This is a genomic window from Qipengyuania sp. HL-TH1 (assembly GCF_036365825.1).
Lineage (GTDB): Bacteria > Pseudomonadota > Alphaproteobacteria > Sphingomonadales > Sphingomonadaceae > Qipengyuania > Qipengyuania profunda.
Genome location: NZ_CP142675.1, coordinates 1,416,497 through 1,863,132, shown reverse-complemented (window position 1 = coordinate 1,863,132; position 446,636 = coordinate 1,416,497). Strand labels below are relative to the sequence as shown.

At 64.7% G+C, this 446,636-nt stretch carries 452 protein-coding genes, 4 tRNA genes, 1 other RNA gene, 8 pseudogenes and 1 riboswitch (2 of these 466 running past the window's edge); of the genes and pseudogenes, 246 read left to right on the top strand and 219 right to left on the bottom strand.

Annotation, left to right across the window (positions count from 1 at the left end):
* Positions 1-178, bottom strand: partial view of a TonB-dependent receptor domain-containing protein gene (locus VWN43_RS09835; RefSeq protein ID WP_320181879.1) — the 5' portion only. It extends 2,573 nt beyond the left edge of the window; only the first 178 of its 2,751 coding nucleotides appear in the window; the start codon lies at positions 176-178; the stop codon falls past the left edge of the window.
* A 126-nt stretch (positions 179-304) separates the two neighbouring features.
* Complete coding sequence (locus VWN43_RS09830) at positions 305-1,873, bottom strand: hypothetical protein (protein WP_320181880.1); 1,569 nt, start codon at positions 1,871-1,873, stop codon at positions 305-307.
* A 267-nt stretch (positions 1,874-2,140) separates the two neighbouring features.
* Between VWN43_RS09830 and VWN43_RS09825 the strand changes: the two genes are divergently transcribed.
* The 10 genes and pseudogenes from VWN43_RS09825 to VWN43_RS09780 all read left to right on the top strand — a co-directional run bounded on the left by VWN43_RS09825 (position 2,141) and on the right by VWN43_RS09780 (position 13,562).
* On the top strand, positions 2,141-2,524 hold the full coding sequence (locus VWN43_RS09825) for a hypothetical protein (RefSeq protein WP_253522677.1): 384 nt from the start codon (positions 2,141-2,143) through the stop codon (positions 2,522-2,524).
* Positions 2,525-2,673: 149 nt separating this feature from the next.
* Positions 2,674-3,303: a lytic transglycosylase domain-containing protein gene (locus VWN43_RS09820; protein WP_320181881.1), complete on the top strand. Its 630-nt coding sequence runs from the start codon at positions 2,674-2,676 to the stop codon at positions 3,301-3,303.
* 4 nt (positions 3,304-3,307) lie between these two features.
* Positions 3,308-3,607 (top strand): TrbC/VirB2 family protein, encoded by a 300-nt coding sequence (locus VWN43_RS09815; protein WP_320181882.1) that lies wholly within the window; start codon positions 3,308-3,310, stop codon positions 3,605-3,607.
* Between the two features lies 1 nt (position 3,608).
* On the top strand, positions 3,609-3,893 hold the full coding sequence (locus tag VWN43_RS09810; RefSeq protein ID WP_067694164.1) for a VirB3 family type IV secretion system protein: 285 nt from the start codon (positions 3,609-3,611) through the stop codon (positions 3,891-3,893).
* Positions 3,894-3,908: 15 nt separating this feature from the next.
* A pseudogene (locus VWN43_RS09805) lies at positions 3,909-6,340 on the top strand (VirB4 family type IV secretion/conjugal transfer ATPase).
* Entirely contained in the window at positions 6,337-7,512 is a 1,176-nt protein-coding gene (locus VWN43_RS09800) for a TrbL/VirB6 family protein (protein WP_320182092.1), read from the top strand. Before VWN43_RS09805 ends, VWN43_RS09800 begins: the two are co-directional and overlap by 4 nt.
* A 78-nt stretch (positions 7,513-7,590) precedes the next feature.
* Positions 7,591-8,274 (top strand): TrbG/VirB9 family P-type conjugative transfer protein, encoded by a 684-nt coding sequence (locus VWN43_RS09795; RefSeq protein WP_330767256.1) that lies wholly within the window; start codon positions 7,591-7,593, stop codon positions 8,272-8,274.
* A gap of 3 nt (positions 8,275-8,277) precedes the next feature.
* Entirely contained in the window at positions 8,278-9,396 is a 1,119-nt protein-coding gene (locus tag VWN43_RS09790) for a TrbI/VirB10 family protein (RefSeq protein ID WP_320181883.1), read from the top strand.
* A gap of 12 nt (positions 9,397-9,408) precedes the next feature.
* Entirely contained in the window at positions 9,409-10,434 is a 1,026-nt protein-coding gene (gene virB11 / locus VWN43_RS09785) for a P-type DNA transfer ATPase VirB11 (RefSeq protein ID WP_420493528.1), read from the top strand.
* A 203-nt stretch (positions 10,435-10,637) separates the two neighbouring features.
* Entirely contained in the window at positions 10,638-13,562 is a 2,925-nt protein-coding gene (locus tag VWN43_RS09780; protein ID WP_320181884.1) for a TonB-dependent receptor, read from the top strand.
* Between the two features lie 60 nt (positions 13,563-13,622).
* Here the strand turns inward: VWN43_RS09780 and VWN43_RS09775 are convergent, their stop codons facing one another.
* A complete protein-coding gene (locus VWN43_RS09775) occupies positions 13,623-14,348 on the bottom strand; it encodes a queuosine precursor transporter (protein ID WP_320181885.1) in 726 nt (241 codons plus the stop codon).
* A gap of 61 nt (positions 14,349-14,409) precedes the next feature.
* Between VWN43_RS09775 and VWN43_RS09770 the strand changes: the two genes are divergently transcribed.
* Positions 14,410-14,486: transfer RNA gene (locus VWN43_RS09770), tRNA-Arg, on the top strand.
* A gap of 767 nt (positions 14,487-15,253) precedes the next feature.
* Here VWN43_RS09770 and VWN43_RS09765 read toward each other — a convergent pair.
* The 12 genes from VWN43_RS09765 to leuC all read right to left on the bottom strand — a co-directional run bounded on the left by VWN43_RS09765 (position 15,254) and on the right by leuC (position 23,339).
* A complete protein-coding gene (locus tag VWN43_RS09765; protein WP_320181886.1) occupies positions 15,254-15,511 on the bottom strand; it encodes a DUF3253 domain-containing protein in 258 nt (85 codons plus the stop codon).
* Positions 15,508-15,780 (bottom strand): UvrB/UvrC motif-containing protein, encoded by a 273-nt coding sequence (locus VWN43_RS09760; protein ID WP_253522712.1) that lies wholly within the window; start codon positions 15,778-15,780, stop codon positions 15,508-15,510. Before VWN43_RS09760 ends, VWN43_RS09765 begins: the two co-directional genes overlap by 4 nt.
* Before the next feature lie 262 nt (positions 15,781-16,042).
* Positions 16,043-16,732: an outer membrane protein gene (locus VWN43_RS09755; RefSeq protein WP_320181887.1), complete on the bottom strand. Its 690-nt coding sequence runs from the start codon at positions 16,730-16,732 to the stop codon at positions 16,043-16,045.
* Between the two features lie 406 nt (positions 16,733-17,138).
* Positions 17,139-17,921 carry an NUDIX hydrolase gene (locus VWN43_RS09750; protein WP_320181888.1) on the bottom strand — a complete coding sequence of 261 codons (783 nt, stop codon included), beginning with the start codon at positions 17,919-17,921 and terminating at the stop codon, positions 17,139-17,141.
* Between the two features lie 325 nt (positions 17,922-18,246).
* Positions 18,247-18,579 carry a Grx4 family monothiol glutaredoxin gene (gene grxD / locus VWN43_RS09745; RefSeq protein ID WP_253522721.1) on the bottom strand — a complete coding sequence of 111 codons (333 nt, stop codon included), beginning with the start codon at positions 18,577-18,579 and terminating at the stop codon, positions 18,247-18,249.
* A 36-nt stretch (positions 18,580-18,615) separates the two neighbouring features.
* The gene (locus tag VWN43_RS09740; RefSeq protein ID WP_263605050.1) at positions 18,616-18,849 is read right to left on the bottom strand and encodes a BolA/IbaG family iron-sulfur metabolism protein; all 234 of its coding nucleotides are present in this window, start codon (positions 18,847-18,849) and stop codon (positions 18,616-18,618) included.
* A 4-nt stretch (positions 18,850-18,853) separates the two neighbouring features.
* Positions 18,854-19,180, bottom strand: coding sequence for a DUF1476 domain-containing protein (locus tag VWN43_RS09735; protein WP_253522727.1), 327 nt, complete (start codon positions 19,178-19,180; stop codon positions 18,854-18,856).
* A 66-nt stretch (positions 19,181-19,246) separates the two neighbouring features.
* Positions 19,247-20,245: an NADPH:quinone oxidoreductase family protein gene (locus VWN43_RS09730; RefSeq protein WP_320181889.1), complete on the bottom strand. Its 999-nt coding sequence runs from the start codon at positions 20,243-20,245 to the stop codon at positions 19,247-19,249.
* On the bottom strand, positions 20,242-20,847 hold the full coding sequence (gene leuD / locus VWN43_RS09725; protein ID WP_320181890.1) for a 3-isopropylmalate dehydratase small subunit: 606 nt from the start codon (positions 20,845-20,847) through the stop codon (positions 20,242-20,244). The genes VWN43_RS09730 and leuD overlap by 4 nt, the downstream gene beginning before the upstream one ends.
* Positions 20,847-21,689: an N-acyl homoserine lactonase family protein gene (locus tag VWN43_RS09720; RefSeq protein WP_320181891.1), complete on the bottom strand. Its 843-nt coding sequence runs from the start codon at positions 21,687-21,689 to the stop codon at positions 20,847-20,849. Before VWN43_RS09720 ends, leuD begins: the two co-directional genes overlap by 1 nt.
* A gap of 26 nt (positions 21,690-21,715) precedes the next feature.
* Positions 21,716-21,874 (bottom strand): isopropylmalate isomerase, encoded by a 159-nt coding sequence (locus VWN43_RS09715; RefSeq protein ID WP_253522740.1) that lies wholly within the window; start codon positions 21,872-21,874, stop codon positions 21,716-21,718.
* Between the two features lie 13 nt (positions 21,875-21,887).
* On the bottom strand, positions 21,888-23,339 hold the full coding sequence (gene leuC / locus VWN43_RS09710) for a 3-isopropylmalate dehydratase large subunit (protein WP_320181892.1): 1,452 nt from the start codon (positions 23,337-23,339) through the stop codon (positions 21,888-21,890).
* Positions 23,340-23,430: 91 nt separating this feature from the next.
* Here leuC and VWN43_RS09705 point away from each other — a divergent pair, with 91 nt between their 5' ends.
* From VWN43_RS09705 to VWN43_RS09695, 3 genes are all read left to right on the top strand, one after another.
* Positions 23,431-23,856 (top strand): acyl-CoA thioesterase, encoded by a 426-nt coding sequence (locus VWN43_RS09705; protein WP_253522747.1) that lies wholly within the window; start codon positions 23,431-23,433, stop codon positions 23,854-23,856.
* A 49-nt stretch (positions 23,857-23,905) separates the two neighbouring features.
* Complete coding sequence (locus tag VWN43_RS09700; protein ID WP_320181893.1) at positions 23,906-24,424, top strand: sterol desaturase family protein; 519 nt, start codon at positions 23,906-23,908, stop codon at positions 24,422-24,424.
* Between the two features lie 151 nt (positions 24,425-24,575).
* A complete protein-coding gene (locus tag VWN43_RS09695) occupies positions 24,576-24,839 on the top strand; it encodes a hypothetical protein (protein ID WP_320181894.1) in 264 nt (87 codons plus the stop codon).
* 12 nt (positions 24,840-24,851) lie between these two features.
* Here VWN43_RS09695 and VWN43_RS09690 read toward each other — a convergent pair whose 3' ends face one another.
* From VWN43_RS09690 to VWN43_RS09625, 14 genes are all read right to left on the bottom strand, one after another.
* A complete protein-coding gene (locus VWN43_RS09690) occupies positions 24,852-25,010 on the bottom strand; it encodes a YqaE/Pmp3 family membrane protein (protein WP_253522755.1) in 159 nt (52 codons plus the stop codon).
* A gap of 73 nt (positions 25,011-25,083) precedes the next feature.
* Positions 25,084-25,434, bottom strand: a complete 351-nt coding sequence (locus VWN43_RS09685) for a YbaN family protein (RefSeq protein WP_320181895.1) — start codon at positions 25,432-25,434, stop codon at positions 25,084-25,086.
* 1 nt (position 25,435) lies between these two features.
* Entirely contained in the window at positions 25,436-25,843 is a 408-nt protein-coding gene (locus tag VWN43_RS09680) for a SufE family protein (protein WP_320181896.1), read from the bottom strand.
* Positions 25,844-25,884: 41 nt separating this feature from the next.
* A complete protein-coding gene (locus VWN43_RS09675) occupies positions 25,885-26,061 on the bottom strand; it encodes a hypothetical protein (RefSeq protein WP_320181897.1) in 177 nt (58 codons plus the stop codon).
* A complete protein-coding gene (locus VWN43_RS09670; protein WP_320181898.1) occupies positions 26,058-26,300 on the bottom strand; it encodes a hypothetical protein in 243 nt (80 codons plus the stop codon). Before VWN43_RS09670 ends, VWN43_RS09675 begins: the two co-directional genes overlap by 4 nt.
* 31 nt (positions 26,301-26,331) lie before the next feature.
* Positions 26,332-26,607 (bottom strand): hypothetical protein, encoded by a 276-nt coding sequence (locus VWN43_RS09665; protein WP_253522770.1) that lies wholly within the window; start codon positions 26,605-26,607, stop codon positions 26,332-26,334.
* On the bottom strand, positions 26,604-26,918 hold the full coding sequence (locus VWN43_RS09660; protein WP_253522772.1) for a hypothetical protein: 315 nt from the start codon (positions 26,916-26,918) through the stop codon (positions 26,604-26,606). The genes VWN43_RS09665 and VWN43_RS09660 overlap by 4 nt, the downstream gene beginning before the upstream one ends.
* A complete protein-coding gene (locus VWN43_RS09655; RefSeq protein WP_253522775.1) occupies positions 26,918-27,226 on the bottom strand; it encodes a hypothetical protein in 309 nt (102 codons plus the stop codon). Before VWN43_RS09655 ends, VWN43_RS09660 begins: the two co-directional genes overlap by 1 nt.
* The gene (locus tag VWN43_RS09650) at positions 27,226-27,564 is read right to left on the bottom strand and encodes a hypothetical protein (RefSeq protein WP_320181899.1); all 339 of its coding nucleotides are present in this window, start codon (positions 27,562-27,564) and stop codon (positions 27,226-27,228) included. The genes VWN43_RS09655 and VWN43_RS09650 overlap by 1 nt, the downstream gene beginning before the upstream one ends.
* Positions 27,561-27,872 (bottom strand): hypothetical protein, encoded by a 312-nt coding sequence (locus VWN43_RS09645; protein WP_253522781.1) that lies wholly within the window; start codon positions 27,870-27,872, stop codon positions 27,561-27,563. Before VWN43_RS09645 ends, VWN43_RS09650 begins: the two co-directional genes overlap by 4 nt.
* 24 nt (positions 27,873-27,896) lie before the next feature.
* On the bottom strand, positions 27,897-28,274 hold the full coding sequence (pspC, locus tag VWN43_RS09640; RefSeq protein WP_253522784.1) for an envelope stress response membrane protein PspC: 378 nt from the start codon (positions 28,272-28,274) through the stop codon (positions 27,897-27,899).
* Positions 28,271-28,567, bottom strand: coding sequence for an envelope stress response membrane protein PspB (gene pspB / locus VWN43_RS09635; RefSeq protein WP_253522787.1), 297 nt, complete (start codon positions 28,565-28,567; stop codon positions 28,271-28,273). Before pspB ends, pspC begins: the two co-directional genes overlap by 4 nt.
* A 5-nt stretch (positions 28,568-28,572) precedes the next feature.
* On the bottom strand, positions 28,573-29,370 hold the full coding sequence (pspA, locus tag VWN43_RS09630; RefSeq protein ID WP_420493529.1) for a phage shock protein PspA: 798 nt from the start codon (positions 29,368-29,370) through the stop codon (positions 28,573-28,575).
* A 107-nt stretch (positions 29,371-29,477) separates the two neighbouring features.
* Positions 29,478-29,630, bottom strand: coding sequence for a hypothetical protein (locus tag VWN43_RS09625; RefSeq protein WP_253522793.1), 153 nt, complete (start codon positions 29,628-29,630; stop codon positions 29,478-29,480).
* Positions 29,631-29,795: 165 nt separating this feature from the next.
* On the opposite strand from VWN43_RS09625, the gene pspF reads away from it, so the two are divergent.
* The 13 genes from pspF to VWN43_RS09560 all read left to right on the top strand — a co-directional run bounded on the left by pspF (position 29,796) and on the right by VWN43_RS09560 (position 43,221).
* A complete protein-coding gene (gene pspF / locus VWN43_RS09620; protein WP_320181900.1) occupies positions 29,796-30,818 on the top strand; it encodes a phage shock protein operon transcriptional activator in 1,023 nt (340 codons plus the stop codon).
* 146 nt (positions 30,819-30,964) lie between these two features.
* A complete protein-coding gene (gene rimP, locus VWN43_RS09615; RefSeq protein WP_320181901.1) occupies positions 30,965-31,522 on the top strand; it encodes a ribosome maturation protein RimP in 558 nt (185 codons plus the stop codon).
* Entirely contained in the window at positions 31,522-33,186 is a 1,665-nt protein-coding gene (nusA, locus tag VWN43_RS09610; protein ID WP_253522807.1) for a transcription termination factor NusA, read from the top strand. The genes rimP and nusA overlap by 1 nt, the downstream gene beginning before the upstream one ends.
* Positions 33,167-33,919: a DUF448 domain-containing protein gene (locus VWN43_RS09605; RefSeq protein WP_320181902.1), complete on the top strand. Its 753-nt coding sequence runs from the start codon at positions 33,167-33,169 to the stop codon at positions 33,917-33,919. Before nusA ends, VWN43_RS09605 begins: the two co-directional genes overlap by 20 nt.
* Complete coding sequence (infB, locus tag VWN43_RS09600) at positions 33,916-36,453, top strand: translation initiation factor IF-2 (RefSeq protein ID WP_320181903.1); 2,538 nt, start codon at positions 33,916-33,918, stop codon at positions 36,451-36,453. Before VWN43_RS09605 ends, infB begins: the two co-directional genes overlap by 4 nt.
* Positions 36,454-36,594: 141 nt before the next feature.
* On the top strand, positions 36,595-37,011 hold the full coding sequence (locus VWN43_RS09595; RefSeq protein ID WP_320181904.1) for a PaaI family thioesterase: 417 nt from the start codon (positions 36,595-36,597) through the stop codon (positions 37,009-37,011).
* A gap of 46 nt (positions 37,012-37,057) precedes the next feature.
* Positions 37,058-37,456, top strand: coding sequence for a 30S ribosome-binding factor RbfA (rbfA, locus tag VWN43_RS09590; protein ID WP_320181905.1), 399 nt, complete (start codon positions 37,058-37,060; stop codon positions 37,454-37,456).
* Positions 37,457-38,035: a thymidine kinase gene (locus VWN43_RS09585; protein WP_320181906.1), complete on the top strand. Its 579-nt coding sequence runs from the start codon at positions 37,457-37,459 to the stop codon at positions 38,033-38,035. It abuts the gene before it with no gap.
* Between the two features lie 25 nt (positions 38,036-38,060).
* Positions 38,061-38,753, top strand: coding sequence for a site-2 protease family protein (locus tag VWN43_RS09580; RefSeq protein ID WP_320181907.1), 693 nt, complete (start codon positions 38,061-38,063; stop codon positions 38,751-38,753).
* A complete protein-coding gene (gene truB / locus VWN43_RS09575; protein WP_320181908.1) occupies positions 38,750-39,748 on the top strand; it encodes a tRNA pseudouridine(55) synthase TruB in 999 nt (332 codons plus the stop codon). Before VWN43_RS09580 ends, truB begins: the two co-directional genes overlap by 4 nt.
* Positions 39,749-39,753: 5 nt before the next feature.
* Complete coding sequence (gene rpsO / locus VWN43_RS09570; protein ID WP_253522832.1) at positions 39,754-40,023, top strand: 30S ribosomal protein S15; 270 nt, start codon at positions 39,754-39,756, stop codon at positions 40,021-40,023.
* Between the two features lie 173 nt (positions 40,024-40,196).
* Positions 40,197-42,473 carry a polyribonucleotide nucleotidyltransferase gene (gene pnp / locus VWN43_RS09565; protein WP_320181909.1) on the top strand — a complete coding sequence of 759 codons (2,277 nt, stop codon included), beginning with the start codon at positions 40,197-40,199 and terminating at the stop codon, positions 42,471-42,473.
* Between the two features lie 67 nt (positions 42,474-42,540).
* Positions 42,541-43,221, top strand: coding sequence for a spermidine synthase family protein (locus VWN43_RS09560; RefSeq protein ID WP_320181910.1), 681 nt, complete (start codon positions 42,541-42,543; stop codon positions 43,219-43,221).
* On the opposite strand, the gene VWN43_RS09555 is transcribed toward VWN43_RS09560, so the two are convergent.
* The 3 genes from VWN43_RS09555 to VWN43_RS09545 form a co-directional block, all read right to left on the bottom strand.
* Positions 43,218-43,772, bottom strand: a complete 555-nt coding sequence (locus VWN43_RS09555) for a DUF1993 domain-containing protein (protein ID WP_330767253.1) — start codon at positions 43,770-43,772, stop codon at positions 43,218-43,220. The two genes, VWN43_RS09560 and VWN43_RS09555, sit on opposite strands and share 4 nt — an antisense overlap.
* Positions 43,773-43,807: 35 nt before the next feature.
* Positions 43,808-44,992, bottom strand: coding sequence for a GGDEF domain-containing protein (locus VWN43_RS09550; protein ID WP_320181912.1), 1,185 nt, complete (start codon positions 44,990-44,992; stop codon positions 43,808-43,810).
* A 141-nt stretch (positions 44,993-45,133) separates the two neighbouring features.
* On the bottom strand, positions 45,134-45,823 hold the full coding sequence (locus tag VWN43_RS09545; protein ID WP_320181913.1) for a GcrA family cell cycle regulator: 690 nt from the start codon (positions 45,821-45,823) through the stop codon (positions 45,134-45,136).
* 72 nt (positions 45,824-45,895) lie between these two features.
* Between VWN43_RS09545 and VWN43_RS09540 the strand changes: the two genes are divergently transcribed.
* Entirely contained in the window at positions 45,896-46,786 is an 891-nt protein-coding gene (locus tag VWN43_RS09540) for an ABC transporter permease (RefSeq protein WP_320181914.1), read from the top strand.
* A 14-nt stretch (positions 46,787-46,800) separates the two neighbouring features.
* On the opposite strand, the gene hspQ is transcribed toward VWN43_RS09540, so the two are convergent.
* On the bottom strand, positions 46,801-47,181 hold the full coding sequence (gene hspQ, locus VWN43_RS09535; RefSeq protein WP_263605015.1) for a heat shock protein HspQ: 381 nt from the start codon (positions 47,179-47,181) through the stop codon (positions 46,801-46,803).
* 161 nt (positions 47,182-47,342) lie between these two features.
* Between hspQ and VWN43_RS09530 the strand changes: the two genes are divergently transcribed.
* Positions 47,343-47,432, top strand: a tRNA-Ser gene (locus tag VWN43_RS09530).
* Between the two features lie 54 nt (positions 47,433-47,486).
* Here VWN43_RS09530 and queF read toward each other — a convergent pair.
* Positions 47,487-47,945, bottom strand: a complete 459-nt coding sequence (gene queF, locus VWN43_RS09525; RefSeq protein WP_320181915.1) for a preQ(1) synthase — start codon at positions 47,943-47,945, stop codon at positions 47,487-47,489.
* 145 nt (positions 47,946-48,090) lie between these two features.
* On the opposite strand from queF, the gene VWN43_RS09520 reads away from it, so the two are divergent.
* The 9 genes from VWN43_RS09520 to VWN43_RS09480 all read left to right on the top strand — a co-directional run bounded on the left by VWN43_RS09520 (position 48,091) and on the right by VWN43_RS09480 (position 56,263).
* Positions 48,091-49,152: a hypothetical protein gene (locus VWN43_RS09520; protein WP_320181916.1), complete on the top strand. Its 1,062-nt coding sequence runs from the start codon at positions 48,091-48,093 to the stop codon at positions 49,150-49,152.
* Positions 49,153-49,189: 37 nt separating this feature from the next.
* Positions 49,190-50,023: a sulfurtransferase gene (locus VWN43_RS09515; protein WP_320181917.1), complete on the top strand. Its 834-nt coding sequence runs from the start codon at positions 49,190-49,192 to the stop codon at positions 50,021-50,023.
* Positions 50,024-50,025: 2 nt separating this feature from the next.
* Positions 50,026-51,237, top strand: a complete 1,212-nt coding sequence (gene metC / locus VWN43_RS09510; protein WP_320181918.1) for a cystathionine beta-lyase — start codon at positions 50,026-50,028, stop codon at positions 51,235-51,237.
* A gap of 2 nt (positions 51,238-51,239) precedes the next feature.
* The gene (locus VWN43_RS09505) at positions 51,240-52,307 is read left to right on the top strand and encodes a mechanosensitive ion channel family protein (RefSeq protein WP_320181919.1); all 1,068 of its coding nucleotides are present in this window, start codon (positions 51,240-51,242) and stop codon (positions 52,305-52,307) included.
* Between the two features lie 97 nt (positions 52,308-52,404).
* Positions 52,405-53,166 (top strand): uroporphyrinogen-III C-methyltransferase, encoded by a 762-nt coding sequence (cobA, locus tag VWN43_RS09500; RefSeq protein ID WP_320181920.1) that lies wholly within the window; start codon positions 52,405-52,407, stop codon positions 53,164-53,166.
* Positions 53,163-53,459, top strand: a complete 297-nt coding sequence (locus tag VWN43_RS09495) for a DUF2849 domain-containing protein (RefSeq protein WP_320181921.1) — start codon at positions 53,163-53,165, stop codon at positions 53,457-53,459. The genes cobA and VWN43_RS09495 overlap by 4 nt, the downstream gene beginning before the upstream one ends.
* A complete protein-coding gene (locus VWN43_RS09490) occupies positions 53,459-55,093 on the top strand; it encodes a nitrite/sulfite reductase (protein ID WP_320181922.1) in 1,635 nt (544 codons plus the stop codon). Before VWN43_RS09495 ends, VWN43_RS09490 begins: the two co-directional genes overlap by 1 nt.
* On the top strand, positions 55,086-55,511 hold the full coding sequence (locus VWN43_RS09485; protein ID WP_320181923.1) for a DUF934 domain-containing protein: 426 nt from the start codon (positions 55,086-55,088) through the stop codon (positions 55,509-55,511). Before VWN43_RS09490 ends, VWN43_RS09485 begins: the two co-directional genes overlap by 8 nt.
* A 5-nt stretch (positions 55,512-55,516) precedes the next feature.
* A complete protein-coding gene (locus tag VWN43_RS09480; protein WP_320181924.1) occupies positions 55,517-56,263 on the top strand; it encodes a phosphoadenylyl-sulfate reductase in 747 nt (248 codons plus the stop codon).
* Between the two features lie 16 nt (positions 56,264-56,279).
* Here VWN43_RS09480 and VWN43_RS09475 read toward each other — a convergent pair.
* The 5 genes from VWN43_RS09475 to VWN43_RS09455 all read right to left on the bottom strand — a co-directional run bounded on the left by VWN43_RS09475 (position 56,280) and on the right by VWN43_RS09455 (position 60,894).
* Positions 56,280-56,355, bottom strand: a tRNA-Thr gene (locus VWN43_RS09475).
* A gap of 48 nt (positions 56,356-56,403) precedes the next feature.
* Positions 56,404-57,315 (bottom strand): NAD-dependent epimerase/dehydratase family protein, encoded by a 912-nt coding sequence (locus VWN43_RS09470; protein ID WP_320181925.1) that lies wholly within the window; start codon positions 57,313-57,315, stop codon positions 56,404-56,406.
* Positions 57,312-58,430, bottom strand: coding sequence for a glutamate 5-kinase (proB, locus tag VWN43_RS09465; protein WP_320181926.1), 1,119 nt, complete (start codon positions 58,428-58,430; stop codon positions 57,312-57,314). Before proB ends, VWN43_RS09470 begins: the two co-directional genes overlap by 4 nt.
* A 75-nt stretch (positions 58,431-58,505) precedes the next feature.
* A complete protein-coding gene (obgE, locus tag VWN43_RS09460; RefSeq protein ID WP_320181927.1) occupies positions 58,506-59,567 on the bottom strand; it encodes a GTPase ObgE in 1,062 nt (353 codons plus the stop codon).
* 58 nt (positions 59,568-59,625) lie between these two features.
* Positions 59,626-60,894, bottom strand: a complete 1,269-nt coding sequence (locus VWN43_RS09455) for an acetyl-CoA C-acetyltransferase (protein WP_320181928.1) — start codon at positions 60,892-60,894, stop codon at positions 59,626-59,628.
* 117 nt (positions 60,895-61,011) lie between these two features.
* On the opposite strand from VWN43_RS09455, the gene VWN43_RS09450 reads away from it, so the two are divergent.
* Positions 61,012-61,773 (top strand): crotonase/enoyl-CoA hydratase family protein, encoded by a 762-nt coding sequence (locus VWN43_RS09450; protein ID WP_320181929.1) that lies wholly within the window; start codon positions 61,012-61,014, stop codon positions 61,771-61,773.
* 43 nt (positions 61,774-61,816) lie between these two features.
* Positions 61,817-62,980 (top strand): acyl-CoA dehydrogenase family protein, encoded by a 1,164-nt coding sequence (locus VWN43_RS09445; protein ID WP_320181930.1) that lies wholly within the window; start codon positions 61,817-61,819, stop codon positions 62,978-62,980.
* A 52-nt stretch (positions 62,981-63,032) separates the two neighbouring features.
* Here VWN43_RS09445 and VWN43_RS09440 read toward each other — a convergent pair whose 3' ends face one another.
* From VWN43_RS09440 to tsaD, 11 genes are all read right to left on the bottom strand, one after another.
* Positions 63,033-64,043: a fumarylacetoacetate hydrolase family protein gene (locus VWN43_RS09440; protein WP_320181931.1), complete on the bottom strand. Its 1,011-nt coding sequence runs from the start codon at positions 64,041-64,043 to the stop codon at positions 63,033-63,035.
* A gap of 5 nt (positions 64,044-64,048) precedes the next feature.
* Positions 64,049-64,690: a maleylacetoacetate isomerase gene (gene maiA / locus VWN43_RS09435; protein ID WP_320182095.1), complete on the bottom strand. Its 642-nt coding sequence runs from the start codon at positions 64,688-64,690 to the stop codon at positions 64,049-64,051.
* 212 nt (positions 64,691-64,902) lie between these two features.
* Entirely contained in the window at positions 64,903-66,087 is a 1,185-nt protein-coding gene (locus VWN43_RS09430) for an acyl-CoA dehydrogenase (protein ID WP_320181932.1), read from the bottom strand.
* Positions 66,088-66,161: 74 nt separating this feature from the next.
* Positions 66,162-66,548: a four-helix bundle copper-binding protein gene (locus tag VWN43_RS09425; protein ID WP_320181933.1), complete on the bottom strand. Its 387-nt coding sequence runs from the start codon at positions 66,546-66,548 to the stop codon at positions 66,162-66,164.
* Between the two features lie 78 nt (positions 66,549-66,626).
* Positions 66,627-66,989, bottom strand: coding sequence for a response regulator (locus tag VWN43_RS09420; protein WP_253523150.1), 363 nt, complete (start codon positions 66,987-66,989; stop codon positions 66,627-66,629).
* A gap of 63 nt (positions 66,990-67,052) precedes the next feature.
* Positions 67,053-67,529, bottom strand: a complete 477-nt coding sequence (locus VWN43_RS09415; RefSeq protein ID WP_320181934.1) for a hypothetical protein — start codon at positions 67,527-67,529, stop codon at positions 67,053-67,055.
* A 109-nt stretch (positions 67,530-67,638) separates the two neighbouring features.
* Positions 67,639-68,379 (bottom strand): OmpA family protein, encoded by a 741-nt coding sequence (locus VWN43_RS09410; protein WP_320181935.1) that lies wholly within the window; start codon positions 68,377-68,379, stop codon positions 67,639-67,641.
* Between the two features lie 51 nt (positions 68,380-68,430).
* Positions 68,431-70,134, bottom strand: a complete 1,704-nt coding sequence (locus tag VWN43_RS09405) for a vWA domain-containing protein (protein ID WP_320181936.1) — start codon at positions 70,132-70,134, stop codon at positions 68,431-68,433.
* A gap of 89 nt (positions 70,135-70,223) precedes the next feature.
* Positions 70,224-71,726 carry a lipopolysaccharide biosynthesis protein gene (locus VWN43_RS09400; RefSeq protein ID WP_320181937.1) on the bottom strand — a complete coding sequence of 501 codons (1,503 nt, stop codon included), beginning with the start codon at positions 71,724-71,726 and terminating at the stop codon, positions 70,224-70,226.
* Positions 71,723-72,736 carry an NAD(P)H-dependent glycerol-3-phosphate dehydrogenase gene (locus tag VWN43_RS09395; RefSeq protein ID WP_320181938.1) on the bottom strand — a complete coding sequence of 338 codons (1,014 nt, stop codon included), beginning with the start codon at positions 72,734-72,736 and terminating at the stop codon, positions 71,723-71,725. The genes VWN43_RS09400 and VWN43_RS09395 overlap by 4 nt, the downstream gene beginning before the upstream one ends.
* Complete coding sequence (tsaD, locus tag VWN43_RS09390; RefSeq protein WP_320181939.1) at positions 72,733-73,761, bottom strand: tRNA (adenosine(37)-N6)-threonylcarbamoyltransferase complex transferase subunit TsaD; 1,029 nt, start codon at positions 73,759-73,761, stop codon at positions 72,733-72,735. The genes VWN43_RS09395 and tsaD overlap by 4 nt, the downstream gene beginning before the upstream one ends.
* Before the next feature lie 45 nt (positions 73,762-73,806).
* Here tsaD and hemC point away from each other — a divergent pair, with 45 nt between their 5' ends.
* The 3 genes from hemC to VWN43_RS09375 are packed head-to-tail and all read left to right on the top strand — an operon-like array spanning position 73,807 to position 76,353.
* The gene (gene hemC, locus VWN43_RS09385) at positions 73,807-74,736 is read left to right on the top strand and encodes a hydroxymethylbilane synthase (RefSeq protein WP_320181940.1); all 930 of its coding nucleotides are present in this window, start codon (positions 73,807-73,809) and stop codon (positions 74,734-74,736) included.
* Positions 74,733-75,419: a uroporphyrinogen-III synthase gene (locus VWN43_RS09380; RefSeq protein WP_320181941.1), complete on the top strand. Its 687-nt coding sequence runs from the start codon at positions 74,733-74,735 to the stop codon at positions 75,417-75,419. Before hemC ends, VWN43_RS09380 begins: the two co-directional genes overlap by 4 nt.
* A gap of 52 nt (positions 75,420-75,471) precedes the next feature.
* Positions 75,472-76,353 (top strand): hypothetical protein, encoded by an 882-nt coding sequence (locus tag VWN43_RS09375; RefSeq protein ID WP_320181942.1) that lies wholly within the window; start codon positions 75,472-75,474, stop codon positions 76,351-76,353.
* Here VWN43_RS09375 and VWN43_RS09370 read toward each other — a convergent pair.
* The gene (locus tag VWN43_RS09370) at positions 76,350-77,564 is read right to left on the bottom strand and encodes an FAD-dependent monooxygenase (protein ID WP_320181943.1); all 1,215 of its coding nucleotides are present in this window, start codon (positions 77,562-77,564) and stop codon (positions 76,350-76,352) included. The two genes, VWN43_RS09375 and VWN43_RS09370, sit on opposite strands and share 4 nt — an antisense overlap.
* A 25-nt stretch (positions 77,565-77,589) precedes the next feature.
* On the opposite strand from VWN43_RS09370, the gene VWN43_RS09365 reads away from it, so the two are divergent.
* The gene (locus VWN43_RS09365; RefSeq protein WP_320181944.1) at positions 77,590-79,680 is read left to right on the top strand and encodes a protein-disulfide reductase DsbD family protein; all 2,091 of its coding nucleotides are present in this window, start codon (positions 77,590-77,592) and stop codon (positions 79,678-79,680) included.
* Here VWN43_RS09365 and VWN43_RS09360 read toward each other — a convergent pair.
* The 5 genes from VWN43_RS09360 to uvrB all read right to left on the bottom strand — a co-directional run bounded on the left by VWN43_RS09360 (position 79,628) and on the right by uvrB (position 84,793).
* Complete coding sequence (locus VWN43_RS09360; RefSeq protein ID WP_320181945.1) at positions 79,628-80,224, bottom strand: hypothetical protein; 597 nt, start codon at positions 80,222-80,224, stop codon at positions 79,628-79,630. The genes VWN43_RS09365 and VWN43_RS09360 overlap by 53 nt on opposite strands.
* Before the next feature lie 54 nt (positions 80,225-80,278).
* A complete protein-coding gene (locus tag VWN43_RS09355; RefSeq protein WP_320181946.1) occupies positions 80,279-81,781 on the bottom strand; it encodes a S10 family peptidase in 1,503 nt (500 codons plus the stop codon).
* A gap of 143 nt (positions 81,782-81,924) precedes the next feature.
* Positions 81,925-82,242 carry a HigA family addiction module antitoxin gene (locus tag VWN43_RS09350; protein WP_253523185.1) on the bottom strand — a complete coding sequence of 106 codons (318 nt, stop codon included), beginning with the start codon at positions 82,240-82,242 and terminating at the stop codon, positions 81,925-81,927.
* Positions 82,217-82,498, bottom strand: a complete 282-nt coding sequence (locus VWN43_RS09345) for a type II toxin-antitoxin system RelE/ParE family toxin (RefSeq protein WP_320181947.1) — start codon at positions 82,496-82,498, stop codon at positions 82,217-82,219. The genes VWN43_RS09350 and VWN43_RS09345 overlap by 26 nt, the downstream gene beginning before the upstream one ends.
* Positions 82,499-82,606: 108 nt before the next feature.
* Positions 82,607-84,793, bottom strand: coding sequence for an excinuclease ABC subunit UvrB (gene uvrB, locus VWN43_RS09340; protein ID WP_320181948.1), 2,187 nt, complete (start codon positions 84,791-84,793; stop codon positions 82,607-82,609).
* A 98-nt stretch (positions 84,794-84,891) separates the two neighbouring features.
* On the opposite strand from uvrB, the gene VWN43_RS09335 reads away from it, so the two are divergent.
* The 7 genes from VWN43_RS09335 to VWN43_RS09305 all read left to right on the top strand — a co-directional run bounded on the left by VWN43_RS09335 (position 84,892) and on the right by VWN43_RS09305 (position 91,027).
* Positions 84,892-85,434, top strand: a complete 543-nt coding sequence (locus VWN43_RS09335; RefSeq protein WP_253523200.1) for a DUF3617 domain-containing protein — start codon at positions 84,892-84,894, stop codon at positions 85,432-85,434.
* Positions 85,435-85,489: 55 nt separating this feature from the next.
* Positions 85,490-86,257: an esterase/lipase family protein gene (locus VWN43_RS09330; RefSeq protein ID WP_320181949.1), complete on the top strand. Its 768-nt coding sequence runs from the start codon at positions 85,490-85,492 to the stop codon at positions 86,255-86,257.
* Between the two features lie 57 nt (positions 86,258-86,314).
* Positions 86,315-87,742, top strand: a complete 1,428-nt coding sequence (locus VWN43_RS09325; RefSeq protein WP_253523205.1) for a circularly permuted type 2 ATP-grasp protein — start codon at positions 86,315-86,317, stop codon at positions 87,740-87,742.
* Positions 87,742-88,686, top strand: a complete 945-nt coding sequence (locus VWN43_RS09320; RefSeq protein WP_253523207.1) for an alpha-E domain-containing protein — start codon at positions 87,742-87,744, stop codon at positions 88,684-88,686. Before VWN43_RS09325 ends, VWN43_RS09320 begins: the two co-directional genes overlap by 1 nt.
* Positions 88,686-89,501 (top strand): transglutaminase family protein, encoded by an 816-nt coding sequence (locus VWN43_RS09315; protein ID WP_253523209.1) that lies wholly within the window; start codon positions 88,686-88,688, stop codon positions 89,499-89,501. Before VWN43_RS09320 ends, VWN43_RS09315 begins: the two co-directional genes overlap by 1 nt.
* A 22-nt stretch (positions 89,502-89,523) precedes the next feature.
* On the top strand, positions 89,524-90,273 hold the full coding sequence (locus VWN43_RS09310; RefSeq protein WP_320181950.1) for a proteasome-type protease: 750 nt from the start codon (positions 89,524-89,526) through the stop codon (positions 90,271-90,273).
* Between the two features lie 247 nt (positions 90,274-90,520).
* A complete protein-coding gene (locus VWN43_RS09305; RefSeq protein ID WP_320181951.1) occupies positions 90,521-91,027 on the top strand; it encodes a response regulator transcription factor in 507 nt (168 codons plus the stop codon).
* Between the two features lie 21 nt (positions 91,028-91,048).
* Here the strand turns inward: VWN43_RS09305 and VWN43_RS09300 are convergent, their stop codons facing one another.
* From VWN43_RS09300 to putP, 4 genes are all read right to left on the bottom strand, one after another.
* Positions 91,049-91,582, bottom strand: a complete 534-nt coding sequence (locus VWN43_RS09300; RefSeq protein ID WP_320181952.1) for an extensin family protein — start codon at positions 91,580-91,582, stop codon at positions 91,049-91,051.
* A gap of 216 nt (positions 91,583-91,798) precedes the next feature.
* Positions 91,799-92,170 carry a VOC family protein gene (locus tag VWN43_RS09295; protein WP_320181953.1) on the bottom strand — a complete coding sequence of 124 codons (372 nt, stop codon included), beginning with the start codon at positions 92,168-92,170 and terminating at the stop codon, positions 91,799-91,801.
* A 24-nt stretch (positions 92,171-92,194) separates the two neighbouring features.
* The gene (gene ggt / locus VWN43_RS09290; protein ID WP_320181954.1) at positions 92,195-93,991 is read right to left on the bottom strand and encodes a gamma-glutamyltransferase; all 1,797 of its coding nucleotides are present in this window, start codon (positions 93,989-93,991) and stop codon (positions 92,195-92,197) included.
* Between the two features lie 40 nt (positions 93,992-94,031).
* Entirely contained in the window at positions 94,032-95,513 is a 1,482-nt protein-coding gene (putP, locus tag VWN43_RS09285) for a sodium/proline symporter PutP (RefSeq protein ID WP_320181955.1), read from the bottom strand.
* Between the two features lie 202 nt (positions 95,514-95,715).
* On the opposite strand from putP, the gene VWN43_RS09280 reads away from it, so the two are divergent.
* Positions 95,716-96,561 carry an outer membrane protein gene (locus VWN43_RS09280; RefSeq protein ID WP_253523224.1) on the top strand — a complete coding sequence of 282 codons (846 nt, stop codon included), beginning with the start codon at positions 95,716-95,718 and terminating at the stop codon, positions 96,559-96,561.
* A 113-nt stretch (positions 96,562-96,674) separates the two neighbouring features.
* On the opposite strand, the gene VWN43_RS09275 is transcribed toward VWN43_RS09280, so the two are convergent.
* The 3 genes from VWN43_RS09275 to typA all read right to left on the bottom strand — a co-directional run bounded on the left by VWN43_RS09275 (position 96,675) and on the right by typA (position 101,417).
* Positions 96,675-98,183 carry an N-acetylmuramoyl-L-alanine amidase gene (locus tag VWN43_RS09275; protein WP_320181956.1) on the bottom strand — a complete coding sequence of 503 codons (1,509 nt, stop codon included), beginning with the start codon at positions 98,181-98,183 and terminating at the stop codon, positions 96,675-96,677.
* Positions 98,180-99,376 carry a hypothetical protein gene (locus tag VWN43_RS09270; RefSeq protein WP_320181957.1) on the bottom strand — a complete coding sequence of 399 codons (1,197 nt, stop codon included), beginning with the start codon at positions 99,374-99,376 and terminating at the stop codon, positions 98,180-98,182. The genes VWN43_RS09275 and VWN43_RS09270 overlap by 4 nt, the downstream gene beginning before the upstream one ends.
* A 223-nt stretch (positions 99,377-99,599) precedes the next feature.
* Positions 99,600-101,417, bottom strand: coding sequence for a translational GTPase TypA (gene typA, locus VWN43_RS09265; protein ID WP_253523229.1), 1,818 nt, complete (start codon positions 101,415-101,417; stop codon positions 99,600-99,602).
* Positions 101,418-101,675: 258 nt separating this feature from the next.
* Here typA and VWN43_RS09260 point away from each other — a divergent pair, with 258 nt between their 5' ends.
* A complete protein-coding gene (locus VWN43_RS09260; protein ID WP_320181958.1) occupies positions 101,676-104,369 on the top strand; it encodes a TonB-dependent receptor in 2,694 nt (897 codons plus the stop codon).
* 243 nt (positions 104,370-104,612) lie between these two features.
* On the opposite strand, the pseudogene VWN43_RS09255 reads toward VWN43_RS09260, so the two are convergent.
* Both VWN43_RS09255 and VWN43_RS09250 read right to left on the bottom strand, forming a co-directional pair.
* Positions 104,613-107,119 (bottom strand): annotated as a pseudogene (locus tag VWN43_RS09255) (ABC transporter permease).
* Complete coding sequence (locus VWN43_RS09250; protein WP_320181959.1) at positions 107,116-107,805, bottom strand: ABC transporter ATP-binding protein; 690 nt, start codon at positions 107,803-107,805, stop codon at positions 107,116-107,118. Before VWN43_RS09250 ends, VWN43_RS09255 begins: the two are co-directional and overlap by 4 nt.
* Before the next feature lie 47 nt (positions 107,806-107,852).
* On the opposite strand from VWN43_RS09250, the gene VWN43_RS09245 reads away from it, so the two are divergent.
* Positions 107,853-108,557 (top strand): arylesterase, encoded by a 705-nt coding sequence (locus tag VWN43_RS09245; protein WP_320181960.1) that lies wholly within the window; start codon positions 107,853-107,855, stop codon positions 108,555-108,557.
* Here VWN43_RS09245 and recF read toward each other — a convergent pair.
* Positions 108,554-109,633 (bottom strand): DNA replication/repair protein RecF, encoded by a 1,080-nt coding sequence (gene recF, locus VWN43_RS09240; protein WP_320181961.1) that lies wholly within the window; start codon positions 109,631-109,633, stop codon positions 108,554-108,556. The genes VWN43_RS09245 and recF overlap by 4 nt on opposite strands.
* 228 nt (positions 109,634-109,861) lie before the next feature.
* Here recF and VWN43_RS09235 point away from each other — a divergent pair, with 228 nt between their 5' ends.
* The 3 genes from VWN43_RS09235 to VWN43_RS09225 are packed head-to-tail and all read left to right on the top strand — an operon-like array spanning position 109,862 to position 110,357.
* Complete coding sequence (locus VWN43_RS09235; protein WP_253523248.1) at positions 109,862-109,981, top strand: recombination protein F; 120 nt, start codon at positions 109,862-109,864, stop codon at positions 109,979-109,981.
* Positions 109,982-110,022: 41 nt separating this feature from the next.
* Positions 110,023-110,139 carry an enoyl-CoA hydratase gene (locus tag VWN43_RS09230; protein WP_253523250.1) on the top strand — a complete coding sequence of 39 codons (117 nt, stop codon included), beginning with the start codon at positions 110,023-110,025 and terminating at the stop codon, positions 110,137-110,139.
* The gene (locus tag VWN43_RS09225) at positions 110,136-110,357 is read left to right on the top strand and encodes a PspC domain-containing protein (protein WP_253523252.1); all 222 of its coding nucleotides are present in this window, start codon (positions 110,136-110,138) and stop codon (positions 110,355-110,357) included. Before VWN43_RS09230 ends, VWN43_RS09225 begins: the two co-directional genes overlap by 4 nt.
* 104 nt (positions 110,358-110,461) lie before the next feature.
* Here the strand turns inward: VWN43_RS09225 and VWN43_RS09220 are convergent, their stop codons facing one another.
* The 5 genes from VWN43_RS09220 to VWN43_RS09200 are packed head-to-tail and all read right to left on the bottom strand — an operon-like array spanning position 110,462 to position 113,971.
* The gene (locus VWN43_RS09220) at positions 110,462-111,256 is read right to left on the bottom strand and encodes an SDR family oxidoreductase (RefSeq protein WP_320181962.1); all 795 of its coding nucleotides are present in this window, start codon (positions 111,254-111,256) and stop codon (positions 110,462-110,464) included.
* A gap of 3 nt (positions 111,257-111,259) precedes the next feature.
* Positions 111,260-111,805 (bottom strand): NUDIX hydrolase, encoded by a 546-nt coding sequence (locus VWN43_RS09215; RefSeq protein ID WP_320181963.1) that lies wholly within the window; start codon positions 111,803-111,805, stop codon positions 111,260-111,262.
* A 2-nt stretch (positions 111,806-111,807) separates the two neighbouring features.
* A complete protein-coding gene (locus VWN43_RS09210) occupies positions 111,808-112,482 on the bottom strand; it encodes a TPM domain-containing protein (RefSeq protein ID WP_320181964.1) in 675 nt (224 codons plus the stop codon).
* Positions 112,482-113,336 carry a TPM domain-containing protein gene (locus VWN43_RS09205; protein ID WP_320181965.1) on the bottom strand — a complete coding sequence of 285 codons (855 nt, stop codon included), beginning with the start codon at positions 113,334-113,336 and terminating at the stop codon, positions 112,482-112,484. Before VWN43_RS09205 ends, VWN43_RS09210 begins: the two co-directional genes overlap by 1 nt.
* Before the next feature lie 11 nt (positions 113,337-113,347).
* Positions 113,348-113,971, bottom strand: a complete 624-nt coding sequence (locus VWN43_RS09200) for a LemA family protein (RefSeq protein WP_320181966.1) — start codon at positions 113,969-113,971, stop codon at positions 113,348-113,350.
* A 138-nt stretch (positions 113,972-114,109) separates the two neighbouring features.
* Between VWN43_RS09200 and mscL the strand changes: the two genes are divergently transcribed.
* Together mscL and ssrA are read left to right on the top strand one after the other, a co-directional pair.
* Positions 114,110-114,541, top strand: coding sequence for a large conductance mechanosensitive channel protein MscL (mscL, locus tag VWN43_RS09195; RefSeq protein ID WP_253523267.1), 432 nt, complete (start codon positions 114,110-114,112; stop codon positions 114,539-114,541).
* 77 nt (positions 114,542-114,618) lie between these two features.
* Positions 114,619-114,961: a transfer-messenger RNA gene (gene ssrA, locus VWN43_RS09190) on the top strand.
* Between the two features lie 66 nt (positions 114,962-115,027).
* On the opposite strand, the gene VWN43_RS09185 is transcribed toward ssrA, so the two are convergent.
* The 4 genes from VWN43_RS09185 to VWN43_RS09170 form a co-directional block, all read right to left on the bottom strand.
* A complete protein-coding gene (locus tag VWN43_RS09185) occupies positions 115,028-115,279 on the bottom strand; it encodes a hypothetical protein (protein ID WP_320182096.1) in 252 nt (83 codons plus the stop codon).
* Positions 115,280-115,424: 145 nt separating this feature from the next.
* The gene (locus VWN43_RS09180; RefSeq protein WP_320181967.1) at positions 115,425-116,678 is read right to left on the bottom strand and encodes an N-succinylarginine dihydrolase; all 1,254 of its coding nucleotides are present in this window, start codon (positions 116,676-116,678) and stop codon (positions 115,425-115,427) included.
* Positions 116,675-117,691: an arginine N-succinyltransferase gene (locus VWN43_RS09175; RefSeq protein ID WP_320181968.1), complete on the bottom strand. Its 1,017-nt coding sequence runs from the start codon at positions 117,689-117,691 to the stop codon at positions 116,675-116,677. The genes VWN43_RS09180 and VWN43_RS09175 overlap by 4 nt, the downstream gene beginning before the upstream one ends.
* On the bottom strand, positions 117,688-118,896 hold the full coding sequence (locus VWN43_RS09170) for a hydrolase (protein WP_320181969.1): 1,209 nt from the start codon (positions 118,894-118,896) through the stop codon (positions 117,688-117,690). The genes VWN43_RS09175 and VWN43_RS09170 overlap by 4 nt, the downstream gene beginning before the upstream one ends.
* A 133-nt stretch (positions 118,897-119,029) precedes the next feature.
* Here VWN43_RS09170 and VWN43_RS09165 point away from each other — a divergent pair, with 133 nt between their 5' ends.
* Positions 119,030-121,135 (top strand): malate synthase G, encoded by a 2,106-nt coding sequence (locus VWN43_RS09165; protein WP_320181970.1) that lies wholly within the window; start codon positions 119,030-119,032, stop codon positions 121,133-121,135.
* 61 nt (positions 121,136-121,196) lie between these two features.
* Here the strand turns inward: VWN43_RS09165 and rsmA are convergent, their stop codons facing one another.
* The 4 genes from rsmA to VWN43_RS09145 all read right to left on the bottom strand — a co-directional run bounded on the left by rsmA (position 121,197) and on the right by VWN43_RS09145 (position 126,990).
* Positions 121,197-122,048, bottom strand: a complete 852-nt coding sequence (rsmA, locus tag VWN43_RS09160; protein ID WP_320181971.1) for a 16S rRNA (adenine(1518)-N(6)/adenine(1519)-N(6))-dimethyltransferase RsmA — start codon at positions 122,046-122,048, stop codon at positions 121,197-121,199.
* A gap of 61 nt (positions 122,049-122,109) precedes the next feature.
* Positions 122,110-123,108 carry a 4-hydroxythreonine-4-phosphate dehydrogenase PdxA gene (pdxA, locus tag VWN43_RS09155; RefSeq protein WP_320181972.1) on the bottom strand — a complete coding sequence of 333 codons (999 nt, stop codon included), beginning with the start codon at positions 123,106-123,108 and terminating at the stop codon, positions 122,110-122,112.
* Between the two features lie 8 nt (positions 123,109-123,116).
* Positions 123,117-124,463: a peptidylprolyl isomerase gene (locus tag VWN43_RS09150; protein ID WP_320181973.1), complete on the bottom strand. Its 1,347-nt coding sequence runs from the start codon at positions 124,461-124,463 to the stop codon at positions 123,117-123,119.
* 130 nt (positions 124,464-124,593) lie between these two features.
* The gene (locus tag VWN43_RS09145) at positions 124,594-126,990 is read right to left on the bottom strand and encodes an LPS-assembly protein LptD (RefSeq protein WP_320181974.1); all 2,397 of its coding nucleotides are present in this window, start codon (positions 126,988-126,990) and stop codon (positions 124,594-124,596) included.
* Between the two features lie 100 nt (positions 126,991-127,090).
* Between VWN43_RS09145 and VWN43_RS09140 the strand changes: the two genes are divergently transcribed.
* From VWN43_RS09140 to VWN43_RS09115, 6 genes are all read left to right on the top strand, one after another.
* Positions 127,091-128,551, top strand: coding sequence for a leucyl aminopeptidase (locus VWN43_RS09140; RefSeq protein WP_320181975.1), 1,461 nt, complete (start codon positions 127,091-127,093; stop codon positions 128,549-128,551).
* Positions 128,552-128,586: 35 nt separating this feature from the next.
* Complete coding sequence (locus tag VWN43_RS09135; protein ID WP_253523430.1) at positions 128,587-128,751, top strand: DUF2256 domain-containing protein; 165 nt, start codon at positions 128,587-128,589, stop codon at positions 128,749-128,751.
* Complete coding sequence (locus tag VWN43_RS09130) at positions 128,748-129,197, top strand: DNA polymerase III subunit chi (protein WP_320181976.1); 450 nt, start codon at positions 128,748-128,750, stop codon at positions 129,195-129,197. The genes VWN43_RS09135 and VWN43_RS09130 overlap by 4 nt, the downstream gene beginning before the upstream one ends.
* A 34-nt stretch (positions 129,198-129,231) precedes the next feature.
* Entirely contained in the window at positions 129,232-129,762 is a 531-nt protein-coding gene (locus VWN43_RS09125; RefSeq protein WP_320181977.1) for a hypothetical protein, read from the top strand.
* An 83-nt stretch (positions 129,763-129,845) separates the two neighbouring features.
* Positions 129,846-130,268, top strand: a complete 423-nt coding sequence (gene ndk / locus VWN43_RS09120; protein ID WP_253523298.1) for a nucleoside-diphosphate kinase — start codon at positions 129,846-129,848, stop codon at positions 130,266-130,268.
* 82 nt (positions 130,269-130,350) lie between these two features.
* Positions 130,351-130,776 carry a nuclear transport factor 2 family protein gene (locus VWN43_RS09115; RefSeq protein WP_253523300.1) on the top strand — a complete coding sequence of 142 codons (426 nt, stop codon included), beginning with the start codon at positions 130,351-130,353 and terminating at the stop codon, positions 130,774-130,776.
* 6 nt (positions 130,777-130,782) lie between these two features.
* Here VWN43_RS09115 and VWN43_RS09110 read toward each other — a convergent pair whose 3' ends face one another.
* The 3 genes from VWN43_RS09110 to purM are packed head-to-tail and all read right to left on the bottom strand — an operon-like array spanning position 130,783 to position 134,052.
* Positions 130,783-131,979 carry a sulfotransferase family protein gene (locus VWN43_RS09110; RefSeq protein ID WP_320181978.1) on the bottom strand — a complete coding sequence of 399 codons (1,197 nt, stop codon included), beginning with the start codon at positions 131,977-131,979 and terminating at the stop codon, positions 130,783-130,785.
* 5 nt (positions 131,980-131,984) lie between these two features.
* Positions 131,985-132,950, bottom strand: coding sequence for a phosphoribosylglycinamide formyltransferase (gene purN, locus VWN43_RS09105; RefSeq protein WP_320181979.1), 966 nt, complete (start codon positions 132,948-132,950; stop codon positions 131,985-131,987).
* Positions 132,943-134,052 carry a phosphoribosylformylglycinamidine cyclo-ligase gene (purM, locus tag VWN43_RS09100; protein ID WP_330767252.1) on the bottom strand — a complete coding sequence of 370 codons (1,110 nt, stop codon included), beginning with the start codon at positions 134,050-134,052 and terminating at the stop codon, positions 132,943-132,945. The genes purN and purM overlap by 8 nt, the downstream gene beginning before the upstream one ends.
* 69 nt (positions 134,053-134,121) lie before the next feature.
* Between purM and VWN43_RS09095 the strand changes: the two genes are divergently transcribed.
* The 4 genes from VWN43_RS09095 to VWN43_RS09080 are packed head-to-tail and all read left to right on the top strand — an operon-like array spanning position 134,122 to position 137,088.
* Entirely contained in the window at positions 134,122-135,396 is a 1,275-nt protein-coding gene (locus tag VWN43_RS09095; protein WP_320181980.1) for a heavy-metal-associated domain-containing protein, read from the top strand.
* Between the two features lie 10 nt (positions 135,397-135,406).
* The gene (locus VWN43_RS09090; protein WP_320181981.1) at positions 135,407-136,021 is read left to right on the top strand and encodes an HdaA/DnaA family protein; all 615 of its coding nucleotides are present in this window, start codon (positions 135,407-135,409) and stop codon (positions 136,019-136,021) included.
* 27 nt (positions 136,022-136,048) lie between these two features.
* Complete coding sequence (epsC, locus tag VWN43_RS09085; protein ID WP_320181982.1) at positions 136,049-136,738, top strand: serine O-acetyltransferase EpsC; 690 nt, start codon at positions 136,049-136,051, stop codon at positions 136,736-136,738.
* Positions 136,738-137,088, top strand: a complete 351-nt coding sequence (locus VWN43_RS09080) for a DUF2794 domain-containing protein (protein WP_320181983.1) — start codon at positions 136,738-136,740, stop codon at positions 137,086-137,088. The genes epsC and VWN43_RS09080 overlap by 1 nt, the downstream gene beginning before the upstream one ends.
* A 70-nt stretch (positions 137,089-137,158) precedes the next feature.
* Here VWN43_RS09080 and VWN43_RS09075 read toward each other — a convergent pair whose 3' ends face one another.
* Together VWN43_RS09075 and VWN43_RS09070 are read right to left on the bottom strand one after the other, a co-directional pair.
* Entirely contained in the window at positions 137,159-138,088 is a 930-nt protein-coding gene (locus tag VWN43_RS09075) for an SDR family NAD(P)-dependent oxidoreductase (RefSeq protein ID WP_320181984.1), read from the bottom strand.
* A 116-nt stretch (positions 138,089-138,204) separates the two neighbouring features.
* A complete protein-coding gene (locus VWN43_RS09070; protein ID WP_320181985.1) occupies positions 138,205-138,876 on the bottom strand; it encodes an HAD-IA family hydrolase in 672 nt (223 codons plus the stop codon).
* Between the two features lie 61 nt (positions 138,877-138,937).
* Here VWN43_RS09070 and glmU point away from each other — a divergent pair, with 61 nt between their 5' ends.
* The 3 genes from glmU to VWN43_RS09055 are packed head-to-tail and all read left to right on the top strand — an operon-like array spanning position 138,938 to position 141,157.
* A complete protein-coding gene (gene glmU / locus VWN43_RS09065; protein WP_320181986.1) occupies positions 138,938-140,296 on the top strand; it encodes a bifunctional UDP-N-acetylglucosamine diphosphorylase/glucosamine-1-phosphate N-acetyltransferase GlmU in 1,359 nt (452 codons plus the stop codon).
* The gene (locus VWN43_RS09060; RefSeq protein WP_330767251.1) at positions 140,293-140,898 is read left to right on the top strand and encodes a hypothetical protein; all 606 of its coding nucleotides are present in this window, start codon (positions 140,293-140,295) and stop codon (positions 140,896-140,898) included. The genes glmU and VWN43_RS09060 overlap by 4 nt, the downstream gene beginning before the upstream one ends.
* Before the next feature lie 7 nt (positions 140,899-140,905).
* The gene (locus VWN43_RS09055; RefSeq protein WP_330768585.1) at positions 140,906-141,157 is read left to right on the top strand and encodes an HNH endonuclease; all 252 of its coding nucleotides are present in this window, start codon (positions 140,906-140,908) and stop codon (positions 141,155-141,157) included.
* Here VWN43_RS09055 and VWN43_RS09050 read toward each other — a convergent pair whose 3' ends face one another.
* From VWN43_RS09050 to VWN43_RS09010, 9 genes and pseudogenes are all read right to left on the bottom strand, one after another.
* Positions 141,158-143,275 carry a prolyl oligopeptidase family serine peptidase gene (locus VWN43_RS09050; protein ID WP_320181987.1) on the bottom strand — a complete coding sequence of 706 codons (2,118 nt, stop codon included), beginning with the start codon at positions 143,273-143,275 and terminating at the stop codon, positions 141,158-141,160.
* A gap of 97 nt (positions 143,276-143,372) precedes the next feature.
* Positions 143,373-144,857 carry an ArnT family glycosyltransferase gene (locus VWN43_RS09045; protein ID WP_320181988.1) on the bottom strand — a complete coding sequence of 495 codons (1,485 nt, stop codon included), beginning with the start codon at positions 144,855-144,857 and terminating at the stop codon, positions 143,373-143,375.
* Positions 144,858-145,018: 161 nt separating this feature from the next.
* Complete coding sequence (locus VWN43_RS09040; RefSeq protein ID WP_253523330.1) at positions 145,019-145,276, bottom strand: ATP synthase F1 subunit epsilon; 258 nt, start codon at positions 145,274-145,276, stop codon at positions 145,019-145,021.
* Position 145,277: 1 nt separating this feature from the next.
* Entirely contained in the window at positions 145,278-145,760 is a 483-nt protein-coding gene (locus VWN43_RS09035) for a hypothetical protein (RefSeq protein ID WP_320181989.1), read from the bottom strand.
* Between the two features lie 62 nt (positions 145,761-145,822).
* A complete protein-coding gene (gene atpD / locus VWN43_RS09030) occupies positions 145,823-147,280 on the bottom strand; it encodes a F0F1 ATP synthase subunit beta (protein WP_253523334.1) in 1,458 nt (485 codons plus the stop codon).
* A 32-nt stretch (positions 147,281-147,312) separates the two neighbouring features.
* Positions 147,313-147,648: a hypothetical protein gene (locus tag VWN43_RS09025; protein WP_320181990.1), complete on the bottom strand. Its 336-nt coding sequence runs from the start codon at positions 147,646-147,648 to the stop codon at positions 147,313-147,315.
* A gap of 9 nt (positions 147,649-147,657) precedes the next feature.
* Entirely contained in the window at positions 147,658-148,533 is an 876-nt protein-coding gene (locus tag VWN43_RS09020; protein WP_320181991.1) for a F0F1 ATP synthase subunit gamma, read from the bottom strand.
* 29 nt (positions 148,534-148,562) lie between these two features.
* A pseudogene (gene atpA / locus VWN43_RS09015) lies at positions 148,563-150,093 on the bottom strand (F0F1 ATP synthase subunit alpha).
* Between the two features lie 12 nt (positions 150,094-150,105).
* A complete protein-coding gene (locus VWN43_RS09010) occupies positions 150,106-150,660 on the bottom strand; it encodes a F0F1 ATP synthase subunit delta (RefSeq protein ID WP_253523344.1) in 555 nt (184 codons plus the stop codon).
* A gap of 206 nt (positions 150,661-150,866) precedes the next feature.
* On the opposite strand from VWN43_RS09010, the gene VWN43_RS09005 reads away from it, so the two are divergent.
* On the top strand, positions 150,867-151,697 hold the full coding sequence (locus tag VWN43_RS09005; protein WP_320181992.1) for a TauD/TfdA dioxygenase family protein: 831 nt from the start codon (positions 150,867-150,869) through the stop codon (positions 151,695-151,697).
* Positions 151,698-151,736: 39 nt separating this feature from the next.
* On the opposite strand, the gene VWN43_RS09000 is transcribed toward VWN43_RS09005, so the two are convergent.
* Complete coding sequence (locus VWN43_RS09000) at positions 151,737-153,236, bottom strand: S1 family peptidase (protein ID WP_330767250.1); 1,500 nt, start codon at positions 153,234-153,236, stop codon at positions 151,737-151,739.
* Positions 153,237-153,339: 103 nt separating this feature from the next.
* On the opposite strand from VWN43_RS09000, the gene VWN43_RS08995 reads away from it, so the two are divergent.
* The 4 genes from VWN43_RS08995 to VWN43_RS08980 all read left to right on the top strand — a co-directional run bounded on the left by VWN43_RS08995 (position 153,340) and on the right by VWN43_RS08980 (position 156,412).
* Positions 153,340-153,813, top strand: coding sequence for a DUF1203 domain-containing protein (locus VWN43_RS08995; RefSeq protein WP_320181994.1), 474 nt, complete (start codon positions 153,340-153,342; stop codon positions 153,811-153,813).
* Entirely contained in the window at positions 153,806-154,834 is a 1,029-nt protein-coding gene (locus tag VWN43_RS08990) for a bifunctional transcriptional activator/DNA repair enzyme AdaA (RefSeq protein WP_320181995.1), read from the top strand. Before VWN43_RS08995 ends, VWN43_RS08990 begins: the two co-directional genes overlap by 8 nt.
* The gene (locus VWN43_RS08985; protein ID WP_320181996.1) at positions 154,831-155,577 is read left to right on the top strand and encodes an isocitrate lyase/PEP mutase family protein; all 747 of its coding nucleotides are present in this window, start codon (positions 154,831-154,833) and stop codon (positions 155,575-155,577) included. Before VWN43_RS08990 ends, VWN43_RS08985 begins: the two co-directional genes overlap by 4 nt.
* A gap of 76 nt (positions 155,578-155,653) precedes the next feature.
* Positions 155,654-156,412 carry a siderophore-interacting protein gene (locus VWN43_RS08980; protein WP_320181997.1) on the top strand — a complete coding sequence of 253 codons (759 nt, stop codon included), beginning with the start codon at positions 155,654-155,656 and terminating at the stop codon, positions 156,410-156,412.
* Between the two features lie 55 nt (positions 156,413-156,467).
* Here the strand turns inward: VWN43_RS08980 and VWN43_RS08975 are convergent, their stop codons facing one another.
* The 3 genes and pseudogenes from VWN43_RS08975 to VWN43_RS08965 all read right to left on the bottom strand — a co-directional run bounded on the left by VWN43_RS08975 (position 156,468) and on the right by VWN43_RS08965 (position 159,806).
* Positions 156,468-157,376, bottom strand: coding sequence for an OmpA family protein (locus VWN43_RS08975; protein WP_330767249.1), 909 nt, complete (start codon positions 157,374-157,376; stop codon positions 156,468-156,470).
* Positions 157,377-157,613: 237 nt separating this feature from the next.
* Positions 157,614-159,175 (bottom strand): annotated as a pseudogene (locus tag VWN43_RS08970) (cryptochrome/photolyase family protein).
* Positions 159,176-159,209: 34 nt separating this feature from the next.
* Positions 159,210-159,806: an FMN-dependent NADH-azoreductase gene (locus tag VWN43_RS08965; protein ID WP_320181998.1), complete on the bottom strand. Its 597-nt coding sequence runs from the start codon at positions 159,804-159,806 to the stop codon at positions 159,210-159,212.
* Positions 159,807-159,847: 41 nt separating this feature from the next.
* Between VWN43_RS08965 and VWN43_RS08960 the strand changes: the two genes are divergently transcribed.
* A complete protein-coding gene (locus VWN43_RS08960; protein ID WP_320181999.1) occupies positions 159,848-160,273 on the top strand; it encodes a winged helix-turn-helix transcriptional regulator in 426 nt (141 codons plus the stop codon).
* Here the strand turns inward: VWN43_RS08960 and VWN43_RS08955 are convergent.
* The 3 genes from VWN43_RS08955 to VWN43_RS08945 all read right to left on the bottom strand — a co-directional run bounded on the left by VWN43_RS08955 (position 160,270) and on the right by VWN43_RS08945 (position 164,715).
* Positions 160,270-160,785 (bottom strand): CinA family protein, encoded by a 516-nt coding sequence (locus VWN43_RS08955; protein ID WP_330767248.1) that lies wholly within the window; start codon positions 160,783-160,785, stop codon positions 160,270-160,272. The two genes, VWN43_RS08960 and VWN43_RS08955, sit on opposite strands and share 4 nt — an antisense overlap.
* A gap of 83 nt (positions 160,786-160,868) precedes the next feature.
* Positions 160,869-162,476 carry a hypothetical protein gene (locus tag VWN43_RS08950; protein WP_320182001.1) on the bottom strand — a complete coding sequence of 536 codons (1,608 nt, stop codon included), beginning with the start codon at positions 162,474-162,476 and terminating at the stop codon, positions 160,869-160,871.
* Between the two features lie 73 nt (positions 162,477-162,549).
* Positions 162,550-164,715, bottom strand: coding sequence for a primosomal protein N' (locus VWN43_RS08945; RefSeq protein WP_320182002.1), 2,166 nt, complete (start codon positions 164,713-164,715; stop codon positions 162,550-162,552).
* A 65-nt stretch (positions 164,716-164,780) separates the two neighbouring features.
* Here VWN43_RS08945 and VWN43_RS08940 point away from each other — a divergent pair, with 65 nt between their 5' ends.
* From VWN43_RS08940 to VWN43_RS08925, 4 genes are all read left to right on the top strand, one after another.
* Complete coding sequence (locus VWN43_RS08940) at positions 164,781-165,476, top strand: DUF4197 domain-containing protein (RefSeq protein ID WP_320182003.1); 696 nt, start codon at positions 164,781-164,783, stop codon at positions 165,474-165,476.
* A gap of 62 nt (positions 165,477-165,538) precedes the next feature.
* Complete coding sequence (gene fsa / locus VWN43_RS08935; RefSeq protein ID WP_063506684.1) at positions 165,539-166,201, top strand: fructose-6-phosphate aldolase; 663 nt, start codon at positions 165,539-165,541, stop codon at positions 166,199-166,201.
* Complete coding sequence (cobT, locus tag VWN43_RS08930) at positions 166,202-168,028, top strand: cobaltochelatase subunit CobT (RefSeq protein ID WP_320182004.1); 1,827 nt, start codon at positions 166,202-166,204, stop codon at positions 168,026-168,028.
* A 98-nt stretch (positions 168,029-168,126) separates the two neighbouring features.
* Positions 168,127-168,801: a nitroreductase gene (locus VWN43_RS08925; protein WP_320182005.1), complete on the top strand. Its 675-nt coding sequence runs from the start codon at positions 168,127-168,129 to the stop codon at positions 168,799-168,801.
* On the opposite strand, the gene VWN43_RS08920 is transcribed toward VWN43_RS08925, so the two are convergent.
* Positions 168,798-169,331, bottom strand: coding sequence for a DUF2306 domain-containing protein (locus VWN43_RS08920; RefSeq protein WP_320182006.1), 534 nt, complete (start codon positions 169,329-169,331; stop codon positions 168,798-168,800). The genes VWN43_RS08925 and VWN43_RS08920 overlap by 4 nt on opposite strands.
* Positions 169,332-169,426: 95 nt before the next feature.
* Here VWN43_RS08920 and cysS point away from each other — a divergent pair, with 95 nt between their 5' ends.
* The 6 genes from cysS to VWN43_RS08890 all read left to right on the top strand — a co-directional run bounded on the left by cysS (position 169,427) and on the right by VWN43_RS08890 (position 176,048).
* Positions 169,427-170,926 (top strand): cysteine--tRNA ligase, encoded by a 1,500-nt coding sequence (cysS, locus tag VWN43_RS08915; protein ID WP_320182098.1) that lies wholly within the window; start codon positions 169,427-169,429, stop codon positions 170,924-170,926.
* Between the two features lie 2 nt (positions 170,927-170,928).
* Positions 170,929-171,240 carry a DUF559 domain-containing protein gene (locus VWN43_RS08910; protein WP_253523395.1) on the top strand — a complete coding sequence of 104 codons (312 nt, stop codon included), beginning with the start codon at positions 170,929-170,931 and terminating at the stop codon, positions 171,238-171,240.
* Positions 171,241-171,277: 37 nt separating this feature from the next.
* The gene (locus VWN43_RS08905; protein WP_320182007.1) at positions 171,278-172,216 is read left to right on the top strand and encodes a D-2-hydroxyacid dehydrogenase; all 939 of its coding nucleotides are present in this window, start codon (positions 171,278-171,280) and stop codon (positions 172,214-172,216) included.
* Between the two features lie 103 nt (positions 172,217-172,319).
* A complete protein-coding gene (locus tag VWN43_RS08900; RefSeq protein ID WP_320182008.1) occupies positions 172,320-173,975 on the top strand; it encodes an acetolactate synthase large subunit in 1,656 nt (551 codons plus the stop codon).
* 24 nt (positions 173,976-173,999) lie between these two features.
* The gene (locus VWN43_RS08895) at positions 174,000-175,433 is read left to right on the top strand and encodes an aldehyde dehydrogenase family protein (protein ID WP_320182009.1); all 1,434 of its coding nucleotides are present in this window, start codon (positions 174,000-174,002) and stop codon (positions 175,431-175,433) included.
* A 102-nt stretch (positions 175,434-175,535) separates the two neighbouring features.
* The gene (locus tag VWN43_RS08890) at positions 175,536-176,048 is read left to right on the top strand and encodes an STM3941 family protein (RefSeq protein WP_320182010.1); all 513 of its coding nucleotides are present in this window, start codon (positions 175,536-175,538) and stop codon (positions 176,046-176,048) included.
* Between the two features lie 82 nt (positions 176,049-176,130).
* Here VWN43_RS08890 and VWN43_RS08885 read toward each other — a convergent pair whose 3' ends face one another.
* Together VWN43_RS08885 and VWN43_RS08880 are read right to left on the bottom strand one after the other, a co-directional pair.
* Complete coding sequence (locus tag VWN43_RS08885; protein ID WP_320182011.1) at positions 176,131-176,484, bottom strand: hypothetical protein; 354 nt, start codon at positions 176,482-176,484, stop codon at positions 176,131-176,133.
* Complete coding sequence (locus VWN43_RS08880) at positions 176,474-176,689, bottom strand: hypothetical protein (protein ID WP_166775615.1); 216 nt, start codon at positions 176,687-176,689, stop codon at positions 176,474-176,476. The genes VWN43_RS08885 and VWN43_RS08880 overlap by 11 nt, the downstream gene beginning before the upstream one ends.
* A gap of 171 nt (positions 176,690-176,860) precedes the next feature.
* Here VWN43_RS08880 and VWN43_RS08875 point away from each other — a divergent pair, with 171 nt between their 5' ends.
* Positions 176,861-177,502 (top strand): S24 family peptidase, encoded by a 642-nt coding sequence (locus VWN43_RS08875; RefSeq protein ID WP_320182012.1) that lies wholly within the window; start codon positions 176,861-176,863, stop codon positions 177,500-177,502.
* Between the two features lie 12 nt (positions 177,503-177,514).
* Here the strand turns inward: VWN43_RS08875 and VWN43_RS08870 are convergent, their stop codons facing one another.
* A complete protein-coding gene (locus VWN43_RS08870) occupies positions 177,515-177,892 on the bottom strand; it encodes a hypothetical protein (RefSeq protein ID WP_320182013.1) in 378 nt (125 codons plus the stop codon).
* A gap of 120 nt (positions 177,893-178,012) precedes the next feature.
* Between VWN43_RS08870 and VWN43_RS08865 the strand changes: the two genes are divergently transcribed.
* On the top strand, positions 178,013-178,654 hold the full coding sequence (locus VWN43_RS08865) for an MBL fold metallo-hydrolase (RefSeq protein WP_320182099.1): 642 nt from the start codon (positions 178,013-178,015) through the stop codon (positions 178,652-178,654).
* A 93-nt stretch (positions 178,655-178,747) separates the two neighbouring features.
* On the opposite strand, the gene VWN43_RS08860 is transcribed toward VWN43_RS08865, so the two are convergent.
* Entirely contained in the window at positions 178,748-179,146 is a 399-nt protein-coding gene (locus VWN43_RS08860) for an MAPEG family protein (protein ID WP_320182014.1), read from the bottom strand.
* Between the two features lie 235 nt (positions 179,147-179,381).
* On the opposite strand from VWN43_RS08860, the pseudogene rpmF reads away from it, so the two are divergent.
* The 5 genes and pseudogenes from rpmF (at position 179,382) to VWN43_RS08835 (ending at position 182,395) form a co-directional block, all read left to right on the top strand.
* Positions 179,382-179,562 (top strand): annotated as a pseudogene (gene rpmF / locus VWN43_RS08855) (50S ribosomal protein L32).
* A gap of 27 nt (positions 179,563-179,589) precedes the next feature.
* A complete protein-coding gene (gene plsX, locus VWN43_RS08850; protein WP_253523418.1) occupies positions 179,590-180,627 on the top strand; it encodes a phosphate acyltransferase PlsX in 1,038 nt (345 codons plus the stop codon).
* Positions 180,624-181,589: a beta-ketoacyl-ACP synthase III gene (locus VWN43_RS08845; protein ID WP_320182015.1), complete on the top strand. Its 966-nt coding sequence runs from the start codon at positions 180,624-180,626 to the stop codon at positions 181,587-181,589. Before plsX ends, VWN43_RS08845 begins: the two co-directional genes overlap by 4 nt.
* Before the next feature lie 126 nt (positions 181,590-181,715).
* On the top strand, positions 181,716-182,015 hold the full coding sequence (locus VWN43_RS08840; RefSeq protein WP_197458094.1) for an integration host factor subunit alpha: 300 nt from the start codon (positions 181,716-181,718) through the stop codon (positions 182,013-182,015).
* Positions 182,016-182,023: 8 nt separating this feature from the next.
* Positions 182,024-182,395, top strand: coding sequence for a MerR family transcriptional regulator (locus VWN43_RS08835; protein WP_320182016.1), 372 nt, complete (start codon positions 182,024-182,026; stop codon positions 182,393-182,395).
* Between the two features lie 18 nt (positions 182,396-182,413).
* Here the strand turns inward: VWN43_RS08835 and VWN43_RS08830 are convergent, their stop codons facing one another.
* The 5 genes from VWN43_RS08830 to VWN43_RS08810 all read right to left on the bottom strand — a co-directional run bounded on the left by VWN43_RS08830 (position 182,414) and on the right by VWN43_RS08810 (position 189,332).
* A complete protein-coding gene (locus VWN43_RS08830) occupies positions 182,414-183,640 on the bottom strand; it encodes a GGDEF domain-containing protein (RefSeq protein ID WP_320182017.1) in 1,227 nt (408 codons plus the stop codon).
* 115 nt (positions 183,641-183,755) lie between these two features.
* Positions 183,756-187,178: an AAA family ATPase gene (locus VWN43_RS08825; protein ID WP_320182018.1), complete on the bottom strand. Its 3,423-nt coding sequence runs from the start codon at positions 187,176-187,178 to the stop codon at positions 183,756-183,758.
* Positions 187,179-187,205: 27 nt separating this feature from the next.
* Positions 187,206-187,946, bottom strand: coding sequence for a thioredoxin domain-containing protein (locus VWN43_RS08820; protein ID WP_320182019.1), 741 nt, complete (start codon positions 187,944-187,946; stop codon positions 187,206-187,208).
* 109 nt (positions 187,947-188,055) lie between these two features.
* Positions 188,056-188,763, bottom strand: a complete 708-nt coding sequence (locus VWN43_RS08815) for a thioredoxin domain-containing protein (protein ID WP_320182020.1) — start codon at positions 188,761-188,763, stop codon at positions 188,056-188,058.
* Complete coding sequence (locus tag VWN43_RS08810; RefSeq protein WP_420493531.1) at positions 188,760-189,332, bottom strand: DUF721 domain-containing protein; 573 nt, start codon at positions 189,330-189,332, stop codon at positions 188,760-188,762. Before VWN43_RS08810 ends, VWN43_RS08815 begins: the two co-directional genes overlap by 4 nt.
* A 14-nt stretch (positions 189,333-189,346) precedes the next feature.
* Here VWN43_RS08810 and VWN43_RS08805 point away from each other — a divergent pair, with 14 nt between their 5' ends.
* The gene (locus VWN43_RS08805; protein WP_320182021.1) at positions 189,347-190,381 is read left to right on the top strand and encodes an A/G-specific adenine glycosylase; all 1,035 of its coding nucleotides are present in this window, start codon (positions 189,347-189,349) and stop codon (positions 190,379-190,381) included.
* On the opposite strand, the gene VWN43_RS08800 is transcribed toward VWN43_RS08805, so the two are convergent.
* Positions 190,378-190,599, bottom strand: a complete 222-nt coding sequence (locus VWN43_RS08800) for a hypothetical protein (protein WP_320182022.1) — start codon at positions 190,597-190,599, stop codon at positions 190,378-190,380. The two genes, VWN43_RS08805 and VWN43_RS08800, sit on opposite strands and share 4 nt — an antisense overlap.
* A gap of 111 nt (positions 190,600-190,710) precedes the next feature.
* Between VWN43_RS08800 and VWN43_RS08795 the strand changes: the two genes are divergently transcribed.
* The 3 genes from VWN43_RS08795 to VWN43_RS08785 all read left to right on the top strand — a co-directional run bounded on the left by VWN43_RS08795 (position 190,711) and on the right by VWN43_RS08785 (position 193,562).
* Positions 190,711-192,021 carry a serine hydrolase domain-containing protein gene (locus tag VWN43_RS08795; protein ID WP_320182023.1) on the top strand — a complete coding sequence of 437 codons (1,311 nt, stop codon included), beginning with the start codon at positions 190,711-190,713 and terminating at the stop codon, positions 192,019-192,021.
* 78 nt (positions 192,022-192,099) lie between these two features.
* Complete coding sequence (gene nudC / locus VWN43_RS08790; protein WP_320182100.1) at positions 192,100-192,882, top strand: NAD(+) diphosphatase; 783 nt, start codon at positions 192,100-192,102, stop codon at positions 192,880-192,882.
* Positions 192,879-193,562 (top strand): DsbA family oxidoreductase, encoded by a 684-nt coding sequence (locus VWN43_RS08785; protein WP_320182024.1) that lies wholly within the window; start codon positions 192,879-192,881, stop codon positions 193,560-193,562. The genes nudC and VWN43_RS08785 overlap by 4 nt, the downstream gene beginning before the upstream one ends.
* A 57-nt stretch (positions 193,563-193,619) precedes the next feature.
* Here VWN43_RS08785 and VWN43_RS08780 read toward each other — a convergent pair whose 3' ends face one another.
* The 4 genes from VWN43_RS08780 to mgtE form a co-directional block, all read right to left on the bottom strand.
* Complete coding sequence (locus VWN43_RS08780; protein ID WP_330767237.1) at positions 193,620-193,862, bottom strand: hypothetical protein; 243 nt, start codon at positions 193,860-193,862, stop codon at positions 193,620-193,622.
* Positions 193,863-193,924: 62 nt separating this feature from the next.
* Positions 193,925-195,715 carry a methyl-accepting chemotaxis protein gene (locus VWN43_RS08775; RefSeq protein ID WP_320182026.1) on the bottom strand — a complete coding sequence of 597 codons (1,791 nt, stop codon included), beginning with the start codon at positions 195,713-195,715 and terminating at the stop codon, positions 193,925-193,927.
* 171 nt (positions 195,716-195,886) lie between these two features.
* Positions 195,887-196,276 (bottom strand): DUF1489 family protein, encoded by a 390-nt coding sequence (locus tag VWN43_RS08770; RefSeq protein WP_253514930.1) that lies wholly within the window; start codon positions 196,274-196,276, stop codon positions 195,887-195,889.
* 308 nt (positions 196,277-196,584) lie between these two features.
* Complete coding sequence (gene mgtE, locus VWN43_RS08765; RefSeq protein ID WP_320182027.1) at positions 196,585-198,030, bottom strand: magnesium transporter; 1,446 nt, start codon at positions 198,028-198,030, stop codon at positions 196,585-196,587.
* A gap of 100 nt (positions 198,031-198,130) precedes the next feature.
* Between mgtE and VWN43_RS08760 the strand changes: the two genes are divergently transcribed.
* The 7 genes from VWN43_RS08760 (at position 198,131) to VWN43_RS08730 (ending at position 203,993) form a co-directional block, all read left to right on the top strand.
* Positions 198,131-198,592, top strand: a complete 462-nt coding sequence (locus VWN43_RS08760) for a peptidylprolyl isomerase (RefSeq protein WP_320182028.1) — start codon at positions 198,131-198,133, stop codon at positions 198,590-198,592.
* The gene (locus tag VWN43_RS08755; protein ID WP_320182029.1) at positions 198,592-199,023 is read left to right on the top strand and encodes a hypothetical protein; all 432 of its coding nucleotides are present in this window, start codon (positions 198,592-198,594) and stop codon (positions 199,021-199,023) included. Before VWN43_RS08760 ends, VWN43_RS08755 begins: the two co-directional genes overlap by 1 nt.
* A 14-nt stretch (positions 199,024-199,037) precedes the next feature.
* Positions 199,038-200,381, top strand: a complete 1,344-nt coding sequence (miaB, locus tag VWN43_RS08750) for a tRNA (N6-isopentenyl adenosine(37)-C2)-methylthiotransferase MiaB (RefSeq protein ID WP_320182030.1) — start codon at positions 199,038-199,040, stop codon at positions 200,379-200,381.
* 95 nt (positions 200,382-200,476) lie between these two features.
* A complete protein-coding gene (locus VWN43_RS08745) occupies positions 200,477-201,520 on the top strand; it encodes a PhoH family protein (protein ID WP_320182031.1) in 1,044 nt (347 codons plus the stop codon).
* Positions 201,521-201,613: 93 nt separating this feature from the next.
* Positions 201,614-202,102, top strand: coding sequence for an rRNA maturation RNase YbeY (gene ybeY / locus VWN43_RS08740; protein ID WP_320182032.1), 489 nt, complete (start codon positions 201,614-201,616; stop codon positions 202,100-202,102).
* Positions 202,103-202,174: 72 nt separating this feature from the next.
* Positions 202,175-203,041 (top strand): hemolysin family protein, encoded by an 867-nt coding sequence (locus tag VWN43_RS08735; protein ID WP_320182033.1) that lies wholly within the window; start codon positions 202,175-202,177, stop codon positions 203,039-203,041.
* Positions 203,042-203,108: 67 nt separating this feature from the next.
* The gene (locus VWN43_RS08730) at positions 203,109-203,993 is read left to right on the top strand and encodes a LysR substrate-binding domain-containing protein (RefSeq protein WP_253514949.1); all 885 of its coding nucleotides are present in this window, start codon (positions 203,109-203,111) and stop codon (positions 203,991-203,993) included.
* A gap of 3 nt (positions 203,994-203,996) precedes the next feature.
* On the opposite strand, the gene VWN43_RS08725 is transcribed toward VWN43_RS08730, so the two are convergent.
* The 7 genes from VWN43_RS08725 to VWN43_RS08695 form a co-directional block, all read right to left on the bottom strand.
* Complete coding sequence (locus VWN43_RS08725) at positions 203,997-204,920, bottom strand: lysophospholipid acyltransferase family protein (protein WP_320182034.1); 924 nt, start codon at positions 204,918-204,920, stop codon at positions 203,997-203,999.
* On the bottom strand, positions 204,892-205,314 hold the full coding sequence (locus VWN43_RS08720; protein ID WP_253515174.1) for a Fur family transcriptional regulator: 423 nt from the start codon (positions 205,312-205,314) through the stop codon (positions 204,892-204,894). The genes VWN43_RS08725 and VWN43_RS08720 overlap by 29 nt, the downstream gene beginning before the upstream one ends.
* A 75-nt stretch (positions 205,315-205,389) precedes the next feature.
* Positions 205,390-205,827: a Ros/MucR family transcriptional regulator gene (locus VWN43_RS08715; RefSeq protein WP_253515175.1), complete on the bottom strand. Its 438-nt coding sequence runs from the start codon at positions 205,825-205,827 to the stop codon at positions 205,390-205,392.
* 115 nt (positions 205,828-205,942) lie between these two features.
* On the bottom strand, positions 205,943-206,395 hold the full coding sequence (locus VWN43_RS08710; RefSeq protein WP_320182035.1) for a GNAT family N-acetyltransferase: 453 nt from the start codon (positions 206,393-206,395) through the stop codon (positions 205,943-205,945).
* Positions 206,392-207,003 (bottom strand): tRNA (adenosine(37)-N6)-threonylcarbamoyltransferase complex dimerization subunit type 1 TsaB, encoded by a 612-nt coding sequence (tsaB, locus tag VWN43_RS08705; protein WP_320182036.1) that lies wholly within the window; start codon positions 207,001-207,003, stop codon positions 206,392-206,394. The genes VWN43_RS08710 and tsaB overlap by 4 nt, the downstream gene beginning before the upstream one ends.
* Positions 207,004-207,039: 36 nt before the next feature.
* A complete protein-coding gene (locus VWN43_RS08700; RefSeq protein WP_320182037.1) occupies positions 207,040-207,633 on the bottom strand; it encodes a malonic semialdehyde reductase in 594 nt (197 codons plus the stop codon).
* Positions 207,634-207,660: 27 nt separating this feature from the next.
* Entirely contained in the window at positions 207,661-208,242 is a 582-nt protein-coding gene (locus VWN43_RS08695; RefSeq protein ID WP_320182038.1) for a NifU family protein, read from the bottom strand.
* Positions 208,243-208,343: 101 nt separating this feature from the next.
* Between VWN43_RS08695 and VWN43_RS08690 the strand changes: the two genes are divergently transcribed.
* From VWN43_RS08690 to trxB, 10 genes are all read left to right on the top strand, one after another.
* Complete coding sequence (locus tag VWN43_RS08690; protein ID WP_320182039.1) at positions 208,344-211,283, top strand: M16 family metallopeptidase; 2,940 nt, start codon at positions 208,344-208,346, stop codon at positions 211,281-211,283.
* 123 nt (positions 211,284-211,406) lie between these two features.
* Positions 211,407-212,780 (top strand): class II 3-deoxy-7-phosphoheptulonate synthase, encoded by a 1,374-nt coding sequence (locus VWN43_RS08685; RefSeq protein WP_320182040.1) that lies wholly within the window; start codon positions 211,407-211,409, stop codon positions 212,778-212,780.
* Positions 212,781-212,959: 179 nt separating this feature from the next.
* Positions 212,960-214,213, top strand: a complete 1,254-nt coding sequence (egtB, locus tag VWN43_RS08680) for an ergothioneine biosynthesis protein EgtB (RefSeq protein ID WP_420493532.1) — start codon at positions 212,960-212,962, stop codon at positions 214,211-214,213.
* Positions 214,213-215,217 carry an L-histidine N(alpha)-methyltransferase gene (gene egtD, locus VWN43_RS08675; RefSeq protein WP_320182041.1) on the top strand — a complete coding sequence of 335 codons (1,005 nt, stop codon included), beginning with the start codon at positions 214,213-214,215 and terminating at the stop codon, positions 215,215-215,217. Before egtB ends, egtD begins: the two co-directional genes overlap by 1 nt.
* A 13-nt stretch (positions 215,218-215,230) precedes the next feature.
* A complete protein-coding gene (locus VWN43_RS08670) occupies positions 215,231-215,926 on the top strand; it encodes a retropepsin-like aspartic protease family protein (RefSeq protein WP_253514961.1) in 696 nt (231 codons plus the stop codon).
* A 45-nt stretch (positions 215,927-215,971) separates the two neighbouring features.
* On the top strand, positions 215,972-216,715 hold the full coding sequence (gene otsB, locus VWN43_RS08665; protein WP_320182042.1) for a trehalose-phosphatase: 744 nt from the start codon (positions 215,972-215,974) through the stop codon (positions 216,713-216,715).
* A complete protein-coding gene (locus VWN43_RS08660; protein WP_320182043.1) occupies positions 216,712-218,499 on the top strand; it encodes a glycoside hydrolase family 15 protein in 1,788 nt (595 codons plus the stop codon). Before otsB ends, VWN43_RS08660 begins: the two co-directional genes overlap by 4 nt.
* Positions 218,481-219,887, top strand: a complete 1,407-nt coding sequence (locus VWN43_RS08655; protein WP_320182044.1) for an alpha,alpha-trehalose-phosphate synthase (UDP-forming) — start codon at positions 218,481-218,483, stop codon at positions 219,885-219,887. Before VWN43_RS08660 ends, VWN43_RS08655 begins: the two co-directional genes overlap by 19 nt.
* 57 nt (positions 219,888-219,944) lie before the next feature.
* Positions 219,945-220,724: a tyrosine-protein phosphatase gene (locus tag VWN43_RS08650; protein ID WP_320182045.1), complete on the top strand. Its 780-nt coding sequence runs from the start codon at positions 219,945-219,947 to the stop codon at positions 220,722-220,724.
* Between the two features lie 62 nt (positions 220,725-220,786).
* On the top strand, positions 220,787-221,770 hold the full coding sequence (trxB, locus tag VWN43_RS08645; RefSeq protein WP_320182046.1) for a thioredoxin-disulfide reductase: 984 nt from the start codon (positions 220,787-220,789) through the stop codon (positions 221,768-221,770).
* Positions 221,771-221,895: 125 nt separating this feature from the next.
* On the opposite strand, the gene VWN43_RS08640 is transcribed toward trxB, so the two are convergent.
* The 5 genes and pseudogenes from VWN43_RS08640 to VWN43_RS08620 form a co-directional block, all read right to left on the bottom strand.
* Positions 221,896-222,330 carry an MAPEG family protein gene (locus tag VWN43_RS08640; protein WP_320182047.1) on the bottom strand — a complete coding sequence of 145 codons (435 nt, stop codon included), beginning with the start codon at positions 222,328-222,330 and terminating at the stop codon, positions 221,896-221,898.
* A gap of 13 nt (positions 222,331-222,343) precedes the next feature.
* Positions 222,344-222,793 (bottom strand): MAPEG family protein, encoded by a 450-nt coding sequence (locus tag VWN43_RS08635; RefSeq protein ID WP_320182048.1) that lies wholly within the window; start codon positions 222,791-222,793, stop codon positions 222,344-222,346.
* Between the two features lie 69 nt (positions 222,794-222,862).
* A complete protein-coding gene (locus tag VWN43_RS08630) occupies positions 222,863-223,513 on the bottom strand; it encodes a class I SAM-dependent methyltransferase (RefSeq protein ID WP_320182049.1) in 651 nt (216 codons plus the stop codon).
* A pseudogene (locus VWN43_RS08625) lies at positions 223,510-224,728 on the bottom strand (BtaA family protein). Before VWN43_RS08625 ends, VWN43_RS08630 begins: the two are co-directional and overlap by 4 nt.
* 77 nt (positions 224,729-224,805) lie before the next feature.
* Positions 224,806-225,759, bottom strand: coding sequence for a threonine ammonia-lyase (locus tag VWN43_RS08620; RefSeq protein ID WP_320182051.1), 954 nt, complete (start codon positions 225,757-225,759; stop codon positions 224,806-224,808).
* A gap of 67 nt (positions 225,760-225,826) precedes the next feature.
* On the opposite strand from VWN43_RS08620, the gene VWN43_RS08615 reads away from it, so the two are divergent.
* The 7 genes from VWN43_RS08615 (at position 225,827) to VWN43_RS08585 (ending at position 233,384) form a co-directional block, all read left to right on the top strand.
* Positions 225,827-227,038 (top strand): saccharopine dehydrogenase family protein, encoded by a 1,212-nt coding sequence (locus VWN43_RS08615; RefSeq protein WP_320182052.1) that lies wholly within the window; start codon positions 225,827-225,829, stop codon positions 227,036-227,038.
* 194 nt (positions 227,039-227,232) lie between these two features.
* Positions 227,233-227,928, top strand: a complete 696-nt coding sequence (locus VWN43_RS08610) for a hypothetical protein (RefSeq protein ID WP_320182053.1) — start codon at positions 227,233-227,235, stop codon at positions 227,926-227,928.
* A gap of 8 nt (positions 227,929-227,936) precedes the next feature.
* A complete protein-coding gene (locus VWN43_RS08605) occupies positions 227,937-228,569 on the top strand; it encodes a hypothetical protein (protein WP_320182054.1) in 633 nt (210 codons plus the stop codon).
* Between the two features lie 150 nt (positions 228,570-228,719).
* Positions 228,720-230,066: an oxygenase MpaB family protein gene (locus VWN43_RS08600; RefSeq protein WP_320182055.1), complete on the top strand. Its 1,347-nt coding sequence runs from the start codon at positions 228,720-228,722 to the stop codon at positions 230,064-230,066.
* Positions 230,067-230,118: 52 nt separating this feature from the next.
* Positions 230,119-230,808, top strand: a complete 690-nt coding sequence (locus VWN43_RS08595; protein ID WP_320182056.1) for a CerR family C-terminal domain-containing protein — start codon at positions 230,119-230,121, stop codon at positions 230,806-230,808.
* A 5-nt stretch (positions 230,809-230,813) separates the two neighbouring features.
* A complete protein-coding gene (locus VWN43_RS08590) occupies positions 230,814-231,992 on the top strand; it encodes a carboxynorspermidine decarboxylase (protein WP_320182057.1) in 1,179 nt (392 codons plus the stop codon).
* A gap of 189 nt (positions 231,993-232,181) precedes the next feature.
* A complete protein-coding gene (locus VWN43_RS08585; protein ID WP_320182058.1) occupies positions 232,182-233,384 on the top strand; it encodes a type III PLP-dependent enzyme in 1,203 nt (400 codons plus the stop codon).
* A 4-nt stretch (positions 233,385-233,388) separates the two neighbouring features.
* Here VWN43_RS08585 and VWN43_RS08580 read toward each other — a convergent pair whose 3' ends face one another.
* The 7 genes from VWN43_RS08580 to murI form a co-directional block, all read right to left on the bottom strand.
* Positions 233,389-234,162: a hypothetical protein gene (locus VWN43_RS08580; RefSeq protein ID WP_320182059.1), complete on the bottom strand. Its 774-nt coding sequence runs from the start codon at positions 234,160-234,162 to the stop codon at positions 233,389-233,391.
* Positions 234,159-234,851 (bottom strand): nitroreductase, encoded by a 693-nt coding sequence (locus tag VWN43_RS08575; RefSeq protein ID WP_253514995.1) that lies wholly within the window; start codon positions 234,849-234,851, stop codon positions 234,159-234,161. The genes VWN43_RS08580 and VWN43_RS08575 overlap by 4 nt, the downstream gene beginning before the upstream one ends.
* A gap of 64 nt (positions 234,852-234,915) precedes the next feature.
* Entirely contained in the window at positions 234,916-236,121 is a 1,206-nt protein-coding gene (locus tag VWN43_RS08570) for a cell wall hydrolase (RefSeq protein WP_320182060.1), read from the bottom strand.
* 52 nt (positions 236,122-236,173) lie between these two features.
* On the bottom strand, positions 236,174-237,031 hold the full coding sequence (locus tag VWN43_RS08565; RefSeq protein ID WP_320182061.1) for a TauD/TfdA dioxygenase family protein: 858 nt from the start codon (positions 237,029-237,031) through the stop codon (positions 236,174-236,176).
* 55 nt (positions 237,032-237,086) lie between these two features.
* A complete protein-coding gene (locus VWN43_RS08560) occupies positions 237,087-237,365 on the bottom strand; it encodes a YdeI/OmpD-associated family protein (protein ID WP_320182062.1) in 279 nt (92 codons plus the stop codon).
* Between the two features lie 6 nt (positions 237,366-237,371).
* On the bottom strand, positions 237,372-238,592 hold the full coding sequence (hemA, locus tag VWN43_RS08555) for a 5-aminolevulinate synthase (RefSeq protein WP_253515002.1): 1,221 nt from the start codon (positions 238,590-238,592) through the stop codon (positions 237,372-237,374).
* A 108-nt stretch (positions 238,593-238,700) separates the two neighbouring features.
* Positions 238,701-239,495 (bottom strand): glutamate racemase, encoded by a 795-nt coding sequence (murI, locus tag VWN43_RS08550; protein ID WP_320182063.1) that lies wholly within the window; start codon positions 239,493-239,495, stop codon positions 238,701-238,703.
* A 165-nt stretch (positions 239,496-239,660) separates the two neighbouring features.
* Here murI and plsY point away from each other — a divergent pair, with 165 nt between their 5' ends.
* The 5 genes from plsY to VWN43_RS08525 all read left to right on the top strand — a co-directional run bounded on the left by plsY (position 239,661) and on the right by VWN43_RS08525 (position 245,164).
* Positions 239,661-240,266 carry a glycerol-3-phosphate 1-O-acyltransferase PlsY gene (plsY, locus tag VWN43_RS08545; RefSeq protein ID WP_320182064.1) on the top strand — a complete coding sequence of 202 codons (606 nt, stop codon included), beginning with the start codon at positions 239,661-239,663 and terminating at the stop codon, positions 240,264-240,266.
* Positions 240,263-241,369 (top strand): DNA-processing protein DprA, encoded by a 1,107-nt coding sequence (gene dprA, locus VWN43_RS08540; protein ID WP_320182065.1) that lies wholly within the window; start codon positions 240,263-240,265, stop codon positions 241,367-241,369. Before plsY ends, dprA begins: the two co-directional genes overlap by 4 nt.
* A 284-nt stretch (positions 241,370-241,653) precedes the next feature.
* Positions 241,654-242,319, top strand: coding sequence for a hypothetical protein (locus VWN43_RS08535; RefSeq protein WP_320182066.1), 666 nt, complete (start codon positions 241,654-241,656; stop codon positions 242,317-242,319).
* A gap of 71 nt (positions 242,320-242,390) precedes the next feature.
* Complete coding sequence (topA, locus tag VWN43_RS08530; protein WP_320182067.1) at positions 242,391-244,982, top strand: type I DNA topoisomerase; 2,592 nt, start codon at positions 242,391-242,393, stop codon at positions 244,980-244,982.
* A complete protein-coding gene (locus VWN43_RS08525; RefSeq protein WP_050599265.1) occupies positions 244,982-245,164 on the top strand; it encodes a hypothetical protein in 183 nt (60 codons plus the stop codon). Before topA ends, VWN43_RS08525 begins: the two co-directional genes overlap by 1 nt.
* Positions 245,165-245,176: 12 nt before the next feature.
* On the opposite strand, the gene VWN43_RS08520 is transcribed toward VWN43_RS08525, so the two are convergent.
* From VWN43_RS08520 to lepB, 4 genes are read right to left on the bottom strand one after another with little or no spacing between them, the layout of a single operon-like run.
* Positions 245,177-246,430, bottom strand: a complete 1,254-nt coding sequence (locus VWN43_RS08520; RefSeq protein ID WP_320182068.1) for an MgtC/SapB family protein — start codon at positions 246,428-246,430, stop codon at positions 245,177-245,179.
* 17 nt (positions 246,431-246,447) lie between these two features.
* Complete coding sequence (gene era, locus VWN43_RS08515) at positions 246,448-247,350, bottom strand: GTPase Era (protein WP_320182069.1); 903 nt, start codon at positions 247,348-247,350, stop codon at positions 246,448-246,450.
* The gene (gene rnc / locus VWN43_RS08510; RefSeq protein WP_320182070.1) at positions 247,347-248,018 is read right to left on the bottom strand and encodes a ribonuclease III; all 672 of its coding nucleotides are present in this window, start codon (positions 248,016-248,018) and stop codon (positions 247,347-247,349) included. Before rnc ends, era begins: the two co-directional genes overlap by 4 nt.
* Positions 248,015-248,911 carry a signal peptidase I gene (gene lepB / locus VWN43_RS08505; protein WP_253515014.1) on the bottom strand — a complete coding sequence of 299 codons (897 nt, stop codon included), beginning with the start codon at positions 248,909-248,911 and terminating at the stop codon, positions 248,015-248,017. Before lepB ends, rnc begins: the two co-directional genes overlap by 4 nt.
* Positions 248,912-248,978: 67 nt before the next feature.
* On the opposite strand from lepB, the gene pgi reads away from it, so the two are divergent.
* The 5 genes from pgi to VWN43_RS08480 all read left to right on the top strand — a co-directional run bounded on the left by pgi (position 248,979) and on the right by VWN43_RS08480 (position 254,420).
* A complete protein-coding gene (pgi, locus tag VWN43_RS08500; protein WP_320182071.1) occupies positions 248,979-250,529 on the top strand; it encodes a glucose-6-phosphate isomerase in 1,551 nt (516 codons plus the stop codon).
* A gap of 5 nt (positions 250,530-250,534) precedes the next feature.
* Positions 250,535-251,242 carry a restriction endonuclease gene (locus VWN43_RS08495; RefSeq protein ID WP_320182072.1) on the top strand — a complete coding sequence of 236 codons (708 nt, stop codon included), beginning with the start codon at positions 250,535-250,537 and terminating at the stop codon, positions 251,240-251,242.
* Between the two features lie 108 nt (positions 251,243-251,350).
* Positions 251,351-252,436: a PAS domain-containing protein gene (locus tag VWN43_RS08490; protein WP_320182073.1), complete on the top strand. Its 1,086-nt coding sequence runs from the start codon at positions 251,351-251,353 to the stop codon at positions 252,434-252,436.
* Entirely contained in the window at positions 252,433-252,786 is a 354-nt protein-coding gene (locus VWN43_RS08485) for a response regulator (protein WP_320182074.1), read from the top strand. The genes VWN43_RS08490 and VWN43_RS08485 overlap by 4 nt, the downstream gene beginning before the upstream one ends.
* Positions 252,787-253,034: 248 nt before the next feature.
* Positions 253,035-254,420: a DEAD/DEAH box helicase gene (locus VWN43_RS08480; RefSeq protein WP_320182075.1), complete on the top strand. Its 1,386-nt coding sequence runs from the start codon at positions 253,035-253,037 to the stop codon at positions 254,418-254,420.
* On the opposite strand, the gene VWN43_RS08475 is transcribed toward VWN43_RS08480, so the two are convergent.
* The gene (locus tag VWN43_RS08475; RefSeq protein ID WP_320182076.1) at positions 254,417-255,517 is read right to left on the bottom strand and encodes a mechanosensitive ion channel family protein; all 1,101 of its coding nucleotides are present in this window, start codon (positions 255,515-255,517) and stop codon (positions 254,417-254,419) included. The genes VWN43_RS08480 and VWN43_RS08475 overlap by 4 nt on opposite strands.
* Before the next feature lie 154 nt (positions 255,518-255,671).
* Between VWN43_RS08475 and gorA the strand changes: the two genes are divergently transcribed.
* From gorA to VWN43_RS08440, 7 genes are all read left to right on the top strand, one after another.
* The gene (gene gorA / locus VWN43_RS08470; protein WP_320182077.1) at positions 255,672-257,036 is read left to right on the top strand and encodes a glutathione-disulfide reductase; all 1,365 of its coding nucleotides are present in this window, start codon (positions 255,672-255,674) and stop codon (positions 257,034-257,036) included.
* 90 nt (positions 257,037-257,126) lie between these two features.
* The gene (locus tag VWN43_RS08465; protein ID WP_320182078.1) at positions 257,127-257,915 is read left to right on the top strand and encodes an AraC family transcriptional regulator; all 789 of its coding nucleotides are present in this window, start codon (positions 257,127-257,129) and stop codon (positions 257,913-257,915) included.
* 120 nt (positions 257,916-258,035) lie between these two features.
* Positions 258,036-258,605, top strand: a complete 570-nt coding sequence (locus VWN43_RS08460) for a hypothetical protein (RefSeq protein WP_320182079.1) — start codon at positions 258,036-258,038, stop codon at positions 258,603-258,605.
* A 103-nt stretch (positions 258,606-258,708) separates the two neighbouring features.
* The gene (locus VWN43_RS08455) at positions 258,709-259,110 is read left to right on the top strand and encodes a cupin domain-containing protein (RefSeq protein WP_320182080.1); all 402 of its coding nucleotides are present in this window, start codon (positions 258,709-258,711) and stop codon (positions 259,108-259,110) included.
* A 58-nt stretch (positions 259,111-259,168) separates the two neighbouring features.
* Entirely contained in the window at positions 259,169-259,732 is a 564-nt protein-coding gene (locus VWN43_RS08450; protein ID WP_320182081.1) for a hypothetical protein, read from the top strand.
* 21 nt (positions 259,733-259,753) lie between these two features.
* On the top strand, positions 259,754-259,990 hold the full coding sequence (locus VWN43_RS08445; protein WP_320182082.1) for a hypothetical protein: 237 nt from the start codon (positions 259,754-259,756) through the stop codon (positions 259,988-259,990).
* A 29-nt stretch (positions 259,991-260,019) separates the two neighbouring features.
* The gene (locus VWN43_RS08440) at positions 260,020-261,072 is read left to right on the top strand and encodes a TIGR00341 family protein (protein ID WP_320182083.1); all 1,053 of its coding nucleotides are present in this window, start codon (positions 260,020-260,022) and stop codon (positions 261,070-261,072) included.
* Between the two features lie 32 nt (positions 261,073-261,104).
* Here the strand turns inward: VWN43_RS08440 and VWN43_RS08435 are convergent, their stop codons facing one another.
* Complete coding sequence (locus VWN43_RS08435) at positions 261,105-262,220, bottom strand: NAD(P)/FAD-dependent oxidoreductase (RefSeq protein WP_320182084.1); 1,116 nt, start codon at positions 262,218-262,220, stop codon at positions 261,105-261,107.
* A 71-nt stretch (positions 262,221-262,291) separates the two neighbouring features.
* Here VWN43_RS08435 and VWN43_RS08430 point away from each other — a divergent pair, with 71 nt between their 5' ends.
* The 7 genes from VWN43_RS08430 to VWN43_RS08400 all read left to right on the top strand — a co-directional run bounded on the left by VWN43_RS08430 (position 262,292) and on the right by VWN43_RS08400 (position 268,006).
* A complete protein-coding gene (locus VWN43_RS08430) occupies positions 262,292-263,311 on the top strand; it encodes an NAD-dependent epimerase/dehydratase family protein (RefSeq protein ID WP_320179895.1) in 1,020 nt (339 codons plus the stop codon).
* Positions 263,312-263,386: 75 nt separating this feature from the next.
* Positions 263,387-263,935, top strand: coding sequence for a TspO/MBR family protein (locus VWN43_RS08425; protein ID WP_320179896.1), 549 nt, complete (start codon positions 263,387-263,389; stop codon positions 263,933-263,935).
* A gap of 293 nt (positions 263,936-264,228) precedes the next feature.
* Complete coding sequence (locus VWN43_RS08420) at positions 264,229-264,474, top strand: accessory factor UbiK family protein (protein ID WP_253515038.1); 246 nt, start codon at positions 264,229-264,231, stop codon at positions 264,472-264,474.
* Positions 264,475-264,641: 167 nt separating this feature from the next.
* Entirely contained in the window at positions 264,642-264,929 is a 288-nt protein-coding gene (locus tag VWN43_RS08415; RefSeq protein ID WP_320179897.1) for a GIY-YIG nuclease family protein, read from the top strand.
* Between the two features lie 115 nt (positions 264,930-265,044).
* On the top strand, positions 265,045-265,641 hold the full coding sequence (gene recO / locus VWN43_RS08410) for a DNA repair protein RecO (protein ID WP_320179898.1): 597 nt from the start codon (positions 265,045-265,047) through the stop codon (positions 265,639-265,641).
* A 122-nt stretch (positions 265,642-265,763) separates the two neighbouring features.
* On the top strand, positions 265,764-266,831 hold the full coding sequence (leuB, locus tag VWN43_RS08405; protein WP_320179899.1) for a 3-isopropylmalate dehydrogenase: 1,068 nt from the start codon (positions 265,764-265,766) through the stop codon (positions 266,829-266,831).
* Positions 266,832-266,863: 32 nt separating this feature from the next.
* Positions 266,864-268,006 carry a glycosyltransferase family 2 protein gene (locus VWN43_RS08400; protein WP_320179900.1) on the top strand — a complete coding sequence of 381 codons (1,143 nt, stop codon included), beginning with the start codon at positions 266,864-266,866 and terminating at the stop codon, positions 268,004-268,006.
* 226 nt (positions 268,007-268,232) lie between these two features.
* Here the strand turns inward: VWN43_RS08400 and VWN43_RS08395 are convergent, their stop codons facing one another.
* Positions 268,233-269,504 carry a phospholipid carrier-dependent glycosyltransferase gene (locus tag VWN43_RS08395; protein ID WP_320179901.1) on the bottom strand — a complete coding sequence of 424 codons (1,272 nt, stop codon included), beginning with the start codon at positions 269,502-269,504 and terminating at the stop codon, positions 268,233-268,235.
* Positions 269,505-269,586: 82 nt separating this feature from the next.
* On the opposite strand from VWN43_RS08395, the gene VWN43_RS08390 reads away from it, so the two are divergent.
* Positions 269,587-270,792 (top strand): trans-sulfuration enzyme family protein, encoded by a 1,206-nt coding sequence (locus VWN43_RS08390; protein ID WP_320179902.1) that lies wholly within the window; start codon positions 269,587-269,589, stop codon positions 270,790-270,792.
* On the opposite strand, the gene VWN43_RS08385 is transcribed toward VWN43_RS08390, so the two are convergent.
* Complete coding sequence (locus VWN43_RS08385) at positions 270,789-271,202, bottom strand: DUF6628 family protein (RefSeq protein WP_253515054.1); 414 nt, start codon at positions 271,200-271,202, stop codon at positions 270,789-270,791. The two genes, VWN43_RS08390 and VWN43_RS08385, sit on opposite strands and share 4 nt — an antisense overlap.
* 143 nt (positions 271,203-271,345) lie before the next feature.
* Complete coding sequence (locus tag VWN43_RS08380; protein WP_320179904.1) at positions 271,346-271,660, bottom strand: excalibur calcium-binding domain-containing protein; 315 nt, start codon at positions 271,658-271,660, stop codon at positions 271,346-271,348.
* A 53-nt stretch (positions 271,661-271,713) separates the two neighbouring features.
* On the opposite strand from VWN43_RS08380, the gene VWN43_RS08375 reads away from it, so the two are divergent.
* The 3 genes from VWN43_RS08375 to apaG all read left to right on the top strand — a co-directional run bounded on the left by VWN43_RS08375 (position 271,714) and on the right by apaG (position 275,093).
* Positions 271,714-272,325: a 2-hydroxychromene-2-carboxylate isomerase gene (locus tag VWN43_RS08375; RefSeq protein ID WP_320179905.1), complete on the top strand. Its 612-nt coding sequence runs from the start codon at positions 271,714-271,716 to the stop codon at positions 272,323-272,325.
* Positions 272,326-272,682: 357 nt separating this feature from the next.
* Positions 272,683-274,602 (top strand): alpha/beta hydrolase family protein, encoded by a 1,920-nt coding sequence (locus tag VWN43_RS08370; RefSeq protein ID WP_253515057.1) that lies wholly within the window; start codon positions 272,683-272,685, stop codon positions 274,600-274,602.
* Positions 274,603-274,694: 92 nt separating this feature from the next.
* Positions 274,695-275,093, top strand: a complete 399-nt coding sequence (gene apaG, locus VWN43_RS08365; RefSeq protein ID WP_253515177.1) for a Co2+/Mg2+ efflux protein ApaG — start codon at positions 274,695-274,697, stop codon at positions 275,091-275,093.
* A 10-nt stretch (positions 275,094-275,103) separates the two neighbouring features.
* Here the strand turns inward: apaG and VWN43_RS08360 are convergent, their stop codons facing one another.
* From VWN43_RS08360 to VWN43_RS08350, 3 genes are all read right to left on the bottom strand, one after another.
* On the bottom strand, positions 275,104-275,712 hold the full coding sequence (locus VWN43_RS08360) for a DUF305 domain-containing protein (protein ID WP_320179906.1): 609 nt from the start codon (positions 275,710-275,712) through the stop codon (positions 275,104-275,106).
* Positions 275,713-275,773: 61 nt separating this feature from the next.
* Positions 275,774-277,306: a Ppx/GppA family phosphatase gene (locus VWN43_RS08355; protein ID WP_320179907.1), complete on the bottom strand. Its 1,533-nt coding sequence runs from the start codon at positions 277,304-277,306 to the stop codon at positions 275,774-275,776.
* Positions 277,303-279,468 (bottom strand): RNA degradosome polyphosphate kinase, encoded by a 2,166-nt coding sequence (locus tag VWN43_RS08350; RefSeq protein ID WP_320179908.1) that lies wholly within the window; start codon positions 279,466-279,468, stop codon positions 277,303-277,305. The genes VWN43_RS08355 and VWN43_RS08350 overlap by 4 nt, the downstream gene beginning before the upstream one ends.
* A 132-nt stretch (positions 279,469-279,600) precedes the next feature.
* Between VWN43_RS08350 and VWN43_RS08345 the strand changes: the two genes are divergently transcribed.
* From VWN43_RS08345 to VWN43_RS08325, 5 genes are all read left to right on the top strand, one after another.
* Positions 279,601-280,398, top strand: coding sequence for a LysR family transcriptional regulator (locus tag VWN43_RS08345; protein ID WP_253515060.1), 798 nt, complete (start codon positions 279,601-279,603; stop codon positions 280,396-280,398).
* 230 nt (positions 280,399-280,628) lie between these two features.
* A complete protein-coding gene (locus tag VWN43_RS08340) occupies positions 280,629-282,239 on the top strand; it encodes a TadE/TadG family type IV pilus assembly protein (protein ID WP_330768576.1) in 1,611 nt (536 codons plus the stop codon).
* On the top strand, positions 282,236-282,859 hold the full coding sequence (locus VWN43_RS08335; RefSeq protein ID WP_320179910.1) for a TadE/TadG family type IV pilus assembly protein: 624 nt from the start codon (positions 282,236-282,238) through the stop codon (positions 282,857-282,859). Before VWN43_RS08340 ends, VWN43_RS08335 begins: the two co-directional genes overlap by 4 nt.
* Positions 282,852-283,478, top strand: a complete 627-nt coding sequence (locus VWN43_RS08330; protein WP_320179911.1) for a TadE/TadG family type IV pilus assembly protein — start codon at positions 282,852-282,854, stop codon at positions 283,476-283,478. Before VWN43_RS08335 ends, VWN43_RS08330 begins: the two co-directional genes overlap by 8 nt.
* Positions 283,479-283,518: 40 nt before the next feature.
* Positions 283,519-284,043 (top strand): GNAT family N-acetyltransferase, encoded by a 525-nt coding sequence (locus VWN43_RS08325; protein ID WP_320179912.1) that lies wholly within the window; start codon positions 283,519-283,521, stop codon positions 284,041-284,043.
* On the opposite strand, the gene VWN43_RS08320 is transcribed toward VWN43_RS08325, so the two are convergent.
* The 7 genes from VWN43_RS08320 to VWN43_RS08290 all read right to left on the bottom strand — a co-directional run bounded on the left by VWN43_RS08320 (position 284,044) and on the right by VWN43_RS08290 (position 290,430).
* The gene (locus tag VWN43_RS08320; protein ID WP_320179913.1) at positions 284,044-284,700 is read right to left on the bottom strand and encodes a GNAT family N-acetyltransferase; all 657 of its coding nucleotides are present in this window, start codon (positions 284,698-284,700) and stop codon (positions 284,044-284,046) included.
* A gap of 115 nt (positions 284,701-284,815) precedes the next feature.
* Positions 284,816-286,909, bottom strand: a complete 2,094-nt coding sequence (locus VWN43_RS08315) for a catalase (RefSeq protein ID WP_320179914.1) — start codon at positions 286,907-286,909, stop codon at positions 284,816-284,818.
* Positions 286,910-287,162: 253 nt separating this feature from the next.
* Positions 287,163-287,474, bottom strand: a complete 312-nt coding sequence (locus VWN43_RS08310; RefSeq protein ID WP_320179915.1) for a hypothetical protein — start codon at positions 287,472-287,474, stop codon at positions 287,163-287,165.
* A 53-nt stretch (positions 287,475-287,527) separates the two neighbouring features.
* Positions 287,528-287,689, bottom strand: coding sequence for a hypothetical protein (locus VWN43_RS08305; RefSeq protein ID WP_320179916.1), 162 nt, complete (start codon positions 287,687-287,689; stop codon positions 287,528-287,530).
* An 84-nt stretch (positions 287,690-287,773) separates the two neighbouring features.
* Positions 287,774-288,490, bottom strand: coding sequence for a hypothetical protein (locus VWN43_RS08300; protein WP_320179917.1), 717 nt, complete (start codon positions 288,488-288,490; stop codon positions 287,774-287,776).
* Between the two features lie 342 nt (positions 288,491-288,832).
* Entirely contained in the window at positions 288,833-289,705 is an 873-nt protein-coding gene (locus VWN43_RS08295; protein WP_320179918.1) for an HAD family hydrolase, read from the bottom strand.
* A 5-nt stretch (positions 289,706-289,710) separates the two neighbouring features.
* A complete protein-coding gene (locus tag VWN43_RS08290; protein ID WP_320179919.1) occupies positions 289,711-290,430 on the bottom strand; it encodes a hypothetical protein in 720 nt (239 codons plus the stop codon).
* Between the two features lie 160 nt (positions 290,431-290,590).
* Between VWN43_RS08290 and VWN43_RS08285 the strand changes: the two genes are divergently transcribed.
* The 25 genes from VWN43_RS08285 to rpmD all read left to right on the top strand — a co-directional run bounded on the left by VWN43_RS08285 (position 290,591) and on the right by rpmD (position 305,980).
* Positions 290,591-291,214, top strand: coding sequence for an SOS response-associated peptidase (locus tag VWN43_RS08285; RefSeq protein WP_320179920.1), 624 nt, complete (start codon positions 290,591-290,593; stop codon positions 291,212-291,214).
* Positions 291,215-291,619: 405 nt separating this feature from the next.
* A complete protein-coding gene (rpsL, locus tag VWN43_RS08280; protein ID WP_006831873.1) occupies positions 291,620-291,991 on the top strand; it encodes a 30S ribosomal protein S12 in 372 nt (123 codons plus the stop codon).
* A gap of 176 nt (positions 291,992-292,167) precedes the next feature.
* Complete coding sequence (gene rpsG / locus VWN43_RS08275) at positions 292,168-292,638, top strand: 30S ribosomal protein S7 (protein ID WP_253515075.1); 471 nt, start codon at positions 292,168-292,170, stop codon at positions 292,636-292,638.
* Positions 292,639-292,755: 117 nt separating this feature from the next.
* The gene (gene fusA, locus VWN43_RS08270) at positions 292,756-294,849 is read left to right on the top strand and encodes an elongation factor G (RefSeq protein WP_253515077.1); all 2,094 of its coding nucleotides are present in this window, start codon (positions 292,756-292,758) and stop codon (positions 294,847-294,849) included.
* A 94-nt stretch (positions 294,850-294,943) separates the two neighbouring features.
* Positions 294,944-296,134: an elongation factor Tu gene (gene tuf, locus VWN43_RS08265; protein WP_253515080.1), complete on the top strand. Its 1,191-nt coding sequence runs from the start codon at positions 294,944-294,946 to the stop codon at positions 296,132-296,134.
* Between the two features lie 324 nt (positions 296,135-296,458).
* Positions 296,459-296,770: a 30S ribosomal protein S10 gene (rpsJ, locus tag VWN43_RS08260; RefSeq protein ID WP_006831877.1), complete on the top strand. Its 312-nt coding sequence runs from the start codon at positions 296,459-296,461 to the stop codon at positions 296,768-296,770.
* A gap of 275 nt (positions 296,771-297,045) precedes the next feature.
* On the top strand, positions 297,046-297,912 hold the full coding sequence (gene rplC / locus VWN43_RS08255; protein WP_253515082.1) for a 50S ribosomal protein L3: 867 nt from the start codon (positions 297,046-297,048) through the stop codon (positions 297,910-297,912).
* 3 nt (positions 297,913-297,915) lie between these two features.
* Complete coding sequence (rplD, locus tag VWN43_RS08250) at positions 297,916-298,539, top strand: 50S ribosomal protein L4 (protein ID WP_320179921.1); 624 nt, start codon at positions 297,916-297,918, stop codon at positions 298,537-298,539.
* Positions 298,532-298,840, top strand: a complete 309-nt coding sequence (locus tag VWN43_RS08245) for a 50S ribosomal protein L23 (RefSeq protein WP_253515088.1) — start codon at positions 298,532-298,534, stop codon at positions 298,838-298,840. The genes rplD and VWN43_RS08245 overlap by 8 nt, the downstream gene beginning before the upstream one ends.
* Positions 298,841-298,854: 14 nt before the next feature.
* Positions 298,855-299,691, top strand: coding sequence for a 50S ribosomal protein L2 (rplB, locus tag VWN43_RS08240; protein ID WP_253515089.1), 837 nt, complete (start codon positions 298,855-298,857; stop codon positions 299,689-299,691).
* Positions 299,692-299,697: 6 nt separating this feature from the next.
* Positions 299,698-299,973 carry a 30S ribosomal protein S19 gene (rpsS, locus tag VWN43_RS08235; protein WP_253515090.1) on the top strand — a complete coding sequence of 92 codons (276 nt, stop codon included), beginning with the start codon at positions 299,698-299,700 and terminating at the stop codon, positions 299,971-299,973.
* On the top strand, positions 299,973-300,350 hold the full coding sequence (gene rplV, locus VWN43_RS08230; protein ID WP_253515091.1) for a 50S ribosomal protein L22: 378 nt from the start codon (positions 299,973-299,975) through the stop codon (positions 300,348-300,350). Before rpsS ends, rplV begins: the two co-directional genes overlap by 1 nt.
* 1 nt (position 300,351) lies before the next feature.
* Positions 300,352-301,047: a 30S ribosomal protein S3 gene (gene rpsC, locus VWN43_RS08225; RefSeq protein ID WP_253515092.1), complete on the top strand. Its 696-nt coding sequence runs from the start codon at positions 300,352-300,354 to the stop codon at positions 301,045-301,047.
* 21 nt (positions 301,048-301,068) lie between these two features.
* The gene (rplP, locus tag VWN43_RS08220) at positions 301,069-301,503 is read left to right on the top strand and encodes a 50S ribosomal protein L16 (RefSeq protein ID WP_253515093.1); all 435 of its coding nucleotides are present in this window, start codon (positions 301,069-301,071) and stop codon (positions 301,501-301,503) included.
* Positions 301,503-301,712 (top strand): 50S ribosomal protein L29, encoded by a 210-nt coding sequence (gene rpmC, locus VWN43_RS08215; RefSeq protein ID WP_320179922.1) that lies wholly within the window; start codon positions 301,503-301,505, stop codon positions 301,710-301,712. Before rplP ends, rpmC begins: the two co-directional genes overlap by 1 nt.
* A 10-nt stretch (positions 301,713-301,722) precedes the next feature.
* Complete coding sequence (gene rpsQ, locus VWN43_RS08210; RefSeq protein WP_253515094.1) at positions 301,723-302,013, top strand: 30S ribosomal protein S17; 291 nt, start codon at positions 301,723-301,725, stop codon at positions 302,011-302,013.
* A gap of 65 nt (positions 302,014-302,078) precedes the next feature.
* Positions 302,079-302,447 carry a 50S ribosomal protein L14 gene (rplN, locus tag VWN43_RS08205; protein ID WP_067464754.1) on the top strand — a complete coding sequence of 123 codons (369 nt, stop codon included), beginning with the start codon at positions 302,079-302,081 and terminating at the stop codon, positions 302,445-302,447.
* Entirely contained in the window at positions 302,447-302,767 is a 321-nt protein-coding gene (gene rplX / locus VWN43_RS08200) for a 50S ribosomal protein L24 (RefSeq protein WP_253515095.1), read from the top strand. The genes rplN and rplX overlap by 1 nt, the downstream gene beginning before the upstream one ends.
* Positions 302,760-303,338: a 50S ribosomal protein L5 gene (gene rplE, locus VWN43_RS08195; protein ID WP_253515096.1), complete on the top strand. Its 579-nt coding sequence runs from the start codon at positions 302,760-302,762 to the stop codon at positions 303,336-303,338. The genes rplX and rplE overlap by 8 nt, the downstream gene beginning before the upstream one ends.
* 26 nt (positions 303,339-303,364) lie before the next feature.
* A complete protein-coding gene (rpsN, locus tag VWN43_RS08190; RefSeq protein ID WP_050599045.1) occupies positions 303,365-303,670 on the top strand; it encodes a 30S ribosomal protein S14 in 306 nt (101 codons plus the stop codon).
* A gap of 11 nt (positions 303,671-303,681) precedes the next feature.
* Positions 303,682-304,077 (top strand): 30S ribosomal protein S8, encoded by a 396-nt coding sequence (gene rpsH / locus VWN43_RS08185; protein WP_067464745.1) that lies wholly within the window; start codon positions 303,682-303,684, stop codon positions 304,075-304,077.
* Positions 304,077-304,610, top strand: a complete 534-nt coding sequence (gene rplF / locus VWN43_RS08180; protein WP_253515098.1) for a 50S ribosomal protein L6 — start codon at positions 304,077-304,079, stop codon at positions 304,608-304,610. The genes rpsH and rplF overlap by 1 nt, the downstream gene beginning before the upstream one ends.
* A 1-nt stretch (position 304,611) precedes the next feature.
* Positions 304,612-304,956, top strand: a complete 345-nt coding sequence (rplR, locus tag VWN43_RS08175) for a 50S ribosomal protein L18 (protein ID WP_253515100.1) — start codon at positions 304,612-304,614, stop codon at positions 304,954-304,956.
* Positions 304,956-305,789, top strand: a complete 834-nt coding sequence (rpsE, locus tag VWN43_RS08170; protein WP_253515102.1) for a 30S ribosomal protein S5 — start codon at positions 304,956-304,958, stop codon at positions 305,787-305,789. The genes rplR and rpsE overlap by 1 nt, the downstream gene beginning before the upstream one ends.
* 5 nt (positions 305,790-305,794) lie before the next feature.
* Positions 305,795-305,980: a 50S ribosomal protein L30 gene (gene rpmD, locus VWN43_RS08165; protein WP_253515105.1), complete on the top strand. Its 186-nt coding sequence runs from the start codon at positions 305,795-305,797 to the stop codon at positions 305,978-305,980.
* Between the two features lie 59 nt (positions 305,981-306,039).
* Here rpmD and VWN43_RS08160 read toward each other — a convergent pair whose 3' ends face one another.
* Positions 306,040-307,479, bottom strand: coding sequence for a hypothetical protein (locus VWN43_RS08160; protein WP_320179923.1), 1,440 nt, complete (start codon positions 307,477-307,479; stop codon positions 306,040-306,042).
* Between the two features lie 202 nt (positions 307,480-307,681).
* Here VWN43_RS08160 and rplO point away from each other — a divergent pair, with 202 nt between their 5' ends.
* The 12 genes from rplO (at position 307,682) to VWN43_RS08100 (ending at position 318,440) form a co-directional block, all read left to right on the top strand.
* The gene (gene rplO, locus VWN43_RS08155; protein WP_253515109.1) at positions 307,682-308,206 is read left to right on the top strand and encodes a 50S ribosomal protein L15; all 525 of its coding nucleotides are present in this window, start codon (positions 307,682-307,684) and stop codon (positions 308,204-308,206) included.
* Positions 308,207-308,310: 104 nt separating this feature from the next.
* Positions 308,311-309,675, top strand: a complete 1,365-nt coding sequence (secY, locus tag VWN43_RS08150; protein WP_253515110.1) for a preprotein translocase subunit SecY — start codon at positions 308,311-308,313, stop codon at positions 309,673-309,675.
* Positions 309,676-309,706: 31 nt separating this feature from the next.
* Positions 309,707-310,354, top strand: a complete 648-nt coding sequence (locus tag VWN43_RS08145) for an adenylate kinase (protein WP_320179924.1) — start codon at positions 309,707-309,709, stop codon at positions 310,352-310,354.
* Positions 310,355-310,421: 67 nt separating this feature from the next.
* Positions 310,422-311,066, top strand: coding sequence for an SRPBCC family protein (locus VWN43_RS08140; protein ID WP_320179925.1), 645 nt, complete (start codon positions 310,422-310,424; stop codon positions 311,064-311,066).
* A gap of 84 nt (positions 311,067-311,150) precedes the next feature.
* Positions 311,151-312,512, top strand: coding sequence for an NADP-specific glutamate dehydrogenase (gene gdhA / locus VWN43_RS08135; RefSeq protein ID WP_324292769.1), 1,362 nt, complete (start codon positions 311,151-311,153; stop codon positions 312,510-312,512).
* A 278-nt stretch (positions 312,513-312,790) separates the two neighbouring features.
* Positions 312,791-313,159, top strand: coding sequence for a 30S ribosomal protein S13 (rpsM, locus tag VWN43_RS08130; protein ID WP_253515113.1), 369 nt, complete (start codon positions 312,791-312,793; stop codon positions 313,157-313,159).
* A 55-nt stretch (positions 313,160-313,214) separates the two neighbouring features.
* Positions 313,215-313,604 carry a 30S ribosomal protein S11 gene (gene rpsK, locus VWN43_RS08125; protein WP_253515114.1) on the top strand — a complete coding sequence of 130 codons (390 nt, stop codon included), beginning with the start codon at positions 313,215-313,217 and terminating at the stop codon, positions 313,602-313,604.
* Between the two features lie 108 nt (positions 313,605-313,712).
* Positions 313,713-314,768 carry a DNA-directed RNA polymerase subunit alpha gene (locus VWN43_RS08120; protein WP_253515116.1) on the top strand — a complete coding sequence of 352 codons (1,056 nt, stop codon included), beginning with the start codon at positions 313,713-313,715 and terminating at the stop codon, positions 314,766-314,768.
* 218 nt (positions 314,769-314,986) lie between these two features.
* Complete coding sequence (gene rplQ / locus VWN43_RS08115) at positions 314,987-315,409, top strand: 50S ribosomal protein L17 (RefSeq protein WP_253515118.1); 423 nt, start codon at positions 314,987-314,989, stop codon at positions 315,407-315,409.
* A 91-nt stretch (positions 315,410-315,500) separates the two neighbouring features.
* Positions 315,501-316,883, top strand: a complete 1,383-nt coding sequence (locus VWN43_RS08110; protein WP_320179926.1) for a serine hydrolase domain-containing protein — start codon at positions 315,501-315,503, stop codon at positions 316,881-316,883.
* Between the two features lie 133 nt (positions 316,884-317,016).
* The gene (locus VWN43_RS08105; protein ID WP_253515122.1) at positions 317,017-317,583 is read left to right on the top strand and encodes a hypothetical protein; all 567 of its coding nucleotides are present in this window, start codon (positions 317,017-317,019) and stop codon (positions 317,581-317,583) included.
* A 116-nt stretch (positions 317,584-317,699) separates the two neighbouring features.
* Positions 317,700-318,440 carry a hypothetical protein gene (locus tag VWN43_RS08100; protein ID WP_320179927.1) on the top strand — a complete coding sequence of 247 codons (741 nt, stop codon included), beginning with the start codon at positions 317,700-317,702 and terminating at the stop codon, positions 318,438-318,440.
* Here VWN43_RS08100 and VWN43_RS08095 read toward each other — a convergent pair.
* The 3 genes from VWN43_RS08095 to VWN43_RS08085 are packed head-to-tail and all read right to left on the bottom strand — an operon-like array spanning position 318,437 to position 321,104.
* Complete coding sequence (locus VWN43_RS08095; protein WP_320179928.1) at positions 318,437-319,057, bottom strand: trimeric intracellular cation channel family protein; 621 nt, start codon at positions 319,055-319,057, stop codon at positions 318,437-318,439. The genes VWN43_RS08100 and VWN43_RS08095 overlap by 4 nt on opposite strands.
* On the bottom strand, positions 319,054-319,755 hold the full coding sequence (locus VWN43_RS08090) for a PepSY domain-containing protein (protein WP_320179929.1): 702 nt from the start codon (positions 319,753-319,755) through the stop codon (positions 319,054-319,056). Before VWN43_RS08090 ends, VWN43_RS08095 begins: the two co-directional genes overlap by 4 nt.
* 14 nt (positions 319,756-319,769) lie before the next feature.
* Positions 319,770-321,104 carry an amidase family protein gene (locus VWN43_RS08085; RefSeq protein ID WP_320179930.1) on the bottom strand — a complete coding sequence of 445 codons (1,335 nt, stop codon included), beginning with the start codon at positions 321,102-321,104 and terminating at the stop codon, positions 319,770-319,772.
* A 127-nt stretch (positions 321,105-321,231) separates the two neighbouring features.
* On the opposite strand from VWN43_RS08085, the gene VWN43_RS08080 reads away from it, so the two are divergent.
* Positions 321,232-322,917: a dipeptidyl-peptidase 3 family protein gene (locus VWN43_RS08080; RefSeq protein ID WP_320179931.1), complete on the top strand. Its 1,686-nt coding sequence runs from the start codon at positions 321,232-321,234 to the stop codon at positions 322,915-322,917.
* Here VWN43_RS08080 and VWN43_RS08075 read toward each other — a convergent pair.
* The 9 genes from VWN43_RS08075 to VWN43_RS08035 all read right to left on the bottom strand — a co-directional run bounded on the left by VWN43_RS08075 (position 322,899) and on the right by VWN43_RS08035 (position 333,669).
* Complete coding sequence (locus tag VWN43_RS08075) at positions 322,899-323,708, bottom strand: hypothetical protein (RefSeq protein WP_320179932.1); 810 nt, start codon at positions 323,706-323,708, stop codon at positions 322,899-322,901. The two genes, VWN43_RS08080 and VWN43_RS08075, sit on opposite strands and share 19 nt — an antisense overlap.
* A gap of 50 nt (positions 323,709-323,758) precedes the next feature.
* Positions 323,759-325,171, bottom strand: coding sequence for a dihydrolipoyl dehydrogenase (gene lpdA / locus VWN43_RS08070; RefSeq protein WP_320179933.1), 1,413 nt, complete (start codon positions 325,169-325,171; stop codon positions 323,759-323,761).
* Between the two features lie 10 nt (positions 325,172-325,181).
* Positions 325,182-326,420 (bottom strand): 2-oxoglutarate dehydrogenase complex dihydrolipoyllysine-residue succinyltransferase, encoded by a 1,239-nt coding sequence (odhB, locus tag VWN43_RS08065; RefSeq protein WP_320179934.1) that lies wholly within the window; start codon positions 326,418-326,420, stop codon positions 325,182-325,184.
* A gap of 17 nt (positions 326,421-326,437) precedes the next feature.
* On the bottom strand, positions 326,438-329,269 hold the full coding sequence (locus VWN43_RS08060; protein WP_320182103.1) for a 2-oxoglutarate dehydrogenase E1 component: 2,832 nt from the start codon (positions 329,267-329,269) through the stop codon (positions 326,438-326,440).
* A 97-nt stretch (positions 329,270-329,366) separates the two neighbouring features.
* Entirely contained in the window at positions 329,367-330,257 is an 891-nt protein-coding gene (sucD, locus tag VWN43_RS08055; protein ID WP_320179935.1) for a succinate--CoA ligase subunit alpha, read from the bottom strand.
* Positions 330,254-330,742: a hypothetical protein gene (locus tag VWN43_RS08050; protein ID WP_320179936.1), complete on the bottom strand. Its 489-nt coding sequence runs from the start codon at positions 330,740-330,742 to the stop codon at positions 330,254-330,256. The genes sucD and VWN43_RS08050 overlap by 4 nt, the downstream gene beginning before the upstream one ends.
* Before the next feature lie 8 nt (positions 330,743-330,750).
* Entirely contained in the window at positions 330,751-331,713 is a 963-nt protein-coding gene (mdh, locus tag VWN43_RS08045) for a malate dehydrogenase (RefSeq protein WP_320179937.1), read from the bottom strand.
* A gap of 407 nt (positions 331,714-332,120) precedes the next feature.
* Positions 332,121-332,462 carry a hypothetical protein gene (locus VWN43_RS08040; RefSeq protein ID WP_320179938.1) on the bottom strand — a complete coding sequence of 114 codons (342 nt, stop codon included), beginning with the start codon at positions 332,460-332,462 and terminating at the stop codon, positions 332,121-332,123.
* A 118-nt stretch (positions 332,463-332,580) separates the two neighbouring features.
* Positions 332,581-333,669 carry a cell wall hydrolase gene (locus tag VWN43_RS08035; RefSeq protein WP_320179939.1) on the bottom strand — a complete coding sequence of 363 codons (1,089 nt, stop codon included), beginning with the start codon at positions 333,667-333,669 and terminating at the stop codon, positions 332,581-332,583.
* A 161-nt stretch (positions 333,670-333,830) separates the two neighbouring features.
* Positions 333,831-334,021: riboswitch (cobalamin riboswitch) on the top strand.
* A 90-nt stretch (positions 334,022-334,111) separates the two neighbouring features.
* On the opposite strand from VWN43_RS08035, the gene VWN43_RS08030 reads away from it, so the two are divergent.
* The 5 genes and pseudogenes from VWN43_RS08030 (at position 334,112) to VWN43_RS08010 (ending at position 338,516) form a co-directional block, all read left to right on the top strand.
* Positions 334,112-336,028, top strand: coding sequence for a TonB-dependent receptor plug domain-containing protein (locus VWN43_RS08030; protein ID WP_320179940.1), 1,917 nt, complete (start codon positions 334,112-334,114; stop codon positions 336,026-336,028).
* A gap of 8 nt (positions 336,029-336,036) precedes the next feature.
* Positions 336,037-336,408: pseudogene (locus VWN43_RS08025) on the top strand (ABC transporter substrate-binding protein); the annotation flags it as partial.
* Positions 336,392-336,841: a substrate-binding domain-containing protein gene (locus VWN43_RS08020; protein ID WP_320182173.1), complete on the top strand. Its 450-nt coding sequence runs from the start codon at positions 336,392-336,394 to the stop codon at positions 336,839-336,841. The pseudogene VWN43_RS08025 and the gene VWN43_RS08020, both read left to right, overlap by 17 nt.
* Positions 336,838-337,791 carry a FecCD family ABC transporter permease gene (locus VWN43_RS08015; RefSeq protein ID WP_320182104.1) on the top strand — a complete coding sequence of 318 codons (954 nt, stop codon included), beginning with the start codon at positions 336,838-336,840 and terminating at the stop codon, positions 337,789-337,791. Before VWN43_RS08020 ends, VWN43_RS08015 begins: the two co-directional genes overlap by 4 nt.
* Complete coding sequence (locus VWN43_RS08010) at positions 337,788-338,516, top strand: ABC transporter ATP-binding protein (protein ID WP_320179941.1); 729 nt, start codon at positions 337,788-337,790, stop codon at positions 338,514-338,516. Before VWN43_RS08015 ends, VWN43_RS08010 begins: the two co-directional genes overlap by 4 nt.
* Here the strand turns inward: VWN43_RS08010 and VWN43_RS08005 are convergent, their stop codons facing one another.
* From VWN43_RS08005 to VWN43_RS07965, 9 genes are all read right to left on the bottom strand, one after another.
* Positions 338,517-340,760, bottom strand: coding sequence for a M3 family metallopeptidase (locus VWN43_RS08005; RefSeq protein WP_320179942.1), 2,244 nt, complete (start codon positions 340,758-340,760; stop codon positions 338,517-338,519). It abuts the gene before it with no gap.
* 132 nt (positions 340,761-340,892) lie between these two features.
* The gene (locus tag VWN43_RS08000) at positions 340,893-341,519 is read right to left on the bottom strand and encodes a hypothetical protein (RefSeq protein ID WP_320179943.1); all 627 of its coding nucleotides are present in this window, start codon (positions 341,517-341,519) and stop codon (positions 340,893-340,895) included.
* Positions 341,516-342,061, bottom strand: a complete 546-nt coding sequence (thpR, locus tag VWN43_RS07995) for an RNA 2',3'-cyclic phosphodiesterase (RefSeq protein ID WP_320179944.1) — start codon at positions 342,059-342,061, stop codon at positions 341,516-341,518. The genes VWN43_RS08000 and thpR overlap by 4 nt, the downstream gene beginning before the upstream one ends.
* Positions 342,062-342,166: 105 nt before the next feature.
* Complete coding sequence (locus VWN43_RS07990; RefSeq protein WP_320179945.1) at positions 342,167-343,078, bottom strand: lysozyme; 912 nt, start codon at positions 343,076-343,078, stop codon at positions 342,167-342,169.
* Between the two features lie 172 nt (positions 343,079-343,250).
* Positions 343,251-344,429 carry a GGDEF domain-containing protein gene (locus VWN43_RS07985; protein ID WP_320179946.1) on the bottom strand — a complete coding sequence of 393 codons (1,179 nt, stop codon included), beginning with the start codon at positions 344,427-344,429 and terminating at the stop codon, positions 343,251-343,253.
* A gap of 160 nt (positions 344,430-344,589) precedes the next feature.
* A complete protein-coding gene (locus VWN43_RS07980) occupies positions 344,590-346,647 on the bottom strand; it encodes a M13 family metallopeptidase (protein ID WP_320179947.1) in 2,058 nt (685 codons plus the stop codon).
* Positions 346,648-346,873: 226 nt separating this feature from the next.
* Complete coding sequence (locus VWN43_RS07975) at positions 346,874-348,358, bottom strand: outer membrane protein assembly factor BamB family protein (protein ID WP_320179948.1); 1,485 nt, start codon at positions 348,356-348,358, stop codon at positions 346,874-346,876.
* A gap of 513 nt (positions 348,359-348,871) precedes the next feature.
* A complete protein-coding gene (locus tag VWN43_RS07970; RefSeq protein WP_320179949.1) occupies positions 348,872-349,162 on the bottom strand; it encodes a hypothetical protein in 291 nt (96 codons plus the stop codon).
* A 1-nt stretch (position 349,163) separates the two neighbouring features.
* A complete protein-coding gene (locus VWN43_RS07965) occupies positions 349,164-350,045 on the bottom strand; it encodes a hypothetical protein (protein WP_330768575.1) in 882 nt (293 codons plus the stop codon).
* 568 nt (positions 350,046-350,613) lie between these two features.
* Between VWN43_RS07965 and uvrA the strand changes: the two genes are divergently transcribed.
* Positions 350,614-353,544 (top strand): excinuclease ABC subunit UvrA, encoded by a 2,931-nt coding sequence (uvrA, locus tag VWN43_RS07960; RefSeq protein ID WP_320179951.1) that lies wholly within the window; start codon positions 350,614-350,616, stop codon positions 353,542-353,544.
* On the opposite strand, the gene VWN43_RS07955 is transcribed toward uvrA, so the two are convergent.
* Both VWN43_RS07955 and VWN43_RS07950 read right to left on the bottom strand, forming a co-directional pair.
* Positions 353,504-353,920 (bottom strand): hypothetical protein, encoded by a 417-nt coding sequence (locus tag VWN43_RS07955; RefSeq protein WP_320179952.1) that lies wholly within the window; start codon positions 353,918-353,920, stop codon positions 353,504-353,506. The genes uvrA and VWN43_RS07955 overlap by 41 nt on opposite strands.
* Before the next feature lie 20 nt (positions 353,921-353,940).
* Positions 353,941-354,297, bottom strand: coding sequence for a hypothetical protein (locus VWN43_RS07950; protein WP_320179953.1), 357 nt, complete (start codon positions 354,295-354,297; stop codon positions 353,941-353,943).
* A gap of 221 nt (positions 354,298-354,518) precedes the next feature.
* Between VWN43_RS07950 and VWN43_RS07945 the strand changes: the two are divergent.
* The 4 genes and pseudogenes from VWN43_RS07945 to VWN43_RS07930 form a co-directional block, all read left to right on the top strand.
* Positions 354,519-354,746: pseudogene (locus tag VWN43_RS07945) on the top strand (hypothetical protein); the annotation flags it as partial.
* Between the two features lie 385 nt (positions 354,747-355,131).
* Entirely contained in the window at positions 355,132-355,488 is a 357-nt protein-coding gene (locus VWN43_RS07940; RefSeq protein ID WP_320179955.1) for a DUF7662 domain-containing protein, read from the top strand.
* Between the two features lie 139 nt (positions 355,489-355,627).
* Positions 355,628-357,295: a DUF262 domain-containing protein gene (locus VWN43_RS07935; RefSeq protein WP_320179956.1), complete on the top strand. Its 1,668-nt coding sequence runs from the start codon at positions 355,628-355,630 to the stop codon at positions 357,293-357,295.
* Positions 357,296-357,552: 257 nt separating this feature from the next.
* On the top strand, positions 357,553-358,494 hold the full coding sequence (locus VWN43_RS07930) for a hypothetical protein (RefSeq protein ID WP_320179957.1): 942 nt from the start codon (positions 357,553-357,555) through the stop codon (positions 358,492-358,494).
* On the opposite strand, the gene VWN43_RS07925 is transcribed toward VWN43_RS07930, so the two are convergent.
* Positions 358,484-359,188 carry a LuxR family transcriptional regulator gene (locus tag VWN43_RS07925; RefSeq protein WP_320179958.1) on the bottom strand — a complete coding sequence of 235 codons (705 nt, stop codon included), beginning with the start codon at positions 359,186-359,188 and terminating at the stop codon, positions 358,484-358,486. The two genes, VWN43_RS07930 and VWN43_RS07925, sit on opposite strands and share 11 nt — an antisense overlap.
* A gap of 372 nt (positions 359,189-359,560) precedes the next feature.
* On the opposite strand from VWN43_RS07925, the gene VWN43_RS07920 reads away from it, so the two are divergent.
* Positions 359,561-360,136, top strand: a complete 576-nt coding sequence (locus VWN43_RS07920) for a response regulator transcription factor (RefSeq protein ID WP_320179959.1) — start codon at positions 359,561-359,563, stop codon at positions 360,134-360,136.
* 2 nt (positions 360,137-360,138) lie between these two features.
* On the opposite strand, the gene VWN43_RS07915 is transcribed toward VWN43_RS07920, so the two are convergent.
* The 4 genes from VWN43_RS07915 to VWN43_RS07900 form a co-directional block, all read right to left on the bottom strand.
* Entirely contained in the window at positions 360,139-360,654 is a 516-nt protein-coding gene (locus VWN43_RS07915) for a septal ring lytic transglycosylase RlpA family protein (protein ID WP_320179960.1), read from the bottom strand.
* Between the two features lie 911 nt (positions 360,655-361,565).
* On the bottom strand, positions 361,566-362,795 hold the full coding sequence (locus VWN43_RS07910) for an argininosuccinate synthase (RefSeq protein WP_320179961.1): 1,230 nt from the start codon (positions 362,793-362,795) through the stop codon (positions 361,566-361,568).
* A 124-nt stretch (positions 362,796-362,919) separates the two neighbouring features.
* Positions 362,920-363,183 (bottom strand): DksA/TraR family C4-type zinc finger protein, encoded by a 264-nt coding sequence (locus tag VWN43_RS07905; protein WP_253515198.1) that lies wholly within the window; start codon positions 363,181-363,183, stop codon positions 362,920-362,922.
* A gap of 70 nt (positions 363,184-363,253) precedes the next feature.
* Entirely contained in the window at positions 363,254-364,549 is a 1,296-nt protein-coding gene (locus VWN43_RS07900; protein ID WP_320179962.1) for a cyclopropane-fatty-acyl-phospholipid synthase family protein, read from the bottom strand.
* Between the two features lie 80 nt (positions 364,550-364,629).
* Between VWN43_RS07900 and VWN43_RS07895 the strand changes: the two genes are divergently transcribed.
* Positions 364,630-365,067, top strand: a complete 438-nt coding sequence (locus VWN43_RS07895) for a DUF1801 domain-containing protein (protein ID WP_320179963.1) — start codon at positions 364,630-364,632, stop codon at positions 365,065-365,067.
* Here VWN43_RS07895 and VWN43_RS07890 read toward each other — a convergent pair whose 3' ends face one another.
* From VWN43_RS07890 to VWN43_RS07880, 3 genes are read right to left on the bottom strand one after another with little or no spacing between them, the layout of a single operon-like run.
* Entirely contained in the window at positions 365,068-365,808 is a 741-nt protein-coding gene (locus VWN43_RS07890; RefSeq protein WP_320179964.1) for a molybdopterin-dependent oxidoreductase, read from the bottom strand.
* Positions 365,805-366,470, bottom strand: coding sequence for a cytochrome b/b6 domain-containing protein (locus VWN43_RS07885; protein ID WP_320179965.1), 666 nt, complete (start codon positions 366,468-366,470; stop codon positions 365,805-365,807). The genes VWN43_RS07890 and VWN43_RS07885 overlap by 4 nt, the downstream gene beginning before the upstream one ends.
* A complete protein-coding gene (locus VWN43_RS07880; RefSeq protein ID WP_320179966.1) occupies positions 366,467-367,231 on the bottom strand; it encodes an SDR family oxidoreductase in 765 nt (254 codons plus the stop codon). The genes VWN43_RS07885 and VWN43_RS07880 overlap by 4 nt, the downstream gene beginning before the upstream one ends.
* Before the next feature lie 71 nt (positions 367,232-367,302).
* On the opposite strand from VWN43_RS07880, the gene VWN43_RS07875 reads away from it, so the two are divergent.
* On the top strand, positions 367,303-368,145 hold the full coding sequence (locus tag VWN43_RS07875) for a PhzF family phenazine biosynthesis protein (protein WP_320179967.1): 843 nt from the start codon (positions 367,303-367,305) through the stop codon (positions 368,143-368,145).
* 25 nt (positions 368,146-368,170) lie between these two features.
* On the opposite strand, the gene VWN43_RS07870 is transcribed toward VWN43_RS07875, so the two are convergent.
* Genes VWN43_RS07870 through rlmN form a run of 3 tightly spaced genes read right to left on the bottom strand, consistent with a single transcriptional unit; the run spans position 368,171 to position 370,664 of the window.
* Positions 368,171-368,815: an MOSC domain-containing protein gene (locus tag VWN43_RS07870; protein WP_320179968.1), complete on the bottom strand. Its 645-nt coding sequence runs from the start codon at positions 368,813-368,815 to the stop codon at positions 368,171-368,173.
* Positions 368,815-369,414: a class I SAM-dependent methyltransferase gene (locus tag VWN43_RS07865; RefSeq protein ID WP_320179969.1), complete on the bottom strand. Its 600-nt coding sequence runs from the start codon at positions 369,412-369,414 to the stop codon at positions 368,815-368,817. Before VWN43_RS07865 ends, VWN43_RS07870 begins: the two co-directional genes overlap by 1 nt.
* Positions 369,411-370,664 (bottom strand): dual-specificity RNA methyltransferase RlmN, encoded by a 1,254-nt coding sequence (gene rlmN, locus VWN43_RS07860; RefSeq protein ID WP_320179970.1) that lies wholly within the window; start codon positions 370,662-370,664, stop codon positions 369,411-369,413. Before rlmN ends, VWN43_RS07865 begins: the two co-directional genes overlap by 4 nt.
* 289 nt (positions 370,665-370,953) lie before the next feature.
* Here rlmN and VWN43_RS07855 point away from each other — a divergent pair, with 289 nt between their 5' ends.
* Entirely contained in the window at positions 370,954-371,619 is a 666-nt protein-coding gene (locus VWN43_RS07855; RefSeq protein WP_320179971.1) for an outer membrane protein, read from the top strand.
* Positions 371,620-371,680: 61 nt separating this feature from the next.
* Here the strand turns inward: VWN43_RS07855 and VWN43_RS07850 are convergent, their stop codons facing one another.
* From VWN43_RS07850 to VWN43_RS07840, 3 genes are read right to left on the bottom strand one after another with little or no spacing between them, the layout of a single operon-like run.
* Positions 371,681-372,163 carry an invasion associated locus B family protein gene (locus VWN43_RS07850; RefSeq protein WP_320179972.1) on the bottom strand — a complete coding sequence of 161 codons (483 nt, stop codon included), beginning with the start codon at positions 372,161-372,163 and terminating at the stop codon, positions 371,681-371,683.
* A complete protein-coding gene (locus tag VWN43_RS07845; protein ID WP_320179973.1) occupies positions 372,156-372,635 on the bottom strand; it encodes a GreA/GreB family elongation factor in 480 nt (159 codons plus the stop codon). Before VWN43_RS07845 ends, VWN43_RS07850 begins: the two co-directional genes overlap by 8 nt.
* A gap of 23 nt (positions 372,636-372,658) precedes the next feature.
* Entirely contained in the window at positions 372,659-374,560 is a 1,902-nt protein-coding gene (locus tag VWN43_RS07840) for a lytic transglycosylase domain-containing protein (RefSeq protein WP_330768573.1), read from the bottom strand.
* A 138-nt stretch (positions 374,561-374,698) separates the two neighbouring features.
* Here VWN43_RS07840 and dapA point away from each other — a divergent pair, with 138 nt between their 5' ends.
* A complete protein-coding gene (gene dapA, locus VWN43_RS07835; protein ID WP_253515222.1) occupies positions 374,699-375,580 on the top strand; it encodes a 4-hydroxy-tetrahydrodipicolinate synthase in 882 nt (293 codons plus the stop codon).
* 1 nt (position 375,581) lies between these two features.
* Here dapA and VWN43_RS07830 read toward each other — a convergent pair whose 3' ends face one another.
* Positions 375,582-376,649: a succinylglutamate desuccinylase/aspartoacylase family protein gene (locus tag VWN43_RS07830; protein WP_330768571.1), complete on the bottom strand. Its 1,068-nt coding sequence runs from the start codon at positions 376,647-376,649 to the stop codon at positions 375,582-375,584.
* A 94-nt stretch (positions 376,650-376,743) separates the two neighbouring features.
* Here VWN43_RS07830 and smpB point away from each other — a divergent pair, with 94 nt between their 5' ends.
* From smpB to alaS, 9 genes are all read left to right on the top strand, one after another.
* On the top strand, positions 376,744-377,226 hold the full coding sequence (gene smpB / locus VWN43_RS07825) for an SsrA-binding protein SmpB (RefSeq protein WP_320179976.1): 483 nt from the start codon (positions 376,744-376,746) through the stop codon (positions 377,224-377,226).
* Between the two features lie 129 nt (positions 377,227-377,355).
* Positions 377,356-377,964 (top strand): DUF2062 domain-containing protein, encoded by a 609-nt coding sequence (locus VWN43_RS07820; protein WP_320179977.1) that lies wholly within the window; start codon positions 377,356-377,358, stop codon positions 377,962-377,964.
* On the top strand, positions 377,964-380,435 hold the full coding sequence (locus VWN43_RS07815) for a response regulator (RefSeq protein ID WP_320182105.1): 2,472 nt from the start codon (positions 377,964-377,966) through the stop codon (positions 380,433-380,435). The genes VWN43_RS07820 and VWN43_RS07815 overlap by 1 nt, the downstream gene beginning before the upstream one ends.
* Before the next feature lie 148 nt (positions 380,436-380,583).
* Entirely contained in the window at positions 380,584-381,648 is a 1,065-nt protein-coding gene (gene recA, locus VWN43_RS07810) for a recombinase RecA (RefSeq protein WP_253515229.1), read from the top strand.
* Positions 381,649-381,844: 196 nt separating this feature from the next.
* Entirely contained in the window at positions 381,845-382,471 is a 627-nt protein-coding gene (locus tag VWN43_RS07805) for a glutathione S-transferase family protein (protein WP_320179978.1), read from the top strand.
* A gap of 96 nt (positions 382,472-382,567) precedes the next feature.
* Positions 382,568-383,734, top strand: a complete 1,167-nt coding sequence (locus VWN43_RS07800; protein ID WP_320179979.1) for a nucleotide sugar dehydrogenase — start codon at positions 382,568-382,570, stop codon at positions 383,732-383,734.
* Positions 383,734-384,756 (top strand): NAD-dependent epimerase/dehydratase family protein, encoded by a 1,023-nt coding sequence (locus VWN43_RS07795; RefSeq protein ID WP_320179980.1) that lies wholly within the window; start codon positions 383,734-383,736, stop codon positions 384,754-384,756. The genes VWN43_RS07800 and VWN43_RS07795 overlap by 1 nt, the downstream gene beginning before the upstream one ends.
* Positions 384,757-384,760: 4 nt before the next feature.
* On the top strand, positions 384,761-385,591 hold the full coding sequence (locus VWN43_RS07790; protein ID WP_320179981.1) for a class I SAM-dependent methyltransferase: 831 nt from the start codon (positions 384,761-384,763) through the stop codon (positions 385,589-385,591).
* Positions 385,592-385,663: 72 nt separating this feature from the next.
* On the top strand, positions 385,664-388,321 hold the full coding sequence (gene alaS, locus VWN43_RS07785; RefSeq protein WP_320179982.1) for an alanine--tRNA ligase: 2,658 nt from the start codon (positions 385,664-385,666) through the stop codon (positions 388,319-388,321).
* 5 nt (positions 388,322-388,326) lie between these two features.
* Here alaS and VWN43_RS07780 read toward each other — a convergent pair whose 3' ends face one another.
* The 5 genes from VWN43_RS07780 to VWN43_RS07760 form a co-directional block, all read right to left on the bottom strand.
* Positions 388,327-388,515 (bottom strand): hypothetical protein, encoded by a 189-nt coding sequence (locus tag VWN43_RS07780; RefSeq protein WP_320179983.1) that lies wholly within the window; start codon positions 388,513-388,515, stop codon positions 388,327-388,329.
* Positions 388,516-388,558: 43 nt separating this feature from the next.
* Positions 388,559-389,080 (bottom strand): hypothetical protein, encoded by a 522-nt coding sequence (locus tag VWN43_RS07775; protein ID WP_320179984.1) that lies wholly within the window; start codon positions 389,078-389,080, stop codon positions 388,559-388,561.
* A complete protein-coding gene (locus VWN43_RS07770) occupies positions 389,081-390,841 on the bottom strand; it encodes a cation:proton antiporter domain-containing protein (protein WP_330768563.1) in 1,761 nt (586 codons plus the stop codon).
* Between the two features lie 49 nt (positions 390,842-390,890).
* Positions 390,891-392,546: a bifunctional GNAT family N-acetyltransferase/carbon-nitrogen hydrolase family protein gene (locus VWN43_RS07765; protein WP_253515237.1), complete on the bottom strand. Its 1,656-nt coding sequence runs from the start codon at positions 392,544-392,546 to the stop codon at positions 390,891-390,893.
* A gap of 109 nt (positions 392,547-392,655) precedes the next feature.
* The gene (locus VWN43_RS07760) at positions 392,656-393,876 is read right to left on the bottom strand and encodes an NADP-dependent isocitrate dehydrogenase (RefSeq protein ID WP_320179985.1); all 1,221 of its coding nucleotides are present in this window, start codon (positions 393,874-393,876) and stop codon (positions 392,656-392,658) included.
* A gap of 234 nt (positions 393,877-394,110) precedes the next feature.
* Here VWN43_RS07760 and VWN43_RS07755 point away from each other — a divergent pair, with 234 nt between their 5' ends.
* The 7 genes from VWN43_RS07755 to VWN43_RS07725 all read left to right on the top strand — a co-directional run bounded on the left by VWN43_RS07755 (position 394,111) and on the right by VWN43_RS07725 (position 401,530).
* Positions 394,111-395,523 (top strand): exopolysaccharide biosynthesis polyprenyl glycosylphosphotransferase, encoded by a 1,413-nt coding sequence (locus VWN43_RS07755; protein WP_330768559.1) that lies wholly within the window; start codon positions 394,111-394,113, stop codon positions 395,521-395,523.
* Positions 395,524-395,689: 166 nt separating this feature from the next.
* A complete protein-coding gene (locus VWN43_RS07750; protein WP_253515243.1) occupies positions 395,690-395,929 on the top strand; it encodes a hypothetical protein in 240 nt (79 codons plus the stop codon).
* A 555-nt stretch (positions 395,930-396,484) separates the two neighbouring features.
* Positions 396,485-397,312: a glycosyltransferase family 2 protein gene (locus VWN43_RS07745; protein ID WP_320179987.1), complete on the top strand. Its 828-nt coding sequence runs from the start codon at positions 396,485-396,487 to the stop codon at positions 397,310-397,312.
* Between the two features lie 7 nt (positions 397,313-397,319).
* On the top strand, positions 397,320-398,234 hold the full coding sequence (locus VWN43_RS07740) for a sulfotransferase (RefSeq protein WP_320179988.1): 915 nt from the start codon (positions 397,320-397,322) through the stop codon (positions 398,232-398,234).
* On the top strand, positions 398,234-399,577 hold the full coding sequence (locus VWN43_RS07735; RefSeq protein WP_320179989.1) for a lipopolysaccharide biosynthesis protein: 1,344 nt from the start codon (positions 398,234-398,236) through the stop codon (positions 399,575-399,577). Before VWN43_RS07740 ends, VWN43_RS07735 begins: the two co-directional genes overlap by 1 nt.
* A complete protein-coding gene (locus VWN43_RS07730) occupies positions 399,574-400,560 on the top strand; it encodes a sulfotransferase family protein (RefSeq protein WP_320179990.1) in 987 nt (328 codons plus the stop codon). Before VWN43_RS07735 ends, VWN43_RS07730 begins: the two co-directional genes overlap by 4 nt.
* Complete coding sequence (locus VWN43_RS07725; protein WP_320179991.1) at positions 400,553-401,530, top strand: sulfotransferase; 978 nt, start codon at positions 400,553-400,555, stop codon at positions 401,528-401,530. Before VWN43_RS07730 ends, VWN43_RS07725 begins: the two co-directional genes overlap by 8 nt.
* Positions 401,531-401,608: 78 nt before the next feature.
* Here the strand turns inward: VWN43_RS07725 and VWN43_RS07720 are convergent, their stop codons facing one another.
* Positions 401,609-403,327 (bottom strand): hypothetical protein, encoded by a 1,719-nt coding sequence (locus tag VWN43_RS07720; RefSeq protein ID WP_320179992.1) that lies wholly within the window; start codon positions 403,325-403,327, stop codon positions 401,609-401,611.
* Positions 403,328-403,443: 116 nt separating this feature from the next.
* On the opposite strand from VWN43_RS07720, the gene VWN43_RS07715 reads away from it, so the two are divergent.
* The 6 genes from VWN43_RS07715 (at position 403,444) to VWN43_RS07690 (ending at position 411,717) form a co-directional block, all read left to right on the top strand.
* On the top strand, positions 403,444-404,370 hold the full coding sequence (locus VWN43_RS07715) for a sulfotransferase domain-containing protein (protein ID WP_320179993.1): 927 nt from the start codon (positions 403,444-403,446) through the stop codon (positions 404,368-404,370).
* Positions 404,371-404,757: 387 nt separating this feature from the next.
* Positions 404,758-406,239, top strand: coding sequence for an O-antigen ligase family protein (locus VWN43_RS07710; protein ID WP_320179994.1), 1,482 nt, complete (start codon positions 404,758-404,760; stop codon positions 406,237-406,239).
* A 55-nt stretch (positions 406,240-406,294) separates the two neighbouring features.
* Positions 406,295-407,008, top strand: a complete 714-nt coding sequence (locus tag VWN43_RS07705; RefSeq protein WP_320179995.1) for a polysaccharide biosynthesis/export family protein — start codon at positions 406,295-406,297, stop codon at positions 407,006-407,008.
* 52 nt (positions 407,009-407,060) lie between these two features.
* Complete coding sequence (locus tag VWN43_RS07700; RefSeq protein WP_320179996.1) at positions 407,061-409,220, top strand: GumC family protein; 2,160 nt, start codon at positions 407,061-407,063, stop codon at positions 409,218-409,220.
* 26 nt (positions 409,221-409,246) lie between these two features.
* A complete protein-coding gene (locus tag VWN43_RS07695; protein ID WP_320179997.1) occupies positions 409,247-410,437 on the top strand; it encodes a hypothetical protein in 1,191 nt (396 codons plus the stop codon).
* A gap of 137 nt (positions 410,438-410,574) precedes the next feature.
* Entirely contained in the window at positions 410,575-411,717 is a 1,143-nt protein-coding gene (locus VWN43_RS07690) for a glycosyltransferase family 4 protein (protein ID WP_320179998.1), read from the top strand.
* Between the two features lie 136 nt (positions 411,718-411,853).
* Here the strand turns inward: VWN43_RS07690 and VWN43_RS07685 are convergent.
* Both VWN43_RS07685 and cpdR read right to left on the bottom strand, forming a co-directional pair.
* Positions 411,854-411,928, bottom strand: a tRNA-Val gene (locus tag VWN43_RS07685).
* 80 nt (positions 411,929-412,008) lie between these two features.
* Positions 412,009-412,401 (bottom strand): cell cycle two-component system response regulator CpdR, encoded by a 393-nt coding sequence (cpdR, locus tag VWN43_RS07680; RefSeq protein WP_253515264.1) that lies wholly within the window; start codon positions 412,399-412,401, stop codon positions 412,009-412,011.
* 198 nt (positions 412,402-412,599) lie between these two features.
* Here cpdR and VWN43_RS07675 point away from each other — a divergent pair, with 198 nt between their 5' ends.
* Positions 412,600-413,550, top strand: coding sequence for an N-formylglutamate amidohydrolase (locus VWN43_RS07675; RefSeq protein WP_320179999.1), 951 nt, complete (start codon positions 412,600-412,602; stop codon positions 413,548-413,550).
* Positions 413,551-413,759: 209 nt separating this feature from the next.
* On the opposite strand, the gene VWN43_RS07670 is transcribed toward VWN43_RS07675, so the two are convergent.
* The 5 genes from VWN43_RS07670 to VWN43_RS07650 form a co-directional block, all read right to left on the bottom strand.
* Positions 413,760-414,545 carry a class I mannose-6-phosphate isomerase gene (locus VWN43_RS07670; RefSeq protein WP_330768549.1) on the bottom strand — a complete coding sequence of 262 codons (786 nt, stop codon included), beginning with the start codon at positions 414,543-414,545 and terminating at the stop codon, positions 413,760-413,762.
* A gap of 23 nt (positions 414,546-414,568) precedes the next feature.
* Positions 414,569-415,618 carry a mannose-1-phosphate guanylyltransferase gene (locus VWN43_RS07665; protein ID WP_320180001.1) on the bottom strand — a complete coding sequence of 350 codons (1,050 nt, stop codon included), beginning with the start codon at positions 415,616-415,618 and terminating at the stop codon, positions 414,569-414,571.
* An 87-nt stretch (positions 415,619-415,705) separates the two neighbouring features.
* Positions 415,706-416,701 carry a M48 family metalloprotease gene (locus tag VWN43_RS07660; RefSeq protein WP_320180002.1) on the bottom strand — a complete coding sequence of 332 codons (996 nt, stop codon included), beginning with the start codon at positions 416,699-416,701 and terminating at the stop codon, positions 415,706-415,708.
* A gap of 55 nt (positions 416,702-416,756) precedes the next feature.
* A complete protein-coding gene (locus VWN43_RS07655) occupies positions 416,757-417,545 on the bottom strand; it encodes a SapC family protein (protein ID WP_320180003.1) in 789 nt (262 codons plus the stop codon).
* Between the two features lie 66 nt (positions 417,546-417,611).
* Positions 417,612-419,060, bottom strand: coding sequence for an FAD-binding oxidoreductase (locus VWN43_RS07650; RefSeq protein WP_320180004.1), 1,449 nt, complete (start codon positions 419,058-419,060; stop codon positions 417,612-417,614).
* A 156-nt stretch (positions 419,061-419,216) separates the two neighbouring features.
* On the opposite strand from VWN43_RS07650, the gene VWN43_RS07645 reads away from it, so the two are divergent.
* Both VWN43_RS07645 and VWN43_RS07640 read left to right on the top strand, forming a co-directional pair.
* On the top strand, positions 419,217-419,786 hold the full coding sequence (locus VWN43_RS07645) for a hypothetical protein (RefSeq protein WP_320180005.1): 570 nt from the start codon (positions 419,217-419,219) through the stop codon (positions 419,784-419,786).
* Positions 419,787-419,907: 121 nt separating this feature from the next.
* Positions 419,908-421,329: a DEAD/DEAH box helicase gene (locus VWN43_RS07640; protein WP_320180006.1), complete on the top strand. Its 1,422-nt coding sequence runs from the start codon at positions 419,908-419,910 to the stop codon at positions 421,327-421,329.
* Between the two features lie 50 nt (positions 421,330-421,379).
* On the opposite strand, the gene VWN43_RS07635 is transcribed toward VWN43_RS07640, so the two are convergent.
* Positions 421,380-423,692, bottom strand: coding sequence for an ATP-dependent helicase (locus VWN43_RS07635; RefSeq protein WP_253515276.1), 2,313 nt, complete (start codon positions 423,690-423,692; stop codon positions 421,380-421,382).
* Between the two features lie 126 nt (positions 423,693-423,818).
* Here VWN43_RS07635 and VWN43_RS07630 point away from each other — a divergent pair, with 126 nt between their 5' ends.
* Positions 423,819-424,397 (top strand): hypothetical protein, encoded by a 579-nt coding sequence (locus VWN43_RS07630; protein WP_320180007.1) that lies wholly within the window; start codon positions 423,819-423,821, stop codon positions 424,395-424,397.
* Between the two features lie 263 nt (positions 424,398-424,660).
* Positions 424,661-425,092 (top strand): hypothetical protein, encoded by a 432-nt coding sequence (locus VWN43_RS07625; RefSeq protein WP_320180008.1) that lies wholly within the window; start codon positions 424,661-424,663, stop codon positions 425,090-425,092.
* 12 nt (positions 425,093-425,104) lie between these two features.
* Here the strand turns inward: VWN43_RS07625 and rsmD are convergent, their stop codons facing one another.
* The 3 genes from rsmD to VWN43_RS07610 are packed head-to-tail and all read right to left on the bottom strand — an operon-like array spanning position 425,105 to position 427,632.
* Positions 425,105-425,650, bottom strand: coding sequence for a 16S rRNA (guanine(966)-N(2))-methyltransferase RsmD (gene rsmD / locus VWN43_RS07620; protein WP_320180009.1), 546 nt, complete (start codon positions 425,648-425,650; stop codon positions 425,105-425,107).
* Positions 425,647-426,414, bottom strand: coding sequence for a pseudouridine synthase (locus VWN43_RS07615; RefSeq protein ID WP_253515283.1), 768 nt, complete (start codon positions 426,412-426,414; stop codon positions 425,647-425,649). The genes rsmD and VWN43_RS07615 overlap by 4 nt, the downstream gene beginning before the upstream one ends.
* Before the next feature lie 54 nt (positions 426,415-426,468).
* Positions 426,469-427,632, bottom strand: a complete 1,164-nt coding sequence (locus VWN43_RS07610; RefSeq protein WP_320180010.1) for an aromatic ring-hydroxylating oxygenase subunit alpha — start codon at positions 427,630-427,632, stop codon at positions 426,469-426,471.
* Between the two features lie 71 nt (positions 427,633-427,703).
* Here VWN43_RS07610 and VWN43_RS07605 point away from each other — a divergent pair, with 71 nt between their 5' ends.
* Positions 427,704-429,431, top strand: a complete 1,728-nt coding sequence (locus tag VWN43_RS07605) for an AmpG family muropeptide MFS transporter (RefSeq protein WP_320180011.1) — start codon at positions 427,704-427,706, stop codon at positions 429,429-429,431.
* Positions 429,432-429,438: 7 nt separating this feature from the next.
* On the opposite strand, the gene VWN43_RS07600 is transcribed toward VWN43_RS07605, so the two are convergent.
* From VWN43_RS07600 to purB, 9 genes are all read right to left on the bottom strand, one after another.
* A complete protein-coding gene (locus tag VWN43_RS07600) occupies positions 429,439-430,731 on the bottom strand; it encodes a bifunctional folylpolyglutamate synthase/dihydrofolate synthase (RefSeq protein ID WP_320180012.1) in 1,293 nt (430 codons plus the stop codon).
* An 8-nt stretch (positions 430,732-430,739) separates the two neighbouring features.
* The gene (accD, locus tag VWN43_RS07595; protein ID WP_320180013.1) at positions 430,740-431,588 is read right to left on the bottom strand and encodes an acetyl-CoA carboxylase, carboxyltransferase subunit beta; all 849 of its coding nucleotides are present in this window, start codon (positions 431,586-431,588) and stop codon (positions 430,740-430,742) included.
* Positions 431,589-431,735: 147 nt separating this feature from the next.
* On the bottom strand, positions 431,736-432,515 hold the full coding sequence (trpA, locus tag VWN43_RS07590) for a tryptophan synthase subunit alpha (protein WP_330768540.1): 780 nt from the start codon (positions 432,513-432,515) through the stop codon (positions 431,736-431,738).
* Positions 432,512-432,712 (bottom strand): hypothetical protein, encoded by a 201-nt coding sequence (locus tag VWN43_RS07585; RefSeq protein ID WP_320180014.1) that lies wholly within the window; start codon positions 432,710-432,712, stop codon positions 432,512-432,514. The genes trpA and VWN43_RS07585 overlap by 4 nt, the downstream gene beginning before the upstream one ends.
* The gene (gene trpB, locus VWN43_RS07580) at positions 432,709-433,926 is read right to left on the bottom strand and encodes a tryptophan synthase subunit beta (RefSeq protein ID WP_320180015.1); all 1,218 of its coding nucleotides are present in this window, start codon (positions 433,924-433,926) and stop codon (positions 432,709-432,711) included. The genes VWN43_RS07585 and trpB overlap by 4 nt, the downstream gene beginning before the upstream one ends.
* Before the next feature lie 96 nt (positions 433,927-434,022).
* Positions 434,023-434,655: a phosphoribosylanthranilate isomerase gene (locus tag VWN43_RS07575; protein WP_320180016.1), complete on the bottom strand. Its 633-nt coding sequence runs from the start codon at positions 434,653-434,655 to the stop codon at positions 434,023-434,025.
* An 8-nt stretch (positions 434,656-434,663) separates the two neighbouring features.
* Positions 434,664-435,338 carry an orotidine-5'-phosphate decarboxylase gene (gene pyrF, locus VWN43_RS07570; RefSeq protein WP_253515292.1) on the bottom strand — a complete coding sequence of 225 codons (675 nt, stop codon included), beginning with the start codon at positions 435,336-435,338 and terminating at the stop codon, positions 434,664-434,666.
* Positions 435,335-435,700, bottom strand: coding sequence for a LapA family protein (locus VWN43_RS07565; protein WP_253515293.1), 366 nt, complete (start codon positions 435,698-435,700; stop codon positions 435,335-435,337). Before VWN43_RS07565 ends, pyrF begins: the two co-directional genes overlap by 4 nt.
* Before the next feature lie 58 nt (positions 435,701-435,758).
* Complete coding sequence (purB, locus tag VWN43_RS07560; RefSeq protein WP_320180017.1) at positions 435,759-437,069, bottom strand: adenylosuccinate lyase; 1,311 nt, start codon at positions 437,067-437,069, stop codon at positions 435,759-435,761.
* A gap of 203 nt (positions 437,070-437,272) precedes the next feature.
* Between purB and VWN43_RS07555 the strand changes: the two genes are divergently transcribed.
* The gene (locus VWN43_RS07555) at positions 437,273-440,047 is read left to right on the top strand and encodes a DUF3857 domain-containing protein (RefSeq protein ID WP_320180018.1); all 2,775 of its coding nucleotides are present in this window, start codon (positions 437,273-437,275) and stop codon (positions 440,045-440,047) included.
* Here VWN43_RS07555 and radC read toward each other — a convergent pair whose 3' ends face one another.
* Positions 440,048-440,758, bottom strand: a complete 711-nt coding sequence (gene radC, locus VWN43_RS07550) for a RadC family protein (protein ID WP_320182106.1) — start codon at positions 440,756-440,758, stop codon at positions 440,048-440,050.
* A gap of 60 nt (positions 440,759-440,818) precedes the next feature.
* On the opposite strand from radC, the gene VWN43_RS07545 reads away from it, so the two are divergent.
* From VWN43_RS07545 to VWN43_RS07515, 7 genes are all read left to right on the top strand, one after another.
* Positions 440,819-444,043 carry an intermembrane phospholipid transport protein YdbH family protein gene (locus VWN43_RS07545; protein WP_330768534.1) on the top strand — a complete coding sequence of 1,075 codons (3,225 nt, stop codon included), beginning with the start codon at positions 440,819-440,821 and terminating at the stop codon, positions 444,041-444,043.
* 44 nt (positions 444,044-444,087) lie between these two features.
* Positions 444,088-444,243, top strand: coding sequence for a YnbE family lipoprotein (locus tag VWN43_RS07540; protein ID WP_082835714.1), 156 nt, complete (start codon positions 444,088-444,090; stop codon positions 444,241-444,243).
* A 20-nt stretch (positions 444,244-444,263) separates the two neighbouring features.
* Positions 444,264-444,644, top strand: coding sequence for a YdbL family probable chaperone protein (locus VWN43_RS07535; RefSeq protein WP_253515298.1), 381 nt, complete (start codon positions 444,264-444,266; stop codon positions 444,642-444,644).
* A 142-nt stretch (positions 444,645-444,786) separates the two neighbouring features.
* Positions 444,787-445,107 carry an AtpZ/AtpI family protein gene (locus tag VWN43_RS07530; protein WP_253515299.1) on the top strand — a complete coding sequence of 107 codons (321 nt, stop codon included), beginning with the start codon at positions 444,787-444,789 and terminating at the stop codon, positions 445,105-445,107.
* 54 nt (positions 445,108-445,161) lie between these two features.
* On the top strand, positions 445,162-445,950 hold the full coding sequence (locus tag VWN43_RS07525; protein WP_320180020.1) for a F0F1 ATP synthase subunit A: 789 nt from the start codon (positions 445,162-445,164) through the stop codon (positions 445,948-445,950).
* A 36-nt stretch (positions 445,951-445,986) separates the two neighbouring features.
* Positions 445,987-446,214, top strand: coding sequence for a F0F1 ATP synthase subunit C (locus tag VWN43_RS07520; RefSeq protein ID WP_160726388.1), 228 nt, complete (start codon positions 445,987-445,989; stop codon positions 446,212-446,214).
* Between the two features lie 83 nt (positions 446,215-446,297).
* Positions 446,298-446,636, top strand: partial view of a F0F1 ATP synthase subunit B family protein gene (locus tag VWN43_RS07515; protein WP_253515300.1) — the 5' portion only. 156 nt of this gene lie beyond the right edge of the window; 339 of the gene's 495 nt are visible here — the first part of the coding sequence; it begins with the start codon at positions 446,298-446,300; the stop codon falls past the right edge of the window.

Sequence of the window (446,636 nt, the reverse complement as noted above, 5' to 3'; positions counted from 1 at the left end):
CCGGCGTGTCGTCGATGCCCTCGGCCTGCTGCGCCATGACGGCGTCGGTCGCGGGATCTTGTTCGGCGGGAACGCCTTCGGCGCCCGTGCTCGCATCCTGGGCGAAAGCAGCGCCGGCAGGAAAGGTGAGCGCGGTGGTGAGCAGGAGCAGCGCGGTGAGCTGCTTGCCGGTCGACATGGTTCGAGACCCCCTCATGTTCAGGCCTTTAAACTTGGCTGGAGCCAGGCGATGGCTCCGGTGCGAAAAGCGAAGAAGGCCGCGGGACGCGCAACGAGCGCGCGCCCCGCGGCCTGTCGTGGCCGATTAGTAGACCGGCAGGCTCGCGCAGTCGGACACAGCGGCGTCGAACGTCACGGTGGCCGAGTTGCAGGTCCAGCCGTTCACCCAGGTGTCGTTGCCGACATAGACGGCGCCGATGTTGGTCGGGAGCTGGAAGAACGACGAGAGCCCGGTCGGGTCGAACACGGTCACGGCGTCTTCGTTCGAACCGTTGACGAAGCCCATGGTCAGCGTGTTGGTGAAGGCCGCATCATTGTCCGAACCGGCGTTGTAGCGGGTTTCGATATTGGCTCCTGTGACCCCGCCCGAGCTGTCGCGGAAGTCCACGGCGCAGTCGAGCACGAACGAGTTGAACACCACCGGACCGGCTTCGTCGATCGCGGCATTGGCTGCGCGGTTCAGCGTTTCGGTGTTGTCGACGCGCAGGCAGGCCGTCGCGCCTTCGTTGTCGACCAGGATCGAGTTGACGATCGTATAGTCGGCAAAGCCGCGGATGCGGACCGCCTGGTCACCCACGCCGCTGTTGGCGATGAAGGTGGCGTTCGAAATCCGCGTGTTCTGGCGCGGGGTGTCTTCCTCGAGACCGTTCGACGAATCGGCTTCGATGATCGTGTCGCCAACGCCGGGGCGCTGCATCACGATCACGTTCTGCATGTCGACCTTGACGCCGGTATCGGTGTCGAGGCCGTCGTCTTCGGCGCCCACGACGATCAGGTTGCGCAGATTGAACTGGCCGCCGAAGAATTCGACGCCGTCATCCGAGCTGTTGTAGCTCATGATGTTGCTCAGCTGCGTGCCCGTGCCGGTGCCGCCGGTGGTCAGCGCCTGAAGCTCGCTGTCGCCCGAGAGGACGAAGCCCGAATAGCGGATCTGCACGAAGCTCATGCTGCCCGAGCTGTCGTTGACGGTCGCGCCGCCGAACAGGGCGGGCTGTGCCGCGCCTTCGACCTGGCGTTCGCAGGCGGTGGTGCCGGGGGTTGCACCCGGAGCGATGCAGTCGGTGACCGGAGCGCGGCCCGACAGGACGACGCCGCCCCACTGGCCCGACGAATTGGCGGTGTTGAGCCCCTGGACGTTGTCACGGCTGGTGAAGATGATCGGACGGGCGGCGGTGCCGTTGGCGTCGATCGTGTTGCCGCGGTTGACGTTGAGCCAGCCCGAACCGGCCGAGTACAGGATGACGCCCGGCTCGATCGTCAGTTCGACATCGGTATCCGCACCGGTATCGGCGGCGCCGCCATCGGTGCCGACATCGACGCGGCCGTCGATGCGGTAGAGCAGGCCTTCGATGTAGGGCAGGGTCGAGGAAGCGGTGAAGCGCGCGGGCAGGGTGCAGACGCGGTATTCGCCGGTCGGGCCCGAGATCGTGTTGTCATCCGTCAGGCCGGCGGGATCCGAAATGGTCGGGCAGCCCGCTGCCGGGGTGACCAGTGCCGACGTCGGGGTCGGCGTCGGGGTCGGCGTGGGTGCCGGGGTGGGATTGTTGATGATCACGTCACCGCCGGTACCCGGCGAGACGATTTCGTCGGCGCCGCAGCTGGCGAGAGCCAGAGCGGAGCAGCCGAGGACGAGCGAACGATGGAAATTGGTCACGGGTAACGGTCCCCTCAAAAACCGGATGAATCAGAATGCGAAGTCGTTGATCGCGACTCGTCCGCTAGGGGGGCTTCGTGACAGTTTTATTCGGTTCGTGACCGTTATGTTGCAAATCCATCGCTTAGTGCGACGAACCGAAGGGCTTTGCGAAAAAAAGCCCGATCGGCCCTCAGATTGCACAATTATGACAACGTTACAGTTTTATTGCAGCAATCGTAACAAGGCGGCATAAACGCTCCCACAAGATGAATAGGGAGAGCTGTCATGGCGATCATCACAAGCGTTGCATTGGCCCTGTTGGCGCAGGGACCGGTCGAAGCGGTTCCGGGCCCCCAGGCCGGCTATGATGTCGGCTACGAGGAACTGGTCGCGAACGACAATCGCGCCGCCCGCCAGGCCATTGAAAACTGCGAAGAACTGGCCGCGGCCGATCCGGCCCGCCTGATCAATCACGGAATCGCGCTCGCGCGCATGGGCGACTATGATGCGGCGCGGACCGAATTCGAAGCCGCTGCCGGCGCGCGCGACAGCGTCGAGCTGGAAACCGCTGCGGGTGACTGGGTGGATTCGCGCCGGCTCGCCCGCAAGGCGCTGGCCATGCTCGATAAGGGCGAATTCGCCCGCTATTACGCCTTGTCGCTCCGGTAGATCTACGCGAGATCGCGGCACTATTGGGCTCGTCTCCTTACCGGGAGGCGGGCCTTTTCCTTTTGGGGCGTAATACTTTCCCGCGATATTCGGCTTTTTGTCACCCGCCTGTCATGTAGTATGCCCAATGGGGCCGCACGGAGGGTGCAATGATTCTGGCACGCTTGGCGCTGGTGATGGGATTGTCCTGCGCCGCGCTTACCGCTTTCGCAGCGAAAGCGGATGTTATGGAGATCGATACGGACGGCGCGCGCTGGATCACCGGCGGGGGCGCCGCGCTGGTCGCTGCCCCGGCCGAACCGGGGTTTGCCGCGCCGCTGGCCGAAGTGCCGGCCGATATCTTCGTGCCCGACATCGCCATTGCCGATCCGGGCGAGCATGCGCGCCTCGTTCCCGCCGATTACCAGGCCAAGGTGGCCGAACTCGCCGCGCGGTTCGATCTCAGCCCGACGCTGATCGAGGCGCTGGTGTGGCAGGAAAGCCGCTGGCGCGCGAATGCGGTCTCGCCAGTGGGCGCACGCGGCCTGGCGCAGCTGATGCCCGGTACGGCACGCGACCTCGGCGTCGACCCCGACGATCCCTTCGCCAATCTCGAAGGCGGCGCGCGCTACCTGCGCGAGCAGCTCGACCGCTTCGATGGCGATCTCGAAAAGGCGCTCGCCGCCTACAATGCCGGGCCCGGCCGCGTGATCCGCGCGGGCGGTGTCCCGCGCATCCGCGAAACGCAACATTATGTGGCGGCCATCATGGGCCGCCTTTCGGACCACTCACGGGAGTAATCAATTGAGTCGCAAGTTTACCCTGCCGGCAGTTCTGGCCGCCCTGATGACCCCCAGCGCCGCTTTCGCGCAGGCTGCCGATCCGGCCGGTTCGGGCCCGATCGTCGCCGCGCTCGGCTGGCTGCAGGGCACGCTGCTGGGCAATGTCGCGACCGCGGTCGCGGTGATGGCGGTGGCCGCGGTCGGCTTCATGATGCTGACCGGCCGCCTCAACTGGCGCTTCGGCGCGACCGTGATCATCGGCGTGTTCATCCTGTTCGGCGCGGCTTCGATCGTGGCCGGTATCCAGGGCGTGGCCGGCTGAGATGACCGCGCTGGTCCGCCATCCCGTCCACCGCGCGCTGACGCGCCCGCAGATGTTCGCGGGGGTGACATATAACTACTTCATCATCAACGGGATGGTGACCACCGAGGCGTTCCTGATCACCGGGAGCTGGCTGGCGCTGCTGGTCTTCGCGGTGATGCACGGGATCGGCTATTTCGCCTGCCTGCGCGAGCCGCGCATCTTCGACCTGTGGATCACCCGGGTGTCGAAGTGCCCGCGGGTCAAGAATTACAAGCGCTGGGGCTGCAACTCCTATGCAGCCTGAGCGGAAAGGTATCGCATGACGACGAAGTGGAAAGGGGCTGCCGCCTGGAGCGCGAAAGAAGCGCGCGCGGGCGATCGCCTGCCCTATTTGCGCATGCTCAACGAGAGCACGCTGCTGCTGCGTGACGGATCGGTGATGACCGCGATCCAGGTCCCCGGACTACTGTTCGAGACCGAGGACAGCGAAGCGCTGAATGCGCATGCCGCCACTCGCGAGATCGTGCTGCGTTCCACGCTCGATGCGCGCTTCGTGCTGTACCATCACGTCATCCGGCGGCGCGTCTCGGTCGATCTTGAAGCCGAATTTCCCGATCCGATCAGCCGCCATATCGACGACCGCTGGCGCGAACGGCTCGGCTCGGGCCAATTGTTCGTCAACGACCAGTTTATCACGCTGATCCGGCGTCCGGCGCGCGGCAAGGCGGGACTGGTCGAGCGTGTCGCAAAGACATTCCGGCGCCAGGGCGGCGAACGGCTCGAACCCGATCCCAAGGATCTGCGCAGCCTGCGTGCCGCCTCGCAAGGACTGGTCGCGGCGCTGACCGCCTATGGCGCGACCCCGCTGGGCGATTATGTCGGTCCGCAGGGCAACACCAATTCGGAAATGCTCGAACTGCTGAGCGCGCTCTACAATGGCGAGATGCGCCCGGTGCGCAAACCCGCCGACGATGTCGATATCGGCCACATGCTGCCCTATCGCCGTATCAGCTTCGGGCTCGACGCGATCGAGATGCGCGGCTCGGGCTCGCCCGATTTCGGCGCCGTGCTCGGTCTCAAGGACTATCCCGAGGCGACCTCGCCCGGCCTGCTCGACAGCCTGCTGCGGCTGCCCTTCGAAATGGTGGTGAGCGAAAGCTATGCCCCGACCGAGCGGCAGACCGCGCGCGAGCGGATGGATCTGGCGATCCGCCGTCTCAAGAGCGCGGACGAGGAAGCCGCCGCCGAACGCGCCGACATGCTTTCCGCACGCGATGCGCTGGGCAATGGGGCGGTCGGCTTTGGCGATCACCACCTGACCGTGATGGTCAAGGAACGCCAGCTTGGCCAGCTCGACGATGCCATGGCCGCCTGCGCCGCTGCGCTCGCCGACACCGGCGCGATCGCGGTGCGCGAGGATACCAATCTCGAACCCGCCTTCTGGGGGCAGTTCCCGGGCAATGAGGGCTACCTCGTCCGCCGCGCGCTGATTTCGAGCGCGAACATGGCGAGCTTCGGGAGCTTGCACGGCTTCGCGCTGGGGCAGGCGCAGGGAAATCACTGGGGTGAAGCGGTGACGCTGCTCGAAACCACCAGCGCGACGCCGTTCTTCTTCAATTTCCACCACGGCGACCTCGGCAATTTCTCGGTCATCGGCCCCTCGGGCTCGGGCAAGACCGTGGTGATGAACTTTCTCGCCGCGCAGGCGCAGAAATTCAGCCCGCGCACGATCCTGTTCGACAAGGATCGCGGCGCGGAACTGTTCGTGCGCGGTATCGGCGGGCGCTACGACAGCATCCGCTCGGGCGAACCGACCGGGTTCAACCCGCTGTCGCTGCCCGATACGCCCGGCAACAAGGCCTTCCTGCGCGACTGGCTGGGCGCGCTCCTCAAGGCCGAAGGCCCCGAGGAGGAACAGGCCATCGCGGGAGCGGTCGATGCGGCCTATGCCAATGATGCTTCGCTGCGCCGCCTGCGGCACTTCAAGGAATTGCTGTCAGGCACGCGGCGTCCGCAACCGGGCGACCTGGCCGATCGCCTCGGTGCATGGATCGGCGAGGGCGAGCATGCCTGGCTGTTCGACAATGCCGAGGACCGGCTCGATCTGACCGCGCGTGTGCTCGGCTTCGACATGACCGCGCTGCTCGAGAACCCGCGGCTGCGCACGCCGACGATGATGTATCTCTTCCACCGGATCGAGGAACGGCTCGACGGCAAGCCGACGATGATCCTGATCGACGAGGGGTGGAAAGCGCTCGACGACGAGGTCTTCGCCGCGCGCATCCGCGACTGGCTCAAGACGTTGCGCAAGCGCAACGCGCTGGTCGGTTTCGCCACGCAAAGCGCGCGCGATGCGCTCGAAAGCCGCATTTCGACCGCATTGGTCGAGCAGACCGCGACCATGGTGTTCATGCCCAACAGCCGCGCGCGGCCCGAGGATTATTGCGACGGCTTCGGCCTGACCGAGCACGAGCTCGCGTTGATCCGCACGCTGCCCGCGCACAGCCGCTGCTTCCTCGTGCGCCAGCCCGATGCGAGCGTCGTCGTGCGGCTTGACCTGTCGGGCGCACCCGAAGTGCTGACGCTGCTCTCGGGCCGCGAAAGCTCGGTCCGCCGGCTCGACCTGCTGCGCGAGGCGCTGGGTGATGCGCCGAGCGAGTGGTTCCCCGCGCTCACCGGGACCAAATGGCCGGGCGGGGCGAATGACGAAGGGGGGCCGGGGTCGAAGCCCTCGGCCTCGCCGCCGAATGAGCGCGACCTGCGACCGCGTCGCCGCCGATGTCGGCAATGGCGTCGCCGCCGCGCTGCGCGGGGTGGACTGTATCGCGGGCGAGGCCAGCACGGCCGCGTTCGGCCGGCTGTTCGCACCCGGCGGTTCGCTGGGCACGGTGCTGACGCTCGTCCTGACGCTGTTCATCGCGCTGTTCGCCTTCGCGCTGCTGACCGGGCGGACCAATATCGGCGTGCGCAGCCTCGTCCCGCGGATGATGACGCTGGGCCTCGTGCTGACCTTCGCCACCAGCTGGATCGCTTACCAGAGCGTGGTCTGGAACCTCGCCGTCGCTACCCCCGATTACCTTGCGGGCGTGCTTACGGGGGCGCAGGGATCGGCGACCGATACTTTCGCGCAGAAGATCGACGTGGTCTTCCTCGCCATCCAGGAAGCCAGCGCCGGGGCGGAGGACATTTCCACCTTCTCGCCCGAAGGCATGATGTGGTTCGGCGCGCTCCTGTTCATGCTCGGCACCGTCGGCCTGCTGGTCACCACCAAGATCGCGCTCGGCGTGCTGATCGCGCTTGGTCCGCTGTTCGTCGTGCTGGCGCTTTTCAACGGCACGCGCGGCCTGTTCACCGGCTGGGTCAAGGGATTGACCCTATGCGCGCTGGCGCCGCTGTTCGCGGTGCTCGGCGGCAGCGTGATGCTCGAACTCGCGGTGCCGATCCTCGGCGCGCTGACCGCTGCCCCGGGCCAGATCGACCCGCAGGCGGCCATGGCGTTCTTCATGATCGGCGCGGTGCATGTCGCGCTGATGGTGCTCGTGCTCAAGGTGGCGGGCGCCATGGTGGCCGGATGGTCGGTGTTCGGTCTGGTGCCCGACCGGGAGGAGAAGTCCTCCTCCGCACCGGCCCCCCAGCAAGTGGTCGCTGCTCCCGCGCTCGCGCAGGCACAGGCTGCCAACCAGGCCAGTTCGCAGGCGCGCCGGATCGACGTTTCGGCAGTCCCGACCGCCTATGCCGCCAACGATGGCGGCGGCGCGGGCGGCAGCGGCGGATCGCGCACCGTCAAGGTCTATGCCACCTCGTCCGCTTCCACCCAGCAATCATCCGACAGCAAGGCCCGCGTCCGCGGTTCCGGCATCGGCAGCCGGTTCAAGTCCGCGGCGCCCAAGGCGCTCGACCGTTCCATGGAGAAACACGCATGACCCGCGCGCTCATTCCCGCGCTCGCTCTCACCCTGCTGGCCGTACCGGCTAGCGCGCAGGATTCTGCGCCTCGTCGAGGTGCTGTATGACGAAACCAAGGTGGTCCGGATCGACGGCCGCGTCGCAGTGCAGGCGAGCATCATGTTCGGCGATGACGAGGTGATCGAGAACGTCGCCATCGGCGACAGCGCGACCTGGCAGGTCACACCCAACAAGCGCGCCAACATCCTGTTCGTCAAACCGCTCGAGCCGCGCGCCGCGACCAATCTGACGGTCGTCACCAGCAAACGCACCTATCTGTTCGACCTCGTCGCCAGCCCGGGTGCCAAGCCGCTCTACCTGATGCGCTTCGCCTATCCCGACGAACCTGCGGAAGAGCCGGTACAGATGGCGCCCAATGCGGTGGAGCGGCAGGCCGCGCGCGATCCCTATGCGGTGGTCGATCCGGCGGATCTCAACTTCGCGTGGAATGCCTCGGGCGATCCCGAACTGCTGCCCGAGAATACCTATGACGATGGCACCGCGACCTTCCTCACCTGGCCCAGCGGCAAGGATGTGCCCGCGATCCTCGTGACCAATAGCCAGGGCATCGAAGGCCCGGTCAATTTCACCGTGCGCGGGGATACGATCGTCGTCGACGGCGTGCCGCGGACGATCGTCCTGCGGTCGGGCGAGGACAGCGCCCAATTGATCAACACCGGGCCCGAACGGCCCGCTGCCAGTGCGAGCGGCAGTCCCGCTCTCGCTTCGAAGGGGAGGTAACCGATGCGTCTTGCCATGCGACTGCCCGAGAAGAAGCCGGGCGACAACGGGATCGCCAACGATTTCGACCCGCGCGACGGTGCGGATGCGGAAGTCATCGACCTCGCCCAGCGCAATGCCTTCCCCGCCGTGGCGCGTCCCGCGGGCAAGTCCGACGCGCTCGGCCTCGTCGCGGGGATCGCGATTGTCGCCGGTCTTGGCCTGGTCACCTTGTGGAGCATGAACTCCGCCCGCGTCGCCCCTCCCGAAGGCATCGGCGGCCAGCAGGCACCGGTCGAAACCGCCCCGGTGGTGCCCCCCGCAGCGGTAACGCCGCCCCCGGCCCAACTCGCGGCGCAGGCGCCGCGGCCCGATCCCGCCCCGCAGCCGGTTCTCGCAGCGCAGCCGCAGCCCGGGCTTGCCGCCAATCCCTATGCCAATCCGACCGTCGTCTACGATGCGGGTAGCGCGCCCGCGACACTGGCGCTGGGCGAAGCGAGCGCCACCGGCGAACCCGCAGGTGCGACCGGCAATGCCGCGAGCGATTTCGCCAGCCGCATCGGCGGTGTCGGCGGCTCGCCCGCGCAGGCCAAGGCAATGGTCAATCCCGCGACCACGGTCACCCAGGGCACGCTGATCCCCGCGATCCTCGAAACCGCGATCGACACCAATGTGCCGGGCTATGTCCGCGCGGTGGTGAGCCAGGACGTGCGCAGCTTCGATGGCACCAAGGTGCTGGTCCCGCGGTCCTCGCGGCTGATCGGCCAGTACCAGTCGGGCCTGCAGAACGGCCAGAAACGCGCCTATGTCATCTGGACGCGGCTGATCCGGCCCGATGGGGCCTCGGTCAATCTCGCATCGCCCGCGATCGGCTTCGATGGCACCACCGGGCTTGCGGGCAAGGTCTCGGGCGACGGTTTCTTCAAGCGTTTCGGTTCAGCCATGTTGCTGTCGGTGGTCGGCGGTGTCGGCTCGCTCGCCACGGGCGGTGCGGCCGGCGTGCTGATCGGCGGGGCCAGTTCTTCGGCTGCCGCCACTGCGGCACAGCAGGATGGCCAGCGCGGCCCGACGGTACGGGTGCGGCAAGGTGAACCGATCCGCATCTTCACCGCGCGCGATCTGGACTTCACCTCGGTCAGCTGAGCCCATCCTGTCGTGAGCGCCGATATCCACCCCTTCAACCCGGACGACAATCCGGAAGCCCACACGCCGGGCGTGGACCTGCATGGCGAACGCAGCGTCTATCTCGACGCCTATCTCGCGCCGTTCCGCGAATGGCTCGAGCGCGACACGGTGACCGAAATCCTCGTCAACCAGCCGGGCGAGGTGTGGGTCGAGGATGCAGCGGCTGGCGGGATGCAGAAGATCATCCGCCCCGACATCGACGACCGGCTGATCCAGCGGCTGGCCGAGCAGGTCGCGCGGGTCAGCCACCAGGGGATCAACCGCGAGCATCCGCTGCTTGGCGCGACGCTGCCCGGCGGCGCGCGCGTGCAGTTCTGCGGCCCGCCGGCGGCGCGCAAGCACTGGGCCATGGCAATCCGCCGCCACCGCCGTCTCGACCTGCCGCTCGACGCCTATGACACCGGCCCGCTGGCCCCGGCGGAGCAGGGCGCCATGCCCGATGCGCAGGCTCAGCCGGTCGCCTTCCTGCGCGAGGCAATCCGCCAGCGCCGCACGATCCTCGTGTCGGGCGGCACCAGCACCGGCAAGACCACGTTCCTCAACGCCATGCTCGGCGAAATCCCGCGTCATGAACGCGTCGTGCTGGTCGAGGACACGCCCGAGCTCAGGCTGCCCGGCGAAAACGGGGTCGGGCTGGTCGCGGTGAAGGGCGAACTGGGCGAAGCCAAGGTGACCGCCAACGAATTGCTGCAGGCCGCGCTGCGCCTGCGGCCCGACCGGATCGTGCTGGGCGAATTGCGCGGTGCGGAAAGCGTCAGCTTCCTGCGCGCGATCAACACCGGTCACCCGGGCAGTTTCTCGACCATCCATGCCAATTCGCTGCGCGGGGCGCTCGAACAGCTTTCGCTGATGGTGATGCAGACGGGAATCGGTCTCACCCGGACCGACACCATCGCCTATGCCGCCAGCGTGATCGACGTGCTCGTCCAGCTTGGACGCGACGGATCGGGCAAGCGCGGTATCGTGCAGATCGCCGAAAGCCACACGCTGGTCTGAGTGCGGTAAATCCGCGCCCGCTGGAAAAACGTGACCATGCCGTAGCGTCAGCTGCGCATCGGAATGCGCTTTCCGCATAACACTTGCCAAAATTCGCCCCTGTTTTGCGCAATAATAATGCGCCGGCGCTTGCGTGCATACGAATGTGTGATAGCAATAGCCCCGTAGGCCGCAAAGACGGCCACATCGAGAGGAGAGGGTTAATGAGGGTACGGGCTTCCCTGCTCGCGGGTATTTGCGCGAGCGCTATTTCGTTTCCGGCGTTCGCGCAGGATGCAACCGGCGATGATCTCGAAGATCCGCGGTTCAGCACCAATGTCATCATCGTTACCGCGCAGCGCCAGAACCAGTCGCTGCAGGAAGTGCCGATCGCGGTCAGCGCCTTCGATGCTGCTGCGCTCGAGGCACAGCAGATCGAGAACGCCAGCGATCTCCAGCTGACGCTGCCCAATGTCTCCTTCACCAAGAGCAATTTCACCAGCTCCAGCTTTACCATCCGCGGAATCGGCGATCTGTGCGTCGGCGTGACCTGCGACAGCGCCACCGCGATTCATACCAATGGCTCGCCACTGTTCGGAACGCGCCTGTTCGAAACCGAGTATTTCGATCTTGAACGGGTCGAGGTGCTGCGCGGCCCACAAGGTACGCTGTTCGGGCGCAACGCGACGTCTGGTGTGGTCAACGTCGTGACTGCCAAGCCTGAACTCGGGACCTTCGCGGCGGCGGCCGAATTCGAATACGGCAATTACAACAGCATCAAGACGAAGGGCATGATCAACGTGCCCTTAGGCGATACGCTAGCCTTTCGCGCGGCAGGCTTTTATCTCAATCGCGACGGATATACGACCAACCTCTACGACGGCAACGATATCGACGGGCGCGATATGTACGCGGTGCGTGGTTCGCTGCGCTTCGAGCCGACCGCGAGTACCACGCTCGATCTGATGGCGTTCTATTTCCGGGAGAATGACGACCGGCTGCGTATTCAGAAGCAGACCTGTCAGCGCGATCCCACCGGTGTGCTGGGGTGCCTCAACAACCGGCGAGATTTCGACAGTACCAACGCGAACTCGACGCTTGCGAGTGTCCTTACATCGCAGGAGCTGTTTCGTATCCAGGGAATCCCCGATGTGCTGGCGCTCGGCAGTGTCTACGGCCCGGACGGCTACGCGAACTTCGACGAGCCGAACGATGTTCGCACGGTGAACACGGCGTTCACGCCCGAATATTTTGCCGACGAATTGCAGTTGCAGGCCCATCTCGACCAAGGATTTGGCGCGATGAACCTGTCGCTGACCGGGATATATCAGGAAACGACAGTGGATTCGCGGCAGGACTACAACCTCGGCGTCCTCGACCGCAGCGGATATGCCGGCGCTCTCAATACGCTGGCCTTCTTCGCGGCGAACGGACTGCCGACGGGCGTAGCCTCGCCAGCCTTCATCCCTGGGTCGAATGCCTATTTCGCCCCGATCGCCGATGCACTCATTCCTGATGGACCCGCCGGCGTATTGTGTACCTCCGATAATGACGACGGCAATCTCGGTGCGTTCGAAGGTAACTCGCTATGCGCAGATGTGCCCCTCGCCTTCGACCGGTCGGTCCAGTACCAGACCGCATGGTCAGGCGAGGCAATCTTGAGCAGCGATTTCGACGGACCGTTCAACTTCCTTGTCGGTGGTATCTATGCCGAAACCGAAGTCAGCGAGAACAGCTACTACGTCAACGGTTTCGGTCTCGACTATGCAACCGCAATCCTCGGCACGTTCTCGGCCTTCGGGGCAGGGGCACCGCCGTCCTATCTCGCCACGTCGATGTATCGGAATAACACGACCGACTTTAAATTGGAGAGCTTCGGCATCTTCGGTGAAGTCTATGTCGACATCAGTGACCGTCTGCGGTTCACCGGTGGCATACGCTATAACGACGACAGCAAGACGGTGTCCGCGCGCACCACTCTGGCGGACTTCCTCAACCCTTTCGGGAATGGCGATCCGTTTACATCGCCCTTTGTCGGTAGCTTTGATGCCGATGCTGGGATAGCGGGCAATCAACTGCTGCAGGAACGCGATGTCAGCTTCGATGCGATCACCGGTCGCGCCGTCCTCGACTACGAGATTTCACCCGACAACAAAGTCTACTTCTCCTATTCGCGCGGCTACAAGTCGGGTGGCATCAATCCGCCACTGTCGCCGATCTTCGCGGTTTCTGACAGCTTCGATTCGGAACAGATCGATGCCTTCGAAATCGGCTCGAAGAACACATTCCTGAATGGCTCGGCACAGGTTAATCTCACGGGCTTCTACTACAAGTACAAGGACCTGCAGCTCAGCCGCATCGTCGCGCGAACCTCGGTTAACGACACGATCGATGCCAATATCTGGGGTCTCGAGCTCGAGACGATCCTGCGACCGAGTTACAACTGGCTGATCAACATGAACGTCAGCTACCTCAACGCGAAGGTGGCAGGCGACCAATTCTTCAGCAATCCGCGCGATCCGGGCGGCGGCGATCCCGATGCGGTGATCATCAAGGACCTGTCAAACGGCTCGCTTTGCGCGGTGACGGGAGCGGGTGCCAATGCCTTCGTCGGTGCGGTCAATGCGGGTCTGGGCCTGCAGGCTCCTACCGCCTTCCCGGCCGACGGGGGAATTGCCTCGACCGGTGCCTTCAGCATTTGCAGTGTGCTCGACGCCCAGACCGCCAATCCGGCGTTTGCACCGCTCGGCCCGATCAGCGTGCTCAGTCCCGGGGTGGAGGTCAATTTGCGGGGCAACCGTTTGCCGCAAGCGCCCGAGTACAAGGCATCGATCGGCGTCCAGTACACCGCCGATTTCGACAATGACATGTCGCTCGTGCCGCGGTTCGACCTCGCCTATACGGGGGAGCAGTTCGGCAATGTGTTCAACGGCAATGTCAACCGGATCGAACCCTTCGTCCAGGCGAACGCCTCGATCCAGCTCAACGGCGCCGATAACCGGTGGTTCGTCCGCGGCTTTGTCCAGAATATCTTCGACAGCAATTCGGTGACGGGCCTTTACGTGACCGATGCCAGCTCGGGCAACTTCACCAATATCTTCACTCTCGACCCGCGCCGCTACGGCATCGCGGTGGGCGCGAAGTTCTAGCACCGACAAGCTCCATGGGGGAGGGAGGGGCGGCCTGCGGGTCGCCCCTTTTCACATGGCTCAGCGCCCGGCAGAGGCGAAGGGCGAGAAATCGGTCTCGGTATCGAACACCTCGACCTGCTCGGCACGCTTGAGCGCCCCGACCGCGGCATAGGTCACCGGCGTCAGCAGCGCCTCCCACAGCGTCTTGATCGCCCACTGCGACAACACGACCTGCCACAAGAGCTCGACCGGCCACCCGGCCAGGCCCCAGAAGGCCAGCGGGTAGAAGATCAGGCTGTCGAGCCCCTGGCCGACCACGGTCGACCCGATCGTGCGCATCCACAGATGCCGCCCCTGGCTCCACACCTTCATCTTGGCGAGGACATAGCTGTTGGCGAATTCGCCCACCCAGAAGGCGACCATCGACGCCAGCACGATGCGCCACGAATTGCCGAATACGAACTCATAGGCTTCCTGTCCGGGCCAGCCCGCCGCGGGCGGCAATTGCACCACCACCCAGGCCATGAAGGCCATGAACAACAGCGCGGCAAAGCCGGTCCAGATCACCCGCCGCGCGCGGGCGTAGCCATAGACCTCGGTCAGGATGTCGCCGATGATGTAGCTGACGGGGAAGAACAGGACGCCCGCGCCAAACGACCATTCGCCGATCAGCGGCAGCGTGACATAGCTCGGCTTGGACGCGCCGATCAGGTTCGACAGCAGCAGGATGGTGACGAAGGCCGCCATCACCAAATCGTAATAGCGGAACTGCGGTGCGGGCGGGCTCGGCGGGGCGTTTTCCATCACAAACACGGATAGTGCCGATTGGCCAGCCGCGAAAGGCGCGTTATGGCACCCCCCGAGCGCGCCCGTAGTTCAACTGGATAGAGCACGAGCCTTCTAAGCTTGGAGTTGCAGGTTCGAGTCCTGCCGGGCGCGCCAGTTTACCATGTACGTGCGAACCGGTGGCCTACCGGGGCCGGGCGTGCTTACTGCCCGCACCAGGCTTGCGACGGGTCCGCGGACAGTTACCTGCTCTTTCTGTTGAACGAGGGTTGGAAAGGTTGCTTGATGAGCCCTAAGCGTAGCGACATCTATGAATTCCAACTGGCAAATGGTTATTTTGGCTATTGCCAAGTGATATTTCCCGGAACTGTATTTTACATCGCTGTATTCGATGAAATATTTCAAGTCCCTATTGCGTCTATTGAAGGTCTTTCGGGGGTGGGGCCGCTGTTGTGTGGCTGGACCTTGGATGGTCGAATACACCACGGGATGTGGAAGTTACGAGGTAGCAAAGACATTACGAGTGAAATTCCGAAGCCATGTTACATAATACCGCGAGATGGCGTTGAAATGGTCACATCTTTTGAGGGTGCGGACCTCCGTCGCGCTACGCGTGAGGATTCCTTTAAGCTCCCACGAAAGACGACAGTCGCACCCATTCGATTCGAGCAGGCTTTGGCTGCGAAATTTGGTCTCGAGCCTTGGTCCTCTCATTATGAAGGCCTGCTGATATCGTCGGCAAGGGCATACGAAGAATATTGTAACTCTAAGTCGTCCGTCCTCTGATTGAAGGTCAGAATGGGACGGCGATGGAATTTTCCCAATGCTCTGAGTGCCTATCTTTATCCTGCCGGGCGCGCCAGTTTACCCTTGCGACAGCGATGCGCCCTAATCCCGGTCGCTCAGGGTCACCTTCGGCTATCCTATTGGCTGTCGTTCGCGCGGCCGATCCGATAGGGTCCGGATCGCGCCGGGAGCAGGTTACCCTTCCAGCTCAGTCTGATGATTTTCTGGTCGAACAATTGATCGACCGCTTCATGGACAAGCGGCATGGCCAAATGCCAGTCTGCCGCATCGTCGCAAGCGATCTTACGCGCCACTTCGCTAGGACATATCGTTGTTTCCGGCGCGCGTTCGGCAAGCAGGGTCAGTACTGCAGCGTTGGCGACGCCGACCGTCACTTGCGCTTCCGGCCGGAGGTCATGAGATCGGGCTTCGGCGGCGGCTTCCAGTCTGGCGGAGGAATCGGCCGCTGCCGGCTTGATCCGAGCCCCATGGCGCCAGGCTTCTGGCGGACCAGTCCCGACGTGTCGGCTTCGGCGGCCTCTGCAGCATCTGATCCGCCGCGTATAAGATTGATGCGGTCACGAATTCGCCGCGCCTCCTCGAAATCGAGAGCGTGCGCCGCCGCTTCCATATCGCGTTGAAGGTCCTCGATGGTCTTGGTCATTGCCATTCAACGCACGAATGGGACTTCTGGTACCACTGCGCCCCGGTTCCGATAATTGAGATGCCGCACATGATCGCCTTGCCCGGACATCGATGCCATTCACGCGGGACCCAGGGGATTACCCGAACCGGAATGGCGAATTCAGGAGCGGTCATTGCCCTGTGCAATGCGCCATTTCACCGCCGGAGGGTTCGTTCGCTCGAATCCTCGATTACGAACCCCCTGCAAACGAAGAGGGAGGGGCGAGCCCCCCCTCCCGCAATCAGAAGCGCATGCCCAGACCGACAACGATCTGGTGGCGATTGATGTCGCCATATTCGAAGATTTCCCCGATGTCGGCGGTTTCGCCGTCAATCTCGACTTCGCCGTCACCGTACATCGAAAGGCGGTATTCGATTTTCGCGAATGCCTTATCCGAGAAAGCGTACTCCGAGCCCAAGCCCAGACGCAGGCCATCGAAGGTAGCGTTCTGGCTCACCAAGAAGCTCTCGGTATCGACAGTGCCGCCGAGCGACAGCTTGGTGCGGGCATTGGTGTAACCGGCTTTGACATAGACGAGCGACCGTTCGCTGAGCTGACCGCCAAGACGAACGCCGGCATACAGGTCGCGCCCGGTATCGAAGCTGGCCGTAATATCCACGCTGCTACCGTCCACAGTGCCGACAAAGCTCTCGCTTTCTCCGGCCGTAGAATCGGCATATTCGACTTCGACACCCAGCAGCGTGCCTCCGAACGAGAAATCGTAACCGGCCGCTACGCCGTACGCGAAGCCGCCCAGATCGTCGCTGAGTTCTTCGCCGTAGACGTCTTCATCGATCGTGATCTGGACTACGTCATAGCCCGCCAGTGCTTCGACATGGAATCCTTCGAAGCCGCTCGGCCCGTCTTGTGCGACAGCAGGCGAGGCAATGAGCGCAGTTGCCGAAACAAGAAGTGTGGTGATTTTCTTCATGTGATGGTTTTTCCTTACAACCCAGTCGTTAGACAAGCCGCGGATAGGTTGATGCTTCTTAAGGGAAATATAATTTTCGCGCGCGGCGTTGGATTTGCGTGAAATGTTGCCGGATCGCAGCATTTTCTGCTGGGTAACAAGTAATGATCCGAAAATCGGTGCCGGCTGGATTATAATTACGGCGCCGTCATGCCTAAACGGAATAAAACGGTTCGCGTGCGCCGGATTGTTGCCGGGGAACGGGTCTGGCGCGGACGGTCCGGTGCTGGCGATCTGGTATTACCGTGTTCCGCGGGGGAAATGCAGCCGGAGGCGAGACTGACATCCTGTCCCCGGGCCACACCCTATCCCTGCCTCGAGTGACCAAGACAGAAAGAGCGGAAGGATCGCGCGTCAGCCGCTGACGCTATCCCCGCGCAACCTTGTCCATCGGTTCGGCGGTGACGGGATAGCCGAATTCCTCGCCGATGTTCAGCCAGGACGTGCCGTCCTTTTCGCCGATGAACGGGGTGATCGTGCGCACCGGGATAGCCTGGGCCTGCGCCGAGGCTTCGGCGAAGCTGCCGAACAGTGCGAGCCGTTCGAGATTGCGGCGGGTGGGGAAGATCACCTTGATTTCACCGCGCTCGGCGGCATCGAGCGCGCCCTGCGCACTGGTCCAGAACAGATGCGTGTTTTCCGACAGATCGGCCTCGATCTCGACCGCGCCGGTACCGAGGTCGGCAAGGTAGAAACGGGTGTCGAATACGCGCGGGATGCGTTCGTTCTTGGGGAACCACCGCGCGAAGGGGACCAGCTGGTCGAGATCGAGCGCCCAGCCGAAATGATCGAGGACCGGCGCAAGCTCGCCGGTTTCCTGCAAGAAGTTGCGGGCCGCACGCGCTTTTGCCGCATCGATTTCGCCGGTCAGGCCGATCACCAGCCCGGTTTCCTCGAGCGTTTCGCGTACCACCGCGACCTGGTGCGCGGCCTCGTCGGGGTCGAGCGGGCCGCCCATGCTGGCGCCGAGATCGAAATCGGCCGGGTCGACCCGGCCGCCCGGGAACACCGCCATGCCGCCGGCAAAGACCATCTCGCGCGAACGGATGGTCATCAGGATCTCCGGAGGGCCACCCTGCGGCGCATTGCGGAAGATGACGACGGTTGCGGCGGGGATACCATTGGCCCCGGTATCGGTGTGCTCGCTCATGTGCATGTTGTGACGGGGGCCGCGCTGCTTGCCAAGCGCAAAGGTAAACGGGGGCTGTCGGGGAACTTTACACTAAGCGACGCGACTAAAAACGCGTTTACCATCTGGAGGCGCGGAAACTCGTGATCATGCCTGTTTGGCACGGGGCATGCATATATTCATCTGTCCCGTTCAAGTCTTCACGGGGGTGCCAACCCAAGGTCTCCACACCCGGTACCCTCAGAACGAACGAAAGGCCCGCCCGGTAGTCCCACCGGGCGGGCCTTACCCGTTCTGGAGCCGGTAATTACGCGGCGCGGTCCCTAGAGGACGCGCCAAGCGTGCCTCAGCCTTCGGCCTTGGCCACGGCTTTCGCATCCATCATCTGCTGCAATTCACCGGCCTCGAACATCTCCATCATGATGTCGCTGCCGCCGACGAATTCGCCCTTGACGTATAGCTGGGGGATGGTCGGCCAATCGGAATAGGCCTTGATGCCCTGGCGCACTTCCATGTCCTGCAACACATCGACGCTGTCATAGGCGACGCCGCAATGGTCGAGGATCGCCACCGCACGGCTCGAAAAGCCGCATTGCGGGAACAGCGGGGTGCCCTTCATGAACAGGACGACGTCTTTGCCGCCGACGATGTCGGCGATGCGCTGGTTGGTATCGGACATGGGTCCGTCCTTTGTATGAATTCGAGTTGCGGAGAATCAGGTGGGGGCTTGCGTGGTCAGTTGCAAGGCGTGCAGTTCGCCGCCCATGCGCCCGCCCAGCGCGTCGTACACCAGCTTGTGCTGCTTGACCCGCGTCAGCCCGGTAAACTGCGGCGCAGTCACCTTGGCGGCCCAATGATCGTTATCGCCGGCGAGGTCGCGCATCTCGACCTGTGCGCCGGGCAGCGCTTCCTCGATCAGCGCGACGATGTCTGCAGCGGCCATCGGCATGGGTTCAGGCCCCGTCGGACATGAACTGGCGGCGGGCCTCGACGGCGCACTCTTCCAGCTTGGTCCGGATGTCGGCTTCGCTGACATCGCATTCGGCGGCGGTGAGGTCGCCCAGCAGCTTGCGAATCACGTCTTCATCGCCGGCTTCTTCGAAATCGGCCTGGACGACCGCCTTCTTGTAGGCGTCGGTTTCTTCGTCGGTCAGACCCATCAGACCTGCCGCCCATTCGCCGACCAGGCGGTTGCGGCGGGCGGCGATCTTGAAGGCGTTTTCCTCGTCGAAGGCGAACTTGGCTTCCTCGCCGCGTTCGCGATCCTTGAAATCGGTCATGATGGTCCTCTCGGGATGGAATGTCGGGGGCCGGAATAGGCGCGGCCCCCCACCTCGCAAGGGCGGTTATTCCATCGTTACGACGAGCTTGCCGATCGCGCCGCGATTTTCGAGCTTGGCGATGGCCTCATGCGCGCGTTCGATCGGATAGGTCTCGCTGACCAGCGGATTGATCTTGCCCGCTTTCCACAGGTCGAACAGCTCTTCGATATTGCGCTGGTTGCGCTCGGGCTCGCGCGCGGTGAAGGCGCCCCAGAACACGCCGCGGATATCGCAGCTCTTCAGCAGGGTGAGGTTGAGCGGCATCTTGGCGATCCCGGCGGGGAAACCGATCACGAGGAAACGGCCTTCCCAGGCGATCGCACGCAGCGCGGGTTCGGAATAGTCGCCGCCGACGATGTCATAGACGATATCCGCGCCATTGGGGCCGACTGCCGATTTGAAGTCGCTCGCCAGTTGCTTGGAAGTGTCCTTGTCGAACGGCGCGCGCGGATAGATCACCACTTCGTCCGCGCCGTGCTGCTTGGCGACTGCGCCCTTTTCCTCGGTCGAGACCGCGGCGACCACGCGGCAGCCATAGGCCTTCGCCAGTTCGACCGCCGACAGGCCGACACCGCCCGCAGCGCCCAGTACGAGGACGGTTTCGCCCTCCTTGATGTCGCCGCGGTCCTTCAGGCCGTGGATCGTGGTGCCATAGGTCATCAACAGCGCGCTGGCTTTCACCAGGTCGATCCCCTCGGGCACCTTGAACAGCCGTTCCGCCGCCACCGCGACCTTTTCCTGCAGCCCGCCATTGCCGACGCCGCACATCACGCGGTCACCGACGGCAAAGCCCTCGACGCCTTCGCCCAGTGCCTCGATCGTGCCCGAGATCTCGCCACCGGGCGCGAACGGGCGGGGCGGCTTGAACTGGTACATGTCGCGGATGATCAGCGTGTCGGGGAAATTGATCGCGCAGGCGGCAACCTTGACCAGCACCTCGCCCTTGCCGGCGGTGGGTTCGGCGATATCCTCGACGACGAGGGTTTCGGGTCCGCCGACTTCCTTCGAAAGGACTGCTTTCACGCTGCATCTCTCCTATGCGGTTTATCGAGCCAAGGCATGGCGCCCTCGCGCATTTGTTCGTGTCTGGTGATTTCGTCGGCGCTGCCGAGCGTCAGCCCGATCTCGTCGAGCCCTTCGAGCAGGCAGCGCTTGCGGAACGGGTCGATCTCGAAAGTGAACCGGTCCTGGAATTCGGTGGTGACGACCTGGTTTTCCAGATCGATGGTGATCGGATGGTCCTGCGCGACCTCGAGCAGCCGGTCGACCTGGTCCTGCGGCAATTCGACCGCGAGGATGCCGTTCTTGAAGGCATTGCCCGCGAAAATGTCCGAGAAACTGGGGGCGATCACCGCATCGAGTCCCATGTCGAGCATCGCCCATGCGGCATGTTCGCGGCTCGATCCGCAGCCGAAGTTATCGCCCGCGATCAGGATCGGCGCCTGTGCGAAATCCTCGACATCGAAGGGGTTGCCGGGGGCCGCGCGGATGGTCTCGAACGCGCCCTGGCCAAGCCCCTCGCGGCTGACCGTCTTGAGCCAGTGCGCAGGGATGATGACGTCGGTATCGATATTCTTAAGGCCGAGCGGAATGGCCCGACCTTCGATGGTGGAAACGGCTCTCATCAGTTTGCGCTGTCCGGAAAGGCGGGCAGGCGTTCGACATGCCGCGGTTCGTGCTGCACCACGACGGTGGCTTCGAGACTGTCGGCCATCTGGTTGAAACGATGGAACGATGCCAGCGTATCGGCGCGGTCGGTGTTGAAGGTGGGGACACCCTCGTTCTCGATCTGCTCCTCGAAATGATAAAGATCGCCGGTCAGCATGTAAGTGCCCATTCGCGGAAGCTCCACCACCAGTGCCTTGTGACCCGGCGTATGCCCATGCGTCGCGATCATCCGGACCGTTCCGTCGCCGAACACGTCGTGATCGGCTGCGATCCGCGTGACCTTGCCGTTTGCATCAGCACCGAACCACGGGGCGAGCTGGGCGATCGTTTCCTCGCGCCCATTGGCAATCACCGCGTCCGCGTCGCCTGCACCGATCAGCAGTTCGGCATGGGGAAAGTCGACTGCCTGGCCGATATGGTCGTTGTGGTAGTGGCTGATCCCGACCATCGCGATATCGGCGGGGGCGAGACCGAGGTCGCCGAGCTGTTCGACGATCGTACGCTCGACGCTCGAGGTGAATACGCCGCGCGTTTCGCTGGTGCCCTTGAGCGCGCCGGAAAGGCCCGTATCCCACAAAAGGTAGCGGGTGCCATTGCGGATCAGGTAGCAACTGTCAGTCAGTCGGCGGCGCTGGCCGTCGTAGAGATGCGTGTCGGAGAACGGCCCGGTGTCGCTCAATTCGAGCGTCCCGCAATCGAGCCGCCACATTTCGATATCCGCTGCTTCCTGCGCGGATACCGCGACCGGCATGGCGAGCACCGCGGCAAGCGCGGCCAGCATTCCTGATTTCGGCGACATGTCTCTCTCCCCTGTGACGCGCGACCTCAATCGGTTTCGGGATTCTCTCCCGAAGGAATCGGACCGGGCTGTTGCGGCCCGCGCTTCCTCTCCTTGCGCTTGTTCGCATACAGCAGCGCGGCGGCGACGGCGGCGGAGCCGATAGCCCCGGCGATGGCGGCTTTTCCGGAAAGCTTCTTGGTCATCGTTTCTCAATGGTCAGCCGTCGGCTGCTTGGCAAGGGGTGAGCTTGCGGACATCGGCGAGCCGCCCGGTAACGGCGGCGGCGGCAGCCATCGCCGGGCTGACCAGATGCGTGCGCGACCCCGGGCCCTGCCGGCCGACGAAATTACGGTTGCTGGTCGAGGCGCAGCGTTCGCCCGGCGGGACCTTGTCGGGGTTCATCGCCAGACAGGCGGAACATCCCGGTTCGCGCCATTCGAAACCCGCGTCGGTGAAGATCTTGTCGAGCCCTTCGGCCTCGGCCTGGCGCTTGACCAGCCCCGATCCCGGGACGGCGATGGCCCAGCGCACGTTGGGTGCCTTTGTGCGGCCTTCGAGCACCTTTGCTGCAGCGCGCAGATCCTCGATCCGGCTGTTGGTACAGCTGCCGATAAAAATGTTCTCGACTGCGATATCTTCGATCGGCGTGCCCGGTTCGAGACCCATGTATTCCAGGCTCTTGCGCGCCGCCTCGCGTTTCGACGGGTCGGCGAAACTGTCGGGCGAGGGGACGGTGCCGCCCACCGGCACGACGTCTTCGGGGCTGGTGCCCCAGCTGACCGTGGGTTCGATCGCGGCAGCGTCGATCACCACGCTCTTGTCGAACTCGGCCCCGTCATCGGTTGTCAGCGTGCGCCACCAGGCGACCGCGCGGTCCCAGGCTTCGCCTTCCGGCGCGTAGGGGCGGCCGCGCAGGTAATCGAACACGGTGTCGTCGGGCGCGATCAGACCCGCGCGCGCGCCGCCTTCGATGCTCATGTTGCACACCGTCAGGCGGCCCTCGACGCTCATTTCCTCGAACACCGCACCGCGATATTCGATCACATGACCGGTTCCGCCCGCGGTGCCGATGACGCCGATGATATGGAGGATCAGATCCTTGGGCGTGACGCCCGGTCCGAGCCGCCCCTCGACGCGAATTTCCATCGCTTTGGACCGGCGCAACTGGAGCGTCTGTGTCGCGAGCACATGCTCGACCTCGCTGGTGCCGATCCCGAAGGCGAGCGCGCCGACGCCGCCATGCGCCGCGGTATGGCTGTCGCCGCATACGATGGTGGCGCCCGGCAGCGAGAACCCCTGTTCGGGGCCGACCACATGGACGATGCCCTGCGCAGGCGCGATGGCATCGATATAGTCGATCCCGAAGGACGGGGCATTGCGTTCCAGCGCCGCCAGCTGTGCGGCGCTTTGCGCATCCTCGATCGGGATGCGCGATCCGTCGGCGGCCACACGCGGCGATGTGGGCAGGTTGTGATCGGGGACCGCCAGCGTCAGGTCGGGGCGGCGCACCGTCCGGCCCGCCAGTCGCAGCGCCTCGAATGCCTGCGGGCTGGTGACCTCATGCACGAGGTGCCGGTCGATATAGATCAGGCAGGTGCCATCCTCACGCCGTTCGACAACGTGCTGGTCCCAGATCTTCTCGTAGAGTGTGCGCGGTTTGCTGGCCATCGCGGCGGAATGTGCGGCAGGAATGGCGATGGCGCAAAATGGCAAAACAAGAGTCTTCCAAACTTAACCTTTTGCTGCTCTATTAACATCAATGTCAGCAAAGCCATTCACCTTTCCGATCAAGGTCCTGCCCGACGATATCGATTTCATGGGGCACGTGAACAACGCGCGCTACCTGAACTGGGTGCAGGATACCGTCCTCGCGCATTGGCAGAAACTTGCCCCGGCCGAGGAGGTGGCGAGCAAGGCGTGGGTCGCGCTCAAGCACGAGATTACCTATCGCCGCCCGGCCTTCCTCCACGACGATGTCATCGCCGAAACGGTGCTCGAAAAGATCGCCGGCGCGCGCAGCTTCTACAACACGGTGATTCGCCGCGGCGAAGACGTGCTGGCCGAAGTGCAGAGCATGTGGTGCTGCATCGACGCCAAGAGCCTGCGGCCGGCGCGGATCAGCCGCGAAGTTGCCGAGACTTTCTTCGGCCTGCCGCGCAAGCAGGAACCGCACACGGGCGAGTAAGCCGCGGCGCGGGCTTTGCCTGCCGCGGTGGAGCGCCTATATCGGTGCCATGAGTTTCCTCGTCCCCGCGCTGATCGTGTTCGCGACCGTCGTCGCGATGGAATGGGTTGCCTGGGCGAGCCACAAATACATCATGCATGGCTTCGGCTGGGGGTGGCACCGCGACCACCACGAACCGCATGACAACCTGCTCGAAAAGAACGACCTCTACGCCATCGTCGGCGCGGCCATGAGCATTTCGATGTTCGCCGTGGGCAGCGAGTGGGTGATGGGCGAGGGCGCGTGGTGGCCGGGCACCTGGATCGGGCTGGGCATCCTGTTCTACGGCATCATCTACACGCTGGTGCACGATGGACTGGTTCACCAGCGCTATTTCCGCTGGGTGCCCAAGCGGGGCTACGCCAAGCGGCTGGTTCAGGCGCACAAGCTGCATCATGCCACCATCGGTAAGGAGGGCGGGGTCAGCTTCGGCTTCGTCTTCGCGCGCGATCCCGCCAAGCTGAAAGCGGAACTCAGGCGCCAGCGCGAAGCAGGGATCGCCGTCGTTCGAGAAAGCGCCGGGGCCTGATTCGATAGTCGACGCGTGCGACCTCACCGGCGACTGGGACGGCAGTTACACCTATCCCGGTGGCGAGGCCGTTACACCTTTCCGCCTACGCATTGCCGAGAGCGGTGGCAGCTTCAGCGGGGAGCTGATCGAGCCGGACCTGTTTCGTCCCATGCAGACCATCGGCGCCATGGTATCGGGCCATCGCAGCGGACGCTCGGTCGATTTCACCAAGATTTATATCGACCCTCCACAAGGGTACGATAACCCCGTTGATTACGTCGGACAGATGTCGCGGGACGGTATGACCGTCACCGGCATGTGGAGCCTCGCGGAAATGAACGGGACATTCGAAATGCAGCGCGAGGAACGCGCCACGGAAACGCAAGAGGCCGAGACCGCTGAAACGGTCCCGGCCTCGGGAATGCCATTCTAGCTGGCGAACGGTCTACTTGGCGTAATTTACATACAATCCGTGGATCAGGCCGGGGATATAGCCCAGCAGCGTCAGCACCAGATTGAGCAGCGCGGTCTTGCCGAGCCCGTGCTTGGCGGCAACGCCGAGCGGGGGCAGCAGGATGGTCGCGATAAGAATGAGAATTGCCATGGGGAATGTCCTTTTGTCTTCCCTCCCGTCGTTCGGGTCATCAACGGGCCGGCACGCACGCGGTTCCGCCGGCCTATTCGTTGCGCGTGGCGATCCAGCTCCCGCAGATCACCAGCACGGCGACTGAAATCCAGTACCAGGGATGGCCGAGCGTATACCAGGTGAACACCGCGCCGGTCGCCATCGCGCCGATCGCCATGGTCTTCGAGCGGCGGCTGATCGCGCGGCGTTCGCGCCAGTCCTTCACATGCGGGCCCCAATGCGGATGATCGAGGATCTTCTGTTCGAGTTCGGGGCTCGACCGGGCGAAGAAATAGACCGCCAGCAGGAGGAAGGGCACGGTCGGCATGATCGGCAGCGCCGCGCCCACGGCGCCAAGCCCGACAGCGAGGAAGCCGAGGCCCTTGTAGATCGGCCGCTTCAATTCAACCGGCCGCGATCCGCGCGGCATGTTCTTTCACCAGCGCAATCATGTTGGGCACGCCCTGCGTACGGTTGCTCGACAGCTGGTTCTTGAGATCGAACGGGCCAAGCGCCGCGGCGACATCCATCTTGGCGACTTCATCCGCGGGCTTGTCCTGCACCGCAGCAATCACCAGCGCGACGATGCCCTTGGTGATCGCCGCATTGCTGTCGGCGAGGAAATGGAGCTGGTCCGCCTCGCCCGTGGGATAGACCCAGACCTGCGCCGAACAGCCGCGTACCAGCGTGGCATCGGTCTTGAGCGCGGCGGGCATGGCTTCGAGCTCGCGGCCCAGTTCGATCAGCAGGCGATAGCGTTCGTCGCCTTCGAGGAAGGTATATTCTTCGGCAATGTCGGAAAGTGTGCGCATGGCGCGCCCTTAGCGGGCCGGTCGGCAGGCGTCCATCGGCCTCAGCCGGTCAGCCCTCCGGGCCGGGTGAATGCGAAATAGGCGACATAGAACCAGCCGAAAAACCCGTGGATCACTGCCCAGACGATCGACTTGTGCAGGCTCCAGCTGATCGCCACCGCGATGGCCGTGCCGAGGCCGATTCCGGCGCGCGCGGCGTCGGTCCGTACGACGGTCACAGATCCACCCCGCTGGCGATGGCCTCGAGCTTCTTGATCCGCTCCTTGAGGTCGGCCAGCTCGATCCGCGCCGCGCCGATCGACGATCCCGTGTCGCGCTCTTCGGTGCCGGTGTAGTGCCGTTCAAGCTCCTGGCGCTTGAGGGCCAGCCACCCGTACCAACCCCGCAGCAGGGCTGCCGCGACGATGGTCAGGCCGACCAGCGAAGCGCCGGCGATTATCATTGTCGGTTCGAACATTACCTCATGTCCTCCTTGAACCTTGCCGTCCTCAATCCGCCCGCTGGTCGCGCAGGGCTTCGATTTCGGCGGCAATCCTCTTGGTTTCGCTTGCGTCGAGCGAATTGCCGTCGGTGGCGATCCTCTCGAGCACCTTGATCCTCTCGCGCAGTTCCTCGACCTCGCGCTTTTCCGCAGCGGAAATCCGCTCTTCGGGCTCGGCCTGCCGCGCCTTTTCGGCGCGGCCGATCGCCTTGTAGCGGTCCCGCAAAACCCCGGCGATCGCACTGATGGCGACGATTACGACAACGGCGGTCCAGAAACTCATTGCGCCGTCTCGCGGGGAGCGACGCGGTCTTCCAGTTCATGGAGGTCGCGCAGTTCCTCGATCTGTGTCGCCAGCGTATGGTTGCCGTCGGTGGCGATCCGCTCGAGCACGCGGACGCGCTCTTCCATCTTGCTGTAATCGCCGTTCGAGAACCGCAGCTGTTCGGCCTTGGCCTCCTCCGCCCGCGCTTCCAGCTCCAGCTTGCGTTCCTCGTGCTCCTGCACGCGCTGGTTGATGAAGTAGGCGAAGGGCAGCACCAGCATCACAACGGCCAGGATGAACCCGAAGATCAGGGCGAGATCGCCGTCCATCAGTTGGCCTCCGTGCCGTCGCGCAGGCGGTCGATCTCATGCGTCAGGTGATAGCCGCTGTCGGTCACGATACGTTCGACATTGCCAAGCCGGTCTTTGACCGAACCGAGTTCGGCGCGCAGTTCGGCGTTTTCCTGTGTCAGCAGCTTGACCCGTTCGACCGCCTGGTCGTTCTTGGGATAGACCGCTTTGCCCCAGCTGTTTTCAAGCGGGTAGCCGTTCTTGACGCGGATCCAGGTATTGGCGATCCAGGCCAGCGAAATGGCGATCGTGCCGCCGATCACGGTGGTTTCGGTGATGAATTCCATTATGCCTTCTCCCCACGCTTGATGTTCAGCGGCACGCCGGCATCGCTTGCAGGCTTGTCGCGCAGCGCCTCGATTTCGTCATGCAGCGAATAGCCGCGGTCGGTGACGATCTTTTCGAGCACCACCATGCGATCCTGCATGGTGTCGAGCTTGTCGTGCAGCTGGCGGTTCTCGGCCTTCAGCGCCTTGGCTTCTGCAGTGTCGCTGCGTTCGGTCTTGCCGCCCCATTCATCTTCGAGCGAATAGCCGTGCTTGGCGCGGATCCAGTTGTTCAGCAGCCAGCCGCCGGTGCTCAGCGCGATGATCGCGAGCACGAATTCAGGTCCTCCCCAGTTCATAGCGCCTGTTCTCCCTGTTTGATGCCCAGCGGCACGCCGCTGCCATGTTCCTCAACGTTGCGCTGGTCGCGCAGTGCTTCGATCTGTGTGGCCACGTCGTAGCCCTTGTCGGTGACGATACGTTCGAGCACGCGGACGCGGTCTTCGAGATCATGCACCTGGCTGGCGTATTGGGCCGCCTTTTCCGCAGTTGCCTGCGCGGTGGTCTGGACGTTCATTTCGGCCAGCTTCTGCTGATGCTTGGTCCAGATCGCGACGATCGGGATCATCAGCGCGATGATCGGGATGAATACTCCGATGTTTTCCATGTGATTTCTCCCCCTCTCGCTCGCTCAGCGCAGCTGTTCGATTTCGGCGGTCAGGCGCGGATTGTTGCTGACATAGAAGGTCTCCACATCGGCCAGGCGGCGATCGACATCCTTCATTCGCGCGCGGATTTCGCGGGCGGTGCGCTTCGGGTTCTGCCGCACGCGCTGCCAATAGGTCTGCTCTTCGCGATCGACATAGAGGTGCGCGGGCTTCTTGTTCAGCAGCAGGCCGGCGATGAAGTAGAACGGGATGGTCGAGCCGCCGGACATGAAGGTCAGGCCGAGAAAACCGAGCCGGACCCAGAACACGTTGACGCCGGTGTAATCCGCGATGCCCGAGCAGACACCCATCAGTTTCGCGTTCTGCTTGTCACGGTAAAGCGTGGTGCGGGGGCTGTTCACAGCTTGGCTCCTTTTTTCTCGGCAATCAGCTGCTCGAGTTCGCGCAGCTGCTGGTTGTCCTGCTCGCTGTCGTGGACGATGCGGCCGGGACGGAATTCGGGGTTGTCGCTGGCGACCAGGCGTTCGACCGTGTCCATCCGGTCATCGAGCCGCTTGGCGAGGTTGTAGAGTTCCTCGAGCAGGGCTTCGTCGTCGCCGGTGATCGTCGCGGAGGTCTTCCACTTGGTGATGTAGTGGAGGATGATCCACGGAAGCCCGATGAAGATCGCGGGAATGATGATAATCTCTTCCATGGGTCTCAGTCCTCCTTGCCGGCGCTGCCCTTGCCGAGCGCCTTCTTCATCTGTTCGAGTTCGTCGTCGATAGCATCGGCGCCTTCGAGCGCGGCGATCTCGTCCGACAGGCTGGGCTTGTCGGAATTGTCGGCAATGCTCAGCGCGTCGGCGCGGCCTTCGGCATAATCGACCCGGCGTTCGAGCTGGTCGAACCGCGTCAGCGCATCGTCGACGCGTTCGTTGGTCATCAGGCTGCGCAGCTTGACTCGGTTTTCCGCGCTTTCGAGCCGGGCGGCGATCGCCGTCTGGCGGCTGCGGGCTTCGCGCAGGCGGTTCTGCAGCTTCTGGATGTCCTGCTCATAGGCGCGCAAGGCATCGTCGAGCACGGCGATTTCCTGCTTGAGCTGCTCGCTCATGTCGGCCGCCTTCTTCTTCTCGACGAGCGCGGCGCGGGCGAGGTCCTCGCGGTCCTTCGAGATGGCGAGTTGCGCCTTCTCGTTCCAGTCGGCCTGCAGCTTGTCGAGCTTGACTGTGTGGCGGTGCATTTCCTTCTGGTCGGCAATGGTGCGCGCGGCGCTCGCGCGGACCTCGACCAGCGTTTCCTCCATCTCGAGGATGATCATGCGGATCATCTTCTGGGGGTCGTCCGCCTTGTCCAGCATATCGTTGAAATTGGCGGCGATGATATCGCGAGTTCGGCTAAAAATGCCCATCAATGGTGCTCCACTGGAGAAAAAGTCCGATGCCTTGGGCCGTCCGCTGTCGCGGGTGGGAGTCGGCGACCGGCGGAGCCGTTCTACCTCTTCCTCGATACGCGACAAGCGCGGCTGGCGATCGGGGCGGGCCGGAGAGTCGCCGGCATTGCTGCCGCGGGGACTGTCGGGGGACCGACTCTCCGGCCCTAGGGGATCATGATCGGGAGGCAGGGTCATGCGATCTCGACCTGTTCGTAAGCGGCCAGCACCGGCGTGGGCGCCGTCACCGCGATCTGCGAGCTCAGCAGGACGAAAGTGGCCATCGCTGCCATGCTGGCGAGGGCGGCCTGTCCAAGCTGGCTGCGGAAGAAACTGCGGTTGTACATTTGGGTAACTCCCCTGGGCCGGTTGGCCGATTGCTGTTGTCCCGTATTCAGCAAGCGCTGTGCCAAACCGGAAAAACGGGAGAAATGCGTCGTTTTTGAGCGTTGTGCCAAATGATGTGTTGGTTTCTGTTGCCAAGCTTTGGGGATTTTCCCTATATCTTGGTCATGGAGCGGGAAAATCAGTTTATCGGCCAGTCGGGGGCCTTCCTCGACGCGGTCGAACGGGCCAGTCGCGCGGCGCCGATGCGGCGCCCGGTACTGGTCATCGGCGAGCGCGGAACCGGCAAGGAACTGATCGCCGAGCGCCTTCATCGCCTTTCCACCCGCTGGGACGAACCGCTGGTCGTCATGAACTGTGCCGCGCTGCCCGAAACACTGATCGAGGCCGAATTGTTCGGCCATGAAGCAGGCGCTTTCACCGGCGCTACCAGAGTGCGCGCGGGCAGGTTCGAGGAAGCCGACAAGGGCACGCTATTTCTCGACGAACTGGGTACTTTGTCGATGGGCGCGCAGGAACGGCTGCTGCGCGCGGTCGAATATGGCGAGGTTACGCGGATCGGCTCCAGTCGCCCGACACGCGTCGATGTGCGCATCGTCGCCGCGACCAATGAAGATCTGCCTGCCAAGGCGGAGCGCGGGGAATTTCGCGCCGATCTGCTCGACCGGCTGACCTTCGAGGTCATCACGCTGCCGCCGCTGCGCGTACGCGAGGGCGATATCGAAGTGCTGGCAGACTATTTCGGCCGCCGGATGGCCGCCGAACTCGGCTGGGAAGGCTGGCCGGGCTTTGCGCCGCATGTCGCCGAGCAACTCGAGAAATACGACTGGCCGGGCAATGTCCGCGAATTGCGCAATGTCGTCGAGCGCGCGATCTATCGCTGGGACGATTGGGACGCGCCGATCGGCCATGCGGTGTTCGACCCCTTCGACAGTCCGTGGAAGCCGGTGGCCCCGCCGCCGCGCGCGGACCAGGCGGCTGCGCCCCCGGCTGCGTCCGCCTCCTCGGCGCCCGATTTCGACAGCATCGACGACCTGCGCGCGGCAGTCGATGCCCACGAACGCACCATCGTCGAGCATGCGCTGGGCAAGCACCGCTGGAACCAGCGCCAGACCGCCAAGGCGCTGGGTCTGACCTATGACCAGCTGCGGCATTGCATCAAGAAGCACGCGCTCGCCGACGATAGCTGAACCGGCGCGTCTTCGCGCTTGCTTTTCAACCGACTCCCGCTTATCTGGCTGCTCATCCCGACATTGTCGCGACACTGGAGGGGCTGGCGCCGCAAGGGGCCGGCACGAAACCCCATTGTCGCATGGGGCGCATAAGTGGAGAACGAATGGCCGATTTGGAACGCTTGACCGAAGTGATCGAACCCGAGGCACAGGCCCTTGGTTTCGAGCTCGTGCGCGTCAAGATGGTGTCCTCGGAAGCCGGTGACGGCGGCGAGGCGCTGCAGATCATGGCCGAAGATCCCGCCACCGGACAGTTGGTGATCGAACAATGCGCCGCGTTGTCGCGCCGGGTATCCGAGCGCATGGACGCGCTCGAGGAACAGGGCGAAGTGCTGGTGACCGGCGCCTATCACCTCGAAGTGTCCAGCCCCGGCATCGACCGCCCGCTGACCCGCGCGAAGGATTTCGCCAATTGGGCCGGGCATGAAGTGAAGATTTCCATGGCCAAGGGCTATGACGGCCAGCGCAATCTGCGCGGCGAATTGAAAGGTATCGAAGGCGACACGGTTGCCGTCGAAGACCGCAAGGCGGGCGAGGTGTTCCTTCCCCGCGACCAGATACACTCGGCCAAACTCGTCCTTACCGACGAATTGATTGCCGCCACCCAGCCGCTCGACACGAGCGGTGCCGATGACATCGAAGAAGAAAAGGCAGACGACTGATGGCCAGTGCCATTTCCGCCAACAAGGCTGAACTCCTCGCGATTGCAACCTCGGTCGCCTCCGAAAAGATGATCGACAAGGCGATCGTCATCGAGGCGATGGAAGAAGCGATCCAGAAATCTGCCCGCAACCGTTATGGTGCGGAAAACGACATCCGCGCCAAGCTCGATCCGCTGACCGGCGATCTGCGCCTGTGGCGCGTCGTCGAGGTCGTCGAGGAGGTCGAGGACTACTTCAAGCAGATCGACCTCAAGGCCGCCGAAAAGCTGCAGGACGACGCCAAGGTCGGCGACTTCATCGTCGACCCGCTGCCTCCGGTCGACCTTGGCCGCATCGACGCGCAGAGCGCCAAGCAGGTGATCTTCCAGAAGGTCCGCGATGCCGAGCGCGAACGCCAGTTCGAAGAATTCAAGGACCGCGCGGGCGAAGTGATCACCGGCGTGATCAAATCGGTCGAGTTCGGCCATGTGATCGTCAACCTCGGCCGCGCCGAGGGCGTGATCCGCCGTGACCAGCAGATTCCGCGCGAAGCCGCGCGTGTCGGCGAACGCGTCCGCGCGCTGATCACCAAGGTGGAACGCAACAACCGCGGCCCGCAGATCTTCCTCAGCCGCGCGCATCCCGACTTCATGAAAAAGCTGTTCGCGCAGGAAGTGCCCGAAATCTACGATGGCATCATCGAGATCAAGGCCGCCGCCCGCGACCCGGGTAGCCGTGCCAAGATCGGCGTGATCAGCCACGACAGCAGCATCGACCCGGTCGGCGCCTGCGTCGGCATGAAGGGCAGCCGCGTCCAGGCAGTCGTACAGGAACTGCAGGGCGAGAAGATCGACATCATTCCCTGGAGTGATGACGGCGCGACCTTCATCGTCAACGCGCTTCAGCCTGCCACCGTCGCCCGCGTCGTGCTCGACGAGGAAGAAGGCCGCATCGAAGTCGTCGTTCCCGACGACCAGCTGTCGCTCGCCATTGGTCGCCGCGGCCAGAACGTGCGTCTCGCCAGCCAGCTGACGGGCAACCAGATCGACATCATGACCGAGGAAGAAGCCTCGGAGAAGCGCCAGAAGGAATTCGCCGAGCGCTCGAAGATGTTCGAGGAAGAACTCGACGTCGACGAAACGCTGTCGCAGCTGCTCGTCGCCGAAGGCTTCGCCGAACTCGAGGAAGTCGCCTATGTCGAGCTCGAAGAGCTGGCCGCGATCGAAGGCTTCGACGATGACCTTGCCGAGGAACTCCAGAACCGCGCCAAGGAAGCGATCGACCGTCAGGAAGCCGCGCACCGCGAAGCACGCCGCGAACTGGGCGTCGAGGACGACTTGGCCGAACTGCCGCACATCAGCGAAGCCATGCTGGTCACGCTGGGCAAGGCGGGCATCAAGACGCTCGACGATCTGGCCGACCTCGCGACCGACGAGCTCATCGCGCGCAAGCGCGAAGCACCGCGTCGCCGCAACAATGCCCCTGCCGATGGCCCGCCGATGCGGCGCCCTTCGGTGCGCGAGCAGGACAAGGGCGGCGTACTGGGCGACTATGGCCTGAGCGAAGAGCAGGGCAACGAGATCATCATGGCGGCCCGCGCGCATTGGTTCGAAGACGAGGAAGCTCCGGCACCCGCCGAGACGTCCGACACGCAGGAGGCCGCCGATGCGGACTCCACCCAATGAGAGCCTGAGTTCCGACATCGCTGACACGCCGCAGGCCCGGAAAGCTTCCGAGCCCGAAAGGCGCTGCATCCTGTCGGGTGAGACGGCCCCGCGCGAAACGCTCGTGCGGCTGGTTGCCTCGCCCGCAGGGCTGGTCCTGCCCGATGCGCACGAAAAGGCCCCCGGGCGCGGTGCCTGGATCGGAGTGTCGCGTGACGAGTTTGCCGCTGCGCTTGCCGCAGGCAAGCTCAAGGGCGCTTTGGCGCGCGCGTTCAAGACCGGCGATCTCGAAGTGTCCGGGAATTTGCCCGAAATGGTCGAAAATGCGCTGACCCGCGTATTGCTCGACCGACTGGGGCTCGAAATGCGCGTGGGAAGTCTTATCTTGGGCACCCAGCGCATCGCCGAACAGGCACGCGGCGGGGCGGTAGCCCTATTGCTGCATGCCCGCGATGCCAGCGAGGACGGGCGCAAGAAGCTCGATCAGGCATGGCGCGTCGGGCGCGATGCGGAAGGCTCGGGCGAGCGCGGTCTCGAACTGCCTCTGGACCGGAACGCTTTGTCTGTGGCATTGGGCCGCGACAATGTCGTCCATCTGGCGCTGGCCGATGAAGCTGCGGCTGCAAGGGTGATGAAACCCCTGACGCGCCTCATGCACTATTTGGGGCATGATCTGCCCGCCGCAGATGGGCGCGCCACGCCGCGCGCCGATGACGAATTGAACGAGATAAAGAAGAGAAACGAGCAAGAATGAGCGACGACGAAAAGAAACCAGCCCGCAAGCCGCTGACCCTGAAGGGTGCGCAGCCGGGCGAGGTCAAGCAGACCTTCAGCCACGGCCGCACCAACAAGGTCGCGGTCGAGGTGAAGCGCCGCCGTAAGCTCGTGAAGCCCGGCGAAACCCCGCCGCCCGCAGAGCCGGCGCCCGCGCCGCCGCCGCCCGCACCCGAGCCGACCCCGGCTCCGGCTCCGGTTGCCGAAAAGGCTGCGCCGAAGAAGAAGGCCGCGCCCGCTGACGAGACTCCGCAGGAACGCGTCGCGCGGCTCCAGCGCGAGGCCGAGGAAGATCGCCTGCGGCAGGCCGAGGATGCGCGCAAGCGCGAGGAACAGCAGGCCCGCCAGGCTGCCGAAGACCAGAAGAAGCGCGCCGAAGACAAGCGCAAGGCCGAGGAAGAGGCGGCCCAGCAGGCTGCCACTGCAGACAAAACCGCTGCCGAAGCACCTGCGGAAGTGGCCGAAGAAGCGCCCGCCGAGGAAGCACCTGCCGCCAAGGATGGGGGCAGCACCCCTTCGCCTGCGCCGCGCCGGTTCACCCCGGTTGCGCGCCCCGAGCCCAAGAAGCCCGAGCGCAAGAAGAAGGAAGAAAAGCCTGCACGCGGTGCCGAGCCGGTCGACAAGCGTCGTTCGGGCAAGCTGACCGTCAACAAGGCGCTCAACGAGGACGAAGGTCGCCGCGCCCGTTCGCTCGCCGCGCTTAAGCGTGCGCGCGAGAAGGAACGCCGGATGCAGGGCGGCCCGTCGAAGCCGCGCGAAAAGCAGGTCCGCGATGTCATCGTCCCCGAGGCGATCACGGTTGGCGAACTGGCCAAGCGCATGGGCGAAAAGGGTGCCGACCTCGTCAAGGAACTCTTCAATCTCGACATGATGGTCACCGTCAACCAGACGATCGACCAGGACACTGCGGAATTGCTGGTCGACCAGTTCGGCCACAATATCGAGAAGGTTTCCGAAGCCGATGTCGACATTGCCAAGGAAGCCGATGTCGATCCGCCCGAAACGCTCAAGCCGCGTCCGGCAGTGGTCACCATCATGGGCCATGTCGACCACGGCAAGACCAGCCTGCTCGATGCCCTGCGCGGCGCGAATGTCGTCAAGGGCGAAGCCGGCGGCATCACGCAGCATATCGGCAGCTACCAGGTGCAGACGAAGGGCGGCGATGCCATCACCTTCCTCGACACGCCGGGTCACGCCGCCTTTACCGAGATGCGCCAGCGCGGTGCCAATGTCACCGATATCGTGGTGCTGGTGGTGGCCGCCGATGACGGCATCATGCCGCAGACGATCGAGGCCATCAATCACACCAAGGCCGCGGGCGTTCCGATGATCGTCGCGATCAACAAGATGGACAAGCCCGAAGCCAATCCGGACAACATCCGTACGCGCCTGCTCGAACACGAAGTCATCGTCGAGAAGATGTCGGGCGAGGTGCAGGACGTGGAAATCTCCGCCAAGGAGAAGACCGGTCTCGACAAGCTGCTCGACGCGATCAGCCTGCAGGCGGAACTGCTCGAACTAAAGGCCAATCCCGATCGCATGGCCGAAGCCACGGTCATCGAAGCGCAGCTCGACAAGGGCCGCGGGCCGGTGGCTACCGTGCTCGTCACGCGCGGTACGCTGGAGCGCGGCAACACCTTCGTGGTCGGGACGCAGAGCGGCCGTGTCCGCGCGATCGTCAACGACCAGGGCAAGCAGATCAAGAAGGCCGGCCCCTCGATGCCGGTCGAGGTCCTCGGCCTGGGCGGCGTGCCGTCTGCCGGTGACGTGCTGAGCGTGGTCGAAAACGAACAGCGCGCCCGCGAAGTGGCCGAATACCGCCAGGAAAAGGCGACCGAGAAGCGCACCGCGCTGGCCCCGACCAGCTTCGATACGATGTTCAACAACCTCGCTTCGGATGTGGTCGAATTCCCCGTGCTGGTGAAAGCCGACGTCCAGGGGTCGGTGGAAGCCATCACCACCGCGCTGCACAATCTGTCGAACGATCTCATCAAGGTCCGCGTGCTGCACGCGGGCGTGGGTGCGATCACCGAAAGCGATGTCCAGCTGGCGGCCGCCTCGAAGGCGCCGATCATCGGCTTCAACGTGCGCCCGAACGCCAAGGCGCGCGAACTGGTCAAGCGCGATGGCGTCGAGATGAAGTATTACGACGTCATCTACCATCTGACCGACGAAATCGCGAAGGAAATGGCGGGCGAGCTGGGTCCGGAACGGATCGAACATGTCGTTGGCCGTGCCGCGGTCAAGGACGTGTTTCGGTCGGGCAAGAAGGACAAGGCGGCTGGTCTGCTGGTCGAGGAAGGCGTCATCCGCAAGGGGCTGCACGCACGCCTCACGCGCGACGATGTCATCGTTTCGGCGACCACGATCGCTTCGCTGCGGCGCTTCAAGGACGATGTGGACGAAGTCCGCACCGGTCTCGAATGCGGCGTGGTGCTGGCCGACACGAACGACATCAAGGCGGGCGACCAGCTTGAAGTCTTCGAGGTCGAGGAGCGCGAACGCACACTGTGACGGACCAATCGGAGGAAGGCGAACTCGAGGATTTCAAGGCATTCGACAAATTGAGCGGATGCGGCTTTGATGTTCTCGTGGGATGCCTGCCTCTGATTGCAGTCATTCTCGCGCCTATCCTGCTTTTGACGAGCCGATGATATGAGTGATCGCACCACCCACGCGCTCGGCGCGGCGCATGCCGATCTGATGGGCGTGCAGTTCGACAGCTTCGACCGGGAGCGCGAGGAAATCACTCTGCGCTTCCACGCCCCCGATACCTTCATCACCCCGCGCGGCAGCGTGCAGGGCGGGCTCGTCGCGGGCTTCCTCGACGAAGTGATGGGCTGGGCGCATGTCTGGGCCACCGACCACGCCGAAGCGCCGCTCAATCTCGACATTTCGATGAGCCTGCTCAAGCCGGTCATGGCGGGGCCGTTGATCGGCAAGGGCCGCGTGATCCGCCGCGGGCGCAAGGTCATCTTCCTCGAAGGCGAATTGTTCGACGAGGCGGGCAAGCTGCTCGCCCGCGCAACCAGCACCGCCATCCCCACACCGCGTCCGGGCGGGGCTGCCTGATGGCCTATCCTGCCGCGTTCCAGCGACTTACCGAAAGACTTGCCTGATGGCCCGCAACGACACCACTCCCGAACAGCAATCGGTCCGCGTCCTCAAGGTGGGCGAACGCGTCCGCCATATCCTGTCCGAACTGCTCGCGCGCGGCGAGGCGCATGACGACGTGCTTTCCGCCAGCAACATCGCCGTCACCGAAGTGCGGATGACGCCCGACCTGCGCAATGCGAAAGCCTATGTGAAGCCGCTGCTGGGCGAGGACGAGGGGCAGGTGCTCAAGGCGCTGCGGACCAATACCGCCTTCTTCCAGAAGGAAGTGGCCCAGCGGCTTGGCCTGAAATTTGCGCCCAAGCTCAACTTCCAGCCCGACGAGAGCTTCGACGAGGCCGACCGCATCGAACAATTGCTGAGCGATCCCAAGGTGGTGCGCGACCTCGACGACGAGGACTGAGTGGCCAAGCTCTATTTCTATTATGCGAGCATGAATGCGGGGAAGAGCTCGACCCTGCTGCAGACCGCGTTCAATTATGGCGAGCGCGGCATGCGCGTATCGCTATGGACCGCCGCGCTCGACAATCGCCCGGGGTTCGGCGCCATTTCCAGCCGCATCGGGCTGGCCAGCGATGCGCATCGCTACGAGGCCGACACCGATATCGAAACGCGCGTCATGGCCGACCATGCCGCCGGCCCGATCGCCTGCGTGCTGGTGGACGAAGCGCAGTTCCTGACCCGCGACCAGGTCTGGCAATTGGCGCGGCTGGCCGACGATGCAGGCATCCCGGTGCTCTGCTATGGCCTGCGCACCGATTTCCAGGGTGAATTGTTCACCGGCTCCGCCTCGCTGCTCGGAATTGCCGATGCGCTGGTCGAACTGAAAGCGGTCTGCGATTGCGGCCGCAAGGCAACGATGAACCTGCGCGTCGATGCGCAGGGCAGGGCGGTGCGTGAAGGCGCGCAGACCGAGATCGGCGGGAACGACCGCTATGTCGCCATGTGCCGGCGGCATTTTTGCGAAGCGCTGGCGGGTTGACCCGGCGCACCCTATCTAGCCGGCCATGACCGAAACCCTTCTCCTCGCGGTGATCCTGATCCCGTGCCTGATCGTCGCCATCGTGTTCCACGAGGTGGCGCATGGCTGGGCCGCGCTCGCGCTGGGCGATCCCACCGCCAAGGAACAGCGTCGCCTGTCGCTCAACCCGATCCGCCACATCGACCCCATCGGCACTCTGCTGGTCCCCGGCGCGCTGGCGCTGTTCGGCGGACCGATCTTCGGCTGGGCGAAACCCGTCCCGGTACGCGGCGACCGCCTGCGCGATCCGCGTTTCGGCATGGTCGCTGTGGCTGCCGCAGGGCCGGGGACCAATTTGCTGCTCGCATTGGTCGGGGCCGTGCTGTTCGGCGCTGTTTCCGGCGCGATCATCGCTGCGGGAGCGATGCCGCCCGACTGGCTGCTGTCTGCAGGCGGCATGTTCATCCTGATCAACGTCTTTTTGGCGCTGTTCAACCTGCTGCCGATCCCGCCCTTCGATGGGTCGCATATCGTCGGCGGATTGCTGCCGCGCAAATGGGCGGTGAACTGGCAGAAACTGCAATCGCTTGGCATGCTGTTCTTCATCGTGCTGATCGCGGCGACCTGGGCCTTTCCCGACAGCGGGCTGATCGAGAACACCGTGCTGCCTCCGGTATTGTGGATGCAGGAACGCTATTTTGAACTGGCCGAGTGGGTCGCGCGCGGGATCGCGGGATGAGCGATCTCAAGCCCGCACCGCATGGCTGGCTGATCCTCGACAAGCCGCGCGGGCTGGGTTCGACACAGGCGGTCGGCATGGTCAAGCGCGTGCTGCGCCAGGGCGGCTATGCCAAGACCAAGGTCGGGCATGGCGGTACACTCGACCCGCTGGCCGAGGGCGTGCTCCCGATCGCACTGGGCGAAGCGACCAAGCTGGCGGGGCGCATGCTCGACGCCGATAAGATCTACGCCTTCACCATCCAGTTCGGCGAGGAAACCGCCACGCTCGACACCGAGGGCGAGGTGACCGAGCGTAGCGATCGCCGGCCGCCGATGGCAGCGATTGCGGGCGTGCTCGACCATTTCACCGGCCCCATTGAACAGGTGCCGCCCGCCTATTCGGCGCTCAAAATCGATGGCAAGCGCGCCTACGACCGTGCCCGCGCGGGCGAAACGGTCGAAATGAAGACGCGCGCTGTGACGGTTCACGACCTTTATCTCGCGGGTGGGCGTGAGGATGCGGAGGTGCGGTCCGCTTTCGCTACCACTGCCGGGCGGCCCGACCCTTACGATCCGCAGGCGCCGCTCGAACTGGCGGACAGCGTCACGCTGGTCGCGCGCGTCTCCAAGGGGACATACATCCGGTCGCTGGCACGGGCCATCGCACGCGCGCTTGGCACGCTGGGTCACGTCACCTACCTACGGCGCATCAAGGCCGGGCCGTTCCTCGAAGAGCAGGCGATTTCGCTGGACAAGCTGGAGGAAATCGCTAAGGGCGCGGCCATTGAAAACCTTCTCTTGCCGCTTGAGGCAGGACTGGACGACATCCCGGTCCTCACCCTCGATCCCGACAGCGCGCAGGCGGTCCGCCAGGGCCGGGTATTGTCGGAACTGCCCCATACCGACGGGCTCCACCTCGCCACCGCGCACAATGTGCCGGTAGCCTTGATGGAACTCAGCGGCGGTACGGCCAAGGTCGTGCGGGGTTTCAACCTGCCGGATGTCGCGGAGTAGAATGAATGTCGGTTACTGCCGAAAAGAAACAAGAGATCATCAAGGACAATGCCGTCGCCGAAGGCGATACCGGTTCGCCGGAAGTCCAGGTCGCGATCCTCACCGAGCGCATCCGCAACCTGACCGAGCATTTCAAGTCCAATCACAAGGACAACCACTCGCGCCGTGGTCTGCTGATGATGGTCAACAAGCGCCGTAACCTGCTCGCCTATCTCAAGAAGACAGACGTCGAGCGGTACAATGCGCTGATCCAGAAGCTGGGTCTTCGCAAGTAAGAGTTTCTCAAAGGGGTGGCTCAGGCCGCCCCTTTGTTTATCCGGCCTGCGCGCAATACGGCGCGAGGGCGGAAAATGGAGGCGCGAAAAGCCTCGCACCGGACCGGGACGGAATACCCGGCACAGTAGGCCCCGCACCGCAATAAGGCCGTGCGGGTTCATAAGGAAAATACATGTTCGACACGAAAACCGTATCGCTGGAGTGGGGCGGAAAGACCCTCACCCTCGAAACCGGCCGCATCGCCCGTCAGGCTGACGGCGCCGTTCTGGCCACCTATGGCGAAACCGTGGTGCTGTGCGCCGTGACCGCCGCCAAGAGTGTACGCGAAGGGCAGGACTTCTTCCCGCTGACCGTCCACTACCAGGAAAAATTCTCCGCTGCGGGCCGGATCCCCGGCGGCTTCTTCAAGCGCGAAGGTCGCGCGACAGAGAAGGAAACGCTCACCTCGCGCCTCATCGACCGCCCCGTGCGGCCGCTGTTCCCCGAAGGTTTCTACAACGAAATCAACGTGATCTGCCAGGTCCTGTCGTATGACGGCGAGACCGAGCCCGATATCGTCGCAATGATCGCCGCTTCGGCTGCGCTGACCATTAGCGGCGTGCCCTTCATGGGCCCGATCGGTGCTGCACGCGTCGGTTACCGCAATGGCGAATACGAACTCAACCCGAGCCTCGGTGCAGCGCTTGACGAAGACGGTCGCCTCGACCTCGTCGTTGCCGCCACGCAGGACGCGGTGATGATGGTCGAATCCGAAGCCAAGGAGCTGACCGAAGAGGAAATGCTCGGCGCGGTGCTGTTCGCGCATGAGGAAAGCCGCAAGGTCATCGGCGCGATCGTCGACCTGGCCGAACAGGCTGCCAAGGATCCGTGGGAAATCGACGCTTCGGACGATACCTCGGCGATCAAGGAACAGCTGCGTGGCATCGTTGGCGATGACATCGCCGCTGCTTACAAGCTGACCGACAAGTCGGCGCGTTCGAATGCGCTCAACGAAGCGCGTGCGAAGGCCAAGGAAGCATTCGCCAGCGAAGAAGCGCAGACGCAGATGGTCGCCAACAAGGCGGTCAAGAAGCTCGAAGCCGAAATCGTCCGCGGGGCCATCCTCAAGGACGGTCAGCGCATCGACGGCCGCAAGCTCGACCAGGTCCGGCCGATCGAGGCGATGGTCGGCCTGTTGCCCCGCACGCATGGTTCGGCGCTGTTCACGCGCGGTGAAACGCAGGCGATCTGCACCACCACGCTGGGCACCAAGGATGCCGAGCAGATGATCGACGGTCTCGAAGGCCTGTCGTACAATCACTTCATGCTGCACTATAACTTCCCGCCCTATTCGGTCGGCGAAGTGGGTCGCTTCGGCTTCACCAGCCGCCGCGAAACCGGCCACGGCAAGCTCGCATGGCGCGCGCTGCACCCGGTGCTGCCCGCGCATGAAGACTTCCCCTATACCATCCGCCTCCTGTCGGACATCACCGAGTCCAACGGCTCGTCCTCGATGGCGACCGTTTGCGGTGGCTGTCTGTCGATGATGGATGCGGGCGTTCCGATCGAACGCCCGGTATCGGGCATCGCGATGGGCCTGATCCTCGAAGGCGACGACTTCGCGGTCCTGTCGGACATCCTCGGTGACGAAGATCACCTGGGCGACATGGACTTCAAGGTCGCTGGTTCGGAAAGCGGGATCACCTCGCTGCAGATGGACATCAAGGTCGCCGGCATCACGCAGGAAATCATGAAGACCGCGCTCGAGCAGGCCAAGGCCGGCCGCGCGCACATCCTCGGTGAAATGAACAAGGCGCTGACCGGCGCCCGCACCGAGGTTTCCAAGCACGCCCCGCGTATCGAGACCATGCAGATCGACAAGTCGAAGATCCGCGACGTCATCGGTACCGGCGGCAAGGTGATCCGCGAGATCGTTGCCGAAACCGGCGCCAAGGTCGACATCGACGACGAGGGCGTGATCAAGATCAGCTCCTCCAACGCCGACGAGATCGAAGCCGCACGCAAGTGGATCGAAGGCATCGTCGAAGAGGCGGAAGTCGGCAAGGTCTACAACGGCAAGGTCGTCAACATCGTCGACTTCGGCGCTTTCGTGAACTTCATGGGTGGCAAGGACGGTCTCGTCCACGTCAGCGAAATGAAGAACGAGCGCGTCGAGAAGCCGACCGACGTCGTGTCGGAAGGCCAGGAAGTGAAGGTCAAGGTCCTCGAGATCGACCAGCGCGGCAAGGTTCGTCTGTCGATGCGCGTCGTTGACCAGGAAACCGGCGAAGAGCTGGAAGACACCCGTCCCGCACGCGAACCGCGCGGTGACCGTGGCCCGCGTAGTGGCGGTGGTGGCCGTGGCGGCGATCGCCGCGGTGGCCGGGGCGGCCCGCGCCGCGACCGCGATGGCGGCGGCGACAAGGACGGGGGCGGTGAAGCCCACGTGCCCGACTTCCTGAAGGACTGATCCTTCGCTAACGATTAGGGAAGGGGTCGCGGGTTCGCCTGCGGCCCCTTTGCTTTGGAGATTTGCCATGCTTCCGCGCGAAACCATCGCCACTGCCGACATTCCCGACGGCGAAACGCTGACGCTGGTCAGCCACGGGCGCGATTTCATCATCATGCTCGGCCGCGACGAGCTGATGGGAACGCGCATGCAGTTTTCCGAGGAGCAACTGGCCGAGCTTACGCTGGCCGAGCTCGCGGCGCCCAAGCCGCGCGTGTTGATCGGCGGCTATGGCATGGGCTTTACCTATCGCGCGGCACTCGACCGGCTACCCGCAGGCGGCTCGGTCACCGTGGCCGAGATCGTGCCCGAAATTCTCGACTGGGCGGCGGGGCCGCTGGCGCATCTGACCGGCGACAGCCTGTCCGACGATCGCGGCAAGGTCGTGATCTGCGACGTGGCCGCGCTGATCGACGATGCCAATGACGGTACCACCGGCAAATACGACGCGATCCTGCTCGATGTCGACAATGGCCCCGACGGGATCGTCCGCGATGCCAATTACCGTATCTACAGCCGCACCGGTCTCGCCAAGGCGCGCGATGCGCTGAACCGCGGGGGTATCCTCGCGATCTGGTCGGCCGCGCCCGACTACAAGTTCACCCAGCGCCTCAAGGAAGGCGGGTTCGATGTCGAAGTGCGCGAAGTGCGCGCGCGCCCCAACAACAAGGGCCCGCGCCACACGATCTGGTTCGCCCGCAAGCCCTAGCGGGCGATCCGCACGCGGCCCATGAAATCCATCTTGCCCACGGGCACGCCCTTCATCCGCAGGATGTTATAGGCGGTCGCGCAGTGGAAATAGAAGTTCGGCTGGCTGAAGCTGAGCAGGAATTCCTCGGCGGTGAAATCCATCCCGCGGTCCTTGAATTCGAACCGCATCGGCTGGCCGATGAAACCTTCCATCTCCTCCTCGGTCAGTGCTTCCAGCGCTTCGACCGCCCCGGCGAGCTTGGCGCGCAGGTCCGAGAAGCTGGCGGGCGGCGGGTTGAGATCGGGCGAATAGAGCCCGGCGCGAACGCCCTCAATCGAACCCTGCGTATGCTCCGCCACGCATTTCACCTGATACGACCACGGCAGCATGTCGTCGAAGATCCGCGCGCCGATGAATTCATCGTGTCCGCAATCATGTTCGGCGCACCATTTCTCGGCCATATCGACAAGGTGGTTTGCGGTCCCCAGCATCTGCAGGGCGCTGGGCACATAGGCGGCGTGAAGCGATAGCGGCATGTGAATTTCTCTCCCGAATGTTGCCGTGACCATAGGCGAGAACTTCGCCTGCGCCAGCCGCAATTTGGTCAGACTTCGCGCACCAGCCGGGGCTGGGAATGCTTGCCGTCCTGCCACAGCAGCAAGGTGTCGCGGCCTGCGTCCTTGGCGGCATACAGCGCATCGTCGCCGCGCTTTACCGCCGAATCGAGCGTGTCCTGCTCGCCGACCTGCGTAAGGCCTGCGCTGGCGGTGACGGGGAAGGGCACCTCGGGGACCAGTTCGAGCACCGAGATCGTGATGCGGCGGCGCACGGTTTCGGCGAGCCGCTGCCAGTCGTCGCCATAGAGCAGCACGACGAATTCCTCGCCGCCCTGCCGCGCGGGGAAGACATTGTCGTGCTTGAGCCCTTCGGCCACTGCGATCAGCACTTCATCGCCGACGTCATGGCCGAACATGTCGTTGATGCGCTTGAAATGGTCGCAGTCGATCACGGCCAGGCCGCGCGGGCGCGCATGGCCGCTATCGCGGAAGCGCAGTGCCAGACCGCGGCGATTGGCAATATCGGTCAGCGGGTCGGTGGCGACCGCGATCCGCGCCTCGCGTACATCGGCCACCGCCGCATCGCGCTGGCGCTTGATGACCATGAAGCCGTCGATCACCCCGACACCGGTAAAGAGGAAATCGGCCAGGATCGCGAACAGTGCAGCGACCTGCCAGTAGGGCATCGGCTGGCCGGTGCTCAGTTCGTAGGTCAGCACCACCAGCCCGACCGCGATCAGCGGCGAGTAACTGACCGCCTGGAACCGCGCCGCCCGGCTGCCCGCGCGCACCGCCACGATCAGCGCGACCAGCAGCCCGAGGATCATCGCGAGGATAATCAGGTCGTGCAGCCAGTCGAGCCGCGGCCACCACGGCGCCAGCGCAGTCGCGACGCCGCCAAGGACGCCGATCGGCAGCATCGTCCGCAGCCAGAAGCGGATCCGGGCGTAGGGGCCGCGCTCTTCGATATAGGCGGCGAGGAACGGGCCGGTGCAGCCGACCGCGATCGACAGCGCGATCTCGCCAATGTCGATCCGCGCCTCGCCCGTGGGGAAGAATGCGGGCAGTTCGACCGGGAACAGCGCCAGGCCCATGAGGCAGAAGGCGAATGTGCGCACCGCGTTCCACAACAGGAAGGTGCGCCGCATGACCGGATAGAACGCCAGTGCGAGCATGCCGAAAGTCCCGGCTACGCCCAGAAATGCGCCGAAAGTGACGCCATCCCAATCCATCTCGCTTTCCCGGCCCCCCTGGCTGGCGCATACCAAACGGCCTCGACCCCACCGCCGGTGAGCGGTGAGGCGAGCGGTATGCCTAATTCTTACACCCTCCCATTTTCGGGTAGGGCGACGGAGCGACCCGGAATTCGGTGTCTAGCGAACGCGCGGTCCGCCGAAGGGCAGCGGCGGAGGGGGACGGCGCGCACCGCGGGGCAGCTGGGCCTGATAGGCCCGGCCGCAATGTTCGACACAATAGGGGAAGCCGGGGTTTACGGCTTCACCGCAGAAATGGAAATCGGGTTCGCCCGGATGGCCCATCGGCCAGCGGCAGACCTTGTCCGACAGGTCGAGCAGGCTGGTCTTGTCGGCAATCTCGGCGCTCGGCTTGGCGGGCACCAGCCGGCGCGGCGGCGCGGGCGGGATCGGCGGCTGCTGATCGCCCGGGCCCTGGCGCAGGAAGCCGCCGGGGCCGACCGATACGATCTTGGGCAGGTTGGAAGAGCGGTTGGGCAGCGGCTGCGACTGGGGCGCGCCATCCTGCCGGGGACCGGGTACCGCAGGAGCAGCGGGCTTGGCGGGCGCAGCAGCGGCAGGCGCTGCCTTGGGCGCAGGCTTGGCGGCTTTCTTGGCCGCCGGCTTGGGCGCGGGTGCGGGCTTGGCCGGAGCCTTTTTCTTGTCGTTGGCCTTCACCGGCGAAGGACGCGACTTGAGACCCAGGCGATGCGCCTTGCCGATCACGGCATTGCGGCTGACCCCGCCCAGTTCGTCGGCGATCTGGCTGGCGGTCGAGCCGCCCTCCCACATCTTTTTCAGCGTTGCGATCCGTTCGTCGGTCCAGCTCATGTGCAGTCCTGTATCTCGTGTCTCGACGTCGCAGCTTGCATGCCGTGACGCTTGGGCCTAGTCGCCGCCCCCATGGTCGATCAAGCCCCGCCCGTATGCGATCACCCGGACGCCTCCTTCGTGGAGGGTAATGCCGGAAGGGAGGGCCGGTTTCCGCCGCGGGGGCACCCGGTGATTCGCGGGATCAACGGGATCGGCCTGTGGAGCCTCTATATGAAGGAGGTCCGCCGGTTTCTCAAGGTCCAGACGCAGACAATCTGGGCCCCGGCGATCACCACGCTGCTTTTTCTCGTCATCTTCTCGGTCGCGCTGGGCCGCGGCGGACGCGAAGTGCTGGGCGTGAACTTCCCGACCTTCGTCGCGCCGGGGCTGATCGCCATGGCAATGATGCAGAACGCCTTTGCCAATTCGTCCTTCTCGCTGCTCTCGGGCAAGATCCAGGGCACGATCATCGACCTGCTGATGCCGCCGCTGTCCGAAGGCGAGCTGATGGGCGGGATCATCGGCGCCGCCATCACCCGCGCGGTGGCAGTGGGGTTCGTGGTGGCTGGCGCGATGATGCTCTATCCCGGCGTCAGTCTGGCGATGGCGCATCCCTGGGCAGTGCTGTGGTTCGGGCTGATGGGGGCAGTCATGCTCTCGCTGCTCGGCCTGCTCGCCTCGATCTGGGCGGAGAAATTCGACCACAATGCCGCGGTGACCAATTTCGTGATTGCCCCGCTGGCGATGCTGTCGGGCACCTTCTACGTCATCGACCGGCTGGCGCCCGCTTTCCAGGCAGTCAGCCGCGCCAATCCGTTCTTCTATGTGATTTCGGGCTATCGCTACGGCTTCCTCGGCCAGAGCGATATCGGCGATGCAGCAGCGGTGGCCATGGCTGCGCTGGGCCTGCTCGCGCTCAACGCCCTGCTCGCGCTGGGCACTTACAAGCTGCTGAAATCAGGCTGGAAGATCAAGAACTGACCGCTTTGCGCGGGTCAGTGCGTCATGCTCCGCCGCATGCGATAGCGGCCGTTTTCGAAATGCTCGAAATACTGGTGCACATCGGGATGCGAGACCGGGCCCGAGATCGAGTCCGTCACCAGATTCTGCTGGCTGACATAAGCGACATAATCGCTGTCGTCGCTTTCGGCGAGCAGATGGTAGAACGGCTGGTTGCGGTCAGGCCGGATGTCTTCGGGGATCGCCTCGTACCATTCGTCGCTATTGGCGAAGACGGGGTCGATGTCGAAGATCACGCCGCGGAAGTCGAACATGCGGTGCTTCACCACGTCGCCGATGGCGAAGCGGCTTTTCATGCGGCGCGGGGCATCGATGGTGCGACCGGCCTGGGCGGAGAAATACTGTGCTCGATCCATGAGAACCGACGATATGGGGTGCACCGGCCCGCTTACAATGGGCGCGTGCGACCGATCCCCCGAAATCTCGTGAAAAGGGGCTTGGCAATGTGGGGGCGCTCGGCTAATCGGCGCGCCTTGCTTCGACCGGGGCCGTGGGCCCGAAGCGCACCCGACAGAGCGGAGAGGTGGCAGAGAGGTCGAATGCGCTGCACTCGAAATGCAGTGTACTGGCAACAGTACCGTGGGTTCGAATCCCACCCTCTCCGCCACGGGACCTTCCCCATCAGCCGATCATACCGCGCGCCGCCCCACGGCGTGCCGCGTCAGCCGCGCCCGCGGTAGGAGGCGACGCCCTGATCGGGCAGCCACAGATCCTGCGGCGGGGCGCCGCTTTGCCAGAAGACGTCGATCGGGATGCCGCCGCGCGGGTACCAATAGCCGCCGATGCGCAGCCAGCGCGGCTGCATTTCGTCGAACAGGCGCTGGCCGATGCCGACCGTCACGTCCTCGTGAAATCCGCAATGGTTGCGGAATGAACCGAGGAACAGCTTGAGGCTCTTCGATTCCACGATCGTTTCGCCGGGCGCATAGTCGATCACCAGATGCGCGAAATCGGGCTGGCCGGTCACCGGACATAGCGAGGTAAACTCGGGCGCGGCGAAGCGGACCATATACAGCTGGCCGGTGCGCGGATTGGGCACGTAATCGAGTTCGGCGGCCTCGGGGGAATCGGGCAGGCCGGTATTGGTGCCGAGGAACTTGGGGGCAGGTGTGTCGCTCATGCCGCGCTCCTGCCGCGAAGCGCGGCGCAGCGCAAGCCGGGGCTTGGAAGCGCGCGCTTCAGTACCTATTCAGCGCGCCCCCGCACTGTGGCGCCTCCCTTCCGTGAAACGACCCTCGATGCCCCTTCCTATCCGCCTTTCCCTGATGGCCCTTGCCGCCGCGCTCCCGGCGCTGGCGCATGCGCAATCGGTCAATGATTTCACGCTCGAACCGGCCCCGACTCCGACCGCCACCCCGCAGGCACAGGGTCCGGCGGATACGCAGAGCGGAGTCGAAATCCGGCCGCGTGCGGTCAATACGCCCACGCGTGCGCCGTCACCGGCGGCCACCCCCAGTCCGACGCCCGCAGCCACAACCCCGGCGCCGCGACCTTCGGCGACGACCCCCGCGCCGCGTCCCAGCCTGACGGTGACGCCGCGCGCGGCTGAGACGGCGGGTCCGGATACGCAGGTCCCGGCCGCTCAACCCACGACGGCGGCGAGCAACGCACCGGCCCCCGGCGCTCCAACCACGCCGACGCCATCGGCCACGCCGCTTCCCGTGCCGCCAACGCCAGCGCCGGTCGAGGAACCCGCGCAAGACTGGCCGTGGTTGCCGATTGGCGGCGCAATCGTGCTGCTGGCGCTGCTCGCGGTAGCGGGTCTCGCCTGGCGTCGCCGGAGCGCTGCAGCGGTGCCGCAGATCGAGAGGCCCACGGTCGGCACTGCCGGTCCGTCTGGCCCAGTGCCGATGTCCGCTGCGCTGACAGTGCAGGTGGAGAACGAGAAGCTGATCCGCAGCGCTGCCTTCGCAACACTCAAATACCGCATGACGCTGGTCAACCGGACCGATGCCCCGCTGACCGATGTTGCGGTGGGTCTCGACCTTGTCTCCGCACATGCCGGGGCGCCAATGGAGGAGCAGGTCGCCACCCTTGCGACCGCGCTCGACCAGCGCCATCTGGTTGCGCGGATATCCCCGCGGCAAAGCGTGACGCTGGAAGGGCAGGTCCAGCTCGCGCTCGCGGGGGCGCATGTCATCCGGCAGGGGCGCTATCCGCTGCTCGTGCCGCTGGTGCGGGTGCGGATCGACGGGCCGGGCGAGGGCGCTGTGCTCAAGACCTTCGTGGTCGGGCAGGGAACGCCCGGGGGTGGCCGTGTGCAACCCTTCCGCCTCGACGAAGGGCCGCGCAGCTATGCGCCGATCGCGCAGCGCGAACTCGCTTAACTCGACTTGCGCCGATCCGCCCGCTACTCGGGCTGTGATGGACAGTCTTGTTTCGACCCGGTGGCTGGCCGACCAACTCGGCGCGGACGATCTGGTGGTGCTCGATGCGACGATGCATCTGCCTGACAATCCGCGCGATGCCGCGGCGGAATATGCCGCGGCGCATGTGCCGGGGGCACGCTGGCTTGATCTGGCGAGCTTCGTCGATGCGCGATCGCCGGTGCCCAAGGCGGTCCCGACGGCAGAACAGTTTGCCAACCGGCTGGGCCACCTCGGCATCACGCCCGAGAGCCGCGTGGTCCTCTATGACGACAGCCAGATAAAGAGCGCTGCGCGCGCGTGGTTCGTCTTCCGGCTCTATGGTTTCGCTGGAGTGGCGATCCTCGATGGCGGGCTCGCCAAATGGAAGGCAGAGGGACGCGCGCTCGAAGCTGGCCAAACGCCGGTGACGCCAAGCGAATTTCCCATTCCGACACGCAGACCCGGCACACGCTCGAAAGCCGATATCCTGGCCAATTGCGACCAGCGCGCCGAGCAGGTGGTCGATGCCCGCGATGCCGCGCGCTTTGTGGGCGAGGAGGGCAGCGGATCGGCAGGCCATATCCCCGGCGCGGCCAATGTCCCGTTCCCGCTGCTGTTTGCCGCGAACGGCACCTATCGCGCGCCCGACGAGATCGCAGCGATCTTCGCCGAGGCGGGGGTTGCTCTCGAACGCCCGGTCGTCACCTCCTGCAACAGCGGGATGACTGCGGCGGTGCTTGCGTTCGGCCTCCATCTGGCGGGTAAGGAGGATGTTGCGCTTTACGATGGGAGCTGGCTCGAATGGGGCAGCGATCCGGACACGCCAAAGCAACAGGGAGCGGCACGTTAGCGATGGCTGGAGACAACGACAGCAAGTACCGGCCGGCCACGCAGCTGGTCACCGGAGGCCGGTCGGGCGATTTCGCGCGCGATGTGGTCAATCCGCCGGTATGGCGGGCCAGTACCCATCTCTATGACAATTGTGCCGAGCTGCGCGCGCGCAAGGCAGCTAACCGTGACGGGCAATTCTTCTACGGACGCCGCGGTGCGCCCACGCAATGGGCGCTGTCGGAGGCCCTTACCGCGCTCGAGCCGGGGGCCGCCGGGACCGTGCTCTATCCCAGCGGGCTGGCGGCGCTGGTCGGGGCGCTGCTGACCGTACTGCGCAGCGGCGACGTGCTGCTGGTAGCGGACAATGCCTATGATCCGACCCGCAACACTGCGACCGGATTGCTGGCGGGGTTCGGGATCGAGCACCGTTTCTTCGACCCGCTCGACCTCGACGCCTATGAGGCGGCCTTCTGCGACCGGACCCGCGCGGTCATGCTCGAAGTGCCCGGCAGCCTGACGATGGAAGTGTGCGATATTCCCGCGCTAGCGCGCATCGCGCGCGCCAAGGGCGCGGTGAGCCTGGTCGACAACACCTGGGCGACCTCGCTCGGCTTTCCCGCGCTCAAGCATGGCTGCGATATCGCGATCACCGCGCTGACCAAGCATGTCGGCGGCCATTCCGATGTGATGATGGGATCCGCCAGCGCGGGCGACCACTGGTACCGCCGCCTGCGGCTGGGCGCACAGCAGCTGGGCCATGTGGTCTCGCCTGACGATGCCGCGCTCGTGCTGCGCGGATTGCGCACCATGGGCGTCCGGCTGGAGAAACAGAGCGCCACCGCGCTGGCGGTTGCCGAATGGCTCGCGGGCCGCGACGAGGTCGCGCATGTCCTCGCGCCGATGCTGCCCGGCACTCCCGGCCATGCGCTGTGGCAACGCGATTTTGCGGGTGGCTGCGGCTTGTTCAGCTTCGTGCTCAAGGGCGGCGACGATGCCGCGCGCTGCCGGCTGGTCGATGCGCTTGCGCTATTCGGCATCGGCTATAGCTGGGGCGGGTTCGAAAGCCTCGCGCTGCCGTTCGACGTCGAACCGGTCCGCGATACGATGCCATGGCCCAAAGCGGGATGGGGGGTTGAGGATCGCCATGCCATCCGGCTATCGATCGGGCTTGAAGACCAGGACGACCTAATCGCCGACCTCGCCAACGGCTTCGCGGCGCTAACCGAAGGATAGATGTGCAGGGCGAGACCCCACCAAGTGCCGCCGATGCAGTTCCGGCAGCGCCGATCGAACAGGCGTGGAGCCAGGTCGAACCCGTAAGCGAGGAAAGCTCGGTCGCGGCCGCCGAGGGCGCGAAGGAAGCGCTCAGCTCTCAGAGCGAAACGGTCGGTTCGGTCATCGACACGGTGGATGCGGTGGCGCTGTCCTTCGGCGACTTCCGCATTTCGGTGGTCGATGTGCTGATCGTCGGCGCGGTGATCGCCGCGGTTCTGCTGTTCGCCTGGTTCGCCAGCCGGATGGGGCGCCGCGTGGTGCGGCGGATGACCAAGCTGGACGATGCGCAGCAATTGCTGGTCGAGAAACTCGTCACCATCGTCATCTGGGCGACCGCCTTCTTTCTCGGTATCGACCTGCTCGGTATCGACTTGACCGCTTTTGCAGTGTTCTCGGGCGCTTTCGGTCTGGCGATCGGTTTCGGCCTGCAGAAGACCTTCGGCAATCTCATCGCGGGGATCATCCTGCTGATGGACCGCTCGATCAAGCCGGGCGATGTGATCGCGGTGGCCGATACGGTGGGCAAGGAAAGCTTCGGCCAGATCCGCAAGATCGGTATCCGCGCGGTATCGGTGACCACGCGCGACCAGCGCGAATATCTGATTCCCAACGAAAACCTGATGATCAACCAGGTCGAAAACTGGTCCTATTCGTCGAAGAACGTGCGCATGCAGGTGTTCGTCGGGGTCAGCTACGAAGCCGATATGAACCTCGCCGAAGAATTGATGCTCGAGGCGGCGCGCAGCTGCGAGCGGGTGCTCAGCGCCCCGCCGCCGACCGTCTGGATGAGCGAATATGGCGACAATTCGGTCAATTTCGTCATCCATTGCTGGATCAAGGATCCCGAGGACGGGGTCGGCAATGTGCGCAGCGCGGTGCTCAAGAAATTGTGGTGGCTGTTCAAGGACAACGGGATCGAAATTCCCTTCCCCCAGCGCGACCTGCACATCCGCTCCAGCGACCAGTTCGAACGGCTGATCGGGGTGATGGAACAGGGCGCGGGCACCCGCGGCGGCGCGAAAGATTAGGTTGCCGCGCGCACAGCGCGGGTTTCAAAATATCGCCTTCCCCGCCGGACACGCATTCTGATTGGCGCAGGCCGGCCAGGCCGCGCATCTTGCGAGCATGGCAGATACCGGAACCATCTATCTCGTCGGCGCAGGACCGGGCGACCCCGACCTCCTGACGATCCGCGCCGCTCGGCTGATCAAGCGTGCCCACACCATCGTCCACGACGGTCTCGTCGACCCGGCGATCCTCGCGACCGCCCGCGCCGACGCGGTGCTCATCTCGGTCGCCAAGCGCCGTTCGCACCACACGCTCCCGCAGGAAGAGATCAGCGACCTGCTGGTGCGCCTCGCGCGTTCCGGTGAGGATGTAGTGCGCCTGAAGGGCGGCGATCCCTTCATCTTCGGACGCGGCGGTGAAGAAGCCGAGGTGGCGCGTGCGGCGGGTGTCCCCGTCGAAGTCGTCCCCGGGATCAGCGCGGCCAATGGCGCGGCAGCGGCGGCGCAGATCGCGCTGACCCATCGCGATGCCGCCAGCATCGTCAGCTTCGTTGCCGGGCAGTGCAAGGGGCTGAAAGACCAGGACTGGGCCGGGCTGGCGGGCAAGGGGCGGACGCTGGTGATCTACATGGGCGTGAAGACCGCGCCGCAAATCGCCGAGAAGCTCATGGCCGACGGGCTGGCCCCCGACATGCCCGTCGCCGTGATCGAAAACGGCACGCGCCCCGATATGCGCGTGCTGCGCGGAGTGCTTGCAGGCCTGCCCGATCTGGTCGCGCGCGAGGCCGTGGTCAGCCCCGCGCTGATCGTGATCGGCGAAGTCACCGCGCGCGCGGATGCCGTGCTGCTCGCCGAAGCTGCACAGGAGGCTGCGCGATGAGACTGCTGACCGGAAACGATTTGCTGAGCGGCGCGGTCACCTGGTGGACCGGCAGTGACTGGTCGATCCATGTCGAGGATGCCGCCGATGTCGACGGTAATGAGGACGAGATCGCTCGCCGCGAGGAAGCCGCGCGGCGTGTCAATTCGCCCTATCCGGTCGACGCGGAGCTGCATGACGGCAGCCCCCGGCCATCGCATATCAAGGAGCGCGTCCGCGCGCTCGGCCCCACCGTTCGCCCCGACCTGACCCTCAAGCCCGCCGATCCCGAAATCGGCAATTGGGTGATCTGATGTACAAATACGATCATTACGACCAGGCGATGGTCGATGCCCGCGTCGAGGAATTCCGCGACCAGGCACGCCGCCGTCTCGAAGGCAAGCTGACCGAAGACCAGTTCAAGCCGCTCCGGCTGATGAACGGGCTCTATCTCCAGCTCCACGCCTATATGCTGCGCGTCGCCATCCCCTATGGCACGCTCAACGGCCAGCAGATGCACGCGCTGGCGGATATCGCGGACAAATACGACCGCGGTTACGGTCATTTCACCACGCGGCAGAACATCCAGTACAACTGGATCAAGCTGGAGGACGCGGCGGATATCCTCGCCGATCTCGCCAAGGTCGAGATGCATGCCATCCAGACCAGCGGCAATTGCATCCGCAACATCAGCTCGGATCACTTCGCCGGTGCTGCAGCTGACGAGATCGTCGATCCGCGTCCCTATGCCGAATTGCTGCGCCAGTGGTCGAGCTTCCACCCGGAATTCAGCTATTTGCCGCGCAAGTTCAAGATCGCGGTGATCGCCAGCGAGCATGATCGCGCCGCGATGCGGTTGCACGATATCGGCATCAACATCGTCCGCAACGATGCGGGCGAATTGGGGGCGGCCTTCTATGTCGGTGGCGGCATGGGCCGCACACCGATGATCGCGCCCTGCATCAACCCCTTCGTCCCGCTCGACCAGCTAGTGACCTATTCCGAGGCGTGCCTGCGCGTCTACAACCGCCATGGCCGGCGCGACAACAAGTACAAGGCGCGGATCAAGATCCTCGTCCATGAACTCGGGGCGGAGGAATATACCCGCCAGGTCGATGCCGAATTCGCGCATCTGCTCGAGCAGGGTGTCGAACCGCCGCTTGCCGAACTCGAACGGATCAAGGAGTATTTCGCCGATCCGCTGTTCGAAGCGGGCGCGGCTATCGAACTCGATCGTTCGGACCCCGATTTCGCGGTGTGGGTCGACCGGAACACGGTCGCGCACAAGGAAACGGGCTATGTCTCGGCGGTGATCAGCCTCAAGCCGGTGGGCGGCATTCCGGGTGATGCGACCGCCGAACAGATGCGCCTGATGGCCGATCTCGCGCGGGATTACAGTTTCGACGAACTGCGCGTGATGCATACGCAGAACATCGTCCTGCCGCATGTCCGCAAGGCCGATCTTCACGCGCTGTGGACCGCGCTCGACGAAGCGGGGCTGGGCAGCCCGAACCTCGACACGGTCGAGGATATCATCGCCTGCCCCGGGCTCGACTATTGCAGCCTCGCCAACGCCCGTTCGATCCCGATCGCGCAGCGCATTTCCGAACGTTTCGCGGCCAATGGTAAGACGGGTACGCTGGGCGAACTCAAACTCAAGATCTCGGGCTGCATCAATGCCTGCGGGCATCACCATGCGGGCCACATCGGCATCCTCGGCGTAGACCGGAAGGGGGTGGAAAACTACCAGCTTCTGCTCGGCGGCAGCGAGGCGGAAGATGTCAGTCTCGCCAAGATCACCGGCCCCGGCTTCGACGAGAACGGCATCGTCGACGCGGTCGAAACCGTGACCCATGTTTACGAAAGCGCACGCCAGGATGGCGAGCGTTTCCTCGATACCTACCGCCGCATCGGCATGAACCCCTTCAAGGAGGCGCTCTATGGCTGAGATGCTGCGCTATCGCGATGACGAACCCGTCGACCACCCGGCGGTGACCGTCGATTCCTTCGTCGATCAGTCGAATGCGGCCGCGGTCCGGATCGAACCGGGCGACGATGCCCGCGAGCTCCTGCCGCATCTGGGCCGGCTGGCGCTGGTCGAGGTCAACTTCCCCGCCTTCGGTGACGGGCGCGGCTATTCCTCGGCGCGTATCCTGCGCGAGGCGGGTTACGAAGGCGAATTGCGCGCCGTGGGCGATGTGCTGGTCGACCAGCTCGCCTATATGCGCCGCTGCGGTTTCGATGCGTTCGAGCCCGACCAGCAGCTCGACAAGGACGATGTGATCGCGGCCTTCGAACGCTGGCCCGAAGTGTACCAGAACGCGGCGGACACCCGCACGCCGATCTGGAGCAAGCGGCACCCGTGAACGACATGCGCGCCATCGATCGTATCGACACCCGTCCCCGGTTTTCCGAGCACGATGCCATCCGCCTCAACCGCATGTTCCGCGGGACCGAGACCGAGGAATGGCTGCGCGCAGTCATCGAGGGCAGTCTGGTGGGCGATATGGCCGTGGTGTCGAGCTTCGGCGCCGAAAGCGCAGTGCTGTTGCATCTCATCGCGCAGGCCGATGCGACCGTGCCGGTGCTGTTTCTCGAAACCGGCAAGCATTTCCCCGAAACGCTCGCCTATCGTGACGAACTGACCGATCGGCTCGGCTTGAACAGGGTCGATCTCTATCCCGAGATCGCCGATCTGGAGGCGCGCGACGAGAGCGGGCTGCGCTGGTCCTACGATCCCGACGGGTGCTGTGAATTGCGCAAGGTCAAACCGCTCGAAAAGGTGCTCGTCAATTTCGATGCCAGCTTCACCGGGCGCAAGGCGTTCCAGTCCGCGACACGTGCCAATCTGCCGCGCTTCGAGATCGACACCTCCGACGCGCAGGGGCGGCTCAAGATCAATCCGCTGATCGACTGGTCGGCCGAGGATATCGCCGCCTATTTCGAACGGCACGATCTGCCCCGCCACCCGCTGATCGAACGCGGTTTCCCCAGCATCGGCTGCTCACCCTGCACCCGCCAGGTCGGCGAAGGCGAAGATGCGCGCGCGGGTCGCTGGTCGGGCTGGGACAAGGTCGAATGCGGCATTCACAAGCCGGGCGAGGAACCGTTCCTCTAAGCCTGCCTGCGATGAATGGTGCCGACTGCAGGAATCGAACCCGCGGCCTGATGATTACAAATCAACTGCTCTACCAACTGAGCTAAGCCGGCACTCCGGAAGCGCGCCTTTCGAACAAACCGGCGCGAATGTCCAGACCCTCACAGCCAGCCTTCCATGCGATACCACCGCGCGGTCGAGACGAGCCCTTCAGCGCCCGGTACGCGCGGTGACCAAACCGCTTCGGGTACCTTCATTGCAGAGCGCGCGACCCAGTTGGGGTGCGTCATATACCCCACGCGGTCGGCGGTCAGTCGCGCCTTGTCGCCGCGCATCAGGCGATCGAGGCGGGCTGCGGCTTCGAGCACCGCACGCGGCAGGTGCGGGGCGAATACCGGGCGGCCCACCGCCTTGCCGATCGCCTTGGCCAGTTCCTTGTGCGACCAGCCGCCTTCGCGCCCGTCATCGGGTTCGAACGTGCGGCGCCGCACCAGCGCGGGCGAGGCATCGACGAGCGCGAACAGCAGCCGCGCAAGATCGTCGACATGGATAATCGAGCTCGCCCCGCCGGGCGGTAGCGGCACGAAACCGAATTGCGCGCTGCGGAACATCTCGAAATAGTCGACATCGTGCGGGCCATAGACTCCCGGTGGGCGGACGATGGTCCAGTCGAGCCCGCTGGCGCTCACAAATTCCTCGGCCTCGGCCTTCGATCGGCCGTAACGCGACAGATCGGGCTCCCTTGCGGAGAGCGAGGATACGAAGATGAAGCGTTTGACGCGAGCATCCTGGCAGGCACGCAGCAGGTTCTGCGTGCCAACCACATTGGCTTCGTGAAAGGCGTCCGGATCGGGCGTGTTGGTCAGCCCCGCGACGTGGATCACCGCCTCCGCACCTGCGACCAGCTGTGCCAGCGCGGGCTTCTCGTCCAGTGTGCCCTCGACCCATGCGACGCCCTCGCGCTGCGCCATGTGCCGCCGGGTTAGTGCGCGCACCGGCTCTTCGCAGCGCAGCGCCTCGGCCAGCACCGCCTGCCCGACAAAGCCGGTGGCCCCGGTCAGCGCAATGGTCATGTCCGCACCATGTGATCGCGGTGGACCACTGCCGCGCGCGGTGCGTAGCCAAGCTGTGCCAATTGCTGCTCCTCCCTCAGGCCGAGGATCGCGCGGCATTCCGCCGCGGTATATTCGCACAGGCCCTGGCCGAGCCGTTCGCCCTGCGGACCGTGCAGCGCGACAAGGTCACCGCGGCCGAACTCGCCCTCGACCGCCGTCAGCCCCGCGGCCAACACGCTCGCGCCCCTGTCCAGCGCGGCGACGCAACCTGCGTCGACCGAAAGCACCCCGGCGGGGGCCAGACGGCCGCCCAGCCACGCCTTGCGCGCGCTGGCATCGGACTGGGGCAGGAACAGCGTCCCGACCCCGGCATCAAGCGCGCGGCCGATCGGGGCCGCGTGCGTGCCATTGACGATGGCGAGCGCGATGCCCGCCCGCTCGGCGATGCGGGCTGCCTGAAGCTTGGCGAGCATCCCGCCCGAACCCAGGCCCGAGGCCGACTCGCCGCCGGCCATTGCAATGATCTCGGGTGTGACCCCTGTGACTTGCTCGACCAGCGTGGCACCGGCCTCGCGCGGGTCGCGGTCGTACAGACCGTCGACATCGGAGAGCAGCAGGACAGCATCGGCCCCGGCGGCCTGCGCAACGCGCGCGGCAAGCCGGTCGTTATCGCCGAAGCGGATTTCCTCGGTGGCGACACTGTCGTTCTCATTGACCACCGGCACCGCGCCTGCCTCCAGCAGCCGGGCGAGGGTGGCCGAGGCATTGAGATAGCGTCGGCGATCCTCGAGATCGCCCAGCGTTACCAGCATCTGCGCCGCGGTGATGGTGTGGGCGCCAAGCGCATCCGCCCACAGGCGTGCGAGTTCGACCTGTCCCACCGAAGCGGCGGCCTGCGCATCGGCGAGGCTCCCGCGGCCGCCCCGGGCAAGCCCGAGCTTGGCGGCGCCAAGTGCGATTGCGCCCGAGGATACGACGATGATCTCGGTGCTGCGGCGCAATTCCGCGATCTCGGCCGCGAGCGTCGCCAGCCATTCCGCGCGCGGCGCGCCGTCCTGCACCAGCAAGGCCGAGCCGACCTTGATGACCAGGCGGCGCGTGTTGCGCAGGTCGGAGAGGGCGGCGACATCCATCGAAGCACGATTAGCCAAAGCGGGCCGTACGCGGAAGCCGCCTTCGCTTGGCTGGACCGAAGCGCGTCTTTGCGCTCAGATCGGCGACCAGTCGCCCGAGCCGTCCTCGGGTACGTCCTCGATTTCCACCGCATTGGTTTCGGTCGCGGTCCGGTCGGGAAGGAAGCCGAGCACGGCATCGAGCAATTCGCCAATGCCCGCGCCGGTCGCGCCCGAGATCGTGAAGACCTTCTTTGCGCCAGCAGCCAGCAGTTCCTCGGCAAAGCCTTCGCCCAGTTCCTCGTCGGCAAGGTCGAGCTTGTTCAGCGCGACCAGCTGCGGCTTGTCGGCCAGCTCGTCGCCATAGGCTTCGAGTTCGGCATTGACGGTGCGATAAGCTTCGGCCGGGTCATCGCCCGAAATGTCGATCAGGTGGATCAGCGCGCGGCATCGCTCGATATGGCCGAGGAAGCGGTCACCTATCCCTGCGCCTTCGGCAGCGCCCTCGATCAGACCGGGAATATCGGCGAGCACGAATTCGCGGCCCTTGTGCGTGACCACGCCCAGCTTGGGAATCAGCGTGGTGAAGGCGTAATGGCCGACCTTGGCCCGCGCATTCGACACCTGGTTGATGAAGGTGCTCTTCCCCGCATTGGGCAGGCCCAGCAGGCCGACATCGGCCAGCAGTTTGAGCCGCAGCCAGACCCACATTTCCTCGCCCGGTTCGCCCGGCTGATGCTGGCGCGGGGCGCGGTTGGTGCTGGATTTGTAGCTGGCATTGCCGCGGCCACCCAGACCGCCTTCGAGGAAGACGACCCGCTGGCCGACTTCGGTGAAATCGGCGAGCACTTCTTCCTTGTCCTCGCTCAGGATCTGCGTGCCGACGGGAACCTCGATCAGGAGATCGGGCGCGCCCGCGCCGGTCTGGTCCTTGCCCTGACCGTGATTGCCGCGCTTGGCCTTGAAGTGCTGGGCATAGCGGAAATCGATCAGCGTATTGAGGCCCTGGACGGCTTCGAAGATGATGTCGCCGCCCTTGCCGCCATTGCCGCCGTCGGGGCCGCCATATTCGATATATTTTTCGCGCCGGAAGCTAACGGCGCCGGGGCCGCCGGCGCCAGCTTTGAGATAGATCTTGGCTTGGTCGAGGAAATGCATGGCGCGCCCTCTAGCCGCTTTCGCGGCCATAGGCGAGGGCGCGCATGCTTATGGCATATCAGTCGACGAAATCGTCCACCCGCTCGACGATGATCGCGGGGGCCATTCCGCCCGCGGCGCACATGGTGACGAGGCCGTATCGCTTGTTCTGGCGTTCGAGTTCGTCAACGATAGTGCCGATCAGGATCGACCCGGTCGCGCCGATCGGGTGGCCCAGCGCAATCGAACCGCCGTTGACGTTGACCTTGTCCCAGTCGAGATCGAGATCGCGGACGAATTTGGCCGCGACCACCGCGAAAGCCTCGTTGATTTCGTAAAGGTCGATATCGTCCTTGGTCAGGCCCGCCTTCTCGAGCACCTTCTTGGCCGCGGGGACCGGCGCGTTGAGCATCAGCGTGGGGTCGTCACCCATATTGGCAGTGGCGACGATGCGCGCGCGCGGCTTGAGCCCGTGCTTCTGCGCATAGTCCTTGCTGGCGACCAGCACGGCAGCGGCGCCATCGACCACGCCCGAGCTGTTGCCCGCATGGTGGAAGTGCTTGATGTCGACATCGGGATATTTCGCATTCACCAGCCCGGCGAAAGTCGTGCCGTTCTTGTCGAGCGGGACATTGGCGATCTTGGTGAAGGCAGGCTCGAGCTGGGCAAGACCTTCGCGGGTCGTCTGCGGACGGGGAAATTCTTCCTTGTCGAGCACGACATTGCCGTCGTCATCGGTCACCGGGACGAGCGATTTGTCGAACCGGCCCTCGGCGATCGCGGTGGCGGCGCGCTGCTGGCTGCGGTAGCCGACTTCGTCGAGTTCCTCGCGCGTGAAGCCTTCGATCGTGGCAATCGCATCGCCGCAGACGCCCTGGTGGCTTTGCGGATGCGAGCGCATCAGGCGTTCGTTGTGGCTGCCCATCATCGGCGGCTTAATGCCCGCGGCCATCTTGTCCTTCGACATCTGCGCGGTGAGGCTCATCATCTCGGTCCCGCCGGCAACCACGCAGTCTTCCATGCCGCTCATGACCTGCGCTGCGGCCAGTGCTACGCTGGTGATGCCGCCGCCGCAGAACCGGTCGAGTGTGGTCCCGCTCGAGGTCACGTCATAGCCTGCATCGAGCGCTGCCATGCGGCCCAGGTCGCCCGCCTGCATGCCGTCCTGCGTGCTGACCGACCAGATCACGTCGTCGACGGTCGCCGTATCGAGGTCATTGCGGTCCTTGATCGCCTTGAGACAGGTCGCGGCAAGATGTTGCGGGTGCATGTGGGCGAGAGCGCCCTTGCCCTGCTTGCCGATCCCGCGCGGGGTGCGGACAGCGTCGATGATATAGGCTTCGGCCATGACTTGGGACTCCTCTCGAATTGTCTTTTTGTGCGGCGAATGCCGGTTGACGTTTGCGTAAACGTCGCGCAGCAAGGGCGCAAGACAAGTTTCGATTTGAAATGGGAGAGAGCGGCTATGTCCGAGGAAGTTCTGACGAGCGAAGAAGACGGCATCCTCGTCGTCACCATCAACCGGCCCGATGCCAAGAATGCGATGACCAAGGCCGCGGCCGAGGGGATCGCTGCAGCGATGGACCGGCTCGACAGCGACGACAATCTGCGCGTCGGCATCCTGACCGGCGCGGGCGGGACCTTCTGTTCGGGCATGGATCTCAAGGGTTTCCTGCGCGGCGAATCGCCCAGTGTCGAAGGGCGCGGCTTCGGCGGCGTGGTGCAGCAGCCACCCGAAAAGCCGCTGATTGCCGCAGTCCAAGGCTATGCGTTGGCGGGCGGGCTCGAGCTGATGATCGCCTGCGACCTGGTGGTTGCCAGCGCGGGGGCCAAGTTCGGCATTCCCGAAGTGAAACGCGGTCTTGTCGCCGCAGCCGGCGGCGTGATGATGCTGCCTGACCAGATCCCCGAGCGGATCGCGATGGAGCTGGCGCTGACCGGCGATTTCATCGACGCACCGCGCGCCTATGAGCTGGGCCTCATCAACCGCGTCACCGATGGCGATGCGCTGGCCGGTGCCAAGGAACTCGCCGCGCGGATCGTCGCCAACGGCCCGCTCGCAGTGCGCGTGTCGAAGCAGGTGATCAAGCAATCGCGCGGCTGGCCGATGGACGAGCGCTACAAGCGCCAGACGCAGCTGATCGCTCCGGTCTTCGTGTCCGAAGACGCCCGCGAAGGCGCCGCCGCCTTTGCCGAGAAACGCGCGCCGAACTGGAAGGGCAAGTAAGACCCTTCGGCGCGACGAGACCCAATTCGAGAGGATACCCAGAATGCCAGCAATCAACGTACCGCAGCCCGAGTTCATGGAAGACGAGGAGATCTCGATCTTCGCCGATGCCGTGGGCAAGTTCTACCAGCAGCATGCGCCGGAAAAGCGCGTCCTCAAATGGCGCGAGGACGGCCAGGTCGAACGCGAATTCTGGAACGAGGCGGGCGAGGCCGGCCTGCTGGGCGTCTCCGTGCCCGAGGAATACGGCGGCCATGGCGGCGATTTCCGGCATGACATGGTGGTGATCGACCAGCAGGCGAAGAACGGCGTCGAAGGCTTCGCCGCCAGCCTGCACAATACGGTGATCCTGCCCTATCTGGTGCGTCACGGCACCGAAGAGCAGAAGAAGAAGTATTTGCCCAAGCTCGTCACCGGCGAACTGGTCAGCGCGATCGCGATGACCGAACCGGGCGTCGGCTCCGACCTGCAGAGCATCACCACCACTGCGCTCAAGGACGGCAATGGCTACCGCATCAACGGGGCCAAGACCTATATCTCGAACGGCCAGACGGCGGACTTCATCATCGTCGTCGCCAAGACCGATCCGAACGAGCGCGCCAAGGGCATCTCGCTGATGCTGCTCGAGACCGAGGGGGCCGAAGGCTTCCAGCGCGGCAAGAAGCTCGACAAGGTCGGCATGGACGCGGCGGATACCTCCGAACTGTTCTTCGACGATGTCTTCGTGCCCGCGGAGAACGTGCTCGGCGGCGTTGAGGGCAAAGGCTTCTACCAGCTGATGGGCGAGCTGCCGCAGGAACGGCTGATCATCGCCATGGGCGCGATGACCGGGATCGAGAAGGCGCTCGAGGTCACGCTGGAGTTCGTCAAGGACCGCAAGGCGTTCGGCCAGACGATCTGGGACTTCCAGAACACCCAGTTCGTGCTCGCCGATCTCAACGCGCGCGGCACTGCGGCACGGGTGTTCGTCAACGACTGCATCGCCAAGCATCTCAAGGGCGAGCTCGACGTGCCGACCGCCTGCATGGCCAAGTACATGGTCACCGAGCTGCAGGGCGAAGTGGTCGACAAGTGCCTGCAGTTCCACGGCGGCGCGGGCTTCATCAACGATTACCCGATTGCGCGCATGTTCCGCGACAGCCGCATCACGCGGATATTCGGCGGTTCGAACGAAGTGATGAAGATGGTCATCGCCCGCTCGATGTAAGCGGACGGCACGGTCAAACGGCAAGGGCGGCCCGCGGGCCGCCCTTTTCGTATCAAGCCTCGACCACCTTCTGTTCGATCGCGCCGAAGATCGAATGGCCGGCGGCGTCCTTCATCTCGACGCGGACGGTGTCGCCGGGGACCATGAAGCGCGTGTTCGCTTCGCCTTTGGCGATAGTCTCGATCATGCGGATCTCGGCAATGCAGCTGTAGCCGAGGCCGCCTTCGGCCACCGGCTTGCCCGGATCGCCGTCGGGTCCCTGGTTGGAGACGGTGCCCGAGCCGATGATCGTGCCTGCACCCAGCTCGCGCGTCTTCGCGGCATGCGCAACCAGTTCGGCGAGGCTGAAGGTGGCATCGACGCCGGCATTGGCGCGGCCGAAGGGCCGGCCGTTGTAATCGACCATCAGCGGCAGATGGATGACGCTGCCCTGCCATGCATCGCCCAGTTCGTCGGGCGTCACCGCTACGGGGCTGAACGCGCTGGCGGGCTTGGACTGGAAGAAGCCGAAGCCCTTGGCCAGTTCGCCCGGGATCAGCCCGCGCAAGCTGACGTCATTGACCAGCATGATCAGCTTGATGTGATCGGCCGCATCGTCCTTCGACACGCCCATCGGCACATCGTCGGTAATCACCGCGATCTCGCCTTCCATGTCGCAGCCCCACTTGGTGTCGCCCAGCGGGATGTCGTCGCGCGGCGCGAGGAAGTTGTCGCTCCCGCCCTGGTACATCAGCGGATCGTGGTAGAAGCTTTCGGGCACTTCGGCGCCGCGCGCTTTGCGCACCAGTTCGACGTGGTTGATGTAGGCCGAGCCGTCGGCCCACTGATAGGCGCGCGGCAGCGGCGAATGCGCCTCGCGTTCGTGGAACCGTTCGCAGGGCACCGCCTCGTGCTCGACATCGGTGTAGAGCGCTTCCAGCTTGGGTGCGATGGCGTCCCAATGGTCGAGCGCATGCTGCAGCGTCGGGGCGATGTTGTCCGCCGCGCAGTAGCGGGTGAGGTCCTTGGAAACGACGACGAGCTTGCCGTCGCGGGTTCCGTCCTTGATCGTTGCGAGCTTCATGGCGGTTATGTCCTCTCGGGATTGTCGGGTTGGTTGTCCGGATGCGCGCGCTGGAAGGGGGGCAGCGCCAGGCATGCCTGCTCGATCCGGGTGATGTGGGGCTTGTCGGCAAAGTCGAAGCCGAAGCGCTGCGCGTTGTACACTTGCGGCAGCAGGCAGACCTCGAACAGGCCGGGCCGCTCGAACAGGAAGTCGCCGGTGCCGAGCTGCGCCAGTCGCGCCTCGAGCGGGTCGAGCGTGCGGGCCAGCCAGTGGCGGTACCACACGCCGATCTCGTCCTGCGACTTGCCGTATTCATTGGCGAGGTACTTGAGCACGGGCAGGTTGAGCGGAGCGTGCAGTTCGGTGGCGATGGCATAGGCCAGTTCGCGCGCGACATAGCGGTCTTCGATATCGCCGCCGAGCAGCGGGCGTTCGGGATAGGCTTCGTCGAGCCATTCGAGCTGCGCCATCGACTGGACATAGTCCTTGCCGCCGGCTTCGAGCAGCGGGACCGAACCGAAGGGGTTGCGGCTGGTGAAGGCGGCGCCCTTCTGTTCGCTTTCGAGCAGGTTCACCGGGACGTATTCATAGTCCAGCCCCTTCAGCTCGACCGCGATGCGCAGGCGGTAGCTGGTCGAGCTGCGATAGTAGCCATGGAGGCGGATCATCTGCGTCATCTCCCGTGTAGGAGTAATCTAGGAATGACCGGCGCGGTTCCAACGACATGGACCGCTTGTTACACGGTCCAGGCGCAAAAAACCTGCCCGCCGGACATGGGGCGCGATGCGGGTGCGAACGGGGCGGGCATGGGCGCGGTGCATAACCGCTATGTGGCACAGGGCCGCGTTGTAGGACAGGATCGCTCGCGCGAGGCTGGTCAAAACGCCGCGATCCCCGTTATCGCGCGGCCGAGGATCAGCGCATGGACATCATGCGTGCCCTCGTAGGTGTTGACCGTCTCGAGGTTCACCATGTGCCGGATCACCTGGTATTCTTCCGAAATGCCGTTGCCGCCATGCATGTCGCGCGATTTACGCGCGATATCGAGCGCCTTGCCGACATTGTTGCGCTTGACGATGCTGATCATCTCGGGCGCGAACTTGCCTTCGTCCATCAGCCGTCCGACGCGCAGGCTCGATTGCAGGCCGAGCGAGATTTCGGTGATCATGTCGGCGAGCTTGAGCTGGTAGAGCTGTTTGCTGGCGAGCGGCACGCCGAACTGGTGCCGGTCGAGCCCGTATTGGCGCGCGGCGTGGAGGCAGAACTCGGCCGCACCCATCGCGCCCCAGCTAATGCCGTAGCGCGCGCGGTTGAGACAGCCGAACGGACCCTTGAGGCCCTGCACTTCGGGCAGCAGCGCGTCCTCGCCCACTTCGACCTCGTCCATCACGATCATGCCGGTGGTCGAGGCGCGCAGGCTCAGCTTGCCTTCGATCTTGGGGGCGGACAGCCCCTTCATGCCCTTTTCGAGCACGAAGCCGCGAATGCCGCCGCCATGCGCCTCGCTCTTCGCCCACACCACGAAGACATCGGCAAAGGGGGCGTTGGAAATCCAGGTCTTGGAGCCGGAAATGACATAGCCGCCATCGACCTTCTTGGCGGTGGTTGTCATCCCGCCGGGATCGCTGCCGGCATCGGGCTCGGTCAGGCCGAAACAGCCGATCAGCTTCCCGCTGGCAAGGCCGGGCAGGTACTTCTTGCGCTGCTCTTCCGAACCATAGGCGAGGATCGGATACATCACGAGGCTCGACTGGACCGAGGCCATCGAACGATAGCCGCTGTCGACGCGTTCGATCTCGCGCGCGATCAGGCCATAGGCGACATAGCTGGCACCCGCGCCGCCATATTCCTCGGGCACGGTGGCGCCCAGCAGGCCCGCTTCGCCCATCATCGGGAACAGGTCGGGATCGTCGACTTCCTTGCTGAAGTTCTCGATCACCCGCGGCTGCAATTCGCCCTGCGCAAATGCGTGGGCGGCGTCGCGGATCATCCGCTCTTCCTCGGTCAACTGGTCGTCGAGGTTGAAGGGATCGTCCCAGGCGAAAGGCACCATAGCGGCCATGTGGTCTCCTCTGTTCCACCCCAGCCACTGGCAGGGTTGCCCGCGCGGGGCAAGGCCCGCGCGGGCAGCGAAGGTCACTTCACCAGCGGCAGCGCCTTGCGGCAATCTTCCGCGCATTCGCGGCACATCTTGGCGCACAGCGCACAATGCGGGTTGTCATGGCTCTCGCATTCGGCGGCGCAGGTTTCGCACGCGGTGATGCAGGCTTCGAGCTGGGCGCGCAGCACGTCGATGTTCTGCGCGGTGCGGCGAACGGCGAGCCGCGCGGTCGCGGCGCAGACGTCGGCGCAGTCGAGGCAGTTGCGGATGCACTGCGCCATGTCCATGTCTTCGGCCACGCAGGCGTCGGCGCAGCTGGTGCAGAACAACGAACACAACATCGCATGGCGTGCAGCAGTGACCAGTTCTTCGGTCTCGTCCTGCACCTGCGGGTGGGCAGCGATCATTTTGGGGAGGGACATCGGGACTTCCTTTCCTTGGGGTTCGTCCAAGGAATGGCTCACGCCGTCCCGATGTTCCGGAAGTCTGCCCGAAAGCGGTCAGCCGTTGGCAGTGGCGCGCTGGATCGAGTGGATGACATCCGCCGGCGGGCAGGGCTTCAGCAAGGCCTGCGCGTTCGGGTACCGGGTGGTCACGTCGAGGGGGCGCATGTGACCCGAATGGAAGATGATCTTGACGTCTTCCGCCATCATCCGTTCGGCCAGCGGATAAACCACGCCATCACCGAGCTGGACGTCGAGGATCGCGATATCGGGCTTGGTCTTCTGATAGGCGAGCATGGCGGAGGACAAATCGTCGAACGGTCCTTCGACAATATAGCCTGCTTCGGCGACGGTATCGCACAGGTCGTATCCGACGATCAGTTCATCTTCGGCAACGAGTACTCGTAATTGACGGCCCATCAGGCTCTCCTCGTGTGTCGACCCAAGTATATTAATACCACACACAAAGATTAGTTCCGGATCCTATGACAATTTGCCGTACCGTTCGGCGAAGCCGTTTTCGTCACCTTGCGCCAGCAACTTGGCCTGGCCGACCCAGTCGTCACGGCGGATGCGCCCCTGGAACCGGCCGAGCTGGGCATCGATGCGGTCGATATCGGCATCGCTCCATGCGGCGATCTGCGCGAAGGAGGTGACACCGGCGCCGTGCAGCGTGGCGCTGAGCTTGGGGCCAAGGCCCTTGATACGGGTCAGATCATCGCCAGACGCCGCCGGGGTCGCGGGAACACCCGCGGCGGGCTGCATCGGGGTGGCCGCAGGGGCGCTGTCGATCAGCGCCTTGTTCCGCTCTGCCGGTGCGGCGCCTTCGTCGAGTACATCGCGGCTGGTACCGGTAATGCGGGTCTTGCGCGAGGCGTTGAAGACATACCATGCGACCGCGAGGCCGAGCACCAGCGCGGCGACGATCAGGGGCCAATAGGTCTGCAGCAATTCGCTCATGGACTATTCCTTTTCTTGGTCGTGGCGGCCCCACAGGGCCCAGCCGATACCGATCCCCGCAACATAAGCGGCAATCATCAGCGCAGCGAGTTCGAACCACAGCGGCATGTTACTTGGCCTCCGGCGTATCGACGGGAGTAGGCCGCAGCGGTTCGGTGCGGATGACCGAAAATTCGATCCGGCGATTGGCGGGATCGCTGGGCGCGAGACCTGCGACCGGCTGGCTCGAGCCGACCCCGCTGGCGCGCAAGCCGTCGCGCGGGATGCCGCGGCTCACCAGCGCTTCGCGCACGGCGCGCGCCCGGTCCCTGCTGAGCGCCAGATTGCCCGGTTCGGTGCCCGATTTATCGGTATGGCCGGTGATCGCGATGATCGAACCGAGGCAGGGGCGCAGCGCTTCGGAAACTTCGTCGAGCAGGATGCGGCTGGCGGGCAGCAACGCGCTGCTGGCTTCCTCGAAGCGGATCGAGCGTGTCTGGAGCAAGCCTTCGACATCTTCCTGGCAATGGAGCGGCTGGTAGGTCGGCTCGCCGCTTTCGGCGCGCGCGGTCCCGTCGCTCCAGATCACCCCGCCCACGCCGGGCACCTCGTCGACGGCATGGGCGACCCGTGTCCGCGTGGCGGTGTCGAGCGCTTCGCCCCCGCGCAGCACTGGATGACGCGAGGGTGCGCCGCTGGCGCTGGCGAAGCGGGCGGTTACGCCGGTCCCGCCCGCCGCCTCGATCGCTTCGGCGGCCTGCGTTTCCATCCGGGGGATGAAGTCGCGGGCCACGGGTTCGGCGAGCAGAAAGGCGGATACGCCCGTCAGCACGGCACCGGCCAGGATGGCGAGGGAAGGGCGGATCGGCATGGCATGGCTCTTAGCCGCCTCCCGACCCGCCTGCCAAGCGTCAGCGGACGCTTATTCCAACCCCTCGGCAGTCTTCACCAGCTCGATGAATTCCTGTCGCCAGAAGCTGGTCTGCGTGCCCGCCAGTGCGGCGATCTGCCGGTGGGACATATCCGCCAGCAGCGTATCGCCGCGCAGCTTCTGGCCAAAGGCCGCAACCGCGGCGGCGAAGGCGAAATCGCCTGCGGGTGCGCGGCTGGTGTCCAGCGCGGAAGCGGGCAGCGTGTAAGTCAGCAATTGCGAGGTATCACCACCGGGCCGCTTGTAGCGCAGCTTCACATAGGCGGCTTCGCTGGCCAGTTCGCGGGCGCGGGTATCGACCGTGTCTTCGTAGCGCCGCGCGGGTACCCATCCGTCGCCACCGGCGGGGATCACTTCGTACAGCGCGGTGACCTGGTGGCCCGCACCGATATCGCCCGCATCGACCGCGTCATTGTCGAAATCCTCTTCGCGCAGCACGCGGTTTTCATAGCCGACGAGGCGGTACTGGCTGACCACCGCCGGGTTGAATTCGACCTGGATATTCACGTCCTTGGCGATGGTGAACAGCGTCGCGCCCATTTCATCGCCGAGCACCTTGCGCGCCTCCAGCGCGCTGTCGATGTAGGAATAATTGCCGTTCCCGTTGTTGGCGACCTGTTCCATCATCGCATCGTTGAGATTGCCGCGGCCGAAACCCAGCACCGACAGCGTGACGCCGCTTTCGCGTTTCTTCTCGATCAGCTCGACCAGCGCTTCGCGGTTCGAGGTGCCGACGTTGAAATCGCCATCGGTCGCCAGGATCACGCGGTTGACGCCGTCCTCGATGCGGTTGGCCTCGGCCACGCGGTAGACGAGCTCGATCCCCGCTCCGCCCGCGGTCGACCCGCCGGCATTGAGCTGGTCGAGCGCGTCCTTGATCTTGCGTTCGTCATTGGTCGGTTCGAGGACGAGGCCCGCGGCACCCGCGTAAACGACGATCGAGACGCGGTCCTCCTCGGTCAGCTGCCCGGCGAGCTGGCGCATCGCGGTCTTGACCAGGGGCAGCTTGTCAGCACTGCCCATCGATCCCGACACATCAAGCAGGAAGACGAGATTGGCGGCGGGGCGTTCCTGCGCGGGCAGCTCGTATCCGGCGAGTCCGATGCGCAGCAGGCGCGCATCGGCATTCCACGGGCTCACCGCGACATCGGTATTGACCGTGAACGGCTGCTCGAGGCTGTCCGGCCGATCGTAGTCATAGCGGAAGTAGTTGATGAATTCCTCGGTCCGCACCGCGCCCTTGGGCGGCAGCTGGCCTTCGGAAATGAACCGGCGCGCATTGGTGTAGGCGCCGGTGTCGACATCGACCGAGAAGGTCGAGACCGGTTCGCTGGCGACCAGCTTGACCGCCGACACCTCCTCGCCGTCATACTGCTCGCGGCTGGGCGGTGCGGGCACGAAGACCGGCGGGAAATAGCGATAACCCGGTTCGATGAGCGATGTTTCGGTGGATGGGCTAGCCGCGTCGGCACGAACTCGGGACCCGGTGACGATAACGGCTGAAGGGCTGGCCATCTGCGCTGGCGGAGGCGGCGGCGGGGGAGGAGGGGGTGGTGGCGGCGGCGGCGTGCGGCCCGCTTCGGTCCGATCGGCCTTGGCGCTGGTGGTGATGATGGTGTCGCCATCGGGCTGCGTGGCGCAGCCGGCGATCAGCGCGGCTGCTGCACAAGTGACGGTAAATCTTGCGAAACGCATGGACAGTCCTCCCCTTCCTTGCGAGTGCTCCACGCTACCCGCCCTGGGGGTGAATACCTACTGAACGTGTATGGTTTGCGACGAACGGGTCAGGTTCGTGTAGGCTCGTCCTTGTCCAGATTGCGGCGGAACAGCACGCGGTCCTCGGGGCCGAAACCGCGGGTCCAGATGATATAGCCGTAAATGCCCAGGATCGCCGGAATGCCGACGATCAGCTCGGCCCATTCGGGCAATTGCGTCGCCGCCCAGCCGACCAGCACTGCGGGCGCCACCGCCCACACCAGCGGCCAGCGGAAGGTGTTGATCGACTGCCCCAATATACGCGACAGCAGTACCGCTTTGACCAGGCTGGCGGTGCCCAGCGCCAGCATCAGCGCGATCGCGGCGGCGGCGGCCTTGTAGGGTTCGCCATAGCCGCCCGCGACCATCGCCTCGATCAGGACCACGGTCAGCACCGCCTGCAGCGCGATGGTGCCGATCGAGATCCACAAATTGCGCACGCGCGCGACATAGACCAGCACCGCTTCGGATACGACTGCGGTCGCGGCAACGACCTCGGCAGCGAGCAGGAAGGCCAGCGCCCCCGTGCCGCCGACGAATTCGGGTCCGACGAGGCCCATCACCGCTTCGCCCGGCACGCCCAGCGCTAGCGCGATGCCTGCCTGCATCGCCACGATCCAGAAGCCCACCTGGCAGATCTGGCTGGCGATCGCCTGGTAGTTCTTGGTCTTGAGGTTCTTGGTGATGACCGGGCCGAGGATCGGCTCGAAACTGGTCTTGAGCTTCTGCGGCAGGCTCGCGACCTGCTGCGCGATGTAATAGACGCCGACAGCCGCGGGGGCCGCGAACAGGCCGAGGATGAAGATATCGACGCGCCTCGTGCCCCATTCGATCGCATCGGCGGTCGCCAGCGGCAGCGCGCGCATCGTCAGCCTGCCCATATAGGCTGGACGCGGGCGCCAGCCGCGCGGGCGGCCATAGCTGCGGAAGAAGGACCACAGCCCGGTCGCCAGACCGGCATAGATCGACGCCAGATAGGCCAGCGCCAGCCCCGAATCGCTAACTGCAGGCAGGAAATAGAACAGCCCGGCCATGATCGAGATCGTCCACGGTTCGACCACCGCGCGGGCGCGAACGGTGGTGGCGATATCGTATTTGTACGCCTGCGCGGCGAGCACGATTTCGGTCAGCGCGTAGGCGGGGATTGCCAGCACGATGAAACGGTCGAGCTCGGTATAGTCGCCGCTGGGAAATAGCGGGGCGGGGACGAACCAGAAGAACGCCGCCGCCAGCGCGGAGAACCCCAGCGCCAGCAGCATGCCGTCATAGACAAGGTTGGCCGGATGGCTCTGGTCGCCATCTGCCAGCCGCTGCGCCAGTCCGCGCTTTTCGCCCATCGCGCACAGCAGCGCGACCAGTTCGACCACCACCAGCGCCGAAGCAAAGCGGCCCAGCGCGTCGGGGCCGTACAGGCGCCCGGCGATAAACAGGAACGGCAACCGCGCGACCAGCCGCAGGATGAAGCCAATGAAGTTCTGCCTTCCGCCCTTGGCCAGCGCGGAAAGGTCTTCATCCGGTTTTGAATCGGTCACCCGGGGCGGCCCTGTTCGGCGCGCAAGGGGCGGGCGAGCAGGTCGGAAACGACGGCGCGCGGCTCGTCGCCCTTGAGCAGGCCATAGACGGCGGTGACGATCGGCATGGCGATACCGTGGCGCGCGGCCAGTTCGACCAGCACGGGCGCGGTATGCGCGCCTTCGGCCACGGTCTTGCGGTCGGCCATCAAATCTTCGGCCTTCTGCCCTTCGCCCAGCGCCTTGCCGAGCGAGAAATTGCGGCTTGAGGTGGACGAGCAGGTCAGCACCAGGTCGCCCAACCCGCACAGCCCCGCCAGCGTGGCCGCCTGCGCGCCCAGCGTCTCGCCGAAGCGCAGCATTTCGGCATAGCCGCGCGCGATCAGCGCCGCGCGCGCATTCTGCCCCAGGCCCAGCCCGTCGACCACGCCGCAGGCAATCGCCAGCACGTTCTTGACCGATCCGCCGATTTCGGCGCCGATCACATCGTCGGAATAATAGGGCCGGAAGGTCTGGCGCGCGATCACGGGTGCCAGCCGGTCCCATTGCGCCTCGCCATCGGCGCAGGCGAGCGTAACGGCGGTGGGCAGCCCCGCGGCGACTTCATGCGCAAAGGTCGGGCCCGAAAGGACCGCCACCGCGCTGCCGGGGGCGGCGGCTTTGGCGACATGGTTCATCAGCCGCCCGCTGCCCGCCTCGATCCCCTTGGAACACAGCACGAGATCGCGCGGATGCGCGGGCATGGCCTCGAGCACGCTGCCCATATGCTGCGCGGGCGTGACCACCAGCAGCGTGTCGAGCGCGGCCATCTCGGCCAGATCGCCGGTCGCGCGGATGGTCTTTGCCAGCGTCACGGAAGGGAGGAAAACCGAATTGGTGTGCGCGGAATTGATTTCCGCGACCAGTTCGCTCTCGCGCGCCCAGATGAGCACGTCGCGGCCGTCGCTCGCGAGCATTTGCGCCAGCGCGGTACCCCAGGCACCCGCACCGAGAACGCCCACCCGCTCGCCCTGAGCCTGTCGAAGGGTCATCCTTTTACTCCTGCTCCGCGCACCGGCGCGGCTTGCGGGTCGAGCGGCCAGCGCGGACGCGCCGAAATGTCGAGCGGGTCGTCCTGGCCCAGCCGCTCGATCCCCGCCCAGGCGATCATCGCGGCATTGTCGGTGCACAGCTTGGGCGGCGGCGCGGCAAAGCGCATGCCATGCGCGGCGGCAAGCTGTTCGAGCGCGGCGCGCACGGTGGCATTGGCCGCGACCCCGCCGGCCACGACCAGCGTGTCGACATCGTCCATGCCCGCCAACGCGATGCGCAACCGGTCGGTCACGCAATCTACCGCCGCCTGCTGGAAGCTGGCCGCGATATCGGCGGTCTCGTATTTGCCGCTCTCGTAGGCGCGCAGGACCGCGCTCTTGAGGCCAGCGAAGGAGAAATGCGGTTCGCCGCTGCCGACCATCGGCCGGGGCAGGGGCACGGCCTTGGCATCGCCGTCCTTCGCGGTGCGCTCCACCGCAGGGCCACCGGGAAAGCCGAGGCCGAGGATCTTGGCGGTCTTGTCGAAGGCTTCGCCCAGCGCATCGTCGATCGTGGTGGCCAGCCGGCGATATTGCCCCACGCCATCGACGCGCAGGATCTGGCAATGCCCACCCGACACCAGCAGGAGCGCATAGGAAAAAGCGATGCTCGCGTCCGCGAGGCGGGGGCTCAGTGCATGGCCTTCGAGATGGTTGATCGCGATCAGCGGCGTGTCGCTCGCCATTGCCAGCGCCTTGGCACTGACCAGGCCGACCATCACCCCGCCGATGAGCCCGGGGCCGGCAGTCGCGGCGATCGCGTCGCAGTCGTCCAGCGCGATCCCCGCATCCTCCAGCACGCCTGCGATCATCGGGGCGAGCCGTTCGGCATGCGCGCGCGCTGCAATCTCGGGCACCACACCGCCGAAGGGGGCGTGCTCGGCATCCTGCGAGGCGATCCGCTGCGCCACGATCCGGCGCTGGCTATCGACCAGCGCGACCGCGGTTTCGTCGCAGGAGCTTTCTATGCCGAGAACCAGTGCCATCTCGCTTTCCCTTAGCGGCATGGCTCGCTAGGGCAAGCCGACCCTATGCCAGCCCAACCCCTCATTCGACTCGGAACCCGCCGTTCTCCGCTTGCCATGGCGCAGGCGCACGAGGCGCGCGCGCGGCTGTGCGCCGCGCATGGATGGGACGAATCGGCGGTCGAACTGGTGCCCGTGGTGGCCAGCGGCGACCGCATCCAGGATCGTCCGCTGGCCGAAATCGGCGGCAAGGCGCTGTGGACGCGCGAGCTCGACCAATGGCTGGTCGAAGGGCGAATCGACGGCGCGGTCCACTCGATGAAGGATGTCGAGACGCTGCGGCCTGAAGCGATCGCCATCGCCGCCATCCTGCCGCGCGCGGACAAGGCCGACCGGTTGCTGGGGGCGGGATCGATTGCGGCCATTCCGGCAGGCGCGCGGATCGGCACCAGCGCACCGCGCCGCGCCGCGCAATTGCTGCATCTGCGACCCGATCTGACGGTGGTCGGCATTCGCGGCAATGTCGCCACGCGGATGGCCAAGCTCGAGGCGGGCGAAGCCGATGCGACCTTCCTTGCCGCCGCCGGTCTCGACCGGCTGGGCGAGGATGCAGTGGGCGTGCGGCTCGATCCCGAAGCATGGATGCCCGCGCCCGCGCAGGCGGCCATCGGGATCGAATGCCGCAGCGACGATGCGCGCGCACGCGACCTGCTGCGCGCGATCGATGACGCGGAAAGCCATGCCGAAATTGCCGCCGAACGGCGCCTGCTCGAAGGGCTGGGCGGATCGTGCAGCAGCCCGATTGCTGCGCTATCGCGCACCAGCGAAGGCCGCATTGCGCTGAGCGCAGCGATTTTCAGTCCCGATGGCACCGTGCGCATCGGCGACGAGAGCGAATTCGCTGCCGGGGACGACGAAGCGCCGCTGGCGCTGGCACGCGCGCTGCTCGGCCGCGCGCCGTCCGAAGTCACCGCACATTTCGGCCAGCCGCTGTGAAGCCGCTGTTCCTGCTCCGCCCCGAACCGGGCTGGTCGGTCAGCGCGGAAACCGCGCAGGCGATGGGGCTCGACGTGCACGGTCGGCCGCTGTTCACGATCGAGCCGGTCGCCTGGGAAGCGCCTGCGGCGAAGGATTACGACGGACTGCTGGTCGGTAGCGCCAATGTCTTCCGCCATGGCGGCAAGCAGCTCGGCAGACTGACCAAGTTGCCCGTTCATGCGGTGGGCGATACGACCGCCGACGCTGCGCGCAGGGCGGGTTTCCTTGTCGGCCGGACGGGGCGCGGGGGGCTGCAGAACCTGCTCGACGAACTCGGCAACCGCAAGCTCCACCTGTTGCGGCTCGCGGGGGAAGACCGCGTGACCTTACGCGTGCCCGACCAGCTCGAAGTCGATACGCGGATCCTGTACCGCGCGGTACCCGAAGCCTTGTCCGAAGACGATCTCGCGATCCTCCGCGACGGCGGGGTAGTCGTGCTGCATTCGGGGGCGGCGGCGGAACGGCTCAAGGTCGAGTTCGACCGGCACGGTCTCGCCCGCGACCTGGTCGATCTCGCCGTGATCGGTCCCCGCGTCGCCGAAATGGCGGGCGCGGGCTGGCGTTCCGTCCACACTGCCGAGGCGCCCGGAGACAGCGAGCTACTGGCCTTGGCGCAAGCTTTGTGTCAGACCGATAGCTGATGGTATGGATGGCCCCAGCACGAGGGCCCACGGGGTCGCGGAACGGAATCGGATGAACAATTTTACCAGCACCCGGCGCAAGGTGCCGTCGGTAAGGCCGGTCATGGTCGCCGTACTCGCCAGTTTCCTGCTGGGCGGGGCGATTGCGGGTTACGCCGTCTACACGCTGACCGATCGCGATGAACCGACGACCCAGCCGGCCACGGTCGAAACGCAATCACTTGCCAGCCCAACTTCCGAACCGACCCCCACGCCCAGCGCTAGCCAGGCGGCGCAGGAAGCGGTCGACCGCGTGGCCGAACAGCAGGGCGGGCTCGACACGCGGCTGGCCGCTGCCGAACAGCGCCTCGCGCGGCTCGACCTGCAGGCGCAGGCCGCCGCGGGCAATACCGCGCGCGCCGAAGGGCTGCTGATCGCCTTCGCCACGCGCCGCGCGCTCGAAAAGGGCGCCGAGCTTGGCTATCTCGCGGACCAATTGCGGCTGCGCTTCGGCGATGCCATGCCCAATGCGGTCGATACGATCATCCGCACCAGCCGCAATCCGATCACGCTCGACCAGCTGATCGCGCGGCTCGAAGGACTCTCGCCCAAGCTGGCCGAACCGAGCAGCCAGAACGGTTTTGCGCGGTTCGGCGAGGAACTGTCGCAGCTGTTCGTGGTGCGCCGCGAAAGCGCGCCGTCGCCGCAGCCGCAGCGCCGCCTCGATCGCGCGCGGCTGTTCCTCGAAAGCGGGCGGACCGATTCCGCGATTGCCGAAGTGCGCAATCTGCCGGGCGCGGAAAACGCCGAAGGCTGGCTGCGCGATGCCGAACGCTATGCCACGCTCCAGCGCTCGCTCGACCTGATCGAAACCGCTGCCGTGCTCGAACCGCGGCGCCTGCGTGACGGGGCGGGCAACCGGATCGACCAGCCCAGCCCGGCAGAAGAAAACTAGGCCTTGAGCAATTCGGGCAGCTCGCCCGAGATGCCGCGCGCTTCATCCATGAACAGGCGCTTGAGCCAGCCCGAGCGCTGGATCCCCGCCATGCCCAGCCGCCGCACCGCGCTCGCGGTCTTGCCGCGAATGCCGAAGACCCGCGTCAGGCTGTCGGTCGCACTCATCACCATCAGCGCATCGAGCGCGCGCCATTCCTCGTATTTCTTGAGCACCTGCGCATCGCCGAGATCGAGCCCGAGCCGCAGCGCTTCATCGAGTACGTCGACCAGCGCCCCGACATCGCGCAGCCCGAGGTTGAGGCCCTGGCCCGCGATCGGGTGCATGCCATGCGCGCTGTCACCGACCAGCGCGAGCCGGTGGTCGACGATCCGGGCGGTGTGCTGGAAGCTGAGCGGCCAGGACGACCGCGCGCTGTTGAGCGTGAGATCGCCGAGCAGGTCGCCCATCCGCTTCACCACTTCGGCAAGGAATGCGCGGTCGGACAGCTTGAGCACGCCCGCGGCGTCCTTCTCGTCGACCGTCCACACCAGCGCGCTGCGATGCTGGCCATCGGGGCCGTCGAGCATCGGCAAAAGCGCGAAGGGCCCGTCGGGATAGAAGATTTCCCACGCCACATTCTCATGCGGCTTGGTGTGGTCGAGCCCGGCGATCATCGCGCGGTGGCTGTAATCCCACTGCGCCATCTTGAAGCCCGCCTCCTCGCGCGACGGCGACCCGCGTCCTTCGGCGCCGATCATCAGCGCGGCTTCGAGCGTGCGCCCGTCACCCAGCGTGGCTGACACGCCGAATTCGCCGCGTTCGCGCGCGGTCACTTCGGCCGGGGCATGCCAGGCGATCAGCGGTTCCTGTGTCGCGGCTTCGTGCAGCGCGAGGCGCAGCTGGCGATTGGCGAACATGCGCCCCAGCGTGCCCTCATGCGGTTCGGGCCGGAAATCGAGCCGTCCCGGCTTCATCTGGTCGAGCACGCCGATCGCGGCAATATCGCAGCCATGCGGTTCGAGCACGCTTTCAAGCCCGATATGGCGGAACAATCGCCAGCTCGCGGTCGAGATCGCCGAGGCGCGCCCGTCGAAGCCGTCTGCGGTCAGGCTGGCGGGATCGGCGCGGTCGACGAGGTGGCTCGACAGCCCCTTCTTCGCCGCCGCCAGCGCCAGGGTCATGCCCACCAGGCCGCCGCCCAGGATCAGCAGGTCTCGCTTGTCTGTCATGGGGCCTAGCCCTAGAGCCAGCGACGTGATCGAAGCAAGGATATTGGAACGGCTGGCGGCGCTGCTGGCGCTGGTGGCACTGGCATTCGCCGCGCCGGTGGCGGCGCAGAATGCGACCAGCGACCGGATCGCGGTCGAACTGGTCGCCGAAGGCGCGCCGCAACCCGGCGAGACCTGGATGCTGGCGCTGCATTTCACTCCCTCTTCGGCGGAATGGCACGGCTATTGGTCGAACCCCGGGGATGCGGGGCTGGGCATGCAGCTCGACTGGGACCTGCCGGAAGGGTGGCAGGCGGGAGAGCCGCTCTACCCGCTGCCGCAGCGGCTGGTGATCGGCGGTTTGATGAACCACGTCTATGAAGGCGATTACGCGGTGCTGGTCCCGATCACCGTGCCCAAAGGCGCGGCAGGCGCGCAGTCCGCGCCGATCGGCGTGACCGCCAGCTATCTCGCCTGCACCGATACGATTTGCGTGCCGCAGCGCGCGGCGCTGTCGCTCGATCCGGCGCGCGCGGGGGGCGATCCGCGTTTCGACCGCTGGCGCGCCGAAGTGGTCCCCCCGCTCGACAGCGGCGCACAGTTCGAATTCACCCCGACCCACCTGCGCATCGGCGTGCCGGTTCCGGCCGCGACCGCGCTGCGCGAACCGCATTTCTACCTCGGCACCGCCCAGCTGGGCGAGGGGGACCGGCCGCGTTACGCAGGCCAGCAGCGCTTCATGCGCGAGGGCGACCTGGTGGTCGTCGAAATGCCGATCGAGCCATTCGCCGTGCCGCCGGGTGTCGAACTCGCCGCTGAACCGCGTCCGCAGGCCATCGCGGGGATTCTCGATTTCGGCGCAGGGCGCGGGGTGCGGTTTACCGCCGTTCCGGGCGACGTGCCGCTCGAAGGCGCCGAACCGCTTGGCGGGAGCGGCGAACCGGTGCTGTGGCGGCTGCTGCTCGCAGCGCTGGCGGGCGGGGTGCTGCTCAACATCATGCCCTGCGTATTCCCGATCCTCAGTCTCAAGGCGCTCGCGCTGGCCAAGGCCGGGGGCGACGAACGCGCGGCGCGGCGCGATGCGCTGGCCTATACGGCGGGCGTGGTGGTGGCCTGCGCGGCGCTTGGCGCGGCGATCCTGCTACTGCGCGCGGCGGGCGAGCAGGTGGGCTGGGCGTTCCAGTTGCAGGAGCCTGCAGTCGTCGTCAGCCTGTTCCTGCTCGCGCTGGCGATCACGGCCAATTTCCTCGGCCTGTTCGAAATCCCTGGGATGGCGGTTTCGGGCGGCTCGCCCTCGCAGACCGGGTCCTTCTCGACCGGTCTGCTCGCGGCATTCGTGGCGACGCCGTGCACGGGTCCGTTCATGGCGGTCGCGCTGGGCGCGGCGCTGGTGATCCAGCCGGTCCACGGCCTGCTTGTGTTCACCGCCTTGGGGCTGGGGCTGGCGCTGCCCTTCCTGCTGGTCGGGTTCGTCCCGGCGATCCGTCGCCTGCTACCCAAGCCCGGCGCATGGATGGAGCGGTTCCGCAAATGGATGGCGCTGCCGATGGGGCTGACCGCGCTGGCGCTGGCATGGCTGGTCTGGCGGATCGGCGGGGGCGAATATCTCGTGCTGGTGCTCGTCCTCGGCGCGGTGGCGCTGGGCGGGCTCACGCTGGTGGGGCTGTTCCAGCGCAAGGCCCGGTCGGGCGCGCTGATCCTGGGCGCAAGCCTGGTGGCGGTGCTCGGGCTGGGCACTGCTCTGCTCCCGCGTCCGCTGGCGTACGCTTCGCCGGGCGCAAGCCTGCTCGACCCGGTCGTCTATAGCGAGGCTGCCCTGGCCGACGCGCGCGGTTCGGGAAACCCGGTGTTCGTCTGGTTCACTGCCGACTGGTGCGTAACCTGCAAGGTCAATGAAAGCGTGGCGATCGAACGCAGCGCGACCCGCGACGCGTTCGAGGCCGCCGGCGTCGTCGCGCTGCGCGGCGACTGGACGCAGCCCGATGCCGAAATCTCGCGCATGCTGACGCAGCAGGGCGCAGCGGGGGTGCCGCTCTATCTGTGGTACGAACCCGGCGGCGAAGCCGAGCAATTGCCGCAGGTGCTTACGCCGGATCTGCTGGTGGAGAAGGCGCGGGCGTCGGCGCGCCCTCGCTAAGCGGCTCCTCATCGCCGAGCGGCTCGCCCAGCGCGCGGCACCGCTCGACCAGTTCGCCGGGCAGCGCGCTGGGGTTAAGGATCACGCTGCCGGCCCCGGGCACGGTCGCTTCGACCTCGCGGTTGCCGGTAAGCACGTCGAGCCGCTGGTCGGCGGCTGCGATCGCGCCTTCCCAGCGCCATACATCGCCCACCTGCACTGCATCGATCTTGAGCCGCGCGACATGGCCATTGCCGATCAGCGCCAGCACCGCCTGCGCGTCCGCATCGGCGCGGGCGAAGCGGGTATAGCCGAGCATGGGTTCGCTGCCATCGCTGAGGCATTCGACTGCGAACAGCGGGCGTTCGCCCGGCTTGCCATAAAGCAATCGCGCGCCTTCGGCCGCGGGGGCCCAGATCGCGCCTTCGGTATCGGGGGAATCGATCGGTTCTGCCGGCCCCTCGACCGGCGTATCGATCCGCGTACGTTCGACGTAATCGTCCGAGGCAGGGGGCTTGCAGGCCGCAAGAATGGCCAGCAACACGAGAGGGGAGGCGCGACGCATGCGCGCGCTATGACACAGGCGTGACAGCATTCAAGCGGCCATCCCGCGCTATCCTCAGCGCGCGCGGATGAAGGCGCGAATGTCGCGTGACAGCTTGGCGCGGTCCTCGTCGCGGATATACATCATGTGGCCCGCATCGTAATATTGGAACTCCACGCGGTCCTGCGGGATGCCCATTCGCTTGAGCGAATATTCGGCGCCGAAAAAGGGCGTGGCGAAATCGTAATAGCCCTGCGCATTGAACACGCGCAGCTGCGAGTTTTGCCGCATCGCCTGCCCGATATAGGGCGCGACATTGAGATAGGCGCCGCGGCCCTGGCCGGTCGACCATTCCCAGTTGCGCCCCGGTTCGCGCCCGATCGACTGGTATTCGCGGGTCGTCTCGAAGCCCAGCGTGTCGCGCGCCCAGCTGTTGATCGCCGCGGTATAGCCCGCATCGATGCCGTAGAAGCTGGGGTCGTTGTCGGGTGTCTCGCCGGCATTGTCGAAATCGCGCCCGGTGTAGCGGGCATCGAGCCGCCCGATCGTCAGCCCGCGGTCGCGCAGCAATTCCTTGTAGAAACGCTGCGAGGTGACGCGCAGGTCGGCCTGGTCGAGATAGCGTTCGGACAGGCCGGTCAGCCGCGCAAGCTCGGCGCGCACCGCGGCGCGTTCCGCATCGGGCAGGTCCTGCCCCTTGAGCAGCGCGCTGGCGAAGGGGCCGATCGCGAACTGGCGCGCCTCCTCGACGATCGCCTCGACCGAGGGGGCCTGTACCTTGCCGTGGTAATAGGCCGCCGCTGCCATGTTGGGCAGCGTGACGACATAGGCCATTTCGTTGCCCGGCGTGGGTTCGCGCCCGGCGAAGTCGAGAATGGTCGAGATCAGGATCAGCCCGTTGAGGCCGACGTCGTTATAGGTGCCGCCTTCGAGCTCGCGCGCGACCATCGCGGTGCGCGTCGTGCCGTAGCTTTCGCCGCCGAGATATTTCGGGCTGTTCCAGCGGCCATTGTCGTTGAGCCACAGGCGGATGACCTTGGCCACCGCCTCGGCATCCTGTTCGAGCCCGTAATATTTCTTCGGGTTGGTGTCCCTGGTCAGATAGCTGAAGCCGGTGCCCGGCGGGTCGATGAACACGAGATCGGCGACGTCGAGCAGGCTGTCGGGATTGTCGAGCAGTGGGTAGGGCGGTGCGCCGTCATCGCGCGCATCGGAAGGGATCGCCACCCGCTTGGGCCCGAACGCGCCCATCTGCAGCCACACCGATCCCGATCCGGGCCCGCCGTTGAACAGGAAGAACACGGGGCGCGAGGCATCGCGCGGGTCCTTCACATAGCTGGTGGTGACGATCACCGCTTCGGGTTTGCCGTCATCGGATTCAAGCACGGTCTCGGTCATGGTCGCCCGGTAGGACACGCGCTGCCCGCCAAAGGTGCCGGTCATGGTCCGCGTGCGCACCTGCGGTTCGATATCGCCCGCCTTCTCGCTCGCGGCTGGCTTGCCGGCCTGCGCGATCGCGGCGTGCGGCACCATCAAGAAGGTGCCCAAGACCAGCGCGGCGAGTGTACGAACGATCATCGAGTAAATCCCTTGTTTCGTCCGCTGCAGCGGACCTCGAATGCCGCACATGGTCACGGCTCGCCTTCGCGCATCATCCGTAAGCGGGAGGGTCAAGCGTAACCGGACGAGCGGCGTTCACGCTCGACGAACGGCGCGCTGGTTCAGGCGGCACGGGGTGCTATGCGATCCAACTCGCCATTCAGCGCGCGTTTCGCAACACGAAGATCGGCGCTGGTCTGGAGACGCATGAAAAACCCTTCGGACATCCCGAAATAGCGTGAAAGGCGCAGGTCGAGTTCACCGTCAATTCTTTCGCTTCCATCGATCAGTGCCTGCAGACGCGCAGATTCGACCTCGATGGCTTGGGCCACAGCGGGTATTTCGAGCTCCAGTGGCTCCATGAATTCGCTGACCAGCAATTCGCCCGCATGGGGGATGTGCAGCCAGTCGCTCTCAATGGTAGTCGACGATTTCGACATCGTAAGCATTTCCGTTTTTCCAGCGGAAACATATACGCCATTTCATGTTAATTGAAACCGAATGCTGCCCGGCTCGGTCACCAGCTAATTCGTGCAAACGGTTGCTTGGCGGAAGTTTGAGATCTTCCAACGTTTCGGCCGCATCGATCATTGAAAGTTTCGAGAGCGCACGTGACTGGATGTCCGCGGGCAGCTTCCGGCTGCGCCGTCCAACCCATATTTGTTGGGTTTCCTCGCTGCGAAACGTTTCGATCATGGCCGCCTCAGATTGGATGCAGCTATCCAATGAGAGCAGAAAAGCCCGAGTCGCAACCGGCATGCGGAGGTTGTCCCCACAGGAAAAAATAAATTCTAATTATATCAATTACTTGCCAAACTTCCGTTGCGTCTTGCCATAGCGGGTCTTGCGCGTTCCCGGGCGGCCCGCATCGCTGCGGCCGACACGCGGCGCCTTCTTCTCGCTATCGCCGAGACCGAGTTCGTCGTTCTCCAGCTGGCGGATTTCGTCGCGCAGGCGGCCGGCTTCCTCGAATTCGAGATCGGCCGCCGCGGTGCGCATGCGTTTCTCGAGGTCCTCGATATAGGCGCGCAGATTGTGACCGACGAGATTGTTGCGCTCGTCATCGCCCGTATCGACCGTGACCCCGTCCTGCGACGCGGTATGCGCGACGATATCGGCGATCTGGCGGCGGATCGTCTGCGGCGTGATGCCGTGTTCCTCGTTATAGGCCTTCTGCTTTTCGCGGCGGCGGTCGGTTTCCGCCATCGCTCGTTCCATGCTGCCGGTGATGCGGTCGGCATAGAGGATCACGTGCCCGTCGACATTGCGCGCCGCGCGGCCGATGGTCTGGATCAGGCTGGTCTCGCTGCGCAGGAAGCCTTCCTTGTCGGCATCGAGGATGCACACCAGCCCGCATTCGGGAATGTCGAGCCCCTCGCGCAGCAGGTTGATCCCCACCAGCACGTCATAGACGCCCAGCCGCAGGTCGCGGATCAGCTCGATGCGTTCGAGCGTCTCGACATCAGAGTGCATATAGCGGACCTTGACGCCCGCCTCGTGCATGAATTCGGTCAGATCCTCCGCCATCCGCTTGGTCAGCGTGGTGACCAGCGTGCGATAGCCCTTGGCGGCGGTCTTCTTGCATTCCTCGATGCAGTCCTGGACCTGGTCCTCGACCGGGCGGATGCCGACCGGCGGGTCGATCAGCCCGGTGGGGCGGATGACCTGTTCGGCGAAGACGCCGCCGGTCTGTTCCATCTCCCACGTGCCCGGCGTGGCCGAAACCGCGAAGGTCTGCGGGCGCATCGCGTCCCATTCGTTGAACCGCAGCGGGCGGTTGTCGATACAGGAGGGCAGGCGAAAACCATGTTCGGCGAGCGTGATCTTGCGGCGGTGGTCGCCCTTCGACATCGCCCCGATCTGCGGCACCGTCTGGTGGCTTTCATCGACGAACAGCAGCGCGTTTTCGGGCAGGTACTCGAACAATGTCGGCGGCGGTTCGCCCGGCAGGCGACCGGTGAGGAAGCGGCTGTAGTTCTCGATCCCCGCGCAGCTGCCGGTGGCGGCGATCATCTCGAGATCGAAATTGGTCCGCTGCTCGAGCCGCTGCGCTTCGAGCAAGCGGCCTTCCTCGTGCAGTTCCTTGAGCCGCTCGGCGAGCTCGAACTTGATCGCCTCCGCGGCCTGCTTCATCGTCGGCCCGGGCGTCACATAGTGCGAATTGGCATAGACGCGCACCTTGTCGAGGCTGGCGCCCTTCTTGCCGGTAAGCGGATCGAATTCGCTGATTTCCTCGATATCGTCGCCGAAGAAGCTGATCCGCCACGCCATGTCTTCATAGTGGCTGGGGAAGATCTCCAGGCTGTCGCCGCGGACGCGGAAATTGCCGCGCGCGAAGGCGGCGTCATTGCGCTTGTACTGCAGTGCGACGAGCTTGCGGATCAGCTCGCGCTGGTCGACCGCTTCGCCTTTCTTGATGTCGAAGATCATCGCCGAATAGGTTTCGACCGAACCGATACCGTAGAGGCACGAAACCGAGGCGACGATGATCACGTCGTCGCGTTCGAGCAGCGCGCGGGTGGCCGAATGGCGCATCCGGTCGATCGCCTCGTTTACGCTGCTTTCCTTCTCGATATAGGTGTCGCTGCGCGGGACGTAGGCTTCGGGCTGGTAATAGTCGTAATAGCTGACGAAATATTCGACTGCGTTCTCGGGGAAGAAGCTCTTGAACTCGCCATAGAGCTGCGCGGCGAGGATCTTGTTCGGCGCGAGGATCAGCGCCGGCCGTTGCAATTCCTCGATTACCTTGGCCATGGTGAAGGTCTTGCCCGACCCGGTCACGCCCAGCAGCACCTGCGTCTGGTCGCCGTCCTTGGCCGCGCTGCTCAATTCGGCGATCGCGGTCGGCTGGTCGCCCGATGGAGTATATTCGCTGACCAGCTTGAACGCCTTGCCGCCCATCGATTTTTCGGGGCGCGCAGGCTTGTGGGGGACGAACTCGCCGGTGGTGTCCGGCTCGTCCAATCCTCTTCGAATGATCAGTTCGCTCATGCGCGCACATATGGGGAACGGCACTGGCGCGTGCAACGGTGCTTGCCCCGCGGCGCGCGGCTGCTAGCCTTGCAGCCATCTATTCGGAGAGAGTTTCCATGCGCCATACCGCCCTGATCATCGCCGCCAGCCTCACCCTTGCCGCCTGCGGGGACACGTCCGCCGATGCCGACGGCGATGGCGAGATCTCGATGGCCGAAGCTGCGGCGAAATCCGCCGACATGGTCAGGCCGCAGCCCGGCCAGTACCGCGCCACGGTCGAATTCGTCGATATCGACATCCCCGACGCCCCGCAGCAGGTGCAGGACATGATGCGCGGCATGTTCGATCAGGGACCGCAGGTTCACGAATACTGCCTGACGCAGGAAGAAGCCGACAAGGGTTTCGAGGAAATGGCGAGGCAGGCGCAGGACAATGACGAATGCACATTCGAGAAATTCGATGCCGCCGGCGGCCAGATCGATGCGATCATGAACTGCAATGCCGAAGGGCAGGGCATGGCCCGGATGACCATGAAGGGCACCGGTAGCGAGACGTCCTCCGACATGACCATGACCGTCGATGCCGAAGGTCCCGACGGCCGGACCATGACGATGACGATGACCAGCGCGCAGGAACGGATCGGCGACTGCGACGGTTAAACGACCGGGCATCAATTCGGGAGCCAATCGGCCCATCGCGCATTATTACAGAGCGATGGCAACGTTACCCTTCAAAGACACGCGTCTTATCGATCGCGAGGAACTGGCCCGCCGCTGGGCGCTCGCGGCCGAGCCTTGCCCCGACGATATCAGCGGCCCGCGCTGGCAATTGCTGCTGCGCGAGCTTCTCTGGCCGCTCGAACCGCTGCGGCGGCTGGTGGGACGCCCGCTGGAAATCGCGCCCGCGGCGAATCCCAAGACCGTGATGCTGCTGCCCGGTTTCGGCGCGCATCCGATCCGCATGCGCTGGATGGCGCGCAAGCTCGAACGCGCCGGTCACACAGCCAAGAAATGGGGCCTCGGCTACAATCTGGGCGCCACCGAGAAAAGCTTCGCCAAGGTCGAGCGGCGGCTCGTCGATATCTATCGCCGTTCGGGCGAGCCGATCCACCTGGTCGGGTGGAGCCTGGGCGGAGTGATGGCGCGCGAACTGGCCAAGGCGCATCCCGACAAGGTTGCCAAGGTCGTCACCATGGGCTCGCCCTTCTCGGGCAGCCCGCGCGCGAACAATGGCTGGCGCGCCTATCAGGCGATTGCCGGCCACCGGGTCGACGAACCCGAAATCGACGCCGTGGTGCATGAAAAGCCCCCGGTCGAAACGGTCGCCATGTGGAGCCCGCGCGACGGCGTCGTCCGTCCCCGCGCCGCCTGCGGCAAGCCCGGCGAGCGGGACCGCGCACGCGCACTGCGTTGTTCGCACATGGGTTTCGTGCTGACCCACGAGGCGGTCGAAGCGGTGCTTTCGGAACTGGACCGCGGGTAAACGCGTAGTCTGTTGTAGGAGCAAGGCGCGCGAGGTGCCGGGCGCCCCTGGGGGATTATGACCGGCGATACCGCTTACTTCGACGAAATGTACCAGCCCGATGGCGGGGTACGTCCGGCCTACTCAGGATATTGCGACTGGTTCGACGGGCAGGACAATGGCCTCATGCGGCGCAAGCACGCCGAAGCCGAAACCAATTTCCGCAAGACCGGCATCACTTTCAACGTCTATGGCGATGGCGAAGCCGAGGAACGGCTGATCCCGTTCGACATGGTGCCGCGGGTGATTACCGCCGCCGAATGGCGCAAGCTGTCGCGCGGGATCGAGCAGCGCGTGTCCGCGCTCAACGCCTTTATGCATGATCTCTATCACCGGCAGGAGATCATCCGCGCGGGCCGCATCCCCGAACGCCTGTTCCGCAACAACAAGGCCTGGCTGCCGAACATGGTCGGCTTCACGCCGCCCGGCGGGATTTACACGCATATCGTCGGGATCGACCTGGTGCGCACCGGGGCGGACGAGTTCTACGTGCTCGAAGACAATGCGCGCACCCCCTCGGGGGTGAGCTACATGCTCGAAAACCGTGAAACCATGATGGCGATGTTCCCCGAACTGTTCATGCGCGTCCCGGTCGAACAGGTTTCCGATTACCCGCGCCGGCTGGCCAAGAGCCTCGCCGCCTGCGCGCCCGAAGGTACGCGGGGCAAGCCAACGGTCGCGGTGCTGACCCCGGGAATCTACAACTCCGCCTATTTCGAACACGCCTTCCTTGCCGACCAGATGGGTGCCGAGCTGGTCGAGGGCAGCGACCTGCGCGTGATCGACGGCCGTGTGGCGATGCGCACCACGCGCGGCTATCACCCGGTCGATGTGATCTATCGCCGCGTCGACGACGAATTCCTCGATCCGCTGACCTTCAACGAGGACAGCGTGCTGGGCGTGCCGGGATTGATGGACGTCTATCGCGCGGGCCGCCTGACGATCGCCAATGCCCCGGGCACGGGCGTGGCCGACGACAAGGCGATCTATTCCTTCATGCCCGAAATCGTCGAATTCTACACCGGCGAGAAACCGCTGCTGCCCAATGTCGAGACGCATCGCTGCGCCGACGAGGAATCGTGCAAATACGTGCTCGACAATCTCGCCGAGCTGGTGGTCAAGGAAGTCCACGGATCGGGCGGATACGGCATGCTGATCGGCCCGGCCGCCTCGAAAAAGGAACTCGAGGCCTTCCGCAAGAAGCTCGTCGCGCGGCCGGAGAACTATATCGCCCAGCCGACGCTGGCGCTGTCCACCTGCCCGATCTTCACCAAGAAGGGGCTCGCCCCGCGCCATGTCGACCTGCGCCCGTTCGTGCTGGTTTCCCCTGACAAGATCGACATCACCCCCGGCGGGCTGACGCGCGTCGCGCTGAAGAAGGATTCGCTGGTGGTCAATTCGAGCCAGGGGGGCGGCACCAAGGATACCTGGGTGCTCAAGGACTGATGCTCGGCCGGACCGCCAATGGCCTGTTCTGGATGTTCCGCTATCTCGAGCGGGCGGAGAACACCGCGCGCCTGCTCGATGCCGGGCTGCGCATGGCGCTGACCCGTGATCTGGTCACGGCGGAAGAAGAATGGCGCTCGGTCATTGCCACCGCCGGGCAACGCGCGGGCTACGAAGCCAAGCATGCAAGCTATACCGGCGTACAGGCGTGGAATTACATGCTGCGCGATAAGGACAATGCCTCCTCGATCCTCGCCATGTTCGGCCAGGTCCGCCAGAATGCGCGGCTCGCGCGGAACGCCATCAGCGGCGAATTGTGGGAGGCGATCAACGAGAACTGGCTGGAGACGCAGGAACAGCTGTCCCGTCCGGTAGGCGAGAACCGCGTACTCGACACGGTGGCCACGATCCGGCGCGCCGGGACGCTGGCGCATGGCGCGATGGAAGGCTCGATGCTGCGCGACGAAGGCTATCACTTCGCGCAAGCGGGCACCTTCATCGAACGCGGCGACAGCATCGCGCGCATCCTCGACATCAAATACTATCTGCTGCTGCCCTCGCTCTCCTATGTCGGGTCGAGCCTCGATACGGGGCAATGGGACCAGGTGCTGCGCTCGGTTTCGGGCGATCGCGCCTATCGCTGGCTCAATGCGGGCCAGATCGATGCGCGCGGTATCTGCGAATTCCTCATCCTCGACGATTGCTTCCCGCGCAGCCTGGCCTTCTGCCATTCCGAATTGCGCGCCAATCTTGCCGCGCTGGCGCGGCTGCATGGCCGGGAGGGCGCCAGCAACACGCTGATGCGCGACGCCGATACGCGGATTGCCGATCTGACTATCGAGGACGTGTTCGAACAGGGACTGCACGAGTTCCTCGTCGATTTCATGGCCTCCAACGCCGCGATCGGGGTTGCGATCGCCAAAGACTATCGGTTCCTTGCCTGATGCGCCTCTCGATCCGCCATACCACCCGTTACCGCTTCGATACGCCGGTGATCCACGGCCTCCAGCGCCTGCGGCTGACACCCAAGGAAACGCAGGGGCAGGAAATCCTCGAATGGCACATGGATTACGAGCACGCGCATCCCGAACTCACCTATGAGGACCAGCATCACAACACGGTGACGCTGGTCGCGGTCGAAACCGGCGCGCGCGATGTCACGGTGACCTGCCGCGGGACGGTCGATACGCATGATCATGCGGGCGTCATCGGGCGCCACGCCGGGCACCTGCCGCTTTGGAGCTTCCTCGGGCAGACCGGGCAGACGCAGCCCGGCCCGGGCATGCGCAAGCTGGCCGCGGAAATGGGCCGGGAGGACGAAAGCCGGCTCGACATGCTCCACCGCCTGTCCGCAGGCATACTCGAGCGGGTCGAATACAAGACCGGGACCACGCATTCCCGCACCATCGCCGAAGAAGCCTTCGCCGCCGCCAATGGCGTGTGCCAGGACCATGCGCATATCTTCATCGGCATTGCCCGGTCGCTGGGCATCCCGGCGCGCTATGTCAGCGGCTACCTGATGATGAACGACCGGATCGACCAGGAAGCGGGCCACGCCTGGGCGGAAGCCTATGTCGCGGAACTGGGCTGGGTCGGCTTCGATATTTCCAACGGGATCAGCCCCGATGCGCGTTATGTGCGCGTCGCCACGGGGCGCGATTACCGCGATGCCGCGCCGGTCACCGGGATCAGTTTCGGGACCACCTCGACCGTACTCGAGGTCGATGTCGCGGTCGAACAGCAGCAAGTGCAGCAATAGAACTGCCGAGAGGACGAATACGATGACCTATTGTGTGGGAATGGTGCTCGACACCGGACTCGTCTTGATGAGCGATACGCGCACCAATTCGGGCGTCGACAACATTTCCGTGTTTCGCAAGATGTTCACCTGGAATGTGCCGGGCGAGCGGATCATCACGGTGATGACCGCGGGCAATCTCGCCAGCACGCAGGCAGTGATCAGCCAGCTCGAAGAACGGATGAAAGAACCCGACGAGCGCGACAACATCATCCTGCAATCGCCGACCATGTTCCAGGTCGTGACCGAAATCGGCAAGCTGCTGCGCACGATCATCGCCGACCGGCAGGAGGCCAACGGGGTGAAGGGGCGGGGCCGGTTCACCGCCTCGATCATCGTCGCGGGGCAGATCGCGGGCATGGAGCCGCGCCTGTTCATGGTCTATCCCGAAGGCAATTTCATCGAGGCCAGCCACGACACGCCCTTCTTCCAGATCGGCGAGACCAAATACGGGCGCCCGATCATCATCCGCGGCTACGACCGCACGATGAGCCTCGAAGATGCGGTCAAATTGCTGATGGTCAGCTTCGATTCGACGCTCAAGGCGAATCTCTCGGTCGGGCTGCCGCTCGACCTGCAGGTCATCGAACGCGATGTATTCGAACCGAAGCACGAACACCGGGTCAATCATGACGATCCATATTTCCAGGCAATCTCGTCGAGTTGGGGCGATGCGCTGAAAAGCGCGTTCCACTCGCTGCCCGACTACAGTTTTTACCGAAGCGGAGACTAGGTTTTTGTCGCGAATATACAAATTGCTATTGCGAACTGTTCGTAGATAGGGCGGCAGTGTTATAAGACCGTTTATATTAACTAATATTTTGTGGCGGGGGCTTTGTCATAGACGTAAGGTAGGCCAAATGAACGAGCGCCAAATTCTCCATATTGTAGGAGGCTCAAGTCGTGGCCGGGCAGAACAAGCCCATCTGGGTTTTGGACTTGGCCATCACTGTGAAACCTATTCCAACGCCGCCGAATTCTTGCAGCGACCACCCGAGCAGGGTGTGATCCTGGCGCGCGACGATCCCGCCGACGGCGGGGTCGCTTCGGTCCTGAACGAGCTGGCACAAAAGGGCGTGTGGCTACCGGTTATCGCCACCGCGCGTGAACCCCGGCCAGCCTGCATCGTCGATGCGGTGAAAGCGGGGGCGCTGGATTATGTCGCGCTGCCGCTGAAACCCGAACGGCTGGCCGAAGCGCTTGGCCGGATCGGCAAGGATGTCGATGCGCATGTCCAGGCGCGCCGCAAGATGGTCGAAGCGCGCAACAAGATCGCCATGCTTTCCCCGCGCGAACGCGAAGTGCTCGACTGGCTGGCCGAGGGCTGCAGCAATAAGATGATCGGGCGCGAATTGGGGATCAGCCCGCGCACGGTGGAAATCCACCGCGCCAATTTGATGTCGAAACTGGGTACCGATCATTCCGCGCAAGCGGTTCGCCTGCGACTGGAAGCAAAGCTCGACGAGGATACGCCCTTTGCGATGTAATAGGCGCGCGGCGGCTCAACCCTAGCGGCAGTAGTTCCCGCTGCCATATTCCAGGTGAAAATGGTCCTCATGGGCCCGGTTGTAGTCGGGGCCCAGTACCGTGCCGAACCGCTTGCAGGCGCTGCGGTGAATGACGCGCAGGAATTCACGCTCGTCCCGTGAAGCGTTCCACCCCGACTGAACCGAAATCCGGCGACCGTCGGCAAGGACGAAGGCGGCGACATCGATCGCCTCGGCGCGCGCATGCGCGCTGCGGCGGGCGCTGCCCGCAACATTGCGGCAGGCAAAGCTGCCCATGGTCTCGATCCGCTGGAGCGGGCTGCCGAGGATCTGCTGCGCGGCGCGATCGACCCCGTAGCGCGCCCAGCCGGCAAAGCTGTTGGCCAGCGGGCAGGCCACTGCACCAAGGTTGGTCACGGTGAATTCGGTGTGATCCCCGCCGACGCGTTCGAGCCGGACGCTGTTGGTGGTCGAACAACCGGCGCCGTAGAATTTGTCGGGCAGCGGGGCAAAGCGCGAGCCGGTCTGCCCCAGTTCGGCATTGCACTGGCGCATTTCGGGTCGCGCGGTGCTGACAGGGACGGACCCTGCCTGCCGCGCGACCCTTTCTGCGGGCTTGGAGCCAGGTACCACGCCGCATCCTGCCAGGCTGAGGAGAAGCAGCAGAGAGAAGGCGGGATGTGGTCGCATACCCGCGCTTATCTCCCGAACATCCTTAATTCTTCGCTAACGATGTGTAGGGGAGCGCAATTTTCCAGGAGAAGGCGCGGCCTATTCGGGTGCGGCGAGCTGTTCCCACAGTTCGATCTTGACCCCGTCGGGATCGAGGATCCAGGCGAACTTGGCATACCCTTCATCGACATGGCCGAGCACCTCGACCCCCTTGGCCTTCAGCTGCTCGACCATCGCGTCGCAATCGTCGACCCGCAGATTGACCATGAAGCCGCCGGTGCCGGGCTTGATGTAGCCATCGTCCTTGAAATGGCTGATGAGCGAATAGGGTTTGTCGCCGGTCTCTTCGGACCACTCCAGCTGCGGCCCGTATTCGCCGCCGATACCCAGCACGTCGCGGTACCAGGCGCGCGTGGCGTCAGGGTCCTTTACCACGTAAAAGACCCCGCCCAGTCCGGTTACCTTTGCCATGTCGTTCTCCTTTTCAGGCGACCCTCAATATCCCGATGCCTGCCCATCCTTGCGCATTTCGGTGGCGCCCGTCAGCACGCCCGTCTCGGGGTCGCGCGCGATGGCCTGGTAGCCGCCGAACATGATGCCGTTGTCGACCACTTCGACCTTGTGCCCCATGGTGCGCAGCGCGGCGATGGTTTCTGCCGGAATGCCGGGTTCGACGAACAATGTCCCCAGCGGATCGGCAGCGGGGCCTTCGAACGCCTCGGTCGGCTGCGGCCCGCCGTCGTGGTTGAAGCGCGCGGCATCGCCTGCTTCCTGCAGGTTCATGCCGTAATCGACGATATTGACCAGCACCTGCACATGGCCCTGCGGCTGCATGCCGCCGCCCATCAGGCCCAGCGTCATATAAGGCTGGCCATCCTTCTTCACGAAGGCGGGAATGATCGTGTGGAAGGGCCGCTTGCCGGGTTCGTAGGCATTGGGATGCGCCGGATCGAGGCTGAACAGCTCGCCGCGGTCCTGGAACATGAAGCCGGTGCCCGGGGCAACCAGCCCGCCGCCCATACCGCGATAATTCGACTGGATGAGGCTGACCATCATGCCGTCGCCATCGACGACGGTGAGGTAGGTGGTATCGCCTTCACCCTCGAGCTTGGGCGCGACTTCGATTTCGCCGGGCTGGAATTCGGGCGTCGCCTTGGCCGGATCGATCAGCTTGAAGCGTTCGGCGCCATAGTCTTCGGCGAGCAATTGGGCGGGAAGGGCGGCGAAGTCGGGATCGGCATAGAAGCGCGCGACATCGGCATAGGCGAGCCGCTTGGCTTCGACCATGTAGTGCAACGCTTCGGGGCTTCCGCGCTCCCATTGCGACAGGTCGATGTTCTTGAGGATATTGACCATCTGCAGCGCGGCAAAGCCTTGGCTGTTGGGCGGCAGTTCGCACAGCTCGTACCCATCCTTGTAGCCGGCACAGGCGGGCTCGACCCATTCGCTGCGGTGGGCGGCAAAATCCTCGCGCGTGAAGGCGCTGCCCTGCGCCTGCAGGTAATCGACGATCACATCGGTCAGATCGCCGTCGTAATAGGCATCGCGCCCGTCGCGGGCGATCGCCTCGAGCGTGTCGGCAAGGTCCGGATTGCGGAAGATTTCGCCGGCCTCGGGCGCTTCGCCATCGGCGAACCACACCTTGCGCGCATTGCTGAAATCGAACTGGTCCTCGCGCGCCGAATAGGCCTTGAGCGAGCGGGCGAGATACATGCCGATGACCGGCGCGATCGGGTGGCCTTCGCGGGCATAGCCGATGGTCGGCGCCAGGTTTTCGGCCATGGTCCGCTTGCCGAAGCGTTCGTGCATCGCGAACCAGGCATCGACCGTCCCCGGCACGGTGATCGGCAATGCGCCATAGGGCGGCAGGGCGTCTGCCCCATCGAGCTTGTCGAGCAGCTGGTCGAGCGTCTGGCCCTGCGGGCTGCGGCCCGACCCGTTTATGCCGTGCAGCTTGCCGGTCGCGGGGTCGTAGATGATCGCGAACAGATCGCCGCCGATGCCATTGCCGGTGGGTTCCATCAGCCCCAGCGCGGCATTGGCCGCGATGGCCGCATCGACCGCGCTGCCGCCGTCCTTGAGCACGTCGAGCGCGATCTGCGTGGCGAGCGGGTGTGCGGTGGCCGCCATGCCGTGCTGCGCGATCACCGGGCTGCGTGCCCAATTCGCGCCTACGGGCCGCCCGCCGGCGCCGATCTGCTGTTCGATCGCGGGCTGTTCGGCCGTCTCCTGCGCGGTGGCAGGCATGGCGGTCAGGGCGAGGGCGGCTACGCCCGCCAGTAGTGTTCGCATATTCGTCTCCTCAATCGGGAGACGGTGTGACGACTGCGCGTCAGGCTGGCAAGGGGCGCTCTGCGGTTCCGGCGGTCGCCTTGCTGACCAGCCAGATGGCGAGCCAGGCAGCGATGAAGCCGGGGACGATTTCGTAGAGGCCCTGGTCCATGCCCGGGAGCGCCGCATTCCAGCCCAGCGCAATCCATGCGACGACCACTGCGGCGCCGGTGACCAGGCCTGCGACTGCGCCGGCGCCGGTCATCCTGTTCCAGGTCAGCGCGAGGATAATCAGCGGACCAAAGGCCGCGCCGAAGCCTGCCCAGGCGTTGGACACCAGTCCCAGCACCTCGCTATCGGGATTGCTCGCGATCACGATCGCGGCAATCGCCACCAGCGCGACGCAGATCCGTCCGACATTCACGCTCTCGCGCTCCGAGGCATGGCGGCGGAAGAACAGCTTGTAGAAATCTTCAGTGAGCGAGCTCGAGGCAACCAGCAGCTGCGAGCTGATCGTCGACATGATCGCGGCGAGCAGCGCCGCCAGCAGGAAGCCGGTGATTAGCGGGTGGAACAATAGATTGGCGAGCACGATGAAGATCGTCTCGGGATCGTCCACGACGATGCCGTTGCGTTCGGTAAAGGCGCGGCCGGCAATGCCGATGCCGATCGAACCGAGCAGCGCGACGCCCATCCAGGTCATGCCGATGTTGCGCGCCGGACGGACCTTCTCGACCGTGTCGATCGCCATGAAGCGCACGATGATATGCGGCTGGCCGAAATAGCCGAGCCCCCAGGTCACCGCGCTGATGAAGCCAAGCAGGGTGAGGCCTTGGGTGAGGCTGAGGAAACCTTCGACGGGGACGTCGGTCAGCGACCCGCCCGCGCTGCCGCCTTCGCCGAACATCACCACCAGCGGCATCACCGCCAGTGCGACGACCATGATCAGCCCCTGCACGAAATCGGTCAGGCTGACCGCGAGGAAGCCGCCGACCATGGTATAGGCGAGCACCACCAGCGCGGTGATCCAGATGCCGACCATGTAATCGCTCATGCCGATACCCCCGAACAGGCCGGCAAAACTGGTTTCGAACAGCTTGCCGCCGCCCACGAGGCCGGCAGCGGTATAGACCGCGAAAAACACCACCACGATCAGCGCGGAGATGACGCGCAGCGCGACCGCCTTGTCGGGAAAGCGATTGGCGAGGAATTCGGGGATCGTCAGCGCATTGCCATAGCTTTCGGTCTGCGCGCGCAGCCGCGGCGCGACCACGAACCAGTTGGCCAGCGCGCCGATGAACAGCCCGATCCCGATCCACGCCTCGACCAGCCCGCTGGCATAGAGCGCGCCGGGCAGGCCGAGCAGCAGCCAGCCGCTCATGTCAGAGGCGCCGGCGCTCAGTGCGGCGACCGCAGGTGGCAGGTTGCGTCCGGCGAGCAGATAACCCTCGCTCGTATCGGTCGAGCGCTTCCACGCCCATAGGCCGATCGCGATCATCAGAACAAAATATAGGGCGAGCGAAATATAGGTGCCGGTCTGCATGGGCGAGGCATCTAACAGATGGAAATCGCGCTGGCCACCGGGGCCCCGAACCGCCGCTCACGCGGCATTTGGCGGACCTCGCGAGATTGTCGCTGTGGCAAAAATGCGACACGTGCGTTTCATCGCACCGGGGTGCCGGAACGCCTTGGCTCCGCAAACGTCTTACCCGGCAACAGGGTCCACGTAACTAACAGGATTTTCAATGAAAAAATCGACATTTCTGGCCACCGCGATTTTCGCGGGCGCCTTCGCTCAGCCTGCTTTCGCACAGGATGCAGAACCCCGTTTCTTCGACGGCTTCTACGTCGGCGGTAGCTTCGGTCTCGACGCAATCGACGATGAAAATGGTGAAGGCATCACCTTCGACACCGATGGCGACGGGGAATATGGCGACGGGGTCATCACGACGACCGGCGCCAATGCTTTCAGCCCCGGTTATTGCAACGGCGCCGCCAATGGCGCGGAAGCCAGCGACGGCTGCAGCGATGACAAGTCGCGCTACGGCTACGGCATCCGCATCGGCTTCGACCAGCGCATCGGCAATGGTCCGGTAGTTGCCGGCCTGTTGGTCGAGGGCGCGCTGTCGGAATCGGAAGATTACTCGACCGGTTTCAGCACCACCCCGGCGAGCTACACCTTCGTACGCGGACTGGACAAATCGGTCGCTGTGCGTGGTCGCCTCGGCGTTTCGCCCGGCAGCGGCCGTGGCCTGCTCTACGTCACGGGCGGCGTCGCCTATGCCGATATCGATCACGATTTCGTCACCACCAACACGGCCAATTCCTTCACCATGACGAATGATGACGATTGGCAGCTGGGTGGCCAGATCGGCGCCGGCGGCGAGCTCTACCTCACCGACAACATCTCGTTCGGCCTCGAATATCTCTATTCGCGCTATGACGACGACGATGCCTATGTGCTGGTGGGTGCCGGTACCGCGCCTGCAACCAATCCGTTCCTGCTCGATTCGGGTGAAACCGCTCTTCGCCCCTCGGATCCGAACCTGAACATCCATTCGATCCGCACGACGCTGAACTTCCGCTTCTGATCGGCGGATACCTTCAAACGGAAAGGGCGGTCACATCGTGGCCGCCCTTTTTGTATCGGGACTGAGGTTTGCTTTGCGTGGCGCGTCCGGTATTGCCGGTTCAATGCTGCCGATCAGACCCCGCGCCGGTCCAGTTCGCGCATCAGCCGGTCGAACCGTTCCTGCACCACATCGAGCCCGTGCAGCCCGCCATTGATTGCGCGGCGATCGTCCTCGAGCCCGGGGGTCGCGGCGAACTTGTCGAGATCGCGCGACTTCCAGTACCAGCCTGCCCCCATGCAACCGCCTTCACGCGTGCGCAGGTAGTCGGGGATTTTCTCGATCGCCATGCCGATGGATTTGCCGAACTCGGTGCAATTGTGGCGCCCGGTGATCTGCTTGGGCCCGTAGCCGCGGAACCGCCAGCCATCGCCGGGTTCGGTATTGCCGAGATTGCGGCGCCCCCATTCGCCGCCATAGAGCAAATTGGCCAGTTCCTCCTGCCGCGCGAGCGACAGCCCGCGTTCGCCGCGCTTGCGCCCGAGCCGCCGTGCGTCGGCTTCGCTTATCCGGTGGCGGCCGAAGGTCCTCAGCAAGCCGTCGACGCTGTAATTGAGGCTTTCGGTCATGCGGGTCAGGCCGCGGCTCTCGACCGCGATATTGGCGAGGAAGCTGCAGATCTCGCGCCGCGTGTCGATGCCGTAGCGCAGGCACACGGTCTTGATCGGCTCGACCCATTGGGCGAGCTCTTGCGGCGTGTTCTCGGAGAAGGCGAGCTTGAGCAGACCGGCATCGATCTGATCGATGATCGCCGTGTCGCTCGCCTTGTTGCCGTCCTTGGCAGGCGGCGTCTGCGGGGGCTTGGCGGGCGCGTCGCGCTGAAGATCCAGCACCTCCCAGCTGCGCGAACCCACGATGCCGTCGGGCACCAACCCATTGGTGCGCTGCCACGCGCGGATTGCCGCTTCGGTCCGGGGGCCGAAAATACCATCGGCCTGCAGGCCGAGCAGCGCCTGAACCGTCTTGACCGCGTCCGAGCGCATTCCCCGGCGCAGGGTCGGCCGGTCGTGGTCGTCACTTGCCGCGATCGGCGGCGGGGGCGATTTGCCCGCGAGGATTTCGGCGACCTGCGAGCGGAACTGCGACATGTCGAACAGCGGATCGGGCTTGCGCCCGGGCGCCCATTCCTTGTGTCCCAGGCACATGTTCGCCTTGGCGCCGATATGATCGAGAATCGCCGCGACGCCGCGGCGATAGGCATCCATCTGAATTTCGGGCCAGTCGTCATGTGGGCGTCCGCCGTTTTCGCCCTCGATACCGATCAGATGCGTATTGCCGGTATTGCGCAGCCCTTCCCAGGCGCCGGGTCCGGCATGGTTGGCCCGGCCAGCGGCGACGACATAATAGGTCCCGTCGCGCCCGAGGCCGAGGTGGCACAGCGGGCCCCTGAGGTCGGGCCGCCCGTGTATCAGCATGTCGAGCGTGGGCATGTTACCGCCCGCGCGGGTCGCGGTATGGTGGCACAGCACCCCGCGCACGGGACCCATGTCACCGCGCCCGCGGGTACGCCAATCGTGTGTTTCGGCGACTTTGAGACCCGCGCGCTCGAGCACCTCGGGCAGCCATGTCAGAGAATAGCTCATCCCTTCGTCCCCTCGGGTCCATCGTCCGGCTGGGCGACGCCGCCCGATGCAGCGGGCAGGTGCTCGTCGCGGGTGAGGTCATCCTCGTCGATGTCGAGATCCTCGACGCAGCCGTCCTCAGTCTCGTCGTCGGGGGGGACATCGCCTTCGACAACTTCACCGGCCGGTGCCGATCCGACCGCAGCCCCGGCGGGCGCGGCACCCGCCGCGTCGAGATCGGGTTCGGGTTTGCGGAGCACGGGCTTTTCGCCCTCCTGCACCGCCGCCCGTGCCAGCAGGTCGGGGACCAGCCGTTCGGCAAAGCCGCCGACAAAGCCGACGATGCCGATATATAGCTCGTTCAGCTCACCTGCAGCCTCGCCAATCCGCAGATTGACGAAGTCCGATACGACCAGCGCGACCAGCACGGTCCCTGCGATGATGCCGATCGCGACGCGCAGGCCGGCATCCATCCAGTTGTTGACCTTGTTGAGGTCCGGCAGGACGGTGCGTCCGCGGATGGCGAGGGCGATCGAGAAGAAGCTTCCCAAAGCGCCCGCCATTGCGCCGCGCCACAGATCGGTGGCGTCGTCAAAACACCGCGGGTCGAGCTCAGTGTCGCACAGCAGGGAGCGTGCCGCTGCCGCAGCATCATCGACATCCGGCACGGTCAGGACCGCAAACAGGATGCTGAACAGGATGAACGCAAAAGCGATGGTGATGGCGACCAGAAGATATTCGAAGCGCGACCATCCGACGCGTTCCTCGATGACGTCGTCCTTTATCTCCTGCAGCACGGCACCGGCGCCGGTCAGATCGCCTTCCAGCGCGACGATGAGCGCATCGCCGATCCGGCGATCGTAGCGCGCTGCCCGTTGGCGGATGCGCGCGCCGTTCCTGCGCGGGATGATGCCCAGCGTGTGGTATCGATCGGGCTTCTCGCGCCAGTCGTCGATCAGCGCATTGGTTTCGCCGCGCAGGGGTGCGAGCTGCGCCAGCACCTTGCGTTGTTCATCCGAGACATCGGGCGCGTCGGCGAAGTGGACCATCGCGCGTTCCCTGGTCTGGTAGACCGCATATTCGGGTGGCTTGCGCGAATAGAAGTGCAGAACGGGATGGCCTGCCGAATCGAGATCGCCGGCCTTGAGATCGGCGACGTTCACCGTGCGGGCCGCATTGATAACGGGCAGATAGCCATGGCTTCGATCCCCCAATCGATGACGAAGGCAAGCGCAGCAGGCTTTCGGGCCTTGCTTGCCGTAGGTGAGCGATCCGGTGGTTCTTATGTCTGGCTTGTGTTGCCCCAAGGCTACGCCGCGTGCACCGGCATTGATTGTATATTTTGGCGCAGGGGCCGTTCGGGCGCAGGGCGCAGGACGAAAAAGGGGCCGGAAATCATCCGGCCCCTTTCGTATCTCATCAGTTGTCGGCGGGTGATTACCCGGCCGAACGCTTCGCGCGCTTGCGCTCGTGCGGATCGAGGATCGCCTTGCGCAGGCGGATGTTCTCGGGCGTCACTTCGACCATCTCGTCGTCGTCGATATAGGCGATGGCCTGTTCCAGCGTCATAACGCGCGGCGGGGTAAGGCGGATCGAATCGTCCTTACCGGTCGAACGGAAGTTGGTCAGCTGCTTCGACTTCATCGGGTTGACCTCGAGGTCGTCCGGCTTGGCGTTTTCGCCGATGATGATGCCTTCGTAGATCTTCGCGCCGCCGCCGATGAACAGCTCGCCGCGTTCTTCCAGCATGTTGAGCGCGTAGGGTACGGCTTCGCCGGACACCATCGAGATCAGCACGCCGTTCTGGCGGCCTTCGATCTTGCCGCGGTAGGTGTCGTACTTCTCGTAGATGCGGTTCATGATGCCGGTGCCGCGCGTGTCGGACAGGAATTCGCCGTGATAGCCGATCAGGCCGCGCGACGGGGCGGAGAAGGTGATGCGGGTCTTGCCCTGGCCGCTGGGGCGCATTTCGGTCAGCTCGGCCTTGCGGCGCTGCATCTTCTCGACAACCGTGCCCGAATGCTCGTCATCGACGTCGATGACGACCGTTTCGAACGGCTCCATGCGCTGGCCGTTTTCTTCACGGAACAGCACGCGCGGACGGCTGATGCCGAGTTCGAAGCCTTCGCGGCGCATCGTTTCGATGAGCACGCCCAGCTGCAGTTCGCCGCGCCCGGCAACCTCGAAGCTGTCCTTGTCGGCGCTTTCGGTGATGCGGATGGCGACATTGGTTTCCGCTTCGCGATACAGGCGGTCGCGGATCATGCGGCTGGTGACCTTGCTGCCTTCGCGGCCGGCCAGCGGGCTGTCGTTGACGGCGAAACGCATGGCGAGCGTCGGCGGATCGATCGGCTGCGCCTCGATCGGCGTCTTGATCTGCGGATCGGCGATGGTGTTCGAAACGGTCGCCTTCTCAAGACCGGCGATGGCGATGATATCGCCCGCCTCGGCGCTTTCGACCGGCACGCGGTCGAGGCCGTCGAAGCTCAGCAGCTTGGTTGCGCGGCCGACTTCGATGACAGTGCCCTGCGCGTCGAGCGCGTGGATCGGGTCGTTGATGTTGACCGTGCCCGACTGGACGCGGCCAGTGAGCACGCGGCCCATGAAATTGTCGCGGTCGAGCAGCGTCGCGAGGAAGCTGAACGGGGCTTCGGTATCGAGGCCCGGCGCGGGGACGTGGTCGACGATCAGCTTGAACAGCGCATCCAGATTGCCTTCGCGCGCATGCTCGTCTTCGCTGGCGTAACCGTCGCGGCCCGAAGCCCACAGGCTGGGGAAGTCGAGCTGGTCGTCATTCGCATCGAGGCTTGCGAAGAGGTCGAACACTTCGTCGAGCACCGCCTGCGGGCGGGCATCGCTGCGGTCGATCTTGTTGACGACGACGATCGGGCGCAGGCCCAGGCCGAGAGCCTTGCCGGTGACGAACTTGGTCTGCGGCATCGGGCCTTCGGCGCTGTCGACCAGCAGGATCACCCCATCGACCATCGAGAGGATGCGCTCGACCTCGGCGCCGAAGTCGGCGTGGCCCGGCGTATCGACGATATTGATACGCGTGCCGTTCCATTCGACGCTGGTGCACTTGGCGAGAATCGTGATCCCGCGTTCCTTTTCCAGGTCGTTCGAATCCATCGCACGTTCTTCGACGCGCTGGTTTTCGCGGAAGGTGCCGGATTGACGGAAAAGTTGGTCGACGAGAGTTGTCTTGCCGTGGTCGACGTGGGCGATGATCGCCACGTTGCGCAGGTCGCGGGACATGGAATGTGCTTTCTGTTAGCGTGCCGTAGCGTTAACGCATGAGCGGCACGATGCGTTTCGGGCGCGCCCCTAGCTTAGATGCTGCACTGCGACAAGCCGTTGCGGTGTAACGCGAAAGGCACAGTCGCGGACCCCGCTGCGTCACGCGTCGGCTAAACGCTTGAGAGGGCATGCAAGTCTGGTAATCCGCCGCTCGCCTGCGTTATTTGGGGACTGCGCAGCAGACCAAAAAGACGTCTTGAGAGAAGAGGACATTTCATGAAATTCAATACTTTCGGCCGCCACGCGTCCGTTCGTACCGCCTTGCTGGCCGGCGCTGCCGCGCTGGTTCTGCCCGCCGCCGCCCAGGCGCAGGACGCCGACGCTGACATCCAGGCCGACGATACCGATATCGCCGCTCCCGCCAGCGGCAATGTGATCATCGTCACCGCGACCAAGCGCGAGCAGACGCTGCAGGAAACCCCCGTCGCGGTCAGCGTGACCACCTCCGAAGCGATCGAGCAGGCCCAGATTCGCGACGTCGCCGATCTCGCCACGCTGGTCCCCTCGCTGCGCGTCAGCCAGAACCAGAGCTCGTTCGCGACTAGCTATTCGGTTCGCGGCTTCGGCACCGATGGCAACAACATCGGTCTCGAGCCCTCGGTCGCGATGTTCGTCGACGGCGTCTATCGCAGCCGCGCGGTGTCGCAGATTTCCGATCTTCCCGACATCCAGCGCGTCGAAGTGCTGCGCGGCCCGCAGTCGACGCTGTTCGGCAAAAACGCCAGCGCCGGCGTGATCTCGATCGTCACCAAGGAACCGCAGTTCGATTTCGGCGGCATGGTCGAAGCCAGCTACGGCAATTACGACGCGATGGTCGTCAAAGGTTTCGTCACCGGCCCGATCAGCGATTCGGTCGCCTTCAGCGCGGGCGGCGGCATCAACAAGCGGGACGGCTACCTGACCAATGGCGTCAATGGCGACGACATCAACGACCGCGACCGCTGGTTCACCCGCGGCCAGCTGCTGTTCGACAATGGCGGCCCGCTGCGCGTCCGCGTAATCGGCGATTACGACAAGATCGAAGAGCGCTGCTGCGGCGTACTCAACGTGGCGACCTCGGCCGAAATCGGTGCGATCCAGCTGCTCGGCGGCCAGGTCAACGATTTCCGCAACAATCCCGATGGCGATGTCGTGTTCACCGACGTCGATCCGATCAACAACGTCGAGAACTACGGCATCTCGGGCCAGATCGATTACGACTTCGGCGCGCTGGGGCTGACCTCGATCACCGCCTATCGCAAGACCAAGCTCGGCGCCGACCAGGACGTCGACTTCACCAGCCTTCCGGCGGTGAGCGGGGCGAATATCGGCGATGCCGATATCGAAACCTTCACCCAGGAACTGCGGATTGCCTCGGATTTCGACGGCCCGTTCAACTTCCTGATCGGCGGCTATTACTTCGACGAACGCGTCGATACGTCGGACCAGATCGTTTTTGGTCCCGGCTTCCGTCCCTTCGCCGACCTGCTGCTGCAGGGTGCGACCGGGGGCACGCAGAATGTCAATACGCTCGAAGCCACGCTCTCGGCGCTGAACGGCACCGATTACACCGGCCAGTTCTTTGCCGAAGGCCAGGGCTTCTTCAACAACATCGTTCAGGACAATGAAGCGTTCTCGATCTTCGGCAATGTCGATTTCGAGATCACCGATCGTCTCGTCCTCACGCTGGGTGCGAACTACACCAAGGACAAGAAGCAGATCGTCACCAATTCGACGAGCACCGATGTGTTCTCGAACATCGACCTGGTGGCCTCGGGTAACACCGCGATCTTCGCGCAGGGTCTCGCCACGCAGGTCGGCACGCTGCTCGGCCTCGGCCGTCCGGCCAGCCAGGCTGAAATCGGCGCCTTCGCCGGTGCCAACCCGGCCGCCTTCGGCCAGGTTTCGGCGGGCGTGCAGGCCTTCGCCGATGCCAACGATGCCAACCCCGCGGTGAACCCGCTGCTGGCACTGACCCCGTTCCAGTTCCTGCCGCCGATGCAGAACTGCCCGAACGCGGTTGAGGACTGCTCGACCAATGACGACGACTGGAGCTGGAACGTCCGCCTGGCTTACGAAGTCACGCCCACGCTCAACGTCTATGCCAGCTGGGCGACCGGCTACAAGGCACCGAGCTTCAACCTGTCGCGCGACAGCCGTCCGCTGCCGGCCGACTTCGCCGCGCTGCAGGCGCAGGACCTCGCGGTCACCAACCTGCGTCCGGGTACCCGTTTCGCCAATGCCGAGAATTCGGAAGTCTACGAAGTCGGCATCAAGGGTAACTGGAGCCGTGCTGCGGCGAACCTGACCTTCTTCCAGCAGTCGATCGAGGATTTCCAGGCGAACACCTTCACGGGTACGTCCTTCATCCTGTCGAATGCCGGCAAGCAGGAAACCTTCGGGGTCGAATTCGACGGCCAGTTCTACGCCAGCGATGCGCTGACGCTGAGCGTCGCGATGACCTATCTCGATGCGCAGTACGATAACTTCGTCGCTTCGCCCGTGGGTGATCTTTCGGGTGAACCGGTTGCCGGCGTGCCCGAACTGTCCGCCGTCTTCGGCGCGCAGTACAACAAGGAAATCAACTCGCGCGGTGATCGTGTCATCCTGCGCGGCGATTTCTCCTACTCGTCGCCGGTGCAGATGGTTGACGGCCTGACCAACTACATCGTGGTTGATCCGGCCACCGGTGAACGCGACTTCGGTCCGGCCCGCGCCGCGGCCGCTGCCTTCAAGCGCGAGGTCAACAGCCTCAACGCATCGTTCACCTATGCCTTCGACATGGGGCTGGAACTGACCGTGTGGGGCCGCAACCTGCTCGACGACCGGTACCTGACCACGGTCTTCCCCGCAGTGGCGCAGGGGCAGGCGATCTCGGGTTACCCGAACCAGCCGCGCACCTACGGCGTGGCCGCAAGGTTCCGCTTCTGATCGAAGCCGGCATCTAGAAAAGGGAAGGGGGCCTGCGGGCCCCCTTTTCTTTGCCTGAAGCGTGTAGCTCGGCGAGGGTCATGCCATGCCCGTCGCCATTCGCGCCGCGGGGGCTAACCCCCGAGCATTGCCGCCGGGCCGCAATTCGCGACGTTCTATCGCACGATGGGTGCGACGCGTGCCGTCGGTATCGATCTCGGGACGTAGCTTGCCGCCTCGACGCTACAAGGTCGGCGCCGCCGCCTAGAGCGCGCGCAATGCCTGGGCAGGCTTGGCGCGCAGCAGCGGCAGCGAGGCGCCCAGCGCGAAGGCCAGCACCACGCCAATGCCGAGACCCAGCACGGCGAGCACCACGCTCCAGTCGGGCAACCAGTCAAATTCGAACAATTGCGTGACCACCAGCCATGCGGCCAGGCTACCGATGCCCAGCGCGACCAGCGCGAGTGCGGTGGCAAGCGCGCTGTACTCGATAAGCTGCATCAGCAGAATTTGCCGCCGGTCCGCTCCCAGCACGCGCAGGACCACCGTATCGTAGGTCCGCGCCGCGCGTGCGGCGGCAATCGCGCCCAGCAGCACCGCGAGGCCCGCCAGGACCGCGACGCTGGCCGCGGCGAGCGTGGCCAGCCCGACCTGTTCGAGGATCGTGCGCGCCTGTTCCAGCACCCCGCCGACTTCGATGACCGACGCCGAAGGCAGCGCTGCAACCAGCGCCTGGAGCAGGGGCCCCGTGGGCGTGCCGGGGCTCAGTTCGACCGTCGCGGCCAGATTGTGCGGCGCATCGCTGATCGCATTGGGGCTGAGCACGAAGACATAGTTGAAGCCCAGGCTTTCCCAGTCGATCCGGCGCAGGCTGGCGATCCGCGCGGTGCGTTCGACCCCGAGGATGCCGAAGGTCAGCATGTCGCCCACCTCCAGCCCGGCGGCCTCGGCGAAATCGGCATCGATCGAAACCAGCGGCTCGCCGCCGTAGAACGGTCCCCACCACTCACCCTCGGTCAGTTCGTTGCCTTCGGGCAAGTGATCGGCATAGGTCAGCCCGCGCTCGCCGCGTAGTGCCCAGGCGCCGTCGGGAATATCCTCCAGCGCGGATGTACGGGTCATCGCCCCCTCGCGGCCGAAGGCGAGCACTGCGCCGCGCAGCGCGGGGACGGTGCGCCAGTTGGCATCGGGATCGGCCTCGCGCACCAGAGTCTCGAACTCGGTCACCTGGTCGCGCGGGATATCGAGCACGAAATAGTCGGGCGCGCGGTCGGGTACGCGCTTGGCGATATTGCCGTCGATCGCGCTCTGCACGGCAGCCAGCAGTACGAAGGCGGCAAGTCCGAAGCCGAGCGCGGTAACCAGCGCGCCGGTCGATGAGCCGGGCCGGTGGAGGTTTGCCAGCGCATTGCGCGCGACGGGGCTATGCGGACGCGGGAGCGATGCGGCGACCTTGCGGATACCCCAGCCCAGCAGTGCGAGCAGGCCAAGCACCGCCGCCGCCCCGGCAAGGAATCCGCCCGACAGCAGCGGGTTCTCGGCAGTCAGCAGCGCCAGCGCGACGATCGCGGCCAGTCCGCCGCCGACCAGCAGCAGCGCCTGCGGATCGCGGGCGAGCGGCGCGACGCGCGCGCGCATCAGCGCCATGGCGGGGAAATGGCGCGCGCGCAGCAGCGGGGGGCGGCGAAGACCAGCGCCACCAGCATGCCATAGGCAAGCGCGAGCAGCAGCGCACCGGGATCGATCACGACCCCGCTCGATACGGGCAATAGCCCTTCGAGTGCACGCGCGAGCAGCGGCACGGCAGCCACGCCCACGGCGATCCCCGCAAGGCTCCCGACCAGCGCGGCAGCGACGATCTGCAGCGCATAGATACGCGCGATATCGCCGCTCGACGCGCCAAGGATCTTAAGCGTGGCGATGCCCTGGCGCCGGGCGTCGAGATAGGAGGTCACGCCGCCGCCGATGCCGATCCCGGCAATGACTAGTGCGGCGAGGCCGACCAGCGTGAGAAATTCGCTCATTCGGTCGACGAAGCGGTCGGTCCCCGGTGCGGCGCGGTCGGCGGTGTCGATATCGAACCCGGCTTCGGGAAAGCGGTCTTCCAGCGCTTCTTCGACGTCCGCGGCATCGCGCGCCTGCGCGAAACGGACGCGGGTTTTGGACTGGTACATCGAACCGGGCGCGATCAGCCCGGCGCGCGCCGGCAATTCCTCGGCCACGATGATGGTCGGTCCCAGCTGGAACCCTTCGCCCAGCCGGTCGGGTTCGTCGGCGATGATCCCGCCCACGCCAAGCGTCTCGGTCCCGATAGCGATACTGTCGCCGGGCGCCACGCCCAGCCGGTCGGCCGCGCCCTGCGACAGCCACGCCTCGTCAGGTGCGGGGGCGCCGACCGCGCGGCCATCGGCCAGCGTCAGCGTGCCATAGAGCGGGTAGGCAGCATCGACCGCCTTCAGTTCGATCGGGGCCGCCTGGTCGTCATAGCGCGCCATTGCCTGCATCCGCGTGCCCGCGGATACCTCGCCATACTCCTCCAGCGCGGCGCGTTCGGTCTCGTCGAGCGAACGCTGCCACAATTCCACCTGGAGGTCCCCGCCGAGATATTCGCGGCCATTGGCCTCGATCTCGCCCTCGATCGCGGCGGTCAGCGACCCGATCGCGGCCAGCGCGCCAGTGCCGAGGAACAGGCAGACCAGCAGCAGCCGCAGCCCCCGGAAACGCGCATTGAGATCGCGCCGCGCGATACGCCAGGCGGTGCCCCAGCTCATGCCGCAGTGTCGGTGGCGATACGGCCATCGGCGAGTTGCAGCACGCGCTCGCAATGTTCGGCGAGTTCGGGGTCGTGCGTGATCACCAGCAGCGTGGCGCCGGTTTCGGCGCGCCGTGCGAACAGCAGTTCGACGATTTCGTGCCCCGTGGCGACGTCGAGATTGCCGGTCGGTTCGTCGGCGAAGATCAGATCGGGGCGCGCGGCGGTGGCGCGGGCGATTGCCACGCGCTGCTGCTCGCCGCCCGAAAGCTGCTGCGGGTAATGGTCGAGCCGGTGACCGAGGCCGACCGCTTCGAGTTCGGCCCGCGCGCGCGCCTGCGCATCGCTTTCGCCCGCCAGTTCCATCGGGGTGGCGACGTTTTCGAGCGCGGTCATAGTCGGCAGCAGATGGAAGGCCTGCAGCACGATCCCGATCCGTCCGCGCCGTGCATGGGCCAGCGCGTCCTCGTCCATCGCGGCGAAATCCTCCCCCGCCACCTGCAGCGTCCCGCCACTGGCGCGTTCGAGACCCGAGAGCACGGCCATCAGCGAGCTTTTGCCCGAACCCGAGGGGCCGAGCAGCGCCACGGTCGATCCGCGCGCGATATCGAGGTCGATCCCGCGCAGGATCTCGACCGGCGCTTCGCTGGTACCGAGGGTGAGGGTGAGGTTGCGGGCGGAAATCGCGGCTTGAGAGTTGGTCACCTTGCTGCGATGGCATGCGGCCCAGTGTTGCACAAGGAATCTCGCCGATGCGTCTCGGGCCTTTGTCGATCATGCTCCTCGCCTTCGGGCTGGCCGCCTGCGGCAGTGCGGACGAGGTGGCCGAAGCACCGGGGCCCGCGCGGGACGCAGTGTCGGCGCCTGCCACGGATGCCGTGGTGGAGGGCCCCGAACGCCGCATCCTCGCGTTCGGCGACAGCCTGTTCGCAGGCTACGGGCTGGAAGAGCAGCAGGGTTATCCCGAACAGCTCGAGGCGGGCCTGCGCGAGCGCGGCATCAATGCGCGCGTGGTCGATGCAGGCGTGTCGGGCGATACCAGCGCGGCGGGGCGCCAGCGGCTCGCCTTTACGCTCGATGCGCAGGCAACCACGCCCGACCTCGTCATCCTCGAACTGGGCGGCAACGACATGCTGCGGGGGATCCAGCCCGAGCAGACCCGCGCCAATTTCGCTGCCATGCTCGACGAACTGCGCACGCGCGGTATCCCGGTGCTGCTGATGGGCATGCGCTCGCCGCCCAATTACGGCAGCGAATACCAGCAGCAGTTCGACAGCATTTATGGCGATCTTGCGCAGCAATATGATGCCGCGCTGGTGCCGTTCTGGCTCGACAGCATCTATGAAGACCGCAGCATGTTCCTGCCCGATCGCATCCATCCGACTGCGGCGGGGATAGCGGCGCTGGTCGATGATACGGTGGACGACGTCGAAGCCGCGCTGCCGCCCGCTTCCTAGGCGCGCTCGACCGCGCCCGCGCCGACGCGCCAGACGGCGGCTTCATCCGCGATCGTGCTGAAGGGCGCCGCCTCAGTGCCCGTCATCCACACTTGCGCGCCGCTGCCGCGCAATTGCTCGAACAGCGCCGCGCGGCGGACCGGGTCGAGATGCGCGGCGACCTCGTCGAGCAGCAGCAGCCCGGCGCGTCCCTGCGCGGCCAGGCCCGCATGGGCGAGGGTGATCGCGACCAGCATAGCCTTCTGTTCGCCGGTCGAGCTTTGCGCGGCGGGCACGCGCTTGGCGGCATGGACCACCTCCAGTTCGTCGCGATGCGGCCCCGCCAGCGTGCGCTGCGCGGCGCGGTCGCGCGCGCGGTTGTCGAACAGCGCCTGCGACAGCCCGTCGGCATGGTCGGGCGCACCGGGTGCATAGGTGAGGGCGGGGCGCGCGAAGGGTTCGGCGGGCATTTGGGCAAGCCGCACCGCCAGCGTTTCGACCAGCCGCGCGCGCCCGCGCATCAGCGCCGCGCCATGTGGGACCATCTGCGCCTCGATCGCATCGAGCCATGCGCCTTCGGGTTCGCGCCGGTCAGCGAGCAAGCGGTTGCGTTCGCGCAAGGCGGCTTCATAGCGGGCGGCATGGCCGGCATGCGCGGGGTCGAGCGCCAGCGCCAGGCGGTCCATATATCGCCGCCGATCGCCGGCCGGACCGGTGAACAGGCCGTCCATCGCAGGCGTCAGCCAGGTGACCGCCAGCCATTCGCCCAGACCCGTCGCGCTGCTTTCCGCGCCATTGATCCGCACCCGGCGGCGGCCCGGATTGGCGCTGTCGGCATAGGTGCCGAGGCGGAGCGGGGCATCATCCTGCCGCAGGTCGGCGCCTATGCGGAAGCCGGCGCCGCTATCGCTACGCATCATGTCGCTCAATGCGGCGCGGCGCAGGCCGCGTCCGGGTGCGAGCAGCGACAGCGCCTCGAGGATATTGGTCTTGCCCGCTCCGTTCTCGCCCACCAGCAGGTTGAACTGCGCGGTTTCGCCCAGCTCGGTCGCGGCGTGGTTGCGGAAGTCGATGAGTGAGATGCGGTCGAGCGCCATGGGTCGGCTGGCGATAGCGCGGGCGCGCGGACCCTGCTACTCGAAAGGCGCATATCCAACAGTTGGGGAAATTTCCCAACCTTTCGGATTGATGAACGGATCGGGATCGGGCTGTTCAGCAAGAAATGGCGGAAATCTGCGGTTTTTCGAGTTTGGCACACCCGTTGCAATCATTGGGATATCCCGGATGGTCCGGGGCCAAACAAACCAAGGATCAGGAGAACCACAATGAACACCTTCGAAAACGCCAGCAACCGCGCTCTCGCCGCCATCTTCGCTCTCAGCATCTCGGCCGTCTTCATGGCCGCTGCGATCGTCCCCGCCAGCCCCGCCGGCTTCATCGCCTGATCGCCCCGATCACGCACTCTCGCATCGAAAGGAAAGGAATTATGTTCAACTCGGAAAACGGCAACAAGCTCTTCGCAGCTGCCTTCTCGCTCGTCCTCTCGGCAGTGGCCTTCGCCACGGCTATCCTCCCGGCCTCGCCCAATGGAGTGATCGTATGAGCCAGCTGAAGCACCGCGATGAGGACCGCGCCGTCCGCCCCAGCAAGAGCTTCGCGCTCGACCGCAATGGCGGCAAGCTGATGGGCGTCTGCTCCGGCATCGCCCGCTACTTCGGCATCGACGTCACCTGGGTTCGTATCGGGTTCGTCGCAGGAACGCTGCTCGGCTTCGGCAGCTTCATCCTGATCTACCTCGCGATCGGACTGATCGCCGACTGACCACGGCCTCGCGCCAACCGACCCGGTTTTCGTGCCGGTCGTGGCTCAAAACAGAGAAAACCGGGAGGGGCCATCTGGCCCCTCTCTTGATTCCGGCCCCCGGGTCACATCGCCGAAATGCCGCCGTCGAGCTTCAGCTCAGCGCCGGTCATGAAGCGGCTTTCATCGCTCGCCAGATAGACCACCGCATTGGCGATATCGTTGGGTTCGCCCACGAACTTGAGCGGGATCTGCCGCGCCAGTTTCTCGAGCAGGACACCCTTTTCGATATTGTGGTTCTTCGCGGTCCCGTCGAGGATCGGCGTATCGACGAAGGTCGGATGGATCGAATTGCAGCGGATCTGCATGTTCTTCTTGGCGCAATGCAGCGCGATCGACTTGCTCAGCATCCACACCGAAGCCTTGCTGGCGTTGTAAGCGGGCATCGTGTCGCTCGCGATCAGCCCCGCAATGCTCGAAATGTTCACGATCGATCCCGGCGCGTGTTCGCGCATCAGCGGCAGCGCCTTCTGGCAACCGTGAAAGATCGAATCGACATTGATCGCAAAACAGCGCTTCCAGTCGTCGAAGTCGCAGGTCTCGATATTGCCCGCCACACCGATCCCGGCGTTGTTGACCAGCACGTTGAGCCCGCCCATCTGCTCGCGCGCGGCCGCGACGGCGGCTTCCCAGGCCTGCGGATCGGTAACGTCGTGCTGGATGGCAAAGGCGGTGCCGGAACCCAGCTGCTCGTTGATCATCGAAGCGGTTTCCGCTGCGCCGTCGCCATTGATGTCGGTGCACAGCACGCGCGCGCCTTCTTCGGCCAGCCGGGTGGCATGCGCGCGCCCCAGACCCTGCGCCGCACCCGTTATCAGCGCCAGCTTACCCGCGCACCGCGGCTCGCGTTCCTTTGCCATCTCTCACTCTCCTGCCAGTAATCCCTGTCCCAGCAGCAAGAGCATGCGCACGTCGATCCCGCAACCATCGGCGCGCTTGGCGGCGATAAAGCTCTGGATGTCGGCCAGCGCGACGCGGTGTACGGTGATGTTCTCTCCCGCCACGCCGCCGCCTTCGCCGACTTTGGTCAGCTGGCGCGCGCGGACCAGGGTGAAGCTTTCGCTGACCATCCCGGGCGAGGACCAGAAACAGCCCTGGTCTTCGAGAATGGCGGCGCGGTAGCCGGTTTCCTCCTCGAGCTCGCGGCCGGTGGCGACCAGCGGGTCCTCGTCGGCGAGATCGTCCTCGTCGCCGATCAGCCCCGCGGGCAGTTCGATGCAGGGACAGCCCAGCGGTACGCGATATTGTTCGACCAGCAGGACATGGTCGTGCTCGTCGACCGCCAGGATTACCGCCGCGCGGATATTGCGCGGGCGGCCGACATATTCCCACCGCCCGCGTTTCTTCGCGGTGATGTACTTGCCCTGCCAGACGATCTGCTCGTCCGCATCATGGTCGGGGACCGACATGGTCAGACCTCGATCAGGCGGTCGGGCAATTCGTTTTCGTCATCCTCGCTGCGCGGGAAATGTTCGGACAGCACCTGGCCGACATCGCGTACGCCAGCGGCCAGCCCTTCGGCGATATGGCCCTGTTTGATCTCGGCCAGCATGTCCGCCATCGCCTCGCCCCAGACCTCCGCCGGGACGATTGCGGCGATCGGCTGGTCGGCGACGATTTCGGCGCGATGTTCGCGCATCGACAGGTAAAGCAGCACGCCGGTGCGGCCATGTGTGCGCCGTTCGGCGCCGACCTTGAAGTGCTTGATCGCGCGGGCATGCGTGCGCGCGGTCTTCACCGGGCCCGGGGTCAGCATGAAGCGCAGCGGGTCCCAGCTCACCAGCAGCCAGCCGATCACGAAGGCGACCAGCCCCAGCGCAATCGTCATGCTCGCCAGTTCGCCGGTGGTCCATTCATGTGTCCAGCCGCCGACCAGCGCGTCCCACAGATCCATGAAGGGCTGGGGGATCATCGCGAAAAGGCTCATTGCCGAAAAGGCGAGCGCCGCCGCCCAGACCAGCACGACGTCGTTGTACTCGTCGCTCCGGTCGGCCAGCACGGTGACGATTTCGCCGCTGGTGGTGAGTTCAGCCTGCGCCACCGCATCGGATACGATCTTGTGATCGGCTTGCGAAAGATAGCCCATTACCACCCCCCGGAGGCGCCGCCGCCTCCGAAACTGCCACCGCCGCCGGAAAAGCCGCCGCCGCCGAAACCACCGCCGCCGCCGAAGCCGCCACCGCCGCCCCAGCCGCCGCCGCCACCCCAGTCGTCGCCGCCGACGCCGCGGGCAATCGCCTTGCCGGCTTCCCACAGGATGATGTCGCCCACGACCCCGCCCACGCCGCCGCGGCGATAGCGCCGGCTGCGTCCGCCGCGGAACATCGGCAGGATGAAAAAGAAGAATATGAACCCGAGCCAGATCAGCGCGCCCACGGGAAAGCCGCCTTCGCTGTCGCGCTCTGCCGTGTGTTCCTGCGCCACGCGCGCGGCTTCTTCGGGCGGCAGTTCGAGCTGGGTGATGATCTGGTCGGCGCCCCAGGCGATGCCGCCCGAATAGTCGCCTTCGCGGAAGAAGGGCTTCATGCCCTCGACATATTCGAAAGCCAACCCATCGGGGATCACCCCTTCGAGGCCATAGCCCACCTCGACGCGCATCTTGCGCTCGTTGGGCGCGACGACGAGGATGATGCCGTCATTGCGCTCGGCATCCCCCAGCGCCCATTCGCGCCCCAGCCGATAGCTGTAGTCGGCAATGTCGTAACCTTCGAGATCGGGCACGGTGAGGATCACGAACTGCCGCTGGTTTGCTTCCTCGAAAGCATCGAGCTTGGCAGTCAGCGCCGCTTCGGTGGCATCGTCGATGATGTTCGCGGCATCGACCACCGGCGCGGTGCCGCGTTCTGGAAAGGTCTGCGCGGCGGCGGGCAGGGCCAGGCCTCCGAGGAGGCCAAGCCCCGCCGCCAGCGGCAGGATCAAGCGGGCGAGGAGTGTGCGCATTCCAGCGCCGCTCAGTTCGCGGCGTCGCTATCCGAGCGCATGTTCAGCTCGGGCGCGGTTTCGGCGCCTTCGGTGACTGCCTGGTAGGGCACCATCGGTTCCGCACCGTGGATGATGTTCGCGCCGATCGTATCGGGGAAGGTGCGGATGGTGGTGTTATACTGGCGGACCGCCTCGTTATAGTCGCGGATCGCGACGCGGATGCGGTTTTCCTGGCCTTCGATCTGGGTCATGAAGCGGCCGAAGTTTTCCTGGCTGCGCAGTTCGGGATAGGCTTCGACATTGGCCATCAGGCGCGACAGCGCGCCGCCGAAGGTGTTCTGCGCTTCCTGGTACTGCGCCATCTTCTCGGCATCGCCGAGATCGTCGCCATCGATCTGGATTTCGGGACGCGTTGCCGAAGCACGCGCCTGCACCACCGCCTCGAGCGTGTCGCGTTCCTGCTCGGCCGAGCTCATCACGATCTGCTCGAGATTGGGCACGAGGTTCGCGCGTTCCTGGAACGCGGCCTCGACATCGGCCCATTTCGCCTTCGCGGTCTCCTCGGCCGCGGGCACCGAGTTGATCCCACAGGCCGACAGGACCAGCGCGGCGGCAGCGACAATGGAGGTTCGAAAAGCAGCCAAGCGGTTCATGAAAAATCCCTCGTGTGGTAAACGTGTCTTGTCTAGATAGCACACCTTTCCGACCTTTCAAGATTAACGCGATCTTGTCGTCCCGCGGTGTCAGTGGCAGAAAGCCCCACGATTACGATGGTAAACAGGGACTGCCGCATGTTAAAAGATTTCAAGGATTTTATCGCCAAGGGCAACGTGATCGATCTCGCCGTGGCGGTCATCATCGCCGGCGCTTTCGGTACGATTGTCGCATCGCTAACCGACGAGGTTATCATGCCGGTCGTCGGCGCGCTGTTCGGCGGGGCCGATTTCTCCAGCTATTTCATCCTCCTCACCACGCCGGAAGGCTATGAAGGGTCGCTCACCGACTATGCCGCGCTCAAGGAAGCAGGCGCTGCGATGATCGGTTACGGCGCCTTCATCACCGCGATCATCAACTTCGTGATCCTGGCGTTCATCATCTTCCTGCTGGTGCGCTACGCCAAGAAGGTGATGGCCGAGTTCGAGGAGAAGGAAGAAGCGGCGGCACCCTCCGGTCCGACCGAGATCGAGCTGCTGACCGAAATCCGCGACGCGCTGAAGAAGTAAAATTGCCGCGCCTGCCCGCCAGCGGTGCGGGGGGAGGGCTACGGCCCGTCCCGCATCCGGCGGGTATGTGGCTGCATACACTTCACATTAAGCCGGCAGGGTCTATATGGGTCCTGCCCGTTTCGGCGGGATATGGCGATAAATGGCGCTGTGTAATAGGTACAACGGACCCGGGGGCAGTACCCGGCGGCTCCACCACAAACCGCTGAAATGGCGGATTATGACGGGGCCGAACTAGGATCGACGTGTGCTGAAACGCAGTGGTTTTGCTCGGGCTGAGTACCCCGTAAAAATGTTCACAACACACAAGTGCCAACGATAACGAAGCACTCGCTCTCGCAGCGTAATTTGATGGCCTAGCGGCCTGAATTTACAAAGCTAAAGCGCGGTTGGACCCACCGGGCAACAGAAGCGGATTCCGGGGCTCCGGGGGTAGCTAGCAACAGAAACCCCCACCTTCTTCCAGATTTGCTTGGCAGGCGGACCTCAGTCCGCGGTCGGATCGCGCTCCGCGGCCGCCTTGGCCTCGCGTTCGTAGCGCAGCGCGTCGAGGATCTTCGCCCCGCCGAGGAACACCGCGCCCGCGGTTGCCGTGAACAGCAGATAGCCGCCCCATCCGGGATATTCGACCGTGTAATGGGCGCCGCGTGTCATCGCGCCGAGGGCAAGCGCGAAGATGATCAGAAACGCCTCAAGACGCGTCTTGATCACAAACAGCCGCTTCATCTTCCCGAACACGCTCGCTTTGGCCTCCACCCTTAACCCTTTACACCTGCAAGCCACGTGCCACCGGCGCGTTACTGCGATGTACAGTGGTTAATATTGCATGGAGTGTAAAAGCGCCCGACGCAGGGGTCCAGTGTCTTAACGCAGGCGGCGTCGTTCAGGCGAGTTCGTCCAGCGAAAGCACGGAAAGCAGCGCCTCGCGCGCCTCGATCACGACCTTGGCGAGTTCATCCGAGCCGACCTGCTCGGGGTCGATCCGCGCGGGCCAGTGGGCTGCGATGACCGATTCGATTCGCTGCGCCTTCATATCGTCGAGCAGGAACCGCGCATCGACCGTGGCCGGATCGGCCACCACGCGCAGCCGCAGACAGGCGGGGCCGCCACCATTCGCCATCGACTGGCGCACATCGACCGGGATGACGTGGCGGATCGGGCCGTTCGAGGCGAGCATGCTTTCGCACCATGCCCAGACGCTCGCGCTGTCCTGGCATTCGCTCGGCACCACCAGCGCCATCTCCCCGCTCGGCAGCGTCAGCAGCTGGGCGTTGAACAGATAGGTCCGGATCGCCTCTTCGAGGCTGACCGCGCTTGCGGGAACTTCGACGACATGGATGCGGGGAAAGGCGGCGAAAATCGCTTCGTAGGCGTCCTTGCGATCGGCGAAGGCGAGTTCATGCGTGAACAGCACGTTCTGGTTCGCCACCGCGACGACATCGTTGTGAAACGCGCCTGCTGCAATGGCCGCGGGGTTCTGCTCGACGAATACGCAGCGCGCGGGATCGAGGCCGTGGAGGCGCGCGACCGCACGGCTGGCCTGTTCATGCTGGCGCGCGGGGAAGCGTCCGCCGGGGCGGCCATAGACGAACACCTCGACTCCGGGGGCGTCGTGGCTGTCGCACAGCCGCATGTGATTGGCCGCGCCCTCGTCGCCGAAGCTGGGCGGGATCGCATCATGCACTGCGAAATGCCGCGTATCGCCAAAGGCGATCTTCAATTGCGCCTGCGTGTCGCGCCATTCCTGGGCGCGGTGGACCATGGTGACGAGATTGGCGGGGGTCAGATGGCAGCGCCCGTCGGCCGTATCGGGCGCGGGGCTGACGGTCGCCGCATTGGCAGTCCACATCGCGCTGGCCGACCACGCCGCTGCCACCAGCGCGCGATCGGTATCGGGGCCGATGGCAAGGTCGCGCAGCAGAACGGGGTTCGGGCGCGGCAGCGGCAGCAGGAAACCCTGCGCCAGTCCGCGCTCCATATTGCGGCGCATCTTGGCCACGCCCTGCAGGGCCGCCGCGCGCGGGAAAGAGGCATCGCCGCGATGGCTCGCGCTGGCGATATTGCCGGGGCTGAGCCCTGCGTAATTGTGGGTCGGGCCGACGATCCCGTCGAAATTGATCTCGACCAGCCCGCTCATCGCGCCACGCTCCACACTTCGTCGCCGGCGCCAACCCCAAGCGCTTCGGCGCAGATCGTATCGATCGATATCGATCCGTCCTCGGCGATTTCGCGCATGCCATAGGCGCTGCGGAAAGTGTCGAGCGTGCCGGTGGCGATCAGCGCGCGCTCCCCGATATCGAGATCGGTTGCGGCGACCTTGCCCGGCTGCGCCTGGCGGATGCTGCGAACCTGGTCGGTCCGCGCCAGCATGGTCGGGCCGCCATCGAAGATGTCGACATAGCCCTCGGCGGCGAAGCCCTCGTTTTCCAGCATCCGCATCGCGGCGCGGCCGCTCGGGTGGGGCACGCCGATGACCTTCTTCGCTTCCTCGTCGAGCATGGCGACATAGACCGGGTGCTTGGGCATCAGATCGGCGATGAACTGGTTGCCGTTGATCGCATTGAAATAGTCGGCTTCCTGGAAGGTCATCCCGAAGAAGCGGCCCGCGACGCCGTCCCAGAAGGGCGAACCCCCGCGGTCGTCGATCACACCGCGCAATTCGGCGATGATGCGATCGGCAAAGCGGCTGCGGTGCATCGCGACGAAGAGATAGCGGCTGCGGGCGAGCAGCAGGCCGAGCCCGCCCGCGCGTTCGCCCGGGTGGAGGAACAGCCCGCCGACTTCGGAGGAGCCTTCGAGATCGGTGACGAGGCTGAGCAACTCGGCGCGCACGGTGCGGTCGAGTTCGCGGCTGTGCTGGGTCAGCGTGTTGAGCCGGTAGCTATAGAACGGCCATTGCTGCCCGACCTGGCTGAACAGCTGGCAGGTGCCGCGCACCTGGCCGGTCTCGGTGTTTTCCAGCACCAGGGTGAACTGGTCGTCGCCCAGATCGTCATTGGTCCGGGCAAAGGCTTGCTCGGCCCGTTCGAGCTTGCGCGTCAGCGCCTCGCGGTCGGCGGGCAGATTGGTGAAGCCGCCACCGGTCAGCTTGGCCATCTCGTAGAGATGTTCGAGGTCGATGATATGCGCGGCGCGCAGGCGGAAGGTCACAGATGGTCTCCGGTGGAAAGCTTGGCGAGCACGAGCGCGGACAGCGCGGCGCGCTCGCGAAGGCTTGGCACGATCATGAATTCGTCGGGTGAGTGGATCGCCCCGCCGCGGACGCCGAGCGTATCGACCACCGGTACGCCGGTGGCGGCGATATTGTTGCCATCGCACACGCCGCCGGTGCTTTTCCAGCCGATCTGCTGGCCCAGCTCGGCACCGCAGGCCTTGACCAGGTCGAACAGGCGCTGTGCCTTGGCATCGACCGGCTTGGGTGGCCGCGTGACACCGCCATGGCGATGGATGCCAACCTCGTGCTGCGCGGCGACCTGCGTGATCAGCGCCTCCAGCTCAGCCTCGAAACGGCTCATCGCGTCGGTCGACTTGGGGCGGATATTGAACCGCAGCACGGCAAGGTCGGGGACGACATTGTTGGCGCTGCCGCCCTCGATCTTGGCCGGATTGACGGTGAGGTCCTCGGCTTCGAGCGCCTTGATCCGCAACACCAGGTCGCTTGCCGCGACGATCGCATTGCGCCCGTCCTGCGGATTGCGCCCGGCATGCGCGGACTTGCCCGTGAAGGTAACCGAATAATTGCCCGTCCCGCCGCGCGCATGCGCCAGCGTGCCGTCGGGCAGCGCGCTGGGTTCATAAGTGAGCGCGGCATATTTCCCGCGCGCCAATTCCTCGATCAGCGCGCGGCTGGCGAGGCTGCCGGTTTCCTCGTCCGAATTGATCATCACATCGTAACCCACGCGCTGCGACCCTTCGATCCCCTCGAAGGTCGTGAGCGAATGGAGGATGACGTTGAGCCCACCCTTCATGTCGGCGGTGCCGGGGCCGTTGATCGTCTCGTCGTCGAGCCAGACGGTATTCTGGAACGGGTGATCGGCGGGGAACACCGTGTCCATATGTCCGGTCAGCACGAAGCGGCGTTCCGCCTCGGGACGCACGCGGAGCACCATGTGGCGGCCATGCGGCTTTTCGAACTCATGCCCCTCGGCGGAGATTGCCGTGACCGTCGCGGGTTCGACCAGTTCGATCTCGCCGGGGAGCGTGCTGAAAGCACCGGCGAGCACATCTGCCATCTGCGCCAGCCCGGCGATATTGGCGGTCCCCGTGTTGATGGCCGCCCAGTCCTGCACCTGGCCCAGCATCGTATCGGCGTCGATCGCGTCGAGGAGGGCTTGAGCGGGCATATCCGGTTTCATGCGTAACGTCCTTAATCCTGCGGTTGACCGAGTCCACCCCGTGCCTTGCATTGATCAACCGCTGGCGGCATAGACCGTGGTGCTCCTCCCCGGGTTCGACATCGCCAGTTTTTCATACCCCCCGAGGAGTTCCATGACCGAATATGTAACGCGCGCCGGAATCGAAACCGATCCGCAGCTTGCCGCTTTCATCGATACCGAAGTGCTGGGCCCGCTGGGCCGCGACAGCGATGCCTTCTGGCAGGGTTTCACGGATTTGCTGGGAAGGTTCGCCCCGCGCAATGCCGCGCTGCTCGCCAAACGCGAGGATTTGCAGGCCAAGATCGACGCGTGGCATGGCGAGCGCGCGGGCCAGCCGCATGATGCCGCCGCCTATCGCAGCTTCCTCGAGGATATCGGCTATCTCGTCCCCGAACCCGGTGATTTCACCATCGGGACCGGGAATGTCGATCCCGAGATCGCTACCATGGCGGGGCCGCAGCTGGTGGTGCCGATCCTCAATGCACGCTTCCTGCTGAATGCCGCCAATGCGCGCTGGGGCAGCCTCTACGACGCCTTCTACGGCACCGATGCCCTCGACGCGCCGCCGGCCCAGCCGGGCGGTTATGACGAACTGCGCGGCGCCGCCGTGGTCGCCGAGGCCAAGCGCTTTATGGACGAGGCGGTCCCCCTGGCCGATGGTCGCAAATGGGCCGATCTTGCCGATGTGAAGGATAAGGGCATTCCGCTGGCCGATCCGGCGCAATGCCTCGGCTGGAACGAGACATCATGCTTCTTCCGCCACAACGGCCTGCATATCGAAGTGGTCTTCGATGCCGCGCATCCGGTCGGCAGCACCGACCCCGCCAGCATCGCCGACATCGTGCTCGAATCCGCATTGACCACGATTGCCGATTGCGAGGATTCGGTCGCGGCGGTCGATGCCGAGGACAAGCTCACCGCCTATCGCAACTGGCTCGGCGTGATCCGCGGCGATCTGGAGGAAAGCTTCGAGAAGGGCGGCAAGACGCTGACCCGCAAGCTAGCAGGCGACAAGCTTTTCACCGATCCCGATGGAGCCGAACACAGCCTGCCCGGACGCAGCCTGATGTTCGTGCGCAATGTCGGCCATCTGATGACCAATCCGGCGATGCGCTGGGACGGGCAGGAAATCCCCGAGGGTATCCTCGACGCGGTAATCACTTCGGCGATCGGCGCGCAGGACGTCGCCGGACTGGGCAAATACGGCAATTCGCGCTGCGGCAGCATCTATATCGTGAAGCCCAAGATGCACGGGCCCGAGGAATGCGCCTTCACCAACGACCTGTTCGACGCGGTAGAAGACCTGCTCGGCCTGCCGCGCCACACGATCAAGGTCGGGGTGATGGACGAGGAACGCCGCACATCGGCCAATCTTGCCGCCTGCATCCACGCGGTGAAGGACCGCATCGTCTTCATCAACACCGGCTTCCTCGACCGTACGGGTGACGAGATTCACACCTCGATGCGTGCCGGTCCGATGATGCGCAAGGGCGAGATGAAGAACTCGGCCTGGCTCAAGGCCTATGAAGCGCGCAATGTCGGCATCGGCCTCGCGCATGGCCTGTCGGGGCGCGCGCAGATCGGCAAGGGCATGTGGGCGGCGCCCGACCTGATGGGGCAGATGATGATCGACAAGATCGGCCATCTTCGCGCCGGGGCGAACACCGCCTGGGTGCCGAGCCCGACCGCAGCGACGCTGCACGCGATCCATTATCACCGCGAGGACGTGTTCGAGATCCAGAAGGGCCTGCCCGATGCGGCGAAGCTCGACGAACTGCTTGCCATCCCGCTGGCCGACGGCACCAACTGGTCGGAGGACGAGATCCGCGAGGAGCTCGACAACAATTGCCAGGGCCTGCTCGGCTATGTCGTGCGCTGGATCGATGCCGGTGTCGGTTGCTCCAAGGTCCCCGACATCAACGACGTCGGGCTGATGGAAGACCGCGCCACGCTGCGCATTTCCAGCCAGCATATCGCCAACTGGCTGCTGCACGGCGTCATCAGCGAAGAGCAGGTGATGGACAGCCTGCGCCGCATGGCCGCCAAGGTGGACGAGCAGAATGCGGGCGATCCGTTCTACCAGCCGCTGCTCGAGAACGAGGACGGCGCCGCTTTCAGCGCGGCCAAGGACCTGATCCTCAAAGGCGTCGAACAGCCCAGCGGTTACACCGAACCGCTGCTGCACGCCTGGCGGCGCGAGAAAAAAGCGCAGGGCTGACCACAGCCAATCGCGATCGAAGGAGAAGCCCCGCCGACCAGCGGGGCTTTTTCGTGGGGCCTTAGCGTTCTGCAGTGAGTGCGCGCGCGAGGGTCACGAATTCGCCGACCGTTACCGTCTCCGCGCGGCGCTGCGAATCGATGCCCAGCTGCTCCAGCGCGGCGACTGCTCCGGGTACGCCCTTGAGACTCTGGCGCAGCATCTTGCGGCGTTGGCCGAAGGCGGCTTCGGTCAGGCGTTCGAGCATTCGCGCGGACACGCTTTCGGGCATGGTGCCGGGTTCGGAATGGACGATCGCGCTCATCACCTTGGGCGGCGGGGTGAAGGCGCTGCGGTGGACCTTCATCGCCAGCTTCGCGTGGCTGCGCCACTGCGCGAGGACCGCAAGCCGGCCATAGGCCGAGCCGCCCGGCTGTGCGACGATGCGCTGGGCGACTTCCTGCTGGAACATCAGCGTCAGGCTGGTCCACAATGGCGGCCATGCATTCTCGCTGCCCTTCGCCCCGGCAAGCCAGCGCACGAACAGCGCGGTGCCGACATTATAGGGCAGGTTCGACAATACGGCGAAGGGTTCGCCGCCCATCAGCTCGGCATGGTCGAGCTTGAGCGCATCGCCCTCGATCACGCGCAACTGGCCCGGGAAGGCGTCTTCCAGCTCGGCCAGCGCGGGCAGGCAGCGGCGGTCCATCTCGATCGCGGTCACGCGGGCGCCGGCGCGCAGCAGGGCGCGCGTCAGCCCGCCGGGACCGGGACCCACCTCGAGCACCTGCTTGCCGGCAAGGTCGCCGGGCACCGCGGCGATCCGGTCGAGCAATTGCTCGTCGAACAGGAAGTTCTGCCCCAGCGCTTTCGACGCGCTGAGACCATGGCGGGCGATGACTTCGCGCAAAGGAGGGAGGTCGGGTGAGGGCACGGGCGTCCTATACAGTCATTGCGCGCGAAACGAAGCGATCCGGTTCAGGCTTCAGATGCGGCTATACCCGGGCGCGCCGCGCGACCATGTCACCGGCCATTTTCAGCGCGGCGATCATCGCGCCCGGATCGGCAATGCGCTGTCCGGCAATATCGAAGGCGGTGCCGTGATCGGGGCTGGTGCGCACCAGCGGCAGGCCGAGCGTGACATTGACCCCTTCGTCGAAATCGAGCGCTTTCAGCGGAACCAGCGCCTGGTCGTGATACATGGCCAGCGCGGCGTCATAGGTCTGGCGCGCGCGCGGGGTAAACAGCGCATCGGCGGGGTGGGGACCGCTGACCGGCAGGCCCTCCGCGCGCAGCGCCGCGATCGCGGGTTCGATGATCCGCGCTTCCTCGTCGCCGAACCGGCCACCTTCGCCCGCATGCGGATTGAGCCCGCACACCGCCAGCCGCGGCTCGGCAATCCCGAAATCGCGGCGCAGCGCGGCGTGGACGATGCGCGCACGGCGCTCGATCAGGTCCTGCGTCAGCAGCGAGGCGACCTCGACCAGCGCGCAATGCACGGTCAGCGGCACCGCGCGCAGGCTCGGCCCGGCGAGCATCATTACCGCGTCGTCGGGGTCCCGCTCGCAGGCGGCGGCGAGGAATTCGGTCTGGCCGGGAAAGTCGAACCCGACCTTGGCCAGTTCGCCCTTGGCGATGGGAGCGGTGACTACCGCGCCCGCGCGCCCGTCCCGCGCCAGAGCGGTCGCTTCGACCAGCGAATGCAGCGCCAGCCGCGCCCCGTCGGCATCGGGGGCGCCGGGGCGGTACTCGCCATCTTCACTGCCCAGGACCGGCAATGCCCGGGAAAAGACCGCCGCAGCGTCCGCCGGTTCGGCGATCCGTTCGACCCTCAGTTCAGGCCCGCGCGCCTGTGCCGCGGCTTCGAGCACGCGCGCGCCGCCGACCACGAAAAAGGGCGCGAGCCCCGTCTCGGAACGTCGCGCCCAGCTTTCGGCAATAATTTCGGGCCCGATCCCCGCCGGATCGCCAAGGGATACGGCGAGGGGAGCCACGGCCTGCGTCAGTTATACTCGATGAAGGCGTCGTTGCGCAGATCGCGCAGGTAACGCTGCGCGCGCTTCTCGACGCGTTCGTCCTCAAGCTCGCCCATGATCTGGTCGAAGTTCGGACCCGCGGCCACCTGCGGATCGTCGCGGCCGCACAGCATCAGCACGCGCACGCCCTCTTCGAACGAGCCGAAGGGCGGGGTCGACTGGCCGACCTGCAACTGAAGGACGATGTTCTGCAACGCCTCGGGCAGCGAGCGCACGCGGATCTGGTCGTTGGTGACCACATTCGCGCCCAATTGCGCGGCTGCATTCTCGGCATCGCCGCAGCCGCGGATATTCTGCACGCCTTCCGTAAAGGCGGCCACGCGTTGCTGCGCGGCGGCCTGCGAGGTGCCCGGATCGAAGGAGATCTGGATCTGCTTGAGGCTGAGAACGGCATCGCGCGGATCGGCCATCAGCACCTGCCGCTTGTCGATCAGGTAAAGGATCGAAAAGCCGCCGGGAATGCGGATCGGGCCGACCAGCTGGCCGGGGCTCATTTCCGCGGCAACCGCTTCGAGCTGCGCGTTCTGGAGCTGCGCAAGCTGGATCCAGCCGAGATCGCCTCCGACTGCTGCGGTCGAGGCTTCGGAAAACTGGCGCGCATAGGCGACGAAGCTGCCACCCTGGCGCAGCTGTTCGACGATCTTGTTAGCATTGTCCTCGACCGCGGCTTCGGTCTCGGGCGTCGCCGAAAGATAGATCTCGCCGAGCCGGTATTCCTCGGTCCCGCGCGAGGCTTCGAGCCGGTCGATCAGCTCGTTCACTTCCTCGCTCGAAACGTTGACGAAGGGCGCGATATTGCGGCGCAGCAGCGCGTTCCACGCCAGTTCGCCGGTAATCTGCCGCTTGAGCGCCTGGGGTGCGGAACCGATCGAGGTGAGATACTCGTCCATCTTGCCCGGCTCCTGGCCGAAATTCTGCGCGGCGACACGGGCATAGGTCTGGTCGACCTCGGCCTGCGAAATATCGAGTTCCTGCGCAATCGCCGCCTGGATCTGCAGCGTTTCGTCGATCAAATTGCGCAGCACCTGCATCCGCACGCGGAGCATCTCATCCTCGCTGACCGGCCGCTGGTTGGCGGCGAGCAACAGCGCCACGCGCTGGTCGATATCGGTTTCGGTGATCACGAAGCCATTGACCACCGCGGTGGCCACGCGGTGGTTGGGATCGCTGTCCTGCAGCATGCTGAGGTCGCTGGGCAGGCCGAGCAGATCGCCCTGCGCCATGGTCTGCTGGGCCTGGCCCGCAAGGGGCGCAGCGGCGAGACCGGTCGCGGCGGCGATCGAAAGCAGTCGGGAAATAATCTTTGCAGTCACGTGTCGAACCTGTTTTGCGGCATCGTCTCGATACCTGAATATGCCGCCTGCCATGACGGGCTGCGGCTTAACCCAAGCTGATAGTCGCGCGCCGGATAGCGCGTTTGGTCCAAGCTGCCAATTGCACAGCCTAGCGGAAGCCCAGATTTCTCAGGCTGAAATAGAATTGGAAGGTATCCCCGCGTTCGGCATCGCCCGAAGTGATGTAGTCGCGCCGCCACGTCACCCCCAGTTCGAGGCAATCGTCCTGATAGGCGATGCCGAGGCGCGTACGGATCGGATCGAAGCCGTCGGAGGATAGCGTCGGGTCCTCCTCGCGGTTGGTCAGGTTGAATACGCCCGACCCGAATACCGACCAGTAATTGGCGAAAGCCACGCGCACCGCGCCGCGCAATTCCTCGCGGTCCTGCAAATCCTCGACCTGCGTGATGTCGCGGTCGAGCCGCACGTAACCGATTTCGGCATAGGTGCGGCGCGACCCGACGGTGGCGTCGATCTCGTTCCGGCGGATCGCCAGATTGTCCTTGTCCAGCCGGAAACGGTGGGTGAACTTCAGGAAATCCTTGTAGCGAACCTCGGTCCGGCCGACGAAATCGGAAAACCGCTCGGACAGGCCGGTCCCCACCGGGAGGATGTCGCGGTCGCTGTCGAGACGGTAGGATTGTCCGACATTGGTCTTCATTTCCCAGTCGGGGATGCGCAGCGCCCAGTCGAACCCGTAGGTGACGCGCGCACCGTCCTCGACCCGGTCGTAGCCGGGGAAACGGTTGAGCGCGAAGAGGTTGGAATCCTCCAGATCGATCGCGCGGGCATCCTCGTTGGGAATGGCGAGGTTTTTGATCGGCGGGGTGGCGACGAATTGCACGCGCGGGGTGAACACTTGCGTGCCGCCGAACGCCTCGCCGACGAAGGGCCATTGCACGTCGAGCGCGCCCAGCGCGACGCCGCGATATTCCCAGCCGGGATTGCCGCGATAGCTGGCGGTGCTGGTGAGGTAGTTCTCGTCCGAATGATAGACATCGCCGCGCAGCATGCCGGTCAGCGTGACGACCTGGCCAAGTCCGGTGACGCGCCGCAAATCCCACTGCGCGCGGGCAAAGGCGCGCTGGGTGTCCTGCCCCACGTCGCGGGTGATCGCGAGCGTGTTGGCCTGCAGTTCGAGCTGCCCGCCGAGAATCTGTTCGTCGGGGCGCCAGCGCGCATCGAGCACGGGCAGCGCCAGCGGCACTTCGCCCTGCGGCTGGTCCAGCCGCAGCGTCTGCGTCGCCCAGCCGGCAAGCGAAAAATAGGTGTTCTTGCCGACCCGCTCGAGCTCGACCGTCGAGCGCAGCCGATCGTCGCGGCTGAGGTCGTAGCGGCGCAGGAAGGTGCGGTCGGTCGTGCGGCGGATCGACCCGGTGACGCTCCAGTCGGGCGCAATCTGGAACTTGCCATTGGCGAAGATGTAACCGCGGAATTCTTCGGCGCTGTTCGACACGCCGGTCAGCGTGGAGATACGCTGCGAATGGGTGGCATAGCCGGTGATCTGATAGGCGCCGCTGTCGGTCAGGTGGCGCCACTGCCCCGCCACCATCGGCGCGGCATCGGTATAGACATGTGTGGTCAGCGTGAGATCGCGATTGTCGGCGAAGCGCAGGTAATAACTGCCCGACACCTCGACACCGTTGCTCTCGGAAAACCGCAGGTCGGGGACGAGAAAGCCCGATACCGCGCCGCCATCGGTGCGGATGGTCAGCCCCGGCAGCGGCAGGATGCGCGCGCCGAACAATTCGAGGAAGGCGCCCGAAAATTCGATCCGGCGATTGTCGGGATTATAGACCACGCGCTCCGCGGTGATCCGCCAGCTCGGATCGCGCGGGCAGCCGGCGGGGGTGATGACCGAACACCCGCTGTAGGCGGCTTCCTCGAGCGAGACCGTGCCATCGCTTTCGCGCATCCCGCGATTGGCGGCGAGGCGGCCGCCCTGCCGCAGCGCGAGCAGCAGGTTTTCCATCGCCCCGGCTTCGAATTCGTCGGTCAGCTCGATCCATTCGGAGAACAGCTGGTTGCCGTTTTCGTCGACGAAGCGCACCCGGCCGCTGGCGGTGATCACCCCGGTCTGCTGGTTCCAGGTAACCGAATCGGCGCGAAGCGAGCGGTCGCCGCTGCGCAGCACGACATTGCCGCTGGCGGTCACCTGCTGGCTGTCGGCGCCATATTCGATAATATCGGATTCGAACGCGATTTCGCGATTGCCCGCGGCATTGATGCCATCGTCGCCGGTCGGTGCGGGCGGGGCGTCGAGACCCGCATTGGGGTCCGGCACGGTCAGCAGCGCATCGACATCTTCGGCTGTGTCGACGCCCGGCTGCTCGGGCAGCGGCGTACCGGGTTCGCCTTGCGGATCGACCACCGTGCCCACGTCGTCGGCAGCATCCTGCGCGGCAAGCGGCGCGGCCACCAGCAGCGCCAGCGCGGTTGCGGTCAAGGTCACGGGTCGGAGGGCCTCCCGGCAGGAATGCGGGGTTGGCTCGGCAGGCGGGAGCATGGCTTGCCTATCGCACCGGCCACGCCTAATCGCAATCGCCATCCTCGCAGGACGGGCGCGAACCGCGCTGTCCCGACCAGAAAAAGATTCCGGAGATCGCATGCAAATTCAGTTCAGCCAGTCCCGTCCGCAGGATGTGCGCCTTGTTGCGCAAGTCACCGACAAGGGCAAGGTTCCCGCTGGCCTCGAAAAATCGCTGGTCGAAGGCATGGAAACCGCGCGCTTCAAGGGCACGGTCGGGCAGGTATTCGAAGGCTTCGTCGAACGCGGCGGGCAGGTGCTGCGGCTGGCGCTGGCGGGTGCCGGCGACCGGAACGACGAGGCACGCCTCGCCAATCTCGAAAAGGCCGGCGCGGCGCTCGCGGCGAAATACCAGGCGAGCGGCGCCGTGGAACTGGCGCTCGACCTGTCGGATAGCGGTCTGTCGGGCGAGGAAGCCGCCTGCGTCCTGCTCGGCCTGCGGCTGCGCAACTGGCGCTACGATATCTACCGCACCAAGATGAAGGACGAGCAGAAGATCACGCTCGCCAAGGTCATCGTGATTGGCGCGCCCGAGGGCGCCGAGGCAGCCTGGGAAGACATGGCGCATGTCGCGACCGGCGTCGAATTCACCCGCGAGCTCATCACCGAACCGGCCAACATCCTCTATCCCGAAAGCTTCGTGGCGCGGTGCCAGGACCGGTTTGCCGGGACCGGCGTGGAACTGGTCGTGCTCGACGAAGCCGAAATGGAACGGCTCGGCATGGGTTCGCTGCTCGGCGTCGGGCTGGGTTCCGAACGCGAATCGCGCATCCTTGCGATCCGCTGGAACGGCGGCGCGCCCGATGCAGCCCCGACCGCCTTCGTCGGCAAGGGCGTGACCTTCGATACCGGCGGTATCTCGATCAAGCCGGGCCCGGGCATGGAAGACATGAAATGGGACATGGGCGGGGCCGGTGCGGTCGCCGGGGCGATGCTCGCGCTCGCCAGCCGCAAGGCCAAGGTCAATGTCGTAGGCGTGATGGGTCTCGTCGAGAACATGCCCGACGGCAAGGCGCAGCGCCCGGGCGACGTGGTCACCAGCATGAGCGGTCAGACCATCGAAGTGCTCAACACCGATGCCGAAGGACGGCTGGTGCTGGCCGATGCGCTGCACTGGACGCAGGAAGAGTTCCAGCCCGCGCGGATTATCGACTTCGCCACGCTGACCGGCGCGATCATCGTTGCGCTGGGCAACGAATTCGCCGGCGTTTTCTCGAATGACGACCAGCTTGCACAGGACCTCCATGCCGCGGGTGAAGCCACCGGCGACCGCAACTGGCGGATGCCGATCGCCCCGGCCTACGACAAGCTGATCAATTCACCGATCGCCGACATGAAGAACATCGGCGGCAAGGGCGCCGGCTCGATCACTGCCGCGCAGTTCCTCCAGCGCTTTATCTCCAATGGCACGCCGTGGGCGCATGTCGATGTCGCGGGCATGGTCTGGTCGGACAAGCCCGGCCGCACCTGGGGCAAGGGCGCGACCGGATACGGCGTGCGCCTGATCGATCGCTTCGTGCGCGACACGCTGGAGGGCTGAAGGCAGTCGTGGCCAAGGGCAAGGGCAGTGGCAAGATGCGGCGCATGGGCGACCTGCCCAGCAAGACCTGCCTGACCTGCGGCTTTCCGTTCACCTGGCGCAAGAAATGGGCGCGTGACTGGGACGGGGTGAAATACTGCTCGGACAAATGCCGCCGCAACAAGCCGGCGGCAGGCAGCGAAGCGGCAGGCCAGGAATGACCGCCACCCGCGTCGATTTCTACCAGCTCAGCCGCGATCCGGTCGACGTCACCACCGCCAAGCTGGCGCGCAAGGTGCTGCAGGCGGGCGAGCGGCTGGTGGTGGTCAGCGGGGACGAGGGCCAACGCGGCCAGCTCGCCAAGCTGTTGTGGGAACAAGGCGGGGCGGCCTTCCTCGCCAATGGCATGGCCGGCGGACCGCATGAGGCACGCCAGCCGATCCTGCTGTCGGCGGATTGCGCCGCGCCCAATGGCGCGCGCATGGTGCTTATCGCCGATGGCCAGTGGCGCGAGGGCGCGCTGGGGTTCGACCGCGTGCTGCTGTTGTTCGATGGCACGCAGCGCGATGCCGCTGCCGAACTGTGGCGGCGCTTCGCGCAGGACGAGCAAATCGACAATCGCATCAACAAGCAGGACGAAAGCGGCGCCTGGCGCGAAGGGCGCTGACGGAACCCTTCGGCGCTTCGTGGGTCGATTGGGTATGACCCGCAGCCCGCATGCCGCCCGCCTCGCCGCTTTCAGCGCTGCCGCGCTCGCGCTGAGCGGTTGTGGCGGCGATGCGGAGGACACCGAGGGCGTGTCGGCGGGTGACGGCGCCGAGCCGCGCGGCTCCTACGATATCGATGCCCGGACCGGTGAAACCAGCGCGCGGCATACCGATGGCGATGGCACCACCACGACGATGCGTTCGGGCGAGAAGGTGCCGGTCGCCTTGCCCGCCGGTTTCGCGGTCTATCCCGGCGCCAGCGTCACCAACAACACAAGGGTCGAACAGGCCGACGGGCTGCTGGTGCTGCTCAATCTGGAAAGCGACGCCACGCCGCAGGAGATGGTGTCCTATTACCGCAACCAGGCCGAGGCTGCGGGGATCGACGTGGCCACTTCGCTGGAAAGCGGCCCGGTGACGATGATCGGCGGCGAAGGCGCGGACGGCACCAGTTTTTCCTTCACCGCCACGCGCCAGGGCGCGGTCACCGAAGCCCAGCTGTCGATCGGGCGCGGCCTCGAATGAATCTTGCCCGTGCGGGCGCGCAGCGCTAGGGGCGCGCGCGAGACCTCCTCTCCCCGTATAAAAATCCACGCAAGGAAATCACCATGGCGGTTACCCGCACCTTTTCGATCATCAAGCCCGATGCCACCCGCCGCAACCTGACCGGTGCGGTCACCAAGATGCTGGAAGAAGCCGGCCTGCGCGTCGTCGCCTCGAAGCGCATCCAGATGACCCGCGAGCAGGCCGAAGGCTTCTACGCGGTCCACAAGGAACGCCCCTTCTTCGGTGAGCTGGTCGACTTCATGATTTCGGGCCCGGTCGTCGTGCAGGTGCTCGAAGGCGAAGACGCCGTAAAGCGCAACCGCGACGTGATGGGCGCGACCAACCCGGCCGATGCCGACGAAGGCACGATCCGCAAGACCTATGCGGAATCGATCGAAGCCAATTCGGTCCACGGCTCGGACAGCGACGAAAATGCCAAGATCGAAATCGACTTCTTCTTCGACGAAGCCGAACTGGTTGGTTGAATTCCTGCCTAAGCGGTTAATTCCGCTGGCATAACTTTTGATGCTTGAAGCGGGGGCAATCCATTATAGGATTGTCCCCGTTATGCTGCGCTTCCTGTTCAAGAAACATCTGACCCGCAAGGCTCGCGTGGCGGCCGTGCACGACGTGGTCGACGGGCTGAATTCGCTCGATTACGAGGCGGTATTCCGGGTCATGACCCCCGATGCGGTGCTGGTCGATGGCAATGGACTGAAGCTCGAAGGGGTCGACGCGATCATCGATGGCGACCGCGCCTTTCGCGAACAGGCCGACCGTCCGCAGATACTGATCGATACGCTCGACCATTCGGGCGATGAAGTGCTGGTCCGCGGCCATATCAACAGCTCGATGCCCGAAATCGACGGGCCGGTAATGTGGCGCGTTTATTTCGATGGGTTGCGGATTGCGCGGGTCGAGATCACGCGTCCGCCCGATCGCATGACCGGACCGTTGTTCGCTGCCCAGCGCGAGGCGCGCCGGGCCAGCTGATCCGGTTCAGCTCGCCGCGAATTGCGCGAGCTGGGTCTTGTGCGCAGTATGGCTGCCGTGCTCCGCGCGGCTCTGTTCGCGGTGCATCGCCGCGAGCGCGGCATCGGTTAGTGGCAGGTCGAGCGCGGCATAGGTCTGGGCGATCTCGCCCGGCCAATCGGCATTGAGCCGCTCGAAATCGACCCATGCGACCAGGCCCCGGAATTCGGCCAGCGCCGTCTCCAGCCGCTGTTCGCGCAGGCGCAGCTTGCGCTGCCATTCGCGCTCGATCCCCGCCAGATTGCCATGGTCGGACTGCACCGCCATCTGGCTGGCGACGAGCGACACCGAGCTGTCGAGCACCGCCGCGCTGTCGCGCCGGGTCACGACCAGCCGCGCATCGGGGAACTGCGCCAGCAGCGCGGGCAGGTCCTCCGAGAATTGTGGGCATTTGAGCACCCGCGGCCGGTCCGCATCGCCCATCGTCGCTGCGTCCGTGCGCAGGATCCGCGCGAACTCGGCATAGACGGGCGCAGGATCGCGCGCCTCGCTCCAGCCGACGAACCCGGGGATATGCCACTGCGCTTCGAAGGTCGCGGGTGACAGCGCGCCCGCCAGCCAGCCGATTTCCTCGTCGATCCGCGTCGCCCCGAAGGGGTGCAGCGCGTCGAGCCACGGATTGATACGCCGCGCGATCGCCAGCGCCGCGCCCGCCTTCAGCGGACGCCAGTCGGGCGAGATCGGCACCGGATTGTGGCTGTTGCAGAAGCGCGTGCCCGCATGCTGCGGATCGGCCGCCAGCAGGCGGTGCATCCGGGTGGTGCCCGCGCGCATCTGGCCGGCCACGATGATCGGCGGCGCGATGGCGGTCTGCGCCAATTGCGGCGTCTCGCGCCAGACCTGGCCCAGCGCATGGCGCTTGCGAATGGCCGAGGTCAGCTGGCCATAGGCCATCGCGTGGCCCATCGCATTGAGCGCGGCGTCCTCGCGCAGGCTCGCACACAGCTGGTCCAGCCGCGCGCGGAAATCCTCGACCTCTGCATTGCTGCGCAGCGAAGTTTCGTCTTGCGGATCGAACCCGCGGCTGGCGACCTCCCACAGGAATTCGGGCTCCAGCGGGGGTTTGGGGGTCAGGCCCTTGTCCCACAGCGCCTGCACCGCGCGCCCGGCCCAATCGGCCGCTTTCGCGCGGGCCAGCGGATGCGGGCGGTTGGGGATGCCCACCGCGGCTAGAACTCGTCGGCCGCGTCGGTCAGGCGGGCGGCGCTCTTCGGCGCGACCGCGCGCCAGCTGCGTTGCAGCCAGTCGGCGACAGTGTCCCAATCCACGCCGGGGCGGTTGAGGATCACGCCAATCCAGCCGCTCGCGCCATAATAGGCGGGCTTGTGATAGGCGTGTGGCTGCGCCTCGACCAGGTTCTCCAGCTCGTCCAGCCCCGAGCATTTGACCAGCAACGAGATATGCGGCGTGCCGTGATGCTGGTCGGAGAAATAGGCGAAGAACTTGCCCGATTTCTCCGTTCCCACGCGGAAACCGGGCGAACCGTGGCTCTCGCGCTCATGCGTTTGCGGCAGCGCCAGCGCGCGTTCGCGCACGCGCTCGAGCAGCCATTGCGGATCATTCCCGCGCGAGACGTATTCGCTGAGCACTTGGGGATAGAGCTGGTGTTCGGCCACGCGCACGCGGTTGGCGAGCTTTTCAGGCGTATCGCCCGGCCAGATCGCCACCGCCACCTGCCCCAGGATTTCGCCGGCATCGAGCTCGTCGGTCACCAGATGGACGCTCGCCCCGGCCTCGCTGTCGCCTGACGCGATCGCCTTGGCATGCGTGTCGAGCCCGGGATATTTGGGCAGCAGCGAGGGATGGATGTTGAGCATGCGGCCCTCCCACCGCGCCACGAAACCCGGCGTCAGGATCCGCATATATCCCGCCAGTACGATAAAGTCCGCCCCGGCATCGCGAGCGGCCTGTTCCATTGCCGCGTCATGGTCTTCGCGTGCCATGCCCCTGTGCGAAAGCGCAAAGGTCGCCACGCCCTCGGCTGCGGCCAGTTGCAGCCCTTCGGCCTGCGGATCGTTGGCCGCGACCAGTACGATCTCATAGGCAGCATGGGGCAGGCGGCTGGCATAGAGCAGCGCGGCCATATTGGTGCCCTTGCCGGACACGAAGACCGCGACCTTGGCCGCGTCAGGCATTATGCGTCGCCGACCATTCCTCGCGCGCGGCCCAGGTCCCGGCCGACCCGCGTACGGTGCAGCCCTTGTCGCCCGCCTCGATCCGGCCCACTGCGAGCACGGTTTCGCCCGCATCTTCCAACCGGCTGCGGACCAGTTCGGCATTGGCCGGCTCGACCGCCAGCACCATGCCGACGCCGCAATTGAAAGTGCGCGCCATTTCGGCAGGCTCGATATTGCCCTGTGCCTGTAGGAACGCCATCAATCCGGGCTGTTCCCAGCCATCGGCATCCACCTCGGCATGCGCGCCCTCGGGCAGCACGCGCGGGATATTTTCGAGCAGGCCGCCGCCGGTGATATGCGCCAATGCGTCCACCAACCCGTCGCGGACCAGCGGCAGCAGGCTCTTTACATAGATCCGCGTCGGCTCGATCAGCGCGTCGATCAGCAGGCGCTCGCGGTCGAACAGCGCCGGACGGTCGAGCTTCCAGCCCTTGTCGGCCGCCAGTCGGCGCACGAGCGAATAGCCGTTCGAATGGACGCCCGAACTGGCGAGGCCGAGCAGCACATGCCCCGGCGCGACCCGCTCGCCGGTCAATTGCTCGCCGCGTTCGACCGCGCCGACGCAGAAGCCCGCGAGATCGTAATCGCCCGCCGCATACATGCCCGGCATTTCGGCGGTTTCGCCGCCGATCAGCGCGCAGCCGGCCTGTTTGCAGCCCTCGGCAATGCCCGCGATCACGCGCTCGGCAACGCCGTTCTCCAGCTTGCCGGTGGCGAAATAATCGAGGAAGAACAGTGGTTCGGCGCCCTGGACGATCAGGTCGTTCACACACATGGCGACCAGATCGACGCCGACCGTGTCGTGGCGGTCGCTGTCGATGGCCAGCTTGAGCTTGGTGCCCACGCCATCGTTGCCCGCGACCAGCAGCGGGTCCTTGTAGCCTGCCGCCTTGGGGTCGAAAAATCCGCCGAAGCCGCCGATTTCGCCATCGGCCCCCGGGCGCAGCGTCGCCTTCACCAGCGGGCCGATCGCCTTGACGAGCGCATTGCCCGCTTCGATCGAAACACCCGCCTGTTCGTAGGTGTAGGAAGGCCTGTTGCTGCGCGGTTCGTCACTCATCCCACCCGCCTTACGCATTCGCGCTTGGATTTCCATAATCCTTTCGGCAAAAGGCGCCCTGTTTTCCCCATGAGCCAAACCATCCCCCTCCAACCCGCCCTGCGCCGCTCTGCCATCCTGGTGCTGGTCGTGGCCGCGCTATGCGTGCTGGGTGTGGCGGTGTGGGCGCAGGTCGGCGGCGAACGCGGGATCGCCCCGGTCGCCTCGAGCAGCGACATCCAGGTCTCGGGTATCGAAGTCGATGTCCGCGCCGACAGCGGTTCGGCCGCTCGCGCGCAGGCTTGGGAAGAGGCGCAGCGCAAAGCGTGGGAGCGACTCGACGGGCCGCAATTGAGCGATTCGCAGATCGCGGGCCTCGTGTCCGCCATCGTCATCGAACGCGAACAGCTGGGGCCGAAACGCTATATCGCCACGCTTGGCGTGGTGTTCGATCGCCAGCGCGCCTCGCGCTATCTCGGTTCCGAAGGCGAAGCGCGGCGCTCGGCGCCCATGCTGCTGCTGCCGGTGACGGTCTCTGCGGGAACGCAGATGGTCTATGAACGGCGCAACCCGTGGCAGCGCGCCTGGGCCGAATATCAGGCGGGTCAAAGTCGGATCGACTATGTTCGCCCGGCGGGCGCGGGCGGCGATTCGCTGCTGCTGACCTATGGCCAGACCGGTCGCCGCAGCCGTACCTGGTGGCGCAATGCGCTCGACCAGTTCGGCGCGGCCGATGTCCTCGTGCCAATCGCGAACCTGCGCTACACCTATCCCGGCGGTCCGGTCGAAGGCACCTTCACCGCGCGGTTCGGCCCCGACAATCAATATCTCGACGGGTTCGACATGACTGCCGCTTCGCCGGCCGAACTGCCCGCCATGCTCGAACGCGCAGTAGTGCGTTTCGACCGCATTTTCGAACTGGCGCTGGCCGATGGCAAGCTGCGGCCCGATCCCACGCTCGATATCGGCACGCCCGAACTCGACCCCGCGCTCCAGCGCCTGCTCGAACTGGGCCGGGCGATGCGCGCGCGCGACCAGGCCGCCGCTGCCGCCGCCTCGCAGCCGACCACCGAAAGCGGCGACGCGATCACCGCCGCCCCGATCCAGACGCCGCCGCCCGAAGGTTCGGTCGCGCTCTACACCGTGCAGGTGGCCACTCCCGATGCCGGCGCCTTCGATGGCGCGGTGTCCGCCGTACGCGGCACGCCGGGGGTCCGTAGCACGGGCATTCGCAGCACGGCGATCGGCGGAACCTCGGTGATGACGGTGAGCTATGCCGGGTCGATAACGCAATTGGCCGAAGCGCTGCGCGCGCGCGGCTTTACCGTTCGCCAGGGCAGCAACGCGCTCGCCATCAGCCGCTGAGCCGCGCGCGGTGACGTCGCAGATCGCTCTCCCGTTGATTCCCGCCGGTGCGGGCGAGCCGTCCTCGATCGTGATCGGGTCGGGCAACCGTGCGGTTGCCGAAGCGCTTGGCGCGCCCGCCAACTGGCCGTTTCGCACCGCGATCCTCCATGGGCCACCGCGGTCGGGCAAATCGCTCTTCGCGCGCTGGTTCGCGGCGCGTCATTCCGCGGGCGTGATCGACGGCGTCCAGACGCTCGCCGAGACCGAGATATTCCACCGCTGGAACCGCGCGCAGGAAGACAGCTTGCCGCTATTGCTGGTGGTCGATGGCGAGAACTGGGAGATCGCGCTGCCCGACCTGCGCAGCCGGATGGGCGCAGCGCTACAGCTCGAAATCGGCCCGCCCGATGACGATATGGCGCGAGACCTGATGCTCTCGCATGCCGCGCAAAGGGGCCTCGCGCTGGGCGAGGGCGCACCCGCCTATCTGGTCCCGCGAATGGAGCGCAGCTACGCGGCGATAGAGAAAATCGTCGCCGAAATCGACCGGCTGAGCCTTGAACGGCAGGTTCCGGCAACCCTATCTGTATGGCGTGACGCGTTGGAGGCGGTGCAGGGTCCGGACCAGGGCCGCTTGCTTTAATCGCCACCCGGTGGGAGAATAGTGTCCATGTTCGAACGGCTTGTCGCCTATCTCGACAGCGTGAAGGCACGCGATCCTGCCCCTCGCAGTCGGTGGGAAGTGCTCACCTATCCCGGCGTCTGGGCGGTATTCTACCACCGCATCGCGCATTGGCTGTTCGAAGCCGAGCTGTTCTTCCTCGCCCGGCTGGTCAATCACTGGAGCCGGATGGTCACCGCGATCGACATCCATCCGGGCGCGACCATCGGTAAGCATCTGTTTATCGATCACGGTTTCTCGGTGATCGGCGAAACCGCAGAAATCGGCGACAATGTCACCATCTACCAATGCGTCACGCTGGGCGGGACCAATCCGACGAACGGCAAGGGCGGCAAGCGTCACCCGACGATTTCGGACGAGGTGATCATCGGGTCGGGCGCGCAGGTGATCGGCCCGATCACGGTGGGTCGCCGCGCGCGCATCGGCGCCAATGCGGTGGTCACCGACGAAGTGCCCGAAGGCGCCACGATGATCGGCCTCAAGGCGCGCAGCACGCTGGTGCCGGCCGAGGAATGGGTGAAGGAATTCATCCCCTATGGCACGCCCTGCGACGATCCGTGCGAGCCGAGCCGCGATTGCATCGAGAAGCTCGAGACCGAGATGAAGTCGCTGCGCGCCGAAATCGACGCGCTGCGCGCCGAAGCTGAACCTGCCCGCCGCAGCGGTACCGAGGATTGATGAACTTCCTTGGCGACACGGTGGTCGCGTTTCCCGGGCGGAAGCCTCAGCAGATCGGCTTTACCCGCGAAGAACTGACCCGCATCCTCGACCTTTACGGGCGCATGGTCGCAGCCGGGCAATGGCGCGATTACGCGATGGATTTCACGCGCGACGTCGCGGTTTTCGCCGCTTTCCGCCGCGCCGCCGAACGCCCGCAGGTGCGGATCGAGAAACGCCCCGCGCTGCGCAACAAGCAGGGCATGTGGACGCTGGTCGGCGAACACGGCCAGGTGCTCAAGCGCGGCCACGAACTCCCCGGTGTGATCGCGCCGATGGAACGGCGTTTGCTCAAGGCGATCGACAGCTAGAACCTAGCCGATACGAAAAAAGGGCCCGCGCCGCAGCGCGAGCCCCCTTTTGCGTAACCAGTGCTGCGGATCAGCCGCGCGCGCTGCCCGGACCGGTGCCGGTAACCTTCTGCATTGCGGTCAGGATCGCGCCCGACTGCTCGCTGCCCGACTGCGGGGCCTTGAGGTTCGAGAACTCGCTGATCTTGTCCCAATTGGCGGCGAAGCCTTCGACCGTGCGGTCTTCGTCCTTCAGCCAGACCGCATCGTTCATCACGGTCCAGGCGCTATGGAAGCCGCCCGCACCCGCGCCGACGATAGCGTTGGTCGGCGCATCTTCGCTGACGAGGAACAGCGCGGCCGGGACCACATTGACCGGGTCGAACAGCTTGAAGGCTTCTTCGGGGAACAGGTCTTCGGTCATCCGCGTGCCCGCCACCGGGCTGATCGTATTGACCTTGATGTTGTACTTCGCGCCTTCGAGCTGGAGCGTCTTGGTCAGGCCGGCAAGGCCGAGCTTGGCCGCGCCGTAATTGGCCTGGCCGAAATTGCCGAACAGGCCGGTCGACGAAGCGGTCATCAGCACGCGGCCATAGGCCTGCTCGCGCATGGTTTCCCACACGGCCTTGCTGACGTTGGCCGAGCCGTTGAGGTGGACGTCGACGACGAATTCGAAATCGTCCATCGTCATCTTGGCGAAGGTCTTGTCGCGCAGCACGCCGGCATTGTTGATGACGACATGCACGCCGCCCCATTTCTGCTTGGCGTCGGCGACCATCTTTTCCATCTGTTCGAATTCGGTGACCGAGCCACCGTTCGACATGGCTTCGCCGCCGGCCTTTTCGATTTCCTCGACCACCTGCAGCGCCATATCCGAATGGCCGGTGCCGTCGCGCGATCCACCGAGATCGTTGACCACGACCTTGGCCCCGCGGCGGCCGAGTTCGAGCGCGTATTCACGGCCCAGACCGCCGCCTGCGCCGGTTACGATGGCTACCTTGTCCTTGAAATCGATGCTCATCGAGCTGCTCCTGCTTTGTCGTTTACGTAAAGGTTAATTGGGCGCGTGGGTGGCATGTTCGCTTCGCACTTGCAACACCGGGTATGGTGGACCGCCGTTCCGTAGCGGCGGGACGCTCAGCCCAGCCTGGCCAGCGCCGGAACCAGTTCAGCCAGCGACTCGATCTCCGCATCTGCGCCCAGCTCGCCGCGCGGTTTGTCGCAATACCCATAGCGCGCGCCGATCACGGGTACGCGGGCCGCGCGCGCCGCCGCGACGTCATACGAGCTATCGCCCACAAAGGCGAGGCTGCCGCCGCCGCCGCGCCGCTGCGCTTCGAAGATCGGGTCCGGCGCGGGCTTGGCCTTGCCTTTGCCCATGGTATCGCCGCCGATGATCGCGGCGAAATGATCGGCGAGGTCGAGCGTGGTCAGGATCTGCCGCGCGAAGCTTTCGAACTTGTTGGTTACCACCACCATCGCGATGTCGCGTTCGCGTAGCGCGTCGAGCGTTTCACGGGCATGCGGATAGGGCTGCGTGTGGACCGCGTTATTGTCTGCATAATAGGCCAGCATGGCCTTGTAGAGCCTGCGGAATTCATCCTCGGGCAGGCCGCCCTGTTCGTCCACCGCGCGCTGCAGCATGATCTTCGCGCCGCCGCCGATCAGGTCGCTGGCGTGGTCCGCCGGGACGGGCGCGAAGCCGCCGAGGTCCAGCGCGTGGTTGACCGCCGCGCCAAGGTCGCGGTGGGTTTCGAGCAAGGTTCCGTCGAGATCGAAACCGATGATGGCGAAGGGCAAGTCGGTCATGGCAGCGGCGGTGGCGGAAGGTTCTTCAAACTGCAAGCGATTGGTGGCAAGGCTCGGCGCCATGAACACTTCCCGCGAATTCGCCGCCGTCATCCTTGCTGCAGGCAAGGGAACCCGCATGAAAAGCGACCTGCATAAGGTCCTGCATCCAATCGCCGGGCGGCCGATGCTGCTCCACCTGCTCGACAGCTTTGCCCAGCTCGATCTCAAGCGCACGGTCGTGGTGGTCGGCGACAAGCGCGAGCAACTCGACGCCGCGCTGGAAGGGCGCGACGTTGCCACTGCATTGCAGGAGCCGCAGCTCGGTACTGCCCACGCCGCGCTGCAGGCGCGTGAAGCGCTCGAAGGCTTTTCCGGCCATATCCTCGTGTGCTTCGGCGATTGCCCGATGGTTCGCGGGGAGACGGTACAGCGGCTGATCGCGGCGCTCGACGATGGCGCGAAGGTTGCGGTTCTGGGCTTCCGTCCGGCCGATCCGCTCGCCTATGGCCGCATCATCGCCAATGCCGATGGCACGGTTTCCAGAATGGTCGAATTCAAGGATGCGAGTGCGGACGAACGCGCCTGCGACCTGTGCAACTCGGGTCTGATCGTGGCGCATTCGGACGATATGTGGCCGCTGCTCGACGCGGTCGGCAACGATAATTCGCAAGGCGAGTACTACCTCCCCGATGTCGCCACCGGCGCGATTGCGCGCGGCGATACGGTCAAGGTGGTGGAGACCGATGCGGGCGAGGTCGCCGGGATCAATAGCCGCGCCGAACTCGCCCGCGCCGAGGCGCAATGGCAGGAGTTGAAACGCGAGGAAGCGATGACCGACGGCGTCACGCTGACCGCCCCCGAAACGGTGTTCTTCAGCTGGGACACCGCGCTGGCGCCCGATGTAACGGTCGAGCCGCATGTCGTGTTCGGCCCCGGTGTCACCGTCGCCCGCGGCGCGCGGATCCGCGCTTTCAGCCATCTCGAGGGCGCGCGTGTGGGGGAAGGGTGCTCGGTCGGTCCCTATGCCCGCCTGCGTCCCGGTGCGGTGATGGAAAAGGACAGCTTCGTCGGCAATTTCGTCGAGATGAAGCAGGCTACGCTGGGCGAGGGGGCCAAGGCCAGCCACCTGACCTATCTCGGCGACGCCGAGGTCGGCGCGGGGGCCAATATCGGTGCGGGTACGATCACCTGCAATTACGATGGCTATTTCAAGCACAGGACGGTGATCGGCGACCGCGCCTTTATCGGCTCGAACAGCGCGCTGATCGCGCCGGTGCGGATCGGGGCGGATGCGATCGTGGCCGCGGGCAGCGCGGTCAGCCGCGATGTCGGCGACGGCGATCTGCGCATGGTGCGCGGCGAGCAGGTGGTCAAACCCGGCTGGGCCGACCGCTTTCACGACGCGATGAAAAAGAAGAAGGCGGCGGCGAAGAAGTGAGAGCGCTGCCAGCCTTCACCCTGTTGCTCGCGTCCTGTGGGGGCGGGGCCGCGGAAAACGAGGCTGGACCGGCGCGGGAGCGCGGCAAGCCGGTGGTGGCCCCGGCGGCCGCGCTATCGCCTGTCGCGGCACCTGCTCCCACCAGTCCGCTTGGCAACACGGTCGGATGCGCGCCCGACGAAGACCGGATATTTTCCTGCAAGGTCGCCAGCGGCAAGCGGATCGCGATTTGCGGCACGGGCGAGCGGGACGCCGAATACCGCTTCGGCGGAAGCACCCCCGAACTCGTCCTGCGCGGCGGCCGCTGGGCGAGCGTGCCCTATTCGGGCGGGGGCGAGGCGCAGATTGTCTTTGCCAATGGCACCACGCGCTACATCGTCTTCAGCCGCATGGTCCGGACCAATTTCGCCGCCGGAGAACCGAACAACCCCGCGATCAGCGACGGCGTGATAGTGCTCGACGGCGAGAAGGTGATCGGCCTCCAGCTCTGCGACGATGCGGATACCGTCTCGATCGACTACGATCTGGCCGAAGCCCATTTCCCGCGCGCGGACGAACTGTTCAGCTGGGAGACCGACCGCGCCGACCGCCGAACCCGATAATTGCTGGCTGTGTGGGCGCGCGCTGGGGCGCAAGGTCCAGCAGCATCACCCCGTGCCCAAGGCCAAGAAGGGGCGCGAGACCGTGCCGCTCCACCCGATCTGCCACCGCGCGATCCACGCCAATTTCACCAATGCGCAGCTGGCACGGATCGGCGCGGACCGCGACGCGCTGCTTACCGACGAGGCGCTGGCGCGGTTCGTGGAATGGGTGGCCGACAAGCCGCCCGATTTCCACGCCCCGACGCGCAAGCCGCGCTGATCAGTCGGCGAGCCGCTGCAGCAGATAGACCATCTGCAGCGCCTGGATCTTGGCGCGCTGTTCGTTATCGACCCCGCCCGAATGGCCGCCGGTCATGTCCTCGAAGTAGTAATACTCCTGCCCCAGTTCCTTGACCCGCGCCGCGCCCTTGCGCGCATGCGCGGGATGCGTGCGGTCGTCCGCAGTCGAGGCCCAGAAGAACGGTGCCGGGTAGTCCTTGTTCTCGAGCAGCTTCTGATAGGGCGAATAGGGCTCGATCCAGGCGCGCTGTTCGGCAATCCGCGGATCGCCATATTCACCCGTCCACGACGCGCCGCGCCCGATCACGTGATAACGCAGCATGTCGAACAGCGGGATCTGGACGATCGCCGCATTGAACAGGTCGGGACGCTGGGTGAAGGCGGTGCCCACCAGCAATCCGCCCTGCGAGCCGCCCTGGATGCCGAGATGGTCGGGGCTGGTGATCCCGCGCGCGATCGCATCCTCGGCGATGGCGAGGAAATCGTCCCAGGTACGCTGCTTGTTCTCGCGGATTGCGTCCTGGTGCCAGCCGGGGCCAAATTCGCCGCCCCCGCGCATATTGCCGAGGATGTAGGCGCCGCCGCGCTCGAGCCAGATCTTGCCGATCGAACCGAGGTAGGAGGGCAGGCGCGGGACCTGGAAGCCGCCATAGCCGGTCAGCAGCGTGGGATTGGTCCCGTCCATCACCATGCCCTTTGGCTTGACGAGGAAATAGGGGATATTGGTCCCGTCGGCGCTGGTCGCTTCGTATTGTTCGACTTCCATGCCTTCGGCGTGGAAATAGCTGGGCGAGGTCTTGATCACCTCGGGCACGGCGCTGCCGTCCGAATAATAGAGCGTCGAGGGGGTGAGGAAGTCGGTCACCGAATACATGATCTCGTCCGAACTCTCCGACGCGGTCTGCACTCCCACGGTCGAATTGTCGGGCAGTGCGATCTCGCTCGAAACCCATGCGCCATCGACATGATCGAACTTGAGCACGCGGCCGCGAACATTGTCGAGCAGGCTGACATAGAGGCTTTCGGCAGTATTCGCCGCGCCCTGCTTGGTCTGCTTGTCCTCGGGGGCCCAGACGAGCGTCTTGGTCGCACCGTTCGGGTCGGCCTTCAACGCTTCGAGATCGACCGACACCAGCGCGTCGGCGGGGAAGGTCTGGCCCTGCGTTTCCCAATCGACATCGGTCGAGAACAGCAGCTGGCCGTCGATCAGCCCGTAGGGCGCGGCCTTGAGCGGCATGTCGAGCCGCAGCCATTCGCCTTCATGCTGCCAGAAATACTCGGTTTCGTGGAAGCTGGTCGCGCGGAAGGCGTAATAGCCATGCGCGGTGCCGGTGTGATCGCGCAGCAATGTGGCGCTCGACCAGACATCGGCTTCCTCGCCGCGCCAGATTTCCTGCGCGTCCTCGATCGCGGTGCCGCGTTTCCAGATGCGCGATGTGCGCGGATACTGGCTTTCGGTCAGCGTGCCTTCGCCGAAATCGCGGCTGACCAGCAGCGTATCCGCATCGATCCATTCGATCCCGCCCTGGCTCTTCTGGTCGAGGAGGAAGCCGTCCTCGACGAAGCTCTTGGTGGCCATGTCGAACTCGCGCAGCACGGTGGCGTCTTCGCCGCCGTCGCTCAGCGCGATCATGCACATCCGCTCCTGCGGCGGCAGGCAGGTGCTGCCCTTGTAGACCCACTCGCGCCCCTCCGCCTCGGCCAGCGCATCGACGTCGAGCACGGTTTCCCACTGCGGGTCGTCGGTGCGATAGCTGTCCAGCGTGGTGCGGCGGACCAGCCCGCGCGGGTTCTGCTTGTCCTGCCAGAAATTATACAGCCCGTCGGGGCGGATCGTCACATAGGGAATGCGATCCTCGCTGTCGTAGATCGCCAGCGCTTCGGCCTTGACCGCGTCGAACCGCGGGTCGCCCGCGATGAGCTCCATCGTCCGTTCGTTCTCGCTGCGCACCCAGTCGAGCGCTTCGTCGCTGCGCGCCTCCTCGAGCCAGATATAGCTGTCGTCCTCGGGACCGGGGATGCCGTCCTGCGCGGCGGCGGGCGTGTGGGGTGCAAGCGTCATGGCAGCGGCAATGGCCAGCGCGGATACGAGTTTCAAGGCCTGTCTCCTGAGTCTTGGACGCCTTATGCGCAAAGGCGGGGCGCAGGAGCAAGGGCGCGGGTCGTTTTGGCGAAATCCCTCCGGCGGCGACCCGTCAGTCGGCTTGGGCAGGCCCGTCGCGCAGCACCCAGACCGAGATCGTCCGGGCATGGATTCGCGCTTGCGACCGGCGTTCGTAATCGCGCGTCACGGTCCGCATCACCAGCGCCTTCACCTCCTCGTTCTGCGTGGTGAAGGGTATGTCCGCGGTGACGATCACCGCCGGCGGCTGCGCCAGGATCCGGCGGACCTCGTCAATCTGCCGGATGCCCAGCGCATCGCGTTCCAGCGCGTTGTTGAGATGGTCGGGATAGATGAACCGCGTCGGCAGGCAGCTGCCCGTTTCGCGGTAGAGCGCGGTGGGACCATCGAAGATCCACAGGCAGCGCCTGCGGTCGTCGACCAGCGGGCTGATCGTGGCCACCAGCTGCGCCATGCCGGCGCGCGAACGCTGCGTCGCATCCACCCTTGTGCCGTAATACAGCAGCGAGAAGCAGATCGCGATCGCGACCAGCATCGGCGCCAGCCGCAGCGGCCCGCTCCGGTCGAGAAACGGCAGCGCCAGCAGGATCGTCGCGGGGACCAGCGCAGCATAATAATAGGCATAGACGGTCGAGGGCAGGAACACCGTGGCCAGGCTGGCGAGCAGCCAAGCGGCATAGAAGGCGTAGGCGCGCTTGTCGGTGGGGATACCCATCCGCAGCGCCGCATAGGCCCCCAGACCCGCGAGAGCGACAAGCGGGAGCTGGTACAGCCAGTGCGCCGAGAAGCGCCCGGCGGGGGAGGGCAACCGGTCGAAGAAGCTGACGAAATTCGCAAACCAGAAGGCGTCCCATTCGCCGATCGCAAGATAGGACAGGCCGACCAGCGCCGTAGGCAGCAGCCCGAGAGCGGCAAAGGCGGCGGCCAGTCCGGCGAGCCGGACAAGCGACCGATCTCGTCCGTACTGGCCCCACAGCGCCCACAGGCCGAAGAACGCGCATTGCGGCACCACGGTATATTTGATCTGCAGAGCCAGTCCGCCGATCAGCATGGCGGCAAGCGCGCGGCGGATCGCATGCGGATGGCCGGGATCGCGCACCAGGATCGCCATCGCCAGCATGGCGGGGACATGGAAAATCTCGGTCTGGCCCGAATGCGGGCCGTAGAGCGCCATCAGGATGAGATAAAGAACACCGGCTCCCATCGCGACGGTCCGGTCGACCAGCGTCAGCGCCAGATGCCGCGCAAGCACGGCGCCGAGCACTGCGAAGCCGGTCGCGAACAGCTGATAGGCCAGCGGCGAGGGCCCCCCGATGGCATGCGCCAGCGCATAGAGCAGGAACAGACCGAACGGCTTGCGGTCCCACAGATCGACGAACGGCAGCTTGCCATCGAGCATGGCATTGCCGATCAGCGAATAGAGCTGTTCGTCGATATCGGCATTGGCATCGCCCAGGAACGGCAGGCGGATCACCAGCGCACAGACCGTCAGGAGCAAGACCACGCTGAACGCGTCGGCGCGCGAGCGGAAACCGGCTTGCGGATCACTGGACTTCACGATTTGCGCCTTCATGGCGTGCTGGCCCCCACCTGTCGCCATGCTCTGTGGCGCAGCGTGGTAAACTTTAGCCTAACCCACGCGGGGTAGGCGATAGGGCGCGCAAACGAAAAGGGCGACCCCGCAGGGCCGCCCTTCGTGTTCGGTATGGGGCGAAAGCCTCAGCCCTCGACGTGTTCGGCGAGGACCGTCAGGCCGTTTTCGCCGACCTCGGCGAAACCGCCGCGGACTTCGACCAGTTCGGGCGCGGCGCCTTCGGTCTTGTAGATCTGCACCGATCCGTCGCGGATCGTCGACATGAAGGGCGCGTGGCCTTCGAGCACGCCGAATTCGCCTTCCGCACCGGGTACGACGACCATGTGGACGTCTTCGGAGCGGACCAGCTTGGCGGGAGTTACGAGTTCGAAGTGCAGTGGCATGTCATTCCTCAAGCAGGTATTGCTGGATTATCAAAGGTGCTCCCGCATCGATGGCGCTTGCGTCGAAGAACTGGACCCCCAGATAAACTTCATCGATGGCCGGAGTGCGAAGCGTGGTCAATTCAAGGCGCTCATCCGGCGATGGTGCAGTCGGGTCCGGAAAAAGCGTATTATCAATTAGCCTGTAATCCGCGAGCATTCCATCGAAGGCGCGCCTTGCGCCTGGTCCATCCACGCTCACCTGACAAAAATTGGCATCCCGAGAATTGCCGATCCGGATTTCACCGTCGTCAGCTTGCCGAAACACGTAATCAACAGTGCCAGCCCGGGCGTGTTCGTGTGTTCCTTCCGAGGAATACCCGCGCGACACAATCTGGCTTTCTTCGGCCAACGGTGTCTCAATATCCATCAGCCTCGGACAGAGTTCAATCACCGCTTCTCGACCCAGTTCTTCCAGATCAGCAGCATGCGACGGCGTGGCCATAATACCTAAGGCCACGCCTCCAGCCGCACATAGAAAATGGCTAGGTCTCCGTAGCAAACTGCTTACGAGTCCTCGGCCAGCTTCTTGGCCTTCTCGACCGCCTGATCGATACCGCCGACCATGTAGAAGGCAGCTTCGGGCAGGTGATCGTATTCGCCGTCGACGACTGCCTTGAACGAGGCGACCGTGTCTTCGAGCTGCACGAACTGGCCGGGGATGTTGGTGAACACCTCGGCGACGTGGAACGGCTGCGACAGGAACTTCTGGATCTTGCGCGCGCGGGCCACGGTCAGCTTATCTTCTTCCGACAGCTCGTCCATGCCCAGGATGGCGATGATGTCCTGCAGGCTCTTGTACTTCTGCAGCGTTTCCTGGACCCGGCGGGCGGTGTTGTAATGCTCTTCGCCGACGACGCGCGGTTCGAGCACGCGGCTGGTCGAATCGAGCGGATCGACGGCCGGGTAGATACCCAGTTCCGAAATCGCACGGTTGAGCGTGGTGGTCGCGTCGAGGTGGGCGAAGGAGGTCGCCGGTGCCGGGTCGGTAAGGTCGTCGGCGGGAACGTAGATCGCCTGGACCGAGGTGATCGAACCCTTGTTGGTCGAGGTGATGCGTTCCTGCAGGTTGCCCATGTCGGTCGACAGCGTCGGCTGGTAGCCCACGGCCGAGGGAATACGCCCGAGCAGCGCCGACACTTCCGAACCCGCCTGCGTGAAGCGGAAGATGTTGTCGACGAAGAACAGCACGTCCTGGCCTTCGACGTCGCGGAAATATTCCGCCATGGTCAGGCCCGACAGTGCGACGCGGGCACGTGCGCCCGGCGGTTCGTTCATCTGGCCGAACACCAGCGCAACCTTCGAACCTTCCGAGATGGCATTGCCGTCGGCGTCCTTGGCGATAACGCCTGCGTCGAGGAATTCGTGATAGAGATCGTTACCCTCGCGGGTACGTTCACCGACACCGGCGAAGACGGACACGCCGCCATGGCCCTTGGCGATGTTGTTGATCAGTTCCTGGATCAGCACGGTCTTGCCGACGCCGGCACCGCCGAACAGGCCGATCTTGCCGCCACGCGCATAGGGCGCGAGCAGGTCGATGACCTTGATGCCGGTGACGAGGATGGCCGCTTCGGTCGACTGGTCGACGAACAGCGGGGCTTCGGCGTGGATCGGCATCGTCTGGTCGGCGCCGACCGGGCCGCGTTCGTCGATCGGCTCGCCGATGACGTTCATGATGCGGCCAAGCGTCTTCGGGCCGACGGGGACCGAGATCTGCGAGCCGGTGTTGACGACTTCCTGGCCACGGACGAGACCTTCGGTCGCGTCCATCGCGATGGTACGCACGGTGTTTTCACCGAGGTGCTGCGCGACTTCGAGGACCAGCGTGTTGGCGCCGTTCTTCGTTTCGAGCGCGGTCAGGATGGCGGGCAGTTCACCTTCGAACTGCACGTCGACGACAGCGCCGATGACCTGGCTGATGGTGCCGTTGGGCGATTGGTTGAGTACGGGTGCGGTGGCCATGATCTATGTCCTGACTTGGGGTTTAATGCGCCTTAGCCGACGCAGACATTTTCCGGATCGGCAAAGGCCCATTCGCCTTCGCCAGCAGTAAGGGTCGCCTTGTTGCGAAGATATTCGTCGTCACCGAGGCCGAATTCGCACACGACATCGGGCGAACCCATGCCGGCGCGCTTGCACATGGCGGTGTTGACCGCCTCGTCTTCGGGGCAGGCTTCGGCGTATTTCGCAGTGAGCAGCGCCTGGTCGGGCGCGGGCAGCGTCTCGATCGGCTCGGGCGTCACGACCTGTTCGGGCGCGGTCTGCGCGGCGGGTTCTTCGCCGCAGGCAGTCAGCAGCGCGAGGGGGAGGAGGAGGGCAAGCTTGTTCACATCGGGTCCTTAGAGAGCTTCCGCACCGGCGATGATTTCGATCAGCTCGGTGGTGATGGCGGCCTGGCGGCTGCGGTTGTACTGGATGGTCAGCTTGCTGATCAGATCGCCGGCATTGCGCGTGGCATTGTCCATTGCGGTCATCGACGCGCCCTGTTCGGACGCCTCGCGTTCGAGCAGCGAAGCGAACAGCTGCGTCTTGACGTAACGCGGCAGCAGTTCCTCGAGGATTTCCTCCTCGCCCGGTTCGTATTCGACCACCGCATCGCCCGCGGCTCCCGTATCGCCTTCGGGCGAGGGGACGGGGATCAGCTGTTCGACGGTCGGGTCCTGCGCCAGCGCCGATTTGAAGATCGGGTAGACGAGGTGGGCGACATCGAATTCACCCTGCTCGAACCGCGCGATCAGATCGTCGGCGATCGCTTCGGCTTCCTCGAAGCCCGGCTGGCGCACTTCGGAGGTGTCGAACCACTTTTCGATCCGCTCGGCATAGTCGCGCTTGATCGGGGCGCGGCCCTTCTTGCCGACGAGGTAGAAGCGCACTTCCTTGCCCTCGGCGATCAACGCGCGCGCCTTGACCTTGGCGGCCTTGACGATGTTGGCGTTGAGTCCGCCGCACAGGCCCTTGTCGGTGTTGACGACCACCAGCAGGTGGCGCTTGTCCGATCCGGTGCCGCGCAGCAGGCGCGGGGCGCTGTCGCCGCTGACCTTGCCGGCCAGCGATGCCATCACGCCCGACAGCCGTTCGGCATAGGGACGCGCAGCTTCGGCCGCGGCCTGCGCCCGGCGCAGCTTGGCCGCTGCGACCATCTGCTTGGCCTTGGTGATCTTCTGGGTCGACTTGACCGAGTTGATACGGCCCTTGAGTTCCTTGAGGCTAGCCATTTCGGCTCCCTATCTTCGTGTCTCTGGGCTCAGGCGAACTGCTTGGCGAAGGTCTTGAGCGCGTCGACGACCTTGTTCTTGGTGTCGTCTTCGAACTTGCCCGTGGTGCGGATTTCTTCGAGCACGTCGGCATGTTCGGCGCGCATGAAGCTCAGCATCTGGGCTTCGTAATCGGTGACGCGGTCGACCGGAACGCTGTCGATATAGCCATTGGTACCGGCGAAGATCGACACCGTCTGCTCTTCGAACGGCATTGGGCTGAACTGCGGCTGCTTGAGCAGCTCGGTCAGGCGCGCACCGCGGTTGAGCAGCTTCTGCGTGGCGGCATCGAGGTCCGAGCCGAACTGCGCGAAGGCCGCCATTTCACGGTACTGCGCGAGGTCGAGCTTCATCGAGCCCGAGACCTTCTTCATCGCCTTGGTCTGTGCGGCACCGCCGACGCGGCTGACCGACAGGCCGACGTTGATCGCCGGACGGATGCCCTGGTAGAACAGGTCGGTTTCGAGGAAGATCTGGCCGTCGGTGATCGAGATCACATTGGTCGGGATGTAGGCCGACACGTCGCCTGCCTGCGTTTCGATGATCGGCAGCGCGGTCAGCGAACCGCCGCCTTCGGCCTTGCTCATCTTCGCCGCGCGCTCGAGCAGGCGGCTGTGGAGATAGAACACGTCGCCCGGATAGGCTTCGCGGCCCGGCGGGCGGCGGAGCAGCAGCGACATCTGGCGGTAGGCCACGGCCTGCTTGGAAAGGTCGTCATACACGATCACGGCGTGCATGCCGTTGTCGCGGAAGAATTCGCCCATTGCGCAGCCGGTGTAGGGCGCGAGATACTGCAGCGGAGCGGGCTCCGAAGCGGTCGCGGCGACGACGATCGAATATTCCATCGCGCCGTTTTCTTCGAGCTGCTTGACGATCTGCGCGACGGTCGAGCGCTTCTGACCGACGGCGACGTAGATGCAGTAAAGCTTCTTGCCTTCGTCGTCGCCCGCATTGGCTTCCTTCTGGTTGATGAAGGTGTCGATCGCGACGGCGGACTTGCCGGTCTGACGGTCGCCGATGATCAGTTCGCGCTGGCCGCGGCCGACGGGGACGAGTGCGTCGACGGCCTTGAGGCCCGACTGCACCGGTTCGCTGACCGATCTCGCGCGGGATGATGCCCGGCGCCTTCACTTCGACGCGGCGGCGTTCGGTCGATTCGATCGGGCCCTTGCCGTCGATCGGATTGCCCAGCGCATCGACCACGCGGCCGAGCAGGCCCTTGCCGACGGGGACGTCGACGATGGTGTTGGTCCGCTTGACGCTGTCGCCTTCGCCGATTTCCTGGTCCGAGCCGAAGATCACCGCACCGACATTGTCGGCTTCGAGGTTCAGCGCCATGCCCTGAACGCCGTTGGCGAATTCGATCATCTCGCCGGCCTGCACGTTGTCGAGGCCGTGGATGCGGGCGATGCCGTCACCCACCGACAGCACAGTGCCGACTTCGCTGACTTCGGCTTCGGTCCCGAAATTGGCGATCTGGTCCTTGATGACCTTGGAGATTTCTGCGGCGCGGATATCCATGATGTGTGTCCTTTAAGCCTTCATGGCTTGCGAAAGCGAATTGAGACGGGTGCGGATCGAGGCGTCGATGCGCTTCGAGCCGATGGTGACGACGAGGCCGCCGAGCAGATCGGGCTCGACCTTCGTGGAAAGCTTGACGGTGCGGCCCTCGCGGGCGGTCAGCTTGGCCTTGAGATCGGCCAGCTGCGCATCGGTCAGCGCATGCGCGCTGGTCACTTGGGCAGTGACTTCACCGCGCTGCGCGGCGGCGATCGCGCGGAACGCGGCAATCACTTTCGGCAATTGGTTCAGCCGGCGGTTCTGCGCCAGCACGCCGAGAAAGTTCTGCGACAGCTCGGTCAGGCCGAGGATCGCCGAAACGCCCCACAGCGCCTTTTTCGCATCGCTGCGCGAGACCTTGGGGTTGGTGGTGACAGCGGCGAGCTCGGCCGATTCGGCGAGCGCGGCCTCGATCTTGTCGAGGTCCGATTCGACCGCGGTCACGGTTCCGTTTTCGCTAGCGAGGTCGAACAGGGCCGAAGCGTAACGCCCTGCCAGGCTAGCCTGAATACCGGCGGAAATATCCACGCGCTTGAGGTCCTCTCGGGTCCGGAAGAAAAGTCTGTGCGATCCAAGCCGGTCGCGGGCGAACGAGAGTCACCCCGGCAAGGTCGGCGCGCGCCTAGCAAAGCCCCCTCGCAATGGCAAGCCGACTCCGGGCCGGGGTGCTGGACTCTGGCGGCAAGCGGCGTAAGTTAAGTGGCATAACGCAACCAGTCACGCGGGAGAGAGCGATGAGGATGGTGCCACTGGCCCCCAAATGCGGGGTCGAAGTCGAGGATGTGAATCTGGCCGAGGCGGAGGGCGATACGCTCACCGCAATCAAGCAGGCGATATACACGCACGGCGTCGCGCTGTTTCGCGGGCAGGCCGATTTCACGCCGGAGGCGCATATCGCCTTCGCCCAGCGCTGGGGCGGGATCGACATCAACAATTACTTCCCGCTGACCGACGAGCATCCCGAGATTGCCGTGGTCCGCAAACGCGCCGACCAGGTCACCAATATCGGCGGCGGGTGGCACACCGACCATTCCTACGACCAGGTGCCCGCGATGGGCTCGATCCTCGTCGCGCGGACGCTGCCGCCCAGCGGCGGCGACACGCTATGGGCGCATATGGGCGAGGCCTATGACGCGCTGCCCGAGGACCTCAAGGCCGAGATCGAGGGGCTCGAGGCGTTCCATACCGCCGATCATATCTATGACGAGGGCGGTCTCTACGCGAAGACCGACATGGGCAGCGATCTGCGCGGTCAGGCGCTCAAGACCGGCGCGACGCACCCGATCGTGATCCGCCACCCGCAGACCGGGCGCAAGCTGCTCTATGTGAACAGCGCTTTCACCATGCATATCGTCGGTAAGTCACGCGAGGAAAGCCTGCCGCTGCTCCAGCGGTTGTGCGATGCGGCGACCGCGGCCGAGAATACCTGCCGCGTGGCGTGGGAACCGGGATCGGTCGCGATCTGGGACAACCGCACCACCTGGCACCTCGCGATGAACGACTACCAGGGCCACGCGCGCGAAATGCACCGCATCACGCTGACCGGCGAACCGCTGGCGGCCTAATTGCGCGCGTTACATTCATAGACCAGCCGCTCGTTCGCTTCACGCGGGAGCTGGGCCAGCACTTCGCTCTGCAGCTCGCCGAGCTGAGCGGCGGCATTGTCGCTGCCGCATTCGGGCGCGGAATATTTGCCGCGTGCCTCCCGCGCCTCGCTCATCGCATTGCGCGGGAGGAGATAGCGTTCGGTGCGGAAGATGCGGCGGTCGGGGTCGAAGCTGTTGACCGACACCGCGTCTTCCGAATTGGGCACGAAGACCCGGCTCCAGCTCGCCACCGGCAAAGCCGTATTGCGTGCGCGTGTTGACGCAGCCGTCGGCGGTCCAGTCGAACTCGATATCCTCCACCTTGGCGCTGGTCACGCGGCTGCGTTCGGGCACGAGCGTGCACAGCAGCGCCGCGGCGCCCGATGCGGGCGTGTCGCCGCCTGCTGGATCGCCCGCGCCATCGGCCATCGCGGCAGCAACGCGGCGGTCGATCTCGTCGAGGCCGGGGCGGGTGAGATAGGCGGCCAGCGCCGCCAGCACGACCACCAGCGTCGCCCCGCCGACCAGCCGCAGCCGCTTGTCGTCGCGCGGCTCGGCGCGCCATAGCGTCAGCGCCCATTGGCCGAGGCCGAAGGCGACCAGCAGCAGCACGAAGGCGAGGAACACGCGGTCCTCGCGCTCGACGATCACCCCCTGTTCGGCTTCGAGCAGCGCGCGCTCGCGCCTGGTCCGCTGCACTTCGGAGCGCTGTGCCATATCGGCGCGCGCGGCCATCTGTTCGCGCTGCAGGCGCTCGCGCTCGGCCTCGTCGAGATCGGCCATCGACCGGCATGTGCTGCCGTTGACCCGCGGTTCGACGCCATTGGCGCGCAGGAAGGGCAGCAGCTCGCGATTGGAAACCGCGAAGAAGAATTCGGCATCGCCGCCGTCATTGTCCGCGCCGAAGCTGTTGACCCCGACCACGCGGCCGCACGGGTCGAGCAGCGGCCCGCCCGAATTGCCGCGTGCGATCGGGGCGGTGTGGAGGATGGTGTCGAACTGGCGGCTGGGCCGCGCACCCGAGACATAGCCGCGGCTCTTGACCGGCGGCTGGCTGCGGAAAATATCGCTCAGGTCGAGCCCCTGCGCGCGGTCGACATTCATCGGATAGCCGACGCTGGTCACTTCGCCGCTGTCGGGCGGGATGCCGCCGGCCAGCGCCAGCGGGGGCAGCCGCAAGGCGCCGGTGATGCGGATCAGCGCCAGGTCGTTGCGCGGGCTGACCGCGATCGGCTGGCCATAAACCGCCTCGCCGCCGCCGCTGGGGATGATGCCGATGCGCAGCGCATCGTCGCGCAGGGCATCGCGCAGCACATGCGCATTGGTCACCACCTGGTCGCTCGCGACGGCAAAGCCGGTGCCGTGGCTGATCGGGACAAGCTCCTCGCCATCCTCGCCGATGATGACCACGCGCACCACGCCGCGCGCGGCGGCATCGATATCGGCGGGTTCGGCCTGCGCCAGCACCGGTACGAGCAGCACCAGCAGCGCGGCGAGAAAGGTTGGAATGCGTCCCATCGGGCCGTCTTGTGACGATCATTCGCTTTGACCGCAAGCCGCGGGATGCCCGCCCACCGCGGAACGGGCAGAAGGCTCTTGAGAGTTCAGCAAGGAGCCATTGATGACCTATCGGATCCAGGGCCTCGAGCCCGGCCAGTTCGCCCGGTTTTTCGCCAGCGACGAAGCGGAGCTCACCCACAGAGTGATCGCGGGGGAGGAGGGGCGCTATCCGTGCCGGGTCAGCCTGCGCGACGCGGACCCGGGCGATGAACTGGTGCTCACCCATTTTACCAACCACGCGGTCGATACTCCCTATCGCAACGCCTACGCGATCTATGTGCGCAAGGACGCGGGGGAAGCGGCGGACTATATCGACGAAATGCCGCCGATCCTGCGCGACCGGCCGATTGCGCTGCGCGGATACGATGCCGGCGGCTGCCTCCACACTGCCTCGCTCGCGCTGCAGGACGATGTCGACCGGGTCGTCCGCGCACTGCTGACCGATGACAGGGTCGCCTATGTCGATGCGCATAATGCGATGCATGGCTGTTTCGCGGCGCGGATCGAGCGCTATGATGGGGCCGACCATGACTGATGCCATCTCCGACGATACCGCCTGGGCGGCGGTCAAGCGGCGTGATCGCAGTTTCGACGGGCGCTTCGTCACCGGCGTGCTGACGACGGGCATCTATTGCCGTCCGTCCTGCGCCGCGCGGCATCCCGATCGCGGCAATGTGCGCTTCTTTGTCGATGGCGCGCAGGCGCGCAGTGCGGGCTTGCGCGCCTGCAAGAGGTGCCTGCCCGACGATGTCGGGCGCGACGAGGCGGCGGTGCTGGCGGCGATCGACGAGATCCGCCAGGCCGAAGATGCGCCCTCGCTCGCCGCGCTGGCGCAGCTGACCGGCTATTCGCCCGCGCATTTCCAGCGGGTGTTCAAACGCGCGATCGGCCTTTCGCCCGCCGCCTATGCCCGCGCCTTGCGCGAGGAACGCGCGCGCGATGCGCTGTCGGGCGGCGACAGCGTGACCGGCGCGATCTACGAGGCGGGCTACGGCTCGGCCTCGCGCTTTTACGAGAATACGAAAGGACGGCTGGGCATGACGGCAAGCGCATGGGCGAATGGCGGCGCGGGGGCGACAATCCGCTGGGCGGTGGTCGACACCACGATGGGACCGATGCTGGTGGCGGCGACCGACAAGGGTGTGTGCCGCCTGTCCTTCGGCGAAGACGAGAGCGAATTGCGCCGCCGCTTCCCCAAGGCCGATCTGGTCGAAGGCGGCGCGGCGTTCGGCAAACTGCTCGCCGATGTCGTGGCCAGCGTCGAGGCACCGGGCGATTTCGCGCATATCCCGCTCGACGTGAAGGGCACCGCTTTCCAGGAAGCGTGCTGGGAAGCCTTGCGCGCGATCCCGCCGGGCGAAACGCGCACCTATGCCGAAATCGCGGCGGCGGCGGGCAATCCCAAAGCGGTGCGCGCAGCGGGCAGCGCCAATGCGCGCAACAATGTCGCGGTGCTGATCCCCTGCCACCGCGTGGTGCGCAAGGGCGGCGATCTGGGCGGCTATGCCTATGGCCAGGATATCAAGCGCGAATTGCTCGAACGGGAGACGAAATGATGGACAGGATCGACGCATTCAGCGCGCTGCATGTACCGGGCGATCCGCTGGTGCTGTACAATATCTGGGACGCCGGCAGCGCCCGCGCCGTGGCTGCGGCGGGGGCGAAGGCCATCGCGACGGGCAGCTGGGGCGTGGCCGAGGCCAACGGGTTCAGCGATGGGGAGACGCTCCCGCTCGAAATCGCGCTCGAAAACCTCACCCGCATCCTCTCGGTCACCGACCTGCCGGTGAGCATCGACATGGAGGCCGGCTATGGCGATACGCCCGCCGCAGTCGGAACATCGGTGGGCAAGGCGCACGAAGCGGGCGCGAGCGGGATCAATATGGAGGACCGCATGCCCGGCGAAACCGGGCTGCTCCCCGTGGCGCAGGCGGCAGAGCGGGTTGCTGCCGCAGCCGCCACCGGCATTCACGTCAATGCGCGCACCGACGTCTATCTCCGGCGCGATTCCAAGGACTACACGCCTGCGCTGGTCGAAGACGTGCTGACGCGCGCCGCCGCCTTTGCCGAAGCGGGCGCGCGCAGCCTGTTCGTTCCCTTCCTCGGCGATCATGCGACGATCCGCGCGATCTGCGAGGCCTCGCCGCTGCCGGTCAACGTGTTGTGGGCGCCGGGCCGCGGTACGACTGCCGAACTGGCTGCGCTGGGCGTCGCGCGGATCAGCTATGGCCATGGTCCCTGGGCTGCGGCGATGGACTGGCTCAAGGCGCAGGCGGAGGCTGTCTATCGACAAGGATAGGGCGGGTACGCCGCCGGGCCGAATTCGATTTCGCTGCACGTCTTGTATTGCGAGTGATTCGCATTAACTGGAGGTCATGAGCACCAGACCTCCCCCGCGGACGCTTACCGTCCTCTCGCGCCAATCCCTTTCGCCCTCGATGATCCGGGTATCGCTCGGTGGTCCGGGCCTGGCGGGGTTTCCGCCCGATTTCGCAGGCGGCTACGTCAAGCTCATGCTGGCCCCGGCCAACGCGGGCGGCAAGCCCGTGGTCCGCACCTATACCATCCGCCACCAGGCCGAGGATGCGATCGCGATCGATTTCGCGCTGCACGGCGGCGAGGCTGCGGGCCCGGCGACCCGCTGGGCGCTGGCGGCCACGCCCGGCGACACGATCGAGGTGGGCGGTCCGGGCCTGCCCAAGCCGCTGCCGCAGGGGCGCGATTTCTATCTCGTCGCAGGCGACATGACCGCGCTGCCGGCGATTGGGGTCAATCTCGAAGCATTGCCGGCCGATGCGCGCGGGTTCGCTGCGATCGAGATCCAGGACGAACGCGACCGGCAGGACATCGCTGCGCCCGAGGGGGTCGAGATCGCCTGGCTGGTCAATCCCGAGCCCGGGCAGCGGCCCGCGCTGCTGGTCGATGCGCTGCGCAATGCCGCGCGGACCGAAGGCTCGCTCGCCGCATGGGCAGCGTGCGAATTTTCCGCCATGAAGCGGCTGCGCGAATATCTGCGCAGCGAACTCAGCCTCGCGCCCGCCGATCTCTACCTTTCCAGCTATTGGAAACACGGCATGATCGAGGACGAACACAAGCTCGCCAAACAGCAGGACGCCGCCGCGCAGCCCGCCTGAATCAAAACGGGGCGGACCCAAGGCCCGCCCCGCATGATCCGAATTCGCAGCCCGATCAGAGGCCCGAGTTTATCCCGTCGACGCTCTTGCTGACGAGGATGTTGACCGCCACGCGGCGGTTCTGCGCCTTGCCCTGTTCGGTGGTGTTGTCCGCCGCCGGGTCGGCCTCGGCCATGCCGGTCGGGGTCAGCATCCGGTAAGGTGCCCAGTCGCATTCCTGCTGGAGGAAGTTGACCACGCGCGAGGCGCGCTTCTCGCTCAGCTCCTGGTTGTATTCATAGTCGCCGGTCGAATCGGTGTAGCCGACCACCAGCAACAGCGCATTGTCGGTGTTCTTGGCCTGCGCCGCGGCCTGGCACAGCTCGTAGCGCGCCTGCTGCGACAGATTGTACTTGGCCGTGTCGAAATAGACGTTGGTCGTGCCCTTGATATTGTACTGGTCGATATTGGCAACGCGTCCGCGCAGCGCCTCGGTCGCGGCTTCATTGGCGGTGAAACGCTGGTCAGTCCCGGTGTGGATCATCCGCGCGGTTTCGAGATGCTTGCTCTTGAGCGCGATCTTGGTGGCGATCAGCCCGCGATCGGCCCATTCGACCGTCTCGACGTCGACCGGCAGGCCATTGAGCAGGTCGGCGGCCGAAAGCTGGTCCTTGTCGAGACCGAGGAAACCGCCGCTGCTGCGGATTTCGGTCGCCGGGCTGATAGCTACGACTGTGCGCATGCCATCGGCGCTGGTGACCTGGATCTTGTTATCCTGGCGCGCCGAGATCACGCCTTCGAATTCGGGGCCTTCGGGCATGCCGGTCAGGTCGCTGGGCGTGGTGCCCACGACAGTCATCGGTTCGCCTTCGCTTCGCGCACCGCCCTGCGGATCGAGTTCCTGCGCCTGTGCACCGGCGGCGAGGGGGAGGGCGAGCGCGGCGAGCGCTGCGACTGTCTTCGAACTCTTGGATAAGGCAATCATATTCATACTCCTTCAATTCAACCGACACGGGCCGTCGAGCGGATGTGGAATGCCGCTTTCTCCCCAATTGCGCCTGTGCGGTCAATCAGCCCCCTTCATTCGGTAACGGCTTGGTCGAGCGGCGCGGGGCCGCAGGCGGGGGCTGGTGTTGCCCGCAGCCTGTCTCGCAAATGAACCGCCGGGGGCAAGGCGGGCGCCATACGGATGGGTAGGGCGCGAACTACGATGAACCGACGCTTACGGCGTCCGGGCCCAGCCGGCCCGCGCCGGTTCGAGCGTGCCGAGGAAGGCCTCGGCGCTGTCGAGATAGTCGCGCTGCTTGGCTTCGCCCATGCGGTCCCAAGTGGCGTAGATGCGCCCGATCCGGTGGTTCTGCTCCAGCCGCTCGCGGTGGCGGTCCATGAAATGCCAGTACAGCGGGTTGAACGGGCACGCACCTTCGCCGGTCTTCTTGCTGGGCGAATAGGTGCAGCCCGCGCAGTAATTGCTCATCTTGTTGATGTAATTGCCGCTCGCCGCATAGGGCTTGGACGCCAGCTTCCCGCCATCGGCATAGAGGATCATCGCCGCCACATTGGGCAGCTCGACCCATTCATAGGCATCGGCATAGACCACGAGGTACCAGTCCTGCACCTCGCGCGGGTTCACTCCAGCGAGCAATGCGAAATTGCCGAGTACCATCAGCCGCTGGATATGGTGCGCATGCGCATTGTCGCGGGTCGAGCGGATGCAGTCGGCGAGGCAGGCCATGTCGGTTTCGCCGGTCCAGTAAAACTCGGGCAGGCCGCGCTGCGCGTCGAGCGCATTGGCTTCCTGCAGATGCGGCATCTGGTGCCAGTAGAAGCCGCGCACATATTCGCGCCAGCCGATGATCTGGCGGATGAAGCCCTCGACGCTGTTGAGCGGCGCGCGGCCCTCGCGATAGGCCCGTTCGGCACGGCGGCACAGCTCGAGCGGGTCGAGCAGCCCTAGGTTGATGCTGGTCGAAAGCATCGAATGGAACAGGTCGTCCTCGCCTGCGACCATCGCGTCCTGATAGGGGCCGAAGCACTCGATGCGCTCGGCGAAGAAGGCATCGGCGGCTTCTTCGGCCTCGTCGCGCGTCACCGGCCAGCCGAATGTGTCGAGCGATCCGAAATGGTCGCCGAACCGGTCTTCGACCAGCTCGATAACTTCTGCGTCACGGCATCGGGCTCGAACCTGGGGCGTTCGGGAGCGGCAAGCCCGTCCTTGGGCGGCTTGCGGTTCTCGCTGTCGTAATTCCACTCGCCGCCTGTCGGCTTGCCATTCTCGGCCATGAGCAGCCCGGTCTTGCGCCGCATCTCGCGGTAGAAGAACTCCATCCGCAATTCCTTGCGGTCTTCCGCCCACGCGTCGAATTCGGACTGCGAACAGAGGAAGCGGTCGTCGCGCAGGATCTCGATTTCGCAGGCGAACTTGTCCGCCCATTGCTCCATGTCCTGCCGCACGCGCCACTCGCCTGCCTCGACCACGCTGACAAGCCGCGGGTCGTGCCGCTCGATCGCGCGCGCGAGTTCGCCGGTGAAGCTGCCCGCATTGTCCGGATGGCCGAGCTTCGTGTAATCGACCCTCCATCCCGCACCGCGCAATTCCTCGGCGAAATGCCGCATGGCAGCAAAGATCAACGCGATCTTCTGCTTGTGGTGGCGGACATAGGTCGCCTCGTCCCACACCTCCATCATCAGGATGACACTATCGTCCTTGGAGCGCCCGCGCAGGCTGGCAAGGTCGCGGGTCAGCTGGTCGCCGAGGATGGGGACGAGAACGGGGCCGGGCATGGTTGTTCCAATGCCCGGCCACTGCGTTGGTGCCTTACAGCTTGGCGATTTCCTGCTTCGCCGCATTCATGCCCTGTTCGATGGCCTCGGGACCGAAGCCCGCCTTCTCGACGCGGACGAAATGCAGATCGTCCACCCCGATAAAGCCGAAGAAGGTGGTCAGCAGGCTTTCCTGGTTCTCGGCAAGCTGGTCGGTCGAATATTCGCCGCCGCGCGCCGAGGCGACCACGACCTTGCGGCCGCCCGCCAGGCCTTCGGGTCCGTTTGCGCCATATTTGAAGGTCACGCCGGGCACGCCGAGCCGGTCGAGCCATGCCTTGAGCTGGCTGGGGATGGTGAAATTGTACATCGGCGCGCCGACGATCACCACGTCGCTGGCGAGGAATTCGTCGAGCACCGCGCGCTGTTCGGGATAGGCCGCGGCGACCGCTTCCTCATGCGTTTCGGGCGGCGTGCGGATCGCGCTGGTGGTGATCGGGTCGATATGCGGCAACGGGTCGGCCACAAGATCGCGGGTGACGACCCTGGCCTCGGGATGCTTGGCAGTGAAATGGGCGAGCAGTTCGTCGGTCAACTTGCGGCTGATCGACTGGTCGCCGGTGGTCGAGCTATCGATACGAAGGATTTGCATAGGGGGGACTCCATAGTTACTGTTGATAACCTGGAGGCCATATGGAAACTGTACCCCACCCCGCGCAAGAAGGCACTTCGCTGTCCGATAGGGACACCGGTGTAACTCTTGAAGTTCACAATGCGCCGCAATGCACCGCGGTGAACGACATCCTCGCGCGTGTCGGCGACAAATGGTCGGTCCGCGTCGTGATGGGGCTGGCCGACGGATCGCGGCGATTCAACGAATTGCGGCGTGATATTCCCGGCATTTCGCAGCGCATGCTGACGCGCACGCTGCGCGGGCTGGAGCGCGACGGGCTGGTCAGCCGCACGGTCACCCCCAGCGTGCCGCCGCGGGTCGACTATGCACTCACCGCGCTGGGGCGCTCGCTGTGCGTTCCGGTCGCGCAGCTGGGCAATTGGGCGGTGGCCAATATCGGCAAGGTCGAGGCCGCGCGTGCGGTCTATGACGGCGGACAGGACTAGGCCGTGAGGTCGAGCTTTTCGCGCAGCATGTCGAGCGCGGCGCGCAGCGCGGCGATCCGTACTCCGTCGCGGCCGATCGGTCCGAAATGCTCTTCGCGATGCGTGAGCGATCCGTCGGCGCCAGCGAGCGCTAAATGGACGAGGCCTTCCTCGTCATCCTCGCCCGCGGGCCCGGCGAAACCCGTGATCGAGATCGCCAGCTGCGCCTGCGACCGGTCGAGCGCGCCCGCGGCCATCGCCTCGGCGACCGCGCGGCTTACCGCCCCGCAATTCGCCACCAGATCGTCGGCCAGGCCGAGCAGGTCGCATTTCGCCTGGTCCGAATAGGCCACGAAGCCGCGATCGAAGACACGGCTGTAGCCCGGGACATCGGTGAACAGCGCGGCAAGCAACCCGCCGGTGCAGCTTTCCGCGGTGGCCAGCTGCCAGCCCGCCTCCTTCGCCGCGCCCAGAATGCGCTCCGCGAGATCGCAGACATCGTCGGGAAGGGCAGCTTCGAGTTCTTCGGCCATACTGTCTCGGTGAACGTCCCGGAGAAACCCGGGGTTCCCGTTGCACGGACCGCATGGCCCGCGATGCCCGCGCTTCCGGCGACCTAGTCCTTGTCGTCTGCCCCGGAATCGTCGTCGTCGTCTGCCTCGTCGTCGTCGTCGATATCGCTGAGGTCGGGGAATTTGGCCCCGCTCTCGCGCATGGCCTCGATCCGTTCGATCGCGCGGCGGCCCGGTTTGGGGAAATGCGGGTCGTTGGCAAGCATCTGCAACAAGGCGATGCCATCGTCATACCGTCCCAGTCGCGCCAGATCATAGGCGAGGCCGATACGGAAGGCGGTGGTTTGCGGCGCGCGGTTGAAGGCCGCGAGATAGGCATCGTGCATCATCGATCCTTCGCGCCCTTCGCGTGCGTAGCTGAGGGCGAAGCGGTAGAGCGCCTCGGCATTGGTGGGATCGGTCCGGTTGGCGATCTGGAAATGGCGCCGTGCATGCGCCCAGGCTTCGCTGTCGGTGCTTTCGTCTTCGTACAGACGATGGCTTAGAATGCGGCCCTTGACGATATTGGCGCGCAAATGGCCCGGATCGACTGCCAGCGCCCGGTCGGCGGCCGCCTCGGCGGCAACGAAATAGGGGCCGCCCATTTCCTTGTCCTCGACCGCGTCGTCGTCCTTGTGTTCTTCCTTGTATTCCGCGCGCCCTATCTGCTCGAGCCCCAGCTCGGCCATGGCCATTTCGGCATAGGCATCGGCGCTGAGCGTCCCCTCGCGGGCGAAAGCCGCAAGATCGTCGCGCGTGTCTTCGAGCTTGTTTCTACCCAGGCGGCGCAGGCGGAGTTCGAGCATCCGGCTCTCGGCGAGGGACAAGGTGCTCAGGCTGACATCCTGCGACCAGGAGAACGGCTCCGCCGAGACGCCATATTCGATATCCCCGCGCACGTGGCGTTCGAGCTGGCGTTCGAGCTGGCGCAGATCGCCGAACACGGTGCGCGCGGCGGGCAGGGGCTTCTCACCTGTGGCGAGCCGGTCGATGTAGGCGGAAATGCGCGCGCCGCGATCGGGCGCGGTGTACAGCATATGCGTCAGCCCCCACGACCAGCCGTAGAAGCCGGCGATGACCCTGCCCTCTTCATCGGGCCATGAGAGCAGGCGTTCGATCTGGGCATCGTCGTAATAGCTCAGTTCGGCGCCGCGGTGGGTGGCGGGCTTGCCATAGGTCCAGCTGCCGTCCTCGCCGAATTCGACCGTGGCGAGGAATTCGGCGAACCCTTCGATCAGCCATGCGGGTGCAGGCACGGCAAATTCGTTGAACATGAAATGGTGGGCATATTCGTGGAACAGCACGCGCTGACCGGTCAGGCTGCGCCACCCGCCGCCGCCGCGATGCGCGATGGCGTAGGTTCCTTCGATTTCGGACGAGTAATAGCCTGCGACATAACGCGAGCCGACCAGCTTCTGGACGCCGCGCTTGCCGTCGAGCAGGTAGATCGTGATCGGATCCTTGCCCGGCCGATCGGGCTTGTCGTACCAGAACCGCAGCAGGCCATCGAACCGTTCGAGATCGTTGGCGAAATCGGTCAGCTCATCTTCGTCGCCAGCCGAATAGATCGTGAAATGCTGTGTGTCGGCGCGCTTCCAGATGTCGTCCGCGGCCTGCGCGGGCGAGGCGAGCAAGGCAAGACAGGCCGTCAGCGCGGCAAGAATCCTGAGCATGGAAAGTAGACCCCCGTAACAGGCCCTGCGATGGCCCGGACACGGCCGAGCCTAGGCACGCCGCGCGCGACAATCAAACGAAACTATAGGGGTCGATATCGACTGCCACGCGCACGCCGGGCGGGTGGTCGATCGCGGCCAGCCAGCGGCGGATGACCTGCTGCAATTGCACACTGCGCCGTGCGTTGATCAGGAAGCGGTAGCGATAGCGGCCGCGCAGCAATGCCATCGGGGCGGGCGCGGGGCCGAGGATCATGCATTCGGCGACATCGGGGCGGAAGGCGCCGATGCGGTTGGCCGCCTCGCGCGCCTCCGCATCGTCCTCGCTGGAAATGATGATCGAGGCCCAGCGGCCGAAGGGCGGGGCCCCCGCCTCGCGGCGCATCTCGGTTTCGGCGGAATAGAAGGCATCGCGGTCGCCCGCCGCCAGCGCGGCAATCACCGGCGCGTCGGGGTGGCGGGTCTGCAGCAGCACTTCGCCCGGTTTCGAACCGCGCCCCGCGCGCCCGGCGACCTGCGCGACCTGCTGGTAGGTCCGCTCGCCCGCGCGCAGATCGCCGCCCTCGAGGCCCAAATCGGCATCGACCACGCCGACCAGTGTCAGCTCGGGGAAATGGAACCCCTTGGTTACCAATTGCGTGCCGACGATCACGTCCACCTCGCGTGCCTCGACCGCAGCGATGAACTCCGCCGCGCGGCCGGGCGAATTGAGCGTGTCGGAAGTGGCGACAAAGACACGTGCCTGCGGCAGGCGTTCGGCCACTTCGTCGGCGATCCGTTCGACCCCGGGGCCGCAGGCGACGAGGCAGTCGGGTTCGCCGCATTCGGTGCAGGTCTTGGGGGCGGGCGCCTCGTGCCCGCAATGGTGGCAGGCGAGCCGGTTGGTGAAGCGGTGTTCGACCAGCCATGCGCTGCAATTGGGGCATTGGTAGCGAAAGCCGCAATTGCGGCACAGCGTCAGCGGGGCATAGCCGCGCCGGTTGAGGAACAGCAGCGATTGTTCGCCGCGCTCCAGACGTTCCTCCATCCCATCGACCAGCCGCTGCGCCAGCCACATGCCCTGCGGCGGCTTCTCCTCGGTCAGGTCGATCGTCTCGATCGTGGGCATCTGCGCCCCTCCATAGCGGCTCGGCAGGTCGATCTTCGCGTAGATTCCGCTTTCGGCCATCTGCAGGCTTTCGAGCGCGGGGGTGGCGCTGGCGAGCACCACGGGCACCTGCTCGAAATGCCCGCGCATCACCGCAACGTCGCGCGCATTGTAGCGCACGCCCTCTTCCTGCTTGAAGCTGGTCTCATGCGCTTCGTCGACCACGATCAGGCCGAGCCGTGCGAAGGGCAGGAACAGCGCCGATCGCGCGCCGACCACCACCTGCGCGCTGCCTTCGGATACGGCGCGGTAGGCGCGTCGGCGCTCGGTCGATTTGAGCGAGGAATGCCACAGCACCGGCGGCGCGCCGAACCGCTCCTCGAAGCGGTGGAGGAAGTTTTCGGTCAGCGCGATTTCGGGCAGCAGGACCAGCACCTGCCGCCCCATCCGCAGCGCCTCGGCGACGGGTTCGAAATAGGTTTCGGTCTTGCCCGATCCTGTCACCCCGTCGAGCAGGAAGGGGGCAAATTCCGCCTTGCGCACCGCGCTGGAGAAGATGTCCGCCGCCTCGCGCTGCTGCGCGCTTAGCGCGATCTCGACGAAATCGGGCCGCGCGGGCGGATAGGGCCGGTCGCAATCGACCTCCACCGGTTCGAGTGCGCCGTGGTTGACCAGTCCGCGCAGCACGCCTTCGGAAACCCCGGCGATCCCTGCCAGTTCGCGGATTGTCGCCTGCTCGCCTTCCAGCGCCCCCATCGCCGCCTCGCGCTGCGGCGTCATGCGTTCGGGCATGCCGCCGGTCAGCCGGTATTCGGTCATCGTCGCGGGACCCTTGAGCGCGCCGCCCGATGCCAGCGCCATCCGCGCCACGCTGGCAAGCGAGGCGACATAATAGTCCGCGGTCCATTCGATCAGCCGCCTGAGCGCGGCGGACAGCGGCGGCACGGGCAGCACCCCGCGCAAATTGCGCAGCTTCTCTACCGGAACTTCGGTTCCCGGGAGCCGTTCAGCTTCCCAGACGATCCCGATTACCGTGCGCGGACCCAGCGGGCATTCGACCACGGAACCCGCAGCGACATCCATGCCCTCGGGCACCTTGTAGTCGAGCGGGCCGAGAGCGGCATTGAGGACGAGGCAGCGCACGCGGTTCATGGCCCGGCCATATGGGCGGGGGCAGGCGCGTGAAACAAGGGCAGGATGCAATGAGGACCAGCGATATGACCGATATTCTCGCCAAACCCACCGGACGGCGCGGCTTCCTTGGCGGGGCCATGGCCGGGGGCGGCCTGCTGCTGCTGCCCGCCTGTTCGACGATACCCGGTTTCGGGATGGTCGATGCGGTCCAGCGGATTCTGTTCCTGTCGAGCGAACGTGCCTTTGCGCGGATGCTCGAAGGCGGCGGTTTCTGGGATGAACAGGTCGCGCAGGTCGGCTTCGGCGAGCTGCTGGGCGCGCGCGGCGATGTGGTGTCCCGCATCCTCACCTCCGCCCTGTTCAAGAGCCGGCTCGAAAACGCGTTCGGCGATATCGCCTATGAAGGCGCGCAGCGCGCGGCGCCGCTGGTGACCGATGCGGTGCGCACCATCGGCATCCAGAACGCGATCGACCTCGTGCGCGGCGGCCCCACTGCCGCGACCAGCTTCCTGCGCGATTCGATGGGCCGCAGCCTTGTCGAGGCGATGGTGCCCGAACTGGGCGACGCGCTGCGCGTGGCGCAGGACCCGCTGGTGGCGGAGCTGGTGCAGGGCCTCGCCGGGGTCGATCTGGCGGGCGCGGTCACGCGCTTCGCGGGCACTATAGACACCACCATCTGGCGCGAGATCGGGACCGAGGAAGCGGCGATCCGCCGCAACCCGCAGGCCACGCGCGACCCGCTGATCATCGGCGTGTTCGGCGCGGGCGCGCAGTACTAGCCGCAGGCCATATCGGGCGCTAAGGCTCTGCGGGAATCGCAATTCCCCCGGAGCCTTCGCGCATGAAATTCTTCGTCGACACCGCCGATATCGCCGACATCAGGGAAATGGCCGACACCGGCCTGCTCGACGGCGTCACCACCAATCCGTCGCTGATCGCCAAATCGGGCCGCGACTTCATGGAAGTGACGAAGGAAATCTGTGACATCGTGGATGGCCCGGTCAGCGCCGAAGTCGTCGCGCTTGATCACGACACGATGATGAAAGAGGCCGAAACGCTGCGCAAGATCGCGGACAATGTCTGCATCAAGGTGCCGCTGACGATCGACGGGCTCAAGACCTGCAAGAAGCTGACCGGCGATGGCACGATGGTCAATGTGACGCTGTGCTTCTCCGCCAACCAGGCGCTGCTTGCCGCCAAGGCGGGCGCGACCTTCGTTTCGCCCTTCGTCGGGCGGCATGACGACAACGGCTTCGACGGCATGGCGCTGATCCGCGATATCCGCCTGATCTACGACAACTATCCCAATTTTTCGACCGAGATCCTCGTCGCCTCGATCCGCAATCCGGTGCATGTGCTCGAAAGCGCGCGCATCGGTGCCGATGTCGCGACCATGCCCGCGGCAGTGATCAAGGGCCTATTCAAGCATGTCCTTACCGAAAAGGGCATCGAGGGCTTCCTCAAGGACTGGGACAAGACGGGCCAGTCGATCCCCACCGCATAAGTGAGCGAACAGACTCCTCTCGACCGTTTCAAGCAGGCGCTGACCGGCGCCAGCCGCGCGCTTGCGCATGAAGCGGAAGTCGAGGTGGCGTGGAGCGCGGATGCACCGACCCAGTCGGGCAAGAACTTCCGCGTGCCACTGCCCGGGCGCAATCTCCCGCGCGAGCAGGCTATCGAAGCGCGCGGTTTTGCCGACAGTTTCGCGCTGCGGCTGCGGCATCACAGCGAAGCGCTGCATGGCAAGGGCGCGCCGCCCGAACCGATCGCGCGCGCCTGTTACGACGCGATCGAACAGGTCCGCTACGAAGCGATCGGCTCGACGCGCTATGCCGGCATTCGCGGCAATCTCGACGCGGCGGTCGAAATGCGCACCGCGTCCGATCCGATCGTGCGCGCCGAGGCGGCAGGCGATGTCCCGCTGCCGACCGCGCTGTCGCTGATGCTGCGCGAGGCGCTGACCGGCGAAGCGGTGCCCGAACGCGCCCGCGCGGCGGTCGATCTGGTGCGCGAGGATATCCTCGCCAAGATCGGCACCGACATGGACGGGCTGGCCGATGTGCTCGACGACCAGCGCGCGTTCCAGAACCTGACGCTCGACATCCTGCGCGATCTCGACCTGACGCTGCCCGAGACCCCCGAACCGACCGATGCCGAGGATGGCGAGGACGAGGAAGGCGAGAACCCCGAGGACCAGGACGAGACCGACGAGGAAGACGAGGGCGGGGCCGAACCCGACGCCGCCGACGCCCGTTCGGAAGTGACCGACGGCGAGGCCGAGGGCGACGCCGACCAGGATGTCGAGGGCGAACAGGAAATGTCCGATGGCGATCCGTCGGACGATGGCGAGGAAGGCATGCAGCCCGTCCGCCCCAATCGCCCGTGGACCGACTTTCCCGAAGGCTTCGACTACAAGGCCTATACCCACAAATTCGATGAGGAAGTCGAAGCCGCCGAGCTGTGCGACAATGAAGAGCTCGACCGGCTGCGCGCCTATCTCGACAGCCAGCTGGCGGGCCTGCAGGGCGTGGTCACCCGGCTGGCCAACCGGCTGCAGCGCCGCCTCATGGCGCAGCAGAGCCGCAGCTGGGATTTCGACCAGGAAGAAGGCATGCTCGATGCCGCGCGGCTGACCCGGGTGGTGGTCAGCCCCGGCCATGCGCTCAGCTACAAGATCGAACGCGATACCGAGTTCAAGGACACGGTCGTCACGCTGCTGATCGACAATTCGGGCAGCATGCGCGGGCGGCCGATCTCGATCGCCGCGATCAGCGCCGATATCCTCGCGCGCACGCTCGAACGCTGCGGCGTGAAGACCGAGATCCTCGGCTTCACCACCCGCGCGTGGAAGGGCGGGCAGAGCCGCGAGATGTGGCTCTCCGACGGGCGCCCCGCGAACCCCGGCCGGCTCAACGATCTGCGCCACATCCTCTACAAGAAGGCCGACGAGCCCTGGCGCCGCGCGCGCCGCAACCTCGGCCTGATGATGCGCGAAGGCCTGCTCAAGGAAAACATCGACGGTGAGGCGCTGATGTGGGCGCACGACCGCCTGCTGCGCCGCGCTGAGGACCGCCGCATCCTGATGGTCATTTCCGACGGCGCGCCGGTCGACGACAGCTCGCTGTCGGTCAACCCCGCGGGCTTCCTTGAGGGCCATCTGCGCAAGGTGATCGACTGGATCGAGAACCAGTCGCCCGTGCAGCTCGCCGCGATCGGCATCGGCCACGACGTCACGCGCTATTACAAGCGTTCGGTGACGATCATGGATGTCGAACAGCTCGGCGGAACGATCATCGAGCAATTGGCCGATTTGTTCGAGATCGAGAAATAGGCCGCGCCTGTGTGTGCGGGCGCGACGGGCCGAGGGGCGGGGCCAGAAGCCGCAAATCGGGGCGCCTGCTTGCAGGCGAGGAGGAGAGACAAGCTACAATGAACGTTACCGAAGCCGTCCAGACGCGCCGCTCCGTGCGCGCTTTCACCGATCAGCCGGTCGACCGCGAAACGCTCACCCGCATCCTCGAGAAGGCGCAGCGCAGCCCCTCGGGCGGCAACACGCAGCCCTGGCACGGGATCATCCTGACGGGCGAGCCGATGCAGGCGCTGTTCAACCGCGTCGCGCAGGATTTGCCCAAGGGGCGCGCGGCGTTTGCGCCCGAATACAATGTCTATCCGCCCGAGCTCGACGGCGCCTATGAACAGCGCCGCCGCGGTGTGGGCGAGGACATGTATGGCGCGCTCGCAATCTCCCGCGAGGAGAAGGGCAAGCGGCTGATGTGGTTCGCCAACAATTTCCGCGCTTTCGGGGCGCCGGTGCTGATGCTGGTCCACACGCCCAAATACATGGGCCCGCCGCAATGGAGCGATATCGGCATGTGGCTGCAGACCGTGGGCCTGCTCGCGCGCGAGGAAGGGCTCGACACCTGCTTCCAGGAAGCCTGGGCGGTCTATGCGCCGCAGATCCGCGAAATGGTCGATATCCCCGAGGATCACACCTTCTTCTGCGGCGTCGCGATCGGTTACCGCGACGAGGAAGCCGCGGTGAACAATTTCGCCGTGAAGCGCGCCGGGATCGAGGAAAGCGTGCGCTGGGAAGGGTGGGGCTAGGCCGGCTGCGGGTACCAGCGCCGCGGATCGCCTTTTGCCAGCCGCGACTGGATCAGCCACACCGCCGCGCCGTATATCGCGGCATTCACCGCTGCGAAAATGCCCCAGAACTGGCCTGCGGAGGTGAGTTCGACAAGCTGCCAGCGCGGGTTGGTGGCAAGCTGGCTGAACCCCGCCATCAGCAGCCCGGCATAGCTATAGGCCAGATGCACCTGATGCGCGCGCAGCGCCTCGACATCGCGCGTCTTGCGCCAGCGCCACAGCTTCGCGACGCCGAACAGGAGCGCGCCGAAGCCGAACAGCACGAAGACATGGAAGAAGCCGAAGCGCGTACCGAAAAACGGCATCACCGTGGCGCGGACGGGGACGACCGAAACCACGGTGACGAACATGGCGGCGATATAGCCGCTGCCCATCGTCCGGTGCCGCAGCGTGCCCTTCGGTAGCAGGAAAATCATCGCGCCAAGCACGATGGCGATGCTTGCTGCACCCAGATGCACCAATACCAAAGGGGAAAGGTCGCCGAGCATGCCGCGTCTCCTAATGTATTGCATCAGTAACACACATGGCGAACCGTCGCAATGTGCCGCTTGACCCGCACTATGCGCGCCGCCACACGCCGGACATGACCGATACGCCGCTCAAGCTGTTCAACTCGCTCACCCGCGAGCTGGAGGAATTCACTCCCGTCCACCCCGGCGAAGCGCGCGTCTATTCCTGCGGGCCGACTGTCTACAACTACCCCCATATCGGCAATATGCGCGCCTATGTCTTCGCCGATGTGCTGGGACGCACGCTGAGCTGGAAGGGATACAAGCTCACACACATCATCAACATCACCGATGTCGGCCATCTGACCGACGATGGCGATGCGGGTGAGGACAAGATGGAGAAGATGGCTGCCGCCAACGCGCAGTCGATCTGGGACATCGCCAGGCACTATACCGAGGCCTTCTGGGCCGATGTGAAAGCGCTCAACATCCGCGAGCCGGCCAAGTGGTCGGTGGCGACCGATTATATCGACGAGATGATCGACTTCGCGAAGGGCATTGCCGACCAGCATTGCTACGAACTCGACAGCGGGCTCTATTTCGATGTCTCGACCGTGGCGGATTACGGCCGCCTCGCGCGTGCGGTGACCGAGGAAGGCGAGGGCCGGATCGAAACCGTTGTGGGCAAGCGCAATGCCGCCGATTTCGCGATCTGGCGCAAGACCCCGGCGGGCGAGACGCGGCAGATGGAATGGGACAGCCCGTGGGGCAAGGGCGCGCCCGGCTGGCATCTCGAATGCTCGGTCATGGGCGAAAAGCTGCTCGGCTTTCCCTTCGACATCCACACCGGCGGGATCGACCACCGCGAGATCCACCACCCCAATGAGATCGCGCAGAACCAGGCCTTCTGCGGCTGCGGCGGATTGTCGGAAGCGACCAATTCGGGCGCGAAGATCTGGATGCACAACAACTTCCTCGTCGAGCGCAGCGGCAAGATGAGCAAGTCCTCGGGCGAATTCCTGCGGCTGCAATTGCTGGTCGACAAGGGCTACCACCCGCTCGCCTACCGCATGATGTGCCTGCAGGCGCATTACCGCAGCGAGCTGGAGTTTTCGTGGGACGGGCTGGGCGCTGCACTGACCCGCCTGAAGCGGATCGTGATGGCGGTCGAGAACCTCAAGGCCCGTCATGCTGAACTTGGTTCAGCATCCATTTCGCTCCCCGCACAATGGACCCTGAAACAAGTTCAGGGTGACGGAATGGGGATGTTTCGAGACCTGTTCGTCACTTTTGATGAGGCGATGTCCGACGATCTGAATACGCCGATCGCACTGACGTTGCTCGAGCAGGTGCTGGCGAAGAAGAAGGTCAGCCCGGAAAAGAAGCTTGAAGTGGTTTCAGCGATGGACAGTATCTTCGGCCTCGATCTGCTCAACCTGACCCGCACCGACCTGCGTATCCGCCCTAGGGACGCGGCCATCACCGAGGACGAGATCGAGGCCGAACTCCTGCGCCGCAAGCAGGCGCGCGCGGCCAAGGATTTCGCCACCTCCGATGCCATCCGCGACAGCCTTGCAGCCGCAGGCGTAGAGGTTATGGATGGCGATCCGCTCGGATGGGAATGGAAGCTCTAAGCATGGCCAAGGCCGACCCGCAGACGCTGCTGTGGCAGCACCTCAAGGACGCGCCCCGGGAGCTGGAATTCCTCCGCGATCACGAGGCCGAGGGCTTCACCCTGCCGTTCTACTGCGCCGCCGCGCATCTCGCGATCGAGGTCGATGACGATCCCTTCCGCGCCAATCAGAACGGCGCGCGCGAACGCTGGCAGGAACGCCACCGGGTCGACATCATGCAGGTCCCGCCGACCCATGTCCTGCGCAATGCCGGCGAAGTGGCCGCGGCGATCCTCGACATCGCCACCCGCCGCAAGGAACGGTTTGCGAAATAGCGCCCGAGCGGCAATGGAGGCGTCGAGGGAGAATTCGATGACCAAAGCCGTCCTGTCCGCCATGATCCGTCCGCTGGTCGAACCGCGCCTGCCCGAATGGGTCGAGCCGCTGTGGTTCATGAGCAAGGAACAGGCGCTGGAATTCGCGCGGCAAGCGGAGATCGGCTGGTTCGACCTCAACGAAAAGGAGCCGATGATCGAGATCGCGCGCGCCGCGACCGGGCTTAAATGGATGAACTCGATCTATGCCGGGCTCGATTTCATGCCGCTCGACCTGCTCGCCGAGCGCGGCGTGGTGGTCACCAATGGCGTCGGCATCAATGCGATCACCATTGCCGAATATGTCGTCATGCTGATGCTCGCGCATGCCAAGGGCTACCGCGAGGTAGTGCGCGCGCAGGACCGCCACGAATGGCTGCTCGACAGTCCGGGCAAGCGCGAACTGGCGGGCGAGCGTGTGCTGCTGCTGGGAATGGGGGCGATCGGATCGCTCATCAAAACCCGGCTCGAGGCGTTCGACATGAAGGTCGTGCCGGTGCGCCGTTCGGGCGCGGACGGTGCGCTTAAGCCCGGCGAATGGCGCGAGAAGCTGGGCGAATTCGGCTGGGTCGTGCTGGCGGTCCCCTCGACTGAAGAAACCCGCCACATGATCGGCGCGATGGAACTGGCGGCGATGCGCCCCAATGGCGTGCTGGTGAATATCGCGCGCGGCGACGTCGTCGATCAGGCGGCGCTGGTCGAGGCGCTGCAGCAGGAGAAGATCGAGGCCGCGCTGCTCGACGTCACCGACCCCGAACCGCTGCCCGAGGATCATCCGCTGTGGGACCTCGAGAATGCGCAGGTCACCATGCACCTGTCGGGCCGCGCGCAGACCAAGATGTTCCAGCGCAGCGCGGACCGTTTCATCGAGAACCTCGAACGCTGGCAGCGCGGCGAGCCGGTCCAGCCGCAGATGGATCTGGGCCTCGGCTACTGACACGTCCGCAGGCCTCTGTTAGGCCTGCAAAAAGCCGGGAAGACTCGGGTCGCGTATTTCTGTTCACGCCTGCCTGTGCGGGCCGCGAAGGGGGGAATCGCGCATGACCGAACCACGCAAGGCGTCCGACCTGTTTATCGAGTGCCTCGAAGCCGAGGGCTGCGAGTATATCTTTGGCGTCCCGGGCGAGGAAAACCTCGACTTCCTCGACAGTCTCAGCCGCTCCAAGCAGATCAAGCTGGTACTCACGCGCCATGAACAGGGCGCCGGCTTCATGGCCGCGACCTATGGCCGCCACACGGGCAAGACCGGCGTCTGCATCGCCACGCTCGGCCCCGGCGCGACCAATTTCGTCACCGCCGCCGCCTATGCGCAATTGGGCGGCATGCCGATGATGATGATTACCGGCCAGAAACCGATCAAGAAATCGAAGCAGGGCCAGTTCCAGATCCTCGACGTGGTCGCGATGATGGAACCGATCACCAAATACACCCGCCAGCTGCACGCCGGGGACAACATCCCCAGCCGCGTGCGCGAAGCCTATCGCCTCGCCGAGGAGGAAAAGCCCGGCGCGGTCCATCTCGAACTGCCCGAGGATATCGCCGAGGAACCGACCGATGCCGCGCCGATCCCGCGCAGCGTCGCGCGGCGGCCCAGCGCGGAGCCGAAGGCCGTCGACCAGGCGGTTGCCGCGCTCGAACAGGCCAGCAAGCCGATCCTCGTCATCGGCGCGGGCGCCAACCGCAAGATGACCGGCAAGATGCTCGCCGAATTCATCGAGAAGACGGGCATTCCCTTCGTTACCACGCAAATGGGCAAGGGCGTGCTCGACGAGCGCCATCCGCTGTTCCTCGGCTGCGCGGCGCTGTCGGCGGGCGATTTCTGCCACCGCGCGATCGAAGAAGCCGACGTCATCGTCAATGTCGGCCACGACGTGATCGAGAAGCCGCCCTTCTTCATGCGCCACAACGGGCACACGGTGATCCATGTCAGCAACCGCAGCGCCGCGGTCGACCCGGTCTATTTCCCGCAGATCGAAGTAATCGGCGATATCGCCAATGCGATCTGGCAGATGAAGGAAGACATCACCCGGCAGGACCATTGGCAGAGCGCCGAACTCAAGCGCTATCACCGCGCCGAGCTCGAGCATACCGAGAGCCTCGCCGCCGACACGCGCTTCCCGATTTTCCCGCCGCATCTCGTCCAGGAGGTGCGCGAGAGCATGCCCGATGACGGGATCATCTGTCTCGATAACGGCGTCTACAAGATCTGGTTCGCGCGCGGCTATTGCGCCTCGCAGCCCAACACCGTGCTGCTCGACAATGCGCTAGCCACGATGGGCGCCGGGCTGCCCAGCGCGATGATGAGCGCGATGCTCTATCCCGACCGCAAAGTCATGGCGATCTGCGGCGATGGCGGGTTCATGATGAACAGCCAGGAGATGGAAACCGCAGTGCGGCTGGGGCTGAATCTGATCGTGCTCATCCTGCGCGACGATGCCTATGGCATGATCCGCTGGAAACAGGCGAACATGGGGTTCGAGGATTTCGGCCTGACCTATGGCAATCCCGATTTCGTCAAATATGCCGAAAGCTACGGCGCGCAGGGCCACCGCGTCGAAAGCAGCGACCATTTGCGCGAACTGCTCGCGCATTGCCGCGATACGCCGGGCGTCCACCTGATCGACTGCCCGGTCGATTATTCGGAGAACGACCGGATATTGAACCACGATATCAAGGAACTGAGCGCGAAGCTCTGAGATTGACCGGGTGAAGGAGACGACATGCCCACGCTCAAGGACACCTACCCGCTCTATCTCAACAACAAGGCGCAGCAGCCCAACACAGATCTCGCGGTAACCGACAAGTTCACCGGCGAAGTGGCCTTCCGCACCGCACTCGCCAGCCCCGAGATCATCGACGAAGCGATTGCCGGGGCGGTGCGCGCGGCCGAACCGATGGCGCAGCTCGCCAGCTACGAACGCCAGGCAGTGCTGCAGCACTGCGTCGAGCGGTTCACCGAACGCTTCGACGAGCTCGCCTATGCTTTGTGCGTCGAAGCGGGCAAGCCGATCAAGGATTCAGAGGGCGAGGTCACCCGGCTGATCGACACCTTCCGCATCGCGGCGGAAGAATCGGTGCGCATGTATGGCGAGGTCATGCCGCTGGATATCTCCGCGCGCGCCAGGGGCTACCAGTCGATCTGGAAACGCTACCCGATCGGGCCGTGCAGCTTCATCTCGCCGTTCAACTTCCCGCTCAATCTCGCCGCGCACAAGATCGCGCCCGCGATCGCGGTGGGCTGTCCCTTCGTGATGAAGCCCGCGAGCAAGACCCCGCTCGGCGCGATCATCATGGGCGAAGTGCTCGCCGAAACCGACCTGCCCGAAGGCGCGTTCTCGATCCTGCCCGCCAGCCGCGACGGGGCCGACCTGTTCACCGTGGACGAACGGCTCAAGCTGCTCAGCTTCACCGGCTCGCCCGCCGTCGGCTGGGATCTCAAGGCGCGCTGCGGTAAGAAGAAGGTCGTGCTCGAACTCGGCGGCAATGCCGCGGTGGTGGTCGACCACGATGCCGATCTCGACGATGCGCTCGAACGGATCATTTTCGGCGCCTTCTACCAGAGCGGGCAAAGTTGCATCGGCGTCCAGCGCATCATCGTGCACGAAGATGTCTACGACCGCTTCAGGGACATGCTGGTCGCCAAGACGAAGACGCTAGTCGCGGGCGATCCCAAGGACCGCGACACCTTCATCGGACCGATGATCTCGGAGGGCGAGGCCAGCCGCCTCAAGGGCTGGATCGACGAGGCGGTCGCGGGCGGCGCAACGCTGCTGACCGGCGGCGGGTGCAAGGGCAATATGCTCGAGGCAACGCTGCTCGAAGGCGTGGACAAGGACGCCAAGGCGCTCAACGAGGAAGCCTTCGGCCCGCTCGCGATCCTGCAGAAGTTTGCGGACTTCGACGAGGCACTGGCCGAAGTGAACCGCTCCACCTTCGGGCTGCAGGCGGGCATCTTCACGCGCGATCTGTTCAAGATGTTCGACGCCTGGGACCGGCTCGAGGTCGGCGGCGTGGTGATCAACGACGTCCCCAGCTACCGCGTCGACAACATGCCCTATGGCGGCGTGAAGGACAGCGGTTTGGGCCGCGAAGGCATCAAGTTCGCGATGGAGGACATGACCGAGATCCGGAACCTGGTGATCCGGCGCGGGTGATTTGGGCGGCGGAAGGGCCGGTTCGTACTTTGTCCGCCGGAAAGCAGACGGTCTGTAAACGACCCATTGCGGACATTAGCAGATACGATCATCAGCGCTTTGATGCAGGAATTTGTCGCGTATAACTCTCGTTGGCGTCTGGCTGCGATTTTTCTAATCGCGGCTGGCTTTGTTGCACTCGGAATTTGGTTTGTTGGTGGGTTCGGCGAGGCTCCAAGCTCAACTAGACGTCCTGCCGCCTACGGCATTGCCATTGGTTGGCTCTGCATACTTTTCTTCGGTCTGTGCGGCCTCGCGATCGTCAAAAAATTCTTCGATGACCATCCGCAGTTGCAGATCGGTCCCTCAGGAATACGGTGGTGTCCATGGTCCGACGACATCATTCCGTGGTCGGAGATAACGGATGTGACTTCCTGGAGTTACAAGGGGCAGAATACCATCGTCTTGCACCTAAACGAGCCCAGCTGCTTCCCGGGGAGAGGCCTAACCGCAAAGCTAAGGGGGGCAAATCGAATGCTGACAGGTGGCGACATTGCCATTTCTTTGACGGGCACCGATCGTTGCTATGATGAAGCTATGGCAGCGATAGCCTCGTATAGGAGTCCCAAGACCTGATTTACTGGTGTCCGTTTTCCACCCATCCCAGCCGCTCCCGTGATACGCGTCGTGCGACAAAAGCTGACATTCGAGAGTTCAGTCAGCTCTCCTCCAGCAGCAGCAACTCGCACTGCACCACCAGCCGCGGTTCGGGGAGCAGGCGGTGTTCGACTTCCACCACGCCTGCATCGGCCACCAGCTGTCCGGGGATGGCGAATTCGTGATCGGGGAGGGCGGCGACGAATTCTTCGCCGGCCTCGACCGCCTCATCGCCGGCGAACAGGATCGCGAGGCTGTGGCGTGTGCCGGCGAAGGTGATGCTCGCCCAAGCTTTTTCGGTATGCGTCAACACCTGCCCGCGATGCGCGTGGAGGTCGGCCAGTGCGGCGCGCAGGCGATCGGCGGCGCTGCGGCGTGCGCGCGGGGGGCGCGGCTGGGCGGTTTCATCCGACATGCGCGGTCTCCTGCGTGGGGGCTGCTTCGCGCGCGGCCTCGAACCCGGCCATGAAACCGCGGATGCGCTGTTCGGTGCGGTCGCGCGGTTCGCGGCCCATGCGCAAATCGAGCACAAAGCGCGGATCATGCGCGGCGAGACGGCCGAACTTGGTGGCCGCCATTTCGTGCTGGCGGAGGAATTTCTCGACGGATCGGATCAGCATCGCGGGCTCCCCAATAGGCTGGTCAGACAGGCGAATCGCTCGCCGTGTTCCTGATTCGTTCCAGTCGAAATCCTACTTGTCTAGGAAAAATCCTATGCTATAGGAATTTTCTCGCATGCTCTGTCCTGCGTGATGCGGGTTGGATGATGGCGGGCTTGAGGACACGGTCTTATGAGTGACGCGATGACGCCGGACCGCGCGAAGCTGGTCGAACTGGCCGAGGCCGGGCGCACCAGCCTTGCCTCGCTTTCCGCCATGCTCGGCCGCAATCCCAGCTATCTGCAGCAATTCGTCCGCAAGGGCTCGCCGCGCAAGCTGGAAGAGGCGGACCGGCGGCGGCTGGCCGAGTTCTTCGGCGTGTCCGAGGTCGCGCTGGGGGCCGATCCCGACCATGTGCGCGCTTCTGCCCCGGACGAGTTCATCACCGTGCCGCGCCTCCCGCTCGATGCCTCGGCGGGGCCGGGCGCGTTTTCGGCAGAGGAAATTTCCTTCGACAGCTTCCGCTTCAGCCGCCGCTGGCTGCGCGAAATGGGGCTGGAGGGCGCCGACCTCAGCGCGATCCGCGTCGAGGGCGACAGCATGGAACCAACCCTGCGCAGCGGCGACGAGATCTTCGTCGACCGCAACAAGCGCTCAGGCGAGGGCATCCATGTCGTGCGCATCGGCGATGCGCTGCACGTCAAGCAGGTCCAGGCCAGCGCGCCGGGCCGCATCGCGCTGATCAGCGCCAACGACAGCTACGCCCCGATCGACCTCGCGCGCGACGAGGTCGAGGTGATCGGCCGGGTTGTATGGAAAGGGGGGCGGGTGTGACCCGCCACGCCGCTACGAGGGCCGCTTGATATAATCGTCCGAGCGCAGCGTGAGCATATAGTCGGCGATCACCTCGATATCCTCGTCCACCAGGTCGACATCCATCTGCATCGGGTAATTGTGTGCATCCGACAGGAAGGTGACCAGCGTGTCGCGCGTCAGGCCGGGGCTGTTGGCGATATCGGCAAAGCCGGGAGCCTGCGGGTTCACCGATACCGCATTGTCCTTCACCGCGTGGCACTCGCCGCAGATCGCGGTGACATAGTCGGGCACCGCATCCGCATCCGCCGCGGCAGGGCTCGGCGCCGCCGCCGGGGCGGCAACGGGGCCGGCGGATTGGCAGCCTGCCAGCAACAGGGACGCCAGGGCCATGACTTCGACTATGCGCACGATAACTCTCCTTTGCCTGCCCGATAGCACAAAGCCGGAGATGCGCCTTGTTTTCGATCACAAACCGGACCACTTTCCCCAGCAATGGAAAACAACACGCAAACGCCCGCTACCCCGCCGATGAAGGCGGGCATCGTCCCCGTAACCCCGCTGCAGCAGAACTGCTCGCTGATCTGGTGCACCGCGACCAACAAGGGCGCGCTGATCGATCCGGGCGGCGATCTCGACAAGCTCAAGGCGGCGGTCGCCAAAAGCGGGGTGGAGCTGGAGAAAATTCTCATCACCCACGGCCATCTCGACCATTGCGGCGAGGCGGGCGTGCTGGCGAAGGAACTCGGCCTCCCGATCGAGGGCCCGCACGAGGCCGACCGTTTCTGGATCAGCCGACTCGGCGAAGACGGCGCGAAATACGGCATGCAGGCCGAAGTGTTCGAACCCGACCGCTGGCTGGTTGACGGCGATACCGTCACCGTCGGCGACCTCACGCTTGAGGTCATCCACTGCCCCGGCCACACGCCCGGCCACGTGGTGTTCTTCCATAGGCCGAGCAAATTCGCCGTCGTCGGCGACGTCTTGTTCCAGGGCAGCATCGGCCGCACCGATTTCCCGATGGGCAACCACCAGGATTTGATCGATGCAATTACGCAGAAGCTGTGGCCGCTGGGCAATGACGTGACCTTCATCCCCGGCCATGGTCCGACGAGCACCTTCGGCCAGGAACGCCAGACCAACGCCTTCGTGAGCGACTACGCGTTGTCGTGATTTTTCTAGGATGCGCTATCGACCTCCGTCGATAGCTTGCGCCGGGGCCGCAAGGGAAGCGCGGACGCGCTTCCCGCACGCAACAAGAACCTCCTACATCATGCCCAGCGTGATCAGCACTGCCACCACGGCAAGGCCCAGCTGTACCAGCATGGTGATAATCACCCCGAGCGGGCGACCGCGTGCCAGCGCGCCGCCATCCATGCCGAGCCCGTGCGCCAAACGCCCGAGCATATAGGCCGCGACCACCCAGGCGAGCCATTCGCCGCCCTTGGCCGCCAGTTCGATTGCCGCGACGAGAACCAGCACGAAGGCGGTGTTCTCGACGAAATTGAGCTGTGCGCGCATGCGCGCGGTCAGCGGGCCCCCGGCATCGTCGCCGATCGAAACCTTCTGTTGCGCGCGCATCTGCCCGACGCGGATGCTGAGCCAGATATTGATAATGGCGGCGGCGGCTGCCGCGGTAAGCGTAACCGGCAGGATAATGCCCATGCTCGTCTCTCCCCTTGCGATCCGTACGATACGGAATACGGCTGCGGTGCTAGGGCGATGCCGCGTGCCGCGCAACGCCAACAGACGGGTTGCATCGCTCGCGAAATTCGCTATAGCGCCCGCCTTCACCGTCACGGTCGGGATATTCGGGTTCACGCGCTCTTGTGCGGTGCCGGAGCTTCCCCTAGGGCGGCCACCGAAATTGACTGTAATTGTTTGAGGAACAGGTGCCGCCATGGCCGTCCCCAAGAGGAAAGTATCGCCCCACCGCCGCGGCAATCGCCGTGCACATGATCTCGCTCAAGGTCGAGGCCCATCATGAGTGCTCGAACTGCGGCGAACTCAAGCGTCCGCACAATCTGTGCTCGCACTGCGGATATTATAACGGCCGCGAAATCATCGCCGTCGGTCTTTAAGACCGTCAGCCAAGCCGGAGAAGCGCCATGAGCCTGCCGCGTATCGCCGTCGATGCGATGGGCGGAGACGAAGGCGTGCGCGTGATGGTCGAAGGCGCCGCGCTGGCGCGTCGGCGTCACGACAAGTTCCAGTTCCTGCTGGTAGGCGATGAAGCGCGCATCAAGGCTGCACTCGACACGCATCCCGGCATGGCCGGGGCGTCCGAGATCCTGCATTGCACCGACGTGGTCGGCGGCGACGAGCTGCCGAGCCGCGCGTTGCGCCGTGCCAAGACCACCAGCATGGGCCTTGCGGTCAATGCAGTGAAGCAGGGTGATGCCGGCGCTGCGGTTTCCGCGGGCAATACCGGCGCGCTGATGGCGATGAGCAAGCTTGCGCTGCGCACCATGCCCGGGCTCGACCGTCCGGCGCTGGCCGCACTGCTCCCGACGCTGACAGACGATGACGTGGTCATGCTCGATCTGGGCGCGAATCGCGAATGCAATGCCCGCAACCTCGTCCAGTTCGCGATCATGGGCGCGGCCTATGCGCGGATCGTCACCGGGCGCGAACGCCCGCGCACCCGCCTGCTCAACATCGGGACCGAGGAAACCAAGGGCACCGAAGACATCCAGGCTGCCGCCGAAGCGCTGCGCGCCGCCACCGGGCTGGCGATGGAATTCGAAGGCTATGTCGAAGCCGACAAGATCAACCGCGGCGAATGCGACGTGGTCGTGTGCGACGGATTTTCGGGCAATATCGCGCTGAAGGCGATCGAGGGCGCGGCGCGCTTCGTCACCGACCTGCTGCGCCAGGCCTTCACTTCCAGCGTCCGTTCGAAGGTCGGTTTCCTGGTCTCGCGACCGGCGACCGAACTGATCCGGCACCATCTCGACCCCAACAATCACAATGGCGCGGTCTTCCTTGGCCTCAACGGCGTGGTGGTCAAAAGCCACGGCAGCGCCAATGCCAAGGGCGTGGCCAATGCGGTCGAAGTCGCCGCACGCCTGCTGGAGGACGATATCACCAATCGCATCAAGCAGGATCTCGGCGCGATCGAACCATCGAGCGTGGCGGGTAAATGATTCGTTCGGTCATCACCGGCACGGGTTCGGCGCTGCCGCGAACCTGCGTCACGAATGCCGATCTGGCCGACAAGGTCGATACCAGCGACGAGTGGATCGTTGAACGCACCGGCATCCGCCAGCGGTATATCGCCGAGCCTGACGAGACCACCAGCACGCTGGCGATCGACGCTGCGCGCAGGGCGCTCGAGGCCGCAGGAGTGGAGGCAAGCGAGATCGGCCTGATCATCCTGGCCACCGCGACGCCCGATCACACCTTTCCCGCCACCGCTACGCAGGTGCAGGCCGCACTCGAGTGCGGCGGCGGCGTCGCCTTCGATGTGCAGGCGGTCTGCTCGGGCTTTCTCTATGCGCTCGCCACTGCCGATTCGCTGCTGCGGACCGGCATGGCGACCAAGGCGCTGGTGATCGGCGCCGAAACCTTCAGCCGCATCCTCGACTGGGAGGACCGCACCACCTGCGTCCTGTTCGGCGATGGCGCAGGCGCGGTCGTGCTCGAGGCGCAGGATGTCGCCGATGACGGTCCCGGTATCCTTGCCAGCCGGCTCCATGCCGATGGTGCGCATAAGGACATGCTTTATGTCGATGGCGGACCGTCGACTACGGGCACCGTCGGCAAGCTGCGGATGAAGGGGCGCGAGGTGTTTCGCCATGCGGTGGTCAATCTCGCCAATGTGCTGACCGAGGTGCTCGACGAAACCGGCGTGAGCGCCGCCGATATCGACTGGGTCGTGCCGCACCAGGCCAATGCCCGCATTCTCGATGCCACGGCGCGCAAGCTCGACCTGCCGGCCGAAAAGGTCGTCGTCACCGTCGACCGCCACGCCAATACCTCCGCCGCTTCGGTCCCGCTCGCGCTCGATACCGCGATGCGCGACGGGCGCATCAAGCCGGGCGATCTGGTGATGTTCGAGGCAATGGGGGGCGGCTTTACCTGGGGCGCTTCGCTCGCACGGATGTAGCACGGCGCGAAAACGCGTGGCGGGCGATTTGCCAGACTGGTAGCAAACTCCTATATTGCTTGGCGAATCTTCGAATGGGGTCGCATCTCGCTCAGGGTCGCATCTGAGGGGAAGGATAGTATGGATATGATGCGCTCCGTGGGCACGCTCACCCGGGCCGATCTGGCCGAGACGATCAACCGCAAGATGGGGCTCTCGCGCGCCGAATCGCTCGACATGGTCGAAGCGATCCTCGGCAAGATGTGCGATGCGCTGGCGGATGGCGAGAATGTGAAGATTTCGGGCTTCGGCAGCTTCGTGCTGCGCGACAAGAAGGAACGCATCGGCCGCAATCCCAAGACCGGGGTCGAAGTGCCGATCACGCCGCGCCGCGTGATGACCTTCCGCGCCAGCCAGCTGCTTAAAGAGCGCATCGCGAACGGCTGAGGACAGACATGGCGACATTCGACGACGGCAAGGAAGCGGGCGCGCTGCGCACCATCGGCGAAGTCGCCAAGGCGACCGGAATCAAGGCGCATGTGCTGCGCTATTGGGAACAGCAATTCCCCATGCTCAAGCCGCTCACCCGCAGCGGCGGACGGCGTTATTACCGCCCCGAGGATGTCGAACTGGTCGAGCGGATCGACCGGCTGGTCAACCAGGAAGGCTATACGCTCAAGGGCGCCAAGGCCGCACTGCGCGGTGCGCCCGACCCGCAGGCCGCAGCGCAGCCGCAGGTGACCACCGCTTCGCCGCCCGCTGTGGATGGCGACCTGCTGGCCCGGCTGAAGGCCATGCGCGCCCAGCTGGTGGCAGCGCTCGACTGACGGTTCGGCGCGGGCGCGTCAGGCGCTCTGGATCGTCGTCATTCTCGCAGACATCAGTGCATATTCGGTCCGGTTGCGGCCCTGCGCCTTGGCGCGGTAGAGCGCGGTATCGGCATTGTGCAGCGCTTCATCGAGCGTCTGCTGGCGGTCCATCACCGAAACGCCGAGCGAGGCGGTGGTCACCAGCCCTTCGATTTCCATCTGCTCGGCAATGCCCGCTATCCGGCGGTGCAGCATATCGGTCAGGGCACGGTTTTCGAAGGTCGGTCCGCAGGGCACCATGACCGCGAATTCCTCGCCGCCCAGCCGCGCGGCGAAATGATCCGCGCCGACTTCCTCTTGCAGGACCGTGCGGATCACGCGCCCGATGCGCTTGAGCACCACGTCGCCCACGGCATGGCCATAGCGGTCGTTGATGGTCTTGAAATGGTCGATATCGATCATGATCACCAACCGCTTGGGCCAAGATGCCTGCTTGGTGTGGGCGAAGAATGCGCGGCGGTTGAACAGGCCGGTCAGGCTGTCGTGATCGGCCATGTGCAGCGCGCGTTCGAGCGAAGTACGCAAATCGTCGCTTAGCCGCCGGTTCTCGACCAGCAATTGCGCCGCGCGCCTGTGGCTGAAGGTCGAGGCATGCGAATAGGCGATGAAGATCAGGAAGAGGATCGCCATGCCGAGCATCAAGGTCAGTCCGCCGGGCGTGCCGGTGATCACCAGGCCCGCGCCGAACGCACCGAGAAACCCGATTGCGAATGAGAAAGCCAACCGCGGGGCGGGCGAGAGCATGGTTGCGATGATGCTCATGCCCACCAGCGTGCCCCCGCCGACCAGCAGGCGCGCGGGATGCAGCGTGGGATAGGCGAGGATCGGGAGCAGGGTGGCCCCCCAGGCCGCACCGCCCACCACCAGCGCCGCGGCGAGCAGGAGGTATTCGCGCGCGATCGGGCGGTCTTCTTCCAGCGCGGCGCGCAAGCGCGCGAAGGTGGTGCGCGTGCCGACCATGGCGACCAGCCGGAAGATCAGCGGAAAAACGAAATAAATCGCGGTCGGCAGGAAAATCGCGGCGACGGCAGTGACGATCCAGCAGGACATATTGGCCAGGACCGAACGCTGCTCGGTATCCACCAGTGCCTTGAGGACGGCGCGCTGGACCTCGTCGCGACCGGGCACCGGGGCTGCTTCAGGAAGCTCCTGGTCGGTCCGCATCTCCACGAGTGCGCGGTCGTCCTTCCTAAATCTTTTCATGGTTGATGAATGTTTAGCGGCGCCGCTTTGGAAGGGGGTTAGCGCGCGCTAAGGGTTTGTCCCTAGGCTAGGGCCCGAGGGCAGGTTCTTGCCGGCCCCGAGGGACCGCACCCGGTCACTCCGCCGCGAGCAATTCCTCGGCCCCGCCAAGATCGACGCTGACCAGGCGGCTGACGCCCTTTTCGATCATCGTGACGCCGAACAGGCGGTGCATGCGGCTCATCGTCACCGCGTTATGCGTGACGATCAGGTAGCGGGTCTGCGTTTCGCGCGTCATCGCGTCGAGTAGGTCGCAGAACCGGTCGATATTGGCATCGTCCAATGGCGCGTCGACCTCGTCGAGCACGCAGATCGGCGCTGGGTTAGTCAGGAACAGCGCGAAGATCAGCGCCGTGGCGGTGAGCGCCTGTTCGCCGCCCGACAGCAGCGTGAGCGATTGCAGCTTCTTGCCCGGCGGCTGCGCGAAAATCTCCAGCCCGGCTTCCAGCGGATCGTCGCTGTCGATCAGCGCCAGATGCGCCTCGCCGCCCTCGAACAGGCGCATGAACAGCCGCTGGAAATGGTCGTTGACCTGTTCGAAGGCAGCCCGCAGCCGCTCGCGGCCCTCGCGGTTGAGATTTCCGATCGACCCGCGCAGCCGGCTGACCGCTTCGCGCAATTCCTCCTGTTCCTCGACATTCGCGCCATGCTCGCTCTCGATCCGCGCGAGTTCCTCCGATGCAACGAGGTTGACCGGACCGATCCGCTCGCGGCTGGCGGAAAGCCGGTCCATTTCATCGCTCTCGGTCTCGGCCGACTTGATCGCGTCTTCGTCGAATTCGAAGCGCTGCGGCAGCAGCGGGGGCGGGCACTGGAACCGCTCGCCCGAAATCCGTGCCATCTCGATCCGGCGGCCGTCCTGGCTTTCCGCGCGGGCAGAAAGGCCGGCGCGGTTCTCGCGCGCTGCGGCCAGCGCCTCGTTGGTCGCGGTGAAGCCGCGGTCGGCCTCCTGCGCCAGCGCATTGGCTTCGGCGACCGCCTGCTCGGCTGCGGCCAGCTCGCGGGTCAGGCGCTCGCGTACCTGGTCGCCCTGTTCGATTTCGCGCATCAGCCCCTCGGGCTTGGCCGCGATGACCGCGCGCTCCTGCGTGATTTCCTCGGCGCGGGTTTCCATCTCGGACAGCCGCCGCGCGGCATCGCCGCTGCGCGCCTGCCAATTGGCCATGTCGCTGCGCTGCGCCGAGGCGCGCTCGCGCGCCACCGCCAGTGCCTGGTCGTGCGCCGCCAGCGCGGCAGCGCGCGCCTGCATTGTAGTGCGCGCGGCTTCGTTCTGCGCGCGGGCGGCCTCGAGCGTGGCGCGCCCCGCCGCAGGGTCGGGCAGCGCATCGCGCTTGGCCTCGGCAGCGGCAAGATCGGCCTGCGCCGCGGCGACCAGCTCGCCATGCTCGGCCTCGCTCCGGTCCAATTCTTCGAGCCGCGAGGCCAGCCGCTCGCGCGCGGATTCGGCCTGGTCGAGCGCGCGCAGCGCCTGCCGCTCGGCCTCCGCCGTCCCGGCCAGTTCGCGCTCGGCGGCGACCAGATCGCGCTGCAAGCGCGCCAGTTCCTCGCTTGCCGTATCCATCGCCGTCTGCGCCGTGGTCGCCGCGTCGCGCAGCACGGGCAGGTGCGCGTCGAGCTCGGCAAAGCGGTTCTCCGCTTCCAGCCGCGCGGCTTCAGCCGATCCTTCGCCATGTACGACAAGCCCGTCCCAGCGCCGCAAGCGCCCATCCATCGTGACCAGCGAGTGCCCCGGGGCGAGCGTGCGCCCGTCATCGGCCTCTGCCACATGCATCAGCGCCAACGGCGCGCGCAATTCCTCGGGGCAGGTCTCGACATGCGCGGAGAGGCTGTCGGCGACGGGCGAGGGGGCCGCAGCCCCGGTCCAGTAGCGCCCTTCGGCATCGCCTTCGGGCAGGCCGAGCAGAGCCTTGCCGTCGCGCCCCAGCGCTGCTGCGACCGCGCGTTCATAGCCCTTCGCCGCGCGCACACCGTCGATCGCCTGTTGCCGTCCGCTGCGCTTGGCCGCGGCGCGTTCGCGCGCTTCGCGGTCGCGGGTAAGCGCTTCCCATTCGCGCTGGACGCCCGAAAGTTCGGCGCGCGCTTCGGAGAGGGCGGATGCGGCGCTGTCGCGGCTGGCCTGCAGCTCGGCCTTGCGCGCCTGCATCTCCTCGAGCGTGCGGCGCCGGTCGGCCAGCGTCCGGGCCGTTTCCTCGGCCGCGGCCTTGGCGGCACCGACATCGGCGTCGGGATCCTCGCCCGCCAGCGCCGCGCGGCGTTCGGCCATCCGGCGCCCCTCCGCCGCGGCGCGGTCGAGCCGGGTCCTGATTTGCGCGATTTCCGCTTCGGCGACGCGCCATTCGGCCTCGACCCCGGCGTTGTCGGCGGTGGCGCGCGCCAGCGCGAGTTCGGCGGCGCGGCTGTCGCGCTCGGCCTGCTCATGCGCGCGCTCGAGCGCGGGGCGTCGTTCTTCATCGCCAGCCAGCACCTGTTCGCTTGCCGCCAGCTCGCGTTCGAGCCGGGACAGCGCTTCGGCGGCATCCTTGGTCAGCCGGTCGGCTTCGCCGCGGTCGGCCTCGAGCCGCGCCTGCTGCCGGTCGAGATCGGCGAGCCGCTGCTCCGCCGCTTCGAGTTGGCTGCTCAGCGCCGCCATCCGGTGGCCATGCGCGCTGGCATCGTCGCGGCGGTCGGCCTGTTCGTCGCGCGCTTCGGCCAGCGCCTCGGCGGCACTGCGCTGCGCTTTCTGCGCCGCATCGGCTTCCTGCTGCGCTTCGGCCACGCGCGCATCGGCCTGCGTGGCGGCGGCCTTGGCTTCCTCCGCCGCGGCAGCGGCTTCGCGCCAGCGCGCGAACACCAGCCGCGCCTCGGCGCTCTTTATCTCGTCGGACAGTTTCTTGTAGCGTTCGGCCTGCTTGGCCTGCCGCCGCAGCGAGGCGATCTGGCTGTCCAGCCCCGCCATGATGTCTTCGAGCCGTTCGAGATTGGTCTCGGTCTGCCGCAGCTTGCTTTCGGCATCACGGCGGCGGACGTGGAGACCCGCGATCCCCGCCGCTTCCTCGAGCATCTGGCGGCGTTCGGTCGGCTTGGCGGCAATGACCTGTGCGATCTTGCCCTGGCTGACCAGTGCCGGGCTGTGCGCGCCGGTCGCCGCATCGGCGAAGATCAGCGCCACGTCCTTGGCGCGCACGTCGCTGCCGTTGAGCCGATAGGCGCTGCCCGCGCCGCGCTCGATCCGGCGGACGACTTCCATCTCGTCGCCGTCATCGTTGGCGCCCTGCAATACGACTTCGGCGAAATCGCGTTGCGGGCGGCTTTGCGTGCCCGCGAAGATGACGTCTTCCATCCCGCCCGAGCGCATCGATTTGGGCGAGTTCTCGCCCATCACCCAGCGGATCGCCTCGAGCAGGTTGGACTTGCCGCAGCCATTGGGGCCGACGACTCCCGTCAGCCCCGGCTCGATATGCAAGGTGGCAGGTTCGACGAAGCTCTTGAAGCCGCTCAACCGGAGCTTCGAGATGCGCATCGTCGTCCTGTCCCCCCGGCGCCGGACTTACCTGGCGCCGGCGCGCTGGAGGATGGGTTCCAGCGCCGCCCAGGTGTTGGCATCGACATCGCGGCCGTTCAGCTTGAAGGTCGGCGTGCCCGAGATGTTGTATTCCTGACTGTAGCGCTGCGTGTGATCGGCCTGTTCCTCGAGCTTGGCGACATCGGCCAGGCACTGGCGGCCCTGGTCTTCGCTGATCCCGCGCGCCGCGAAGAAATCGAGATAGCCGAGCTGTTCGGCAGCGACCACGAAGCGTTCCTCCATCGGGCGCTGCATGGCGGCTTCGAAAGCGGCCTGGTTGGTCTGGACCGGTTCCATGATGCTTTCGAAATTGCCCCAGACCTGGTCCGACAGCGGGATGACCGCGGAGGCGGGGCCGCATTGCGTCAACCGGCCCAGCATCAGGTCGATCGGCCCGTGGATCGCGAACTGGCGCAGTTCGAAGCTGACCACGCCGCTGTCGACATATTCCATCAGCGGTTCCGCGCCTTCCATCGAGAAGCGCGCGCAGGTGCCGCAGGTGAGCGAGCCGTATTCGATCAGCTTGAGCGGCGCGTCGGGATTGCCGACCAGCGTGCCGCCGTCTTCGGTCATGACCGCGGTGGTGCGCCATTCGCTGCCTTCGGGCGCGGGGATGGCGGCGATCGCTTCGCTTTCGATGTCGCCGGTTTCCTCGGCTGAGGACCCACAGGCGGCGAGCGCCAGGGCGAGCGGGGCGGCAAGGGCGAAACGCAGGGTCTTGGTCATGAATATCCTCGTGTCTGGACTGAAGAGGCTAGGCTCGGGGGTGCAGCCGTGAAAAGGCGGAGGCAGGCGTATCCACAGGGCTTTCCCCCGAAAACCGGTTCGAACGCGGTCAGATGGCGTCCTTGAGCTGCTTTTCGAGCGTGGGCCAGTCATGCGTACCCTCGAGCAGCTTGCCGTCGAGCACGAAGCTGGGCGTGCCGGTGATGCCATAGCGTTCGGCATCCGCAGCCGAACGGTCGGCCATCGCATTGGCCTTGGCCTCGTCCGACAGGCAGCGGTTCATCTCGGCGCGCGAATAGCCGCGCGTTTCCATGATGTCGTAGAAATCGAGATCGCTGGCGATCGCCTGCAAGCGGGCCGAAAGCGAACCGAACTGCCAGCGCGATTTCTGGGCCTGCGTCGCGGTGCGCGCCTTTTCGATCCATTCGTCGTAGCGATAGGTGATCGCTTCGTGATTGCGGCCGAATTTCTTCGGGTCGCCGCAATGCGTAAGCAGTGCCGCGGTCAGATCGACCGGGTCGCGGATCAGATGGCGGATTTCATAGCTGATCTTGCCCGTGGGGACATAGGCCAGCTTGAGCGCGCCATCGCCCCGCCGCGCGAATTGCGCGCAATGCGAGCAGGTGTAGCTCATGAATTCGATGAGCTTGGTCTCGGCGGCGGGATTGCCGAAGCGGTGCCCGCCGTCGGTCCGGTCGAGCATGGCCGCCCAATTGCCGCCCGGCAGGACCAGCCGTTCCTGCGCGCTGGCGGTGATCGCCAGCGTCCCGGCCCCAGCCAGCGCCAGCGCGGCCAATGTCAGCTTTTTCTTCGTCACGTGTCCTCGTTCCCATTCTCTTGCGATCCCATGCTGCGCGCCAGCGATTCGAGCACGGTGCGCAATTCGGGGTCGCCGATGTCGCGCAGGCTGTCGCCCAATTCCATCGGAATGGGCTTGAGCGATGGCGGCGCCTTGGGTTTTTCCCTGTCGGGCGGCGGCTTAACCTCGCCTTGCCGCAGCTTGATCCGCGCGACCGCGCGATAGCCGAAGAAGCGGTTCACCCGCTCGATGATCTCGGGCAGCACCTGCTGCACCAGCGGCGCATGCGCGGGTTTGACCACGAGATGCATGATTCCCTCCGCTTTCTCGCCGGGGGGAAAGCGGATCATCTCGGGCGTGCAGACGCGCGCATGGGTCGGGCCGACGATTTCGGGCCAGCGGCTGACGACCGAGCTCTGGACGAAGCCGAACCGGCGAAAGGCGCTGCGCCCGATCTGCGGCATCAAGTCGCTGATCGGCTTGGCCAGGCCCCCGCGCGGGCGGGAATACTGGCGGCCGCGCGCGCCCTTGTTCGAGCCCGGCGTGCCGGATCTGGTGGTGTCGCTTCCCATGGTGCGAAAGCTCATGCCATAAGCGCGCCGTGGCCGCTACTGTCTCCGAACATCTGCTCGACTGGTACGATGCGCATGCACGCGACCTGCCATGGCGCGTGCGGCCCGGTGCTGCGCCTCCTGCCGACGGGAGCTGGCCGTACCGGGTGTGGCTGTCCGAAGTGATGCTGCAGCAGACCACGGTGGCGGCGGTGAAACCTTATTTCGAAGCCTTCACCACGCGCTGGCCGACGGTCGAGGCGCTCGCCGCCGCGCCCGAGGAGGACGTCATGGCGGCGTGGGCGGGGCTGGGCTATTACTCGCGTGCGCGCAATCTGGTGCAATGCGCCCGCGCGGTGGCGCGGCGCGGCGGGTTTCCGCAGACCGAAGCGGAATTGCGCGAATTGCCCGGGCTGGGCGCCTATACCGCTGCGGCGGTTGCCGCGATCGCGTTCGGGCAGCGCGCGGTGGTGGTCGATGCCAATGTCGAACGCGTGGTCGCGCGGCTGTTCGCGATCGAGGCGCCGCTGCCGGGGGCGCGCAAGCCGATCCGCGTAGCCGCCGATGCGATCACGCCCGATCACCGCGCGGGCGATTTTGCGCAGGCGATGATGGATCTCGGCGCGACGATCTGCACCTCGCGCGATCCCAAGTGCCTGCTGTGCCCGCTCAGCCAGGCCTGCCGGGGCCGCGCGGCGGGCGATCCGGCGCGGCTGCCGGTCAAGGCGCCGAAGAAGCCCAAGCCGCTGCGGCAGGGGCAGGCCTACTGGATCGAGCGCGAGGGCGCGGTGTGGCTGGTGAAGCGCGCGGGCACGGGCATGCTCGGCGGAATGCGCGCGTTGCCCGATGACGGCTGGAGCGCGCGCGGCGACGGATCGGGGGAGCCGCCGTTACAGGGCGTGTGGGAAAGCGCGGGGCTGGTGCGTCACACCTTCACGCATTTCGCGCTCGAACTGTCGGTGCACATCCAGCGCGATGCACCGGCGGCCGGGGGTAGCGGCGAATGGTGGCCGCTCGACCGCCTCGACGAAGCGGGGCTGCCGACATTGTTTGCCAAGGCCGCGCGGCTGGCGCTGGCAGATTAGATAAACCCGCCGCCCAGTGACAGGCGGATCGTCGCGATCAGCAGCACGACGATGCAGAAATTGCGCCCGCCATTGCTCGACGACATCTGCCCTATCAGGATGCCCACCACGATCAGCGGGAGCGCGAACCAATTGGCCCAGCCGAGCATCGGAATGGTCGCCGGAATGACGATTACGAGCGAGACGATCCCGAACAGGATGGAGAGGATGTTGAGCATGTGTTCTACATAGATAGGACACCGCGCTTTGACAACCGTTTCGATTCGCAATTGACGCTCCCGCATGCGTCCCGCACAAACGCGCGCACATACAGATACGGAGAGATACGCATGGCCTTTCGCGAGTTCGACACCCCCCAGGTCTCCCGCCGTGCGCTGCTGCGCGGGGGCGCGTGGCTTACGGCCGGCGCAGCGCTGGCGGGCAATCCGATGGGCCGCATGGCGCTGGCGCAGGGCGGCGCGGCGAACTGGCAGGCGGTCACCGCGATGGTCGACAAATACGTGTCGGAACGCAAGGTGGCGAACATGGTCGCCACGCTCGGCTGGGGCGCGCGCGATCCGCAATATATCGCCCGCGGCACGCTGGCGCTGGGCGGCCCGGTCAAGGCCGATGCCGACAGCCTCTATCGCATCTATTCGATGACCAAGCCGATCACCGGTATGGCCGCGATGATGCTGATCGACGAGGGCCGGCTCGGCCTCGACCAGCCGATCGCCGAACTGCTGCCCGCCTATGCCAATATGCAGGTGCAGAAGACCTATGACGGGTCGGTCACCGATGTGGTCCCGGCGGAACGGCCGATCACCGTACGCCAATTGCTCACGCATACGGCGGGGCTTGGCTATGGCATCGTCCAGAAGGGGCCGATCACCACGGCCTATACCGATCAGGGGCTGATCCCCGGACAGGTGAGCCGCATCCCGATCCCCGGCATCGGCCGCGCAACCCCGGTCGAGGGGCTCGATGTCTTCGCCGACCGGCTCGCCACGCTGCCGCTGGTGCTGCAGCCGGGCAGCAAGTGGAGCTATTCGGTCAGTCTCGACCTGCTCGGCCGCGTGATCGAAGTCGCCTCGGGCATGGCGTTCGACGAATTCCTGCATAAGCGGATCTTCGAACCCGCCGGCATGACCAGCACCTGGTTCACCGTCCCCGCAAGCGAAGTGGGGCGCTTCACGACCAATTACGGCATCATGAATGGCACGCCGATCCCGATGGATCCGGCCAAGGCGTCGATCTATCTTGACAAACCGCCGTTCCCCTTCGGCGGCGCGGGGCTGGTGTCGAGCCCGCGCGATTACGACCGCTTCCTCAAGATGCTGCTCGGCTACGGCGTGATCGAGGGCAAGCGCGTGATGGGCGAGCTGGCGGTGCGCGTGGGTACGTCCAACCTGCTGCCCGAAACCGCCACCACCGAAGGCACCTGGGTCGAAGGCCAGGGCTTCGGCGCGGGCGGACGCGTGACCGACGGCGCTTACGGCTGGGGCGGCGCGGCAGGCACGATCGCTTTCGTCAATTACAAGGCCGGGCTGCGCGCCAACCTGATGACCCAGTACATGCCGTCGGACAGCTATCCCATTCACGAAGGTTTCCCCGAAGCGGTGACCGCCGATCTGGCCACGATGCAGGGGGCGAAGGCGTAAACCGTGCTGTCGTTTACCGGGTCGCGGCTCGACCGCGCCGATCACGTCCGCGCCGATCCCAAACGGCTCGCGGGCTATATGAACTGGAAGGCGCGGGTGCTCACGCTCGACGGGCTTATGCCGTCGCTCGACGATGCCAACCGGCTGGTCTGGGGCACGCTCGCCGATGTACCCGAGGATGCCGAATTGTGCTTCCTCGGACTGGATGAGGGCAAAGCCTGTTTCGCCGCGGTCCCGCCGCGCGGCGATGCGACCCCGCGCATGGCGAACCCGCAGCTGTGGTCGCTGATGTCCACGCTGCAACCCGACGATCTGGCGATATATGGCGGCGCGCGCAGCCTTGCCGACTGGCACGCACGGCACCGTTTCTGCGCGCAGTGCGGCGGCGACACCAAGCTCGCCAAGGGCGGCTGGCAGCGCAATTGCACTGCCTGCGAAGCCAGCCATTTTCCGCGCACCGATCCGGTCACGATCATGCTGGTGGAACATGAAGGCCGGCTGATGCTGGGCCGCGGGCTCGGCTGGCCCGAAGGGCGCTTCTCCGCGCTCGCGGGCTTCGTCGAGCCGGGCGAAAGCATCGAGGAAGGCGTCGCGCGCGAAGTGCTCGAGGAAGCGGGCGTGCGCGTGCGCGACGTGACCTATGTCGCCAGCCAGCCATGGCCCTTTCCCAGCCAGCTGATGATCGGCTGCCACAGCCATGCCGACAGCGACGAGCTGACGATCGACGAGACCGAAATGGCCGAAGTCGAGTTTTTCACGTGCGAGCAGGTCGGTGCGGCGCTGGAGGGCAACGGTCCCTTCGTCGCCCCGCCGCCGCATGCTATAGCGCATCACCTGCTGCAGTGGTGGATGGAAAGATGAGCGAACCCAGAACCTTGCGGATCGATATCTGGTCCGATGTCATGTGCCCGTGGTGCCTGGTCGGCTGGGGCAGCCTGCAAAAGGGCCTCGCGCAGCTCGAGGGCGAGATCGAGGCGGATATCCGCTGGCATGCCTTCGAGCTCAATCCAGACATGCCGCCCGAGGGCGAGGAAAGCACAGCGCACATAGCGCGCAAATATGGCTCGACCCTCGAGCAGTCCAAGGCGGTGCAGGGGCGCATGCGCGAAGCGGCGCAAAACGCGGGCGTATCGCTCGATTACCAGGGCAGCGATCCCGAACCGCCGCGGTGGATGTGGAACACCTTCGATGCGCACAAGCTGCTGACCTGGGCGGGCGAGGCGCACGGCCCGGAAAAACAGACCGAGCTCAAACTCGCTCTGTTCGAAGCGCATTTCAACCGGCGGCGCCAGATCGGCGACCACGCGGTGCTGCTCGACGTGGCGGACAGCGTCGGCCTCGATCGCGCGGCAGCCGAAGCCGCGCTGGCAAGCGAGGAATGGGCGCACAAGGTCCGCGCCGAGGAACGCGCGGCATGGGATTTCAACATCACCGGCGTGCCTGCGATGATCGTGGAAAACAAGTTCATGATCCCCGGCGCGCAGCCACCCGAAGCCTATGCCGACGCGCTCCGCCGGGTGGCACAAAAGACCGCCGCCTGAACGCAAACGCCCCGCCGGTGAGGGCGGGGCGCTCGGTCATCGGGCGCGTCTGAAAGCTCAGCCGCGCGAATCCTGGATGGCAGACAGCGTCTTGTCGCCCTTCTGCGCGTCCTGCGCGGGATTGTCCGAACCCGTTTCGGGCTCGCGGTTTGCGGGATCGGTCGCGCGGTTGAGTTCACCCCGCTTGCCGACCTGGCGATTGACTTCGCCGCCGGCCGAGCCCTGCTGCGAGGGGGTCGCATTCTCGGTCATCTCGGCGATCAGTTCGTTGTCGGGATGGCGTGATTGGCGTTCGGGCATATGCGTTTCTCCTTTGCCCAACCAACGGGGCGGCCTGCCCGGATGTTCCGAGAAGGCGCGGGTCAGGCGGCCCGTACCGAGTGGACGAACCCGCGCGAACTCGCATCGAGCGCGCGGGCGGTCCCGTCGAGCTGGTCGGCCGAGGTCAGCACCTGCGCGGCCGCCGCGCCCGTACCGCGCGCCATGTCGCCGATCTGCGCCAGATTGGTCCCCACCGCGTCGACGCCATTGGCGGCGAGGTCGAGATTATGGGCCAGTTCGCGGCTCGACAGCGATTGCTCGTCCACCGCCTGCGCGATCGCGGTGGCGGTCATTTCGACCTCGCGGATGCGTTCGCCGATCCGTGCCAGCGCCTCCACGCTTTCGCGCGTCACCACCTGCATGCCGACGATCCGGCGCCCGACATCGCCGGTCGCTTCGCGCGTCTGGCGTGCCAGCTCCTTGACCTCGCTCGCCACCACTGCGAAGCCGCGTCCGGCCTCACCGCCGCGCGCTGCCTCGATCGAGGCGTTGAGCGCGAGCAGATTGGTGCGGTCGGCAATCGCGCCGATCATGTCGACCACTTCGCCGATCTCCTCCGCCACATTGGCAAGGTCGGCCATCTTGCGGTCGGCCACTTCGGTGGTCTGGCGTGCATCCTGCACCACGCCCGCCGAATTGCCCGCCTGCCGCCCGATCTCGGCGATCGACATGGCGAACTGGTCGCTGGCGGAGGCGGCCGCGGTCACCCCGACCTGCGTTTCGGCCATGTCGCGCGAAACCTGTTCGACGAAACCGATGGTGCGCGTCGCGGCGCCTGCCATGTCGGTCGAGGTTGCCTGCAGCTCGCGCGCGGCCTGCGCCACGCTGCCCACCGCTTCGCCCACGCCGCCCTGAAAATTGTCGACCAGCCGCCGCAGCACTGCATTCTGCTCGGTGCGCGCCTTGCGCTGCAGTTCGGCCAGCGCATCGGCGCTTTCGCGGAACACCACCAGCGCACGCGCCATTTCGCCGATCTCGTCCTCGCGGCCCGTGGCGGGGATGGCGATAGACCGGTCGCCGCGCGCCAGCCGCGTCATCGCGCCGGTGATCTCGGACAAGGAGCCGGAGACCTGCCGCGACAGGCCGCGTGCGCCGGCGATCACCAGCACGATGCAGCCCGCGATCATCGTCAGCGCCAGCACGATCGCCCATGTGCCCAGCGTGTCCAGCGCCTGCTGCGCGGCGTCGGCCTGCAGCCGCAGCGTGGTCTCGATCTCTTCGGCCTGCTGGGCAAGCTGGCTGCCCGAAATATCGATCGCACCGGCCAGCGCGTCACCCGTGGGCGAGGGGCCATGCGCATTGATCGAGGCCTGCAGCGCGCGCAGTTCGGGCGCGAACCCCTCGACCTGCGTCACCAGCCATTCCATCTGCTCACGCGACTGGCTGCCGCCGCCGTCGAGCGCGATCGTGGCGTCGATCTCGCTGCGTGCCTGGTCGAGCGTGGCAAAGGCCGAGGCGATCATCCGGGCCTCGCCCTCCGCCGCATAGCGCGAGGCGAAATAGCGGCTTTCGGCGATCGAGGTTGCCAGTTGCGAGGCGGCCAGCGCGCGCGAGGCGCTGACCGAAGCATCGCCCGCACGCGTCGACAGCACCGCCAGCGTGCCGCCCAGCAGCAGGCCCAGTAGCGTGAGGATGAGTGTAAAGGAAATGGCGAAGATCCGCACCTTGCCCGCGATGCTCGCGCGCATGTGCGCTAACCGGCCAGCCAGTCGGCGACGCGGCGCGGGGCGCTCGTCGGCGGGCGGGGGCAAGGCGGTGGCGGGCTCGACGGGCGGCTGCTCGCTATCGGCTGCGCGAGCGAAAGCGTGGGCGAAATTCGGCTGGGCGGTCATCGGGAAAGCCATGTGATTGGTGATGGCGCCCGATTACGCGCCAGCCCTTACCAAGGCGTAAACCATGACCCGAAAAAGCCCATAAAACCAATGACTTAATTCAGAAACGTCGCGGTCGCGTCGATGTCATAAGTCTTTGAATTCAGGCATTTGCGTGATGAAGCGCGATTTTCAGATCAAGCCCAGCCGTTCGAGCTTGCCCGCCAGCTTGCCGGGCAGCGCATCGCCGATGTCCTCGCCCGGTGCCAGGTCGCGCGGAACCTCGCCCTTGAGATAGCGCCAGCCCTGGTGCGCGCGCTTGGGGCGCGGGTGGACGCGGACCAGTACCGGTTCGAGGTCGATCGACCAGCGCCCGTCGGGGGTTTCGCTGAACCCCAGTATCTCGCTGCGCGCGACGATGCTGTGCTGGTGGATCCAGAACAGCGAACCGCCGATGCACTGTTCCCACTTCGTCGGGCGATAGCGCGTGGTCAGATTGGGGCTGCGCCGCGCGGCGTACCAGTTCTCGATATCGGCATAACTCTGCGCACCGAAGGCGATCTTGGTCAGGTTGAGCGGCATGGGGGTGAGATAGGGCATACCAGCGAAACCTCAACTCCCCCGTCGCCCCGGACCTGATCCGGGGCCGGTGCTTCTTTTCATCGGATGCGGGCGAGGCCAGGCAGCCCCGACCCCGGATCAAGTCCGGGGTGACGTGATGGGGACGGCAAAGTCACCACTTTCCTACATCGATCGATCCCCGGCAGGATGCACCAATGCGCGCATCTCTTCCCCTCCAGCTCCCGTATTTCCGCGGTTTCGCAGCGCAGCAACCACCCGCAGCTTTTTTCGCCCTGGACCGTGTAACACCCGGTCCATGTGTAGGCTTGCTACCCCGTGACCCCGCAGGCCACGGCGAGGCCGAGGAAGGCGAAGAAGCCCATCGAATCGGTGATCATCGTCACGAACACGCTGCTCGCCACGGCCGGGTCCTGGTCGAGCCGTTCGAAGGCGACCGGGACCAGCACGCCCGCCAGCCCCGCGGTGACCACGTTGATCACCATCGCCAGCGCGATCACGCCGCCGAGCAGGGGAGTGAAGATCACGCCCGTCGCCAGCCCCACCAGCACCGCGATGGTCATCCCGTTGAGCACCGCCACGCGCATTTCGCGGATCAGGATGCGGCGCGTGTTGCTGCGCGTCAGCTGGTTGGTGGCGATCGCGCGGACGGTCACCGCCATCGTCTGCGTGCCCGCATTGCCGCCGATGCTGGCGACGATCGGCATCAGCACCGCCAGCGCCACCAATTGCTCGATCGCCGCGCCGAACAGCGCGATGATCAGCGATGCGACCAGCGCGGTGCCCAGATTGGCGACCAGCCAGCGGACACGCGCGGAATAGGCCTCGCGGATCGGCTCGTTGATGTCGCCTTCGCCCGCGCCGCTCATCAGCAGCGCGTCCTCGCCCGCTTCCTCGGAAATGATGTGGACCACGTCGTCCACCGTCATCTGGCCGACCAGCCGCTCGTTCTCGTCGACCACCGCGGCGCTGATGAGGTTGTACTTCTGGAACATCAGCCCGACCTCTTCCTGGTCGAGCATCACCGGGATGAGCGTCTGGTCGCGCTTCATCACATCGGCCAGCGCAATGCTGCGCGGCGCGCGCAATACCCAGCTCAGCGCGCAGGTGCCGACCGGGTGGTGCTTCTCGTCGACCACGAAGACCTCGAAGAATTCGTCGGGCAGGTCGCGGCCTTCGCGCAGGAAATCGATCAGATCGCCAACGGTCAGATGCTCGGGCACCGCGACGAAATCGCGGCTCATCAGCCGCCCGGCGGTTTCCTCGGGATAAGCGAGCGCGGACTGGATCGCGATCCGGTCTTCCAGCTCGATCTCGGCCAGGATGGCGCGCTGGTCGGCCTCGTCGAGATCCTCGATCAGCTGGACCGCATCGTCGGTCTCGAGCTGGTCGACGATCTGCGCCACCGCCTCGGGCGGCAGCGCTTCCATCATGTCCTCGCGGACGTAATCGTTGAGCTCGGCGACCACGTCCGAAGTCATCAGATCGGTGATCGTCGCGGCGAGCTGGTAGCGCTCCTCGCGCTCGAACAGTTCGAGCAGGTCGGCGATGTCGGCGGGGTGGAGCGGCTCGACCAGCTCGTAGACCGCCTTGCCGTCGCCTTCATTCAGCGCATCGGCGACCGAGCGGACGAACTCCGCCTTGAGCGTGTTCTCCTCGTCCATCCGTTCGTCGTCGATACGGTCGTCGGGGCGCGCCTCCTCGACGGGCGGATCGGCCAGCATCACATCGTCTTCGGGCGGCGTCGCATCGGCCATGGCCTGCGGTCTAGGCAGACGCGGTGGGATTGCAAGCAGAGGGTGACACGCCGTGCACAATCCCTATGTAGGCGGCCAACCAATCACAGGAGATACCCCGATGGCGGAAAAGCTGACCTTCACTCTCGACACCGGCGACGGCGACAACAAGGACGTGGTGATCAAGCTGCGTCCCGACCTCGCGCCCGGCCATGTCGAACGCATCACCACGCTCGCGGGCGAAGGCTTCTACGACGGGGTGGTCTTCCACCGCGTGATCCCCGGCTTCATGGCGCAGGGCGGCGATCCGACCGGCACCGGCATGAGCGGCAGCGACAAGCCCGACCTCAAGGCCGAATTCAACAGCGAACCGCACACCCGCGGCACCTGCTCGATGGCCCGCACGCAGGTGCCCGACAGCGCCAATTCGCAGTTCTTCATCTGCTTCGACGATGCCGAATTCCTCGACGGCCAGTACACCGTCTGGGGCCAGGTCGAGAGCGGCATGGAACACGTCGACGCGCTCCCCAAGGGCGAACCGCCCGCGAACCCGGGTAAGATCGTGAAGGCGACTGTTGGCTAATGCCTGAAAAGCGCCGCCTTTGTCCTGCCGACAAGAAAGCACTGTCCTATGCCAAGGACAGGCGCAATTCGTTCGGTGAGAATGACAAGGCGGCGCGTAAGGCGATTCCTGCCCGCAAGGCCTGCGAAAATCGCAAGAACCGGCGCAAGGCAGTGCAAGCACTCGACACTTACGAGACGTTGGATGAAGCCTCCGCCGATCTGGTCGAAAGCTCTCTTACCAAAGACGTTGAGCGCGTAGGAGGGTGGAAAAAGAGTCCTGATCAACCGTTGGCAGACCACATTGCTCAACAAAACGATTCACGCGACTTTCGCGATGGGCGCAAGCAATGGGTCGACACCAAGCTGATCGACGCCAAGGAACAGGGTCACACCTCGTTCACCTATAGCTGGCGTGGGGCCAACGTTGATTCGAAGTTCGATTCAGACTGAGATACGCGCCACTCATGAAACCGACCACCACCCCTCCCAAGACCTACCGGGTCAAGAGCTTCGGCTGCCAGATGAACGTCTATGACGGCGAGCGCATGGCCGAGATGCTCGACGCGCAGGGCATTGCGCCCGCAGCCGAAGGCGAGGATGCCGATCTGGTGGTGCTCAACACCTGCCACATCCGCGAAAAGGCGGCGGAGAAGATCTATTCGGACATCGGGCGCCTGACCAAGGGCAAGACGCAGACCAAGCCGCCGATGATTGCGGTCGCGGGCTGCGTCGCGCAGGCCGAGGGCGAGGAGATCATGAAACGCTCGCCCGCGGTGAGCATGGTCGTCGGCCCGCAGGCCTACCACCGCCTGCCCGAAATGCTTGGCCGCGCGGTGCAGGGCGAACGCGCGACCGATACCGATATGCCCGCGATCGCCAAGTTCGCCGCGCTGCCCGAACGCCGGCGGATCGGCCCGACCGCCTTCCTCACCGTGCAGGAAGGCTGCGACAAGTTCTGCACCTATTGCGTGGTGCCCTATACCCGCGGCGCCGAAATCTCGCGTCCTTACAGCGATCTGGTGACCGAAGCGCGCAAGCTGGTCGAAGCGGGCGCGAAGGAAATCACGCTGCTCGGTCAGAACGTCTCGGCGTGGAGCGGCGAGAACGACAGGGGCCACGCAGTCGGCCTCGCGGGGCTGATCCGCGACATCGCCGCGATCGATGGCCTCGCGCGTATCCGCTACACCACCAGCCACCCGGCCGACATGGACGACGAGCTGATCGCCGCGCATGGCGACACGCCCAAGCTGATGCCGTTCCTCCACCTGCCCGTGCAGGCGGGCAGCGACCGTGTGCTCAAGGCGATGAACCGCAGCCACAGCGTAGAGAGCTATCTCAAGCTGCTCGACCGCTTCCGCGCGGCGAGGCCCGATCTCGCGCTGTCGGGCGACTTCATCGTCGGCTTCCCCGGCGAGACCGATGCCGAGTTCGAGGAAACGCTGCAGCTGGTCGGCGAGGTTGCCTATGCGCAGGCCTTCAGCTTCAAATACTCGCCGCGCCCCGGCACCCCCGCCGCGACGATGGACGGGCAGGTAGCCAAAGAGATCATGGACGAGCGTCTGCAGCGGCTCCAGGCCGCGCTCAACCGCGACCAGCTGGCTTTCAACCAGAACACCGTCGGCCGCACCTGCGAGGTGCTGGTCGAACGCAAGGGCAAGCTGCCCGGCCAGTGGCTCGGCAAGACGCCGTGGCTGCAAAGCGCGTGGTTCGAAGGCGACGTGCAGATCGGCGACCTCGTGCAGGTCGAACTGGTCGAGGCGGGGCCCAACTCGCTTGCCGGGATGCTGCGCGAGACTGTCGCCGCCTGATTACGGCGGGATGACTATCCACCGTCGCGCAGCGTGGACCAACTTGCGCGCGGTGCGTTGAAGCCTAAACTCCGAGTCGCATTCGAAAGGAGCCTATGGCCCGCAAACCTGTCCAGAAGGACGCACAGACCTTCTCCCCGCCGCCCTCTCCGCAGCGCGAAGTGCGCCGCGCACAGGTCGATCTCGGCTTCGACAACCAGAGCCTGCTGGGCGCGCTGTTCGGCCAGTTCGACGCCAATCTGGTGCAGGTGGAAAACCGCCTCGGCGTGTTCATTTCCGCCCGCGGCAACCAGCTGCATATCGAAGGCCCCGAAGACAGCGTCGCCCGCGCGCGCGATGTGCTCAAGGCGATGTACGACAAGCTGGCCGTGGGGCAGGATCTCGACGCGGGGGCAATCGAGGCGCTGATCACCATGTCGGACGAACCGACGCTCGACGGCATCGTCGGCACCGAACCGGGCAACGACAAGGCTGGCCCGCCGATCATGATCCGCACGCGGCGCAAGACCATCGTCCCGCGCAGCGCGATGCAGACGACCTACATGCGCAGCCTGGTGCGCGACGACATCATCTTCGCGCTGGGTCCGGCAGGGACGGGCAAGACCTATCTCGCGGTGGCGCAGGCGGTCGCGCAGCTGATCACCGGCAGCGTGCAGCGGCTGATCCTCTCGCGTCCGGCGGTGGAGGCGGGCGAAAAGCTCGGCTTCCTGCCCGGCGACCTGAAAGAGAAGGTCGATCCCTATCTGCGCCCGCTGTACGACGCGCTCTACGACTGCATGCCCCCCGAACAGGTCGAGCGGCGGCTGGCCTCGGGCGAGATCGAGATCGCGCCGATCGCCTTCATGCGCGGCCGCACGCTGGCCGATGCCTTCGTCATCCTCGACGAAGCGCAGAACACCACGCGCGAACAGATGAAGATGTTCCTCACCCGCTTCGGCCAGAACAGCCGGATGGTGATCTGCGGCGATCCGCGGCAGGTCGACATCCCCGGCGGCGACGGGATGAGCGGGCTGGCCGATGCGGTCGGCAAGCTGGAGGGCGTCGATGGTTTCGGCACCATCCGCTTCACCGCCGCCGACGTGGTGCGCCACCCGATCGTCGGGCGCATCGTCGAGGCCTACGAGGGGCCGAGCACCTAAGTCAGTCATTGCGAGGAGCCGCAGGCGACGCGGCAATCCATAGAACTGCGCGCTGGATTGCTTCGCTGCGCTCGCAATGACAGAGGGTCGGAAATGGATTTCGACATCGACATTGACGGCTGGCCCGCGGACGTGGCTTGGGACGCGCTGACCGTGCGCGCGCATGCGGCGCTGTGCGGTGTCGAGCCTGCGCTGGACAATCCGCGGCTGACCGCTTCGGTGCTGTTCACCTCCGATGCGGACGTCCACGCCTTGAACAAGGAGTGGCGCGGCAAGGACAAGCCGACCAATGTGCTGTCGTTCCCCATGCTCGAGCGCGGCGATTTGCTCGACCTCGCCCCCGAGGGGCTGCCCGAAATGCTCGGCGATCTGGCGCTGGCCGCGGGCACTTGCGCGCGCGAGGCGGCGGACAAGGGAGTGCCGCTCGAGGCGCATGCGGCGCACCTGCTCATCCACGGTTTGTTACACCTTGCGGGCCATGATCATGTCGATTCGGACACGCAGGCCGAAGCGATGGAAGCGCTCGAGATCGCAGCGCTTGCAAAATTGGGTATCGCCGACCCATATGGGGACCGCAACTGACTGGAGTGCATAATTAGGGCCATGCCCGATTCGTCATCACCCGCGGGAGACGCGGAGAGTAGCAGCGGGCTCATGCTCGCCATCCGGAAATTCTTCGACCCCGACTACGGCGAACGCTCGCTGCGTGCGCAGCTGGAAGACGCGATCGACGAGCACGAGGACGAAAACGGCGACGACACGCCCGAGCATAGCGGCACGGGCGATTTGTCGCTGGTCGAGCGCCAGATGCTGCGCAACCTGCTGCATTTTTCGGAGCACGATGCCGATGATGTCGCGGTGCCGCGCGGGCAGATCATCGCGATCGAGGCCACCGCCAGCTGGGACCAGTTGGTCGAGACCTTCGCCGAACACGGCCATTCGCGCATGCCTGTCTACCGCGACCAGCTCGACGATGTAATCGGCATGATCCACATCAAGGACGTCTTCACCATCCTCGCCCGGCGCGAGGCCCCGCCGAGCGACTGGACCGTGCTGATGCGTCAGCCGCTCTATGTCCCGCAGACGCGCAACGCGCTCGACGTGCTCGCCGACATGCGCGCGCAGCGGATGCATCTGGCGGTGGTGGTCGACGAGTTTTCGGGCACCGACGGGCTCATCACGATCGAGGATCTGGTCGAGGAGATCGTCGGCGAGATCGAGGACGAGCACGACGAGGCGCCCGAGGAATGGATCGTCGATATCGGCGAGGGCATGTGGGACTGCGACGCCCGCGCCGAACTCGACGATGTCGCCGAGAAGGTCTCGCCCGCGCTGGCCGAGGTCGAGGAATCGGTCGATACGCTGGGCGGGCTGGCCTTTGTGCTGGCCGAACAGGTGCCCGAGGTCGGGCGTGTGCTCGAACACCGCAGCGGCTGGCGGATCGAGGTCACCGATGGCGACGAAACCCATGTGAAGCGCCTGCGCCTGCACGCACCCGAGGATTCTGCAACAGTCACGTGACGACAGTTGCAGATTATCGCACATTCGCCCTCGACAGCGACGAATTGCGACCATAGCGTGCAACCACATGGCTACCCGGCGACTGCCCCCCTTGCGCGCCCTCGAGGCGTTTGTTCGTACCGTCCGGCTCGGCTCCGCGCGCGGTGCGGCGGACGAGCTGGGGCTCAGCCCTTCGGCGCTGTCGCGGCGGATCGGCAATCTGGAAGAATTCGTCGGCAAGAAGCTGTTCACCCGCGCCCGTCAGTCGATGCAACTGACCGATGACGGACACGCCTTTTTCGAAGCGGTGAACCCGCAGCTCGAAGCGCTCGCGCGGGCGGTCGAAAGCCAGTCGGAAAACCTCTCGCTGCTGCGCCTGCGGCTTGGCGTGCTGCCGCTGTTCGGCACGCAGCGGCTGTTTCCCAAGCTTGGCGAACTGCGCGAACGCCATCCGCTGCTGCATATCGATATCGATACCGGCGCGCATCTGGAGGACCGCGTGGGCGATGTGCTCGATGCTGCGATCATCCTCTCGCGCGGGCCGTCGCGCGGGCTGCATGCCGTCCGGCTCGATTACAACAAGGTCCACGCGATCTGCAATCGCGACCTCGCCGACAAGCTCGGGTCCACGCCCGACCGGGACTTACTCGCCCGGCAGACTTTCCTGATCCACAACGAACTGCCCGAAAGCTTCACCGCCTGGCGCGCGGAAATCGGCTTCGCCGATCTCGAACCGGCGGCGATCGACCATTTCGATTCGGGCCAGATCATGCTCGAGGCGGCGGCGCAGGGGCTGGGCATCGCGATCATGCATGACGACCACATGCGCCGCGCGGCCGACAGCCGGCTGGCGACGCTGTTCGAAGTCGCGGTCGAAAGCCCCTATAGCTACTGGTTCGTGTGCAAGCCCACCGCGCTGGAAGAACGCCCGGTGCGGCTGTTCCACGACTGGCTGGTCAAGGCCGGGCTCTAGCCTCTAGCTTTCGCCGGACTTTGCATCGGGCGCGAAATAGCGGATCGCTTCGACCGTATGGCGGAAATCGCGCAGCGGTTCGTCGAGCGTCGCGCCCAGTTCTTCCTCGATCTCCTCGCGCGCTTTCGCGGCGATCGCCTTGCGCCCGTGATATTCCTCGGGGCTGAACGGTTCGAGATAGGTGATCCGCAGGCGGAACGAGCCCTTGCGCGCCATCACGCGCATCGCGTTGTTGAGGCCGTCTTCCTCGCCGATCCAGCCGATGAATTCTGACACCTCGCCATAGTCGAGCACCACCGGCTGGACGAGCACGCCCGGCGGCGGCGGTTCGAGCACCGACAGCATCGAGCTCTTGAAGGGCAGCAGCGATTTGCCATCGGTGGTCGTGCCTTCGGGGAAGACGGTGACCGACCAATTATCCGCCAGCGCCTCTTTCAGCGCATTGATCTGCTGGGCCACGTCCATGCGGTTCTCGCGCTTGACGAAGACGGTGCGGTTGAGGCGGCACAGCCAGCCGATGACGGGCACTTGGGACAGTTCGTATTTGGCGACGAAGGCGGTCCCCGTCGCGCCTGCCAGTGCAAGGATATCGACCCATGAGACATGGTTGGCGATAAAGAACACGTCGCGCCGCAGCGGCGTGCCGCGGACCTGCACCCGCGCCCCGACGACCCAGGCGGTGTAGCGCAGGAACAGCATCGGGAAGGGCGAGCCATAGGCGAACACCCGGTAGATGTAATGCAATGGCACGCTGACCAGCAGCCCAAGCAGGATCCCCAGCGTGCGCAGGGCGAAGCGCAGCCATTCGCGCACAGTCAGCGGGGTTTTCTCGCCGCGCATCGCGGCCAGCCGGCGGGCGGACAGGCGGGCCAGCCGCCGCTCGGCCTGCGCGAGGCCCTTAGCCTTCGCGGTCGAGGCGGACGCCATAAAGTTCCAGCCGGTGGTCGACGAGGCGGTAGCCCAGCTTGGCGGCGATCTGCTTCTGCAGCGCCTCGATCTCCGGATCGACGAATTCGACGACCTTGCCGGTCTCGACGTCGATCAGGTGGTCGTGATGCGCTTCGGGCACCGCTTCGTAACGCGCGCGCCCGTCACCGAAATCGTGGCGGTCGAGAATCCCGGCCTCTTCGAACAGCCGTACCGTGCGATAAACGGTCGCGATCGAGATGCCCGAATCGATCTTGTTGGCGCGTTCGTGCAGCAGTTCGACATCGGGATGGTCGTCGCTTTCCGACAACACGCGCGCGATGACCCGGCGCTGCTCAGTAATGCGCAGACCTTTGTCGGCGCACAATTGTTCAAGATCGATTTTCTGGTGCAATTTTGCTTCCCGCATAAAAAACGCCCCGTACCCTTATCGGGCCGGGGCGTCTTGCTCAAGGCGAACCGAAGGGCTTTACGCTTCCTTCTTCTTACGGCCGCGCTTCTGGCCGGGTTTACGGCCCAGTCCGATCTTGACCGCCAGCTCGCGCCGCTTCTCGGCATAGGCGGGGGCGACCATCGGGTAATCGGCAGGCAGGTTCCAGCGCGCGCGATATTCCTCGGGGGTCATGTCGTAGGCGGTCTTGAGATGCCGCTTGAGCATCTTCATCTTCTTCCCGTCTTCGAGACAGACGATGTAATCTTTCTTCACCGACGAACGAATGGGCACCGCAGGTTCGGGCTTTTCTTCTTCGGGCTCGGTTCCGCCAAGCCCCGAAAGTGCGTTGTAGATGTTCGAGATCAGCGTCGGCACTTCGTCGACCGCGACGCTGTTATTGCTCACATGGGCCGCCACAATATCCGAGGTTAGCGTAATCAGGGTCTCGCCCATGTCGGTCTTGAAATCTTCCATCATTTACCTTCAAAAATTTGGGATGTTACCCGCGTCGCGACCCGCGCTCGCCGCATTGTATAAATTCGACAAGAAAATGCAACGACTGTTGGGAAAGGTTATTCTTGTCGCGCTTTTACAACTTCCGCGCGAAGGTGATGGCGTCCAGCCGAGTGCCATCCGCAGTCCGGTAATAATCGACCCGGCGACCGATCGGTTCGAACCCGCATTCGCGATAAAGTGTCTCGGCGGGATTATTTGCGCGCATTTCCAAGAATATACTCTCGGCTCCGCCGTCGAGCGCCAGGCGGGCGAAAGTCTCGATCAGTTTCCGGCCAAGTCCTCGCCCGCGCAATTCGGGGCGGACGCCGATCAGCAGCATCTCCTCTTCGCCCGGCGCACGCTTGGCGAGAATGAAGCCCGCGGCGATATTCGTGCCGGCTATTGGTTCGCCCTCGGCATCGAGCAGAATCGCGTAGGTGTGCGGCATGGCCAGCGAATTTTCGACCTGCTGGCGCGTCCATGCTTCGCGCCAGTGCGGGTCGAAGGCGGCCTCCATAACCGCCATCAGCTGGTCGAGCTCGCTCATCCCCCCGGCAGTTTCGCATCCGGGGCGCGCCCGTAAAGCGGGGCGAGATCGGCGCGCAGCAGGCTGTCGGGCAGGGCGGGCACGTGGCGTGCATCGGGCAGGCGGACCGGATCGGGGGTGCGACCGGCAAGGTCGCCGAGTTCTTCGGCCTTCGATCCTGCAAGCAGGTCGCCAAGCGAGCGCGCCCCGGCATTGGCGGGCGGGAAGGAAGCGACTGCGCCCAGCGGCAAGCCGTCGCCGCCGAAATCCTGCACGAACCATTCGCCATGCCCGCCGGTCATGCACACGGTTACCGTCTGCCCGCTATCCCCCCGCGCCATCGCGGCGACCAGAGCCAGTGTCGGATAGCCGCGAACTTCGGCGTGCCAGGCGATTCCCAGCGCCCGCGCCACCGCCAGTCCGATCCGCACACCGGTAAAGCTGCCCGGCCCGAGCGAAACGCGGATCTCGTCCGCGCGGCCCTTGGCCGGCAATTCGGCAATCATCGGGACCAGCCGCTCGGCGTGACCGCGGCCGAGCACTTCGTGGCGGGAATCGACCAGCGCGCCGTTGTCGAACAGCGCAGCCGAACAGGCCTCGGTGGCAGTTTCTATCGCGAGGATGCGCATAACCGCGCACTGCCCCAGCAAAAGCGCGGCTGCAAGTCAGTCGATACGGTTGAACTTGTCGAAGTCGGGACGCGGGCTGCGCGCGAAGATGCTTTCGCGATCCCCATAGCCGATGGCGCAGATGAAATTGCTGCGATGGCGCGGCTGGTCGGCGAAGAACGCCTTGTCGACCGCGTCATTGTCGAAGCCCGACATCGGGCCGCAGTCGAGCCCCAGCGCGCGCGCGGCGATGATCAGGTAAGCGCCCTGCAGCGAGGAATTGCGGAACGCGCCTTCCTTGCGGCCTTCCTCGTCACCGTCGAACCAGCTCTTGGCGTCGGTGTGCGGGAACAGCCACGGCAGTTCCTCGTGGAAGTCGATGTCGTAGCCGATGATCGCGACCACCGGGGCCGAGGTGATCTTGTCCTTATTGCCGTCCATCGCCAGCGCGGCGAGCTTGTCCTTGGCGGCGGCGGACTTGGCCCAGACGATCCGCGCAGGCTGCATATTGGCCGAGGTCGGGGCCATCTTGAGCAATTCGTAGATCGCGTGGATCTGCTCGTCGCTGACCGGCTTGTCGAGCCAGCCGTTATAGCTGCGCGCTTCACGGAAGATCAGGTCGAGCGCTTCGGACGAAAGGGTATCGGCCACGGGAAGAATTCCTTCGGGTGTCGGGGATCAGGCGGCGCGGACTTCGACGACCTCGGGCACGTAATGCTTGAGCAATCCCTCGATGCCATGCTTGAGCGTGGCAGTGGAGGAGGGGCAGCCCGAACAGGCGCCCTGCATCTGCAAATGGACCACGCCGTCGCGGTAGCCGCGATACTGGATATCGCCGCCGTCGCCCGCCACGGCCGGGCGGACGCGGGTTTCGAGCAATTCGTTGATCTGCGCGATGATGTCGCCATCTTCCTCGCGCTCTTCGACCAGCATGCCTTCGTCTTCGGGCGGGACCGCAATGCCCCCGGCGCTGCCGGGTGTGAACAGCGGCGCCTGCGCAACGAAATGGTCGAGCAGGATCGCCAGCACCTGCGGCTTGAGATCGCTCCAGCTGGCCCCGGGCGCGACCGTAACGGTGACGAAATCGCCGCCGAAGAACACGTTCACGACTTCGCCCGTGTCGAAAATCGCCTGCGCCAGCGGACTGGCCTCGGCAGCTTCGGGGGAGGCGAATTCGCGCGTGCCCTGCGCCATGACCTGCTGGCCGGGGAGGAATTTGAGGCTCGCCGGATTGGGCGTCGTTTCGGTCTCTATGAACATGGGGCACGATGTAGGAAGCATGGGAACCGGGGGCAAGGAAGGAACGCTTGTCGGGCAAACATTCACCTAGCCTTCACAGGTCGCCCTCCTATATGCCCTTCATGACCCATTTTCCGCGCGCCATCCAGCGTCTCGCGCTCGTCCTTCCCGCTGCGCTGCTTGCTTCGCAGCCCCTGCTTGCGCAGGAACCGGCAGCGCCCACGCCGCAATATCTCACGCCCGCCGACGGGACTCCATGGATCTACGAGGGCAGCGATGTCCCGCGCGACGAGGAATGGACCTTCGGCGAGCTGCCCAACGGTGTGCGCTATGCAGTGCGCAACAACGGCGTCCCGCCCGACCAGGTCTCGGTCCGCGTGCGGATCGACGCCGGATCGCTCCACGAGGAAGAGAGCGAGCGCGGCTATGCGCATCTGCTCGAACATTTGCTGTTCCGCGAAAGCAAATATCTCGGCCCGGCAGAGGCTATCCCGACCTGGCAGCGCCTGGGCGCGACCTTCGGCAGCGATACCAATGCCGAAACCAGCCCGACGCATACGGTGTTCAAGCTCGACCTGCCCAATATCTCCACCACCAAGCTCGCCGAAAGCATGAAGCTATTGTCCGGCATGGTGCGCAGCCCGGTGCTGAGCGATGCCAATGTCCGCGCCGAAGTGCCCATCGTGATGGCCGAAAAGCGCGAACGCGGCGGTCCGGGCGAACGTGCGGGCAATGCCAGCCGCGAAGTGCTGTTCGCCGGGCAGAGGCTCGCCACGCGCACCCCGATCGGGACTGAGGAAACGCTGGCCGCCGCCACCGGGGCGAGTGTCAGCGCCTTCTACAAACGCTGGTACCGGCCCGAAAACGTGGTCGTCGTGGCCACGGGCGACATGGACCCCAAGCAGCTCGCCGCCGAGATCGAGGCATGGTTCGGCGATTGGCAGGGCGAGGGGCCGCATGTGCCCGCGCCTGCATTTGGCGATCCGGTTGCCCCCGCGGGCGCCGATGCGGACAATCCGGTGGGCGAGATCGGCGTCATCGTCGAACCCGACCTGCCGCGTTCGTTCACCTATGCGGTGATGCGCCCGTGGCGCCCGGTGCAGGACACGGTGGCCTATAATGAAGGCCTGCTGCGCGATGCGCTGGCGCAGGCGCTGATCAACCGCCGGCTCGAATCGCGCGCGCGGGCGGGCGGCAGCTATCTCTACGCGCAGGTGTCGCAGGACGATGTCAGCCGCTCGGCCGACATGACTTTCGTCAATTTCGCCCCGCTGACCGGCGACTGGAAGGCCGCGCTCGATGATATTCGCGGGGTCATCGCCGATGCGCTGGCGACTCCGCCGTCGCAGGAGGAAATCGACCGCGAGCTGGCCGAATTCGAGATTGTCTTTACCAGCCAGGTCGAACAGCGGCGTGTGCTGCCCGGACCGCGGCTGGCCGACGATGTCGTCAATGCGGTCGATATCCGCGAAGCGATCGCCGCGCCCGAAACCGTGCTGACGGTGTTCAATTCGATGAAGGCGACACTGACGCCCGAGCGCGTGCTCGACCATACCCGCGCGCTGTTTGCGGGCGATGTGATCCGTGCCGCCTATGTCACCCCAACTACGGGCGAGGCGAGCGAGGCGGCGATCCGCGCCGCGCTCAATGAAGACATTGCCGCCGATGGCGAAGCGCGCATTGCCGCGCAGGCGATTTCCTTCGACGAATTGCCGCCGGTAGGCGAGCCGGGCGAGATTGCCACGCAAGCACCGATCGGTGTGCTCGATATCGAGCAGGTCGAATTTGCCAATGGCGTGAAGGCGATCCTGTGGGCGAACGATGCCGAACCCGGCCGCGTCGCGGTCAAGGTGCGCTTCGGCGCGGGCTATCGCGCGATCGACCCCGACGATGCGGTCTACGCCAATCTCGGCTATGCCGCGCTGATCGGATCGGGGATCGGCGAACTGGGCCAGGAAGAGCTCGACGTGCTCGCCACCGGGCGCAAGTTCGGCTTCGATTTCCAGGTCGGCGATGGCGCCTTCACCTTCTACGCGCAGACGCGCGAACAGGATCTGGAAGAACAGCTCTATCTCTTCGCGGCCAAGCTGGCGATGCCCGGCTGGGACCCGAACCCGGTGATCCGCGCCAAGGCGGCGGGCAAGCTGGCCTATGAAAGCTATGGCTCCAATCCCGGCGGCATCTTGCAGCGCGATCTGGAATATCTGGTGCGCGACAGCGACCCGCGCTTCCGCACTCCGACGCCCGAAATGTACGATGCGGCAACCCCCGCAGGCTTCCGCGAATTCTGGGAGCCTTTGCTCGCGCAGGGTCCGGTCGAAGTGCTGGTGTTCGGTGAATTCGACAAAGCCGAAACGGTCGAAGCCCTGCGCCGGACCTTTGGCGCGCTGGCCCCGCGCGAGGCGCCTTCCGCCGCAGTGCTCGAACGCGCGGTCGACTTCCCCGAAGCGGGCGCGACCGTGGTCCGCCACCACCGCGGCGATGCCAACCAGGCTGCGGCGGTCATCGCCTGGCCCAGCGGTGCCGGAGTCGAGAACCTGCGCGAATCGCGCCGTCTCGAAGTGCTCACGTCGCTGTTCAACAACCGACTGATGGAGGCCATGCGCGAACATGCCGGGGCGAGCTATTCGCCCGTCGTGCGGTCCGACTGGCCGAGCGATGTGAACAGCGGCGGACGGATTGCCGCGCTCGCCCAGCTGCGTCCCGAGGACGTGCCGGTGTTCTTCGCCGAAGCCGAACGTATCGCCAAGGAACTGGCGAGCGCGCCGGTGGGCGAGGACGAGTACAACCGCGTGGTCGAACCGCTGCGGCAATATGTCAGCCGCGCCTCGACCGGCAATTTGTTCTGGCTCTACCAGCTCGAAGGCGCAACCGTGGACGCGCGCCGCATCCCGATGCTGCGTTTCCTGCTGTCCGATTATACGCAGACGACACCCGCCGACTTACAGGTGCTGGCGCAGAAATACTTCGGATCGCGCGAAGGCTGGCGGCTGGCGGTCATCCCGCAGGGGCAGGAAGTGGTCACCGCATCGGGCGGCGAGGACGCCGTCGCGGGACGCTGAGGCCGGTCACTGCAATCGGCTTTTTACGCTGGCCAAGCAAATGCTGCTTGCGACATGATGCCGCCTCGTCTGCTACAGGCGGGCAATCTGGCGCCATTCCCGGCGCCGCAAATGGAAGAGACAATGGCGACCAACTGGGCACCCGATAGCTGGCAGGGATACGAGGCAAGGCACTTGCCCGACTATCTCGATCCGGCCGCGCTCGAGGCCGCGACGACCACGCTCGAAACGCATCCGCCGCTGGTGTTTGCCGGCGAAGCGCGCGCGCTCAAGGCCGATCTCGCCGAAGTCGCCGAGGGCCGCGCCTTCTTGCTGCAGGGCGGCGATTGCGCCGAAAGCTTTGCCGAGTTTCATCCCAACAACATCCGCGACACCTTCCGCGTGCTGCTGCAGATGGCGGTGGTGATGACCTTCGCCAGCAAGAAGCCGGTGGTGAAGGTCGGGCGTATGGCGGGGCAGTTTGCCAAGCCGCGCAGCTCGAACACCGAAACGCAGGGCGATGTCACGCTGCCAAGCTATTTCGGCGACAATATCAACGGCATCGAATTCGATGCCGCGACGCGCACCAACGATCCGCAGCGCATGGTCCGCGCCTATTCGCAGGCGGCTGCCACGCTCAATTTGCTGCGCGCCTTTGCCACGGGCGGCTATGCCAATCTGCGGCAGGTCCACCAGTGGACGCTCGAATTCATGGGCCGCAGCCCGTGGGCGGACAAGTTTTCCGACGTTGCCGACCGGATCGGCGAAGCGCTCGATTTCATGGAGGCGTGCGGGGTCGATCCGCAGGTGGTGCCGCAATTGCAGCGCACCAGCTTCTTCACCAGCCATGAAGCGCTGCTGCTGCCCTACGAACAGGCGCTCACGCGCCGCGACAGCCTGACCGGCGAATGGTACGATTGCTCGGCGCATATGGTGTGGATCGGCGACCGCACGCGCTTCGAAAACAGCGCGCATATCGAATTCGCGCGCGGCATCGGCAATCCGCTGGGGATGAAATGCGGCCCCAGCCTCGAAACCGACGCGCTGCTCAGGCTGCTCGACACGCTCAACCCCGCGCGCGAGCCGGGACGGATCACGCTGATCAGCCGCTTTGGCCATGACAAGGTGGAAGACGGCCTGCCGCGGCTGGTGCGCGCGGTGAAGGCCGAAGGGCATCCGGTGGTGTGGAGCTGCGACCCGATGCACGGCAATGTCGTCAAATCGGACAGCGGCTACAAGACGCGGCCCTTCGACCGCATCCTTACGGAAGTGAAGGGCTTCTTCGCGGTCCACCGCGCCGAAGGCACGCATCCCGGCGGAATCCATGTCGAGATGACCGGGCAGGACGTGACCGAATGCGTCGGCGGCGCGGTCGCAATCACCGACGAGGCGCTGAAGGATCGCTATCACACGCATTGCGACCCGCGTCTCAATGCCGCGCAATCGCTCGAACTGGCTTTCCTCATCGCCGAAATGCTCAATGAGGAACACGGTATCCGCCAGGCCGACGCCGCCTGAGCTTGCAGCCCGGAGGCGTGCGCGGGAACCGCGGCGCCGGCCCCGCATTCTCCGGTAATGCGCGTCAGTCGATTGTTTGGGCATGCTTTTTGGCCCCCGGCCTTTAAACCGAAACTGAATTGCGCCATGGTGAACCGTGGTTGCCACCTTCCGGCGACTGCAGCCCAAGGGGACCGGCATTGAACCAGGTCCAGCCGCAAGCGCAGCCCGCGCTGGGAGAGGAAATCGAGAGTCGCTACGCCGTGACCCGCGCGCTGAGCGAGGCGCTGGCCGCGCCGCTGTCCGAAGCCGATGCGACGATCCAGTCGATGGAAGATGCCAGCCCCGCCAAATGGCATTTGGCGCATACCACGTGGTTCTGGGAAACCTTCCTGCTGCGCGACCATCTCGGCGGATATTCGCTGTTCGACGAGCGCTGGCCCTTCGTATTCAATTCCTATTACGAGGCCGAAGGCGAGCGCATCCACCGCTTTTCGCGCGGGATGCTGTCGCGTCCGACGCTGGCGGACATCCGCCACTGGCGCGCGCATGTCGATGCCGCGATGGAGCCGCTGTTCGCGCGCGAGGAGCTCGCGCCGCTGATCGAACTCGGGCTCGCCCACGAACAGCAGCACCAGGAATTGCTGCTCACCGATATCAAGCACGCGCTGTTCCAGAACCCGCTCGGCGTGGCCTTGTGGGATACGCCCATGCCAGCCGCACAGCCGCAGGCTGATAACTGGCACGAACACCCCGGCGGCATCGCGCGGATCGGCCACCAGGCGGATGGCTTTGCCTTCGACAATGAAGGCCCCGCGCACCGTGTCCTGCTCGAACCCTTCGCACTGTCGTCGCGGCTGGTCAGCAATCGCGACTGGGCCGAATTTATCGCCGATGGCGGCTATGACACCGCCAGCCTGTGGCTCTCCGATGGCTGGGCCTGGGTGCGCGAACACGGCGTGCGCGCGCCGCTCTACTGGAACGAGGGCGAGCAGTTCACCCATGCCGGCTGGCAGGATCGCGATCCCGACGCCCCGGTCACGCATATCTCCTATTTCGAAGCCGATGCCTTCGCCAGCTGGGCGGGCCAGCGCCTGCCCACCGAATTCGAATGGGAAGCGATCGCGCGCGGGCAGGAAGGCCAGGCGCCGGCGCATGACCCGCACGAAGGCAACCAGCTCGACGAGGCAGCCCCGCCGCTTTCGCGCGGCAGCAGCGGCCTGTTCGGCGATTGCTGGCAGTTTACCCGCTCGGCCTATCTGCCCTATCCGCGTTTCCAGCCCGCCGAAGGCGCGGTGGGCGAATACAATGGCAAGTTCATGAGCGGCCAGTTCGTGCTCCGGGGGGCCAGCTGCGCCACCGCGCGCGGTCATTCGCGCGCCAGCTACCGCAACTTCTTCTACCCGCACCAGCGGTGGCAATTCACCGGCCTGAGGCTGGCAAAGGACATCTGATGACTACCGAAAAGGGGATCGCGCTCGTCGAACGCGACAAGGACGGCGTCGACAAGGCGTTCCGCCAGGACGTGCTCGCGGGGCTGCGCCAACAGCCCAAGGCCATCCCTGCGCGGTGGTTCTACGACGAGGAAGGCTCGCGCCTGTTCGAGAAGATCACGCAGGTCGAGGAATATTACCCGACCCGCGCCGAGACCGAAATCCTCACCGCGCGCGGGGCCGAGTTTGCGAAGCTGATCGGGCCGGGCAGGGCGGTGGTCGAATTCGGCTCGGGCAGCTCGGTCAAGACGCCGCTGCTGCTCGAGGCGATCGCGCCCGCGGCCTATGTCCCGCTCGATATCTCGGGCGATTTCCTGCGCGAAAGCGCCGCCGGGTTAGCCCAAAAATTTCCCGGCCTGCCGGTCCATCCGGTCGAGGCCGATTTCATGCGCCGCGTGACGCTGCCCGAGGCGGTCGAACCGCTTGCCCGGCTGGGGTTCTTTCCCGGCTCGACCATCGGCAACATGGTCCCGCGTACCGCGGTCGACCTGCTGCGCTCGATGCGCGCGACGCTGGGGGCGGACGAGGGCGTGGGCGACAGCGCGATGCTGCTGATCGGCATGGACCTGGTGAAAGACCGCAAGGTGCTCGAAGCCGCCTATGACGATGCCGATGGCGTGACCGGTGCGTTCAACAAGAACCTCGTCACCCGCATCAATCGCGAGCTCGATGGCACTATCCCCGCCGATGCGCTGACGCATGACGCGGTGTGGAACGACCGGCTGGCGCGGATCGAAATGCATCTGACAGCCACGCGCGATATCGACTTTACGGTGTCGGGCGAAAGTTTCGCGATGAAGCAGGGCGACAGCATCCACACCGAGAACAGCCATAAATTCACCCGCCGCAGCGCCAACATGCTGCTGCTTGCGGGCGGCTGGACCCCGGTCAAACGCTGGACCGATAGCGCCAAGCGCTTCTCGCTGATCCTCGCGCGCGCCACCGAACAGCGCGAAGCGCCCTAGGCCGCGCGTATTCATGGACGCGACACCGGCGCGTTCCTATATCCCCGGTATGGATTTCGAACCCGTCTTCAGCGCCGCCGCGGATATGCTGCGTGCGATCCCGCGCTCCGAGCTGCTGATTGCCGCCGTCGCGGCCATGGTGCTCGGCTGGATCGGCGCGATGATCGCCAAGCGCTCGGCGCTCGGCGGGCTGCTGCGCGTGGGCAGCTCGCTCGCGCTCGGGTTGATCCTGCTGACGGTGGTGCTGCAATTGTCGCGTTTCGACCCGCGCTTCGATGTCGCGGTGCCGCAGATCGGCCTGCCCGAACAGCTGGTCGAAGGCGGCGAAACGCAGATCCCGCTGTCCGCCGACGGGCATTTCTGGGTCCGCGCCGAAGTCAACGGCGTGCCGGGCAATTTCATGATCGATACCGGCGCCACGCTCACCGCGATTTCCGCGCCGCTCGCCGAGCGCGCCGGGCTCGAGCCGCGCCGCGGCGGCATCCCGATCATGCTGGGCACCGCCAATGGCACGGTGCAGGCGCATGTCGCGACGATCGACAGCCTGACCTTCGGCAATGTTAGCGCCAGCGGGACCGATGCGGCGATCGCGGAAAGCTTCGGCGATTTCAACGTCATCGGGATGAATGTGCTGGCGCGGCTCGGATCGTGGCGGGTGGAGGACAACACGCTGATCCTCGTGCCGCGCGCCGAGGACACGATTTCGTGAAATCCCCCGTTGGACCGCGCGCGCCGAAACGCTAGGCAGGCCGCGATGGATGGCCCGAACACGCTTCCGCCCCCGCCGCCGCTGGCACAGCTGCTTGCCAGCGGACCCGCGGCGCTGTTTCTCGATTTCGATGGCACGCTGGTCGAAATCGCGCCGCGCCCCGGTGACATTCACGTCCCCGATGGATTGCTCGGCCGGCTGCACGCGCTGCGCGACCGGCTCGACGGGCGGCTCGCGCTGGTCAGCGGCCGCGCGCTCGACGATCTGACCGGGCATCTGGGACAGCCGGCGATATGCCGCGCGGGTTCGCATGGCGCGTCGCGCTTTCTGGCCGACGGCACGCGGCTCGGTGACGAACCCCAGCGCCTGTCGGACGCCGCGATTGCCGAATTGCGTGCCTTCGCCGACGCGCATGGCCTGTTCTACGAAACCAAGACGCATGGCGGCGCGCTGCATTTCCGCGCCGCGCCCGAAAAGCGCGAAGCGACGCTGGCCTTCGCGCGCGAATTCGCTGCCGCGCGCGAATTATGCGTGACCAGCGGCAAGGGTGTGGCCGAACTGGTGCGCCCCGGCGCAACCAAGGCGGCCGCAGTATCGGCCTTCATGGAAGTCGCGCCCTTCGCGGGCGCTTCGCCGGTGTTCATCGGCGACGATGTGACCGACGAGGACGGCTTCGCCGGTGCGGTCGAACATGGCGGTTTCGGCATTGCGGTCGGCGAACGTGCGAGCGAAGGGGCAAGATACGGACTCGACAGCGTTGCTGCGGTGCACCATTGGTTGGAGATATGATGCAATCGGACCTCGAGCTTTCCCCGATCGGCAACTGCCAGGTCAGTACGCTGGTCGATAGCGAGGGGGCTTTCGTTTGGGGCTGCGTCCCGCGCGTCGACGGCGACCCGGTGTTCTGTTCGCTGCTCAACGACAATGCGCGCGATCGCGGCATCTGGCGGTTCGAGCTCGAAGGGCAGGCGCGCAGCAGCCAGCGCTACGAACGCAACACCGCGATCCTGGTCACCCGCCTCGAGGCCGAGGACGGCAGCGCGGTCGAGATCCACGATTTCGCACCGCGCTTCGAACGTTCGGGCCGGATGTACCGCCCGGTCGCCTATGCGCGCATCGTGCGCCCGGTGGCGGGCGCCCCGCGGCTGCGCGTCGTGCTGGTGCCGATGAACGGCTATGGCGCCTCGCTGGCCGAGACGACCAATGGCACCAACCACATCCGCTATCTGATCGGTCCGCAGGCGCTGCGCCTGTCGACCGATGCCCCGATCGGCTACGTCCTCGAAGGGCGCAGTTACCGGGTCGAGAGCGACCAGCATTTCTTCCTCGGCCCCGACGAGCCCTTCGATGGCAATATCCGCAGCGAAGTGCGGCGGATGGAAGCGATGACCGCGCGCTACTGGCAGCACTGGGTGCGCGGGCTGCATATCCCGCTCGAATGGCAGGAAGAGGTCATCCGCGCCGCGATCGCGCTCAAGCTGTGCCAGCACGAGGAAACCGGCGCCATCGTCGCCGCGTTGACCACCTCGATCCCCGAAGCCGCCAACAGCCAGCGCAACTGGGACTATCGCTACTGCTGGATCCGCGACAGCTATTACACCGTCCAGGCGCTCAACCGGCTCGGCGCGCTCGACGTGCTCGAGAAATATCTCGCCTATCTACGCAACATCGTCGACCAGGCGCGCGGCGGGCAGATCCAGCCGCTCTATTCGGTGATGGGCGCGGATCAGCTGCACGAATTCGAGGCCGAGCATCTCGCGGGCTATCGCGGCATGGGCCCGGTGCGCGTGGGCAATGCGGCCTACAAGCAGGTGCAGCACGATTGCTATGGCCAGATCGTCATGCCGACTGCGCAGGCCTTCTTCGACACGCGCCTGCTGCGCATGGCGGACGAGCGCGATTTCGAACATCTCGAAGAAGTCGGCGAGGCCGCCTGGGCGAAGCACGACCAGCCCGATGCGGGGCTGTGGGAGTTTCGCACGCGGCAGGAAGTGCACACCTATTCGGCGGTGATGTGCTGGGCCGCCTGCGACCGGCTGGCCAATGTCGCCGCCCGGCTGGGCAAGGGCGACCGCGTGGTCCACTGGAAACAGCGCGCCGACGCGATCCGCACCAAGATCGACGCGAATGCGTGGAGCGATGAGGGCGGGCATTACGGCGCCAGCTTCGAAAGCGACTATCTCGACGCCAGCCTGTTGCAACTGGTCGAACTGCGCTATCTCAAGCCCGACGACGAGCGCTTCCTCAAGACCTTTGCCGCGGTCGAACGCGACCTGCGGCGCGGCGACCACATGCTGCGCTATGCCGCCGAGGACGATTTCGGCGCACCCGAAACCGCGTTCAACGTCTGTACCTTCTGGCTGATCGAGGCGCTGGCGCTGGTCGAGCGGCGCGAAGAGGCGCGCGAAATGTTCGAGGCCATGCTCAGCCACACCACCGCATCGGGCATGCTGAGCGAGGATCTCGACTACGAAACCGATGAATTGTGGGGGAACTTCCCGCAAACCTATTCGCTGGTTGGTATCATCAACTGTGCGGGTCTGCTGAGTAAACCGTGGAGCGAAGTACGCTGACCGATCAACCCCGTCTCGTCGTCATATCCAACCGCGTCGCGGTGCCCAAGGCGCGCGGCGCAGCGGGCGCGCAGGGGGGCTTGGCCGGGGCGCTCCTCGCCGCGCTCAGCGACCGCAAGGGATTATGGTTCGGCTGGTCGGGGCAGGAAAGCGAAAGCGGACGCACCGGGCATATCGACACGCAGACCAATGACGGCGTGACCACCGCGACGATCGACTTGTCGCAGCGCGATATCGACGAATATTACAACGGCTATGCCAATTCGACGCTGTGGCCGCTGTTCCATTACCGGCTCGACCTCGCGGAATACGAACGCGAGACGGGCAAGGGCTACGAACGCGTCAACGAACGCTTTGCCGACCAGGTCACGCCGCTGATCGAACCCGACGATGCCGTCTGGGTCCACGATTACCACCTCATCCCGCTTGGCGAGCGGCTGCGCTCGCGCGGGCTCAAGAACCGCATCGGCTTCTTCCTGCACATTCCCTGGCCGCCGACGCGGCTGTTCGTCTCGCTGCCCTATCACGAGCGGCTGGTGCGCACGCTGCTCTATTACGACGTGGTCGGCTTCCAGACGCAGGAATGGCTCGAAAGCTTCCTGCATTATTGCGAGAACGAGCTTGGCGCCGAAGTCGACGGCGAAAAGGGCACCGTCAGCTTCGAAGGGCGCACCACGATCGCGCGCGCCTATCCGATCGGGATCGACTGGGATCATTTTTCGCAGCTGGGCGATGCCGGTGAAGCGCGGCAGGCCCAGCAACGGCTGCTCAGCTCGTCGCGCCGACGCACGGCGATGATCGGGGTCGACCGGCTCGATTATTCGAAGGGCATTCCCGAGCGCATCGACGGGATCGGGCGCTTCTTCGACAAGCATCCCGAGCGGGTGCAGGACCTCGTCTTCATCCAGATCGCGCCGCCCAGCCGCGAGGATGTCGACAGCTACCAGGCAATCCGCGCCGAGCTCGAACAGAAATGCGGCCGGATCAACGGCGCACGCAGCGAGGTCGACATGGTCCCGATCCGCTACGTCAATCGCGGCTACAGCCATGAGGAACTGTTCGGCTTCTTCCGCGCCGCCAAGATCGGGCTGGTCACTCCGTTGCGCGACGGGATGAACCTCGTTGCCAAGGAATATATCGCGGCGCAGGACCCCGAGGATCCCGGCGTGCTGATCCTCTCGCGCTTCGCCGGCGCGGCGGCGCAGATGCCCGATGCGGTGCTGGTCAATCCGCACAGCCCCGACGATATCGCGCATGCGATCCAGACCGCGCTCGACATGACGCTGGAAGAACGCAAGGCGCGCTACCAGAAGCTGATCGCCACCGTGCGCGACGACAATGTGCAGGACTGGACCGCCAATTTCCTGCGCGATCTGAGCGAGGCCTGAGCGCGAAGCTGCTCGCTGTGATTGCGCATGCCCTGCCGCGCTGCCACCGTCGCGCGCATGATTCGCGAACCATTTCTCGAGACGCAGGGCATCCACAATTTCCGCGATTACGGCGGCTGGCGCACGCGCGGGGGCGGCCAGGTGCGCACCGGTCTGCTGTTCCGCTCGGGCCACCATGTCGAGGCGACCGACGACGATCTCGCCGCGATCGCCCCGCTGGGCATCCACACGGTCATCGACCTGCGCGGGGAAAGCGAGCGCGCGGCCAATCCCTGCCGCCGGGTCGAGGGGTTCGACGGGCAGGTGCTGTTCTACGAAGGCGAAACCACTTCCAGCCCGCCGCACATGGATATCGGCCCCGACACCAATGCCGCCGATTTCGCGCGCGAACGCATGCTCGCGGTTTACACGCGCATGCCCGACAACCCGGCGATGATCGACATGTTCGGGCGCTATCTCACCATCCTTGCACAGCGCGAGGGGGCCAGCCTCGTCCATTGCTATGCCGGCAAGGACCGCACCGGCGTGGCCGCGACCATGCTGCTGCACATCCTCGGCGTGGCCGAGGAAGACCAGCGCCGCGAATTCCTGCGCACCAACGACAGCCCGACCTTCGACGTCCTCGCGCGGCAGTCGCTGCCGGGGATCGAGGCGCGGCTGGGCCGCAAGCTCGACGAAGGCGCGGCGAAGGACCTGCTCGGCGTGCGCGAGGAATATCTCGATCGCTATCTCGAGATCGCGACCGAGCGCCACGGCAGCTTCGACACCTATCTCGAAGCCGCGATAGGTGTGGATGACGCGCTGCGCGAGGCGCTGATCGTCCGCTTCGTGGCGTGACTCTGCGGCTGCGGCTTCCCATATAGCCGCGAACACCCTTCTGACTGACGGAATTTGACGACATGGCTACCCATCGCACCAAGATGCTCATCATCGGCTCGGGCCCCGCGGGCTATTCCGCCGCCATCTATGCGGCGCGCGCGATGATGGAACCGATCGTGGTGCAAGGGCTGCAGCCTGGCGGCCAGCTGACCATCACCACCGATGTCGAGAACTATCCCGGCTTCGCCGATGTCGTCCAGGGCCCGTGGCTGATGGAGCAGATGCAGAAGCAGGCCGAACATGTGGGCACGCGGATGATGTGGGACACGATCGTCGATGTCGACGTATCGAACGGCTCGCCCTTTACCGCGACTGGCGACAGCGGCGACGAATATGTCGCCGACGTGCTGGTGATCGCCACCGGCGCGCAGGCCAAGTGGCTGGGCGTGCCGGGCGAGATGGAACTGGGCGGCAAGGGTGTCAGCGCCTGCGCCACCTGCGACGGCTTCTTCTACCGCGGCAAGAAGGTCGCGGTGATCGGCGGCGGCAATACCGCGGTCGAGGAAGCGCTCTACCTCACCAACCATTCGGACGATGTCACGCTGATCCACCGCCGCGACGAATTGCGCGCCGAGAAGATCCTGCAGGAACGCCTGCTCAACCATCCCAAGATCAGCGTGATCTGGAACAAGGCGGTCGAAAGCTTCGAAGCCGGCCCCACCGGCGCGCTGGAACACCTCAACCTGCGCGACACGGTCACCGGCGAAGACAGCACGCTCGAAGTCGATGGCGCCTTCGTCGCGATCGGCCACGCGCCAGCGACCGAACTGTTCAAGGGCAAGCTGCCGATGGACGAGGGCGGCTACCTGCTGACCGAGGCGGGATCGCCCAAGACCGAAGTGCCCGGCGTGTTCGCCGCGGGCGACGTCACCGACCACGTCTATCGCCAGGCGGTCACCGCCGCGGGGATGGGCTGCATGGCCGCGCTCGACGCCGAACGGTTCATCGCGGGTCTGGAGATCGACGCCGACGGCCACGCGCACGAAGCCGAAGCGGCGGAATAAGCTCTCTACACAGTCATTGCGAGCCGCAGGCGAAGCAATCCATCAACCGACCTTGCAGCGAATTGCTACGCCGGAAGATGGATTGCCGCGGAGCCTGCGGCTCATCGCAATGACTGGGTGTTGGCTTACATGTGGGTGCCGAACACCAACATCGCGGCATTGACCGACAGCGCGATCAGCGCGACGCTCGACAGTGCGAACAGCACGAAGCGCACCATCACCACATTCGCGGTGACCTGGACCAGCGAGTGGATGATCCGCAGCCCGACATAGATCCACGCGATCAGCGCGTTCATGCCGTCGCCCGCGCCGATCATCGCCAGCACCAGCGCTACCGCATAAAACACCGTCGGTGCTTCGTGCAGATGGTTGTAATTATGCGCTTTCCACTGGACTTCGGCGGGCAGCGTCTCGTCCAGCGACTTGGTCCGGCGCGCGTCATTGGGGTCGATCCCCGCCTGCGACATCGCGGGGATACGGGTGGCGTACATCCACAGCCACATGATCATCGTCCATACGACGAGCACGACGATGGGCTGGAGGATTTGCGATTGAATCATCGGATAGTCTCCGTCAGGCCAGCACGAGGCTGGGATCGTGGAACAGCGTCAGCGCAAGCGCGCGATAGGCGAGGTAGATCAGCGCGATCGTCGATGCGATAAACAGCAGGAAGCGGATTTTCACCACATTGACGGTTGCCTGCCAGATCGAATGGACGATCCGCAGCGCGACATAGATCCACGCGAATACCGTATCGAGCGCGCTCGCGCCCAGCAGCGCGATGATCACGCTGGCGGCATAGAACAGCGTCGGCTGTTCCATCAGATGCGCGTAATTGTGCGATTTCCAATTGATCTTGTCGGGGATCACTCCCTCGAGATCCTGTCCCCGGCCGCCTGGCTTGGCAGCGCCGAGCCCGCCGGCCTTGCTCAGCGCGGGCAGGCGCGTGAACGCCATCCAGAACAGGATAAGTAACGACCACGCGATCAGCACCGCCGCGGGTGCGAGCATCTGGGCTAGCATGTGTGGATTCTCCCCTTTGACCCTTATCGGGCAAGAGTGCTGGCCCCGCGGTGGATTGTCAATTGCAACCTAGCCGGGCGGGCGGCGCAGCGTTGCGCGCTGGAAATAGTCCCACCGCGCGGTCTCGAATTCGCAATCGAGCGCGTTGATTGCGCAGGCGCGCAGCAATGCCTCATGCAAATCGGTACGCGGGCTGACGTGGAACCGTGCCAGCCAGCCGCGCAAGCCCCGCGCGAGCGGCGCGGGCATCGCCTCGAGCGAGCCGAAATCGACCACATGCAGCGATCCGCCGGGGGCGACGAGCCGTGCGGCCTGTTGCAGCGCGCGCTCCCAATCGGGGATCATCGACAGCGCATAGGACAACACCACCCGGTCGAAGCCTTCGCGTCCGAACAGTGCGGGGGCATCGAAGCGGCAGGCATCGCCCTGCGCCAGCCGCGCCCCGGCGCCCAGCGCGGTGCGCGCGCTCTTGAGCATCTCCGCCGAAATATCGAGCCCGTGGACCGCGGTGCCCGGCCAGCGGCGTTTGATCGCGCCAAGGTTGCGGCCCGTCCCGCAGGCGATCTCGATCACGGTTGCGCCATCGGGCGCCGCAAGCTGTTCGATCAGCCCGTCGCGGCCGAACAGGTAATATTTGCGCGTCAGATCGTAGATATGCCGCTGGCCGCGGTAGATCCCGTCCATCAGCGCCGCCTGGCTGGCTGTCCCCGCCTCGCTCATCGGGCGAATTCGTACAGATGCACGCCGCCATAGATCGACGAGCGATCGCGCGCGGTGAGGTCGGCGGATGTCTGTGCGTGATAGGTCCAGCGCGCCGCCAGATCGTCTGCCAGCCGTCCGGGCAGCAGGCTCGGCTCGGCCGCGGTGCGGAACAATACGCGCGCGCCGGGGCGGGCAGTGCGGGTGATCTGCGCCCACAATTCGTTGAGCTGCCGGTCATCCATCCAGTCCTGCGCATCGAGCAGGACATAGCGGTCGTGGCTGCCCGCATCGCTCCCGGCCAGGTAATCCACCATATTGGCATGGCGCATATCGAGCCGGCCGATCCGCTGCTGCATCACCGGCCAATTGCCGCGCTGGAGATAGGGCGGCAGGGGGAGCGCCCACGGTGCGGTCATAACCGCGCCCGAAGGCCTGCCAGGCGAAGTAATTGTCATCCACCGGGAAATCGCAGGCGAGCTTTTCCAGCCGCCGCTTGAGCACCACCGCCATCTTCTCGTCACCCGCCAGCGCCTGATATTGCGCGGGCGGGATGCCGAGGCCGAACAGCGAGGCGGGATGATCGGTCAGCCAGCGCACGAATGCCTTGTCGAACACCGGGGCCAGCTCGGCCTCGAAAATCGCGCGCTGCTCCGCCAGCGTTGCGGCCCTCAGCACACGGGCGAGGTCGATGCGGTAGAATTTGGCCGCGAGATGCGCGATGCCGATAAACCCGCCCAGCAGGCCCTGGCGGTAGATGCCGCGAGTGAAGTGGCTGATCCGCTTGCGCCCGGTAAGGTCGCGGCTTTCCCAGTATTTGCGGCTTTCCGCATCCAGGTGCGGCGCGATCATCGTGCGGTAGATCGCGCGGTTTTCCTGGTGATCGGCCTCGGCGAAAAAGCGGCGGAAGCGGTCGTAACCGGGCAAGTTGCGGATCGCCGCGATCTTGAGCTTGCCCAGCGCGACATGCGCCCGGTTGAGATCGACCGCGACCACTTCGGCAGGGTCGGCGGTCAGATAGGACAGCGCGTTGCAGCTGCCGCTGGCGATACACATCACGCGCATGCTCGGGCCGATTTCCAGCCCTTCCATGTCGATTACCGGGTCTTCCCAGATCTGCGCATAGACCAGCCCCTTGAAGGCCAGCGCGAAAGCCCTGTCGAGCAACTTGTCGCCCGCTTTCGCATCCTTGCGGACCACCGCATCGTCGATGATCCGTTTTGCCACTGCCGCCATGCGTGTCACGTCCCGAAAGTTACGATCGTCCGACGCCGATAGGGCGCGCGCGTGTCGCTCTCGTGACGGTATCGGGGCTAGGCGATCAGCGTCTTAGCAAAGCTCGCCGCATCGGTATTGCCGCCGGTCACCATGATCACCGTATCCGCGTCGACCGGGACCTTGCCCGAGAGCGCTGCCGCCAGCGCCGCCGCGCCGCCGGGTTCGACCACCAGGTTGAGCTTGGCAAAGGCAAAGCGCTGGGCCGCGCGGACTTCCTCGTCGGTCACGACCACACCGGGCTGCGCGCGGCCCTGCAACACCGACAGCACCACCGGCGCACTGGCATCGGGCTGCAACGCATCGCAGATGGTGACGGGCGGATTGACCGCGCGTACGACTTCGCCCGCTTCGAGCGCTTGCCCGACCACGTCCCAGCCCTGCGGTTCGATCACATGGATCGCGCTGTCGGGGCAGGCGAGAGCCAGCCCGGCGGACAGCCCGCCGCCGCCGCAACAGACGACCACGCGCGACGGCGCGCGGCCAAGCTGTGCCGCGATCTCGATGCCCGCGCTGCCCTGGCCCTCGATCACCCACGGATCGTTGAAGGCATGGACCAGCGTCGCCCCGCGTGACGCGACCTCGCGCGCGGCGACTTCCTCGCGATCCTCGCCGGGGCGGTCGTATAGCACGATCTCCGCGCCCAGCGCGCGGGTCGCTTCCAGTTTCACCGTGGGCGCATTGCGCGGCATGACGATCGCCGCCGCGATCCCCAGCCGCCGCGCCGCCCAGGCGACGCCCTGCGCGTGATTGCCCGACGATACCGCGACCACGCCGCGCGCCCTCTCCGCCGCGTCGAGGTTCGACAGCCGCCACCAGCCGCCGCGGATCTTGAATGCGCCGATCGGTTGCAGGCTTTCCGCCTTCACATGGCAGCGCACGCCGCCGACCTCGACCGGCAGCAGCGGGGTCGGCGGAAGCAATTCGGCAATGGAGGCGGCCGCGGCGAGAACGCCTTCGCGGGTCGGTTTGCGCATATCGTCTCGGATCATTTGGCCCCTGTAGCGCATTTCGCTAGGGGGCGCGCAAGATCTGAAATTCCACGAAAGAGGTTTACCCATGTCCACAGTCCTGGTGATCGGTGCGGGCGGCGTCAGCTCGGTCTGCGTCCACAAGATGGCGATGAACGCCGATATCTTCGGCGACATTCACCTTGCCAGCCGCACGAAGAGCAAGTGCGACAGCATCGCCGCGAGCGTGAAGGAGCGCACCGGGCAGGATGTGGCGACCTACGAGATCGACGCCGAGGAAGTCCCGGCGATGGTCAATCTGATCAGGAAGGTCGGCCCGAGCCTCGTGGTCAATCTGGCGCTGCCGTACCAGGACCTGCCGATCATGGACGCCTGTCTCGAAGCCGGCGTGTCCTATCTCGACACCGCCAATTACGAGCCCAAGGACGAGGCGCGCTTCGAATACCACTGGCAGTGGGCCTATCACGACCGCTTCAAGGATGCCGGGCTGATGGCGCTGCTGGGGTCGGGCTTCGATCCCGGCGTCACCAGCGTCTTCACCATGTGGCTCAAGAAGCACAAGCTCAAGACCATCCGCCAGCTCGACATCCTCGATTGCAATGGCGGCGATCACGGGCAGGCCTTCGCCACCAATTTCAATCCGGAAATCAACATCCGCGAAGTCACCGCGCCTGCGCGCCACTGGGAAAACGGCGAGTTCGTCGAGACCCCGGCAATGGGCAAGAAGGTCGAATTCGACTTCGAGGCGGTCGGCCCGAAGAACATGTACATGATGTATCACGAGGAGCTTGAGAGCCTCGCCAAGTTCAACCCCGAGATGGAGCGCGCGCGTTTCTGGATGACCTTCGGCGATGAATACATCAAGCACCTGACCGTGCTGCAGAATGTCGGCATGACGCGGATCGACCCGGTCAAATACCAGGGCAAGGAGATCATCCCGCTGCAGTTCCTCGCCGCCGTGCTGCCCAAGCCCGAATCGCTGGGCGAAACCACCAAGGGCAACACCAATATCGGCGTGATCGCGACCGGCGAGGCGCTTGACGGATCGGGCGAGAAGACCTTCTACATCAACAATATCTGCAGCCACGAAGCGGCGTACGAGGAAACGGGCAACCAGGCGGTTTCCTATACCACCGGCGTCCCCGCCATGATCGGCAGCGCGATGATGGTCACCGGCAAGTGGACCGGCGAGGGCGTGTTCAACATGGAAGAAATGGACCCAGATCCCTTCATGGACATGCTCAACGCGCACGGCCTGCCGTGGCAGGTCAAGGAACTCGACGGCCCGGTAGATTTTTGATCGTGGCCGGCTGCGACAGGCGAGGGTGGCGGTAACGCTTTTTGAAGTGTCTTTGCTGCCACCATCAGCCACTTAGTCGCGCTGGACTGCGGGCGATGTTGACGCCGGACTTCGCTTCTTTGTAGCCCCGGTTCGTCCATTCGGACAACTGGGCGGGTCTCTCCCGTCCGGGATCATTGAGGGGTCACAATTCCATGAAGAAATCCGTCGCGGCCATCGCGCTGCTGGGGCTGTCCGCCTGCGCCAAGCCCTATGTCGGCACGCCGTACACCGCGCCTGCCGCACCCGTTACCTCGGTCGCCATCGTCGACGACACGCTGCCCGAAGACGCGGTCGCATACGAAGCCGCATCGACCATGGGGAATTTCGGGCTGATCGGCGGGTTGATCGACGCCGGGGTCCAGGCCTCGCGCCGTGACCGGGTCAACGAAGCGCTCGACAGCGTCAACCACACACCCGAAGCGAATTTCGAAAGCTATCTCGTCTCGGCGCTGGCCCAAAGCGGCATCGCCGCGGTTATGCTGGCCGGACCGGATCGCGAAAAGCGCGAACTCCTCAGCGACTATCCGGGCGCGCCGCAGGGCACCCAGGCGCTGGTCGATTTCAACGTCACCGCCTATGGCTATGTCAATGCAGGCAACCAGAACTGGCGCCCGACGGTCTCCGCCGACATCAAGATGGTCGATGCGCTGACCGGCAAGACGCTGATGGAAAACCGTATCGTCTATAACGGGGTCGATGCGCAGGCCGGTGTGGTGACCATCGCTGCGAACCCGGCTTATGTGTTCGAGAACCGCGAAGACATGATTACGCAGCCCGAGCGGCTGGCCGCCGGGATCGACGATGCGCTGAGGCGGGTGGCGGACACCGCCGTCCGGCTGATGCGCTAGGCGGGGCCATGAACAGGAACCTGTTTACCGCGCTTGGTGCAGCCGCCCTTCTGGGTGGCTGCACCACGACCACACCGGCCATTCCGCCGACGCTGGCCTATGATCGGCCCGATTGCCCGACTGTGGTCGATACGACCGGGGCAATCGGCCTGACGCCTGAAAAGGACAAGGCGATCTGGACGGTCGATGCCCATCTCCCCGGTAATGGCGCGTGCCTGCGGCGCGGCGCGGTGGCAGCGCCGTATCTAGTCTTCGCGCTCCCCGATGCAGCGCACGCCAAGATGGTCGAGATCGGTTCGGTGCTCGAACCGGAGCGGGTGCTGTCGCCCAAGGTCGTGCTGCTCGATGCCGCCGGTGCCGAAACGCGCAGCTTCCGCCGCGACAAGTACATGTTCCGCCCCGGGCTCCTGTCGATCCAGTTCGTACCGCAGGAAAACGAGCGGTATGCGCTGGTCACCGTCGATCCCGAACCGGTCGGCGAAAGCCACGATACGATCGTGTCGAACACGTCGACCACCGCCGTCTACACGGGCTTCGGTGCCTCCAACTGGCGTAGCGGCCAGGAGCGGATGATGTCGCGCGGGTTCTCCTACGAAGGCCCCGTGCGGGCGCTGATCTATCGTCCCGACAAGGACGATTGAGCGGATCGCAAATTCCCGGCGGGGCGGGGCAGCAGGCGCTGCTCCGCCCCGTTTTCCTTGGCGGTATCCCGCGCGTTTGCGGCGAGGATCGCGCAACGGGTTGACGATTTGATCGAGTGATATAAATTGGCGCGTGAAGGGAGCCGCTTCATGGCCACGCTTGCGCACGTCGAACCGCTCGAACCCGTACCCGCAGCTTTTCCGCCCGAGGTAGTGGCGCAGCGCGAGGCGATCCCCGCGATCTATGGCTCGGTCGACTTTACGCAGCTGCCCGAACGCTTCTCCACCGATCTTGCCGACCAGGTCGAGATGCCCGCGCGCTTCGCCTCGCGCCGTGCCGATTTGCTCGCCGACAGCAAATGCCTCGCGACCATCCGCGCCTATACGATGACCGGCGACCGCACGGCGGATGCCTATGCCGCGCTAATGCCCGAATACGGCTTCCGCGCGCTGGTCGACATGCTCGACCGCGCCTGCGACGAGGGGCTCGAGACGGTTGAGGATGCGCCGCCCGAACTGCGCGCCTTCATCGCCGCGATGGAGGCCACGCCCGAGTGGCTCGACATGGAACTGGTCGAGCAGGGCGCGCGGACCGAGCGCAATGCGCATGTCCACCTGACCCCCTTCGTGCTGCGCGGCGCCTTCATCGCGACCTTCATGAACAAATACAGCGCGCTGCCGATGGCGCTGACCGGCACGCTGTCGAACAATACCGCTTCGCGCCGCGCCTATGAGACCGGCAGCTTTTTCACCTGTACGCTGATGCCCGGTGCGCTGCGCCGCTCGGGGGCGGGGTTCAAGGCGGCGGCCAAGGTCCGGCTGATGCATTCGATGGTCCGTGCCAACATCATGCGTAGCGGCAAATGGGATGTCGGCGTCTATGGCATTCCGATCCCGCAGGTCGACCAGATGCCCGCGGGGCTGATCGGCACCTATCTGATGGCACGCGAGGTGCTCGACAGCGGCCGCGAAACCTTCACCCCCGAAGAACGCGCCAAGGTCGAACTGGCGCGCTATCGCTGCTTCCTGCTGGGCCTGCCCGAGGATTTGCTGAGCGATACCCCGCGCGGGATCGAGAAACTGTGGCTGACGCGCTCGGCCACGCTGCGCGCCGAGTTTGAGCCCGAGACCTGCGGCGCGCTGCTACGCGCGACGATGGACGCCGAGATGACCCAGGGAGAGGGGGCCTTGGCGGGGGCGAAGCGCTGGATGGAGGGCGGTTTTTCGAAGCTGTTCTTCATCCAGCACTTCATGGGCGGCGACCGCGAACTGGCCGCCAGCGTCGGCGTCACGATGAGTGCCACAGACCGGCTGGCGGCGGTCTGCGCGCTGGCCTTCGTCCACGGCCATATCCGCTGGTACAAGGCGCTCGCCGCCATTCCGGCTACGCGCGACTGGGCCGACCGGCGGCTGGTGCGCAAGCTGGGGCAGCTGCTCGAGACCTACGGTCACGCCGATTTCGTCACCGACGCGAGCCAGTACAAGCCCGCGCTGTAACCCGCGCGGGCAGGCTATGGAGCTTGCCCGCCGCTTGCCCTATGGGCCGCGCATGGCCCAGTCCCCACCCGCCAACCGCGGCACCTATGCCAAGAGCAGCGAGACGCGCAGCCTCATCCTCGATGCGGCGATCGTGGCCTTTGCCGAAAGCGGGCTGGAAGGCGCGAGCACCCGTGCGATCGCCGCGGCGGCCGGGGTCAACCAGCCGCTGCTGAACTATCATTTCGGGTCGAAGGACGCGCTCTATCTCGAATGCGCGCAGGCGATCCTCGACCGCTTTGCCGACGGCATGGCGGCCGCCACCGCGCCCGCAGTCGCTTTCCTTGCGCAGGGGCAGGGCGACCGCGCCACTGCGCACGATCTGCTCCGCCAGCTGATGGATGCGTTGGTCGAAACGCTGGTCATGGGCGAGGAGGCGGCGCTGTGGGCGGGGTTCGTCGCGCGCGAGATGAACGCGCCGGGCGATGCCTTCGCGCTGCTCTATGAGCGGCTGTGGCAGCCGGGGACCGAGCTGACCGCGCAGCTGATCCGCGCCGCGCGCGGCAGCGATCCCGGCAGCGAGGAGGCGCGTCTCGATGCATTGCTGCTGATCGCCAACATGATCGCCTTCACCAGCGGCAGGCGCGTGTCGCAGGCGATCATGGGATGGAACGAAATCGGCGCCGAACAGGTTGCCGCCGTACGCCGCTCGATCACCCGCCAGGTCGATGCGCTGGTGGCCGATACTTCAAGAGAGAATTGAACCCTATGGAAACCAAAGCCGGTGATCCGGGCGCCTTTGCGCAATTCGACCTCGACCGCGTCGACAGCCCCGCTTTCGTCGTCGACGCGGCGAAATTGCGCGCCAATTGCCAGGTGCTGGCCGAGGTGCGCGATGCCGCCGAGATCAAGATGTTCAGCGCGCTCAAGGCGTTTTCGATGTGGTCGACCGCGCCGATCATCGGCGAATATCTCGACGGCGTATGCACGAGCGGATTGTGGGAAGCGCGGCTGGCGAGCGAGTTCTACGACGGCGAGATCGCGACCTATTCGGCGGCCTACAAGCCCGAGGAGCTCGACGAGGTCTGCCGCCTGTCCGACCATGTGATCTTCAATTCGCCCGGCCAGCTCGAACGCGCGACGCTGATCATGGAGAACGCGCGCGCCGCGGGGCAGGATTTCGATGTCGGGCTGCGGATCAACCCGCTGCATCCCACGGGCGAGGTGCCGCGTTACGATCCCTCCAGCCCGGGCAGCCGGCTGGGCTTCCCGCTCGACCAGCTGACCCCCGAAATCATGGCGCAGGTCGACGGGATCCATTTCCATAATCTGTGCGAGCAGGATTTCGAGCCGTTGTTGGCCACTTGGGACAAGGTGTTCGACGCGATCGAGCCGTGGTTCGGCCAGCTCAAATGGATCAACATGGGCGGCGGGCACCATATCACCCGCGCCGACTACCAGCGCGAGGAGCTGATCGAGTTCCTGCGCGATGCGAAGGACGATACCGGCGCGGAAATCCATCTCGAACCGGGCGAGGCAGTCGCGCTCGATGCGGGCATATTGGTGGGCACGATCCTCGATACCGGTTTCAACGGCCTGCCCGTCGCGGTCGCCGACGTATCGGCCACTTGCCACATGCCCGACGTGATCGAGGCGCCCTATCGCCCCGCAATGCTCGGCGAAAGCAGCGACGAGGCGGTCCCCGCGGTGCGCATCGGCGGCCCGTCGTGCCTCGCGGGCGATGTGATCGGCGATTACCGGATCCCCGGCGGGGCGGAGGTCGGCAAACGCTTCGCCTTCCTCGACCAGGCGCATTATTCGATGGTCAAGACCAATACGTTCAACGGCGTCCAGCTGCCCAGCATCTATCTCTGGGACAGCGACAGTGACCAGCTCGAGCTGGTCAAGGAGTTCGGTTACGACACCTTCCGCGACCGGCTGAGCTGATGCTGCGACTGCGCCATGGAACGCCAGGCGTGCTCGACCTTTGATACAGTGACATAGACAGGGCCGAACCGGCCGATTCCGCTTGCTTTATCGCGCATCTCGCTTATGTGCGCCGCTCCGCTGCCCCAAGGGGATCCGATCCGCAAGGCAGCCTTGTCTGAAACCTAGCCGTTTTGGGGGTCCCTTGAGTTGCACACATTTCCTGACGCCCGGTCCGTAGTTCGCGCTCTCCAGCCGGACGAACCGATCATCCTCAATCGCCCGCACGCCGCCGCGCGCGCCGCCCATTTCTTCGTCGAGAAGTTTCCGGGCAAGTCGCTCTATGCGGTGAAGGCGAATCCCTCGCCCGACCTGCTGCAGGTGTTGTGGGACAATGGCGTCACGCATTACGACGTCGCCTCGATCGCCGAAGTGCGGCTGGTGCGCGCCACGTTGCCCGGCGCGACGCTGTGTTTCATGCATCCGGTCAAGGCGCCCAGCGCGATCCGCGAAGCCTACCGCCAGCACGGCGTGCGCACCTTCAGCCTCGATTCGGTCGAGGAGCTGGAAAAGATCGTCATTGCCTGCCGCGACGATGAGGGCGAGCCTGCGCAGGACTTGCGCCTGTGCGTCCGCCTGCGCGTCTCGAGCGAATATTCCGAACTCAGCCTCGCGTCCAAATTCGGCTGCGACCTGACCGAGGCGCCGGCGCTGCTGCAACAGGCACGCCAGCATGCCGACTGGCTCGGCGTGTGCTTCCACGTGGGCAGCCAGGCGATGACGCCCTTTGCCTATGTCCAGGCGCTCGAACGCGTGCGCGTCGCCATCGGCGAGGCCTCGGTGGTGATCGACATGATCGATGTCGGCGGGGGTTTCCCGTCGGTCTATCCGGGAATGGAACCGCCGCCGCTGGAAGACTATTTCCAGATCATCCACCAGAACTTCTACAACCTGCCGATCGCCTACAATGCCGAATTGTGGTGCGAGCCGGGCCGCGCGCTGTGCGCCGAATATTCGTCGCTCATCGTCAAGGTCGAGAAGCGCCGCGGCGAGGAACTCTACATCAACGACGGCGCCTATGGCGCGCTGTTCGATGCCGCGCATGTGGACTGGAAATTCCCCGTCCGCGCGCTCGAGGACGACCTCATCAAGCCCGACATGGACTTCGCCTTCTATGGCCCGACCTGCGACGATGCCGACTATATGCAGGGCCCCTTCGTCCTGCCCGAGGACATCCAGGCGGGCGATTTCATCGAGATCGGCATGCTCGGCGCCTATGGCGCGGCGATGAAGACCGATTTCAACGGCTTCGGCGCGGCCGACCGCGTGGTGGTCACCGATGAACCGATGGCGAGCCTCTACGACGGCAGCCGCCAGCGTCCCGCGGCGGACAATGTGGTAAGCCTGCGCTGAGCGGTCAGTCGTATTCGGCGCGGTGTGCGTCGAGTACCGGCTTCACCCGGCCCAGCGCTTCACCGATCAGGTCGGGCAATGGCTTCCGGTCGAGCGGCAGCACCGCATTGTGCGCGGCGGCAATGCGCTTTGCATCCGCCCAGTCGACGCCGAGCCTGATCGCCCATTCGCGAAACTGGTCCGCCGCGCCCGCGCGCGGTTCGAGCGCCTTGGCCAGCGTCGGGTGAAAGCCCAGACGGCCGGTGAAGGGCAGCAGCGACAGCGGAAAGCCCTTGCGCAGATAGACGAAGGTATCGTCGACATGCACCGTCCCGCTGGCGCGGTGCAGCGCGAGGACCGAGGAGAAGTGGACGCTGTCGTCATCGGACACCAGCGTAACGCCGCGCGGCACCGAAAAGGCGAAGTCATCGGCATAGAGCTGCGCCAGCGCATCCTGCTCGCAGCGGACATCTTCCCACGGCAGGTCGGGCAGGATTTCATGATGCCGCGCGGTGCCATACAGCTTCGCCTGCGGGAAGGCAGTGTGCATCCAGTCGCAATGCAGCGTGTGGAACGGATGCAGGTTGATCACGGCCTCGACCTTCGCGCCGCCATCGGTCAGCGAGTCGACCTCGGCGCGGATTTCATCGGTCAGCGTATAGCTGTCGAGGAAGACGAAATTGCCGCTGGCGAGCCGCACCAGCGCGCATTGCGTCCCGACATCGAAGAAGCCGCCGATGCGAAAGCTGCCGCGGACGGTCCAGAAACCGCTGCCCAGGTCGACGAAGCGGTCGCTCATGCGAAGCCTACGAAGCGCGCGGCCTCGTCCACGCTCTTGCGCTCGCTCACCACCGCATTGGCGGGGAAGCTTTCGTCTGGCCAGCCCAGCGCGACCGCCTTCATGATCACCTGGTCGTCGGGGATGCCCGCATGTTCGCGCACCACGGGGCTCTGCATGATGCCCTGGCTGTTGATCACGCAGCCGAGCCCGCGGCTCCATGCGGCATTGACCAGCGCGGTGGTGACTGCGCCGCAATCGAACGGCGTGTCGTCGCTCCCCGACAATTCGCGGTCGTATGTGACGATGACGCAAACCGGCGCGTCGAACTGGCGGAAGCCGCGCAGCACCCAGTCCTGCCGCTTGTCCTTGTCGTCGCGCTCGATCCCCATCGCGCCGAACAATTGCTTGGCGACACCGACCTGGCGTTCGCGGTGGACGCCCGCGAAGGGTTCGCCGCGGCGGAACTCGCGGCTGTCGGGCTCGCCTGCGAGGATGCGTTCGGTATTGCCCTTGCGGATCCGGTCGAGCGGTTCGCCGGTGATGACGTGGAAATGCCACGGCTGGGTGTTCATCGAGGTGGGCGAACGCATGGCGAGCGTCAGCACTTCCTCGATCACCGCGCGCGGCACCGGCTTGTCGAGATAGCCGCGGATCGAGCGGCGTCCCATCACCACCTCGTCATAGGTCATGTCCGGATTGCCGCTCATTCAGTCTCGCTCCCAATAGTGTTGCCGGTAGGACTAGCGTGCCACGCCAGCGCCGACAAATCCCCTACGGGATGGCGGGCAGGCAGGTTCCGATGTCCGGCGCGGAAAACAGCCGGCAGTCGAAGAACACCGCTTCGCCGCCATTGGCATTCGCCGCGGCGAAGCTGAACCGCAGGCTGCGCCGTGCTGCGTCGCTCAGCGGCAGGCTGGCCGGGACCTGCGCGGGATCGCTCCATCCCTGCACGCGGCAATAGCCACCGCCCGCGCACAGGCTGCGCGCCCGATCGACCAGCGCGCCCGGCGAATCGCCGGGCGATACCAGCACGAAATGCACGCCTGCGCCCGGGCCGGGCTGGCCGGGGGATGCGGCTGCGCGCGGCGGCTCGCCGGCGGCGCGCGCCACGCTGTCGCGGGTGATGCTGCGCACCGCCTCGCCGCTGCCCAGCAGGCCGGGCAGCGGATTGGCGGCGGCGATGACCAGCGCGGTGTCGCGCAGCCGCAGCGGATCGGGCTCACCGCCTGCATAGCGTGCCGAGAGCGCCTGCCGGCTGCCCCAGAAGCCGCGCCAGCGAAAGAAGATATGCGGCCCCACCTTGGCCACCTTGTCGAGTCGGTCGCTCCACCACGGATAGACGTAGTCGGCATGGAAATGCGTGGCATTGCCGACGGGGGCATGCGTCGCGCCGCCCAGCATGTCCTCTGCCCGCGCGCGCGCCGCATTCCATGCCGCATCGGAATAGCGCCGCGCGAGCGAGCCGTCGCAGGTGAAGCTGAACTGGCAGCCGGTGGGCCGCTGCGAGCCTTCGAACACCACGCCGCAGACGGTGCCCGCAAACGCCGGATGGCGCACGCGGTTGAGGATTACCTGCATCACCGCGCGCTGGTCGCCATCGCCGCCGCCCGCCTCGGCCATTCCCGCCAGCGCGAGGCAGTCACGCGCGCGGGCGCGGTCCGCCGCGCTGCCGCGAAAGGTAAAGGGAGACGCACTGCCGGGCCCCATCGCGGCGAACGCCACGCCTGCATTGCGCGCCTGCGCAACGCCTACGGGTAGATCCGAGAGGACCACGGTGTCGTCGCCCGTCGCGGGAAGATCGGGCACCGGCATGGGGGCGGTTTCGGCTCGGGCATCGCTCGCCCGCTGGTCGTTTGCGGGTACCGGCGTCCCGCCGAACAGCGCGAGCAGCAGGAACGGCAGCAGCACCAGCCCGGCGAGCGCCAGCAGCGGCGTTAGGGCGCGTTCTTCGCGCGGGGCAGGGGCGGGGCCGTCCATGGCGGCTATCTAGGGAGGAATGCCCCGCCTACCAAGCTGTTACGATAGCCGTTCAGGGCGTGAAAAAGGGCTTGTCGCCGGCAATCGTCACGCGTTCCATCACGCGGCGCGCGGGGAAATAATCGCTCGCGGCGAAGTGCTGGCACACCCGGTTGTCCCAGAACGCGACCGAGCCCGCCTGCCAGCGAAACCGGCACTGGATTTCGGCATCCTTGGCGGTGGCGAACAGGTGATCGAGCAGCCAGCGGCTCTCGCCTTCCGCCAGTCCCTCGATATGCGAGGTGAAGGCGGTGTTGACGTAGATCGCGCGTTCGCCGGTTTCGGGATGCGTGCGGATCACCGGGTGGCGCATCGGCGGGTAGGTATCGTGCAGTTCCTCGGGCCGCTTGCCCAGCCGCTTGGCGAACACCCGCGCGATGTCATGCACCGCGGTCAGCCCTTCGCAGAAGGTCTTCATCGGGTCGGACAACCGCTCGTAGGCGAGGTGCATATTGGCGAACAGCGTGTCGCCGCCGCAATCGGGCACTTCGCGCGCCAGCAGGATCGAGCCGAGTGAGGGTTCTTCGCGCCAGGTGACGTCCGAATGCCAGGCATTTTCCTGTCCGCGGCTCTTGGGCCCATGCTCGATCCGCAGCACTTCGCGGTTCGGCTGGTCCTTCGGCGTGGCGGGATGGATTTCCAGTTCGCCGAATGCGCGCGCAAAGGCGATATGCTGCGCGGTGGTGATGTCCTGTTCGCGGAAGAAGATCACCCCGTGGCTGAGCAGCGCGGCGCGGATCTCGGGAATGCGCGCGGCAGTGTCGGGGCTGCCGAGGTCGATCCCGAGTATCTCCGCCCCGATCGCCGGGGTCAGCGGACGAATATCGAGCGTGCCGGTATCGCGCGTCGCGCGGTCCGAAATGGTGGCCATATTCTCTCTCCCTGCCGCAGAGCATGCCACAGGCGGCACGCGATTGCATCGGCTTTCAGGGAGCGACGAAATTGCGTGCGCTGGCGCGGCGATGCGGGCATCCGGGCCAGCAGCACGGGCGCTTCTTCCCGTCGAGCACTTCCTCGTGCAGCCGGGCGCGGCGCTTGGCGCGGGTGGGTTCCTGCTTGGCCGAGATCGTCCAGCAGATCCATTCGTTGCGCGCCAGCGGGGTCAGCGCCTGCCATTTCGCGGCCAGCGCGGCATCGCTGTCGAGCAATGCTTCGAGTTCGGGAGGAAGCGCGTGGCGGAAATCGGGATCAGCAGGCGCCGCCATTCCGGGTCAGGCGGCCTGCGCGAGTTCCAGATCCATGCGGTCCCAGATTTCGACCAGCGCGCCGACCAGATCGTCCATCATCGCGGGCGTATGCGCGGGGCCGGGGGTGAAGCGCAGCCTCTCGGTGCCGCGTGGCACGGTCGGGAAATTGATCGGCTGCACATAGACACCGTATTCGGCGAGCAGGATGTCGCTGATCTTCTTCGCGCGGACCGGGTCGCCGACCATCAGCGGGACGATATGCGTGACGCTGTCCATCACCGGCAGGCCCGCATCGCGCATCTTGGTCTTAAGCAATTCGGCGGCGGCCTGCTGGCCTTCGCGTTCCTCGTTGCTCGATTTGAGATGGCGCACCGCGGCCAGCACGCCCGCGACCAGCGCGGGGCTGAGCGAGGTGGTGAAGATGAACCCCGGCGCATAGGAGCGGATGCAGTCGACGATCTTCTTGTCGGCCGCGATATAGCCGCCCATCACGCCGAACGCCTTGCCCAGCGTGCCTTCGATGATGTCGATCCGGTGCGCGGCTTCGTCGCGTTCCGAAATGCCGCCGCCGCGCGGGCCGTACATGCCCACTGCGTGGACCTCGTCGACATAGGTCAGGGCGTTGTATTTTTCCGCGAGGTCGCAGATTTCGTGAATCGGCGCGATGTCGCCATCCATCGAATAGACGCTTTCGAAGGCGATCAGCTTGGGCGTGGCTTCGTCTTCGGCGGCCAGCAATTCCTCCAGATGGGCGAGGTCGTTGTGGCGGAAGACGCGCTTTTCGCAGCCCGAATTGCGGATCCCGGCGATCATGCTGGCGTGGTTGAGTTCGTCGGAAAAGATCACGCAGCCGGGCAGCAGCTTGGCCACGGTCGACAGCGTCGCATCGTTCGAGACATAGCCGCTGGTGAACAGCAGCGCGGCGTCCTTGCCGTGGAGGTCGGACAATTCGTCTTCGAGCTGGACGTGGTAATGCGTGTTGCCGCCGATATTGCGCGTGCCGCCGCTGCCTGCGCCGACATCGTGCAGCGCCTCTTCCATCGCCGCGATCACCTTGGGGTGCTGACCCATCGCGAGGTAGTCGTTCGAACACCACACGGTGACCGGCTTGGGGCCGTTGTGGCCCGCAAAGCAGCGCGCATTGGGGAAGGCACCCTTGTTGCGCAGGATGTCGATAAAGACGCGGTAGCGGCCTTCCTCGTGCAGCCGGGAAATCGCTTCGTCGAAGATCTGGTCGTAATTCACTGGCGTATTCGCCCGTATCTGCACCGCCCGTCCGCGGCTGACTGTGCCGGTCGCCCTAATCGAATACGTTGCAAATCGCTACCGCGATCTTTGCGAGTGGCTCGCAAGTCAGAAGGGACGCAAATCCTCGATCCCGAGTTGCGCGAAGGCCGGGGCAAGCCGTTTGAAATCATCGAGATCGCCGGTCGTCACGGCGAAATCGGGTGCGCTGCGGGCGAAGGACTGGCCCTCGGTGAGCGAGGCGATGCGCCGCGCGATCCCGCCAGCGCCATGGACGAAACCGACGCCCGCGCCGAAGGCCTCGCGCAATTCGGCCTCGAGCAGCGGAAAATGCGTGCAGGCCAGGATCACCGTGTCGAGCCGCTCGCCATGGTCCTGCAGCACGAGGCCCGAGGCAGCGCGCGCGACATCGTCGATATCGACCTCCTCGCCGCGCAGTTTCGCTTCGCCCAGCGCGACGAGATTGTTCGCGCCGAACCGCAACAGCGTGCATTCGCGGGCAAATTGCCGTTCGAGGTCGTCGACATAGCGCTGGCGCACCGTCGCCTCGGTGCCGAGCAGGCCGATCACCCCGGTTTGGGTCATCGCCGCCGCGGGCTTGATCGCGGGCACCGTGCCCACGATCGGCGTTTCGAGCACGTCGCGGACCATGCCCAGCGCGATCGTGCTGGCGGTGTTGCAGGCGATGCAGATCAGCCGCGGCTGGTAGCGTTCGGCCATCCGCCCGAGCAGCCCGGCGACTCGCGCGGCCACCTCCGCTTCGCTCTTCGCGCCATAGGGCAGGCCGGCCATGTCCGCGGCGTAGATCACCGGCGCCTGCGGCAGCAGCGCGCGCAATTCGCCCAGCACGGTCAGTCCGCCGACACCCGAATCGAACAGCAGGATGGGGGAATGTTGGTCCAAAGCTCCAGATCCGTTCGAATTGGCAGGCCGGTTTCGCAGTTGGGTCTTGGCCTAACCCGGTACTTTCTTCTAGGTCGCTAGAACGCAAAAACGGCCGCGGGGCAACGCCCGCCTGCGGTGGTGGGACGCTCGGGGCGTAGCTTGGGGTATATCGTGCCAGCAGAAATGACCACCACCGTGCTCTGGGCGGCGCTGCTCGGCTATGCGATCGGTTCGATCCCCTTCGGGCTGCTGCTCACCCGCGCCGCGGGCATGGGCGATGTGCGCAACATCGGTAGCGGCAATATCGGCGCGACCAACGTGCTGCGTACCGGCAACAAGGGGCTGGCCGCGGCCACGCTGCTGCTCGATTTGCTCAAGGGGTTCGCCGCGGTCACGATTGCCGGGCAATTGTGGGGCGAAGTGGCGATGGCCTTTGCCGCCGGGGCCGCGGTGCTCGGCCACTGTTTCCCCGTCTGGCTCGGCTTCAAGGGCGGCAAGGGCGTGGCGACCAATGCCGGCGTGGCCTTCGGGCTCGCCTGGCCGCTGGGGCTGGCCTATGCCTTCGTCTGGCTCAGCATTTTGGCGATCTTCCGTATCTCCTCGCTCGCCGGAATGGCCGCGGTGGTCGCGGCGGCGGCCGCAGCGCCGCTGTTCGGCTATCCGCAGTTCTTCCCCGTGCTCGGCGCGATCGCGCTGCTGATCATCTATCTCCACCGCGAAAATATCGCGCGGCTGGCCAAGGGCGAGGAGCCCCGCGTCGGTGGCAGAAAGGACACCGCCGGGGGATGACCGGCGCGGCGACCTCGGCCCTGTCGCAGGACGAGGCGTTCGCCCGCATCCGGCTGCTGCGCTCGCCCAATATCGGCCCGGTCAGCTATGCCATGCTGCTGCAGCGTTTCGGCGGCGCGGTGCAGGCGCTCGAGGCGCTGCCCGATCTGGGCCGCCGCGGCGGGCGCGCCTATCGCGCCATCGCGGCCGAGACGGTCGAGCGCGAGGTCGAGGCGGTGCGCCAGGCAGGCGCGAAATACCTGTTCCACGACCAGCCCGATTACCCTGCGCTGCTCGGCCAGCTCGACAGCGCGCCGCCGATCCTCACCTGGCGCGGCGACCTCGCCCTGGCCGCGCGGCCCTGCGTCACCATGGTCGGCGCGCGCAATGCCAGCGCGGCGGCGGTCAAGCTGGCGCGCGATTTCGCCAGCGGGCTGGCCGAGGCGGGGTTCACCGTGGTTTCGGGGCTGGCGCGCGGGATCGACGGCGCCGCGCATGAGGGCGCCTTTCCGCACACTATCGGCGTGATCGCCAGCGGCATCGACATTGCCTATCCGCCGCAGCACGCCGATCTGCAGGAGCGGATCGCCAGCGAAGGGCTGCTGCTGGCCGAACAGCCACCGGGCACCGAACCGCGCGGCAGCCATTTCCCTAGCCGCAACCGGATCATCGCCGGGCTGGCGGGCGGGACGCTGGTGGTCGAGGCGGCGGTCAAATCGGGCAGCCTCATCACCGCGCGGCTGGCGGGCGAGGCGGGGCGCGAGGTCATGGCGATCCCCGGCAGCCCGCTCGAGGCGCGCAGCCACGGCTGCAACCATTTGATCCGCGAAGGCGCGGTGTTGGTGCAGGAACCGGGCGAGGTGGCCGAACTGCTGAGCACCTTCACCGGCGAACCGCGCTCGACCTTCCGCGAACCGGCCAATGGCTTCGACTACACGCCCGAAGACCTGGCCCAGGCCGAACCCGCCGACATTGCCGGGCTGCTCACCGCCGCCCCCGTCGCAGTGGACGAACTGATCCGCCAGTCGGGCACACCCGCCGCGGCAGTGCAGCTTGCGCTGCTCGAACTGGAGATCGCCGGACAGCTCGAACGCCACGCCGCAGGACGGGTGAGCCTGAAGTAACCGCCTCGCCTGCCGGCCATCCCGCGGCGAGCTCGGGGGTGACGTTACGGAAAGCAGGAAAATTGGCGCATTCTTGCAATTCCATATGTCGTTCTTGTCATATCGTGGCGTCTTCCCCGCCCGCGACTCGGGCGCCGAAAGCACAGCAGATCAGACAGCGGGCGCTGTTCGCAGCGCGCGCGACGGGCCGCCTCCGTACCTCCTATACGGGCGGCCCGTTCTGCGTTTGACGCTTGCCGATTCAGGGACGCACTCTTACCCGGCCTTCCGGAAACGGGGGCACGATGGAACCGAGAGCGGTCGATTTTCGCACGATTGGGCTGGAGATGCTGCGACTGGCGCGCATGCTGCCGGTGCCGCTGACGCTGTATTTCCTGTGCACGACCGCTGCCTACGCCGTGGAGGAATGGCATTACGGCGATGACTTCACGATGGTGGGCACGCTGATCATGCTGGTCGACGGCTATCTGGTCTATGTGCTGATCTTCCTCCTGATGGCGGAGGCGGGGCTGTTCGCGCAGGGCAAACGCGGCGGGTTCCTGGCCTATCTGGTCTTCACCGTCCTTTGGGGGCTGGCGATCATCTTCGGCTTCCTGCTCCTGATCGTTCCGGGTCTCGTCCTGATGGCGCGGTGGATGCCCGGGGTCTGCGATGTGCTGGTGCGCAATGACGGCGCGGTGCAGGCCATGAAGCAGAGTTGGGAAGCGACCGGCAGGTCGACCGGCGCGCTGATGCTCCACGCGGCGGGGGCGTTTCTCCTGGGCGTGGCGAGCGGGGCGGTATGGGCGATGCCCGCCAGCCTATGGGGGTCTGCGCCGCTGGCCTTCACGATCCTTGCTAACTTGCTTGCCGTGCTTGCCAGCGTCTGGCTGGTCCTGCTGTCGGTTGCGAGCTACCGGCTGCTGATGGCGCCAGCGGCCAAAGATGCGGCGGTGCAATCTCCCGCTTGACGGCGCTCTTACCCGGGCCCCATTTTCGCGCGTATACGCACGTACACACGTAAGGGACTGTTTTTACCTCCATGCAACTGGTCATCGTCGAATCGCCCGCCAAGGCGAAAACCATCGAGAAATATCTCGGCAAGGACTTCAAGGTTCTCGCCAGCTACGGTCACGTCCGCGACCTGCCGCCCAAGGATGGCAGCGTGCGCCCGGACGAGGATTTCGCGATGGACTGGGAGCTCTATCGCGACAAGCAGAAGCGCTTCAAGGAAATCAGCGACGCGGCGAAGGGCGCTGACCGGCTGGTCCTCGCGACCGACCCCGACCGCGAGGGCGAGGCGATTTCGTGGCACGTGCGCGAGCTGCTGGCGAAGCGCAAGACGCTGCCCGCCAAGGTTGACCGGGTGACGTTCAACGCGATCACCAAGCAGGCGGTGACCGATGCGATGAAGGCACCGCGCGAGCTCGACCAGCCGCTGATCGACGCTTATCTCGCGCGCCGCGCGCTCGACTATCTCTATGGCTTCACCCTGTCGCCCGTGCTGTGGCGGCGCCTGCCCGGCGCCAAGAGCGCGGGCCGCGTGCAATCGGTCGCGCTGCGGCTGATCGTCGACCGCGAGATCGAGATCGAGCATTTCCGCGCCGACGAATACTGGTCGGTGATCGCCAAGCTGCAGCAGGACGGCAGCGAGTTCGACGCGCGGCTGGTCCGGTTCGAGGGCAAGAAGCTCGACAAGCTGACGCTCGGCGACGAGGGCAGCGCCGCCGCCGCGAAGCAGGCGGTCGAAACCGCCAACTTCACGGTCGAGGAGGTCGAGACCAAGCCGTTCAAGCGCAATCCCGCGCCGCCGTTCACCACCTCGACGCTGCAACAGGAAGCCGCGCGCAAGCTCGGTTTTTCCGCCAGCCACACGATGCGCTGCGCGCAGTCGCTCTACGAAGCGGGCTCGATCACCTACATGCGGACCGACGGCGTCAGCATGGATGGCAGCGCGATTTCGGCCTGCCGCAAGGCGGTTGCCGATCGCTATGGCGGCCATGCGCTCCCCGACAGCCCGCGGATGTACAAGACGAAAGCCAAGAATGCGCAGGAAGCGCATGAGGCGATCCGCCCGACCGACTTCAACCGCGACCGCGCGGGCAGCGGCGACGAGGGCCGACTCTACGACCTCATCTTCAAGCGCGCGATGGCCAGCCAGATGGCCGCCGCCTCGCTCGAACGCACCACCGTCACGCTGCGCGAGGCCACCGGCCAGCACGAATTGCGCGCCACCGGGCAGGTGGTGAAATACCCCGGCTTCCTCGCGGTCTACCAGGAAGGGCGCGACGATGCCGAGGACGATGAAGAGGGCCTGCTGCCCGCCATCGCCAAGGGCGACAGCCCGCTCAAGAAGGGTGTCGAGGCCAACCAGCACTTCACCCAGCCGCCGCCGCGTTTTTCCGAAGCCAGCCTGGTCAAGCGGCTCGAGGAGCTCGGCATCGGCCGCCCCTCGACCTATGCCAGCACGATCCAGACGCTGCGCGACCGCGCCTATGTGCGGATGGAGAAGAACCGCTTCTTCGCCGAGGAAAGCGGGCGCCTGCTGACCGCCTTCCTCGAACGCTTCTTCCCGCAATATGTCGCCTTCGACTACACCGCCGGGCTCGAGGACGAGCTCGACACCGTCAGCGACGGGCGCGAGGACTGGAAGAAGCTGCTCGAGGCCTTCTGGCGGGACTTCAAGCCCAAGACCGAAGAGGTGATGGACAAGAAGCCTTCGGAAGTGACCGAGGTGCTCGACGAATTCCTGTCCGACTACCTGTTCCCCGAACGCGCCGACGGCAAGGACCCGCGCCATTGCCCGCTGTGCGAAACCGAAGGCCGCGAAGGCGGCCGGCTGGCGCTGCGCGGCGGCCGCTACGGCGCGTTCGTCGCCTGCGCCAATTACCCCGACTGCAAGTTCACCCGCCAGTTCGCCAAGCCCGGCGGCGAGGGCGATGATGGCGCCGATGACGGGGTGATGGGCGAGGATCCCGAAACCGGCCTCCCGGTCGAACGCAAGACCGGCCGCTTCGGCCCCTACATCCAGCTGGGCGAGGGCAAGGAAGCCAAGCGCGCGAGCATCCCCAAGGACCTCGACGATTTCGATCTCGAATGGGCCCTGAAGCTGCTCAGCCTGCCGCGCATTGTCGGCCAGCATCCCGAAAGCGGCAAGGAAATCGAAGCCGCGATAGGACGTTACGGCCCGTACCTGCGGCACGATGGCAAATACGCCAAGCTGCAGAGCACGCGCGACGTGTTCGACACCGGGATGAATGCGGCGGTCACGCTGCTTGCCGAAGCCGCCAACCGCAAGGGCGGCACGCGCGGCAAGGCGGAACCGATCAAGACGCTCGGCGAACACCCGACCAGCGGCGCCGAGATGAAGGTGATGCCGGGGCGCTACGGCCCCTATGTCACCGATGGCACCACCAATGCGACGATCCCCAAGGACATGAAGCCCGAGGACGTCACCGAGGCGCAGGCGATCGAACTGATCGATGCGCGCGCGGCCAAGGGTCCGGCGAAAAAGAAGAAGGCCGCGCCCAAGAAGAAGGCGGCAGCGAAGAAGAAGCCCGCCGCCAAGAAGGCCCCCGCGAAGAAGAAGGCCCCGGCCAAAAAGGCAGCTGCCAAGAAGGCGGAGGCGGGCTGATGGCGAAGGAGCGTTTCGAACGCCACAAGCAGCCGTGGAAGTCCGAGGAGGCGGGCCAATTGCGGCTGCTCGCGGGCAAGGGCAAGGGCCTCAGGGAAATCGCCAAGGCGATCGGCCGCAGCGAGGAATCGACCAAGGACTTCGCCAAGAAGAACAAGATCGAGATCCTGAAGAAGCGGTAGGGGACCGCCCGATCAGAGCCGCACGTAACCCGCCACGAGGCTGGCAGCCAGCGCCACCATGCTGGCCGCCAGCGCCCATGCCGCGGGACGGGCCTCGCGTCCGCCATAGGCAAGCGTAACGCCCAGTTTCACGCTCATATTGGCAAGGATCGTTCCCGCTATGGCGAGCGCGGCGAGCCGGGGCGCGATCGTGCCCGGCTCCAGCCCGCCGGCGGTGACGATGGCGGCATCGACGTCCATGCTGCCCATCAGCAGCAGCAGGACCGCGATCCCTTCCTCGCCGAAACGCGTCTCGGCCCAGCGCGCGGCGACCGCAGCCACGGCCACGAAGGCGACGAAGGTCAGCGCAGGCAGCATGGCGATCGGATTGCCGGGCGGGGCGGGGCCGGTGGTCGCGGGCGCCGCGCGGTAGAGCCACAGCGCCGCAGCGAAGCCCGCCAGCAGCGCCGGGGCGACGAGGATCGCGAAATCGGCCAGCAGGCTCGTCGCGAGCACCGCGACCAGGACGATCACCCGCAGATACATGACCGCGCTGGCCAGCGCGATGCCCGCATTCTCCGCGCCGTGCCCGGCGCCTGCGCCAAGCCGCTGGGCGAATGAATGCGTCACTGCGGTGGAACTGTAGGCGCCGCCGATGACGGCGGTCGCAATGGTCCCGCGGCGCGCGCCGAACAGGCGGTTGGCGACATAGCCGGCGAAGGAAAAGCCGGTGACGATGATGACCACCAGCCACAGGGTGCGCGGCTCCCACGCGTCGTAGGGGCCATAGCGCCCCTCGGGCAGGAAGGGGAACACCGCCAGCGCGATCACCGCATAACGCGTGAAGGCCTTGATATCGGCCTCGTCGAGCGCGCCGACCCAGCGGTGGACTTCGGTGCGCAGCGCGAGGATCAGCGTGACCACCGCCGCGCCCGCGACCGCCAGTGCCTCTTCGCCGATCCCGGCGAGGAACCCCAGACCCAGCGTGACCATGGCGGCGACCGCGCTGGTTGCATCGGGCTTGCCGCTGTCGAGCACCGCGCGCGAATAGCCGATCGCTACAATGGCGGTGGCCGCTGCAAAGACGAGGCCCGAGGCCACCGCGAAGCCATGGCCCGCGATAACACCCGCCAGTCCCGCTGCCACGCCCAGCAGGGTAAAGGTGCGGACCCCGGCAACCCGCATGCCGGGGGTCTCGTCACGCAGCTTCCATCCCCGCTCGATCCCCACCAGCAGCCCGGCCGCGAGCGCGGCAGCCAACTGGGGGAGGGAATCGAGCGCGAGCATTGCCGGTGCGAAGAGCCCTAGCTCTTCCAGTCCAGCCCGATTTCCTCGAACATTTCCTTGTCCTCGCTCCACCGCTCGTCGGTCTTGACGTGGAGGAACAGGTGGACCTTCTGGCCGAGCAGTTCGGTCAGTTCCTTGCGCGCGGCCTCGCCGATGGCCTTGATTTTCGAGCCGCCCTTGCCGAGCACGATGGCGCGCTGGTTGTCGCGGATGACCACGATCTGCTGGTGGATCTCGACGCTGCCATCGGGACGCTGGATGTATTTCTCGGGCCGCACCGCACTGTCGTAGGGCAGTTCCTCGTGCAGCTGCTGGTAGAGCTGTTCGCGGGTAATTTCGGTGGCGAGCAGGCGTTCGCTGGCATCGCTGACCTGGTCTTCGGGATACATCCACACGCCTTCGGGCATCATGCCGGCCAGCGCTTCCTTCATCTCGGGCACCCCGTCGCCGGTGAGCGCGGAGACGAAATAGATATCGGCGAAGTCGATCTTGCCCGCCAGGTCCTGCGCCAGCGCGAGCAGCGGTTCCTTCTTCGCCACATCGACCTTGTTGAGCACGAGGATCTTGCGTTCGGGACGCTGCGCGACCTGTTCGAGCAGCGGTTCGAGCTCGTGCCGCCGCTGCTTGACCGGATCGACCATCAGCAGCACCGCATCGGCGGCTTCCGCGCCTTCCCAGGCCGCGCTGACCATCGCGCGGTCGAGCCGCCGCTTGGGCGCGAAAATGCCCGGCGTATCGACCAGGATCATCTGCGTGTTGCCGTGCAGCGCGATGCCCATCATCCGCGCCCGCGTGGTCTGCGCCTTGGCGCTGGTGATCGCGACCTTCTGGCCGACCAGCTGGTTGACCAGCGTGCTCTTGCCCGCATTGGGCGCACCCAGCACGGCGACCACGCCGCATTTGGTTGTTTCCTGCGTCACCCGAACGTCTCCATGAATATGCGTGCCGCCTGCTTTTCGGCTTCCTGCTTGCTGCCCGCGGTGCCTTCCGCCTCGCCGACCTTGTGAACCTTTACGCGCACGGTGAAGCGCGCCGCGTGATCGGGGCCCGACCGGTCGACCAGCTCGTATTCGGGCGGGCGCCGCTGGTTGCCCGCGGCCCATTCCTGCAGCGCGCTCTTGGGATGCTTGGACTTGCCCGCACCGCTTTCCAGCGCGGGTCGCCACAGCAGCTGGACCACGCTGCGCGCGGGTTCGAAGCCATTGTCGAGGAATTCGGCGCCCAGCAAGGCTTCCATCACATCGCCGAGGATATTGTCGCTGTCGCGCCCGCCGTCGCTGCTTGCCTGCTTGGAAATACGGATATGCGGCGCCAGCCCGATGCCGCGCGCGACCTGCGCGCACATTTCGCGGCTGACGATGGCGTTGAGCCGCTGCGCCAGCTTGCCCTCGGGCGCATCGCTGCGCGCATAGAGCCAGTCGGCGATCGACAGGCCGAGCACGCGGTCGCCGAGGAATTCGAGCCGTTCGTAATCCTGTTTCTCGCCCATGCTGCCATGCGTCAGCGCGGCGAACCACAGCGTCTCGTCCGTCACCGTGAAGCCGGTCTTGGCGAGCCAGTCGCGCGCGGCGGGATCGAGCGCGCTCATATGTCGGCCCCGATGCGGTTCCAGCGTGCGGCGCTGAACCAGGTCCACGGCAGGTGCCATTCGGCCGTGCCGTCGCTCGACCACAACACGCGGCTGGCGCGCCCGACCAGCAGTTCGGCATCGACCAGCCCGACCCCGCCATCGCGCACTGCCGGGAAGCGGCTGTCGAGCGAATTGTCGCGGTTGTCGCCCATCATGAACAGATGGCCCGCAGGCACGATCACCGGCTCGGTATTGTCGGGATCGACGCGCAGCGGATTGCCGCGCGCATCGGTCGCGATCTGGCCGGTCTCGTCGGTCAGCAGGCGCGCGCCGACATTGCCGAAATCGACCGTCAGATAGCTGCGGCCCGAAGGCAATGTCTCGCGAAACTGGCGATAGCGGCAAATCGTCCCGTCCATCACCACGCCGCCATCGCGGCGGCAGCCGGTGTTGGCGCTCATCGGGATGTCGGCCGCGCCGGCATCCTCCTTGGGCAGCGGGGTGCCGTTGAGGATGACCACGCCGTCCTGCACCGCCACCGTATCGCCGGGCAGGCCGATCACGCGCTTGACGTAATCCACTCCGGTCACCGGGTGCTTGAAGATCGCCACATCGCCGCGTTCGGGCAGGCTGGCGAAGAACCGCCCCTCGAACAGGTCGGGTTCGCCCGGGAGCGAATATTTCGAAAAGCCATAGGGCCACTTCGCCGCGACGAGGTAATCGCCATTGCGCAGATTGGGCAGCATGCTCTCGCTGGGAATGGTGAAGGGCGAGAAGATGAAGCTGCGGAAGATCAGCACCACGAGCACCAGCTTGGTGACGAACCACAGGAAGCTGCCGAGCGTCTCCTTGTCTTTCGGTTCGCTCGAACTGGTCGGGGGCGAATGCGGATCCAGGGCGCGGTCTGTCATGCGGGCTTCTCAATCATCGCGGAGTTCCCTAGTCGCGCACCTGCGGACACGAAAGGATTTTTGCACCATGACCTCTGCTGCCGATATCTGGGACCAGCTTGCCGCGCTCCCGCGCCCGACGCTGGGCGAATTGTTCAGCGCCGTTCGCGACGGCGGCGAAGGCGCGGACGAGCCGGGCGGCGCCGACCGCGTCGCCATGCTCTCGGGCCGGATCGCGCTCGATGAAGGCGGGATCCTGTTCGACTGGTCGAAAACGCATCTCGACCGCGCGGTGATCGCGCGCTTCGAGCAGCTCGCCGAGGCGATGGACTTCGCCAGCTTGCGCGCGAAGCTGTTCGCCGGCGAGGTGGTCAACCCGACCGAAGGCCGCGCCGCCGACCACGCGACCTTGCGCGGCACGGGTGAGGGCGCCAAGGTCGAGGAAGCGATGGCGCTGATCGACCGCATGGGCATGCTGGTCGAGGCGATCCACCAGGGCGCGCTGGGCGAGATCGAGCACCTGATCCACATCGGTATCGGCGGCAGCGCGCTCGGCCCCGCGCTGGGGGTCGACGCGCTCGGCCGCGACCTCAGCTATTGCGATGTCCATGTCGTCTCCAACATCGACGGCGTCGCGCTCGAGGCAGCCTTTGCGAAGTGCGACCCGGCCAAGACGCTGATCGCGGTGGCGAGCAAGACCTTCACCACGATCGAGACGATGACCAATGCCGCCAGCGCGCTCAAATGGCTGGGCGACAATGGCGTCTCCGATCCCGGCGGGCGCGTCATCGCGCTGACCGCCAATCCCGAAGGCGCGGTCGAATGGGGCGTCGACGAAACGCGCATCCTGCCGTTCCAGGAAAGCGTCGGCGGGCGCTATTCGATCTGGTCCTCGATCGGTTTCCCGATCGCCATGGCAGTGGGGATGGACGATTTCCGCGCCATGCTCGCAGGCGCCAAGGCGGTGGACGAACATTTCCGCGACACCGACGGCGCGGCCAACCTCGTCCTGCGCGCGGCCTTCGCCGATCTCTATTACACCCGCGTGCGCGGCTGCCAGACCCGTGCGGTGTTCGCCTATGACGAACGCCTCGGCCTGTTTCCCGACTATCTCCAGCAGCTCGAGATGGAATCGAACGGCAAGCGCGTCACTGCCGACATGCAGCCGGTCGACGGACCGACCGCGCCGATCACCTGGGGCGGGGTGGGCACCGATGCGCAGCATGCGGTGTTCCAGCTGCTCCACCAGGGCACGCATCTGGTACCGGTCGATTTCATCGCCAGCATCGCCCCGGGCGACGAGCTCGACCCCGCGCACCACCGCATCCTGCTGATGAACTGCTTTGCGCAAGGTGCCGCGCTGATGGCGGGCAAGCAGGGCGCCGACCCCGCGCGCAATTACCCCGGCGACCGCCCCAGCGCGACGATCCTGTGCGACGATCTCGACGCCGCCGCGCTGGGCGCGCTGATCGCCTTCCACGAACACCGCGTCTTCGCCAGCGCGGTGCTGATGGGCATCAACCCCTTCGACCAGTTCGGCGTCGAACTGGGCAAGCAGATGGCCAAGGCAATCGAACAGGGCGGCGAAGCGTTCGACGCGAGCACCGAAGGACTGCTGGCAGCGGCTGGCTTGGGCTGACTAGCTTGAAACCATGGCAAGAATATCAGGAGCTCGTCGCAGAGTTTTTCCGTTCGCTCGGTTTAGAAGCAGAGACTGAGGTTCGCCTTCAAGGGGTTAGGACGACAAGCGATGTCGATGTACTTGTCGTACAAGCAATGGCAGGTTTCGAAATTCGCTGGGTCGTGGAATGCAAACTTTGGAAGACACCAGTCAACCAACTGCATGTCTTTGCCCTGCGCGAGATCGTGAATGATCTCGGCGTGGACCGCGGCATTCTGCTTTGTGAAGTCGGCTTCCAGAAGGGAGCTTGCGAAGCGGCTGCGTTAACTAACGTCCAATTGTCCTCACTGGAGGGTCTCAAACAACAGGCACGTCAAGATATATTTCGTTATCGCCTCACCGCACTTTTCGACAGATCGACAAAGGCGAAAGACCAGTATTGGGAGATTCCGAAAGGTGTGAGGATTGCTAATAACCTGAGAGGTGATTTCGATCCCTCCATACGCAATCGTGGTCAAGCTTTGGACGGGGCTATATCTGTTCTTGGTCGTGCCATGCGCGGTGCCTTTCCAATCACCTTGGATCCGATGGACGCGATGTGTCTGAACTTACCATGGATGTCAGTTCTCAATCCACAAGCTCTAGTTGAAGAGTTAGAGCCCGAGATCGCAGCTACAGAAGAGATGCTTCGACGGACCCTAGCGTTGCACCCTGAATTCGAGCTGAAATAGCTGACATCACCCGCGCCATCCGGGAACTTCGCGGCATCCGGAGTTTTGATGCTGGTAACCGCTCGCGCAGAGGCGGCACGTCGCTAGAAGTCGTATGAGATCCACCGGATGTCGGAAATTCCGTCGCACCCCCTGAGCCAGGCGCTTGGCACGCCCAGCGCCGAATTCGATACCCCAGATGCCTTCGATGGCGCCTCGGGCCTGCTGTTCGAGCAGGCGATGGCGCAGACGCGCATGGCCGTCTGCCTGTCCGACCCGACGCTGCCCGACCATCCGATCGTATTCTGCAACCGCGCCTTCGAACGGCTCACCGGATATAGCGCGGACGAAGTCGTCGGTCGCAATTGCCGCTTCCTCCAGGGCGCGCGGACCGACCAGGAGCAGGTCGCCAAGATCCGCCAGGCGATCCGCGACGAGGAGGTCATCGTCGTCGAGCTGCGCAATTACCGCAAGGACGGCTCCAGCTTCTGGAACGCGCTGCATCTCGGGCCGATCTACGACGCCGAAGGCAAGCTCAAATATTTCTTCGGCAGCCAGTGGGACGTCAGCGATATCCATCTCGCCAAGTCCGAGGAACGCCACGCCAAGGCGATGGCGCGCGAAGTGTCGCACCGGCTCAAGAACGTCTTCGCGGTGATCGGCGCGATCGTGAACATCACCGGTCGGTCGATGGGCGCGCGCGATGTCGCGCGCAAGGTCAACGACCGGGTGCAGGCGCTCGGCCGCTCTTACGAACCCACGCTCGACGATGCCTTCTTGGGCACGATGGAGATCGGCCAGGCAGTGCGTTCGGTGCTCAAGCCCTATGATCCCGAAGGCGAGCGGTTTGTCTTCAACGGCAATGGCTTGCGCACCGAACCCAATGCAATCTCGGCGATCGGGCTGACGCTGCACGAACTCGCCACCAATGCGATCAAATATGGCGCGCTGTCGAACGACGTCGGCACCGTCGCGGTCGAATGGCGGCATGAGGAAGACAAGCATGGACGCAATTCGGTTATCCTCATCTGGACCGAACGCGGCGGGCCCGAAGTGAGCGCGCCGCCCGATGGCTCCACCGGGACCGGCTTCGATATTTCCGAAAGCCTGCTGCGGCATTCGCGCGGCGTGATCGAACGGCATTGGGACCGCGAGGGGCTGCGCGTGGAAATTGCGCTCCCCATCGGCCGCGCCAGTGCCGGCGGTGGCCGATGAACCGCGTCCTGATCCTCGAGGACGAACCGCTGATCGCGATGGACCTGTCGATGGCATTCGAAGACTGCGCCATCGCGGCGGTCACCGCGGTGACCTGCGCCGAAGCCTGCACGGCCCTTGCCGAACAGGCGATCGACGGCGCGGTGCTCGACGTCAATCTGGGCGGCGGCGAGACCTGCGAGCAGATCGCGCTCGTGCTGAAAGAGCGCGCAATTCGGTTTATCCTCAACACCGGCGATCTCGACCGGTCGGGCGAGCTGCTGCGCGCGATCGACGCGCCGGTGGTGGCCAAGCCGACACCGGCCGACCGCGTGGTCGAACGGCTGATGGAGCACGCGCGCACAAGCTGATCCCGCCGTGCGGCGCGGCCCATGCTGCACTGCGGCATTGACTTATGGCGCGCCATGCCCCACATGCCGCTCCATCGAAGCGCGCTAGCCAGCGTGAAGCGGCGATCGGCTTACAGCGATCGCCCCGGCCGCGCCTCGGTTCCTTTTTCCAGACTTCCCTATTCACGCGGGTGGTTATTCAACCCCGCGAACGCGCCCGGATTCCGCGATGGAAGTCTGCGCGCACCGCATAATGAATGCGAGTTTTCATGACACAGTTTTCCGATCTTGGGCTATCGCAGCCCGTTCTTCAGGCGCTTGACCTCAAGGGCTATTCCACTCCCACGCCGATCCAGGAAGGGGCGATCCCGCCCGTTCTCGAAGGGCGCGACCTGATGGGTATCGCGCAGACCGGCACCGGCAAGACCGCCGCCTTCATGCTGCCCAGCATCGACCGGCTGCGTAACGCCGACAATCAGACGCCGTTCAAGTCCTGCCGCATGCTGGTGCTTGCACCGACGCGCGAACTGGCCGGCCAGATCGCCCAGAGCGCCAAGGATTACGGCCAGCTGGCCGGTCTCAAGGTCCATTCGATCGTCGGCGGCACCTCGGTCAACAAGGACCGCAACAAGCTCCACCGCGGCACCGACATCCTCGTCGCCACGCCCGGCCGCCTGCTCGATCTGATCGACCAGAAGGCCTTCACGCTCGACAAGGTCGAAGTGCTGGTGCTCGACGAGGCCGACCAGATGCTCGACCTCGGCTTCATCCACGCGCTGCGCCGGATCAGCCAGCTGGTCCCCGAAGATCGCCAGACGCTGTTCTTCAGCGCCACCATGCCCAAGCAGATCCAGGAACTGGTCGGCAAATATTGCCGCAATCCGGTCAAGGTCTCGGTCACGCCTGAAAGCACCACTGCCGAACGCATCGACCAGTATCTCTTCATGGTCCAGCAGGACGAGAAGCAGACGCTGCTCGAAATGATGCTGTCCGAACGCCACCAGGTGCCGGGCAAGTTCGAACGCGTGCTGATCTTCGCGCGCACCAAGCATGGCTGCGACCGCGTGGTGAAGAAGCTGGCGCAGGTCGGCATCCCCGCTAACGCCATCCACGGCAACAAGAGCCAGCCGCAGCGCGAACGTGCGCTCGACGAGTTCAAGCGCGCCAAGACGCCGATCCTGATCGCGACCGATGTCGCCGCGCGCGGGATCGACATCCCCGGCGTGAGCCATGTGATCAATTACGAACTGCCCAACGTGCCCGAACAATACGTCCACCGCATCGGCCGGACCGCGCGCGCGGGCAAGGATGGCATCGCGATCGCCTTCTGCGCCGAGGACGAGCGCGATTACCTCAAGGATATCCGCAAGAAGACCGATGCCGAGTTCGAACGCCTGCCGCTGCCGGACAATTTCCGTGCGGTCGTCGAAGGCGTCGGCCCGACCAAGCGCGCGGCCCCCGGCCAGCGTATGGCCAAGCCCAAGGTTCGCCCGACGGGTGATGCGGCGAAGCGGGCCAAGCCCAAAGACAAGCATCCCGCGCGCAAGGGCCGTCCCAGCGGCGCAGGCGGTCCGGGCGGCGGCAATGCCGGTGCCGGCAAGCCCGGTGGCGGGCGCAGCCGCAATCGCCGGCGCAGCAGCGCCGCGCGCGCCTAACTATCAGGGGCGGGGCCGGTCGTTTCCGGCTCCGCTTCCTCGTTCATCAGCCGCAGCCGCGCGAAGGCTGTTGGCTGGTGGTCGGCCAGCCATTCGAGCATCCCTTCGCGGATGTCGCAGCGCAGGTCGAACAGCGTGGGCGAATCCTTTGCGCTCATCAGCAGCCGCACCTCGATCGCATCGCGCTTCGTGTCGGTCACCTGCACCACCTGCACGCGGCCGTCCCAGCGCGGATTGTCCGCGATCTGGCGTTCGAATTCGGCGCGGATCGGACCGATCCGGGTTGCCGGGTCGAGATAGAGCATCACCGAACCCAGCAATTGTGCGGTCTTCTTGGTCCAGTTCTCGAACGCGCCTTCCAGGAAGCGCGTGGTCGGCACGATCAGCCGCCGCTCGTCCCAGATCTTGACCACCACATAGGTCGTGCGGATGTCCTCGATCCGCCCCCATTCGCCCTCGACGATCACCACGTCGTCGATATTGATCGGCTCGGTCAGCGCCATCTGCACGCCCGCGATCAGCGATTTGAGCGCGGGCTGCGCCGCCGCGCCCACCGCGAGGCCGGCCAGGCCTGCCGAAGCGACCAGCGTCACCCCGATATCGCGCACGCCAGGGATCGACAGCAGCACCAGCCCCACGGTCACGAAGATGATGATGAAGGTCGCGATGCGGCTGAGCATGGTCAGCTTGGTGCGCTGGCGGCGCGCGGCGAGATTGTCCTCGACCGAGATATCCGCGCGCAGCTTCATCGCCTCGATCAGCGCCTGCAAGATCGCCAGCGCGATCCACCCGATCACCGCGGGCATGACGAAACCGGCGACACGTTCCCACACCGTCTCGAAGGCGGGAATCTCGCGCGCGGTCAACACCAGCGCCAGCGCGACCAGCGCAAAGCGCGTGGGCATGGCGAGCCGCCGCACCAGCATCTCGTCCGCCTCGCTCCGTGTGCGCCCGACCACGCGGCGCAGCAGGCGGAACACCACCCAGTGCAGCAGCAGCGCGGCCAGCGTGGCGGCCACGGCCAGCGCCACCAAATTCCATGGTTGCGGCAGGATCGCCGTGCCGCGGGCGGCGTAATCGGCAAGCGTATCGGTCATGCGGTCTCCCGTTGGATGGCTGCGGACAGGTGCAGCATCCCCTCCCAGGGACTGGCCCTTCAATGGGCCGGCGGGGGGCGTGGTTCCCGCTTGCCCCTTGTGCCGCGCGAAGGCAGGCCCCAAGTGCGGCGCGCATTCACAACGGAGACAGGTTTTGGCGGCAGGCACCAGCGGCGAGTATGATTTCGACCTCTTCACCATCGGCGCAGGCTCGGGCGGCGTGCGCGCCAGCCGCGTGGCGGCGGCGCATGGCGCCAAGGTCGCCGTGGCCGAGGAACACCGCGTCGGCGGGACCTGCGTCATCCGCGGCTGCGTGCCCAAGAAGATGCTCGTCTATGGCGCGCATTTCGCCGAAGACCTGAAGGACGCGCGCAATTTCGGCTGGTCGACCGAGAATGCGACCTTCGACTGGATCACGCTGCGCGACAATGTGCTCAATGACGTCAAGCGGATCGAGGGCGCCTATACCAACACGCTCGAAAGCCACGAGGTGACGATCTTCAAGGAGCGCGCCGAGATCACCGGCCCGCATGAGATCACGCTGGCGAGCGGCAAGGTCGTGACCGCAAAGACCATCCTGATCGCCACCGGCGCGCGCCCGCGCATGCCCGAATGCCAGGGCGCCGAACATGCGATCAGTTCGAACGAGGCGTTCCATCTCGACGAATTGCCCAAGAAGATCATCATCGCGGGCGGCGGCTATATCGCCAATGAATTCGCCGGCATCTTCAACGAGTTCGGCAGCGAAGTTCACATCGTCAATCGCGGCGACCGATTGCTGCGCAGCTATGACGAGGCGGTGCGCGACCGGCTGCTGCAGATCTCGACGATGAAGGGCATCCAGTTCCGCTTCAACACCACCTTCGAATACATCAAGCCATGTTCGGAAGGCGGCTATTTCGTGAAGATGTCCGATTGCGACGAGGAAAAGGCCGATCTGGTGCTGTTCGCGGTCGGGCGCATTCCCAACACCGAAGGGCTGGGCCTCGAGAATGCCGGCGTCGAACTGGGCGAGGGCGGCGAGGTCAAGGTCGACCGCTTCAGCAAGACCAATGTCGATCACATCTATGCCGTCGGCGACGTGACCGACCGCGTGCAGCTGACCCCGGTGGCGATCCGCGAAGGCCAGGCCTTTGCCGACAGCGTGTTCGGCGACGGCGAGCCGGTGGCGGTCGACCACAGCTGCATCCCCAGCGCGGTGTTCAGCCACCCGCCGATCGCCGCGGTCGGCCTGACCGAGGGCGAGGCGAAGAACCAGCTCGGCAGCGTGAAGGTCTATCTGTCCGACTTCCGCCCGATGAAGAACGTGCTCGCCGGGCGCAACGAACGCAGCCTGATCAAGATGATCTGCGATGGCGACAGCGGCCGCATCGTCGGTATCCACATGATCGCCCCCGAAGCGCCCGAGATGATGCAGGCCGCCGCGATCGCGGTGAAGGCCGGGCTGACCAAGGAAGACTTCGACGCCACCACCGCGATCCACCCGACGATGGCGGAAGAACTGGTGCTGATGCGCTAGGGCGCCGTCATCGGCCCCGCGCCCGCGCGGCGTGGAAGAGTCGACAGCTGCGCATTGCGAAGCGCTCGGCCCGGTGCTTAGGCCGGTACGATGGAACACCCGTCGTCCGCCAGCTTTACGCGCCCCAAGCACGTCGACATCGAACTCGTGTCGGTGGCCTATCGCAACCGCAGCTTTCCGGTGCACATGCACGACCAGTATGTGGTGGGCGTGGTCGAAAGCGGCGGCGAAACACTGACCATCGATGGCACCTCATACGAGGTCGGTGAAGGCGACATGATCACGATCGATGCGGGCACGGCGCATGCCAATGCCACGCTCGGAGACGCGACCTTGCGCTACCGGGTATTCTACATTCGTGCCGAGGTGGCGCGGTCCTATGTCGGCCGCTCGGACCTGCGCTTCCCGGCACCGGTGCGCTGCGACCCCGCCTGCGCCCGGCGGCTGCTGGAACTGCACCGCTGGTTCGAAGCGGGGACCGGCGACAGGCTGGAAGAAGACACCGCGCTTGCGGAAATAGTCGGTATCGCGTTCGCCGCGGCTGTCGAACCGGATCGAGACGACCGGCTATCCGAGGCAGTTCGCCGGGCGAAGGGGTATATCGACGCGCGCTATGACGAGAATTTCGGTCTCGATGAACTGGCCGATGCCGCGGGTGTGACCAAGTACCATCTGGCGCGGAGTTTCACGCGCGCGCACGGTCTCAGCCCGCTTGCCTACCGCACGCAGCGGCGCATCCATGCGGCCAAGGAAATGGTGCTGGCGGGCGCGCCACTGGCCGATGTCGCATCCGATCTGGGTTTTGCGGACCAGAGCCATCTCACGCGCCAGTTCCAGAGCATGGTCGGAATCTCGCCTGCCCGCTATCGTGAGCAATGACGTTCAAGACAGGTCTGGAGCGCCCGGCTAGGCCCCGTTGAAAGGCTAGTCAGGGACCATACCATGAAGAATTCTCGCTCGATTACCGCCACCTTTCGGTCGCAGACGCTGAAAGCGGCTGTGCTGGCCGCAGTGGCCGCAGCCTGCGCTGCCCTTGCCGGCCCTGCGAACGCCGAGGCGGGACAGGACGTTGAAGCCAATCGCCCGGCCGCGGGTGAAGCCAGCAGCCCATACGCGACCTTCCTCGCGAATTATGTCGAATGGGTGAGAACCATCGAAATCGAGGGGCAGGCGCGCGGCATCGCGCTGACGCCGAAGCAGATCGAGTTGGCCACCCGGATCGGGATCGAGCATCCGGAAAAAGTGCGGTTGGTATACGTCGATGAAATACCCTTTCCATCCGAAGATCCGCAAATGCGCAAGATCGGCGAGGAGCTGGGCTTTGTCGGACCGGGTATCACCAATAACGCGCAGGCGTTCGGTTATACCATTTGGGTGCGCAACGGTTTCGACCTGACATGGCCGCTGCTCGCCCACGAACTGGTCCACGTGCAGCAGATCGAGCGCAATGCGAGTTTCGGCGCCTTCGTGGAAAAATACATGAAGCAACTCATGGCTCACGGGCACGAAAACATGCCGCTCGAGGTCGAAGCATACGAAGCCAATCGGATCCACGCCTCGCAACCCTGAGACGGGCCGGTCAGCCCGCCGCAATGCCCTCCACCCGATTGCGCCGGCGGCGTTCCCGGCCTAGCGTGGCGCGGTTCAGCGGCGGATGACAAGGGGAACTTGCGTGAAGGGTTATTGCGACAATATCGAGCAGCAGACTGTCGAAAACGACAACTTCCGCCAGGTTCTCTACACCGGCAAGCACCAGCAGCTCGTGGTGATGACGCTGCCGCCGGGCTGCGATATCGGCGAGGAGGTCCATGAGGACCGCGACCAGTTCTTCCGCTTCGAGGAAGGCAGGGGCGTGGTCGATATCGACGGGGTGGAGAACCCGGTCGAGGATGATTTCGCGGTGATCGTGCCGGCCGGCGCGCGGCACAATGTCCGCAACACCGGCAGCGAACCGCTGCGCCTCTATACCGTTTACGGCCCGCCCGAGCATATGGACGGCGTGGTCCATGCGACCAAGGCGGATGCCGAGGCGCGCCATCACGACGAGGAATGGGACGGCGGCACCACCGAGTGATACGCTGCCCCGCGCCGCAGCAGCGCAGGCGCACAGTCCGATCGCAGGAGCACAGCCTATGACCAGCACGCCCGATGCCTTTCACATTCGAGAGGCCGTCGCCTATTTCGATGCGAGCAAGGAACTCGAGGAAGCGATCGACGAGCTGCTCAGTTCGGGTTTCGACCGTGCGGAGATCAGCCTGCTGGCGACCGAAAAGACGGTCGAGGAGCAGCTTGACCACCGCTATCACAAGGTCGCCGAGCTGGAGGACGATCCCGCCGTGCCGCGCGCGATCTATATTCCGAAGGAATCGATCGGCGACGCGCAGGGGGCGTTGATCGCCACGCCGCTCTATATCGCGGCGGCGACCGCGATCGGCGCCATCGTGGCCTCGGGCGGCTCGCTGCTCGCGGTGATCGTCGGCGCGGCGGTTGCGGGCGGGGCCGGCGGCGCGCTAGGCGCCGGTCTGGCGAAATTGGTGGGTGACCGGCACGCCGAAAACCTGCAGAACCAGCTTGAACATGGCGGGCTGCTGCTCTGGGTGCGCACCTGGGACAGCGGCGACGAACAACGTGCGGTCGACATCCTGACGAAGCATTCGGGTCACGATGTCCATGTGCACGGCGCGCCGCAGAACTAAACGCATGACAGGAGAATTTCGGTGATCGGGAAGATGGTGGCACTCGGGCTTGCAGGGTTTGCCGGATACTCGCTGTTCAAGCGCAAGGACGCATCCCGCAATGCCGCCTTTGCGAAAGACCAGCCGCATAATTTCCATACCGACGTGCGCGATGCCGGTCCCGGCGCAATGCGCGATCCGGACGCGCGCGAATGGACCGAGACCGACGAGGATCTCGACGAAAGCTTCCCCGCGAGCGACCCGCCGGGTGGCTATTGATCCGCGCGCGGCGTGATCGGGTAAACTGAATGCCGGCCAGGCTCGTCCAGATCTACCTGCCCGAAGACCGGGTCCGCGATCTGGAGACCATCCTCGGTCGTCACACGCGGCGGTTCTGGCGGGAAACCGTGCCCGGGGCGCAGGAAAAATACACCTGCATCGTCCAGCAACGCTATACCGAACGCCTGCTTGCCGATCTCGATGAGGCCTTCGGAGACCTGCCGAATTTCTCCGCGCTGGTGTCCGAGCTGCAGGCGGTCCTTCCGGTGGTCGAAGAAACGCCGGTCACCGAATTGCCACTGTCGGCCGACCTGCCGACCCCCACGCGGATCGAGCGTTTCTTCAGCCGCGACCGGCTCAGCACCGACGAACTCTACGACGACATCGAGGAGAGCCTGCACCCCGGGCCCGCCTATTTGCTGACGGTGACGCTGTCGGCGATCATCGCCGGCCTAGGGATGCGCAGCGGGCAGACCGCGGTGGTCATCGGCGCAATGATCATCGCGCCGCTGCTCGGGCCGACGATGGGGCTGGCGCTGGCGGCGACGGTCGGCAATTGGAAGCTGGGCCGGCAGGCGGCCGCGACGCTGGCCATCGGCTGCGTCCTCGCGGTGCTGGCGGGTGTCGTCCTCGGCATGACGGTGGCAATCGACCCGCTGGTCCCCGAACTGAAGAACCGCACGCTGGTCCAACCCGCCGATATCGCGCTGGCGCTGGCCTGCGGCGCCGCGGGCGTGCTGGCGTTCAGTCGCGGCGCCTCGCTCGCGCTGGTCGGGGTGATGATCGCCGTCGCGCTGGTTCCGCCCCTGACCGCGGCGGGCATCTATACCGGGGCGGGCATCCCCGAAGCCGGGGCGAATGCGCTGTTCCTGTTCACCGTGAACCTCGTCTGCGTCAATGTCGCGGGGATCGCGATGTTCTTGATCCAGGGCCTGCCGCCGACCAGCTGGCGGATGACCAGCGGGATCATGCTGGTGTGGGTGGTGCTGCTGATCCTGCTGATGTCGATGATGGCGGGGCGGATTTTCCTCGGCTTCGGCTCATGGGATCTCGTGATGGACTATCTTACCGCCAGCCGGTGAGGCGCGGGTAATCCGGCACTTGCCAGCGGCCGTTAGCCAGCGCGCGCGCGGAGCCGCTCCGCCGCCAGCATTTGGGGCGTCACGCCCACCGCGTGCAGTTCCTCGGGCCATGCGCCGCCCGTCACCAGCGCCTCTACCGCCAGCGCCATCGCGGGCGAGGTCTGCAGGCCGAAGCCGCCTTGTCCCGCCAGCCAGAAGAAGCCCGGCGCGGACGGGTCGAATCCCGCCACCGGCAACCGGTCGGGGGCGAAGCTGCGCAGGCCCGCCCATTTGCTCGCCAGCCGCGGGACGGTGAGCGTGGTGGCTTCCTCCACCCGCCAGGCGGCCAGCGCGACGTCTTCTTCCTCGGGCTGCGCGTCGCAGGGCGCGCTTTCGCCTTCGTCCATCGGGCTGGCGAGCAGGCGGCCGCTGCCTTCGGGTTCGATATAGAAGCCCGGGCCGACGGTCTTGGTGAAGGGCCAGCCCTTGACGTTGATCGGCACATCGAAGGTGATGACCGTGCGCCGCAGCGGGGTGATGCCGAGCGCGGCGATGCCGCCCATCTGCGCGACCGTATCGGCCCACGCCCCCGCGGCATTGACCACCACCCGCGCGGCATAGCTTGCCCCGGGCGTATCGACGATCCAGCGTTCGCCCTCATGGCGCAGCGCGGTCACCGGCGCCTTGGCCGCGACCGATCCGCCTGCGGCAACCAGCGCCTTGCGATGCGCCTCCAGCAGCGCATGCGCGTCGAGCTTGCGCGCCTGCAGGTCGAGCAGCGCGCCGACAATCCCGCCGTCGCCATCGCGCAGCACGGGCACATGCTCCTGTGCCGCGGCCACCGACAGCCGCCGGACATGCGGCGCCCATTCGCGGTAATTCGCCTCCAGCCGGTCGAGCGCATCCTCTTGCCCCGACAACGCCACGAACAGCGCGGGGTGCGGCTGCGCGCCCGGCGCTTCGAACAGCGCGATGCTGGCAGCGGTCAGCGCGCGGACGAGCCAGGCATCCATGTCGAAATGCGCAAAGGCAGCGCTGCGGCCCGAGGAATGCACCCCCGGCGCGTCTTCCGCCTCGCACACCAGCGTTTCCCCATGCCGCGCCAGCCGTGCGGCGGCCGACAGACCGGCTATTCCGGCCCCGATCACGAGGTAATCGACCTGTTTCATCGCAACTGCGTTGCCCCTTGCAACCATTCTGCCTAACTCTCCGCTTACCAAATGATGCGGGGGGCAGACAGATGGCAATGACAATATTGGTAACCGGGGGCACGGGCTACATCGGCGGCGAGGTGATCGACCAGCTGCTGGCCAGGGGGCACAGCGTCCACACCACCGTCCGCGACAAGGGCAAGAGCGAACCCAGGCTGCGCGCGCGCTGGAGCGATGCGGGCGAACGGCTGGCGGTGTTCGAGGCCGACCTGATGAGCGATGCGGGCTGGGCCGAAGCCAATGCCGGCTGCGACGCGGTGGCGCATGTCGCCTCGCCATTCCCGCTCGCCGTACCCAGCGACAAGGACGAGCTGGTGGTGCCCGCGCGCGAAGGCACGCTGCGCGCGCTCGAATTTGCCGACAAGGCGGGGATCAAGCGCTTCGTCCAGACCAGCAGCGCCGCGGCGATCGCCTATGGCCAGCCGGAAAAGGACCATTTCACCCATCTCGACTGGACCAATCTCACTGCGGGCGTTCCGCCCTATATCGAAAGCAAGACCGTGGCCGAACGCGCCGCGCGCGACTGGGTCGCGACCAAGGCGCCGACCATGGTCTTCTGCTCGATCAACCCGGTGGCGGTGTTCGGCCCGGTCTATGACGACGACATGTCGACCAGCGTCGAGCTGGTGAAGAAGATCATCGACGGCTCGATCCCGCTGATCCCCAATATGGGTATCTGCGTGACCGATGTCCGCGATGTGGCGCAGGCGCATGTCCGCGCGCTCGAGGCGCCCGCCGAAAAGGTCCGCGGCGAGCGTTTCCCGACCTCGGAGAAATTCCTCTGGCTGCGCGAAATGGCCGATGTGGTCCGCGCGCGCGTGCCCGAACATGCCGGCAAGGTGCCCAGCCGGCCGATGCCCAACTGGCTGGTCCGGCTGCTCGCGCTGTTCATGGACGAAATGAAACAGATCAAGGGCGAGCTGGGCAATGTCCGCGACGTCTCGGGCAAGCATACCGAACAGGTGCTCGGCTATAGCTTCATCCCCGCCGAACAGACCATCGAGGACACGGTCCGCAGCCTGTTTGCCAAGGGTATCGTGAAGCCCTGAACCCACCGCCGCATTGCCAGCCCGCACCGCGCTCGGCAAAAGACGCATGAAACGAATCGTTGACGGGAAAATTACATGAACATGTTGGCGTCGCGCGGGCAATTGCGCGCAAGTTTCATTCGCTGGGCGCTGTTCACCGTCCCGCTCTGTGTGCTGCTCGGCTTCGTCGCCGGCCAGCTCGGCGGGCCCGACACCGCGTGGTTCCAGCAGCTGGAAAAACCGGGCATCTATCCCGAGCCCAAATGGTTCGGGATCGTCTGGACGATCCTCTATGTCATGATCGGCCTGTCGGTGGCGATCGTGGCCTCGGCCTGGGGCGCACGCGGACGCACCGCCGCGCTGTGGGTCTTCGCGGTGCATTTCGCGCTCAACCTGTCGTGGAGCTACGTGTTCTTCGGCGCGCAGCAGATCTCGGGCGCGCTGATGCTGCTCGGCGCGATCGTGGTGACGCTGCTGGTGGTGATCGCGCTGTTCTGGCGCGTCCGCCGGCTCGCCGCGGTGCTGCTGCTGCCCTATCTCGCCTGGGTCTGCTTCGCCGCTGCGCTGAACTACCAGTTCCTCCAGCTCAACCCCGATGCCGATGGCGGGTATCCCGAGGGCGCGGTCGAGCGGGTGCGGATTTAGGGGTTTTGGTGTTTCGAACCCGCATCCGCGGGTTCGTCCTCGGGGCGGTTCCTCCGCTTCGCTCCGGGCCCCTGCAGGCGGCCAGTCGGCCTTGCCTCGCCTACGGCTCGGATACCAACGCCACCATGCTGGAGTAGCGCTGGTCCCGTCCGTGACCAGCGGATGGCAAGCGCGACCGCGCGCCCGCAGTGACGCGACCGTCAGGTCGCATGAGCGAGGATAGCCAAGGCCGCGGACGCGGCCGCCGGCGCTTGAGGCTAGACAAAAACCCCATCCCGTCCCATCTGAACCCTATGCAAAGCCAGAATCCCCTGATCGCCGATTTCGTCAAACTCGCCAATTCGGCAGCCGGTACGCTGGCCGGCATGGGCCGCGAGGCGCGCGACGCCGCGCGCGAACGCGCCAAGGAAAGTTTCGGCGGAATGGATTTCGTCAGCCGCGAGGAATTCGACGCGGTGAAGACCATGGCCAGCAAGGCCCGCGCCGAGGCGGAAGACCTCAAAGCCCGCGTCGAAGCGCTGGAAGCCCGGATCAAGTAGGCTTTGGCCGCTCGGCGGTCTGCGACCCGAGACCTTATCTAGGCCCCTGCCTTCGCAGGGGCGACGGTTGGGGTTATTGTGGGCCAATGGAACCTGACGTACCCACTTTGGTCGTCGCCCCTGCGAAGGCAGGGGCCCAGCCGACCTTTCCACCAGCGGCTCGCTAGATGCCGGGCGGCTGGGTCTATATCATGACCAACAGCCCGCACGGCACGCTCTACATCGGGGTCACCGCCGACATCGCCGCGCGCGTGCATGCCCATCGCGAAGGGCAGGGATCCGAATTCTGCCGCAAGCATGGGCTGACGCGGCTGGTCTATGCCGAGCAGTATGAGGATATCCACGACGCGATCGCGCGCGAGAAGGCGATGAAGCGGTGGAAGCGGCAATGGAAGCTCAGGCTGATCCGGCGCGACAATCCCGACTGGAACGACCTGTTCGAGACCATTTTGTGATGGTGCCATTTCGCTGACCTGATCTAGGCCCCTGCCTGCGCAGCCCGCGATACGCTGCCTCACAAGTCGACTCCACCGTCTTCGCAGGATCGACGCAAGCAGCTAAGGCCGCCCGATGCAGCTTTCCGCTCCCGCCATCCTGCTTGCCGCGCGTGCGCATGGCGAGACCGCGGTCATTGCGCGGATGCTGACCGAGCAGCATGGCATGGTCGCCGCCTATGTCGCGGGCGGGCGCGGGCGGCTGCTGCGTCCGGTGGTGATCCCGGGCAATATCGTGCAGGCGGAAATCCGCGCCAGGTCGGACAGCCAGCTGCCCTTCGCGCGGCTCGAACTGGTCGCCAGCCGCGGGCCGTGGCTGGGCGAGCCGCTGGCCGCGTCGGCGATCAACTGGGTGACCGCGCTCACTGCGAGCGCATTGCCCGAGCGCAATCCCTATCCCACGCTCCATTCCGCGCTCGGCGGCCTGCTCGATGCGATCTGTTCGTCGGACAGCGCGCGGCAGTGGGTCGAGGCGCTGGCCGTCTATGAAGCGCTGCTGCTGCGCGAACTGGGCTATGGCGGCCAGCGGCCCGCGATAGCCGATCTTGGGCAGGCCTTGGAGATTCTCGACCGGCAGGAGCCGCTGATCGCGCGCTACCTGCTTGCCGATACCCGCGCCGACGTCCTAGCTGCACGGCAACTCCTCAGGCAGCGGCTGGCACGGATGGTTTAGCCGCGTTCAAGAATGGTTCGTCGCCCCTGCGCAGACAGAGGCCTAGACACCGTCCGTTGAGCGCCCCGAGGGGGCAGATAGGCTCCTGCCTGCGCAGGAGCGACGAGGCTGGAGAACCACGCTTGAAAATCGCACTATTCGCCGGCGACGGCATCGGCCCCGAAGTCATCGCGCAGGCGCGCCGCGTGCTCGAAACGCTGGAGCTGCCCGGGCTGACGCTGTTCGAGGGCGATGTCGGCGCCGCCGCCTATCGCCGTCATGGCCACCCGCTGCCGCAAGAGACGCTCGCCATGGCGCGCGCCGCTGATGCGGTGCTGTTCGGCGCGGTGGGCGATTTTTCCTGCGACGACCTGCCGCGCGAACTGCGCCCCGAACAGGCGATCCTCGGCCTGCGCAGCGAACTGGGCCTGTTCGCCAATCTGCGGCCTGCGGCGGGCTTCCCCGGGCTCGAACACCTGTCCTCGCTCAAGCCCGAGGTCGCGCGCAGCATCGACCTGCTGGTGGTGCGCGAGCTCAATGGCGACGTGTATTTCGGCGACAAGGGCGAACGCGGCAGCGCGGGCGGGCGCGAGGGCTGGGACATGATGTCCTATAACGAGGCCGAAGTCCGCCGCATCGCGCACAGCGCGTTTCGCGCGGCAATGGGACGCGGTAAGAAACTGACCAGTGTCGACAAGGCCAATGTGCTCGAAACCAGCCGCATCTGGCGCGAAACCGTGATCGAAGTGGCGCAGGAGTACCCCGAGGTCGAGCTCGACCACATGTATGTCGACAATGCCGCGATGCAGCTGGTCAAGTCGCCCGGCCAGTTCGACACCATCGTCACCGGAAACCTGTTCGGCGATATCCTGTCCGACCAGGCCAGCGCCTGCGTCGGCTCGATCGGGCTGCTCGCCAGCGCGTCGCTGGGTGAACGGCAGACCGACTACGGCACTTTCGGCCTGTACGAGCCGATCCATGGCAGCGCACCCGATATTGCCGGGCGGGGCAAGGCCAACCCGGTCGCCGCCGTGCTCAGCCTGGCGATGCTGCTGCGCCACTCGCTCGGCCGCGAACAGGACGCCGCGCGGATCGAACGCGCGGTCGAGGCGATACTGGCCGATGGCGTGCTGGGCGGCGACCTTGGCGGGACCGCTTCGACCGGCGATATCGGCGATGCGATTGTTAGGAAGATCGTAACCACATCTTGAGGATTGCGGCATAACCGGGTCATGCAATGGATATGACACCGCAGACGCAGCCTTCCGTGGCCGATCCCGCCCCTGCCAGCGCCAGCACGCTGGAGCTTGCGATCATCCTGCCGACGCTCAACGAGCGCGACAATCTCGCCCCGCTGGTCGAGCGGATCGAAGGTGCGCTGGGCAAGACCGGCTGGGAAGTGCTGGTGGTGGACGACAATTCCGCCGACGGCACCAGCGACGAAGCGCGGCGGCTGTCGCTGTCCGACCCGCGCGTGCGCGTGCTCCAGCGGATCGGCCGCCGCGGCCTGTCGAGCGCCGCGATCGAGGGCTTTTGCGCCACTGCCGCGCCCTATGTCGCGGTGATGGATGCCGATCACCAGCACGATCCGCAATTGCTGGTGGCGATGCTTGCCAGCGTGAAGGCGGGCGAAGCGGATGTCGCCGTCGCCAGCCGGTTTGCCGATGGCGCGAGCATGGAAGAATGGGGCCGCCCCGACCGCGAGAAGCTGTCGAGCGTCGCCAACATGCTTGCGCGCAAACTTACCGGGGTCGACCTCAGCGACCCGATGAGCGGGTTCTTCCTGCTGCCGTCGGCCACCGCGCGGCGGCTGGTGCCCAATCTCTCGGGCATCGGCTTCAAGATCCTGCTCGACCTGCTCGCCACTTCCGAAACACCGCTCAAGGTGAAGGATTTCCCGATGAATTTCTCCGCCCGCCGCTCCGGCGAAAGCAAGCTCGACCGCGCGATCGCGCTCGATTTCCTCGCCGGTCTCTACGACAAGAGCTTTGGTCGTATCATCCCGACGCGCTTCGCGCTGTTCGGCACGGTCGGGATCATCGGCATCGGCGTGCACATGGCGATCCTCTATGCCTTCCTGCTGGTGGCGGGGACGAGCTTCAGCTGGAGCCAGGCGGTCGCGACCTTCGGCGCGATGACCTTCAACTTCTGGCTCAACAATTTCCTCACCTATCGCGACCGCCGCCTGAAGGAACCCAACCGCGTGTTCTGGGGCTGGGTCAGCTTTATCGCCGCCTGTTCGATCGGCGCCTTCGCCAATGTCGCGGTGGCCACCACGCTCAACGACCGGGGCTTGCACGAAGTCCTCGCCGCGCTGGTCGGCATCGGCATCGGCTCGGTCTGGAACTACGCCCTGTCGAGCCGCTTCGTCTGGGGGCGGTATTAGGTTTGCCGGGCGCGGTCAGGACATCCGTCCTGACCTTGCGGCGGCACCAGCCCACGCCTGAGTTTTTGTTGTGTGCGCCTTCGACATCCGTCGAAGGCTTGCGGCACCAGCCCACTCCCCCACCCGGCCACCCAGTCAGTATGATCCCGTGGGTGGCCGGGTGGGGGAGTGGGCTGGCGCCGCCGCAAGGGAAGCGCGGATGCGCTTCACGCACCCTACCAAAACCCTACCGCCAGCTTTCCAGCCAGGTCCACACCGCGAAGCTGTCGGGGCCCACCAGCGGGGCGCCGCTGATGATCGGGTAGAACCAGCCGAACACCAGCACGCTGCCGAGGAGCGGGGCCAGCGCGCTCTTGCGCCAGCCGTTCTGCCACAGCGCATCGCAGACCAGCGCCAGCGCGGCGAGCAGCGCCATGCTGGGCAGCGCATAGTGATAATAGAACTGTACCGGCTTGCTCGCCACGATCCAGAATCCCAGGCTCACCGCATAGACCAGCGCCACCGCCAGCGCGGTCCAGTGGCGGCGCAGTACGCCGTGCCAGGCGCACCATGCCAGCGCGGGCAGGCCGAGCAGCATGGTCAGCGGATTGCCGATCAGCATGATGCCGCGCTGCACCCCCGCGACCGGTTCGTAGAGATACCAGATCGAGCGCGCGTTCAGCACCCATTGCTCCCAGGTCGACTGGTAGGGATGCGCCTTGAGCACCTGCTCCTGCTGCGACAGCATGAACTGGTGATGGAACACGAGCCCTTCCGAAATCGGGTGGACGCGGAAGAAGAAGCCGGGCGCGAAGCTCGCCGCATAGACCGCCAGCGGCACCGCGCCGAGCCAGAGCGCGGCCTCGACCAGCGTGATCCCGGGCACCGGCGCGCCGCGGCGGCTGAAGAACAGGCGGCGGCGTCCCGCCAGCGCGCGCGCGGCGAGAAAGGCCAGGCCCGGCAGCATCGCCACCGCCAGCGCGTTCCACTTGGCACCCATCGCCAGCCCCAGCGCCATGCCCGCGAGCACCAGCCGCCAGCGGCCTTCCTCGGGCTGGCGGATCGCCGCGGTGAATTGCCAGGCGGCAAGGCTGAGGAAGGCGAGGTAGAAGATGTCCAACATCGCGATGCGCGCATGGATGAACAGGTGGAAACCGGTCGCAAGCAGCAGGCCGTAAGCCAGCGTGGCGAAGCGGCTCAGCGTGCCGAACCACAGCGCGCGCATTGCGGCGAACAGCGCCAGCGCGCCGAACAGCGTGGGCAGCAGCCGCCAGCCGACCGGATTGTCGCCGAACAGCGCGATCCCCAGCGCGATCAGCTCCTTGCCGACGAGCGGATGCTCGCGATTGGTGAACTCGCCCAGCATCAGCAGCTCGCGCGCGGCGGGGAGGTAGTGGACCTCGTCGAAATAGGGGTGCGGGACCGCGGTCAGATACGGCAGGCAGCCAAGCCAGAAGGCGAGCGCCAGCGCGGCGCACCAGCGAAGCGGATCCGTGGGTTGCTGGGGGGCGCGGCTCATGCGGGGCGATTAAGCGAGCGTTTGCAAGGATACAACAGCCATTGCTTGCCGTTATCCCGGGGCCTGCCTAGACGCCCCTGTCATGAAGAAGACCACCGGCATGGACCGTTCGATCACCGCCAAATGGCGCCCCGCGACGCAGGCGGTGCGCGGCGGCACCTGGCGCAGCGAACATGGCGAGACCAGCGAAGCGCTGTTCCTCACCTCGGGCTATACCTATGACGACGCGCAGACCGTCGCCGACCGGTTCGCGGGCGAGGCTGCGGGGATGACCTATTCGCGCCTCCAGAACCCGACCGTCGCCATGCTCGAGGAACGCATCGCGCTGATGGAAGGCGCCGAGGCATGCCGCGCGCAGGCCAGCGGCATGGCGGCGATGACCGCGGCGCTGCTCTGCCAGCTGTCGGCGGGCGATCATGTGGTCGGCGCACGCGCGGCCTTCGGCTCGTGCCGCTGGCTGCTCGACCATCTGCTGCCGCGCTTCGGGATCGAGACCAGCGTCATCGACAGCGCCGACAACGATGCGTGGGAAGCCGCGATCCGGCCCAATACCAAGGTGTTCTTCTTCGAAACCCCCGCCAATCCCACGCTCGACATTGTCGATCTGGCGCATGTCTGCGGCGTCGCGAAGGCGCATGGCATCGTCACCGTGGTCGACAACGCCTTCGCCACCAGCGCGCTGCAACGGCCGCTCGATTTCGGCGCCGACGTGGTCGCCTATTCGGCGACCAAGCTGATGGACGGGCAGGGCCGCGTGCTCGCGGGCGCGGTGTGCGGGTCGCAGCAATGGGTGGACGAGGTGCTGCTGCCCTTCCAGCGCAACACCGGCCCCAATTGCGCGCCGTTCAACGCCTGGGTCGTGCTCAAGGGGCTCGAAACGCTCGACATGCGTGCGCGCCGCCAGAGCGAAAATGCAGTCGCGCTGGGCAAGTTCATCGAACCGCGCGTGCCCAAGCTGCTTCATCCCGGTCTGCCCAGCCACCCGCGCCACGAACTGGCCCTCAAGCAGATGGTCGCCACCGGGCCGATCTTCGCGCTCGACGTGGGCGACCGCGCCACCGCCTTCGCGTTGCTCGACGCGCTCGAACTGGTCGATATCTCGAACAATATCGGCGATACGCGCAGCCTGATGTGCCACCCGGCGAGCACCACGCATGCGGGCATGACGCAGGAGGCGCGCGACGAGATGGGCGTGACCGAAGGCTTGCTGCGGATCAACGTCGGGCTCGAAGACGTCGAGGACGTCAAGGAAGACCTCGACCGCGCGCTGGCCGCCGCGGGGCTCTAGCGCCGCCAGTCGTTGCGGGTCGCGAGACGCTCCAGCTCGTCACCCAGCGCATGCGCGGTGGTCATTGCGATCGCGCAGCCGGCATCGTCCGTCAGCACGCCGTGGACATCGAGCCCGCCGCCGCCGATCATCGCCATCAGCAGTCCTTCGTCGCGCGTCATCCCTGCCGCGCAGCACGGCGCGAGCAGGATCCTGCGCCGCGAGGTCCGCGCGAGATCGACCACCAGCGCGCGCGCCAGCACCAGCAGGCGGCGGAACTCGGTCCCCCCGGCATCGAGCGCGAGCATCGTCGCGCGGGCATCGTGCAGGCCGTGCCCCGCGAGCCTGCGGACAAGCACCAGCGCAAGCGTCTGGTGCCGCCGTGCGGGAAGGGGAAGGTCGAGTGCGGTCGAATCGTGCGAATGGGCCATGCCGTCTCCTTTGCAGACCCGCATCGTATGCTAATGCAAATCATTCGCAACCCTGAATGGATCGGTCTGTCCCCATTTTCCGCGAAGCCGGGCGCAGGATCGCCCGCGGCAGCGGCGGGGGAGCGGCAGGAAACGCCGGGCCGCTAGCGCCCGCGATAGGGTTCGCAGGCCACCCCGTCATTGTCGCGGTCGAGCGCGGGCCGGTAGCCGGGCTGCCCGCGATAGATCGGCGCCGCGCCCGCCTGCCGCGCGGCGGTGCAATTGGGAAAATAGACTCCGCCCTGTAGCTGTGCGGTTGGGGCCGGCTGCGTGGTGCGCCGATTGCGATGGCAGTGATACTCGCCCGTCTTGCGGTTGTTGTGGCAGCCCTCGGCATTGAGACCCCCGGGATGCGCAAGCGTCGGCAGCGGCGGGCTGGCAAGCAGCGCCAGCGGGAGGAGCAGGGCGAAGCGTTTCATTCTCGCATCCTTACCACCAAACGGTTACCGCAGGGAAAAGGGAGAGGCCCCGCATGACCAAGACACTGGAGTATATTTTCGATCTCGCCGCGCCGAACGGCTATCTCGCATGGTATCCGCTCAAGCAGATCATCGCGCGCACCGGGGCGCAGTTGGTGGTGACGCCGGTGTTCCTCGGCGGGATGCACAAGCTCACCGGCAATGCCCCGCCGATGATGCGTGACGCCGATGTGAAGGGCAAAGTTCCCTATGCCGCGCTGGAATTCCAGCGCTTCCTCGACCGGCACGGCATGGACCAGTTCCGCATGCACCCCGCGTTGCCGTTCAATTCGATCCTGCTCCAGCGCGTGCTGGTGGCGGCATCGGACGAAGCCGAACGCCAGGCGCTGGTCGAGGCGCTGCTGCCCGCAGTGTGGGAGCGCAATATCGATTGCGGCGATGCCGAAGTGGTCGGGGCCGAACTGGCGGCAGCCGGGTTCGACGCCGAGCGCCTGCTCACTGCGACGCAGGAACCGGGCGTCAAAGCTAAGCTGGCGGCCAATACCGAAGCCGCGGTTGCCCGCGGCGCCTTCGGCATCCCGACCTTCTTCGTCGATGGGGAAATGTGGTTCGGCAAGGAACGCCTCGAGCAGATCGAGGCCTATCTTGGCGGCGGCAGGCCCTAGATCGAGAGGTAGAGCATCGCCGGAAGCGGCGAACACAGCACCATCGCCGCCAGCGAATCGCCACCCTGATCGCGCACGAGGCGCCTGATGAATGCGAACAGCATATTCCGACTCCCCCGTCGTGATCCAATCCGTCGGCCGCGCGACCCGAATGACTTCGGCAATGAATAGGTGCGACCCGTTTGTGCCTTGTGCAGCATAGCCCTTGGGAAAATCTCACCAGTCCCGGTAAACCGAAATTAACCCGATCCCGTGCTTGCCAGTCGCCGCGGACTGGTTAAGTCTGATGGCCAGGGGAATTACTTCGGGGGTCGCATGTCTCGTTTTTCGGTATTTGCAGCGCTGTGTGTTTTGTCCGTGGTCGGGGCACCTGCCGTTCTTGCGCAGAAGGCCGCACCGGCCACCGCCACCAGCCCGCAGGACACGCGTCCGCCCCCGATTCCGACGCGCTCCTTCGCTTCGCGCAGTATGTTTTCCTCGCTCCATCTCTCGCCCGACGGCAAGGCCATCGTCACGCATGTGACGGCGTCGCGAGGCAAGTTCCTGGCGGTGCTCGACGCAGCCGACCATTCGCTGCAGCGGCGTTACGCGCTCAACGATGACGATGACGTCGAATGGATTCGCTGGGCGGGCAACGACAAATTGCTCGTGTCGCTGTCCACGCTGGGGAGTTTCTTCGGCGACGAGGTGCGTTACACACGGTTGCTCCTGCTCGACATGGCGGCGGGGACCTCGGACATCCTTGGTAATGACGAACCCGTCGTCGAAGGCGACGACGTGATCTTCATCGCCGAGGACGGCAGCTATGCGCTGGTTTCGGTCCAGAAGGACGTTCGCGCTTATCCCTCGGTCTACCGGTACGAACTGGCGGCGGGGGGCAAACGGTGGCGGGTACAGGACCCTCGTCCTGGGGTGTGGTCCTGGCATGCCGATAGCAGTGGTGTCGTCCGCCTGGGTACCGGCTGGCGTCTCGGCCGGTTGCGGATTTACTATCGGTCGGGCCCCGATGCGGACTTGCGGCTTATCGAGAAGCTCAAGGCCGACGAAATCGAGGACAAGTTCTGGGATGTCGCGCAGATCGTTAGCGGGTCGGATCACGGCCATGTCCTGCATGAAGGCCCGAGCGGCAGGGTCGGGCTGTATATTTTCGATCTGTCCACCCGCGAGCCGGTGGAGCTGGTTTACGAGCATCCCGAGCATGACGTGGAAAGCGTGCTGTTTCGCGACGGCAAGCCTGTCGGTGCCTTCTTCACCGATGTTCGCGATCGCGCGCACTGGCTCGATGCAGGCTATGCCGAGACCTATGCGCAGCTCGAACGGTCGCTGACCCAAAACGAGATATGGGTCATTTCGCGCGCAAAGGACAATTCGCGGATGCTGGTGCGGGCGGGGAGCGAGGCCGATCCCGGGCTCATCTACAATTACGATGTCACCGGCAAACGCATGGAAGTGCTGGTCGAAATGCGCCCCGAGATCGACATTACACATCTCGCAGTGCCCAAACCCATTGCCTATACCGCGCGCGACGGTACGCGCGTCCACGGTTACCTCACGCTCCCCCGGGGACGCGAAGCCAGCGGCTTGCCGCTCATTATCCTGCCGCATGGCGGTCCCTACGGCATTCGCGACAAGCTGGATTATGACGACCAGGTGCAATTGCTCGCCAACCGCGGATATGCGGTGTTGCAGCCCAATTTTCGCGGATCGGGTGGGTATGGGCAGGATTTCTACGATCTCGGCGTCGGCCAGATCGGCCGCGGCATGCAGGACGATCTCGACGACGGGATGGATTGGGCGGTCGCGCGGGGCATTGCCGACCCGGCGCGGGTTTGCGTGGTGGGCGGATCCTATGGCGGCTATGCCGCGCTATGGGCGGTCATCCGCAATCCCGAACGGTACCGCTGTGCCGCCAGTTTTGCCGGCGTGACCGACTGGAACCTGATCCTCAAATACGATCGGCGGTTCTTCACGCGTGAGGCCAGCCGCAGATGGCGCCAGCGCGTCGAGGGGGAAGAGGAATTCGATCTCGACGACGTGTCGCCTTATCGCCACGCCGAGACGCTCAACCGCCCGGTACTGATCGCACAGGGCAAGAAGGACGATCGCGTCCCCTGGTCGCAGTTCCGCAAGTTCACCCGCGCTGCGCGGAAGGCGCCTGTCGCACCGGTGGAACTCGTGTTCGACGAGGAAGGGCATTCTTTCGACGAGCCCGAAAACGAGCAGCGATGGCTCGATCAGCTCACTGCTTTCCTGGCCAAGCATAACCCCGCCGACTGAGCCCGGTCGCGCATTGGCCGCAAACCGGGGCATGGGAAAATTTCGTGCGTTTCCTTGCGCGGGGCGTTGGGGACGCTAGATTGTCCCCCGTGATCAAAGAACTTTTCCAGCATGCCGCCATGACCGACGGGATTACCGTCCGGGTCGCGGTGAACTTCCTGCCCGAGCAATCGCGCCCGGAAGCGGGCAAGTGGTTCTGGGTCTATCACATCCGCATCGAAAACGGCTCGCACGAACGCGTCCAGCTGATGACGCGCCACTGGCGGATCACCGATGGCGCGGGCATGGTCAGCCATGTCGATGGCGATGGCGTGGTCGGCGAACAGCCGGTGCTGATGCCCGGACAGAGCCATGACTATGTCTCGGGCTGTCCGCTCGATACGCCGCACGGGTCGATGGAAGGCTTCTACACCTTCCACGCCGAAGACGGATCGCCGATCGAAGTGCGCATCCCCTTTTTCCCGCTCGCGGCGCCGGCCACGGCGAACTGACCGGTCCGGGTTAGCCGCCCGGGTCGAGTTCTTCTTCCATTTCCGCAGTCACCGGGCGTTCGAGCGAAGCCTTCGCCTCGGCCTCGAGCCTGGGCGTCAGCGCCGCTGTGCGCGGGGGAAGGGCCGTGCCGTCACCCAGCTCGCCATTGGCTTCGATATCCGCCAGCAGCAGCTTCATTTCGGCTATTTCCTTGACCTGCGCCTCGATGATCTCATCGGCGAGCGCGCGAACCCGCGGGTCGCTGATTTCGGCGCGCTCGCTGGTGAGGATCGCGATCGAGTGGTGCGGGATCATTGCCTTCATCCAGGCCTCGTCCTCGACCGTCTGCTGGCTGCGGACAAGGAACAGGAACAGGACGAAACCCGCGCCCGCCAGCCCCATGACGACAAGCTTGGTGGCAAGGCTCTTGTACATGCCCCACATGAAGCCGAGCATGATGATGATCATCGCCATGCCCATCATCAGCGCCATCCACATGCGGGTCTGGCTGAAGAAGGCGTGATCCGCTTCCCACAGCGCGGAGTATTTGAGCACGAACATGGTCACGATCGACGTCGCGATCATGGCGAAGAAGGTGGGCCATTTGCCGTGATGGCCGCCGCTGTGTTCACTATCCATCGGTTTTCCCCTTTGTTACCAGGGCCAACGGGCGAGCGACGGGGGTCGTTCCGAGCTGCGGCTAGTCGTCTTCCTGATCTTCGCCGACGCCGGAAAAGTTGAAGCTGCCGATCTTGATCTTGGGTTTGAGGCCGAGCCATTGGGCCAAATTGTCGAAATCCTGCGTCGCGGGATAATTGGCCAGCGCGGCGCGGCTTTCGTCGAGCCGCAGGATCAGGCTCTTCTTCTTGCGGCGCAGCGCGCTGGTGGTGAGCGAGACGCGGCTGCCCCCGCCAAGCCGCCGGGCCAGGCGGAAACCCAGCCCCCAGGTCACGCCTTCGTGCAGATCGTCATCGCTGGCGAGCACGCGCAGCTTGTCGGGCAATTCGGTGCGGCCGAGGCTGCCGAACAGCGCGGCGCAGATCATGGCGCGGCCGCGCGCGTCGAGATCGATCCAGCGTTTGCCCAGCGCCCATTCGGCCGCATGGCTCTCGCGCAGATTGGGCTCGACCCGGTGAAGCGCGCCCGACAATTGCGCCGCGGCGAGCCGGAGGCGTTCGTTGAGCTTGCCATCGCCTTCGCTCAGATCGACCGTCCATGCTGCCAGCAGCGTCGCCTCGGTGATCGAGGAATCGCGCGGCGCGGCATAGGCGGTCACCCCGGCGAGCAGTGGATCGGCCTTCATCTGAGCAGGCTCGAGCCGGCTGTAGAGCAGTCCCTCGCGGATGCCCCATGACGAAAACACCAGCTCGTCGGGCTCGATCCGGTCGAGCAGCGGGCGCAGCAGCGCCGCGGCATCGGGCAGGTAATGCGCGCGCATCGGGCTGATCCCGCTGATTTCGCGCAATTCCTCCGGATCGGCCGCGATCAGTTCGCGGGCCAGCCGCCGCGCATCGTCGGGCAGGAGCGTGAAGCCGTGCGGATCGGTCAGCGGGAAATCGAAATAGCGCATCGCATAGGCCGCCAGCGCGCGCCAGGTGCCGCCGATCATATACATCGGGCCGGGATGCTTGGCTGCCCAGCCGACCGCGGCGAGCTGTTCGTGCACCGCGGCCTCGAAGGCGTCGGCGCCGTCGCTGCGGAGCGCGGGCAGGCGCAGCGTTCCCAGTTGCAGGCTGGCCGCCTCGTGACATGCATTGTCCGCGACCGAGACCAGTTCGAGGCTGCCCCCGCCAAGATCGGCGACGACGCCGCGGGCGCCAGGGAAGGCGCCCAGCGCGCCCATCGCCGAAGCGGTGGCTTCCTCCTCGCCCGTCAGCAGCCGCGGTTCCAGCCCGAGCGCGGCCACCTGCTCGAGGAATTGCGCCCCGTTCTTGGCATCGCGGGCGGCGGCGGTGGCGACAGTCTGGACGTCGTCGATGCCCAGATCGCCGATGATCAGCGCATAGCGCGCGAGCGCGGCCAAGGCCTCTTCGGCGGCTTCATCGGGAATGCGCCCGGTCTCGGACAAATCGCGCCCGAGCCGTGCGGCGACCTTCTCGTTCCACACCACTTCGGGCGCGCGTGCAGTGCCTTCGTAGATCACCATGCGCACGGTGTTCGAGCCGATATCGATGACCGCGCGCGGGGGCTGCATCAGCCGCCGCTGCCATTTGGCCGAACGCGATCCGCTCACTGCGAGGACCCCCGCAGCGTCAGGCGTGGAACTTCATGGTCGGCAAGCGCGGCACCGCGCCCGGATAGCGATGGATTGGCCATGAAATACTGGTGGCAGTTGAAGCCGCCTTCCTCCTGTCGCAAGCGATGATACTGGCCGTCGGGACCGAGCTGCCAGCTTTGTTCGGTGTCGAGAATATTGGCGAGCATGACCTGGCCCAGGACCTGGTCGTGCACGGTCTTGTTCGTGATCGGGACCATCACCTCGACGCGGCGCATCAGATTGCGGCTCATGGCGTCGGCGCTGGTCAGATAGACCTTCGCCTGCCGGCTGGGCAGCGCCTTGCCATTGGCAAAGGCCCACACGCGCGAATGTTCGAGGAAGCGGCCGATCACCGATTTGACGCGGATGTTCTCTGACACGCCCGGCAGGCCCGCGCGCAAGCTGCAGATGCCGCGCACCACCATGTGGATTTCCACGCCCGCCTGGCTCGCCTCGTAGAGCTTGTCGATCATCGGTTTGTAGGTAATCGAATTGAGCTTCACCCAGATGCCCGCGGGCTTGCCCGCATGCGCATTGGCGATCTCGGCATCGATCAGCTGGTACAGCGTTTCCTGCAATCCGATTGGCGACACCGCGATCCGTTCCAGATCGTCGGGCTGGATATAGCCGGTGATGAAATTGAACATCTTGGCCGCATCGCGCCCCAGCGCGGGGTCGGCGGTGAAGAAGCTGAGGTCGGTGTAGATCTTGGCGTTGATCGGGTGGTAATTGCCCGTCCCGAAGTGGCAATAGGTGCGGTAGCCATCCTCCTCGCGGCGCACCACCAGGCTGACCTTGGCGTGCGTCTTCCACTCGGTGAAGCCATAGATCACCTGCACCCCGGCGCGTTCGAGCTCGCTCGCCCAGTGGATGTTGCGCTCCTCGTCGAAGCGCGCCTTCAATTCGACCACTGCGGTGACCGCCTTGCCCGCCAGCGCCGCCTCGATCAGCGCGGCGATCACCGGAGACTGGTCGCCCGCGCGGTAGAGCGTCTGCTTGATCGACACCACCGCCGGGTCGCGCGCCGCCTGGCGCAGGAAATCGACCACCACGTCGAAGCTTTCGAACGGGTGGTGGATGACGATGTCCTTCTCGCGGATGGCGGCGAAGCAATCGCCGTCATGCTCGAGGATGCGCTCGGGGTAGCGCGGGCTGAAAGGTTCGAACTTGAGGTCGGGGCGCGGCTCATTGCAGATGACCGCAAGATCGGCGAGGCCGAGCATGCCGTCGCTCTTGACGATCATCGCCTCCTCGACCTCGAGTTGGTCGCGCAGCAGCGCTTCGGCGGTCTCGTCGCAATCCTCGTCGAGCTCGAGCAGCACGGTGCGCCCACGCCGCCGCCGCTGGATCGCGGTGCGGAAATACCGCACGAGGTCCTCGGCCTCTTCCTCGACCTCGATATCGCTGTCGCGGATGACGCGGAACACGCCGTCGCCCAGCACCTTGAAGCCGGGGAACAGCTGGTCGGCAAAGCGCGTGACCAATTGCTCGATCGCGACATAGATCGCCTTCTCGCCCGGCACGCGCACGAAGCGCGGCGCGCCGCTGGGGATCAGCACCATCTCGATCAGGTCCGCCTTGCGCCGCCCGCGCTTGAGCCGGAAGATCACCCCGATCCCCTTGTTGGCGACGAAGGGGAAGGGGTGGCTGGGGTCGATCGCCTGCGGGGTGATCAGCGGGAGGATGTCGCTTTCGAAATATTCGCCCAGCCATGTCAGCTGGTCCTGCGCCAGCCGGTCGATCGGCGCGAGCATGATGCCTTCTTCGAACAACAGCGTGCGCAGCGTTTCGAGGCTTTTCTGCTGGCGGTCTTCGAGCGTGAGCAACTGGCCGCGAATCGCCTCCAATTGCTGGCGCGGGCTGGCCCCGTCGATCGCCTGCGTCTCGATCCCGCGCTGGACCTGTCCCTCCAGCCCGGCGATGCGGACCATCGTGAACTCGTCGAGATTGCTCGCCGAAATCGACAGGAACCGCAGCCGCTCGAGTAGCGGATAGCGCTCGTTCTCGCTTTCCGCGAGCACGCGGCGGTTGAACGACAGCCAGCTCAGCTCGCGATTGGTATAGCGGTCCCGGGGCGCGGGGGGCGCCGTGATGCCCGCGTCATTGGCCGGGATGGTGCGGGATGCTTCGACAGTCATGCTGGTGTGGCTTGGGCCATGATCCTCATGTGTGACGCTTGGGTTACAAACTGTCCTATCGTCTCGCTAAAGGAAAGGGATGACCGCTGCATCTTGTTTCCTGAGTGTGCCGCATTTAAGTCGCAATGCACCATGAAGCGTACTCACCTGCCTCTCAACGCCCTGCGCGTTTACGATGCCGCCGCGCGGCATCTGTCCTTCACCCGCGCCGCGGACGAGCTGGCAGTGACGCCCGCCGCCGTGGGCCAGCAGATCCGCGCGCTCGAGGATCACCTCGGCACCGTGCTGTTCCGCCGCACGAGCAAGGGGCTCGAGCTGACGCAGGAAGGCGCCGCGGGCCTCGATGCGCTGCGCGAAGGCTTCCTCAAGTTCGAGGAAAGCGTGTCCGCGATGCAGGCGGGCCAGGCGCTCGACAGCTATACCATCGCCTGTCCGCGCGAATTCTACGCGCAATGGCTGGCGCCGCGGCTGGCGCGGTTCGGCGAGAAGAACCCCGAAATCCGCTTTACCTTCGTCGCCGACGAACATGCCGATTTCACCGAGGCGAACCTCGATTGCGCGATCCGGCTGGTCGACGGTCCGGGCGAATTGCAGGGGATCGAGCTCGACGAGGCGCGCCGTGTCACCGTGGCTCGCCCCGAAAGCCACGGCGGGGCGCCCGACAAGTGGATCGACTGGGGCCTGCCGCTGCAGGACGGCGTGGCGGCGCATGTCACCGTGTCCAATGCCGGCCAGGCGCTGTCCTCGACGCTGGCGGGGCTGGGCAAGGCGATCCTGCCCGAACTGCTGGCGAAGGATTCGATCGACGCGGGCCTGCTCGAGGTGCTCGACGGCCCGCATACCGGGCGGCGCGCGTACTGGCTGGTCGCACCGACCCCGCAATGGCGGACGAAAAAGGTAAGGGCGCTTGTTGCGTTTCTTTCCGAATAATAACCCGCGCCAAACTATAAATAGATCAACCCAAAAAGAATGCGACTATGATTAGTTGAGTCGCTTACTTTGATTTTGGTCTTTTTCTTGAAATTGATCTATTTATTCCACGGGTCATCGAACCCGGTTTCCTCACATGCTATACAAATTTTTGCCTTTTGTTAACCATGGTGAAAAAGCCGTTCTTAACGGTGCGCTGGCTACCTGCTGTCCCACAGGGGGCTACCTATATGATCTGTATGCTGCGCAATCTCTGGAACGACACGAAGGGCAATACCCTGGCGATCTTCGCTGCGGCATTGATCCCGCTGGTCGTCGTCATCGGGAGCAGTCTCGATCTCAGCTTCGCCTATATGGCCAAGGCCAAACTGCAGAACGCCTGCGACGCCGCGGCGCTGGCCGGCCGCCAGTCGATGGACGGCAACAAGTGGACCACCGCGAACGAGGATGAGGCCAAGAAGTTCTTCCAGTTCAATTTCCCCGAAGGCACGCTGGGCGCGCAAGACCTCAACTTCGAGATCGACACCGATCCCAACGACAATGCGCAGATCATCGGCGTGGCCAACGCGGTCATTCCGACCTCGCTGATGCATATCTTCGGTTACGACACCGTGCCGATCCAGGCCAATTGCGACGCCAAGCGCGACCTTGGCCATAACGACGTGATGCTGGTGCTCGATACGACCGGCTCGATGGGCAACCGGCCGTCCACCGGCGGCAGCCTCGACAAGATCGATCTCCTGCGCAACGGCACGACAGGTCTGTACCGCGCACTCGACGATAGCGGCAACGGATCGATCACCCGTTTCGGTATCGTGTCCTATTCGCATACGGTGAATGTCGCGCGCAGTTTGCGAAATATGGATATCCTGGAGGAGCAGGAACATTTCGAACGGGTTTACAAGCAACGGGTCTGCTACGACGTAAAGGTCAATGGCAACTGGCGGGACGACTATTGCACCGTCAACACCTACGATGACCGCGATGACATCAGGAGTACGGGTTGGCGGTATCCGTCCAACAACCGGCGGAACTATACTTACAATGCATCCACCGAGTATGAATATCGCACTGTCGACATCGAAGATTCGCAGTGGGGCAGAGGGTATCGGACTACCGAACAGAACCTGACCGCCTTCCGGACCAGCGGCGACGGCTGTATCGAAGAACGGTCCAGCATCGGCCAAACCGTAAGCCCGGTCACGCTGCTCAAGACTGTCAGCCAGAATGATATCGATGCGGTCGCGGCCAACAGCAGCGACACCACCTATCAGTGGGGACGCTACGATCCCGACAGCCAGGAAGGCGAGTCGCAGAGCGGCTGTCCGTCGGAGGCGCAAAAGCTCAAGGTCTACAATAGCGAAACCGCATTCGACAACGCGATCGACGCTGCCACGGCGAATGTGACCGGCGGTACCTATCACGATATCGGCATGTTGTGGGGCGCGCGCTTCCTCTCGCCGACCGGGATGTTTGCTGCCGAAAACCCGACCAAGCACGGCCTTGTCCCGGTGAACCGCCATATCGTCTTCATGACCGACGGCGAACTCGACACCGGCGATACGCTGTACTCGGCCATGGGCATCACCAGGTATCACGAGCGGATCAGCGGGTCGGGTACGCAGGAAGAGAAACATGTCAGCCGGTTCCACTCGATCTGCAACCGGGTGAAGGCGACCGGCACCACCATCTGGGTGATCGCGCTCGACGAGAACGACACCGATGATATCGCGATCTGTGCCACCAGTGCTGCCCATTTCTACACGTCCGACGGTTCCGATCTGGAGCAGATCTTCGAGACGATCGGACGCGGCATCGGCAATCTGAGGCTCACCCGGTGAGCGGGCTGCGTACCAGCCTGCACCAGCTGCGCGATGACGAGCGCGGTGCGACGATCGTCGAATTCGCATTCGTCGTCGGCCCCATGCTGCTGTTGCTGATGGGCGGGCTCGAACTGGGCTACAACAGCTATGTCCGGTCGACCATGCAGGGCGCGCTCAATGATGCAGCGCGGACCGCGGCGGTGGAATTCCCGATCATCAACGTTCCTGGCAGCACGGTCGAGGAACAGGTCGAAAACCTGATCGAAGAAACGGTCAAGCATGTCGCACCCAATGCGTCGATCGAGGTGACGCAGAAAAGCTATTTCGAATTCTCCGCCATCGGCAATCCGGAGAAACTGATGACCGACAACAATGGCAACGGGCAATTCGACGCCGACGATAACGATTGCTGGGAAGACGCCAACGGTAATGGCAGCTACGATACCGACGCCGGCAAAACCGGCAATGGCGGCGCGGACGACGTCGTGCTTTACAGCGCGTCGATCAGCACTCCGCGGATCCTGCCGCTGCAGAACTTCCTGCCCGGCGTCGGCCCGACCATGGAGTACACGCTCCAGACCGCGGTCCGTAACCAGCCCTATGACAAGCAGGCAACCGCGGCGGTGATTTGTGCTTGAGTCGCTACGCACCCTCGCCCGCGACACGCGCGGCCTGGCGCTGACCGAGTTCGCCTTCGCGGCGCCGATCTTTCTCATGCTGGTGCTGACGGGGCTCGAGCTGTCGAATCTTGCGCTGTCGCATTTGCGGGTCAGCCAGATGGCGATGACCGTGGCCGACAATGCCGGACGTGTGACCTCGGGCATCGATGAAGCCAATATCTACGAGGTCTTCACCGGCGCGGACTATGCCTCGAGCGGGCTCGATTTCGAACCCAACGGACGCATGGTGCTCTCCAGTCTCGAACACAATGGCCGGTCGGGTTCGGACGAGGGACAGACGATTGTCTGGCAGCGCTGCTGGGGCGACGATACGTCGGTAACCCCGAGCTATGGCGAACAAGGCGACGGCAAGGACGACGACAGCCTCGAAGATGGTCTGGGCACGGGCAGCGACAAGATCACCGCACTTGAAGATACTGCGGTCATGTTCGTCGAAGTGACCTACGACTACCAGCCGCTGGTCTCGACCGGGTTTTTCGATCCGCCGACCATCCGCTACGAAAGCGCGTTCAACGTGCGTGGGCGGCAAAACAATGAAATCAGCAACACGCAGAACCTGACCCGGCTGACCTGCTGAGGCGCTTGCCTCGCGCCCGCTGCGCGCTAGACCTGCGCCGATGACCGCGGTTCCCGAACTTCACACCCCGCGCTTCACGCTGCGCCCGCTGCGCCGTACGGACGCCGCCGCGCTGCTGCCCACGCTGGGCGATCCCGCGCAGTGCCGCTTCCTCACGCGCCCCGCCTTTGCCGACGAGGCCGAGCTGTGGGGCTGGCTCGCCGATCCCGCATGGGACGGGCGCAGCTGGATCGCACAGGATGCCCAAGGCACGGTCGCGGGGCGCTTCGTCGCGGTGCCGGGGCACGAGGCGCGCGCGGTCGAGATCGGCTACATCACCTGCGCCGCGTGGCAGGGGCGGGGCGTCGCGCGCGAATGCATGGCCGCGCTGGTGGCGCAGCTGTTCGCCGAGGGGGCGCGCAAGCTCACCGCCGAGATCGATGCGGAAAACCACGCCTCGCTGCGGCTGGCCGAAGCGCTGGGCTTCACCCGCGAGGCGCTGCTGCGCGCACACGAGACGACGCATGAGGGGCTGCGCGACGTGTGCCTCTACGGCCTGCTCGCCAGCGACCCGCGTCCCGCCTGATCAGCCGCCGCCGCCCGCCGCTTTGCGCGCGTCAAAATGCGCGAAGATCGCGGCGAGCCCGCCGGGGCGGCTTTCCCCGCGCAGCCGTTCCAGTGCAGGCGCGACCTCCACCCGATATTCCGCCTGCGGTCCGTCCTGCGCGACATGCTGGCCGCCCAGCCGCTTGATGAAACTGCGCGCGGCCTCGTTTTCCGACAGCACATGCGCGCGAAACGCCTCGAGCTGGCCGCCCGCGGCATCGAGCAGCAGCGTCGCGGTCAGCAGCCGGCCGATCCCCAGACCGTGATAGGCATCGACAACGCCGACCGAAAATTCGGCCACCGCATCGCCCTTCTCGGGACGCATCGCGTGGACCACCCCCATCGCGGGATGGTCGGGATCGGACAGGTCGAGCGCGCCCCAGGCGAGGTGGAGCACGCCATCGGCATCGAGCAATCGCTCGATCACCCAGTCGGGCGGGCTTGCGCCGCCGGAGAAGAACCGCAGATAGCGTGAGCGCGGGCTCATCCGCGCGATGCCGGCGCGCAGCCGGTCCTCGTCCTTGGGGGTGACCGTGCGGATGCAGATCGTGCGCCCGTCTTCCAGGCGCGTGTGGATCGATGCCTCGCCGCAGCTATGCGAGGCCAGCTCCAAAGGGATATTCCCGCTTTCCGCCATTCATGACCTCCACCCGTACGGCGCACGCCGCATCGGGGGATAGCCTAGGCGTATTTGCGGGCCTGTGCCAGCGGGGAAGGGGCACCCGCAGTAGCGGATGCCCCCAATACCGGCATCAGTCCTGCTTGACGCTCTCGCGGTCCCAGAAGCGCAGCTTGCCGCAGGTCTCGATGAAGCTCGCCGCGGCGTCCTTGCCCGACGAGACATCGACGAAGCCGTCGTCGCGGCGGCTCCACACGCCTGCATTTTCGAACAGCGGCTGGACTGCGGGGACATAGGCGACGAACTTGGCATGCGCGAAGGCATCGTTGACGAAGTCGATGCTCGGCTTGTCCTCGGCGTAGCGCTTGCCGCTCTCCTCGCCCATCACCACCGCGACCGCGTCATAGACCACCGAGGGACCGCCATCGATCTTCTCGTCGGCTTCCATCAGCTTGCCGTCGGACAGCTTGGCGCCCGCGACATGCGGGGCGATGATTTCCGCCATCGCGCCGGCATCCTTGGCCGCCTGCTGCAGCGCCTTGACGACGCCCGCATCGGCGCCCTCGGCAATGTAGATACCCAGCTTGCGGCCCTTGAAGCTGTCGGGGCCGTTCTTGAGGATCGACAGCGCGGGGCTTTCGGGCAGGTCGGTGATCGGCTTGCGTGCGAAGGGCACCTTGTCGGGCAGTTCGGTCAGGCCGATGCCGTCGGCGACGTCCTGCGCCAGCCCTTCGTCGATATGCCGCAGATGGCCGACCATGCGCTTGCGGATATCCATCCGCTGCACTTTCGACAGTTCGAAGGTCAGCGCATTGCCCATGTGGGTCTGCTCGACCGGGGTCTGCGAGATATAGAACTGCCGCGCCTGGCTGTAGTGGTCGGCAAAGGTCGGGCTGCGCTCGCGCACCTTGGCGCCGCTGATCTCGGCCGGATAGGACTGGAAGCCGCGTTCGGCCGAGGCGCGCGGACCGGGATCCACGTCTGCGCCATCGCCACTACCCCAGCTGTTGGGTTCGTAATTCACGCGGCCCTTGGGATTGTGCATCGCCATGTGCCCGTCCTGCTGGAAATGCCGCACCGGGCATTTGGGCGCATTGATCGGCAGGTGCGTGAAGTTGGGCCCGCCGAGCCGCTTGAGCTGTGTGTCGAGATAGCTGAAATTGCGGCCCTGCAGCAGCGGATCGTCCGAATGGTCGATGCCGGGCACGATGTTCTGCGTGCAGAAGGCGACCTGCTCGGTCTCGGCGAAGAAATTGTCGACATTGGCGTCGAGCGTCAGCGTGCCGATGATCTCGACCGGGACCTGTTCCTCGGGGATGATCTTGGTCGCGTCGAGCACGTCGAATTCGAACTTCTCGGCGAATTCCTCGTCGAACACCTGGATGCCGAGGTCCCACTGCGGATAGTCGCCCGCGTCGATCGCGTCCCACATGTCGCGGCGATGGAAGTCGGGGTCCATCCCGTTGACCTTGAGCGCCTCGTTCCAGACCACCGACTGCAGCCCGAGCGCGGGCTTCCAGTGGAACTTGACGAAATGCGCCTTGCCCTCGGCATTGACCAGCCGGAAGGTGTGCACGCCGAAGCCTTCCATGAAGCGGAAAGACCGCGGGATCGTGCGGTCGGACATGATCCACATGACCATGTTCATCGCCTCGGGGCTGAGCGAGATGAAGTCCCAGAAATTGTCATGCGCGGTCTGCGCCTGCGGGAAGCCGCGATCGGGCGCGGGCTTGGCGGCGTGGATCAGATCGGGGAACTTGATCGCGTCCTGGATGAAGAACACCGGGATATTGTTGCCGACGAGGTCCCAATTGCCCTCGCTGGTGTAGAACTTGGTGGCAAAGCCGCGCACGTCGCGCGCGAGGTCGGGCGAACCCTTGTTGCCCGCCACGGTGGAGAAGCGCGTGAAGGTCGGCACCTTTACGCCTTCCTGGTTGAAGATCGCTGCACGCGAATATTGCGGGATCGCCTTCTTCAGCTCGAAATGGCCGTGCACGCCGTAGCCGCGCGCATGGACCACGCGCTCGGGGATCCGTTCGTGGTCGAAGTGGAAGATCTTCTCGCGCGCGATCTGGTCTTCGAGCAGCTGCGGCCCGCGCGGACCCGCGCTCAGCCAGTTCTGGTCGTCGGCCACGGGGTGGCCCTGCGCGGTGGTCATCACGTGGTCGTCGTCTTGCGGCTTCTGGTGGTTTGCGCCGCCGTCGGAGAGGTCGAATAGGTCTGCCATGGGGTTCCTTCCGTCACATCGTCGGGGGTGGGGGGAGGGGGGACGATACGGGAGATGAACCCGCAACCCGCGCAATCGTTGCAGAGCCCACAAAAGTTATAGGGGCGCGCGCCATGTGCTGGGCACCGAGAGCCGGACCAATCCGCGCCGCAGGCGCGGCAAGGGCGACCGCCCGCCCGAGCTTATGCGAGGATAGCCAAGGCCGCGGATGCGGCCGCCGGCGCCTGAGGCCAAAACAAGAAACCGCGCTAACTTACCTCCCCTTCAGCCACGCCAGCGCGCCGCTCTCCATCCCCTTGAACTTGGGCCAGCCCGCGGGATCGTCGTCCAGCGGCGCGCAGGCGATCGCGGCGTCGCCGGGCAATTGCCACTTGATCCGGTGATAGAGCTTCGAGCGCGTCAGCGGCGAGCGGATCAGCCACAGCCCCTCGGCCAGCGGATGCCCGTCGCCATGCAGGTCGAGCGGCGCGTCGGGCGTGGCCGCGGGATCGTGCCACACGAGGTAGAGCGTGGGCGCCGCGGCCTCGCCATCGGTCGCGTCGGTCGGGGTTTCGTCGATTGCCATGCGGGCTCAACGCACGGGCGGCGCCAAGGTTCGCGCCTCGCGCGCGGCCTGCCTCACAGCAGCGGCCCCAGCACCAGCGCGAGCAGCACGAAGCCGACCAGCCCGGCGATGAAGATCACGCGGTTGCGGCGCCGGGTCAGGATGATCTCCGCCCCGCGCGCCTTGTCGGCGTCGATATGGATGGGCTCGTCGGGGTGCTGCTGCGGGTCTGCCATGATGGTCTCCTTTACCCCTTCATTGCATGGGGCGGCGGGTTGGTTCCGAAAGCCGGCCCCATGCCCACGCCCCACGCCCGCCGGTCAGGCCCCCGCATCGTCCTCCGCCGAGCCGCGCCCCGCGCGCACCGCGGCCATCGCCTGCGCGCCCACCTCGCGCAAGCGTTCGCGCTTGTCCGCCGCGGTCATCGCCGCCAGCGCGTCCTCGTTCGCGCGCATATGTTCGAGCTTGGCGTTGAGCGAGGCGAGCACTTCCGCCTCGCCCGCGCCCGCCAGCGGCTCCTGCTCGGCCAGCACTTCGGCGCGGATGCTTTCATAGACCGGGTGACCGGGCTTCAGATCGTGCACGCCGTAGCGATCGGGCAGCCGGTGGCGGAGCAGGAAGCGCAGCAGCGCATTGTCGGGCTTGTCCCAATGGCCGAGCACCGCGCCGCCCGAGACGATCGGCGTGCGCGTGCCCAGCAGCGCGCGCTCCATCGCCATGTCCTCGAGCCGCGCCGCCCCGCGCTCCAGCGCCGCGTCCCAGGCCCCGGCAAACCCCTCCGCCCCCGGCCGCGCGCGCAGCTTGTACAGCGCCTCGAGGCTCTTCCCGATCCGCTTGGCCGCCACCTTGACGATGCCCGTCGCGGCGAGCGTGGCGACAAAGCGGCGCTGGAGCTCGGGCGTGATCGAATTGCGGCGCGGGGCGGTGTGGAGGAAGGGGGCGAAGGCGAGGAGCGGATCGTCCTCCTCGGGTTCGGGCGCGGTGTGCGCGACGACGGAGGTGGCTTGGCGAGCGAGCTTGCGGGTGGGTTCGGTCATCTCTCAACAGTCATTGCGAGGAGCCGCAGGCGACGCGGCAATCCAGAGATGCGGCAATCCAGCGAGGGCCGCTCTGGATTGCTTCGCTGCGCTCGCAATGACTGGCGGTGGAAGCGGCGCGAGATCTCTAGGTGACGCGCAATCGGGAAGCATCGCGCCGTCGTGGCGCGCACCAAGAGGCGAAGACGCTAAGGGTTCTGCGGGGCGCGGGTGGTTCATGACCCACCCCTAAATGCACATTCCTGCGGAGTAGGAAAATCGTTTCTAAGGAGAGCTGGAGGGGGAGACTGGAGGGATGCTGAAAGGTTTTTCTAAGCCGCATCGGTAGTTCGTCGCGACCCGCTATTCTACGCCCAACGCATTGAGTATTTCAAAAAATCCGCAGCCTAGTATCGCATCAGGTTTTGCGCCAACTACGCGTTCTTTTAGAGATTTTTCGAATGCGATATCTTCTTTGGTCCAATGTGAGACGCGAACGAGTCGCTCATATTTTTCTGCAGAATGTTCTGCTCCGTATCGCGCCCAGATTGCAAAGACGCCCGCGTCACGGGCCATTACTATGTCTTTCGATATGCTGTCTCCGACATAGGCTGTCTCTGCGGGGGTAACCCCTCGCGCATGACAAATGTCTCTAATTACCCCTGGTGCGGGTTTTCGTTCATGGTGTTCGAGTTCGAATATTTTCTCTTCGAGGCTTGCGCGTGTTTCGGCCGAAGCGCGCCATCTATCTGATTTCTTAATGGAGGGGCTTGATCTCTCGCGACAGTAAATTGCCTCGAAGTATTCGTGAAGTTCAAATCGTATGATTCTGTCAATAACAGAGTAATATTTCGCCTCAGAATGAGCTACGATTGATATTCCCTCATCTCGCAATCGATTTAGCGTATCGATCACACCGGGGTACAGAGTTAAGTGTTGCTTTCTGGCTTTGTTGAACTCGTACAAGGCGGGATCTATTAAATCGCGTAGACTTTCATCATTCAGAAATGGAAAGGCTGATCGCAAAGACCGCAGTTCCAGAGCTGAGAAGGGGTGCTCTGTATCATGGTATTTTTGATGAATTTCCCGAAAATCATCAAGTATTTCGTTCCGATCGACACCAGTTATCCTAACTATCTCATCAACCATGGGGTAAAATGAATTGACGAAATAATGAACCCAGTCATAGAGTGTGTTGTCTAAATCGCAGATAAGTAATTTAAATTTACTGCTCACAATAGCTATTCCGATATCTCAAATAGTATCTTTCGAGAAGTTTTTTCCTCGTCTTCGGATTGTAAATTGGTAAATATGAATATAGAAAATGATGCGATGACGAGAAAGGTCATAGTAATATTATAAAAGCTCTTGATCTTTTTCTCTGCTGCTTTGTGGCCGCTGCCCGTATAATTTCTCGGCGTACCGGTGCCCTTGGCGTTATCGTGTCGGCTAAAATGAGAAATCGCTTCGGTCATTCCTTTGTTAAGCTTGAATGCCCTTGGTCGGAGAACGGATTCTTCAAAATCTTCGCCAAAGGTCACCGCCCCGCGAAGCATCCGATGATATACGCCAAGATCGAGTTTCCTCACGCCTATAAGTGCTAAAAGGGCAGCTAGAATTAGCAGTACCGTCACATGAATAATAACGTCATTTCCACAAATGCGGGCTTGAAGGCTAAAGTCCTTCTGGTTGCCCATAAGAACCACGCCTACGCCGAGTGCCGCAGCCACAAATGTTAAGCCTAATTGCCGCGACTTCGCTGACATTTCATTGAAGTGCATTTGTGTATCGACCGCTTTGGACCAGATTGCGATTAGCTCTGTAACGGTTGGCTCTACTTCTTCTTCGTCAACATCCAAGGAAGGTGACGGCTTGCGAACTCTGTTCGGTACACCCGCTTTAGAGGTGGCGCTGCTCCCCTTTGGTTTCTTCACCCCCTGTTTCGTAGTTTTCTTAGCCATGTCATGCCTCCCATCCTTTTGTCGCTATTCATCGCAATTCCGGTTTGTTGCAAGGCCGCCTTATCCTTGGTCCGCTCCCCATCCTGCCATGCGAGGCCCCATCCCGTTGTCGGAACCGCCTCCCTAGGCATCCCAGCTCCCACCCGCTACGCCAGCACCCATGTGCAACCTCTACCGCATGACCAAACCCAACTCCGAAGTCGCCCGCTGGTTCGATGCGATCGACCAGCTGGGCGGGGCGAATTTCGGCGAGGAGGTCTTTCCCGGCTATCCCGGCGCGGTGGTGGCCGAGGGGGCGCTGGTCTCGATGACGTGGGGCTTCCCGCTCAGCCGCAAGGGCGCGAAGGGGCAGCCGCTCAAGCCCAAGCCGGTCAACAATACGCGCGCCGACAAGCTGGGCGGCTTCTTCTGGCGCTACAGCTTCGCGGAACGGCGGTGCCTGATCCCGCTTACGGCGTGGGCGGAGGCCGAAGGGCCAAAGGGCGGCAAGACGCGTAGCTGGCTCTCGCTTCCCGATGGCGGATTGCTCGCCGCCGCCGGGGTCTGGCGCGAGAGCGACGAATGGGGCCGGTGCTATTCGATGGTGATGACCGAGGCGGCGGGCCCGGCGGCCGATTGTCACCACCGCATGCCGGTGATCCTCGCCCCCGATGACTATGGCACGTGGACAGGCGGCGATGCAGAGGCCGCGCGGGGGCTGTGCCGTCCGTGGACCGGGCCGCTGGCGCTCGACCGGACGCAGCAGCCGTGGGCGGGCGGTGCGGCGCAGGCTACGCTCCTGTAGGACCCTTGACCCATCCCCCCCATCCCACTATGTGCGCCCCCATCCGGTGTAGGAACCGCCTCGCGTGATTCCCTCGTCGGTCAGATAGAGCTGAACATTGCCGGTCATGTCCCGGGGCCTGGTGCGTCATGCACTCGGGCTCTTTTCTATTGCAGCGCACCTTCGGGAACGCTCGGGGCAGCCGTCAAAGTAACCCGGTGGCCGTGTGGGCCGTGGGTGGAGTGATTTCAGCTTAGACGTCATTCCAGCGAAAGCTGGAATCTCGTGCCGCAGGCACAGTGCTTGTGGGCAGCGATCCCAGCTTTTCCCTGCCTTCGCAGGGACAGGCGCCGGGATGACGGGCTAAGCCAGTCACACCACCGATAACCCGCTAGTCGCCGCCATCACACGGTGAAGAGAGAACTCATGCCGACGATCAACCAGCTGGTCCGCAAGGGCCGCGTTCCGCAGAAGGCCAAGAGCAAGGTCCCTGCGATGGAACAGAACCCGCAGAAGCGCGGTGTCTGCACCCGCGTCTACACGACGACCCCGAAGAAGCCGAACTCGGCTCTGCGTAAAGTGGCCAAGGTCCGCCTGACCAACCAGCGCGAAGTCATCTCCTACATCCCCGGCGAAGGCCACAACCTGCAGGAACACAGCGTCGTGCTGATCCGCGGCGGGCGTGTGCGCGACCTTCCCGGCGTGCGCTACCACGTGCTGCGCGGCGTGCTCGACACGCAGGGTGTCAAGGACCGCAAGCAGAGCCGTTCGAAATACGGCGCCAAGCGGCCCAAGTAAGGCTCAGGCTTTACCCGCTGCATCCCGTCGCCCCTGCGCAGGCAGGGGCCTATCGGGGGGAAGTGGCCGGGTAATTCGTATGTATTCCGGAGCTGCACGCGTTATCTGGGTCCCTGCCTTCGCAGGGACGACCTCAGCAAACCACCGCTGCGCTCCCGACATTCTGGAGACAAGAAATGTCACGTCGTCGTCGTCCCGAGAAGCGGGAAATCCTGCCCGATCCCAAGTTTGGTGATCAGGTGCTGTCGAAGTTCATGAACAACCTGATGTATGACGGCAAGAAAGCCGTCGCCGAAGGCATCGTCTACACCGCGCTCGACGTGGTCGAGGCCAAGGCCAAGGCGAACCCGGTGGAAATGTTCCACACCGCGCTGGAAAACATCAAGCCGCAGGTCGAAGTGCGTTCGCGCCGTGTCGGCGGTGCGACCTACCAGGTGCCCGTCGAAGTGCGCCCCGAGCGCGCGCAGGCGCTGGCCATCCGCTGGCTGATCACCGCGGCGCGCGGGCGTCCGGAAACCACCATGTCGGCGCGCCTCTCGGGCGAGCTGATGGATGCTGCCAACAACCGCGGCAATGCGGTCAAGAAGCGCGAAGACACGCACCGCATGGCGGACGCCAACCGCGCCTTCTCGCACTACCGCTGGTAGGGCGCCCCGCTTGTGAGGCCGGGGGAGGGGGTTTCCTTCCCCGCGGTCTTCAAGCGGTCATACTGATACCCATATGGGGCGTGCAGCTGCGCTAACCCCGAAATCGAGGAAATCCACATGGCTCGCGAATATCCGCTGGAGCGGTACCGCAACATCGGCATCATGGCCCACATCGATGCCGGCAAGACCACCACGACCGAGCGTATCCTCTACTACACCGGCAAGTCCTACAAGATCGGCGAAGTCCATGACGGCGCCGCGACGATGGACTGGATGGAGCAGGAGCAGGAACGCGGCATCACCATCACCTCGGCCGCGACGACCACGTTCTGGCAGAACGAGGACGGCAAGGGCGAGAAGCACCGCATCAACATCATCGACACCCCCGGGCACGTCGACTTCACCATCGAAGTCGAACGCTCGCTGCGCGTGCTCGACGGTGCGGTGGCGGTGTTCGACGGCGTGGCCGGGGTCGAACCCCAGTCCGAAACCGTCTGGCGCCAGGCCGACAAGTACGGCGTCCCGCGCATGTGCTTCATCAACAAACTCGACCGCACCGGCGCCGATTTCTACTATTGCGTCCAGTCGATCATCGACCGTCTCGGCGCGACCCCGCTGGTGCTGTATCTCCCGATCGGCGCGGAAAGCGATCTGTCGGGCGTGGTCGACCTCGTGAATAACCGCGGTATCGTCTGGGAAAACGACGGTCTCGGCGCTGACTTCAAATATGTCGACATCCCCGCCGACCTCGCTGACAAGGCCGCCGAATATCGCGAAAAGCTGATCGAAACCGCCGTCGAACAGGACGACGACGTGATGGAAGCCTATCTCGAAGGCGAGGAACCCGATGCGGCGACGCTCAAGAAGCTGATCCGCAAGGGCACCATGGCGCGCGACTTCGTGCCCGTGATCTGCGGTTCGGCGTTCAAGAACAAGGGCGTCCAGCCCCTGCTCGATGCGATCGTCGATTACATGCCGTCGCCGCTCGACGTTCCGGCCATCAAGGGCGTCCTGCCCGACAGCGATGAGGAAGACACGCGTGCATCGTCCGACGATGCGCCGTTCTCCGCGCTCGCGTTCAAGATCATGAACGATCCTTTCGTGGGCTCGCTCACCTTCACCCGTATCTATTCGGGTCACCTCACCAAGGGCAGCGTCCTGAACTCGGTGAAAGACAAGAAGGAAAAGATCGGCCGCATGCTGCTGATGCACTCGAACAACCGCGAAGACATCGACGAGGCATTCGCCGGCGATATCGTCGCGATTGCCGGCCTGAAGGAAACCACCACCGGCGATACGCTGTGTGATGCCTCCAAGCCGATCATCCTCGAGCGCATGGAATTCCCCGAGCCGGTTATCGAACTGTCGGTGGAACCCAAGACCAAGGCCGACCAGGAAAAGATGGGCGTCGCGCTCAACCGCCTGGCCGCCGAGGATCCCAGCTTCCGCGTCACCACCGATCACGAATCGGGCCAGACGATCATCAAGGGCATGGGCGAGCTTCACCTCGACATTCTCGTCGATCGCATGAAGCGCGAATTCAAGGTCGAAGCCAATGTCGGCGCGCCGCAGGTCGCTTACCGCGAATATCTCGGCAAGCCGGTCGACGTCGATTACACCCACAAGAAGCAGTCGGGTGGCTCGGGCCAGTTCGGGCGCGTCAAGGTCAAGATCACCCCGGGTGAGCGCGGCCAGGGCTTCGTGTTCGAAGACAGCATCAAGGGCGGTAACATTCCGAAGGAATACATCCCGGCCATTGAGAAGGGTTTCCGCGAGCAGGCCGAAAGCGGCCATCTCGTCGGCTTCCCGATCATCGACTTCACCGTCGAACTGTATGACGGTGCCTACCATGACGTCGACTCGAGCGCGATCGCGTTCGAAATCGCCGGCCGTGGCGCCATGCGCGAAGTCGCTGACCGTGCCGGCATCAAGCTGCTCGAACCGATCATGAAGGTCGAGGTCGTGACCCCCGAGGACTATCTCGGCGACGTCATCGGCGATCTCAACAGCCGTCGTGGCCAGATCCAGGGCACCGACAGCCGCGGCAATGCACAGGCTGTCGAAGCCAACGTGCCGCTCGCGAACATGTTCGGGTACGTCAACGAGCTGCGCTCGTTCACGCAGGGCCGCGCCCAGTACTCGATGCAGTTCAGCCACTACGACGAGGTCCCGGCAAACGTCGCGGCCGAGGTCAAGGAGAAGCTTGCGTAAGCCAGCTTTGAGGTCTAGGGGCGGCGCCTGATTCAGCGGGCGCCGTTTCCTCCCCGCATAAATCCCAAATTTTTAAGACAGAGGTTATTGGAAAATGGCGAAGGAAAAGTTCGAGCGCAACAAGCCGCACGTCAATGTTGGTACCATTGGTCACGTCGACCACGGTAAGACCACGTTGACTGCGGCGATCACGAAGGTGATGGCCGAAACCTATGGCGGTGCAGCGGTTGATTTTGCAAACATCGACAAGGCGCCCGAAGAGCGCGAGCGCGGCATCACTATCTCGACCGCACACGTCGAATACGAAACCGACGCACGTCACTATGCGCACGTCGACTGCCCGGGTCACGCCGACTACGTGAAGAACATGATCACCGGTGCCGCCCAGATGGACGGCGCAATCCTGGTCGTGAACGCAGCCGACGGCCCGATGCCCCAGACCCGCGAGCACATCCTGCTTTCGCGTCAGGTCGGCGTTCCGGCTCTCGTTGTGTACCTGAACAAGGTCGACCAGGTCGACGACGAGGAAATCCTCGAGCTCGTCGAACTGGAAGTTCGCGAACTGCTTAGCGCCTACGACTTCGATGGCGACAACATTCCGATCATCAAGGGCTCGGCTCTGGCCGCTCTCGAAGGCCGTGACGACAACATCGGCAAGGAATCGATCATCGAGCTGATGAAGGCTGTTGACGAGCACATTCCGCAGCCGGAACGCCCGGTCGACCAGGCGTTCCTGATGCCGATCGAAGACGTGTTCTCGATCTCGGGTCGTGGTACGGTTGTCACCGGCCGTGTCGAAACCGGCGTTGTGAACGTTGGCGACGAATGCGAAATCGTCGGAATCAAGGACACCACCAAGACGACCGTCACCGGCGTTGAAATGTTCCGCAAGCTGCTCGATCGCGGCGAAGCCGGCGACAACATCGGTGCCCTGATCCGCGGCGTTGCCCGTGAAGACGTCGAGCGTGGCCAGGTCCTCGCAAAGCCCGGTTCGGTTACGCCGCATACCGAGTTCAGCGCCGAAGTTTACGTCCTGTCGAAGGACGAAGGCGGCCGTCACACGCCGTTCTTCGCCAACTATCGTCCGCAGTTCTACTTCCGCACCACCGACGTCACCGGCGAAGTGATCCTTCCCGAGGGCACCGAAATGGTGATGCCGGGCGACAACGTGACGATCAACGTCAAGCTGATCGCACCGATCGCCATGGACGAAGGTCTGCGCTTCGCAATCCGCGAAGGCGGCCGCACCGTCGGCTCGGGCGTCGTGGCGAACATCACGAAGTAAGCTTCGCTTACCCGTAACCACATCGCTGGCCCGCTCCTCTTCAAGAGGGGCGGGCCTTCGGTTTTTCGGGGCCTGATCGGCACGAGAGGCACGGCCCGCCGTGTCATATTCCGCCTTATGGCTGCAGGGCGGAATTGAGGGGTTGCCAGATTGGGGACTCACCCGTATATGCGCGGCCACAGACAAGGATTCGCCGCTCGGTATTCCTTGGCACAACCAATTCAACAAAGGCCGCCCGTCCCGGGAAACCGGACAAAGCGGGGCGGGCTTTTCTTTTTTGTGGGCCGCTATCGGTCCATTGGCTCTTTCGCATCGGTGTAGGTAATGGAAGCTCAGAATATCCGCATTCGCCTCAAGGCGTTCGACCATCGCGTTCTCGACCAGGCAACTGGCGAAATCGCCGACACCGCGCGTCGTACGGGTGCTCTTATTCGTGGCCCCATTCCCATGCCGACGCGTATCGAGAAGTTCACCGTGAACCGCGGCCCGCACATCGACAAGAAGTCGCGCGAGCAGTTCGAGGTGCGTACCTACAAGCGGTTGCTCGACATCGTGCAGCCCAACGCCCAGACCGTCGACGCGCTGATGAAGCTCGACCTGGCCGCGGGCGTGAACGTGGAAATCAAGCTCGCCTAAGAGTTTGCTGCAAGTTTCCGTGGATGCGGGACTTGCCGTCTGCCCGGCAGGACGTTAACCGGCCGGGATAGTTTCGGGGCGCTCGATAGCCCCGCCAGGCCGCAAGGCCCGGCAAGACATCGGGATACCGCCGGATTATCCGGGTCTGCGTCCCCCGTCTCGCTTCCCAGGCTTCGTGCCGCGGAAGCACTCAGCCCGGACGGGGCGACGCATCATAAAATGGGCTGGCAAGCACCTCGGATGGGCCGGGGTGCCTCTGTGTTAGGAGTTTTACGATGCGCACTGGCGTTATCGCAAAGAAAGTCGGGATGACCCGCCTCTTCCAGGAGGACGGTCGGCACGTGCCGGTTACCGTTCTTGCGCTGGAAAATTGCCAGGTTACCGCTCACCGTACTGCCGATCGCGATGGTTACTTCGCGGTCCAGGTCGGTTCGGGCGAAGCCAAGCAGAAGAACGTCAACAAGCCGCAGCGCGAAGCCTTTGCCAAGGCGGGCGTCGAGCTGAAGATGAAGGTCGCGGAATTCCGTGTCGAGGCCGAGGATGCTCTGCTTCCCGTCGGCGCGCGTATTTCGGCTGAGCACTTCATTGCCGGCCAGAAGGTCGACATCACCGGTCACACGCAGGGCAAGGGCTTTGCCGGCGCGATGAAGCGCTGGGGCTTCGGTGGTCTGCGGGCTACCCACGGCGTTTCGCTCTCGCACCGTTCGCATGGTTCGACGGGTAACCGCCAGGATCCGGGTCGCGTGTTCAAGGGCAAGAAGATGGCCGGCCACATGGGCGACCGTCAGCGCACCCAGCAGAACCTCGAGATCGTCCGCACCGACGCCGATCGCGGCCTGCTCTTCGTCAAGGGCTCGGTCCCGGGGGCGAAGAACGGCTGGCTGCTGGTCAAGGACGCGGTCAAGATCGACCACGGTGAACTGCCGTTCCCGGGCGTGATGTATCGCAACCGCGACGAGTTCGAGCATGAAGAAGCCGCTGCAGGCCTGGTCGAGAGCTCGGCCGAGCACGAAGTCGGGACGGAAGTTTCCGCCGACCAGCAGGCCAAGCTGCTCAAGGAACAGGACGCCGGTGCCGACACCGAATCCACCACCGATACGCCCGCAGCCGACACCGGCGCGGACGATAGCAAGGAGGGCTGATCCGTGAAGGTGAAGGTCCAGAAAATCGACGGCAAGGCGTCGGGCGACATCGAATTGAACGATGACGTGTTCGGTATCGAGCCGCGCGCCGACATCCTGCATCGTGTTGTCACCTGGCAGCTCGAGAACCGCCGCGGCACCGCCCGCCCGACGCGTGAGCGTTCGGACGTGGCGCGCACCGGCAAGAAGTGGGGTCGCCAGAAAGGCGGCGGCACGGCTCGTCACGGTGATCGCGCTGCTCCGATCTTCATCGGCGGCGGTAAGGCTCACGGCGCGCGCAAGCGTGACTTCGAGCAGTCGCTGAACAAGAAGGTCCGGGCACTCGGTCTCAAGATGGCTCTGTCGAGCAAGGCGAAGGATGGCCTCGTTGTCATCGACAGCCTCGAACTGACGGACGCCAAGACCAAGGCGCTCAAGGCTCACTTCGACAAGGCTGGCTGGAACGGCAAGATCCTCGTGATCGACGGCGAAAGCGTCAATGACGGTTTCAGCAAAGCTGCCAGCAACCTGCCCGGCGTCAATGTGCTGCCGGCCATGGGTGCCAACGTTTACGACATCCTGAAGCACGACACGCTGGTCCTCACCAAGGACGCGGTCGAAAAGCTGGAGGCCCGTTTCAATGGCTAAAAAGCAGGAAGTGGAAGCGCGTCACTACGACGTCGTGCTCGCACCGCACATCACCGAGAAGGCCACGCTGGCGTCGGAACACAACGCCGTCGTCTTCAAGGTCGCCAACGATGCCACCAAGCCGCAGATCAAGGAAGCGATCGAGGCGATCTTCGGTGTCAAGGTAATGGGCGTGAACACCATCGTGACGAAGGGCAAGACCAAGCGCTGGAAGGGCAGGCCCTACAAGCGCACGGACATGAAGAAAGCCATCGTCACCCTGAAAGACGGCGATTCCATCGACGTCACCAGCGGTATCTGAGGGGCTAGAGAGAAATGGCACTCAAGAATTACAAACCCACGAGCCCGGGCCGTCGCGGCCTGATCCTCGTCGACAAGTCGGGGCTCTACAAGGGCAAGCCGGTCAAGTCGCTCGTCGAAGGCAAGCGCAAGACCGGTGGCCGCAACAACAAGGGTCATGTCACCTCGCGCGGCATGGCTGGCGGTCACAAGCAGAAGTACCGTTATGTCGACTTCAAGCGTCGCAAGTGGGACGTCGAAGGGACCGTCGAACGGCTCGAGTATGACCCGAACCGGACTGCGTTCATCGCGCTGGTGAAGTATACCGACGGCGAACTGGCCTATATCCTCGCTCCGCAGCGTCTCGCTGTCGGCGACAAGGTCATCGCTGCCGAAAAATGCGACACCAAGCCCGGCAACGCCATGCTGCTCGGCCAGATGCCGGTCGGCACGATCTGCCACAACGTGGAAATGAAGCCGGGCAAGGGTGGCCAGATCGCCCGCGCTGCAGGGTCCTACGTTCAGCTGGTCGGCCGTGACCGCGGCATGGTCATCGTGCGTCTCAACAGCGGCGAGCAGCGTTACCTGCGCGCCGACTGCATGGGCACCGTTGGCGCCGTGTCGAACCCGGACAACCAGAACCAGAACCTGGGCAAGGCCGGTCGTCGTCGCTGGATGGGCATCAAGCCGCTGACCCGCGGTGTCGCCAAGAACCCGGTCGACCATCCGCATGGCGGCGGTGAAGGCCGCACCAGCGGTGGCCGTCATCCGGTCACTCCGTGGGGCAAGCCGACCAAGGGCGCCCGTACCCGCAAGAACAAGCAGACGGACAAGATGATCATCCGTTCGCGCCACGCGAAGAAGAAGAGGTAATCCGACATGGCTCGTTCCGTCTGGAAAGGTCCGTTCGTCGAGCTCAGCCTTCTCAAGAAGGCTGAGACCGCTCAGGACGCGGGTGCCAACAAGCCGATCAAGACCTGGTCGCGCCGTAGCACCATCCTGCCGCAATTCGTTGGTCTGACGTTCAACGTCTACAACGGTCACAAGTTCATCCCGGTCTCCGTTTCGGAAGAGATGGTCGGCCACAAGCTCGGTGAGTTCGCACCTACGCGTACTTTCCCGGGTCACGCCGCCGACAAGAAGGGCAAGCGCTGATGAGCAAGCAGAAAGCACCCCGTCGCGTGGCGGACAACGAGGCGCTGGCCGTCGCTACCACGATCCGTGGTTCGGCGCAGAAGCTCAACCTCGTTGCCGGCCTGATCCGCGGCAAGAAGGCCGAAGAGGCGCTCAACATCCTCGCTTTCTCGAAGAAGGCGATGGCGAAGGACGCCACCAAGGTTCTTGCATCGGCGATCGCCAATGCGGAAAACAACCACAACCTCGATGTCGACGCACTGGTCGTTGCCGAGGCTTCGGTGGGCAAGTCGATCACGATGAAGCGCTTCCACACGCGTGGTCGCGGCAAGTCGACGCGCATCCTGAAGCCGTTCAGCCGCCTTCGTATCGTCGTTCGCGAGCAGGAAGAGGCGTAAGATGGGCCAGAAGAGCAATCCGATCGGTCTGCGCCTGCAGATCAACCGCACCTGGGACAGCCGCTGGTACGCCGAAGGGCGCGACTATGCCAAGCTGCTCAGCGAAGACATCAAGCTGCGCAAGCACATCGTCGACAGCCTGCCGCAGGCAGCGATCTCGAAGGTCGTGATCGAACGTCCGGCCAAGCTGTGCCGCATTTCGATCTATGCCGCCCGTCCGGGCGTCATCATCGGCAAGAAGGGCGCGGACATCGAAAAGCTGCGCACCAAGCTGTCGAGCATGACCGACAGCGAAGTGAAGCTGAACATCGTCGAAATCCGCAAGCCGGAAATCGATGCCAAGCTCGTCGCCCAGGGCATTGCCGACCAGCTGATCCGCCGTGTCGCCTTCCGCCGCGCCATGAAGCGCGCTGTGCAGTCGGCTCTCCGCCTTGGCGCGGAAGGCATCAAGATCGTGTGCGGCGGCCGTCTCGGCGGTGCTGAAATCGCGCGTGTCGAATGGTATCGCGAAGGCCGCGTTCCGCTCCACACGCTGCGTGCCAACGTCGACTATGCGGAAGCCGAAGCGCTGACCGCCTACGGGATCATCGGCATCAAGTGCTGGATCTTCAAGGGCGAAATCTTGGCGCATGACCCGACCGCCCAGGACCGCCTGATGATGGAAGCCCAGACCTCGGGCGTCCGTCCGGCGCGCTGATTGCAGGATTAGGAAAGAACCATGCTGCAACCGAAGAAAACCAAGTACCGCAAGGCGTTCAAGGGCAAGATCCATGGCAAGGCCAAGGGCGGCACGACGCTGAATTTCGGGTCCTACGGCCTGAAGGCGATGGAACCCGAGCGGATCACCGCGCGCCAGATCGAAGCGGCTCGCCGTGCGATCACGCGTCACATCAAGCGTCAGGGACGTTTGTGGATCCGCATCTTCCCCGATGTGCCGGTGTCGAAGAAGCCTGCCGAAGTCCGTCAGGGTAAGGGCAAGGGCTCGATCGAATACTGGGCTGCACGGGTCAAGCCGGGCCGCATCCTGTTCGAACTCGACGGCGTTGCCGGCCCGCTGGCCGCCGAAGCGTTCGAGCGCGCAGCGATGAAGCTGCCGATCAAGACCAAGGTCGTTGCCCGCCTGGGCGACACCTCGCACCTGGGAGGCGAATGATGGCCAAGACCGAAGACCTGCGCCAGAAGTCGGACGACCAGCTGGCTGAAGAGCTGACCACGCTCAAGCGCGAAGCGTTCAACCTCCGCTTCCAGGCGGCGACGAACCAGCTCGAGGCCCCGGCCCGCATCCGCGAAGTGCGCCGCACGATCGCCAAGATCAAGACGCTGCAGGGCGAGCGCACGCGCTCGGCTGAAGCGAAGGCTTAAGGAGTAGACCATGCCCAAGCGTATCCTGATCGGGACCGTCACCTCCGACAAGACCGACAAGACCGTTACCGTGCTCGTCGAACGCAAGGTGAAGCATCCCCTCTACGGGAAGATCATCCGCCGTTCGAAGAAGTACCATGCCCATGACGCGCAGAACGAGTTCACGCTCGGCGATGTCGTGCGCATCGAAGAAACCAAGCCGATCTCCAAGACCAAGACCTGGCAGGTGATCGATCGCGTTACCGCAGGTGGCACGCAGGCTGTCGAGGCGAACCTCGACGTCGAAGCCGCCGGTAACTGAGCTTTTATTGACGTAGGAACTGCCGGGCAAACGTCCCGGCAAGCCATTGAGAAGGAACCGGATCGATGATCCAGATGCAATCCAATCTCGACGTCGCGGACAACAGCGGCGCCAAGCGCGTCCAGTGCATCAAGGTACTGGGCGGCTCCAAGCGCCGGACTGCTTCCGTAGGCGACGTGATCGTGGTTTCCGTCAAGGAAGCCCAGCCGCGCACCAAGGTGAAGAAGGGCGATGTCCATCGCGCTGTCATCGTGCGCACGAAGAAGGACGTCCGCCGCCCCGATGGCAGTGTGATCCGCTTCGACAGCAACGCCGCGGTACTCGTGAACAAGAGCGAAGAACCGATCGGCACCCGTATCTTCGGCCCGGTCGTGCGCGAACTGCGCGGTCGCGGTTTCATGAAGATCATCTCGCTTGCTCCGGAGGTGCTGTAATGGCCGCCGCAAAGATCAAGAAGGGTGACAGCGTCGTCGTCCTGTCCGGCAAGGACAAGGGCAAGACCGGCACCGTCGCGAAGGTCATGCCCAAGGATGGCAAGATCGTCGTCGAAGGCGTCAACATCGCCGCGCGTCACCGCAAGCCGACCCAGCAGAACCCGCAGGGAGGCATCGACCGTTTCGAAGCGCCGATGCACATCAGCAAGGTTGCGCTGGCCGATCCGAAGGATGGCAAGCCCACGCGCGTCCGTTTCCAAGACCAGGACGGCAAGAAGGTTCGTGTCGCCGTAAAGTCCGGAGAGACTATCGATGGCTGATTATACGCCCCGCATGCGCAAGCGCTACGACGACGAGATCGTCAAGGCGATGACCGAGAAGTTCGGCTACAAGAACGCTCTTGAAGTCCCCAAGCTGGAAAAGATCACGCTCAACATGGGTGTGGGCGAAGCCAGCCAGGACAAGAAGAAGGTTCAGACTGCAGCCGAGGAAATGGCGCTGATCGCCGGCCAGAAGCCGGTTATCACCAAGGCCAAGAAGTCGATCGCGCAGTTCAAGCTGCGTGAAGGCATGCCGATCGGTTGCAAGGTCACCTTGCGCCGCGACCGCATGTACGAGTTCACGGACCGTCTGGTGACCGTGGCCATGCCGCGCATCCGAGATTTCCGCGGCCTCAACCCGAAGTCGTTCGACGGCCGTGGCAACTATGCCATGGGCCTGAAAGAACAGATCATCTTTCCCGAGATCAGCTACGACCAGATCGACAAGGTCCGGGGGATGGACATCATCGTAACCACGACGGCGAAGACCGACGAAGAGGCGCGCGAATTGCTCCGCCTGTTCGGTTTCCCGTTCCCGGCCGAAGTGTCGGAAGAGAAGGAGGCGGCGTGAGCCGCTAATAGAGGAACTTAAGTCCAATGGCGAAACTGAGTTCGATCAACAAGAACGAGCGTCGTAAGAAGCTCGTCAAGCAGTACGCGGAAAAGTTTGCGAAGCTGAAGGCTATCGCTGACGATGAATCGCTCGACGAGACCGAACGCCTGATGGCGCGTCTCAAGATGGCGGAACTGCCGCGTAACGCGAACCCGACGCGGGTGCGCAATCGCTGCTCCACCACCGGCCGCCCCCGCGGCTATTACCGCAAGTTCGGTCTCAACCGGATCGAACTGCGCGACCTCGGCAACAAGGGCCTGATTCCAGGCCTGACCAAGTCGAGCTGGTGAGGTAAAGACAGATGGCTATGACCGATCCCCTGGGTGACATGCTCACCCGCATCCGCAACGGCCAGCGCGCGAAGAAGGACAGTGTCCTTTCGCCCGCCAGCAAGCTGCGTGCGAACGTTCTCGAAGTGCTTCAGCGCGAAGGCTACATCCGTGGCTACAGCGAAGACGCTTCGGCCAAGCACGCACAGCTGCGGATCGAACTGAAATATTTCGAGGGCGAACCTGCTATCAAGCATGTCGCTCGCGTCTCCAAGCCGGGCCGCCGCGTCTATTCGGGTTCGAAGGAACTTCCGATCGTGCGCAACGGCCTTGGCATCACCATCGTCTCGACGCCCAAGGGTGTGCTTTCGGACGCCGAAGCGCGCACCGAAAACGTCGGCGGCGAAGTGCTGGCGGAGGTGTTCTGATGAGCCGCATCGGCAAAAGGGCGGTAGCGATCCCGAGCGGGGTCACTGCCAACATCGATGGCAAGACGCTCAGCGTTAAGGGGCCCAAGGGCACTCTTGACATGGGTCTGTCCGACCTGATCGAATACACGCTCGAAGACGGCGAGATCTCGGTCAAGCCGGCCAACGATACCCGCGCTGCCCGCAACCACTGGGGCATGCAGCGCACCATGGTATCGAACCTGGTCGAAGGCGTGACCGAAGGGTTCACCAAGGTCCTCGAGATCAATGGTGTCGGTTACCGTGCGCAGGCGCAGGGCAAGAAGCTCAAGCTTCAGCTCGGTTACTCGCACGATGTCGACCTCGATGTGCCGGAAGGCCTCGAGGTGAAGACCCCTGACCAGACCACCATCGAGATCAGCGGTATCGACAAGCAGGCCGTGGGTCAGTTTGCGGCGAATGTCCGCAAGTGGCGCAAGCCCGAACCCTACAAGGGCAAGGGCATCAAGTACCGCGGCGAGTATATCTTCCGCAAGGAAGGGAAGAAGAAGTAAGATGGCCAAGCTCTCTCTCTTTGAACGTCGCCGTCGCCGCGTCCGCACCGCGCTTCGCAACGTGTCGGGTGGCAAGCCCCGCCTGTCGGTGCACCGCACCGGCCAGCACATCTACGCGCAGATCATCGACGACGCCGCGGGCAAGACCCTCGCCGCCGCTTCGACGCTCGGCACGAAGAACTCGGGCGCCAATGTCGATGCGGCCAAGAAGGTCGGCACCGACATCGCCGCTGCTGCCAAGAAGGCCGGCGTGACCACCGTCGTCTTCGATCGCGGCGGCTTCCTGTTCCATGGCCGCGTCAAGGCGCTGGCCGACGCCGCTCGCGAAGGCGGGCTGGAGTTCTGATGATGGCTGACGAAAACAAGACCGAAAACACCGAAGCCGAAACCAAGGTCGAAGAGACCAAGGTCGAAGCGACGCCGGCCAAGGCCGAAACCGAAGCTCCCGTCACGAAGGAAGAGCCGGCTGTCGCCGATACGCCTTCGGAAGCAGCTGCCAACCAGAGCCCCGCCCAGGGTGCCGAAGGCCAGCCGCGCGAACGCCAGGGCCGTGGTGGCCGTGACAATCGCGGTGGTGGCGGCGGTGGCCGTGGCCGTGGTGGCCGCGACAACAACCGTCGTGGCGGACGCCGCGAGGAAGAAGACGACGGCATCATCGAGAAGCTCGTCCACATCAACCGCGTCAGCAAGACGGTGAAGGGCGGTAAGCGCTTCGGTTTTGCTGCACTCGTGGTTGTCGGTGACGGCCAGGGCCGCGTTGGCTTCGGCAAGGGCAAGGCTCGCGAAGTGCCCGAAGCGATCAGCAAGGCGACTGCCGCTGCGCGCAAGAAGATGGTCCGTGTCCCGCTGAAGGAGGGCCGCACCCTCCATCACGACGGCAAGGGTCACTTCGGTGCCGGCAAGGTTACCGTCCGCACCGCGCCTCCGGGTACCGGCATCATCGCCGGTGGTCCGATGCGCGCCGTGTTCGAGAGCCTCGGCGTTGCCGACGTGGTGACCAAGTCGGTCGGCACCTCGAACCCCTACAACATGATCCGCGCCACTTTCGACGCGCTGACCACGCAGACTTCGCCGAAGTCCGTGGCCCAGCGTCGTGGCAAGAAGGTTGCCGACTTGCTCGGCCGCGGTGGTTCTTCCGAGGCCGAGGCTGAAGCCGACGCCGCGGCAGTCGTGGAGTAATAACGATGGCCAAAGCGAAAACCGTCAAGATCAAGCAGATCGGTTCGCCGATCCGCCGCCCGGAAAGCCAGCGCCAGATCCTCATTGGTCTGGGCCTCAACAAGCTGCACAAGGTTGTTGAGCGTCAGGACACCCCCGAGGTGCGCGGCGCGATCGCCAAGATCCCGCATCTGGTGACCGTCGTCGACTAGACAACCGGGTCATGCCGAATTGAAGGGCCGGGCAACGCGAGACGTTGTCCGGCCCTTTTTTATTGGTCCGCGGCTGCGCGGCAATGGCCGTAGACCACAACCTCGATGTCCCACCCCTCGAGCAGGGGTTCCGACGCCACCTTGCGGCAGTTCCGTTTCGCATAGGCGCGCACCAGCGTGCTGGTGGCGGTATTGGTAACCTTGGTGGTGCGGTCGACGATGGCGCCGGGGCGCTGCGCCAATAGCCGCTCGACCTCGCTGAGCGTGGCGATGTGGCTGACATCGCTCTCGGATGCCTGGTGCAAATGGTTGGGGAATGCGAGCGGCGTGGGAAACCGCGATCCGGTGAGCGTATAGAGCAGCGGCGGGCCGTCATAGATCAGCAGGGGGCCGTCGCCCTTGCTCCGCTCGATGGCGGCGGCGAGCCTGGACATGGCGGTGCGGGCCTCGCGAGTTTCGGCAAAACCGAAGAACGGATGGAAAAGGACCGGCATCACCGCCGCAATGCCGAGCAGCACAGCCCCCGTTCTCGGCCAGGCGAGGCTCGCCGGGGCGAGCGCGCACAAGGGCACCAGCAGCGGCAGGGCATAGTGCAGATAGAAGGCGGGGACCGAGAAGAACCCAATCAGGGCTGCGAGCAACCATCCGGCGAAGAACAGGCGATAGATGCCCGAGATCCGGGTCAGTGCGAGGATTCCGGCTGCGCCAAGCGGGAGCAGCATCAGCGCAAGGATGAGCAATCTCTGCATCCCGCCATTGTCTTCGACCGGTTTGCGCAGGTTCGAGAGGACCATCGCGGTCCAGTATTCATCCCAATAGCCGTTGAGTGCATACCACGCAGCGAACAGCGCGCTCGGCAACAGGCCCAGCGCGGTCCAGCCCAGAATGCGCAGCATGGTTGTGCGGCCGATACCGGCTGTCCTGACCTGCAAGCCCGCTGCAAACAGGCCGAGGAACATCGCTTCGAAGACCGCGGTGGTCTTTATGGTGATCGCGATCCCGGCAAGCAGCATGGCCAGCGCTACCGCGCGCTGCGCTGCGCGGCTTTCGAAGCGGGGAATGCTCGCGAGGCTGAGCGCTGCAGCGGCAGCGATGAACAGATTGTAGAATACCGGGCTCTGCCCTCCCTGGCCGTGGAACAGGCAAATGGCGGTGAGATAGGTGCCGGCCCCGAGCAGCGCAGGTCCCCGCGAAGTCAGCCCCCGCGCCATGGCATAGATCGTCAAGGCGGTTGCCGCGGCGAAGATCGTGGCGGCGATCTGGTAGGTGACATACCAGTCCGAAATGGCTGCCAAGGCCCCGAACAGCAGGAAATGCCCGGGCGGCTTGCGGTCCCACACATCGACATAGGGGATCGCGCCATGCACCATTTCCACCCCGGCAGCGAAGTAGAAGGTCTCGTCGATATGCAGGTCGGGATGGCCGAAGGTGGCGATGCGCGTTACCAACGCGAAGACGAGCAGCAGGGAGCCGATCAGCGCCGCTTCCCGACCGCTCATAGGCGGCGCGGACCTGTCAGCCCCCAGACCCCGGTTTTGCAGAACCATATCGCCCCATACCCTTGCCGATCGCCCTCGGCACTGCCACTGTCAGGATCCGCCGAATTCGGGGTCGACAAGATCGGCCAAACAGACTATCGGCGCCCACTTCCCAACAGCGCGAACCCCGTGATGGGGCCTAGAAAGCGAAAGCGAGTGCACTATGAAACTTAATGATATCCGCGACAATGCCGGCGCACGCAAGAGCCGGATCCGTGTCGGCCGTGGCATCGGCTCGGGCAAGGGCAAGACTGCCGGCCGTGGCCAGAAGGGCCAGAAGGCCCGTTCGGGTGTAGCCATCAAGGGCTTCGAAGGCGGCCAGATGCCGCTCCACATGCGTCTGCCGAAGCGCGGCTTCAACAATCCGTTCGGCAAGGACTTTGCCGAAGTGAACATCGGCATGGTGCAGAAGTTCATCGACGCCAAGAAGCTCGACGGATCGAAGGTCCTCGACCACGAAACGCTGCGGGCCGCTGGCCTCGCGCGCGGTGGCAAGGACGGCGTCCGCCTCCTCGCCAAGGGCGAGCTCAAGGCCAAGGTCACCTTCAAGGTTGCCGGTGCCTCCAAGGGCGCTATCGAGGCAGTCGAGAAGGCTGGCGGCAAGGTCGACGTGATCCCGGCCGACAAGCCCGAGCACGAGAAGAAAGCTGCTCGCGCCGAAGCCAATAAGGCTGCCAAGGCAAAGTAAGCGGGATAATTCGGGGGGCGGGTTCGACAATCCGTCCCCCGCTCCCTATCTAGCCTTCCTGTGCCGGGAGGGACCGGCGCCAATTCAGGATTGAACAGATTCCCATGGCATCACGCGCCGACAATATCGCGAGCAATATGAGTCTCGCAAACTTCTCCAAGGCCACCGAGCTGAAGAACCGTATCTGGTTCACTATCGCGGCCCTGATCGTCTTCCGCTTTCTCAGCTTCGTTCCGCTTCCGGGCGTGAATCCGCTGATTCTGGGTGACCTCTACGATCAGACGCGGGGCGGGATCCTCGACCTGTTCAACACTTTCTCGGGCGGCAGCCTTGAGCGCATGAGTCTCATCGCGCTCGGCGTCATGCCCTATATTACCGCCTCGATCGTGGTGCAGCTGGCAGCCGCGCTGCATCCCAGCCTCGCCGCGCTCAAGAAGGAAGGCGGCGCGGGCCGCCAGAAGCTCAACCAGTATACGCGCTACGGCACCGTGTTCCTGTGCGCGATCCAGGGCTGGTTCCTCGCTTCGGGCCTCGAAAGCTTCGGCGCGCAGAGCGGGCTGCAGGCAGTGGTCGATCCCGGCATCATGTTCCGCGTCGGCGCGGTCATCAGCCTCGTTGGCGGGACTATGTTCCTGCTGTGGCTGGGTGAACAGATCACCAGCCGCGGTATCGGTAACGGCGTTTCACTGATCATCATGGCGGGCATTGTCGCCCAGTTCCCAACCTTCGTTTCGAACCTCGGTTCGGGCTATTCGGAAGGCTCGATCGCCACCGGGATCATCGTCGGGCTGATCGCGATGGTTGTGATCCTGATCCTCGTGATCTGTTTCATGGAACGCGCGCAGCGCCGCCTGCTGATCCAGTATCCCAAGCGCGCGACGCAGCGCGGCATGATGCAGGCCGACCGCTCGCACCTGCCGCTCAAGCTGAACACCGCTGGTGTGATTCCGCCGATTTTCGCCAGTTCGCTGCTGTTGCTGCCGCTGACGATCACCCAGTTCGCCGGCAATTCGGTCGATACCGATAGCGCTGCGGGGGGTGTGCTCCAGTCGGTGCTGCAATATCTCCAGCACGGCCAGCCGCTCTATATGGCGCTGTATGCCCTCGGCATCATCTTCTTCTGTTTCTTCTACACCGCGATCGTCTTCAATCCCGAAGAGACCGCCGAGAACCTGAAGAAGAACGGCGGCTTCATCCCGGGTATCCGTCCGGGCAAGCGCACCGAGCAGTATCTCGACTATGTGCTGACGCGTATCACCGTGATCGGGGCAATCTACCTGACGATCGTTTGTGTGCTGCCTGAATACATGATCGCACAGACCGGCGTTCCGCTGTTCCTCGGCGGCACCAGCCTGCTCATCGTGGTCAATGTGACAGTCGATACGATCAGCCAGGTCCAGTCGCATCTGCTGGCACACCAGTATGGCGACCTCATCAAAAAAGCGAAGTTGAAGGGACGCCTGCGTTAAGGCACAGCACGGGCGAAGGGGACAATACGCGATGGACATTATCCTCCTGGGCCCTCCGGGCGCCGGTAAGGGAACGCAGGCTCAGCGACTGGTCGAGCATCATGGCATGCGCCAGCTCTCGACCGGTGACATGCTGCGTGACACGCGCAAGGCCGATACCGAACTGGGCCGTACGGTCGCCGACATCATGGATTCGGGCGGGCTCGTTTCGGACGAGATCGTTTCGGCCATGATCGATGCCAAGCTGACCGAGATGGGTCCCGAGATCGGCGCGATCTTCGATGGCTATCCGCGGACCGCGGCGCAGGCCGATCAGCTCGACGAAATCCTCGCGCGGCACGGCCGCAAGCTCGACCATGTGGTCGAACTCGAAGTGAACGAGGATGCACTGGTGGAACGGATCACCGGGCGCTTCACCTGCGCCAATTGCGGTGCGGGCTATCACGACGTCTTCAAGCTCCCCGAGAAAGAGGGCGTGTGCGACAAATGCGGCTCGACCGAATTCAAGCGCCGCCCCGACGATAACGAGGACACCGTGCGTACCCGCATGCAGGAATATCGCGGCAAGACTGCCCCGATCTTGCCGGGCTACGAAGCACGCGGTATAGTCAGCCGGGTCGATGGCATGGCTTCGATCGAAGACGTGACCCACGCGATCGACGCGATCCTCGCGGACTGATCGACCCGCCGCTTCCAAACAGGCGCAACTTCGCTTAGGACGTTTCTCCGCACAGGGGAGAGGGTCCATGCGTCTTGTCACAACGGTTCTTGCCGCAGCCACGCTGACGGCTGCGATGCCGCTTTCGGCCACGGTTGCCGAGACCAGCGAACGCGGCTTCGTGACGCAGGACCAGGCCGATGTCGCGGCCAGCCCGCTGGATACATGGCTCGCGCTGATCAGGCCCGCTGCCTGGTGGAACGACGCGCATACCTGGTCCGCCGATGCCGCCAATATGACACTGACCCCGCAGGCGGGCGGTTGCTTTTGCGAGCGCGTGCCCGGCGAGGACCGCGAGGACGGGTTTTCGCTCGACGGCAGCGTCCAGCACATGACCGTCATCCAGGCCTATCCGCTCAGGAACCTGCGCATGCGCGGGGGGCTCGGCCCGTTGCAGGGCGAACCGGCCACCGGTGTGCTGACGATCACGCTCGAGGAAATCGCGGGCGGGACGCGGATCCGCTGGGAATATGCCGTCGGCGGCTCCATGCGCTACGAGGTTGCCTCGATTTCGCAGGCCGTGGATGCCGTGATGAGCCAGCAATTGCATGGCCTCAGGGATTATCTCGGGGCGCTCGAAGGGGCGGGCGGGGCAGGCGGCGAAGCCGATGATCCGGCCGATGGGGAAGCGACTATCGAGGCGCAGATCGACGCCTTGCAAGACACCGAATAGCACAAGCCGACGAGCGCCCGGCGAACGGGCGCCGGGGTCGCAAACATCAACTCGCCCAACCGGGCACCAGGGGGGAATTGCGACATGGCATCCGTCTACGACAGGCACGTGGATCTTTCGACATTCATGGAGGGCGTGAAGAAGCGCAATCCGGGGCAGGACGAGTTCGTCCAGGCGGTCCAGGAAGTGGCGCAGGACGTCTTCCACTTCATCGAGGACAAGGAAGAATACCACGAGGCGCAGATTCTGCGCCGGATCGCCGAACCCGACCGGATCGTCAGCTTCCGCGTGTGCTGGGAGGACGACAATCACTGCATCCGCGTGCAGCGCGGGTGGCGGGTGCAGAACAACAATGCGATCGGCCCCTACAAGGGCGGGATCCGCTTCCACCCCAGCGTCAATGAAAGCGTGCTCAAGTTCCTCGCCTTCGAACAGACCTTCAAGAACTCGCTCACCGGCCTGCCGATGGGCGGCGGCAAGGGCGGGGCGAACTTCAACCCCAGGGGCAAGAGCGACAGCGAAGTGATGCGCTTCTGCCAGAGCTTCATGACCGAGCTCTACCGCCATATCGGCCCCGATACCGATGTGCCCGCAGGTGACATCGGCGTGGGCGGGCGCGAGATCGGTTATATGTTCGGCCAGTACAAGCGCATCACCAATCGCTGGGAAGGCGTGCTGACCGGCAAGGCGACCGAATATGGCGGCTCGCAGATGCGCCCCGAAGCGACCGGTTATGGCGCGGTCTATTTCCTGCAGAACATGCTGACGCACAAGGGCGACGCGGTCGAGGGCAAGAGCGCGGTGATCTCCGGCTCGGGCAATGTTGCGACCCATGCGGCGGAAAAGATCGTCCAGCTGGGCGGCAAGGTGCTCACCCTGTCCGACAGCGGCGGTTTCATCCACGACCCCGACGGGTTCGACCAGGACAAGATCGACTGGGTCAAGGATCTCAAGACCCGCCGCCGGGGACGCATCTCCGAATATGCCGACCACTTCACTTCCGCCTCGTTCCACGAGGGACGGCGTCCGTGGGACGTGCCATGCGACCTGGCGCTGCCATGCGCGACACAGAACGAACTGAACGAAGATGAGGCGCGCAGCCTCGTCGACAATGGCTGCAAGGCGGTGTCCGAAGGCGCCAACATGCCGACCACGCTCGACGGGGTGAAGGTCTTCCACGATGCCAAGATCATGTACGGCCCCGGCAAGGCGGCGAATGCCGGCGGGGTCGCGGTCTCGGGGCTCGAGATGAGCCAGAATTCCGAACGGATCGCGTGGAACCACGAACGGTTGGGCCAGATGCTGACCGAGCTGATGGAGGGAATCCACGGCAAATGCGTCGAATATGGCGACCAGGGCGATGGCTACGTCGATTACGTCAAGGGTGCCAACATCGCCGGGTTCAAGAAGGTCGCCGATGCGATGCTCGCATTTGGAGTGATGTAGGGTTTTGACCTTCGCGGCGTCAGGCGCTACAAGGCTTGCAACACCTCGCGAGCCGCCCATCCGGCGGTCTCGTTGGTTTGCGTGTGCTGGGCGGTTGACGCCGCGGGCGAATCCCCTAAGCGCGCTCTTCATTCGACATTGCGGTGAGTCCGGCGGCGACAGCCAAATTGGGCGCCCGCCTGCCCATTTGTATCAGGCAGGCACCGCGAGCGTCGATGAATGGAGCGATGAGATAGGGTTAACCGGATGTCCGGTCCCTGTGGAGCATGGAGAAGTAAGTGGCTCGTATTGCCGGGGTAAATATCCCCACCAACAAGCGCGTGATCATCGCGCTCACCTATATTCACGGAATCGGCCGGACCAAGGCCGTCGAGATCGCCGACAAGCTCGGCATCGATCACGCGCGCCGCGTGCAGGACCTGTCCGACGAGGAAGTTCTGCGCGTTCGTGAAACGATCGATGAAGAGCACATGGTCGAAGGCGACCTTCGCCGTGACACGGCTATGAACATCAAGCGCCTTATGGACCTGCGTTCGTATCGCGGCCTGCGTCACCGTGTCGGCCTGCCCGTCCGCGGCCAGCGCACTCACACCAACGCCCGGACCCGCAAGGGCAAGGCCAAGCCGATCGCTGGCAAGAAGAAGTAAGCGGAGGGATTTCCCTACGCTTTTGCCTTCTTGATAGATTAGAGGAATACAGACCATGGCACGCGAACCCGGCCGCGTTAGGCGCCGCGACAAAAAGAACATTTCGAGCGGCGTTGCGCATATCAACGCCAGCTTCAACAACACGATGATCACCATCACCGATGCACAGGGCAATGCGATCAGCTGGTCCAGCGCCGGCATGATGGGCTTCAAGGGCAGCCGCAAGTCGACTCCCTATGCCGCGCAGGTCGCCGCCGACGACGCGGGCCGCAAGGCCGTGGAACACGGCGTGCGCACCCTCGAGGTCGAAGTGAAGGGTCCGGGGTCGGGTCGTGAGAGCGCACTGCGCGGTCTTGCGGCTGTGGGCTTCACCATCACCTCGATCCGTGACGTGACGCCGATCCCGCATAACGGGGTCCGTCCTTCCAAGCGTCGTCGCGTCTGATCCGTACCTGCCTGGCGGCTCGCTAGCGGGCCGCCGACACCCTCTCACGGACCGGACGCTCTTACTGAAGAGCGCCGGTCCTGCCCGCATCCGAACCAGGGGATTTTCATGTCCGTCAACATCAAGAACTGGCAGGAACTCAAGAAACCCAATGTCCTTGATATCAAGGAATCCGGCGACAAGGCGCGCAAGGCGACCTTCGTGGCCGAACCGCTCGAGCGCGGCTTCGGCCTGACGCTCGGCAACGCACTGCGTCGCGTGCTGCTCAGCTCGCTCCAGGGTGCCGCGATCACCTCGATCAAGATCGAGAACGTGCTCCACGAATTCAGCTCGCTTGCCGGCGTGCGCGAAGACGTTACCGACATCGTCCTCAACGTGAAACAGATCGCGCTGAAGATGGAAGGCGAAGGCATGAAGCGCCTGCAGCTTTCCGCTACCGGCCCCGGCGAAGTGAAAGCCGGCGACATCGCCGTGTCGGGCGACATCGAAGTGATGAACAAGGATCTGGTGATCTGCCATCTCGATGAAGGCGCGACGCTCAACATGGAGCTCACTGCCGACATCGGTAAGGGCTACCGTCCGGCAGTCATGAACCGCCCCGTCGATGCGCCGATCGGCCTGATCCCGGTCGACTCGCTGTTCTCGCCGGTCCGCCAGGTCAGCTACAAGGTCGAGAACGCCCGTGTTGGCCAGGAACTCGACTACGACAAGCTTTCGCTGTCCATCGATACCGACGGCACTGTCACTCCCGAAGACGCCGTGGCCTATGCCGCACGCATCCTTCAGGACCAGCTGACGCTGTTCGTCCACTTCGAAGACGGCATCCCGCAGCCCAGCTCGGCCATGATCGGCCAGGCTGCAGAGCCGCAGGAAAGCGACACCAACCAGCTCAACCGCTACCTTCTCAAGAAGGTCGACGAGCTGGAACTGTCGGTCCGTTCGGCCAACTGCCTCAAGAACGACAACATCATCTACATCGGCGACCTGGTCCAGAAGACCGAGGCCGAGATGCTCCGTACGCCGAACTTCGGCCGCAAATCGCTTAACGAGATCAAGGAAGTGCTCTCGTCGATGGGTCTGCGCCTCGGCATGGACATCCCCGGCTGGCCGCCGGAAAACATCGAGGAAATGGCCAAGAAGCTCGAACAAGAGCTGCTGGGTTAAATTGAAGGTGCGAGGGTCGGACATCCGTCCGACCCTTGCGGCACCAGCCCACTCCCCCACCCGGCCACCCATTCAGGATCATGCCGTGGGTGGCCGGGTGGGGGAGTGGGCCGGCACCGCCCCGACCGCAAGGTCGGAAACAAACGGGAGGGTCGGCCCTATCCGACCAGCTACGGGCTACCTCGCACGGGCCCCTATCGAACGAAGGATGATTTGAAATGCGTCATAAAATTTCCGGCCGTAAGCTGCAGCGCAAGACCGGCCACCGTAATGCGATGCTCCGCAACATGGCCGCCGCGCTGATCAAGCACGAGCAGATCATGACCACTTTGCCCAAGGCGAAGGAAATGCGGCCTTACATCGAAAAGCTGATCACGCTGGCCAAGCGTGGCGGCCTGTCGAACCGTCGCCTCGCCATGAGCCGCCTGCAGGACGAAACCCAGCTCAAGAAGCTGTTCGACGTTCTGGCCGAGCGTTACGACGACCGTGAAGGTGGCTACAGCCGCGTGATCAAGGCCGGTTACCGCGGCAGTGACGCCGCCCAGATGGCCATCATCGAACTCGTCGACCGCGACGTGGACGCCAAGGGCCAGGATTCGGGCCCGGTCATGAACGAAGACATGGACCTCGAAGAGGCGTAAGCCGCATTCGAAACCAGACAAGCGGGGCCGGGCAGGAAACTGTCCGGCCCTTTTGTTTTGCCTGCACGAAAAGCCGTGCCACAAGGCGCGCATGATCAGACATGTCCTCGCAGCCGCCGCGCTGCTCGCCGCCACGCCCGCCGCTGCCCAATCGACCACGCAGGAAGCGCTCGAGGCGCGCTATGACCGCGCGCTCGCTGCGGGCTACAAGGCGCTGTTCCTGTGCAGTGCGATCGCGAATGCAGAGCGCAATGGCGCCGCCCGGACGCCCGCCCGTGTCGAGGCCTGGGAATTGACCGGGATCCAGGCACCGCTCGATCAAATCGCACCTGAGCTGAGTTATGAAATCCATCGCCGGCCCGCATCCCGGGCTACTGCCGCGGGCTCGAACGAAGTCAGCCATGTCAGCGTCGCGTGGGCAGAGAGCATGCCGCCCCGGATCGCGATCCACGATTCGCGGATGGGCTGCCAGCTTGCCCCCATTGGCGGAGGGCTTCCTCCCTTCGTGACTACCCGGTCCGGCCAAAACCATCCGGTCGCCGCGGTGACGCCTTTCGCGAAGGGCGCGTTGCAAACGGTGGGCGAGGGCGCCTTCGCCCAGAACTATGGTGAGGGAACACGGACCACGGCGGTGCTGGTGCAGCGCGGCGGAACGCTGCTGGGCGAAGCCTATGCGCCTGACTTCGGACCGGCCGTGCCGCAGCGCACTTGGTCGGTTGCCAAGAGCATTGCCGCGACCTTGCTCGGCGCCGCGCAGGCGCGGGGCGAAGTGCAGGTCGATACCCGCGCAGGATTGGGCGGGAGGATGCAGGACCACACCCGCTACGGGATCACGATCGACCATCTCCTGCGCATGGCATCGGGGCGCTATTCGGACACGCCGGGCAACCGCACCGATCCACTCTATTTCGGCGGCTCGTCGGTTGGGGAAACCGCGACCAGCTGGCCGGTCGTCCATCCGCCGGGATCGGTCTATCGCTATGCCAATAACGACACGCTGATGGCGGTGCGCGCGATCAAGCCGGGGTTTGACGAACATCCCCCGGCCGCGCTGTTCGAGAAGCTGGGCATGCACCACACCGTGGCCGAAACCGACTGGCAGGGTGAGTACATTCTCTCGAGCCAGGTGTGGTCGACCGCGCGCGATCTGGCGAAACTGGGCCAGCTCTATCTCGATGACGGCATGCTCGCCGATGGCACGCGTATCCTGCCCGAAGGCTGGGTCGACTATGTCTCCGCGCCCACCGGTCCGCAGCCCGACAGTCCGTTCGGCTACGGCGCGGGGTTTTGGCTGCTCAACACTTCCGACGGGGTCCCTGCCGACACATTCGCCGCAATGGGGAATCGCGGGCAGTTCATCGTAATCGTGCCAAGCATGAACGTCGTGATCGTGCGCCGGGGCGAAGATCCAACCGGATCGCGCTTCGATATCGCTGCGTTCACCCGTGATGTGCTTGAAACGCTTGAGGATTAGGCGTTCATAAAAAGAGCTATATACCTGAACAATCGCTGTCGCCAGAGTTCAGCGTCACCTCACGCAAGTCCCTCTAGAACCCTTCTCATAGCCGAGGCAATCCCGCCGCGGCACCGACGAGGAGGACCTCGAGATGCAACAATTGACCAAAACGTTCGCGAAGGGTGGGATCGCAACGGCTGCCGTCGGCGCGCTGGCGCTGGCCGGAGCCACGCCCGCCCAGGCCCGCGGTGATGATGACGGGATTTCGGTCGGCGAAGTGATCGCCGGCGCAGTGATCATCGGCGGCATCGCCGCCATCGCCAGCGCGGCCAGCAAGGACCGCGACCACTACCGCGACGGTCGCTATTACCGCGATGGCCAACGCTACAACAACGGCAACGACTATCGCCGCACCGCCTATGCCACGCGCGGCAACCCGCGTTCGGCGGTCGAGCGCTGCGTCAGTGCCGCCCAGACCGATGCGCGCCGCTATGGCTATCGCATCGCGCAGGTAACCGACATCCGCGACGTCGACGACACCCGCTATGGCTGGAAGGTCAAGGGCACGATGGTCGTCGATGGGCAGCGCGGGTACAACTCGCGCTATGACCGCCGCGATCGCCGGTACAGCGACCGCGACAGCGGCAGCTTCACCTGCTCGATCGAGCGCGGTCGCGTCACCTATCTCGACTTCAGCGGCATCCGCGGACTGCGCTGATACCCGCTTTACGGACCCCCCAGGGCGGTTCAGGCTTCATTTAGCCTGGGCCGCCTAGTCCTGTCTGATCGATAATCGCGCGCCGGGTGGGGGCGTGACCACTGGGGTACCGGACCATGCCGTCCATCAAATCGCTTTCCGCCGCGCCCGCGCTGCTTGCCGCGCTCTCGCTGACCGCCATGCCGGTGCAGGCCGCCGAACTGCCCGCGCCCGCAGCGCCCGTGGCGGCGCATTCCGCCCCCGCGTGGATGCCGGGCGATGACGACGCAGCGGGACACCGCCGGTATCGCCACCGCCGTGATCGCGGCGTCGATGCGGGCGATGTGCTGGCAGGTATCCTGATCATCGGCGGGATTGCCGCCATCGCCAATGCGGCGAAGGGCTCGAGCGAACGCTATCCGACCCGTGACAGCCGTTATCCCGAACCGCGCCGCGGCGGGGTCAGCTATGATGACGGACGCGGGATCGACCGCGCGGTCGACATGTGTGTCGAAGAGATCGAACGCAGTGCCCGCGTTGAAACCGTCGATGCGGTCAATCGCGATGCGCGCGGCTGGACCGTCAGCGGCGCGCTTTACGACGGGCAGGGGTTCAACTGCGCGATCGGCGCCGATGGCCGTATCGAATCAATCGGCTATGGAACCGGCGGCTCCAGCTACGACAGCTACGGCAGCTATGACGACGCAGCGCGCCTTGAAGGTGAGGATCGCCAGTATGACGATGCCTATTACGCCGCCATGCGCGCGCGCAGCGATTCTGCGCAGCCCGCCTATCCGGGCGGTCCCCTGCCGGGGGATGAGGATGCGGTCGATGCCGATCTCGAATACGGCACCGGCTACCGGGGAGCGGAGCGCTAGTCGCGCTGATAGGCAGGTAGCGCCAGGTTCCACCTGATTGCGGCGAGGCGCAGGCCATAACCCGCGGCGGTTGCGCCCACCCAGACCCATTCGCGCATGATTCCCGCGACATCGCCGAGCACCGTCAGGCTGGCCGATAAGGCTGCGGCGGTGACATAGAGCTCGGGCCGCATCAGGATCGATGGACGCCCGGCGACCACGTCGCGGATGATCCCGCCGACACAGCCGGTGATGACCCCCATCAGCGCGGCAGGGACCGGCGGCACGCCATATTGCAGCGCCTTGGCCGAACCGAGCACGGCATAGGCCGCCAGCCCCAGGCCATCGGCAATCGACAGGAAGCGGCCCGCCCACCACCGCGTCGGGATGAACCACGCGAACAGCGCCACCGCGAGGCACACGCCCGCGACCCCGCCATCGTGGATCCAGAAAACCGGCGCACCGATCAGCAGGTCGCGCACCGTGCCCCCGCCAACGCCGGTAACCAGCGCGAAGAAGGCCAGCGTGACGAAGGTCTGCCGCTCCTTTGCGGCAACCAGCGCCCCTGTCAGCGCAAAGATCGCCACCCCGGCAAGGTCGAGCCAGTCGAGCAGCGGGGTCAGGACTTCCGTATTCATTTGGCGCCCACCCTTGCGCTGCGCCGGCGGAACATGAGGATGCAGCCGAACAGCGCGCCGATTACCGCCAGCAGGGCGAAGAAGATCAGGATCGGGTGATGCGTGTCCTCGCGCGTCTGCAAATCCATGATGTGCAGGCCCCAGACGAAATCGAAGGTCCGCCACCAGCGCGTGCGCACCGCCTCGATCTGGCCGGTTTCGGTGCCGACATAGACATGGGTGCCGTCCGCCAGCGCCACCTGCCAGACCGGCAGTGGGCGGCGGAAATCGAAGGGGACGTCCTCGGCTGCAAAGCGCGCGGTCGCGGTGACCTTGTCGCCGCCCTCGATACCTTCGGCCACGATCAACCGCGCCTCGACCTCGGACAGCGGGCCCATCGCGCTGCCATCGGGGCGGTATCGCGCGGTCGTCCCGTCCATATAGGCGATGCGCGTGATCGTCTCGCCGCGTTCGACCTGCGTGGTGACCGCGCGCACCGGCCGGGTGCTTTCGGCGGGCAGCGAGACCGCGATCTCGGTATCGGCGGGCAGCGCACGCTCGGGCACCTGCTTGCGCAGATGATTGCCGCGCACTTCCTCGATCGGCTTGGCCACCATGACCAGCCCGGTCACGGTCCACATCAGCACCGGCAGACCGACCAGCCAGCCCAGCCAGATGTGCCACCTTGAAATGCGCTGCATGATGCGCGGACGTTGCATTGCGTCGAGGCTCCCTAGCCGTGGAGGATCGTGCCGATCGCTTCTGCCGCGGCAATGCAATCGAGATCCGCCCACCTGCGCGAGATGACCTGCATTCCGCAAGGCAAGCCGCCCGTTTCGCCCACAGGCAAGACGGTGGAGGGGAGGTTGGGATAGGTTGCCAGCCCTGCCCAGCACAGCGCGGTTGCCCCGGGCTGGTCGGTGCCGTTGATGGTCGCCATGCCATCGAAAAGGCGATCCTCGCGGTGGGGGAAGGCCAGCAGCGGTGCAGGCGGGGCAAGGACGAAGTCGTAGCTGTCGAACAGCGCGGCCCAGGCGATCTCGTTCCGCGCCTGCGCATCGCGCATGTCGAACCAGTCTGTCGCACTGGCGCGCTGCCCGTCGGGGCCGGGCATGCCGCGCGCGAGCGTCACGTTGAGCATGCGCATGTAATCGGCGTGCTGCGCGGCCAGGTCGGGGACGAGGTCGCTTGCGCGATCGACGCTGATACCCGCACGTTCGAGCTCGACGGCCGCCGCTTCGAGCGGTCCGCGCACCGCATCGTCGGTCGGGCAGGACGGGTGATCGAGCAGCAGCAGGAAACGGCTGTCCTTGAACGGTTTGGTCCGCGCGCGCAGCGGGACCGTCTGCGTCAGTTCGACCAGCAGCCGCAGGTCGGCGGCATTGCGCGCCAGGGGCCCGACGACAGACAACGCGCCGTCATGCGCCTCCTGCCCCGCTGCCACCGGGTGGACATGGCCGCGCTTCGAGATCAGCCCCCAACTGCTCTTGTGCCCCCAGACGCCGCAGAAATGCGCGGGAACGCGGATCGACCCGCCGATATCGCTGCCGAAGTCGCAGGGCACCATCCCGCTCGCGACCGCCGCCGCCGAACCGCCCGACGAGCCACCGGGAGACAGCGCGTGATCGTGCGGATTGTTGGTCCGGCCATAGACCGGATTGTTCGATTGCCAGTCGGCGAGGTCGGGCGGGACATTGGTCTTGCCGAGGATGATCGCGCCGGCGCCCTTGAGCTGGCGGACCACCCAGGCGTCGCGCGTGGCGATCGGGTCGGCATATTCGCTGTGACCCCAGGAAGTCGGCAGGCCGCTGACATCGAAGCTTTCCTTGATCGTCATCGGCACGCCGAACAGCGGCTGGTCCTGGGGCAGCCGCCCGGCGGTCATGGTCTTGGCCTGTTCCTGCGCGCGGTCGAAGTCGGTCACCACCACCGCGTTGATATGCGCGTCGAGATGTTCGATCCGCGCAATCGCCGCTTCGACCGCCTCGAGTGGCGACATCTCTCCATGGCGGATCGCGCCCGCAATCTCGATCGCACCGGGTTTCGTGGTTAGTGTCGGATAGGCCATGCTCTTTCCTCCCTGCGCGCCAATGTCGGATAAGCGAACCGCGCGGTCAATCGCGCTCTTGCGCAGGACACATCAGCGCCGCATGGCGTTTTCCAGTGATAGACCGAACATTTTCAGAGGATATCCCATGCGTCGCGCCATCCTGCCCCTGCTGCTCGCCAGCGCCGCCTGCACGCCTGCCGTCACCGACACGCGGATCGAACCGAACGCGGTGCCGCCTGCCGCCGCGGCTCCCGATGGCTACGATCTCAAGGAACAATACGCCAAGCTGGCGGTGATCGAGATGGCGCCCGACACGTCCTTCCTCACCGGGGAAGAGCGCGAGGTGGTCAACCTGCTGATCGAGGCCAGCGGCTATATGGACGAGATCTACCTGCGCCAGCGGGGCGCGGACTTGCCGCAGCTACGCCAGACGATCGCGCGCAGCCGCCGCGCCGACCGCGACATGCTGGTGGCGATGTTCGACCGCAATTTCGGTCCATGGGACGAGGTCGCCGAGCTGCACCCCTTCTGGGGGACGCAGGCCATGCCGGAAGGGGCAGGCTTCTATCCGCAGGACCTGACGCGCGCGGAATTCGACGCCTATCTCGCGGCCAATCCCGACCAGCGCGAGGCACTGACCAGCCCCTATACGGTGGTCAAGCGCAGCGGCGAGGGCTTCGTCGCCGTCCCCTATTCGCAGGAATATCGCGAATGGCTGGTCCCCGCCGCACGCCTGCTCGAACGGGCGGCACAGCGGACGTCCAACCCCAGCCTGAAGAAATTTCTCTCGCTGCGCGCGGCCAGCTTTCTGACCGACGACTATTTTGCCAGCGAGATGGCGTGGATGGACCTGCAGGATACGCCGATCGAGGTCGCGATCGGTCCCTACGAGGTTTATACCGACCGGCTGTACGGTACCAAGACCGCCTTCGAAAGCTTCGTGACGCTGCGCAATCCCGAAGAAAGCGCCGCGCTGGCGAAGTACAAGAACTACCTGCGGACGATGGAAGAGAACCTGCCCATCCCCGACGCGGACAAGAATTTCCAGCGCGGGTTCGAAAGCCCGATTGCAGTGGCCGATCAGGTCCATGGCGGCGGCGACAATGTCCCGGGCACGCAGACCATCGCCTTCAACCTCCCCAATGACGAGCGCGTGCGCGAGGCGAAGGGGGCGAAGAAGGTGATCCTGGCCAATGTGCTCGGCGCCAAATACGACCGTATCCTCGCCCCGATGGCCGAAGTCGTGCTCAAGGATGACCAGGCAGCGCTGGTGGCGAAGAAATACATGGAAGCCAACACGCTGTTCCACGAGCTGTCGCACAGCCTCGGGCCGGGCACGATCACCGTCGATGGCCGGCAGACCACGGTGAACGAGGAGCTGCGCGACCAGTATTCGGCGCTCGAGGAATCGAAGGCCGACGTGATGGGCATCTGGAACATCCTGCTGATGATGGAGAAGGGCGAAATCCCCGCCGCAGAGAAGCCCGAGCTGTTCTCGACCTATTTCACCGGCCTGTTCCGCTCGATGCGGTTCGGCACCGAAAGCGCGCATGGCCGCGGCGCCAAGCTGCAATATGGCTATCTCCAGGAGAAGGGCGCATTCGCCTGGGATGCCGCGGCGCAGCGGTACACGGTGGATTATCCGGCGATGGAAGCGGGCATCCGCGATCTGCTGAGCGCGCAGCTGATGCTGCAGGCGCGCGGCGATTATGCGGGTACCAAGGCCTTCTTCGATCGCCATGCGGTGCTCGACGATGCCGCCAATTCGCGGTTCGCGGCGATGGCCGACATCCCGGTCGATATCGCGCCGGTCTATCCCGACGGGGTCTGAGGGCCCTGGCGCGCGAGCGCCAGGGCCAGCCCGTATCCGAGGATCGGCGCGGCGCCGTAGCCGATGAGCACGCTTGGATAGTTGGACACCAGCGCGGCGAGCGAAAAGCCGAACAGCGAGCCTGCCAGCGCGTGGCGCACGGGTTTCTCCGCAGGAAGCGCGTGGGCGATCAGCAGGAAGCTGGCGAGCAATGCGGCGGCGAGACCGAGCGCGGCAAACGGCTGGTGCAGCGCCAGGTCGACCAGCACGCGCTCGACGAAGGGCTGGGCGGGTAACTCGCCGCGCAGCCCCGCGCTGATGCTGGCGAGAAAGGCGATCCCCGCGACCGGCACCATCCGCCAGTCACCATTTGCATTGTAAAGTCCGATGGCGGCCATCATCACCGCGAGGCCGGTCGCCGCGTCGGGCTGCAGGCTGGCCGCGAGCAGCGCTGCCAGCAGGATCGGCGGGGCGTACTCCGCGTCCCGCGCCGCCAGCACCACCAGTGCGGGAACAACCAGCGCACCGGCATGCAGCGTGAGCGGCCCCAGCGGCAGCCAGCGCGCTATGCCGTTGAGGTGGGGGCCGCTGAGGAGCGGGATGAACAGCAGCGCCAGCAGCACCACCGCCAGCACACGTTGCCGACCGCCGGCCAGGCGTATCCGCACAAGGGTTGCAACCGGTAATGCCAGCAGCAGGGCCAGCGCATTGCCGACCGGATAGGCCAGCGGAGCGCGGCCCAAAGCAAGAAAGATCAGACCCGCCAGAACGGGCGTGCCGAGCGCGAGGACGATTGCCGCGCGCCCGGCCATTCAGCGGCCCTCGCTTGTCGCAGGAAGGGCCGCTGTCTTCGCCATTCCGATCAGACGTGGATGGGCTTGCCCTGAACCGCCATCGCCGCTTCCTTGATCGCTTCGGAATGCGTCGGATGGGCGTGGCAGGTGTAGGCGATATCTTCGGATGTAGCGCCGAATTCCATCGCCTGCGTCGCCTGCGAGATCATAGTCCCGGCCACGCTGGCGATCGCCCAGACGCCGAGCACGCGGTCGCTTTCGGCCTCGGCGATGATCTTCACGAAGCCGTCGGGTTCGTGATTGGTCTTCGCGCGGCTGTTGGCCATCATCGGGAACTTGCCGACTTTGACCTTCGACTTGTCGCCGCCCATCTTCTCGATGGCTTCTTCCTGCGTCAGGCCGACACCGGCAAACTCGGGCCAAGTGTAGACCACACCGGGGATGAGATCGTGGTTCACGATGCCCGTCTGCCCGGCGACGTTCTCGGCGCAGGCGATGCCTTCGTCTTCGGCCTTGTGCGCCAGCATCGGGCCAGGGACTACATCGCCGATTGCCCAAACGCCATCGACCTTGGTGCGGAACTCGTGATCGATCTCGATCTGGCCGCGCTGGTTGGTTTCCAGCCCGATCGCGTCGAGGCCGAGACCCTCGGTATTGGGACGGCGCCCGATCGACACGAGCACGCAATCGGCGTCGAGCGTTTCCGCTTCGCCGCCCGCGGCGGGTTCGAGCGTGAGCGTGGCCTTCTTGCCCTTGACCGTGCAGCCGGTAACCTTGGTCGACAGGCGCAGTTCCATGCCCTGCTTCTTAAAGATCTTGGCCGCTTCCTTGCGCACGTCGTCGTCCATGCCGGGGAGCAGCTTGTCGAGATATTCGACCACGATCACCTCGGCGCCGAGACGACGCCAGACCGAACCGAGTTCGAGCCCGATCACGCCGCCGCCGATGACGACCATTTTCTTGGGCACCGACTTGAGTTCGAGCGCACCGGTCGAATCGACTACGATCTGCTTGTCGTTATCGACTTCGACACCCGGCAGCGGGGTGACCGAGGAGCCCGTGGCGATGATCACGTCCTTCGCGGTGAAGGTTTCATCACCGACCTTGACCGTATGCGCGTCCTGGAAGGTGGCGTGGCCCTTCTTCCAGTCGATCTTGTTCTTCTTGAACAGGAATTCGATCCCGCCGGTCAGACTTTTCACTGCATCGCGGCGCTGCGCGTGCATCTGCTCGAGATTGAGCTTGGGAGTGACGTCGACACCGAGCGCGGCCATCGAACCATTGCTCGCCGCGTCGAAATATTCGGATGCGTGCAGCATCGCCTTCGACGGGATGCAGCCCACGTTGAGGCAGGTCCCGCCGAGTGTATCGCGGCTGTCGGCGCAAGCAGTCTTGAGGCCGAGTTGGGCCGCGCGGATTGCCGCGACATAGCCCCCGGGGCCCGCACCGATGACAAAGAGATCGTAGTCGTATTCAGCCATTATTTCTTCCTCAAAGGTCGATCAGCATCCGGGTGGGATCTTCGATCGCTTCCTTGATGATCTTGAGTGCAGTGACCGCCTCGCGGCCGTCGATCAGGCGGTGGTCGTAGGACAGCGCGATATACATCATCGGGCGGATGACGATTTCGCCATCGACCACCACCGCGCGGTCCTCGATCCGGTGCAGGCCGAGCACGGCGCTCTGCGGCGGGTTGATGATCGGGGTCGACATCAGCGATCCGAACACGCCGCCGTTGGAGATGGTGAAGGTGCCGCCCTTCATATCGTCCATCGTCAGCGTGCCGTCCTTGGCGCGCTTGCCGAAATCGGCGATGTCCTTCTCGATCCGCGCGAAACCCTTGTCCTGCGCGTCACGGATGACCGGGACGACGAGGCCGTTGGGTGCCGACACGGCGACCGAGATATCGACATAGTCGTGATAGACGATCTCGTCGCCTTCGATATAGGCGTTGACCGAGGGGACGTCCTTCAGCGCCAGGCAGGCGGCCTTCGCGAAGAAGCCCATGAAGCCGAGCCGGATGTCGTGCTTCTTGGCGAACATGTCCTTGTACTTGCCGCGCGCCTCCATCACCGCCGACATGTCGACATCGTTGAAGGTGGTCAGCAGCGCGGCGTTTTCCTGCGCGCCCTTGAGCCGCTTGGCGATGGTCTGGCGCATCCGCGTCATCTTGACGCGTTCCTCGCGGCGCTCGCCGCCGGTGGCGGCGGGCGGGGCCGATGATGCTGCCGGAGCTGCGCCGCCATCGCGCTTGGCATTCGCCGCAGCGATCACGTCTTCCTTGGTCAGGCGGCCGTCCTTGCCGGTGCCCTTGATGGTCGAGGGATCGACGCCGTGTTCGAGCACCGCACGGCGCACCGCGGGCGACAGCGTCTGGGCGGCGTCCGACGAGGCCGCGGGAGCGGGGGCGGGCGTTTCGGCGCGCTCCTGCTTGCCTTCGGCGCGTTCTTCCTGCGCCCGGCCGGCTTCGGCACCCTTGGCCGCAGGCGCAGCGCCTTCCTCGATCACCGCGATGACCGCATCGATCTCGACCGTGTCGCCGACCGCGACCTTGAATTCCTTGATCACGCCGGCGACGGGCGAGGGGGCCTCGACCGCGACCTTGTCGGTTTCGAGGCTGACGATCGGTTCGTCGACCGCGACCGCGTCGCCGACGTTCTTGAGCAGTTCGCCGACGGTCGCTTCGTTGACCGATTCACCCAGCGTGGGAACTTTGACTTCGGTGGCCATAATCTCGCTTTCCCGAGTTACTTGCAGTCACTGCGGACGTTCGGCGCGCTGCCGTTGAGTCCGAGTGCGATATTGACGAGGGCTTCCTGCTGCACCTGGTGGCGGCTGGCGTAACCCGTGGCGGGCGAGGCAGCGACTTCGCGGCCGGCATAACACGGACGCATGCCCGTTTTGCCTGCGGCCTCGGCGGCTTCCTCGATCAGGCGATCGACGAAGAACCACGCGCCATTGTTCTTCGGCTCTTCCTGGCACCAGACGATCTGCTCGAGATTGGTCATGCGTTCGAGACGCACGGCCAGCGGTTCGCCGGGGAAGGGGTAGAGCTGCTCGATCCGGACGATCGAGACGTCCTCCAGTTCGGCCTCGTCGCGGCGCTGCATCAGGTCGTAGGCGACCTTGCCGCTGCACAGTACGAGCCGTTTGACCTTCTCGTCGGCAATGTCCTTCATGTCGGACTTGATCCGCATGAAGTGCTGATCGCCCATGAATTCCGCCGCATCCGACTTCGCCAGCGGATGGCGCAGCAGGCTCTTCGGCGTCATGATGACCAGCGGCTTGCGGAAGCTGCGCAGCATCTGGCGGCGCAGGACGTGGAAGTAATTGGCCGGCGTGGTGATGTTGCAGACCTGGATATTGTCGTTCGCGCACAGCTGCAGGAACCGCTCGAGCCGGGCCGAGCTGTGCTCGGGGCCCTGGCCTTCGTAGCCATGCGGCAGCAGCAGGACGAGGCCGTTGGCGCGCAGCCATTTGACCTCGCCCGCGGCGATGAACTGGTCGATCACGATCTGCGCGCCATTGCCGAAATCGCCGAACTGCGCTTCCCACATCACCAGGCTCTTGGGATCGGCCATGGCGAAGCCGTATTCGAAGCCCAGCACGCCATATTCGGACAGCGGGCTGTCATAGACCTCGAACTTGCCATGCGGCAGCGTGGTCAGCGGGATGTATTTGCGCTCGTCCTTCTGGTCGACCCAGACGGCGTGGCGCTGGCTGAACGTGCCGCGCCCCGAGTCCTGGCCCGACAGACGCACGCCGAAGCCTTCGGTGACGAGGCTGCCGAAAGCGAGCGCTTCGGCGGTGGCCCAGTCGAACCCTTCGCCGCTGGAGAACATTTCCTCCTTGGCCTTGAGCACGCGGCCGAGTGTCTTGTGGATGGTCAGGTCGTCGGGCACCGAGGTGAGCGTGCGGCCGAGGCTGTCGAACAGCTTCTTCTCGACCGCGGTTTCGACGTTTCGGCGAGCGCTTTCCGGATCGGCGGGCTTGTTCATGCCCGACCACCGGCCACCGAACCAGTCGGCCTGGTCGGGCTTGTAATCCTTGGCCGCTTCGAACTCCTGTTCGAGGTGGTCGATAAACTCGGCGCTCAGCCCGTCGGCATAGCCCTTCTCGATCACGCCTTCTTCCTCGAGGCGCGCGGAGTAGATCTCGCTGACCTTGGGGTGCTGGCGGATCTCGTCATACATCAGTGGCTGGGTGAACTTGGGCTCGTCGCCCTCGTTATGACCGAAGCGCCGATAGCACCACATGTCGATCACGATGTCGCGGCCGAAGGTCTGGCGGTATTCGACCGCCAGTTTGCAGGCGAAGGTGACCGCTTCGGGATCGTCGCCGTTCACATGCAGGATCGGCGCCTGCACACCCTTCGCCACATCGCTGGGGTAGGGCGAGGAGCGCGCGAATTGCGGGCTGGTGGTGAAGCCGATCTGGTTGTTGATGACGAAGTGCAGGCAGCCGCCGGTGTTGTAGCCGCGCACGCCCGAGAAGCCGAGGCATTCCCACACGATACCCTGGCCGGCAAAGGCCGCATCACCGTGGAGCAGCACCGGCAGGACCTGTTCGTGCTGCTTGAGATCGTCGCGGATTGCCTGCTGCGCGCGGCTCTTGCCAAGTACGACCGGGTTCACCGCCTCGAGATGGCTGGGGTTGGGCACCAGCGACATGTGCACGTTGATACCGTCGAATTCGCGGTCGGTGCTGGTGCCGAGGTGGTATTTCACATCGCCTGAACCGCCGACATCGTCGGGATTGGCGCTGCCGCCCGAGAATTCGTGGAAGATGACCTTGTACGGCTTGCCCATGACATTGGCGAGCACGTTGAGCCGGCCACGGTGGGCCATGCCGTAGATGATCTCGCGCGTGCCCAGCTGGCCGCCATATTTGATCACCGCTTCGAGCGCGGGGATCATCGATTCGCCGCCATCGAGGCCGAACCGCTTGGTGCCGACGTATTTCTTGCCGAGGAATTTCTCGTACTGCTCGCCGCGGATCACGGCAGCGAGGATCGCCTTCTTGCCTTCGGGGGTGAACTGGATCGTGTCTTCGGGCGTCTCGAACTTGTCCTGCAGGAACCGGCGTTCCTCGGTGTCCGAAATATGCATGTATTCGAGGCCGACATTGCCGCAATAGGTCGCGCGCAACACGTCGAAGAGCTCGCCGATGCTGACCCATTCGAAGCCGAACACGCCGCCGACATAGACCTCGCGGTCTTCCTGGCCGCCGAAGCCATGCCATTCGAGCGTCAGATCCTCGGGCACTTCGCGATGCGACAGGCCCAGCGGGTCGAGATTGGCCGCCAGATGGCCGCGCACACGATAGAGGCGCACCAGCAGCATGGCGCGGATCGAATCGTCCGCCGCCTGCTCGATCGCCTTGGGATCGAGCGCCTTGCCCGTCTTTTCCGCCGCCTTGGCCACCGCCATCCGCATCTGCGTGGGATCGAGCGCGGCGGTCAGATCCGCCTCGCTGTCGACCACTTCGGCAAGCCAGCGCGGGTTGCCCCAGCTCGGGCCCTGCTGCGGGCCTTCCTGGTCGCCCAGCTCGGGGAGGAATTCGTGGCTTTCGTTGCCCATCCGGGTCACCTTCTCGTGCCGACCTGCTGTCGGCTCTCTATGGCAATGCCTCAGCCGCGCGGACGGTCCCGAAACAGGGGGCCGTCCGCGCTGGCCGTCAGGCGAGTTCCTTCAGCAGCGCGTCGAGCGTGGTGCCGAGTTCGCTGGGCGAGGGGGAGACGCGGATGCCCGCAGCTTCCATCGCGGCGATCTTGTCGTCGGCGCCGCCCTGGCCACCCGAAACGATGGCGCCGGCATGGCCCATGCGGCGGCCCGGAGGCGCGGTACGTCCGGCGATGAAGCCGACCATCGGCTTCTCGCGGCCCTTGGCGGCTTCCTGCTTGATGAATTCGGCGGCTTCCTCTTCGGCGCTGCCGCCGATTTCGCCGATCATGATGATCGACTTGGTGTCGTCATCGTCGAGGAAGAGGTCGAGCACGTCGATGAAATTGGTGCCGTTGACCGGGTCGCCGCCGATGCCGACTGCGGTGGTCTGGCCGAGGCCGACCATGGTGGTCTGGTGCACGGCTTCATAGGTCAGCGTACCCGAACGGCTGACAACGCCGACGCTGCCCTTCTTGAAGATCGATCCGGGCATGATGCCGATCTTGCATTCGCCGGGGGTCAGGACGCCGGGGCAGTTCGGGCCGATCAGGCGCGACTTAGAACCTTCGAGCGCGCGCTTGACGCGCACCATGTCGAGCACGGGAATGCCTTCGGTGATCGCGACGATCAGTTCGATCTCGGCATCGATCGCCTCGAGGATCGAATCCGCGGCGAACGGCGGCGGGACATAGATGCACGAAGCGGTCGCGCCGGTTTCCGCCTTGGCTTCGGACACCGTGTTGTAGACCGGCAGGCCGATATGCTCGCTACCGCCTTTGCCGGGGGTAACGCCGGCAACCATCTGCGTGCCGTAAGCGAGCGCCTGCTCGGTGTGGAACGTACCGGTATCGCCGGTCATGCCTTGGGTGATGACCTTGGTGTTCTTGTCGACGAGGATACTCATTCGGCACTCTCCTGGGGAATTGCGGAAATTTCGAAACGGGCGAACGGGCGCTTTGCATCACCCGCGGGATCGACCCGGACCGTATGGCCCGCGATCGTCCAGAAATAGCTGTAACCGTCCTGCTGTTCGGGCATGCCGATCGACTGCGAAACCTCTTGCAGCAGGGGGACGTAGGAAGCGGTGTCCGGAAGGAAGGCCTGCACGACGCAGGTCTTGGCCTCGAGTTGCTCGTTCGCAACGACGATCAGCGTGTTATTGCCCTCTTTCTGGTAAAGTCCCTTGAACACACGCTGCGATCGTGCGCCACGCCGCTTGGCATTGTCCCACTCCATCGGGGGCAAATTATCGTATCGCACATCATCGGTTTCGGTGATTGCCTGGCAAGCGGCGATCGCTTCTGCGACGTGCGGTGCGGTGGCTGCCTCCTGCTGCGCCGCGGCGGGAGCGGCGAGCAGCAGGGCGGGGAGGAAAAAGAGCTTCCGCATCGTCTCGCTCAGGCCAGCGAGCTGTCCAAGCCCTTGCAGGCTTCGAGCAGTTCTTCGACCGCGTCGGTCGAGACCTTGAGGTTGGACTTCTCTTCGTCCGACAGTTCGATTTCGATCACCTCTTCGGTGCCGCCCGCGCCGATCATCGTCGGCACGCCGACATACAGCCCGTCGAGGCCGTATTTGCCATCGACATAGCTGGCGCAGGGCAGGATGCGCTTGGTGTCGCCGAGATAGGCTTCGGCCATCGCGATCGCGCTGGTGGCGGGGGCGTAATAGGCCGATCCATTGCCGAGCAGGCCGACGATCTCGCCGCCGCCCTTGCGGGTGCGATCGACGATTTCGTCGATGCGGCTTTCCGACACGCCCTTGATCTTGGCGAAATCGTTGACCGGGATGCCGTTGATCGTGGTGTAGCTGGTGACCGGGACCATGGTGTCGCCGTGGCCGCCGAGCACGAACGCGTTAACGTCCTTGACCGAAACGTCGAATTCCCAGGCGAGGAAAGTGGCGAAGCGGGCGCTGTCGAGCACGCCGGCCATGCCGACGACCTTGTTGTGCGGCAGGCCGCTAAATTCGCGCAGCGCCCAGACCATCGCGTCGAGCGGGTTGGTGATGCAGATGACGAATGCGTCGGGCGCGTTGTTCTTGATGCCTTCGCCGACCGCTTTCATCACTTTGAGGTTGATGCCGAGCAGATCGTCGCGGCTCATGCCAGGCTTGCGCGGCACGCCCGCGGTGACGATCACCACGTCGGCACCGGCGATGTCGGCATAGTCGTTGGTGCCGGTGATCTTGGCGTCAAAGCCTTCGACCGGGCCGCACTGGCTGAGGTCGAGCGCCTTGCCCTGCGGCATGCCTTCGGCGATGTCGAACAGGACGATGTCGCCCATTTCTTTCTTCGCCGCGAGGTGGGCGAGCGTTCCGCCGATCATGCCGGAGCCGATAAGGGCGATCTTCTTGCGTGCCATGGAAATGAGGGTCCTTGTTCCTGCCGTGCGGGACAGAGATGATACCCGGACCGAAACTGGGCCATGCGTCAAGTGTCCCGCAGAGGAGGCATGGCACCCGGTCGATTGCGGTTGCGCCCTAGGCCCGCGCCGGAGGGATTGCAACCGCCAATGCTTGCAGTCCCCAAACTATGTTTGCAAATGGTTCGCAGTTGCAATAAGCGCGCGAATTCAAGGATATGCAGGCAGTGCGGGCAAACGGGATTGCAGATCGCGAATCCCTTGTGGCCTCGCTTGGCTCCCGCGCGCCACGGGCCGTGCCGCCGCGACGCGAGCGTGCATCGCTGGCACGGATTTGCGCCCATGAGCACCTAAGCGGGCGGGTATGTCACCTCCGGAAGAATGCTTACCCCCGGCTGCGCCGCGGCTTAGCGGGCCAGCAGCGCATCGATCGCGATCGATCCCTCGAGGCTTTCGGCAAGCCGGCGGTCGAGCGTGCGGCAGACTCCCAGCCACCATTCATACGCCTCGGTATCGCCGGTAAAATGCGCCTGTTCGGCCTGCTGCCGCGCGGCTTCGGCGGCGCCCATGCCGTGTTCGGCAAAGTGCCGCAGCGCAGCGCGCATCATATGGTCGAAGCTCGAGGCTTCCGCCTGCATATGCGCCGCATCGCCATTGTCGTTGGCAGCGCGGGCGAGCGCCTTTTTCGCCAGTGCGCGGGCGATCGGCGAATGCGCGGCGGAACGAGCGGCGGCGAAATGGAGGGGCATGCCTCTATCCTTGTGAAGCGGCTGGGGGATCATTCTGTCCTACCCGGCCACCGCTAAGCTTCGGTTCCGCAGCATGGTTGTGAAGACGTAAAGGATTGCCTCCGCGCAAGATACGCGGCTATTTCCGGCCCGGCTCGCTGATCCATTTGCCCGAATTGGCATATTCCTCCTTCACGCGCCCCGATTGCGGCAGCTTGGTGCTTGCGGGGACGGCAGTCGTCGCACCTGTCGCGCCTACCGGCGCCGTCGAGGCCGCGCCGAGGCTGATCGTGTCGTTCGATGGCGGGGCAGGGGCCACCGGACCCGGCACATCGAGTTCCGCTCGCCGGATATTGGGTGCAGCCAGCGGTTCGCTCCCGGCATAGGCATCGGTGAAGGCGCCCGCGGTGCCCGCGCCGCCCTTCCAGCGATAGAACCGGTGCGCGCCGATCGCGCCGATGAAATCCAGGCTCGCCGCCCAATAGGGGTTCACGTAATTGGTATGGTAATGCGTTGCGAGGCCGATTGGCTGGTACACCTCGCCCGCCAGCGCCCCCAGCGCGACCGACTGCGCCACCGCCCAGGCCTGGCGGGCGGGCGTGCGGCGAAGCGATCCGTCGCACGTAAAGCTGAACTGGCAGCCGGTTGTGCGCTCCGATCCCTGGAACACCACGCCGCAGATACTGGCCGGATAGGCCGGATGCGCGACCCTGTTGAGAACGACTTGCGCCACCGCCTGCTGCCCGGCGTAGCTTTCGCTGGCCGCCTCGTAATAGACCGCCATCGACAGGCATTGCAGCGCGCGGGCCTTGTCGAGCCCGCTGCCCGCCTGGCGGAACGCCTGCGCCGCGGCGCCCGCCCCGTGGCTTTCGGCAAATTCGACCGTTTCGAACGTGCCCTCGCTCTGGCGCAGGTCGCTGACATCGATCGCCAGGCGCGGGGCATCCTCGAGATAATAAAACGCCGAGCCGGGGAAACTGTCACCCGGGGTTTCGAACGGCATGGGGGCGAAGGCGACGCGTTCCTCGGCAAGCCCCATCGCGCTTTTCAGATCCGCCCATTCGCCCTGCGCGGCAACCGTCGGCAATGCGATCGCTCCGGCGAGCAGCGCCCCGCGCGAGACCAGTTTGCGCCGCTTTTGGCGGCGCGCCTCGAACCGCCTGGCGCGTGCGGACGGGGCGCGCGGGGCACGCCTGCTTCGATCCGCTCTGGCCTTCGATTGACGCAATTCGCTTCCTGCTTTCGTCCGCTGCAATAGCCCAGCCTGGTCCATATCCCTAGCCGGACGGGCGCACCATCCCGCATCGGGACGTAAGGTGCGGTCGCCATATAACTATCAGATAGTGCTTAACGAAGGATCGTCTTGTGCATTGCGGCATCGCGCGTTAGTCGGACGGCCGAGTCACGGGTTGGCCTGTTCGCGCAGGCCCGAAGAGGGAAGGAGGTGCAAACCCTCCGCTGCCCCCGCAACTGTGACCGGGGAGCGATCCCGCTACATGCCACTGGGCCTTGCGTCCGGGAAGGCGGCGGGAAAGCGTTGATCCGGGAGCCAGGAGACCTGCCCATGACCGTCGTTCGGCCGCGGGCGGGGTGTATCGTAGGCAAACGTGGAAGGAGCAATACTGCTCCCTCCCGTCATGGACGGCGATTCGTCTATGATAGGAGGTTACGTGTACAAATATCTGTTTTTCCTGACGGCTTCGGCCATTCCCGCGGCAGCTCACGCACAAAGTCCGAGCGAGCAGGCGCTCGCCGAGATCGTCGACCGGCAGGATGCGGCCAGCGACCAGGCCACCGGTTCCGACGCGCCCCGTACAGGCACCGAGCCGCGCGCCGGTGAGGCGGTCATCACCGTCACCGCCAATGGCCTCGGCACCGATCTGCGCAATACCGGCCAGTCGGTCACCGTCATCGACCGCACCGAGATCGAGACGCTCCAGGGCGCCGATCCGGTGCGCGCGCTCAACCGCGTCCCCGGTCTGTCGCTGTCGCGCAGCGGCGGGATCGGCACGGTGACCAGCGTCAATGTGCGCGGGGCGAATGCCGATCAACTGCTCGTGCTCGTCGACGGCGTGCGCGTCGCCGATCAGGCCAGCCCGTCGGGCGGCTTCGATTTCGGCAATCTGCTGCTTGGCACCGCGGGCAAGGTCGACGTCCTGCGCGGCTCGAACAGCACGATCTGGGGCTCCGAAGCCGTGGGCGGCGTGGTCGATGTCTCGACCCGTACCGAGCGCGGGCTTGCGGGCAGCGTCGAGTTCGGCGCGCGCGACACGCTCTTCGCCAGCGCGGCAGCAGGCGCGGGCAATGACGATGTGTTCTTCGGCCTGACCGGCTCGTGGTACGAAACCGATGGTTTCTCCGCCGCCGCCTCGGGGACCGAAGCCGATGGCGCGCAGCAATTCGCGCTCGGCACCAGCGCCTTCGTCAACCTGACTCCCGGCCTCGAACTCTTCGCACATGGCAATTTCGCTGAGGGCGAGGTCGAGATCGACGGCTTCCCCGCGCCTACCTATGTGCTTGCCGACACCGACGATACGCAGAAGACTACGCGCTATTGGGGCGATGTCGGGCTGGCCTATTACGGCAACGACCTCACGCTACGCGCGGCTTACAGCCGTTCGGACACCGAACGCGCCAACCGCAATGGCGCAGGCGCCGAAACCTTCGCCAGCGACGGCAGCTCCGAACGGGTTTCGCTGCGCGGCGAATACCGCCTGCTGGGCGGACTGGCGCTGGCCTTCGGCGGCGATCACGAATGGACCGCGTTCGAAACCAGCTTCGATGCGGCAGCTGAAACCGAGATCAGCGGCGCCTATGCGCAGCTGGGCTGGGTGATGGGCCGGCTCGCCGCGCATGCCGGGGCGCGCGTCGATGATCACGAACAGTTCGGCACGCATGTCAGCTTCGGCGGCGATGTCAGCTATGGCTTCGGCAGCGACTGGCGGCTGCGCGCCAGCGTGGGCGAAGGCTTCAAGGCTCCGACGCTGTACCAGCTGCTGTCCTTCTACGGGAACACCCAGCTCGAGCCCGAGGAAAGCACCAGCTACGATCTCGGTGTCGAAAAGGGCCAGCGCGGTTCGGGCCTGCACCTCGCACTCACCGGCTTCCGCCGAGACAGCGACAATCTGATCGGTTTCGGCTTTACCGCCGATCGGCCCTCTGGTGTCTATCTCAACACCGCCCGCGCCCGCGCGCAGGGGATCGAGGCCGAGGCCGGTATCGACCTTGCCCCCGGCTTGCGGCTGGCGGGGACCTATGCCTACGTCGATGCGGAAGATCGCACCTCCGGTCTCGAACTGGCGCGGCGGCCCAACCATTTCGGCACGCTCTATGCCGATTGGGCCAGCGGCTTCGGCCTCGCGCTGGGGGCGGATCTGCGGATCGTCGGTCCCAGCTGGGATAATGGCGCCAACACCAACCGTATCGACGGTTACGAACTGCTCGACCTGCGGGCATCCTTCGGCGTGGCTGACAATCTGGAGCTGTTCGGCCGGGTCGAGAATGTCTTCGACACCGATTACCAGACGGTCGCCGGCTATGGCTCCGCCGGACGCGGGGTCTTCGGCGGGATCAGGGCGCGGATGTGAAGCCGCTGATGATCGCCTCGGTCCTGCTGCTCGCCGCTTGCGCGGGCAGCAGGGCCGATGCGCCGCCGCCGCAAGGCCGCCCGACGATCGTCAGCCTCAACCCCTGCACCGACGCGATCCTCGCCGAGATCGCCGCACCGGGGCAATTGCTGGCGATTTCGCATTATAGCAAGGATCCGCGCGCCAGCTCGATGGAGCCGGCCACGGCGGCACGGTTCCGTGCCACCGGCGGCACGGTGGAGGAGGTGCTTGCGCTCGATCCCGATCTGGTGGTCGCGGGCAGTTTCCTCTCCCCGGCGACACGCGCCTCGCTGGATTCGCTGGGCATTGAAGTGGCGACCTTCGGCATCGCCCACGATGTCGATGACAGCGCGGCGCAGGTGCGCGAACTGGCGGCTTTGGCGGGTAGTCCCGCAGCAGGCGAACGGCTGGTCGCGCGAGATCGAGGCGGCGCTTGCCGCTGCTGCCCCGGCGAATGGCGAACGCATCGAGGCACTGCTGTGGCAGCCCGGCGGGATCGTCGCGGGCGAACAGGCGCTGGTGAGCGATCTGCTCGCACGGACCGGTTTCGAGAATGTCGCTCCCTTGCGCGGGCTTGCGCAGGCCGATTTCGTGTCGCTCGAGGACGTCGTCGCCGCACCGCCCGAAGTGCTGCTGGTCGCAGGCGGCGCAGTGGGCCAGCGCCATCCGGTGCTCGGTGCGCTACCGCAGATGCGACGCGAGCACTTCGATACCAGCCTGCTCTATTGCGGCGGCCCCACAATCATCCGCGCCGCCGAACGGCTGGCCGCGATCCGGCGGAGCGCATCATGAACCGCGCCACGGTGCTGTTCGGCGCGCTGCTCGTGCTCGCGCTGCCGCTGTCGCTGCTGGCCGGGCGCGTGTGGCTCGATCCGGCGAGCACGCCCAATGCCGCGGTGATCCTTGCCGAACTGCGCCTGCCACGCGCGCTGCTGGCGATTGTAGTCGGCGCGGGGCTGGGCGCGAGCGGCGCGGCCATGCAGGGGTATCTGCGCAATCCGCTGGCCGATCCGGGGCTGTTCGGTATCGCGCCGGGCGCGGCACTGGGCGCGGTCGCCGCGCTGTGGTTCGGCTATGCCGCTGCGCCCTATCTGCTCCCCGCCTTCGCGCTGGTCGGCGCGGGCGGCGCCATGGCGCTGCTAGCCGCGATTGCCGGCCGGACCGGCGGGATCGCGCTGTTCACGCTCGCCGGGCTGATGGTCGCCAGCCTTGCCGGGGCGCTGACCGCACTGGCGATCAGCATGGCGCCCAATGCCTTTGCGATGAGCGAGATCGTCATGTGGCTCAACGGCGCGCTGACCGATCGCAGCTGGCGCGATGTTTGGGTGGCCGCGCCGCTGGTAGCGCTGGGTATCGTGGTGTTGGCGCGCGCGGGCGCTGCGCTCGATGCGCTGACGCTGGGCGAGCCGGTCGCCCGGTCGCTGGGGGTCGACACGCATCGTTTGCTGTGGCTGCTGATCGTCGGCGTCGGATTGACCGTTGGCGCCAGCGTCGCGGTGGCGGGCATCATCGGCTTCGTCGGGCTGATCGTGCCGCACCTCGTGCGCCCGCTGACCGATCGCCGACCCTCGCAGCTGATCCTGCCCAGCGCGCTCGCGGGCGCGCTGCTGGTGCTGGTGGCTGACAGCGCGGTGCGCGTGCTGCCGCTGGTTACCGAATTGCGGCTGGGCATCGCGCTCAGCCTGCTTGGCGCGCCGTTCTTCCTGTGGCTGCTGCTGCGCATGCGCCGGGGGCTGGCATGAGGCTGGCGGCGGCACAGCTGTCGATCGCCGAGCGGTTGGACCGGGTCTCGCTGGTCCTCGAACCCGGCACGATCACCGCGATCTGCGGGCCCAATGGCGCGGGCAAGTCGAGCCTGCTCGAAGCGCTTGCCGGGCTGCTTCCGGCCGGCGACGGGGCGGTGTTTCTCGACCGGCAGCAGATCGCCGCGCTGCCCCTGCGCGAGCGGGCACGGCGTATCGGATATCTGCCGCAAGCGCATGAAATCGCATGGGATGTGCCCGTGCGCAGCGTGGTCGAACTCGGCCGGCTGCCGCATGGCGACCGGCTGGCGGCACCGGTCGATGCCGCGCTCGACGCGCTCGACATCCGGGACCTCGAAAAGCGCCGCGCGCAGTCGCTGTCGGGCGGCGAGACCGCGCGCGTCCTGCTGGCACGGGTGCTGGCGGGCGAACCGCAATGGATCCTCGCCGACGAACCGCTCGCCGCGCTCGATATCGCGCACCAGCTCGCGCTGCTGAGGCATTTGCGGCGAGCGGCGCAGGGCGGGGCGGGCGTGGTGCTCGTGCTGCACGATCTCGCGCATGCGATGAACCATGCCGACCGCGTGGTGGTGCTCGACCGCGGCGTGGTTGCCGCCGACGGCGCATGCGAAGACGCGCTCGACCAGCAGGTGATCGAGCGCGTCTGGAAAGTGCCCGTCCGGTGGATCGGCGAACCGCGCCACCGGGCGTTGGTCAGCCGGTGATCAGTTAACCGTGCGCGGCGGCAGCTTGCCGTCGGAAGCCTCGCTGTCCGCCGCTTCGTCCCCCGCGATCAGGCCGCGCGCTTCGAGCATCGGGGTCACGTCGGGTTCGCGCCCGGCGAAGTTCCGGAACATCTCGAAATAGTCCATGGTCCCGCCCGTGCTCAGCACGGTCTTGCGATAATGGTCGCCATTGGCGCGCGTGAGCCCGCCATTGTCCATGAACCACTTGCGGCTGTCGCGGTCGAGCATCTCGGTCCACAGATAGCTGTAATAACCAGCGCTATAGCCGCTGGGCGAGCTGAAGATGTGGTTGAAATAGGTCGTCCGGTAACGCGGCGGGACGAGGTCGATTTCCAGCCCCAGTTCCTCGAGCGACTTGCGTTCGAAGGCGGTGACCTTCTCGGGCGTGTCGATCGCGGCGGCTTCCGCCTGCGACAGCGCGGCCCACTTCATGTCGAGCAGGGCGGCTTCGACGACTTCGCCGAAATCGTAGCCCTGGTTGAACTTCGAGGCCGCCTCGAGCTTCTCGATCATTTCAGCCGGGATGGTTTCCCCCGTCCGGTAATGCTTGGCGTAGTTCGACAGCACTTCGGGATAGGTCGCCCACATCTCGTTGACCTGGCTCGGATACTCCACGAAGTCGCGTGCGACCGCGGTGCCCGAAAGGCTTTCGTAGCGCTGGTCGGCGAAGAAGCCGTGCAGCGCGTGGCCGAATTCGTGGAACAGCGTGTTGACGTTGTCGAAGCTGACCAGCTGCACTTCACCCTCGGGTGCCTTGGGAATGTTGAGCACGTTGTAGATCACCGGCTTGGTGCCCCACAGATCGCTCTGGTCGACGAAGTTGCTCATCCATGCCCCGCCGCGCTTGGACTCGCGCTGGAACGGATCGAAGTAGAACAGCCCCAGCTCGCTGCCGTCGCGGTCGAACACCGTGTAGGTCGTCACGTCGGGGTGATAGACGGGCAGGTCACTGCGCTTCTGGAAGGTCAGGCCGTAGAGATTTTCGGCGGCATAGAACACGCCGTCCTCGAGCACGGTATCGAGCTGGAAATATTCCGCCATCGCGTCTTCGTCGAGGTCGTAGCGTTCGGCCTTGACCTTGTTGGCATAGCGGTACCAGTCCCATGGCTGGACTTCGAAATCGCCCCCTTCGGCAGCGATCGCTTCGTTGAGCATGGCGGCTTCGCGGCGCTGCGTGTTGGCGAGCGCGGGGACCATGCGTTCCATGAAGCCGAGCGCGGTGGCGGGCTTTTCGGCCATGCGGTCCCACATTGCGTAGCTGGCCCAGTCGGCTTCACCGAACAGCGCGGCCTTCTCGGCGCGCAGCGCGGCGGTCTTGGCCACCAACGGACGCGTGTCGATTTCTGTCGTGCCATTGGCGCGGTTGTAGCTCGCCATGAACAGCTTCTCGCGCGCGGCGCGGTTGGTCATGTTCGGCAGCAGCGGCTGCTGCGTCGTGTTCTGCAGCGCGATGGCATATTTGCCCGCATAGCCCTTTTCGGCAGCGAGGTCGGCGGCGGCCTTGATGTCGGATTCGGACAGGCCGGCGAGGTCTTCGCGGCTGTCGAAGACGACTGGCTGGTCGGCCATGGCGGCGCGCGCCTGCTGGCCGAACTCGGTGGTGATTTCGGACAGTTCGGAATTGATTTCCTTGACCCGCGTGCGCTGTGCTTCGGTCAGCAGTGCGCCAGCATGGACCATGCCTTCATAGGTGTCTTCGAGCAGCGCCGCGTCTTCGGGCGTCATCGTCATCGCGGCGCGGTTGTCGTACACTGCCTTCACCCGCGCGAAGAGTTCGGGGTTGAGGACGATCGAGTCGCCATGCGCGGTCAGCTTGGGGCTGATTTCGGTGTTGATTTCGTCGAGCCGGTCGGTGGTGTTCGACCCGGTCACGGCGAAGAACACGCGGGCCACGCGGCCGAGCATGCGGCCCGATTTTTCCAGCGCCACGATGGTGTTGTCCATCGTCGGCGGGGCGGGGTTATCGATGATGGCCTGGATCTCGGCCTTCTGGATTGCCATGCCCTGCTCGAACGCGGGGATGTAATCGTCTTCGGAGACCTTCGAGAAGTCGGGCGTCTTGAACGGCAGCGTGCTGTCTGCGGCGAAATAGCCCGTGCCGCTCGGGATGGCGGCGGCGTCGGCGCTGGGTGTGGCCATGGTGTCGAGGTCTTCCCCATATGCGGTGGTGCAACCGGCGAGCAGTGCTGCGGTTGCGACGGTGGCCAGAATCTGGGCCTTCATGCTTGTCCCCTCAGGATGATATGAAACGCCCGGCGGACGCCCGGCGCACTATTGCGATCATGGGAGTGCGATAGGACCGCTTCGCGACCGCGCGCAAGCGCGCAAACGTCGCCGGTCGGCGCTGCTCCTACATTAATCGAACGGAATGCGGTTGCCCTGGTTCCGCTCGGCCCGGTCGCGCGCAGTCGCCAGCGCTTCGTCGAGCGTCTGGCGATTGACCGTCACCAGCCGTGGACGTCCGCCGTCCCGATCGACCACCAGCCAGACCGCCCCGAGGGTGAAGAACCCGCCCTGGTCCTTCGCCACGCTCATCTGCGACAGGTCCAGCCGCTGCAGCAGCGCGATCATTGCGGGATCGAAGATCTCGTCGAAGACCGCCTCGACCTCCGCGCGATCCTCGATTTCGCGGCGATTGCCCGCGGCATCGATATACAATAGCGGGAGCCCGATCTCCGCGAGCATGCGGCGCTTGTTGCCGCTTCTGGCAGCATCGCGCAGCGCCGCGATCGCGGCATCGAACTGGCTGGCGCTGGTGCCCGTGGCGCAGGAAATCGCCCCGCCATCGACGAAGTCATGCGTACGGTCGAACTGGGCGCGCGGTTTCTCCTGGCTCGACCAGACCAGCAGCAGGCAATCCTCGGGCGAAGCGGTCTCGCTCAGCAGGTCGGCCGGATCCTCCGCGTCGGGCGCGCCTGCGGGCGAACAGCCGCCAAGCGCCAGCGCAAGGGCCGATCGCAGGGAGAGGGCGGTGCGCGTCATGGGGCAGGGGCCAGCGGATAGCGGACCACCGGCTCATAAACCGACCCGTCGGGCCGCAGGAAGCTCTCGTAGAGCATGTACGAATCCGCGGTCCACGGGCCAAGTCGCAGGCCCGCTGTGTGTGCAAGGAACGGGCCGAGCGGCGCGGTTGCGCGGTTGGTGCGCGCCAGCGTGATATGCGGATGGTACTTGCGGTGTTCGGGCTCGAGCCCCGCCGCCACGCAGACGCGCTCCACGCGCTGCTGCAGGCGGCTCAGCTCCTCCGACGGCGCAATTCCCGCCCACAGCGTATGCGCAACGCCTTTGCGTTCGAACGCCCCGGTTCCCTTGATCGTCAGGCCGAAAGCGGGACCACTGGCAGCACGCAGCCGCTCGGCCAGTTCGTCCGCCGCATGGGTATCGACTACGCCGATGTAGCGCAGGGTCAGGTGCAATTGGTCGTCATCCTGCCAGCGGGCGTTATCGACGCCCTCCATCAGGTCGATCAGCGCGTCGCGGATCGGGGGAGGGGGCCGGATTCCGACGAAGAGACGGTGGGACATGGATCGTGACGCCGCTCTATCGGCGCATTGTAGGGGTTTTGGCAGGCCGCCGCGGGCCGCCCATTTGGTAGAACGCGAGTCCGTGTCGGACAAGACTATGCACGCTCAGGCCGCAGTGTTCGCAGCATCCTCGCGCGGGTTTTCGTAAGCTGCATCCATGAAGATGCTCGCGCGGCGATCGCTGCGGTGTTCCAGCCCCTTGGCGAAGGAGCCCCCGGCATGCGTATAGTTGAGCTCGTCGGCAATCGCGTCGTAATCGCGCGCATCGATGGCTGCATTGAGACGCGGGCTTTCGCTGGGCGAGACATTGCCGATCCCGACATTGTAGACGAGGTCGAGCAGCGCATCGAATTCATGCTGGTGCAGCGGCAGGTCGCCGACCAATCGGCGGACACCCTGTTCGGCTTCGGCCAGATCGGCATCGAGAAAGGCGAGTACGCGCTTCTCGCTCACCCGGTCGCCGACCCGTAGCCGGTCGTGCGGCCGGACCAAATGGCCGACCCCGACGGTGGGATAGCCGGCGACATCGCGGTACACGGTATAGCGGACACCTTCCTCCTCGATCAGCGCCTGCTTGAACGTATCGCTTGCCGTTAGCAGCGGGGCGGGTTGGCGGACGCCTTGCGCGGGGTCGAGGACCATATTGGCCGAACTCGGCTGCGGGGCCTTGGGCGGGCCGGTGAAGGCCGTCAGGCCCAGCGCTCCGGCACCCAGCATCAGCGTCGCATGCTTACGGGTGGAGCGGCGCGGCCGGACATCGAATGCCTTGGCGGCAGCCTGCCGGGCCCGCCGCAGATCGCGGCGATGCTGGCGCTCGCGGCGGAGGCGTTTGAGGAAGCTTTCGGGTCTTTCACCGCTCTTCCCGCGGAGCGTGGTATGCGACCAATCGACCTCGTCCAGCGGACGGTTGAGATCGTCGAGGATCGTCTTGAGCGTATCGTCTGTATTCGCGCTTGGGGCGGACGCGTGGCGCGTCCCGCCGGCTTGGTTCCTGTCGTGCGCGGTGTCCTTGTCCATAAGGCGGGCACCTTTCATTGCGTAATCTTGTGTCACACCGGCGCTGCGACCTGCACATGTGATTTCATGTGCTGTGGCGCGGTGTTGGTCTCGTCTATGGAGCGGTTGGCAGGGGTGCTTTGGTCCCCGTTTCGTCGCTGCGAGGCAACGGTCGAGCGGTCAGGCGGCGCGCTCAGGCGGCGCGGCGGACCTGGTTGCGGCCCGTGTTTTTCGCTTCGTAACAGGCAATGTCGGCGCGCAGCAGCGCATCGTCCATGCCTTCGCCGAACCGCCAGCTGGCCAGCCCGATCGAGGCCGAGATGGCAATGTCGGGATATTGCTCGAACTGGTCCTCCAGCCCGGCGATCCGCAGCCGCAGCCGTTCGGCCGCTTCGGCGACCTCGACATCGTCGAGTCCGCGGACAATGACGAGGAATTCCTCCCCGCCAAGGCGGAAGGCGTGATGTTCGCTGGTGCCGCCGACCGCATGGCACCATTCGCGGATCGTATCGGCGGTTGCGATCAGCACGTGATCGCCCACGCCATGACCGAAGGTGTCGTTGATTGTCTTGAACCGGTCGAGATCGATGGTGAGCAGGTGGCGCGAAAGCGCGCTGTGTTCCATCCGCGTTTCCTCGAACAGCTTGCGGCGGTTGAACAGGCCGGTGAGCGGATCGCGCCAGCTGAGGAATTCGGCATGCGCCAGCGCATCGGCCAGATCCTCGGACAATTGCCGGTTTTCGACCAGCATCTGTGCGGCGCTGCGGATATGCAGCCCGGTGGAGGAACTGTAGATGCGGATGCCGATGACAAGCAGCGCCAGGATCGCGATCAGCGCCGGATGCTGGACGCCGGGATGGAACAGGTAATATCCGAAAGTGGTCAGCCAGAAACTGGCCAGCATGGCATCGCGCGCGGCCGGAAGCGCGGCTAGCGTGACCGCGATCAGCGTCGCTGCAACCAGCACTACGCCGCGAACCAGATTGACCGCCACCATCGAGCCATCGGGCGGCGGGGGCCACAGCATCAACCCCAGCGTCACGCCGGTCAGCGACATGGCGAACACCACGATCCAGCGCGCAGAGCGCATCGGTTGGCGCGCGCGCGCCAGCTGTTCCAGCCGCGCGGCGGCCTTGCGGGTGTAGAGAAACGAGCAGAATCGCAATGCGAGCAGCACCGTCATGGGCAGCGGATTGGGCATTGCCGCCACCCCGGCCGCCATCAGCGCGAGCGCGATCAGGCTGGCGGTGAGCGAACGCTGCTCGCGTTCGAGCATGGCGATCACTGCCTCGCGCTCGATCTCGTAGGGATCGACCGGGACGCGGTTCATCAACCCGGCGCTATTGCCGTCGAATTGCTCGTCGATGTGCACCGGCTGCGACCTTGACCCTTTTCTCGCGCGTAGGACCGCGTTTTCTAGTGCTCAATCGTTAACGATTTCGCGCCGGATATTCACGATGTCCCCGTAACCGGCGCCCCATGACGGGCAAGTGCGGCGTGCGGCATATACGCTCCGCACGCCGCCTTCATGGTTACCAAATCCGTGCGCGGTCCTCGGGCGCGATATACATCGCGTCATCCGGCGTGATGCCGAAGGCTTCGTACCACGCATCGACATTGCGCAGCGGGGCGATAGTGCGATAGCGCGCGGGGCTGTGCGGGTCGGTCGCGACCTGGTTGCGCAGGCTGTCCTCACGCGCCTTGGCCCGCCACACCTGCGCATAGGCGAGGAAGAAGCGCTGGTCGCCGGTCAGCCCGTCGATCACCGGCGCCTCTTCTCCGCCGAGCGACTTCTTATAGGCATCATGGGCCACCAGCACGCCCGCCAGATCGGCGATGTTCTCGCCCATCGTCAGATCGGGATTGATGAAGCTGCCCGGCACGACTTCGAACGCGGCATATTGCGCGCCGAATTTCTCGGCCTCGGCCTCGAACCGTTCGGCATCGCCCGCGGTCCACCAGTCGCGGATCGCGCCGCTGGCATCGATCTTGCGTCCCTGATCATCGAAGCCGTGGCTGATTTCGTGGCCGATGACCACGCCGATCGCGCCATAATTGACCGCGGGGTCGGCCCAGGGATCGAAGAAGGGCGGCTGGAGGATGCCGGCGGGGAAGACCATCTTGTTTTCCAGCCCGCCATTATAGGCGTTCACCGTCTGCGGGTTCATGCCCCACTTCTTGCGGTCGACCGGCTTGCCAAGGTCGCCCATCTCGTAATCGGCGTTGAACTGCGAGGCGGCGATCATGTTGCCATAGAGATCGTCGGGCGACATCGGCAGCTGCGAATAGTCGCGGAATTTCTCGGGATAGCCGACCATGACGTCCATCCGCTCGAGCTTGTCGAGCGCGGCTTCCTTGGTCTCGGGGCTCATCCAGTCGTTTTCGCCAATCCGGTCAGCCATGGCGAGTTTCAGGTTGCGGACCAGCTCGTCCATCCGCGTCTTGGCGATCTTGGGGAAATATTCGTCGACATAGGCTTCGCCGACCAGCTCGCCGAGCGAGCCGTCGATCGTGTCGACTGCGCGCTTCCAACGGGCGCGCTGCTCGCTCGTCCCATTGAGCGCGCTGGTGTACTGGAACCGGCTCTCGACCATCTTCTGGTTGAGATAGGGCGAAGCCTGATGTGTTACCTGCGCCTTCTGCCACAGCTTGAGCGTGTCCAGATCGGTGCTGGCAAACAGCGCCGCAATCGCCTTCACCGCGGTGTTGTCGGTGACGATGATACGCTCCTGCGGCGGGATGTTGTGACCCGCGAAGAACGCGTCCCAATCCACGCCCGGCGCATAGGCAGCCAGTTCGCTGCCCGACATCGGGTTGTTGATCTTCTCGATCTGGCGCTTCTGTTCGGCATCCCAGTTGAGCTGCGCGACATAGGTCTCGAAAGTCATCACGCGGCTGGCCGCTTCGCGCGGGCTGGCCTCGCCGATATTGCGGAAGGTGCGCTCGAGATAGGCGAGATAGGCACCGCGCTGGTCGGCGAATTTCTCGTCGAAATAATATTCCTTTTCGGGCAGGCCGAGCCCGCCGGAGAACATCCACAGCGCGTTCATCGTCGGATCGTCGGGGTCGGCATAGGGGCCGGCGCCGAACAGCGAGCCGCCGAACTTGCCGTAGGTCGCGCCCATGTAGCGTGCGAAAGCACTCTTGTCCGACAGCGCATCGACCTGTGCCAGATCGCGCATCAACGGCGCCAGGCCCGCGCGCTCGATCGCGGCCTCGTTCATGAAGCTGGTGTAGAGCGCGCCATATTGCGTGCCTGCAGGGGCTTGAGTGATCAGCCCGTTGACCTCTTCGGTCACATCCTCGCGCAGATTGTAGAACGAGCCGACCGAGGGGCGATCGCCGGGAATCTCGGTCCGGTCGATCCACGCGCCCGAGGCATAGCGTTCGAAATCGTCACCCGGATCGGCGGCGGTGTCACGCGCGGTGAGGTCGAGCCCGAAGTCGCCGATCTTGGCCTGGCCGGTGACGACGATGGTGTTGGCGTCGGTTTCGGTGGTGTTATCGGCGAGAGCCGGGACAGCGAGTGCAAGGCCAAGCGCAAGTACCGAAACGGCGCCCGCGCGGGCGAGCGAAGTGGTGCGAACCATGTATGAATTCCCCTGAAAATGCAGATCGGGAAAGTTAGCGCGTCCGGGGCGAGTACGGCAATCGGAGTCGGTGAAAGGGCGAGATTACTCGGCAGACAGCAAGAGTCTGACGCGGAGCACCGCACCTTGTTCTTCCCGCGTGGCGCACTATCGGGTGCCCGCCCGTTCATCCGCGCGCCCGTTCGGTGATCTCCATAATGGACCGTGGCCGCAGGGCCCGTCGTAACTAAAAGAGATTGTAGGCCGTCAATTTGCGGTTTTCCCGGACTCCTGTCGTGAGCAATTGATTGTCCGGGGTGATGATCAACCGGCCCCCGGTCGGCGCTTCCCAGACGATAGGGTGGTTCCCCGCCTTGAGATCGACCGCCCAGGTAGTGTCGTGATCGGACGCAAATACCAAATTCTCGGTCACCACCACGTTGCCGTGGAAGCTCTTTCCGCCGTAAAGTCCCTCGTCCACCGGGAGGGGGACTGCCCACTTCTGTGCCCCGGTCTTCGCGTCAAGCGCGGCAAGTACGTGAGCATCGTTTCTAACGGCGTAGATTGTGTCGCCGGCGACAGCGAATGCGGTCGAATACTGGGCATTCGACCGCCACAAGATCCGGTTCTGGACGGTGGAAACAGCGATGATTTCTGCCGAAGAAACAAACGACTTATTTCCTGCGAACAGGAACACCAAGCCATCGTCTCCCAGCACTGGAGCACTCGCGAAGGTCGAAACGTCCGTGACGCTGGTTTGGGGGTCTGCGATGCTCTGCTTGATCACCCCGTTGCGACGATCGATAATGTCGAGGGCGACATTCGCAGGGTAGTAAACGTAATCCGCGTCGACAGCGACGGTCTTTCCGTCGGCCCAGCCCCCACCGATCCGTTCCATCTGCCACTGCAAGGTCCCCCGCGCGGCGTCATATGCGTAGAGCACCTCTCCATACCTGCCTGCGGCCACGAATACCTGGTTGCCGAGAGCCGTTGGCTGATTGAAAGCATGCCACTGGGAGGCGAACTTCATCTGGTTGAGGAACCCCCCCGTATTCAGGTCGAACACCCATTGGGGATTGCTGTTGCTTGAGCTCACCATCGACGTGACATGCACCATGCCATTCGAGAGGGTTGGACCGCTCAGGTCGAACTGCTCGCCAAGATTGTAGGACCAGTCGCTATTGCCCGACGTATCGAAGGAATAGAGTTTCGCTGATTGGTCGTATGCCATCCCCCCATCCCGACCGACAGTCGCCAAGATACGACCACGGGTCGCGGCTGGCGGCCTGATCCAGCTTGAGGGGTCGGTGTCGGTCCACTCCCACGCCTTCTCGAAGTCGGCCACGTCGTAGTTCACGGGCACATAACCGGTGTGGGCAGCGTTTCTCTGGAACCCGGCCCAGTCCCCCAACCGGACATCGAGGTCCACCGTGAAGGTCTGGGTCGAGCCCGGGTAAACGGTGGCGCAGGATGATGTCTTGCACAGCCGGAAGACCACTTCGCTTCTGGCAAGACCACCAGCCGGGAAGGGCACCGTTTCCAGGTTGACCGTAAATGTCTTGCCAGAGGCACTCGGACTGCCGGCAAGCCGGTATCGTTTGGCGCCGACCGTAATGTCAGCCACGACCGGATCGTCGGACGATCCGGTATAGGTCGCATCGAAGCCGAACGTGGCGCTACCACCTTCTTCGACGACCACCTCGACGGCATTTTGCGACAGGGAAGTGCTCAACGTGGGAGGCGGTGCTTGCCCGACAGGCGGCGTCCCGGGGGGTGGCGTCGGTGTGCCACTTTCACCGCCACACGAAACAAGAAGAAAGGCGGCGGCAGATGCCGCCGCAACCGGTGCGACCCGAAATTTCATTGTTGGTATCCCCCTGTATGGCGGAGTACTCCGCCGCATCACGAATGGTATTCGTCATTTCATCGGGATATCAAGAATAAAAGTCGTTCGATGGGATTTCACCCACATCTTTTGTGGAAAGTTTTTGTGGGAAGCGTGACCCAATCGATTGATGGCCAATTGCTGGTGCCGCCTCGGCCCCCGCCGCATCGCTCTGCAGGAACCGAAAGTGCCGCAGCGATTGCGTCAGGCGGAGGCCCGCTTGGGGCAGGGCGGGGTCCCGCGCCTGCGATCCTGGGCATGGATATGGATGTTATATGCCGCAGGACCCGCGCAGGCAACGATGTCCCACGCGACCGCCTATCGCTGCCTATGGGCTATCGTTTTGCTGGGGAGGTCTGGTCATTTCGTACGGTAAACGGCGACGTCCATCGTGATGCCAAGGATCCTCGCCTCCCCGTTGAACATGTGGTCCGCCTCGTCAGTTGAGGGCGGTGCCTCGCCTCCAATCGTGGGCAAAAGTGCCAGTGACTGGAGGGCCGGATAGTGGCTGTCATCATAGGTCGCGACGGTAAATGTCCCAAGCACCTTCAGTTCGGCCAAGGTCCCGAATAGCATTTCATGCGCTTCCAGGGCCGTATCAAGCTTGCCCAGGCTAAGGCTGCCTTTGTACTTACGCTGGGTATTCGCCATCTTATATCCCCTCTTCGCCAGGTTGCGATTTCTCTAGGTCATCGAGAAAGTTCTCTTTTTCCGTATCGTCGCACAGCTTCTGGTCGAACGCTTCTCTGAGACCTGCCCAGGTTGGAACGGTGCCGGGCTCGACTTCCAGCCTCAAAACACTGGCTGCCGTCTGCCGCAGTTCCGGATTTTCGCCGTCCTGTGTGCCGACAAGGTTCCGGAAGCGCTCGTTCAAGGGCGCCGCCAATACCGAAATGTCGTCGCAGGCGCTGGTAATTGCGTTTAGTTCCTCTTCCTGCGCGACGCGATCTGCCTCCGCGGCCCGCGTAATCCGCGCCAGCGCACGGTCGAGGCGGCCGGCGCGCTGCAATCGGTCGAGGTCATCGATCGCTTCATCGAGACTGTAGCGATCTGCCGACAGGGCTTTCTTGCGCGCGATATCCGTTTTGATGCCTGCTCGTTCGGCATCCATCGCGGCAATGATCGCTGGCATGGTGCGGTCGAAGAATACGTTCTCGTCGACAACGGCTCCCGCTCCGGTCGCGATTGCCGTAATGGTGGCCAGCTCGCTGACGTCTGCTTCCTTCGCCAGCGCGGTCGCCCCCGTCAGACCCAGCTGGAGTAGGCCGAAACCCAGTGCGGAGCCGCGACCGCCGCTGCGCAGCTGATCGGTGAAAGTCCGATAACGCTTGTCGATCGCCGAGGTGTAGCTCGCCACCACATAATTGCGGTAGGCGAACCGCGTCATACCGCCGCGAGCTGTGTCAGGGACCTGGTAATAGCTCTTCAGCGCGGTCCCGACCGGGACCAGCGTGCTGGCGTAGAGTTCGGGCACCGTTGCCTGCGATCCGCGTATCGTGGCGCAGCCGCAAAGGCTGACGGCCGCGAGCCCCACGAGTATATCCCTTCCTCTCAACATCCAATCTCTCCCGTTCAAAATTCGCGCGCCACTGGCCGTTCGACTCGATCCCCGAAGAAGGTGACCACGCGCGGCTCGTCCTCCCGATCCCAAACGGCGGGTCGGACTTCCGCTTTATGATAGTGCCCGGACCGATTGTGCCCGGTGTCGGTTGTGCTGGCATGGTCGCTTTCGGCGCGGATCGGCGCACGAAATAACCGGCTCGGTTCAAGCCAAGTTAGAACCCGACACCCGTCGCGAGAATGCTTATTGGCATGGCACCGTAGACGGTGCTCAAGTTCGCAATTTAGCCATGATGAAGATGCCCCCTCATACAAGCCTCGGATGCCTATGACTGGAGAGGATTACATGATCTAATGACAGAACTATTGTAAGTAACGGACATAGGCTGACGTTCACTTACGAGTGCCGCAGTAGGGCGCCTATTCTAGTTGCTGAACCCCGGGGATCCCGTGCGGAACAGAAGGGGCCTGTAAATCGGCGCGAAGCACCCTACATCGCACAGACTTGACCCAAGCGAACAATTCAGGAACACGCGTCCTTCATGGCCCTCACCAAAATTTCCGTCCGCGGCGCGCGCGAGCATAATCTCAAGGGCGTCGACATCGACCTGCCGCGCGACAGCCTGATCGTGATCACCGGCCTCAGCGGTTCGGGCAAGTCGAGCCTCGCCTTCGACACGATCTATGCCGAGGGACAGCGGCGTTATGTCGAGAGCCTGTCCGCCTATGCGCGCCAGTTCCTCGAGATGATGCAGAAGCCCGATGTCGAACATATCGACGGGCTCTCTCCCGCGATCTCGATCGAGCAGAAGACCACCAGCCGCAACCCGCGCTCGACCGTCGCGACGGTGACCGAGATCTACGACTACATGCGCCTGCTGTGGGCGCGCGTCGGGGTGCCCTATTCGCCCGCCACCGGCCTGCCGATCGAGGCGCAGACCGTCTCCAATATGGTCGACCGGGTGATGGAACTGCCCGAGGGCACACGCATCTACCTGCTCGCCCCCGTGGTGCGCGGGCGCAAGGGCGAATACCGCAAGGAACTGGCCGAATGGCAGAAGGCGGGCTTCACCCGCGTGCGCATCGACGGCGAGCTCCATGCGATCGAGGACGCACCCGCGCTCGACAAGAAGTTCAAGCACGACATCGAGGTGGTAGTCGACCGGCTCGCGGTGAAGGAGGGCATTGAGACCCGCCTTGCCGACAGTTTCGAGACCGCGCTCAAGCTCGCCGAAGGGCTTGCCTATGTCGATCTCGCCGATGGCGCAGTGCCGGGGCGCGAGGACGAGGAGGCCGCGGCCGGCGGCGCGATGAAGGGCGCGGGGCTGCCCGCCAACCGCATCGTCTTCTCCGAGAAATTCTCCTGCCCGGTCAGCGGCTTCACGATCGAGGAAGTCGAACCGCGATTGTTCTCCTTCAACGCGCCGCAGGGCGCTTGCCCGACCTGCGACGGCATCGGTGAAAAACAGCTGTTCGACCCGCAGCTGGTCGTCCCCAACGAAGCGCTCAGCCTCAAGAAGGGCGCGGTGGTGCCTTGGGCGAAGAGCAATCCGCCGTCGCCCTATTACATGCAGGTGCTCGCCAGCCTGGCGAAGGAATACGAGTTCGACCTGACCACCCCGTGGCAGGAGTTCGACAAGGAAATCCGCGACATCATCCTCCACGGCACCAGGGGCCGCGCGATCCCGCTGACCTTCAAGGACGGGCGCAAGAGCTACACCGTCAAGAAACCGTTCGAGGGCGTGATCGGCAATCTCAACCGCCGCATGCTCCAGACCGAGAGCGCGTGGATGCGCGAGGAACTGGCCAAGTTCCAGACCGCGCAAGCCTGCGAGACCTGCGGCGGCAAGCGGCTCAATCCCAAGGCGCTCAGCGTCAAGATCCCCGGCCCCGCGGGCCCGACCGACATCGCCACCCCCACGCAGATGAGCGTCGCCGATGCCAAGGCGTGGTTCCTCGGGCTCGACGGACACCTGACCGACCAGCAGGCGCAGATCGCCAAAGCCATCCTCAAGGAGATCAACGAGCGGCTGGGCTTCCTCGACAATGTCGGGCTCGACTATCTCAACCTCGACCGTACTTCAGGTACGCTGAGCGGGGGCGAGAGCCAGCGCATCCGCCTCGCCTCGCAGATCGGCAGCGGGCTCTCGGGCGTGCTCTACGTGCTCGACGAACCCAGCATCGGCCTCCACCAGCGCGACAACGATAGGCTGCTCGAAACGCTGAAGCGCCTGCGCGATCTCGGCAATACGGTGATCGTCGTCGAGCATGACGAGGACGCGATCCGCGCCGCCGATTACGTGGTCGACCTCGGCCCCGGCGCGGGCGTCCACGGCGGCGAGGTGGTCGCCGAGGGCACGCTCAAGCAGGTGCTCAAGAACAAGAAATCGCTCACCGCCGCCTATCTCACCGGCCGCCGCGAAATCGCGGTCCCGGCCACGCGGCGCAAGGGCAACGGACACAAGCTCACCGTCCACGGCGCGCGCGCGAACAACCTCGCCAACGTCACCGCCAGCCTGCCGCTGGGCACCTTCACCTGCGTCACCGGCGTCTCGGGCTCGGGCAAGTCCAGCTTCACCATCGACACGCTCTACGCCTCCGCCGCGCGCGAACTCAACGGCGCGCGTATCGTCGCGGACGCGCATGACAAGGTCACCGGCCTCGAATATTGCGACAAGGTGATCGAGATCGACCAGTCGCCCATCGGCCGCACCCCGCGCTCCAACCCCGCCACCTACACCGGCGCCTTCACCCAGATCCGCGACTGGTTCGCGGGCCTCCCCGAAAGCCAGGCGCGCGGCTACAAGCCGGGGCGCTTCAGCTTCAACGTCAAGGGCGGCCGCTGCGAGGCGTGCCAGGGCGACGGCCTCATCAAGATCGAGATGCACTTCCTGCCCGACGTCTACGTCACCTGCGAACAATGCGGCGGCAAGCGCTACAACCGCGAAACGCTCGAGGTGAAGTTCAAGGGCCACTCGATCGCCGACGTGCTCGACATGACGATCGAGGATGCGGAGGAATTCTTCAAGGCGGTCCCCCCGATCCGCGACAAGATGCACATGCTCAACGAGGTCGGCCTCGGCTACGTCAAGGTTGGCCAGCAGGCGACCACGCTGTCGGGCGGCGAGGCGCAGCGCGTAAAGCTCGCCAAGGAACTCGCCAAGCGCAGCACCGGGCAGACGCTCTACATCCTCGACGAGCCCACCACGGGCCTGCATTTCGAGGACGTGCGCAAGCTTCTCGAAGTGCTCCACCGGCTGGTCGAGCAGGGGAACTCCGTGGTGGTGATCGAGCACAATCTCGATGTGATCAAGACCGCGGACCATGTGCTGGATCTTGGGCCGGGTGGCGGTGTGCGCGGGGGTGAGGTTGTGGCGCAGGGCACGCCCGAGGAGGTTGCTGCGGTCGAGGGGAGCTATACGGGGCAGTACCTCAAGCCGATGCTGGAAAGGCAGAGGGAAGCGGCGGAGTAGGTGGCATCGCCTCCGCGTCGGCTCCATTCTGCAGGAAAGCGGCGACTACGATCAGCGCAACGCCCACGGTAAAGGTGATCATTTGCAAGGCCCATAAGCGGTAAGCGACCTTGTCATTGATCTTGGGCACCGGATGGGCCGCATCTTCGACGAGAATGCCAGCAAGGCGGTTTCCGGCAAACAGGCCAAACAGGATGCTAAGCACCGTCAGGCCGAGCCCGGCAACGAGCGTGTACCCGCCGCCGATCTGAACACCCGCCATGTTCTGATTGTCGAAGATGAGAATCGTGGCGCCGATTACGGCCGTTGCTAGCGTGACCAACTGCTTGATCGCCGCGTCGGCGTAATCGAACGCTTTTTCTTGTCTGTTTTGCATCGCTTCTGAGGTGCCTCTCGTCAGCAGAACGGCGGAAATCCGGGACACAGCCCGGACAGAATGCGAGCCATCTGCGCGGTACTGATGAAGGACCCGGCTTCGAGGTCGTCCAGCATGCGCTGCATTCCGATCTCGAATTGTCGCCTGCGCGTCTCGGCATTGCCGCGCCTGGCCCGCGTAAAGCGCGCCATCCTTAGGGCATACCTCTTCTCGCGCCTAGTAAGCAGGGTGACGGCGCCCGCACTCAGCGTGATGTCGGCATTATTAAGGCGAGCAACCACTTCATCGGTTACCTTCGGCGTCAGTAGCTTCTTTCGCCCCAGAGGCTTGCGCTCGAGTTTCTTACCGTCCTTCTGGGATGCACTGTCATCCGACATTCGCGTCTGTTCCCCCTTCTGTCGAGCGAATGAATAGATGTGCGCCGCCCCGTATTGTCAACGCGCAATTCGGAAAGAGCTGGGGTGAAGCGCGATCTTGACTTCGATTTGGCAAGTACAAGGCGAGACGCGATGCGTTGCGACACATGCTGCAAAGGAGTGTGGGTTACAAGATATGTTGTCATTCTTGCCGCCACAGTGATCGGCTTCCTCGTCGCTTTCGGCTGATGGAGCAGGGCAATTCGGTGGTGGTGAACGAGCACAATCTCGATGTCATCAAGACCGCGGACCATGTGCTCGACCTCGGCCCGGGCGGCGGTGTGCGCGGGGGCGAGGTTGTGGCGCAGGGCGTTCCAGAACACGTCGCGACTGTCGAGGGCAGCTACACGGCTCAGTATCTCAAGCCGCTCTTGGAACGCGCGACCCGGAACGAGCCTGCCCCGGCGTAGACCGGGGCCGGAGGAGGTCGCGGCGATCGAGGGGAGCTATATGGGGCAGTACCTCAAGCCGATGCTGGAGCGTGCTCAAGCAACATCAGCGGTAGCGCAAAAAGGAAAGCGGCAGCGGGAAGCGGCGGAATTAGCCTCCCCGGACCGGGGAGGGGGACCACCAAAGGTGGTGGAGGGGCACCTACGGGCGCTCGGAACGCTTTGCTTCAAGCAGAGCCCCCAGAGGAACAGGGGCCGCAGAGGAATTGTGAGCGGCGGATACGCTCCCAATAGCATGCGTCACCCTCAACTGGTTCATCTTCAAGAGGGCACCCGATTGAAGTTGACATAAATAATTATATATATCATATTGCGCTTGTTGAGTCGCAGGAGATGTATGATGTCAATGAAGTATCGAAAGCTGACGGAATATCTGGCCAATACGGATCGGACCGATTGGACGGCATCCTTCGACCAGATTGAGGATATCCTTGGCTTCCCCCTTCCAGAGAGTGCCAGGCAGTATCAGGCTTGGTGGTCCAACCAGATGCGATCGCAAAGTCTTGCGTGGCAATCGGCAGGATGGAAAGCGACGGCTCTGGATTTGAAGGGCGAGTGTGTGACCTTTGTCTACGTCGCCGGTGGGGATGGGCGCGAGGAAGTTCCACCGCCGCGCACGATGACCATTCAAGAGGCGAAGGATGGTTTGGCGGCGACCTTCGGCGTCGATCCTGCCCAAGTTGAGATTACGATCCGAGCGTAAAGATCGTCCCGCCCGCCGCCAGCATCGCGCTCGATCCCGCCAGCAGGCCGAGCGCCGGCGTCGCATCTGAAAGTGTTCTCAATCGGTTGTTTTCCACGGAAATGAAGGTATGCAAAACCTTCAAGGATAGAGGACCGATATGGCGCGCTTTGACTTTTCTCCGACAACTTTGAAAGAGCTATTGACGACGCGCTATTTCAATGTCCCTCGATATCAGAGATCCTATTCGTGGACTTCCGACGAAACCGAAGATTTTTGGCACGACATAGTCGATGCTGCTGAGGATGCTGCCGAGTATTTTTTGGGCAATGTGGTTCTAACCGCGGACGGCGATGAAGATGACGTCTTTTCAATCATAGACGGTCAACAGAGAATCGCGACTACAACCATTCTCCTTGCGGCGATGAGAGATCATTACAAGGAAAATGGAAAAGATGATGTTGCAAATGCTATTCAAAATAATGAGCTATACCCATTAGATACTGGCACGTACGAGAAAACTCCGCGTGTGCAGTTGAACGCGATCGACAACCAATTTTATCGCGAATACATTCTTGAGTCCCAAGAGGTCGAACCTGACAAAGAATCTCACAAGCTGATCTATGAGGCGAAGGCCTACTTCGACGAGAGGTTGAACGAGCTCCACCAGGATCATCCTGACACTTGGGAGAAAGAGATTGGATTGATTTCCAAGTTTCTCAAAAGCAATGCGCGCATCGTGTCCGTTGATGCGGCGTCAGATGCGGACGCGTTTGTTATATTTGAAACGCTAAACGACCGTGGAGCGGATCTGACTATTGCTGATCTTCTGAAGAATTATCTGTTCTCAAGGTCTGGAAACGAAATCGATTCTGTTCAGATAAATTGGATGGAATCTGTTTCCATTCTTGAAGAATATCAGTCGGCGGACGATTTTATAACCTTTCTTCGTCACTTTTGGAGTTCGGTACATGGAATGACGCGAGAAAGGGAGCTTTACCGTCGCATCAAGAGCGAGATCTCGACGAAGCCTGCGGCTGTGAAGTTTTCTAACGACTTACGTAAAGCCGCTCGACATTACGGGGCTGCGCTTTCGGCAGAATCTGATTTTTGGTCTGGCTATAATGAACGTACCAAGGAGATCATCAGACTCTTTCCGAGGATGAAGCTTGAGCAGAACCGGCCTCTGCTCCTCGCAATCTTCCAACATTTCGAAAAGAAAGAAATCGAGCGAACCTTAAGCTCGCTTCTTGCGTGGTCCGTCAGGGGGCTCGTGGGCGGCGTGATGGGCAAAGGTGCTGCTGAGAAAGCGTTTTGTGACGCCGCAGTGAAAATTCGAGCAGGTGAGATCAAGAATCGCGATGACCTACGCGATGCCCTAGCGAAACTCATCCCTGGCGACACATCGTTTGCCGCGTCGTTTCGCGTCTTTCGTACCACAAATAACGCTCTTGCGCGCTACATGCTCTTGGCAATGGAGCGTCATATGGGTTCGCAACACCAGCCTGAATTCATCCCGAATTCTGATGTTGACGACGTCAATCTCGAGCATATTCTCCCGCAACGTGCAAAATCAAAGGACTGGCCGAAATTTGATGATGACCAAGTTTCGTTCTATGCTAATCGTATTGCGAACATGACTCTTCTTAAGAAGGGTAGAAATTCGAAGATCGGAAATAAATCGTGGTATGAAAAAAAACCAGTCATTGCCGAATCCGACCTTGAATTAAATAAGGAGGTTTCGGCAGCAGAAGATTGGGATCAGGATGCCATTGATGAGCGCGGTGCGGTGCTTGCTGTACGAGCTTCTGAGGTTTGGAGCCTTTAAAGTCGAAGTTTGATGACAACTGAAAGATTGCGGCACCCTGTCCTACACGCGCCCATCTGTATAAATAGCCCGGTTCCCCTGATCCCAACCCACAGGTGAACCATGCTTCTTTCTTTTCTGCGCCCTCAAACGCCGGGCGGGCCGCGTCCGCGCCCCTTGGCTTCCTCGCATAAGCTCGGGCGGCCGGTTGGCCTTGCTTCGCGCTGGTCGCGCTCGGAACTCGCGAATTCCTCCAACCTTTGTGCAGGAGGTGCGGCATGAGCGATATGGCAACCCACCCCATCATCCTCCACACCGACCTCCACGCCGAGGACGAGCGCGCGCCGCAGACGCAGTTCGTGGTCGAGCGGCAGGTGGCCTTTCTCGAGGCGCTGGCGACTACCGGCAGCGTGCGCGCGGCGGCGCGGCGGGCGCGGGTGTCGCACCAGACCTGCTACCGTGCGCGCCGTGCCAGCGCGGGCTTCGGGCGCGCCTGGGATGCGGCGCTGGTGGTCGCGCGCGGCGCGGCCGAGGCCAAGCTCGCCGATTACGCCATGAACGGGGTCGAGGAGGAGGTGTGGTATCACGGCGACCTCGTCGGTTCGCGCAAGCGCGTCTCCGACCGGCTGCTGCTCGCGCATCTCGGGCGGCTCGACCGGATGCGCGGCGATGAACGGATCGAACGCCTCGCGGAGAATTTCGACGCCATGGTCCTGCGCCTGCGCCGCGGCGAGCCGATCGAGGGGGAGGATCCGCACCGGAACCCCGCTCATGCCGAGTCCGACGAAGCAGGATCGCCTGACGCGGGGACCCTAGGACAGGCTCGGGGTGAGCGGGAAGGCGGCGAGAATTCTTCGCCTGGACAGTGTAACACCCGGTCCATGTCTCAGGGCGGAGACCCGCAAAACGCGCCTCCGCAGTCAGGTGTGTCCCATCCAGCCGAGCCGCCCTGCGACTGCGTCGGCGCGCGGCATGGGACCGATCGCGGGCAGCCGCATTACCGGCGCGGGGCCGACGGGCTCGAGCCGGTGGTCAATGTGGGCGCGGGCGGGCCGTGCTGCGATACGCCGCGCTGGCCCGAGTGCCGCGCCTGCCCGCATTACCCGCCGGTCGACCGGATGCTCGACGAAATCGCCGAGGCCGAGGCGGAGGCGGAGGCCGGGATCGATGCGGGGGAGGGCGCGGACGCGGACGCGGGCGCGGTGATGCTCACACGTTGATCAGGCCGAACTTGAGCCCCTTGACCGCCGCCGCCGCGCGGTCGGACACGTTGAGCTTGATGAAGATGCGCTTGATATGCGTGGCGATCGTCGGGCGCTTGCTGCCGAGGATCATCGCGATCTCCTCATTGCTCTTGCCGCGCGCGATCCAGTGCAGGATCGTCACCTCGCGCGGGGCGAGGCGCGGGCGCTCCACCACGTCCTCCTCGAACTGGTCGATCCGCAGATGCGCCGCCTGCGCCACGCAGTGCAGCACCGGGACATCGGCATGATCGACGCGGTCGGGATGGTCGGCCATCGTGATGCCGACCGCGGCGAGGTGCTGGCGCGGCCCGAAGGTCGGGAAGATATAGCCGTCGGTCACGCCATGCGCGCGCGCCTGCTCGATGAAATGCAGCAGGTCGCCGGCCAGCGGCTTGCCCTGCGTCACCACGCTGTAGCGCAGCGGCCGGCCCGACCGCGCCGCCAGCGCGGGGAAGGGGTCGAGCCGGTCGAGCCCCTCGCGGTAGCTGCTGACCCACGCCTCGGGAAAGCCGCGGAAGAGCATGTCGGTGCGCCCCGGCATGTCGTGCGAGGGCCGCGCATAGCTCAGCGCCTCGAACCCGTGCAGCCGGTAGAACGCGCGTGCGATCGAGAGGACTTCGTCCATGTCCTCGGCCGCCGCGATCCGCCTGACGGCCCTGTTGTCTTCCATGCCTCGTGTAGCCCCCGGTCCCGCTTTGCCTGTGCCCGCCCTGATACGAGTGAATGTCATCCATCTGGACTAGGGGCAACATTCGGCAAGCGCGAAGATGGGGATTGAATCCGGATTCGGTACTGGCTTACCGCAATGTGACAATCGCGCGCGATTCCTCCGATCTTGGTGTCATCCGGATGAACGACGTCCGGTCAAACGACCTCCAACCGGGTGACTGTGGCAAACCCCATGTTAAGCATACCAATTCGGGTGGGGCCGGGGATAAGTGAAGTTTTCCCGGCATGGGGTATTGACGGGGAACGGGATCGAGCCGCGATGCAGGAAAACACGTTTATTGTCGTCGACTGTAACTATCGTAACCGCAACGAATTGACCTTGGCCTTGGGCGAAATGGGCTATGTAGTGCCCGCCGACACGCTCGACGACCTGGGCGGGCGCTGGCCCGAGGGGGCCTGGCTGCTGGTCCATGACGAAGGACCGCAATTGCCGCAGACGCAGCAGGCGCTGCGCAGCGCGGGGCAGTATTACCCGCTGGTCGCCTATTCGAAACAGGCCAGCATCGCGCATATCATGGATGTGCTCAGCGACGGCGCGGCGGGCTATCTCGAATGGCCCACGCCCGGCGAACGGCTGCGCCGCAGCCTTGGCAATATCATGACGCGCAAGTGGCAGGGTTCGACCACGCCCGAGCAAGCGCGCGCCAAGCAGCGCGTCGGCCAGCTCTCGCCGCGCGAGCGCGAAGTGCTGTCGGGGGTGAGCGAGGGCTATTCGAGCAAGGAAGTCGCGCGCACGCTGGGGATCAGCCCGCGCACGGTCGAACTGCACCGCGCCAATGTGCTTACCAAGCTGGGTGTCCGCAATGTCGCCGCCGCGGTGCGGCTGTCGGTCGAAGCTCAGCTCGACGCTGGACCCGCCGTGACCCAGGAACGCGAACTGGCGCTGTAGCTCTAGCCCTCGAGCAGCGCGAGCTCGACCGTGCCATGACCCCGCCCGATCAGGCCGAGTTCGGTCGCTGCGGCGCGGCTGACGTCGATCACGCGGTTGCCGTGGAAGGGGCCGCGATCGTTGATGCGCACGGTGACCCGCTTGCCGGTGCGCGGATTGGTTACCTCGACCAGCGAGCCGAATGGCAGCGTGCGATGCGCCGCAGTCATGGCGTGCATGTCGAACCTCTCGCCATTGGCGGTAAGGCGGCCGTGGAAACGCCGACCGTAATAGGAGGCCACACCGGTGCCGATCGAGCGGGTTACCGGCAGCAGTTCGACCGGAGGCTCGATCGTCGAGAGATCGACCACATGGCCGGCGGGCTGGGGCGCGGGGGGAAGCGTTTCGAACCGCGCAAAGCTGGCGTCGAATGAACCGGGCACCGCGGCGCGGTGGACATGTTCCTGCGGTAGCGCCGCCGTGGCGGGTAGCGCCAGAGCAGCAAGGAAAAGGACATTACGAAACGCGCGATAGACCATGATGGGAACCTCCCGTTCGGTTCCAGCGTCTATAAGGGAGGCGGTGAGCGGAGTCCCCTACGTGGGCGGAGGCTGCCCCATTCATGCCACAGTTCGTCGCGCTTCGTCCGTCCTTGGGCAGTTCTACCGCATCTGGTGGGCGTCATCGGGATCGGCCACAAACATTGCACCGAAGCGCGCTCCGGCCGCTGAAGCACCGTCCTGACAGGCCACAGAAAATGGGGCCGACATCGCTGCCGACCCCACTCTCACCGATGCGTGGCCTTGCCCGAAGGCAGGGGCTTGGCATCCGATGTCTCCCCGTCCGTGCCGTCCGAAGACAGGCTCTTCCGGTTCTGTCACCGGCGCTCGCACCGGCATCCGGCTCCGCCCTCATGCTGACCCGGTTGAGTGCGCCAGGTCGTGAGACCCTCGCTTCTTTCCCAGGCCGGCCCTCGACGGGCGGCTCCGCGATCAGTCCTTCCGTTCATGGCCGGGACCTTGAGGGGATGAATTGCCGATCCGGTCCGAAGACCTTTTCTTGCAATATCGCCTCGGCATCCGACCGGGTTGGTCCGATCCATGAAAGACGTGCTTTTGCGTTCCATCATCGACCGTCATGCTTTGGACCGAAGTCCGCGGCGCGCTGGTCTCAAGAATGCATGGACAGCACCTTCCATGTCTTTCCGGTCCGAAATTTCTCCGTAATCAGAGGCTGTTACGCCTCAAACCCGGTGGAAGTCCCTCGCCGTTCCGATGACTTGAAGCTGCCCCTGACCACGCGATTCGTCCAGCGGACGAGGCCCGAGTTTTCCACTTTTCCAGCTTTTCGCTGTGGAGGAGGGTGGATAAGTCCACCATCCGTCGCAGAAACATGACTGTAGTCGCGCTCCTTGCGCAATATTACGCCGAGAGCGCGCTTTGTTTCGTAATTAACGGTCGCGCTGCGCGAGCAGGCGCAGACGCAGCGCGTTCAGCTTGATGAAGCCCTCGGCGTCTTTCTGGTCGTAAGCTCCCGCATCGTCCTCGAAGGTTACATGCGCTTCGGAGTAGAGTGAGTTCGGCGATTTGCGGCCAACCACCATGGCGTTGCCCTTGTAGAGCTTGAGCCGGACGGTGCCCGAGACTTTCTGCTGGCTGAGATCGACCGCAGCCTGCAGCATCTCGCGCTCGGGGCTGTACCACAGGCCATTATAGACCAGCTCGGCATAGCGCGGCATCAGTTCGTCCTTGAGATGCGCGGCACCGCGATCGAGCGTGATCTGTTCGATCCCGCGATGCGCGCGGGCGTAGATTTCGCCGCCCGGCGTTTCGTACATGCCGCGGCTCTTCATCCCGACGAAGCGGTTTTCGACCAGGTCCAGCCGGCCGATACCGTGGGTCCGGCCAAGGTCGTTGAGCGCGGCCAGCAGCGTCGCCGGGCTCATCGCTTCACCATTGAGCGATATGCCGTCGCCCCGTTCGAAACCGATCTCGATATATTCGGGCGTGTCGGGCGCGTCTTCCGGGTGATCGGTGCGCGAATAGACGTAGTCGGGCGTTTCTTCCCACGGATCCTCGAGCACCTTGCCCTCGGACGAGGTGTGCAGCAGGTTCGCATCGGTCGAGAACGGGCTTTCGCCGCGCTTGTCGGTCGGTACTGCGATCTGGTGCGCCTCGGCCCAGGCGATCAGCGCGGTACGGCTGGTGAGGTCCCATTCACGCCACGGCGCGATCACCTTGATGTCGGGATCGAGCGCATAGGCCGAGAGTTCGAAGCGGACCTGGTCGTTGCCCTTGCCGGTCGCGCCATGCGCGATGGCATCGGCGCCGGTCTCATGCGCGATCTCGACGAGACGCTTGGAGATCAGCGGGCGCGCGATGCTGGTGCCGAGCAGGTAATCGCCTTCATAGCGCGCATTGGCGCGCATTATCGGGAAGACGAAGTCGCGCACGAATTCCTCGCGGACATCCTCGATGAAGATATGCTGGTCGGGAATGCCCATGGCGCGCGCCTTTGCGCGCGCGGGTTCGATTTCCTCGCCTTGTCCGAGATCGGCGGTGAAGGTCACCACTTCGACCCCGCGTTCGACCTCGAGCCATTTGGCGATGACGGAGGTATCGAGACCGCCGGAATAGGCGAGGACAACCCGTTTGATTTCGGGGCGCTTGGTATCGGACATTGGAGGCACCTTCGTTGTAACGAGCGCGCCGCTAGCAGGGGGAGGGGAGTGTAGGCAATCGATTCACGCTTTGCGTGCGTCAAGCGCAGGTGCGGCGCTGAACAAGGGTAGGATCAAAGCGTGGTCAGCGCAGCTGGCTGTCTTTGCTCCCGCGCCGGTTGATGCCCGAATTGCGCGCGCTGGCATCGAGGCCGGACTGGCATTGCACGCAGCGCTTCACCCCCGGCAACGCCGCGCGGCGCTTCTCGGGTATTTCCTCGCCGCAGTCGACGCACCATTGCTCGCTTTCGCCCACGGGCATCCGTGCCCGCGCCGCGCTTACCGCGTCGGAAATCGTGTCGTCGATCTGATCCTGAACCGCGCCATCGCGCGCCCAACCACCTGCCATGCTACTATCCTTCCGACGGCAGAGATGGGGTGGAATCGCGAAAAATCAACAGAATGGCCCGCGCGGCGATCTACTCCGCCGCCTCATCCAGCGCGGGGTCGAGGTGCCATTCGGGCACGTTCCCCGCGTCCGCCGCGCGCAGGCGGGCGCTTTCGGTCTCGATATATTCGCGCGTCATGGGGATCGCATTGCGGTCCTTCACATATTGCAGCTGCCAATTGACCATATTGCCATGGCGGAAGCTCTGCTCCGCGCCGGCGAGATAGAACAGCCACATTCGATAGAAGCGCTCGTCATACAGCGCCTCGATCTCCTTGCGGTGCAGGACCGTGCGCCGGTACCATTCTTCCAGCGTGTGGCTGTAATGGAAGCGCATCGCTTCCACATCCATCACCTGCCAGCGGTACTTCTCGCTCTGCGTCACGAGTTCGGACAGCGCGGGGATATAGCCGCCGGGGAAGATGTATTTGCGCGTCCACTTGTCGGTGAAGCCGGGCGCGCCCGCGCGGCCGCAGCAATGGCTGACCATGACGCCGTCGGGGGCGAGCAGGCGGTTGGTGTGTTCGAAGAACGCGGGATAATGCGGGGTCCCGACATGTTCGAGCAGGCCGACCGAGCTGATCCGGTCGAACTGCCCCTGCACGTCGCGGTAATCCATCAGTTCGAAAGTCACGCGGTCCGCGAGACCGGCGGCTTCTGCGCGTTCCTTGCAGAAGGCGATCTGGTCGGGGGCAAGCGCGACCCCGGTGACCTCGACGTCGTAATGCCGCGCGAGGTAGAGCGCAAAGCCGCCCCAGCCGCATCCGATGTCGAGCACGCGCTGGCCCGGCTGGATAAACATCTTGGCGGCGAGATGCGCCTTCTTGTCGAGCTGCGCCTTCTCCAGCGACGTCGCTGCGGGATCCTCGCGGTAATAGGCCATGGTGTATTGCCGGTCCTCGTCGAGGAACAGTTCGTAGAGCCGGCGGGTGAGGTTGTAGGTATGCTCGGCATTCTTGCGCGCCTTGCCGCGCAAATTGATGCTGTCAGCCTTGGCCAGCAGTTTCTGCGCCGCCTTGCGCAGCGGCCCCTGCGGCTTGAGCGAGGCCCCTGCCTCGCGCTTGGCGTTCATGGTCACGAACAGTACCAGATCGCGGATATCGTGCGGCGGTTCGACTTCGAGCCAGCCCCACATGAACGCTTCGCCCGCGCCGACCTGCGGATAGCGCGCGATGTGGTTGGCGGCTTTGCGGTGGGTCAGCCGGATATGGAGCGGGGGTTCGCCTTCCTCCGGCGCGCCATATTCATAGGTCTGCCCGTCATGGTCGGTCACGATCAGGCGGCCACGCCGGATGGCCGAATTCAAGAATTTGTCGAGCAGCCACATGCGTACCGGTCTCCCCGCAGTTTCCCCTGGGCCGGAGCCTGTGGCACATGGGGCAGCGAGTCAAATGATGGAGCCGCGCCATGGCCGAGGCGAAAACGCAGCCGACCGACACCGATCCGCAGGATTTCCTCGCCGCGGTGGAACCTGCCCGCAAACGCGAGGAGGCGCAGGTGCTCGACGCGCTGTTCCGGCGGGTGACGGGCGAGCGGCCCAAGATGTGGGGGCCGAGCATCATCGGCTATGGCAGCTACCGCACCACCTATGCCAGCGGGCGCGAGGTCGAATGGATGCGCACCGGTTTCAGCCCGCGCAAGGCGAAGCACTCGCTCTATCTGATGGGCGGCTATTGCGATCCGGAGACCGGGGCCAAGCATGCCGATGCGCTGGAACGGCTGGGCAAGCATACGCGCGGCAAGAGCTGCCTCTACGTCAACAAACTGGCCGACATCGATCTGGCGGTGCTTGAAGAGATGATCCGCGCGGACTGGGCGGAAATGAACCGGCGCTATCCCGCCTGATCAGATCCCGGCGTACCACTGGTATCCGGCGCGGTCTTCCCAATAGCCGCCTTGGCCCTTGCCGATATCGTCCAAGCTGGCGACCGCCTCGATCGCAGTGAGGTATTTGGCGTGCTTGTAGCCCAGTTGCCGCTCGATCCGCATGCGCAGCGGCGCGCCATTGCGGATCGGCAGCGGCTCTCCATTGAGGCGGTGAGCGACAATGGTCTGCGGATGATAGGCATCGAGCAGGTCCACGCTTTCGTAATAGTCCTGCCCGTTGAGATTGTCGGCGCAGCGGAAGACGATGAACTTGGCTTCCTCGCGCAGGCCCGCGGCATCGAGCAGCAACGACAATTGCGGCCCGCTCCATTCGCCGATCGCGCTCCACCCCTCGACACAATCGTGGCGGGTAACCTGGGTGCGCTGCGGAAGCCTGCGAATATTGTCGAGGCTCAGGCTCAGCGGCGTGTCGACCAGCCCGCCGACCGTGAGCCGCCAATTGGCGAAGCCTTCCCCGGCATGGCGCGGGTAATCGCCGCTTTGCGGATCGGTCGAGCCATTGCCGCGGAAATAGGGCGAGACCGCGCTGCGCGGATATTCGGGGGCGAGGGCTTCGCGGTCGCTCAGCAGGCGGTGGGCGCCCTTGTGCCACCCTTCGGCCGCGTTCAGCAGCGACTGGCCGGCGTCGGTTTCGGCGATCCGGTTGCAGCCCGCCACAAAGGCCGCGCCGGCGGCGACGAGGAAGTTCCTGCGCCTCATGGTTCGCGCCCTCCGGTAATCATGTCGCGCAACTGGCGGATCGGCCCGGCGAGGATGACCAGCACGACGTGAACGACGAAGAACCCGGCGATGGCAAAGGCGAAGATGAAATGCAGGCTGCGCGCCGATTGCCGCCCGCCAAGCAGTTCGACCAGCCAGCCGAATGTCGGCCCCATGCCCGGGCTGATCGCGATGCCGGTAAAGATCATCATCGGCAGGAAGAGGCCGAGCACGAGGCCGTAGGCGAGCTTCTGGAGGAAATTGTACTTGCCCCCGGCGTGGGCGAAATCGAGCTTGAGATGCGCAGCGATGTCGCGCCCGATTGCAGAAGGGCGCCATTCGCGCGGGCTGGTGGCGATGTCTTTCGCGAAATGCCGGTTGGGGAGCATCGCGACCCACATAAACAGCAAACCCAGCGCAAACGGCCAGGCCATCAGGATATGCCAGTCGCGGGCCACGGCGAGGCTGTAATAGCCGGGGATCGTCATCCAGTCGGGAAAGCGCGGGACGATCAGCCAGGCCTGCTCCGCGGAAAAGCCCCAATCGCCCCAATACAGGCGGCGATGCGCGTTGGAGATCGTCAGCCCCGACAGGAACAGCACGGTCACGCACAGCAGGTTGAGCCAGTGCCATAGGCGCGTGCTGAGCGCGTGGCGCTTCATCTTGGTTGCCCTTCGCGCGCGAGGTAGATCACGTCGCGCGGCTGGGCGAGCAGGTGCTGGCCGCTGTCGACATAGAGCGTCTGCCCGCTGGCCAGATGGCCTTGGGCGAGAAACAGCGTGGCCTCGGCGACCTCGTCCGGCCCGGTCTTGCGGCCGAGCAGGTTCATGCGGTGCGACACCTCGGTCTCGGCCTCGCTCTGGTCGTGGCTGGCGAGGATCGCGCCTGGTGCGAGCGCGTACACGCGGTCATCGCGCCGCGCCGCACCCATGGCGAGCATCGGCACGGTCGATGCGGCCGCGTGCTTGCTCATGGTGTAGCTGAAGAAATCGGGGTTCGGATTGGCCAGCTTCTGGTCGGTGAACTGGATCACGCGCCGCCCCGCTGCGGCGCGGGCACGCGCGAGATAGGCTTGCGCCATGCGCGCCGGGGTGCGGGCGTTGATCTGCATCGACCGCAGGTTCGTCGCTGGATCGAGTTGGGTTGCCGCATCGGGCTCGAAGATCGCCGCGCAATTCACGAGGCAGCGCCAATCGGGCAGCCGCGCCGCGAGCGCTTCGACCATCGTCACCGCGGCGTCGCCATCCGCCAGGTCGCAATGCACCGTTTCTGCAGAGGGGAGGGTGCTCGCCAGAGTCTCAGCCTCGTCATGCGATTCGCCGTAGTGGATGACGACGTGCCAGCCATGGTCTGCAAACGCCTGTACGATTGCCGCACCGATCCGCGCCGAGCCGCCGGTCACCAAAACTGTCGAACTGGTCATGAATTCTATTGAGCAGTTTTGGCGATGATTGCCTAGCTTTGCCATCGGGGCGCAGTTGCGAGGAAGATGCCGTGAAACTCGATCTTGTCGACGTATTTGGTTCTGGTCCGCTGAGCGGCAATCCGCTCGCGGTCGTGCATGGGGCGGACAGCCTCACCGCCGAACAGATGCTCAAGCTGACGCAATGGCTGGGCTTTTCCGAAACCACTTTCCTGCTGCCGCCGACCGACCCGGATGCCGATTACCGCGTGCGGATTTTCTACCCGGCGGGCGAATTGCCGTTTGCGGGCCACCCGACGCTGGGCAGCTGCCATGCCTGGCTGCGTGCGGGCGGGGTGCCGAAGAATGACGGCGCGATCGTACAGGAATGCGGGGTTGGCCCGGTCGAAATCCGCCGCGATGGCGAGCGGCTGTCGTTCCGCGCGCCCGATCTGGTGCGCAGCGGCCCGCTATCCGACGAGGAACGCGCGCGCGCGATCGAACTGACGGGCGTCGGTGAGGAAACGGTGGTGGAGGCGGTGCATGTCGCCAACGGACCGCAATGGCAGTTGTTGCGGCTGCGCTCGGAAGAGGATGTGCTTGCAGCGAAGCCGGTGGCGGAGGCGCCGCAGGGCACCGACATCGGGCTGGCGGGGCCTACGAGCGGCGGCGATACCGCATGGGAATTGCGCGCCTTCTTCGCCGACCAGCAGGGCCGTATGCGCGAGGATCCGGTGACGGGCAGTTTCAATGCGGGTGTAGCGATGCACCTGTTCGCCAGCGGGATCGAGAAGGGGCGCTATGTCGCTGCTCAAGGCCGCCAGACGGGCGCAGACGGGCGCATCCATTGCTCGCAGGAGAGCGATGGTTCGGTATGGATCGGCGGGACTTGCATGACGGTTGCCGAAGGCGCTGCCGTGCCCGGGTGGAGCTGAGTTCCCCACCGCATGTGACGGATCGCTAGCTGGCGAGTTTTGCGCGGATCTTGTCTCGCATCGCCGGAGAGAGCCGCTCGAGCTCCGCCATTTCCTCGATCTCGTCGCGGGATGCCCGGTGCGCGGGATCGTAGAACTTGGCGAACAGCCGGGCGACACTCCACTCGGAATGCCCGGTTTCGACGCATTCGAGCACATCGTCGGCCTGCGCCTCGCCTTCCTCGATCACGCGATAGTACCAGCCGCAATTGTGCTGCTTGATGATCCGTGCGACCATCCCCTTGCGGGCGAACCGGTGTTCGATCTTCCAGCACGGTTTGCGCGGCTGGCTGACTTCCAGCAGCGCGCTGCCCAGCCGGAAGCGGTCGCCGATATGGACCTGCGTTTCGGTGAGCCCGGTACTCATGAGGTTTTCGCCGAAGGCCGCTGCACGCGCGAGCAGCTCGTGGCCGCCGAGCCATTCGTTCCATGCCGTGTAATGATCGTGCGGATAATGGTGCACCGCCATGTCCACGCCGCCATGATGCACGGTATCGGCCACCATATCGCCTTCGATCCCGAAGCTGCGGATGGCAACCGCGCCGGCAACCGGGCGCTTGTCGATCGCGCTCAGTTCCGCGCCGTTGAAGGGGTGGGGCAGGCCGATGCAAATTTCGGTTATCGCCACCATCACTTATCCTCCCTGCGCACGGTCAGCGCATACCAGTCGCGCTGGATGCCGTCCGCGCCTTCGCCGCGGTAGCGTTCGGCGGCGATGATGGCCAATCCGGCGTCGCGATAGGCGCGTTCGAGCCAGCGTTCGTCGGGGAGGTTGGTCAGCCGGCCCAGCGGGTCGCGCCCTTCGCCGTCGCCAAGCTTGTAATTGGCAAAGTGCCACCCGCCGGGACGCATAGCGTGCCGGATCGCTGCGAGGACACCGGGGAGGTCGGCACGCGCAACATGCAGCAGGCAGGCATGCGCCCAGACCGCGTCATAGGCAGCCACTGCGTCAAGCTGGTCGAATTGCAGGACGCGCGCGCCGACGTCGAAGCGTTCGTTCGCCTTGCGCACCATCGCCGGTGTGCCATCGGTCGCGTCGAGGGCGAAGCCGCGTTTCATGATGTGCGCGGAATCGCGGCCCCCGCCGCAGCCCAGCTCGAGCACACGGGCGCCTGGTTCGAGCCGGTCGAGAAATGCATCGAGGTGGCGGCTTGGCCCCTGGCCGAAGCTCAGCGTGTAACGCGGCGCGTTCGCTTGGTAGTAAGCGATCGTCGCCGCATCGGCGGTCATCCCGCAGCGGCCTCGGCCTCGGCTTCAGCGGCTTCGCGGTCACGCTGGGCGCGGCTTTTCTTCTCGGCCGCGGTCTTCAGCTGGCCGCAGGCCGCATCGATGTCGCGTCCGCGCGGGGTGCGCACCGGGGCGCTGATGCCGTGTTCGAACACGATTTCGGAGAAGCGCTTCACCCGCTCGGGCGTCGAACATTCGTACGGCGCGCCGGGCCACGGGTTGAAGGGGATCAGATTGACCTTGGCGGGCAGACGGTAATGCTTGATCAGCCGCACCAGTTCATGCGCATGCTCGTCGCTATCGTTCTTGTCGCGCAGCATGACGTATTCGAAGGTGATCCGCCGCGCATTGCTCGCGCCGGGATAGGCGGCGCAGGCTTCGAGCAGTTCCTCGATCCCGTATTTGCGGTTGATCGGGACGATCTCGTCGCGGATCTCCTTGGTCACCGCGTGCAGCGATACCGCGAGGTTCACGCCGATTTCCTGGCCGCAGCGATCCATCATCGGCACGACGCCGCTGGTCGACAGCGTAATCCGGCGCTTCGACAGCGCGAGACCGGCGCCATCCATCACCAGTTGCATCGCAGCCTTGACGTTGTCGAAATTATAGAGCGGTTCGCCCATGCCCATCAGCACGATATTGGTCAGCAGGCGCCCGTCCGAGCGGTATTCGCTGCTGTCTTCCTCGGTATCGAGGCCGGCCATCGAGCCCTTGGGCCATTCGCCCAGCGCATCGCGGGCGAGCATGACCTGGCCGACGATTTCGCCCGGCGTCAGATTGCGCACGAGCCGCATGGTGCCGGTGTGGCAGAAGGTACAGTTGAGCGTGCAGCCGACCTGGCTGGAGATACATAGCGTCCCGCGGTCCGCATCGGGAATGAAGACCATCTCGAACTCGTGCCCGTCGGCGGTCCGCAGCAGCCACTTGCGTGTGCCATCGGTCGAATGCTGTGCCTCGACCACATCGGGGCGTTCGACAACGAAGCGTTCGGTCAGCCACGGGCGCATGGTCTTGGCGATATCGGTCATCGCCGCGAAATCGGTGACACCGCGATGATACAGCCAGTGGAACACCTGCTTGGCGCGCAGCTTGGCCTGTTTCTCGTCGAGCCCGGCATCCGCGAACAATTCGCGGATACGGTCCTTGGGCAGACCGATCAGGTCGACGCGGCCATCCGCACGCGGCGTGATGTCGCGCGCGACGGGAACCGGGTCCACTTGCCCGGGAATGCTCATGAGTGTCGTATCGGCCATGGGAGCGGCGCATATAGTGCCAAATGCCCCGAAAGCAAAGCATGCGGGCAGGCGGGGCTAGGCTCGGGGCACCGCCGCTTGTCAGGCGCGGCCACCGCGCGAAATATGCCCGCCCGATGTGAGCGTTTCCCGCGTCTCGCCGCTTCGAAGTCTCGGTTCGGCGCGCAACATGTGTTCAAAAGGCAACAACTTACTGTTGTCTGAGGTTAATGAAACTGTTTGCCATTTCGCATCGTTCTCTGGGTCCACGCAGCGCAAAAGCTGCGGGTAAAACCAATGGAGTTCGCATATGAAGAAGATCTCAACCCTGCTCGTCGCCGGATCGCTGGCTGCCTTTTCGGCACCTGCAATGGCCCAGGACAGCGGCAGCAATTTCGACGGCTTCCGCCTGCAGGGCGTCGCCGGTTACGATGCCCTCAAGGCTGGCAGCAGCGTCGATGACGATGCCAATGCCGATAACGACCAGTCGATCGACGGCGTGGTCTACGGCGTTCAGGCCGGTTACGATTTCGATCTCGGCGGCGCAGTCGTCGGCCTCGAAGCGGAACTGACCGATTCCAGCGCCAAGACCGAATTCAACAACGGTGATTTCGAAGGCTTCGGCTTCGGTGAAGTCGATGCCGGCCGTGACCTCTTCCTCGGCGCGCGCGTCGGTGCGAAGATGGGCCCGGACCTGCTGGTCTACGCCAAGGGCGGTTACACCAACGCCAAGCTGAACATTCTCGCGAATGACGGCACCACCGAATACGACGAAGACTTCGATCTCGACGGCTGGCGTGCCGGTGCGGGTCTCGAATATGCGATCAACCCGCGCACCTTCATGAATGTCGAATATCGCTATTCGAACTACAGCGAAGGCGAAGTCGATTTTGACGGCGACCTGGCCGACAGCGAGCGTTTCGATGTCGATCTCGACCGTCACCAGATCATGGCAGGCCTCGGCGTTCGCTTCTAAGCGATTGCATCTGACCTGATCGAGGGCCGGGGAGCGTTATGCGCTCTCCGGCCTTTTCGTGTCAGCGCTGCGCGCAGGCGAGCGTGGCGGCGTCCATCGCGGTGGCCGCGCCGGCCAGCGAATAGGTGTTGGCAAAGCGGCGGCCGCGCGTGTCGGTCGCGCGGATCGTCATGCGCGTGGCGGAGCGCATCGCCGCGACGATGGCGGCATCCATCGTGCGGTCTTCGGCCCAGGCATCGCCGCCGCCGCCGCTGAGGCGGAAGCTCTTGCCGCCGATCGCCAGCGTGATGGCTGAGCCTGCGGCAAGCTGGCGCGAGAGACGGAAATGCACTTGCCCGCGCAGATTGCGGCGCGGCCAGGTGCCGACGGTGGCGAAGGGTTCGAAATCGCGCTGCAACCGGCTCGGCGCGGCCATGGCGATGGCATAGCACCGCGGGACCGCAGGATCGCGAAAGGCGCCCCAGTCAGAGAAGACCCCGAGGCTGTCCTTGGCCGATAGCGGCGCCGCAGCGGCGAGCAGGAGGAGGGCGCCAAACCTAAGCATAATCGATCGCGATCACCTCCCATTCCTTGAGCCCGCCCGGCAGCCGGACGCTGCGCAGGTCCCCGACTGCCGCGCCCTTGATGGCACGCGCGACCGGCGAGGACCAGCCGATGCGGCCGGCGCTGGCATCCTGTTCGTCATCGCCGACGAGCGTGACGACGCGCTCGACGTCGTCCGCGTCGGCAAGCGTGATCGTGGCGCCGAAGAAGGCGCGCGACTTGTCGGGCTGCGCGGCGGGGTCGATTACCCGCGCCGCTTTCATCCGCCGCGCGAGATGCGCCAGTTCACGGTCGATCTCGCGCATGCGCTTGCGCCCGTAGAGGTAGTCGCCGTTCTCGCTGCGGTCGCCATTGCCCGCCGCCCAGCTGACGATCTCGACGATCGCGGGCCGCTCGGTGCCGAGCAGTTGATCGTAGCGCGCCCGCATCGCGGCATAACCGGCAGGGGTGACGGGATTGGACTTGCCTTGCATGAGGCCGTGGCCCCTAGCGCAAATCAGCGGCGCAGGTAATTCGCAATATCGCGTTCGTAAGGCGCCGAGCGGTCGGGGTGCATGTTGGCATAGCTGACCGCATTCCCGATCACGCGCATCACATAGTAACGCGTCTCGAAATTCGACGGGATTTGTTCGATCCAGGTCACCCAGTCGACCGCGCCGGTGCGCGGATCGCCATTGAGCCGCAGCCATTCGTTCACCCGGCCCGGACCGGCATTATACGCCGCGATGGCCAGCGGGTAGGCACCCCCATAGCGGTCCATCAGCCGTGCGAAATGCGCATCGCCAAGGCGGATATTGTAGCTCGGGCTCTGGGTCAGGTTGGCGGACATGTAGGTCACGCCGATCTTGCCCGCTTCCTCGCGCGCGGTGCCCGGCATCAGCTGCATCATCCCGCGGGCGCCCGCATGGCTGACGCGGTTGCGGTCGAATTCGCTTTCCTGCCGCGCAATCGCATGGACCATCGTCCAGTTCGCGCCCGGATGCGTTTCGACGGTAGGATAGCCGAGCCGTTCGAATCCGGTGAGGCCATGCTCGCCTGCCACCAGCCCGGCGACGACCGCCATTTCCTCGAGCCCCGTTTCGCGCGCCAGCTGGCCGACGAGAGCCATTTCGCCCGGCGTATCGGCCTTGTCGGCGATCGCTTCGAAAAAGGCGCGTTCGGTGCGCCAGTCGCGGCGATTGCGCGCGATTGCACGCAGCGCGCCGGTCAGCGGATCGGCTTCGAAGGCCGCGCGCTCGGCGCTGTCGGGTGCGGGAACGGGAGCAAATGTCGGCATCGGGCGGCCAAGCTCGCTCAGCGCCAACTGGCCGTAGTACCAATCGGGATATTGAGCGGCCATTTCCCAATAGCGCTGTGCCCCGGCCTGATCGCCGGCGTGCGCGGCGGCGCGTCCGGCCCAGTAAAAGCCCTTCGAGCGGGTCAGCGGCGTCTTGGCTGCGGTGCCATAGCGGTAGAACAGCGGCGCAGCCTGCGTCCCGTCGCCGAGCGACCAAAGCGCCTTGGTTCCGCCAAGCCACATCAGGTCGGTATATTTGTCACGCAGCGTATAGGAGCCGTCGGAAATATCGGTGCCCGGCGCGAAAACATCGTCGATCTTGCCCGCAATGCTGGCGGCCTGCGTCGCCCCGGCACTCTTGGCCACCGCCAGCGCTTCGCTGACGAATTGCGTGCCGTCGAAAGCAGGCGACACGAAGGCCGCGCGGGTCGAAAGCAGGTTCACCGCTTCGTACGGCTGGCCTGAATTGCGGTAATGCCGCGTCAGATTGTAGACATAGCCCGCATCGGTCATCGCACCCGTGGGAACGGGTACGCCGGCCTGCGAAGGCGTGCTGCCCTGCAGCAGCGCCAGCCGCGCCTGCGCCATCAGGCGATAAGCGGGCGAGACGCGCACGACATGGCGCGAAGCGGCTTCGTAGCTGCCCTGCCACAGCAGCGCATCCATCCGCGCATCATGGTCTTCGGGGGCGAAGCGGCTGCCGAACAGTCCCTGCATGTAAAGCTCTGCCGGGCCGCTCATCGTGCCGCCGCGCCACGCTTCGCGCGCGATGTCGACCGCCTCGGGGCGGTCGAGCGAGGCCAGCGCAAGCGCATACCGCGCCCGCCCGCTATTGGTCAGCGGGACATGCTTGTCGAAAAAGGCGACTAGCGTCTGCGGCGAGGGCGCTTCGCGATCGAGTGCGGCTTCGGCACGGCGCTGGAGCAATTCCTGTTTGGGAAAATCCGGATAGCTGGTGAGGAAATCCGCGTAGGAGGAGAACGGCAGGTTCTCCTGCTTGGTCAGATATTCCCATTGTCCGACCGCCTGATCCATCCGGCCCGGCTGCTGTGCGACCAGGCTGCTGCGCGAGGCATCCTGTGCCTGCGCAAGCGAAGGGAAGGCCAGCGCAGTGCCGACCATAAGTGCGAGTGAGAAAACTGTTTTTCGGCCCATGCTGGACATTTTGCCCGGCCCCTCCTTATCAGGCGCTGAATGGATCGTGGCGCCGCGTCACGAAAACTGATTTTGTTTCATTCCTCTAACGCAGGACTCAGGTAAATGTTCTCAGGCTCGATTCCAGCTCTGGCGACTCCTTTTCGCGACGGATCGTTCGATGAAGCCGCGTTCCGCAAGCTCGTCGACTGGCAGATCGACAATGGCAGCAAGGGGCTGGTCCCCTGCGGCACCACGGGCGAGGCCTCGACGCTGTCGAATGCCGAACATCACCGGGTGATCGAGGTCTGTATCGAACAGGCGGCGGGCCGCGTGCCGGTGATCGCGGGCTGCGGCTCGAACGATACGCGCAATGCGCTGCTCCACATGCAGTTTTCGAAGAAGGCGGGGGCGGCTGCGGGGCTGTGCGTCGCGCCTTATTACAACCGGCCGAGCCAGACCGGCCTGATCGCGCATTTCAGCTTCCTGGCGGAAAACAGCGATCTGCCGATCGTTCTCTATAATGTCCCCGGCCGCACGGTGACCGATATCGAGGACGAGACAGTGGTCGAACTGGTACGCAAATATCCGGATCGCATCGTCGCCATCAAGGATGCCAGCGGCGATTTGTCGCGCGTTGCCGATCACCGCATGGGGCTCGACCACGAATTCTGCCAACTGTCGGGCAATGACGAATTGTGGCTGCCGCATTCGGCCGCGGGCGGGTCGGGGTGCATCTCGGTGACCGCCAATGTCGCGCCTGCGCTGTGCGCCGAATTCCACGAGGCGATTGCCGCCAACGATCTGGTCAAGGCGCGCGCGCTCAACGACCGCCTGTTCCCGCTGCATTATGCAATGTTTTCGGACGCCAGCCCGGCACCGGTCAAATATGCGCTGAGCCGGGTGCACGACTGGTTCGAGCCCGATGTCCGCCTACCGCTGTGCACCGCCAGCGAAGCCAGCCGCAAGGCGGTCGACGAAGCGCTGGAAATCGCCGGGCTGGCCTAGATCACTTCGTCTTCGTCGAGCAGAGGCGCGGCGGGGAAGGGGGATCGCTGACGGCAAGCGCTTCGACGATGCTGTCGGCATGCTCCCCCGCATGGTCGAGCGCCTCGACCTCGGCGATATGGAACAGCGCATCACCCTGGTTGACGATGGGCAGCGTCGCATGGCCGATGACCACCCCGGCGGTCGGGCTGACAAGGTCTTCGGGATCTTCGCCGAACAGGCCCCCGACCCGCGCGAGCAGCGCGCCCTTGCGCACGACATCGCCCGAGCGGCACACCCGCCGGCTCACACCGCCGCGCGGCGCGCGCACCCAGCTCGAGCGGTTCGAGCGGAGCGGAACCTCGACCTCGTCCAGTCCATCGTCGGCATCGATCATCCCGATATGCGCGAGCACGCGCAGCACGCCCGCGACCCCGATCTCGATCGAAAAGCGGTCGAAGCGCAGCGCCTCTCCCGCTTCGAGCAGCAGCATGGGCGTCTCGCGATCGGCGGCCAGCGCGCGCATCGAGCCGGGGCGCAGCGGGCTTTCGATGATGATCGGCGCGCCGAAGGCCATGGCCAGTTCGGACAGATAGGGACTGCCCGCGGCGATGCGGATCTGCGGGAGGTTGTAGCGGTGGACGGCGGCCGAATGGATATCGATGCCCAGCGCGCAGCGGTCGATCACCTGCGTGAGGAAGCAATGCGCCAGCTGCGCGGCGAGGCTGCCGCGTTCGGCCCCCGGAAAGCTGCGATTGAGATCGCGCCGGTCGGGGAGGTAACGGCTGTGTGCCACGAAGCCGTAGATATTGACCGCGGGGGCGAAGATGATCGTGCCGGCGAGCATGCCGGGCGACAGGCGCTCGAGCAGCCGCTGGATCACCGCGGTGCCGATAATCTCATCACCATGGATCGCGCCGCTGACGAAGATACAGGGACCATGCGTCGCGCCATGAAAGACCTCCAGCGCAAGCGCGGAGTTCAGCCCGGTGACCTGCTGCGCAACGGGGATGGCCACGGTCGCGCGCGTTCCCGGCGCGATGACGCTGTCGTGGATTGCAAAGGGTTCGATAGCGGGGCGGGCATTCATGCGCGGCTTTCGCCACGCGTGCGGCGTGCTTGGCAAGAGAAATCGCTGCGCGCCCTTTCCAAGCGCCGCCCGCTATCCTACATGCGCCCGCCTTATGGTCCGACCCAAGCCCGCCACTTTCGACAAGCAGAAGACCGTCGCCGACAACCGGCGCGTGCGGTACGATTACCATGTCGAAGAGACTTTCGAGGCCGGGCTCGCGCTGCAGGGGACCGAGGTCAAGGCGCTGCGCGCGGGCGAGGCGAGCATCAAGGAAAGCTATGCCGAGATCCGCGACGGGCAGGTCTGGCTGGTCAATGCCAACATCCCCGAATATTCGCATGGCAACCGGCTCAATCACGAGCCGCGCCGGCCGCGCAAACTGTTGCTCAATTCGCGCGAGATCGAGAAGCTGTTCGGCGCGGTCGAGCGCAAGGGCATGACGCTGGTCCCGCTGTCGATCTATTTCAACAGCACCGGACGGGCGAAGGTCGAACTCGCGCTGGCCAAGGGCAAGCAGGCGCATGACAAGCGCCAGACGATCAAGGATCGCGACTGGAAGCGCGACAAGGCGCGGCTGCTGCGCGACCGCGGATAAACCAAGTGCGCGACCCTTACATCGGGGGCCCGTGCTAACCACATCGCCAGCCATGCCGTATTCGTCGCAAGCCGCTTTCCACCTCCCCTTGCACTCGCCAAGGAGGCAGCGCATGGCAGGGTCGTGGCAATGAGCGAGCGCAAATCTAAGACATTCCTGTCGGACTGGATCCGTCTGCGCATGCCTACGCGCGAGCAGATGGCGCGAAATAAGTATCTGCGCCCCATCGCGCACCGCTTCCTGACGCCCGAATTGTGGCGGTTTACCCGGCGTAGCGTCCCGCGCGGCGTGGCGCTGGGCATCTTTGCGGGCTTTATCGTACCGGTGGGCCAGATCTTCCTGGCCGCCTTCATGGCGCTGCCCGCACGCGCCAATGTGCCGCTGTCGACACTGGTAACCTTCATCACCAACCCGTTCACTTTCCCGTTCTGGGCACTGGTGGCGAACAAGATCGGCGTCTTCATCCTCAAGGTCGATCTGGCGGCCACGGGCGGCGCAGCGCAGGAAGAAATTTCCAGCGGGCGCTGGTCCTGGTTTATCGAAATGTTCGAAGGGGTCGGGGTGACCGTGCTGGTGACCGTGTTCGGCTTTATCGTACTGGCGATTGTCGGGGCGGCGTTCGGCTATGTTTTTGCAGGCGTTGTCTGGCGCTTCGTCGTTGCGCGCAAGCGCCAGCGCCGTCTGCGCATAATGGAGCGGCGCTTCGACCACCGCGTGAATGAGGATCCCGAGACGTGATGGTGCAGGAGGACAACCCGGTCACCCGGCTGCCTCCGCTGCCGCTCATGCTCGGCGTCGCGGCTGCCGGGATCGTTTCGGTATCGCTGGTATGGCTGGTCGGCCAGCAGACCGTCGTCGCCCTGGCCTATGGCGGTGCGCTGGTGGCGGTGCTGTTGATGCTGCTGCTCGCGGCCCGCCTCAAGACTGCTCCGGTCGAGGGGGATACGCTCCAGCCAGATTGGTCGGTGACCAGCGTTGCAATCGAGAACCGCCGCCGGGCGGTGGTGATCATCGACCGGGCAAACCGGATGGTTTGCGCCAATTCGACTTATGAAAGCTGGTTCGACAGCATCTCCTCGCCTTACGATCTGGCCTTCGATACCAGCTCGCGCGAAGCGGTCATCGCGGGCGCGCGTGACGCCTGGCGCGACGGGTCGGCCAAGGTTGCCGAAGTGCGGCTCGAGGGTCTGGAGGCTCACTACCAATTGCAGATCGATCGCAGCGGGCGGGGCGAGGCCTATCTGGTCTGGCGCTTCACCGAATTGCGCGAAGAACGCAGCTATGAAGGCCTGTCCGAGCGCCTTTCGGGCCGCTTTGGCGAGGTGATCTCACGGTCGGGTCTCGAACTTGCACTGGTGGGCCCCGATGGCGTTGTCCTTACCACCACCCCTGGACTGGCGGAACGCGCGACCGGTAGCCGGGACAACTCGCTCGGCGGGCTGGAATTCGTGCAATTGCTGCGCTCGGATGATCGCGATCGCATCTTCTTCGCGCGCGAAGGGCAGCAGGGGTCGCCGCAGACGCTGGTGCATGTGCCGCTCGACGCGCCTTCCGCCGACAAACTCAGCGATGCCGACCAATCGCCTTCGCTGATGCTGCTGGTCGACAGTTCGGTCGGCCTCGGCGGGGGCTGGGAAGGGAGCGGCAAGGCCGCCATCCCGCAGCTTGAAGCACTGCTGTCGGCGCTGCCACTGGGGCTGGCGCTGACCGATCGCGACGGGCGCTTCCTGTTCGCCAACAAGGCGTTCCTGCGCGCGGTCGAGCGGGTCGATCGCGGACTGCCGCAATTCCCGTCCGACCTCGTCGTGCGCGAAGACAAGGCCGCGCTGGCCGATACCGTCCGGCGCTTCGCCAAGGGCGCTACCGCGAGCGGCGACATGGCGGTGCGGCTGGCGAACGACAAGGAAGAGCCGGTTTCGATCGGCCTCGCCGGTGTGCGCGGGCTGGGCGATGCGGCGGTGCTGCTGTCGATCTCCGATTCCTCGGAAGAAAAACGCCTCCGCCGCCAGGTCGCGCAGGCGACCAAGATGCAGGCGGTCGGCCAGCTGGCGGGCGGTGTGGCGCATGATTTCAACAACGTGCTGACCGCGATCATCGGCTATTGCGACCTCATGCTCTTGCGGCATACGCCGGGTGACAGCGATTACGATGACATCCAGCAGATCAAGGCCAATTCGAACCGCGCGGCCAGCCTGACGCGGCAATTGCTCGCCTTCAGCCGCCAGCAGACCCTGCGCCCGGTCGTGCTGCAACTGCCTGACGTGGTGAGCGAGGTCAGCCAACTGCTCAAGCGGTTGATGGGCGAGAAGGTCGAGTTCTCGGTGCGCCACGACCGCGAGCTGGGCTCGGTCCGCGCCGATCCGCAGCAGCTCGAACAGGTCATTATCAACCTTGCGGTCAATGCGCGCGATGCGATGCAGATGAACGCGATCAAGCGCGGCAAGCAGGACTGGAAGGGCAGTCTGACGCTGGCGACGCGCCGGGTATCGGCACGCGATGTGCGCAAGATGGGCATCGATATCATGCCCGCGGACGATTACACCGTGCTGATCGTGCAGGACACCGGCGGCGGCATTCCCGACGAGCATCTCAACAAGATCTTCGAACCCTTCTTCACCACCAAGGAGCAGGGCAAGGGCACCGGGCTCGGCCTGTCGACCGTCTATGGTATCGTCAAGCAGTCGAACGGCTTCATCTTCGCCGACAATGTCCAGGGGCCCGACGGAACGCTGATCGGCGCGCGTTTCACCATGTACCTGCCGGTGCACAAGGGCGAACTGCCCGCCATCATGCGCCGCGAAGAGCCTGAGGAAACGAATGCGACCGAATGGTCGGCGGGCGGGAAACTGTTGCTGGTTGAAGACGAGGACATGGTCCGCGCCGTCGCCGAGCGCGCGCTTGCCCGCGCGGGCTATACCGTGACCACCGCGGCCGATGGCGAAGAGGGACTGGGCGCGATCGCCAACGGCACGACCGAGTTCGACTTGATCGTGTCGGACGTCGTCATGCCGACGATGGACGGGCCCGCGATGGCCCGCGCGATCCGCAAGGTGAAGCCGAAGATCCCGATCCTGTTCATGTCGGGCTATGCCGAAGAGCAGCTCCGCAACGAGATCGACATCGAGGACATGCACTTCATCCCCAAGCCGTTCAGCGTCCAGCAGATCAATGCCAAGGTCGCCGAAGTGCTGAGCGAACACCGCAAATAGGCGGGGTTCGCCGCTGGTTTTTTGCCGAGCGGAACATAGCAGAAAAATTTTTCCTGTTCCCCACTTGTTCTTGCGGAACAAAGCCGATACATACTGCGCCAGTTGAAGAGTCGGTAGCCGGCTCTGGCCAAGTGCAGGAGGTAGTGTCATGGCGGCAAGTCTGAAGCTCGTAGAGGACAAAAAAGTGAACGCAGACCGCCAGAAGGCATTGGACGCCGCGCTCGCACAGATCGACCGCGCATTCGGCAAGGGTTCGGCGATGAAGCTGGGCCAGAAAGAAGCCATGCAGGTGGAATCGATTTCCACCGGCTCGCTCGGCCTCGACATCGCGCTGGGCGTGGGCGGCTTGCCCAAGGGCCGCGTGGTCGAGGTGTACGGTCCGGAAAGCTCGGGCAAGACGACGCTGGCGCTGCATGTGATCGCCGAAGCGCAGAAGGCGGGCGGCACTGCCGCCTTCGTCGATGCCGAACATGCGCTCGACCCGGTCTATGCCAAGAAGCTGGGGGTCGACATCGAGGAACTGATCATCTCGCAGCCCGATACGGGTGAACAGGCGCTCGAGATTACCGATACGCTGGTCCGCTCGAATGCGATCGACGTGCTGGTGGTCGACTCGGTTGCTGCGCTGGTCCCCCGCGCCGAGATCGAAGGCGAGATGGGCGACAGTCATGTCGGCCTGCAGGCCCGCCTGATGAGCCAGTCGCTGCGCAAGCTGACCGGTTCGATCAACCGCTCCAAGTGCATGGTGATCTTCATCAACCAGCTGCGCATGAAGATCGGCGTTATGTACGGTAACCCCGAAACCACCACCGGCGGCAACGCGCTCAAGTTCTACGCCTCGGTGCGGCTCGACATTCGCCGTACGGGCCAGATCAAGGACCGCGACGAGGTCATCGGCAATGCGACCCGCGTGAAAGTGGTCAAGAACAAGGTCGCTCCGCCGTTCAAGCAGGTCGAATTCGACATCATGTATGGCGAGGGTATTTCGAAGATCGGCGAGATTCTCGACCTCGGCGTCAAGGCCGGCGTGGTCGAGAAATCGGGCAGCTGGTTCAGCTATGACAGCGTCCGCATCGGCCAGGGCCGCGAGAACGCCAAGACCTTCCTCAAGGAAAATTCCGAGATGTGTGCCAAGTTGGAAGCCGCAATCCGCGGCCGCACCGACGAGGTCGCCGAAGAGATGATGACCGGTCCGGACGCGGACGAGGACTGAATTCTCTTCAAGCGGGAGCGCGTCGGCCCACATCCCCGGGCTCGCGTTACAGCCGGACTGTCCCCCGGCGCTCCCGAAAAACCGGAAAGCCGGTGCGCGCCGCTTCATGGCCGCACCGGCTTTTCCGTTTGTGGCATGGCCGCAGGCCAGTGGCAGCCCTAGGGTGCGGGCGAATCGTCCATTCGGGAGCGCCGCCATGACCATCACCGTCCACCATCTCAACAACAGCCGTTCGCAGCGCATCCTCTGGCTGCTCGAGGAACTGGGCGCGGACTACGAAGTGGCCCCTTACCAGCGCGATGCCGAAACCAATCTCGCGCCGCCCGAGCTCAGCGAGGCGCATCCCCTCGGCAAGTCGCCGCTGATCGAAGATGATGGCGTATCCATCGCCGAAAGCGGCGCAATCATCCAATATCTGTGCGAACGCCATGGCGGCGAAAGCTGGCTTCCCGCGCGCGATAGCGAAGCCCATATCCGCCACCTTGAATGGATGCAGTTCGGCGAGAGCAGTTTTTTCGTCCCAGTTATGCTGAAGATTTACGCCGGCCGCCTTGGCGATGCCGCCGCGCCGCTGATGCCGCGCGTCGACGAGCAACTCGCCGCTCATATCCGCTTCGCCGAGGACAACATCTCACCCGATCTCCATTTCGTCGGCGACGACTGGACCGCTGCGGATGTGATGATGAGTTTCCCCGCCGAGATCGCGGTGATGCAGGGCTATGGCGAGCAAGCGCCAAAGCTCGCGCGGTTCGTCGAGGCAATCCATGCGCGGCCAGCGTGGCAGCGGGCGCGCGAGCGGGGCGGGCCCTATTTCATGTGGTGAGCAGGTGCGGGGCGGGGCTTGCAATCGCTTGCGCCTCCCCACAGAAGGCACGCGTTGTCGACCCTTGCGGCAGCGGATTGATATGCGGGTAACTCGATGAAGATCGCCGTTTTCGGGCTCGGCTATGTCGGCCTTTCCAATGCCATCATGCTGTCACAGCACAATTGTGTGATCGGCTGCGATATCTCGCCCGAGCGCATCGCCATGCTCGAGGATCGCCAGTCGCCGATCCAGGACGAACTGCTCGAGCAATACCTACGCCGCGACGATCTCGACCTCGCCTTCACCACCGATCCTGCCACAGCGATCGAAGGCGCCGAGTTCGCGGTGGTCGCCGTGCCGACCAATTACGATGTCGAGACCAACTTCTTCGATACTTCGGCGGTCGATGCGGTGATCGAACAGGTTCTCGCCGCCAACGACCAGGCGGTCGTGGTCGTCAAATCCACGGTCCCGGTGGGCTACGTCGGCCATGCGCGCGAACGCTTCGCGACCGACCGCATCATCTTCAGCCCCGAATTCCTGCGCGAGGGGAAGGCGCTTTACGACAACCTCCATCCCTCGCGGATCATCGTCGGCGAACGGTCCGAGCGGGCGCAGAAATTTGCCGACCTGCTGCTCCAGCCCGTTCTCGAGGACGATGTCACCGTCCTGCTGACCGATGCCGACGAAGCCGAGGCGATCAAGCTGTTCGCCAACACCTATCTCGCCATGCGTGTCGCCTTCTTCAACGAACTCGACAGTTACGCCTTGTCGCGCGGGCTCGACACGCGCCAGATCATCGAAGGCGTCGGCCTCGATCCGCGCATCGGGGCGCATTACAACAATCCATCCTTCGGCTATGGCGGCTACTGCCTGCCCAAGGACACCAAGCAGCTGCTGGCGAATTATTCCGAAGTCCCGCAGAACCTCATCCGCGCGATCGTCGACGCCAACCGCACCCGCAAGGACTACCTTGCCGACCGCATCATCGACCGCGAGCCGCGCATAGTGGGCATTTACCGCCTGGTGATGAAGGCCGGTTCGGACAATTTCCGCCAGTCCTCGATCCAGGGCATCATGAAGCGCGTGAAGGCCAAGGGGATCGACGTCATCGTTTACGAGCCGGTGATGGAGGAAGACAGCTTCTTCGGCAGCCGCGTGGTGAACGATCTCGACGCGTTCAAGGCCGAGGCTGATGTAATCGTCGCCAATCGCCTCGATCCCGACATCGCCGATGTCCGCGACAAGGTCTTCACCCGCGACCTGTTCGGCGCCGACTGATGGGCGAAAGCCGCACCGCGCTGGTCACCGGCTCGGCGGGGTTTATCGGCTATTTCACCTGCCGCCGCCTTTTGGCCGACGCGTTCCAAGTCATCGGCGTCGATTCGCTCTCGGACTATTACGATCCCGAACTCAAACGGCGTCGACAGGCGGGGTTGCTGCAAAACGCGGGTTTCGCGGCGATCAATGAGCCGATCGAGACGCCGGGCCTGCTGGCGAGCCTCTTTGCAGACGAACAGCCCGATATCGTCATCCATCTCGCAGCGCAGGCGGGGGTGCGGCATTCGATCGATCACCCGCGCAGCTATCTCGAGAGCAATCTGGTCGGCACCTTCGAACTGCTCGAAGCCGCGCGCGCGTATCAGCCGCAGCACATGCTGCTGGCCTCGACTTCATCCGCCTACGGCGCGAATACCGAGATGCCGTATCGCGAGACGATGAAGGCGGATCACCCGCTCTCCTTTTACGCCGCGACCAAGAAGGCGACCGAAGCGATGGCGCATTCCTACGCGCATCTGTTCGATCTTCCGGTGACCATGTTCCGCTTCTTCACCGTGTACGGGCCGTGGGGGCGCCCCGACATGGCATTGTTCAAATTCACCAGGGCGATGCTCGAGGGCGAGCCGATCGACGTTTACAATCACGGCGAGATGATGCGCGATTTCACCTATGTGGAAGACCTCGTCGAGGCGGTGCGGCGGCTGATCGACACTCCGCCCGTGCGTCCAACCGCGGCCGAGGACGTCGCCGAGGGGGACAGCCTGTCGCCAGTCGCCCCCTGGAGGGTGGTCAACATCGGCAATTCGCAGCCCGTCCAGCTTGGCGACATGATCGGCGCAATCGAGGATGCACTGGGCATCAAGGCCAAGCGCAATCTCATGCCGATGCAGCCGGGGGACGTTCCCGCGACCTGGGCCGATGCCGAACTGCTGCGCACGCTCACCGGTTATGTCCCGCAAACGGATATCCGTGAGGGCGTGCAGCGGTTCGTTGCGTGGTATCGCGACTATTACGGAGTATGACGCGATGACCGATCAATCCGAATGGACCGGCAGGGTCGGTAATGCCTGGGCGGACGAATGGCAGCGGACCGACCGCAGCTTCGGCCCGGTGACCGACCGGCTGCTCGAAGTCGCGCAGGCTAAGGGTTTCGCACAGGTACTGGATGTCGGCTGCGGCGCAGGCGAAGTGTCGCTCGCGCTCGCAGCGGGCGATCCGACGGCAAGGGTGATCGGGGTAGATATCAGCGAGGACCTGCTCGAGGCGGCCCGCCAACGCGGAGCGGGACAGCAGAACCTGCGCTTCGAGCTTGTCGATGCGGCCCGGTGGACGGCGGGCGCTGGCGAGCAGGCCGACCTCGTAGTCTCGCGTCACGGGGTGATGTTCTTTGGCGACCCCATCGCCGCCTTCGCGCATATCGCGGATCAGGCGGCGCCGAGTGCGCGGCTCGTCTTTTCCTGCTTCCGCGAGCGTACCGAAAACCCCTGGGTGCGCGAAATCGCCGCGGTCCTCCCGCCAAGCGATGAGCCCGCGCCCGATCCCGATGCCCCCGGGCCCTTTGCTTTCGGGCGCCGGGCTCGCGTCGAGGATCTTCTTATGAAAGCCGGTTGGCAGGGCGTCGCCTTTGAACCGATCGATTACCGCATGATTGGCGGCGAAGGCGAGCAGGCGGTCGAGGATGCGCTGTCCTATTTCCTGCGGATCGGCCCAGCAGCGCGCGCCATCGGGGCGCTGGGGGAGGCCGAACGCGACACCGCCATGGCCCGCCTCCGCGCCATGCTCGAGCGGCACTGTGTCGATGCCCAGGTCGCACTCCCGGCCGCTGGCTGGATCGTGACGGCCCGCGCACCCGGTTGATCGTCTCTCCTGCACAGTCTGGCCGGGCATTGGCGCTTGTCGCCCGCGCGCCGATTGCCTAACTGCCCGGTCATGACTTCGACCAACGACATCCGCCGCAGTTTCCTCGACTATTTCGCACGCCACGAGCATGCCGAAGTCGCCAGTGCGCCGCTCGTCCCGTTCAGCGATCCCACGCTGATGTTCGTCAACGCCGGCATGGTGCCGTTCAAGAACTCGTTCACCGGGCTGGAAACCCCGCCCGCGCCGCGCGCCACCAGCGCGCAGAAATGCGTCCGCGCCGGGGGCAAGCATAACGATCTCGACAATGTCGGCTACACCGCGCGGCACCACACTTTCTTCGAGATGCTCGGCAATTTCAGCTTCGGCGACTATTTCAAGGAGCAGGCGATCCTGCATGCCTGGACGCTGCTGACCGAGGAATGGGGTCTCGACAAGGACCGGCTGCTGGTCACCGTCTACCATACCGATGACGAGGCCTTCGACCTGTGGAAGAAGCTGACCGGCTTCGCCGACGATCGCATCATCCGCATCCCGACGAAGGACAATTTCTGGGCGATGGGCTCGGACGGCCCCTGCGGGCCGTGTTCGGAGATCTTCTACGATCACGGCGACCATATCTGGGGCGGCCCTCCGGGATCACCCGAGGAGGACGGCGACCGCTTTGTCGAGATCTGGAATCTCGTGTTCATGCAGTTCACGCAGGAAAACGACCAGATCGTCGGCGACCTGCCCAAGCCGAGCATCGACACGGGCTTGGGGATCGAACGCATCGCCGCGGTGATGCAGGGGGTGCACGACAATTACGACACCGACACCTTCAGGAATTTGATCGCGGCGAGCGAGGGGCTGACCGGAGTGAAGGCCGAAGGCGACAGCACTGCCAGCCACCGGGTCATCGCCGACCATTTGCGCTCGACCAGCTTCCTGATGGCCGATGGCGTGCTGCCTTCGAACGAAGGCCGCGGCTATGTCCTGCGGCGGATCATGCGCCGTGCCATGCGCCATGCGCACCTGCTCGGCGCGAGCGAACCGCTGATGCACCGTCTCGTGCCCGCTCTCGTCACCGAGATGGGCCAGGCCTATCCCGAACTGCAACGCGGGCAGGCGCTGATCGAAGAGGTGCTCGAACGCGAGGAAACGCAGTTCCGCCGCACGCTCGACAAGGGCCTCAAGCTGCTCGACGAGGCGACCGGCACGATGGGCGAGGGCGGGACGCTGGACGGGCAAACCGCGTTCAAGCTCTACGATACCTATGGCTTCCCCTACGATCTGACCGAAGATGCGCTGCGCAGCCGCGGCATCACCGTCAACAAGGACGGATTCGATGCGGCGATGGAGCAGCAGAAGGCGGCTGCCCGGGCGGCGTGGAAGGGTTCGGGCCAGTCGGCCAGCGAAGAGGTCTGGTTCGATATCGCCGATGCGCAGGGATCGACCGAGTTCACGGGCTACAATTCGACCACCGGCGAAGCCGAGGTCGTTGCGATCGTCAAGGACGGTGCGCAGGTCCAGTCGGCCGGGGCCGGCGATGAGGTGGTCGTTCTGACCAACCAGACGCCGTTCTATGGCGAAAGCGGCGGCCAGACCGGGGATGCCGGGCGGATATGGACGCCCGAAGGTTTCGAATTCGCAGTCGAGACCACCAACAAGCCGCTGGGCCGGCTACACACGCATGTCGGCAGGGTCGCCGGCGGTTCGGTCAAGGTCGGCGACGCGGTTCACCTGGAAGTCGATGCCGAGCGGCGCGACCGGATCCGGGCGAACCATTCCGCGACGCACCTTGTCCATGCCGCGCTGCGCAATCGCCTCGGCGATCACGTCACGCAGAAGGGTTCGCTGGTTTCCGAAGACCGCTTCCGCTTCGATTTCTCGCATCCCAAGCCGCTCGGCGATGACGATATCGCCGCGATCGAGGTCGAGGTGAACGAGGAAATCCGTGCCAACGAACAGGTCGGCACACGGCTTATGACACCCGACGATGCGGTCGCTGCGGGCGCGCTGGCGCTGTTCGGTGAGAAGTATGGCGACGAAGTGCGTGTCCTCTCGATGGGCCGCACGGTCGGCGAAGGGCGCAATTATTCGGTCGAGCTATGCGGCGGCACGCATGTGAAGGCGACCGGCGATATCGGCCTGTTCAAGATCGTTTCCGAAAGCGCGGTCAGTTCGGGTGTCCGGCGGATCGAGGCGCTGACCGGCGAAGCAGCGCGCAAATGGCTTGTCGCGCGCGACGAGGCGGTGCGGCTTATCGCGGGCGCGCTCAAGACTTCTCCCGACGAGGCGCCGGCGCGGGTCACGGCACTGGTCGAGGAACGCAAACGGCTCGAGAAGGAACTTGCCGAAGCCAAGCGCGCGCTTGCGCTCGGTGGCGGCGGCGCGAGCGAATCCGGCCCCGCCGACGAAGATGTCGGGGGCGTCACGTTTTCGGGCCAGGTGGTTGAAGGGCTTAATCCGAAGGACCTGCGTCCGCTGCTCGATGAAGCCAAGGGTCGGATCGGGTCAGGCATTGCCGCGATCTGTGCAGTCAATGACGGCAAGGCCGCCTTCGCGGTGGCCGTCACCGACGATCTGACCGAACGTTTCAGCGCAGTCGATCTGGTGCGTGCCGGGGTCGAGGCGCTGGGCGGGAAGGGTGGCGGCGGCCGCCCGGACATGGCCCAGGGGGGCGGTCCGGACGGTGCCAAGGCCGACGAAGCGATCGCCGCGGTGCGCAGCAAACTTTCCGCCGGATAGGTTGCTTAGCTACGGTTGCGCGATTTGCGGCCTACTTCGGACTGGCTGCCGCGCGGCAGGTCGTGACCGCCGGTATCGGATGGCTTGTTGGCATTCGCGCTAGGCGGTTCGACGGTGCTGACCGGGTCCTGCACGTTCTGCGGCTTGAACTTCTCACTGTTCGGCGTCGGCTTGGTCGGGTCGGGGTTGCTCATGTCTTTCTCCTTCCCCCGACCAACGGTCGGAGCGCGTAGAAGTTCACGTTTCCCGTAGTTTGTCCGGATCGATCGAGCCGTAGACATGCCTGATGGCGGCTTGCACCTTCGCAATACGGTTCGAATCGCGCAGCGTTTCGCGCGAGGAAGCCACTGCCCTCAACTCGCTAGCCAGCGCTTCGAGCCGGGCGGTAGTTTCCGCTCCGGGCTTCGTGGCAAGCGCGCGTGCAACGAGGAAGGCAAGGTCGCTGACCGGTCGCATGGCCAGGAAGCTCTCGACCATCGGACCCAGCAATTCGGGCCGATCGCGCCAGTCGCGGCCTTCGAACAGCATCTGGACGACATGCTGGCCCGCGCCGAAACATTCGAAGCGGATGCAGCCGGCAAAGCCTTGTTCGGCGCGGTCCGTATAGATCGTGCAACGCGCGTCGTCGCCGAGCTTGGGGCAGGGCTGGCCGGCCTCCTTCGCCGCGGCGAAACCCGGCATGTCCTGCGAAGGATAGGCGATGCAGCACAGCGCCGCGCACCGCGCGCAATCCGAACGCGTTTCGAGCGGGGCCGCCATCTAGGCTTCCGCGGTGCTGGTCCGCAGTTTCGGCTTGTAGGTCAGCGCGCCTTCCTGCTCGATCTGGCCGCGGAATTCGTCGCGTTTCTCGTGAATGGAGGCGATCACCGGCCCCATTGCCACGCCGATATCCACCAGCACCGCCTCGGACAATTGCAGCGAGCTTTCGAGCGTTTCGGGGACCGCATGGCTTGCGCCCGCACGGTAAAGCTCGGCGGCGTGCCGGACGTCGCGCGCGCGGCATACGATCAGCAGGTCGGGGTGCTCCTTGCGCAGCTTGGATACCAAGCGCTGCACCAATACCGGCTCATCCATGGTCAGCACCACGGCGAGCGCGTTCTCGATCCCCAGCCGGTCCATCGAATCGCCGCGCGCGGCATCGCCGAATGTGGCGCGGAAGCCATCGCGCTTTGCGCTTTCGATCAGGTCGGGATCCGCATCGAGCGCAATATAGGGCTTGTCATGCGCGGTGAGCATCTGCGCCACCAGTCGCCCGACGCGGCCGGCGCCGACAATGATCACGCGTGGTTCGTCGGCGGTATCCTCGGGTAATTCCGGTACCGGTTCGACCCGCCGTGCGATGACGCGGCCGAGACGCGCGAGCAGCGGGGTGACCGTCAGGCCGATCGCAGTGACGATCTGCCAGAATTGCGCGGTGCCCGGCTGGATTAGCAGCGCGGCACTGGCCGCCGCGAGGATGATCAGCGTCGTTTCCGACGGGCTGGCCATCAGGATGCCGGTTTCCGCTGCCGTGCTGCGCCGTGCCCCCATCAGCCGCAGCAGGACTCCGGTAACCAGCGCCTTGAACGGCAGGATCAGCAGGACCGCGGTAAAGATCAGCGCGAAGTTTTCCCAGATCGTCTGCAGGTCGATGCTCATGCCCACGGTGATCAGGAAGATACCCAGCGCGAGACCCTTGAACGGCTCCATGATCGCTTCGACTTCGCCGTGATATTCGGTCTCCGCGATCAGCAGCCCGGCGATCAGCGCGCCAACGATCGGCGAGAGGCCGACCGCTGCGGTGGCGAGGCTGGCGCCGATGACCACCAGCAGCGATGCGGCAAGGAACAGTTCGGGGCTCTTGGTGCGCGCGGCCTGGCCGAACAGCCGGGGCAGGGCGAAGCGGCCGAGAATCATCATCGCCGCGATTACCAGCCCGCCCTGCCACAGCGTGGTCAGCATGCCTTCCCAGCCTTCGCCGGCGGCATTGGGGGCCATCGCGCCGAGGACGAAGATGATCGGCACGATCATGATGTCTTCGAACAACAGCATCGACAGCGCCGCGCGCCCGACGGGCGAATGCGTGCCGGCAATCGGCAGGACGATGGCGGTGGAGGAGAAGGCGAGCGCGAAGCCGAGCGCGAGCGCGCCGGTCCAGTATTGCCCCATCATCGACAGCGCCATGGCCAGCGAGCTGCCGATCACCAGCAGCTCCATCGCGCCCAGCCCGAAGACCAGTTTGCGCATTTGCCACAAGCGGTTGAAGCTGAGTTCCAGACCGATTGTGAAGAGTAGCAGGATAATCCCGAATTCGGCGAAGGGCTCGAGCGCCTCGGGATCGGAGATGGTAATGTGGTTGAGCCAGGGGTGCTCGAACACGAGCCGCCCGAGCCCGAAGGGGCCGACCGCAACCCCGATCAGGATGAACCCGATGATCGGGGTGACGCGAAACCGCGTGAATACGGGAATGACCAGCCCGGCCGCGCCGAGGATCACCAGCGCGTCGGATACTGCCGGACTTGCGAATTCAGCCGATGCCATGCGACCTTCCGTAACCGCGCCGGGTCAGGCTGTCACGACGCGATCCGCGCTAACCCCCACCCGGATGCGCGGGGCCGAGTGGTTCACGGCGCGGACGCGGCTTGCCCGGATGCTTTCCGTCTTCGTCCCACTCGATGCGGTAGAGGTCGAAACGCCGGTCGGCGAGGTTGCGCACTGTCCCTTCGGCGCGCGCCCAGCTGAGATCGGCAAGGTTGATATCGCTGATCGTCAGTGTCTCGACATTCTCGCTGGCCTCGGCGGCAATCCCGTCGCGGGCGAAGGGGAAATCGCAAGGCGTCAGGATGCAGCTCTGCGCGTACTGGATGTCCATATTGGCGACATTGGGCAGATTGCCGACATTGCCGCTGAGCACGACGAAGCACTGGTTCTCGATCGCGCGCGCCTGACCGCAATAGCGTACGCGCAGGTAGCCCTGGCGGCTGTCGGTGCAGAACGGCACGAAGATGATCCGCGCGCCTTCGTCGGCGAGGCGCCGCGACAGCTCGGGGAACTCGCTGTCGTAACAGATCTGCACCCCGATCGGACCGCAGTCGGTCTGGATCACCTCGACCTTGTCGCCGCCCTTGATGTTCCACCAATAGCGCTCGTTCGGCGTGGGGTGGATCTTCTCCTGTGCATGCACCGCGCCATCGCGCAGGCAGACATAGGCGACATTGTGGATGTCGCCGTCCTCCATCCGCGTCGGATGCGAACCGGCGATGATGTTGATGTTGTAGCGCATCGCCATTTCGGAAATGTCGCGCCGCAGACGCGGGGTGTATTCGGACAGGCGCTCGATTGCCTCGACGGGGGAGAGTTCCTTCTCCTCGAAGCTCAACAGCATAAGCGTGAACAGTTCGGGAAAGACGATGAAGTCCGCCTCGTAATCGCTAGCGACATCGACGAAATATTTAATGGCGCGCATGAATTCGTCGTAATCCGCGACCGCGCGTGCCTGGAGCTGGCAGGTCGCGACGCGCACCGCCTCGACCCCGCGTGGCAGCCGCTTCTTCACCGGCTGGTCGCGCTCGACATAAGGGTTGCGCCAGACCATCATCACCGCATTGGCCATCGAGGCTTTGTCCTCGGGCAGATAGCCCTGCATGATCCGTTCGGGTTCGAAGCCGTTGGCCAGCTGGAAGCGCAGCACCGGATCGTGCAGTTTCCCCTCGACCACCTTGGCGAGATAGTCCTGCGGATTTTCGACCTTGCGGCGGAAGCGGCGGTAGTTGGGCATCCGCCCGGCAAAGACGATACCCGTCAGGTCCATTTCCTCGGCCAGCGCGCGTCGTTCTTCATACAGGCGCCGCCCGATACGCACGCCGCGCACCTTGGGATCGACGCACATCTCGTAGCCATAGAGCCAGTCGCCGGTCGGATCGTGACGGCTGCCATAGCCATTGCCCGTAATCTCGTCCCAGTCATGCGGCTGGAAGGCGAGCGCTTCGGCAAGCTGCATGGTTGCGCAATAGCCGACGACCTCGTCATCGAGCAGTGCGACGAAGCAGCCTTCGCGGAAATTGTTGATCTGCCCGCGGATTTCGCCATGCGTGTAGGCGGGCATATCCTCGTAAACCCGCCGCACCAGGTGCGCGATGCCGGGAATGTCCTTGATCATCGCATTGCGCACTTCGAGCCTACGCTGGCCGAACTTCTCGGGGCCCTTGCGTTTCACGGTGCGCTTCTTGTTTGCCGGTGCGGCCATGTCATCCCTGTCTTTTCTGGTGACCCCTTACGACAAGACCGGAACCGGCGCGTGCCGGTCCCGGTCTCGTGCGTCACTGCCTAGGCAATGACGAAGTCGGCGGTTGGTTTCAGGCCCAGGCCTGCATTTCCGTTTCGAGGTTGTCGACGATCGCCTCGAAGAACTGCTCGGTGGTCATCCAGCTCTGGTCGGGACCGATGAGCAGCGCGAGGTCCTTGGTCATCTTGCCGCTTTCGACGGTCTGGATGCAAACCCGCTCGAGCGTCTCGGCGAACTTCACCACATCGGGCGTGTTGTCGAAGCGCCCGCGATAGATCAGGCCGCGCGTCCAGGCGAAGATGCTGGCGATCGGATTGGTGCTGGTCGCCTTGCCTTCCTGGTGCTGGCGATAGTGGCGGGTAACCGTGCCGTGCGCGGCTTCGGCTTCGACGGTCTTGCCATCGGGCGTCATCAGCACGCTGGTCATCAGGCCAAGCGAGCCGAAGCCCTGCGCCACCACGTCCGACTGAACGTCGCCGTCGTAGTTCTTGCAGGCCCAGACGAACTTGCCGCTCCACTTGAGCGCGGAGGCGACCATGTCGTCGATCAGGCGATGTTCGTAGGTGATGTTCGCTTCGGCGAACTTGTCCTTGAATTCGCTTTCGAACACTTCCTCGAACAGATCCTTGAAGCGGCCGTCATACTTCTTGAGGATGGTGTTTTTGGTCGACAGATACACCGGCCAGCCCCGGTCGAGGCCGTAGTTCATGCAGGCACGCGCGAAATCGCGGATGCTGTCGTCGAGATTGTACATCGCCATGGCGACGCCCGAGCTCTGGAATTCGTAGACATCGAGATCGATGTTCTCGCCATTCTCGCCTTCGAAGACGAGACGCAGCTTGCCGGGGCCGGGGATCAGCGTGTCCTTGGCGCGGTACTGGTCACCGAAAGCGTGACGGCCGACGACGATGGGATCGGTCCAGCCGGGGACGAGGCGCGGAACGTTGTCGATCACGATCGGCTCGCGGAAGACCACGCCGCCAAGGATGTTGCGGATCGTGCCATTGGGGCTGACCCACATCTTCTTGAGGCCGAATTCCTCGACGCGGGCTTCGTCGGGGGTGATGGTGGCGCATTTCACGCCCACGCCATACTGCTTGATCGCATTGGCCGCGTCGATCGTGATCTGGTCTTCCGTCTCGTCGCGCTTTTCGATCGAAAGATCGTAATATTTCAGATCGACGTCGAGATAGGGCAGGATCAGCCGCTCGCGGATCCATTCCCAGATGATCTTCGTCATTTCGTCGCCGTCGAGCTCGACGATCGGGTTCGCAACCTTGATCTTCGCCATGGGGTTCCTGTTCGTTCGAATGAGAGTTGCGCGCGCCATAGCAGAGCGCGGGCCGAGGGCAAGGGAGCGGTCGCGTTGCAAGCGGAGGGCCACGTTGCGCACGGGCTGTCAGCTAGATTACCGTAGCGGTCCCACAATGGCGCAAATAGACAATACGGATTGCCACGGAGAGTTAACGGAGACTATGATCCGGTTAACCCGCGCATCTTGCATGAAGCACAAGAACAACGTCGCATGGTCATCCATACCCCCCGGGAAGAGAAGGGCGGAGCGAAGAACGTGTATCTTGAGAATGTCTCCCACGCGGTTCGCCGCCCGGCGATGGAAGGTCGCCGTATTCAGCTGTATCTGCTGATGCTGCTGGTCGATGCCCTGATCCTGCTTGGCAGTTTCGTGGCCGCCGGGGGCTTTTATCGCAATCAGTGGCCGCATGAACTCGCCATTGCGATGGGCTGGGCTTTCCTGCCGATCTTCCTGGTCATTGCAGTGCATCAACGGTGCTATTCGATCCGTGCGCTCGACGAAGCGCGCTACGCGATCGGCCAGGTCGGCCTCGCACTGGTGGTGTCAGCCATGTTGTGTACGGTGATGATCTTCTACGCCAAGGCTGCGACCGAATTCTCGCGCGTCATGCTCTCGCTCGCGCTGGTTCTCGCCTTTGCCGGCATGGCCTTGTTCCGGATCGGCATGCATTTCAGCCTGCGCCAGGTCTACGGCCCGAGCGTGAGTTCGGTACTGGTGGTCATGGATGGCGGGCCAAAGGTGACCATTCGTGGTGCGCAGGTCGTTCATGCCGAGGATTTCGACATTTCCGGCGCGCATGCTTCACCCGACAGTCTCGATCGCATTGGCCGGTTGATGCGCGGCATGGATCGTGTCGTCGTCAGTTGCGCGGCCGACCAGCGCCCGAAATGGGCGAGCGTCATGCGCGGGGCGGGCGTGCGCGGTGAGGTTATTTCGACTGCCTTGCAGGAACTTGGCGCAATCGCGCTGGAGCGCGAGGGCGGCCAGTCCTTCCTGGTTGTCTCGACCGGTCCCCTGGCGCTTCATGCGCGCATCTTCAAGCGGGTCATGGATCTGGCGATCACCGTACCGGCGTTGATCCTGCTCAGTCCGCTGATGGCGCTGGTGGCTGTGCTGATCAAGCTCGAGGACGGGGGTCCGATCTTCTTCGTCCAGCAGCGCATGGGCGCGCATAATTGCCTGTTTGATATGCTCAAGTTTCGCTCGATGCGCGTAGAAAAGGGGGACTGCAAGGGCGCGCGCTCGACCTCGCGCGAAGACGATCGTGTGACGCGGATCGGGGCCATCATTCGCAAGACGTCGATCGACGAACTCCCGCAGCTCATCAATGTCCTGCGTTCGGAAATGAGCGTGGTCGGGCCGCGTCCGCATGCATTGGGGTCGCAGGCGGGCAAGAAGCTCTTCTGGGAAGTCGATACCGATTATTGGCAACGGCACGCGCTCAAGCCGGGTCTTACCGGCCTGGCCCAGGTTCGCGGGCACCGCGGCGCGACCGAAACCGAAGGTCATCTGAAGGACCGGCTCCAGGCGGATCTGGAGTACATTCGCAACTGGTCGGTCTTGCGTGACATCAAAATCATATTCGCGACGGCCCGGGTCCTGGTGCACCCGAATGCATATTGACCTGTCCTTGAGCCGACGTAAGGTACTTTGAGAATAGAATGGGTCGGAGCTGACTGCGTTGTAAAAATGCGACGTAACAATGAATTATCCGGTTGCGCGGTATTCGAGATCGCTGCTAGCGAAAAATCGAATTCTCGCGTAAGAATAAAACTTAAGGAGACTAAATATGAAGACCAGCCGCCTTCTCGCCGGCCTCGCAGCCGCAACCATGGCCGTCGGTTCGGTATCCGCTGCTGCAGCTGACGCTGCCGTTGCAACCGACCTTTCGCGCTCGACCGCCGAAGCTGGTGAAACCAGTGAACTCGGTGGCGCAGGCCTCATCATCGCGATCCTTGCTGGTATCGCTGTAGTTGCTGGCGTGATCGTTGCAGCCAGCGACGACGATGACGAAGCTGTTAGCCCGTAAGCTTCTAGCGAATTTCAAAGATGAGGCCGCTACCGTTTTCCGGTGGCGGCCTTTTCTGCATCTGGGGCTAAGGGCTTGGCTAAAAGATCAGTTTGGTCGGGCACAATCCGTGCGGAATTGACTGTCAACTGAAGTCGAACCAGTCTGCGGGGGTTCCTCTGGTTTCTCTAGCTGGAGCCGGTTTGTGATACCGCCCCGCTGCCGGACATGGCGCAATTCGCAAGCGATCAATGCAGGATTGGTCGGCCTGGATGACAATTGTTAAGCTTGGTAGCTAACCCAGCGGAGTGTCCGCGTGGACCCCCGACTAGCGGGCGCATACTTCTCATACGAAGCTAGAAAGTGGTTGGGTGCGCCCTTTCCTAAAAGGGCGGGCCAAAGTTCGCTGCTGCCGCTTGTCCTGCGTCCTCTGACCTTCGACTGGGTCTGACTGTCAGATATGGTCTTGGAACATTCATTCCAACGCGCTAGCAGCCTTGGTTAACCGCACACTCGGGCGGGCCAAGGCGGTGGGCTCAACCTGGCCCAAGATCACTCTTCGAGACCAAGGTAGGCTTGAACTTGCCCATGCGAGAATCTCCACAAGTGCAAGATGGGCAGTTCCCCAGCGAACCCTTGGTTTCCGTGGTCGTGCCGATGCATAACTCGGCGGCGCATATCGTCGAAACCATCCGGTCGGTGCTGGATCAAACCCATACCAATCTGGAGGTCATCGCTGTCGACGATGCATCCTCCGACGCGACTGTCGCGATCGTCGAGGGAATGGCGGATCGCCGCATCAAGATAGTGCGGATGGAAACGAATGGCGGAGCGGGACGTGCGCGGAATGCGGGGATCGATGCCGCGTCCGGCGATTATCTCGCGCTGCTCGATTCAGATGACCGCTGGTATCCGGACAAGCTTGAGCAGCAGCTGCGCTTCATGGACCGGACCGGCTCGGCTGTGTGCTATACGCGTTACGATCTGATCGATGCAGAAAGCGAGCAGATCGGTCAGAGTGGGCGGCTTGCCGCAAGCGTTACCTACGAACAGCTATTGCGGCACTGCATAATCCGCACATCGAGCCTGCTGGTCGATCTGCGGGCGCTAGCTCAACCGGTTCACTTTCCCGAAATCCGCAAGCGGCAGGATTTCGTTTTCTTCCTGCGTTTGCTCAAACAGGTGCCCAAAGCCGATTTGCTCGACGAAGTCACATGCAGCTATCGCCTCCATAGCGGCACGGTCTCCTCGAATAAGTTTCGCGTTATCCCTTTCCAGTGGAACGTCTATCGCACGCAAGAGCAGCTTCCGCTGGGCAAGTCGGTCAGCCTGATGATCGGTTGGTTTTTCAACGCTGGATTCGTCAACGCGCGGCGTTTTGCGCAATGGGTGGAAAGCAAGTAGCCCTCCGATGAGCGAGACGCCTCGACATATTGCGGTCGTTGCCTTGCGCCGATCCGGTACTACCGCATTGTGGAACCTGTTCCGGCAAGATCCGCGCTACACGTGCTATGACGAACCGTTCAGCCATTTGCTGCATGACCTTCCGGCCGACAACGTCAAACGCACCCGAGCGGAATTCATTGCATTGTACAATCGGGATCCCGATCGCTTTCGGTCTCTTTACGCGCCGATACCGAGAGGCGAGGAGACTGTTCGCGGCCTATCGGAAAAGCAGGTCGAGTATCTCGAGTACTTTCTCGAAGGTGGGCCCACGGCGTTCGATGTGACGCGTTGCATGGGTAAAATCCCTGCGATTCACGCGATCATTCCCGACGCCGTACTGGTTCATCTCTACCGCCATCCTGTCGCATTTGCGAGTTCCCATCTGCTCCCCTCCGACCGGTTCGATCCCCTGGGTCTGCGCAAGCGCCGCAACCGCTCTACAGCGCTGACCCGGTCCGGCCGGTTCAACGGCTGGGGGATGGAAGAGCTTCTTCGCACCAAATGGATCGATACGACGAACACGCTCTTTGCTGAGGTGGGGGTGCAACTTCCTCCCAAGAGCGCAAGGGTTCCTGCGGCGCAGCGCCTTCTCGGGGGGTGGCTGGGGGCATATCGACTCGCGGAGCGCGAGGGGCGCGCCCTTTATGGAAGCCGCTTTGTCTCGCTGTCTTTCGAGGATGTCTGCCGGGATGCTGCTCGCAACGTCGCAAAAATACGGACCCTGGCGGGCGCCCCGGGCGAGGCGCTTGATGTCAGTAAGATCCGTCCCGCTTCCGCTGGAATATCACCGACGGACCCCCGGTGGATCGCGATGGCCCGCGCTGCAGGATTCACTGCCGAAGAGCGCGACCAGTTTTTCGGTGCCGGCGTCGACAACTGATGGCGGCTACTAGCAACCGACGATTGGCGGGCCGCGGAGCCATTTCGATCGCTATCCGGTTTCTCTCCGCAGGACTCGGCTTTGCGCTGGTCTTCGCCATGGCCCGCTGGATGCCGACCGATGAGTTCGGCCATTTCGGCTATGCCTTCTCGCTTGCCACGGCATTGTCGGTCATGCTCGATTTCGGACAATGCAGGCTCATCCTGAGGTCCTTGTCGACATATAGCGAACGCGGCCGGACGGACTTGATGAGCGCAGTGCTGCGTTTCTCGCTGATGGTTTCGGTTGTCGGGATCCTGGCGAGCGTTCTCGTTATTCTTCTGTGGTCCTCACTTTCCCATGCCCACCCGTCGATCATACCCGCTGCGGCGCTAACCGCTGGCATGATACTGGCTGACTTCCAGGCAAATCTGCTGCGGGGTCTCGGCAATCTGGTTAGGTCGCTGGTACCGAAAGAGATTGTCTGGAGACCTCTCGCGATGAGCCTGATGGCGTTGGCGGGCGGCGGCTTGACCCTCGTTACCGATGCGACCACCGCGCTATGGTTTCTGGCGATAACCCTATTGGTGCTCAACGCATTGCAGTTGCTGTTCATCGTCCGACCTCGCTGGCGACGCGCTCTTGCGCAGATCGCCGCAGCGGAGCGGGCCGACACCACACCCGGCGAAACGCTTGATGCTGCAAAGTCCATGTGGCGCAAAAGCTCGGTCCGCCTTTGGCTCGCCACTGCCATGAACGCGGCCATCACGCCGCTCAGCGTGGTAGTGGTTGGGCAGTTCATTTCTCCGGCGGAAACAGGTGCGTTCTTCGCGGCGGTTCGCGTTGCAACCATCATTGCTTTCCCATTGCAGGGGCTCAACCTGCTGACCGCACCGATGCTTGCGCGCAACTACGCGGCGAACAATCTTGCGCAACTCCAGCGCGTTGCCAGTTTTACTGCAATCGCTTCGACAGCAATGGCATTGCTGGGTGCCGTCATTCTGGGCTTCTTCGGAGCGCAACTGCTTGATTTGCTCAACCCCAGCTTCTCGACCTCGGCAACTGCGCTATTGGTGATTATGGCCGGGTTCGTCATTGCAGCGATTTGTGGATCGAGTGGGCAATTGATGAATATGACTGGCCATGACCGCGAGTTTCTCAAGATCTTGGCAACCTTCAATATCGTCGGTTTCGCGGTCCTGTTGCTCCTCACCAGGGAATTTGGTGCCATCGGCGCGGCATGGGGACTGCTCGTCGTCAAGGCCGGATGGAATATTGCCGTCGTCATCTGGGCTCGCCGCAACCTTGGTATCGACCCCTCGATCCTGGGCCCGATTTTCGTTCCAAAGGCAGTCGTGAAATGATGTCTCCGACGTTCTTTATTGTTGGTGCCCAGAAGGCCGGGACCACGAGCTTGCATGCGATGCTTGCGCGGCACGAGCAGGTCTTCATGTCGGATCCGAAGGAACCCGGATATTTCATTCGGGGCTTCGATGATCCAGAGCGATGGCAAACGCTTTATCGGCCCGACAAGCACGGTCGCATTCAGCCGCTGTCCGAAGTCGATCTGGGCGTATTCAACGCCGATGACTATGCCGCGCTGTTTTCCAGTGCGGAAGCGCAACGGGCGCAGCAACGCGGAGAAGCCTCGACACCCTATCTGCCGTCGCCGCACGCAGCAGATCGCATCAAGGCCACGGTACCCGGCGCGAAAATCATCATTGCTTTGCGTGATCCTGTGCCGCGTGCTTACTCGGCCTGGGGTTACAATTCATCGCGCGGGCGGGAATCGGCGGCCAGTTTCGAGCAGGCCATCGCTGAGGAACTGGCAGGTAAGCGCGACCATTTCATCTATGGATGGCGTTATCTCTATTCGGGTCTTTTCTCTCGGCATGTCGAGCGATACCTCGACCGCTTCGGGCGGGAGAACGTCCTGCTCCTGAGCTTCGACAAGCTGAAGGACGATGGGCAGGGCGTTTTTGATACGATGTGCGATTTTCTCGAGGTTTCCCGGCAGACCGTGAATGCCGGACGGCAGGAGAACGTAACGGTGCGCCATGCCAATCCCGTGATCGAGGGGATTCGCAATTCCTTCAATCGTCCGGGAGCCATCAAAACGCTGATCAAGCCTATCCTGCCGCGCGGACTTCGCACCAAAGTGCGGAGAGGGGTTACGACTTCCCTTGACCGTTATGGTGAACGTCCGGAGCCGATGACACAGTCCGTCCGACAGGAGCTGTCCCAATATTATGCCGGGGATCTCGCGAAACTTGCCGAGATGGTGGACTTCGATATCTCGCATTGGGGCAAGGCGCAAAGCGGGGCGGAGGGTGAAACGCATGGCTGATGGTGTCACGCCGATCTACATCGCCGGACGCGCCCATTCCGGTTCGACGATCCTGACCGTAATTCTCAATGGCCACCCCCAGATACAGGGGTGCGGCGAGGTCCTCGATGCGCTTGCGCGTGGCCCCCATGAGGAATGCTCGTGTGGCGCGAAAATTCGCGAGTGCCCGCAATGGTCGCAGGTCTTTACCGCATACCGCGTTCGCACTGGTCGCGACCTGGAAGAAGACATTCCCAAGCTTTATGAATTGACGGATATCCGCCAGTTCGGCTCTGCATTGCGTAGCAAGCCGGAGGTGCCGGACGACAAATGGTCATTCTATGCGCAGGCAACGCGCGACCTGAACGACACGATTGCCGACGTTTTCGACGTGCCGGCCTTCGTCGACAGCCACAAGGAATATACCCGCGGCCTGATGATGTTGCGCTCGGATCCTTCGGCGAAAGTCATTCATATCTACCGCGAGCCGGACATCACCATCACGTCGCATTACTATCGTCTGGGTGCTGGAAGCCCCGTTAAATTCATGAAGCGGCTCTATCGACCCGGCCTGATGACGTTTCCGTTTCTGATGGTCATCGCATTGGGCTGGTCGGTAGGAATGATAGCCGCGATCCTGACTGCCCGGGCCTATCCGGACCGGGTGCTCCATCTGTCGCATGACGATTTCTCTGCAAATCCCGTGCGCGAGCTCGAGCGCATCGGTGCCTTTCTTGACATCGACCTTTCCGTCCTCGTCGACACGATCAGGAACGGCCGGTACTTTGCGATCGAGCACGTGATAGGCGGCAACGAATTCAAACACGAAGGCCGTATCACCTTCGATCCGCGTACCAAGGGGCGTCGCAAGGCCCCGTGGTATTACCGCGCGGCAGCGTGGCTGTTCGCCTGGCCCGGCGCATTGGCGCGGCGGTTCTTCATTCCCGCACCTGATTATGCCCTTTCCGGTAAACGGGCTGATCCCTCTTAAGCCGGCCGGGTAACTCTCCTCCGCTGTAAGCTGGAGCTATGATCTGTCTCGGCGGGTCAGTCTGTTGGAGCAGCTGGATCACAAACCCGGAGCATCGACCATCCGCCCGATTGTGTGGCTCGCCCTGATTGCCGCTGTATCGATTTTGCGGGCTCTTCTCTCGACATAGCTAAGGGTTTCGAGACTGGCGCCGTTAAGTGTGATGTTGTTGAAATCGGCACCCACCAGACTGCCGAAACGCATCAGATACGGCGCTGTCCGGGTCTCCTCGTTCCACGTCCAATCGATGTTATGCATCGCGATGTCGCTGACGTTGAAGGGCGTGTTCCACAAGGTCGCGCCGGCAGGCATGTCTCGTGCCACCAGTCCATCAAGCTGGATTGCGCTAGCGCTCTTTTGTGTCCCGAACACGGTAAAGGAGGCGGTGGGAGAACCGGTATGCGTTATCTTGAGCCCGCGTATCGTGGCGGCTCGCTTGCCGGCCAGTTTGAAAACCTTTGCTTGGACATCCTCATTACCCAGCTTCTCCAATGCGCCGGAAATGACCAGATTGGTAACCTCCGTAGGTTCGGGCAAGTCGGCGCGTAGCCAGACGATGCTGTCCGTGACGCGACCGGGGATCGGATTTGCCGACAGGTCTCGAACAACACAATTGCGCAACGAACCACCGCTGATCACGACCATTGCCCCGTGGGCATAGCCCGACAGAGTGACGTTTTCGACGAGTAGGTCGGGGTTGCGATCTGCGTAGATGAGATGGTCGACATCGCTATTGGCCAAACGACAGTCCCGAATGGTGACCCCGGGCGCGCGGTTGGCGACGATCGCGCTTCGAACCGTGTCGTGAATGTACACGCGCTCGATCATTGTCACACGCGGTGCCTGGTAGGCGCCGTCATTGTCTCCTTGTCCGATGTTTATGCCGCCCTGACGCATCAGCTGGCGGCGAAAAGACTTTGCGCCTTCCGCAACCGAGGATTCGTCGGCAAAATAGTTGCGGTACCGGGTCTTGTGATCGAAATGCTCCTGAGCGGATCCGTCATACTCGAAATCAGCGAAAGCAGCGGTTTCGATCCCCGATTTGGTCGAAAGACCGCGGAAAGAGTCTTCGGCCGGTGAGCTGGGATTCGGCCTGTTGAGCAGCTCGATGAAACTCTGGTCGTAGGGAACGGTCTTCAGCCCCGACCGTGTGCCTTCACCAAAGGGGGCAAGGCCGCGGAGACGCTGATTGTCTCCGACCCAATTGGCCGTGTGCAGATAGAATCCGTCGAGCACAGCATCGCGCGCACCGCTATCCAGCATCGATTGCAAAGCCAGCGTGTTGTCATGTTCGGGGCCGGTCTGAGCACCGAACCAGCTGGCATAGGCTATGCCAGGCAGGCGGAAATTACCTCCGGTTTCCCAGAGAGTTTGTTGCCGTTTTGCGCTATCCATCTGTTGGACGCCGCGAACCCATCGGACATTCGTCAAATCGAAGATATGCTGCCCCGGCGGCGCATCGATATCCTGATCGAAGTCGATTATCACCCCGTCATCGGGGCGCAGGATCCCGCCCGCGAACCGCACCTTGGCCGCTACGCGGATCGATCGCGATACGGCCCACAGACCGCTGGTGATGGTCACGATCGTATCGGCTGGAGCCGTCGCAAGCTCATCGGTCAGATCACCGGCAGTCTGCCCGCCGATGCCCAGCTTACCCAGGAAGAGTGTTCCGGAGGTCACCGCCAGTGCGGCCAGCGAACCGGTTAGAACTTCGCGACGACCAAATCCGGTTCTGATGGCTGCTTCACCAAGCATGAAGTTGGGTTCCTTAGTTGCGGGATGGGTCGTGGGTCTCCTGAATTAGGCACTCGGCCGCCTGTACGGAAGCTTTACCGGCACGGTAGCTGAATTATCCGCCTTGCTTCGCTGTCATGACGTCCATATTCACCGCCTTCACGCAGGCTGGCCCTGTAACTCGCACCGAATTTCCGGAGTGTTCCCTGACCGTGTCGAAGCATTTTGTACAAAGCTCTAGCCTGCGCAAAACCCTGATTGCTGCCTATCGCGCATATGCTCGTGCCCAAGTCTGGCGTCGGGGGCCGCGGATTTTGGTGAACAGTATCCCCAAGGCGGGGACCCACTTGCTCACTGCCGAGCTCGAGCGACTGGCCGATCTCCAGAATTCCCGCCTTCATCTCGATATCGATCGGCTCGGTATGCCGGGGACGAGCAACGATCTCGGATTTCCGATGGTGAACCTTCCCAAGACCGAGCGCGCTATTTCCACGGTCAGGCCCGGACAGATGTTCTCCGCGCACCTCTACTGGTCGAAGGAACTGGAGGACATTCTGTCGGGGGCAGAGATATGCAGTATCTTCATCGCCCGAGACCCGCGTGACATCGTTCTGTCGCGCCTGCACTACGCGATGGGGCTGCGCAGGCATCGGTTGCATCCCTACCTTGCCGAGGTGCTTGAAAACGACAAGGACCGGCTTCGCTCCCTGATCGTCGGCCGTGACGCCGACCCGTTTATTCGTCCCCTGCGGGCGACCCTGCAAGGCTATCTTCCGTGGCTCGACCGTCCGGGTACGCTCGCGGTCCGTTTCGAGGATTTGGTTGGGCAACGAGGCGGAGGCACCGCCGAAAGGAAGCGTGACGCCTTGCGCAGCATTGTCGATCTCTGCGGCATCGATGGCAGCAAGGTGGACGAAATGGCGGGCATTGGAACCGGCCCCACACCTACAATGCGAAAAGGCAAGGCGGGTGGCTGGCGCGACGAGATGCCGGCGGAACTCGTCGAGCTATGCGATGCCGAAATGGGCGATCTCATCGAGGCCTACGGCTACGCTCGAACTTGAGACCCTGAAGTCCTGAACGGGGCCCACAAACGGGCTGTTGCAGTGGACGGAATATTCGCTGCGTTGCCGCCTCGGGACGACACGACAGGTGCAGATCTGAGCTGGATGATAAAAACGATTTGCGTCGGCCTCGGAGATTATCATGCCCAAAACCTCACAGGCATGAACGCTAAGGAAACGGCGCAAGGCGCCCGGCCGCCGTGGCGGGATATTTAAGTTAACGTCGACCGATCGGCGTGTCGCCGCCGCGGGGGAGCGGTTCTGATAGTGTAAAAGCAAACGTTTGGTGGTGTAATCGAGTTGCGATTTCAGCCCGATGTGTCCTACAGGCGCATCATCGTCGCGCACGGGATGGGCTGACGTAGAACGGAACGGGAAGCAAAGATCATGTCATCGACCGACAGCGTGGATCGATCCGGATCGCGTCCGGCAGGCAGGCGATCAAGAAAGACCTCCAAGAAAAAAGCGGCGTCAACAAAGGGACTCCGCGGGTTTTTCCAGGACCGACGCTTGCATCTGACGATCTACTTCGCCTTCATCCTGCTCGTTGGTCTGACCGGCGGCGGTTCGCGGCCCGACATATTGTCGCTTTTGCTGCTGCGACCGCTGGCTGCCCTGTTCTTGATCTATATCGTCTGGCGGATTTCGGCCGACGAATTGAAAGCGGTCCGTTTCCCGTTGCTGTTCATCGGCTCGCTGATGGTCATTGCCTTGTTGCAACTCATCCCCTTACCGCCGGTGATCTGGAGTTCGCTGCCCGGTCGGGAAGGTGTCGCGCAACTCGACGAGCTTTTTGGAATGCAAGACGTGTGGCGTCCGCTCAGTCTCGAGCCCAGCCGAACTTGGAATGCGTTCTTTTCGATGTTCGTGCCGCTGGTAGCGGTGGGTTTCGTCGGCTTGCTATGGAACCGAGAGCGTCGCTGGATACTGCCTCCGATACTGGCGATGGGCGTGCTCAGCATGGTGGTTGGCTATTTGCAGGCGCTCGGCGCCGACAGTTTGTACTTCTACCGCGTAACACACGGCCATCACCCGGTCGGCTTGTTCGCGAACAAGAATCATCAGGCGGTGCTGCTGAACTGGCTCCTGCTTACAGTTTGCTACATGATCACGCGGATCGACCTGCGCGACCGGCGAGCCAGCCTCCGTCTCGCATCGGGTCTCGCGCTCGTGTTCCTCATCTATCCGCTGCTGTTCGTCACCGGGTCACGGGCAGGCCTCTTGCTGTGTGCGCCAGTAAGCGTGGTCTGTGCGGTAATGCTTTGGCAGGCGCCGGCGCTCAATCGTGCATGGCAGGGATCAAGTCGGCGCGTGAGGCTGGCCATTACCGGATTGGGTGGCAGCGTACTGGCGGCCTTGGCCATGGTCTTCGGCTATCTGGCCATCACCGAACGGCAGACCGCGCTTACCCGCTTGTTCGAATCCGATCCGGCGGATGAGCTGCGCTGGATCTACCTGCCCAAGATTTTCGAGATGATGCGGGACCATTGGCTCGAGGGTATCGGGTTTGGCGCGTTCGAAAGCGTTTTCTACGGATACGAGAACGTCGAAAATCTGAGCACAAGTTATCTAAACCAGGCGCATTTCGAGCCGCTGCAATATGTTATTGAAACCGGGCTCGCGGGATTGCTTCTGCTCGTTGCGGCTCTGGTGTGGGTTGTCCGGCGGCTACTGCGTCTTTGGCGCGCTGGCGACGGCAAGGCGCGGATCCTGTCCGTCTACCTTTGCGGGGCGCTCGGGGTGTGGCTAATCGCCGGGCTGGTTGACTATCCCACGAGAACCCCCTTGGGGCAGTTGGTATTCGCAATCTTGACCGGCTTTTTGGCGGTCTCTAGCATTGATCTCGAAAGGCATCGGAAAATTGGGTAGGGCGCGATCGACCTCTTTTGCCTGGGGCAATTTCTCGATGAACTTGAGGACCTTTATGAATCCGAAATTTGTTTTGGCTGCGGCGGTTTTCGCCGTGACAGGGTGCTCGAGCGGCCCTCCGGAGTTGGGGCTCGCCCCTACGGTGGAGTACGTCCAGGCGGGCGCGATGCCTCAGCCCGAGATGGTCGGCGCCGACGGCAGCTTTCTCTATGCTTTGGGACCGCTCGACAAGGTCGAAGTAGAGGTCGTCGGGATGCCCGATTTGACTCGCCAGTTGTCCGTGGATGCACAGGGTTTCCTCTCGGTTCCGCTGGCAGGCGCCGTGAAGGCAACCGGCCTTACTCCGGTCGAACTGGCGGACATCCTCGAGGAGAGGATGCGACAGAACTATCTCAGGGATCCCGACGTGGTCGTGAACCTGGTTGAATCGACGAGCAACGCGATAACGCTCGATGGGCAGGTCAGGCGTCCCGGAATATATCCGGTTTATCGCGACCAGACACTGACCCAGGCGATCGCTGTTGCTGGCGGTGAGAACGACTTTGCGAGGGTCACGACCGTGATCGTTTTCCGCGAGGTAAGTGGTCAGAAGTATGTCGGGCTATATGATGTGAGGGCGATCAGGCGCGGAAACTACGCCGATCCAAGCGTCTATCCGGGCGATAGGGTGGTGGTTGACGAATCCCAGACCCGGCGATTCCTGGACACGATCCAGGGCGTTACCAACTTGCTGACCACTCCGCTCGTCTTGCTTTCCCGCACCGCTTGATCGCGGCAAGCCAACATTTCGAAAGTAGGTTCAGGTGACAACCCAGGATAATATGGCGACTGCAGCATCATCGGGACCGTATGAGGCGGCCGAGTTTGAAGGCCCCGGCAATGGGCCGGAGAAACCCTCGATCTTCCACTACATCTGGCGGGTTTTCTGGACGAACCGACTGATAGTCGGTGCGATCATAATCGCTGCGGTCGCCATAGCGCTGGTGCTGACTCTGCTCGCAACGCCGCAATATACCTCGACCGCGCGTATCCAGATCAACAGGATCGAAGCGAACGTATCGGACGTCGAAGGAGTCGAGCCTGCGGGGGACGGACTCAATTACGACGAGTTCTATCGTACACAGTACGCGCTTCTCGAAAGCGAGGCCCTGGCCGAACGCGTCGCGCGTAAGCTGAACCTGCCGGCCGACGAGGCTTTCATCGACGCGTTCAATATCCCGGACGATGGAGAAATCCGGTCCGGCAACCAGCGGCTCGCCATGGAGCGGACTTCGCTGCTCCTCCTTGAACTTATTTCCATCGAACCGGTCGTCGGGTCGAGCCTTGCCGATGTGTCCTTCACGAGCCCGTCTCCGGAACTGTCGCGGAGAATCGCTTCGACCTGGATCAGCGAGTTCGTTGCGGCTTCGATGGAGCGGAGGTTTGCCGCCACCGACGATGCACGCAGATTTCTCGAGCAGCAGCTCGCAGAATTGCGCTCGCGCCTGGAAGATTCCGAGCGATCCTTCGTTACCTATTCTTCGCAGAGCGGAATCGTATCGCTCTCGAACAGTGAAGCGACCACCGGGAATGATCGTACGCTCAAGGCGTCCGACCTGGCGAGCATGAACGACGCGTTGAACAGCGCGCGTGCCGATCGCATTGCTGCGGAAAGTGCCTTGCAGGCCGGTGTTCAACAGCAAGGTAACACTGTGGCGAACACGCTGCGTGCCAAGCGTGCGGAGCTTGCAGCGCAGAAGGCCAACCTTCTGACGCAATTCGAGCCTGGTTACCCCCGGGTCGAGGCGCTGACCAACGAGATTGCTGAGCTCGATCGTTCGATCGCCGATGCGCTCGGTACCGGGCAGGCCGACTTGCGGCGCAACTTGATGCAGGCGCAACAGCGCGAGCAAGCTTTGCAGGCCCAAGTCGAAGGGCTGCGCTCCATCTATAACGATGAACAGCGCGCCACTGTTCAGTACAACATATTGAAGCGCGACGTCGACACCAACCGCGAACTCTACAACAGCCTGCTTCAGCGCTATAAGGAGATCGGTGTTGCAGGGGCTGCAGCGAGCAATGTGCAGCTTGTCGATCCGCCGCGTATCCCTCGCGAACCTTCCAGTCCGAATCTGCCGCTCAACCTTGCACTAGGCTTTCTGCTGGGTATCGGCGTTTCGGGTGCAGTCCTGTTCGCTCGCGAAGAGATGGATCGCAGCGTCCGGGATCCTCAGGATGTGAGGCAGAAGCTGAACATCGCCCTGCTGGGTGTCATTCCGAAAACCGATGCGGAAGACCCCCTGGACGAGCTTGCCGACGCCAAGAGTGCCATTTCGGAAGCCTATCTGTCGGCCGGCGTGCTGCTTGATATGTCGACTTCCGAAGGTTTCCCGAAAACCCTGATGCTTACGAGTACAGTGCCCAGTGAAGGTAAGACCAGTTCGTCTTATGCGCTGGCCCACCGGCTTGCGCGCAGTGGCCGCAAGACCATCTTGGTCGACTTGGACCTTCGCAATCCGTCGGTGGCCAAGAGGCTGGGCGTGCCGAACGAGCGTGGGGTGGTCGAGTTCCTGACCGGCCAGGATGCTCTTGGCACTTTGATCCAGCGGGACGTTGGCCCCAATTTCGACATCCTGAGCGTTGGCGCGATTCCGCCCAATCCCGGTCAGCTCATCGCGGGCCCCAGGATCGGCGAGTTGCTGACGCAACTGCGTAGTGCCTACGATTTCGTAGTGATCGATGCCCCGCCGGTCCTCGGGATCGCGGACGCTCCGGTTCTGGGAAGCCAGGTCGAAGGCATCGTATATATCATCGAGGCAAACCGTGCCGGTGTTCGCCAACTGTCGAGCGCGATCGAGCGCATGCGGTCCATGGGTGGTCGGATCCTGGGCGGTATCCTTACCAAGGTCGACGAACGCAATTCCGAATACGGCTACGGTTCGGAATATGGCTACGGCTATGGCTATGGCTATGGCCAGAGCTCGGACAACGAAAAACTATGAGCCAGCGGGGATTTGCGGCCCCGGCCATGATCGGGAAGATCGTCGTAAGCATAGCCGCATTGGTGTGTGCGGGGGCTGGGTTCGTCAACGCGGCCTCCGAAACCGGCAATCTGTCGCTGTCGATGTCCCGTACTCTGGACGCGACGATAAATTCCGAGGTCCGAAGTCGGGCGCTCGACCAGAGTTTTCGTCTGGCTGCATCGGCGGAAGCAGAGAACGGTAACACGGGTTTCCCCGCAAGCTCCGATATGGTCCTCGCAGAAGCGCAATCGCTTCGCGCGCTTCGCCCCCTCGATCCTGTCCCTGTGAGGGTTTGGGCGGTCGGCGGGATCTCCCAAACCGATCCCGAGCGGGCATCGAATATTCTCGTGTCCGCCAGTACCATGAACAAGCGCGACGCGGTCGCGAACATGTGGTTGGTTCACAACTTCGCACGCGGCGAAAGAGTGGACGCAATGATCACCTTCTTCGACCAAGGGCTTCGCACGAGCAGGCAATTGCGTTCGACGGCAATTGCGCCATTTGTCGGCTTGCTCGCTTTGCGCGAGGGACGCGATCGCATTGGGCAGCTAATCCGCGCCCATCCCGATTGGGAAGAGGATTTCTGGACCGAGTTCGCACGCAACCAGATTGCGCTGCAGAATGCGGGCTCGTTCTTCGAGGAAACGGGAATCGATTTCTCGGAGCAACCAAGCGAGCGCAAGGCCGAGATCTATCGCAATCTCAGACGGTTGGGTTATTTCGAAAGCATGTTCGCCTTAGCTGCCAAGGATCGGCCCCTGGGGGAACAAAGCGAACGGATTCCGCCCGAATCGCTCGCATCGGTAACCAGTCCGGTTGGATGGAGATTGCAATCATCCGGCCTAGTGTCGAGCTTCTACGATGATACCCACGAGGCATTGATCGTTGATGCTCAACCGGGCGCGCTTGGCGCGTTTGCGGAGCTCGTAACGCCCAAGAAATCCGGCGGCCAATTGGAGGTGGCCTTGGAGCGTCCGGCACCCGAAGGTGGGCGTTTGCGGGTATCAGCTACATGCGCAGGCGATCGGAGCAATATGCTGGCTCAGCTTGAGCTTCGGCCGGGCGAAACCCTTGCCAGCACACCGCTCGCTGAGGATAGCGATTGTGCCTTTCTGCTCCTGAGCGCTTCGATCGCTGTTGAGCGGGGAAGCCAGGGAGGGGTAGAGCTCGCAATCTCCCGCATCGGCCTGCGGTGATCGAGAGTCCGACCGCCTACCCATGGAGTATGATGGGCTTCGCGATGTGTCGGAGCCATGCGTGAGGGCAGGGTGCTGATTGCGCTACGCAATCGAAAATTGGCAAGCTGCCGTATCATGCATATCGATTTGGTCAGATGATGAGCTCAACCACCGAAAAATCCGTTTTGATCTGCGCCAAGGCATTTCCCCCGGTCGTGGGCGGGGTGGAAAGTTACAGCGAACACACGGCCCAAGCCTACCTTCGATGCGGTGTAACCCCCACGGTGTTGACCAGCTTTCCCGGCGAGAGCGGTTGGACCACTCGCGAATACCCAGAAGGTAAAATCGACGTTCTCAACGTCGGTACGGGTAGCCAGCCGAAGATCCTTGCCAGGCTGGCGCGCGCTGCACGGTCGCAAACCCGTGCGAACCGTTTCACGTTCTGTCATGCGACAACGTGGAGGGCAGGCGTGGCATTGCTGCCATGGGCCCGGACTCCGCGGACCGCAGTGACTGTCCACGGCAGGGAAATCCTGATCAATCCGTTTTACCTCCGGCCGGTGCTGCGCAGGGCTTTGCCCCGGTTCGACCTGCTCGCATCGGTTTCGGATTATACTGGCGCCAGGCTGCAGCAGGAATTTCCCGAACTACAAAATTCCAAGGGCAGGATCGTCTCGTTCAACGGACTTTCGTACAGGCGCGAGGCATGCCTCCACACCCCGTCTTTCGATCGCTCGAAGGTCCGAATATATAGCTTCTGCCGCCTGGTAGAGCGTAAGAACCTGCTCAATGCGGTTCGCGCGATTGCATTGCTCAAGGACAAGCGCCTCCCGGTTCCTTTCGAATACGTGATATCCGGGACAGGCCCTCTTGCCGACGAGATCCGGGCGGCGATCGATCGTCTGGAACTGCATGACCATGTGCGCATGACCGGCTATTTGCCGGATTCCCAGGTTATAGAAAACTTCAAGAACACCGACATCTTCCTTCATCCGCAGGTCGCTGCGGTGTCGGATTTGGACATCGAAGGATTCGGCTTGGTGATCGCCGACGCTATGTCATTCGGCGCTGCTGCGGTTGTCGGGAAAGATGGCGGTCCCTCGGACTTCATCGAAGACGATCAAACCGGCCTGATCGTCGATGGCGGTAGTGTCGAGCAAATTGCTGGCGCGCTCGAGCGACTTGTCAGCGATGAAAAGTACCGGCAGCGCATCGCGACGCAGGGGCGGGCATGGTGTCTCGATAATCTATCCTGGGACAACCATGTGCTCGATATCATGAGAGCATTGGAAGTTTGAGCGAGGCAGGACTGCGGTCTCGATACCCGTAGTGGCGCCCCGGTTCTCGTGCAGGAGCTGAAAGTCGCCAAGACTACTTTGGCAACAAAAAAGCCCGCCGTTTCCGGCGGGCTTTTTCATGCCTCGAAGGCTTCGATGGTGGGCGTAGCAAGGATTGAACTTGCGACCCCTACGATGTCAACATAGTGCTCTACCACTGAGCTATACGCCCGCACCATCGGGTGCCCCTTTCGTGGGGCAGGCGCGCCCTTTAGCGGGGCGCTGAAAGCCATGCAAGACCCTATTTGGGAGCTATTGCAAACGCGCGCTGATACGGTCTTCGAGGACCCGTTCGACTTCCAGCACGAGGTCGCGCAGGTGGAAAGGTTTCGACAGGACCTTGGCATGCGGCTGCTCGCGGCTGGCTTTCAGAGTCACCGCGGCAAAGCCGGTGATAAACATGACCTTCGTATGCGGGCTCACCTCGTTGCAGCGCTGCGCCAGTTCGATCCCGTCCATCTCGGGCATTACGATATCCGAGAGCAGCAGATCGTATTCGCATTCCTCGAGCAGCGGGATGGCCGCAGTGCCCCGATCGACCGAGTCGACTGTATAGCCTGCATTGACGAGCGCGCGTTCGAGATAGACGCGCATGGCATCGTCGTCCTCGGCGAGCAGGATTCGCTGGGTCGTTGTTTCGGTCATGCCAACTGCTTAGCGCGCGTGCTTTAAAAAAGCATGTATCCAAAACAAGCATTGTTAATGGGCGGGTAGGGCTGATGGGTCGGGATGAGCGAGAATGACGTCCCACATGCTGGCTACCGGGGCGGGACGATCGAAAACTCCCCGCCGCGGAAAGAAATCTGCGCTTGCTTAATCGAGGCCCGCGCCCGACGATGGGGCATGAGCGAACGGCAGGCAGCAGCAACGACGGGTGTCGAGCACCTGTCGGGCGGCAAGATCCCGGGGCGGCAGGGGCCGTCCTACAACCTGTTCCGGTTTGGCGAGCCCAGCATTCCGATTCTGATTGCCGCACCGCATTGCGGGCGTGCCTACCCCGACGATGTGCTGGCCGCGCTACGCGATCCCGATCAGGCGCGTCTGCGACTCGAGGATCGCCATATCGATGCCGTCGCGCAGCCGGTCGCCTCGGACACCGGAGCCAGCCTGCTGCTCGCCGAGGCACCGCGGGCGATGATCGATCTCAACCGTTCGGTCGAGGATGTCGATTGGGGTATGGTGCGCGGCGCGAAGCCGCGGCCGATGCGGCATTCGCTGGCCAATCGCCGGTCGCGCAACGGTCTCGGCCTCGTGCCGCGGCGCATTCCCGGCATGGGCGAAATCTGGCGCCGACCGCTCGCCAAGGCCGAACTCGATGCGTGGATCGAGGGCATCTATACCCCCTATCACACTGCTCTTGGCCACGAGCTGGAGCGGTTGCGCGATCGCTGGGGCGTCGCGCTGCTGGTCGATCTGCATTCGATGCCCCCGCTCAAGCGCAGCCATCCGCAGGACCACCCGGCAGAATTCGTTATCGGCGACCGGTTCGGCGCCTCTTGCGATCCCGGGCTGGTCGATCTGGCGATCCGCTATCTGGCGACCCATGGGCGCCGGGTGGCGCATAACCGCCCCTATTCGGGCGGCTATGTGCTCGATCGCTACGGCCAGACTGCGCGAGGTATCCACGCGGTGCAGATCGAGGTCTGCCGCAGCACCTATCTCGATGCCCGGCTCGACCAGCCCAGCGCGCGGGTCGGAGCGATCGCGAAGCTGATTGCCGGCCTCGTGCGCACCTTGGGGGCCGAGGTCGCGACCATGGGGCGACCGGGCCACATCGCGCAGGCCGCGGAATAGCCCGTCCACAAAAAACCACCCCACGCAATATGCGCGGGGTGGCCAAGGTTCAGGGAGGAGATGCACTCTCGTGCATCTACCGGGGGGCCATGAGGGGCGGCCCACCCGGTACAATAAAAATGGAGCGGGGTCGCTCGAATTTCAAGGGTCGGTTGGGGCTACGGTGCACACCGTTCGGCGCGCTGCGAGAGCAGTCCGTCAGTTTCGGGTCAGGAAGACGCGGTCGGCTGGGCGATCAGGAGCAGGCTATTCCCCGCTCGGGATGTCGAGCCGAGGTCCTCGACCAGCGCGCATTCTCCTGCGCCAAGCCGCTGCCCATCGAGCATGATTTCGCCCGACAACGGTATCACGATCGACGGTGCCTGCGCGATTGCGGGCAGGGGGGCCGATGTGTTGCTCTGCCAATAGAAGAGCCGGAAATGGGGGCCATCGACCAACAGCCCCGCGTCGTCATCCATCCGCGTGCTGAGATCGAGCGGGTAGGGTCCGGTGGTCGCGACCTCGACACCCTGATCCAGGTGGAGTTCGCGCGGCCGCCCATAATCGAACAGGCGGAAGGTGATGTCGCTGTTTTGCTGTACCTCGACGAGGCTGATCCCGCCGCCAATGGCGTGGACCGTGCCTGCGGGGATGTAGAAGGCGTCGCCCCGCTGAACCTCGTGCCAGACGAGTTTGTCCACGATCGTCCCGTCAAGGGCGGACCTGCGCATGTCTTCGGCAGTGATGTCCTCGCGGAACCCCACGGCGATGGAGGCGCCCGGTTCGGCATCGAGAATGACCCAGCACTCGCTCTTACCGCCGTCCGCGAGGCCCATCGCTTCGGCTTGTTCGTCGCTGGGATGGGCCTGAACGGACAACCGTTCGCTGGTGAAGATATATTTGACCAATAGCTGGTCGAGCTCGGGCGGAGGTTCGAACCAGACTTCGCCAATGGGCTGGTCAGAAGGGTGCGGGAAGGGCGCGGGCAGCCGCTTTACCCCCCAGACCTTGTCCACGAAGCGCGTAGGAAGCTTGCGGATCATTGGTTCTTGCACCGGCTCGCCTCTCCGACACGCTGGACCGCATTGCGGCTGGTCACGAGGATGTCCTCGCCGTCGACGACCACGACGATATTGTCAGCACCGATCAGCGTTACATGCGGTCCGTCGCTGTCGATCATTGCGCCCTGCGCACCAATGATCTCCCCCGGCCCGACGACAACGTTATCATCGCCGGGAGTTTTGCGCTGCTGCAGCAGCGCGTCCCAGTTCCCGATGTCCGACCATCCCATCGAAACATCGACCATGGCTGCACGATCGGTGTTTTCCATGATCGCGTAGTCGACCGATTCCGGCGTGATTGCGGCGAAAAGCTCTGCATCGGGACGAAAGTCTTCGCTTCCGGCGGCGCGGCTTTCGAAGGCCGCGGTTGCGGCCTTGGCCATTGCGGGGCGATGCCTGGCGAGTTCGGACAGGAAATGGCCCGCACGAAAGGCGAAGATCCCGCCGTTCCAGGCGTAACCACCCTCGGCGAGAAAGCCGAGCGCGGTTTCCAAGTCGGGCTTTTCGACGAAGCTATGCACATGGTGGCCTCCACCGAGCGCTTCGCCGCGACGGATATAGCCGTAGCCGGTCTCGGGAGCGGTTGCCTCGATGCCGAAGGCCACCAGCCAATCCCGGCTCGCCAACTCGGCGGCAGCCTCGGCGGCGGCTTCGAACGCCTGGCGATCGATAATATGGTGGTCGCTGGGGCAGACGAGCATGATGTCATCCTTGTCGAGCGCTAGTGCAGCCAGCGCAATCGCAGGCGCCGTGTTCCGTCCCATGGGTTCGACTACGAACTGCGCATCGGGCGCGATATCCGCCACTTGCGGCTTGGCAAACTCCAAATGTTTCTCACCGATCACCACCAGCGGACGCGCAAACCGGCGTCGATCCGAACAGCGCTGGAGTGTCGCCTGGTAAAGTGTCTGCTCGCCGAGAAGCGGAATAAAAGGCTTCGGTTTCGCCGAGCGGCTACGCGGCCAGAGCCGGGTGCCGCTCCCCCCGCACAGTACGACTGGTACGATAGTGGGCAAGGAGTTCTCCATTAGTCCGTTCGGGGCGGTTCTGGCAGAAGTCGACAAGGCTTGGAAGGGGAAGCGCCTGGCGGTGTTACTTCGTAATCACCAAATGTGTCACTTTTCCGGAAGTTCTCTTGGTAGCTCTTGCTTGAAGAACATCGACCAATCGGCGCGCCCGTCCGTTCTCGACTGCTTGGCCGCCTCGATCGTCGCCAGTTCCGCTTCGATGAATTCAACGCGTTCATCCCACCCGTCGTGCGAGCGCTTGCGGAAGATCCATCCGCCATGCTTGGGACCCCAGCGTCGCATGAAAGCGATCGCCGCTTGCGGATCGTAGCCTGCGTTTTGCAGCAACCAGGGCATCAGGCGGTCGGCATCGCGTTCGGACAGACGGACAAGCTTCCGCTTCCAGCCTATTTCGTGGAAGGTCTGCGGATGACGAAGAATATTGTGCGCCATTTCATGCGCAATCGCTGCGGCGAAGGCGGCTTCCTCATAAGCAAGGCCGGGGAACCGTTCGCCGACAAGCACGCGCTCGCCATCCGCGGCAGCGTTGCTTTTCGAATCTATGAGTTCGAAGCGCGTCGGGCACGCGTCCACGCCTTCGATCGTCGCGGTGCGGATCGTCCCTCCGGGTGTCTGCCAGGTGATGTCCAGCGCCCCCAGGGCGAGTGCGCCATCGATTGCATCACGCAGGCCGAACACGCGCTGCCAGCGAGGATCGGTTTTCGGCCAGTCCTGCGCTATTGTCTGGCCATTGATGGTCAGGATCGTGTTGTTGCGTTCTATTCCAGCTGCGGCTGCCGGAGACGCGGGAGCGACCGCCTGTACACCGATGTCGCCATGCAAGCCGAACAGGCGGCGCACGGCGACCGGGTCACCATAGCTTTCCGCGTCGTGGATCAGCATGCCCGAGGCCCGCACGGTTTGCGGGCAGAAATCGGCGTTGGCCGTCGCCAGGCGATAGCCGACGCGGAACAGCAGGTCTTCGCTCCGTTGGAAAACTTCGAGCGGCTGCAGTTCGCGTGTCTCGGCGGAGTCCTGCTGCGCGGACGCCTGTATCCCCGGAAGCGCCAGTGCCAGCGCCGCACAGGTAGCGGCCGTGCGCAAGGGGCTGGGCGAGGGCGCGCGCCACTTTACAAGACGCGCGCCCTTGCTCGTATTTTTAGGCAGTCGGGACACCGGCAGTCGCGGCGTCGGGCATCGGCACCTTGCCCTGCTGGAGCTGGCGGCCGAAGATCGTACGCATCATGTCCATCGAGAAGATCTGCGCCCAGATCAGCGGCAGCAGGCCGTTTTCGGTCCATTTGCGCAGCTGGTCGCCGCGCAGTTCGCGCAGCTTTTCCTGATTGATCATCTGGAACCCGCGATAGACGAACGGCTTGTCGCTACCCTGCTGGGTGATCGAGATCTCGCCTTCCATCAGGAGGTCGTGATCCTTCAGTTCCTTCATGAAGTTCTGCGTGCGCTGGCCGGCATGTTCGAACTGCTCGCAGAACTCGAGGATCTGCTTGGTGCCTTCGCTGGCTTCGCCATTTTCGAACAAGGCCTGGCCTTCTTCGAACTCGCCAATGTTCTCAGCAGTGGGGTCGAAGCACAGCGACAGGTCCTCGCTGTCGGGCTTGAGCCGTGCGAGCATGAAGGGATAGCGGCGGACATAGGCGGGGATGTAGACCTGCTCGGTCACGCTGCCTTCTTCGTCCACGAAAGTGTTGACGCCGTCATTGAGGCCCATCAGCGCCAGCGGCACAGCTTCGGGGCCGGTCGAGAAGACGATCGGCATATCGCGCTGCGCCTGGACGAACTCGTCCACCGTCAGCGGCACGGCATGCTGCTTGGCGAGCCACGGTGCCTTGGTCATCGGACGCGAGCGGTAATTCGCATGGTCCTTGCTGTTGAGCGGCATCAGGTCTTTGAAGAACAGGGGCAGATTGGGCTGCGGCGCGCTGGCCATGGAACTCTCCGAAATTCGATTGAATTGAGCGGCAAACCCGATGGGCAAGCTCACGAAGCGGGCGCTTTACGGCGTTGCGGCGTGCGGTGCAAGCGGGACCAGTTTGCCCGGGTTGAGTATCCCCTGCGGATCGAGCGCCTGCTTGACCTTGCGCATCAGCAAGAGCGCCACCGGATCGCCCAATCGCCCGAGTTCATCGCGTTTCATCTGGCCAATACCGTGTTCCGCGCTGAGCGATCCGCCGAAGTCGGTCACACGGTCATGGACGAACGCGCTGATCGCTTTTCCGTCGCCCCTTTCCCATTCGCCGCGCACCGCACCGGCGGGGGCGAGAACATGGAAGTGGATATTGCCATCGCCCAGATGGCCGAACCCGACCGCGCGAGTGCCGGGAAACCGCTTCTCCACCTGCGGCGCCGCCGTTTCTACGAATTCGGCCATCCGTGCTACCGGGACCGAGATATCGTGCTGCATCGCCGGACCGATCGCGCGCTCCGCCGCGGAGATGCTGTCGCGTATCTGCCAGAAGGCTTCGGCCTGTCCCTCGCTGGTCGAGATTACGGCATCCTCGAGCAGGCCGTGCTCCATCGCACTCTCGAACACCTCTGTGACCAGGTTGTCGAGCTGTCCTGCGTCACCCGGGTCCGCGACCAGTTCAACCAGCGCATGCCAGGCATGCGTTCCCGCCAGCGGGCTTCGCGCGGTAGGAACGTGTGCCAGGACCGATTCGAGGCAATGGCGGGGCAGCACCTCGTACCCTTCCAGCGCGTCGCTCGCGACCTTCTCGCAGTGGAGCAGCAATTCGCGCGCTGCCGAGATGCTGGGCAGGCCGACCCAGGCAACGCGGCGTTCGCCGATCTGCGGCACCAGCCGCAGGGTCGCGGCGGTTATGATCCCCAAGGTCCCTTCGGACCCGATCAGCATCTGCTTGAGATCGAAGCCGCGATTGTCCTTCTTGAGCGGGACCAGACCGGAGAAAATTTCGCCATCGGCCAGCACCGCTTCGATCCCAAGCACCTGCGCGCGCATCGTGCCGTGGCGCAGGACCTGCGTTCCCCCGGCATTGGTCGAGATGAGGCCGCCCACGGTGGCCGAACCCTTGCCGCCAAGCGTGAGGGGAAAGCGCAAGCCTTGCTCTTCGGCGGTCTCGTGCAGCGTCTGGAGCACCACGCCTGCGTCACAGGTAATTTGCTGTGCAGCGACATCAAAATCCCGGATCACATCCATTCGGCGCAGCGAAAGCAATACGCTCGTGCCACTCTCGTCGGGCGTGGCGCCGCCCGACATGCCGCTGTTTCCGCCCTGCGGGACGATCGGAATTCGGTGCGCTGCGCATAGTGTGACGAACCGGGCGAGTTCGTCGGTCGAGGCGGGCGAGGCCAGCCCGACCGCCTTGCCGGTGTACCGTCCCCGCCAGTCGGTTAGCCAAGGTTCGACTAGTTCGGGATCGCAGGTGAACCCGCGTGGTCCCAGGATGTCGGCGGCGGCGGCGCGAAAGGTGTCGGTCACGGTCATCTGCAGCATCCTTGCCATAGATGGGCGGGCAAATGCCACCACTTGCCAATCGGGCCAGAACAATTAAGCCCGCATTCAAGCGTGGGGGCGCATCAGGCAACGCCATAACTTCCCGCACGTTAATCGACCTGCGGCCGAGGAGCGTTCGAACGAAGCATGCCCCTGCTGTCTCCCCTTTTTGCCATGCTCGTCGCATTGGGCACGCCGTCAGGCGCGGGGGAGGGTGCGGTCGCGCACCAGGCGCACGTGTCAGAGGGCACCCGCCTGGATAGCGAGGCGCTATCGGCACGCGGTACCATCTGGACCGGATTTACCGACAGCCGCAGCATACCGGTCGCCAACCAGGTGCGGATCGAGCGCCGCGTCATCCTGCGAATCAGCCCGCAGCCCAGCAGCATGCGGCGCAGCTTTCTGACGGAACTGCCGCGCCAAGCCCCGCCGCCGCGGCTCGTCGAACGCCCTTACGGCAGCTGCGTCGATGCGAGCGATATCATCGGCGTATCCGACCGTGACAGCCGGCTGGTGATGTATATGAGCAACCGCCAGATCATTACCGCCGAGCTCGAGAAAAGCTGCAGCCCGCGCGATTTCTACCTCGGCTTCTATGTCGAGCAGAATGACGATGGCAAGCTGTGCGTCGATCGCGATCGCTTGCTGTCGCGCGCCGGGGCGAAGTGTCGCATTTCCAACCTCAATCGCCTCGTGGCGGTTACCGACGACCGCTGATCTGCACTTCGCACCGTGATTTCTTGACTTTCGGCGTATTTCCGGCGAAGGGCGCGGCCAGCCGATGTTGCGGACGCGCAGCTTGTTGTCGGCCTATGTTCCAGGGACAATTTCGAACCGCATGACTTTTGCCGATCTCGGCCTTTCCGAAGACTTGCTCAGGGCAGTAAGCGAAGCTGGCTATACCGAGCCGACCGACATCCAGCGCGAGGCGATCCCGCCGGTGCTGATGATGAAGGATATTATCGGCATCGCCCAAACGGGCACCGGCAAGACCGCGAGCTTCGTGCTGCCGATGATAGACATCATGGCGAGCGGCCGTCGCCGCGCGCTGATGCCGCGCAGCCTCATCCTTGCCCCGACGCGCGAACTCGCTGCGCAGGTGGCAGAGAATTTCGAGAAATACGGCAAGAACCACGATCTCAAGCTCGCGCTGCTGATTGGCGGCGTGCAGATGGGCGACCAGGTCAAGGCGCTCAACGATGGCGTCGACGTGCTGATCGCCACGCCGGGCCGCCTGATGGACCTGTTCGAGCGCGGCAAGATTCTCCTCAATGGCTGCGAACTGCTGGTCATCGACGAAGCCGATCGCATGCTCGACATGGGCTTCATCCCCGATATCGAGTTCATCTGTTCGAAGCTGCCCGACGCACGTCAGACCATGCTGTTCTCGGCAACGATGCCGCCGCCGATCGAAAAGCTGGCCAAGAAGTTCCTCAACAATCCCAAGCGGATCGAAGTCAGCCGTGCAGCGACCACGAACAAGGACATCACCGCGTTCAAGGTGCCCGTAAAGGCGCGCCAGAAGCGCGACACGCTGCGCTGGCTGCTTGAAAACGACCATGTCGAAACCGCGATCATCTTCGCCAATCGCAAGACCACTGTGCGCGAGCTCAACAAGAGCCTGCAGAGCTATGGTTTCGCATCGAGCGAGATCCACGGCGACATGGATCAGTCGAACCGGCTCAAGGAACTCGACCGGTTCAAGGCCGGCGAGGTGAACATTCTCGTCGCATCGGACGTTGCCGCGCGTGGGCTCGACATCAAGGGTGTCAGCCACGTCTTCAATTTCGATACGCCGTGGCACCCGGACGATTACGTCCACCGCATCGGACGCACGGGCCGGGCCGGGGCCAAGGGCCGCGCCTTCACCCTCGTCGCCGAGGAAGATGCCGAAGCGATCGCCAATGTCGAAAAGCTGACCGGTGCCCAGGTTCCGGTGTTCGGCAAGAGCGACGTCCGGGTCGATCTGGTCGAGAAAGGCGCCAAGCCCGCCGAGAAGGCGGTTGCAGCCGAGAAGGCCTCGGCACCCGAGAAGACCTCGGCACCCGAGAAAGCTTCGGCACCCGAGGACGAGGCAAAGCCGAAGCCCAAGCGCAGCCGCAAGCCGCGCGACGAGGACGATGCTCCGCGCGAAAAACCTGCGCGCAAGGCGAAGCCCAAGGGCGAACCGCGCAAACGCCGTGACGAGGACAGCGAGCCTGTCGCGTCGGGTGAGTGGAACGGGCCGCGGCCGGGCTTCCTCGACGTTTCCGCTATCTGACCAGCGGTTTCACCGCAGTAGAATGCTGCGACCCTGCCGGTCAGGCAGTCCTAGTCGTCAGCCAGTGTGACGAAGCTGTCGAGTACGCGCTTCTCGCCCGCCTTTTCGAATTCGATCGTCAGCTTGTTGCCTTCTTGGTCGGTCACGCAGCCATAGCCGAACTTGTCGTGGAACACGCGCGCTCCGATCGAAATGTCGCTGCGCGGTTGCGCGGCAAAGCTCGCCGCGCTGCGGCCGGGTTCGGCCAGGCGCTTGGGCGTCGCGTCATAGCCCGACGATAGCGCTCGCTGCCACCCGGGGCCGCGGGCTCCCGAGCGATCGGGCCGGTTGGTCGAAACATGCGCGAAGGGATCGTCGGTCTCGCTCCAGTTCGCCCGCCACAGCGATGCGCCGCCGGTCATGGTGGTCTCGCTGGTGAGATATTCCTCGGGCAGATCCTCGATGAAGCGGCTGGGGATGGAACTAGTCCATTGGCCGTAAATGCGCCGGTTGGCGGCATGCAGGATGGTGCAGCGGCGCTTGGCCCGGGTGATCGCGACATAGGCGAGGCGGCGCTCTTCCTCGAGACTGGCGAGCCCGCCTTCGTCGATCGCACGCTGGCTGGGAAAAACGCCTTCTTCCCAGCCGGGCAGGAAGACATGGTCGAATTCGAGCCCCTTGGCGGCGTGCATGGTCATGATGGTGACCTTCTCGCCATCCCCGGCGCGGTCGTTGTCCATCACCAGTCCGACATGCTCGAGGAAATCGCCGAGCGTGTCGTAGTCCTCCATCGCCCGGGCGAGTTCGGTGAGGTTTTCCAGCCGTCCGGCGCTTTCGGCGCTGCGATCCTTTTGCAGCATGTCTTCATAGCCGCTTTCGGCGAGCACGCGGCGGAGCAGTTCGGATGGGGTGACCTTGTCCACCTGCTCGCGCCAATGGACGAACTGGCCGAGCAGGGCGACGAGGTTGTTCTTCGCACGCGCGGGCAATTCGTCGGTGTCGCACAGGTCGAGGCTGGCGGCGGTCAGCGGCATTTGTGTACGCCGTGCGTGGCGGCGCATGGCTTCCAGTGTCTTCGCGCCAAGCCCGCGCTTGGGCTGGTTGTAGATCCGCTCGAAAGCCAAATCGTCGGCGGGCTGGGCGATGGTGCGCAGATAGGCCAGCGCATCGCGGATTTCGGCGCGTTCGTAGAAACGGAACCCCCCGACAATGCGGTAATTGAGGCCGATCTGGATGAATCGGTCTTCGAATTCGCGGGTCTGGTACTGCGCGCGCACGAGGATCGCGATCTGGTCGAGCGGGGCACCTTCGCGTTCGAGCCGCTCGATCTCCTCGCCAACGCGGCGGGCTTCCTCGGGACCGTCCCATACGCCGATGACGCGGATATTCTCGCCCGCGGGAAGCTCGGTCCACAGCGTCTTGCCAAGCCGTTCGCTATTGGCGTTGATCAACCCCGATGCGGCCCCGAGGATCTGCGGGGTGGAACGATAATTCTGCTCCAGCTTGACCACCGCAGCGCCGGGAAAATCCTTTTCGAACTTGAGGATATTGGCGACTTCTGCGCCGCGCCATGAATAGATCGACTGGTCGTCGTCGCCCACAACGCAGATGTTCTTGCGGGCCTGGGCAAGCAGGCGCAGCCACAGATACTGGACCTGGTTGGTGTCCTGATATTCGTCGACGAGGATGTATTTGAAGCGCTGCTGATATTGCGCCAGCACGTCGTGATGCTCGCGGAAGATGTTGAGCATATGCAGCAGCAGATCGCCAAAGTCGCAGGCGTTGAGCGCTTTCAGGCGATCCTGATAGAGCTTGTAGAATTGCGCGCCGCGGCCATTGGCGTAGCTTTCGTTCTCCACCGCATCGAGATCGCCGGGATTGAGCCCGCGGTTCTTCCAGCGGTCGAGCAGGCCGGCGAGCTGGCGCGCAGGCCAGCGCTTCTCGTCGAGATCGTTTTCCTGGATCAGCTGCTTGAGCAGCCGCAGCTGGTCGTCGGGATCGATGATTGTGTAATTGCTCTTGAGCCCGACCAGTTCGGCATGGCGGCGCAGCATCCGCGCGCCGATCGAGTGGAACGTGCCCAGCCAGGGCATGCCCTCGACCGCATCACCGATATGCCGGCCCACGCGCTCGCGCATCTCGCGTGCGGCCTTGTTGGTAAAGGTGACGCAGAGGATTTCGCTCGGCCATGCGCGGCGCGTTGCGATGAGATGTGCCAGCCGTGCGGTCAGTGCCGCGGTCTTGCCGGTGCCGGCTCCGGCCAGCATCAGCACAGGCCCTTCGGTGGTCAGAACGGCCTCGCGCTGGGGCGCGTTCAACCGCGCTGCATAGGCGGGAAGCTGCGCATTCTCGGGCGCGTCGGACGGGGTGGGGAGATCGGTCATGAGGGTTCGGAACAGCTAGGGAACGCAGGGTCGCAAGACAAGCCCCGCGCGCAGGCATCCACCGGAACCGATAACCCTTTCGCTGCGTAAATTGGACGATGACAACGACGAATGGAGCAATCTCCGATGCGTAATCTTATCCTTGCCGGCGCTGCTGCGCTGGCCTTCACCGCCGCCCCGGCGCTGGCAGATCACCATATGCATGGCGAGGCCTATGCATGGTCGGCCGATCAGGAAGCCATGTACGATGCCTGGCCTGCCGACCGGCAAAGCGCCTATGATCGCTGGCCCGGCGATGTGCAGCAATATTACTGGACCCTCACCCCCGCGCAGACCGAGGGCTGGTGGGTGCTCACCGATGCCCAGCGTTTGCGCATCTACGAAATGACGCCCGAAGCGCGCGCACAGGCCTTGGCACAAGTGGCCGCGCAGATCGGTCCCGACGCCACACCGGTGGCCCCTAGCGCAAGCGCCTCGGCCTCGACCGCACCGCGGTTCGTGAGCAAGGAAGTCAGTCAGTCCACCCCGGCCGGATACGCCGCCGCTTCGGGAGAAAATCTGCCCGTGTGCGACAGCATGCAGCAGGACGGCTGCATCAACAGCTGGGCCAAGAACAAGACGGGCAATCGCCCGCTTGAATACTGGCCGGGTCAGCCCGCGAGCGAGATTCCAGGCAAGCTGCCGGCCAAGAAGCCGGGTTCGTAAACGCTTTCAAAGTCCGCGCAGCGATTGAAATTGCCGCGCATAATGCTTGGAAGGGGCGGGGCTGCCGAGGCGATCCCGCCCCTTTTTGCATGCGTGCTCGCAGGTTGCCGCATTTTGGGCACATTTCGCGACCGGACGTGTCGGGAGCGGGTCTGGTGCCGGGGCGGTCCAGCGGGAGCGGCGTTGGTTCGGTATTCGGCGAGCGCATCTTCCGATGTGCCGCTGGACGGGCCTCGTCACGCCCCCACGTGAAAGGACTTATGATGCGTAAGACATTCTATTTTATCGCTGGCGGCGCGCTCGCCTCGCTGTCGATCCCCGCGATTGCCCAAGACGTGTCGGCCGACGCGGCTTCCGATGAGTCGGTGACTGCGGAGGCGGACCTTGGTCTCTCCGCGGAGCAACAGGCATCCTACGATTCCTGGCCGGACGAGCTGCAGGGACAGTTCGACGCCTGGCCCGCCGAAGTGCAGACCTACTACTGGTCGCTCACTCCCGAACGCAGGGAACTGTTCTGGCGCGTCTCGGACACCAACAAGCTGACCCTGAGCGGGTTGCCTTCCGAGCAGCAGGCGCAAGCCTGGATGCAGATCGAGGCCCAAGCCGCGACCCAGGTGGCACCGAGCGCAGGTGAACCGATGGCGGAGCCCGATCCGGCGACCGATATGGACTCCGACGCCGCCGATCCGATGTAGTCGTGTCGTGAACTATCCGGCGAGGCGAAGCAGCGAAATCTTCGCCTTGCCGGTCTTTCGTTCGGCAACCAGTTCGAGCGTGCGCATGGCGCTGGCTTCCTTCGCGCCAGTTTCGAGCGCAACCCATGTCGCGGATCCGATCCAGCCAAGCCGGGTGAGGCGCTCGAGCGCAACATAGCCGGCTCCGGTTTCATAGGGCGGATCGAGCAGGATCAAATCATGCGGTGCCTTGGCAGGGCCCAGGCTCATGACCGAGGCTTGCTGCACCACACAGCGTGACCGTGCATCGAAGGTGTCGATATTGGCGCGGATGGCTTTCACCGCCTGGGCGTCCTGTTCGACGAACAGGCAGGATGCAGCGCCGCGTGACAGCGCTTCGAGCCCCAATGCGCCAGAACCGGCGAACAGGTCGAGCACCGCCAGGCCTTCGAAACTGCCGATGCGGCTGGCGAGCATGTTGAACAGCGTCTCGCGCGTCCGGTCCGCGGTCGGGCGGGTCAGGTCTCCTGGCGGTGCAACCAGTTTGCGTCCGCGCCATTCGCCCGCGATGATCCTCAAAGCTGGCCCCCGCGCTTGAGCTGCTTGCGGAACCGTTCGACATCGGCCTGGCGGATCTCGACCGCCTGCCCGCGCGGCAGATCGGCGAGTTCGAACGGGCCATAGGCGGTGCGCAGCAAGCGGTTCACCTTGAGGCCGAGATGTTCGAGCACGCGCCGCACTTCGCGGTTCTTGCCTTCGGTCAGCGTCAGCTGGATCCAGCGGTTCTTGCCCGATCCGCGCTCGAGATCGGCTTCGATCCGGCCATAGCGCAGGCCGTCGACCTCGACGCCTTCGATCAGATCGTCGAGCTGCGCCTGCGTCACATCGCCGAAGGCCCGCGCACGATAGGTCCGCGGGATCGCCGAGGAGGGCAGCTCCATCGCCCGCTTCAACTCGCCATCATTGGTGAGCAGCAGCAGGCCTTCGGTGGTGAAGTCGAGACGGCCGACCGGCATTACGCGGCCCGTTTCGCGGGGCAGGGCATTGCGCAAGGCGGTGTAGATCGTCGGGCGGCCGGCAGGATCGCGCTCGGCGGTGATCAGGCCGGACGGTTTGTGGAAGGCAAACAGCCGCGCTGCTTCGGCCTGCCCGACCGGCTTGCCATCGACGGTAACGCCGTTGAGATTCGCCAGCTTGACCGCTGGCGTGTCGAGCACCTTGCCCGCGATTGCGATGCGTCCGTCGGCGATCATCCGTTCGATCTCGCGGCGACTGGCGATGCCCGCACGGGCGAGCAGTTTGGCGATCCGGTCGCCTTCTTCGGGTAGTCGATTGTCGGCCATGGCCGCGCCAATACACACAAGTGCAATGCAGCGGAAGCGCTAGCTGTCCGGCGGCTAGATTGCGGCGCGCAGGGCGTCCTCGACGGTCTCGTGATAGCGCCGGATGCCGCCTTCCATCGTGCCCAGCGTCAGCTGGGGTACGGCGCCCGTGGCAAGACCCTGCTGGCCCAGTTCCGCAGCGCGGAAATCCTCGCCCGCGAAGACCCCGCCATCGAGCAGCGCCCAGCTACGTTCCCAGTGATCGCGCGCCTTGTCGGTCGAGGGATGTTCGGGGATCAGCATGAAATCCTCGACCAGCGTGCGATCATGCGCCTGCGGCATCATCACCATGACATTGATATAGTCGGGGCTGGGGATGATCAGCGCGCCGGGCAGCAGCTGGTAGGCGTAGGTCACCACGCGGCGCAGCGCGGCCATGTCCTCGAGGTCGACATCGGCCATTTCCTCCAGCCGCCCCACCGCGCTGCGCGCATGCGGTCCGATCATGTCGCCGCTGGTTGCGCCATCCTTGAAGAAAGGTCCGATGGTCTTCGCGTGCAGGCGGGTGACATGGTAGCTTTCGAGGAAGGCATCCATGATGAGCTTCCAATTCCCCGCGACCTCATGCGTCTTGCGGCGGAACAGCACCTGTTCGCCCATGCCCAGCGCGTCGAAGTCCTTGCCGATGGTTTCGGCCACGCCGAAGTCGGCGGTCTCTTCCTGCGGGCAGAACCAAATCAGCCCGCCGGTCTCCCTGCTTGGCAATTCGACCAGGCCGTATTCGCCCTTGTCCAAACCGGGGAAGGTGTCGGGCCGGGGGAGGGCAAGCAGCCTTCCGTCAACCGCATAAGTCCAGGCATGATAGGGGCAGACCAGCTTCTTGGTGCACTGCACCTCGCTGCCCTCGACCAGCCGCGTGCCGCGGTGGCGGCAGACGTTGAGGAAGACATGCGCTTCGCCTGCGGCATCGCGCGTGATCAGCAGCGGGCGTCCGGTGGCATCGTGCGGCACTCCCATGCCCGGATCGGGTAGCAGCGCGGAGGGGCAAAGGATCTGCGGCAGGCGGTCGTATATCGCGGTCTTTTCGCGGGCCCAGTAATCGGGATCGATATAGACGCTTGCAGGGACCGTGGTCGCCTCCGACGCATCGCGCTTGCAGCCCGCGGCGATATCCTTCGCCAGCGCCAGCATCCCTTCGGTCGGACGGCGCTGCGAATGTTTGGTGTCGACATCGTTCATGACGCCTGTTCCTCGCTCTCTCTCGTCGCTAGTGTCGCAAAAAATACGTCGAATTGGAAGGACGCTAGGGAATGGCCGCGGTCGCCGAAGAAACAAAGAAAATCTCCGCCTGGCGCGTGCTGGGCATGGCGCTGGGCAATCGCAAGACCGGTTTCATGCTGCTGTTCGGCTTCGCCAGCGGGCTTCCCTTCGCGCTGTTCCTCGGCACGTTGTTCGCCTGGCTGACCGAGGCCGAGGTCGATCTCGAGACGATGGGCATCTTCTCGCTCATCGGGCTGGCCTATGCCTTCCAGTTCCTGTGGTCGCCGCTGATCGACAAGGTCGACATCCCGCTGCTGCGCCGGCTCGGCAAACGCAAGCAGTGGATCGTCCCGATGCAATTGCTACTCGGGGCAATCCTGGTCACCATGAGCCTGCTCGAACCGCGCACGCAGTTGGGCATGTTCTCGCTGCTGGCGGGCATCGGCGCTTTCGCCAGTGCGACGCAGGACATTGCGATCAATGCGTGGCGTATCGACGTGGCGGACGAGGTGGCGACGATCGACATCCTCTCCACCGTCTACCAGATGGGCTTCCGGCTCTCATCGCTGGTCGGCGGTGCGCTCGGCCTGATCATCGCCGCGCGGATCGGCTGGCCCGAAACCTATATGATGATGGGCGGGATCCTGCTGGCAGTGGGCGCCGTCGGCCTGTTCGCCCCCAATGCCGAGGGCGCGGCCGAACTCACGGAGAACGACGAACAGGTCCGCGCGCTGCGAATGGCGGGCGAGCTGGCCCCGGAAATCCGCAACCGGGCATTGGCAGCGGTCGGGGCGTTGTGGGCTGCCGCAATCGGCGCGGTGCTGGCCTTCATGATCATGTCGATGACCTATGCGCCCGAGGATCGCCCCAATCCGACCCAGTTCATCGTCGTCTGGGGTCCCTGGATCATCGTTGCGACGATCATCCTCCCCTCGCTCATCGCGGGGTGGCTGTCGGGGCAGAAGAAGACCGGTAGGCACCTGCTGACCCACGATGCGCCGCCCGTCAGCGGAGGGTCCTATGTGCTCGATCACCTCTACCGCGCGCTCGTGCTGCCGCTGGTGGAACTGGTCGGGCGAATGGGCTGGTCGCTGGTGCTGATCTTCGCGGTCGTGCTCACCTATCGCATCTGCGATGCGATCTGGGGGACGTTTGCCTATCCCTTCTATCTGGGCGAGCTCGAATACACGAATGACGACGTGGCGTTTGCGTCGAAGTTCTTCGGCATCGGGGCGATCATCGCGGGGCTCGCGCTGGGCGGGCTGCTGCTTACCACGATTGGCCGCATGGCCACGCTGCTGATCGGCGGGATCCTCGCGGCGCTGACGAACCTGCTCTATGCCGACATGGCGATCGGCGGACACACCATGCAGGCGTTCAGCGATGCGGTCGGCTTCACCTATCTCATCGAACAGGTCCCGGGCATCGGCGACGCTGCGCTTGCCAAGCTGACGATCACCATCGGCTTCGAAAACCTCGCCATCGGGATCGCGGGTGCGGCCTATGTCGCGTGGCTGTCCTCGATCGTGTCGAAGAAGTTCAGCGCGGTGCAATATGCGCTGCTGTCCTCGCTCACCCTGCTGGTCGGCACTTTGGGCCGCGGGGCATTGGGAGAGATGATCGAGAACCAGGGCTATTACGACGTCTTCGTCCTGACCACCTGGATCGGGCTGGGCGCGGCGGTGCTGGTGTGCGTCGAATGGTACCGCGAAAGCCGGTGGAAGGAATCGGCCGGGATCGTCGCGCCCGAAGCGGGCGAAGCCGTTCCCGCCGAATGAGGCGGCGCTAGTCGGGCAGTTCGGCGTTGAGCCGGAGGACCTCGCCCGCGAGATAGAGCGAGCCCGCGATCAGCACGGGCAGGCCGTCTGCGGGCAGGTCGGCAAGCGCGGTCGCAACGTCCGGCTTGCCTGCCGCCCGTGCCCCGAACGCCGCCGCTGGATGCCACTCATGACCGGGGACGGGCACAACCGAAAGGCTGACGATGTTGGGCGCGAGCGGTTCGGTCAGCGCCGCGGGATCCTTGGCGTCGAGCATGCCGATGACAAGGTGCAGCCGTCGCCCGGCGAAATGCTCGCCCAGCATCCTGCCGGCGTCGGGATTGTGCCCGCCGTCGAGCCAGACTTCGCGCGCTCCGGCCAGGGGGCCATCCGCCAGCCGCTGGAGCCGCGCGGGCCAACGTGCCTGTGTCAGGCCCTGCGCAATGGCGGCGCGCGAGACGGGAAGCTTGTCCTGATGGCGGAGCAGGGCCACTGCCAGCGCCGCATTCTGCGCCTGGTGCGCACCCGGCAAGGCGGGGAGCGGCAGGACGAGTTCGCCGCGCTCGTCGCGGTAGCGAAGCGCTTCGGCGACCTCGGTATCCCATTCCTCGCCGTGCATCGCCAGCGGCGCTCCAACGCGCGCAGCGGCGGCCATAACCTCGCCGCGTACCTCGCCCGGATAGGACAGGCACACTAGCGGTGTGCCCGGCTTGGCGATTCCCGCTTTCTCGAAGGCAATGCGCGCCAGTGGCTCTGCCGGTACACCGGCCTCGGGCACTAGCAGGAAGCGCTCGTGATCGATCCCCAGCGCGGCAATTCCGCAGGCGGCAAGCACTTCCGGCCCCAGCACATTGGTAGCATCGAACCGCCCGCCGAGCCCAACCTCGACCACGCAGGCATCGGCGGGCACCCGCGCGAATTCGGTGAAGGCGGCGGCGATGGTCACTTCGAAGAAACTGGGATTGAGGTCTTCGCCGCTGTCGAGGACCTCGCCCAGAAGCTCGGCCAGCCGCGCGTCCTCGATCAGCTTCCCGGCCAGCCGGATACGTTCGTTATAGCGCACCAGATGCGGGCTGGTGGTGACATGGACGCGGTACCCTTGCGCCTCCAGCATCGCGCGCAGGAAGGCACAGGTCGAGCCTTTGCCATTGGTCCCGGCGACGTGGAACACCGGGGGCAGCCGCAGCTGCGGATTGCCAATCCGGTCGAGCAGCGCGCGGATCGTTTCGAGGCCGAGCCGGCCGTCGGGCACGGACAGGCGGCCCAGCCGGTCGAGCTGGCGCTGCACCGCGGGGCTGTCGGAGCGGGCGAAATCCCGCATGCTGCGCGTCAGGCAGCCTCGGCGGGCGCCAGGTAATCGAGCAGCGTCGCCAGCGTATCGGTCAGATCGTGTCGATGCACCACCATGTCGACCATGCCGTGCTTGTGCAGATATTCGGCGCGCTGGAACCCATCGGGCAGCTGTTCGCGGATCGTGTCCTGGATCACGCGCTGCCCGGCGAAGCCGATCAGTGCGCCCGGTTCGGCGATATGCACGTCGCCCAGCATGGCATAGCTGGCAGTGACGCCGCCCGTGGTCGGGTCGGTCAGCACGACGATATAGGGAAGTCTGGCTTCCTTCAGCCGGCGCGTCATCACGGTCGCCTTGGGCATCTGCATGAGGCTGAGAATGCCTTCCTGCATCCGCGCGCCGCCCGCCGCGGTGACCACGATATAGGGGCAGTGCCGCGACAGCGCGCGCTCGGCGCCCTGGCAGAAGGCGGTGCCCACCGCCATGCCCATCGATCCGCCCATGAAGCCGAAATCCTGCACGCCGACGACCGCGGGCTTGCCCTGGATCGCGCCCGAACCGACGAGGAAGGCATCCTTGTGCGGGCTCTTGGCGCGCGCCTTCTTGAGGCGGTCGGTGTATTTCGCAGTATCGCGGAACTTGAGCGGGTCTTCCTTCACCTCGGGGATGGGAAGGACGTCGTAGCCTTCGTCGAGCAGCTGGCGCAGGCGCTCGTCGGCGCCGATGCGGCCGTGGTGGTCGCAGCGCGGGCAGACGTAGGAATTTTCCTCATATTCCTGCGCGAACACCATCTGCTGGCAGCTGGGGCACTTGACCCACAGGTCCTTCTCGGTGCTGCGCTTGGACAGCGAGGTGATCGAATTGCGGACGCGCGTGAACCAGTTCATGCGTTGGGCCTATAGTCGGGTTGTCACAAAGCTCAAATAGTCAGCGAACCGTCGTAGCGTCATCCCTGCGCAGGCGGGGATCCAGCTGAGCGATCGTCGGGCGCACCGCTGCGTTATCTGGGCCCCTGCCTGCGCAGGGGCGACGGGCTAGCGGGCTGCGTGAACGGCTTCTGCCAGCGACGCGGTAAGTTCGCGCAGTTTGGCAGGCGCGGCGGTGCCATGCTCGGCCACCAGTTCGACCAGCGCCGAACCCACGACCACGCCATCGGCCACCCGCGCAATCTCGCGGGCCTGCTCGGGCGTGCGCACACCGAAGCCGACTGCGACCGGAATATCGGTCGCCGCCTTGATCCGGCTGACGTTGGCCTCGATTGATTCGATCGCCGCTTGCTGCATGCCGGTGATGCCCGCGACCGCGACGTAGTAGAGGAAGCCCTCGCTTCCTTCGACAACCGCGGGCAGGCGCTTGTCGTCGGTGGTGGGAGTGGCGAGCCGGATGGGGGCGATCCCCGCAGCACGCAGTTGGGGGCCAAGCGCGTCGTCTTCCTCGGGCGGGATGTCGACGCAGATCACGCCGTCGACGCCCGCATTCTTAGCGGCTTGCGCGAACCATTCGGGCCCGCGGCGGATCATCGGATTGGCATAGCCCATCAGCACCAGCGGCACCTCGGGATGACGCTGGCGGAACTCGGTCGCGATGTGCAGCACATCGGCGGTGGTTGTGCCCTTGCCGAGCGAGCGGATATTGGCCTTCTGGATCGCAGGCCCGTCGGCCATCGGATCGGTGAAGGGCATGCCCAGTTCGATTACGTCCGCGCCGCCTTCGACCATTGCGTCGAGATTGGCTGCGGTGTCACCGTCGCCCGCCGTGAGGAAGCAGACGAGCGCTGGGTGGGGCTTGGCGAAGGCGGTAGAGAGGCGGGTCATTTTTTCTCGAGATTTCGAGGGGCTAGCGGGATGAAGAACCCAACCAAAAACATCACCGGCGCCGTTTCAATCCAAAAGTCCTGGTTCAAAGTCAGCGGTCGACCTAGCGTCAGCATGAGCATGAACTTGAGTGCCAGAGAGAGAATGATGGCGATCAGCCCGGTGAGCACGCAGCGCCGAAGCAGGGTCCACTTCACATCTCCACTCCCAGCCTTTCGGCCACGGTGAAAATGTCCTTGTCCCCGCGTCCGCACAGGTTCGCGAGGATCACGCTTTCTTTCGGCATGTCCTTGGCGACCTTTGCCACCGCCGCGATGGCGTGGCTGGGTTCGAGCGCGGGGATGATGCCCTCGGTGCGGCAGAGCAGCTGGAAGGCTTCGAGCGCCTCTTCGTCCGTGACGGCGGTATATTCGACCCGCTCCATGTCCTTGAGCCAGGCATGTTCCGGACCGATGCCGGGATAGTCGAGACCCGCGCTGATCGAGTGGCCTTCGGTGATCTGGCCGTCATCGTCCTGCAGCAGATAGGTCTTGTTGCCATGGAGCACGCCGGGGAAGCCGCCGAGCAGGCTGGCAGCGTGCTGGTCGCCATCAAGGCCATAGCCGGCCGCCTCGACACCGAGCATCTTTACATCTGGGTCGTCGAGGAAGGGGTGGAACAGGCCGAGCGCGTTGGAACCGCCGCCGATCGCCGCGACCAGCAGGTCGGGCAGGCGGCCGATACGGTCCTGCATCTGCTGGCGCGCTTCCTTGCCGATCACGCTCTGGAAGTCGCGGACCAGCTCGGGGTAGGGATGCGGACCCGCGGCGGTGCCGATGATGTAGAACGTGTCGTGGACATTGGCGACCCAGTCGCGCAGCCCCTCGTTCATCGCGTCCTTGAGCGTGCCGCGCCCGCTGGTCACGGGTACCACCTCGGCGCCGAGCAGCTTCATGCGGAAGACATTGGGCGACTGCCGCCGGACATCTTCCGCGCCCATATAGACCACGCAGGGCAGGCCGAAGCGCGCGCAGACGGTGGCGGTGGCAACGCCGTGCTGGCCCGCGCCGGTTTCGGCGATGATGCGCGTCTTGCCCATGCGGATCGCGAGCAGGATCTGCCCGATGCAATTGTTGATCTTGTGCGCGCCGGTATGGTTCAATTCGTCGCGCTTGAACCAGATCTGCGCACCCCCGACCGCCTCGGTCAGCCGCTCGGCGAAATAGAGCGGGCTGGGGCGGCCGACATAATGTTCGAGCAAATCGTCGAACTCGCGCTGGAATTCGGGATCGGCCTGCGCCGCGCGATATTCACGCTCGAGATCGAGCACCAGCGGCATTAGCGTTTCGGCGACATAGCGCCCGCCGTAATCGCCGAAATGCCCGCGCTCGTCGGGCTGGGTGCGGTAGGAGTTGGGATTGGTTTCGGTCATCGCTTTCCCCTTGCCGTTGCCAAGAGGCGAAGTCGAGACAGCTTTGCTATTTTGCAGAGCATCAGGACTGCGGTCCGCAGCTATTCAGGCGGTGCGTCAGGCGCTCCGCACGGCGCGGCAGAAGTCGGCGATGCGCTGCGGATCCTTGACGCCGGGCGCACTTTCCACCCCGCTCGAGGTATCGACCAGTGGTGCCTGGGTCGCACGGATCGCCTCGGCGACGTTGTCTGCCGTGAGGCCGCCCGCCAGCGCCCAGTCGATCTGGTGGTTGTGCCCGGCGAGCAGCGACCAATCGAAGGCCGTGCCATTGCCACCCGGCAGCTTCTTGGCGGGGGCATCGAACAGCAGGCGATCGACCATGCCGATATATTTCTCGCTGCGGGTCAGCGTGCCCGCGTCTTTCAGCCCGACTGCCTTCCACACTTCATAGGACAGGCTCCGGCGTATGCCGCCGATCCACTGGGGCGTCTCGCTCCCGTGGAACTGGATGACGTCGGGCTGGATCGCGTTGAGCGCGCGCCCGGTCAGCTCGGGATCGGCATTGACCAGCAGCAGCACCGCCTTGGCTTTGCCGCGGGCCCGCTCACGCAGTTCCCGGGCCTGGTCGAGCGCGACATGCCGCGGAGAGGGTTCGTAATGCACGAGCCCGATATGCGTCGCGCCCGCTTCGATCGCGGCGTCCACGGTTTCGGGCGTCGAGAGCCCGCAAATCTTGATCTGAACCGACATGAGGTGTCCTAGAGCGTCGCTTCGATATCACGCGCGGCCTGCGCGGGGTCCTCGGCGCGGCTGATCGGTCGGCCGATCACCAGCACGCTGGCGCCATCGTCGCGCGCCTGGCGCGGGGTGACGACGCGTTTCTGGTCGCCCACGGCGCTGCCTGCCGGGCGCAGGCCGGGAACGACGAAGAAGCCGTCCTTCCACTGGTCGTGGACCGCCTTCATTTCCTGACCCGAGCAGACGATTCCGTCGAGACCCGCTTCGTGAGACAATTCGGCGAGGCGCTTCACATGATCGTGCGCGCTGCCCCTGATGCCGGTGCGCTCAAGGTCGCGATCGTCCATGCTGGTGAGCATGGTGACGCCGACGACCCTGGTATTCTCTCCCGCCGCGGCCTTGGCATCTTCCAGCATCGCGCGCCCGCCGCTGGCATGCACCGTGACGATGCTCGGTTCGAGCACGTGGATCGCCTGCATCGCACCGGCAACGGTGTTGGGGATGTCGTAAAGCTTGAGGTCGAGGAAGATCGGCAGCCCAAGCTGGCCGATCATGTGCACCCCGTGCGCGCCATGTGCGCAGAAGAATTCGAGCCCCAGCTTGATCCCGCCGACATGGCCCTTGACCTTCTTGGCCAGATCGAGGCCGTCGCGCAGGTGCGGAACGTCGAGTGCAAGATAGATAGGGTTGGTCATGCGGGTTTCGACGGCTCGGGGTCGACCGGATTGACCGGTTCGGGCGGCAGGTCGCTGGCGGGTGTCTCGGCGGTGGGCGTTTGCGTCGGTGCGGGCGCGGGCGCCGCAGCCGGGGTTGCCAGGCGGGTGGTCGCAGCCTCCAGCGCATTGATCCGGCGCTGCGCGCGCCATTTGCTGGCGCGGTGAACCAGCCACATCGGCACCAGGCCGAGCAGGAAGGAAATGATCACCAGCGCGGGCAGCTTGGTCTCGAGCACGAGGTTCGACCAGATCTGCACTTCGACCGGCTTCCAGTTGAAAAAGCTGAAGGCCAGCAGCGAGAACAGCAGCAGGACCCAACCGATGGTGCGCACGATTTGCATGAAGTGAAGCCCCTCTTGTGTCTTGTCGGGCGATGCTAGGCCGGGACCCGTCCCGCGTCTAGCCGAAGACCCGCGCGAAGATCGTGTCGACGTGCTTGAAGTGGTATTCGAGGTCGAATTTCTCCTCGAGCTGCTGGGCGCCGAGCGCGGCGGTGACGTCCTCGTCGCGCTTGAGCAGGTCGAGCAGCGTCAGCCGGCCATCCGATTCCCACACCTTCATCGCATTGCGCTGGACGAGGCGGTAGGCATCCTCGCGGCTGACCCCGTTCTGCGTCAGCGCCAGCAGCACGCGCTGCGAATGGATCAGCCCGCCCATGCGGTCCATGTTCGCTTGCATGCGTTCGGGATAAACCAGCAGCTTGTCGACCACCCCGGTCAGCCGCGCTAGCGCGAAATCCAGCGTGATGCAGGCGTCGGGGCCGATGAACCGCTCGACCGAGGAATGCGATATGTCGCGCTCGTGCCACAGCGCGACGTTTTCCAGCGCTGGCAGGGCATAGGCGCGGATCATGCGCGCCTGGCCGGTGAGGTTTTCGGTCAGGATCGGGTTGCGCTTGTGCGGCATCGCGCTCGACCCCTTCTGGCCGGGTGAGAAATATTCTTCCGCCTCGAGCACTTCGGTGCGCTGGAGGTGGCGAACCTCGACCGCCAGCCGCTCGACCGAACCGGCGATGACGGCCAGCGTCGAGAAGAACATTGCGTGCCGGTCGCGCGGGATGACCTGCGTCGAGACCGGCTCCACGGTCAGGCCGAGCTTGTCGGCGACATGCTCTTCCACCTGCGGGTCGATATTGGCGAAGGTGCCGACAGCGCCCGAAATGGCGCAGGTCGCGATTTCCGCGCGCGCCGCCACCAGCCGGGTCTTGCAGCGGTCGAATTCGGCATAGGCCTGCGCCAGCTTTAGCCCGAAGGTCACCGGTTCGGCATGGATACCGTGGCTGCGCCCGATGGTGGGCGTGTATTTGTGTTCCTCCGCGCGGCGCTTAATCGCTTCGAGCAGGCCGTCGAGATCGGCCAGCAGGATGTCTGCAGAGCGGGCCAACTGGACCGCAAGTGTCGTGTCGAGCACGTCGCTGCTGGTCATGCCCTGATGCATGAAGCGTGCCTCGTCGCCGACATTCTCGGCGACCCAGGTAAGGAAGGCGATGACATCGTGCTTCGTGACCGCTTCGATCGCGTCGATCGCCTCGACGTCGATCTTGGGATCGGTTGCCCACCAGTCCCACAGCGCCTTGGCCGCGCTCGGCGGGACCACGCCCAGTTCGCCGAGCTTTTCGGTCGCATGCGCCTCGATTTCGAACCAGATGCGATACTTCGCCTCGGCCTCCCACAAAGCGGTCATTTCGGGACGGGCGTAGCGGGGGACCATGGTGAGCTCCGGATGCGATAGGGGCTGAAACGTGGCGCTGCCGCTAGGCGGAGCGCAACCGAATAGCAAGGTTCGCGCGAGCCGGTCCGCACTGTGGTGCGCGCGGCACGCACGGCGTGAAACAACAGCTTTCGGGCGGCGAAATATTGGCAGGCCGCCGCTTATCGCATAGATGCGCGGGAATTAGGGGGAGTTCCAAAGACTTGTCGTACCGTTCACTTGCTGCCGTGCCGCTGTTTGTCCTCGCCGCTCCCGTGTTGGCGGGTGAGGAAGTCCGTTATGTCGAACCGCCCGCCTGGGTCGAACCGCTGTATGACGGCGGCCTTGCGGAATCGCGTGACAACATTCCGCTTTACGACCGGCAGGTCCGGCTCGAGGACGGCACCGTCACGCGCTACACCGATATCGCCTATTGGCTCGATACCACGCAGACATTGCAGCAGGCGGGAACGATCCAGCTGGCCTGGCTGCCCGACAAGGGCGACCTGGCGGTGCACCGGCTCGAGATCCTGCGCGATGGCGCGGTCATCGATCTCCTCGCCGATGGGCTGCGGCCCGAAATCCTGCGCCGCGAACGTGAACTCGAGCGGCGCTCGGTCGATGGTGTCCTGACCGCCGCTTTCGCCATTCCGGGGCTGAAGATCGGCGATGTGCTGCGGGTAACGTCGTCGAGCAGCCTGCGCGACCAGGCGCTGGCGGGCGAAATGCAGTTTGCCGAAGGAATTGTTGCCGAGCCGACCAAGATCGGGCTGGGGCGCCTGCGGCTGTCATGGCCCGAATCGGCGCCAATCCAGTGGAAGACGCTGGGCGATGTGGCTGCGCCCGAGAGCTGGAACGAGAGCGGGTATACCGTGCTCGATTTCAGCCTGCCGGTGGCCGAGCCCGACCCCATGCCCGAGGATGCGCCGGGCCGGTTTACGGTGGGGCCGCAAATTCAGGTCGGCAGCTTTACCGACTGGGCCCACGTCTCGCAGTCGATGAGCCGCTATTTCACGACCGAGGGTACCATTGCGCCCGGCGGCGCGATCGCCAGCGAGGTGGCGCGGATCGAACAGGCCACCGACGTGCCGCTCGAACGCGCGGCGATGGCATTGCGGATGGTGCAGGACGAGGTCAGCTACCTGCTCAACGGCATGGACGGCGGCAATTACCTGCCCCAGGCGCCCGAACTGACCTGGGCGAACCGCTATGGCGACTGCAAGGCCAAGAGCCTGCTGCTGCTGGCCATGCTGCGCGCGATGGGGATCGAGGCCGAAGCGGTACTGGTCGATAGCGACAATGGCGATGCGGTGGCGATTTCGCAGCCGATCCCGGGCGCCTTCGACCATATGATTGTGCGCGCGCAAATCGCCGGCACGGACTATTGGCTCGACGGGACCAATGCCGGGTCGCGGCTGGCGACGATCGACGAAGTGCCCGACTTCGGCTGGGCCCTGCCGATCCGCAGCGAAGGCGCCGACCTGATCCCGGTTACGCAGCGCTGGCCCCAAGCGCCCGACCGGCTGCTGAAAGTGACCTATGACATGTCGGCAGGGGTCGACATGCCCGCGCTGTATACCGCCGACATCGAATTTCGCGGCTCGATGGGTGCGCGTTGGCGCGCGGAGGCAGCACAGGACGATCCCATGATCGTGGTCGGGGCGGCGACCAAGTATCTCGAAGACGTCATCGGGGGCGTCGTTTACGACGCGCGCATTACCTATGACGACGAGGCCGGGGTCGCCCGGCTGGTCGCCGAGGGCATGGCCTTCGACCAGTTCGAATTCGATCGCGGCGTCGCCAGCCATTATGTGACCGGGGCGACCACCAATTGGAGCTTCCAGCCAGATCGTGCGCGCTCGGCATGGCGCGAGATCCCCTATCGCACCGGTGGCCCGCTGACGATGGCGGAACTGTGGACCTACCAGCTGCCCGAAAACAGCGACGCTGTTCAACTGAGCGGTATCGACACACTCGACGAGCTCGCCGCGGGGACACGCTTCATCCGCGCCGCCGAACTGGGCGAGGAGACGTTCGAATTCCGCGATTCCACATCCTATGTTCCCACCGAGATTCCGGCTGCCGAACTCGGCGATGCGCGCCGTGCCATTCGCCGGATCGCCAGCGGGGACCCGGTGCTGCGCATCGAGGGTCCCGCGCGGCTGTGGGAGCTTGACGACAAGACCATCGCCCGGCGGCTCCAGCCGCATATCGACGGCGCGTCGAAACTGATCGAGCTCAAGTCCGATATGGCGGCCTTCCACGCCTTTCGCGGGACCCTGTTGACCCTGGCGCGCGACTACGAGGATGCGATCGCCGATTTGGATCGCGCGATCGATCTGGAAGGCAGCGCAGAGCTGTATCTGCTGCGCGGCGAGGCCTACAACGCCATGGGCGAATACGATTTGGCGCTGGCGGATGCGCAGACCGCTTTCGATTTGCAGGGCGATTTCGAATATGCCTCGAACCTCGCGCTGCGACTGTCGCTGGCGGGCCGCGCGGACGAGGCGCTCGACTTGCTCGACCGGCTGGGCCTGTCGGGGGACGAGGGCGTTGACGTCGACACCGCGTGGGCCGAAATGTCCGGCCATGCGGACCGCGCCGCCGAGGCGTGGGACCGGCTCCAGGTCGCTCTCGACCGCCAGCCCGACGACGTATCACTGCTCAATTCGCAGTGTTGGACCGCGGGTATCTGGAGCTACCAGCTCGAACTGGCCGAGGAGGTCTGCGACCGGGCAGTTGCGGTCTCGGGCAATGCGCCCGGCGTGCTCGATAGCCGCGCGCTTGCCTATTACCGTCTTGGCCGCAAGGACGAGGCGATGGCGGATCTGGAGGCGGCACTGGCGCAGGAGCCTGGGCAGGCGGCTAGCCTGTTCCTGCGCGGCCTGATCCGGCTGGAGAGCGGTGACAAGAGCGGGCGCGAGGATCTGATTTACGCGCGGCGGATCGAACCGGGTATCGATCGCCAGTACAAGGGCTACGGCCTGGTCCCGCGCTGATTAGATCAGGCCCTTCGCGCGCAGCGAGACATTGCCCTCGCGGCCGATGATCACATGGTCGTGCACAGTCACGCCGAGCAGGCGGCCGGCCTCGGCAATCCGCGCGGTGATAGCGATATCGGCACGGCTGGGTTCGGGATTCCCGCTGGGGTGGTTGTGCACCAGGATCAGCGCGGTCGCGCCGATATCGAACGCCTTGCGAATTACTTCGCGCGGGTGGATCGCCGCCTCGTCGATCGACCCCTCGCCAAGCAGGTGGTCGAGGATCAGCCGGTTCTGCGCATTCAGGTAAAGCACGCGGACGCGCTCGTGAGCGAGATGCGCCATGTCGATCGCGAGATAATCGAGCAGCGCCTGCCAGCTCGCCAGCACCGGCTTGTCCTGCACTGCGCCGCGCGCCATCCGCCGGGCGGCCAGACTGCAGGCATAAAGTGCCGCGGCGCTGGCTTCGCCCATGCCCTTGACCCGTTGCAGCGCCTGCGGATCGGCGGCGAGGACACCCGAGAACGACCCGAAATGGGCAATCAGCGTCTTGGCCAGCGGCTTGGTATCGCCCTGGCGGATCGCGGCGAAGAGCAGGAATTCGAGCAGTTCGTAATCGGCGAGTGCTTCGGCACCGCCCGACAGCAGGCGTTCGCGCAGACGCTGGCGGTGCCCGGCACCGGCATGCGTCGCCGATTTATTCGTATCCCCCGGCAACCATTCCCCCATGCGCCGCGTTTGACGCACTTGCATTGCCTTTAGCAGGCAATACGCGCAAGTGTGGGATCGATGGAGCGGGCCGCGAGCGACGATGACATGACGGCCGCCGATTCCGTGCGGCGGGCAGGCTGGCGCCGCAAGCGCTGGGCGATTGTGCTTGCCTTCCTTGCGTTGGTACTGGGCGCCGCGCTGGCGGTCTGGATGTCGCGCGAGCAGATCGTCGACGACATCATCCGTGACCAGCTTGACGCGAACGTTATTCCCGCCAGTTACACGATAGACCGCGTCGGCGGCCAGACGCAGGTACTGTCTCAGGTCGTGCTCGGCGACCCCGATGCGCCCGATTTTACCGCTGAACGGGTGATCGTAACACTGCGGCACCGCTTCGGCGTGCCCGAGATCGGCGGGGTCACGCTGGTCGAACCGCGTCTCTACGGGACCTATCGTGATGGCAAGTTCAGCCTGGGAAGCCTCGACCCGCTGGTGTTCGGGCCGAGCGAAAGCCCTGCCGGCCTGCCCAACCTCAATCTGACCATCCGCGACGGGCGCGGCTTGATCGAAACCGATTACGGCCCTGTCGGACTCAAGATCGCTGGCACCGGACTGGTCAGCCATGGCTGGGACGGCACGCTGGCCGCGCTTGCGCCCGGGCTTGCGCTGCCGGGGTGTGAAGCAGGCCGGACGAGCGCCTATGGCAAGCTCACCTCGACCTCGGGCGAACCGCAATTCTCCGGCCCGGTGCGTCTCGCCTCGCTGGTGTGCGAAGACCAGGCGCTCACGCTCGACGACTATGCGCTGGACCTCACGGTCGCGGCCGACACGCGATTGGCAAATCCGGCGATCGAGGCCCGGCTCGAGGGCGGCGAAACGCATTATGCGGGCAACACCGCTTCCGCCATCATGGGCACGGTTCGCGCGCAAATGCGCGACCGGCTGACGACGGCAAAATATTCGCTCGCAGCACGCGGGGTCGATACCCCGCAGGTGCTTGCGGCGGTGCTGACCGCAGAAGGGCAGTTGCGTGCCAGCGACGGGGTCGAGCGGCTCCAGCTCGAAGGCAGCCTGGAAGGCAATGGATTGCGGCTAGGGCGCGGATTGGTGGCGACGGTGGAATCGCTCGCGCGGACTGGCGAGGGGACGCTGGTCGCACCGCTGACCCGCAAGATGGCGAATGCCTTGCAGGCGGAGACCCGCGGCAGCGCGCTCGATGCCGATATCCGTTTGCGGTTCGATCCCGAGGGGTATTCGCTGCTCACCCCGCGCGCCGAATTGCGCGGCGGCAGCGGCGCACGGCTGGTGTCGCTATCGCGCGTCGAAATCGCTGCGCGTACCGGCGAAATGCCGCGCATCGTGGGCAATATCGCCACCGGCGGCGCGGACATGCCGCGGATCAGCGGGCGGATGGAACGCAGCGATTCGGGCGGCTCGATTTTCCGCCTGGCGATGGAGCGGTATTCCGCGGGCAGTTCGGTGCTTGCCGTGCCGCAGATCATGATCGCGCAGGGGCCGGGCGGGGCGCTCGGCTTTGCGGGCCGGGTGGAGGCCAGCGGCGCGCTGCCGGGCGGCTCGGCGACCAATCTGCGGTTGCCGGTCGAGGGGCGGTACGGCGACAGACAGCTGGCTTTGTGGCGGTCGTGCACCGATGTCCGCTTCGATCGCCTCGAGCTCGCCAACCTCGCCTTCGAGAAGCGCGGCCTGACGCTATGCCCCCCGCGTGGGCGCGCAATTCTGAACAGCGGACCCGGCGGCCTGCGGATCGCCGCCGGAACATCGTCGCTCGATCTCGAGGGATATCTGGGCGAAACGCCGATCCGGCTCGCCTCCGGTCCGGTCGGCTTCGCTTATCCGGGTGTGATGACCGCCAAGGCGATCGATGTCGCGCTCGGCCCGGCGGACACCGCCAGCCGGTTCCGCGTGTCGGGGCTGGAGGCGCGGCTGGGCGACGATATCGCGGGGACGTTCAGCGATGCGGATATCGCGCTAGCGGCGGTGCCGATGAACCTGACGCAGGCCAGCGGCCAGTGGCGTTTCGCCGATGGCCAGCTGGCGATCGAGGAAGGCGAGTTCACGCTGGTCGACCGCGACGAACCCGCACGGTTCGAGCCGCTGGTCGCGCACGGTGCGGTGCTTGCGCTGATCGATAATGTCATCGCTGCGCAGGCCGATTTGCGCCATCCGGCGAGCGACCGGCTCGTCACCGCGGTCGATATTCGCCACGATCTGGCCAGTGGTGCGGGCTTTGCCGATCTTGCGGTGCCCGGCCTGCAATTCGATGCCGGGCTGCAGCCGATGGAGCTGTCGAGCCTGACCAAGGGCGTGGTCGCCAATACCGAAGGAACCGTCACCGGGCGGGGCCGGATCGACTGGGCGGTAGACGGGACCGTGACCAGTACCGGGCGCTTTACCACCGACGACCTCGATTTCGCGGCTGCTTTTGGCCCGGTGAAGGGCGCTAGCGGGACGATTGAATTTACCGATCTGCTCAATTTGACGACTGCGCCCGGGCAGACGATTCGCGTCGCGTCGGTCAATCCCGGGGTCGAGGTATTCGACGGCGAAGTCGGCTTTGCGCTGCAAAACGGCGAATTGCTCGCGGTGTCGGGTGGCACCTGGCCGTTCATGGGCGGGCAGCTGATCCTGCGCGATGTCGATCTCAATCTCGGAGTCAGCGAGGAACGGCGCTACATCTTCGAGATCGTCGGTCTGGATGCCGGGACCTTCGTCACCGAGATGGAACTGGAGAACATCACCGCGACGGGGCTGTTCGACGGGACCGTGCCGATCGTGTTCGACGAACGCGGCAATGGCCGGATCGATACCGGCGTCCTCATTTCGCGCCCGCCGGGCGGCACCGTCTCCTATGTCGGCGGACTGACCTATGAGGACCTCTCGCCGATCGCCAACTTTGCCTTCGATGCGCTGAAAAGCCTCGATTATTCGCAGATGCGGGTGATCATGGAAGGCCCGCTGACCGGCGAGATCGTGACCCGTGTCCGTTTCGACGGAATCCGGCAGGGGGAGGGCGCCAAGTCCAACTTCGTCACCAAGCGCCTCGCATCGCTGCCGCTGCAGTTCCGCATCAACATCAAGGCCCAGTTCTACCAGCTGTTGAACAATCTCAAATCGCTGTACGATCCGGCATCGGTGCGCGATCCCCGTTCGCTGGGCTTGCTGTCCGACGATGGCACGCGATTGCTGCGCCGTTCGATCACCGGCGCCGAGGCCGAACCGATTATCGACCCGGACGACATCATTCCGGACGAAATCCCTATTCAGGAGCAGGAAAGCGAGTGAGGGCTATGAATTACCCCAAATTGACCGGGAGGGTGGCGACAGCCATGCTGGCCACAGTCGCGCTGGGCGGATGCATTACGGTAAATGCGCCCGAAGAGCCGATCGTGATCGAGCTGAACGTCAACATCCGCCAGGAAGTGATCTACCGGCTCGCCGAGGATGCGGGCAATACGATCGAGGACAATGCGGATATCTTCTGATGGGTGACATTATGAACAAGATGACGAAACCGGTTCTGGTGGCTGCGGCCATGGCCACCGCGCTGGGCGGCTTCGCCGCGCCGGCCTTCGCGCAGCGCGATCCCGCCTATGCCGCGGCCCGTTCGTCGGGCCAGGTCGGCGAGCGGATGGATGGCTATCTGGGTATCGTGGTCGGCGAAACGCCCGCGCTGCGCCGGATCGTCAACGACATCAACATCAAGCGCCGCGCGGTCTATTCCGAACGCGCCAAGGCAAACAATGCGACGATCGAGGAATATGCCCTGACCGCCGGATGCCAGGCGATCCTTGCCACCGAACCGGGCGAGAAATACCAGGCACCCGATGGCAGCTGGCAGACCCGCGGCACCGGCGCCCCGCTGCGCGATCCGCGCTGCCCGTAAGGAAAGCGGGTTTTTTGCGATACTTCAGGCGCCGCTAGCTCCGCGCCGTGTTGACTCGCCACGACCCCCCTTCTAAGGGGTCGGCGCCCTCGGCGGGCAAGTCCGTGCCCGTGCCGCGCAACCCCCTTAGAAGGAGCAAGGCATGAGCGACGACGAACCCGCACGGGAACCTATCGAGGAGGATGCGCGGATCGACGCGCTGGAGAAGCGGCTCTCGGCCGCCCAGCAGCGCGAAGAGCAGCGTAACCGTCCCACGGCTTCGGGTGCCGATGCGAATTATCGCAGCGGCAACCGGGTTCTGGCGGACCTTCTCGGCGGGCTTCTTGGCGGTGCGGTCATCGGTTATGCCATCGGCTATTTCACCGGTACCAATCCCTGGGGTCTGTTGATCGGCCTGTTCCTCGGAATAGTGGTCGCCTTCAGAAACATTTTCCGTGCGGCAAACAAGCGCCCCGACGAGTGATCCCCGCGCGGGATTTCCGGGGCGTTCGTTACAGGTTCTAGGGACGAGACAGACGTGGCAGCCGAGCAGGCCAAAGTCGATCCGATGTACCAGTTCACCATCGAACCGCTTGGCGGTTCGGGCGGTTGGGAACTGGCCGGCTACAACATCGCCTTCACCAACAGCGCAATGTGGATGCTGATCACCACCGTGGTGCTCTTCCTCTTCGTGCTGGGCGGGATGAAGCGCGAGCTGGTGCCCGGGCGCTGGCAGATGACGGTGGAGACCTTCACCGGTTTCATCGACAATATGCTGGAAGCCAATATCGGCAAGGCGGGGCGCAAATACGTGCCCTATGTCTTCAGCCTGTTCATGTTCATCCTCTTCGCCAACCTCCTCGGCCTGCTGCCGCTGGGTATTTTCGGGCTGCACCCGTTCACCTTTACCAGCCACTTCACCGTCACCGGCGTGCTGGCGATCATCAGTTTCTCGATCGTGCTGCTGGTCGGCTTCTGGAAGCACGGCTTCCACTTCTTCAGCCTGTTCGTGCCGCAGGGCACGCCGCTGCCGATGATCCCGATCATCGCGCCGATCGAGTTCATCTCGTTCATGGTGCGCCCGTTCAGCCTCGGCCTGCGCCTGTTCGTCGCCATGATGGCCGGCCACGTGCTGCTCGAAGTGCTGTCGAGCTTCGTGATCGACGGCACCAATGCCGGCGCCACTTTCGGTCTGATGGTCGGTCTGCCCAGCTTCATCCTGATGATCGGCATCTGCGCTCTCGAGCTGCTGGTCGCCGGTATCCAGGCCTATGTTTTCGCTCTTCTGACGTCGCTGTATATCAACGACGCCGAGAACCTTCACTAAGTCATCTATCAATCAGATTTTTCAAAGGAGTTTGTCATGGAAATGGAAGCTGCAAAGCTCATCGGTGCAGGCCTCGCAGCGATCGGTGCCGGTATGGCCGCGATCGGTGTGGGTAACGTCTTCGGTTCGTTCCTCGAAAGCGCGCTGCGCAATCCGGGTGCTGCCGACGGCCAGCAGGGCCGTCTGTTCATTGGCTTCGCCGCTGCCGAACTTCTCGGCCTGCTGGCGTTCGTCGTGTCGATGATCCTGATCTTCGTCGCCTAAACGCGACTGCCGATATCGCGCCGGCCGGGGACATGCCCTGGCCGGTGCCGTGAATTTTTCGTACCCGCCTTTCGAGAGCTGCCATGCCCCAGATCGCACAGCTTGCCGAAACATGGTCCAGCCAGGTCTTCTGGCTGCTGGTCTTTTTCGGCATCACCTTCTTCGTCATCGGCCGCGGCATGGTGCCGAGGGTGATGGAAACCGTCGCCCAGCGTGACGGCCAGATCGCCGCCGATCTCGCTGCAGCCAAGGCTGCGCGCGATGCCGCCGACGCCGAGGAAGAAGCCTGGCGGGTCCGCGAGAACGAGAACCGCGCCGCGGCGCAGGCAATCGTCGCCGGGGCCAAGGACGAGGCTGCGGCCAAGTCCGAAAAGAAGCTGAAGGCGGCACAGGCGCGGCTCGACAAGAAACTTGCCGAAGCC

Bases quoted from the DNA above. Each gene is read 5' to 3' on its own strand.
- VWN43_RS09130 (WP_320181976.1), top strand. From the start codon at position 128,748: ATGACCGCCACCCGCGTCGATTTCTACCAGCTCAGCCGCGATCCGGTC.
- proB (WP_320181926.1), bottom strand. From the start codon at position 58,430: ATGGATGTCGCCGCCCTCTCCGACCTGCGCAACACGCGCCGCCTGGTC.
- VWN43_RS08560 (WP_320182062.1), bottom strand. From the start codon at position 237,365: ATGGCGGCGCCTGCTGATCCCGATTTCCGCCACGCGCTTCCTCCCGAA.
- VWN43_RS09540 (WP_320181914.1), top strand. From the start codon at position 45,896: ATGGTCGATCAAGCCCCGCCCGTATGCGATCACCCGGACGCCTCCTTC.
- VWN43_RS09300 (WP_320181952.1), bottom strand. From the start codon at position 91,582: ATGCGCCAGTGCAATGCCGAACTGGGGCAGACCGGCTCGCGCTTTGCC.
- rplR (WP_253515100.1), top strand. From the start codon at position 304,612: ATGGCCAAGCTCTCTCTCTTTGAACGTCGCCGTCGCCGCGTCCGCACC.
- VWN43_RS09405 (WP_320181936.1), bottom strand. From the start codon at position 70,134: ATGCGTTTCGCAAGATTTACCGTCACTTGTGCAGCAGCCGCGCTGATC.
- VWN43_RS08465 (WP_320182078.1), top strand. From the start codon at position 257,127: ATGGAACACCCGTCGTCCGCCAGCTTTACGCGCCCCAAGCACGTCGAC.
- VWN43_RS09330 (WP_320181949.1), top strand. From the start codon at position 85,490: ATGGCAACGTTACCCTTCAAAGACACGCGTCTTATCGATCGCGAGGAA.
- VWN43_RS08040 (WP_320179938.1), bottom strand. From the start codon at position 332,462: ATGCCCCTCCATTTCGCCGCCGCTCGTTCCGCCGCGCATTCGCCGATC.
- VWN43_RS07720 (WP_320179992.1), bottom strand. From the start codon at position 403,327: ATGCTTGGTGAAGCAGCCATCAGAACCGGATTTGGTCGTCGCGAAGTT.
- VWN43_RS08085 (WP_320179930.1), bottom strand. From the start codon at position 321,104: ATGGCCTATCCGACACTAACCACGAAACCCGGTGCGATCGAGATTGCG.
- VWN43_RS09440 (WP_320181931.1), bottom strand. From the start codon at position 64,043: ATGAAGCTCGCAACGATCAAGGACGGAACCCGCGACGGCAAGCTCGTC.
- VWN43_RS08485 (WP_320182074.1), top strand. From the start codon at position 252,433: ATGAACCGCGTCCTGATCCTCGAGGACGAACCGCTGATCGCGATGGAC.
- glmU (WP_320181986.1), top strand. From the start codon at position 138,938: ATGAACACTTCCCGCGAATTCGCCGCCGTCATCCTTGCTGCAGGCAAG.
- VWN43_RS08900 (WP_320182008.1), top strand. From the start codon at position 172,320: ATGACCGAACCACGCAAGGCGTCCGACCTGTTTATCGAGTGCCTCGAA.
- VWN43_RS08865 (WP_320182099.1), top strand. From the start codon at position 178,013: ATGAAGGCGGGCATCGTCCCCGTAACCCCGCTGCAGCAGAACTGCTCG.
- VWN43_RS07540 (WP_082835714.1), top strand. From the start codon at position 444,088: ATGCTGGCCACAGTCGCGCTGGGCGGATGCATTACGGTAAATGCGCCC.
- VWN43_RS08535 (WP_320182066.1), top strand. From the start codon at position 241,654: ATGGAACCGAGAGCGGTCGATTTTCGCACGATTGGGCTGGAGATGCTG.
- VWN43_RS07980 (WP_320179947.1), bottom strand. From the start codon at position 346,647: ATGGTTCGCACCACTTCGCTCGCCCGCGCGGGCGCCGTTTCGGTACTT.
- VWN43_RS07780 (WP_320179983.1), bottom strand. From the start codon at position 388,515: ATGAGCAACCCCGACCCGACCAAGCCGACGCCGAACAGTGAGAAGTTC.
- VWN43_RS07545 (WP_330768534.1), top strand. From the start codon at position 440,819: ATGGAGCGGGCCGCGAGCGACGATGACATGACGGCCGCCGATTCCGTG.
- trxB (WP_320182046.1), top strand. From the start codon at position 220,787: ATGGCTACCCATCGCACCAAGATGCTCATCATCGGCTCGGGCCCCGCG.
- smpB (WP_320179976.1), top strand. From the start codon at position 376,744: ATGGTCCGACCCAAGCCCGCCACTTTCGACAAGCAGAAGACCGTCGCC.
- VWN43_RS09660 (WP_253522772.1), bottom strand. From the start codon at position 26,918: ATGGACGGCGATCTCGCCCTGATCTTCGGGTTCATCCTGGCCGTTGTG.
- VWN43_RS08010 (WP_320179941.1), top strand. From the start codon at position 337,788: ATGAGGCTGGCGGCGGCACAGCTGTCGATCGCCGAGCGGTTGGACCGG.
- rpsC (WP_253515092.1), top strand. From the start codon at position 300,352: ATGGGCCAGAAGAGCAATCCGATCGGTCTGCGCCTGCAGATCAACCGC.
- VWN43_RS09035 (WP_320181989.1), bottom strand. From the start codon at position 145,760: ATGGCCACGCCGTCGCATGCTGCTGATCTGGAAGAACTGGGTCGAGAA.
- VWN43_RS09145 (WP_320181974.1), bottom strand. From the start codon at position 126,990: ATGCTCCCGCCTGCCGAGCCAACCCCGCATTCCTGCCGGGAGGCCCTC.
- VWN43_RS08825 (WP_320182018.1), bottom strand. From the start codon at position 187,178: ATGCGCATCTCGAAGCTCCGGTTGAGCGGCTTCAAGAGCTTCGTCGAA.
- plsY (WP_320182064.1), top strand. From the start codon at position 239,661: ATGACCACCACCGTGCTCTGGGCGGCGCTGCTCGGCTATGCGATCGGT.
- VWN43_RS09170 (WP_320181969.1), bottom strand. From the start codon at position 118,896: ATGAAACCGGATATGCCCGCTCAAGCCCTCCTCGACGCGATCGACGCC.
- VWN43_RS07740 (WP_320179988.1), top strand. From the start codon at position 397,320: ATGAGCGAGACGCCTCGACATATTGCGGTCGTTGCCTTGCGCCGATCC.
- VWN43_RS07655 (WP_320180003.1), bottom strand. From the start codon at position 417,545: ATGGCCAGCGCGCCGCAGCCCAATCTGCCCCTGTTCTTCAAAGACCTG.
- VWN43_RS09520 (WP_320181916.1), top strand. From the start codon at position 48,091: ATGGCCCTTGCCGCCGCGCTCCCGGCGCTGGCGCATGCGCAATCGGTC.
- topA (WP_320182067.1), top strand. From the start codon at position 242,391: ATGCAACTGGTCATCGTCGAATCGCCCGCCAAGGCGAAAACCATCGAG.
- VWN43_RS08775 (WP_320182026.1), bottom strand. From the start codon at position 195,715: ATGACCGCCCAGCCGAATTTCGCCCACGCTTTCGCTCGCGCAGCCGAT.
- VWN43_RS07605 (WP_320180011.1), top strand. From the start codon at position 427,704: ATGGCCGCGGTCGCCGAAGAAACAAAGAAAATCTCCGCCTGGCGCGTG.
- VWN43_RS07630 (WP_320180007.1), top strand. From the start codon at position 423,819: ATGCGTAATCTTATCCTTGCCGGCGCTGCTGCGCTGGCCTTCACCGCC.
- VWN43_RS09755 (WP_320181887.1), bottom strand. From the start codon at position 16,732: ATGAAGAAAATCACCACACTTCTTGTTTCGGCAACTGCGCTCATTGCC.
- VWN43_RS09075 (WP_320181984.1), bottom strand. From the start codon at position 138,088: ATGAGCATCGATTTCAAGGACAAGGTAGCCATCGTAACCGGCGCAGGC.
- VWN43_RS09485 (WP_320181923.1), top strand. From the start codon at position 55,086: ATGGCTGAGATGCTGCGCTATCGCGATGACGAACCCGTCGACCACCCG.
- rpsL (WP_006831873.1), top strand. From the start codon at position 291,620: ATGCCGACGATCAACCAGCTGGTCCGCAAGGGCCGCGTTCCGCAGAAG.
- VWN43_RS07645 (WP_320180005.1), top strand. From the start codon at position 419,217: ATGCCCCTGCTGTCTCCCCTTTTTGCCATGCTCGTCGCATTGGGCACG.
- VWN43_RS08015 (WP_320182104.1), top strand. From the start codon at position 336,838: ATGAACCGCGCCACGGTGCTGTTCGGCGCGCTGCTCGTGCTCGCGCTG.
- VWN43_RS09200 (WP_320181966.1), bottom strand. From the start codon at position 113,971: ATGAACCGCTTGGCTGCTTTTCGAACCTCCATTGTCGCTGCCGCCGCG.
- mdh (WP_320179937.1), bottom strand. From the start codon at position 331,713: ATGGCACGCAAGAAGATCGCCCTTATCGGCTCCGGCATGATCGGCGGA.
- VWN43_RS08620 (WP_320182051.1), bottom strand. From the start codon at position 225,759: ATGATCCGAGACGATATGCGCAAACCGACCCGCGAAGGCGTTCTCGCC.
- VWN43_RS08345 (WP_253515060.1), top strand. From the start codon at position 279,601: ATGAAGCGTACTCACCTGCCTCTCAACGCCCTGCGCGTTTACGATGCC.
- tsaB (WP_320182036.1), bottom strand. From the start codon at position 207,003: ATGCGCATCCTCGCGATAGAAACTGCCACCGAGGCCTGTTCGGCTGCG.
- VWN43_RS08780 (WP_330767237.1), bottom strand. From the start codon at position 193,862: ATGCCCGAACGCCAATCACGCCATCCCGACAACGAACTGATCGCCGAG.
- VWN43_RS07755 (WP_330768559.1), top strand. From the start codon at position 394,111: ATGGTCATCCATACCCCCCGGGAAGAGAAGGGCGGAGCGAAGAACGTG.
- VWN43_RS08905 (WP_320182007.1), top strand. From the start codon at position 171,278: ATGACCAAAGCCGTCCTGTCCGCCATGATCCGTCCGCTGGTCGAACCG.
- VWN43_RS08305 (WP_320179916.1), bottom strand. From the start codon at position 287,689: ATGGCAGACCCGCAGCAGCACCCCGACGAGCCCATCCATATCGACGCC.
- VWN43_RS09705 (WP_253522747.1), top strand. From the start codon at position 23,431: ATGTCAGCAAAGCCATTCACCTTTCCGATCAAGGTCCTGCCCGACGAT.
- VWN43_RS08860 (WP_320182014.1), bottom strand. From the start codon at position 179,146: ATGGGCATTATCCTGCCGGTTACGCTTACCGCGGCAGCCGCCGCCGCC.
- VWN43_RS07805 (WP_320179978.1), top strand. From the start codon at position 381,845: ATGACCATCACCGTCCACCATCTCAACAACAGCCGTTCGCAGCGCATC.
- VWN43_RS08955 (WP_330767248.1), bottom strand. From the start codon at position 160,785: ATGGCCGAAGAACTCGAAGCTGCCCTTCCCGACGATGTCTGCGATCTC.
- VWN43_RS08440 (WP_320182083.1), top strand. From the start codon at position 260,020: ATGCCGGCCAGGCTCGTCCAGATCTACCTGCCCGAAGACCGGGTCCGC.
- VWN43_RS07865 (WP_320179969.1), bottom strand. From the start codon at position 369,414: ATGACCGCCGATGCGGCGACGATCGCTTACTACCAAGCGAACGCGCCG.
- rplE (WP_253515096.1), top strand. From the start codon at position 302,760: ATGGCTGATTATACGCCCCGCATGCGCAAGCGCTACGACGACGAGATC.
- VWN43_RS08610 (WP_320182053.1), top strand. From the start codon at position 227,233: ATGAAGAAATCCGTCGCGGCCATCGCGCTGCTGGGGCTGTCCGCCTGC.
- VWN43_RS08660 (WP_320182043.1), top strand. From the start codon at position 216,712: ATGATGCAATCGGACCTCGAGCTTTCCCCGATCGGCAACTGCCAGGTC.
- VWN43_RS08945 (WP_320182002.1), bottom strand. From the start codon at position 164,715: ATGAACCGCGTGCGCTGCCTCGTCCTCAATGCCGCTCTCGGCCCGCTC.
- rpsG (WP_253515075.1), top strand. From the start codon at position 292,168: ATGTCACGTCGTCGTCGTCCCGAGAAGCGGGAAATCCTGCCCGATCCC.
- metC (WP_320181918.1), top strand. From the start codon at position 50,026: ATGGCTGGAGACAACGACAGCAAGTACCGGCCGGCCACGCAGCTGGTC.
- sucD (WP_320179935.1), bottom strand. From the start codon at position 330,257: ATGAGTATCCTCGTCGACAAGAACACCAAGGTCATCACCCAAGGCATG.
- VWN43_RS08755 (WP_320182029.1), top strand. From the start codon at position 198,592: ATGCCTGAAAAGCGCCGCCTTTGTCCTGCCGACAAGAAAGCACTGTCC.
- VWN43_RS07700 (WP_320179996.1), top strand. From the start codon at position 407,061: ATGGCGACTGCAGCATCATCGGGACCGTATGAGGCGGCCGAGTTTGAA.
- VWN43_RS08390 (WP_320179902.1), top strand. From the start codon at position 269,587: ATGAAGAAGACCACCGGCATGGACCGTTCGATCACCGCCAAATGGCGC.
- VWN43_RS09215 (WP_320181963.1), bottom strand. From the start codon at position 111,805: ATGTCGGTCCCCGACCATGATGCGGACGAGCAGATCGTCTGGCAGGGC.
- rpsK (WP_253515114.1), top strand. From the start codon at position 313,215: ATGGCACGCGAACCCGGCCGCGTTAGGCGCCGCGACAAAAAGAACATT.
- VWN43_RS08000 (WP_320179943.1), bottom strand. From the start codon at position 341,519: ATGACGCGCACCGCCCTCTCCCTGCGATCGGCCCTTGCGCTGGCGCTT.
- rpsE (WP_253515102.1), top strand. From the start codon at position 304,956: ATGATGGCTGACGAAAACAAGACCGAAAACACCGAAGCCGAAACCAAG.
- VWN43_RS08565 (WP_320182061.1), bottom strand. From the start codon at position 237,031: ATGGCCACCATTTCGGACCGCGCGACGCGCGATACCGGCACGCTCGAT.
- VWN43_RS08090 (WP_320179929.1), bottom strand. From the start codon at position 319,755: ATGCAACGTCCGCGCATCATGCAGCGCATTTCAAGGTGGCACATCTGG.
- pspB (WP_253522787.1), bottom strand. From the start codon at position 28,567: ATGGAAGAGATTATCATCATTCCCGCGATCTTCATCGGGCTTCCGTGG.
- VWN43_RS07915 (WP_320179960.1), bottom strand. From the start codon at position 360,654: ATGGTCTATCGCGCGTTTCGTAATGTCCTTTTCCTTGCTGCTCTGGCG.
- VWN43_RS07870 (WP_320179968.1), bottom strand. From the start codon at position 368,815: ATGGTGGCGATAACCGAAATTTGCATCGGCCTGCCCCACCCCTTCAAC.
- rpsH (WP_067464745.1), top strand. From the start codon at position 303,682: ATGGCTATGACCGATCCCCTGGGTGACATGCTCACCCGCATCCGCAAC.
- purB (WP_320180017.1), bottom strand. From the start codon at position 437,069: ATGGTCCCCCGCTACGCCCGTCCCGAAATGACCGCTTTGTGGGAGGCC.
- VWN43_RS09350 (WP_253523185.1), bottom strand. From the start codon at position 82,242: ATGTCGAAATCGTCGACTACCATTGAGAGCGACTGGCTGCACATCCCC.
- gdhA (WP_324292769.1), top strand. From the start codon at position 311,151: ATGGCATCCGTCTACGACAGGCACGTGGATCTTTCGACATTCATGGAG.
- VWN43_RS07690 (WP_320179998.1), top strand. From the start codon at position 410,575: ATGATGAGCTCAACCACCGAAAAATCCGTTTTGATCTGCGCCAAGGCA.
- VWN43_RS07850 (WP_320179972.1), bottom strand. From the start codon at position 372,163: ATGCTTAGGTTTGGCGCCCTCCTCCTGCTCGCCGCTGCGGCGCCGCTA.
- VWN43_RS08480 (WP_320182075.1), top strand. From the start codon at position 253,035: ATGACACAGTTTTCCGATCTTGGGCTATCGCAGCCCGTTCTTCAGGCG.
- VWN43_RS07775 (WP_320179984.1), bottom strand. From the start codon at position 389,080: ATGGCGGCCCCGCTCGAAACGCGTTCGGATTGCGCGCGGTGCGCGGCG.
- VWN43_RS07795 (WP_320179980.1), top strand. From the start codon at position 383,734: ATGGGCGAAAGCCGCACCGCGCTGGTCACCGGCTCGGCGGGGTTTATC.
- VWN43_RS07600 (WP_320180012.1), bottom strand. From the start codon at position 430,731: ATGCGGGATTTCGCCCGCTCCGACAGCCCCGCGGTGCAGCGCCAGCTC.
- VWN43_RS07970 (WP_320179949.1), bottom strand. From the start codon at position 349,162: ATGGCGAATACCCAGCGTAAGTACAAAGGCAGCCTTAGCCTGGGCAAG.
- VWN43_RS08475 (WP_320182076.1), bottom strand. From the start codon at position 255,517: ATGACCGATACGCTTGCCGATTACGCCGCCCGCGGCACGGCGATCCTG.
- VWN43_RS08110 (WP_320179926.1), top strand. From the start codon at position 315,501: ATGATCAGACATGTCCTCGCAGCCGCCGCGCTGCTCGCCGCCACGCCC.
- VWN43_RS07530 (WP_253515299.1), top strand. From the start codon at position 444,787: ATGAGCGACGACGAACCCGCACGGGAACCTATCGAGGAGGATGCGCGG.
- VWN43_RS08690 (WP_320182039.1), top strand. From the start codon at position 208,344: ATGACCCATTTTCCGCGCGCCATCCAGCGTCTCGCGCTCGTCCTTCCC.
- VWN43_RS08050 (WP_320179936.1), bottom strand. From the start codon at position 330,742: ATGCGGAAGCTCTTTTTCCTCCCCGCCCTGCTGCTCGCCGCTCCCGCC.
- VWN43_RS08395 (WP_320179901.1), bottom strand. From the start codon at position 269,504: ATGAGCCGCGCCCCCCAGCAACCCACGGATCCGCTTCGCTGGTGCGCC.
- VWN43_RS09580 (WP_320181907.1), top strand. From the start codon at position 38,061: ATGACCGAAACCCTTCTCCTCGCGGTGATCCTGATCCCGTGCCTGATC.
- VWN43_RS07905 (WP_253515198.1), bottom strand. From the start codon at position 363,183: ATGGCAGGTGGTTGGGCGCGCGATGGCGCGGTTCAGGATCAGATCGAC.
- VWN43_RS08450 (WP_320182081.1), top strand. From the start codon at position 259,169: ATGACCAGCACGCCCGATGCCTTTCACATTCGAGAGGCCGTCGCCTAT.
- VWN43_RS09225 (WP_253523252.1), top strand. From the start codon at position 110,136: ATGAGCCAGCTGAAGCACCGCGATGAGGACCGCGCCGTCCGCCCCAGC.
- VWN43_RS07950 (WP_320179953.1), bottom strand. From the start codon at position 354,297: ATGTCGGATGACAGTGCATCCCAGAAGGACGGTAAGAAACTCGAGCGC.
- rplN (WP_067464754.1), top strand. From the start codon at position 302,079: ATGATCCAGATGCAATCCAATCTCGACGTCGCGGACAACAGCGGCGCC.
- VWN43_RS09395 (WP_320181938.1), bottom strand. From the start codon at position 72,736: ATGACCCTTCGACAGGCTCAGGGCGAGCGGGTGGGCGTTCTCGGTGCG.
- VWN43_RS08140 (WP_320179925.1), top strand. From the start codon at position 310,422: ATGCGTCTTGTCACAACGGTTCTTGCCGCAGCCACGCTGACGGCTGCG.
- VWN43_RS08845 (WP_320182015.1), top strand. From the start codon at position 180,624: ATGATTCGTTCGGTCATCACCGGCACGGGTTCGGCGCTGCCGCGAACC.
- VWN43_RS09420 (WP_253523150.1), bottom strand. From the start codon at position 66,989: ATGGGCCGTCAATTACGAGTACTCGTTGCCGAAGATGAACTGATCGTC.
- VWN43_RS08590 (WP_320182057.1), top strand. From the start codon at position 230,814: ATGGAAACCAAAGCCGGTGATCCGGGCGCCTTTGCGCAATTCGACCTC.
- VWN43_RS07770 (WP_330768563.1), bottom strand. From the start codon at position 390,841: ATGGCATCGGCTGAATTCGCAAGTCCGGCAGTATCCGACGCGCTGGTG.
- VWN43_RS09760 (WP_253522712.1), bottom strand. From the start codon at position 15,780: ATGACCAAGACCATCGAGGACCTTCAACGCGATATGGAAGCGGCGGCG.
- VWN43_RS09115 (WP_253523300.1), top strand. From the start codon at position 130,351: ATGCTGCGCTTCCTGTTCAAGAAACATCTGACCCGCAAGGCTCGCGTG.
- fsa (WP_063506684.1), top strand. From the start codon at position 165,539: ATGAAATTCTTCGTCGACACCGCCGATATCGCCGACATCAGGGAAATG.
- rbfA (WP_320181905.1), top strand. From the start codon at position 37,058: ATGGCCCGCAACGACACCACTCCCGAACAGCAATCGGTCCGCGTCCTC.
- VWN43_RS09125 (WP_320181977.1), top strand. From the start codon at position 129,232: ATGACCCGCAGCCCGCATGCCGCCCGCCTCGCCGCTTTCAGCGCTGCC.
- VWN43_RS09625 (WP_253522793.1), bottom strand. From the start codon at position 29,630: ATGTACAACCGCAGTTTCTTCCGCAGCCAGCTTGGACAGGCCGCCCTC.
- VWN43_RS08525 (WP_050599265.1), top strand. From the start codon at position 244,982: ATGGCGAAGGAGCGTTTCGAACGCCACAAGCAGCCGTGGAAGTCCGAG.
- VWN43_RS08095 (WP_320179928.1), bottom strand. From the start codon at position 319,057: ATGAATACGGAAGTCCTGACCCCGCTGCTCGACTGGCTCGACCTTGCC.
- VWN43_RS09235 (WP_253523248.1), top strand. From the start codon at position 109,862: ATGAACACCTTCGAAAACGCCAGCAACCGCGCTCTCGCCGCCATCTTC.
- nusA (WP_253522807.1), top strand. From the start codon at position 31,522: ATGGCCAGTGCCATTTCCGCCAACAAGGCTGAACTCCTCGCGATTGCA.
- recA (WP_253515229.1), top strand. From the start codon at position 380,584: ATGGCGGCAAGTCTGAAGCTCGTAGAGGACAAAAAAGTGAACGCAGAC.
- VWN43_RS09180 (WP_320181967.1), bottom strand. From the start codon at position 116,678: ATGAGCGGGCTGGTCGAGATCAATTTCGACGGGATCGTCGGCCCGACC.
- VWN43_RS07790 (WP_320179981.1), top strand. From the start codon at position 384,761: ATGACCGATCAATCCGAATGGACCGGCAGGGTCGGTAATGCCTGGGCG.
- typA (WP_253523229.1), bottom strand. From the start codon at position 101,417: ATGTCCCGCGACCTGCGCAACGTGGCGATCATCGCCCACGTCGACCAC.
- cpdR (WP_253515264.1), bottom strand. From the start codon at position 412,401: ATGACCGAAACAACGACCCAGCGAATCCTGCTCGCCGAGGACGACGAT.
- VWN43_RS07625 (WP_320180008.1), top strand. From the start codon at position 424,661: ATGCGTAAGACATTCTATTTTATCGCTGGCGGCGCGCTCGCCTCGCTG.
- VWN43_RS08920 (WP_320182006.1), bottom strand. From the start codon at position 169,331: ATGCTCGGCGACCTTTCCCCTTTGGTATTGGTGCATCTGGGTGCAGCA.
- VWN43_RS09070 (WP_320181985.1), bottom strand. From the start codon at position 138,876: ATGACCGACTTGCCCTTCGCCATCATCGGTTTCGATCTCGACGGAACC.
- VWN43_RS08925 (WP_320182005.1), top strand. From the start codon at position 168,127: ATGAACGTTACCGAAGCCGTCCAGACGCGCCGCTCCGTGCGCGCTTTC.
- VWN43_RS08350 (WP_320179908.1), bottom strand. From the start codon at position 279,468: ATGACTGTCGAAGCATCCCGCACCATCCCGGCCAATGACGCGGGCATC.
- VWN43_RS08340 (WP_330768576.1), top strand. From the start codon at position 280,629: ATGATCTGTATGCTGCGCAATCTCTGGAACGACACGAAGGGCAATACC.
- VWN43_RS08100 (WP_320179927.1), top strand. From the start codon at position 317,700: ATGCCGTCCATCAAATCGCTTTCCGCCGCGCCCGCGCTGCTTGCCGCG.
- VWN43_RS08320 (WP_320179913.1), bottom strand. From the start codon at position 284,700: ATGGCGGAAAGCGGGAATATCCCTTTGGAGCTGGCCTCGCATAGCTGC.
- VWN43_RS08385 (WP_253515054.1), bottom strand. From the start codon at position 271,202: ATGGCCCATTCGCACGATTCGACCGCACTCGACCTTCCCCTTCCCGCA.
- lepB (WP_253515014.1), bottom strand. From the start codon at position 248,911: ATGACAGACCGCGCCCTGGATCCGCATTCGCCCCCGACCAGTTCGAGC.
- hemC (WP_320181940.1), top strand. From the start codon at position 73,807: ATGCCAGCCCAACCCCTCATTCGACTCGGAACCCGCCGTTCTCCGCTT.
- VWN43_RS08975 (WP_330767249.1), bottom strand. From the start codon at position 157,376: ATGATTGCCTTATCCAAGAGTTCGAAGACAGTCGCAGCGCTCGCCGCG.
- nudC (WP_320182100.1), top strand. From the start codon at position 192,100: ATGAACTGGAAGGCGCGGGTGCTCACGCTCGACGGGCTTATGCCGTCG.
- VWN43_RS08895 (WP_320182009.1), top strand. From the start codon at position 174,000: ATGCCCACGCTCAAGGACACCTACCCGCTCTATCTCAACAACAAGGCG.
- VWN43_RS09750 (WP_320181888.1), bottom strand. From the start codon at position 17,921: ATGAGCGAGCACACCGATACCGGGGCCAATGGTATCCCCGCCGCAACC.
- VWN43_RS09825 (WP_253522677.1), top strand. From the start codon at position 2,141: ATGGCGATCATCACAAGCGTTGCATTGGCCCTGTTGGCGCAGGGACCG.
- VWN43_RS09680 (WP_320181896.1), bottom strand. From the start codon at position 25,843: ATGCGCACACTTTCCGACATTGCCGAAGAATATACCTTCCTCGAAGGC.
- VWN43_RS07735 (WP_320179989.1), top strand. From the start codon at position 398,234: ATGGCGGCTACTAGCAACCGACGATTGGCGGGCCGCGGAGCCATTTCG.
- VWN43_RS07880 (WP_320179966.1), bottom strand. From the start codon at position 367,231: ATGACCAGTTCGACAGTTTTGGTGACCGGCGGCTCGGCGCGGATCGGT.
- VWN43_RS08145 (WP_320179924.1), top strand. From the start codon at position 309,707: ATGGACATTATCCTCCTGGGCCCTCCGGGCGCCGGTAAGGGAACGCAG.
- odhB (WP_320179934.1), bottom strand. From the start codon at position 326,420: ATGGCCACCGAAGTCAAAGTTCCCACGCTGGGTGAATCGGTCAACGAA.
- VWN43_RS07890 (WP_320179964.1), bottom strand. From the start codon at position 365,808: ATGAGGCGCAGGAACTTCCTCGTCGCCGCCGGCGCGGCCTTTGTGGCG.
- VWN43_RS07615 (WP_253515283.1), bottom strand. From the start codon at position 426,414: ATGGCCGACAATCGACTACCCGAAGAAGGCGACCGGATCGCCAAACTG.
- VWN43_RS08995 (WP_320181994.1), top strand. From the start codon at position 153,340: ATGACCTATCGGATCCAGGGCCTCGAGCCCGGCCAGTTCGCCCGGTTT.
- VWN43_RS07565 (WP_253515293.1), bottom strand. From the start codon at position 435,700: ATGCAAATCGTGCGCACCATCGGTTGGGTCCTGCTGCTGTTCTCGCTG.
- VWN43_RS07855 (WP_320179971.1), top strand. From the start codon at position 370,954: ATGAAGAAGATCTCAACCCTGCTCGTCGCCGGATCGCTGGCTGCCTTT.
- VWN43_RS07730 (WP_320179990.1), top strand. From the start codon at position 399,574: ATGATGTCTCCGACGTTCTTTATTGTTGGTGCCCAGAAGGCCGGGACC.
- VWN43_RS08490 (WP_320182073.1), top strand. From the start codon at position 251,351: ATGTCGGAAATTCCGTCGCACCCCCTGAGCCAGGCGCTTGGCACGCCC.
- VWN43_RS08725 (WP_320182034.1), bottom strand. From the start codon at position 204,920: ATGGCGTCCGCCTCGACCGCGAAGGCTAAGGGCCTCGCGCAGGCCGAG.
- leuD (WP_320181890.1), bottom strand. From the start codon at position 20,847: ATGAGAGCCGTTTCCACCATCGAAGGTCGGGCCATTCCGCTCGGCCTT.
- cysS (WP_320182098.1), top strand. From the start codon at position 169,427: ATGACCGATACGCCGCTCAAGCTGTTCAACTCGCTCACCCGCGAGCTG.
- VWN43_RS07990 (WP_320179945.1), bottom strand. From the start codon at position 343,078: ATGGACAAGGACACCGCGCACGACAGGAACCAAGCCGGCGGGACGCGC.
- VWN43_RS09020 (WP_320181991.1), bottom strand. From the start codon at position 148,533: ATGGCTAGCCTCAAGGAACTCAAGGGCCGTATCAACTCGGTCAAGTCG.
- VWN43_RS08735 (WP_320182033.1), top strand. From the start codon at position 202,175: ATGCTCGCCATCCGGAAATTCTTCGACCCCGACTACGGCGAACGCTCG.
- tuf (WP_253515080.1), top strand. From the start codon at position 294,944: ATGGCGAAGGAAAAGTTCGAGCGCAACAAGCCGCACGTCAATGTTGGT.
- VWN43_RS08835 (WP_320182016.1), top strand. From the start codon at position 182,024: ATGGCGACATTCGACGACGGCAAGGAAGCGGGCGCGCTGCGCACCATC.
- accD (WP_320180013.1), bottom strand. From the start codon at position 431,588: ATGAACTGGTTCACGCGCGTCCGCAATTCGATCACCTCGCTGTCCAAG.
- VWN43_RS09515 (WP_320181917.1), top strand. From the start codon at position 49,190: ATGGACAGTCTTGTTTCGACCCGGTGGCTGGCCGACCAACTCGGCGCG.
- VWN43_RS08640 (WP_320182047.1), bottom strand. From the start codon at position 222,330: ATGATTCAATCGCAAATCCTCCAGCCCATCGTCGTGCTCGTCGTATGG.
- VWN43_RS08580 (WP_320182059.1), bottom strand. From the start codon at position 234,162: ATGAGCGACCGCTTCGTCGACCTGGGCAGCGGTTTCTGGACCGTCCGC.
- VWN43_RS08820 (WP_320182019.1), bottom strand. From the start codon at position 187,946: ATGACCAAGACCCTGCGTTTCGCCCTTGCCGCCCCGCTCGCCCTGGCG.
- rplO (WP_253515109.1), top strand. From the start codon at position 307,682: ATGAAACTTAATGATATCCGCGACAATGCCGGCGCACGCAAGAGCCGG.
- VWN43_RS08360 (WP_320179906.1), bottom strand. From the start codon at position 275,712: ATGGATAGTGAACACAGCGGCGGCCATCACGGCAAATGGCCCACCTTC.
- VWN43_RS08080 (WP_320179931.1), top strand. From the start codon at position 321,232: ATGCGTCGCGCCATCCTGCCCCTGCTGCTCGCCAGCGCCGCCTGCACG.
- VWN43_RS09040 (WP_253523330.1), bottom strand. From the start codon at position 145,276: ATGCCACTGCACTTCGAACTCGTAACTCCCGCCAAGCTGGTCCGCTCC.
- VWN43_RS08595 (WP_320182056.1), top strand. From the start codon at position 230,119: ATGGCCCAGTCCCCACCCGCCAACCGCGGCACCTATGCCAAGAGCAGC.
- VWN43_RS09690 (WP_253522755.1), bottom strand. From the start codon at position 25,010: ATGGCAATTCTCATTCTTATCGCGACCATCCTGCTGCCCCCGCTCGGC.
- leuC (WP_320181892.1), bottom strand. From the start codon at position 23,339: ATGGCCAGCAAACCGCGCACACTCTACGAGAAGATCTGGGACCAGCAC.
- VWN43_RS08300 (WP_320179917.1), bottom strand. From the start codon at position 288,490: ATGACCGAACCCACCCGCAAGCTCGCTCGCCAAGCCACCTCCGTCGTC.
- VWN43_RS08650 (WP_320182045.1), top strand. From the start codon at position 219,945: ATGATTCGCGAACCATTTCTCGAGACGCAGGGCATCCACAATTTCCGC.
- VWN43_RS09670 (WP_320181898.1), bottom strand. From the start codon at position 26,300: ATGTTCGAACCGACAATGATAATCGCCGGCGCTTCGCTGGTCGGCCTG.
- putP (WP_320181955.1), bottom strand. From the start codon at position 95,513: ATGCAGACCGGCACCTATATTTCGCTCGCCCTATATTTTGTTCTGATG.
- VWN43_RS08005 (WP_320179942.1), bottom strand. From the start codon at position 340,760: ATGAAGGCCCAGATTCTGGCCACCGTCGCAACCGCAGCACTGCTCGCC.
- rpsS (WP_253515090.1), top strand. From the start codon at position 299,698: ATGGCTCGTTCCGTCTGGAAAGGTCCGTTCGTCGAGCTCAGCCTTCTC.
- VWN43_RS09135 (WP_253523430.1), top strand. From the start codon at position 128,587: ATGCGGCGCATGGGCGACCTGCCCAGCAAGACCTGCCTGACCTGCGGC.
- otsB (WP_320182042.1), top strand. From the start codon at position 215,972: ATGGATGGCCCGAACACGCTTCCGCCCCCGCCGCCGCTGGCACAGCTG.
- VWN43_RS08670 (WP_253514961.1), top strand. From the start codon at position 215,231: ATGGACGCGACACCGGCGCGTTCCTATATCCCCGGTATGGATTTCGAA.
- VWN43_RS07845 (WP_320179973.1), bottom strand. From the start codon at position 372,635: ATGCAAGGCAAGTCCAATCCCGTCACCCCTGCCGGTTATGCCGCGATG.
- VWN43_RS08375 (WP_320179905.1), top strand. From the start codon at position 271,714: ATGACCAAGACACTGGAGTATATTTTCGATCTCGCCGCGCCGAACGGC.
- infB (WP_320181903.1), top strand. From the start codon at position 33,916: ATGAGCGACGACGAAAAGAAACCAGCCCGCAAGCCGCTGACCCTGAAG.
- VWN43_RS08420 (WP_253515038.1), top strand. From the start codon at position 264,229: ATGCAAAGCCAGAATCCCCTGATCGCCGATTTCGTCAAACTCGCCAAT.
- VWN43_RS08575 (WP_253514995.1), bottom strand. From the start codon at position 234,851: ATGAGCGGCAATCCGGACATGACCTATGACGAGGTGGTGATGGGACGC.
- VWN43_RS08875 (WP_320182012.1), top strand. From the start codon at position 176,861: ATGAGTGACGCGATGACGCCGGACCGCGCGAAGCTGGTCGAACTGGCC.
- VWN43_RS08745 (WP_320182031.1), top strand. From the start codon at position 200,477: ATGGCCCGCAAACCTGTCCAGAAGGACGCACAGACCTTCTCCCCGCCG.
- VWN43_RS08940 (WP_320182003.1), top strand. From the start codon at position 164,781: ATGACCGATATTCTCGCCAAACCCACCGGACGGCGCGGCTTCCTTGGC.
- rpsO (WP_253522832.1), top strand. From the start codon at position 39,754: ATGTCGGTTACTGCCGAAAAGAAACAAGAGATCATCAAGGACAATGCC.
- rpsJ (WP_006831877.1), top strand. From the start codon at position 296,459: ATGGAAGCTCAGAATATCCGCATTCGCCTCAAGGCGTTCGACCATCGC.
- VWN43_RS08960 (WP_320181999.1), top strand. From the start codon at position 159,848: ATGGAAACTGTACCCCACCCCGCGCAAGAAGGCACTTCGCTGTCCGAT.
- lpdA (WP_320179933.1), bottom strand. From the start codon at position 325,171: ATGGCTGAATACGACTACGATCTCTTTGTCATCGGTGCGGGCCCCGGG.
- rplC (WP_253515082.1), top strand. From the start codon at position 297,046: ATGCGCACTGGCGTTATCGCAAAGAAAGTCGGGATGACCCGCCTCTTC.
- VWN43_RS08075 (WP_320179932.1), bottom strand. From the start codon at position 323,708: ATGGCCGGGCGCGCGGCAATCGTCCTCGCGCTCGGCACGCCCGTTCTG.
- purM (WP_330767252.1), bottom strand. From the start codon at position 134,052: ATGAGTGACGAACCGCGCAGCAACAGGCCTTCCTACACCTACGAACAG.
- VWN43_RS08290 (WP_320179919.1), bottom strand. From the start codon at position 290,430: ATGGCTAAGAAAACTACGAAACAGGGGGTGAAGAAACCAAAGGGGAGC.
- ggt (WP_320181954.1), bottom strand. From the start codon at position 93,991: ATGCGAACACTACTGGCGGGCGTAGCCGCCCTCGCCCTGACCGCCATG.
- VWN43_RS09425 (WP_320181933.1), bottom strand. From the start codon at position 66,548: ATGTCCCTCCCCAAAATGATCGCTGCCCACCCGCAGGTGCAGGACGAG.
- rnc (WP_320182070.1), bottom strand. From the start codon at position 248,018: ATGAGCGCGCTCGATCCCGCCGCGCGCGACTGGCTCGCCAAGACCGGC.
- VWN43_RS07930 (WP_320179957.1), top strand. From the start codon at position 357,553: ATGAGCGATATGGCAACCCACCCCATCATCCTCCACACCGACCTCCAC.
- VWN43_RS08685 (WP_320182040.1), top strand. From the start codon at position 211,407: ATGGCGACCAACTGGGCACCCGATAGCTGGCAGGGATACGAGGCAAGG.
- VWN43_RS09470 (WP_320181925.1), bottom strand. From the start codon at position 57,315: ATGACCATTGCGCTGACCGGGGCCACCGGCTTTGTCGGGCAGGCGGTG.
- VWN43_RS09790 (WP_320181883.1), top strand. From the start codon at position 8,278: ATGCGTCTTGCCATGCGACTGCCCGAGAAGAAGCCGGGCGACAACGGG.
- VWN43_RS08570 (WP_320182060.1), bottom strand. From the start codon at position 236,121: ATGGACGGCCCCGCCCCTGCCCCGCGCGAAGAACGCGCCCTAACGCCG.
- VWN43_RS09700 (WP_320181893.1), top strand. From the start codon at position 23,906: ATGAGTTTCCTCGTCCCCGCGCTGATCGTGTTCGCGACCGTCGTCGCG.
- VWN43_RS07675 (WP_320179999.1), top strand. From the start codon at position 412,600: ATGAGCGAACGGCAGGCAGCAGCAACGACGGGTGTCGAGCACCTGTCG.
- alaS (WP_320179982.1), top strand. From the start codon at position 385,664: ATGACTTCGACCAACGACATCCGCCGCAGTTTCCTCGACTATTTCGCA.
- uvrB (WP_320181948.1), bottom strand. From the start codon at position 84,793: ATGAGCGAACTGATCATTCGAAGAGGATTGGACGAGCCGGACACCACC.
- VWN43_RS09220 (WP_320181962.1), bottom strand. From the start codon at position 111,256: ATGGCAAAGGAACGCGAGCCGCGGTGCGCGGGTAAGCTGGCGCTGATA.
- trpA (WP_330768540.1), bottom strand. From the start codon at position 432,515: ATGACCCGCCTCTCTACCGCCTTCGCCAAGCCCCACCCAGCGCTCGTC.
- VWN43_RS09650 (WP_320181899.1), bottom strand. From the start codon at position 27,564: ATGAACTGGGGAGGACCTGAATTCGTGCTCGCGATCATCGCGCTGAGC.
- purN (WP_320181979.1), bottom strand. From the start codon at position 132,950: ATGCCTGACGCGGCCAAGGTCGCGGTCTTCGTGTCCGGCAAGGGCACC.
- VWN43_RS07520 (WP_160726388.1), top strand. From the start codon at position 445,987: ATGGAAATGGAAGCTGCAAAGCTCATCGGTGCAGGCCTCGCAGCGATC.
- VWN43_RS07935 (WP_320179956.1), top strand. From the start codon at position 355,628: ATGGCGCGCTTTGACTTTTCTCCGACAACTTTGAAAGAGCTATTGACG.
- VWN43_RS08990 (WP_320181995.1), top strand. From the start codon at position 153,806: ATGACTGATGCCATCTCCGACGATACCGCCTGGGCGGCGGTCAAGCGG.
- VWN43_RS07665 (WP_320180001.1), bottom strand. From the start codon at position 415,618: ATGGAGAACTCCTTGCCCACTATCGTACCAGTCGTACTGTGCGGGGGG.
- VWN43_RS08635 (WP_320182048.1), bottom strand. From the start codon at position 222,793: ATGCTAGCCCAGATGCTCGCACCCGCGGCGGTGCTGATCGCGTGGTCG.
- VWN43_RS09780 (WP_320181884.1), top strand. From the start codon at position 10,638: ATGAGGGTACGGGCTTCCCTGCTCGCGGGTATTTGCGCGAGCGCTATT.
- pgi (WP_320182071.1), top strand. From the start codon at position 248,979: ATGACCTCTGCTGCCGATATCTGGGACCAGCTTGCCGCGCTCCCGCGC.
- VWN43_RS08430 (WP_320179895.1), top strand. From the start codon at position 262,292: ATGGCAATGACAATATTGGTAACCGGGGGCACGGGCTACATCGGCGGC.
- VWN43_RS07710 (WP_320179994.1), top strand. From the start codon at position 404,758: ATGTCATCGACCGACAGCGTGGATCGATCCGGATCGCGTCCGGCAGGC.
- VWN43_RS08810 (WP_420493531.1), bottom strand. From the start codon at position 189,332: ATGAGCTTTCGCACCATGGGAAGCGACACCACCAGATCCGGCACGCCG.
- VWN43_RS08380 (WP_320179904.1), bottom strand. From the start codon at position 271,660: ATGAAACGCTTCGCCCTGCTCCTCCCGCTGGCGCTGCTTGCCAGCCCG.
- VWN43_RS08160 (WP_320179923.1), bottom strand. From the start codon at position 307,479: ATGAGCGGTCGGGAAGCGGCGCTGATCGGCTCCCTGCTGCTCGTCTTC.
- rpsQ (WP_253515094.1), top strand. From the start codon at position 301,723: ATGCCCAAGCGTATCCTGATCGGGACCGTCACCTCCGACAAGACCGAC.
- VWN43_RS09715 (WP_253522740.1), bottom strand. From the start codon at position 21,874: ATGACCAAGAAGCTTTCCGGAAAAGCCGCCATCGCCGGGGCTATCGGC.
- VWN43_RS07800 (WP_320179979.1), top strand. From the start codon at position 382,568: ATGAAGATCGCCGTTTTCGGGCTCGGCTATGTCGGCCTTTCCAATGCC.
- VWN43_RS07955 (WP_320179952.1), bottom strand. From the start codon at position 353,920: ATGCAAAACAGACAAGAAAAAGCGTTCGATTACGCCGACGCGGCGATC.
- VWN43_RS07635 (WP_253515276.1), bottom strand. From the start codon at position 423,692: ATGACCGATCTCCCCACCCCGTCCGACGCGCCCGAGAATGCGCAGCTT.
- VWN43_RS07910 (WP_320179961.1), bottom strand. From the start codon at position 362,795: ATGTCCGATACCAAGCGCCCCGAAATCAAACGGGTTGTCCTCGCCTAT.
- VWN43_RS07610 (WP_320180010.1), bottom strand. From the start codon at position 427,632: ATGAACGATGTCGACACCAAACATTCGCAGCGCCGTCCGACCGAAGGG.
- rplV (WP_253515091.1), top strand. From the start codon at position 299,973: ATGAGCAAGCAGAAAGCACCCCGTCGCGTGGCGGACAACGAGGCGCTG.
- VWN43_RS07535 (WP_253515298.1), top strand. From the start codon at position 444,264: ATGACGAAACCGGTTCTGGTGGCTGCGGCCATGGCCACCGCGCTGGGC.
- VWN43_RS09260 (WP_320181958.1), top strand. From the start codon at position 101,676: ATGAAATTCAATACTTTCGGCCGCCACGCGTCCGTTCGTACCGCCTTG.
- VWN43_RS08950 (WP_320182001.1), bottom strand. From the start codon at position 162,476: ATGCTCAGGATTCTTGCCGCGCTGACGGCCTGTCTTGCCTTGCTCGCC.
- VWN43_RS09210 (WP_320181964.1), bottom strand. From the start codon at position 112,482: ATGGGCTATCTTTCGCAAGCCGATCACAAGATCGTATCCGATGCGGTG.
- fusA (WP_253515077.1), top strand. From the start codon at position 292,756: ATGGCTCGCGAATATCCGCTGGAGCGGTACCGCAACATCGGCATCATG.
- VWN43_RS08520 (WP_320182068.1), bottom strand. From the start codon at position 246,430: ATGCTCGCGCTCGATTCCCTCCCCCAGTTGGCTGCCGCGCTCGCGGCC.
- VWN43_RS09820 (WP_320181881.1), top strand. From the start codon at position 2,674: ATGATTCTGGCACGCTTGGCGCTGGTGATGGGATTGTCCTGCGCCGCG.
- VWN43_RS07815 (WP_320182105.1), top strand. From the start codon at position 377,964: ATGGTGCAGGAGGACAACCCGGTCACCCGGCTGCCTCCGCTGCCGCTC.
- VWN43_RS07575 (WP_320180016.1), bottom strand. From the start codon at position 434,655: ATGTCGGTTCAGATCAAGATTTGCGGGCTCTCGACGCCCGAAACCGTG.
- grxD (WP_253522721.1), bottom strand. From the start codon at position 18,579: ATGTCCGATACCAACCAGCGCATCGCCGACATCGTCGGCGGCAAAGAC.
- VWN43_RS09810 (WP_067694164.1), top strand. From the start codon at position 3,609: ATGACCGCGCTGGTCCGCCATCCCGTCCACCGCGCGCTGACGCGCCCG.
- VWN43_RS09800 (WP_320182092.1), top strand. From the start codon at position 6,337: ATGAGCGCGACCTGCGACCGCGTCGCCGCCGATGTCGGCAATGGCGTC.
- VWN43_RS07695 (WP_320179997.1), top strand. From the start codon at position 409,247: ATGATCGGGAAGATCGTCGTAAGCATAGCCGCATTGGTGTGTGCGGGG.
- VWN43_RS08315 (WP_320179914.1), bottom strand. From the start codon at position 286,909: ATGGCAGACCTATTCGACCTCTCCGACGGCGGCGCAAACCACCAGAAG.
- VWN43_RS08630 (WP_320182049.1), bottom strand. From the start codon at position 223,513: ATGAGCGAGGCGGGGACAGCCAGCCAGGCGGCGCTGATGGACGGGATC.
- VWN43_RS09455 (WP_320181928.1), bottom strand. From the start codon at position 60,894: ATGGCCGAAGCCTATATCATCGACGCTGTCCGCACCCCGCGCGGGATC.
- tsaD (WP_320181939.1), bottom strand. From the start codon at position 73,761: ATGGCACTGGTTCTCGGCATAGAAAGCTCCTGCGACGAAACCGCGGTC.
- VWN43_RS09280 (WP_253523224.1), top strand. From the start codon at position 95,716: ATGAAAAAATCGACATTTCTGGCCACCGCGATTTTCGCGGGCGCCTTC.
- VWN43_RS08770 (WP_253514930.1), bottom strand. From the start codon at position 196,276: ATGCCGCTCAACCTGACCAAGATCGCCTTCGGTGCGCAGAGTTATGCC.
- rplF (WP_253515098.1), top strand. From the start codon at position 304,077: ATGAGCCGCATCGGCAAAAGGGCGGTAGCGATCCCGAGCGGGGTCACT.
- VWN43_RS09495 (WP_320181921.1), top strand. From the start codon at position 53,163: ATGAGACTGCTGACCGGAAACGATTTGCTGAGCGGCGCGGTCACCTGG.
- VWN43_RS07725 (WP_320179991.1), top strand. From the start codon at position 400,553: ATGGCTGATGGTGTCACGCCGATCTACATCGCCGGACGCGCCCATTCC.
- egtD (WP_320182041.1), top strand. From the start codon at position 214,213: ATGACTACCGAAAAGGGGATCGCGCTCGTCGAACGCGACAAGGACGGC.
- VWN43_RS07715 (WP_320179993.1), top strand. From the start codon at position 403,444: ATGACGTCCATATTCACCGCCTTCACGCAGGCTGGCCCTGTAACTCGC.
- VWN43_RS09005 (WP_320181992.1), top strand. From the start codon at position 150,867: ATGAGGATGGTGCCACTGGCCCCCAAATGCGGGGTCGAAGTCGAGGAT.
- trpB (WP_320180015.1), bottom strand. From the start codon at position 433,926: ATGACCGAAACCAATCCCAACTCCTACCGCACCCAGCCCGACGAGCGC.
- VWN43_RS07820 (WP_320179977.1), top strand. From the start codon at position 377,356: ATGAGCGAGCGCAAATCTAAGACATTCCTGTCGGACTGGATCCGTCTG.
- rpmC (WP_320179922.1), top strand. From the start codon at position 301,503: ATGGCCAAGACCGAAGACCTGCGCCAGAAGTCGGACGACCAGCTGGCT.
- VWN43_RS09735 (WP_253522727.1), bottom strand. From the start codon at position 19,180: ATGACCGATTTCAAGGATCGCGAACGCGGCGAGGAAGCCAAGTTCGCC.
- VWN43_RS08425 (WP_320179896.1), top strand. From the start codon at position 263,387: ATGAACATGTTGGCGTCGCGCGGGCAATTGCGCGCAAGTTTCATTCGC.
- rlmN (WP_320179970.1), bottom strand. From the start codon at position 370,664: ATGGCCGATACGACACTCATGAGCATTCCCGGGCAAGTGGACCCGGTT.
- ybeY (WP_320182032.1), top strand. From the start codon at position 201,614: ATGGATTTCGACATCGACATTGACGGCTGGCCCGCGGACGTGGCTTGG.
- VWN43_RS07650 (WP_320180004.1), bottom strand. From the start codon at position 419,060: ATGACCGTGACCGACACCTTTCGCGCCGCCGCCGCCGACATCCTGGGA.
- pyrF (WP_253515292.1), bottom strand. From the start codon at position 435,338: ATGACCAACCCTATCTATCTTGCACTCGACGTTCCGCACCTGCGCGAC.
- VWN43_RS09345 (WP_320181947.1), bottom strand. From the start codon at position 82,498: ATGATCGAAACGTTTCGCAGCGAGGAAACCCAACAAATATGGGTTGGA.
- VWN43_RS09655 (WP_253522775.1), bottom strand. From the start codon at position 27,226: ATGGAATTCATCACCGAAACCACCGTGATCGGCGGCACGATCGCCATT.
- VWN43_RS09275 (WP_320181956.1), bottom strand. From the start codon at position 98,183: ATGAGCTATTCTCTGACATGGCTGCCCGAGGTGCTCGAGCGCGCGGGT.
- VWN43_RS09295 (WP_320181953.1), bottom strand. From the start codon at position 92,170: ATGGCAAAGGTAACCGGACTGGGCGGGGTCTTTTACGTGGTAAAGGAC.
- VWN43_RS07760 (WP_320179985.1), bottom strand. From the start codon at position 393,876: ATGGCGAAGATCAAGGTTGCGAACCCGATCGTCGAGCTCGACGGCGAC.
- atpD (WP_253523334.1), bottom strand. From the start codon at position 147,280: ATGGCCACCGCACCCGTACTCAACCAATCGCCCAACGGCACCATCAGC.
- VWN43_RS09245 (WP_320181960.1), top strand. From the start codon at position 107,853: ATGCGTCTCGGGCCTTTGTCGATCATGCTCCTCGCCTTCGGGCTGGCC.
- VWN43_RS09605 (WP_320181902.1), top strand. From the start codon at position 33,167: ATGCGGACTCCACCCAATGAGAGCCTGAGTTCCGACATCGCTGACACG.
- VWN43_RS08795 (WP_320182023.1), top strand. From the start codon at position 190,711: ATGGCCTTTCGCGAGTTCGACACCCCCCAGGTCTCCCGCCGTGCGCTG.
- VWN43_RS09095 (WP_320181980.1), top strand. From the start codon at position 134,122: ATGAGCCAAACCATCCCCCTCCAACCCGCCCTGCGCCGCTCTGCCATC.
- VWN43_RS09430 (WP_320181932.1), bottom strand. From the start codon at position 66,087: ATGGCCGCTATGGTGCCTTTCGCCTGGGACGATCCCTTCAACCTCGAC.
- VWN43_RS08435 (WP_320182084.1), bottom strand. From the start codon at position 262,220: ATGAAACAGGTCGATTACCTCGTGATCGGGGCCGGAATAGCCGGTCTG.
- VWN43_RS07705 (WP_320179995.1), top strand. From the start codon at position 406,295: ATGAATCCGAAATTTGTTTTGGCTGCGGCGGTTTTCGCCGTGACAGGG.
- recF (WP_320181961.1), bottom strand. From the start codon at position 109,633: ATGGCGCTCGACCGCATCTCACTCATCGACTTCCGCAACCACGCCGCG.
- VWN43_RS08285 (WP_320179920.1), top strand. From the start codon at position 290,591: ATGTGCAACCTCTACCGCATGACCAAACCCAACTCCGAAGTCGCCCGC.
- VWN43_RS09555 (WP_330767253.1), bottom strand. From the start codon at position 43,772: ATGGTCACGGCAACATTCGGGAGAGAAATTCACATGCCGCTATCGCTT.
- rplB (WP_253515089.1), top strand. From the start codon at position 298,855: ATGGCACTCAAGAATTACAAACCCACGAGCCCGGGCCGTCGCGGCCTG.
- rplP (WP_253515093.1), top strand. From the start codon at position 301,069: ATGCTGCAACCGAAGAAAACCAAGTACCGCAAGGCGTTCAAGGGCAAG.
- secY (WP_253515110.1), top strand. From the start codon at position 308,311: ATGGCATCACGCGCCGACAATATCGCGAGCAATATGAGTCTCGCAAAC.
- VWN43_RS09695 (WP_320181894.1), top strand. From the start codon at position 24,576: ATGCAGACCATCGGCGCCATGGTATCGGGCCATCGCAGCGGACGCTCG.
- uvrA (WP_320179951.1), top strand. From the start codon at position 350,614: ATGGCCCTCACCAAAATTTCCGTCCGCGGCGCGCGCGAGCATAATCTC.
- VWN43_RS07940 (WP_320179955.1), top strand. From the start codon at position 355,132: ATGAAGTATCGAAAGCTGACGGAATATCTGGCCAATACGGATCGGACC.
- radC (WP_320182106.1), bottom strand. From the start codon at position 440,758: ATGGGGGAATGGTTGCCGGGGGATACGAATAAATCGGCGACGCATGCC.
- epsC (WP_320181982.1), top strand. From the start codon at position 136,049: ATGTTCGAACGGCTTGTCGCCTATCTCGACAGCGTGAAGGCACGCGAT.
- thpR (WP_320179944.1), bottom strand. From the start codon at position 342,061: ATGTCCCACCGTCTCTTCGTCGGAATCCGGCCCCCTCCCCCGATCCGC.
- VWN43_RS09310 (WP_320181950.1), top strand. From the start codon at position 89,524: ATGACCTATTGTGTGGGAATGGTGCTCGACACCGGACTCGTCTTGATG.
- VWN43_RS08890 (WP_320182010.1), top strand. From the start codon at position 175,536: ATGCAGGAATTTGTCGCGTATAACTCTCGTTGGCGTCTGGCTGCGATT.
- VWN43_RS09205 (WP_320181965.1), bottom strand. From the start codon at position 113,336: ATGCGCACACTCCTCGCCCGCTTGATCCTGCCGCTGGCGGCGGGGCTT.
- VWN43_RS09165 (WP_320181970.1), top strand. From the start codon at position 119,030: ATGACCGAATATGTAACGCGCGCCGGAATCGAAACCGATCCGCAGCTT.
- VWN43_RS09545 (WP_320181913.1), bottom strand. From the start codon at position 45,823: ATGAGCTGGACCGACGAACGGATCGCAACGCTGAAAAAGATGTGGGAG.
- mgtE (WP_320182027.1), bottom strand. From the start codon at position 198,030: ATGGCCGATGCGACGCCGCCCGAAGACGATGTGATGCTGGCCGATCCG.
- VWN43_RS08060 (WP_320182103.1), bottom strand. From the start codon at position 329,269: ATGGGCAACGAAAGCCACGAATTCCTCCCCGAGCTGGGCGACCAGGAA.
- truB (WP_320181908.1), top strand. From the start codon at position 38,750: ATGAGCGATCTCAAGCCCGCACCGCATGGCTGGCTGATCCTCGACAAG.
- plsX (WP_253523418.1), top strand. From the start codon at position 179,590: ATGAGCCTGCCGCGTATCGCCGTCGATGCGATGGGCGGAGACGAAGGC.
- VWN43_RS09595 (WP_320181904.1), top strand. From the start codon at position 36,595: ATGAGTGATCGCACCACCCACGCGCTCGGCGCGGCGCATGCCGATCTG.
- rpsN (WP_050599045.1), top strand. From the start codon at position 303,365: ATGGCGAAACTGAGTTCGATCAACAAGAACGAGCGTCGTAAGAAGCTC.
- VWN43_RS08105 (WP_253515122.1), top strand. From the start codon at position 317,017: ATGCAACAATTGACCAAAACGTTCGCGAAGGGTGGGATCGCAACGGCT.
- VWN43_RS09355 (WP_320181946.1), bottom strand. From the start codon at position 81,781: ATGATCGTTCGTACACTCGCCGCGCTGGTCTTGGGCACCTTCTTGATG.
- VWN43_RS09140 (WP_320181975.1), top strand. From the start codon at position 127,091: ATGCAAATTCAGTTCAGCCAGTCCCGTCCGCAGGATGTGCGCCTTGTT.
- queF (WP_320181915.1), bottom strand. From the start codon at position 47,945: ATGAGCGACACACCTGCCCCCAAGTTCCTCGGCACCAATACCGGCCTG.
- VWN43_RS08985 (WP_320181996.1), top strand. From the start codon at position 154,831: ATGATGGACAGGATCGACGCATTCAGCGCGCTGCATGTACCGGGCGAT.
- VWN43_RS09775 (WP_320181885.1), bottom strand. From the start codon at position 14,348: ATGGAAAACGCCCCGCCGAGCCCGCCCGCACCGCAGTTCCGCTATTAC.
- VWN43_RS08800 (WP_320182022.1), bottom strand. From the start codon at position 190,599: ATGCTCAACATCCTCTCCATCCTGTTCGGGATCGTCTCGCTCGTAATC.
- VWN43_RS09480 (WP_320181924.1), top strand. From the start codon at position 55,517: ATGCGCGCCATCGATCGTATCGACACCCGTCCCCGGTTTTCCGAGCAC.
- VWN43_RS08245 (WP_253515088.1), top strand. From the start codon at position 298,532: ATGGCTAAAAAGCAGGAAGTGGAAGCGCGTCACTACGACGTCGTGCTC.
- VWN43_RS08730 (WP_253514949.1), top strand. From the start codon at position 203,109: ATGGCTACCCGGCGACTGCCCCCCTTGCGCGCCCTCGAGGCGTTTGTT.
- VWN43_RS07885 (WP_320179965.1), bottom strand. From the start codon at position 366,470: ATGAAGCGCCACGCGCTCAGCACGCGCCTATGGCACTGGCTCAACCTG.
- mscL (WP_253523267.1), top strand. From the start codon at position 114,110: ATGTTAAAAGATTTCAAGGATTTTATCGCCAAGGGCAACGTGATCGAT.
- VWN43_RS08600 (WP_320182055.1), top strand. From the start codon at position 228,720: ATGGCCACGCTTGCGCACGTCGAACCGCTCGAACCCGTACCCGCAGCT.
- VWN43_RS07900 (WP_320179962.1), bottom strand. From the start codon at position 364,549: ATGTGGCTGCTCGACAAATTCTTGAATTCGGCCATCCGGCGTGGCCGC.
- VWN43_RS08400 (WP_320179900.1), top strand. From the start codon at position 266,864: ATGACACCGCAGACGCAGCCTTCCGTGGCCGATCCCGCCCCTGCCAGC.
- miaB (WP_320182030.1), top strand. From the start codon at position 199,038: ATGAAACCGACCACCACCCCTCCCAAGACCTACCGGGTCAAGAGCTTC.
- VWN43_RS08615 (WP_320182052.1), top strand. From the start codon at position 225,827: ATGTCCACAGTCCTGGTGATCGGTGCGGGCGGCGTCAGCTCGGTCTGC.
- VWN43_RS09560 (WP_320181910.1), top strand. From the start codon at position 42,541: ATGCTTCCGCGCGAAACCATCGCCACTGCCGACATTCCCGACGGCGAA.
- VWN43_RS09665 (WP_253522770.1), bottom strand. From the start codon at position 26,607: ATGAGTTTCTGGACCGCCGTTGTCGTAATCGTCGCCATCAGTGCGATC.
- VWN43_RS08980 (WP_320181997.1), top strand. From the start codon at position 155,654: ATGAGCACCAGACCTCCCCCGCGGACGCTTACCGTCCTCTCGCGCCAA.
- VWN43_RS07765 (WP_253515237.1), bottom strand. From the start codon at position 392,546: ATGGCCGCACCGGCAAACAAGAAGCGCACCGTGAAACGCAAGGGCCCC.
- VWN43_RS09490 (WP_320181922.1), top strand. From the start codon at position 53,459: ATGTACAAATACGATCATTACGACCAGGCGATGGTCGATGCCCGCGTC.
- VWN43_RS08020 (WP_320182173.1), top strand. From the start codon at position 336,392: ATGACAGCGCGGCGCAGGTGCGCGAACTGGCGGCTTTGGCGGGTAGTC.
- rpmD (WP_253515105.1), top strand. From the start codon at position 305,795: ATGGCCAAAGCGAAAACCGTCAAGATCAAGCAGATCGGTTCGCCGATC.
- VWN43_RS08840 (WP_197458094.1), top strand. From the start codon at position 181,716: ATGATGCGCTCCGTGGGCACGCTCACCCGGGCCGATCTGGCCGAGACG.
- VWN43_RS08830 (WP_320182017.1), bottom strand. From the start codon at position 183,640: ATGAAAAGATTTAGGAAGGACGACCGCGCACTCGTGGAGATGCGGACC.
- VWN43_RS09325 (WP_253523205.1), top strand. From the start codon at position 86,315: ATGACCGGCGATACCGCTTACTTCGACGAAATGTACCAGCCCGATGGC.
- VWN43_RS08760 (WP_320182028.1), top strand. From the start codon at position 198,131: ATGGCGGAAAAGCTGACCTTCACTCTCGACACCGGCGACGGCGACAAC.
- VWN43_RS08965 (WP_320181998.1), bottom strand. From the start codon at position 159,806: ATGCAAATCCTTCGTATCGATAGCTCGACCACCGGCGACCAGTCGATC.
- VWN43_RS09415 (WP_320181934.1), bottom strand. From the start codon at position 67,529: ATGAGCGAATTGCTGCAGACCTATTGGCCCCTGATCGTCGCCGCGCTG.
- VWN43_RS09000 (WP_330767250.1), bottom strand. From the start codon at position 153,236: ATGGGACGCATTCCAACCTTTCTCGCCGCGCTGCTGGTGCTGCTCGTA.
- rplX (WP_253515095.1), top strand. From the start codon at position 302,447: ATGGCCGCCGCAAAGATCAAGAAGGGTGACAGCGTCGTCGTCCTGTCC.
- VWN43_RS09335 (WP_253523200.1), top strand. From the start codon at position 84,892: ATGCGCCATACCGCCCTGATCATCGCCGCCAGCCTCACCCTTGCCGCC.
- cobA (WP_320181920.1), top strand. From the start codon at position 52,405: ATGGCAGATACCGGAACCATCTATCTCGTCGGCGCAGGACCGGGCGAC.
- VWN43_RS09320 (WP_253523207.1), top strand. From the start codon at position 87,742: ATGCTCGGCCGGACCGCCAATGGCCTGTTCTGGATGTTCCGCTATCTC.
- VWN43_RS08885 (WP_320182011.1), bottom strand. From the start codon at position 176,484: ATGTCGGATGAAACCGCCCAGCCGCGCCCCCCGCGCGCACGCCGCAGC.
- VWN43_RS09740 (WP_263605050.1), bottom strand. From the start codon at position 18,849: ATGCCGATGGCCGCTGCAGACATCGTCGCGCTGATCGAGGAAGCGCTG.
- VWN43_RS07750 (WP_253515243.1), top strand. From the start codon at position 395,690: ATGAAGACCAGCCGCCTTCTCGCCGGCCTCGCAGCCGCAACCATGGCC.
- VWN43_RS08605 (WP_320182054.1), top strand. From the start codon at position 227,937: ATGAACAGGAACCTGTTTACCGCGCTTGGTGCAGCCGCCCTTCTGGGT.
- VWN43_RS09230 (WP_253523250.1), top strand. From the start codon at position 110,023: ATGTTCAACTCGGAAAACGGCAACAAGCTCTTCGCAGCTGCCTTCTCG.
- VWN43_RS09645 (WP_253522781.1), bottom strand. From the start codon at position 27,872: ATGGAAAACATCGGAGTATTCATCCCGATCATCGCGCTGATGATCCCG.
- dapA (WP_253515222.1), top strand. From the start codon at position 374,699: ATGTTCTCAGGCTCGATTCCAGCTCTGGCGACTCCTTTTCGCGACGGA.
- pspF (WP_320181900.1), top strand. From the start codon at position 29,796: ATGGAGCGGGAAAATCAGTTTATCGGCCAGTCGGGGGCCTTCCTCGAC.
- VWN43_RS09315 (WP_253523209.1), top strand. From the start codon at position 88,686: ATGCGCCTCTCGATCCGCCATACCACCCGTTACCGCTTCGATACGCCG.
- VWN43_RS09450 (WP_320181929.1), top strand. From the start codon at position 61,012: ATGTCCGAGGAAGTTCTGACGAGCGAAGAAGACGGCATCCTCGTCGTC.
- obgE (WP_320181927.1), bottom strand. From the start codon at position 59,567: ATGCATTTCCTCGACCAAGCCAAGATCTATCTCAAAGCTGGCGCCGGC.
- VWN43_RS08785 (WP_320182024.1), top strand. From the start codon at position 192,879: ATGAGCGAACCCAGAACCTTGCGGATCGATATCTGGTCCGATGTCATG.
- recO (WP_320179898.1), top strand. From the start codon at position 265,045: ATGCAGCTTTCCGCTCCCGCCATCCTGCTTGCCGCGCGTGCGCATGGC.
- VWN43_RS08415 (WP_320179897.1), top strand. From the start codon at position 264,642: ATGCCGGGCGGCTGGGTCTATATCATGACCAACAGCCCGCACGGCACG.
- VWN43_RS09445 (WP_320181930.1), top strand. From the start codon at position 61,817: ATGCCAGCAATCAACGTACCGCAGCCCGAGTTCATGGAAGACGAGGAG.
- VWN43_RS08880 (WP_166775615.1), bottom strand. From the start codon at position 176,689: ATGCTGATCCGATCCGTCGAGAAATTCCTCCGCCAGCACGAAATGGCG.
- VWN43_RS09720 (WP_320181891.1), bottom strand. From the start codon at position 21,689: ATGTCGCCGAAATCAGGAATGCTGGCCGCGCTTGCCGCGGTGCTCGCC.
- rplQ (WP_253515118.1), top strand. From the start codon at position 314,987: ATGCGTCATAAAATTTCCGGCCGTAAGCTGCAGCGCAAGACCGGCCAC.
- pnp (WP_320181909.1), top strand. From the start codon at position 40,197: ATGTTCGACACGAAAACCGTATCGCTGGAGTGGGGCGGAAAGACCCTC.
- VWN43_RS09080 (WP_320181983.1), top strand. From the start codon at position 136,738: ATGAACTTCCTTGGCGACACGGTGGTCGCGTTTCCCGGGCGGAAGCCT.
- hspQ (WP_263605015.1), bottom strand. From the start codon at position 47,181: ATGGATCGAGCACAGTATTTCTCCGCCCAGGCCGGTCGCACCATCGAT.
- VWN43_RS07895 (WP_320179963.1), top strand. From the start codon at position 364,630: ATGGCCGAGGCGAAAACGCAGCCGACCGACACCGATCCGCAGGATTTC.
- VWN43_RS09360 (WP_320181945.1), bottom strand. From the start codon at position 80,224: ATGCGTCGCGCCTCCCCTCTCGTGTTGCTGGCCATTCTTGCGGCCTGC.
- VWN43_RS07925 (WP_320179958.1), bottom strand. From the start codon at position 359,188: ATGGAAGACAACAGGGCCGTCAGGCGGATCGCGGCGGCCGAGGACATG.
- VWN43_RS08710 (WP_320182035.1), bottom strand. From the start codon at position 206,395: ATGAGCGAGCTCGACCAGCTGATGGCGGTTATGGAGGCCGCCTTCGAC.
- VWN43_RS08310 (WP_320179915.1), bottom strand. From the start codon at position 287,474: ATGGCAATCGACGAAACCCCGACCGACGCGACCGATGGCGAGGCCGCG.
- VWN43_RS07640 (WP_320180006.1), top strand. From the start codon at position 419,908: ATGACTTTTGCCGATCTCGGCCTTTCCGAAGACTTGCTCAGGGCAGTA.
- VWN43_RS09550 (WP_320181912.1), bottom strand. From the start codon at position 44,992: ATGGATTGGGATGGCGTCACTTTCGGCGCATTTCTGGGCGTAGCCGGG.
- ndk (WP_253523298.1), top strand. From the start codon at position 129,846: ATGGCGGTTACCCGCACCTTTTCGATCATCAAGCCCGATGCCACCCGC.
- VWN43_RS08715 (WP_253515175.1), bottom strand. From the start codon at position 205,827: ATGGAAGATTTCAAGACCGACATGGGCGAGACCCTGATTACGCTAACC.
- VWN43_RS08695 (WP_320182038.1), bottom strand. From the start codon at position 208,242: ATGTTCATAGAGACCGAAACGACGCCCAATCCGGCGAGCCTCAAATTC.
- VWN43_RS09370 (WP_320181943.1), bottom strand. From the start codon at position 77,564: ATGACAGACAAGCGAGACCTGCTGATCCTGGGCGGCGGCCTGGTGGGC.
- VWN43_RS09375 (WP_320181942.1), top strand. From the start codon at position 75,472: ATGAACAATTTTACCAGCACCCGGCGCAAGGTGCCGTCGGTAAGGCCG.
- VWN43_RS07840 (WP_330768573.1), bottom strand. From the start codon at position 374,560: ATGGTCGGCACTGCGCTGGCCTTCCCTTCGCTTGCGCAGGCACAGGAT.
- VWN43_RS08325 (WP_320179912.1), top strand. From the start codon at position 283,519: ATGACCGCGGTTCCCGAACTTCACACCCCGCGCTTCACGCTGCGCCCG.
- VWN43_RS08910 (WP_253523395.1), top strand. From the start codon at position 170,929: ATGGCCAAGGCCGACCCGCAGACGCTGCTGTGGCAGCACCTCAAGGAC.
- VWN43_RS08120 (WP_253515116.1), top strand. From the start codon at position 313,713: ATGTCCGTCAACATCAAGAACTGGCAGGAACTCAAGAAACCCAATGTC.
- rimP (WP_320181901.1), top strand. From the start codon at position 30,965: ATGGCCGATTTGGAACGCTTGACCGAAGTGATCGAACCCGAGGCACAG.
- VWN43_RS09410 (WP_320181935.1), bottom strand. From the start codon at position 68,379: ATGCCGATCCGCCCTTCCCTCGCCATCCTGGCCGGTGCCGTGCTGACG.
- VWN43_RS07830 (WP_330768571.1), bottom strand. From the start codon at position 376,649: ATGAATGCCCGCCCCGCTATCGAACCCTTTGCAATCCACGACAGCGTC.
- dprA (WP_320182065.1), top strand. From the start codon at position 240,263: ATGACCGGCGCGGCGACCTCGGCCCTGTCGCAGGACGAGGCGTTCGCC.